Genomic DNA, 444757 nt, shown 5'->3' with positions numbered 1-444757 from the left:
TCGCGATCCGGTTCGCCGGGACGCCGTAGCGGTCGCTCAGCGCGCCGCGCAGGCGGGCGTTCGACGGGTCCGGGTACCGGTTCAGCCCGTTCAGGGCCTTGGTGATGGCCTCGACGACCTGCGGCAGCGGCGGGTCCGGGGACTCGTTGGAGGCCAGCAGGGCGACGTCGTCGGGCAGCGCGTAGCCGCCGGCGACGGGGTAGACGGGGATCCGGCGGATCCGCTCGGCGAACTCGAGGGCCATGCGCCCCATTCTCGCACTCGAGTTCGAACCCACCGCTGGACAGGTCCCGGTCCGTCGGGCATCATCGATCGCTCGTGATGTCCCGTCTCGCCTCGTTCGCCGCTCACATGCCCGCCATCGCTGCGGGTGTTCCGGCGTACGCACTCGCGGTCGAGACGATCAAGTCCAACGACCAGCGCACGCGCCGCTAGCGGACGGAGGCCACCTTGTCCCCGTCCGCGATCGTCGCGGAAGGGGCTCGGAAGCCGACCCTCACCCGCGACCAGGTCATCGAGAGGATCCTTCGCTGGAACGCGCTGTACGGCGAGCCGCCGTGCACCGCAGACTGGAACCCGTCGCTCGCGCGCTGGCGCGCCCAGGAGTGGCGCATCGAGCGCTACTACGAGGGCGATCCGGAGACCGGCGAGGCGTGGCCCGCGCTGAACACCGCCAAGCGGCTGTTCGGCGGGTCGTTCGCCGCCGCGGTCCGCGACGCCGGGCTCGTGCCGCACCGGCCGGGCCCGCGCCGGCGTGCGCCGCGCGCCGCGCTTCCCGACGTCGAGCAGCGTGCGCCGCGGGCGCCCCGCGACATCGAAGCCGAGCTGACCGCCGCCGCCGAGCGCGTGGTCGAGGCCGAGCGCCGTGCCCTGCGGGCCGAGAAGCGCACCCGGCGCGCGTTGGCGCGGGCCGAGCGTGCCGAGGCGCAGGCCGGCGAGGTGCGGGCGCGGGCGGCCGAGCGGATCGGCGAGGCGCGCGAGCACGCGCGGCGTGTGCATGCGGCCGAGCGGCGGCCGTCCCCGGCGGCCCGCGAGGCGGAGCGCCGGGCGCGCGACGCGGAGCGGCGGGCGGCGCTGGCCGAGGAGGCCGTGCGCGAGCTCGAGTCCCGCACCGGCGCGCTCGAGCGCGAGCTGGCGATCGCCGAGGCGGAGACGCGGGCGGCCAACGCGCGCGCCGAGGCCGGCATGTCGGTCAACGGGCATGCGCGGGCGGCCGAGCGGCGGGCGATCGCGTCGGCGTCGGCGTCGGCGGCGCGGCGGGCCGAGGAGCGGCTGGCCGCGCGGCAGGCCGAGGCCGAGCGCGACCGGGCGATCGCGCGCGCCGAGGCGGCGGAGCGCCGGCTGCGCGAGCTGACCGGCGCGGCGTCGCTGCCGGCGTCGGAGCTCGCCGCGCTGCGCCGCGGCCGCGGGGCTGTGGGCCCCGGCCCGCTCGGCGACGCGCTCAAGCTGGTCGCGGCCGCCCGGTCCGCCGAGGACCGCGCCGCGCTGCACGACGCGCTTACGCAGGCCGCCTCCGCCGCCGTCCGGTGGAGGGACCGGCTGTGAGAACCCGACGGCAGGGAAGGACCAACGCCGATGATCAGGGTCTTCGGCGACCACGACGACAAGACGGTCCAGCAGCTCGAGCGCTGCGTCGCGGCCGAGGACGGCTCGCGCGGCGTGCTCTGCGCCGACGGGCACCTCGGCTACTCCGCGCCGATCGGCGGCGTGATCGCCTACCGCGATCACGTCTCGCCGGCGGCGTGCGGGTACGACATCGCCTGCGGCAACAAGGCCGTCCGCACGCCCTTGCGCGCCGACGACCTGCGCCCGGACCTGCCGCGGATCATGGACGCGGTCGTCGACCGGATCGAGTTCGGCGTCGGCCGGCGCAACACCGAGCCCGTCGACCATCCGGTGCTCGACCGCATCAAGGCGGCCGACTTCGCGCCGCAGCGGTCGCTGTACGACCTGGCGGCGCCGCAGCTCGGCACCGTCGGGTCCGGCAACCACTACGTCGACCTCTTCTCCGACGAGGACGGCTTCGTGTGGGTCGGCGTGCACTTCGGTTCGCGCGGGTTCGGCCACCGGACCGCGAGCGGGTTCCTCTCGCTCGCGGCCGGCGGGCGCTTCGGCGACCGCGGCCGCGAGGGCGGCATGGAGTCCGCGCCGGCGCTGCTCCACGTCGGCTCCGAGCTCGGGCAGGCGTACCTGAGCGCGATGACGCTGGCGGGCGAGTACGCCTACGCCGGCCGCGACGTCGTGGTCGACGAGGTGCTCCGCCTGCTCGGCACGCACGCCGTGGACGAAGTGCACAACCATCACAACTACATCTGGCGGGAGCGCCACGGCGGCGAGGACTGGTGGGTCGTCCGCAAGGGCGCGACGCCCGCGTTCCCCGGCCAGCGGGGCTTCGTCGGCGCCTCGATGGGCGAGCCCGCGGTCATCCTGGAGGGCGTCGAGAGCCCGCTGAGCGAGGAGGCGCTGCGCTCGACCGTCCACGGCGCGGGGCGCGCGATGTCGCGCAACGCGGCCGCCGGCAAGCTGCGCAAGCGCCGGGTGAACGGCCGGACCGTGCGGGTCCGTGAGGGCGGCGCGATCGACTGGTCCGCCGTCCGCGAGGACCTGCGCCGCAAGGGGATCGAGCTGCGCGGCGGCGCCGCCGACGAGGCGCCCGGCGCCTACAAGCGGCTCACGGAGGTGCTCGCCCACCACGAGGGGACCGTGCGCGTGCTCCACACGCTCACCCCGCTCGGCGTCGCGATGGCCGGCGAGGACACCGTCGATCCCTACAAGGACTGAGCGTCTACTGCGCGGATTCGAGGTCCGCTCGCAGCGAGCGGGCCTCGCCCAGGTAGACGTGCTGGGTCACGTGGTTGTCGGGCGCGTAGTAGTGCATGAGCACCCGGATGACCATCGGCAGCGAGCCCGGCACGGGGACCTCGCGGGCGCACAGCAGCGGGACGCGGTCGAAGCCCAGGTTGCGGGCCGCGACGGCGGGGAACTCGGCGTCGAGGTCGTCGGTGAGCGTGAAGATGCAGCTCACCACGTTGTCGGGCGCGAGCTCGTTGCGCTTCATGATCTCTCGGAGCAGCCACTCGGTCCCACCGACGATGGCGTTGGCGTCGTTGCGGTCGACCGTGGTCGCGCCGCGGAGGGCGAAGAGGCGCATGGAAGTGGGCGGTTCTATCAAGTGCGGCCGGCCTTCCTCAGTCGTTCGATCTCCGCGGGCGTGAGCCTGCGCGCCTTCCCCGGGCCCATCCCGTCGAGCGACAGCGGGCCGAACCGCTCCCGCCGCAGGGTCACGACACGGTGCCCGACAGCGTCGATCATGCGGCGAACCTGGCGCTTGCGCCCCTCGTGGATGGTGATCTCGAGCTCCCCCGGCCGTGTCTGCCGGACGCGCGCCGGCGCGGTCATCCCGTCCTCCAGCCGCACGCCCTCGCGCAGCCGTCGCATGGCGCTCTCGCGGACGGGCATCGGCTCCACCTTCGCCACGTACGTCTTCGGCACCTCGTAGCGGGGGTGCATGAGCCCGTTCGCCAGCTCGCCGTCGTTGGTGAGCAGGATGAGCCCGGTCGTCTCGGCGTCGAGGCGCCCGACCGGGTAGAGCCGCGCACCCTTCGCGTCGACGAGCTCGACCACCGTCGGGCGGCCGTGCGTGTCCTTCGCGGTGGAGACGACGCCCGCGGGCTTGTGAACCGCCCAGACGACGGGCTGCTCGGCGCCCGCCACGGGCGCGCCGTCGACCGCGACGCCGCTCGTCTCGTCGACGTCGTGCGCCGGATCGGTGACGATCTCTCCCGCCACGGTCACGCGGCCCGCGCGGACGATCTCCTCCGCGCCGCGGCGCGAGGCGATGCCCGCGTGGGCGAGGAACTTCGCCAGCCTCATCCGCTTCTACGCTAGACGGGTGGACCTCGCGCTCCTCGAGCAGACCCTGGCCGAGACCGGTCAGCCCGCCTTCCGCGCCAAGCAGGTGTGGGAGTGGACGGCCCGTGGGGCGGCCGGCTACGAGGCGATGACGAACGTCCCGGCGGCGCTGCGCGCGCAGCTCGCCGAGCGGGTTCCGTTCTCCTCGCTCGAGGTCGTCCACCAGGCGCAGTCGGTCGACGGGACGATCAAGACGCTCTTCCGCACCCACGACGGCCGGCCGGTCGAGGCGGTGCTCATGCGCTACCGCGACGGGCGGCGCTCGATCTGCGTGTCGTCGCAGTCGGGCTGCCCGCTGACGTGCACGTTCTGCGCGACGGGGCGGATGAAGTTCGGCCGCAACCTGACCGCGAGCGAGATCCTCGACCAGGCGCTGCACTTCCGCCGCATCGAGGACGTCGACCACCTCGTGTTCATGGGGATGGGCGAGCCGCTGATGAACTTCGACGAGGTGCTCGCGGCGGCGCGGAGGCTGCCCGACATCGGGATCACGCACCGCCGGACGACGGTCTCGACCGTCGGCTGGCTGCCCGGGATCGAGCGGCTCATCGAGTCGCCCGAGCCGATCCGCCTCGCGTTCTCCCTGCATGCGCCCGATGACGCGCTGCGGTCGCAGATCATGCCGCTGAACGAGCGCTACCCGCTGGCGGACGTGCTCGCCGCGTGCGATCGCTGGTACGACCGCAAGCACCGCCGCGTCTTCATCGAGTACGTGATGCTGGCGGGCGTCAACGACCGCTTCGAGCAGGCGCTGCAGCTGGTGCGGCTGCTCGATCCGGCGAAGTACAAGGTCAACCTCATCCCGTACAACCCGACCGACTCGCCGTACGAGGGGTCGGGCCGCGAGGCCATCGCGGCGTTCAAGGCGGTGCTCGAGGAGCACGGCCTGCCGGCGACCGTCCGGCTGACCCGCGGACGGGACATCGACGCGGCGTGCGGGCAGCTGGCCGCGGCGCGCGCCTGAACCGGCGCATCGCGACCGCCGGTGAGGGCACCATTCCCCGCCGTGGAGAGCGGGGGGTTCTGGGGGCTGCTGGCAGACGCGCGAACTCTCGGGTTCGGCGACATGGAGGACGAGGCCGACATGCTCGGCTCGATGCTCTCGCGCCTCGAGCCCGAGGAGATCGTCGCCTTCGCCCGGATGTTCCGCGAGCGCGACCGTGAGCTGTACCGCTGGGACATCTACGCCGCCGCCCACATCCTCAACGGCGGCTGCGACGAGGCGTGCTTCCAGTTCTTCCGCTGGTACGTGATCGGGATGGGGCGCGAGATCTACGAGGGCGCGGTCGCCGACGCCGATTCGCTGGAGCTGCTGGCCAAGCTCAGCCTCCACCAATTCGCCTACGACGCCGAGGCGCTCGGCTACGCGGCCTCCGAGGCCCACGAGCGCGTCGCGGGCGAGCCGCTCCCCGACCTCGGAGAGCCGTTCCCGATCGAGCCCGACGGCGAGCCGTGGGACCCCGAGACCCCCGAGGTCGTCGTGCCCCGCATCGCGCGAGCCGTCGGTTGGAACGAGGTCTAGTCCTCTTCGCCGGCGCCGGCGTCCCCGTCATCACCGAGGTCTTCGGCGCCGCCGGCGCCCCCGGTGTCTTCGGCGCCCGCGGTCTCATCCGGCTCGGAGGTGAGGGCGGCGACGCCGGCGCGGGCCTCTCCGGCGCGGAGCAGGCGGTCGCGCAGCTCGCCCTGCTCCTCCGGCGTGGGATCCCATTGCGACGGATCGGGCAGGTCGTCGAGGCCGTTGAGGCCGAAGAGCTTCAGGAAGAGCGGGGTCGTCCGGTAGAGGACAGCGCCGAACTGGCTGCGGCCGGACTCCTCGATGAGCCCGCGCTCGAGCAGCGTGGCGGCCGCCGAGTCGCTGCTGACGCCGCGGATCCGGGCGACCTCGGGCCGCGAGACGGGCTGGAGGTAGGCGACGATCGAGAGCGTCTCGGCCTGCGCGGGCGACAGCGGCGGCGTGCGCGGCTTGGCCAGCAGGCGGCGGGCGGCGGGCTCGGCGATCGGGTCGCTGGCGAGCGTCCATCCGCCGCCGACCTCCTTCAGCACGACCCCGCGCGGATGCCGCCCGTACGCCTCGCGCAGCTCGCCCAGCGCCCAGTCGACGTCCTCGATGCCGACCTCGCACGCCTCCGCGAGCGCCTCGAGGGTCACCGGCTCGGGAGCGAGGAACAGCAGCGCCTCGACGACCCGGGCGAGATGCGCGTCGGGGTTCGGCATCCGCGGCGCCGGCGTCTCCTCGCCGGCCTGCTCGGCCACGACCTCGTCGCGCTCCTCTTCCATCACCGCGTCGCTCATCCGGTTCCCTCCGCGGCCGCAGGGGCGACGTCGCGCGGGGCGATGCGGATCTCGCCGAAGGGCTCTTCCTGCGTCCACGTCGCCTCGCCCTGCTTGTACATCTCGAGCAGCGCGAAGAGCGTGATGCAGACGGTCACGCGGTCGCCGTCCTTGACGACGTCGTCGAAGGTGACCGCGCCGCGGCGCAGCATCGACCGCAGGTGGCGAAGGCGATCCTGCACGGACACGCGCACCTGGCCCATGTGCGTGACGTCCACGCGCGGCGGATGGCGCAGCAGCGCGCCGAGCGCCGCGCCCAGGCGGGCGGGCTTGTAGACGCCCTCGCCGAGATCGGACATCTCGGTCGCCTTGCGCAGCCACGCGGGCGGCGGCGCCTGGCGGTAGCGGACGCCCTCCTCGGCCTCGAGCAGGCTCCGCAGGTGCTCGGCCGCGCTGCGGTACCGCCGCGCCTCGAGCATCCGGGCCAGCAGCTCCTCCGCGGCCTCGACCGGCTCGACGTCGATGAGCTCGGACTCCTCGCGCGGCAGCATCAGCCGCGACTTCAGCTCGAGCAGGGCGGCGATGAGGACCAGGAACTCCGTCGCGGCCTCGAGATCCAGCTCCCCGCGCGCCTCCAGGTGATCGAGGTAGGCGAGCACCACGTCGGCGAGATCGACTTCCAGGAGGTCCACCTCCTCGCGCAGCACGAGGGTGAGCAGCAGGTCGAACGGCCCGGAGAAGACCTCCAGGTCGAGCTCGAGATCGGCGACGGTCATGGCTTGGCCGGAGGCTATCGCCGGCCCCCGACGACCCGGCTCTCAGCGAGGCCGGCCGACGCCCATGACCTCGCGGACGTCGGCGAGCGTCGCCGCCGCGAGATCGCGGGCCTTGGCGGCGCCTTCCGCGAGCACGGCCTCCAGACCGGCCTCGTCGGCGCGCAGCTCCACGTAGCGCTCGCGCACCGGAGCGAGCCAGTCGGCGACCGCCTCCCCAACCGCGACCTTGAAGTCGCCGTACCGCGAGTCGGCGAACTCGGCGACGACCTCGTCGACGCCCACGCCGCGGACCACCGACAGGATCTCGATCAGGTTCGTGATGCCGGGCTTGTCGTCGGAGACGCGGATCGACGGCGGGTCCTCGGAGTCCGTCACGGCCCGCTTGAACTTCTTGACGATCACCGGCGGCTCGTCCAGCACGAGGACGGTGCCCTGCGGCGTCCCGCCCGTCGTCGACATCTTCTTCGTCGGCTCCTGGAGATCGGTCACGCGCGCGCCGACCGTCGGGATCCGCATCTCCGGCACCACGAGGACGTCCTCGCCGAAGCGCCGGTTGAAGCGCTCGGCGACGTCGCGCATCAGCTCGAGGTGCTCGCGCTGGTCCTCCCCCACCGGCACCTCGTGCGCCCGGTAGGCGAGCACGTCGGCGGCCTGCAGGACCGGGTACATGAGGAGCCCCGCGGAGACCAGCTCTCGCTGCGCGACCGACTTGTCGCGGAACTGGTGCATGCGATTCAGGCGGCCGAGCTCGGTGACCGACGACAGCAGCCAGCAGAGCTCCGCGTGCTCCTGCACGTCGCCCTGGCGGAACAGGATGCAACGCGCCGGGTCGAGCCCGGCGGCGAGCAGGATCGCGGCCGTGTCCCACACGCGCTCGCGCAGCTCCACCGGGTCGTAGGAGACGGTGACCGCGTGCAGGTCGACGACGCAGTAGATCGCCGGGTCGCCCCGGTCCTGTCCGTCGACGTACTGCCGGATCGCGCCGATGTAGTTGCCGAGGTGCTTGCGCCCGGTGGGCTGGATGCCGCTGAAGATCCTCATGGTCAGGCGGTGGAGCGTATTGCGGGCCCGGGGCGACGGGCGTAGGGTCCGCGCCACCGTCCCCCGGGAGAGGAGAGGTGTTGTCCAAGAGGGTCCCCGTTCGCCTCACCGTCAACGGCGAGCAGCACGATCTCGTGGTCGAGCCACGGCTGCTCCTCGTCCATGCGATCCGCGATCAGCTCGGCCTGACCGGCACCCACGTGGGCTGCGACACGTCCAGCTGCGGCGCCTGCACCGTCCACGTCGACGGCCGCGCGGTCAAGAGCTGCACGCTCCTCGCCGTCCAGTGCGACGGCGCCGAGGTGACCACCGTCGAGGGGCTCGGCACGCCCGATCGCCTGCACCCGGTCCAGCAGGGCTTCTGGGAGCAGCACGGCCTGCAGTGCGGCTACTGCACGCCCGGGATGATCATGTCGGCCGCCGACCTCCTGCAGCGCAACCCGAGCCCGTCCGAGGAGGAGATCCGGACGGCGCTCGAAGGCAACCTCTGCCGCTGCACCGGCTACCACAACATCGTCAAGGCGGTGCAGTGGGCGGCGGAGCACCCGGAGGGCGGCGCGGTGCCGGAGCCGGAGCCGAGCGAAGAGGGCCGCGAGGCGGCGCAGGCCGTCGCGAACCAGGGGCTGGGGGCATGAGCGCGACCACATCGGCGAACGGGGGCTGGGTCGGCCGCGCGATCAAGCGCAAGGAGGACCCGCCGCTCATCACCGGCCGCGGCAACTACGTCGACGACATCGCGCTGCCGGGGATGCTGTGGGCGGCGTTCGTCCGCTCTCCCGAGGCGCACGCCCGCATCGTCAGCGTCGACACGTCGGCGGCGAAGGCGCGGCCCGGCGTCTACGCGGTGCTCACCGGCGAGGACCTCACGCTCGAATCCGGGCTGCCGATGGCGTGGGTGCCGCCCGGCATCGAGGTCAACGCGCCCGAGCACTGGCCGCTCGCCAAGGGCGCCGTCAAGCACGTCGGCGATCCCGTCGCGGTCGTCGTCGGCGAGGACCGCTACGCGGTGACCGACGCGGTCGAGGACGTGCTCGTCGAGTACGACCCGCTGCCGGTCGTCGTCGATCCCGAGGCGGCGCTGGCCGACGGCTCGCCGCTCGTGTGGGACCAGTTCGGGTCGAACAAGATCCACGAGTGGTCGCTCGGTTCCGAGCCGGACGCGATCGAGCAGGCCCTGCGCGACAGCGAGGTCGTGATCGAGCGGCGCGTGGAGAACCACCGCACGACCGGCGCGGCGATCGAGCCGCGCGGCGTCGTCGCCGACTTCCGCGGCACCGACCTGACGATCTACAGCGCCACGCAGGTGCCGCACTTCCTCAAGCTCTTCCTCGCGCTCATCCTCGGCATCAGCGAGGAGCGCATCCGCGCCGTCGCGCCCGACGTCGGCGGCGGCTTCGGCGGCAAGCTGCAGATCTACGGCGAGGAGATCACGCTCTGCGCGCTCGCGCGGCAGCTCAACCGCCCCGTCAAGTGGATCTCGACGCGCAGCGAGGAGATGCTCGCGGCGCATCACGGGCGCGACCAGGTCGCGACCGTGCGGATCGGGGCGAACCGCGACGGGACGATCAACGCCCTGCACGCGAGCATCGTCGCGGACATGGGGGCCTACCTCATGCTCCTCACACCGACGATCCCGTCGCTCGGGGCGTTCGTGATGAGCGGGTGCTACAAGATCCCGCACGTCCGCACGGACATCACCGGCGTCTTCACGAACAAGATGGCGACGGACGCGATCCGCGGCGCGGGCCGGCCCGAGGCGACCCACATGATCGAGGTGTGCGTCGACCAGCTGGCGCAGGAGCTCGGCATGGCTCCGGTCGAGCTGCGGCGCAAGAACTTCATCCCGAAGGAGGACTTCCCCGCGGAGGTCGCCACCGGGGTGATCTACGACTCGGGCGACTACCACCGGACGCTCGACCTGCTCCTGCAGCACGTCGATCCGGCGGCGATCCACCGCGAGGCGGAACAGCTGCGATCGCAGGGCATCTACCGCGGCATCGGGTTCTCGACGTACACGGAGATCTGCGGCCTGGCGCCCTCGCGCGTCACGGGCCCGAGCGGCTTCGGCCTGCAGACCGGCCTGTGGGAGTCGGCGATGGTCCGCGTCCACATCACCGGGTCGGTGACCGTCTACACGGGCACCTCGCCGCACGGGCAGGGCCACGACACGGGGTTCGCGCAGATCGTGGCGGACCGGCTCGGGGTCGACCCGCAGCAGGTCGAGGTCATGCACGGCGACACGGCGACCGGGCCCCAGGGCCTCGGCACCTACGGGTCGCGATCGCTGGCGGTCGGCGGCGAGTCGATCGCCAAGGCGACCGCGAAGGTCGTCGAGAAGGCGAAGCGGATCGTCGCCCACGAGCTTGAGGCGGCGCCCGAGGACATCGAGGTCCGCGACGGGAAGTTCTCGGTGAAGGGCTCCCCCGACAAGGGCATGGCGCTCGCCGAGGTGGCGGGCGCGGCGTACATCCCGGAGAACCTCCCCGAGGGGATGGAGCCGGGGCTCGAGGAGACCGCGTTCTACGACCCGGAGAACTTCGTGTTCCCGTTCGGGGCGCACGCGGCGATCGTCGACGTCGACGCCGAGACCGGGAAGGTGCAGGTCGTCCGGTACCTGGCGGTCGACGACTGCGGGCCGGCGATCAACCCGATGCTCATCGACGGCCAGGTCCACGGCGGCATCGTCCACGGGATCGGGCAGGTGCTCTACGAGCGCGTGCACTACGACGAGGACGGCCAGCTCGTGACGGGCACGTTCGTCGACTACGCGCTGGCGAGCGCGGCGGAGCTCCCGTCGTTCGAGCTCGACCGCACCGAGACGCCGTCGCCGACGAACTCGCTCGGCGTGAAGGGGATCGGCGAGGCGGGCACGATCGCGGCGTCCGCGGCGGTGACGAACGCGGTCATCGACGCGCTGCGGCCGCTCGGGGTGACGTACCTCAACATGCCGCTGACGCCGATGCGCGTCTGGGAGGCCATCGAGGAGGCGAAGGGGGTGGCCGCATGATCCCGGCCGAGTTCGACTACGAGGCGCCCGACACGCTCGAGGGCGTGTTCGGCGCCCTGGCGTCGGGTGGCGAGGACGCGAAGCTGCTGGCCGGCGGGCACTCGCTCGTGCCGCTGATGAAGCTGCGGCTGGCGGCGCCGACGCTGCTCGTCGACCTGCGGCGGGTGCCCGGGCTGTCCGGCATCTCGCGGAACGGCGAGACGCGCATCGGGGCGATGACCCGGCACGTCGAGACCTCCGGTGCCGGCCTCGGGCTGCTGTCGGCGGTGGCCGGCACGATCGCCGACCCGCAGGTGCGCCACTGCGGGACGATCGGCGGGTCGATCGCACACGGCGATCCGGCCTCGGACCTCCCGGCCGCCCTGCTGTGCGCGGAGGCCGTCGTGGTCGCCCGCGGGCCGGGCGGCGAGCGGACGATCCCCGTCGACGAGCTCTTCGTCGACTACCTGACGACGTCGCTGTCGGCCGACGAGGTCATCACGGAGATCCGCGTTCCGTCGCTGGCGGGCTGGGGCTTCAGCTACCAGAAGTTCAACCGGCGGGCCGAGGACTGGGCGATGGTCGCCGTGCCGGTGCTCGTCAAGGCGAGCGGCGGCGTCTGCGAGGACGTCCGGATCGGCCTGACGAACATGGCCGGCCGGCCGCTGCGCGCGACGGCGGCGGAGAACGCGCTGCGCGGTCAGCCGCTCGACGCGAGCCACATCTCCGCCGCGGCGGCGCTGGCCGCCGAGGGCACCGACCCGCCGGGCGACCTCAACGCGACCCCCGAGTACAAGGCCCACCTCGCGTCGGTGCTCTGCCGCCGCGGGCTCATGGAGGCCGCGGGCCAGGGGTGACGTTCACGACGGTCGAGGAGGTCGAGCGTGCGCTGGCCGGCGAGGCCTACCTCGCCGACCGGCCGCTCGCGCTCAGCGTCTTCCTCGCGCTCACGCTCGACCAGCCGCTGCTGCTGGAGGGCGAGGCGGGGGTCGGCAAGACGGAGGTGGCGCGGGCGCTCGCGTCGGCGATGGGGACGCGGCTCGTGCGGCTGCAGTGCCACGAGGGCATCGACGTGCATCACGCGCTGTACGACTGGGACTACCCGCGGCAGCTGCTGGCGCTGCGGGCGGCCGAGGCGGGCCAGGACGTGGAGGGCGAGCTCTTCTCGCGCCGGTTCCTCCTGCGCCGGCCGCTGCTGGAGGCGCTCGAGGCCGAGGAGCGCGTCGTGCTGCTCATCGACGAGATCGACCGGGCCGACGACGAGTTCGAGGCGTTCCTGCTCGAGCTGCTCGCGGACTTCGCGGTGACCATCCCCGAGCTGGGGACGATCCGCGCGAAGGCCAAGCCGCTCGTGGTCCTCACCTCGAACCGCACGCGGGAGCTGCACGACGCGCTGAAGCGGCGCTGCCTCTACCACTGGATCGAGTACCCGACCCCGGAGCGCGAGCGCGAGATCGTCGCCGCCCGCGCCCCCGGCGTCGCCGACGCGATCGCGCGCAGGGTCTGCGAGGCGGTCGCCCGCCTCCGTCGCGAGGAGCTGTACAAGGCCCCCGGCGTCGGCGAGTCGATCGTCTGGGCCCGCGCACTGATGGCGGTCGACGACCTCGACGCGACCCTCGGCACCGTCCTCAAGGTCCGCGAGGACGTCGAGCGCGTCCGCGAGAAGGGCGTGCTCGAAGGTGTCTGAGGCCGAAGACCTCCGGCGCGATGGCCGCGTCGTCGGCGACGCCTCCGAGGCCGGAGAACCTCTCGGCGGCGGCGGCGTTGCGGAGCGGCTCTCCGCGCTCTCCGGCCACCTTCGCGCGGCCGGCGTGCGCGTCGGCGTGGGAGAGGTCGTCGCGGCGACGCGGGCGCTCGGGGCCGTCGACGCGTTCTCCCGCGAGGACGCGCGGCTGGCGCTACGGGCGACGCTGTGCGCCGGGCGCGAGGACCTCGCGGCGTTCGACGTCGCGTTCGAGGCCGTCTTCGGGGCGGGCCGTCCGATCGGGGCGCCCGCGGGGATGGACGACGTGATGAAGCTGGCGCTGCCGCGGACGGGCGTGCCGGGCGACACGCCGCCGCCGGACGCGCCGGCCGAGCCGCCAGCGCCGCTGCCCGCCGCGTGGTCGCGGGTCGAGCTGTCGCGGGAGAAGGACTTCGCGGAGTACACGGACGCAGAGCGGGCCGCGGCTCGCGTGCTGCTCGAGCGGCTCGCGCGGCGCGGGCCGCGCCGGCGGTCGCGGCGGACGGTGCCGGTCCGGCGCCGTCGCGGACACGCGCCCGACCTGCGCCGGACGGTCCGTGCGTCGCTGCGCCACGCGGGCGAGCCGCTCGAACGCCACTGGCGCGCGCCCACCGACCGGCCGCGCCCGCTCGTGCTCGTGTGCGACGTCTCCGGCTCGATGACTCCGTACGCGCGGATGCTGCTGCAGTACCTGCAGGCGAGCGTCGCCGCGCGCCGCCGCGTCGAGGCGTTCGCGTTCGGGACGCGGCTGACGCGGATCACGAACGAGCTGCGCGGCCGCGACCCCGATCGCGCGCTCGACCGCGCGGCCGCCGCCGTGACGGACTGGTCCGGCGGCACGCGGATCGGCGAGTCGCTGGGGACGCTCAACCGCGAGCACGGCCGGCGGCTCGGCCGCGGCAGCGTCGTCGTGATCCTGTCCGACGGCTGGGACCGCGGCGACCCCGAGGTCCTCGCAGCCGAGATGGCGCGGCTGCGCCGCGCCGCCCACCGCGTCGTCTGGCTCAACCCCCTCGCGGCCCACCCCGGCTACGCGCCGCTGACGAGAGGCATGCAGGCCGCCCTCCCCCACACCGACCGCTTCCTCCCCGGCAACTCCATCGCCTCGCTGGAGGAGCTGGCCGACTTGCTGGAGGGAGACGCGTGGTGAGCCCCGGCGGAGACCAGCGCCACAGCCGCGAAGACGCGCGCGGCGGCGGCGGAGACCCTCGCCGCGCGCCGGCGGAGACGCCGGTCTCCGCTCTGATCCTCGCCGCCGGCGCCGGGTCTCGGTTCGGCGACGCTCCGAAGCTGCTCGCCGACCTCGAGGGGCGGCCGGTGCTCGATCACGTCGTCGCCGCGGCGTGCGCGTCGGCGGCGGAGCGCGTGGTGGTCGTGCTCGGTGCGCGCGCGGACGAGGTCGCGGCGGGGATCGACCGGCGGTGCGCGGAGGTCGTGGTCTGCGACGAGTGGGACGAGGGGCAGGCGGCGTCGCTGCGACGCGGTCTCGCAGCGGCCGGCGACGCGCAGAAGGTGCTCGTGCTGCTTGGCGACCAGCCGCTCGTCACGACCGCGGTCATCGACCGCATGGCCCGCGAGCCGCCGGGGTCACGGGCCTCCTACGGCGGCGTCCCCGGCCACCCGGCCGTCCTCGGCCCGGACGAGATCGCGGCGGCGAGGTCGTTGCGCGGCGACGCCGGCTTGCGCGATCTTGCGTGGCGGCTCGTCGAGTGCGGCGATCCCGCGGCGGGCAGAGACGTCGACACCCCCCAAGACCTGGAGGCGATCCGTGAAGCTCGAGCAGTCCTTTGAGGTCGACGCGCCGCTGGAGTCGGTCTGGGCGGCGCTCATCGACGTGCAGCGCGTGGCGCCGTGCCTGCCCGGCGCGGAGGTGACCGAGGCGACCGACGACGGCACGTACCACGGCACGTTCAGCGTCAAGCTCGGCCCGGCGACGGCGTCCTACCGCGGCACGCTGAAGATGGAGGAGGTCGACGAGGCCGCGCACCGCGCGACGATGCGCGCGAACGGCACCGACAAGCGCGGCCAGGGCGGCGCGCACGCGCTCATGGTCTCGTCGCTGCGCGAGCGCGACGGCGGCGGCACGCACGTCGACGTCGAGACCGACTTCACGATCACCGGCCGGCTCGCCTCGTTCAGCCGCGGCGGGATGATCAAGGACATCTCGAACCGGCTGCTGCGCGAGTTCGCCGAGTGCCTGCAGGAGACGCTCAAGCAGGAGCAGCCGGCGCCGGTCGAGGCGCCGAGCCCGATCGGTGCCGCCCCGCTGGCCGCCGGCGACCCGACCATCCCGGAGCCGGCGCCCGTGGTCATGCCCGAGGCGGCGACGGCGAGGGCGACGACATCGACCCCGCCGCGCGCCCGCCCGGCGAAGCCCATCTCCGGGTTCCGCCTGTTCTTCGGGGCGCTGATGGACCGGCTGAAGCGGATCTTCAAGCGAGGCTAGAACCGCCCCGGAACGCACACCGGCCGCGCGATCGCGCGGCCGGTGAAGACTTCCTCCGTCCCGTGCCCGGGACTCGATCGGCGGTCGCTAGAACCTACGTCCGAGGCCGTAGCCGCCGCTCGGGATGCCGGCGAGCAGGACGAGGATCGCGGCGACGATGCCGACGATGGCGGGGAGGCCGATCGCGACGCAGATCGCGTAGACGAGAGCGGCCAGAAGGATCGCGATGAGAACGCCGATCATGGGTGGTTGTCTCCTTCCCGTACTTCCTTGACAGGTGACTGACAGGTACCCGGCAAAGCGACCCCACCATGCATGAGGCTGTGCGCGTCGTCACGAGTTGACGGTGTTCCCCCGCCTCCACCCGTGGGTAGACGCCGCACGGAACATGGATCCCGTCAACGACACCCCGACCGAGCCTGTCGACTACGCCGCGATCAACGCGGTCTGGGCAGCCCTGCTGGGAGGCGTGCTCGCCTCGACCCGCGGCGACGCGCCCCCGTTCAAGGAGCTGCCGGCCTACGGGCTCGCGAGCTTCGCCATCACGAAGGCGATCAGCAAGGAGAAGGTCGGCACCTGGGTGCGCGAGCCCGTGCTCGACGACGCCGAGCGCCGACCCAAGGGCAGCCGCCTGCGCTACGCGGTGGGCGAGCTGCTGAGCTGCACGCGCTGCCTCGGCACGTGGAGCTCGCTGGGGCTCATCGGCCTCCACGCCGCCCGCCCGCGCGAGGCGCGCATCGTCGTCGGCATCCTCGCGACCGCAGGACTGAACGACTGGGCGCACGCCGGCTTCAGCTGGATCTGCGCACGCTCGAACGTCGAGGGCAAGCTCGCCGAGGCGTCGCTCGAGGACCAGCGCTTCACGCGCAGCCCCGGCTGAGACGTCTACAGCGGCTGGCGGATGACCGGCTTCTTCGCCGCGCCCGCCTCGTCGAGACGGCGCACCGGCGTGGTGTACGGCGCGTTGCGCGCGACCTCGGGATCCTCGCGCCCCTCGCGCAGGATCGAGACGATCGCGTCGACGAAGCCGTCGAGCGTCTCGCGCGTCTCGGTCTCCGTCGGCTCGACCAGCAGGGCCTCGTCGACGAGCAGCGGGAAGTAGACCGTCGGCGGGTGGTAGCCGTGGTCGAGCAGCCGCTTGGCGAGGTCGAGCGTCTTCAGCCCGAGCTCGCGCTTCATCGGCGCGCCCGACAGCACGAACTCGTGCCCGCACAGCCGGCCGTAGGCCAGCGGCAGCAGGTCGAGCACGCCCTCCTGGCGCAGCCGCGCAAGCAGGTAGTTCGCGTTCAGCACCGCGATCTCGGACGCGTCCTTCAGTCCCGGCGCCCCGAGCGATCTGATGTACGCGTAGGAGCGCACGAACGTGCCGTAGTTGCCCTGGAAGCCGCGCAGGCGCCCGATCGACTTCGGGTGCTCGTCGAGCCCGGCGAGGTCGAACACCGGCCGCGTCGAGCCGTTCGACCCCTCGGTGCCGCGCTTCACGACGCGCGGCGTCATGAGGTACGGCTCGATCCGGTCGGACACCGCGATCGGGCCCGAGCCCGGACCGCCGCCGCCGTGCGGCTGCGTGAACGTCTTGTGCAGGTTGAAGTGGACGATGTCGAAGCCCATGTCGCCCGGGCGCGTGTGGCCCATGACGGCGTTGAGGTTCGCTCCGTCGTAGTAGAGCGTCGCCCCCACCCCGTGCACGATCTCGGCGATCTCCTCGATGTTGCGATCGAAGAGCCCGAGCGTGTTCGGGTTGGTGAGCATGAGGCACGCGACGTCCTCGTCGGCCTTCGCGCGGAGGTCGTCGAGGTCGACGCCGCCGTCGTCGTTCGTGCCGACCTTGACGACGGTGTAGCCCGCCATCGTCACCGTCGCCGGGTTCGTCCCGTGCGCGGTGTCGGGCGTGAGCACCTTGTGCCGCGTCTCGCCGCGGTCCTCGTGATAGGCCCGCGTCAGCAGGACGCCCGCGAGCTCGCCGTGCGACCCGGCCGATGGCTGCAGCGACACGTGCGGCAGGCCGGCGACCTCGGACAGCGCGCGCTCCAGCTCCCACATCAGCTCCAGCGCGCCCTGCGCGCGCTTCGGGTCCTGCAGCGGGTGCAGCCGCGCGTGGCCGGGCAGCGCCGTGACCCGCTCGTGCAGGCGCGGGTTGTACTTCATCGTGCACGAGCCGAGCGGGTAGAAGCCCGAGTCCAGGTCGAAGTTGCGCTTCGAGATGTTCACGTAGTGGCGGACGATCTCGCGCTCGGACACCTCGGGCAGCCGCGGCGCCGTCCGGCGCCGGAAGCGCTCGGGCAGCAGCTCGTCCTTCGGCTTCTCGGGCACGTCGAGGTCCGGGCACACGAACGCGCGGCGGCCGGCACGGCCCTTCTCGAAGATGGTCGCGACGTGCTCGCTCTCCTTGGGGGGAGCGTGCACGGAGGCGTCGCCGTAGGCGGCGGAGGCGTAGGAGTCCACGAGCTCGCTCTCCGGATCGATCGGCTGGTTCATGCCCCGACCTCGACCGACACGCGGCCGCGTTCGACGGCGACGGCCTCGCCCAGCACCTCGGCCAGGCGGTCGATGTGGGCCTTCGTCCGCTGCTCGGTCAGCGCGATCAGCAGCGCGTCGCCGAGCTCGTCGTAGGAGCGGCCGAGCGCGTAGCCGGGGTTGATCCCCGCCGCGGCGCACCGCTCGATGACCGCGTCGACCGGCGCGTCCAGGCGGACGGCGAACTCCCGGACGACGGGCTGCTCGTGCACCAGCGTCACGCCGTCGATGGCGGCGAGCTTCTCGCGCGCGTAGGCGGTGCGCTGGAGCAGCAGCTCGCCGATCTCGACGATGCCCTCCTTGCCGAGCCACGTGAGGTAGACCACGCCGGCGAGCGCGTTGAGCGCCTGCGACGTGCAGATGTTCGACGTCGCCTTCTCGCGGCGGATGTGCTGCTCGCGCGTCTGCAGCGTCAGCACGAACCCGCGCTTGCCGTCGACGTCGTGCGTCTCGCCGGCGATGCGCCCGGGCATGCGGCGCAGGTACGCCTCGGTGGCGGCGAAGAAGCCGAACGACGGCCCGCCGAAGTCGAGGCGGTTGCCGAGCTGCTGGCCCTCGCCGACCGCGACGTCGACGCCGACCTCGCCGGGCGCGGCGAGCACGCCGAGCGTCAGCGCGTCGACCTGGGCGACGACCACCGCGGGCGAGTCCTTCGCCGCACCGGCCAGCGCCTCCGCGTCCTCGACCGCGCCGAGGAAGTTCGGCTGCTGGAAGAAGACCGCGCTCGTGTCGTCGTCGATCGCCGCCGTCCACGCGTCGAGGTCCGTGACCCCGTCGCGCATCCCGACCTCGACGACCTCGACGCCGTAGCCCTTGGCGAGCGTCACGAGCGTCTCGCGCGAGTGCGGGTGCACGGCGCGCGAGATGACGAACTTGCCCTTGCCGTTGGCGAGCTTGGCGAGGTAGCCGGCGGCGGCCAGGGCGCTCGGGCCCTCGTAGACCGACGCGTTCGAGACCGGCAGCCCCGTCAGCTCGGAGATCGCCGTCTGGTACTCGAACATCACCTGGAGGTTCCCCTGGGAGACCTCCGGCTGGTACGGCGTGTACGGGGTCAGGAACTCCGACCGCGTCGTGAGCATGTCCACGATCGCGGGGACGTACGTGTCGTACATCCCGGCGCCGAGGAAGGTGATCTCGTCCTCCGCCGACACGTTGCGCGCGGCGAGCGCGCGGAGGTGGTCGTAGACGTCCTGCTCGGGGAGCCCCTCGGGCAGGTCGATCTCGCGCCCGAGGCGAACGCCCTCGGGCACCAGCTCGGCGAAGAGCTCGTCGATCGAGCCCACGCCGATCACCTCGAGCATCTCCTCGAGGTCCTCGGGTGTGACGGCGGTGTAGCGGCTCATTCCAATCCGGATACGTACGTGGCCTGGTCCTGGAGCGACTCGGTCTCGGACGGATCCGACAGCTTCACCTTGACCAGCCAGCCCTCGCCGTACGGATCGGAGTTGATGGTCTCCGGCGCATCGGCGAGCGCGGTGTTCACCTCGACGATCTCGCCGGACAGCGGGGCGATGACGTCCGAGACGGCCTTGACGCTCTCGACCTCAGCGTAGGACTCGTCCTTGGTGACGGTCGCCCCCACCTCCGGCGGGTCGAAGAACACGACCTCGCCCAGGGCGTCCTGCGCGAACCACGTGATGCCGAACGTCGCGACGTCCCCGTCGATCGTCGCCCAGTCGTGCTCCGGGTGGTACAGCAGGCCCTCGGGGTAGGTGCCGTCAGCCATTCAGTCCTCCGCTCGGTAGAGGGGCTTGCGCTCGATCCGCGCCTCGCGTTCCTTGCCGCGGACGTCGATCGTGATGGTGGAGCCGGGGTCCGCCTTGTCGGCGGGGAGGTACGCCATGCCGATGCCGACGCCGAGGCAGGGCGAGAGCGTGCCGCTCGTCACCTCGCCGCCGCCGGCGATCGGGTTGCCCTGGCGGGCGATGCCGGGGCCGGTGAGCACGAACGGGACGAGCTTCTCGCTCGCGCCGCGCTCGCGCTCGGCGCGGACGGCGTCGGAGCCGATGAAGCCCGTGTCCTCCTTGCAGCACCAGCCGAGGCCCGCGGCGATCGGCCCGCGCTCCTCCATGAGGTCGTTGCCGTAGAGGTGGAAGCACACCTCGAGGCGCAGCGTGTCGCGGGCGCCGAGCCCGACCGGCGCCACGCCCTTCCCGAGCAGCGCGTCCCACACCGCCGGCGCGTCGTCCGGCGCCAGCAGCAGCTCGAGCCCGTCCTCGCCCGTGTAGCCCGTCCCGCACGCGAGCGCCTTCGCGCCCGCGATCGTGATCTCGGCCGTGCGGAAGCGCGCCGGCAGCTCGTCGCTCGTCAGCTTCGCGATCGCCGCGCGGGCCGTCGGGCCCTGCACCGCGAGCATCGCGTAGTCCGCGTGGCGGTCGACGACCTCCGCCTGCGGGAACTCGGCCGCGTGCTTGCGGAACCACGCGAGGTCCTTGTCGTGGTTCGACGCGTTCGTGACCGTGAGGTAGCGGTCGTCGGCGAGCCGGTACGTGAAGAGGTCGTCGAGCACGCCGCCGTCCTCGCGGCAGAGCACGCTGTACTGCGCGCCGCCGACGGCGATCTTCTCGACGTCGTTGGAGAGCAGGCGCTGCAGCAGCGCGAGCGCCTGCGGTCCGCGCGTCTCGATCTCGCCCATGTGCGAGACGTCGAAGACGCCCGCGTCGCGGCGGACGGCGAGATGCTCCTCCCGGACACCCTGGTACTGCACCGGCATCTCCCAGCCGGCGAACGGCACGATCCGTGCCCCGGCGGCCTCATGGCGGCTGAAGAGCGGGGTGCGCCGGAGGGTCTCGGACGGGGCGGCCATGGGCCCCGCGAGGCTAGCAACGGAGGGGGTCGATCAGGCGGCCGTCGGCGCCCGATCGCGACTACCCGTTCTGGGCGTCCTTCGTGCGGTACACGTGGCAGAGCAGGTCGGTCAGCAGCTCGTCGAGGTCGTCCCGCGACGCGTTGGCCAGGAGCGCCAGGTGGTCGCTCAGCTCCTTCTCGGTGATCTGCGGCTTCTGCACGACACGGACCCTTCCAGAGGAAGAGGTACGCGTGCAATACCAAGAACTGGGGACCCGGGTCGGTCGTTCGTCCGTTGACGCGGAGTCGGCCTCCGCACGTTGCGGACTACCGGTCGCGCAGGAAGGGCGGGATGTCGATCTCGTCGTCCGAGATCTCGAGCGACGACCGCTGCCGGTCGCTCATCCGGGGGCTGCGGTCGCGGGGCCCGGGCGCCTCGTCGCGCTGGGTGCCGCGGGCCTGGCGGCCGAAGCCGACCGGGCCGCGATCGAAGCCCGTCGCGATGACGGTGACGCGGACGTCCTCGCCCATCGTCTCGTCGATGACCGCGCCGAAGATGATGTTCGAGTCGTTGCTCGACGCGCTCTGCACGATCTCCGCGGCCTCGTTGACCTCGAACAGGCCGAGGTCGCGGCCGCCGGTGATGTTGAGCAGCACGCCGGTGGCGCCCTCGACCGACTCCTCGAGCAGCGGGCTCGAGATCGCCATGCGGGCCGCCTCGCTCGCGCGCTGCTCGCCCTGGCCGGTGCCGATGCCCATGAGGGCGGAGCCGGCGTCGGTCATGATCGTCCGCACGTCGGCGAAGTCGAGGTTGATCAGGCCGGGGATCGTGATCAGGTCGGTGATGCCCTGGACGCCCTGGCGCAGGACGTCGTCGGCGAGCCGGAACGCGTCGAGGATCGACGTGCGCCGCTCGACGATCGCGAGCAGCTTCTCGTTCGGGATCACGATCAGCGTGTCGACGACCTCGCGCAGCCGCGCGATGCCCTCGTCGGCCTGGCGCGTGCGCTGGGTGCCCTCGAAGCCGAACGGCTTCGTGACGACGCCCACGGTCAGCGCGCCGATCTCCTCCTTGGCGATCTCCGCGATGACCGGCGCGGCGCCCGTGCCGGTGCCGCCGCCCTCGCCCGCGGTGACGAAGACCATGTCCGCGCCCTTGAGCGCTTCCTTGATGTCGTCGCGCGACTCGTGCGCGGCCCCCGTGCCGATGTCGGGGTTCGCGCCGGCGCCGAGACCCTTGGTCAGGTCGGTGCCGATGTTGAGCTTGATGTCGGCGTCGCACATGGCGAGCGCCTGCGCGTCGGTGTTCGCCGCGATGAACTCGACGCCACGAAGGCCCGCGTCGACCATGCGGTTGACCGCGTTGGTCCCGCCGCCGCCTACGCCGACGACCTTGATGACGGCGAGGTAGCTGCCGCTGGATTCCATGGTGTGTCGTCCGACCTTCGAGTTAGCGTTGAGGGTTTGGCACCGGGAGACCCGGCTGCCCGCCGAATCCACGGTATGCACGGGAATCGGGGAAAGTCAACGCCGAGTCTAGCCATGCAAGCATCGTTGCGAAACGGCGAACTCTCGACCGGTGCAGGAGAAACCGGTTCAAGGTGCCCTCAAGCTCCGGTTGAGGGTGAGGGAACGGGCGTGGCCGGAGGTTCTTCCGTCTGATCGGGCGCGACGAGCGGCGCGAGCCCTCCCACGGCTGCGCGATCGGGGACGCGGACGTCGACGTACTGGGCGCCCTGCGTCGTCGGATCGGCGAGCACGCGCGCGACCGCGAGCCACTTCGCGCGCAGGTCCTCGGCCGTCCCGAAGATGAGGTCGGGGCCCTCGTTCATCGTCAGCGTCAGCCCGTGCTCGGTGAGCGACGCCTTCGTCGCGCGGCGGCGCAGCTCGGCCGGCGCGGTGGCCACGACGGAGAGGAGCCGGCGGTCCTTGACGGCCTGGATCCGCGTCGAGGGCGGCTCGTCGAGGGAGATCGACGGCAGGTCGTCGGCGGCGGTGGCACCGCGCAGCACGCGCCCGTCGGCGGTGATCGGGACGCGGCGGCCGGCGATGGTGGCGACGGCGACCGGCCGGCGCTCGAGGACCGTGATGCGGACGCCGTGCGGGAGGTCGCGGTGGACCTCGAGGCCGCCGACGATCGGGAAGCTCGCGACGGTGTCCTCGAGCGCGCCCTTGCGGATGTGCAGCGTCGTCATGTCCCGGGCGGCGCTGCGCAGCGCGGACTCGATGCGCGGGGCGTCGGGCCCGCTCGCCCCCGTCACCTCGACCTGGCGGACGCTGACGAACGAGGAGTCGCGCACCCAGAAGTACCCGGCGACGAGCACGACGGCGAGGACGGCGGCCGCGATCGCGCCGGTGCGCAGGCCCACGGAGGGAGCCGGCAGGCGACGGAGGGCCCGGCCCTTGCGGGACCGGCGCGGCGGCGATGGGACACGGCGGCGCATCCGGGTCGGGACTTCGACGCCGGCGCCCGCGTTCCTGCGGTGTTACGGAGCGCCGGCCGCCAACCGGCGCCCGAGCGCATCGACGTTCCCCGCCCCCATCACGAGGCAGATATCGCCTGGCTTCAAGAAGCGGTCGGCGGCCCGGGCGGCGTCGTCGAAGCTCGGCAGCCAGTGAACCGGCCGGCCGTGCGCGGCGTCGGCGGCGTGCTCGGCGATGAGCAGGCCGGACACGCCGGGGAAGTCCTCCGCGCGCTCGCGCGCCGGGTAGACGTCCAGCACGCCGATGACGTCGGCTTGCGCCAGCGCGGCCCCGAACTCCTGCGCGAGGTGCTGCGTGCGACTGAAGAGGTGCGGCTGGAAGAGCGCGACGACCCGGCGAGGCCGCGGATCGCGCGCGGCCGCGATCGTCGCCGCCACCTCGGTCGGGTGGTGCGCGTAGTCGTCGACGACCCGAGCGCCGCTCGCGTGCGTCCCCAGGACCTCGAACCGCCGTCCGGCCCCGCCGAACGTCGCGAGCGCCCGCGCCGCCTCCTCCCGGTCCGCCCCCGCCAGCACCGCCGCCTCCAGCGCCGCCGACGCGTTGCGCCGGTTGTGCTCGCCCGGCACCGCCAGCTCCGGCCCGGTCCAGGCCCCGAAGAGCACCGTTCCATGAAGGGTCTGTCCCCCAACATGAAGGGACTGTCCCCCAACGTGAAGGGACTGTCCCCCTTCTTCCCGTTCTTCTCTGAGGCGGCGGACGGCGGCGTCGTCCTCCGGCAGGACGGCGGCCGGGGCGCCGGCGAGGAACTCGCGGAAGGCGCTCTCGAGGTCGGCCTTCGAGCCGTAGGTGGTGTGGTGATCGAGCTCGACGTTCGTGACGACCGCCACGTCGGTGTCGAGCGCGAGGAAGGACCGGTCGGACTCGTCGGCCTCGACGACGAGCCAGTCGCCGTTCCCCCACGCCGCGTTCGTGCCGGTCGTCCGCAGCGTGCCGCCGATCAGGTACGCGGGATCGAGGCCGCAGGTGAGCAGCGCGTGGGCGAGCATCGACGTCGTGGTCGTCTTCCCGTGCGCGCCCGAGACGGCGATCGTCCGCTTCTCGCGCGTCAGCTCGGCGAGGAACTCCGCGCGGGCCATGACGCGCAGGCCGCGCTCGCGCGCCACGACGACCTCGGGGTTGCCGGCCGGGATCGCGGTCGAGACGACCAGCTCGACGTCGTCGCCGGCCGGGACGTTCGCCGCGTCGTGGCCGATCGCCGGCTCGATCCCCGCCTCGCGCACGCGCGTCAAGTAGGGCGACTCGCCCGCATCCGAGCCGGTGACGGTCGCGCCGAGCGCCCGCGCGGCGATCGCGTAGGCGCTGAGCCCGGCGCCGGCGATCCCGACGAAGTGCAGACGGCGGTCGGTCCACGACATCGGGGAGAGACCCTAGAAGCGCCCGCGGCGGTGGTCGCCTACTGGTGCAGCCGCTCGCCGCGCTCGAGCATCGCGACGAAGGTGGCGATCCGCCGCTCGCGGGTCTCGGGCCGCTTGGCGGTCTGGACGCGGTGGAGGATCGCGTAGCGGTTCCGCCCGTCGAGCGACGCGAACGCCTCGCTCGCGCGTGGGCTGGCGTCGAGCGCGCGTTGGAGGTCGTCGGGCACGGTCGCCGTGGCGGGCGCGTCGTACGCCGCGTCCCAGCGACCGTCGGCCTTGGCCCGCTCGACCTCCGCGAGGCCGGCCGGCCGCATCCGCCCGGCGGCGATCAGCCTCTCGGCGCTCGCGCGGTTGATCTTCGACCAGACGCTGCGCGGGCGCCGCGGCAGCCACCGCCGGCGGAACCAGGCGTCGTCGATCCGCTGGACCTTCCCGTCGATCCAGCCGAAGCACAGCGCCGCCTCCAGCGCCTCGCGCGAGGAGACGGACGTCTGCCCCGACCCCTTCTTGGCGATCCGCAGCCAGACGCCCTCGGGGTGGTCGGCGTGGTGGGCGTCGAGCCACGCCTCCCACTCGGCGGCGCTGGCGAAGACGAGAACCGGAGGGTCGTCGCTCACGCGACGGCGGCGGCCGCGCGGCGCTCGGGCGCGACGGCGACGCCGTGGATCATCGGGCGGACGAAGGCGGGGGCCTTCGGCAGCTCGCCCTCCTCGAGCTCGTCGACGGTGAAGCCGGCCGCGGCGATCTGCGCGGCGGTGTCACGGTTGGGGTGGCAGCCGTGGCCGAAGCGCTTCTGCAGCGGCGTCAGTCGGTCCTGCCACTTCGCGCTCTTCGGCTCGTGCGAGCGGACGTGCTCGAGGAAGAGCAGCTGCCCGCCCGGCACCAGCACGCGCGCGATCTCGCGCAGCGCGGCGCCCTGGTCGGGGACGGTGCAGAGGACGAGCGTGCAGACCGCGGTGTCGAAGCTGTCGTCGGGGAACGGCAGCGCGTCCGCCGGGGCCTCGACGACGCGCGCCGACGAGGCCGCCTTGGTGCGCAGCCGGCGGGCCATCGGCTCCTCCGGCTCGGTCAGGACGAGCTCGGTCACGCCGGGCCCGTAGACGTCGAGGTTCGCGCCGGTCCCGGCGCCGATCTCGATGACGCGGCCCTTCGCCTGCGCGAGCAGCGCCCGGCGCTTGTCGTGCAGCCCGGCCTTCTCGGTGCCGGCCATGAAGCGGTCGTAGCCCGCGGCGAAGACCCGCCCCCAGAGGCTCACGTGCGCGCCGCCCCGCGAACCTCCGCGGCGATCGCCTCGGCGGCGTCCGGGCGGGCGAGCGACTGCGACGCAGCGGCCATGGACGCCAGCCTCTCACGATCACCCAGCAGCGTGTCAACCTCGGTGCGCAACCGCTCGGCGGTCAGGTCGCCGTCGGCGATCACGATCGCGGCCCCCGCGCGCTCCATCCACAGCGCGTTGCCGGTCTGGTGGTCGGCGGCCGCGTGCGGGTACGGGACGAGGATCGCCGGCTTCCCCGCGGCGGCGACCTCGAAGACCGAACCGCCCGCGCGCGCGACGCAGAGGTCGCAGGCCAGCAGCGCCTCGCCGAAGCGGTCGATGTACGGATGCAGGTCGTAGCGCCCGCCGTCCGGCACGCGCGGGAGCAGGCCGTCGTAGTCGCGCCGCCCCGCCGCGTGCAGCACCCGGTACGGCGCGCCGGCGAACGCCTCGATCGCCGCCTCGTTGATCGTCCGGGCGCCGAGCGACCCGCCGAAGACGAGCACGCACTGCTCATCGGGAGCCAGCCCGAAGCGCGCCCGCGCGGCCGCGCGGTCCGTCGCCGGCGCCGGCACCGGCCGCCCGGTGACGAGGTACTTGCCGCCGGTGCGCCCCTCGATCGGGAACGCCAGGCAGACTCGCTTGGCGAACCGCGCGAGCAGCCGGTTGGCGATCCCGAGGTGGCTGTCGGCCTCGGTCAGCACGAGCGGGCGGCGCAGCGCCACGGCCGCCGCACCGACCGGCCCGGCGACGTACCCGCCGCCGCCCATCACGACGTCCGCGCGCTCCTCGCGCAGGATCCGCCTCGCCGCCGCGGTCGCACGCACCGCCAGCACGGCGGCGCCCGCCGCGGCCACCGCGTTCGTCCGAGAGAGCCCGCGCACCCTGATCGGACGCAGCTCGAAGCCGGCCTGCGGGACGAGCTCGGCCTCCGCCCGCTCGCCCCCGACGAAGACGACCTCGGCGCCCTCAGCCCGCAGCGCGCCGGCCACCGCCAGCGCGGGGACGACGTGCCCCGCCGTTCCCCCGGCTGCGATCACCACGCGCATCGCCGCGGGAGGGTACGGGCCGGACGATGCTCCTGCCGCCCGAGGCGACGTTCAGCAGCAGGCCCATGCCGCAGAGCAGCACGATCAGCGAGGACGAGCCCGACGAGATGAACGGCAGCGGCACGCCGGTCAGCGGCGCGAGGCCGAGGACGGCGAAGACGTTCAGCAGCGCCTGGCACACGATGAGCGACGTGATGCCCGTGGCGACCAGCTGCGCGTAGGCGCCGCGCGCCCGCCGCGCGGTCCGCAGGCCGGCGTACGCGATCAGCCCGTAGAGGAAGAGCAGGCCGATGATGCCGACGACGCCCAGCTCCTCGCCGATGACCGCGAGGATGAAGTCGGTGTGGGCCTCGGGGAGGTAGAAGATCTTCTGGACCGACTCGCCGAGGCCGCGGCCGAAGAACCCGCCGGAGCCGAGCGCGATCTGGCCCTGCACCGCCTGGAACCCGGCGTCGCCCGCGTCCTTCCACGGGTCGAGGAACATCGTCAGGCGCTCGCGCCGGTAGGGCTCGAGCACCGCGAAGATCGCGACGAGCCCCGCGGCCGTGCCGCCGACCTGCGCGAGCAGCCGTCCGGGCATCCCGGCCGCGACGAGCAGCGCGCCCATCGTGAAGCCGCAGACGAGCGCCGTGCCGAGGTCCGGTTGCGAGGCGATGAGCAGGCAGGCGCCGCCGACGACGAACAGCAACGGGCTGACGATCGTCCGCAGCGACAGCACGAGCTTCGGCCGGTCGGCGAGCAGGTGCGCCGTGTAGAGCACCAGCGCCAGCTTCATGATCTCCGACGGCTGGAACGTCAGCGGCCCGGCGCCGAGCCAGCGCCGCGCGCCGTTCACGCTCACGCCGATGCCGGGGATCTTCACGAGCAGCAGCAGGACGAAGGCGACGCCGAGCAGCGTCGGCGTGAACGAGCGGATCCGGTCGAGCGACTGCCGCGCGACGACCTGCATCGCGATGAACCCGAGCGTCCCGTACATCGCGTACTTGACGAGATACGCGGTGCCGTCGCCCTGGCCCTCGAGCAGCGTGCGGGCGCTCGAGGCCGAGTAGACCATCACGGCGCCCGCCGCCAGCAGGCAGAGGGTCGCGGTCAGGAGGATCTGGTGTTCGAGGGGTTGTGCCCGCTTCTTCGCGGGCGGCCGGCGGCGGCGGCTCACCCGGCTCCCTTCGACACCCGGAGACCATCCCCTCCGCCCTGCGGGAGAAGGTGGCGTTCGGCCTCAGCCCGTGATCCTGCGGACGATCTCCTTGAACGCGTCCCCCCGCGCCTCGAAGTCCTTGAACTGGTCGAACGAGGCGCACGCGGGCGACAGCAGGACGACGTCGCCGGGCAGCGCGAGCCGGCGCGCGTGATCGACCGCGCGCTCGAGGTCGCCGTCCTCGAACCCGCCCCCGACGGCCGCCCCGATGACGGGCCCGTCGTCGCCGATGAGGTGCACGGAGGCGCAGCGCGCGGCGACCTCGCCGGCCAGTGGGCTGAAGTCCTGACCTTTGCCACGGCCGCCCAGGATGAGCCTCACTCCGGACGGGAACGAGCGCAGCGCCACGAGCGTCGACTCGACGTTCGTCGCCTTCGAGTCGTTGACGTAGAGGACGCCGTCGAACGTCCCCAACTCCTCCATCCGGTGCGGGACGCCGGCGAACGTCGAGAGCCCCGCCACGGGGTCGACGCCGACCGACAGCGCGCACGCCGCCGCGACCATCGCGTTCTGGACGTTGTGCAGCCCGCGGATGCGCAGGTCGGACACCGCCATCAGCCGCTCCCCGTGCCACCACAGCGCGCCCTCGTGCAGCCGCAGGTCCGCGGTCGGCGCGCCGCCGAAGCGCACCCGCCGCCCCTCGCCCGGCGCCTCGAACCCGTCGGGCAGCACCGCCACCTGGTCGGGCGTCTGTCGGACGAACATCTCGAGCTTCGCCGCGCGGTACGCCTCGACCGTGCCGTGGCGATCGAGGTGGTCGCTCGTGAGGTTGATGAGCGCGCCGACGTCGGGCGCGAACTCCAAGGTGTCCTCCAGCTGGAACGACGACGCCTCGGCGACCACCAGCGTCTCCGCCGGAACACGCAGGGACGAGAGCGCCGTGCCGACGTTGCCCGCCACCACCGCGCGGTCGCCGAGCACGTGCCCGAGCAGCTCGGCCGTCGTCGTCTTGCCGTTCGTCCCCGTCACCGCGACGAAGCGGTTCGGGAGCATGCGCCAGGCCAGCTCCAGCTCGCCCAGCACGGTCAGCCCGCGCGCCAGCGCCGCCTCGACGACCGCCGCGCTGCGCGGCACGCCCGGCGACTTGACGACGGTCCGGACGCCATCGAGCAGCTCCACCCCGTCGACGCCGAGGTGCACGCCCTCGAGCTCCACCGGCGGCGTGCCGCTGTCGACGCCGATCACGTCGAACCCGCGCGCACGCAGTGCCTCGATCGCGGCGACGCCGGACCGCGCGAGGCCGACGACGAGGTACGGCCCCTCCGGCAGCGAGGGCCGCGGCGCGCTCACTTGATGAGCTGCTGGTACAGCGTGAACCCGATCGCGCTGCAGATCGCCGCGACGATCCAGAAGCGCAGGATGATCTTCGTCTCCGACCACGCCATCAGCTCGAAGTGGTGGTGGATCGGGGCCATCAGGAACACGCGCTTGCGGAAGGTCTGGAAGCTGAAGACCTGGATGAGGACGCTGAGCGCCTCGACCACGAAGATCCCGCCGAGCAGGATCAGCAGCACCTCGGTCTTCGTCATGATCGCCAGGCCCGCGATCGCGCCGCCGAGCCCCAGCGACCCCGTGTCCCCCATGAAGATCGTCGCCGGGAACGCGTTGAACCAGAGGAACCCGATGCACGCGCCGACGACGCAGCCGGCCAGCAGCGACAGGTCGGTCTGGCCGGGCGTGATGTACGTGATCCCGATGTAGGCGAGCAGGACGATCGCGGCGCAGCCCGCCGCCAGCCCGTCCAGGCCGTCGGTCAGGTTCACCGCGCTCGTCGTGCCGGCGACCACGAGGTAGATGAGCAGCAGGTACGGGATGCCGCCGAGCAGGCTCAGGTCGAGCTGGTAGTCGACGACCCGGAAGCGCAGCGTCTCCGCGAGGTCGGCCTGGCGGGTGGCGACCCACCACAGCCCGACGGAGATCGCGATCGTGATCCCGAGCTTCGTCCGTGCGCGCAGGCCGAGCGACCGGCGGCGGACGATCTTCGTGTAGTCGTCGGCGAAGCCCAGCAGCGCGCACGCCATCGCCGCCCCGTACACCCCGACCGCGCGCCAGTCGTAGTCGCTGAGGAGCAGGAACGGGACCGAGATCGCGAGGAAGATGATGATCCCGCCCATCGTCGGCGTCCCTGCCTTGGAGTGATGGCCCTCCGGCCCCTCCTCGCGGATGTGCTGGCCGAACTGGTTCAGCTGCAGGAACGAGATGAACTTCGGGCTCAGGAAGATGCAGATGAGCAGCGCGGCGGTGCCGCCGATGAGGATCTCGCCCACGCGCTACGCCTCCGCCCGCTCGGCCTGCAGCGTCTCGGCCACGACCTCGAGGCCCACGCCGCGCGAGCCCTTCACCAGCACCGTGTCGCCGGGCTCGATCAGCTCGGGCAGCAGCGCGGCGGCCTCGGCGGCGTTGCCGACCGCCTGATCGCCGTCCATAGCCGCGGCGCGCGGGCCGACGGTCACGAGCAGGTCGACGCCGCGGGCACGGGCGTGCTCGCCGATCTCGCGGTGGAAGCGCTGCTCGCCGGGCCCGAGCTCGAGCATGTCGCCGAGCACGGCGACGCGACGGCCGGGGGCCGCGGCGACCAGGTCGTCGAGGGCGGCCCTCATCGACATCGGGTTGGCGTTGTAGCAGTCGTTGACGATGGTCACGTCGCCGGGGAGCACGATCCGCTCCCCACGCAGGGCGCTCAGCGTGACCTCGACGCGGCCGTGCGGCTCGACGCCGACGGCGCGCGCTGCGGCCAGCGCGGCGGCCGCGTTGAGGCGCATGTGCGCGCTCGTGAAGCCGATCTCGAGGTCGCCGAGGTCGTCGCCGGGGCCGAACGTGACGACCTCCAGGTCGTCACGCAGGTGCGGTTCGAGGAGCGGCTCGTCGCGCGGCACGATCGCCGTCGCGCCCGGCTTGAGCGCGTCGAGGATCGCGGCCTTCTCGGCGGCGATCGCCTCCAGCGAGCCCATCTGCTCGAGGTGCACCGGGCCGACGTTCGTGATGACGGCGACGTCCTGCTCGGCGATCCGGCCGAGCTCGGCGATCTGCCCGTGTCCGCGCATCGCCATCTCGAGGACGAGCACCTCCGTGCCGGGCGGCGCCTCGAGGATCGTGAGCGGCAGCCCGATCTCGGTGTTGAAGTTCGCGCGCGTCGCCACGGTCGCCTTCGCCTGCCCGCACATCGCGGCGATGAGGTCCTTCGTCGACGTCTTGCCGGTGGAGCCGGTGACGCCGATCACCTGCGCGCCGAGCTCGCGGCGCCACGACGTCGCGAAGTCCTGCAGGGCGCGGAGCGGGTCGTCGGCGACGAGGACCTCGCCGGGGAGGTCGCGCAGCGCAGCCTCGTGCTCGGGCTTGACGAGCACGCCCCACGCGCCCTGCTCGAGCGCCTGCGCGGCGAACCGGCCGCCGTCGACGTTCTCGCCGACGAGGCCGACGAAGAGATCGCCCGGACCCGCCTCGCGCGAGTCGATGACCGCGCGCTTCCACTCACGCATGGGCCACGCTCCGCAGCGCCTCGCGGGCGACGGCGACGTCGTCGAACGGCACCTTCACGCCGTCCGCCAGCTCTTGGCCCTGCTCATGTCCCTTGCCCGCGATGACCACGACGTCGCCGGGGCGGGCGGCGGCGATCGCGTGCTCGATCGCGGCACGGCGGTCGGTGATCCGCACGGCGTCCGCGCGCATCCCGGCGGCGATCTCGTCGATGATCGCCTCCGGGTCCTCGGACCGCGGGTTGTCGCTGGTGACGATCGCCAGGTCGGCGAGCTCGCCGGCGATACGGCCCATGATCGGCCGCTTCGCGCGGTCGCGGTCGCCGCCGGCGCCGAAGACGCACAGCACGCGCCCGCCATCGGCGAGCCCGCGCGCGGCGCGCAGGACGTTGTCGAGCGAGTCGGGGGTGTGGCTGTAGTCCACGATGACCGCGAAGTCCTGGCCCTCGTCGACGGGCTCGAAACGTCCGGGCACGCGGCCGATCTCCGGCAGCGCCGCGGCGATCACGTCGTCGCCGACGCCGAGCGCGCGGGCGACGTGGATCGCCGCCAGCCCGTTGAGGACGTTGAAGGCGCCGGGGTGCGGGGTGCTCAGCTCGACGCCGCCGAGCCGGAAGCGCGAGCCGGCGTAGTCGATCTGCAGGTTCTCCGCGTCCTCGAGGCCGTACGAGATGACGCCATCCCGCCCACCCCACTCATCGAGCAGCCGCCGCCCGTACGCGTCGTCGCGGTTGATCACCATCACCCGCGGCCCCGTCGCGAACAGGCGCCGCTTCGCCTGGAAGTACGCCTCCATCGTCTCGTGGAAGTCGAGGTGGTCCTGCGTGAGGTTCGTGAAGACCGCGACGTCCCAGTCGATCGCGTCCGCGCGACCGAGCTCGAGCGCGTGGCTCGAGACCTCCATCGCGCACGCCTGATCGCCGCGCCCGACCATCTCGGCGAACGTGCACTGCAGGTCGATCGCCTCCGGCGTGGTGCGGACGGTCGCCCGCTCCTCGCCGCCCACGAAGGACGTGACCGTGCCGAGCAGCCCGGTCCGGATCCCGCCCGCCTCCAGCAGCGACCGGACCATGAAGCACGTCGTCGTCTTGCCGTTCGTGCCGGTGACGCCGACCATCTTCAGCCGCTTGGTCGGCTCCCCCGCCAGCCGCGCGGCGGCGGGCGCCATCGCGGCGCGGACGTCGTCGACGAGGACCTCGGGCACGCCGAGCCCGAGCGGCCGCGCGACGACGAGCGCCGCGGCACCGCGCTGCACCGCGTCCGGCGCGAAGTCGTGGCCGTCCCGCGTGAAGCCGGGCACGCAGAAGAAGAGGGTGCCGGGCTCGACGCGCCGGTTGTCGTAGGCGAGTCCTTCGATCTCGACGGGCGGCGCGTCCGGGAGGCCGAGGACGTCCCCGAGGAGCATCGCGTCGAGACTACTGCGGGGTCTACTCCGGCGGGATCCGGAGGTAGTTCAGCGCGAACGAGGTGATCTTCTGGAACGCCGGGGCGGCGACCTGGCCGCCGAAGATCTCGCCCTGCGGCTCGTCGACCATGACCGCGACCAGCAGCTTCGGGTTGTCGGCCGGCGCGAAGCCGACGAACGACGCGATGTACCGGCTCTCCGAGTACAGGCCCGTCTTCTCGTCGACCTTGTTCGCGGTGCCGGTCTTGCCCGCGAGCTCGTAGCCGGGGACCTTCGCCTCGGTCGCCGTGCCGCCGGGCGCGAGGACGCCCTTGAGCATGTCGCGCAGCGACGCGGCGGTCGCGGTCGAGATCACGCGGCGGCCCCTCGGCTGGGGCGTCGGCGTGCCGCCGACCTCCTTGACGACCCGCGCGGGACGCAGGATGCCGCCGTTGGCGATCGCGGCGTACGCCGTCGCCATCTGCATCGGCGTGACGCTGATGCCCTGGCCGATCGGCAGGTTGCCCATCGAGGAGCCGGAGTACTTGTCGAGTGGCAGCACCTGGCCGGCCTCCTCGCCCGGCAGGTCGACCCCGGTCGGCTTGCCGAACCCGAAGCGGCGGACCCAGCGGTCGAACTCCCGCGCTCCGAGGCGCTGGCCGATCTTGATCGCGCCGACGTTGCTCGACTGGGCGAGGATGTCCGCGGTCGACAGCGTCACGTAGCCGCGCGCGTGCGACTCGCCGATCGTCCGGTCCGCCACCTGGATCTGCGGCGGCAGGTCGAACATCGTGTCCGGCGTGACCTTCCCGTCCTCGAGCGCGCCCGCGACGGTGAACGCCTTGAACGTCGAGCCAGGCTCGTAGTTGAAGCCGACCGCGCGGTTCTGCTTGGCGTAGTCGGGCATCTCGCCGACGTTGTTGGCGTCGACCCGCGGCCAGTTCGCCAGCGCGAGGACCTCGTTGCTGCGCGGGTCCATGACGACGGCGGTCGCGCCCTTCGGGCGGAAGGTCGCGCCGGTCTGGGCGAGTACCTCCTCGACCTTGTCCTGGATCGCCGCGTCGATCGTCAGCTTCAGCGCCTCGCCGGCGCGCGCCGGCTGCGGATCGCGTACCTCGATCGGCTGGCCGAGCGCGTCGCGCACGATGCGGCGCACGCCGTCGGCGCCGCGCAGCAGGTGGTCCTCGGAGTACTCGATCCCCGACAGGCCCTTGCCGTCGATGCCGACGGTGCCGAGCAGCTGCGAGGCCAGCCACTCGCGCGGGTACTCGCGGCGGCTCGAGGGCGTCAGCGTAAGCCCGGGGATCTTGAGCTTCTCGACCTGGCGCGCCTTCGATGAGGGCAGCGCGCGGGCGAGGTACGCGAAGCCGCTCTCGCGGTCGGCCATCTTGGCGAGCAGGTCGCCCTCGCTGACGCCGAGCAGCGGCGAGAGCTGCGCCGCCGCCTTCGCCGGCTGGCGCACGAGGTACGGGGTCACGGAGACGTCGTCGGCGGGCTCGGCGACCGCGAGCTGCACCCCGCGGCGGTCGAGGATCGCGCCGCGGCGGGCGGGCACGTGGACGTCGGCGGCCTGCTGCGTCGCGGCCGCCTGCGACAGCGACCCGTTCTTGATCACGCCGAGGTACGTCGCGCGGGTGGCGGCGACGACGAGGAGGACGCAGAAGACGCCGGACAGCAGGCCGATGCGCTTCTGGATGAGGTTCACGGCTGGGTGGTCGCTCCGGCGGGGGCGGCGGTCGCGCCGGTCGGCGCGGTCTGCTGCTGCTGCGTGGTGGCCGCCGGCGTGGCCGTGGTCGTCGGCTGCGCCGGCGTCGTCGTGGCGGCCGGCGTCGCGGTCGTGGTCGCGGTCGGCTCCGCCGTGGTGGAGGCCGCGGGCGTCGCCGTGGTCGCCGGCTCCGCGGTCGTCGTCGCGGTCGGCGTCGTCGTCGCGGTGCCCGCCGCCGCGGTGCCCGTCGTCGTCGTGGCGGCGGCCACCACGGTCGGATCGACCGGATCCGGCGCGCGCATGACCTTCGCGGCCTTGCGGGCGTCCTCCGCCCCGCGCGCCCGGAGGTACCGGACGTCGCCGGCGGGCGGCATGACGAGGCCCATCTTCGCGGCCTCCTGCTGGATGCGCTCCTCGCTGGAGAGCTGGGAGACCGAGGCGCGGAGGTCCGCGTTCTGCCGCTCGAGCGTCGTGCTCTTCTCGACCGACGCGCCGATGCCCGCGTTCATCTTCAGGAGCGAGACCTGCAGCGCGACGATGCCGATCAGCGCGACGCCGATCATCGCCACCCACGTCTGGCCGCGCAGGAGACGGTCGAGCCAGCGCGCCTCGGGCAGGCGCTTGACCGCGTCGAGGATGCGCGGGATCGCGATGGGACCGGGCGCGGGCAGCGCGACGGCCTGCGCGCGGGCGGTGCGCGGCGGCGCCGTGCGCGGGCGCGTGGTGCGCGCCGGGCCGCTGACGCGGCGCGGGACGCGCGGCGCCGGCGAGCGCTGGACGCGCGGGCGGTGGACTCGGGCTTCGCCGACACCGGCGCTCATGACGTGACCTCCAGCTTCCTTGCCGCCCGCAGGCGCGCGGACTTCGCTCGCGGGTTCCCCGCGATCTCCTCGGGCGTGGGGACGATGCCCCCACGCGTCAGCAGCTCCGCCTCCGGCTCGTGGCCGCACACGCAGACCGGCAGCTCGGGCGGGCAGACGCACCCGCGTGCACGATCGGCGAGGAAACGCTTCACGCGGCGGTCCTCCAACGAGTGGAAGGAGATGCCGGCGAGACGTCCGTTCGGGCGGAGGATGTCCCAGGCGGTGGGCAAGGCGCGCTCCAACTGGCCGAGCTCATCGTTCACCACGATCCGGACGGCTTGGAACGTGCGCTTGGCGGGATGGCCGCCGCCGAAGCGCGCGCGGGTCGGGATCGCGTTGGTGATGACGTCCACCAGCTGCTGGGTCGTCGTGATCTCGTGCTCGCCGCGCTCCCGCGCGATCGCACGCGCGATCTGGTTCGCGTAGCGCTCCTCGCCGAGCTCGCGGAACGCGCGCGCGAGGTCGCGCTCGTCGAACGTGTTGATGACCTCGTGGGCCGACAGCTCCTGCTCGGGATCCATCCGCATGTCGAGCGGCGCGTCGTAGACGTAGGAGAAGCCGCGCTCGAGCGTGTCGACCTGCATCGACGACATCCCGAGGTCCATGTAGACGAGGTCCGCGTTGACGCGCTCGGCGCGGAGCTGCTCGAGCCCCTCGGCGAACCCGGCCCGCAGGAAGCGGGTGTGGCAGTGGACCTCGGCGGCGAGCTCGGCGAAGCGCTCCTCGGCGACCGGGTCGCGGTCGATCGCGATGAGCGTCCCCTCCGGGCCGATCCGCTCGGCGACCACGCGCGCGTGCCCGCCGGCGCCGAAGGTGCAGTCGACGGCGGTCTCGCCGCGACCCGGCTGGGTGACGTCGATGAGCTCACCCGCCAGCACGGGGATGTGGGCGGCCGTCATGTCAAGAAGCAGCATGGCTCACGCGGGCCCTGATCTCGCGGACATCGGTGACGAGCTGGTCGTTCATCGAGGCCCACCGATCGCGGTCCCAGACCTCGATGCGGTTGCGGGCCCCGGTCACGACGACCTCCTTCTTGAGGCCGGCGTGCTGCAGGAGGAACGGCGGGAACCCGACGCGCCCGGCGCTGTCGAGCTCCGTGTCGTGGGAGTTGGAGGCGTAGAAGCGCTCGAGCTTCTCGCGCTCCTCGGAGAAGGGGTGGTACGTGCTGAGGATCGACTCGGTGAACTCGTCGTAGGAGTCCGGCACCCAGAGGGCGACGCAGGGATCCGTCCCTTTGACCATCACGACCCCCTCGGCCAGCGCCGCCCGGAACTTGGCCGGGACGGTGAGGCGGTTCTTGGCATCGAGGGTGTAGTCGAAGGTGCCGCGGAAGGAGGCCACGGGGTGGGTCCTGCTGAAGGGGGAACGGATCGAGGTGGAGGAGTGGGAGGAGCCCCTCCACCCCGATCCGCAGTCGGCAAGCTACCCCACTCTCCCCCACCTGGCAACCCCGATTGCACACGATCCTCCACATGGCCGATGCTCTCGTCCTCTGAGTGAGGCGAAATCGCCGATGAACACTGGGTGGGGCGAGGTGGGAGACCCCGTCGGACGGAACGTTGCAACCGCGCTTGCGAGTACGGTCCGCGGTGCCTCATGAACACACGGATGCGTTTCACCACCCCACTCGCCGCCACGGCGGCCGCTCTCGCCCTCGTCGCCGCCGGATGCGGCAGCGGGTCGAGCGAGTCGGCCGACACCGATCCCGCCTCGCTCGCTCCGGCGCGGGCGCCCGTCTACGTCGAGGCCACGCTGAAGCCCGACGGGGAGCTGGCGGACGACGTCAAGGCCCTGTCGCAGAAGCTCGCCGGAGTCGACGATCCGGGCAAGGCGCTGCAGGAGGCGTTCGAGAAGGGCGTCCGCGACGAGGACCCGGACTTCTCGTACGAGGAGGACGTCAAGCCGTGGCTGGGGGACGAAGTGGGGCTCTTCGTCACGAACATCCGGGCGTCGGGTCTGTCGGCCGCCGGTTCCTCGTCGTCTTCGAGCGCGGATGCCGACGCGGCGGTGATCGCTCCCACCAAGGACGTGGACAAGGCGCGGGAGACGCTGTCGAAGGCGCTGCGGACGGCTGACAAGGGCAAGCCGGCGCCGAAGGTCGTAAAGAAGACGTACCGCGACGTGGACTACGAGCTGTCGCAGGGCGAGGACACGGCGCTTGCGTTCGTGGACGACACCGCGCTGTTCGGCACCGACGCGGGCGTCCGCGCGGCGATCGACGTGTCGAAGGGCGGCGAGAAGCTGTCCGACGTCGACGCGTTCAAGCAGGCGCGCGACCAGGTGCCCGACGAGAAGGGGCTCGGGTTCGCGTACGTGCGCGTGTCGACGCTGCTGTCGGGGCTGGGGCCGCAGGGCGCCGCGGTCCAGCCGCTGCTGGGCGGGCTCGGCGAGACGCTGGCGCTGTCGCTCGGCGGCGACGAGGACCAGATCGACGTCGACGGGGCTTCCCTGGGCGTCCGGTCCGAGGACGCCGGGTCGGGACCTGGCTCGGTCCTCCCCTCGGTCGCGGGCGACGCGTGGCTGGCGGCCGGCACGGCGGACATCGGCGCGCAGATCGACCGGTCGCTGCAGCAGATAGGGCAGCTCGGGGCGTTCGCGGGCGTCGACGCCGATCAGATGCTGTCGCAGATCGAGCGGCAGACGGGCCTGAACCTGCGCCGCGACCTCATCGACTGGATGGGCGACGGCGCGATCTTCGTCCGCGGCTCGTCGCTCGCGAACATCGGCGGCGCCCTCGTGGTCGAGTCGAAGGATCCGGCGGCGACGCGCCGCGCGATCCCCAAGCTGGTGCGGTTGGTCCGCGGCGCCGCCCGCGACGTGCGCGTCGCGGCGCTGTCGCGCAGCGGCGTCCGCGGGTTCACGCTGCGGTCGTCGCAGGTCCCCGTCCCGATCCACGTCGGGCTCGCCGACGACCGGTTCGTCCTCGCCGTCGGCGACGCCGGGCTGGAAGGCGCGGCCTCGCCCTCGGGCGCCCTCAAGGACTCCGCCGCGTACAAGGACGCGCAGGAGCGCCTCGGCTCCGGCCTCGAACCCGGCTTCCTCCTCGACGTCCCGCCGGTCGCCCAGCTCCTCAAGGGCCTCGGCCTCGCCAACGACCCCGAAGCCAAGCCGGTCATCTCGGCGATGGACCACCTCACCACCGTCTCCTCCGGCTCCCGCCGCCAGGGAGACGTCAGCCGCTGGAAGGTCGTCGTCGGGGTGAAGTAAGCGGCGCGGCCTCTTCACCGGGCCAACGCGGCGAGGAGCCCTGCCGCGACGAGGAGGAGCACCGCAGGCACCAGCAGGAGCGCGACCACGAGCTGGATCTGCGGCGCTGCCTTCGCGGCCCGCTCGCGGGTCCGGCGCGTGTGGTCGGCGCGCGCGTCCTCCGCGAGGGCCTCGAGGGCCGGCGCCAGCGGCGCACCGTGTCGGTCGGCGCGCTCGACCGCCGCGGTCAGCGCGGCGACGCCGCCGATCGGCACACGTCGTCTCAGCGCGGCGAGCGCCTCGGCCCTCGGCTCTCCGAGTGCGACGCGATCGGCCGTCCGCCCGAGCTCCTGCGCGAGCAGGCCGGGATGCCGCCGCCCCACCTCCGCGAGCGCGCGCGTCGTCGGCAACCCCGCCGCGACCGCGACCCGCAGCAGGTCGGCGACGTCCGCGAGGTCGTCGCGCATCGCCTCCCCGCGCCGCCGAGCGGCCCGCCGCAGCGCGAGGTCCGGCAGAAGGAACCCCGCGACGGGCGCGCCGACGAGCGCCACGACGCCGAGCCGCCCCGGCACCACCCCACTCACCGGAACCGCGAGCAGCCCGGCCGCCACCGCCATCCCAAGCTGCATCGCCACGACGTCCTGCGGCCGCAACCCGAGAGGCGCTCCCGCCGCCTCGAGCCGCGCGGCGAGATCCCGCGACGGAGCCGGAGCCCCCAACCGCCGCCCGAGTGCCAGCGCACCCTCGGCAACGAGAGGCCACCACCCACGCCGCCCCACGGCGGCATCACCGCTCTCGCGCACCCTCCGCCCCGTCTCCGCGAGCTCGACGATCGCGGCCGCGGCGAAGACCCCCGCAAGAGCGGCGAGCACGACGCCGGCGCTCATCGCGCCTCTCCGCCAGCCCCGGCCGAAGACCTGTTCCGGCGATCCTCCGGATGGCACCCGCGAGGTGCGGCCGACGCCTTCACCGCGCGATCCGCCGGATGGCGACGAGGGCGATGGCCTGGAGGACGGCGGAGGCGGCGAGGAGGCCGGCGCTGAGGGGTTCGGTGAGGAGGTGGGCGAGGAAGCCGGGGGCGGCGGCCTCGGCGAGGAGCGCGCCTCCGGCGGGGAGTGCCGCGACGAGCCAGGCCGTGAAGCGGGCCTGAGCGGTGAGCGCGCGGGCTTCGCCCTCGGCGCGCCGGGCCGCTTCGAGGCGGCCGGCGAGGTCGCGCAGGAGTCCGGCGAGGTCGCCGCCGGCTTCGCGTTGCAGCCCGATGGCGGCGACGAGCGCGTCCCAGGAGCGGCTCGCGGCCCGGCGGCGAAGGGACTTGAGGACGTCGGTCGTGCGCTCGCCGAGCTCGAGCGCCGCGACCGCCCTGCGAAGCTCGTGGCCGGCCTCCCCGGGGACGCCGCCGGTCCGCGCGGCCTCCGCCATCGCGCCGCGGATCGCGTGCCCGCCCGCGAGCGCGTCGGCCAGGGCTCGCGCAGCCGCAGGCGCGCCGGCTTCGAGATCGGCACGCCGCCGCGACCGCCTCCAGGTGAGCGCCTGCCGGACGGCGAGCGGCGCGCCCGTGGCGAAGAGCAGGCCGATCGCCAGCCCTCCGATGAGCCAGCCGCACGCGGCCGCGGTCGCGGCTCCGACGATCGCCAGCCGCCGGCGCTCGACTGCCGTCGGCTCGCGCCCGCTCCGCAACGGCGCGAGCCACCGCGACATCAAGCGAACCGCCGCGCCGCCCTCGACGAACGCGACCGCCTCCCACGCCGCGAGGACCGCACAGACGCCGGCGAAGAACGCGGCGAGGGTCGCCGCGCTCACGGTGCCGGAGAAGATCCGGGAGGCCGCGGAGTCCTGCGGGGTGACGGCGGCGACGACTCTCGCCCGGAGAGGGCGCGGGCGAGGGCGCCTCCGGGGCGCGGGGTTCTCCAGCGGGGGTGGCCATCTCGCCACGCGAAGACCTCGTGGGCGATCGGTTCTCCCCGTTCCTCGACGACCTCGGCGACGCTGACGACGCGGCGGCGGCCGTCGCCGCAGCGGGCCTGGTGGACGACGAGGTCGAGTGCTCCGGCGACCTGCTCGCGGACCGCGCGGTGCGGGAGGCCGAGTCCGGCCATCAGCGCGAGGGTCTCGACGCGACGCAGCGCCTCCGCGGGTGATCCGGCGTGGACCGTCGAAAGCGACCCGTCGTGGCCGGTCGACATCGCGGCGAGCATGTCGAGCGCCTCCGGGCCGCGGACCTCGCCGACGACGATGCGGTCGGGGCGCATCCGCAGGGCGGCGCGGACGAGCTGGCGGATCGTCACGCCGCCGCGGCCCTCGAGCGACGCCGGGCGGGCCTCGAGGCGGACGACGTGGGGCTGCTGCAGGCGCAACTCGGCGGCGTCCTCAATGGTGACGATGCGCTCGCGCTCGCCGATGAACGCCGACAGCGCGTTCAGCGTGGTCGTCTTGCCGGACCCGGTCGCACCACTCACCAAGATGCTCATCCGGCCGCTCACGGCGGCGGCGAGCAGGGCCGACAGCTCCGCCGTCCACGACCCGTTCGCGACGAGGTCGGCCGGCGACAGCCCGCGCCGCCGGAACCGGCGGATCGTCAAGGCGGGACCGTCGAGCGCGAGCGGCGGGATCACGACGTGCACGCGGGAGCCGTCGGCGAGGCGGGCGTCGCAGAGCGGCTCGGCCTCGTCGACGCGGCGTCCCAACGGCGCGAGGATCCGTTCGATTGCGTGCCGCAGCGCGTCCTCCCCGGCGAACGCGACACCGGTCTCCTCGAGCGCGCCGCCACGCTCCACCCACACTCGCCCGGGTCCGCTCACCATGATCTCGTCGACCGACGGATCGGCCATCAGCGGCTCGAGCGGCCCCAGGCCGAACGACCGCTCCTCGACGCGCCGCGCCAGCTCGTCGCGGGCGGGCTCGTCGAGCATCCCCGCCTCGCGCTCCACGAGCGCCCGGATGCGCTCCCGCACGTCGTCGCCGGCTCCGGAGGGCTCCGCGAGCAGCCGCTCGCGCAGCGAGGCGGCCAGCGCTTCCATCGGGTCCATGAACGCAAGAGGGGCGAGACCTGTCGGCCTCGCCCCTCTGGACGGCGTTCCGTGTTTCCGGGACGGAGCTAGCGCGGCAGCGGGTGCTGCGGCGGGTACGACTGGCTGATGCCGAGGCTGCCGCCGTTCCAGACCTCGTTGCCGTAGAGCGCCTGCTCGTACAGCGGCCAGCGCGGCAGCGGCGGCTTCTCGGCGTTCGGCAGCTTGAACGGCCGCCAGACCTCCTCGCCATCCAGCGGGATCGCGTCGGGGCAGGTGCGCGACTTGATCGCCGGGAGGCAGGGGTTGAAGGGATCGACCCACAGGCCCTCGCGATGGCCGGTGTCGAGGTCGTCCTTCGTGCGCGCCTGGAAGATGCGCAGGTCGGTCATCTCCTCGACGTTGAGGAAGTCGTCGTGGTCCTGGTCGTCCAGGCCGTCGACCACGCCGTCACCGTCGGAGTCGGCGTTCAGCCAGTCGGTGCCCGCGTAGATGACCCAGAAGAGCGGCTCCTCGAAGCGGGAGTTCCAGTACTCCGGCTTGGACAGCGACTCGTACGCCTCGGTCCAGTTGTTGAGGAAGTCGCCGTCCTCGTCGCGCTCGCCGTCGTTGAGGCAGCCGTCGTGCGCGGACTGGCCCATGTTGTCGAGCGTGTAGTGCTGGTAGGCAGCGGTCGTGACGTCCGGGTAGACGCCGTTGTAGAGGAACTCGGGGCGCGCGCCGTTGCCGTCGAACGGAGCCGGAGCGGTGAGGCCGCGGCAGCCGTCGGCCGGGTTGCTGTCCTGGCTGGACTTGAGGCCGGCGCTGTACCAGAGCGGCTGCGCGAGGTCGTAGGGACCGTGCTTCACGGTCGCCGTGTACTCCTCCAGCGTCGTCAGCCAGTCGCCGTCGAAGTCGACGCTGGCGTCCTTCGCGTCGAGCGGGTTCGGGTACGGGCGCTTGCTCGGGTACGGCAGGGCGGCCGCGCACGGCGTCGGGTACTCCGCCGCCTGACACGAGCGCTGGTTCAGATCGACGGCCGACTTGTACTCGTAGGCGTCGCTGATCTGATCGCCGTCCGTGTCGGCCTTGCACGGGTCCGTGCCGATGGCGGCCTCGGTCGTGTCGAGCAGCTTGTCGTTGTCGTCGTCGGCGTCGACCGTGTCGGCCTGGCCGTCGGCGTCGCAGTCCGCGGGAGCGGTCGGGCCACCGGGGGCGGTCGGGTTGTTCGACCCGCCGAGCGGGTTGAGCGCCTCGGGATCGATGAGCGGCGACCTCGAGGTCTTGGTGTACGTCTTGCCGAAGCGGCGCGCGAGGATGCGGATCCGGAAGCGCGTCGCGATGGTCCGGCCGTCGGCGGCCTTCGCCATCCACGGCTTGAGCTTGTCCGGCACGGTGACGGTGAGCTTCGTCTTCGTCGCCGTCGACGCCTTCGCGAAGACCGCACGCTTGCCGTCGCGCTTGAACACGACGGTGTTGCGGAACTTGCCCGCGAGGAAGTTCTTGCCGGTGATCGTCAGCGGATCGCCGACGCCCACCTTCATCGGGGTCACCTTGGTGACGGTCGGGTAGAGCGTCGACGCCTTCGCCTTCTTGGTGGCGGCATCGGCGCTGCCGGCGAGACCGAGGATGGCCACCGCCGCAAGGGAGCTGATCTTGAGCACGCGCGCAGTCATGGGGTCGCTTTGGGGTTTCGGCGCCGGTGCGCGCTTCTTGAGGTGACCTCAGCGTGTGGTGGACGATCGACCCACCTCCCCGGCCGGCCGCACCAGCAGCCGGATCTCGCTCGCGAACCCCTGCGCGGCGGCGAGGTAGACCGCCTGGCGCAGCGTCACGCGCAGCGACGCGCGCACGCGCTGGCTGCCCGCGTCCGTCGGCGGAGCCGCCCGCGCCTGCAGGACCTCGACGTCCTCGAGCGCCAGACGCGTTCCCGCGGGAACGCCCGGCCGGTCGTCGCGGCTGACGAGCACGTCGACCCGAGCGCCGGCGACGACGAGCTCGGGAGCGCCGGTGGCGAGCACCTCCGCGATTCGCTCTCCGCGTTCGACCGGCGCGCCGACGGGCTCGGCCGCCGGATCCTCGAGAGCCGCCGCCGTCACGTCCGCGCCCGCCGCGATCGAGGCGGCCGAGCGCTGGCCGGCGACTTGGCGGGGATCTGCGAAGGCCCCGTGTGGAGCGAACCGCTCCGGCACGGCGCGTGTCGTCAGGTCGCCGCGCCGGATGACCGAGCCGGCGTCGATCGGCGCCCGTGCGACGACGACGGAGACCGGATCCCCGATCCGCGCGTCGATCGCGGCCTCCCGGCCCGCGACGTCGCTGGCGGCGAGGCCGCCGAGGAGGAGCGAGAGCCCGGCGAGCGCGAAGGCCCGGCGGCGAGAGCTCCGCATCAGGCGGCGGAGAGCGGCGTCTCGGGCGCCGCGGCCGCGGCGACCGCCGTCCTCGGCGGAGCGGCCGGGAGGTCGATCACCACGCGCGCCCCTTTCGCCGACGGCACGGCGGTGAGGCGGCCGCCATGGCGCTCGGCGATCTCGGTGGCGATGGTCAGGCCGCGGCCGCGGCGGCCGTTCGGCTTGAAGGTCACGCGGTCGAGGCCGGCGCCTTCGTCGGTCACCTCGATCCGCACGCCGCCGGCCGCCCGTTCTGCGCGCAGGGCGATGCGGCCTCCGCCGTGCTCGATCGCGTTGGCGAGCAGGTTCCCGACCGCCTGCGCGATCCGCACCGGGTCGCCGGTGACGACGAGCCCCGACGGGGCGGCGACGCGCAGCTCGCAGCCGTTCGCGCGCGCGAAGGGCTGCCACGCGAGCGCCTGCTGCGCGAGCAGGCAGCCGACGTCGACGGTCGCGTGGCGATCGCGCGCGCGGCGTCCGGCCCGTGCGGCGTCGAGGTCCTCGAGCGCCCGTCCCGCCCGGCGCAGCTCGAGGTCCACGGCGGCAAGACGAGGCGCCGCCACCTCGCGCGTCGCCGTGTGCAGAGCGAGACCGGCCGCGTTCAACGGCCCGGCGAGCTCGTGGCACGCGCGGGCGATCAGCTCGGCCCGCCGTCGCAGCATCAGCAGCGTCACGACGACGCAGGCCAGCGCCGCGCCCCAGCCGGCCGCGGCGACCGCCTCGATCCCTTCCATCGCTCCTCCTTCGGTGTGGTTCACCGATGAAGAGGTCAGGAAAGGGGCGACTTCGCCCCCTCCCGCCGCGAGATGTGATCGAGAGGCGGGTCTCCGGCGGGGACGACGATCTCTCCGAAGCTCCGCGTCCTCCCCGCCGCGTGCTCGCGCGCGGTCAACGCCGCGGCGAGGGCGTCGCGGTCGTCCTGGCCGAGGCGGCGATCCGGCAGGCCGTGCAAGGCGAACCGGTCGAGGACCTCGGCGGACCACGCTCCTCGCCCACGACCGCCGCGCGGGCCGCCCCACACCGTCCACGACGCCGTCGGGAACACCTCGAGGACCTCCCACGGACCGCCGGCGAGCGCCGCGTGCAGCTCGAGCCCGTGGAGCACCCACGCGTAGTACGGGTTGCCGTCGAGCTTGTCGCGCGACGGCGTCCACCGGATCCGGCAGACGGAGCGCGCCAACGCCCGCTCGTCCTCGCGGACCGTCGCGCCCGGAGGAGCGGTCGCGCACGGAGCGTCGACGCCGATCACCGCCGGCGCCCACGACCGCATCAGCGAGACGACCTCGCCGACGCCCCCGACGCGCGACGGGCCGAAGACCACCCCATCGCCGGAGAGCACGGCGACGTGGAACCCCTTCGCCCGCCCGCCGACGTCGATCCCCGCCCACACGGGGACGATCGTCCCATTCCGCCCCGCCCGCCGAGGTGTAGCGTCGGCGCAAGCGACGGATCGGAGGGACCATGTCCCGGCTGCTCAAGGTGCCGTGCCTGACCGCGCTGCTCGTGCTGGCGGTGGGAGGGCCGTCCGCTCGTGCGGCTGGGCCGGTCGAGACCGGGCACGTGAAGCTCACCGACACGTTCGCTCCGATGGTCGTGACCGACCTCCCGTGCTTCGAGGGCAAGGAGTACTTGGTCAGCGGCGGCGTCACGTTCCAGGGCTCGTTCGTCGCGACGGACACGTTCTTCCACTCCCGCGGCATCGAGCGCTTCTTCGGCACCGCCGTCCCCGTCGACGGGATCGGGCCGACCTACGTCGAGCGCGGCAGCGCCGACACCGGCACGTTCGGCGGCCGTGTCGTCGACGGCGGCGTCCTGCTCTCGCGCAACCACGTCAACAACGACATGTTCTTCGCGTACGTCGACGGCAAGCTCGACGCCTCCCAGACCATCCGCATCCACGAGATGGAGCACTGGCGCGGCATCGACACCGACGGCGACGACGTCCCCGACTCGTTCTCCCTCGACATCGAGGTCAATCGCGTGACGTGCCCGGACTGAGGACCCCGTCGACGAGCCGGTAACCGACGCCCCACACGTTGATGACGAAGCGATCCCCGTGCAGGCCGAGCTTCCCGCGAAGCCTGCACGCGTGGGAGTCCAAAGTTCGAGTGACGCCAAGCGATCTGAACCCCCACACCGATCGAAGGAGCTCCTCCTTGGTGTAGACGCGCGTCGGCTCGCTGGCCAGCGCGCGCAGGAGCGCGTACTCCTTCTGCGACAGGTCCACGAGGTCACCTCGCACGCGGACCTCGCGCGTCGACGGGTCGATCTCGAGCGGTCCGACGCGGACGCGGCCCTGGCCCGGCCGCGACTGCGAGCGGGCCAGGTGGACGGCAACGCGCGCCCGCAGCTCGCTGTAGAAGAACGGCTTCACGAGGTAGTCGTCCGCGCCGCGCTCGAACCCGCGCAGGCGGTCGAGCTCGGTGCCGCGGCCGCTGACGAGCAGCACCGGCGTCGAGGGGTCGACGCGCGACGTCACGCCGTCGGCCTCGCGCAGCCGCCGGACGAGGTCGAGGCCCGAGCCGTCGGGCAGCGACACGTCGACCAGCACGAGGTCGGGGAACTTCGCGTCGAGCAGGCGCCAGCCGTCGCGCACGGTGTCGGCGATGAGCAGCGCGTAGCCGTCCGCGCTGAGGTTGTCCGCGAGGAACGCCCGCGTCGCGGGATCGTCCTCGACGACCAGGATCGTGCTCGCATCGTCGCTCATGACGACACGAGGCGAGCGGGGGCGCGGACTCGCCCCCGGCCGGCTCAGCCCGCTTGCCGCGTGGGCACGACCATGACCTCGGACAGGTTGACCCGCTCAGGCTGCGACAGCACGAAGACGACCGTGTCGGCGATGTCGGAGGCCTGCAGCAGGCCGTCCTCGCCGATCTGCTCGCGCACCTTGCCGATCGCGTCGACGACCATCGGGTTCGTGTTGTGGCCCTGCAGCTCGGTGTCGACGTAGCCCGGCTCGACGACCGTCACGCGGATGCCGGCGTGCAGCGCCTCTTGGCGCAGCCCCTCGGAGAACCCGACCACGCCGAACTTGGTCATGTTGTAGACCGCGCTGCCGAGCCGCGCCCGGCGCCCCGCGACCGACGCCACGTTCACGATGTGGCCTCCCCCGCCCGCAGCCATCACCGGCAGCGCGGCGTGCGTGCAGTACAGGAGGCCGAGGCAGTTGACCTCGATCATCTGCCGCCACTCGTTCACGTCGGCGTTCGTCACCGGGCCGAGCAGCATCAGCCCCGCGTTGTTGACGAGCCCGTGCAGGCCGCCCAGCTGCTCGTACGCGTGCTGGATGAACGCGCGGGCCTCGTCCTCGACGGTGACGTCGGTCGGCAGCGCGACGGCGCGGCCGCCCTCGTCCGCGATCCGCTCGACCAGCGCGTCGAGACGGTCCGAGCGGCGACCCGCCAGCGCGACGCTCGCCCCCGCCCGCACGCACGCGAGCGCAGTCGCCTCCCCGATCCCCGAGGTTGCTCCCGTTATGGCGACGGCCTTGCCCTGGAGGTCCATGCAACTTCCCTTTCAGCCCGCGAAATGACGAAGGATCCGCGCCTACTATGCCGACGCCCCGGGCACAGGGACAGCCGTCCCCTTGGCCTTCAGCGACGCCATCGCCCGGCGCACTCACTTCCCCATGGACACCACGAAGCGCGGAAACTACGACAGCGGAGACGACTTCGTCCTCGAGTACGGGGAGCTGCGCTTCACGTTCAACGAGCGCGACTTCAGCGAACGCTGCGAGCAGGCGGCCCGGAAGCTCGGGTTCGTCCGCGAACCGCTCGGCGATCACGAGCGCGAGGATCTGGTCAACCTCGCCGTGAACGGCGAGATCTCCGAGCCGGCCTCCGGCCTCGGCGACCACGTCAACGACTGCTGGCCGGAGCTCGTCGGCCCGGCCGACCGATCGCTCGTGCACTGGCTGCGCCGGCTCGTCTTCCGGTCCGCCTGGCTCGACCAGCGCGTGAAGGAGGGCGAGCTGTCGATCGCGTTCGACGAGCGGTCGCTGCAGTTCGCCTACGTGCAGCCGGACCGCAACGACGAGCCCATCCAGCTCGCCCCCGAGCCGAGCTGGTCGCGCGTGGCGTACGCGCGACGAGCCCGCCCGTAGAACCGGTTCCCTAGCCCAGCGCTGCGGCGCGCGCCTGCCCGATCGCGTCGGCGCCCGCGTCGCCCACCAGCAGCTCGGGCCGCAGCGTGCCCGACACGACGAGGTCGAGCGCCGGGAACCGCCCGGTGCTCGTGAGCGCCTGGTCGAGCGCGATGACGGTCGTCTCGCCGCCCACCGGCGCGTCGGCCGTGGCGACGATCGTCAGCGACCCGCCGTCGACGATGTTGCGCGCGGCCGCGAGCAGCCGCCGCGCCTGCGGCGCGTGCACGTAGGTGAGCGCGTCGACGAGCACGACCGCGTTGCCGCCCCGGGCGGCGACGCGCTTGGCGGTGTCGACCGCGCGCTCGATCGCCTGCGCCTGCGCGTCGGGCGACGCCGACAGCGACAGCACGCTGACCGGCGCGATGCCGATCGCCTTCCACTCCGCGATCTCCTCGGGCCGCACGCCGGCGAGCACGACGCTGACGTCGAGGCCCTCCTGCTCGGCCAGCGCGCCCGCCAGGCGGCGCAGCGCCTCCGACTTGCCGGCGCGGGCCGGGCCGACGATCGTCGCGCGCGACCCGCGTCCGAGCGGCGTGAGCCACTCGATCGCCTTCAGCGTCGGGTCCTCCGCGCCGAGCGCGAGCCGCTCGGTCGGGAACGTCGCCGGCAGGTCGTCGAACGGCGTGCCCTCGGACACCTCGTCGGCCGGCGTGCCGTTGATCGTGTCGATGCGGATGAGCGACGGGTAGCGCTCGGAGCGCCGCGGCGGCCGGACCGGGCCGGTGACCTTGTCGCCCGAGACGAGCTCGCAGCGGCGGATCTGGGCGGCGGAGATGTAGACGTCGTCGTCGGAGGGCTCCGGCGGCGAGACGCGCAGGAAGCCGGACCCGTTGCCGAGCAGCTCCACGACGCCCTGGGCGACGCGATCCTCGGCGGGCTCCTCGGCGGCCTCCTCACGGTCGGCGTCGCGGCTGCGGCCGCGCCCACCGCGCGAGCGGCGCGGCTTGCGCTCCTCCTCCGCCTCCTCCTCGACGTCGGCCGTGTCCTCGTCGGACGAGGCGACGGCGTCGGCCTCGGCCTCGGCGTCGTCGCCGTTGCGGCGCGAGCGGCCGCGGCCGCCGCGGCGCCCGCGGCGCGGCTTGCGGTCCTCCGCCTCCTCGTCAGTGACGGCGTCCTCGACGACGTCCTCGACGGCCTCGTCGGCAGGCTCCTCACCGCTCTGGCGGGCGATGATCGCGTCGATCAGGTCGGCCTTGCGCAGACGGCGGAAGCCGTCGATCGAGAGCTCGCCGGCGATGACGTGCAGATCGGCGAGGGGGCTGTCCTCGAGGGCGGAGCGGGACAGAACGGCCATGGTGGTCCTCCTGGGGTTGGGATCGGTGGGCGTCCGCACCGCGTTGGACAGCGAGCGGCGAACCAACTGAGACGTTATCGAGCCGGAAGACGGAACATCCCTTCCCATGCGCGTCCGGCCGCTCGTCCTCGTCCCGCTCGCCGCCCTCGCGGTCGCCGCCGCACCCGCCCCCGCGGCCGAGCGGATCGTCCGCCTCGACACCGCGAAGACGACCCGCACGGCGTTCGCCAAGCGGGCGGAGCGGCTCGGGCTCGACGTGCGCGCGCTGCGCCGCCTGCCGTTCGCCGCGGTCAGCGGCCCGGCGCGGCTGCTCCCCCGTGTGCGGCGTGTCCGCGGCGTGCGCTCGGTCACCGCCAATCGCCGTCTCGCGTTCCACCTGCACGAGTCCGCGCCGCTCGTCTTCGGCGGCGAGCAGCCGCGCGCGTCTGCGCTGGCCGCCGGGCTCGACGGCCGCGGCGCGACCGTCGCCGTCGTCGACACCGGCACCGACGGGCTCCACCCGGACCTGCGCGATCGCGTCGTGCGCAACGTCAAGGTGCTCGGCACCGACGGCATCGCGACGACCGGTGTCTTCCACACGTACGTCGAGTGCCCGGTCGCGTGCACGACCGACACGAGCGGCGGGCACGGCACGCACGTCAGCGGCATCGTCGCCGGCGACGGCACCGCGTCGGACGGCTACTACACGGGCGTCGCGCCCGGCGCCTCGCTCGTCGGGCTGTCGATCGGCGACGCCGCGGCGACGTTCCACGCGCTCGAGGCCTACGACTGGCTGCTCGCGCATCCCGAGCTCGGCGTCACCGCGGTCAACAACTCGTTCGGGCCGAGCGGCGGCGCGCGCTTCGACGCGACCGACCCGATGAACGTCGCCACGAAGGCGCTGCACGACGCCGGCATCCTCCCCGTCTTCAGCGCCGGCAACAGCGGCACCGGGCCGGGCACGGATCCCGAGGGCGCGTCGGACTGCTCGCCTCAGGGCGCGGCGGACGCCTGCAAGATGAACCCGTACGGCGTCGCGCCGTGGGCGATGAGCGTGACGAACACGCGCAAGGACGCGCCCGGCGGCGCGGGGGCGCAGCCGCTCAACCTCGGCTCGTCGCGCGGCGACCCGGTGCCGCGCACGAGCGTCGACGGCTCGATGACGATCGACTACCGCCCGACGCTCGCGGCGCCGGGGACGAACATCCGCGCGGCGCGGTCGCTCAACGGCGTCGCGGGCCTGACCTGCGGCGCGTCGGCCGAGCTGCCGTCGTGCGTTCCGCCCAAGCCCGAGGCCGAGCTCTACTACGCGCCGCTCTCGGGGACGAGCATGGCCGCGCCGCACGTCGTCGGCGCCATCGCGGTCGTGCAGGGCGCGGCGAAGCAGCGCCTCGGCCGGTTTCTCACTCCCGACGAGGTGCGCAAGCTCCTCGTCGAGACGGCGACGCCGATGACCGCGATCGATGCGCTCTACGACTTCCCGTGCGGCGCGACGCCGTTCCTCGCGTGCGGCGCCGACTCGACCGGGCTGACGGGTCAGCCCTACGCGGCGTGGCAGGTCGGCGCGGGCGCGCTGAACGTCGACGCCGCGCTGTCGCAGGTGACGACGAAGCGCTTCAAACGCCGTCAGCCGCGCTCGTGACGGATGTCCTCGGTGAGCCGCAGCTCGCGGTCCACCGGGCCCTCGCCGCGCAACGCCTGGCGAACGGTGAGGAAGTCCGCCGCGGCCGCGACGTCGTGCACGCGGAAGATGTGCGCGCCGCGGTCGGCGGCGTCGGCGAGCGCGGCGAGCGTCCCCGCTCCGCGTGACGCGGGCGCGCGCCCGGTGAGCGCGCCGATGAAGTCCTTGCGCGAGATCGCCATGAGCACCGGCCGCCCGAGCGCGAGCACCTCCTCCAGCGCGCGCAGCACCTCGATGGTCTGCGACGGCGTCTTGGCGAAGTCCGGGCCGGGATCGAGGATGAGCTGCTCGGCGTCCACGCCGCGGTCGAGCGCCACCTCCATGCGCTCGCGCAGGAACCCGACGACGTCCGCGGTGACATCCGCGTAGTGGTCGGGGTCCTGCAGCCGCTGCTTGGGCGCGGCGCGCGTGTGCATGACGACCAGGCCGGCGCCGGTGCGGGCGCAGACGTCGGCGAGCGCCGGGTCGCGCAGGCCGCTGACGTCGTTGACGATCGCCGCGCCCGCCGCGACCGCCGCCTCGGCGACGGCCGGCTTGTACGTGTCGACGGAGACGAGCGCCCCGAGCTCGCCGACGACCCGCTCGATCAGCGGCACGACGCGGCGGATCTCCTCGTCGGGCTCGACCGCGGGGCGGTTCGTGATGCCCGACTCGCCCCCGATGTCGATGAGGTCGGCGCCCTCGGCGAGCAGCTCTCGCGCCCGCTCCACCCGCGCGTCGAGCGTCGCGTAGCGGCCGGCGTCCGAGAACGAGTCGGGCGTCGCGTTGACGATGCCCATCAGCCACGGGCGCTCGCCGAGCTCGTACGTACGGGACCCGGCGCGGACCCGCACGGGGACTACACCCGGATCGACTTGTCGACCCGCGCCACGTTGCCCGCCTTGTCGATGCTGCGGATGCGGACGTTCACGCGGCCCCTGCGCTGGTACGTGTGGACGTACTTGGTCCCGAAGCGGACGAACTCGCCGGTGCCGACGTCGATGACGTTGCGGTTCACGCCGCTCGGCGCCGTGCCGCGATCGCGGGCGCTGACGGTGAACGTGACGGTGCGCCCGCGCTTGCGCGTCCGGACCGAGAGCCTCGGCGGGGTGTTGTCGACGCGCAGCGGGCGTTCGACCGACGCGGCCTGCTGCAGGCGGCGGTCGATCGTCAGCACCTGCCACTCGTGCGTGCCGTCGGCGACGGTGCCCTCGGGCACGACGAGCTCGGGGACGAGCGTGTCGCCGATCGGCTGGCCGTCAACGAGGACGCGGTAGGTGACCGCGCCGAAGACGTTGATCGACGAGCTCCAGCGCAGCCGCTCGAGACGGCGCTTGTTCGTCGTCGTGTAGCCGATCGCGCGGCTCGGCAGCTTGTCGTAGACCCCCGCGACGAGCCGGCGCTGTCCGTCGGGCGTGGCTTGGATGAAGACGGCCGCGAGGTCGCCCGCACGGCTGGCGGCGGCGTCGAGGCCGCCCGACGGGTCGACGGCGCCGAAGGCGGGGTTCGACAGCGTCGTGTCCGGCTCGGGCGTCTGGACGCTGAGGCCCTGGCGGCCGCTGTCGAAGAAGCGCCCGCGGACGACCGCGTCGGCGGCCGAGCCGCCCTGCATCCAGATGACGCCGCCGTCCTCGTTCTCGCCGAGCGCCGGCGCGGTGAGCGGGTCGACGCCGTTGCCGCCGTCGAGCCGGACGACGGAGCGCAGGTCCTGCTCCCAAAGCGTGCCGAGCAGCGCCTCGTTGGCGGCGCCGGTGCCGCCGATGAGCGCCTCGCCGCGGCCGGTCATGTCGATGCGCGCCCGCGAGCCCGCGAAGCCGCCGTCGACGACCTTCGGCGCGTCGAACGACGAGCCGACGAGCCGGCGCACGAGCAGCCGCGGACCGCCGGCGGTCTGCTGGCGGAACGTGACCTGGGCGTAGCTCGAGTCGTCCTCGATGTCGAGGTCGGGCGTGTCGGCGTCCGTCGCGGTGCTGCCGTTGACGTCCGGGACGTTGAGGTCCTGCGGGGACTGCGACAGGCGCAGCTCGAACAGGCGGCGGGCGTAGACGTGGTTCTTGCCGTCGCCGCCCTGCTCGCCCCACACGACGACCGCGCTGCCGTCGGCCGAGACCGCGACCTCGGACCGGTTGCGCGCGCCCTCGCCGGCGGACTTGCTCTGGTCGACGTCGACGGGCGCCGGGAGGACGGTGAACTGGGCCGTGTCGCGGTTCGCCCGCGCCGCCCAGACGTTGCCGCCCTGCGTCCACGTCACGTAGACCGCGCCGTTGACCGAGAGGTCGATCGAGGGGTTGCTGATCGCGCCCTCGGCGATCGCGGTCGGGGCCGCGAAGCCCGTCGCGCCCTTCGGCCGGACCTGGGTCCAGAGCTTGCCGCCGTTGACGTACGCGAGCGCGATGCGCCCCTCGAAGCCGGTGGCGACGACGGGCTGGCTCGATGCGGGAGCGAGGCCCTGGTCGACGCGCTCGGGCGGCAGGAACGCGCCGTCCTGGAAGCGGCTGATGAAGACGTGCTCGGCCCCCTGGTCGCGCTTGAGGTAGATCGCGGCGCCGACGCCGTCGCGGCTCATGTCGACGTCGCCGACCGAGACGAGGTCGGCGTTCGGGCCGTCGATGACCTCGGCCGGGAACCAGGCGGCGTGGGAGGTCGCCGGCGCGGCGAGGGCGGCGAGGAGCAGGGCGGCGGGGACGAGACGGCGCATTGGACGATCGCAACAGCGCAGGTCGGGGGAAGTTGCGCGCGGCGCAGGGTAGCCGGACGGCCCGACGTCGCTCAGGCGGCGCCGACCACGATGCCCTCGGCCGCGGCCTCGGCGCTGAAGCGGCCGACCTCGTCGTCGATGCGCCGCTGGTCCCAGCCGTGCTCCCTGGCCAGGGCCTCCGCGACGCGGCGCACGGCGGCGGCGTCGTCGTCGAGGAGCTCGCGGGCGGCGAGCAGCCCGAGGCGCGTGCGTCTGAGGAGGACGTCGGCGACGCTGCCCGCCTGCTCGCGGCGCGCGCTGAACGTGGCTTCGGCGAGGAGGTCGGGAAGTCCCGTGACGATCGGCTGGGCCAGCTCCCCCCGCTCCCCCGCGACCCGCAGGACGTCGTGGGCGGCGTGGCCGTAGCGGCCGGCGAGCGCGCCGTAGGTGTGCTCGGGGACGCCCTCGACGCGGGGCAGCTCGTCCGGCGAGACCGCGAGCCCGAGCGGGATCTCGTGCGTCCGGCACGGCGCGTCCTGGTTGTCGCGCTCGACCATCCGGTCCACGGCCATCTTCGCCATCCGGCGCCACGTCGTGAGCTTGCCGCCGGTGATGGTGATCATGCCGCTGCTCGTCTCGTACAGCTCGGCCTTGCGGCTGATGTCGACCGACTTCTTGGGGTCGCCGGTGGAGATGAGCGGGCGGACGCCTGCGTAGGCGCCGGTGATGTCCGTCGGGCCGAGGCTGGTCCCGAAGTAGCTGTTGGTCGCCTCGAGCAGGTACTCGATGTCCTCGGCGCCGGGCGGGATGTGGTCGAGCTCGTCGCTGTCGTAGTCGTTGTCGGTCGTCCCGATGAGCGTGCGGCCGAGCCAGGGCAGGGCGAAGATGCTGCGCCCGCCCCCGGCCGGGACGATCGCGCCGGCGACGAGCGGCAGGTCCTCCGTGGCGAACGTGATGTGCGTGCCGCGGCTCGGGCGGATGATCGGCACCTCGGCCTCGTCGTGCAGCTCCTCCGGGCGCAGGCGGTCGGCCCAGACGCCCGTGGCGTTGATCACGGTGTCGGCCTCGATCGCGAAGGTGTCGCCGGTGTGGACGTCCTCGACCTGGACGCCGCGGGCGCGGCCGTCGCGCTCCACCAGCTCGAGCACCTTGACGCCGTTGGCGATGACGGTGCCGAAGCGCTCGGCCTCGCCGAGGACCGTCAGCACGAGCCGGCTGTCGTCGGTCTGGCAGTCGTAGAAGAGGTAGCCGGAGCTGGGCTCGCGCTGCTCGAGCGCCGGGATCAGGCGGACGACCTCGTCGCCGGCGATGATCCGGTGGCGGTCGGGGCTCCACTCCGCGGGCTCCTCCGCGCTGTTCGTGCGGAATCGTCTCGGTCGACGTGAGCGGAGGCGGTCGACAGCCATGACGTCGTAGAGGTTCAGGCCCATCCCCACCATGCGGTCGGGGCGCTGGCCGTCGAACGCGGCGACCACGAGCGGCAGCGGATGGACCAGGTGCGGCGCGAGCGCGACCATGAGCTGGCGTTCGAGCAGCGCCTCGCGGACGAGGCCGAGGTCGAAGTTCTGCAGGTAGCGCAGGCCGCCGTGGACGAGCTTGGACGAGCGGCTGCTCGTCCCGCTGGCGAAGTCGGCCTTCTCGACGAGGGCGACGCTGTAGCCGCGGGTGGCCGCGTCGAGCGCGCAGCCCGCGCCCGTGATGCCGCCGCCCACGACGACGACGTCGAAGTGCTCCTGGGCGAGGGCTTGGAGGGCGTCCTGGCGAGCGATCATCGCCCGCGGGAGTGTGGCAGTTAGGTCGGGATGAGCGGGCGCTCCCAGTCGCGCCGCGCCCGGTCGAACTCGTCCCAGTCGAGCGGGCCGTCCCCGTCGTCCGGGTCCTCCCCGCCGCCGCCTCCGCCGTCGTCGCCTCTCGCGTACCAGAAGGCCACGCACAGGGCGAGCACGCCGAGGCCGACGAGGAACGGGGCGCTGTCGCGTTCGGAGAACAGGGCGTAGATGCCGGCGAGGTACAGGACGCCCGCCGCGGCGCCCCACAGGCGAGCCGTCCCCATGTCCTTCTCCTCGGGCGGGGGCCCGAAGAAGGACCACCAGATCGTCGCCGCGAGAAGCGCGACGATCGCCGCTTTGATGATCAGCGGCCCGACGGCCATGTGCTGATGATCTCTACCCGAGGGGGGTCAGCGCAAGCCCTCCGCCGGCTGTTCTTGCCGAGATGGACAGGATCCTGGCGTTCTGAGCCACACGGATCGTCTTCCGGAACCGCCCGAACCGCGCTGTCGTCGTCGTCTTGAGCGTCTTTCTGCCCTTCAGGCGGACGGTGATGAAGACGCGCCACACGAATGCCCTCGGAGCCGTCCCGGTGACCCTCACCCACCGTGTCCGCCCACGCTTCACGAGCTTCGCCGTCGCGGTCAGCCGCGTCGCCGCGGTCGCGATCGGCGTCGTCGGCGCTTCCACCGCCACCTCCGGAACCACAACCGCCGGCGCTCCGTCCGCCGGCGCCACCGCCGCTGTCACCGCATTCTCCACCGGAGTCACCGGCTCCTCGATCGAGCCAGAGGGCTCAACCCGCTGCCCGATCACCCAAGCCGACGTGTTCCAGGGACTCACGTTCCCCAACGAATCCGTCGCCCGAGCCCTGAACCGGTACCACCACCCGGCCTGAGCAACCACCGGCTCGCCATGAGAGGTCCACTCCCCCGTCCCAACCTGAACCTGCGTCTCGGTCGAAGCCACACCCACCCGAGCATCCATCGCGGACAGCACCGGCTCTACGAGAGAGCCGGCATCCACGCTGACGTCTTCGCGCGGCCCGAGATCCACCACCGGCCCGGTGCAGTCCACCTTCACGCTCACCGCCGCCGAGCTCACCGCCCGAGTCCCCCCGGTGTCCGTCGCCGAACCCCGGATCGAGTGAACCCCATCCCCCCAAGCACAGGCATCGGGAACGGGAACCGCCCGAACCCCGTTCAACCCCCGAGACCCAAGACAAGGCTGCGTGTACGAGTACGCCTCCCCCACACCCGGCTGCCCACAACCACCCGCCGAAGCCCCCGGAGCGACCGAAACCGCCCGCTCCACGGCCCCCTCCACCAACCGCCGCTCCCGAACGCCAGTGTTGTCCGAAGCATCGAACGTCACCACCCCACTCCCCCGATGCCACGCCCCATCCGCCAACCCACTCGCAACGGGAGTCCCAACCACCGGAGCCTCCAAGTCCTCCAACGTCACCGTCGCGGTACGAACCACCACCCACGCCTCGTGCAGCGTCACGCCGTTCGGGCATGAATCCCACACCGTCACGCATCTCAAGCCATAGGCCACTGACCCCGCGCCCGCGAATTCGGAGTCAAAGGTTCCCAGTAGGCGGCAGTAAGCCTGGCCGATCGGCCGCACGCAGCTCTCGCTTGAAACGTCTGAGCTGTCGACACGCGCGTAGGGCTTCCAGTAGTCGTCGCGATTTCCCACGTCGCGAAACAGCGAGACGCGCCTGATGGTCGTCCCACTCGGAGCGCCAAACCGGATCTCCGCGAAGCGTCCGTCCGAGAGGGTCTGATGTGCTCCGAGGGCGTCCGCCACACCTAGTCCCGACAACGCCGTCTCGTACGGATTGAAATCCGTTTGCCCACAGTTCGTGCTCGTCTCAAACCATGCTGTCGACGACGTCGCGACGACCCAGGAGCGGTTCTGGACGCCATCGCACGCACGGACTTGAAACGCCGCCGCAGCCTCGCTTCGCAGCGACAGGATCGGGATCCAAAGACCACTAGCACCAGTCAGCAGCAACAACACCCGCGCTGCGCACCCCCGCACCCCCAACACCGGGGATGCCTCGTCATCTCGAAGTCCTATCTCAAGGATTTCTGCCTAACACCTGACGAGCGTCCATCTGGAAACAACTCGCCCGAGCCGAAAACGCACCTTCAGACGCGCCGCCGGTCGTCGCCACAGACGGATCGGACTTCGCGTCTTCTGAAGGGTCTCGCCGCTAGGCCTGCGGACTTGAATGCGAACACGAGGCGCACGCCGATCGACGATCAGCGAGCGAACTCCTCGAGGCGACGCCGGGCGAGCACACCTTGCAATAGGTGGCCCCAAGCGCGCGGTCCTATGACGCCCCTGAACATCCAGGGGTCGTGATGCCGAGACGTCGGATATGGGTGGGGATCTAGGAGACGGCGGCGCGACCGCCGTGAGGAAAGACAAGTCCATCACCCCGTTGGCGGACGCATGCTGGATGAGTAGCTCCTCAGCCGCAGCGGCAGTCGCAGCAGGCCGGTAAGCCCGAATTCCAGCAAGGGCGCCCGCGACCATTGGTGCAGCGAAGCTGGTGCCGTCGAAGACTCGAGGAGCGCCATCCCAGCCGGAGGCGGGCAGCCCGCAGCCGGGCGCACCGATATCAACCATCTCCCCGCGCGCGGTGAACACGCAATAGCCATTCGAGCTATCTACGCCGGCCACTGTGAACGCCGCCGGAAAGCGCCCAGGGAAATCAACGGCCGCGGCTCCGTTTCCCGCCGCGACCACGACTGACGTGTCATCCAGCTCGCGAGCGCGACGAATCTTGTTTTCGAGCTCGTCCGCCTCAGTCGGCTCGATGTTCTGTCCGCCTAGCGCCATGAGCACCACGCGCGTCCGTCGGTCTATCCGCTGGCATCTATCGAAAGAGGTGATGTAGTCCTGCCACTTGGCTCCTCCTCCGTCTTGGGGGAACACTCGCACTGAGGCGATTCGGGCGTGGGGGAAGATCCCCGCTCCTCCCCAGCCGTTGACTGCGGCGGCGGCGAAGTGGGCGACGGTGGTGCCGTGGCCGGGTTCGCCGGGGGTTGCGGTGATGTCGTCGAGCGTTCCTCCGTCGAACGCGTAGCGGGCGGTGATGTCCAGGTCGGGGGTTGGAGTGACCCCCGTGTCGACGACGCAGATAGTGACCGGGTTCGGAGGTGGTGGTGCGGTGAGGAGCGCCTCGGCGTGGACCTGGCGGTGCCAGGCGGTGGGGATCGCGTCGGGCCAGGGCTCCTGTGCGGAGGCCGGTGTGGCGGGAAGGAGGAGGGCCGCCGCCACGGCGAACGCGGCGGCGGCCCGGAGAGGCCACGGGAGGGAAGCCGACCCCGCGGGGCATGCGGGGGCGACGGGAGCCCGTGGGTTCGATGTCTCTTCCGCGGGGCATGCGGCGGACATCTGGCTCGGCTCAGACTTCATCGGGTGGGTCGGACGGATCGGGAAGGCGATCCCCATCCGATCATTCATCCGCTGATTCGCTTGGCGCAAGCGCCGGCGCAAGAAGGAGGGGCGGGCGCCGCCGCCGCGCGGGGACGCGGCGACGGCTGAGAGAGCCCGCTTGAGGGACTCCACGGCCGCGGGAGGGGCGGCCGGGGAGGTCGGGGTTCGGTGGGGGGTCACCGGACCGTCTTGGTGACGACCTTGGAGGTCGTTGCGACGTAGGGCCAGCCGGACTCGCCGATGACTCGGACGCGGAACTGGAGGCGCGTTCCGGGGCGGCGGACCTTGAGTCTGTAGCGGCCGGAGAAGGTGCCGCTCTTCACCTTCGCGCGGCGCGAGGCGAACGTCTGCCAGTGGCCGCCGCGGGCTCGGCCCTGGACGACGACGAGCTTCCCGGACTTGGGGAGCGACGCGGCCAGCACGCGCCCGCTGTACTTGACCGCGCTGCCCTTCAGGCGGACCGCGAGCTTCACGCCGGCGCGGACCTTCAGCGACAGCGTCGCGGACGACGAGACCGCGCCGCCGCGCAGGTGGCGGTAGGAGAACGTGAGCTTGCGGGTGCCGCCGCGACCCGCGATCGAGTATCGGAAGGAGCCGTCGGAGCCCGTCACCGCCGCCTGAAGCGCCGCGCTCTTCGCGCCGCGCGAGGCGACCAACGACGTCACGTCGACGATCGCGTCACGGATCGGGCGGCCCTCCTCGTCGACCACGCGCCCCTCGACCACGGAGGAGCGGCCGAACGGCACGGTCCGCGTCGGCTTCGTGGCGCCGTTCCAGCGCACCGTCAGCACGGCACGCGACGAGGCACCCTGTCCGTTCGCGGCACCGTCGACCGAGGCGACGACCGCGGACGTCGGGAGAGCGGACGGGCGCAGTGCGCTGCTGCCGCCCGAGGACGGCGTCGCGGTCGACGACCCCGAAGAGGAACCGGAGCCGGACGACGGCCCGGTCTCCCCCGGCTCGTCCACCTGCCCGTCACCATCGTTGTCGACTCCGTCGTTGTCCACGGGCAGCGTCCCGTCCTCACGGGTCACGACCGCGGACAGCAGCGACGCCGCCGACGTCGAGCCCTCGGCGTTCGAAGCGGTCTCCACCACCCGCACCCGCCGGTTCAGGTCATCGGAACCGAGCGTGTACGTCATGCCGGAGGCACCCGGGATGTCGGAGCACGACGACCCATCACGCAGGCACCGCTGCCACACGCGCGAGACCGACAACGCGCTCGACGCCCCGTGCGAATCCCAGACAGCCGCCGTGACGGCCAGCGAGCTCGACCGCCGCGCCACGCCGTCGACGACCGGATCGGACACGACGCTCGGAGCCGGCACGTTGTCGACGACGACCGACCGGCTCAGCACCGTGGTCGCGTTCCCGCCGGCGTCCTCGACGACGACCTTCAAGTTGGCCGCGCCCTCGGGCAGCGTCGTCGTGTCGAACGAGTACGTCCCGCCGGCGGACAGCTTGCACGGCCGCCGGTCGGTGAACTCGTACGGATCGCCGTTCGTCGGCACCACGTCCGCGCACCGCCCGCCGTTCGCGTCGATCACCTGCGAAAGCCGCGCCACGCCATCCAGCAGGAGCCGCACGCGGTACACGCCGGAGCCGACGTCCGAAGCGTTGACCGTCACTTCGCCGACACCCCGGACCGCGCCGCTCTCGGTCAGCGAGCCCGAGGGCGTGCCGGAGACGGTCGGGTTCGACGCATCGTCCAGCAGCACCCGCCCGCCGAACAGCCGCAGCCCGCGCGAACCGTCCGACGAGCACGACCACGTCGAGTCCGGGATGTCGCACAGCACCGAGAGGTTGAAGCCGTTCGTCTCCTCCGTGCCGGCACCGATGTAGAGCCGGTTCCCGCTGACGAACCCGTCACCGGATCCGAGCGACGAGCAGCCCGCGTCGCAGCGCTCGTTCCACGGCGACGCCCAGGCCGAGCTCCAGTCGCCCCCGCGATGCACGAACAGCGACCAGTTCCCCACGTCGAGGTACCGGCGGTAGAGCGTCGCAGAGTGGAACGTGACGCCGCCCGCCCGGTACACGAGGGACGCGCCCGTGTAGGGCGAGCTCGTGGAGGCCGCGGCCGGCAGCGGGATGCCGCCGCCGGTCCCGCACCGCGCCAGGGACGCCGACGCGGTCATCACCGCGAACGTGCCCGGGTTGCTCATGCCGTCCGGCAGGGCGCCGTCGCCGAGCACGCTGCGCCCCGACTCGGGGTCGACGCACAGGACCTGGGTGAACGTGCCGCCCGAGGCCGAAGCGAGGGTCGGGGCGACGGCCGCGCACGCGAGCACGGCGACGATGCCGGCGGCGAGCCGCCGGCCGGGGCGAACGAACATGGAACTCCTCGGGCGAGTGAAGGGAACGCGCTCGACGGGTGTTGAGCGACGACGCCCGGAAGGGTCGCAGGAGCTTCCCGCGCTGTCTGTGGGACAGAGGTCCAGACGCATGCCGGCACGAGGCCGGCATGCGCCGAAGTTCGCCCCCCCTAGATGTTCGCCAGCTCGGAGGTGACCTCGGAGACCGAGGCCTTCGCATCGCCGAAGAGCATCGCCGTCTTCGGGTTGTAGAAGAGCGGGTTGTCGATCCCCGCGAACCCGGACGACATCGACCGCTTCAGCACGATCACCGAAGCCGAGTCGTCGACGTTGAGGATCGGCATGCCGTAGATCGGCGAGTCGGGCTTGGAGCGGGCGTCGGGGTTGGTGACGTCGTTCGCGCCGATGACCAGGGCGACGTCGGTGCGGCCGAACTCGCCGTTGATCTCGTCCATCTCCTTGAGCTGGTCGTACGGCACGTCGGCCTCGGCCAGGAGCACGTTCATGTGCCCCGGCATGCGCCCGGCGACCGGATGGATGCCGAACTTCACCTCGACGCCCTTCGCCTCCAGCGCCTTGGTCAGCTCGCGCACCGCGTGCTGCGCCTGGGCCACCGCCATGCCGTAGCCCGGCACGATGACCACCTGACGCGCGTAGGCCATCTGCACCGCGGCGTCCGCGGCGCTCGTGGAGCGCACGGTCCCGCCGGTCGTGCCGCCGCCGGGGCCCTCGATCGCGGGCGCCTCGCCGCCGAAGCCGCCCATGAGCACGGACACGATCGTCCGGTTCATGGCCTCGGCCATCTGCTGCGTGAGGATCGTGCCGGACGCGCCGACGATCATGCCCGCGACCATCAGCGCGATGTTGTCGAGCGCGATGCCCGCGGCTGCCGCGCTGAGACCGGTGAACGCGTTCAGCGTCGAGATGACGACCGGCATGTCGGCGCCGCCGATCGGCAGCACGAACGTGTTGCCCAGGATCGCCGCCGCGACGAGCATGAGGATGAACAGGCCCTCGGAGTTCGATCCGGCGAGCAGCGCGATGCCCGCGCCGACGGCGATCGCCAGCAGCAGCCCGTTGAGGATCGCGCCGCCGGGGATCTTGATCGGCTTGCCGCTGATGACCTCCTGCAGCTTGCCGAACGCGATGTTCGAGCCCCAGAAGGAGATCGAGCCGATGATGGCCGCGAAGACGAGCGGGATCCCGATCTGCAGCTCGCTGAGGTCGCCCTCCGCGGTGCGGAACTCGGCCCACGCGATGAGCGCGACCGCGCCGCCGCCCACGCCGTTGAACAGCGCGACCATCTGCGGCATCGCGGTCATGCGCACGTTGCGCGCGCTCGGGACGCCGACGGCGGTGCCGATGGCGACGCCGATGACGATCAGGACCCAGTCGCCGACGTACGGGTAGAGCAGCGTCGCCACGACCGCGATCGCCATGCCGACGGCGGCGATCCGGTTGCCCCGCACCGCCGTCCTCGGCCCTGTCAGCCCGGCGATGCCGATGACGAAGAGGCTGAAGGCGACGATGTAGAGCGCCGTGATGAAGTCGTTGTCCTGCAGGAAGGAGGCGAGGACCATCAGGCTTCGCCCTCCGTCTTCGGCGGGTCCTTGCGCTTGAACATCTCGAGCATCCGGTCCGTCACCAGGAAGCCGCCGACGACGTTGATCGTGCCGAAGGCGATCGCGATGACGAGGATCAGGTCGTTGAGGAACCCGGTCGCCGTCCCGATGACGAGCAGGCCGCCGAGCAGGACGATGCCGTGGATCGCGTTCGTGCCCGACATCAGCGGCGTGTGCAGCGTGTTCGGCACCTTCGAGATGAGCTGGAAGCCGAGGAACCCGGCCAGCACGACGATCGCGATCTGGATGATGAGCGGGGTGCGGCCCGCGGTCTCCGCCGCCAGGATCAGCGCGCTCATGCGGTGGCCTCCGTCTGCTTGGTGATGCAGGCGCCGGCGATGATCTCGTCCTCGTAGTCCAGCGCGACCGCGTTGTCCTCGCCGACGATCAGCTCGAGCAGCGACAGCACGTTGCGCGCGTACAGCTGCGACGCGTGCTCGGCCATCTCCGACGGGAGGTTGATCGGCGAGACGATCGTCACGTCGTGCTCGACGATGGTCTGCCCGGGCTGCGTGAGCTCGCAGTTGCCGCCCGACTCGCCGGCCATGTCGATGACGACCGAGCCCGGCTTCATCGACCGCACTGCCTCGGCGGTCACGAGCACCGGAGCCTTGCGTCCCGGCACGTTCGCCGTGGTGATCACGGCATCGAACGAGGCGATCGCGTCCTGCAGCCCCTTCTGCTGCTGCGCGCGCTCCTCGTCGGTCAGCTCGCGGGCGTAGCCGCCCTCGCCGGCCGCCTCGACCCCGACGTCGAGCCACTTCGCGCCGAGCGACTGCACCTGCTCGGCGACCTCGGGCCGCACGTCGTAGCCGGTGACCTGCGCGCCGAGGCGCCGCGCCGTCGCGATGGCCTGCAGGCCCGCGACGCCCACGCCGAGCACGAGGATGTTCGCCGGGCGGATCGTGCCCGCGGCGGTCATCAGCATCGGGAAGAAGCGCTGCAGCGACGTCGCGGCGAGCAGCGCCGCGCGGTAGCCGCCGATGTTCGCCTGCGAGGACAGCGCGTCCATCGCCTGCGCACGCGTGATGCGGGGGATCGACTCCATGGCGAACGCCGTCACCCCGGCGGAGCGCAGCTGCTCTGCCAGTCCGGGGTTCGTGAGCGGGCCGAGGAACCCGATGAGGATCGTGCCGTCCTTGAGACGGGCGATCTCGTCCGCGCTGGGCGCGGCGACCTTGACCACGACGTCGGCCGACCACGGGTCTCCCGTGGTCGCTCCCGCGTCCGTGAAGAGCTCGTCGGGCAGCAGCGCGCCAGCGCCGGCACCGGGCTCCACCACCACGTCGATCCCCTTCCCCGTCAGTCGCTTCACGACCTCGGGGACCAGGGCGACGCGGTGCTCGTTCTCCGCCGTCTCGGCGGGCACACCGACCTTCATCCGGCGCGGGAACCTACACGACGAAGGGAGCGAACAGCATCGCCGCCAGCGCGCCGGCTCGGCGGGCCTCCACCAGCGCACCGGAAGCAGGAGCGACCGGCAGCGGCTTCCGCGCCAGAGCCGCGAGCGCCTGCGAGGTGACCCATGTCGGGGTCTGGTCGCTCGTCCGGGAGTACCTCACGCTGCCGTCGGCGCCCTGCAGCGAGGTCAGGTACGCGACCGGGCTGCGGGAGCCCTTGCGGCGCACCTTCGCGGGGTCGCGCTTGGCGGCGACGAACGCCTGCACGGCGAACGCCGTCGACTGCGCGTTGGACGGCTCGCCCGGCTGGAGCCCGAAGCCGCCGTCGGCGTTCTGGCGGCTCGCGAGCCATCGCACCGCGCGCTTGACCGGCGTCGTGTCGCGGCGCCCCGCGGCGACCAGCGCCTGGATGACGGCCGCGGTGTCGTCGGCGCCGGGACGCCCGCCGGCGCCGAGGCCCCAGCCGCCGCTGCGCTGCTGGCGCTTGAGCAGCCAGGAGATCGAGCGCGGATCCGGCTTGCGGCCGGCCGCCTTGAAGACGAGCACGGCGAACGCGGTCCGGTTGACGAGCCCGTCGTACGCGCCGCTCTTCGACCGCTTCGCAGCGAGCCGCGCCGTGATCGCCTTGATGTCCCCGCCGGCGGCGTGCAGCGCGAGCGCCGTGCGCTCCATGTCGCCGATGTCGCTGACCCGCTCGGCTTCCTTCGTCAGGTAGCTCGTGGTCGCCGAGCCGGGCGAGCGCCCCGCGGCGGCCAGGCCGATCGCCGCCCAGCCGGTGTAGATCGGGTCGGCGGTCCTGGAGCCGCTCTTCTCGGCGAAGCCGCCGTCGGCGGTGCGCGCGGCCTCGACGTAGTCGGCGGCCTTCGTGACGTTCCGGTTCGTCGCCGCGAGCGCGAGCGGCGCCGCCAGCGCCACCGTCGCGACGAGCGCGCCCGCGATCGGCAGCGGATGCCAGCGGATCTCGAAGCGCCGTCTGAAGCGCTGCAGCGCGGCCACGAGCGTCGGCCCGAACGCGAGGCAGAAGACGACGTTGCCGGCCGCGTGCGCGAGGTTGAACGGCAGTCCGCGCCCGGCGAGCACGCCGTACTCGCCGGCCGTGTGGCCCGTGTAGAGCAGCCAGAGGTGGAAGTCCATCCAGACGCCGTACGCGAGGCCGGCGGCGCCGCAGACGAGCGCGAGCGAATAGCGGCCGAGGCCCTTCGGCAGCAGCGCGCCGAGGATCCCGATCGCGCCCCAGCCCGCCATCTGGAACGGCGTGTACGGGCCCTGGCCGAAGAAGAAGTTCGAGGTCAGCGCGGCGATGGTCCCGACCGCGAAGCCGGGCGCGCCGCCGAGCACGTAGCCCGAGAGCAGCACGATGTCGGTCGTCGGCTTGATGTTCGGCAGCGGCGCGAACGCGAGCCGCCCGAGGGCGGCCAGCGCTGCGAGCGTCGCGACGAGCGCCACCACCTTCGCGGGCGGCTTGCTGCGCTCGTACCAGGCGAAGCCGGCGGCGAGCGCGATGACGAGGAGCGCGAACGACGCGGCCTCCCAGCTCATGGGGTCACCTCCACGGTGAGTCGGCGGCGCAGCAGCTCGGCGCCCGCCTCGGGCAGGAGCGCGCCCTCGACGATGCGCGCGGTCTCCGTTGCGAAGTACCAGCCGCCAGTCAGGACGTCCGTCGTCGGGCCGTCGGCGATCACGCGGCCCTCGGCGAGCAGCACGACGCGGTCGGCGAACGCCGCCGCGAACTCGGGGTCGTGCGTGGCGACGATCACGGCGCTGCCCGCGTGCGCGAGCTGGCCGATCCGCGATGCGAGGTCGCCCTTGGCGCCGCGGTCGAGCCCACGGGTCGGCTCGTCCAGGCAGACGACCGGTGGCAGCTCGCCGGCACCGAGGACCACCGCGAGCGCGAGCCGCTGCCGCTCCCCGCCGGAGAGGTCCCGCGGATGGCGATCGCCGGCGACGTCGAGCCCCGCCGCGCGCCGCGCCGCCTCCGGCGCCTCCTCCGCGACCGTCTCGTGCAGCACGTAGTCGCCGGGGTTCTGCAGCAGCAGCGCGACCCGCCCCGCCGTCTCGACCTTGCCGCGCGTGGGCGCGAGAAGGCCGGCGGCATGCCGCAGCAGCGTCGACTTCCCGGCGCCGTTGCGCCCCATCAGAGCCACCCGCTCCCCGGGCGCGAAGCCGAGATCGACCGCCCGCAGCACCGTTCGCCCGTTCGGAAGCTCATGCCACACCCCATCGAATCCCAAGGCGACCGGCCGCCGCTCGCGCCGCCCCAAGAGACCACGAGCCCGCCCGCGAAGAGACGTCCCATCGCGTCGGGGGGTCTCGTCGCCGGCGGGATAGCCGCTGCTAGCGGATTCGCTAGCAGCGGCTAGCCCTCGCGAGATCGAGGACGGCGACGGCGGATCGGGAGCGCCGTCTTCGGCGAGGAGGCCATGGGCGCGGAGGGTCTGGCGGGCTTCCTTCACGCCGGCGGGCGGTGGGCGGAGGCCGGCTCGGGTGAACAGGCGGGCTCCGGGGGTCTGCAGGGCGGGGACGGCGTCGGCGGCCCACTCGAGGAACGCGCGCGGCGCGGCGTCGCAGGCGAGGCGGCCGCGGTCGAAGGCGAGGACGCGGTCGGCGGCGGCGAGGCAGCGCTCGAGGCGGTGCTCGGCGAGGACGACGGTCGTGCCGTGCTCCTCGTTGAGGCGACGCAGGAGCCAGATGAGCTCGTCGCCGGCGACGGGGTCGAGCTGGGAGGTGGGCTCGTCGAGCAGGACGAGCCGCGGGCGGCCGGTGAGGGCCGCGCCGAGCGCGACGCGCTGCAGCTCACCGCCGGAGAGCTCGTGGGTCGGGCGGTCGAGGAGGCCCTCGATGCCGAGCGCCAGCGCCGCCTCCTCCACCCCGCGCGCCACCGCGGCCGGCGCGGCGCCGCGGTTCTCGAGCGGCAGCGACAGCTCGGCGCGGACGGTGTTGAGGACGACCTGCGTCTCGGGGTCCTGCAGGAGCGTTCCGGCGACGGCGGCGATCTCGGCGGGGCCGTGCTCGCGCGTGTCGAGGCCGCCAACGACGACGCGGCCCCCGAACTCGCCGCCGTGGAAGTGCGGCACGAGCCCCGCGGCGGCCCGGATCATCGTCGACTTGCCCGAGGCGCTCAGGCCGGCGACGACGCAGAACTCGCCGGGCGAGAGCGCGAACGAGACGTCGTCGAGCGCCGGCGCCGGCGCGTCGGGATAGGCGAACGTGACGCCCTCGAAGCGCAGCACGTCGCTCACCGCGACGACCTCTCCGGGGTGGCGCGGCTCACCGCTCGATCCCCTTCCGGTCGGCGAAGGGCAGGAGGGCGACGGCGACGAACACGGCGCACCAGATCCAGAGGACGGCTCCCCCGTCCATCTCCAGGGACGGGTACGGCGTGAACGACGCGATGCCGGCGACCTTGGCCCCGACCACCATCGCCGTGAGCACGACCGCGGAGGCGGCGAAGGCGAGGTCGTGGCGTGACCACGGCGCGCGGGAGGTCCGGGGCTTGGCGCCCGTCCGGTAGCCGCGCAGCTCGAGCGTCGCGGCGACGTCGGCGGCTCGGTCGAGCGCGCCGGTCGCGACCGCGCGCAGGACGGTCACCCGCGAGGTCGTGTCCTCCGCGCGGCAGCGGCGCGCCTCGGCCAGGCGCTTGCCGTCGCGGTGCAGCACCGGGACGAGCCGCACCGCGAGCGCGCCGGTCAACGCCGAGCGGAAGGAGACGCGGCGGAAGAGGCGCAGCAGCTCGTCGGGGTCGACGGTCGCGCTCAGCAGCCCGGCCGCGAGCATGATCAGCAGCGCGCGGGCGCCGAGGATCCCGCCGTACGCCAGCGCCTCGAGCGTGATGTCGACCTCGCCGAACGGCGGGATCTCCCCCAGCCGCGCGATGACGGTGAGCCCCTCGCGGACGACGAACGGGTTGACGAGCGCGATGAGCAACGCGAACGGCAGCGCGTACTTGAGCATCGACGTGACGCGCCCGAGGACGCCCGCTCCCGCGGCCGCACCGAGGACCGCGATCAGGATCGCCAGCAGCACGAGCGGATGCTCGAACGCGAGCGCCGCCCCGACGAGCGCCAGCGACCACAGCGACGCGATGCCGGCGCGGGTGACGTGAAGCGGGCTCGCCCGGCGCAGGTACACGGGATCAGGGCTCCTGCATCGGCAACGCGATCGGCTTGCCGTTGCTGATCGCGACCGCGAAGCGGTTCCGCAAGGTCGTCTCGTCGAGCGCGCTCGCGGCGGCCTGGATCCCCGCGGGGTCGGTGCCGGTGACGATCCACGTGGGCGGCTCGTCGCGGTAGCGCGTCGCGGCGATGAGACCCGACCCCGGCCCGAGCGTCGCGACCGACCTGCCGCGCGCGTCGAGCACCTCGAGCCGGCGCCCGTCGGACGACGGCTTCGCGTAGACGCCGCTCCCCTTCGGGCCGCGGCCGAGCAGCGCGCCCGCTCGGTCCTGCTTGATGAGCGGCCACGAGCCGAGGATCAGCCGCAGCGAGTCGCTGCCGGCCTCCGTCGGCAGCTTCGACCGCCCGGACACGACGCCGGCGTCGGCGAGCTTGCGCGCCGCGGTCCGGCACGCCTCGTCGAGGTCCTCCTCGCACTCGACCCGCGTCGGCAGGCGCTTGCTGTCGGCGGGACCGTGAAGGAACGGCTCGGGGAACGCGCCAACGACGGCCGGCACCTTGTCGGTGACGCCCCAGTCGTGGCGGTCCCACCAGATGAAGTCGCCCGGCCGCACCTTCGTGGCCGCCGCTCCCTCCTTCGCCAGCTCGCCGTTGACGTAGTAGAACCAGTCGACCGGCCGCCCGCCCGTCCGGCCGCCGGACCGGCCGTCGATCGTCTGGACGAACCCGCCGCCGTACTTCGTCTCGACCTTCGCGTTGCGCTGCAGAAGCCGCATGACGGTGTCGCTGCCGCTCACCTCGGCCGATGGCTCGCCGACCAGCCGCTCACGCCCGAAGCCGTCGGTGACGGTCAGCCGGACGTCCTTGGGCGTGTCGCCGGCGCCGACCCCGCATCCCGCGAGGACGGCGCACAGCAGGAGCGCGAGGACGGGGCCGGCGCGCCTCACCGCACTCGCACCGCCCGTGGGTAGGCCGGGACCGTGCCGCCCTTGCGGGCGGTGAGCCGGATCCGGTAGCCGCGCCGGGTGCGGAACGACGCGACGCCGCGCGAGTTCGTGCGCACGCTGAACGTGCGGCCCGGCCGGCGCACGCGGACGGTCGCGCCGGCCATGCGGCGCCCGCGCCCGAAGTCGTCGTAGCCGGTGACCCGCACGGTGACCTTGCCCGACCGCGAGCGCACCGACGTCGACAGCGTCCGCGGGCACGACGCGGCGCGCGGGCACCAGAACCACGTCACGTGCGCGCCCGTGCGCACGCGCGCACGTGAGGAGCTCGCGCTGACGCCGGGCAGGCGGCGGCCGACCTTGTAGACCCAGCCGGACTGGCCGCGCGCCTGGTCGCGGCCGACCTTGTAGACGTAGAGCGCGCCGCACGACCCGCGCGTCGAGAACGGCTTGCCGAACGCCCGCAGCACCGCGATCGGCAGCCCGCCGCTGAGCGAGCACGACCCGACCCGCAGCGGCGAGAGCGTCACCGTCCGCGGGCCCGTCACGCCGCCGTCGCGCCACGCGATCATCGCGTGCACGCGCGGCGACGCCGCGGGCGCCGTCGCCGGCGCGACCAGGGCCGCGCCGGCGATGAGCAGCAGGGCAGTCCGCCTAGCGGACAACGAACACCACCCGGTTGGACCCGCGCCGCCGCGCGTCGTCGCGGTTGTACGACCGGTCGATGGCGTTGACGTCGAGCACGTAGCGCCCGCGCGGCAGCCGGCTCGGCAGCAGGTAGCTCCAGTCGGCCTTGTCGCCGATCTTGAAGAACCACCCGTTCGCGACGCCGCACGGCCGCTTCACGAACCGCTCCTTCGACGAGCTCCACGTCCAGCAGCGCCCGCCGACCTGCCGCGTCAGCCGCAGCTTGACCATCAGCAGCGACGACACCTCGTCGATGTGCCCCTTCAGCTCACGCGGGCCCCGACCCCTCTTGAAGACCTGGCCGTCCGAGATGCCGTCGATCGCGGAGAACGGCGAGGTGTGGTCCGGCGTGCCGCAGCGCCCGTCGCCGCCGTTCGTCGCGCACGGGGGCCCGGACGGCTGCTCGGGCGCGGGCTGGACGGTCTGGCCCTGCGGCGTCTGCGTGCCGCAGTAGCCGTCCGCCCCGTCGGTGGAGCACGTGGCCACCGGCTCGGACCGCTCTGCGCCAGAGCCCTTGCGGGCCTGCACGCTCAGCGCACCGCGCTGCGAGACCGTCAGCGTCGCCTTGCCGTCGGAGCCGACCGTCGCCGACGCGTCGCCGGCCGTGACCGTGGCGCCGGTCGCCGGCTGCAGCGTGCCGGTCCCCGACTCGTAGCCGTAGGGGCCGGTCGAGGGGACGCTGTGCTGGACGGTGACCGTGAAGGGCGTGCGGGGCGTGATCCGCGTGGGGACGTCGCGAACGTAGATCGGCAGGTCGTTCGGGTTGTAGGACGCGTCGTAGCCGCCCGCCGTGAAGAGGATCTCGTCGCCCTCGTGGATGTTCTCGTAGCAGGCGCCGAAGCCGTACTTGCCGTTGACCCACTCGTACCAGCCGGAGTTGTTGCCCGCCCCGTGGAACTCGCCGAGGATCGTCTGGACGAAGTTCGACTTGTCCCAGTTGCCGTTCGTGCCCTTGTGCAGCGCGCCGGCGGGCTCGTTCCACTCGCAGTCGGTCGAGACGCCGTCGCCGATGTCGCCGCTGTCGGGGAGGGTGACGGTGGTCGCCGGGAGCAGCGTCTGGGTCGCTCCCTCGATCCGGATCTTGACGGTCAGCGCGTCGGCGGACGCGGGCGCGATCAGCGCGAGCGCGAGGAGGACCGTGATCGGTCCCCGGGACAGCATCTTCTTCATCGGGAGCCACCCTTTCCACGAGGGCTTAGAGGCTTCGGCCGGAGGCAGGTCTCCTGGCTCCCGGGAGCGACCCCTCCGCACCTTCCCGGAGCGACGCGGGTCGCTCCAGTGGTTGCCTCCGGCTTGCGGGGGGCTTCCCCGGTCACAGTGGCGGGTCCGCGCCGGATTCACACCGGACTTCCCTCGACCACCGACCTTGGACGCGTGCAATCCTAGCGCTGGTGAGCGTCAACCTGACACGGATCTACACCCGCCTCGGCGACAAGGGCGAGACCCATCTCGGGGACATGAGCCGCGTCCCGAAGACGCACCCGCGCATCGAGGCGTACGGCGACGTCGACGAGCTCAACAGCCAGATCGGCGTGACGCTCCACGCCGACGCGCTCCCCGACCGGTACGCCGAGTGGTTGCGGCACATCCAGAACGACCTCTTCGACGTCGGCGCCGACCTCTCGGTGCCCGAGACCGAGGACAGCGATCGCTCGCGCCTGCGGGTCAAGCCCGAGCAGGTCGCCTGGCTCGAGGAGCGCTGCGACGAGGAGAACGCCGAGCTGCCGAAGCTGCGGTCGTTCCTGCTCCCCGGCGGCTCCGAGGCGGCGGCGCACCTGCACGTCTGCCGCACGGTCTGCCGGCGCGCCGAGCGGCGCGCGCTGCTCGTCGAGGGCGCCAACCCGGAGGTCGTCCGCTACCTCAACCGGCTGTCGGATCTGCTCTTCATCCTGAGCCGCGGCGCGAACCGGGGCGGCGAGGAGCCGCTCTGGGAGCCGGGCCGCTTCCAGTAGCGCCAGTTTCCGGCTGATCGTGCGTTCCGAGAGGAATGCCACGCCTGTCCCCCGCGTTGCTCGGGGCGGCGCTCCTGCTCGCGCTGCCCGGCTCGGCCCCTGCGGCCGACGTCTTCGAGACCCTCACCGTCCCGACCGTGGACGGGGCGAAGGTCAGCGTCGAGATCGCCCGTCCGGAGGGCCGCACGGACCTCCCGGTCATCCTCACGTACTCGCCGTACAACTCGCTCAGCGACCCGGCGGCGCCCGGCGAGAACATCGCCAACGACAGCCTCTACCGGACCTACGGGCCGAAGGGCTACGCGCGCGCCTTCGCCGACGTGATCGGGACGCGCAACTCGAGCGGCTGCTGGGACTACGGCGGGACGAAGGAGCAGCAGTCGGGCGTCGACGTCGTCAACGCGCTGGCCAAGCTGCCGTGGTCGAACGGGCGCGTCGGCATGATCGGCGCCTCGTACGAGGGCACGACGGCGAACATGGTCGCGGCGCGCGGCGCGGACGTGCCGGGGCTCGCCGCGATCGTGCCGCAAGCCGCCATCAGCCACTGGTACGGCTACGCCTACCAGGACGGCGTGCGCTTCTTCGGCAACTCCGTCGAGCCGACCGACGAGGGCGTCGACACGCCGCTCGGCTTCGACCTCGGCTTCGGCCGCACGCCGCCGAACCGGCCCGACGAGCAGTCGCTCGAGGCGCTGCAGGCGCGGCTGAGCCCGTGCGACATCGACAGCCACACCGCCCACGGGTACGACCGCACGCCGGACTACGACGACTTCTGGCTGCAGCGCGACTACGCGAAGGACGGCGCGAAGGTGCGGGTGCCGGCGCTCGTCACCCACGGCTGGCAGGACTACAACGTCAAGCAGGCCGAGGGCATCGACATGTTCGCCTCGCTGACGAACGCGCCGTTCAAGAAGCTCTTCGTCTACCAGGGCCCGCACGGCGTTCCGTCGCACAAGCAGTACGCGGCGCTGCTCGACCGCTTCTTCGCCCGCACCCTGAAGGGCGAGCGCAACGGCATCGAGGACGAGCCCGAGGTCTGGACCGAGGGCCGCGACTTCGACGCGAAGGTGCCGCTGCGGACCGAGGAGTCCTGGCCGCCGCCCGGCACGCGCGCCGTCGCGCTCCCGCTGACGCGGGACGCCGAGGGAGCCGGGGTGCTCGGCGCCGGCGCGCAGTCGACGGGCGAGGACGCCTGGTCGGACGGGTCGGCGACGAGCGAGGAGGCGGTGCTGCAGGACCCGTCGTCCGAGCGGTCGTGGCGCTGGTACACGACCGCGCCGCTGACCGAGACGGTGCGGATCGCGGGGAGCGCCGTGCTCGACCTGCAGGTCAAGGCGAGCGCCGACCACGGCCAGCTGTCGCCCACGCTGGTCGACATCGCGCCCGACGGCTCGACCGTGCCGATCGCGCGCGGGCACCTGAACCTCCAGTATCGCGACGGCCTCGCGAAGGCCGTGCCGCTGCCGGCCGGCAACGCGGTCCGCGCGCGGGTGCGGCTGGCGCCGCAGGACCAGACGGTCGAGAAGGGCCACCGGATCGGCCTCGTCGTCGCGTCGTCGAACGTGATCTGGGCGCTGCCGGACGACCCGGCCGACTACGCGCTCGTCCGCGGGTCGTCGCTGCTCGTCCTGCCGCTCGTCGGGCCCGTGCCGCCGAAGGCGATCGCGGGCGCGCAGCCCGCGCCCGCATCGACGCCGGCGCAGGCCGGCCCGACCGCACCGTCCGCCGCCCGCGCGGGGATCCGGGCGACGAAGCGCGTCCGCCTGCTCGTGAAGATGCGCCGCCGCGGTTCGCGGATCGTCGTCAGCGGCCGCGCCGCCCGCGGCCGCGTCGTCGTGCTGTCGCTGCGTCGCGCCGGCTCGCGGCGGGCGGTGACGCGGAGGGTTCGCGTCCTCGCCCGGGCGGGCACGTTCCGCGTCGTGTTCAAGCCCGTCCCACGCTCCCGTCGCGTGACCCTGCACGCGCGGTTGATCGGCCAGCGCGGCACGGTCGTCCGTCGTCTCGCGGCGGTGCGCCGATGAGCATGCCGATCAACGCGCGGACCGCGCGCGGCATGGCGCGCCACCAGGTCGCGACGATGGCGATCGGCCTGGGGCTCGAGCTGACGCTGCAGCCCGAGAAGACGATCGAGACCGACGTCGGCTGGGTGTTCTTCTACGACACCCGCGAGTTCGTCGAGACGGGCGACCAGAGCCAGGCGCTCATCGGCAACGCGCCGCTGCTCGTCGACCGCGTCACCGGCTCGATGCACCTGCTCGGCACCGAGCGCCCGGTCGAGGCGTACCTCGACGACTACCGCAGGTCCGGCGACCCGTACGGCGCCACCGCGACAGAGCTCGGCGGCTGAGCACCGCTACCGGGATTCGAACCCGGGTTTCCGCCGTGAGAGGGCGGCGTCCTAGTCCCCTAGACGATAGCGGCGTGCAGGAGGCCGTCAGGGTAGCGCGAGGCGCTTCCGGCCGGCCATGCGGATGAGAGGACTCGAACCTCCACGGGGTTGCCCCCACAGGCACCTGAAGCCTGCGCGTCTACCAATTCCGCCACATCCGCGGGCGGCCAGGGATGGTAGCGAGGGCGCATACGCACGCGATTGGCTGCTGACGCCAGCGGGAACTCCTCTAAGCTGGAATGCGCTCCTCTCTCTACGCGCAGACCCGGATGACTCTGGACGTCGAGATCCCTCGCTCTACCAAGGCCCCCTGGCACGCTCGACGCGCCGTCGAGGAGCTGGGCCCTGCGATCGATCCGGCGGTGCGCCCGGACGTGCTCCTGCTGGTGTCCGAGCTCGTCACGAACTCGGTGAAGTACGGCAGCGAGGGCGCGGTGCGGCTGCAGATCGAGGCGCCCGCCCCGAAGCGCGTGCGCGTCGAGGTCGTCAACCAGGGCGCGAGCTTCGAGCCGAAGGCCCGCGACAAGCCGGTGACCGACGTCGGCGGGTGGGGCCTGCATCTCGTCGAGGAGCTCACGGACCGCTGGGGCGTCCATGAGGGCTCGACGCACGTCTGGTTCGAGATCGACCGCGGCTGACCCGGCCGCGGCCGACCCCGATCCCGACTCCGCGCCCTAGCGGTCGCGGTTGACGATGTCCTTGACCTTGTCGGCGGCGTCGCCGACGGCGGACTTGATCGACGCGCTGGCCTGGTCGACCTTGCCCTCGTTCTTGAGGTCGTCGTCGCCGGTCAAAGTGCCCGCCGCTTCCTTGACGCGGCCGGCGGCGTCCTGGGTGTTCTCGCCCATTGCTCCGGATGCTCCTTCGTTCGGTGTGCGAGTGGTCGGGTACCCGGCGCACCGTCCCCCTACCCGCGGCTGACTACGGAGCGGCCCTGCGGCGCCAAGCCGATGGACAAGAGCGCCGTCGGGCGTAGCGTCGCAGGCGTGGACACCAGCTAACGGAGGCGTGTCATGAAGATCCTCGTCGGCGTCGACGGCGGCGCGCAGCAGCCGGACGCCCTCTCGCTCGGCGCGCAGCTCGCCGGCCTCGAGCCGGAGCAGCTGACCGTCGCCACCGTGTACGCATGGTCGAAGTGGTCGGAGAGCCTCGGCAACGCCTACGAGGTCACCGTCCGCGAGGAGGCCGACGCGATCCTCGCCGAGGCGCGCGAGCAGCTCGGCGACGTCAAGGCCGAGACCCTCGCGGTTCCCGACCTCTCTCCCCCGCGCGCCCTGCAGCGTCTCGCCGGCGCACTCGAAGCGGACGTGCTCGTCGTCGGCTCGTGCCACCGCGGCCCGATCGGCCGCGCGATGTTCGGCGGAGTCGGCGACCGCGCCGCGACCGGAGCACCCTGTGCAGTCGCCGTCGCGCCCCGCGGCTACCACGAGGCCGCCCACGACTCGATCCGCCGCATCGGCGTCGCGTACGACGGGTCGCAGGATGCGAAGACCGCGCTCGCATGGGCCGTCAAGCTCGCGAGCCGGGTCGGCGCCGAGGTGCGCCTGCTCGGCGTCGTCGAGCCGGGCTCCGCCGGGATCTACCCGGCCGCCGCGGCCTACGGCTACGCGTACCTCGTCGAGGAGCTGACGCGCCACACGCGCACCGAGCTCGACGCGGCCGCCGCGACCATCCCGGAGGAGCTGCATCCGCAGATCCGGGTCCTCGAGGGACCGGTGGCGCGGGCGATCGCCGACGCGGGCGAGGAGCTCGACCTGCTCGTCATCGGCTCGCGCGGCTACGGCCCGCTCGGCCGCCTGTTCCTGGGCAGCACGTCGCGGCACCTCACGCACATCGCGCACGTGCCGGTCGTCGTCGTGCCCCGCACGAAGGTGGCGAACGAACCCGAGCCCGGCCCGACGCCGGGACGAACCGAGGTGACGACGTCATGACTGGCACGACACCCATCGCGACCGCGGCCGAGGAGTTCCTCGCGCAGAAGCGGATCGCCGTCGCCGGCGTGTCGCACGACAGCAAGCAGCCGGCGAACCTCATCTTCCGGCGGCTGCGTGACAGCGGCCATGACGTCGTCGCGGTCAACCCGGCGGGCGACGAGGTCGAGGGCGTGACCGCGTACGCGCGCGTCTCCGACATCCCCGGCCCGGTCGACGGCGTCGTCGTCGTCACGCCGCCCGATGCCGTCGACGAGGTGGTCGAGGACGCCGTGCGCGCCGGCGTGCCGCGCGTGTGGCTGCACCGCGGCATGGGCCCGGGCAGCAGCTCGGACACCGCCGTCGCGTTCTGCCTGGAGCACGGCGTCGATGTCATCCCGGGCGGCTGCCCGTGCATGTTCGGCGCGACGTCGGACCCCGGCCACCGCGGCATGAAGGTGATGCTGCAGCTGACGCACCGGATCCCGCGGGCGATCGACCGCGCCGGCTAACGACCCAGAACGGTGAACGCCGCCTCCCGGCCCGCCTCGAGTCCGGCACGGACCACTGCGATGTCGCGTTCGAGGCGGCCGGGCACGGGCGAGCCGGCCGCCGGGCGCACGGAGAGGATGGCCGGCGTCAGCGCCGGGTCGGCGTCGTGGCGGCCGAGCAGCTCCTCGTCGGCGTGCTCGCGCTCCACCCGCGTCACGAACCCCTCGCGCAGCGCGGGCGAGAGACGGCCGAGCGCGGCGGCGGTCAGCGTGCCGCTCACACGGCCGGGCGCGGCGACCGCCTCCCCCTCGCGGCGCGAGCGCAGCACCAGCACGTGCGTCGCGCCATCCGCGAGCGCCGCCCGGAACGGGATCGCCGCCGACAGCCCGGCGTCGATGTAGCGCCGCCCGTCGAGCGCGATCGGCGGGCCCGCGAGCAGCGGCAGCGCGGCGGAGGCCCGCAACGCGAGGCGCAGCGTGCGCTCGTCCTCGATGCGGGCATGCAGGTCGGTCGCCTCGCCGCTGTCGACATCGGTCGCGATCGGGTGGAGCTCGGTGCTCGCGTTCAGCACCGCGGAGAAGAGGCCGGGCGAGAGCTGCTCGTAGCGCCGCTCGACGAGGGTGCTGACGTCGACCACCGGCCCGCGCCGCAGCAGCGCGCGGCGCCGGTCGATGAGCGCGTGGACGAGCGACGGATCGGTCCACGTCGGGATCCCGTCGCGCAGCCGCCCGCTGACGAGCCACATCGCGTTGAGCGCGCCCGCCGACGACCCGTACGCCGCGTCGAACGCATCCGCGAGCCCGAGCTCGTCGAGCGCGAGCGCCATCCCGCCCGACACCGCGCCCCGCATCCCGCCGCCCTCGACGACGAGCGCCAGCCGGGCACCCGGCGGCCGGTCGCGCAGCGCTTCGAGGACGGGATGGGCCATGGTCGTGGGAGGCTACGGCCCATGACCTCCGAAGCCGTCCTGATCACCGGCTGCTCGACCGGCATCGGCCGGGCGACCGCGCAGCGTCTCGCCGCGGGCGGGCACACCGTGTACGCGACCGCGCGCCGGGAGGAGGCGATCGCCGACCTGCGCGACGCCGGGTGCAAGACGCTGCAGCTCGACGTGACCGACGAGGCGTCGATGCGGGCCGCGGTCGACCGCGTCGTCGCCGCGGAGGGCGCGGTCGGGGTGCTCGTCAACAACGCCGGCTACTCGCAGTCGGGGGCGATCGAGACGATCCCGATGGACGAGCTCCGGCGCCAGTTCGAGACGAACGTCTTCGGCCTCACGCGGATGTGCCAGCTCGTGCTGCCCGGGATGCGCGAGCAGCGCTGGGGGCGCATCATCAACATCAGCTCGATGGGAGCGAACTTCACGTTCCCGGGCGGCGGCGCGTACCACGCGACGAAGTACGCGGTCGAGGCGCTCAGCGACGCGCTGCGCTTCGAGGTCAAGGGCTTCGGCGTCGAGGTCACGATCATCCAGCCGGGCCTCATCCGCACCGAGTTCGCCGCCACCGTCGATGCCGGCGTGCCGCAGGCCGAGGGCCCGTACGCCGACTTCAACGCGAGCGTCGCGAAGGCGACGAAGGACGTCTACGAGCACGGCCCCGCCGCGAAGCTCGGCGGCGGACCCGACGCCGTCGCCAAGGCCGTCGAGAAGGCCATCAAGTCGCCGAAGATCCGCATGCGCGTCACCCCCTCGGCCCACCTCCTCGTCGGCCAGCGGCGCGTCATGCCCGACGGCCTCTGGGACCGCTTCCTCGCGACCCAGTTCCCGCGGCCCGGGAAGGGCTGATCAGGGCTCGGAGAGGTCCGCGAAGTCGCTGTAGCCGCACTGCTCCACCGCGGCCGGGAGGTCGAGCCGCGCCCGGTGGCGCCCCGCGACGATCACCGTCGCCCGCGCGCCGGGAGGCAGCACCGCCGCGAACATCGGCGTGCCGGCGACCACGAGCGTGCGCGGGACGACCGTCCCGCGATCCGTCCGGATCCGGATCCGGCCCGGCGCCGCACCGGCGACGACCACCCGCGGGCGCGGCCCGCATCGCGCCTCGACGAACGCCATCGGCGAGAACATCGGCTGGCAGAAGCCGTTCATGCGGACGCAGACGTCGGGCGTGAAGCGATCCCGGTCGGACGATCGGCGCTCGACCCGTACCACGCCCCCGTTCATGTGCACGCGCCGCGTCGCGAGCGTGCGCGGCTCGAGCGTGTCGAACACCGCGGCGCGGTTGAGGATCCGGCCGGACGACGCGAGTAGGCGACCGGCGCGGACGAACGACGACGCCGGGAGCTCCACCGCGAAGAACCGCACGCGGTCGCGGTACTGGCCGCCGTACCCCGGCAGGTCACCGGTCGTCGGCAGCCGCCGGATGAGCCCGTCCACGTCCAGGTCGACGAACGCGACCTCGGCGGGCAGGACGCCGGCGACCAGCGCGCGGCCGCCTGACCGGCGGACGTCGAGGTAGGTGTACGCCGCCTCGAGCGGCGGCAGGGCGCAATCGCGCTGGCGCGGATCGAACTCGCCGAGCGTGAAGCAGAGCCGCGCGCCCGCGTCACGGGCGGACGCGCGCAGGGGCCCGCGCCGGCCGCTGTTGGACACGAAGGTGACGATCGCCTGTCCGGACCCGCCCATGCTCACGCCACGCCCGCACCGGTCGGGTGGCGCTACGCCCAGCGACAGGACCTTCACCAGCCGGCCGTCGGCGCCGAAGCCCTCGAGCCGGCGGACGGCCGTCGGGCCACGGACCGTGAGCGCGCCGGCGTGGGAGCCGAACGCCGCCAGCTCGTCGCGGAGCCCGACGAGCGGGACCGCGACGCGCCGCCCGGTGCCGAGCACGGCGACGAGCCGGACGACGCCCCCGCCGGCCGTGACCGCGATCGTGGTGCCGGAGCAGTGCTGCGTCGGCGAGGCCTCGATGCGAGCCGGGATCGGCGCGTCGTCCGACGTGCACGGTCCGCCCGACCAGTCGGAGCCGGCGACGACGCTCAGGCACGTCTCGCGGATGACCCGCCCGAGGTCGAGCGGCGTGCCCGCGTGCTTCAGCCGAGTGACCGCGACCATCCGCGAGCCGCCTGACCCGCGTGCGAGAGCGGTCGGCGGGGCGACGACCGGACCCTCGGGGAAGTCGCTGTGCGCGGCGAGCGCGGTTCCATCCGCCCCCGCGTACGTCGTCAGCCACGGCGTCTGCGACGGCCCTTCGGCCAGCCAGAACCGAACGCCGGCGACGGACGGCGCCGTCGTGTCCGCCTCGACGAGCTCATCGCGTTCCACGTCCTCGCCACGGACGTCGACCGCGAACCGCAGCCGCACCCGCGCGACCTCCGGCGGAACCATGCCCGCATGCGCCGCGAGGCCGGCGCCGTCGTCTCCGTAGAGGGCGAACGAGCTCGACGCGCGCGCCGGCGGCCCGGCACACCGGACGTCGTCGACAGTGGCACGCGCGAAGCGGATGACGACGCAGACCTCGTCGCGGCGCTCGAACGCGAGCAGCCGGGCGCCGCTCGGAGTCGGGCCGGCGACCACCTTCGCGCCGGCCGGGACGCGGACGGCGGCGCCGGCGGCCGGGACCGCGAGCGCGAAGACGGCAGCGAGGACGGGAAGCACGCGCCACATGGAGGCGCGATGATAAGCCGAACTTCAGTGGTCCGCGAGGATCTCGTCCACCGCGAGCTCGACGACGACCTCGCGGCCCTCGAGCGGGATGAGCGTCGCGAGGGCCTCGTCGGCGAAGACGTCGACGCGCGTGATGCCGCCGAACACGAGGCCGCGGAAGACGTCGTGGGGTGCGGTGACGTCGGCGGCGTAGGCGAGCGACGGGGCGATCCAGACCGGGATGCCGGCGACCGAACCGGCGGCGACGTGGTGGGTGTGGCCGCAGAGGACCAGGCGGACGTCGCTGCCGCGCAGCACGTCGGCGATCGCCTCGGGTCGCTGCAGCCCGATGTGGTCGAAGAGCCCGACGGGCGAGGACCGCAGCGGCGGGTGGTGGATCGCGAGCACCGTTCCGTCGGGCGCAGGCGACGCCAGCTCGGCCGCGAGCCACTCGAGCTGCGCGTCCGTCACCTCGCCCCGCGCGTCGGCCTCCATCGAGCTGTCGACCGCGACGATCCGCGCGCCGCCGAGCCACGTCACCGAGTCCATCGGCTCCGGCGTCGCCGGAACGCCGAGCACGTGCTCGCGCAGCAGGGCCGGCACGTCGTGGTTGCCCGGGATCACGACGAGCGGCACACCCAGACGCGACAGGACCGGCTCGAGCAGCGACCGCACGGCGCGGTAGTCGTCCGGCTCGGCGTCGTTCGTCAGGTCGCCGCTGACGAGCACCGCCTCGGGCGCGACGTCCATCGCCTCCACGAGGTCAAGCGCGGCGCGCACGCGCGCGTGGGTGTCGACCTTCCCGTACAGCGGGCCGGCGGCGTTGACGTGCAGATCGGAGAGCTGGACGAACGTGTGCAGCGCCTGGCTCACCGGCTCATCGTGCCAGGTAGCCCCCATCCAGCGGGTAGACGCCGCCGGTCGCGAACGCCGCCGCGTCGCTGACGAGCCAGAAGACGAGCTCCGCGACCTCGTCGACCGTGCCGAGCCGCCCCAGCGCGTGCAGCTGCGCGACCTCCTCCTCGCTGTGCGAGCGCTGCTTCGCCGGCACCGAGATGAACGCGGGCGCGACGGCGTTCACGCGGATGCCGTCCGCGGCGTGATCCAGCGCCGCCGCCTTCGTCAGCCCGATCACCGCGTGCTTCGAGGAGACGTACGCGGCATGGCCGGGGAACGCGACGCTGCCGAGCACCGACGCCATGTTCACGATCGCCCCGCCACCGCGCTCGACCATCGCGCCGACCTCCTCGCGCACGCAGTGGAAGACGCCGTCGAGGTTGACGGCCAGCACGCGCCGCCACAGCTCGTCGTCCATCGCGAAGACCGGTGTCGACGGCTCCGACACGCCGGCGTTGTTGATCGCGATGTCCAGGCCGCCGAGCCGCGCGACCACCTCCCCCACGACGGACGCCACGGCGACCGGGTCGGACACGTCGAGCGCCAGCCCGATCGCCCCGCCGCCCACGGAGGACGCGACCGCTGCCGCGCCCTCGCCGTTCACATCGGCGACCGCCACGACCGCGCCGGCGGCGGCCAGCCGCCGCGCGCACGCCTCCCCGATGCTCTGCGCCCCACCCGTGACGAGCGCTACCCGGCCCGAGAGCGAGCCGGGTTCGTTCATCGCCCGTCGTACTCGGGGTACGCGTCGACGTCGGCGAACCAGGCGCGACGGTCCTCGAACGGGACCGAGACGTACGCCTCCATCGCCTTCTTCGCATCGTCGGAGAGGATCAGGTCGAGCAGGCCCGCAGCCTCGATCTCCAGGCCCGCCCGGAAGTGCGTGTCGCCGCCCTGGTAGACCGCCCGCTTGATCGCGGCCACCGACCGCGGCGGCAGCCGGGCCAGCTCGCCCGCCAGCGCGACCGTCCGCGCCAGCGCGTCGTCGACGACCTCGTTGACGAGCCCGATCTCCAGCGACTCCTCCGGCGTCAGCAGCCGGCCGGTCAGCATGAGGTCGATCGCCTTGGCCTGGCCGAGCAGCCGCACGAGCCGCTGCGTCCCCGACCCGCCCGGCAGGATCCCGAGCCGCACCTCGGGCAGCCCGACGGCGAAGTCGCCGCGCTGCGCGATCCGCAGGTCGCACGCCATCGCGAGCTCGAGGCCGCCGCCCATCGTCGTGCCGTTCATCGCGCACAGCACCGGCTTCGGCATGTCGCGCAGCGCGAGGCGCAGCTCCTGCCGGAACCGGCCCCACGCGACGCCGCGGATGCGCAGCGCCTCGCGGTCCTGCACGGCGTCGACGAGCTCCTCGACGCTGAAGTGCGTGATGAAGGCGTCCGCCGCCGGGTCGCCGGTGAGCACGACCGCCCGCACGGACGGGTCGGCCCAGTCGCCGTCGATGAGGGCGCGCAGCTCCTCCCACGACGCGCTCGTCCCGTAGTTCATCGGCGGGTTCGAGTAGGTCGCGACGACCACGCCGTGGTCGCGCGCTTCGACGCTCCAGCCCGCCATCGGCTCAGCCCGGCAGGAGGGAGCCGCCGTCGACGACCAGCGTCTGGCCGGTGATCCGCTTGCCGCCGTCCGAGCAGAAGAACGCGACCGCGTCGGCGATGTCGTCCGGGTCCATCACCGTGCGCAGCGGCGCGCGCTCGGCGCTGACCTCGGCGATCGACTCCCAGTCGGGGATCGCCTTGAAGAGGTCGGTCAGCACGACGCCGCCCGACACGCAGTTGCAGCGGATGTTGGACGGCCCCAGCTCGACCGCGATGTACTTGACGAGCACCTCGATCGCGGCCTTGCCCGACCCGAACGCGGCGTAGGCGTCGAAGGCCCGCTGCGTGCCGAGCGAGGAGATCGCGACGATCGCGCCGCCGCCGTTCTCCTTCATCGACTTCGCGGCCTGCTTGGCGAGCGCGAAGAGGGCGCGCGGGTGCGCGGCCATCGTGCTGTCCCACTCCTCGATCGTCATGTCCTCGACGGTCGCGAACGTCCCGTTGGCCGCGTTGGACACGAGGTAGGTGAGCGGGCCGAGCTCGGCGACCGCGGCGTCGACGGCGGCGGCGCACGCGTCCGCATCCGCGACATCGAGCTGCTGCACGTGGGCGCGCCGGCCGAGCGCGCGGATCTCGTCCGCCGTCTTCTCGGCCGCCTCGGCGTTCTCGACGTACGTGATGGAGACGTCGGCGCCGCCGCGGGCGAGCGCGAGCGCGCAGGAGCGCCCGATCCCTCGTGACCCACCCGTGACCAGCGCGTTCCCGGAGAGCTCGCTCATGACCGGGACACTTCCGTACACCGGTCGCGCGGCGAAGGCGCCGGGGGCCCGGATGCTGGAGGAAGCGACAAGGGAACCGACCTCCCGCGCGCGCGAAACGGACCCGCCGCCGTACGGTCGCGCCGTGAGCACCGAGATCAGGCGTCCGGGGGCGGTCCGCCGATCCGTCTTCACCGACGAGCACGACCTCTTCCGCGAGTCGGTGGCCGCGTTCGTCGCGCGCGAGATCATGCCCCGGCGAGACGAGATCAGGGCCGCCCGCAAGATCCCCCGCGAGGTCTTCCGCACCGCGGGCGACCACGGGTACCTGGGCCTGCTCGTGCCCGAGGAGCACGGCGGCATCGGCGCCCCCGACTTCCGCTTCAACGCGGTGCTCCAGGAGGAGCTGGCGCGCGCCGGGATGGCGTACGCCTCGGCCTTCCAGGTCCACGCCGACGTCGTCGCGCCGTACCTCGTCGAGCTTGGGACGCCCGAGCAGCACGAGCGCTGGCTGCCCGGCTTCTGCACCGGCGAGGTGCTCACCGCGATCGGCATGACCGAGCCGGAAGCGGGATCCGACCTCAGGTCGCTGCGCACGACCGCGACGCCGGACGGCGACGGGTACGTCCTCAGCGGCTCGAAGACGTTCATCACGAACGGCACCGGCGCGGATCTCATCGTCGTCGCGGCGCGCACGCCCGAGGGCATCACGCTGCTCGTCCTCGAGGAGGGGATGGAGGGCTTCGTCCGCGGCCGCAAGCTCGAGAAGACCGGCCAGCACGAGGCCGACACGGCCGAGCTGTTCTTCGAGGACGTCCGCATCCCGCGCGAGAACGTCCTCGGCGAGCCCGGCAAGGGCTTCCGATACATGATGGAGCGGCTGCCGGGCGAGCGGCTCGGCTCAGCCTGCTCGAACCTCGCGCACGCGGCCCACGCGCTCGAGCTGACGCTCGAGTACGTCCGCGACCGCCGCGCGTTCGGCCGGCCGATCGGCAGCTTCCAGGCCAACCGCCACCTGCTCGCCGAGCTGACGACGAAGGTCGAGGTCACGCAGGCCTACCTCGACCGCTGCCTGCAGGCCCAAGCCGACGGCCGCCTGCCGGACGTCGACACCGCGAAGCTGAAGTGGTGGACCGCCGAGGTCCAGAACGAGGTCCTCGACGGCTGCGTCCAGCTCTACGGCGGCTACGGCTACATGACCGAGTACGACGTCGCGCGCGCCTTCGCGGACGCGCGCGTGACGAAGATCTGGGCGGGGTCGAACGAGATCATGAAGGAGCTCATCGGGCGCTCCCTCGGCCTCGGCGACCCCACCCCGTGACGCGTTACGGCAGCGGCCTCCCGAGCCACCCCTCGTAGAAGCCGTTCAGGTCCGGCAGGTACTCGTGGATCGCCGGGTAGCCCGGCGGCACGGCCTCGGTCTCGAGCAGCCGCCCGGAGGCCGGGCAGTAGTACTCGCGCAGCTCCATCCACTCGCCCTCCGGGTGGCCGAGCTTCGGGTAGACCTCCTCGTAGAGCTCGTCGGTGTCGCGGACGAACACCGGGACGTGCATCTTCCAGTTCTCGTCCCACCGGCACAGGTCGGCGCCGGCGTCGGTGCGGATGACCAGCTCGCCGTCGGACTGCCGGCGGACGATGTTCATGCCCTCGCCGTACGGCAGGACGATCGGGTCGTCGTACGAGACGCGCTCCTGCAGCAGCGCGACCCAGGTGTCGAACCGGTCGGGATCCTTGATGCCGGACTGGATGTCCTTGACCGCGCGGCGCGAGAGCTTCTCGTCGACGAGGTCGGCGAGCGTCTCCTTCGTCATCTGCGTCGTCACCGGGACGTGCACGTGGTCGGGCGCCTGGAAGACGTCCGAGTCGCGCAGGAACGCGGCCACCGACTCCTGCGGCGTGACCTTGCCCGGCGCCGCGCGCTGCACGGGGATCGTCGGCGTCACGACGTCGAAGTCGAAGTCCTCCGGCAGGTCCCAGAACCCGCGGAACTCCGCGGCCCAGCCCGGCTCGAGGCGCATCGACTCGCTGTACATGACCTTCACCGGCTCGATGAGGTCCTGGCGCAGGATGCGCTCGCGCTGCTCGGCCCACCACTCCTGCGCGGGCCGCGCCCGCTCGAGGCGCGCCTTCACCAGCGCGTCGCGGCTGCCGCGGCCGTACGCCCGCTCGGCGAACTGCGGCTGCAGGTGCCCGCCGGCGATGTCGGCCTCGATCGCCTCGTCGCGGCGCAGCAGCGGGTCGCCGAGGCCGCCGCCGCCGCGGCCGCTCGACAGGTACAGGTCGCCGCTCTTGACCGCGAGCATCATCGTGTACGGGTCCTGCTTGAGCATGTGCTCGCCCGCGAACGCGTTCATCTCGAGGTCCTGGCCGCTGACGTCCGCGACGGGGTACGCCTCGCCGTTCGCCGCCTGCTCGTAGATGTCCGAGCCGAAGACGTTGTGGACGTACGCGCTCGGCGCCGGGTAGCCGCCGAAGATGCCGGGCGAGGTGAACATCCCGCCCGCGCCGATGTTCTCGATCTCGAAGTCGGGCGTGTTGTGGACGAGCAGCAGCGTCTCGAACGACGAGCCGCCGCGGTGCCGGCCCCAGCCGCCCGTGTTCGGCTTGATCCGCCGGCCGAGGTAGATCATCGGCTTCACGAGCTCCCACATCTCGATGTCGCCCATGTCGCCCTCGGGGTTGAACACCGCGGCGCCGTAGTCGAGCCCGTCGAGCACGTACTTCCCGCCCTGGCCCTGCGCGCCGATCTCGAAGTTCATGAACCCGGAGATCTGCCCGTACTGGTCGATGCCGCCGCCCTGCGCGACGTTGCCCGGCACGGTGTAGGTGCCGACGACCTCCTCGATGTACCCGCGCGACTGCAGCGCGCGCGACACCGCCCGCAGGTACCCGACGCTCGTGCAGAACATCGGCATCCACGGGAACGACGACGAGCACGGCGCGTCACCGAGGTTCGCCCATGAGCCCTCGGTCAGCTTCAGCTCGGTCGCGTAGTACGCGCCGTCGTTGACCTTGTCGTTGCAGATGAGCGTCTGCGTGAAGAGGATCCACTGCATCCCCTGCTGGGCGGCCGGCGTCGCGTTGAACGAGTGCCACCCCCACGCCGACGCGCCGCGCAGGTCGGTCGTCCACCGCCCGTCGCGGTCGACCACCGCCTCGTACGGGCCGTGCTGGATCTGGTCGCGCTGCGCACGCCGCGGCAGGTTCACCTTGTCCGCGTACCGGGCCTCGTTGAACCCGACCGCGCGGTAGCGGCCCGGCACGAGCATCCCGCGCACGCGCGCCTTGAAGTCGCGCCGGCCGTCCTCGACGACCTCGCGCATGAACTGCTTGACGGTGTCGACGCCCTCCTCGAGGACGAGCCGCTCCACCGCGTCGCGGATCATGTGGCAGCCGGCGAGGCGGGTGCGCTCGTCGAGCAGGTACAGGCCCGGCGCGCGGCTCTGCATCGACACGCGCTTCGTGTGCCACGCGGCGATCGTGTCGTTCTCGCCGATCTTCATCGCGTGCAGGTCGATGCCGTCGTCGAAGCGGGTCGTCGGCGCGACGCACACGCCGCCCGGCGTCGACGCGCCGATGTCCATGACGTGGATGACGCCGCCCGCCCAGGCGATCAGCTCGCCCTCGTGGAAGATCGGGACGAACGTCTGCACGTCGGCGTTGTGGACGTCCCCGATCGTCGGCTGGTTGTTGGCGAAGATGTCGCCGGGCTGGATGCCCGGGTTGTCCTCCCAGCCGTTGCGGACCATGAACTTGATGGCCTCGCTCATCGTGTGGACGTGGACGATGATGCCGGTGCTCAGGGCGACGTTGTCGCCCTCGGGCGTGTAGAGCGCGAAGCAGATCTCGCCCAGCTCGCGGACGATCGGCGACGCGCTGATGTTCAGCGCCGTCTCGCGCGCGGTGACCATGCCGCCGCGCACCCGCGAGAAGAGCTTCTCGTAGTGCAGCGGGTTGGCGTCCTTCATCGCGAGCTGCTCGAGGCCGTGGTAGTGGCCGGTCTCCTCGAAGAGCTTCTCCGAGTGATCGAGCATCTCCTTGAGCGTGTGCCCGTCCCACCCGATGGCGGGGCGGCTCGGCTCGAAGGCGCGGACCTTGTCGATGGTGGCCATGGAGTCAGGAACCCTTGTTCTCGAGGTGGAAGATGCCGTGCTCGTCGAGCGTCGCCCGGCGGTCGGGCGGGATCGGGAACGTCGTGGACTCGGCCTCGAGGACCGCGGGGCCCTCGATGACGTGGCCGCGCTGCACGTCGTCCATCTCGTAGATGTCGGTGGCCACGAAGCCGTCGTGCCACCACACGTCGCGCGTCGCCTTCACCGGCGGCGAGCCCTCGACGCGCGGCATCTGCGGCAGCGTCGGCTTCTCGATGTCGACCGAGCCCTTCACGATCGCCTTGGCGACGAGGTAGCCGAGCTCCGGCGACGACGCCGCGCGCGCGTACATGCGCGTGTACGTCTGCTCGAACTGCTCCTTGAGCGCCTCGACGTCCTCGGCGGTCTCGATCGCGGCCTTCGGCGCGTCGAGCTCGATGTCGACGAGCTGGCCGTAGTACTGCATCCGGACCATGTGCGTGAACGTCACGTCCTCGGGCCGGTAGCCGGACTTCTCGAACTCCGCCCGGACGCGCTCCTCCAGCTGGCGCCACGCCTGGGTGAGCAGCCAGCCCATCTGGACCTGCTCGGCGCTGTCCTGCGTCGGTAGCAGCGGCAGGTCGACCTGGCGGTCGAAGCGGTACTCGAACTCCGCGCACGCGCAGCCGAAGGCGCTGAAGCCCGCCGCCCACTCGGGCACGAGCACCTGCTGGTACGGCACGCCGGCGGTGTAGCCGGCGACGTGCAGCGGGCCGCCGCCGCCGTAGCAGAGCAGCGTGTAGTCGGCGGGGCTGTAGCCCTTGCCGAGGATGCGCCCGACGGCCTCGTTGCGCAGCGACGTCTCGAACAGCTCGATGACGCCGGCGGCGGACTCCTCGATGCCGAGGCCGAGCGGCCCGGCGACCTGGCGCTGCACCTCGTGGCGGGCGCGCTCCATGTCGAGCTGGACCTGACCGCCGAGGAAGTAGTCGGGGTTCAGCCGCCCGAGGACGAGGTTGAGGTCGGTGATCGAGACGGTCTCGACGCCGCCCTCCGGGTACGCGGTGCCGATCATCGCGCCCGCGCTGTCGGGGCCGATCTCGGGCCGTCGCGCGTTCGGGTCGATCCGGACGTACGAGCCGCAGCCCGCGCCGACCGAGTCGATCTGCACGAGCGGCATGTTGAGCAGGAACTTCGCCATGTCCGGGGTCGTGGTGACCTCGTACTTGCGGCCCGTCAGCAGCGCGATGTCGAACGACGTGCCGCCGATGTCCGTGCAGAGCACGTTCGTCAGGCCGATCTTGTCGGCGAGCCACTTCGCGCCGACGACCCCGCCGATCGGGCCGGACACGAGCGTCGTGGCGAGCTGGTCGGCGTCGATCGAGATCGTGCCGCCGTGGCTGGCCATGACGCGCAGCTCGAAGCCGGCGCCGCGCTCCTTCGTGCGGTCGCGGACGGCGCGCAGCGTGCCGCGGCTCGGCTCGGCAGCGTAGGCCTCGATGACGGTCGTGTTGAGGCGCGGGAAGTCGCGGCGGCTCGGGTACAGCTCGGAGCTGACGAAGACGGGGCAGTCGCCGTTCAGCCCGCGCTTGGCCTTCTCCTCCTCGACGATCTCGCGGACGCGCTGCTCGTGCGCGGGGTTGCGGTAGCTGAAGATGAAGCTGATGACGATCCCCTGCACGCCCTCGTCGAGCAGCTCGTTGACCGCCTCGCGCGCGTCCTCCTCGCGCAGCGGCAGCGCCTCGGCGCCGAAGAGGTCGATCCGCCCGCGCACGCCCTTGACGCGGTCGCGCGGGATGAGCGGGTCGTTGTGGTGGTGCGTCGCGATGTGCAGGCGGTCGGCGTAGGAGAACCCGAGGTAGGTCTGGATCCCGCGCTCCATCTGCAGGACGTCCTCCTGGCCCGCGGTGACGATCGCGCCCACCTTCTGCCCGCGCCGCGTCAGCAGGCGGTTGAGCATCGCCGTGCCGCTGAAGACCGCGGACTGGATCTTCGGGAACCCCTCCTCCGGGGTGCTGTCCCACTGCCGCAGCGCGTCCTCGGCCGAGCTCATCAGCCCGACGGACTCGTCCTGCGGCGTGGTCTGCGCCTTGCCTACGACGAAGTGGCCGGTCTCGTCGACGATGAACGTGTCCGTCATCGTCCCGCCGGCGTCGATCGCCAGCACGCGCGGGTTGTGCGTGGTCGCCATGCCAGCGGACGCTAGGTGCGGGGGTCCTCCGTGTCGTCGTTCCGACCAGCCCATGTGCGGATGGGATCTTGTGGCCGGACCACAAGAGGCGTACGGTCGGCGTCGTGCTGTCCCAAGCCGTCGCGCCGTCGCGTGTGGCACGCGAGGAGATCGACGCGCTCGTCTCCTCGATGGGCGCCGAGCTCGACGCGCTGTCGCGGCTGCTCGCCGACGCGATCCACGAGCACCTGGACGAGCTGTTCGACGACGTCTACGTGCAGACGCTGCAGAGCTGCCGCGCGAACCTCGGGCTCATCAACACGCTGCTGCGCGACGACGCCGACCCGCGGTCCGCGGTCGTCCCGAGCGAGGCGCTGTCGTACGCGAAGGCGTACGTGCGGCTCGGGCTGCCGTTCGAGCTGCTGCAGCGCGCGTACCGGATGGGCCAGAAGACGCTGACCGCGCGGTGGCTCGAGCAGCTGCGCGCCGCGTCGCTTGATCCCGACACCTTCGCGTCGGCGCTGCAGTACTTCAACGACTGGCTGTTCGCGTACGTCGAGACGATCGAGCGCCAGCTCACCGACTTCTACATGCGCGAGCGCGAGCAGTGGCTGCGCGGCGCCGAGGCGCTGCGCGCCGAGGCGGTGCGCTCGCTGCTGGACGGCGGGCCCGTCGACGCCGGCGAGGTCGGGCTGCGGCTCGGGTACGCGCTCGACCGCGACCACGTCGCGTTCCTCGTGTGGTCCGACGAGGCGGGCGACGCGCAGGAGCTGTTCGCCGACCTCGAGCGCGTCGCCGCCGCCGTCGCGAAGCGGCTGGGCGCCGTCGGCGTGCTCTCCGTCGCGCGCGGCCGTCAGCTCGCCTGCTGGGCGGGCGTCGACGGCGACGCCGGCGCGCCGTACCGGCCCCGCCGCGGCGTTCACGTCGCCATCGGGACGCGCGGCCACGGCGTCGACGGGTTCCGCCGGTCGCACGCCGAGGCGCACCTGGCGATGCGCATCGCCGGCCTCGCGGGCGGCCGCGCGGTCACGCACTTCGACGAGGTCGGCCTCGACGCGCTCATGACCCACGACCTCGACGAGGCACGTCGCTTCGTCTCCGCGGAGCTGGGCCCGCTCGCCGCGGACGACGACGCCACGCGCCGCCTCTCCTCCACGCTGCGCGTCTTCCTCGAGGAGGGCGCCTCCTTCGTCCGCGCCGCCCGCCGCCTCGGCGTCCACGAGAACACGGTCACCTACCGCGTCCACCGCGCCGAGGAGCTCCTCGGCCACCGCGTGGCGGAGAGGCAGCTCGAGCTCCGAGTCGCCCTCCGCCTCGCGCGGCTCGTCTGACGCTCAGGCGGGGACGAGCGACAGCGCCTCCTCGGCGCGCTTGATCGCCTCGTCCTGGTGCGGCTGGAGGTCCTGGTAGGCCATTCCGGCGAAGACGGCGGTGAAGGGGTCCTCGACGCGGTCGGACTCGGGGATGCCGAGCAGCTCCTCCATCACCGCGACGCCGCAGAACGGGACGTGCGCGGAGGAGTAGCCGCCCTCGTGGATCGCCAGCAGCCGGCCGTCGCAGACCTCGGCGGTCACGTCGAGCAGGATCCGGGCCATGTGGGCGTAGCCGAAGCTCGTGACCATCATGATCGCGAACGGGTCGCACATGCTCGCGTCGAGTCCGGAGGCGACGAGCACGATGTCCGGCTTGAAGCGCTGGATCGCGGGCGCGACGACGCGCTCGAACGCCGCCTCGTAGGCGCCGTTGCCCGACCCGGGCGGCAGCGGGATGTTGATCGTCGTACCGGCTCCGTCGCCCGTCCCCGTGTCGGTCACGCGGCCGGAGTCGGTCGGGTACAGGTTGTCCTGATGCAGCGAGATGGCGAGCACGCTGCCGTCCTCGTAGAACGCGTGCTCGGTCCCGTTGCCGTGGTGGACGTCCCAGTCGACGATCGCGACGCGCTCGGCGCCGAGCGCGTGGCGCGCGTGCAGAGCGGCGAGCGCCGTGTTGCCGAAGATGCAGAACCCGCGGCCGAGGTCGCGCTCGGCGTGGTGGCCGGGCGGGCGCACGAGCGCGTACCCGTTGTTCACGGTGCCGTTCATCACGGCCTCAGCCGCCGTCATCGCACCGCCCGCGGCGAGCGCCGCGACCTCGTAGCCGTTGGCGCCGAACGGGGCGAGCTCGCCGCCGTCGCCGCCGCCCGCCGCGCTGAGGTCCTTGATCCGCTGCACGTAGTCGGGCGCGTGCAGCCGCAGGATCTCCTCGTCGGTCGCCGGCCGCGGCTTCAGCTCGACGCACTTGTCGAGCAGACCGGTGACGTCCAGCAGGTTGCGGAAGCGCCGCTTCGTCGCGGGGCTCTCGCCGTGCATCTCGGGCTCGACGAGGCCGCCGGCCGACATGAACCCCGAGCCGGTGCCGGTGTCGTGCCAGGCGTACCGCTCGTCCCAGAGGAAGCCGGTGCTCATCGATCCGGCTCCGGCTGCGCCCAGTTCTTGCGCTCCTCGAGCGGCGTCGCCACGTACTGGCGCATGAGCTCGAGGCCCTCGTCGGACGCCATCGTCTGCAGGAACGCGTCGGTCTCGATCTTCAGCCCCTCCGCCAGCGGCTTGTCGACGCCCTGGTAGACGGACCGCTTCGCCTGGGCGATCGCGACCGGAGACATCGCGGCCAGCTCGTGCGCGATCTCCAGCGCGCGCGCCTTGGCGTCCGGCACCGCCTCGTGGACGAGCCCGCGCGCCTCCGCCTGCTTGGGCGTGAACACGCGGCCGCGCATGACGATGTCGATCGCCGCCGCGTGTCCCAGCATCCGCGCGATGCGCTGCGTGCCGCTGCCGCCGGGGATGATCCCGAGCTTCGTCTCGAGCAGCCCGATGCGGTACGGCCCGTCCTCGGCGATGCGGATGTCGGCCGCCATCGACAGCTCGAACCCGCCGCCCATCGTGTCGCCCGTCATCGCGACGATGACCGGCTTCGGCAGTGCGCGCATCTGCTGGAGCAGCGCGTGGTAGCCGTCGGTCAGCGTCGGGCAGACGGTCGGCAACGCCTCGCGGTCCTCCGCGACGGACACGAGCTCCTCGACGCTGTAGTGCGTGAGGAACTTGCCGGGCACGTCGCCGGTCAGCACGACCGCGCGGACGGCCGGGTCGGCCCACGACTCGACGAGCTCCGCGAACTCCGCCGCTCCGTCGGCGAAGAAGTAGTTCATCGGGTCGTTGCGGTACGACGCGACCTCGACGCCGTCCGGGTGGCGCTCGACGCGCCAGTGCTGCTTGGTCTGCTGGACTGTGCTCATGACGTGACTGCCTCCGAGGTGGTGGTGTGGGTGCTGCCTGCGGCCCGCTCCGCCACGCGGACGAGGAGCTTGCCGGTGTTGCGGCCGTCGAAGAGGCGGGCGAGCGCGTCGGGCGCGTTCTCGAGCCCGTCGACCACGGTCTCGTCGTAGTGCAGGCGGCCCTGCCCGAGGAGCGTCGCCAGCTCGGTGATCGCGTCGCCGAACTTGTCGGCGTGATCGAGGACGAGGAAGCCGGTGATCGTCGCGCGCTGCATGATCAGCTGCGAGACGTTCGTCAGCCCGAACGCCTGCGACGCGCCGCCCTCGTCGAACGCGTTGTAGTCGCTGATCATCCCGCACAGCGCGACGCGCGCGCCGATGTTCAGCCGGTACAGGATGTGGTCCATGATCGGCCCGCCGACGTTCTCGAAGTCGACGTCGATCCCGTCCGGCGTCGCCGCGTCGAGCTGCTCGCGCCAGTCCGGCGCGCGGTGGTCGACGCAGACGTCGTAGCCGAGCTTCGCGACCGCGTGCGCGCACTTCTCCGGCCCGCCGGCGATGCCGACGGCCCGCGCGCCGCGCGCCTTGACGAGCTGTCCCGCGACCGAGCCCACGGCGCCCGCCGCGGCCGAGACGACGACGGTCTCGCCCTCCTTCGGCTTGCCGATCATCTCGATCCCGAGCCACGCCGTGATGCCGGTGTGGCCGAGGGCGCCGAGGAACGCCTCGACCGGCCCCGGCAGCGGGTCGGGCAGCACGGTGAAGCCGCTCGACGCGTCGGCGACGACGTAGTCCTGCCAGCCGGTGAACCCGCTGACGAGCGCGCCCTCGGGCAGCGCGTCGGTGCGCGACGCGACGACCTCGCCGATGCCGATTCCGCGCATGACGTCGTCGATGGGCACCGGCGGCATGTAGCCGCGGATGTCGCTCATCCAGATGCGGTTCGTCGGGTCGAGCGACAGCAGCAGCGTCCGGACGAGCGCCTGACCCTCCTGCAGCTCGCCGACGGGCTCCTCGCACAGCTCGAGGTCGCCCGGCTTGAGCGCGCCGACGGGTCGGCGGCGCAGGCGGTGGACGCGGTTGACGGGCATGGTGCTCACCAGACCTCCCAGTGGATGACGTCGTCGGGCTCCGGGCGCAACGCGGGCTTGAAGTCGGTGCCGATCGTGTACGCGACCGGGGTCAGCGCGCAGATCGTCACCTCGTCGAGCGGGACGCCGACGATCTCCGCGGTGCGCGGCTCGTCGTTCAGCGAGACGCCGGTCCAGCACGTCCCGAGGCCGTGGAGGCGGGCCGCGAGCATGAAGGACCACAGCGCCGGGTGGACGCTGGCGGCGAAGTTGATCGCGCGGAACGATGGCGAGCCGTCGGGCACGCGGCCGGCGCCGCACGCGAGGACGAGCGCGGGCGCGCGGTGGATGTTCTCGGCGAGGTGCTCGGCCGAGCGCGCGGTGCGCTGCTGCTGCTCGTTGGCGTCCTCGTCGCCCTTGTCGAGCTTGCCGATGTACATGGCCGACGCCTGGTAGCCGGCCCAGGCGTCGCGGTAGGCCTCGCCCAGCGCGTGGCGGCGCTCCCCGTCGGTGACGATGACGAACTGGACCGGCCAGCGGTTCGACCCCGACGGCGCCTGCAGCGCGAGCCGGACGCACTCGGTCAGGACCTCGCGCTCGACGGGCCGGTCGAAGTCCAACCGCTTGCGCACCGCGCGCGTGGTGGTGAGCAGCTCCTCGGGCGTCATCGCCGCAGCTCCATCCCGAACTGCTCGGTCTGCACGCGGACGTAGGGCGTCTGCACGGTGGCGATGAGCTGCTTGAGCTCATCGACCTCCGGCGACGTCAGCGGGTAGTCGCGGCGCACGGGCCCGTTCGCCTGCATCGCGGCGATGTCCGGCTCCGGGATGAGCGCCTTGAGGATCAGCAGATCGTCCTCCCCTTCGTGGGTGCCGTGGCGCTTGCGCAGGTCCTCGAGCGTCGGCTGCTCGGGCGGGTTCGCGACGACCCGCTCGGCGTTCTCGGCGCTCATGATCCGGTCGAGGACGTCCGGCTCGATCGGCGCGGGCGGCTCGCCGTAGTGGCCGGCCGCGTACGCGACGACCTGGTCGGGAACGAGCTCGTAGCGCTTGCCCGTGACGACGTTCAGCACCGCCTGCGTGCCGACGAGCTGCGAGAGCGGCGTCGCCATCACCGGCCAGCCGAGCTCGCGCCGGACGGTGCCCGTCTCCTCCAGGACCTCGTCGAGCCGGTGGGTCATGCCGTGCTGCTCGAGCTGCGCCTTCAGCGTGCCGACCATGCCGCCCGGCACCTGGTGGGTGACGTTGAAGAGGTCGTACTCGGAGACCTGGTCGACGAGGTAGCCCGCCGCCTTGCCGACGGCGCGGAAGTGCTCGTCGACCTCGGGCAGCAGCGAGAGGTCGACCGAGTGCGTGCAGCCCATGAGCTCGAGGTTGCGCGCGACGCTCTGCACCGACGGCACGGACGGCCCGTTCGCCATCGCGCGCGTCGACGTGTGCAGGACGGTGATGCCGTGGCGGACCGCCTCGACGTACGTCAGGCCCGACGTGCCCATGAGGTTGTTCGCGTGGATCTCGACGTACTTGGGCGCGGCCGCCTCGACGATCTTCGGGACGAGCGTCCGGATGCGGTCGGTGTGCAGCACGCCGGCGGTGTCGTAGAAGAGGATCCCGTCGATCTCGGGGATCGCCGCGAGCGCCGCCGCCTTGCCGGCGAGGTACTCGTCGGTGTGGACCGGCGACTCGGTGTAGAAGACGGTGCCGACGACCTCCGAGCCCTCCTCCTTGGCGACCTTCGCCAGCCGCGCGAAGTTCTCGATGCCGTAGAGGACGTCGTAGATCCAGTACGAGCGGACGCCGTGCGCGTTGAGCCGGCGCATCCACAGGTCCATGAGCGCGGGCGGCGAGACGCCGAACGAGATGCACGCGTTCGCGCGCATGCCGCCGCGCAGTGGGGTGCGGTGGATCCTGCGCCGGATGAGGTCGAGCCCCTCCCACGGATCCTCGCGCTGGTACTTGACGAGCACCTCCATCATCGAGCTGCCCGCGAAGTCGACGACCTTGTAGCCGGTGCGGTCGATCGTGTCGGCGACCGGCAGCGCCATGCCGGCCTGCATGCGCATGCCCCACAGCGCCTGCTGGCCGTCGCGCAGGGTCTCGTCGAGCAGCTCGACGTGCGTCATCGCGCGTCCGCGCCGGTGACGCTCGCGCGCAGGTCGCGCTTGAGCACCTTGCCGACCGTGTTGCGCGGCAGGACGTCGACGACGTGGTACTCCTTCGGCCGCTTGTGGCGCGCGATCTGCTCGAGGCAGAGCGCGTCGAGCGCGGCCGTGTCGACGGTCGCACCGGGCTCGCCGACGACGAACGCGGCGACGCGCTCGCCCCACTCGTCGTCGGGCAGGCCGACGACGGCGGCCTCGGCGATGCCGGGCGCGGAGACGAGCACCTGCTCGACCTCCTGCGAGTAGACGTTGTAGCCGCCGGTGATGATCATGTCCTTCGCGCGGTCGACGAGCGTCAGGCGCATGCGCTCGTCGAAGCGGCCGAGGTCACCGGTGTGCAGCCAGCCGCCGCGCAGCGCCTCCGCGGTCGCCTCGGGCAGGTCGAGGTAGCCGCTCATCACCGTGGGTCCGGCGACGACCACCTCACCCACCTCGCCGGGCGCGGACGCGATGCCGGCACCGTCGACGACGCGCACGCTGCAGCTGAACCGCGCGACGCCGACCGAGGCGAGCGCGTCCTCGTCGTCCTCGGCCACCGCGGCGGCGATCGCGTCGGGCTGGTGCGCGGTGATCGTGCACGGCGACTCGCCCTGGCCGTAGCCGTTCCACACGCGCGGGCCGAACGCGGCGACGCCGGCGCGCAGGTCGTCGGGCAGCACGGGCGCCGCGCCGACGAGCAGCCGGCCGAGCTTCTCGACGTCGAGGCGGCCGACGTGCTCGGAGACCGCGAGGCGGCGCAGGAGGACGGGCGGGACGAAGAACGTCGAGCGGTGCGACGCGTTGACGAGGTCGACGAGCTCGCCGGCGTCGAAGCCGCCCGAGGCCGGCAGCACCTGCGCCGCGCCGCGCGCGATGAACGGGATCCCCATCAGGCCCGACGCGTGCGACAGCGCGGCGGTGTGGATCATGCTGTCGCGCGGGCCGACGAAGTCCGAGTCGGCGTAGTAGGCGGCGCTCATCGCGAACAGCGCGCCGTGGCTGAGGCGCGCGCCCTTCGACCGGCCGGTGGTGCCGGAGGTGAAGAAGATCCACGCGTCGTCCGTGAGCAGGCGCGGCACCGGCGGCCGCGGCTCGTGGCGCTCCCAGCCCCGCTCGTCCATCGCGATGACCGGGCACGGCGCGTCGAGCTGCTCGCCGAGCGTCCCGGTCGTGAAGCAGGCCTTCGCGTGGGAGGCGACGATCAGGTCGCTCGTCTCGCGCGGGTGCAGGCGGCTCGAGATCGGCACCGCGACGGCGCCGGCGTGCCAGATGCCGTACAGCAGCTCGATGTACTCGGGGCAGTTGTCGGCGTAGAGCGCGACCGCGTCGCCGGGCGTGACCGCGAGCGACTCGACGAGCGACGCCGCGCGCCGGGCGACGGCATCGGCGAGGCCGGCCCACGTGCGGATGACCTCGTCGCCCACCAGGACCGCGGGCTCGTCCGCCGACCAGCGAGCCGGTCCGTCGAGCAGGCCCGCGAGGTTCCCGCCGCTCACGTGGCTCTCCCGTCGTAGGGCACGGGTGCGACGCTCCCGGGTGCGGTCGGCCCGGACAAGGCCTGGCGCGGAGGTGGTGCTCGACTTCCACAAAGCGCGGTCCGGAGGGGTGGAACGGCCGTCATCGCGGAGCTACGCTCGGCTCGTCGAGACGGGAGGGCCGTACGAGATGACCGACTGGATCGCCCAGACGCAAGCGGGCGTGGATCGCTGGCTCGAGACCCAGCGTCAGTGGTGGGACACGATCCTCGGCGGAGGGCCGCACACGCCCGGGCACGGGCTCGAGAGCGGCGCGGTCGAGGACATGCAGAAGCGCACCATCGAGGCGTGGCGCCACGCGGCGTACAAGGCCGTCGACGCGCAGTCCGAGATGCTGCTCGGCGCGGTCCGCGGGCGTCCCTCGGCCGACACCGAGGCGCTCGTCCGCCAGTGGACGGACGCGCAGCGCGAGATGTGGCAGGGCTGGCTCGCCGTCGCCAACCGCGGAGAGGGCGGCACGAGCCAGCAGGACCTCGCCGCCGCCGGCCGCGAGATGGTCGACTCGCTCCGCGAGGCCGCCGAGCGCCTCGTCAAGTCGCAGTCCGAATGGGCGAAGGCCTGGAGCACCGGCGCGCCGCCGCCGCACCGCAACGAGGACGAGGAACCCCGCGGCGGCCCGTGAGCCGCACCGACCGGAGGTCTTCGCCGGCCTCGGCCGGAGGCCGGTCGTCCCTCTTCGCCCGCCGCCCTCAGGCCGCGTCGCGGAGGGGGTCTTCGAGGAAGCGGAGCTCTCGCCACGCTCCCTTCTTCGCGCGCGCGATCGTCGACGCGCGGACCCGCTCGACGACGGGCGTGCAGCGGCCCTCGTCGAGGACGTCGATGCCGGAGAGCTTGCCCATCGTGCGGAGGTCGCCGGCGTTCGGTTCGATGACCGCGACGGCGGTGCCGGTCGCGCGCACCTTCGCGACCTCCTGGACGAGCATGCGGCGGCAGGCGGAGCGGATGAACCAGTCGGCGTGGTCGGTGACGGCGCCGGGCGTGCCGGTCATCGGCGAGACGACCACGACGAGGTCGAGGCCGCGGCCGGCGAGGACGTCGACGTTCGAGGGCGACCAGCCGCCGCCGTCGACGTACACGCCGTCGCCGATCTCGACGGGCGCGAACACGCCGGGGATCGCGCAGGACGCCTCGACCGCGCGGCCGACGGGCGCCTCGGGCGCGCCCTTGCGCCCGAACACGACGCGCTTGCCGCGGTCGAGGTCGATCGCGACGGTCCAGAACGGCTGCTTCGGGAAGGCGTCGCCGCCGAGGAGCCAGTGGACCTGATGGGTCAGCCACGACGCGGAGAGGCGGCCGGGCGACATCGCGATCGAGGTCAGGACGCCGGGGCGGATGCTGCCGGGCGCCATCGCGGCCTTCGCGATCAGCCGGCGGAACGCGCGGCGCGCCCGGTCGTGGTCGACCTCGACGTCGTGCGCGGGCGTCTGCGGCGGCGGACCCAGCTCCTGCAGCAGCCGCCGGCCCTCGTCGCTGAACGGCGCGCCCTCCCGCCGTGCGGCCATGTCGCCGCCGGAGAGGCCGGCGCGCAGCTCGGCGCCGCTCGCCGCGCCGGCGGACGTGCCGACGACGACCTCGGCCTCGCGCGGGTCCCAGCCCGTCGCCTCGTGCAGCCCCGCGAGAACGGCGCCGTGGTAGGCCTGCCCGACGATCCCGCCGCCGCCGAGCACCAGCCCGACGCGCGGCGCGCCGAGCGCACCCACTCGGGGTGCCATGGACCGCATCGCCGCCCGTTGCAGCTGCAACATGTCGCGGACCCTACCCCCGGAGCGGTCGGAATCATCGCTGTTGCGCTCAACGCGGCGATCTTGGCGCCGATCACTCCATCGATCGCGTGCTTGATATAGTACGCAACGTCGCCCACCCGATCGACTGGAGAGAGATCATGTCCACCAACGCCGAGCTGCAGAACCAGGTCCTCGACGGCATCCGCCAGAGCCAGACCGCGGTCGTCGATGCCGTGCGCACGCTGACCGAGCAGTCCGCTCGCTTCACCCCCGAGCTGCCCGAGACGCCGGCGCCGCTCGCCGACCTGCCCTCGCCCGGCGAGCTCATCGCCGGCTCGTTCGACTTCGCCGAGAAGCTGCTCGCGAGCCAGCGCGCCTTCGCGGAGGAGCTCGTCGCCGCCGCGACGCCCGACCGCGCCGAGGCCTGACCGGAAGCTGCGCGCGCCCGTGATGACCACGCCGAACCCCTGGGAGCCTCAGCTCGACGCCCTCGGCGAGTTCATCCGGGCGCAGCGCCGTCACGCGAACCTGTCGCTGCGCGAGCTCGCGGCGATGACGCAGCTGTCGAACGCGTACCTCAGCCAGCTCGAGCGCGGGCTGCATGAGCCGTCGGTCCGCGTGCTGCGCTCGATCTCGTCCGCGCTCGACGTCAGCGTCGAGAGCCTGCTGACGCAGGCCGGCCTCTTCTCCGACGACGGCGACCCGCCGCCGGAGGGCCACGGCGCCACCGAGGCGGCGATCCGCGAGGATCCGCGCCTCTCCGCCGAGCAGAAGGACGCGCTGCTGGCGGTCTACCGCACGCTGGTGGCCGAGAGATGAGCGGCGCGGGACGCGATCGGCCGTGGCTGTCCAGCTACGACGAGCACGTCCCGCCCGACGTCACGCCGCTCTGCGCCAGCGGCGTCGAGCTGTTCGAGCGCGGTGCGAAGGAGCAGCCGGACGACCCGGCCGTCCTCTACTTCGACACCGCGATCTCGCATCGCGACCTCGGCGCGCACGCCCATGCCTTCGCGGCCGCGCTGCGCGACGACCTGGGCCTGCGGCCCGGAGACCGGGTCGCGCTGATCCTGCAGAACGTCCCGCAGATGGTCATCGCGATCCACGCCGTGTGGCTCGCCGGCGGTGTCGTCACGACCGTCAACCCGATGAGCAAGCGGCGCGAGCTTCTGCATCACTTCACCGACGCCGGCGTGCGCATCGCGGTCTGCCTCGAGTCGCTGCACGACGTCGTCGCCGGCGTGCGCGGCGACACGCCGCTCGAGCACGTCGTCACCGCGTCCGAGCTCGACTTCCTCGACGAGATCCCGCGGGCGCTGGCAACGCACGAGCGCATCGACTGCCCCGGAGCGCTGCGCTTCACCGACCTGCTCGACCGCCACGAGGGCGAACGGGTCGAGCCCGCGACGCCCGACCCCGGCGACCCGGCGTTCATCACGTACACGTCCGGCACGACCGGCATGCCGAAGGGCGCGATCAACACGCACCGCGCCGTCGTCCAGAACGCCGAGGTGATGACGCGCTGGTACGGCCTCGGCCCCGGCGACGTCACGGTCGCGATGGCGCCGCTGTTCCACATCACAGGCCTCGTCTGCCACCTCGCGACGGCCCGGCGCAGCGGCACGCCGCTCATCCTCCTGTTCCGCTTCGAGGCCGGCGAGGTCCTGCGCCTCATCGAGCGCTGGCGCGGCACGTTCATCATCGGCCCGCTCACCGCGTTCATCGCGATGCTCGAGCACCCGGACTTCGCCACCCGCGACCTCGCGACGCTGACGAAGGTCGCCTCCGGCGGCGCGCCGGTCTACCCGAGCGTCGTCGAACGCTGGGAGGAGAAGACCGGCGTCTACCTGCACAACACGTACGGCCTCACGGAGACGACCGCGCCGAGCCACCTCGTCCCGATGGCCGCCCGCGCGCCGGTCGACCCCGACAGCGGCGCGCTCAGCGTCGGCGTCCCCACGCCCGGCACGATCGCGAAGGTCATCGGCGTCGAGGACGGCGCCGACCTCGCGCCCGGCGAGATCGGCGAGATCGTCACGAAGGGTCCGCAGGTCACGCCGGGCTACTGGCAGCGCCCCGAGGAGACGGCGCAGGCCCTCACCGACGGCTGGCTGCACACGGGCGACGTCGGCAAGCGCACCGAGGACGGCTGGTTCTTCCTCGTCGACCGGATCAAGGACATGATCAACGTGTCCGGCTACAAGGTCTGGCCGCGCGACGTCGAGGACGTCCTCTACCAGCACCCCGCCGTCTTGGAGTCGTGCGTCGTCGGCGTCCCCGACGACTACCGCGGCGAGAGCGTGCGCGCCTACGTCGCGCTCAGGGACGGCGCGGCGGCCACGCCGGAGGAGCTCATCGCCCATTGCCGCGCGCTGCTCGCGGTCTACAAGGCGCCGCGCGAGGTCGTGCTCGTCCCCGAGATCCCCAAGACGATGAGCGGCAAGGCGCTGCGCCGGCAGCTGCGCGACGAGGCGCGGTTGGAGAAGCTCCAGACCCTCGAGCCCCCGTCGGCCGACCCGGCGTCACCGGCGGCTTAGCGTTCCCGGCGAGCAGGCGATGGTGACGTTCGACACGCTCTCGGCCTTCGACGCGCAGTTCCTCTACTGGGACTCCGACGCGACGCCCATGAACATGGGCAACATCTGCGTGTTCGACGGCGGACCGCTGCACGACGAGCAGGGGCAGTTCCGGCTCGACGACGTCCGCCGCGCGCTTGAAACGCGGCTGCACCTCGTCCCCCGCTACCGCCGCAAGGTGCTCGAGGTACCCGGCGGCTTCGCGCACCCGGTGCTCATCGACGACCCCGCGTTCGACATCGCGAACCACGTCAAGCTCATCACCCTCGACCCGCCCGGCAGCGAGGAGCAGCTCAAGCAGACGTTCTCGAAGGTGCACGAGGGCACGCTCGACCACAACCGGCCGCTGTGGGAGATCACGTTCGTCAACGGCCTGCAGGACGGCCGCGTCGGGATGATCCAGAAGATCCACCACGCCCCGTTCGACGGCGCGTCGACCGTCGACGTGATGGACCTGCTCTTCGACGATTCGCCCGATCACGAGGACATCGAGGCGCCGCCGTGGCGCCCGGCGCCGCCGCCCGACCCGTGGACGCTCATGGGCGCGAAGTGGGGCGAGCAGGTCGCGACCTTCTGGGGCACGATGCTCGGCCGCACGGCGCCCGAGGCCACGCCGCCCGAGCCGCTCGGCGAGCTGACGGAGGCGCTCGACGCCGTCGGCAAGATCCCCTCGCCGCCGGAGACGTCGCTCAACCGCCCCGTCGGCCCGCGGCGGCGCTTCGACTGGATCCCGTCGACGCTCGCCGACGCGAAGGAGATCCGCGCGCTCGTCCCCGGCTCGACCGTCAACGACGTCATGCTCGCCGTCATCGCGGGCGGCCTGCGCGACCTGCTCGCCAGCCGCGGCGAGAACGTGGACGAGCTCATGCTGCAGGTGATGATCCCGGTCTCGCTGCGCACCGACGCCGCGAAGGCCGACGCCACCGGCAACCAGGTCACCGGCTTCGTCGCGCCGCTGCCGATCTGCGAGGCCGACGGCGTCGAGCGGCTCAAGCGCATCCACGCCTCGACGAAGGAGCTCAAGGAGGGCCGTCAGGCGCTCGGCGTGCACCTGATGACGCAGGCCGTCGACTTCGCCCCCGCGGCGCTCATGGCGGCCGCCGGCCGGGCGTCGATCGAGCAGAGCTCGTTCATGAACCTCACGGTCACGAACGTGCCCGGCCCGCGGCACGAGCTCTTCCTGCTCGGCGCCCGGATGCTCGAGCTCAACCCGATGGTGCCGATCGGCAACCGCCTGACGCTGAACATCGCGGTCGAGTCCTACGTCGGCAACCTGAGCATCGGGCTCGCGGCGGACGCCGAGGCCAACCCGGACCTCGACGTCCTGCGCGAAGGGATCGTGCGCGCGCTCGGCGACCTGCTCGAGCGCGCGCGATCCGGCGGCTAGGTCGTCGCGAACTCCGCGCCGCGGGCGGCGTCGGCGAGGTCGGAGACCTTGCTGTCCTCGGGGTGGAACTTCTCGTACGTGTCGTCGTCGTAGTGGCGCAGCTCGTGGGCCCGCGGCCGGAACTCCTTGGCCAGGCGGTTGTTCTCCTCGAGCGTCAGCTTCCCGCGGGTCGTCGTCCACTTGCCGGTCTTCTCCGGCAGCGACGTGCCGCCGCCGCGGATGGGGCCGACGCTGGACGTCCACTCGTCGTCCTCGAGGATCGAGTACGGGATCGGCGTCCACATCTCGTTGCGCGCGTCCGAGTAGCGCGCCATCCGGTACGGCGACCGGTGCTGCGTCGTCATCGACACGAGGCCGACGATCTCCGCGATGAGCGCGCCGCCGTACTCGTCGTTCATGAGCGGGTAGAAGCGCCGCACGCGGTCCTCGACCTTGAACCAGTCGTCCTGCTCGTAGACGCCGGCGAAGTGCGCGAGGTCCTTGATGACGTCGGCGTAGACCAGTAGGCCGGCCTCGATCATCTGCTCGCGCGACCAGCCCGCCATCGACTTCCACATCTTCGCCGTCGCGTCCTCGAGCTCGTCGGTGAGCGTGGTGAGGAACTCCGTCAGCGTGCCCGCGTTGTCCATGTGGAGCGGGATGTAGCCCTCGGACAGGTGGTCGGACGTGTAGAGCCCGACGGCGACCATGTTGTTCGCGTCGTAGCTCGGGGTCGCCTCGAAGCTCGCCCAGTCGTCGACCATGTTGAAGTGCGTGTCCTTCATGATCACGCTGGCCGTGATGTTGTTGACGCCGATGTTGGCGGCGACGCCGTCCATCCACGGGTAGTCGCACTCGGCGAGGTCGAGCGCGTCGCGCACGAGCATCTCGCGGTCGTCGCCGATCTTGTACGGCCCGTGGTTGTTGAACGACAGGCGGCACTCGCAGTGGCTGAGGAAGCCGTACGCCGAGAGGCTCGCCATGAACCGGTTGAACGCGGTGTGCAGCTCGTCCCCGGGCGTAACGCCGAGCGCCGCGTCCTCGAACGCCTTCGTCTGACGCGCGCTGTGGACCTGGTTCCGGTGGCCGGCGTCGCTCGGGATGATGTGCGCCGAGTTGCGGTGCAGCGACATGTTGATGCGCTGGCCGAAGTCGAGGACGAAGAGCACGTCGTCGATCGCGTCCGTCGGCTTGATCATCCCCATGTCCATGAGGATCTGGCGGCCGCCGAGGTAGAACTGCGGGATGAGGCCCATCGTGATCGTGTTCACGTAGGTCCCGACCTGGCGGGCGCGGTCGCCGATCTCCTCGGCCGGCATGGCCGCGTCGATCTTGCGCAGCAGCTCCGGCCAGCGGTACCACGCCTGCAGGTACGACAGGGAGATGTACGGGTTGACCGGGAAGAGCTTGGACTCCTGCACCGTGCGCGTCGTGCACTGGAAGAAGAAGGAGTCCGCCGCCTTCTGCAGGTAGTGGTTCGCGCGGAGCAGCTCCGCGTAGCTGTGGTTCGCAGGCATCGTGTTCCTCAGGAGACCTTGATGATCCGGGCGCGCGCGGCCGCGGCGGTCGCCTCGTCGGCGTACGCGTCGGCGGCGGGCTTCGAGTACTCGACCGTGATGCGGTCGCCGTCGGCGAGGCCGTCGAGCTGGGCGTTCATCAGGCACGGCACGTTGTACTCGCGCGTGAGGATGCCGAGGTGCGAGCGGACGGTGCCGCCCATGCAGACGACGGCGGTGAAGTCGCCGAGGATCGGCGCGGTCAGCGTGCCGCCCGAGTCGTCGATGACGGCGATCGTCTCCGGCGGGACGCCCTCGGTGAGCAGCGTCATGACCTTCTCGACGTCCGACACGTAGACGGCGGTTCCCTCGACGTCGCCCTTCGCCTGGAAGACGTTGTCGCCGGTGCCGACGATCTTGCGGCCCTGCTCGTCGGTCTCCTGGTTGCCGGAGTCCTGGATGCCTTCGACCGGCTTGTACTTGTCCGGCTCCTCCTTCAGGGAGACGATCGCGGACATCTCGAAGCGGTAGCCCGTCGCGAGCAGGTCGGCCTCGATCTTCTCGAAGTCCTCGCGCGTCAGCTCGAGCGACTGGTCCTGGACGGCGTCCTCCCAGGACTTGCCCGAGGCCTCGAAGCGTTCCTTGACGAGCTTGCGGACCGCGGAGTGGTAAGCCTCGACGGTCGGGGTCGCGGACTCCCGCGCCCACTTGTCGGGGAACGGCCGGTCAGCCGGCGCTGTGGTGGTCACCGGGTTCTCTCCTCCTCGTGGTGGTCCATCTCCTGCACCAGCCGCAGCAGGAGCGCCGCGGCCGGCTGGCCCGGGACGGGCACGACGACGGGCACGCCCGCCGCGAGCACCGCCCGCGCCCCATCGGCCGTGCCGAGGACCGTGCCGCGCGCCGCGGGGGCGCCGCGCAGGTGGTCGATCAGCACGGACACGTCCGCTCCCTCGCCGTCGAGCCCGATGCCCTCGTCGTCGAGGTCCACCGTGCCCTCGGGGGCGACGTCGGCGACCTCGACGGGCGACAGCTCGCGCGCCCAGCCGAGCAGCTCCTCGAGGCCCGGCACGTCGCCGACGTGCACCTCCTCGGTGGGCAGCAGTCCCGCGTAGACGACGCCGGCCGACCCGTCGACGGTGATCTCGCGATCGACGAGCGGGCCGGTCTCGCCCTCGCCGACGCCGACGACGCTCGGGCGCCCGAGCGCGCGGCTGACGACCGCGGCGTGCGACGTCGACCCACCCTTCTCGGTCACCACGGCGCGCGCGGCGATCATGCCGGCGACGTCCTCGGGGCTCGTCGTCGGGCGGACGAGCACGCAGTCGCCCTCGGCGGCCTCGGCCGCGTCGCTGTCGCCGACCCCGATGCCGGACGCGACGCCCGGGCACGCCGCCGTCCCGCGCGCGAGCACCTCGGCGCCCGCGACGACGTCCTCGGGCAGCCGCGGCGCGAGGATCGTGGCGAGCTGCTCGGGCGTGACCCGGCGCACCGCCTCGCGGTGGTCGATGGCGCCCTCGTGCGCGATGTCGACGGCGGTGCGCAGCGCGGCGAGCGGCGCCCGCTTGGCGACGCGCGTCTGCAGCAGGTAGAGGGTGCCGTCCTCGATCGTGAACTCGATGTCCTGGACGTCGCCGTGCTCGCGCTCGAGCAGCGCGGCGGCGTCGAGCAGCTTGCGGTGCGCGTCGGGCATGGACTCGCCGAGCGCGCCGAGCGGCAGGCAGTCGTGGGTGCCCGAGACGACGTCCTCGCCCTGGCCGCCGGGCAGCCACTCGCCGTACGGCGCTGCCGCGCCGCTGAGCGGGTCGCGGCTGAACATCACGCCGGTGCCCGAGTCGCCGCCGAGGTTGCCGAACACCATCGCCTGGATGATCACGGCGGTGCCGCCGTCGTCCGAGATGCCCCAGTGCTTGCGGTACGCCTTCGCGCGGCGCGAGGACCAGGAGTTGAAGACGGCGTGGATCGCGGCGCGCAGCTGCTCGTGCGGGTCGCGCGGGACGTCGTCGCCGGTGTCGTCGGCGACCGCGGCGCGGACGTCGTCCGGCGCGGCGTCGGGGGCCGGCTCGTCGAGGTCGGCGCCGAGCACCGTGTGGCCGAACTCGTGGATGAAGCGCACATGGGTCGAGCGTGCGAAGTCGGGGTCGCCCGACAGCTCGGCCAGGCCGGCCTGGACCTCGTCGGTCATGCCGAGGTTGAGGATCGTGTCCATCATCCCCGGCATCGAGACCGCAGCGCCCGAGCGCACGGAGACGAGCAGCGGGCGCGCCGGGTCGCCGAGGCGCCGGCCCGTCTTCTGCTCGATGCCGGCGACGCCCTCGAGGACCGCCTTCCACACGTGGTCTTCGAGCTTCCCGCCGACCGCGTGGAAGCGGCGGCACTCGTCGATCGGCAGCACGAACGCGGGCGGCACCGGCAGCCCGAGACTGAGCATCCGGGCGATGCTCGCCCCCTTGTTGCCGACGGCCTCGCGGTCCGGGACCGACGAGCCGTCGAGCACGACGACGTGGCCGCTGCGGACCTCGGAGCTCACGGTGCCTCCTCGCGCTCCCGTCCGAGCATGCGCAGGAGATCCTCGTGCAGCTCGAACCACACGGTGTGGTAGCTGTCGATCTTCGCGCCGGAGACCCAGTCGTGGTCACCGGCGAGGACGCGGTCGTACGCGGCGTCGAGGCGCTGGCGGTAGACGGCGAGCCGCGGATCGAGCTCCGCGAAGCCGTCGAGCACGCGCTCGGCCCGCTCGTGCAGCGCGCCGAGCCGGTCGATGATCTTGTGGTCGTAGTCGGCGTCCGAGTGGTCGTTCGGGTGCCGCTGGCCGCCGGCCCCCGGGACCATCTGCCAGTCCGTCATGAGCGTGAGCAGGTCGCGGTTGATCCGCTCGAAGCGCTCGTAGGTCTTCGTCGACTCCGGGTTGGAGCGGAAGTCGGCGTACGCCTGCGGGTACTGCTCGTCGAGCCACGACCGGCCCGCCGGGGTGACCATGAACGTCCCGCGCGCGCCGATGGCGTGCCCCGCTCCGACGGCGGCGTCGAGCGCCGGCGTCACCTCGTCCTCCTGACGCCCGAGCACGTCGGCGATCGCCGCCGCTCCGCCCGCCTTCTTCACGGCGAGCCCGTGCAGGGCCAGGAGCTCCATGTCGCTCACAGCGCGATCCTCTCTTGGTCGTGCATGACGATGCGCGCCAGGTCCTCGGCGCTGTCGGCGATCGCGGTCGCTCCCGCCTCGCGCAGCCCGTCGGTCCCGAGCGGCCCCCAGCTGACGCCGATCGGCGCGACGCCGGCCGCGAGGGCCGCGTCGACGTCGACGGACGTGTCCCCCACCATGACGCTGCGCCCCGGCTCGGCGCCGAGGCGGTCGAGGGCGAGCAGCACCGGCGCCGGATCCGGCTTCGGCGTCGCCACGTCCTCGACGCAGATCGCCACGTCGTAGGCGCCGGCCAGCCCGATCCGGTCGGCGTCGATGTGCAGGCGCTTGCGTGCCTTCGAAGTCACCACCGCGATGCGCACGCCGGCGCGTCGCAGGTCGGCGAGCAGCTCGGCCATGCCGGGGTAGGCGGTCACGGCCAGGCTCGTGCGTTCGTACTGCGGGTGGAACGCAGCGCCGAGCCGGGCGCCGAGCTCCTCGTCGCCCGCCACCATCGGGAAGAGCTGCTTGCCGGGCAGCGTGAAGACGAGCCGCTCGCCGTCGGCGTCGTCCGGCCAGCGTCGGCCGAGCACCTCCTCGGTCGCCGCGTGCCAGGCGCCCAGCAGCGCGGCCCGCGAGTCGGAGAGCGTGCCGTCCCAGTCGAAGAGCGCAGCGTCCGTCATCGGCTTGGCGGGCACGCTAGATCCCGGCGTGGCGCGGCTGCGTCCGGCCCGCGCCCGGCGTTGTGGACGACTCCAACGCGGATTTCAGGCTGCGACGCGCGCCCAACGGCGGAGCAGCGCCTCGGCCGTCTCCTTCGGCCTCTCGAACGGCCACCAGTGGCCGCACTCGAGCACCACCAGCTCCGCCTTCATCCGCTCCGCGAGGCGCTCGCCGAACCCGAGCGGGACGTACGGGTCGGTGCGGCCCCAGATGACCATCGCCGGAACGGTCAGCTTCTCGAGCTCGGGCTGCCACTCGCGGCCGATGTGGACGGCGGAGCGGTAGAGCTTGAGGATCGTGTCCTTGCCGTGCGGCGTCGTCCAGATGTTGCGCTCCGCATCCTCCTGCGGCACGCCGTTCTCGACGAGGTGCGCGATCCCGAACTCGTCGGTGAGCTCCTCCTCCATGTACCGCTCGCCCTCGCCCGGCGTCTGCCACACCTGCGCGAGCGGGTGCCACGGGTAGTCGGCGTCGACCGCCGCGCCGCCGCACGTGACCGTCGCGAGCACGTCGGGCCGGATCGAGGCGACGCGCTGCACCAGCAGCGAGCCCCAGTCGTGGCCGACGAGGTCGACGTCGCCGCCGAGCTCCTCGCACTTGGCGACGATCCAGTCGACGTACTCCTCCTTCGTGCTGCCGAAGCCATCGGGCGCGGGATGCGCGAAGCCGGGCAGGTCGGCCGCGACGACCTCACCGCCGTAGGGCCCGAGGTGCTCGCGGACGCGGTCCCACAGATGCGCCGAGTCGGGGTTGCCGTGGATGAGCAGCGCGGGCATGCGGCCTCCTTCGTGGGTCAGCCGGCCGGGCCGGTCGTGACGGAGAGGTGGGAGATGTCGTTGAACGAGCGCAGCAGCCAGCGCCCGTCGGACTGGACGACGATCCGAGAGATCGACCCGTTGTCCGAGTGGACGAACGCGAACGGCCGCGACTCGGTCGCCTGCCGGCACAGCTCGCCGATGACGGCGCCGTGGGCGACGACGACCGCCGTCGCGTCCGGCCCGGTGCCGGCGACGATGTGCTCGATCGCACCCCGCACGCGGCGCCCGAGGTCCTCGAGCGACTCCGCGCCCGGGATCGCGTCCCAGCGCTGCTCGGCGAACACCTGCTGGATGATCGGGTCGTTGCGCCCGGCGCGGATCCGGTACTCGCCGCCCTCGAACTCGCCGAGGCCGACCTCGGCGAGGTCGGCGAGCACCTCGGGCTCCATGCCGGTCGCCTCGACGAGCGGCGCCGCGGTCTGCTGCGTGCGGGTGAGCGTCGAGACGAAGAGCCGCTTGAACGACTCCTGCCGCAGGCGCTCGGCGACCGAGCGCGCCTGCGCCTGCCCGGCCTCCCCGAGCGGCGGATCCGAGCGCCCGTCGATCAGCGGGAACTTCACGCCGACCTGCGCGGCCGCCGACGCGCCGTGCCGGACGAGCACGACCTCGGTCGCGCCGGCCGGCAACGCGTACGGATGCTGTTCGAAGCTGTCGCGGTCCGCCACGGATCAGTGCCCGTTCGGCGTGACGAGCACCTTCAGCGAACGGTCCTTCTCGAGCTGCACGCGGAACGCCTCGGCGATGTCGTCGAGCTTCTCGCGCTGGGTGATGAGCGGCTGCGCCTTCGCCTTGCCCGACCGGAGCAGCTCGATCGCCTCGGCGAAGTCCTCCGACGTGTAGGCGATCGACCCGGTGATCGTCACCTCGCGCTGGACGAGCGACGTCGGGTTGAACGAGACCGGCTCGTCGTAGAGCGCGAGCACGACGATCGTGCCGGCGGCGCGGACGGCGTCGATCGCGCCGGCGGCGAGCGCGGGCACGCCCGAGCACTCGAAGACGACGTCGATCTCCTCGCCCTCGCCGAGCGCATCGGCGACGACCGCCTCGAGCCCCGGCGAGCCGTCGCGCGCGTCGGCGCCCAGCTCCTTGGCCGCCTCGAGGCGCAGCTCGGACAGGTCGACGCCGATGACGCGCTTGGCGCCGTGGGCGTTCAGCACCTGGACGACCTGCTGGCCGATCGTGCCGAGGCCGATGACGAGCGCGGTGGCGCCCTGCACCGACGGCGCGAGGTGCACGGCGTGCACGCCGACCGCGAGCGGCTCGATCGTGGCGCCCGCCTCGTCGTCGACGGCGTCGTCGAGCTTGAAGACGTTGCCGCCGAGCTTCGCGCCCGGGATGGTCACGCGCTCGGCGAACGCGCCGGGCCGCCCGTAGGCGATGGCGGTCGTCCACGTCACGGCGCAGAGGTTGAAGCGGCCCTCGCGGCAGCGCGCGCACTCGCCGCACGGCACGATCGGCACGCCGGTCACGCGGTCGCCGACCGCGATGCCCTCGACCCGGTCGCCGACGGTGACGACGGTGCCCGCGAACTCGTGGCCCATGACCTGGCCCGGCTCGACGAACGAGCCGTGCAGGTAGGTGTGCAGGTCGGACCCGCAGATGCCGCAGTCGCTGACCTGGACGACGATGTCCTCCGCGCCCGCCTCGGGCTCGGGGACCTCCTCGACGCGGACGTCCTCGACGCCCCGGAACACCGCTGCCTTCATCGCCTCGCCTCCGAGATCGGATCCATCGACGTTCGATGCTGGACGATGCCAGGGCGCCGCCCGGCCGCCCTCCCGCGGCCGGTTTGGAGGAACCGACATCGCACGGGGTGGCCGCCGTCCGGGGCGCCACGAGGAGGGTGAAGCAACGCCCCGGACCGGCGACCGGTTTGAGGCCCGGCCTACGGCGCCGTGTAGCCGCCGTCGACGCTCATCGCCGTCCCGGTGACGAACGACGCCTTGTCGGAGAGCAGCCACGCGACGGCGGCGGCGATCTCCTGCGGCTGGCCGAAGCGGCCGATCGGGTGGTTCGCCCGTGCCGCGGCGATGAGCTCCTCGTCGTTGCCGAGCGCGTCTTCGAAGAGGTCCTTCTCCACCATCGGCGTGATGACGTACGACGGGCACATCGAGTTCACGCGCACGCCCATCGGCGCGTACTCGAGCGCGGCCGACTTCGTCAGGCCGACGACGCCGTGCTTGGCCGCGACGTACGCCGACGCCCCGGGCCAGCCGATGAGGCCCGCGGCCGAGGCCATGTTCACGATCGAGCCTGCGCCCTGCTCGGCCATGACGCGAAGCTCGTGCTTCGTGCAGAGGAAGACGCCGCTGAGGTCGACGTCGAGCACGCGCTGCCACGCGGCGAAGTCGGTGTCGCCGACCGTGCCGAGCGCGTCGAGGATCCCGGCGCAGTTGAACGCGCCGTCGAGCCGTCCGAGCTCGGACACGGCGCGGTCGACGAGCGCGCTCACCGAACTCTCGTCGGTGACGTCGCAGTCGGCGTAGACGGCGGTGCCGCCCTGGCCGCTGATCTCCTCCGCCAGCGCCTCGCCCTGCTCGTCGTTGACGTCGGACACAAGCACCCGTGCCCCCTCGGCGTGCGCCTCGAGCGCGGTGGCGCGGCCGATGCCGCTCGCCGCACCCGTGATGAGGACGGCCTTGTCGTCCAGGATCCCCACGTCGTCTCCCTCGTTCAGGCCGGCGCCGCGCTCTGCATGCGGGCGCGGAGCGGCTTCTTGTCGATCTTCCCCGTCGACGTCTTGGGCAGCTCGTCGACGAGCTCCCACGTCGTCGGCACCTTGTACTTCGCCAGGCGCGCCCGGCAGTGCTCGGCCAGCGCGTCGGCCGACGTGCCGCCGCCGACGGCGACCACGGCGTGGACCTCCTCGCCGCGCACCTCGTCCGGCCGGCCGATGACCGCGGCCTCCTTGACGTCCGGGTGCTCGAGCAGGACGTCCTCGATCTCGCGCGGGTAGATGTTCTCCCCGCCGCGGATGATCATGTCCTTCTTGCGGTCGACGAGGAAGAGGAACCCGTCCTCGTCGCGATAGCCGACGTCGCCGGTGTGCAGCCAGCCGTCGCGCAGCGTCTCCGCGTTCGCGTCGGGCCGGTTGAAGTAGCCCTGCATGACGTTGTCGCCGCGGATGCAGACCTCGCCGGCCTCGCCGACGGGCGCCACGCGGCCGGCGTCGTCGACGACGACGACCTCCTGGCCGCGGGTGGGCAGGCCGATCGAGCCGATCTTGCGCGGGCCGTGGAACGGGTTGATCGTCGAGCAGCACGTGCTCTCGGTCAGGCCGTAGCCCTCCATGATCTTCAGGCCGAACTTCTCCTCGAAGCGCCGGAAGAGCGCGGGCGACAGCGGCGCGGCGCCGCAGATGACGAACCGCAGGGTGTTCGTCTCGGCCTCGTCGGCGCCGGGCGCGTGGAGCAGCGCGGCGAGCATCGTCGGCACGGCCGAGAACGTCACCGGCTCGAAGCGGGCGACCTCGGCCCAGAACTGCGACGCCGAGAAGCGCTCCCACATCGCGATCTGCGCGCCGAGGAAGAGCGGGATGACCGTCGTGACGATCTGGGCGTTCGCGTGGAAGAGCGGCAGCACCATGCCCATGACGTCGCGGCGCCCGACGGGCAGCGGCTCGCCGAGCTGCCACGCGTTGGCGAGCACGTTGGCGTGGCTGACCATCGCGCCCTTCGGGCGGCCGGTCGTGCCCGACGTGTAGACGAGGTGCGCGACGCGCTGCGCGTCGAACGCGGCCGGCTCGTCGACGGTGCCGTGGCCGCGCAGCGGCGCCGCCGCGTCGCGGTCCTCCGCGACGAGCACGTCGCGAAGCGCGGGCAGCTCGTCGCGGTGCTCCTCGAGCCCCGCCGCGGCCTCGGGCGTGCACACCACGCAGACGGCGCCGGAGTCGGACAGGATCCCGACGGCCTCGCGCGCCGTGAGCGCGGGGTTGACCGGGTTGAACGTCGCGCCGAGCCACAGGGCGGCCCACCAGACCTCGAGGTAGTGCGGGCTGTTCGGGAGGATGACGCCGACGACGTCGCCCTCCTTGACGCCGATCGCGCGCAGCCCGCCGGCGGCCTCCGCGACGCGGTGCGCGAACTCCGCGTACGTCCACGACTGGTGCGCGTCGCGGACGAACCGCTCGTCGCCGATCTCGCGGGCGCGGACGCGCAGGAGCTCGGGCAACGTCGACAGCTCGGTCGCGAGCACCCCGCTCATGTCGCGGCACCCTCGCACGGCCCCGGGGCCGCGGCGCGGGCCCGGCGCGGGGGCGTTGTGAAGGCTCCAAGCCGCGTTGCTCAGCCGGTCGTGAGGATGGTCACGCCCACCACGGCGGACTCCCCCGTCCACGCCGGCGCGGTCGCCAGCGCGAGGCCCGCGCGGGCGCCGGCGACCTGGCGGCGGCCGGCCTCCCCGCGCAGCTGCCACGTCAGCTCGCAGAGCTGGGCGAGCGGCCCGGCGGCGACGGCGTCGCCCTGCGCGAGCAGTCCGCCGCTGGTGTTGACCGGCAGGACGCCGCCGCGCGCGGTGAAGCCGCTGTCGACGAGGTCGGGCCCCTGCCCCTCGGGCGCGAACTGCAGCGCCTCGTAGGCCTCGAGCTCGCCCGCGCTCGTCGGGTCGGCGATCTCCGCGCAATCGACGTCGTCGGGGCCCAGCTTCGCCGTGCGGTAGGCGAGCCGCGCCGCGCGGGCGGCGACGTCGAGCGCCGCGCCGTCGCGGTCGGCGGCGCCCAGCGCGATGCACGCGCGCACGCGCGGGGCGCGCGCGCCGGGGCGGCGCTCGCCGCGGTCGGCCGAGACGAGGACGACGGCGGCCGCGCCCTGAGAGGGCTCCGCGACCATGAGCCGGTGCAGCGGCCATGCGAGCACCTCGCTCTGCAGCACCGTGTCGGCGTCGACCGGCGTGGTCAGCAGCGCGCGCGGGTTGTCGGCGCCCTGCAGGCGGCAGTTGGCGGCGACGCGGGCGAGGTGGCGCTCGGTCGCGCCGGACGCGTCCATGTACGCGCCGGCCGCCCGCGCCAGGTCGGCGATCGGGGGCGCGTGGTTGGTGCCGGTCCGGTCGTGCCCGACGCACAGGACGACGTCGTGCGCGCCGCTCGCCACGGCGTCCCACGCGCTGTGCAGCGCGCCGACGCCCGACGCGCTGGCGACGTCCAGCACACGGCGCCGGGTGCCGGCCAGCTCGCCCAGGTCCTGCGCGGCGACGCGGCCGCCGGTCAGGACGATCGCGCCCACGTCGGCCGGCGCGACGCCCGCGTCGGCGAGGGCCGCCGAGGCAGCCTTCTGCGCGACCCGGCCCGCTGCTCGACCAGCGCCCGTGAAGGACGTCGCCCCGACCCCGAGGACGTGGACCCCGCGCACGGCACGACGATAGGGACGGGGCCGCCGCCCGCTGCGACGGCACCGCCCGACGAGCTTGTGCGTTCCTACATCAGCGCTACCGGACGACCTCCAGCGCCGGGCGCGGCGGCTCGACCTGCTCGACGCCGACCGGCAGGCGGCCCTGCAGCAGCAGCACGAGCAGCGAGAGCCGCGCGCGCAGCTGCGCGTCGGGGTCGTGGGTGACCGCGAGCCCGGTGAGCTCCTCGATCCGCGACAGGCGGTAGCGGATCGTGTTCTCGTGGAGGCTCAGGCTCGCCGCCGTGCGGCGGATGCTCGCCATGTTCTCGAAGAACGAGCACAGCGTCGTGAGCAGGTCCGCCTTCGACGGATCGCTGACCATCCCGCCGAACGTGTCCTCCGCGAAGCCCGTCACGAGCTCAGCGTCCGACGTGGCGAGGAACAGGCGCCCCGCGCCCAGCTCGCCCGCCGAGAGGATCGACGGCCCGTCAGCCGGCGCGTAGCGGCGGATGCACTCGACGACCTGCCGCGCCTCGGCGAAGCCCGTGCGGTAGCCGTCGTGGTCGACGTGCACGGCCGAGATGCCCGCCACGAGGCGGTCGCCGCGCGGGAGCCGCTGCACGAGCGCCTCGAGCGTGGCGCGCTGCTCGGCGATGAACGCGGCCTCGTCGCCGCCGGACGGCAGCTGCGTCAGCACCGCGACCGTCCCGCGGACGACGGCGGCGTGGACGGTGCGCTCGGGCGCGATCTCGCGCAGCGCGGAGGCCACGGCCCGGAAGTCGGGCAGGCCGCGCTCGTCGCCGTCGCGCGTGCCGAGCACGAGGACGGCGCGCGGGACGTCGAGCCGCACGCCGAGGTGCTCGGCGCGCCGCTGGACCGCCGCGGCGCCGGAGTGCCCGCCGAGCAGCTCGGCGACGAGCGACGAGCCGGCGTCGCAGTCGGCCTCGAGCGCGCGGCGCTCCGTGCTCACCTGCACCGCGACGAGCGTCGCCGCGCGGCGCAGCGTGACCATGTCGCCGCCGGTGAAGCGCGTCTTGTGCTCCATCACCACGAGCCGGCCCCACACCTCGTCGTTGACGACGACGGGCGCGACGACGTGGCGGTGCAGCACGCCGGCCGCCGGCAGCGGGCCGACGACGAACGCGCGGCTGCCGTCGTGCTCGGCGAGTGCGTCGCGGACGGCGGGCTGGCGGACGATCTGCGGCTCGAGCAGGCGCGGCGCGATGCCGTCCTGCGTGCCGGGCGGCACCGCGGTCGCCACGCGGGCGCCGTCGGCGTCGAACACGGCGCACGGCTTGCCGAGCAGCTCGGCCAGCGTGTCGAGCAGGTGCTGCAGCGGCCGGCCGTGCAGCACGAGGTCGCTGAGCCGCTCGTCGACCGCGGCGGCGCGGCGCAGCGCCTTCAGCTGGCGCCGCGCGCCCTCGACCTGCGCGCACAGGTCGACGTGGTCGCGGGCGTGCATGACGGCGACCGCTGCGAGGCCGGCGAACACTGTCGCGACCTCCTGGTCCTCCTCCGTGAAGTCGTGCATCCGGTCGACGTCGTCGAGGTAGACCACGCCGACGACCTCGCCGGCGAAGACCATCGGCACCGCCATGATCGAGCGGATCTTCCAGAACCGCATCGTCGCCTTGATCATGCGCGGGTCGTCGTTCGCCCGGCGGATCACGACGGCGCGGCGGGTCTCGAGCACCTCGCGCGTCATCCCGTCGGCGGGGCCGCCGGCGAGCGAGCGCTTGATGTCGTCGCTCAGCGGCACGTCGCCGCTGCAGCCGACGCAGCCGCGGAACGTCCCGGTCGCTTCATCGCGCAGGTGGATGCTGCACCGCTCCACGCCGACGAGCGCGGTGATCTCGCGCGCGACGGCGTGCAGCAGGTCGTCGACGCTCGCCGTCTTGCCGAGCAGCGCGGCCACCTCGGAGAACGAGGCGACCGCACGCCGCAGACGATCCTCGGACACGACGGTGGTCCTCACTTCACCCGCGTTCGCCGCGGGACGCTCCAGCACAGCGCTCACTGACCCTGTCCCTTCATCGCTACTTGACCCTCCTCCTCCGACCCTCTGTCCCTGCCAGCCGCCCCGGCGCTTCCTAGCGCAGGAGATCCAGCGTCGCCTTGGCGTAGATCTGCGCCGCCTCGGCGACCTCGCTGATGGCGATGTGCTCGTCCACCGCGTGGGCCTGCTCGAAGTCCCCCGGCCCGAACGTGATGACCGCCGGCGTCTGGAAGCCGTCGGGGCCGTCGCGCATGAGCTCGACGGCATCGACCCAGCCGCCGTTGAACTTGCGCACCTCGCCGGGCGTGCCGCGAACCTCCTCGACCGCCCGCTCCATCGCCGCGACGCCCGGCGCCTGCGGATCGGACTCACCGGGACGCAGCCACAGCCGCCCGGCGCCCATCGGCAGCACCTTGAACTCGTAGCGGACCTCGCCGTCCTCCTGCTCCAGCATCCGCAGGAACTTGGCGATCGCGTCCTGCACCTCGGGCAGCGTCACCCCGGCGGGCGACATGACCGAGATCACCGCGTCGCAGCGGCCCGGGATCGTCCAGCCGCCGCCCGGCAGCGTCCGGATCGCCTGGATCGTGTGGCGCGGCTCGAACCACTGCGACGTGCCGCGCGGCGTCTCCAGGCGCCCCGCGTCGACGGCCTCGACGAGCTTGGCCATCTTCGTCACCGCGTTGATGCCGTTCTCCGGCTCCGTCGGGTGCGCGGTGCGCCCGATCGCCGTGACCTTCCACGTCGAGATGCCGGGGTAGGCGATCTCGATGCCGGTGTTGCTCGTCGCCTCGGCCGAGAAGATCGTCCCGACGCGCTTGACCACGCCGAGGTCGGCCAGCAGGGTCGGGCCGCGGAAGCCGTCCTCGCCGTCGGAGTCCGACATGAAGTAGATGGGGCCGCCGCGCCGCTCGCCGGAGGCGACGACCGCCTCGAGCGCCGCGAGCATCGCGACGTGCGTGCCCTTGCTGTCGACGGCGCCGCGGCCGTAGAGGACGCCGTTCTCGACCTCGCCGCCCCACGGATCGCGCGACCAGTCGGTCGGGCGCGCGTGCACGGTGTCGAAGTGCGCGTCGAAGAGGATGCCCGGCTCGTTGCCGTCGCCCTCCAGGACCCCGAGCACGAGCGGGGCCTTGCGGCCCTCGACGCTGAAGTGCTCGACCGTCATGCCGAGCTCGCGAAGCCGGGCGGTCACCCACAGGTGCGCCGTCGTGTCCTCGCCGACGACGCTGCGGATGCGCACCATCTGGCGCAGGAGGTCCTCACAGCGCTCCTGGCTGATGGTGAGCAGCGGCTTCTGGTCGGTGGCCATGTGTCAAGGGTCCTTTCAGGGTGTTCCGGTCTTGGTGGGGTGGAGCAGCTCGGGGTGCTCCTTGAGGCTCATGCCGCCGTCGACCGGCAGCGAGACGCCGGTGACGTGCCGCGCCTGCGGCGAGGCGAGGAACGCGGCGACGTCGGCGATGTCCGAGCCGTCCGCGATGCGGCCGAGCGGCGTCTGCTTGATGAACGCCTCGCTCACGCCGGGGCGGTCGAGCTGGGGCGCCATGAGCGGCGTCCGGACCACCCCGGGGAGCAGGGCGTTGCACCGGATGCCGCGGGCGCCGAGCTCGAGCGCGGCGGAACGCATGAGGGACTCGCCCGCCGCCTTCGCGGCGGAGTAGTGCGAGAGCCCGGCGACCGGGTTGCCGGAGTCGATCGACGAGATGAGCGTGAACGAGCCGCCCGCCGGCATGTGCGGCACGGTCGCCTGCAGCGTGTGGAACGCGCCGGCGAGGTTGACGCCGAGCACGAGGTCCCACTCGCGCTCGGAGATGTCGAGGATCGAGGTGACGCGCGCGGTGCCGGCGGCGTAGACGACGGCGCCGATGCCGCCGTGGCGCGAGGCGACCTCGTCGGCGGCGCGCACAACGGCGTCGCGGTCGCGGACGTCGAGCGCGATCGCGGTGTCGTCGCCCTCGGCGGGCTTGAGGTCGGCGACGACGGTCGGCCAGCCTGCGGCGAGCAGGGCGTCGGCGCACGCACGGCCGATGCCGGAGGCACCGCCGACGACGAGCGCGGCGCCGGTCACGTCCGCCATGCCATCGCCCCCTCGAGCAGCTCGGCGAGCTCGGAGAGCGCCCGCGCCCCGGTCGCGCCGTCGACCGTGCGGTGGTCGAGCGTCATGGTCAGCGTCAGCGCGGGGATGACGGCGAAGCCGCGGTCGCGCGGGACGACCTTGTCGACGGTCCGCCCGACGGCGACGATCGCCGACTCGCCGGGGTTGAGCATCGCGGTGAAGCGGTCCACGCCGAACGACGCGAGGCTCGAGAGCGAGATCGTCGCGCCGGTCATCTCGGCGAGATCGAGCTTGCCGGCGCGCGCCGCGGTGACGAGGCGGGAGCGCTCGAGCGCGAGCTCCCCCAGAGTGCGCTCGTGCGCCCGGCGGATGACGGGGACGAGCAGGCCGCGGTCGGTGGCGACCGCGAGGCCGACGTCCGCGCCGGAGCGGCGGCGGACCTGCGGGCGGTCGCCGTCGACGAAGGAGGCGCCGAGGTCGGGGTGGCGCGCGAGCATCTCGGCGAGCGCCTGGATGAGCAGGTCGTTGACGGTGACCTTCACCGGCCCCTCGTCCGTGAGCCGCTTCTTCTCGGCGAGCAGCCACGTCGCGTCGATCTCGCGGTCGAGCGCGAACTGCGGGATCCGCTGCGACTCGGTCATCCGCCGGGCGATCGCCCGGCGCGTCGCCGACATCGCCTCGAGCGCCTCGTCGTCGCCCGCGACCGCGGGAGCGGGAGCGGCGCCGTTGCCGTTCCTCTTCCCGGCGGCGGCCTTCTCGACGTCGCGCAGCGTGATGCGCCCGCGCGGGCCCGTCCCGGTGATCGACGCGAGCTCGAGCCCGTGATGGCGAGCGGCGCGGCGCGCGACCGGAGCCGCCTTGATCTTGTGCGCGCCGCGAGTTGGCTCCTCGTCGGCGCCAACTCCCACGAGCACCCGGTCGGAAGAGACGGCCACGTCGCGCCGGGCCTGCCCGGTGGCGTCTCCTGCCACCGGGGAGACATCTCCCTCTGACGCGAGGACGTCTCCACCCTCACGCTCCGGGGAGGCGGAGAGGGCGGGAGAGGACGGGACCGCGTCGGCGGAGTCGCCGATCCGGACGAGCACGGCCCCGACCGGAACGGTGTCGCCCTCCTGCACGTCGAAGCCGAGCACGACGCCGTCGCACGGCGCGACGACGTCGGTCAACGCCTTGTCAGTCTCGACTTCGAGCAGCGGATCGCCCTCGGCAACGGAGGAACCGGCGGCGACGTGGAACGCCACCACGGTCCCCTCGGACACCTCTAGACCCATCTGCGGCAGCACGACGTTCGTGACCACGCCTGAGTGACCCTCGTCTTCCCTCCTCCACAGACGGTCCGGATGACCGTCTGACAATCCACAGTCGCAGCCGCCTTCGACCTTGTCAAGGGGCCCGCCCGACGGTATTACTGTCCGACAATCAGACCTTAGGGGCGGTATGAGCACTGAAGTGACCACCAGTACGAGCGGGGCCGGAGCGTCCGTGGACGTGCGCGCGCTGTACGGCACGATGGCGCTCATCCGCGCGTTCGAGACGAGCGTCGCGGCGCTCTACCGCGACGGCGCGATCCCCGGCTTCGTGCACACGTCGCTCGGCCAAGAGGGCGTCGCCGCGGGCGTCGGCGCGGCGCTGCAGGACGACGACTACCTCGCCACCACGCACCGCGGGCACGGCCACGTGCTCGCGAAGGGCGTCGACGTCGACGGGATGATGGCCGAGCTCTTCGCGCGCGCCGACGGCCTCTGCCGCGGCAAGGGCGGCTCGATGCACGTCGCCGACCCGAAGCGCGGCGTCCTCGGCGCCAACGCGATCGTCGGGGCGAGCATGCCGCTCGCCGTCGGCGCGGCGCTGTCGAGCAAGCTCCTCGGCCAGAACCGCGTCGCGGTCGCCTACTTCGGCGAGGGCGCGGTCAACCAGGGCGCGTTCCACGAGGCGCTCAACCTCGCGGCGATCTGGGACGCGCCCGCGCTGTTCGTCTGCGAGAACAACCTCTACGCGGAGTTCACCGACAGCCGCACGATGGCGCGGCTCGCGAGCGTCGCCGAGCGCGCCCGCGGCGGCTACGGCGTCGAGGCGCACGTCGTCGACGGCAACGACGTCGAGGCCGTCCACGCCGCGGCGGCCGCCGCGGCCGCGACGTGCCGCGAGGGCCGCGGCCCCGTCGTGCTCGAGGCGGAGACCTACCGCTGGCACGGCCACTACGAGGGCGACGCCCAGCCCTACAAGCCCGAGGACGAGTCCACCAGCTGGCGCGAGCGCGACCCGCTCGTCCTCCATGGCCGCAAGCTCATCGAGCGCGGCGACGCGACCGAGGACGAGCTCAAGGCCGTCCGCGACGAGGCGACGCAGCGCGTCGAGGCCGCCGTCGAGCGCGCCCGCTCCCTCCCCGCCCCCGACCTCGAGGAGGCCTTCCAGCATGTCTACGGCGACTGACGCCCCCGCGAAGGCCGCGCGCTACATCGACGCGCTGAACGCCGGCATGGCCGACGCCATGACCGAGGACGAGCGCGTCGTCCTGCTCGGCATCGACGTCGGCGCGGGCGGCGGCATCTTCACCGTCACGAAGGGCCTGCACGAGCGCTTCGGCTCGGACCGCATCATCGACACGCCGATCAGCGAGATGGGCTACGTCGGCGCGGCCGTCGGCGCCGCGATGACGGGCCTGCGCCCGATCGTCGAGATCATGTTCATGGACTTCGTCGGCGTCTGCCTCGACCCGATCCTCAACCAGGCCGCGAAGCTCCGCTACATGACCGCTGGGGCGCTCGAGATCCCGGTCGTCTTCCGCACGCAGACCGGCGCGGGGCGCGCCGCGGGCGCGCAGCACTCGCAGAGCCTCGAGGCGTGGTTCGCCCACGTCCCCGGCCTCAAGGTCGTCATGCCGGCGACCGTCACCGACGCGCACGACCTGCTCGTCGCCTCGGTGCGGGATCCGAACCCCGTCGTCTTCGTCGAGAACCGCCGCCTGTACGGCATGCGCGGGGAGCTGGACGTCGACCCGCTGCCGCTCGGCAAGGCGCGCGTCGCCCGCGGCGGCGAGGACGTCACGCTCGTCACCTGGGGCCAGACGCTGCGCGAGTGCCTGAAGGCGGCCGAGGACGACGAGGTCTCGATCGAGGTCATCGACCTGCGCTCGCTGGCGCCGCTCGACATGGACACCGTCATCGAGTCCGTGCGCCGCACGGGACGGCTGCTGATCGCCCACGAGGCCGTGCAGGACTTCGGCGCCGGCGCCGAGATCGCGGCCCGCGTGGCGGACGAGCTGTTCGACGAGCTGCGCACCCCGGTCAAGCGCGTCGGGGCGCCCTCGGTGCCGATGCCGTTCAGCCCGGAGCTGGAGGCGTCGCTGCTGCCCGGCGCGGCCGCGATCAACCGGGCCGCGCATGACCTCCTGGCGGAGGGTTAGTCTCTTGGCGACCGATGCACAGCCGCTCCTCATGCCGCTGAACGGTCGGGTCGTCCAGACGGTCAAGGTCGCCCGCGCCTACGAGCAGCTCGCCGACCTGCTGCGTGAGCGCATCACGTCCGGCGACCTGCGCGAGGGCGAGCGCCTGCCGTCCGAGACGGCGCTGGCCGAGCAGGCCGGCGTCAGCCGGTCGACCGTGCGCGAGGCGCTGCGCACCCTCGAGCAGGCGGGGCTCATCGCCCGCGCCAGCCCGCGCGTCATGGTCGTGGCGTCGACGACCGACGAGGATCCCGCGTTCCGCGAGCTGCGGCACGAGCTCCGCCGGCGCAACGTCACGTTCCACCACCTGCACGAGGCGCTCGTGACGCTGGAGCCCGAGCTGGCGCGCCACGCGGCGATGCGCGCCGACCAGTCGGACATCCGGGCGCTGCGCGAGAACATCGTCGCCCAGCAGGAGCACCTGCAGCACTACAAGGAGTGGAGCCGGCTCGACGTCGAGTTCCACCTGATGATCGCGGAGATGACGTCGAACCCGGCGCTCATCATCGCCCGCGAGCCGATCACGCAGCTGCTGCTGCCCACGCTGCATCGCTTCATGGACTCGACGGACATGACCGAGCACGCGACCCGCTACCACCGGCGGATCGTCAACGAGCTCGAGGCCGGCGACCCCGACACCGCCGCGGCGGTCATGCGCCGCCACATCAACGACTTCCGCACCGCCTGGGAGAAGCGCGGGTTGGACTTCCACCAAGAGATCATGCAGCTGGACTCGGTGGACGAGCTGGCCCTCGATTAGCTTCGGCCTCCCCCGTACCAGGAGGCAGTGATGGGCTTCGTCAAGCGCCCCGATGAGATCGCGCGCATCGAGCACGCGCTCAGCCACCCGCGCTTCGTCAACGGCGAGATGCTGTTGGTCGACTTCTTGACCGACGAGTCGGTCGTTGCGGCGATCCTGCCGCCCCCGCTCGAGCCGGCGGATCAGCCACGGGTGACCGCGATGGTCGGCCGCTGGCAGTCCAACTGCGTCGGCGACTTCGACGGCGGCGCGATCTACGTCGCCGCGCGTCACGAGGGCGTGGACGGCGACTACGTCCTCTCGATGTGGATGGACGGCGACGTCCCCACGATCTACGGCCGCGACCTCTTCGGCGAGCCGAAGAAGCTCGCGAGGAGCACGCTGCACCGCCACGGCGACGCGCACCACGGCTACCTCGAGCGCAACGGCGTCCGGCTGCTGGAGCTGCACGGCATGCTCAGCAAGCCGATCGAGCCGGTCGAGGCCGAGGGCGTCAACTACAACTTCAAGGCACGCCCGTCGGCCGACGGCGTCGGCCTCGAGGAGGACGCGATCCTGACGAAGGCGATCTTCGACACGCGGATCTCCGGCGGCCGCGAGGGCGCCGCGAGCGTCGTCCTGCGCGGCACGGTGCACGACCCGCTCGACGAGCTGCCCGTGCGGCAGGTCATCGGCGGCCGCTTCATCGAGGTCGATCTGATCGGCCAGTGCCGGGCGGTCGCGACGACGCCGGCGGACGTGTTCCTCCCCTACCACTACGGCCGCCACGACGACTGGAGCGCGCTGGACACCGAGTCGGCCGCGCTCGTGCCGGTCGCGTAGAGCCATGGCGGCGACCGAGCCTGTCATCGTCGCCGGCGCGGGGATGACCAAGTTCGCGAAGTCGCCGCGCACCCTCCGTGACCTGGCCGGCGAGGCGGTGTCCTCCGCGCTCGCCGATGCGGGCGTCGACGTCGCCGCCGTCGAGGCGGCGTACGTCGGCAACGCCGTCGCCGGCCTGGTCACGGGGCAGGAGATGATCCGCGGGCAGGTCGTGCTGCGGCCGCTCGGGATCGAGGGCATCCCCATCTTCAACGTCGAGAACGCGTGTGCGTCGGCGGCGAGCGCGCTGCACCTCGGCTGGCAGGCGATCACGACCGGCCTCAACGACGTCGTGCTGTGCGTCGGGGCCGAGAAGCTCTCCACCGAGGACAAGGCGGTGGGCATGGAGGCGATCGGCACCGCGATCGACGTCGAGATGCGCGCCGAGCTCGCCGAGGAGGTCCGCGTCGAGGGCGACGAGGGCGGCAAGCGGTCGTTCTTCATGGACCTCTACGCCGACATGGCGCGGCGCTACATGCGCGCGTCCGGCGCGACGCAAGAGCACCTCGCGATGGTCGCGGTGAAGAACCAGCACAACGGCGCGCGCAACCCGCGCGCGCAATACGGCAGCGAGCTGACCGTGGAGGACGTCCTGGCCAGCCGCAAGGTCGTCGAGCCGCTGACGCTGCTCATGTGCTCCCCCATCTCCGACGGCGCCGCGGCCGTCGTGCTGATGAGCGAGCGCGCCGCGCGGGAGGCCGGCCTCGGGTCCGGCCCGCGCATCCGCGCTTCGGTCGTGCGCTCGGGCAACCGCCACGACAAGGACGACCCCACGGCGGGCTCCGCCGCGCGCGCGGCGCGGGCCGCCTACGAGATGGCGGGCCTCGGGCCCTCCGACCTCGACGTCTGCGAGGTCCACGACGCGAGCGCCCCCGCCGAGCTCATCGTCTACGAGCAGATCGGTCTGGCCGAGCCGGGCGGCGCCCCCGACCTCATCGCCTCGGGCGCCACTTCGCTGGACGGCCGCCTGCCCGTGAACACGAGCGGCGGCCTGCTCTCGAAGGGCCACCCCATCGGCGCGACCGGGATCGCTCAGATCTGCGAGTCGACCTGGCAGCTGCGCGGCGAGGCCGGCGACCGCCAGGTCGACGGCGCCCGGGTCGCCCTGACCCAGAACGGCGGCGGCTGGCTCGAGGGAGACTCGGCCGCCATGGCCGTCCACATCCTCACCGCCGACTGAGCTCGCAACCTGAAGGGAGATGCGAGGGGGCGTCCGCCGGGACGCCCCCTGCCTCTCCGTAGAGAGCCCTGGAGGAGGGTCCTCTCAGGCTTGTGAGGCGAGCTTCTCCTCGCCCTTCTCGACCGAGGCGTTCGTGAGGTACGCCTGCTCGACCTCGTCGATGCGGCGGCGCGCCTCCTCGCCGGGGAGGTCGAGGACCACGCGGCCGCGGCGCAGCACGATCGCCCGGTCGGCGTAGCGCAGCGCCTTGTGGGCGTGCTGCTCGACCATCACGACGCCCGTGCCGTCCTCGTCGGCCGCGCGCCGCACGGCCTGCAGGAGGCGGTCGACGACGAGCGGCGCGAGGCCGAGCGACAGCTCGTCGGCCAGGAGGATCCTCGGCTTGCGGGCCAGCGCGCGGGCGAGGGTGAGCATCTGCTGCTCGCCGCCCGACAGCAGGCCGCCTCGCACCGACATCCGCTTCTCGAGCTCCGGGAAGAGCTCGCACGCACGATCGGGGTCGACGCCGCCGACGCGGAGGTTGTCGCGCGTGTTGATGCCCTTGAACACCGACCGCTCCTCCGTGACGTAGGAGAGGCCGTTGCGCGCACGGCGATGGAGCGGGGCCTTCGTGGCCTGCCCGAACATGTGCACCTCGCCGTCGATGAGCGGCAGCTCACCGCTGAGCGACAGCATCGTCGTCGTCTTGCCCGCGCCGTTCGGGCCGAGGAGGCAGACGACCTGCCCCGGCTCGACGTCGAAGCTCAGGTCGTGCACGACGGGCTGGCCGGCGTAGCCGGTGCTCATCCCGCGGACCGACAGGCACGTCATGCCGCACCTCCCTCATCGATGGCCACGCTGCCCGCCTTCTCGCGTTCCAGGGGGATCGCCCCATCGTCCTCGCCGAGGTAGGCGGCGATGACCGTCTTGTCCCGGCGGATGTCGACCGGCGCGCCCTCGGCGATCTTGCGGCCGAAGTCGAGGACGACGAGCTCGTCGCAGACCGACATGACGAAGTTCATGTCGTGCTCGACCAGCAGCACCGCCATCCCCCAGTCGGCGGCGAGCCGGCGCACGAGGTGCGCGAGCTCGGCCGTCTCGACGTCGCCCAGGCCCGCGGCCGGCTCGTCGAGGAGCAGGACGCTCGGCTGCATCGCGACCGCGCGGGCGATCGCCAGCAGCCGCCGCTTGCCGTACGGGAGGTCCTCGACGTTGCGCCCGAGGTCCTCCTCGAGGCCGAACTCGCGGATCGCGGTGACGACCTCCGACGGCAGCTCCGGATCGGCCGGCCACACGATGTCGCGCATGTACGAGCCGCGGTCCCGCGGATCCGCCGCCGCCCGGATGTTGTCGAGCACCGTCGAGTCCTCGAACAGCTCGAGCGACTGGAACGATCGCCCCATGCCGGCCCGCGCGCGCTTGGCCGCGGTCCAGCCGTGGACGTCCTCCCCGTCGAGGACGAGCGAGCCGCCCGGCGACATACGCGTGAAGCCGGTCACCGCGTCGATGAGCGACGTCTTGCCGGCGCCGTTCGGGCCGATCAGGCCGACGATGCGGCCCGGCTTGACCGTCAGCGAGACCTTGTCGACCGCGGTCGTGCCGCCGTACTGGACGGTGAGGTCGCGGACCTCGAGCGTCTTCGGGGTGACCTTCGACGCCTTCGTCTCCGCCGGCAGCTGGAACGGCTTCCGCGGCCGCGGCCTGAGGAACGCGAGCTTCGCGCCCAGCTTGCTGCGCACCCACGCGACTTGGTTGATCGACTCGCGCATGATGCCGTTCTGGTTGGCGAGCACGAGCAGGATCACCGACACGCCGCCGATGAGCTGGATGTAGCGGCCCAGATCCTCGCTGATCTCGGTGAGGATCTGCTGGTTGAGCGCGCCCGGCGCCAGCGTCGCGCCGATGACGGCGCCGAACAGGTAGCCGATGCCGCCGATCATCGCGAACGCGACCATCGTGATCGACGTGAACGCGTCGAACACCGTGTACGTGATCGACGGGCTGCGGAAGGCGAACAGGATGCCGCCCAGGGCCGCGATCGCCGCCGACAGCGCGAACGCGTAGAACTTCGCGCCCGCGACCGAGATGCCGAGCGCCGCCGCGGCGCGCTCGTTCGTGCGCACCGCGATGAGGCGGCGACCCGACCGGCCGCGGCGGATGTTGCCGACCGCGAACGCGACGAGCACGAGGCAGAACAGGGCGAACAGCCCGTATCGCGTGGGGTGCGCAGTCGAGTCGATGTCCCACCCGAACACGGTGATCGAGTCGACGATCGTGCCGCCGAAGCCGCCCGTGTAGTCGGTGTTGCCGAACAGGATGAGCTCGAGGCAGGTGCCGAGCCCGAGCGTCACGATCGCGAGGTTGATGCCGCGCGTTCGGATCGCCGGTGCGCCGAACAGGACGCCGAGCGGCAGCGTCGCCGCAACGCCGATCACCGCCCCGAGCAGGAACGGGAGGTCCTGCGAGGCGCAGAGACGGCCCGCGACCCACGCGCCGAAGCCCGCGAACGCGAACTGGGCGAGCGACAGCTGGCCGGTGTAGCCGGTGAGCAGGACGATCGAGAGCAGCACGATCGCGACGCAGATCGTGACGGTGATCGCGTCGATCCAGATCGGCGGCGTCCTCGCCAGGAGGAACGCGGCGACCGCGACCGCGAGGGCGAGCCCGCCCCAGTTGATCTTCCCGGTGCCGACCGTCGGCAGCCGCTGCAGCAGGTAGTCGCGCAGCGGGAGCGCCTGGCCGCGGATGAGCAGCCACAGCACGATGAGCAGGAAGGGCACCGCCGTTCCCACGCCCGGCTGGTGGACGTAGCGGTTGACCTCGGTCTGGATGATGCCGATGACGAGGCCGGCGGCGAGCGCGATCGGGAACGACCGGAACTGGGCGACGAGCGCCGCAGCGGTCGCCGCGAGCACGAGGTTCGTCAGCACCGCGGGCTGCAGCGTGACGATCGGGATGATGAGGATCGCGGCGAACCCGGCGAGGCCGCAGCCGAGCGCCCAGTTCATCGTGGCGATCCGGTCCGGCGACCAGCCGAGCGCCGAGGCGGCGCGCTCGTTCTCGGCGACCGCGGAGGTCGCGAGCCCGAAGCGCGTGTACCGGTACAGCGCCCACAGCGCGGCGGTGATCACGCACGCGATGCCGAGCAGGATGAGCCGGTCGGCCGAGATGACGATGTCACCGGAGATCGTGACCTTGTCGGTCGGGAGCTCGCTGGTGATGAACTTCGGCGTCGACTCGTAGCGCAGGATGGCGATGGCCTGCAAGGAGATGAGCACGCCCAGCGTCGCGATGACGCGGACGAGAGGGGCCGCCTGCCGCAGCGGCCGCATGATGAGCAAGTGGACCAGGGCCCCGATGAGCGCGGCGAAGATGACGCCGGCGATGAGCGCGGGCCAGTAGCCCCACTCGTGCTTCTCGGTGAGCTCCCACCACAGGTAGGCCGCGGCCATCCCGATCGCGCCGAGCGCGAAGTTCAGGACGCCGGAGCCGCGGTAGATCGCGATCAGGCCTTGGGAGGCGAGCGCGTAGAGCGCGCCGACGCCGAACCCCAGCAGCGCGAACCGGATGACCTCTTCCAAGACCTCTTCCTCCCTTGCGTACTTCCGTCCGACCTGCCGGCCCCGGGCACGCGCCCGGGGCCGGCTGGATCAGAGTCGTTCGATCAGCCGCAGTTCTGCGGCTTGGTGCCGCCCGCGATCTCCGAGACGTCCTCGAACGTCTTGGTGAGCGGGACGACGTCGCCGTCCTTGATCTGGCTGAAGATCACGCAGCGGTTGAACAGACGGTCGAATCCCTTCGGACCCCCGTCCTCCGCCCACGGCTTGCTGAAGTCGATCGGCGGGAGCATGCCCCCGAGACCGTCCGGGAACTTCGACTTCGGGACCTGCGCGAGGAACGTCTCGGACGTGATGTCGCCCGACATCTCCTCGACGATGGTCTGGAAGCCCTTGTACGCGGCCCACGTGCCCATCCCGCCCAGGGAGTTGTAGTCCTGGTCCGGGTCGGCCTTGTAGGTCTCCAGCGCGCTGCGGTAGTCGTCCCACTGCGGGAGCGACAGGTCCGGGTACATGCCGGCCACGACGGCGCCCTCGGCGGCCGCCTCGTTGCCCTTGACGGCGACCTTGTTCAGGTTGCCCTGCGGGCCGTACATCTTCGCGTCCGAACCCGACTGCGCGTACGCGGACATCCAGGCCACGTACGGCGTCTCGGAGACGATCATGATGATGCAGTCCGCGCCACCGCCGGTCGCCTCGGCGACCTGCGGGCTGTAGTCACGGGCCGTACCCGGCAGCGTGATGTACTTGGTGATCTTCGTGTTGAGGTTCTTCGCCGCGTTGTCGAGGAGCGGCTTGAACGCCTCGGCGCCCTCGATGATGACGCCCGTCATCTTCTTGCAGCCGTCGTCGACCGCGCGCTTGACGAGGCCCACGCCGTAGAGCGGCTGGTTGCCCATCGGGAACACGCTCTTCGTCGTCAGCTCCGCCGGCGCGATCGCGCAGCAGTTGCCGAAGTACGAGATGCCCGCCTTGTCGAGGATCGGCACGATGGCGTCACCCGTGAAGGTGAAGTTGCCGACGACCGCGACGGCCTTGTCCTGGACCGCCTTGCGGGCGCACGCGGCCGCGTCGGTCGGGGTGCCCTTCGCATCGCAGAACTTCGCCTCGAGCGGACGGCCGGCGATGCCGCCGTTCGCGTTGACGAACTCGGCGAAGACGCGCTCGGTCTCCTGGATGTTCTTGTACTGCGGGCCCTCGGTGTTCACGTCCGTGATCGTGTAGGTGACGATCGGATCACCACTGGGCTTGTTCCCGGAGTCCGTCTGGGCCTGCGACGCGGTGTCGCCGCCCGAGGCCGAGCCGGAGTCCTCGTCGTCGTCGCCGCACGCGGCGAGACCGAGGGTCAGCGCCGCAAGAGCAGCGGCGAGGATGTACGTCCACCGCCACCTTCGTGGCTCAGCGGAAGAACGGGCATGCTCCTTCATGAACGGCTCTCCTCCTGGGGTAGCGACCCAACTGGCGGCGCAAGCGTAAGTTCGGCCCGGAAGCGCACGGATGGGCTTTCGCGCCGCGGCTTGGAGAAACCGCAACAGCTAGAGCACCCGGTGCACGCGGTATTCGACGATCGGCCCCGGATGCAGGCGGCCTTCACCGACGAACAGCGTGCGGTTCACCCAGGCGTAACGCTCGTCGCCGGTCTCGAGCCGCGGCGCCGTCCGGAAGTAGTGCTCGTGGAAGTCGCTCGAGCGCTCGCCGGCGTTGGCGGCGTGAGCCGCGTCGTTGTACTCGATGACGCCGAAGTACTGGACGTAGAGGTACGCGTCGTCGTGCGTGCGGATCTGCAGCCGCACGTCGAGCCGTCCCCAGCCGTCGGGCCCGACGAGCACCCAGTCGGCGCCGCCGCTGAGCACGTCGCCGCGGATGCGCTCCCCCGTGACCTCGCCGCCGGTGACCTCGCGGACGCGGCGCGTGCCGAACGGCCCGGGACCCACCGGCACCGACGGTGCGAGGACGGCGGTGTACGTGAACTCGTGCGCTAGCTCCATCGCCCGACCATCGCGCATGCCCGCGCGGGCGACGCGCGCCGCGCTGTGGGAACCACGGCCCCCTCCGGACCTCGCGCCCGGACACGGGCCGCCGGGCGGCATCCTCCCGGCATGACGTCGCTTCGCGGACGCATCGATCCCGAGCTGCTCGACGCGCTCGACGGCTTCCTCGCGGCGAGCGGCCCGCGGGGGCTCGCCGGCATCGCCGACCCGGTCGCCCGCCGCGCCGCCTTCGCGGCGATGATGAGCGCCGGCGCCGAGGACGCAACGCCGCCCGACGACGGCGTGCGCACCGAGGACCTGACCGTGCCCGGGCCCGACGGCGCGCCGCCCGTCGCGGTCCGCGTCTACCGCCCGGCGGCCGACGGCCCGCTGCCCGGCCTGCTCTACATCCACGGCGGCGGCTTCGTCATCGGCTCGATCGAGACGGAGGACCCGATCGCGCGCATGGTCGCCGCGCAGGTGCCCTGCGTCGTCGTCTCGGTCGACTACCGGCTCGCGCCGGAGCACCCGCATCCGGCGCCCGTCGAGGACTGCTACGCCGCGCTGCGCTGGCTGGCCGGCGAGGCGAGCCCGCTCGGCGTCTACGGCGGCAGCGCCGGCGGCGCGCTGGCCGCGGGCGTCGCGCTGCTCGCCCGCGACCGCGGCGGCCCCGAGCTGGCCGCGCAGATGCTCCTCTACCCCATGCTCGACGACCGCGCCGACAGCGCCTCGTGCCGCGAGATCGACGACATCGGGATCTTCGACGGCTGGGCGACGCGCGAGGGCTACGAGGCGCTGCTCGGCGACGCCGCGCGGACCGACGCGGTCGACGCGTACGCGGCGCCCGCGCGCGCGACGGACCTGAGCGGCCTGCCGCCCGCGTACATCGACACCGGCGAGCTCGACGCGCTGCGCGACGAGGACGTCGACTACGCGATGCGCCTCCTGCGCGCCGGCGTCTCGACCGAGCTGCACGTGCATCCCGGCGCCTACCACGGCTGGGACGTCTTCGCGCCCGCCGCCGCGGTGTCGCAGCGGACCGTCGCCGAGCGGCTGGGCTTCCTGCGCCGGACGCTCCACGCGCGCGTGGGAGCGGTCGCATGAGCGCGGCGAGCGCCGCCTCGACCGACGTCGAGCTGGCCACCGAGCTCTACCGGCTCGTCGCGCTGACGCGCGCCGTCGAGCTGCGCCTGCAGCACCACATCGCCGAGCACGGCTTCGGCGGCTTCTGGCATCCGGGCATCGGGCAGGAGGGGCTGCAGGTCGCCGGGTCCGCCGCGCTGCGCGAGGACGACATCCTCTTCTACGCGCACCGCGGGCTCGGCTACGCGGTCGGCAAGGGCATGCCCGTCGCGGCGATGCTCGGCGACCTCTTCGCGCGCGTGACCGGCAGCACCGGCGGCAAGGGCGCGGGCACCGTGCACTTCGTCGACCCCGAGCGCGGGATCCTCGGACAGGGCGGGACGCTCGGCTCGAACTTCACGCTCGGCGCCGGCGCCGCGGTCTCCGCGCAGCTCAAGGGCACCGACCAGGTCGTCGGCATCTTCTTCGGCGACGGCGCCGCGGCGCGCGGCACGTGGCACGAGTCCGCGCTGCAGGCCTCGGTGTGGAAGCTGCCCGTCGTGTGGATCTGCGAGAACAACGGCTGGGCGCTGTCGGCGCCTATCACCGAGCAGAGCCCGACCGAGAACATCGCCGACCGCGCATCCGCGTACGGCGTCCCCGGCGTCGTCGTCGACGGCCAGGACGCGCTCGCGGTCCACGCCGCGGTCAGCGAGGCGGTCGCGCGGGCGCGCGCAGGCGAGGGCCCGACGCTCGTCGAGGCCAAGACGCTGCGCATCCGCGGCCACTACGAGGGCGACCGCCAGCAGTACCGCACCGATCTGACGGAGGGAGTCGAGATCCCGCGCGACCCGATCGACATCCTGCGCGAGACCGTCCCGAAGGACGTCGCCGACGAGCTCGACGACCGCGCGCGGGCGGAGGTCGAGGAGGCCTACGAGGCGACGCTCGCCGCCCCGCGCGCTGACGAGTCGATCCTGCTGAAGGACGTGTGGGCGTCATGAGCGCCGAGACGCAGGCCGCCGCGGAGCAGCAGGCCGAGACGAAGGTCATCGGGTACGCGTGGGCGATCAACCACGCGCTCGCCGAGGAGATGCGCCGCGACGAGCGCGTCTGGATGATGGGCCAGGACGTCGGCCGGATGGGCGGCGTGTTCGGCGTGACGCGCGGGCTGTTCGACGAGTTCGGCCCCGCGCGCGTGCGCGACACGACGATCAACGAGACGTTCATCGTCGGCGGCGCGGCCGGCGCGGCGATGACCGGCACGATCCCGGTGGTCGAGCTGCAGTTCGCCGACTTCCTCCTGATCGCCGGCGACGAGGTCTTCAACAAGCTCGCCAAGTGGCGCTACGTCCACGGCGGCAAGCTGCAGCTGCCGGTCACGCTGCGGCTGCCGAGCGGCGTCGTCGGCGGCGCGGGCGCCGAGCACTCGGCGAGCCTCGAGGCGATGGCGATGCACACGCCCGGACTGAAGGTCGTCCTCCCCGCCACCCCGGCGGACGCGAAGGGCCTGCTGAAGACGGCGATCCGCGATCCCGACCCGGTGCTCTTCTTCGAGCACAAGGGCCTGTACCGCACGAAGGGCGAGGTGCCGACGAGCGACGAGCACCTCGTGCCGTTCGGCCAGGCCGCGATCCGCCGCGCGGGCAAGGACGTCACGGTCGTCGCGACGGGGCTCATGGTCGGCCGGGCGCTGCAGGCCGCCGAGCAGCTCGCCGGCGAGGGCATCGACGCCGAGGTCATAGACCCGCGCACGCTCGTGCCGCTCGACATGGACACGATCGTCGCGTCGGTCGAGCGCACGTCGCGCGCGCTCGTCGTGCACGAGGCGGTCCGCACCGGCGGAGCCGGCGCCGAGATCGCCGCGCAGATCTCCGAGCGCGCGTTCTTCAGCCTCGACGCGCCGGTGTGGCGGCTCGGCGCGCTCGACACGCCCCTGCCGCAGGACCCCGAGCTGGAGCAGGCCGCCATCCCGTCCGTCGACGACATCGCGGGCGCGCTCCGCGAGCTCATGAGGATCTAGATGACCGAGCTGGGGACGGACAGCGGCCGCCTCGACGACCGCATCGCGTTCATCACCGGCGCCGGCAGCGGCATCGGCCGCGCGATGGCGCAGGAGATGGGCGCGCGCGGCGCGCGCATCGCCGCGTGCGACCTCGACGTCGACGGCGTCGAGACGACGCGCGGGCTCGCGCTCGAGGCGGGCGCGCCGGACGCGATCGCCATCCGCGCCGACGTCGCCTCCAACGAGGAGGTGGTTCGCGCCGTCGAGCACGCGATCGACCAGTTCGGCCGCATCGACGTCCTGTGCTCCAACGCGGGCATCCTCGACGGCTACGCGTCGGCGCTCGACGCGACCGAGGAGGACTGGGACCGCATCATGGCCGTGAACGTCAAGGCGACGTGGCTGCTGTCGCGCGCGGTCCTCCCCGGGATGCTCGACCGCGGCGACGGCTGCATCATCGTCACCGCGTCGGTGGCGGGCATGGTCGCGGGCGGTGGCGGCGTCGCGTACACGACGTCGAAGCACGCGGTCATCGGCCTCACGCGGCAGATCGCGATCGAGAACGCCGCGAAGGGCATCCGCGTGAACGCGATCTGCCCCGGCGTCATCCAGACCGGCATGACCCAGCCGCTGTTCGACGACCCGGACTCGAAGGTCTACGAGTACATCCCGAAGATCCCGAGCGCGACGTGGGGCCAGCCGCTCGAGATCGCGAAGGTCGCCGCCCTGATGGCGTCGGGCGAGGTGGCCTTCATGCATGGCGCCGCCGTCGTGGTCGACGGCGGCTGGACCATGCAGTAGGCGCTACTCGCTGATCACCACGTCGTGCAGCGGCGGCTGGTCGGCGCGGGCGATCTCCGTGTCGATCCGGTAGCCGGTGACCGGGCAGAGGAACTCGCGGAAGACCATCTTGTCGGCCATCGCCTGCGCGTACTCGGGCACCGCGAACTCCGGCGCGATCTCGCGCGCGCGGACCTCGCGCATGACCGTGCCGTCCTTGTAGTTGCCGCTCACCGGGCCGAGGTCGGCACCGTTGCACCACCAGCGGCCGTCGACCACGTGCAGCAGCTCGCCGACGCGGCGGGCGCCGCCGGGCGCGGCGGCCTCGTCGCCGGCGTCCTTGCCGTCCAGGCGCGCCGACCGGGCGGCGCGGCGGACGTCGCGCGTGCCGTCCGCGTCGACCGCGCCGTCGCGGACGACGACGCCGTAGATGCGCTCCGCGGCGGCCTCGTCGAGCAGGTGCTCGCTCACGTCGGCGGCGACGAGCTCCGGGTCGCGGCGCAGCGGATCGCCGTAGCCGCCGGCGCTCGGGAAGATGAACTCCCACACGTCGCCGTCGGCGACGTCGAACGGCGCGACCTTCGGCTCGACCTCGACCTGCTCGCCGGTCAGCTCGTCGATGCGGGCGGGGACGTCGCCGGCCTTCAGGCGGTCGAGGACGTCGGTGCCCTTCTTCGAGAGGAACGGCGCGACCGAGCCGGGGTTCGCCCCGAACGGGCCGTAGCCCTTCGCGAACGAGTCGCCGAGCGCGAGCGCCATGAGCGTGCCGCCGGACTTCCAGTGCATGGTGCCCTCGACGAACCCGAGGCCGCCGCGGTGACGGCCCGCGCCGTCGGCGCCCGCGTCGAGGTTCTTGCGGTACAGGACGAGCAGCGGGAACTGCGCCTCGACGTCCTCGACGTTGTTCCCCAGACCCTCGGGGATCCAGAAGTGCCCGCCGGAGTCGACGCCGTCGCGGTTCGGCATGCCGCCGAGCGCGCCCATCATGCCGTTCGTGTTCGGGAACAGCCACGGGTTGCCCTCGAGGTCCACGCCGCCGCTGATCGTGCAGTACCAGTGCGGGATGCACGGGCCGAGGATGAGCTCGCGCGCCGCCTCGTCGCCGCACGAGAGCATCTTGGCGACGACGTTCACCGCCGCGTGCAGCTGCACCTCGGTCGTCGTCGCACCGGACGGGCTGACCGCGGCCGGGTGCTCGGCGCAGTTCAGCAGCCCCGGCGTCGGGCGGAAGTCGATGCGCCGGTAGACGCCGCCGTACGCGCCCGCGAGGTCTGAGGTCATCGACTGCGTGATCGCCGCGAGCACGGCGCCCGAGAACGCCGCGTACGTCACGTTGATCGACCCCGCCTGCGGGTCCGTGCCCTCGTTGTCGACGATCAGGCGGTCGCCCTGCTTGGTGATGTTGACCTGGTACGTGTAGATGCCGTCGTCGCCCGGCAGCGCGGACTCCGCGTAGCCGCGATGGCTCCAGCGGCCGTCGGGGATCGACTTGAGCCGCTCGGCGAAGAGCGCCTCGGCCGCGTCCATCGTGCCGCGCATGACCGCCTTGATCGCGCCGGCGCCGTAGCGCTCGACGAGCGCGAGCACCTTGCCGCGCGTCGCCTCGACGCCGGCGATCGCCGCGCGCATGTCCATCTCCACCGCGGAGGGGAACCGGCTCTGGCGGCCGAAGAGCTCGAAGACGTCCTCGCGCATCTTGCCGGCGTCGAACAGCTTGACGGGCGGCCAGCTCAGCGGGTCGTGGAACGTGTCCTCCGCGTCGAGGCAGAACGATCCGGCCGTCGATCCGCCGACGTCGGCGTAGTGCAGGGTGTTGGCGACCCAGCAGAACAGCTCGTCGCCGACGAACACGGGGGCGAGCAGCGCGGTGTCCGGCTGGTGCGGCGCGCCGACCCACGGGTCGTTCGACAGGAAGACGTCGCCGGGGTTGATGCCGCCGAGCGTCTCGGCGCGCTTCTCGAGCACGTACTTGATCGACAGCGAGTGGCTGTTCGAGAAGTACTGGAGGTTCGGCCCGAGGAACACGAGGTCGCCGACCTCGGTCAGCAGCGACGTCTGGAAGTCGCGCGTGAGCATCGTGATCGGCGAGACGCACAAGCGCTGCAGCAGCGCGGAGTGCTCGAAGTTCGCCGCCAGCAGCGCGTAGCGGACGACCTCGTGGGTGACCGGGTCGACGTCCGCGTCGGTCGTGTCGTGGAGCTTGATGCTCTCCGGGATGTCGAGCTCGGGACCGGGGATGTAGCTGCGCATCCGCCCGTCCCAGAAGCCGGGCTCCCGAGTGGACGGAACCGCCCCGGCGGTGGTGGTCTGCTCAACGTCGGTGATGGCCATGGTGCCTCCGTCTGGCTCAGGCGACGGTCAGGATGAGGTTGCCGACGCCGTCGCGCCGGAGCTCGCGGCCCGCAGGGACCGCGACGGACGTGTGCGGCAGCTCGACGACCGCCGGGCCGGCGACCGTGTCGCCGTCGGCGAGCGTCCGGCCGTCGTGCACGGCGGTGGTCAGCCAGGAGCGCTCCTCGGGCCAGAACACCTCGCGGGTGTGCTCGCCCTCGCGGGCGGCGCCACCGGCGCCGTTCGTCGACGCCTCGGGGGCGAAGCCGAGCGGGACGCGGGCGGTCACGCGGATCGCGAAGACCTCGCGGGCCTGGAACACCGCGCGGGCGCCCTCGCCGTAGAGGCGCGCGTACTCGGTGTCGAAGCGCTCGGCCAGCTCGGTCGCCGCCGCGTCGTCGATCTTGCCGTTCGGCAGCTCGAGCGGCAGCTCCTGCAGCAGCTGCTCGGCGTAGCGCGTCAGCGCCGTGCGCTCGAGCACGACGCCGTCGCGGTCGAAGCCCGCGGCGCTCAGCGCGTCGAGCGCGGTCGTCTCGACGTCGTCGACGACCGCCTGCAGCGCCGCGGGATCGAACGGCGCGCGGACCTGGCACTCCTGCTCGAACGTGCGGACGACGTCGCTGGCGGCGATGCCGTACGCCGACAGCGTCGACGCTCCGTTGCCGAGCGGGATCACGACGTCCTGGACGCCGAGCTCCTGCGCGAACGCGAACGCGTGCACGGGGCCGGCGCCGCCGAACGCGTAGAGGACGAAGTCGCGCGGGTCGAGCCCCTGCTCGATCGTGCGCTGGCGGATGAGCGTCGCCGCGCTGAACGAGTTGACCTGGATGATGCCCGCCGCCGCCTCCTCGGCGCTGAGGCCGAGCGGCTCGGCGACGCGCTGCACCGCGCGGACCGCGGCGTCGCGATCGAGCGGCATCCGGCCGCCGAGGAAGTGCTCGGGGTCGATGAGGCCGAGCACGACGTCGGCGTCGGTGACCGTCGGCTCGGTGCCCTTGCCGTAGCAGGCGGGACCGGGGTCCGAGCCCGCCGACTCGGGACCGACGCGCAGGCCGCCCGAGTGCGGATCGACGCGCGCGATCGAGCCGCCGCCGCACGCGATCGACCGCAGGTCCAGGTGCGGCATCTGGAAGGTGTACTGCTCGAGGATCTCCTCGCTGGCGAGCAGCGGGGCGCCGTCGATGACGAGCCCGACCTCGAACGACGTGCCGCCCATGTCGGTGGCGATGACGTTCTGGTGGCCGCTCGCGGCCGCGATGAACGCGGTGCCCGCCAGGCCGCCGGCCGGCCCGGAGCCGATGGTGGTCAGCGGGCGCTGGCGCGCGACGTCGACCGGGACGACGCCGCCGTTGGCCTGCATGATGAACGGCGCGCGCGCGAGCCCGTGCTCGCCGAGCGCGTCGGCGAGCTGCTCGAGGTAGCGGCTCGACGCGGGGCCGACGTATGAGTTGATGACGGTCGCGACGGTGCGCTCGTACTCGCCCTGGCGCGGCGAGGTCTCGTGCGACGTCGAGACGAACATGCCCGGCGCCTCCTCCTCGACGATCTCCCGCAGGCGCTGCTCGTGGACGGGGTTGCGGAACGACCACATGAGCGCGATGGCGATGGCGTCGACGTCGCCGCGCGAGAGGAGGCCGCGGACGGCTTCGCGGGCGGCGTCCTCGTCCATCGGGGCGATGATCTCGCCGTCGCTCGTGACGCGCTCGGAGACCTGCGCGGTGCGCCCACGCGGGACGAGCGGCACCGGCTTGTCGGTGCGGTGCACCGAGTAGACCTGATCGATCGCGATGCCCGCGGTGCGCCCGGCGCCGCGCATCATCAGCAGCGCGTCGTGGTGGCCCTTCGTGGCGAGCAGGCCGACCTTCGCGCCCTTGCGCTCGACGACGAGGTTCGTGCCGATCGTCGTGCCGTGCGAGAGGCGGTCGGCGTCGGCGAGGAGCTCCTTGGTGGCGACCCCGGCCTCCTCGGCGAGCAGCTCGAGGCCGGCGAGGACCCCGTCGACCGGCGTCGTCGAGTGGGTCGAGGGCGTCTTGGCGTGGAACACCCGCCCGCCGTCGTCGACGGCGACGCAGTCGGTGAACGTGCCGCCGATGTCGACGCCGAGGAAGTACGTCATTGGTGGGTCTCCTCCAGGGGTTCGATGCCGCCGTCTGCGTAGAGCGCGTCGATCTGCGGCGCGTACTTGCCGGCGATGGGCCGGCGCTTGAGCTTCGAGGTCGGGGTGAGCTCGTCCCCACCCGGCTCCCAGTCGTTGGGCAGCAGGGCGAAGCGCTTGATCTGCTCGACGCGGGCGAGCCGCTGGTTCGCGCGGCCGACGCCGCGGGCGACCTCCGCGATCACCGCCGGGTCGGCGGCGAGCTCGGCGGTCGTCGCGTCCGGGCGGTTCGTGGCCTGGCGCGCGGCGTCGGTCTCGAGCGTCACGAGCGCGACGTTGTACGGGCGGCGGTCCCCGACCGCGATCGCCTGGTCAACGAGCGGGCTCGACGTCTTGAGCGCCGCCTCGATGTTCGCCGGCGACATGTTCTTGCCGGCGGCGTTGATGATCAGCTCCTTCTTGCGGTCGACGACGTGCAGGAAGCCGTCGTCGTCGAGCCGCCCGATGTCGCCGCTGTGCAGCCAGCCGTCGGCGTCGATCGCCTCCGCGGTCGCGTCGGGCTGGTTGCGGTAGCCGGCCATGATGTGCGGCCCGCGCATGAGCACCTCGCCGTCGGACGCGATGCTCACCTCCATGTCGAGCATGGGCGGGCCGACGCTGCCGATCCGGATGTCGGCCGGCCGGTTGTGGGTGCCCACGCCGCTGGCCTCGGACATCCCGTAGACCTCGGCGAGCTTGATCCCGATGTCGTGGAACCACGTGATGACCTCGGGCGGGCACGGCGCCGCGCCGGTCGCGCCGAGCACGAGGTGGTCGAGGCCGAGGCGCTCGCGCAGCTTCGCGGGGTCGCGCTCGCCCGTCAGGTCGCCGGCCGCCTTGAGCTTCTCCCAGATCCGCGGGACGCCGAAGAAGTAGCTCGGCCTCACCTCCGGCAGCACCTGCTGGATCGCGCGCGGGTCGGCGCACGTCGTCACGTGCGAGCCGAGGAACATCGGCGCGTAGAGCGTCACGAGGCGCTCGGCGATGTGGGCCATCGGCAGCCACGACACGAAGCGGCCCTCGTCGGGCAGGTTCCACGTGTCGGCGAACGATCTGATCGCGGCCACGATGTTGCCGTGGGTGAGCTGGACGCCCTTCGGCGGGCCGGTCGTCCCGGACGTGTAGATGATCGTGAGCAGGTCATCGGAGCCGATCGCGCGCCACGCCGCGTCGAGGTCGAACCCCGGCTGCGCGCGCTCCTTGACCTGCTCGAGCGTGAGACCGCCCTCCGGTGCCTCGCCGTCGACGACGACCACGTGCTCGGCGCCCGCCTCGGCCGCGGCCGCGCAGACGACGTCGAGCTTCGCCTGCTCGGTGACGACGACGTTCGTGCCCGCGTCGCGCAGCAGGTGGACGATCTGCTCGACGGGGTACGTGCCGTAGATCGACCAGGCGACGGCGCCGAGGTGCATCGTCGCGGCGTCGACGACCTGGAACTCGGGCCGGTTGGACATCATCGTCGCGACGGTGGACCCGCGCTCGACGCCGAGCGCGGCGAGGCCGGCGGCGACGTCGCGCACCTCGCGCGCGTAGTCGTTCCACGTGAGCACGAGGCTGTCGTCGCGCGTCCGCATCGCGACCGCGTCTCCCCGCCGCTTCGCCGTCGCCTGGAACACCGAGGCGACGCTCGCGTGCTCGACGCCTACGAGGGCCACGCTTCGAGCTGCTCCTTGATCCGCACGACGCAGCGCGTCGCGTACGCGCCGTCGATCACGCGGTGGTCGAACGTGAGGGCGAGCCGCATGATCGGCCGGATCGCGATCGCCTCGTTGCCGTCGGCGTCCGTGACGACCCACGGCAGCCGCTGCGTCGCCGGCATGCCGAGGATCCCGACCTGCGGCTGGTTGATGATCGCCATCGCCGACGCCGCGCCGACCGACCCCGGGTTGGACAGCGTGAACGTCCCGAGCGCGACGTCGTCGGGCGTCAGCGCGTTCGACCGCGCGCGCTTGGCGACGTCGCGGACCGACTCGGCGATCCCCTCGACGTTCAGGCGCTCACAGCCGTGGACGACGGGGACGATGAGCCCCTCCTCCGTGTCGACCGCGATGCCGAGGTTGACCGGCTGCCAGCGGATGAGCTGCTCGCCGTCGAAGCTCGCGTTGAGGTCCGGGTACTCGCGCAGCGCCACGCACAGCGCGCGGGCGACGAACGACAGCGGCGTGATCCGGCGCTCGCCCCGCGCGCGCAGGACCGCCGTCATGTCGACGTCGGCCTCCGTCGTCATGTGCGCCGCCGTCTGGCGCGAGCGGATCATGTGCTCGGCCATCACCTTCCGGCGACGGGAGAGCGCGACGACCTCGTGCGGCACGCCGTCGTAGCCGCGCGGAAGACCACCGGGCGCGGCCGGCGCGGAGGCCGGCGCGGGCGGGGCCGCGGGCGCGGGCGCGGCGGCGGGCCGCGGCTTCTCCAGCGCGGCGAGCACGTCCGCCTTGCGGATCCGCCCGCGAAGCCCGGTTCCCGAGACCGTCGAGAGATCGATCCCATGCTCGGCGGCGATCCGCCGCGCGACCGGCGACGACGCCCCTTGCCCGTTCGAGGGCACGACGGCCGCCGCCGCGGCGGCCGGATCGAAGACCTTCGGCCCGACGCCCGCGGGCGACGCCACCTGCGTCTCCGCCGCGACTTCGCGGCGCGTCTGCGCGCCGCCGGCGGGCGAAGATGGCCCGGCGGGCGCGGACGCGGCGACTGCCGCGCCTCCGGCGAGGGACTCGGCCGCGGCCGGGGAGCCTCCGGCCGGCGCGGCCGAAGACGCTTCGGCGGCGGCCGGTGGAGCGGTCTCCGCCGGGGCCTCTCCCCCTTCGCCGGTCATCTGCGCGAGGGGCTCGCCGACCGGGACGGTCTCTCCCTCGGCGGCGACGATCTTCGTGATCACGCCGTCGGCCGGGGCCACGACCTCGGTGTCGACCTTGTCGGTCGCGATGTCGCAGACCGCCTCGCCCTCGCGGACCTCGTCGCCCTCGGCCTTGTGCCACGCGACGACGGTTCCCTCCTCGACGGAGACGCCCATGTGGGGCATGACGATGTCCATCAGAGCTCCACCAGCACCTTCACGTCGTCTCCGGGGCGCTCGGCCATGCCGGCGAGCTGATCGGGCAGGTCCTCGAGGCGGATCTCGCCGGTGATGAGCTTCTCCGGGTCCAGCGTCCCGGCCGCGATCATCGAGGCGGCCCGCGGCAGGTCGTGCGCGTAGCCGAGCGACGCGACGACCGACCGCTCGTAGAGGACGAGCTGGCGGGCGAAGTCGATGGCGGGCGGCCTCTTGGGCAGGCCGACGAGCGAGATGCGGCCACCGCGGACGGTCATGTCCGGCGCGGCCTCCAGCGCAGGCGGTGCGCCGCTGGCGTCGACGACGACGTCGGCGCCGCCGTCGGTCAGCTCGCGGATCGAGCGGGCGACGTCGCGCGGCGTGCCGCCCGGCTCGTGGACGCGGAAGCCGAGGTCGAGGGCGCGCTCGCGCCGCTCCTCCCCCGGCTCGGACACGAGCACGTCGAGGCCCATCGCCCGGCCGACGATCGCGCTGCAGGCGCCGATGGCGCCGAAGCCGAGCACGACGCACACCTCGCCCGCGCGCGCGTCGACGCGGTCGAAGGCGTGGACCGCGACGGCGAGCGGCTCGAGCATCGCACCGGCGCGATCGCTGACGTTCTCGGGCAGCGGCACGGCGCAGTAGGCGGGGAACCGGACGCGCGGCGCGAACCCGCCGTCCGAGCAGAGCCCGATCGACCCGCTGAGCGGGCAGAGGTTGTACTTGCCGCTGCGGCACGCACGGCAGCGGTTGCAGCGCCAGCACGCGTCGGCGGCCACGCGATCGCCGATCGCGACCTCGGTGACGTCGTCGCCGACCGCCACGACGCGGCCCGACAGCTCGTGGCCCAGCGTGAGCGGCGGCGCCTGGCCGCTCAGCGCGTGGACCCGGTTCGGCCGGATCGCGAACGGGCCGTGGGCGAACTCCGCGAGATCGGAGCCGCAGATCCCGCAGAAGGCGACCTCGACCTCGATCATCCCGGGGTCGAGCGGGAGCTCGAGGTCGACCTCCTCTACGCGCACGTCGCGGTTCCCGTGCCACCGGCCGGCCTGCATGGAGGCGACTCTAAGTCGGCGAACGCGAGTTCCAACGAATTGCAGTCAGGCGTCTTAGGGTCGTCCACAATGCCCCTTGCTGACAGCCGCTTGTCGCACTGGGTCCCGGACCCGGATGCCACCCCGCAGCTGCGCAACCTGACGGTCGGCGCGCTGCTCGACGAGGCCGCCGACCAGTGGCCCGACCACGAGGCGATCGTCTACAGCGCCTACGACGACATGGGGATCGCCGCCCGCTGGACGTTCGCCGAGCTGCGCGAGCGCGCCCTCGGCGTCGCCCGCGCGTTCGCCGCCGACGGCATCGAGGCGGGCGAGCGCGTCGCCGTCTGGGCCACGAACCGGCCCGAGTGGCTCGAGGTCCAGTTCGGCGCCGCCTACGCCGGCGTCGTGCTCGTCCCGCTGAACCCCCTCTACCGCGCCGACGAGATCCGCTTCGTCCTCGGGAAGGTGGGAGCGACGGCCTGCTTCGTCGAACCGCACAACCGCGGCACCTCGCTGTGGGACATCCTCGACCGCGTCAGCGGCGACCTGCCGGACCTGCGCCTGCGCGTGGCGTTCGGCGACGCGCCCGACGAGACCGGGCCGTCGCTGCCCGAATGGGTGGACGGTGCGCGCTCGCACGCCGCCGCGACCGACGCGGTGCAGCGCCGCCGCGCCGCGGTGCGCCCCGAGGACATCGCGCAGATCCAGTTCACCTCGGGCACCACCGGCTTCCCGAAGGGCGCGACGCTGCTGCACGGCGGGCTGACCGACAACGCGCGGATCTTCGCCGACCGCGCCGGCTTCCACCTCGGCGGCAAGCACTGCAGCCCGATGCCGTTCTTCCACTGCGGCGGCTGCGTCATGTCGACGATGGGCTCCATCGCCGCCGGCGGCGCCCAGCTGCCGACGCTCACGTTCGACGCGCCGCGGATGGTCAGGACGATCGACGCCGAGCAGGCGACCTCGTGCAGCGCGGTGCCGACGATGCTCATCGGCCTCGAGGAGGAGGTCGACCGCAGCGGCGGGTCGCTGCAGTCGATCGACGTCGTGGTCAGCGGCGGCTCTCCCGTGCCGGTCGACGTCGCCCGCCGCTGGGTCGAGCGGTTCGGCGTGCGCTTCGCCATCAGCTACGGCCTGACCGAGGCGTCGCCGGTCATCACGCTGAGCGACCCCGACGACCCGCTCGAGCTCCAGATCGCCACCTGCGGCCCGCCGCTGCCCCACGTCGAGGTCGACATCGTCGACGTGTCGACGCGCGAGCGCGTCCCGCTCGGCGAGCAGGGCGAGCTGCGCACGCGCGGCTTCCTCGTGATGGACGGCTACTGGGACGAGCCGGAGGCGACGGCGACGACCATCGAGGGAGGCGAGTGGCTGCGCTCGGGCGACCTCGCGCAGATGGACGCGAACGGCTACATCGCGATCACGGGCCGAGCGAAGGAGATGATCATCCGCGGCGGCGAGAACATCTACCCCGCGGAGATCGAGGACGCCCTGCGCCGCGTCCCCGGCGTGCTCGACGCAAGCGTCGTCGGCGTCCCCGACGAGCGCTACGGCGAGCAGGTCGCCGCGTTCGTCCGCCTCGCCGAGGGCCACACGCTCACGCTCGAGCAGATGCGCGCCGCGCTGCAGGACCGCATCGCCCGCTACAAGATCCCGCGTGACCTCACGGTCGTCGAGAGCTGGCCGGTGACGCCGAGCGGGAAGGTGCAGAAGTTCAAGCTGCGCGAGCAGTGGCTCGCCGCTAGAGGACGCTCTCCTTCGGCGGTATGACGACCGCGTACCCGTCGGCGACCACGTCGCCGTCCTGGTTCGTCCACGTCAGGGCGACCTTCACGCGCCGGCGCTCGGCCTCCAGCTCGCTCACCTCGCCGCGCGTGGTGATGGTGTCGCCGACGAAGACCGGGCGCTTGTACTCGATGTGGTTGGAGACCGCGATGGTCCCGACCCCCGGCAGGTGCATCCCGAGCACGCCGGCGGCCAGCGCGAGGGTCAGCGGGCCGTGCGCCACGCGTGCGCCGAAGCGCGACGCTTTCGCGAACTCGGCATCGACGTGCACCGGGTTGAAGTCGCCGCTGATGGCGGCGAAGAACGCGATGTCGGTCTCGGTGACCGTCTTCGTGAAGCGCGCGGCATCGCCGATCGCCAGCTGCTCGAACGTCAACGAACGCATCCGGAGGTCCTTCCTATGAGCTCAAGGGTCGCGGTGGTCACGGGCGCCGCGCGGCGCGGCGGGATCGGCCGCGCGATAGCCGCTCGCCTGCTGCGCGACGGCCTGCGCGTGGTCGTGTCTGATCTCGAGCGCCCGATGGCGTCGCACCCCGAGTACCAGTCGGCCGCGCCGACGGAGCTCGCCGACGCGGTGCAGGAGCTGTCGGCGCTCGGCGAGACGCACGGCCTCGGCTGCGACGTGCGCGACACCGCGCAGGTCGAGGCGCTGATCGACGGCACCGTCGAGCGCTTCGGCCGCATCGACGTGCTGATCAACAACGCCGGACTCGCGATCGGCCTCGCCCCCGTCACCGAGCTGAGCGACGAGGACTGGGAGGTCAACCTCGACGTCATGGCGTCCGGCGTCTTCCGCTGCTCGCGCGCGGCGGCGCGGCGGATGGTCGAGCAGGGCGACGGCGGGCGGATCGTCACGGTCGCGTCGCAGGCCGGGCTCGTCGGCTCGCCGTGGCTGGCCGCCTACTGCGCGGCGAAGTTCGCGGCGATCGGGTTCACCCAGTCGCTCGCCGGGGAGCTCGGCCAGCACGGGATCACCGTGAACGCCGTCTGCCCCGGCACGGTGATGACGCCGCTGCTCGACGTCCCCGGTGGGATCTTCGACATGTACCCGAAGAAGTTCGGCATCACGAGGGAGCAGTACGAGCGCAAGGTGCTGCGCTCGATCCCCCTCGGCCGCTTCGAGACGCCCGAGGACGTCGCGAACGCGGTCGGGTTCCTCGCCTCCGACGACGCGGCCTACATCACGGGCGAGGCCCTGAACGTCAGCGGTGGCCAGACGATGCACTGAGCGCAACTGTGGCATTCCACGAACCGGGTCCCGGCGCGACGTGCGGCGGGGCGCTGTGGGTTCGACCATGGGCGTGCACCGCATCCAGGAGGCGCGCATGAACCACGACGAGCTTCGGAGCTCGTTCTCGCTCCCCATCGGCCCCGGCGTCGGGTATGGACCACCTCCGTACCTCTACCGCGGCGTCGAGGACATCTTCATCGCCTACGAGGCCGATCCCGCCGGCGTCGAGGCGCTGCTGCCGCCGGGGCTCGAGCCCGCCGACGAGGTGCCGACGTGCATCGCGTGGGGGCGCTGGGTCCCGTTCTCCTCGTTCGGCCCGTACCACGAGGCCTACGTGATGATCCGGGCCAAGCTGAACGGCGAGGTCTACCTCTACCAGCCGTTCATCTTCACCGACAACGAGATCCCGCTCATCGCCGGCCGCGAGATCTGGGGCTACGCGAAGAAGCTCGCCGTCATGGAGCGCCACTCCGGCGGCTCGGGCTCGCCGTTCGGCGAGCAGATGCTCTTCACCGTCGAGCGCCCGCGCGGCCAGCGGATCATGACGATGGCCATCACGTGCGAGCAGACGTACGACCCGGCCGAGATGGAGGACCTGCCGGTCCTGTCGACGCGGATCATCCCGAACTGCGAGCCGGGCCCGCCGTCGGTCGCCCAGCTCGTCCGCCTCGACGTCGAGGCGCCGATCCACAAGAGCGCCGGCGGCGTGCCGATGCTCTTCACCGGCCGCGCGTCGCTGACGATGGACGCGCAGTCGCAGGTCGACCCGTGGCACCTGCTCGCGCCGACGAAGGTGCTGCAGGGCTGGTACGGCGTCTTCGACTTCGACCTCGGCTACGGCAAGGTCGTCAAGGACTACCTCGCCGAGGGCGAGGTCTACAACGGCACCCTCGCCGCGGCGGGCGCGGGCGCCTGAGCCTCCTCGCTACGGCCGGCCGGCGTGCGGGACGTCGACGGTCGTGGTGAAGACCACCGACGGGTGCTCGTCCTCGGGTTGCTCCTCACGCCAGTCGGGAGCCGCCGCGAGGGCGAGCGTCCGCCCGTCCTCGCCGCCGAGCATCGCGCCGTAGAAGACGAGCCCGTCGGGGCACGGGATCTCCTCGAGCAGCTCGCCGCCCGGCGCGATCCGGCCGGCGCGGTGGTGCAGTGAGTCGCCGGCCCAGATGCAGCCGTCGGCGTCGAGCGTGCAGCCGTCGGGCGCGAACTCGACGGCCGAGTAGCGCTCGTCGTGCGACTCGAGGGGCGGCGTCGGCGCGACCTGGCCCCACACGCGACGGTCACTCAGAGAGCCGTCGTCGCCGATCGTGAACGCGGAGAACCGCGCGGCGATCGTCTCGGCGACGATGAGCGTCGTGCCGTCCGGCGTGATGAGCGAGCCGTTCGGGAAGTGCAGCCCGTCGGCGACCGGCGTCGCGGTGCCGTCCGGGTCGACGCGCACGAGCGTCGCGCCGGTGGGCGGCTCGCGCAGCGAGAGGTCGTAGCCGTAGTTGCCGATGTACGCGCGGCCGTGCGCGTCGACCACCATGTCGTTCGCGGCGCCGCGCGACCACTCCGACAGGTCGGCGTGCAGCACCGCCGTGCCGTCGCCGTTGGCGCGGAAGACCGCGTGCTCGCTCATCGAGACGGCGAGCAGCGTCCCGTCCGGCAGCCAGCCGAGTCCGGACGGCACCGGCACGGAGAGCACGTCCTCGGCCTCGCCGTCCGGCGTGACCGCGACGACGCGGTCCGCGTAGAAGTCCGACACGAACCAGCGTCCGTCGTGCCAGCGCAGCCCCTCGAAGAACGTCCCGCCGTCGAGCAGGACCTGCAGGTCGCGGCTCACCGGCGCAGGGTGACGCTGATGTCGCCGCGCGTCGCGCTGAGCGAGCGGCCCTTCGTCGTCGCCATGACGTCCTTCAGCCACGACAGCCCGCGCGCGCCCGACATCGGGTAGACGGGCTCGATCGGGTTGTTCGCGGCGTAGACCGCGTCGACGTCCGGCCCCGGGATCAGGTAGCGCAGGAGCAGCTCCTCGTCGCTGAGGCTCTCGCCGTACTGCTTGCGGATCTCCTTCAGCGACGGCTGCGGCGCGTGCGGCTCGGCCATGATCGCGCGGCCGCGCTCGGTCTGCGACGCGCGGTCGAGCAGCTCCTCGTCGACCTTGCCCGGCGGCGTGCCGTACCAGCCCGACAGGTACATGAGGTTCTCGTCCGGGATCGTCTTGTACCGCTCGCCCTGCACGACGTTCAGCAGCGCCTGGATGCCGACGAGCTGCGAGAACGGCGTGGCCATGATCGGCCAGCCCATCTCGCTGCGCACCACGATGGCCTCCTCGAGCACCGCGGGCAGCTTGTCCTGCATCCCCACCTGGTCGAGCTGGTTGCGCAGCGTGCCCATCATGCCGCCGGGGAACTGCTGCTGGATGTTCGCCACCTGGTACTCGACGGGCGCACCGGTCGGGTAGCCCTGGTCCTCCGACAGCCCGCGGAAGTGCTCGGCCACCTCCTCGAGCCGGCTGTCGTCGATCGCGACCTCGTGGCCGAGGCGGCGCATGTTGTCGACGGCGACCTCGGTGGACGGCATCGACACGCCGTTGGCGAGCGTGGAGATCGCCGTGTGGATGATCGTCACGCCCTCCTCCACGCCGATGATGTGGTTGAGCGGCGCCATCCCGGTGCGCGCGTGGAAGTGCATCTCCAGCGGCACGTCGTGCGCGTGCTCCTTCGTCTGGCGGATCCACCTGCGCGCGCGCTCGGGGCCGAGCACCCCGGCCTCGTCGCCGAGGACGATCGTCTCGACGACGCCCTTCTGCGCGAAGAGCCGCTCGCACAGCCCCGCGTAGTACTCGTCCGTGTGGACCGGCGACTCGGAGAAGTTCAGCTGCGGCGACGGCTCGATGCCGGCGTCGCGCGCGACCTTCGAGACGCGGAGCATGTTCTCGATGTCGTGCAGGCAGTCGAAGATCCAGAGGCTGCCGATGCCGTGCTTGCCGAGCGTCTGGATCCACAGGTCGACGATCGCGTTCGGGGTGACGTTCATCCCGACGATGCCGTTCGTCCGGCTGCCGGCCCGGAGCTTGCAGCTCGGCAGCGCCGCGCGGACGGTGTCGAGGCCCTTCCACGGGTCCTCCTGGCGGAAGCGCACGAGCACCTCGAACATCGAGGAGCCGGTCAGGTCGACCGTCTTGTACCCGGCGCTGTCGATCGCGTCGGCGACCGGCAGCATCTCGCCGGCCTTCATGCGCATGCCCCAGTAGCTCTGCTGGCCGTCGCGCAGCGTCTGGTCGATGATCTCGATGCGGGCCATTACGCGGCCACCTCCTGCGGGATGAAGTCCTCCTCCAACCACCGCGTGTGCACGCGGCCCTCACGAACGTCGGGATGGGCGAGCACCTCGGCCGCGAACGGCGCGGTGGTGTCGACGCCCTCGACGCGCAGCTTGCCGAGCGCCTTGAGCATCCGGTCGATCGCCTGCGGGCGGTCGGCGCCGCCGACGATGAGCTTCGCGAGCAGCGAGTCGTAGTACGGCGACACGGTCCAGCCGGGGAACGACGCGGTGTCGACGCGGACGTCGCTGCCGACCGGCGGCACCCAGGTCGTGATCTTGCCCGGCGACGGCATGAAGCCGCGGTCGGGGCTCTCGGCGTTCACGCGCACCTCGATCGCGTGGCCGGTGATCGTCACGTCGTCCTGGCCGACCGACAGCCCCTCGCCGCCGGCGATGCGCAGCTGCTCGCGCACGACGTCGATGCCGGTGACCATCTCGGTGACCGGGTGCTCGACCTGCAGGCGCGCGTTGATCTCGAGGAACCCGTGCGTCCCGCGGTCGGCGTCGACGAGGAACTCGCATGTCGCGGCGCCGTGGTAGTCGAGCGCCGCGATGAGACGGGTGGCCGACGCGAGGATGCGGTCGCTCAGCGCGTCGTCGAGGCCGTACGCGGGCGCCTCCTCGACGAGCTTCTGGTAGCGGCGCTGCAGCGTGCAGTCGCGGTGGCCGAGGTGGATGACGTCGCCGTTGGCGTCGCCGAGGACCTGCACCTCGACGTGCCGCGCGTGCCGCACGTAGCGCTCAACGAAGATGCGCGGGTCGCCGAACGCCTGCTGCGCCTCGCCCGTCGCCGCCGCCCATGCGCCGGGCAGCTCCTCCGCGCGCTCGATGAGCCGCATGCCGCGCCCGCCGCCGCCGCCGGCGGCCTTGAGCAGCACCGGGTAGCCGATCTGCTCGGCCACCGCCTGCGCCTCGTGCTCGGTGGCGACCACGTCGGAGCCGGCGCCCACGGAGATGCCGAGGTCGCGGGCGAGCGCGCGCGCCGTGGCCTTGTCGCCGCTGCGGCGCATCGCCTGCTCGGACGGGCCGACGAAGACGATCCCCTCCTCCGCGCACGCGGCCGACAGCTCGGGCCGCTCCGAGATGAAGCCGTAGCCCGGGTGCAGCGCGTCGCAGCCGGTGACCTTCGCCGCGGCGATGACGCGGTCGATGTCGAGGTAGCTCTCCGACGGGCTCGGCGGCCCGATGCAGATCACGCGGTCGGCGAGCTGCGCGCCGAGGCTGCCGCGGTCCGCGTCGGAGACCACGAGCACGCTCTCCAGGCCCTCGTCGAAGCAGGCCCGGATGAGGCGCACGGCGATCTCGCCGCGGTTGGCGATGAGGACCCGGCGCAGCCGGCTCATGGCGGTGGCTCAGGCCTCCGGGTCGACCACGACGATCGCCTGGCCGAACTCGACGGCGGCGCCGTTCTCGGCGAGGATCGCGGTGACGACGCCGTCGACCGGCGACACGACGTGGTTCATGAGCTTCATGACCTCGACGATCGCCACGGTCTCGCCGGCGGCGACGCGGCCGCCGACCTCGACGAAGGGCGGCGCGCCGGGTGACGGCGCGCGCCAGAAGAGGCCGACCGAGGGCGACTCGATGACGGTCCCGCCGGCGGGCGGCTCGGCGGCCGGGGCGGCGGCGGGCGCGGCCGCGGGAGCGGGCGCCGCGGCGGCGGGCGCGGGCGCGGCGGCGGGAGCCGGCGGCGGAGGAGAAGGCGGCGCGGCCGCGGCCGGAGGCGGCGGCGGGACCGCCTGGGCGGGGCCCGTCCCGTTCAGCTGCGGCTCGTCGCGCGACACGTGCAACCGGTCGGTGCCGATCGTCACGGTCATCTCCTGCCAGTCGCTTCGGTCGAAGGCGTCAAGCAGGGCGCGGATGGTGTCCGGTGTCATCTCCATGGCGTTGGCCTCCGGGTCCGGCGGGCAGCGCGGACGTCCGCGACGATGCCTGCGTGAGGATCGACTTCCAAGGTCAGTTCACGGCGCCGCCGGGTGCCGCCGACGTGCTGCTCGTCCGTCACGGCTCGGTGGACGCACCCGCTCCGGACGGCTTGATCGGCGGGCGCAGCGACCCGCCGCTCAACGCGTCGGGCGTCAGCCAGGCCGCCGCGCTCGCGGACCGGCTCGCCGGCGAGCCGCTGTCGGCCGTCTACGCCACGCCGCTGCGCCGCAGCCAGGAGACCGCAGCGCCGATCGCCGAGCGGGCCGGCGTCGAGGTGACGATCGAGCCCGATCTCAACGAGATCTTCCTCGGCGACTGGGAGGGCCACGAGATCAACCGCCGCGGCGCGACCGGCGACCCGGAGTTCCTCGCGATGGTGGCCGGCGGACGCTGGGACGTGATCCCGAACGCCGAGGCGCAGGATGCCTTCGCGGCGCGCGTCGACGCCGGCCTGGAGCGGATCGCGGGCCTCGCCCGCGATGGCGAGGCGATCGTCGCCGTGACGCATGGCGCGGTGGTCGCGGAGGCCCTGCGGAAGGTCACGAACAGCGAGCCCTTCGCGTTCCTCAACTGCCAGAACGGGTCGATCAGCCGCATCGTGCGGATGGCCGACGGGCGCTGGGTGCTGGTGTCCTTCAACGACACCTCGCACCTGCGGGTCAAGAGCAGCTGAGCACGGGCCGGTCACGGTCGATGGCGACGGTACCTCCGCATGGGCGTCGTGCGCAGCAGGACCCCCGCACCTGCTGTGGATCCGAACAAGGGCTGTGGTCTTCCACAACCCCACCGGGGCGGGCACCGGAGCGTGCCGGAGGGCGCACCTAGCATCGCCAACACCGACCTGCAGCACGAGGAGAGCTCAGTGACCACCAGCACGCAGGACGCCCCGGCCACGCGGGGCCTTGGACGACTCGCCGGCAAGGTGGCGATCGTCACCGGCGCGAGCAGCGGCATCGGCAAGGCGACCGCGGAGCTGTTCGGCCGCGAGGGCGCGAAGGTCGTGGCCACCGCGCGCCGCGAGGACAAGCTCAAGGAGACCATCTCCAACATCGAGGCGGCCGGCAGCCAGGGCATCGCCGTCGCCGCCGACCTCGAGGATGAGGCCGCGGGCGACAACATCGTCAAGGCCGCGATGGACGCGTACGGCAAGATCGACGTGCTCGTCAACAACGCCGGCGTCGGCTGGCAGTACGGCCTCGACAACCCCGGCACGATGGGCGGCATCCACGAGGCGTCGCTGGAGAACTGGCGCGACATCATCGGCGGCGTGGATCTCGAGGGCTACTTCCTCACCATCCACGCGGCGCTCCCGAAGATGATCGAGCAGGGCAGCGGCGCGATCGTCAACGTCGCGAGCATGGCCGGCATCACGGGCCTCTACGACGCGCATGCGTACACGGCCGCCAAGGGCGCGCTCGTGAACCTCACCCGTTCGATGGCGATCACGTACGTCAAGAACGGCATCCGCACGAACTGCATCTGCCCCGGCTTCATCGACACCCCGATGATCGCCCCGGTCGTCGGCGCCTTCGACGACGAGGCCACCGCCGCGGCGCTGTCCCCCATGGCCCGCCCCGGCCGCGCCGAGGAGATCGCCGGGCCGGCGCTCTTCCTCGCCTCCGACGAGGCCAGCTACGTCAACGGCGCGATCCTCGTCGTCGACGGCGGCTGCACCTCGCGCTCCTTCCCCGGCTAGACCCCGGGACCGCTTCCCCGCAGGGCGCCGGCGCGCCCTGCGGGGGCAAGCGCGGCTCAGTGGTGGGCGTGCACGACGGCGTGCCCGCGGCCGCGCGCGATCAGCCAGCGGTTCACGGGCAGCGCCGCGACGAACGCCACGCCGAGCGCGAAGGCCAGCGCGCCCCAGAACAGCGGGTCGCCGAGCCCCGCGTCCATCGCGCCGGGGACGAGCAGCATGATCGCGTTGTCGACGATCTCCATGACGACGATCGAGAAGGTGTCCGCCGCGAGCGCGATCGGGACGACGGCGCCGAGGGCCAGGCCCGACCGCAGCAGCGGCAGGCTCGTCAGCGAGTAGCCGAAGAAGAACGCCAGCACGACGGCGAGCACGATCGTCTGGAGGTCGGACAGGCCGGCGGCGGTGCCGATCACCATGCCGAGGACCTCGCCGATGGCGCAGCCGGTCAGGCAGTGCAGCGTCGCCGAGACCGCGACGCGCGTGAGCGCGGCGCCGGAGGCCGCAGCCTCGTGGTGCTCGTGCGCGCTCATCGCTCGGTCGTGAAGCGCCGCAGCCGCAGCGCGTTGAGGACGACGGACACGCTGGAGAACGCCATCGCCGCGCCGGCGATCACCGGGTTGAGCAGTCCGGCCATCGCGAGCGGGATCGCCGCGATGTTGTAGCCGAAGGCCCAGCCGAGGTTCTGCTTGATCGTGCGCAGCGTCGCGCGGCTCAGGCGGATCGCGTCGCCGGCGGCGCGCAGGTCGCCGCTGACGAGGGTCAGGTCGGAGGCCTCGATCGCGACGTCGGTCCCGGTGCCGATCGCCAGGCCGAGATCGGCCTGCGCGAGCGCCGGCGCGTCGTTGACGCCGTCGCCGACCATCGCGACCACGCGGCCCTCGGCCTGCAGGCGCTTGACGACGTCGACCTTGTCGGCCGGCAGCACCTCGGCGATGACCTCGTCGATCCCCGCCTCCGCGGCGACGGCCCGCGCCGTGGTCGCGTTGTCGCCGGTCAGCAGCACCGGCCGCAGCCCGAGCGCGCGCAGGGAGGCGACGGCCGCGGCCGACGTCGGCTTGATCGTGTCGGCGACGACGAGGATCGCGCGCGCCTCGCCGTCCCAGCCCGCGGCGATCGCCGTGCGGCCCGCGGCCTCGGCGTCGCGCCGCGCCGCCTCGAGCTCTTCCGGAAGATGCATCGCCCAGTCCTCGAGCAGCGCCGGGCGCCCGACGATGAGCGCGTGGCCGTCGACGACGCCCTCGACGCCGAGGCCTTCGCGGTTCGCGAAGCCCTCGACGGCGGGCAGCGGGCCCTCGGCCGCGGCGGCGCGGGCGATCGCCTGCGCGATCGGGTGCTCGGAGGCGTGCTCGAGCGCGCCGACGAGGCACAGCGCGGTGGCGCGGTCGGTCCCGGCCGCGACGACGACGTCCGCGAGCGACATGCGACCGGTCGTGACCGTGCCGGTCTTATCGAGCACGATCGTGTCGACGCGCCGCGTGGACTCCAGGACGTCCGGGCCCTTGATCAGCAGGCCGAGCTGCGCGCCGCGGCCGGTGCCGACCATCAGCGCGGTCGGCGTGGCGAGCCCGAGCGCGCACGGGCAGGCGATGATGAGGACGGCGACCGCCGCGGTGAACGCGAAGCTCACCGACTCGCCGGTGCCGAGCCAGAAGCCGAGCGTCGCGACGGCCAGGCCGATCACGACCGGGACGAAGATGCCGGACACGCGGTCGGCGAGCCGCTGCACGGGCGCCTTGCCCGACTGCGCGTCGTTGACGAGCTTCGCGATCTGCGCGAGCGCGGTGTCGCTGCCGACGCGCGTGGCCCGGACGACGAGCCGCCCGCCGGCGTTCACGGTCGCGCCCGCGACCTCGGCGCCCGGCGCCACCTCGACCGGCACCGACTCGCCGGTGAGCATGCTCATGTCGACGGCGGAGGTGCCCTCCTCGACGACGCCGTCGGTGGCGACCTTCTCGCCGGGGCGCACGACGAAGCGCTGGCCGGGCTGCAGCTCCTCGACGGGGATGCGCCGCTCGGTGCCGTCGGCGTCGAGCACCGCGACGTCCTTCGCGCCCAGCTCGAGCAGCGCCTCGATCGCCGCGCCGGCGCGGCGCTTGGCGCGCGCCTCGAAGTACCGGCCCAGGAGGATCAGCGTCGTCACGACGGACGCCGTCTCGAGGTAGATCTCGTCGGACCCGCCGCCGCGCTCGGGCAGCACGTCGAACGGCATCCGCATGCCGTTCATCCCGGCGTCGCCGATGAAGAGCGCGTAGAGCGACCACAGCCACGCCGCGAGGACGCCGAGGCTGACGAGCGTGTCCATCGTCGCCGTGGCGTGCTTGGCGTTCTGCCAGGCGGCGCGGTGGAACGGCCAGCCGCCCCACAGCACGACCGGGGTCGCGAGCTGCAGGCTCAGCCACTGCCAGTTGTCGAACTGCAGCGCCGGGATCATCGCCAGCAGGAGGACCGGCAGCGACAGGACGGCGGAGACGATCACGCGCCGCTTGAGCGCGACGGTGGGATCGGCGGCGGCCGCCGCCGCGGGCAGCTCCGGCTCGTCCTCGGCGCGTGGCAGAACGGCCTGGTAGCCGGCCGCCTCGACGGCGCCGACGAGGTCGTCCGGCGCGACCGACTGCGGGTCGAAGTCGACCGTCGCCTTCTCGGTCGCGAAGTTGACGGTGGCGGAGACGCCATCGAGCTGGTTGAGACGGCGCTCGACGCGGTTCGCGCACGACGCGCACGTCATGCCGGTGATCGGAAGTTCGAGATGCAGTGCGCCGCTCATGCCTTCATAGTACCCCCTCGGGGTATCCGTGCATACCTCCTGTGGGTATGATCACAGACATGGCAGCCGACACGACATCAGCACGCGGCTACTCCGCGACGAAGGAGCAGCTGCAGAAGCGGCTGCGGCGCATCGAGGGCCAGGTCCGCGGCGTCGAGAAGATGGTCGACGAGGACCGCTACTGCATCGACGTGCTGACGCAGATCAGCGCGATCCAGGCCGCGCTCGACAAGGTGGCGCTCGGGCTGCTCGACCAGCACGCCCGCCACTGCGTCGTCGAAGGGCACGGCGAGGGCGGACCCGAGGAGCTCACCGACGAGCTGATGGCCGCCGTCGGGCGGCTCATGCGCCGCGGCTGAGCCGCCGCGTCAGGCGGCGGGGGCGAGCGCCGTGAGCGTCGCCAGCGTCGCGCCGAGGTGGTACGCGAGCATGCGCACCTGGTCGACCTCCGTCGGCGTCCACGGGCGCGGGCTGCGCCGGTAGATCTCGAGCAGGCCCACGGTGGCGCCGCCGTGGATGATCGGCGCCATGAGCACGGCGCCGTGCCCGCTCTCCTCGAGCAGCGCGAGCTCCGCGGCGTCGGCCGCCGGGTCGCCGCGCACGACCTGGCCGACGAGCTGGTCGGCGACGATCCGCTCGGTCGACGGGTACTCGGCGAGCGGGTACACCGCGCCCGGGTTGCCCCAGTCATGGACGCTGAGCGTCTGCACGCCGGCGCCGTCGCGCGTCACGCGCGAGAGCGCCGCCTCGTCGGCGGCGGCGTAGGTCGTGATGAGCGGCACCACGTCGCTCAGCCCCTCGGGCGAGTCCACGCGCACGAGCGCGTCGACGACGGCCCCGAACGTCGGCCGCGCGCCATCGGTGCGCTCGGCGTCGGCGAGGCGCATGCCGTCGCGCGCGGGCGCCGTAGCGACGGCGACGACGGACCGGTCGACGCCGGCCCACTCGGCGGACGGCCGTGCGAGCGCGAAGCCCTGGGCGTACGTGACGTCGAGGCGGGCCAGGGTGCGCAGCTCGGCCGGCTCCTCGATGCCCTCGGCGCACACGGCCGAGCCGGTGGTGGTGGCGAAGCGGGCGAGCGCCTCGACGAGCGCGGCCTTGGCGCCGTCGGCGTGGATGTCGCGGATGAGCGAGCGGTCGAGCTTGAGGATGTCGGGCTTGATGCGCACGAGCTGCGGCAGGCCGGCGTAGCCCGCGCCCGCGTCGTCGACCGCGACGCGCGCGCCGCGGGCGCGCAGGTCGGCGAGCGCGTGGTCGAGCGCCTCGTCGGTCGAGAACAGCTCGTCCTCGGTGAGCTCGATGACGAGGCCGCCCAGGTCGCGCGGCAGCACCGCGGCCACCTCGTCGGAGAGCAGACCGGCGGGGCTGACGTTGAGGCTCAGGTAGGCGCCCTCGGGGCGGCCGGGGACGGCGAGCGCGCGCTCGATCGCCTTCGCCTCGAGCGCGTTGCCCAGGCCGCACCGGCGCGCCTGCGCGAACCACACGTCGGGCGGGCGCACCGGCTCGGTCACGAGGAAGCGCGTCAGCGCCTCGTAGCCGGCGACGCGGCCGGTGGCGAGCTCGACGATCGGCTGGAAGACCGGCGTCAGCGCGCCGGGGTCGTCGAGCACCTCGCGGACCTGGCGGTGCTGCTCGGCGCTCGACAGCAGGACCATCTGGGTCGGGTCGTAGCGGCGCACCTGCGCACGGCCGTGCTGCTTGGCGAAGTACAGCGCGCCGTCGGCGAGCTCGAGCAGGCGGCGGCCGTCCTCGTCGTCGGCCGGGTACGACGCGACGCCGCCCGAGCAGGAGATGCGCGTCCCGTGCACCTCGATGTCGCGCACCGCGAGGCGCGCGCGCTCGGCGATCGCGAACGCCGTCTCGCCATCGGAGCCCGGCAGCACGAGGGCGAACTCCTCGCCCCCGACGCGGCCCACGAGGTCGGAGGAGCGCAGCTCCCGCGTGAGCGTCCCCGCGATCGCCTGCAGGATCGCGTCGCCCTCGGCGTGACCGAAGCTGTCGTTGATCGCCTTGAAGTGGTCGATGTCGAGGGCGACGACCGCGAGCGGCGTGCCGGCCCGGCGGGCGCGGTCGAGCTCCTGCTCGAGGCGCTGGTGCAGCGTCCGGTGGTTCGGCAGCCCGGTCAGCGGGTCGGCGGCGGCGAGGCGGGCGAGCTGCGCCCGCTGCCCGCGCAGCCAGCCGAGGGTGACGGCGAAGCGCACCACGATGACGACGAGCGAGGCGAAGCCCAGGACCGCCGCGAGCGGGTTGAGGTCGACGAACAGCGCGATGCCGACGTCGACGAGCGCGATGCACGCGAAGAAGACCGGCATGAGCACCCGCTCGGTCTGCTGCTCGCGGCGGAGCACCGTCCGCCGCGGCGTCACCCACGCGGCGGCCGCGATCAGCATCGTCGCGCCCGCGTACGGGAGGTCGAGCACGTCGCCCGGCTGCCACGTCCCGTGGGCGGCCTCGACGACGTAGAAGCCGTCGGCGACGGCGAGGAGCGCGAACCCGGCGCCGAGCAGGATCCACATGCGGTCGGCACGGCGCCCGCTCATCCCCCACACCGCGACCGCGAACCCGAAGCAGAGCAGGTCCCCGAGCGGGTAGGCGAGCCGCACCACGCTCGCCGGCCCGTTGGCGAGGGTGAGGTCCAGCACGGGGTCGAAGACGACCGTCGCGGCGAGCGCCGCCACCACCCCGCCGCAGATGATCCCGTCGAGCCACAGGACGCCGGCGACGTTCGCGAAGCGAAGGCGCACGAGCAGGCCGAAGCTGGCGAACGCCACCGGGTACATCAGGACCCACATCACGTCGGCGGCCGATGGGAACGGCACGACGGCGGCGTCGGCGTACATGAGGTTGAAGAGCACGCTGCCGCCGCCGTAGACGATGAGGCCCGCCCCGAGCAGCGACCAGGCCGCCTGCGCGGTCCGCTCGCGCGGGATGCGGGCAAGCACGAGCAGCCCGCAGACGAGGAAGACCGAGGGCTGGTACCAGAGCGCGAACGTCCGACCGCCCAGGCCGGTCAGCTGATGCAGGCCGGAGAGCGCGAGCACGGCGAGGCCTGCCCCCAGTTGGGCCCGGCCGCCCAGCTTCATGCGATGACGTGCGTTCACGTTCCCCTTCGTTGTCGGTCGCACCCGGGGGCCCTTGACCGAAGACCGGCCGATCGACCGGCATCTGCAAGGCTCCCGCCCCATGCCGTCACCGCTGAAGGGCCGAACCGTCGTCATGTCCGGAGGGAGCCGGGGGATCGGCCTCGCGATCGCCGTCGCCGTCGCGCGCGAGGGCGCGAACGTCGCGATCATGGCCAAGAGCGACCAGCCTCACCCCAAGCTGCCGGGCACGATCCACACGGCCGCCGAGGAGATCGAGCAGGCCGGCGGCCAGGCGCTCGCCTTCGTCGGCGACGTCCGCGACGACGCGCGCACGGAGGAGTTCGTGGCCGCCGCGAAGGAGCGCTTCGGCTCCGTCGACATCGTGGTCAACAACGCCAGCGCGATCAACCTCGTCCCGATCGCGCAGCTCGAGCCCAAGCGGTACGACCTCATGCTCGACATCAACACGCGCGGGACGTACCTGCTGACGCGCGCCGCGATCCCCCACCTGCGCGAGTCCGACCACGCCCACGTCCTGACGCTGTCGCCGCCGCTGAGCGCGGACCCGAAGTGGCTGCGCGGGCACGCGCCCTACACGGTCTCGAAGATGGGCATGTCGATGATCACCCTCGGCGTGGCCGCCGACGAGGCCGAGCACGGCATCGCCGCGAACGCGCTGTGGCCGCGCACGCTCATCGCCACCGCCGCGGTGCAGAACCTCCTCGGCGGCGACGCGGCGATGGCCCGCTCGCGCACGCCGGAGATCATGGGCGACGCGGCGAAGGTCATCCTCGAGCGTGACCCGAAGTCCTGCACGGGCAACACGTTCATCGACGACGAGGTGCTGGCCGACGAGGGCGTCACCGACCTCTCGAAGTACGACGCCGCGCCGGGCGCCGACCTCGGTCTCGACCTCTTCGTCGACGGCTGGCCCGAGAAGCGCGGCTAAGCGGCCGGGACGAGCCGCGTCGCGGCGGCCTTCCACACGGCGCGCACGGGCGCGCCCGGGTGCAGGGCCAGGTCCGCGACCGCGGCCGCCGTCACCTCGGCGGTGAGCGGCTCGGCGGCCGCGACGGCGACGCGCACGCGGCCGCCGATCGCGGTCACGGACGTCACGTGCCCGTCGAGCTGGTTGCGCGCGGAGCCCGCCGGCGACCGGTCGGCCGGCTCGAGCGTGATCTCCCACGGGAAGACGGTCGCGGCGACCGGGCCGGTCGCCGCGTCGGTGCTGCGGATCTCGGCGCCGTGGGCGAGGCGCACGATCGTGCTGCCGTCGCCCGCCGGCGTCGCGACGCCGCGCAGCACGACCGCGCCCGTGAAGTCGGCGACGAACGCCGAGGCCGGGCGGGCGGCGAGGTCGCTCGCGGTCCCGCGCTGCACGACGCGCCCGCCGTCCACGACGACGACCTCGTCGCCGAACAGCGCCGCCTCCGTGAAGTTGTGCGTCACGAGCACCGCGGGCGCCTCGGAGGCGCGCAGCACGTCGGCGAGCTCGCGGGACGCGCGCGCGCGTGTGCGCGTGTCGAGCGCCGACAGCGGCTCGTCGAGCAGCAGCACGTCGGGGCGTCGCGCCAGCGCCCGCGCGAGCGCCACGCGCTGGCGCTCGCCGCCCGACAGCGTCTGCGGCCGCGCGTCGGCGCGGTCGGCGAGGCCGAAGCGCTCGAGCCAGTCGTGCGCGCCGGCGCGCCGCTCGGCGCGCGGCCGGTCGCGCAGCGCGTAGGCGACGTTCTGCCACGCGCGCAGGTGCGGGAAGAGCGCGAACTCCTGGAAGACGTAGCCGCACCGCCGCTCCTCCGGCCGCAGGTCGACGCCCGCCGCCGTGTCGAGCCACACGGCGTCGCCCGCGGTGACGCGGCCGTGCTCGGGCCGCAGCAGGCCGGCGGCGACGCGCAGCGTCGAGCTCTTCCCGGCGCCCGACGGGCCGGCGACCGCGACGCAGCGCCCGGCCCCGACGTCGAGCGCGACGTCGAGCTCGGTGTGCTCGCCGAGCCGGGCGCGGGCCTCAAGGCGCAGCGACACGCGCGGGCCCGGTCCGGAGGGCGAGCTTGACGGCGAGCAGGATCGCGCCGGAGACGGCGACGAGCACGGCCGACAGCGCGAGCGCGCCGGTGAAGTCGGTGGCGAAGCGCTCGTAGATCGCCAGCGGCACGGTCTGGGTCACGCCGCGGAACGAGCCCGCGAACATGAGCGTCGCGCCGAACTCGCCGAGCGCCCTCCCCCACGCCAGCGCGAGCCCCGCGACGAGGCCCGGCACCGCGGACGGCACGGCGACGCGGGCGAACGTCGCCGCCTCGCCGGCGCCGAGCGTCCGCGACGCATCCAGCCACGAGCGGTCGAGCGCCGCGAACGCGGCCTCGGCCTGGCGCAGGTAGAACGGCGCGGCGACGAACGTGAGCGCGAGGACGACGCTCGTCGTCGTGAGGACCACCTGGATGCCCGCGTCGTCGAGCGCTCCGCCGAGGAGGCCGTTCGGCCCGAGCGCGGCGAGCAGGCCGATGCCGGCGACGGCGGGCGGGAGCACGAGCGGCAGCTCGACGAGCGTCAGCAGGAGCTCGCGGCCGCGGAAGCGGCGCGTCGCGAGGAAGTACGCGGCCGGCGTGCCGACCACGACGATGATGAGCACGCTCAGCGCGCTCGTCCACAGGCTCAGCTTCAGCGCGTCGACGGCCGCCGGGTCGTCGAGGCTGGCCAGCAGGTCGGCCGGCGGCGTGTCGACGAAGATCGCGACGATCGGCAGCGTGAGGAACAGCAGCGCGACGGCGAGCGCCGCGGCGAGGAGGACGCCGAACCAGCTGCGCCGGCTCACGTCTCCGGGCGCGGCCCGAACCCGTTCTCCTCCAGGGCCGTCGCGCCGTCGCCGTCGAGCAGGCCGTCGACGAACGCCTTCGCGGCGTCCGGGTGCGGGGCGTCCTTCACGACGGCGACGCCGTACTGGACCGTCGGCTTGAGGTCGTCCGGCAGCTCGATGGCGCGCAGCTTCCCACCCGCCCCGGTCACATCGGAGCGGTACACGAAGCCGGCGTCGACGGCACCCTGTGTCAGCTTGCCGACGATGCCGGCGACGTCGGGCTCGTTGGAGCGCACGCGGTCGAGGATGGCCGCGGCCTTCGCGCCGGGCAGGCGGTCGAGGACCGTCCTCGTGTAGTCGCCGACCGGGACCCCCTCCGCTCCGATCGCGAGCGACACGTCGCCCTTCGTCACGTCGTCGATGCTCTGGATGGCGTCGTCCTTCGCAGGCACGGCGAGCACGAGCTCGTTCGTCGCGAAGACGACCGGCTGCTCGACCAGGCCGTCGGCCGCGAGCTCGCGCGGCAGCTTCGTGTTCGCCGCGGCGAAGACGTCCGGCTTGATGCCCTTGCGGATCTGCGCCGCCAGCTCGTCCGAGCCGGCGAACGAGAGCTTCACGTCGGCGTCGGTGAAGCCCTCGCCGTAGGTCGTGAACGCCTTCTTGAGCGAGGACGCGGCCGAGACGACGACCACCCCCGAGCCGCTCGCGTCGTCGCCGCCGCACGCGGCGGCGACCGGGCAGAGCGCGATGATCAGGCCGATGGCGAGCAGGCCACGCACGGCGCGACCGTATCATCGCGCCCAAGCAATGCCTATGCACGAGGTGAACGATGGCGGATGAGGCATCGTGGCTGCGGATCGGTGCCGCCGCCGCCGCGCTGGGCGTGAGCACCGACACGCTGCGGCGCTGGGAGCGCGCGGGCCGCGTGCAGTTCGAGCGCCGCGGCGGCCAGCGGCACCTGCCGGCCGAGGAGGTCGCGCGGCTGCTGCGCGAGCGCTCCCCGCAGCGGCGCTCGAGCGCGCGCAACCGGCTGCCGGGCATCGTGCTGTCGGTCAAGCGCGACACCGTCATGGCGCAGGTCGAGATGGCGTGCGGCCCGTTCCGCGTCGTGTCGCTCATGTCGCGCGAGGCGGCGGACGAGCTCGGCCTGCAGCCGGGGTCGAACGCCGAGGCGGTGATCAAGTCCACGGGCGTCGTGGTCGAGACCGCGCCGTCTTCCCGCGCGGCGCGCGAAGATGCCGGGTCATGAGCGACCTGACCGCGAGCTGCGCGTGCGGCGCCATCCGCATGGAGATCGAGGGCGAGCCGGTGGCGGCCGGCTACTGCCACTGCACCCGCTGCCAGAAGCGAACGGGCACGGCCGCTTCGCCGTCGGTCGCCGTCTCCCACGGGGCGATGCGGATCGTCGCCGGCGAGGACGCGCTGTCGGTGTGGGCGCCGGACGGCGGCTTCGAGAAGGCGTTCTGCTCGAAGTGCGGTTCGCACCTCTTCGCCCGCAGCCCGGACGACCCCGGGGTCGTCGCGATCCGGATGTCGGCGTTCGACACGCCGCCGGACGTCCGGTTCACGTGGCGCCAGCACCTCGCCTCCGCGGCCGCATGGGAGCCGATCCCGGACGACGGCACCGAGCGCTTCCAGCGGGGGCGCGGATGACCGACGTGGCCGCCGTCCGCACCGCGCTGCTGGCGTTGCACCGCGAGCTGCTCGCCGAGCAGCGGATCGACATGGAGCGCTTCACCGGCCGCATGAGCGGCGGCGAGACGCTGCAGGCCGCGATCGAGGACCCGCGGTTCAGCTGGCTGCGGTCCCTGTCGGAGGTGCTGACGCTGCTCGACGAGGCCGAGGACGACGTCGAGCGCGACGCCGTGCTCGTGCGCCTGCGCGCGCTCGTCGACCCGCCCGACGAGACGACGTCGTTCGGCCGCACGTACCTGCGCTCGCTCCAGCGCCATCCGGGCGTCGTGCTCGCCCACCCTATCTGACCGCCGCGCTGGCGCAGTGACGGCCGGCGTTCGCGTCGAGGAGCACACCGGGCCGCGCGAGGCGCTGCGCGCGTCGTTCGCGCTGGCGGAGGACTCCGAGCGCGAGCTCGCCACGTACTTCGGACTCGGGCGCGTGCTCGTCGCGCGCGACGGCGACGGGCGGCTGCTCGGCCACCTGCAGCTCGCCGGCGACGAGGTGAAGAACATGGCGGTCGCCGAGGACGTGCGCGGGCGCGGGATCGGACGCGCGCTCATCGACGCCGCCGTCGCGCTGGCGCGGTCGGAGGGCGTGGCGCTGCTGCGCGTCGCGACCGCCGCGGCCGACGTCGGGAACCTCCGCTTCTACCAGCGCCTCGGCTTCCGGATGCAGTCGGTCGAGCGCGACGCGTTCACCGAGGCGACCGGCTACCCGCCCGGGATCGAGGTCGACGGGATCCCGCTGCGCGACCGCGTCTGGCTCGACCGCGCGCTCTAGAAGACCACGGTCGTGTTGCCGTGCCGCACGACGCGGTCCTCGCAGTGCCACTGCACCGCGCGAGCGAGCACCGTGCGCTCGATCTGCGCGCCCTCGCGCTTGAGCTGGCCGACCGACGCCTCGTGGGTCACCCGCGCGACGTCCTGCTCGATGATCGGGCCGGCGTCGAGCTCGGCCGTCACGTAGTGCGCCGTCGCGCCGATGAGCTTGACGCCGCGCTCCTTGGCCTTCTCGTACGGCCCCGCGCCCGCGAACGCCGGGAGGAACGAGTGGTGGATGTTGATGACCGGCAGGCCGAGCCGGTCGAGGAACCCCTCGGACAGGATCTGCATGTAGCGGGCGAGCACGACGAGGTCGCACGTGCCGCGCAGCAGCTCGAACAGGCGCTCCTCCGACTCGGGCTTGCCTCCCGGCGGGACGGGAACGTGGTGGTAGGGCAGCCCGAACGCGGTGGCCGCCGGCTCGAGGTCGGCGTGGTTCGAGGCGACGAGGACGAGCTCGGCGTCCAGCTCGTTGCGCCGCCAGCGCCACAGCAGCTCCTGCAGGCAGTGGTCCTCGCGCGAGACGAGCACCGCCACCCGCTTGCGCGTCGCGCTGTCCCACAGCCGCCACGTCATCCCGAACGGCTCGGCGACCGCGAGGCCGAAGCGCTCCGCGAAGCCGGCGCGCCGGTCGGCGCCGAGCGTGAACTCCATGCGCAGGAAGAACGTCCCGCCCTCGGGGTCCGTCGAGTACTGGTCCGAGCGCACGATGTTCGCGCCCGACTCGAAGAGGAACCGCGACACGGCCGCGACGATGCCCGGCTTGTCCGGGCAGGAGATGAGCAGCCGCAGCGTGCCGGGCGCGCCGGTCACGCCGCCCCGAAGCGGTCGCGCAGCAGCGGCAGGACGTCGGCCGCGAACTGGTCGAAGAAGCGGCGCTGGTCCTCCCCGGGCGCGTGGAGCACGAGGTCCTGGAAGCCAAGGTCGACGTACGGGCGGATCTTCTCGACGACCTCCTCCGGGTCGTCGGAGACGATGAACCGCGTGTGCGCGCGGTCGGCGTTCTCGTCGGCGACGCGCTCCATCTCGATCGGGTCCTCGATGCCCTCCTTCTGCTCGGGCTTGAGCGCGAGCGCGGCCCACCACCGGCACGCGTCGAGGGCGAACTGCCGGTCGCGGTCGTAGGAGACCTTGATCTCGATCATCCGGCGGATCTGCGACGCGTCGCGGCCCGCCTGCTCGGCCCCCTCCTCGACCTTGCCGAGCAGCTCGCGGTAGAGGTCGGGGTCCTTGCCGCTCGTGCAGATGAAGCCGTCTCCCTCGCGGCCGGCGAGCTTCGCCGCCAAGGGACCCGAGGCGGCGATGAAGATCGGCACCGGCTCGTCGGGACGGTCGTAGACCGTCGCCTTGGAGGTCGTGTAGTAGTCGCCCTGGAAGTCGACGCGCTCGCTCGTCCACAGCTCGCGGATGAGCTTGACCGCCTCGGCGAGCCGCAGCCGCCGCTCCTTGCGGCCCGGCATCTCCGCGCCCGTCGCCGGTGTCTCGTTCATCGCCTCTCCCGAGCCGACGCCGAGGAACACGCGGCCGGGGTTCAGCACGCCGAGCGTCGCGAACGCCTGGGCGATCATCGACGGGTGGTAGCGCAGCGTCGGCGTCAGGACGCTCGTCCCCAGCGTCACGCGCTCGGTCGCCTGGCCGACCGCGCCGAGCCAGGTCAGCGCCGACGGCGAGTGCCCGCCGTGGTGGCGCCATGGCTGGAAGTGATCGGAGACCGAGACGACGTCGAGGCCGTGGCGCTCGGCCTCGACCGAGAAGTCGAGCAGCTCGCGCGGCCCGAACTGCTCCGCCGACGCCTTGTAGCCGATGCGGATGCCCATGGGCCGCGAACAGTAGCCGCGGCCCCGTCGGCGCACGGTCCACCTTGTCGCGGTGCTGCGGAAGCTCCTGATCAGGCCGCGCTGATGCACCGCTCGAAGGAGCTTTGGCAATGACCATGGCGGTCCGCGTAGCGTCCCGCCATGCCCGTCCGCTTCTCCTCCCCCCGCGCGCTCAACGCGCTCGCGCTCAGCATGGGCGCCCTCGCCCTGTTCATCTCGCTCGGCGGCGACGCGCTCGCCACCAAAGCGGTGTCCGCCGTCTTCAAACCGGGCTCGGTGAACTCGAAGACGATCAAGGACCGGTCGATCCAGACCAAGGACCTCAGCCGCTCCGCCGTGCGGAGCCTGCGCGGCGCCGCCGGCCCGGCCGGCGCCGCCGGCGCCGTCGGTCCCGCCGGTCCCGCCGGCCCGGCCGGTCCCGCCGGCGAGAAGGGCGCCAAGGGCGACCCGGGCGACCCCGCCTCGCTCGCCGATGGCGCCGTGACCACCGCGAAGCTCGCCGACGGCGCGGTGACGAACCCCAAGCTCGCCGCCAACTCGATCGTGAGCGGCACCGTCTTCGACGGCACGCTCACGGCAGCCGACCTCGGAGCGGACTCCGTGAACTCCGCCGAGATCGCCACGGACGCCGTGCAGGCCACCGAGATCGCGAACGACTCGATCGACGGCGGCGAGGTCGTGAACGACTCGCTCGGCGCGGGCGAGCTCGCGACCAACTCCGTCGCCGCCGACGAGATCGCGACCAACGCCGTCGGCGCGGACGAGCTCGCGAACAACAGCGTCGACAGCGCCAGCGTCGTGAACAACTCGCTCACCCTCGACGACCTCACGGGGACCGAGCTCAACGGCGGCTCGATCAGCATCGGGGCCGGCAGCATCGCGGTCGGCCAGTGCAAGGAGTACGACATCGGCGTGGGCGGCGCGCAGCCCGGTCAGGCCGTCGTGCTCTCGTCGAAGGAGGACCTCCAGGACGGGATCATGCTGTACGGGCAGAGCGTCGTGACGGTCAACCAGGTGGTCATGTACGCCTGCAACTTCTCGGGTGTGGCGCAGCAGGCGCTCACCGACGTGCAGCTGCACGTCGTGACCTTCGACTGATCCAGGGTCAGGCCCGGGGAACCCCCCGATGCGACGGACCACGTCCCGGTGCGACCGTCCGGGACGTGCTCCATCGAAACGCAAGGACGCTCCCCCTCGCCGCGGCGCTGGCCGCGCTAGCCGCGCTGGCACCGAGCGCGCAGGCCGCCTTCGAGTTCGGCTCGGCCGACACGTGGCCGACCGGAACCGCGCCCCGTGACGTCGTGCTGGCGAACCTGAACGGCGACGGCGTGCCCGATCTCGCCGTCGCCAACAGCGGCAGCGCGAGCGTCACCGTGATGCTCAGCCATCGCCCGGCCGGCGGCGGCGTGCCCGACTACACGCCGGTCGTCGTCCCGACGGCGACCAAGCCGATGACGGTCGCCGCGGGCGACGTCAACGACGACGGCCGCGACGACCTCGTGGTGGCGACCTCCGACACGACGTCGAAGGTCCAGGTCGTCATGACGAGCGACGCCGGCGGCGCGCCTTCGTTCGCCGTCACCGACGTCGGCACCCTGTCCGGCGGCGCCGTCGACGCGGTCGTCACCGACCTCAACGGGGACAACAAGCCGGACGTCGCGCTCGCCCAGCTGAACGCGAAGCTGACGGTGCGCATCAACCAGACCGCGCCGCAGTCGGCGACGCCGGCGTTCACCGGCGAGACCGCGTTCGACGGGACGGCGGCGCTCAACAAGCTGGCGGCCGGCGACGTGGCGGGCGACAGCCGGACCGATCTCGTCTCGGCGTACGGGCCGGGCGGCGGCGCCGCGTGGGTCAACACCACGACGAACGGCGCAACGACGCCGGTGCTGACGCGGACGAACTTCGACAACGGCTCGTCGTCGTCGGTGTGGGTCGGCCAGCTGAACGGCTCGGGCAAGGACGACGTCGTCGGCGGCGGCGTCAACGTCGGCTCGCTGCCGGCCGGCCACGACTCGATCGCGGCGGTGGCCAACCTGACCACGAACGGCGACGCCACGCCGGCGTTCGCGGCGCCGATCCACACGGACCTCGGCGACGTCTCCCCCGTCGACGTCACCGGCTCGATGCTCCCCGGCAGCGGGTCGGGCGAGGACGTCGTCGTCGGGACGCTCGGCGGGCTGCGCGTCCTGCGCAACACGACGCAGGGCGGCGGAGCGATCTCGTTCGGCGCCCCGATCGCGCTGCCCGGCCCGTACAAGCCGCTCGACGTCGAGATCGGCTCGCTGAACGGCGACAACCGCGGCGACATCGTGACGGCCGGGAACGGCGACTCGACGCTGGCGATCCTCGAGCAGCGCGGCGACGCCTCGCTGACCGCCGGCCCGATCGGCTTCGGCACGCAGGCTGTGTCGACGTGGAGCGCGCCGCAGACCGTGACGGTCACGAACACCGGCTTCGCGCCGCTGCATCCGAGCGGCGTGAAGGTCGCCGGCGCGAACGCCGCCGACTTCATCGTCGCCGCGGACGGGTGCATCGGCGCGACCGTCGACACGAACCAGACGTGCTCGCTGCAGGTGCGCTTCGCACCGTCGGCGGCGGGCGCCCGCTCGGCGACGCTCTCGCTGCTGAGCGACGACCCGAACGCGCCCGCTGCGGTGACGCTGACCGGCACCGGCGGCTCGCTGCCCGCGGGCCCGGCGGGCGCCGACGGTGAAGACGGCGCGGCCGGTCCGGCGGGTGTCGCGGGAGTCGCGGGCCCGGTCGGCCCGGTCGGCCCGGCGGGCGCGCGCGGAGCCGCCGGCCGCGACGCGGTCGTCACCTGCAAGCTCGCCAGGGTCAAGCGCAAGCAGGCCGTCAAGTGCACGGTCCAGCTGGCCGGCACGAAGGCGCGCGCCGCGTCGCTGCGCGTGCGACTCGTCCGCGGCCACCGCACCGTCTGCTCCGCGCGGACCCGCACGGCGCGCACGGTGACCCTCCGCGCCCCGCGCGGCCGCTACCGCGTCGTGGCGACGATCGACACCGCCGACCGCACCACGGTCGCGACGAGCCGCGTCACGGTCCGCTGAACCCGGCAAGCGGTGCCCGACCCCGCACCAACGGGGTCAGGCACCGTGCGTGCACGGCGATGTCTTGAAAACGAGTTCGAACCATGGAAGGTTCCCGCACCAATGGGTGTGCACCTTCGGTCGCTGATGATCGTCGGCGTCGTGGTGGTGATCGCGGCGGTGCTCGGCTACCGCGAGCGAGGCGGCCGGCCCGACATCGCACCGAACACCGGCCGAGCCGAGCGGCTCCCCACGTACGGGTGCCCGAACGCGAACGCCATCCCGACGAACCGCAACCGCCGCGCGATCGAGCGATCGACGCTCTGCCTGCTCAACGCCGAGCGGCGCCGGCACCACCGGCGCCACTTCGCCGAGGAGACGCGCCTGGAGGCCGCGGCACGTTCGCAGGCCCGCGACATGCTCCGCCGGCACTTCTTCGCGCACGTCAACCCCGACGGGCGCTCTCCCGGCGACCGCATCCGCGCGGCCGGCTGGCGCGGGCCGGGGATCGTCGGGGAGAACCTCGCGTTCGGCGAGCGTGCCGGGGGCACGCCGGCGGAGATCGTCGACGGCTGGATGCACAGCCCCGGCCACAGGGCGAACATCCTTCGCGGGCGCTTCACGCAGATCGGCGTGGCCGTCGAGCCCGAGCCCGTCCGCTCCAAGGTGCCCCGCGCCGCCGGCGGGACGTACGTCACGACGTTCGGCGGCCCACCGAGCCGATGAGCCGCCGCTGGGCCCGTGTCAGCGGGTCTCGCCGCGGAAGGTGCCTCCGTGGCGCTCGGCCTCGCGCTCGGCCGCAGGCCGGCCGGGGTTGTCGAGCGGGAGGTCGTGCGGCGTCATCTCGTCGTGCGCCTCGGGCGTGTCGCCGAGCGGGGTCTCGGAGTCCGGCGTCGCCGGCCCGAGCGGCTCGGCGTGCCGGTCGTCGTGCGGCGGCGCCATCGGGGCCGACTCATCGTGCGAAGGCGACGCGACGCTCGGCGTCCCGGCGGCCGGCATCTCGCCGCGGCCCGCGCGCGGCACCGGCCGGGCGTCGGGCGCCTCGGTGAGCTGGCGCGAGTGCAGGATCCGCTGGACGCCGAAGAAGACGACGCCCAGCACGACGATCACGAGCAGCGCGACGGTGATCGGCGAATCGGGCAGCACGAACCAGAGCGCCAGCGCGATGACGGGAACGGCGAGCATGAGCCACCACTGCCGGAACGGCATCGGCGAGCGCTTGGGCAGTTCGTAGGTCTCTCGCAGATCGGACATGGTTCCGAGGGCCTACCCACGCTCCCGGACCGGGGAACGGACTGCACGGCGCCACACGCGCTGGGGCATTCAGGGGATCCGCAGCTCGCGCACCTCGTGCGCGGTGGTGCGCTCGGCGACATACGGGGGCAGCAGCAGCAGGGCGGCCTCGGCGTCGGACGCCTCGACGAACCACCAAACGTGATGGCCCCCGGCAGCGCAGGAGCCGAGCGGACGGCTGCGGCGCAGCGGGCTCGCGTAGCCCTTCCAGGCGGCGACGGAGATCGCGCACTCCTCCGGGCGGTGAGCGTGCGACAGGACGAAGATGGGCACGGAGCTGAGGCTGGCGGCGCCTGCGCTCCGGCGGTATCCGGGAACCTCCGGAACCGTCCCCTGAACCGCTCGTGGACCCGCCCGTCCCGTAGGCGTAGGCTCGCGGCGAGGCGCAGCGGTGGCCACGACCCAACGACAGCTCGTCGGCCGCGACCGGGAACTCGCCGAGCTGGAGCGGTCGCTCGACCATCTCGCCGCCGGCGGCCGGCGCGTCCTGCAGCTCGCCGGCGAGCCCGGCATCGGCAAGTCGCGCCTCGCGGCGGAGCTCTCCGCGCGCGCCGAGCAGCGCGGCTGGCTGGTGCTCGACGGGCGTGCGGCGGAGTTCGAGCGCGACATCCCGTTCGGCGTGGTGATCGACGCGCTCAACGACTACTTCGGCGCGCTGAAGCCGTCGTTCCTGCACGCGCTGGGCGACCCCGCCGTCGCGGAGCTGGCGGCGATCTTCCCCGGGCTCTCGCCGATCGCCGCGGCCGGCGTCGCGTCGCGCGATCAGAAGGACCGGCTGCGCGCGCACTACGCGATCCGCGCGGCGCTCGAGCGCGTCGCCGCCGAGCGGCCGCTCGTCCTCCTGCTCGACGACGTCCACTGGGCCGACGACGCGTCGATCGAGCTGATCGCGCACCTGGTCCGGCGCTTCGGCGCGCCGCTGCTCGCGGTGTTCGCCTTCCGCCGCGCGCCGCCCGCGCTCGTCACGGCGCTGGAGGCGGCCGAGCGCAGCGGCTTCGGCGTGCGTCTCGACCTGCGCCCGGTGAGCGAGGAAGCGGCGGCCGAGCTGCTCGATCCGCGGCTCGATGCCGCGACGCGCGCGGCGCTGTACCGCGAGAGCGGCGGCAACCCGCTCTACCTCGAGGAGCTGGCCCGCGACGCGCTGCGTCCGGGCGCGGCTCGCGCGCTGCGGGCCGAGCCGGAGGTCGCCGAGTTCACCGTCCCGCCCGCCGTCGCCGCCGCGATCCGCGCCGAGCGCGACGCGCTGCCCGACGCCGCGCGCACCGTGCTCGACGCCGCCGCGGTGGCCGGCGAGTCGTTCGAGCTCGGGCTGGTGGCGCGGGTTGCGGAGACGCCCGAGCCGCTCGCGCTCGCCGCGCTCGACGAGCTCCTGGAGGCGGACCTCCTGCGCCCCACTGCCGCGCCGCGGCGGTTCCGGTTCCGCCATCCGATCGTGCGGCGGACCGTGTACGACGCGCTGCCCGGCGGCTGGCGACTCGGGGCCCACGCGCGAGCGGCCGCGGCCGACGGCCCGCTCGGGACCCGCGCGCATCACGTCGAGCGATCGGCCGGCGTGGGCGACGAGCAGGCGATCGCGCTGCTGACCGAGGCCGCCCACGCGGCGGCGCCGCGGGCGCCGCGCACCGCGGCACGCTGGCTCGCCGCCGCCGTGCGCCTCCTGCCGCCCGGCACCCCGCCGGCCCGACGGCTCGACCTCATCACGAGCGCGGCGTCGGCCTTCTGCCGCGCGGGCGCCTACGACGACGCGCTCGGGCTGCTCGAGCAGGGGCTGCCGCTCGTCCCGCCCGACCAGCTGAGCCGCCGCGCCGCGATGGTCGTCGAACTCGCAGCCGCACGGCGGCAGACGGGGCACCCGCTGGAGTCCCGCCGGCTGCTCGAGGAGACGCTCGCCGCGCTCGACCGCCCGGACGATCCCGAGGCCGTGCGGGTGCGCACCGAGCTGCTGCTGGGGCGGTACTTCGGCGGCGACTTCGCCGAGCTCGAGCAGGCGGCGCGCGCCATGCTCGGCGAACGCCCGGAGGACCCGCTGTTCACGAGCCGGGCGGCGGCGCTCGCGAGCGTCGCCGCGACGACGCTCGGACGCCCGGAGGACGGTGCCCGGTTCCTGGACGAGGCCGCCGCCGCGTTCGGCAGGATCCGCGACGAGCGGCTGGCGGCGGACGTCGACCTCTGCGGCTGGGTCGGCCTGGCCGCGATCCGGCTGGAGCGCGCCGACGACGTGCTGGCGTACACGCACCGCGGCCTCGAGACGTCGCTGGAGACCGGGCAGGACTCGGCGCCGGCCGGGCTGCTCGGCCTCCAGGCTCAGGCGCTGCTGCTCAAGGGCCGCGTGTCTCAGGCCGTCGGCCTGTCCGAGCGCGCCACCGACGCCGCGGTGCTCACCGGCAACGCCCAGATGCTGGTGTGGACGCTCCAGACCGCCTCGACCGCCGCGATCTGGGCCGGCGAGATCGACCGGGCGGTGTTCAGCGCGCGCGAGGCCTTCGCGCTGGCGGAGCAGCTCGGCGAGGGGCTGTTCCGCTCGCTCGCCCGCGTCGTCCTCGCCGGCGCGTTGCGCGCCGCCGGCGACGCGGCCGGCGCGCGGGAGCAGCTCGCGGGGCTCGACTCCGGACCGGTGGCCTCGCTGCTCGATCTCGGCGCCGCGCGCGGGTGGGAGCTGCTGGCGCTCACCCATCTCGAGCTGGGCGACGTCGACGCCGCCGACGACGCCGTCACCCGCGCGGAGGCGCGCTCGGCGACCGGGCAGCTCCCCCAGCAGGACGCCACCACGCGCTGCGCCCGCGCCGCCGTCCTCCTCGCGCGCGCCGATGCCGCCGAGGCTGCGGCGGTCGCGTCCGTCGCAGCGGTGCTCGCCGAGCGGGCCGGCAACCCGCTGCTCGCGGCGCGGGCGCGGGCGTTGCACGGTCGCGCACGGGTGGCGCTGGGAGAGCGCGACGACGGGATCGCAGACCTCGAGCGCGCCCACGCGACCTTCCTGGACTGCGGCGCGTTGCGGGAGGCCGACGCGGCCGCGCGCGACCTGCGCCGCCGCGGGCGCCGCGTCGCGCGGCCCGTCCGCGGTCCGGACGGCGGCGGCATCGCCGGCCTCAGCGCGCGTGAGCGCGAGGTCGCCGAGCAGGTCGCCGCCGGCAAGACGAACCGGGGGATCGCCGAGACGCTGTTCCTGAGCGAGAAGACGATCGAGAGCCACCTCGCGCGCATCTACGACAAGCTCGGGGTGCGCTCGCGCGTCGCGCTCGCGGGGCTGGTCGAGCGCGAGCGCGATTCGGGGACCTGACCGCCCGGTTCAGGGTGCCGTTCAAGGGATCCCCGGATACCCCGGCGCCCGCGCCGCTGTGACGATCGCCTTCGTCCACCCACCGCGCCAGGAGCTTCCTCATGACCCGCCGCAAATGGGCCGCCGGCCTCGTGCCCGCCGCCGTCATCGCGATCGCCGCCGCCGGCTGCGGCGGCGACGGCGGGGGCGGAGGCGGCTACAACAACGACACCCGCCCGGCCGCAGGCACCGCGCCGGCCGCGAAGACGTCGGCCGCCACGGTCGCCGCCCGCCGCGTCGGGCTCGGCACCGTCCTCGTCAACGGCTCCGGCCGCACGCTCTACCTCTTCGAGAAGGACAAGGGCGGCACGAGCGCATGCGACGGTGCGTGCACGAGCGCCTGGCCGCCGGTGACGACCGGCGGCGCGCCCGTGGCGGGCCCTGGCATCGACGCCACCAAGCTCGGTACGACGAAGCGCGGCGACGGCACCACCGAGGTGACCTACGCCGGGCACCCGCTCTACCTCTACGCGGGCGACGCCAAGCCGGGCGACACGAGCGGCGAGGGCCTCGATCAGTTCGGCGCCGAGTGGTACGTGCTCGGGCGCACCGGCAGGAAGATCGAGGACGAGGGCTGATGCCGGATCCCGATCCCGGCGAGCCGCTGACCCGGCGGCGGCTGATGACGCGGACGGCGCAGGTCGCCGGTGCGGCTGCCGTCGCCGGGATCGGGCTCCCGGTGCTCGGATTCGCGGTCGCGCCGATCTTCGACCGCCTGCCGGAGATGTGGCAGAGCGTCGGCGCCGCGTCCGGGTTCGGAACGGGCACGTGGCTTCCGGTCGTGATCCGCCTCACGCCCGATCCGATCGGCGTCGCGGGTCAGTCCACCGCCTACATCCGCCGCCGCGACCCGGCGATCGACACCGAGCCCGGCGATCGCTGGAACCGCTTCATCGCGGTGAGCTCGCGCTGCGCCCACGTCGGCTGCCCGGTCCGGTACGTGGGCGCGGCGCGCTCGTTCGTCTGCCCCTGCCATGGAGGCGTCTACGACTTCCGCGGCGTCCGCGTCGCCGGTCCTCCCCCGCGCCCCCTCGACCGCTTCCTCACCCGCGTTCGCGATGGGCAGCTCCAGCTCGGACCGCGCTACAGCGTCAACAGCGAGCTGAAGCGCTTCTCGCCGCGCAACCCGGGCGAGACGCTCGACGGGATCGGGCCGATCCTGTACCCGCCGCGCTTCTCGACCGCGCGGCTGCCCGGCGGCGCGTGAGGATCCTCACCGGACGGCGCGCCGTATCTCGCCTACCACCGAGGACGCGGGCCGCGATGATCGTCGCTCATCCGAGGCCAACGGGAAGGAGCGCACATGAAGCGCACCATCGCCACGTTCGTCGTCGTCGCCGTGCCGGCCCTCGCCGCAAGCCCCGCGGTGGCCGGTCCGTCGTCGAGCCCGAACGCCGAGCTGCTCACGGTCACATGCAGCAACGGGTTCACGGGGACCGTCATCGGCACGAGCCCGGTCGGGCACCTCGAGGGCGGCGCCGCGATCGGCGTCCTGAAGGAGATCAACGGCGAGCGGATCAGCGGCCAGGGCATCGACGCCTCGAGGCTCGTCACCTGCACCGCCGCGGAGGAGCCGGGCGTGATCTTCGGCGTGTTCCCCGTTCCGCAGGGCGGCTGAAGCGCCTTCGCCCGTCAGCACGTCGGTCCGAGACGACGAAAGCCTCGATGGCAGTCGGGGCTTTCGGACATCGGTGACAGGAGTCGGGCCCGCGACCGCCCGGCTCACAGCGACAGCCCGGGGCGCTCTGCTGGGTGTCAATCTCAGCATGCGGATTGCATCTCGGAGTGCGGCGCAGATGGGACCGGAATTGAGCCCGACGTGTCCCGGCACTGCACGTCAGGGCGCGCCGACATACGCTGCCGTCTTTGGCGCCCTGCTTAGCCGGGTGTAACTGTCGACCTACTCAGGGAGACGCGCACGCCTTCGTGCCGACCGCGGCGCCCGAGGAGACGGACGTGCTGCCGGTCGGATTCAAATCAATCGTCACTCGGCTAGACGCCGGCACGCTGACCGTGCTGATGCGAGCACTCCTCCAAGCGGAAGCCGATGCGATTGGACTAGGCGCGAACGCGGTCGTCGTGTCCGAGGCGCTGACCGAGGGAGATGGGGGCCTCGACGCCCGCATAGATGCGGCGCCAGACGACAGCCACACGATCCCGCCAGGGCTCGCCGGGTTTCAGTTCAAGGCGTATAAGGCGAAGACGATCAGCAACACGGAGCTCGCAACGGAGCTGGCGAAGCTGGGGCCGACCCGCATACTGAATGACGGCGGCACGTACATCCTCGTGTGGCAGGCGGATCTCAATGATCGTCAGCGGACCAACGCCGAAGAGAAGCTTAGGGACGAAGCCTCCAAGATCGTCGACAACCCAACAGTCGAGATATGGGATGCGAGCACGATTGTGGCCCTGGCGGAGAGATATCCGGCGGTTGTCGAGGGACTCGAGCTCGTCGAGTTCGGCGCGGTACGTGGTTTGCCGGAGCTCGAGCGGACGCTCCGCATCGAGGAGCGCCGTTATGAACCCGATGACAATCGGTTGCAGGCGATAGAGCAGATTCGAGCCCGCGCGAGCGAGGACAGCGACGACGCGATCGTCGTCACCGTCAACGGGCTGGCTGGCACAGGCAAGACCCGCCTTGTCGCCGAAGCACTAACCCACGAAGGTCTGCGCGACCGAACGTTGTACGCAGACTCGGCAGATGGGCTGCACACCTTCATCTCACGAGTCGTCAAAGACGAGCGGACTAGCGGGATCTTGGTCGTCGACGAACTTGACGAGGCAGATCGTCAGTCGATCTACAGCCGTTTCGCGGCCACACGAGGGCGCTGGCGTCTTGTTGCCATCGTTCCGCAAACTAGCCACCGGCTTCGACCGTCCGGCCAAAGGGACATTGTGCTTTTTCCTCTGGAGGCCGACGCCACCCGTCGGTTGATCGAGGAGACCTCAGGACTGGCGGAGCCAGATGCCCGAATGGTTGCGGACGTTGCTCGCGGGTTCCCGGAGCTCGCGTTTCGGCTCGCCGAAGAACTCGTTCTCAATCCTGATCTCGATCTAGTTCGGCTCGCTCATCTCGAACGCCCGCACGATGTTCTGCGGCGGGCTCTCCCAGACGAAGATCTCCGCAACGGCCTTAAGCCTTTGGCCCTGTTCACAGGGTTAGGCGTGGTCGGCGACCTTGCGTACCAACTCGATGAAGTAGCTGAGGCATTCGGTCGCGACGCGTCATCACTTCGCCATGTGATTGAGATCGAGCTGTCCCGCCACCGATTCGTATCGGCCGCTGGACGATACCGCTCAGTATCACCAACGCTGGTCGCAATCTGGCTCGCCGTCGAGCTAATCGATGAGACGCCCACCCTTGACCGGGTTATCTCAAGCCTTTCCGGCCCCGTGCAGGACGCGTTCTTCGCTCAGCTGGAGCTTTTCGGTCCCGAGGCCGGCCAGCTCGCACCGGCCCTTGAGCGATTGCTTGACGCGGAAAGATTTCGAAGGCCAGAAGCTTTTGACGGGGCCGCAGGCCGCTTCCTGCGGGCGTCTGCGGCAGTGGTGCCCGCGCAGGTGGCCGCCGCAATTGACGAGATCCTCAGCGCCGCGACGAGCGATCAAATCAGATCGCTCCCAAGGCGAGACCTCGTCTGGGCGCTCCAGATCCTCCTGTGGTGGCCGGACACCTGGGAAGTTGCGGTTCGGAATCTGTATCGGTTCGCGCGCGACGAAACAGAGTCATGGGCGAACAATGCAACTGGGCAGTTCAAAGACGCGTTCAGCGTCTATCTGTCTGGATCCACGGTTCCGTATGCAACTCGTATTGGTTGGCTGGCGGAAATCATCGCGGATGCGAATGAATCAGAACTGAAGCTCTTGGGCGAGGCTGCGGCTCAGGGCCTAGAACGCCACCACTTCCGCACCGTCGTCGGATTCCGCGGTGGAGGCGAACCCGACGATTGGCAGCCCTCGACCATCGCGGAACTACAGGACGCGCGACGTGCCGCGTGGCGTCAGTTGTTGGTAGTCGTCGACCAGTTGACCGGATCAGCGCGAGCTGAAGCCGTGACGACGCTCGGTGGCGCGACGTGGACGATGGTGTTCGACGGCTTATTCGCCGAGGTCGACGCGGACGTGCGATCTCGTCGATGGTCCAGCGTTGAGCGCGCACAGCTTCTGGGTGACGTTCAGCGCTTGTTGCGGGGCGACGACATCCCGCAGGACACCGCCGAGGGGCTCACAGAACTCCGGAGGTGGCTTGAGGGCGAGTCCACCGAGGAGCGGCTAACAACAGCTCTCGCTGCGCCTCTATGGGAACTCCACGATGAAGAGACCGCGTTGGCTGGAGATCCGCCTATCCTCGTAGAATTGGCGGAGGAAGTCACGCGGCGCAAGCAGGGACTGCAGGACGCAGTCACTATCGGGCGCGAGACCGCAGACTCCAATACTCGGTTCTCATTTCTGAGGCTTGTTGCTCAGCGGGTAGGGGCCGAGCCGCTGGCTACGGCGGCTGGCAAGGGGTCGCTCGACCTGGTGGTACTCGCCGCGGCGATTTCGGTCGCGGACAGTTGCGGCGAAACCGAATGGGTCGACCGGACGCTGCTCGAGCTGTCGGCAAGTGACCCGGCGGCCGAGAGCCTTCCGCTCATGGTGTCGTACGCGAGGGTGACCGACGAGAGGATCGCGCTGGCTCTTGACGCAGTCGAAGCTGGCCGCGCGTCTCCGCAACCCTTGACGAACCTGCGCGGCGGCGCTCGTTTTCTCTCCCTTTCGCCGAACGTCGTGTACCGGTTGCTTGTCGCTCTTGGAACGGCTGGTGCGTTCGAAGGTGCACTTGGCATGACGCTGCAGATGGCCGAGGCCGATATCGACCATCCCGAATGGTTCTCGCGGGTGACCTTGGATCTCGCCCGTGCCGCGCTCTCGGCGGAATCCCATGACGTGATGATCGATCACTACGTCAAAGAGCTCGTACGCAGAGAGGTGTTCGATCCGGCCGCTCTCACTGAGCTATGGAGCCTCAGGATGAGAACGCGATCCGGCTTGATCAGTGAACTCGATCGAGTGCTGACCGCGAAGACGCTCGACGTCGCCCCGGGAGAAACGCTCGAACGCGTTGTCGCTCTGATCCGCGACGAGGCGAGTGGGGAATCCTCGTTCTCGCTGTTCGCGTCGCGCGATCTCGCGCTGCTAAGCCGTGTCGCGGAGCGCGCCGGCGTCGACGCAGTGTGGGACGCGATCCAAGGCTTGACCAAACATGAGTTCCGCTTGGCTCTTCACCACATGCGATGGAGCGGAGACCGGCCGGATCCCTTGGTCGCCCGGTTCCTTTCATCGTCAAGGCTCGCCGGTTATGAGACCGAAGCATTCACTACCTTCTTCAACACGCTCGGCGTCGTGTCGGGCGACTACTGGCGTGCCCTTGTGAGAGAGCGCGACCGTGCTCTCGCCTGGCGCGACGCTCTCGACGACTCATCCGCGCGCAAGTGGGCCCAAGAGCTCGTAGCTCGCTACGAACATGACATCGAGTGGCAGCGCGCGCGCGAGGAGGAAGAGGACTTTCGACTCGGCCGGTGACGCGAGTTCAGGTACCGGCGACGTGAGGCCGCGGACCACGCGGATCCGGGGGGCCCGGCGCGCCGAGGTATCTGGACACGCCACGACGAGCGCCCCGTTGCTTCGGTCGCTGCGTTCAATTGGCGATCAGATGAAGAGCTCGAGAACTTCGCCGCGACTACCAGATCGTGTGGCAACGCCTTTTCAATTCCCTAGCGGTTTCGCTCGAAGACGCCGCGCTTGTGCCGAACGAGCGCGCGGCAAGTACGGCGACGGGAGGCACAGGCCCCGCGCGCTGTCTCACCGGTGACAGCTTGCAGCCCGCCAGGCGTCAGACGTCAACTCAACGGATCTGAGAGAGAGTTCCTAGATTCCGCGGCTCTCGCAAAGTCAAAGAGGCGTGGTTGGGGGGGCGGGCGGGCCGCCCCGGAGGCGTCGTCGGACGGCGGGTGCGGCCGGCGAAGGCCCGGACGCCGTCCCGAGTCGGGGAGACAGGATTTGAACCTGCGACCGCCCGGCCCCCAGCCGGGTGCGCTACCAGACTGCGCCACTCCCCGAGAGGCACCGATCCTACTGCGTTGTCGTCCGAAGTCGGTGCGAACATGCGTTCGTGTCGGAGACGGAGCTCAGGCGATGCGCTCGGTGCGGGGAGAGCAAGCCGTTGGACGCGTTCGCATCGCGGCGGCGCAAGCTCGGACAGCTGGACACGTACTGCCGGCCGTGTCGCTCCGCGTACGGGAAGGAGCACTACGCGAGGAACAAGCAGCGGTACATCGATCAGACCGCCGTTCGCAAGCGCGCGCTGGCGGACGAGCGGACGGCTCGCCTCATCGACTTCTTCGCTTCGAACCCCTGCGTCGACTGCGGCGAGGAGGACCCGGTCGTCCTCGAGTTCGACCACGTCGGCGAGAAGGCGTTCAACATCGGCGCCAAGCTCGTCAACCACCCGTGGAAGGTCATCCTCGACGAGATCGCCAACTGCGAGGTGGTGTGCGCGAACTGCCACCGACGCCGCACCTCGCGGCGCGCGAACTTCAGGCGCTACCGGTTCGGTCTCGGGTAAGCGCGCGACCGGGCTCGAACCGGCGACCCTCTGCTTGGAAGGCAGATGCTCTACCAACTGAGCTACGCGCGCACGTGGCGGCGAGGATAGAGCCTCGGCGACGCGCTATCCGGCGGGGCGGGCGGGCTTGCGGCGGGCCTCGGTGGGAACCTGGCCGTCCTCGTCGATCAGCGACGCCGGCGGCCACGGGCCGTACCAGTTGTCGCGCGCGCCGTCGAGCGTGACGACGGAACCGGAGAAGGCTCGGCCGAGGGGCGTGGCGAGCAGGGCGACGAGCCATGCGTGCTCGCGCTCCTCGCCCAGGCGGCCAAGCGGGACGGTGGCGCCGGCCTCGCGGCGCACGGGCTCGGGGTACTTCTTGATCGCCTCGGTCTCGAAGTGGCCGGCGGCGACCGCGACCACGGACACGCCGTCCCCAGCCAGCTCGGCCGCGAGCTCCGACGTCAATCCCTCGACCGCGGCGCGCGCCGCGGACGAGTGCGTCATGCCGGCGAGTCCGTGGTGCGGCGACAGCGTCACGTTGACGACCGTCCCTCCCCCGCCCTCGCGCATCGCGCCGTCGACCGCGGCGCGGGTCATGGTCAGCGTTCCGCCGACGTTCAGGCGCCAGACCGCGTTCCAGCCCTTCTGCGCGATCGACTCCGCCGGCACGAAGTACTGGCCGCCCGCGTTGTTGACGAGCAGGTCCAGCCGGCCGAAGCGGCCGGCCGCGACCGAGACGACCCGCGCGGCGTCCTCGGGCGAGCGGATGTCCGCGGTGACCGCCGTGCACGAAGGCCCGAGCTCGGAGACCGCCTCCTCGAGGACCTCCGCCCGCCGCCCGCAGATCACGACCTGCGCGCCGCAGGCGATCAGCTCCCACGCCGTCGCCTTGCCGAGGCCCGTGCCGCCGCCGGTGACGATCGCGACCCGCCCCTCCAGCACCCCGGGGGCGAACACGCGCGACGGCCCCGGGCTCACAGCCAGCCGGCCTTCTTGAACCGCGTCCACAGGAAGAAGCAGATCACGACCATGAGCCCGATGGCGCCCGGGTAGCCGACGCGCCAGTGCAGCTCGGGCATGTGCTCGAAGTTCATGCCGTAGATGCCCGCGACGGCGGTCGGGACGGCGAGGATCGCCACCCACGCGGAGATCTTGCGCATGTCCTCGTTCTGCTGCACCGTCACGCGCGTCAGGTTGGCCTGCAGCAGGTTGCCGAGCAGTTCGTGGGTCGCCTCGACCTGCTGGTGCACGCGCATCAGGTGATCGAGGACGTCGCGGAAGTACGAACGCAGCGACTCGTCGACGCCCGGGACCTCGCCCGTTGCCAGCCGCTCGACCGGCTGGACCAGCGGCGAGACCGCGCGGGAGAACTCGAGCGTCTCGCGCCCCAGCTTGTAGATCCGCTGCGTGGCACCGCCGCCGGCGCTGAAGAGCTGCTCCTCCACCTCGTCGACGTCGGCCGACAGCCCCTCCATCACCGGCTCGTAGTCGTCGACGACCTTGTCGAGGAGCGCGTGCAGCGCGGCCATCGAGCCCATCCTCGTGTGCTCCTCCTCCTCGTCCAGCCGGGTGCGCAGCCCGGTCAGATCGGTGCCGGAGCCGTGGCGGACGGTGATGAGGAACCGCTCGCCGGCGAAGGCGAGGATCTCGCCGAACGAGACCTCCTCGGTGGCGTCGTCGTAGCACGCCGTCTTCAGCACGAGGAAGAGCACGTCGTCGTAGCGCTCGAGCTTCGGCCGCTGATGCGACTCCAGCGCGTCCTCGACGGCGAGCGGATGCAGCCCGAACTCCTCCTGCGCCGACGCGAACTCGTCAGGCGTCGGCTGGAACAGGTCGATCCACACGAAGCGGCCCGGCTCGCGGGATTCCTCGCAGGCGCGATCCAGCTCGAGCTCGCCCTCGCGCCGGTGGCCCTGCTCGTACAGCGCGCACTCCACGCTCACGGCGCGGAAGGCTACGAGATGGAGCTGGTCGCGACGAGCGCCAGGACGACGACGCCGAGCACGATCCGGTACGCGACGAACACGCCGGTGGTGTGGGTCACGAGGTAGTTCAGGAGGAACGCGATCGAGAGGTAGCCGAAGATGAACGCGAAGACCGTCGCGATGATCGTCGGGATCGGCCCCGCGCCGCCGCCCTCGCCGAGGTCCTTCAGCGAGAACAGCCCGGACAGCACGACGGCGGGAACGGAGAGCAGGAACGAGAAGCGCGCCGCGGCGGCGCGGTCGAACCCGAGGAACAGCCCGGCGGTGATCGTCGCGCCCGAACGCGACACGCCCGGGATCAGCGCGCACGCCTGCGCGAGGCCGATGATCGTCGCGTCCTTGACGCCGACGGTGTGGATGTCCCGGTCGCGCTTCGCAACCCGTTCGGCGCCCGCCAGGATCAGGCCTGCCACGATGAGCGCGATGCCGATCAGCGTCAGGTTGCGCGCGCCCGTTTCGATCTGGTTGCTGAAGGCGAGCCCGAAGATGCCGATTGGGATGGTGCCGATGATGAGGTACCAGCCCAGGCGCCATCCCTCGCTCGAGCGCTGCCGCGGATCGCGCAGCCCCTTCAGCCAGTCGGACGCGATCGAGATCAGGTCGCGCCGGAAGTACAGGAGCACGGCGGCCATCGTCCCGAGCTGCACGACCGCCGTGAACGCGGCGCCCGGGTCGTCCCAGCCCATGAAGGCGGGGACGATGCGGAGGTGCCCGCTCGACGAGATCGGCAGGAACTCCGTGAGCCCCTGCACGATGCCCAGCACGATGGCCTGGATCGCGTCCATGAAGCGGCGGAGCGTAACGCGATGAAGGTCAAGCTCTTGTCAACGTCGCTGCTGCTGCCGGCGCTCGTGGCGATCGCCGCCTGCGGGAACGACACGGACGCCTCGAGCGTCCCGGCGCGCGCTTCGATCGCCGACTGGCGCTGGGCGCCGCGCGACGGGTTCCCGCAGCCGAAGCCGGCCGAGAAGGAGCCCGCGGCGAAGCCGAAGCCGAAGCCGGCGCCGAAGCCGGAGCCGGTGCACGAGGAGCAGCAGCCGGTGATGCAGGACCCGGCGCCCGAGCCGGTCCCGCCGCCGACACCGCTCCCCGAGCCGTCGAGCGACGACCAGGCGCTCATCAAGGCCGAGGTGCTGAAGAACGGCGTCGCGCTGCCGCCGCTCGAGGCGCCGTCCGCGGTCCGCGCGATCTTCGAGGCCGGCAACACCATCGCGCGCTCCCCGTACAAGTGGGGCGGCGGCCACGGCAAGTGGCAGGACACGGGCTACGACTGCTCGGGCTCCGTGTCGTACGCGCTGGCGGCGGCGGGGCTGCTCGACGGGCCGCTCGCGTCCGGGCCGCTCATGCACTGGGGCCGCCCGGGCAAGGGCAAGTGGGTCACGATCTACACGAACCCCGGCCACGTCTTCATGGTCGTCGCCGGCGTCCGGTTCGACACCGTCGCGCGCGGCCAGACCGGATCGCGGTGGATCAACGACATGACGTCGACCGCGGGCTACGTCGCACGACATCCCCCGGGCCTCTAGCGCCGTTTCGGGTACAACCCGAGACCCATGGCCCCTCGCTCGATCTGGAACGGCGCCGTCAGCTTCGGCGCCGTCAACGTGCCGGTCAAGGTGTTCGGCGCGATCCAGAAGCAGTCCATCCAGTTCCGCGAGCTGCACGTCAAGGACGGCAGCGAGATCGCGCACCGGCTCGTCGGCCCGGACGGCGACGAGATCCCGCGCGACCGCGTCGCGAAGGGCTTCGAGGTCTCCGAGGGCGAGTACGTCCTGATGGAGAACGACGAGATCAAGGCGGCCGACCCGGCGCGGCGCAAGGCGGTCGAGCTCGAGGAGTTCGTGCCGGCCGACCAGGTCGATCCCGTCTACTACGACAAGCCGTACCACCTCGCTCCGCAGAAGGGCGCCGAGCAGGCGTACCGGCTGCTCGTCCGCGCGCTCGAGGAGTCGGGGCGCGTCGGCATCGGCCGCGTCTCGCTGCGCCAGCGCGAGCAGCTCGTCAGCGTCCGCCCCGTCGACGGCGCGCTGCGGATGCAGGTCATGCGCTACGACAAGGCGCTCGTGCGCGGCAAGGACCTCGACGTCGACGACCCGAAGAAGGCGCCGACGAAGAAGGAGATCGACATGGCGGCGACGCTCGTCGAGTCGCTGACGGGCTCGTTCGACCCGTCGAAGTACGAGGACACGTACCGCGACCGGGTGCTCGAGCTCATCAAGCAGAAGGAGGCGGGCAAGGAGATCGACCTGCCCGAGCCGGAGAAGGCCGAGCCCTCCGACGACCTCGCCGCCGCGCTGGAGGCATCGCTCAAGGCGATGAAGAAGAAGTAGATGCCGCGCTCGCTTTGGAGAGGCTCGCTGTCGTTCGGGCTCGTCAACGTGCCCGTGGCGATGTTCTCGGCCGTCAAGGACATCGACATCCACTTCAACCAGGTCGACCGCGAGACGGGCTCGCGCCTGCGCGTCGAGCGCGTCTGCAAGGAGGAGGACGTCGAGGTCGCCTACGACGAGATCGCGTCCGGGTACCCGAAGTCCGACGGCGACGGCTACGTGCTGCTCACCGACGAGGAGCTCGCCGCCGCCCAGCCCGAGAAGACGCGGACGATCGACATCGACGAGTTCGTGCCGCTCGAGGAGATCGATCCGATCTACTTCGACCACCCCTACTTCCTCGCGCCGGTCGGCGAGGGCGACGGCCCGCTGCGCGCCTACAAGCTCCTCGTCGAGGCGATGTCCGCGGCCGGCGGCAAGGTCGCGATCGGCCGGTTCGTCCTGCGCTCGAAGGAGTACCTCGTCGCCCTGCGCGTGCGCGACGGGCTCATCCAGCTCAACACGATGGTCTTCCACGACGAGGTCCGCTCCACCGACGAGCTCGACCTCCCGTCGGGCAAGAAGACCGAGCCGTCGAAGGAGGAGGTCGAGCAGGCCGTCGCCCTCGTCGAGCAGCTCGCCACCGACTGGGAGCCCGCCAAGCACGAGGACCGCCACACCAAGCGCCTGCGCGACATCGTGAACAAGAAGCGCAAGGGCCAGACGATCAAGGCGCCCGAGGAGCAGGAGGTCCCGGCCGCCGTCCCCGACCTCATGGCCGCGCTGCGCGAGTCGCTCGAGGCCGCGAAGGCCGACGGCAAGAAGAGCAAGGCGAAGGCCTCGTCGTCCGCGAAGTCCTCGTCGGGCGGGTCGAAGGCCAAGGAGAAGGCGAAGGCCTAGCTGCGGCGGCGCTCTGAAGCGGGGGAGCCGGGATTCGAACCCGGATTCACGGTTTTGGAGACCGCGCGCATAGCCGTTAACTCACTCCCCCAACTGAAGCGACGACCGAGTGTACCCGCGGGTGTCGGGCGCGAGCTAGGCGGCGGCGCGCTTCGCCGCGGCGGGGCGGCGGCGGGTCTTGCGGGCCGGCTTGGGGAAGACCACGCCGTCGCGGTCGCGGCGGCGGCGGAGCTGCCGGGCGGTCGTGCGGACGGCTCGCTCGATGACCTCCTCGCGGCGGTCGCGGGCCATCAGGTTCGGGCCCATGACCGCGAGGTCGTCGGCGGTCGGCTGGAGGATGAGGACCTCGGTGCCGCGGGCGCGCAGCTTCTTGGCCTCGTGGCCGAGGCGCTTGCCGGCGGAGGTGCGCATCCGCGCGGCGAGGTGGTCGGCCGCCGAGCGCGGCGTGATCTCGGCGAGCGACGACATCGGGTTGAGGCACACGACGAGATCGAGGCCCTCGTCGCAGAGGACGTCGAGGTTCGACGTGGAGCAGATCCCGCCGTCGACGTAGCGGCGCCCGCCGATCTTGACCGGGTGGTAGAAGCCGGGGATCGAGCAGGAGGCGGCGACGGCGTCGCCGACGCGGGCCGGCGGCGCGCCCTCGCGGCCGAAGCAGGTGCGCTTGCCGCTCGAGTAGTCCGCGCAGACGGCCCAGAAGTTCGGGTGCGACGGCCACGAGTCGTCGACGAAGCGCTCGACGAGGTCGCTGATCGGCCGCGTGGAGATGAACCCGCGCGGCAGCCAGCCGCTCAGCACGGCGGACGGCGCGTGGCGCGTCGGGCGCAGCAGCGTGGAGAGCGCGAGGCGCCATGAGCCGGGCCCGATCGGCGGCAGCGCGCGCTGCAGGCGGAACGTGACCTCGTTGTTGGGCAGGTGGTCGAGCATCCGCTGCTCGAGGTGCTCGGCCTGACCCGCGATCTCGGCCAGCTCGTCGATCTGCCCGCCGCCGATGTACGCGGCCATGAGCGCGGGCGACAGACCCGATGCGGTCAGCGCGCCGACGACGGACCCCGCGGACGTGCCGGTGATGACGTCGGCCGAGGACGGCTGCCAGCCGGTCTCGGACTCGAGCGCCTCGAGCGCTCCGACGAGCCACGAACCGCCTACAACGCCTCCTGCGCCCAGCACCAGCCCGATCCGCATCGTCCCGATGTCACCTCCGCTCAACGGAACGCCCACGGGTGATCTACCCGGAAGAGGGGGCGTTCCTGGGTCCCGGCGTCACTACCCCTTGACATGTGGCCCAAACGTGACGCGGTCGTCAGGCAGGAACGGCGTGTTGGACTGCAACTCCGCTTTCCTGACCGACGTCCACCTCGCCGCGGACCCGGATGAACGCTTCCGCGACCGCCGGATCGAACTGCGATCCGGCCGCGCGGCGCAGCTCGGCGAGCGCATTGAGGACGGGCAGGGCGGCGCGGTACGGGCGGTCCGTCGTCATCGCGTCGAACGCATCGCAGACGGCGACGATCCGCGCGCCGAGCGGGATCTCGTCGCCCGCCAGCCCGTCCGGATAGCCGCGCCCGTCGATCCGCTCGTGCGACGCGCGCACGAGCTTGGCGACCCCGCCGAGCGCCGGCGCGGCGCCGACGATCCGCTCGCCGATGATCGTGTGGCGCCGCATGAACGCCCATTCGGAGACGTCGAGCGCTCCGGGCTTGGCCAGGATCTCCTCCGGCACGGCGACCTTGCCGATGTCGTGCAGCTCGGCGGCGTGGACGACGTCGCGGACGTCGTCGCCGCGCAGGCCGAGGTGCTCGGCGACGCGGCGGACGAGCTCCGCCACCTTGCGCGTGTGGCCCTCGAGCCCCGGGTCGCGCTCGGTGATGACGCGCAGCAGCACGTCGGTCGACTGGCGTCCGACCGGCACGCGGCCGCCGTGCTTCTGCGCGTACATGCGGTGGTCGGCGACGCGCAGCGCCTCCTCGGCGTCGCGCACCTCGGCCGGGATCGACACGACGCCGAACGAGCAGCCGATCGTGAAGCCCTCGCCGCGCGCGACCAGCGCTTGCGCGGTCAGCGCGGCGAGCCGCTCGGGCGCGTCGTCGCGCGCCTCCAGCAGCGCGCAGAACTCGTCGCCGCCCATCCGGTACGCGCGCCCGCGGCCCTCGACGACGCGGCCCAGCGCCGCGCCCAGCCGGGCGAGCAGCGCGTCGCCGGCCGGGTGGCCGAACGAGTCGTTGTAGTGCTTGAAGCCGTCGAGGTCGAACAGCGCGAGCACGTACGGCTCCTCGGGCGTCGCGCGCCGGCACGCGGCCGTGAGGTCGGCGGTCAGGCGCCGCCGGTTCCCCAGGCCGGTCAGGGCGTCGCTTGCCGCATCGTGGCGGCTCAGCCGCAGCAGGTCGGCGTTCAAGAGGTAGGCGAGCATCAGCCGCACGAGGACGGCCAGCATCGACAGCGTCGCGAGCGTCCCGGCCAGCGGATCGATCGACGTGACCGCGCCGTAGCCGAGCAGCGACAGGCTGACGAGCGCGAAGAGCATCGGCACCACGACCGAGCGCAGGTCGGCGACCGTCTCGTGCTCGCGGACGATCGCGCCCGGCGCGGCGATCCGCGTCCACGCGGCGAGCGCCCACAGCAGGAACGCGGCCGTCCAGCCGGCGTCGAACCAGCCGCCGCTCTCGTACGTGCCGTTCGCGTTCGTGAGCAGGTAGAGCGAGTCAGTCGCCCAGAAGAGCAGGACGCCGAGGCCGAGCAGCGCCCAGTCGCGGCGCAGGCGCCAGCGCGCGAGCGCGAGGACGCCGATGACGACCGCCAGCAGCGCGAGGTCGCCGATCGGGTACGCGAGGTTCGTCAGGACCTCGCCGACCGACCCGTCGACGCCGTCCGTGACGCGCCCCACGACCGCGGCGGCGCTGGCGGCGGCCGCGGCGAGCGCGGCGATCAGGCCGTCGATCCACAGCGTCCGCGGCACGTCCTCCAGGCGCTCGCGCGCGAGGAGCACGAAGCCGGCGAACAGCAGCGGCACAGCGAGCAAGTAGCCGGCGTCGGCGGGCGACGGCACCGGGATGCTCTCGAGGTCGTACAGGATGAAGGTCCAGTACAGGTCGCCCCCCGTCCATGCGAGCATGCCGACCGCGATGAGCAGCCACGCGGTGGATCTCCGCCGCAGCGCGGCCGCGAGGGTCAGCAGCCCTGCCGACGCGAGCACGACCTGGCTCGCGAACTTGCCGAACAGCACGTCGGGCAGCCCGGCGAGCACGGTGTTGTGCAGCTCGAAGCCGGCGAGCCACGCGAGCGCCAAGATGACGACGAGTCGGTGCACCCCCGGTTCTTCGGCCGATCGACCGATGAGCTTCAGGAACCGGCGCACGGGCCGTCGCACGGACGACTTCTCTGCATCCGGCGGTGGGCGGGGCCGGTGAACGCGGACGCCGACGAGGTCATCCGGGAGGAGCCGCGGCGGATCGCCCGCCGCGTCGCCCTGTTCGCCGCCGTCGGCGCCGTCGTCGTCCTCGCCTTGCTGACGCTGCCGGGCGTCGAGGAGGTCCGCGACCGCGTCGTCAACGGCGACCACCTCTGGATCGCCGTGACCGCGGCGTGCTCGCTCGGCTCGATGCTCGGCTTCGTCGCGGCGCTCGCGGGCGCGTTCGACCGCGTGATGCCGTGGCGGGCGGCGGTCGTCCTCGGCTTCGCCGAGCAGGGCACGAACGTGCTGCTGCCCGCGGGCGGCGCCGGCGGGCCGGCGTTCGGGACGCTCGTCATGCGCCGCGCCGGCGTGCCCGGGCCGATCGCCGCGGCGCGCCACGCGGCGCTCTTCTTCGCGACGAGCGCGGTGAGCTTCGCCGCGCTCGTCGTCTTCGGGACGCTCGTCGGGCTCGGCGTGCTGCCCGGCGACGGCGTCTCCCCCGTCGGCGCGTGGCTGCCGGCGGCCGGCGCCGCGCTCGTCCTCGGTCTGGCGTACCTGTTCGCGCGAATGGGAGCGCCCGTGCCGCGCCCGCCCGACCACCGCGTGCTGCGGCTGCTGTGGCGCGCGCGGCGGTTCGTGCATGGCGGGGTCCGCGATGCGCTCGTGCTCATCCGGCGCGGCGACCCGTTCCTCGTCCTCGGGGCGGTCGCGTACTACGCGCTCGACGTCGGGGCGCTCGGCGCCGCGTTCCAGGCGGCCGGCGGCGGCGCTCCGCCGCTCGGCGTGTTCGTCCTCGCCTACACGCTCGGTCACGCGGGCGCGCTCGCCCCGACCCCCGGCGGCGTCGGCGGGACGGACGGCGGCCTCATCGGCATGTTCGTGGTCTACGACGCGGACCTCGGCCTCGCCGCGGCGGCCGTGCTCGCGTACCGCGTGTTCCAGCTCGGGCTGCCCGTCATCCTCGGCGGGCTGAGCCTGCTGCGCATCCGGCAGCGCCTGCGCGGCGCGCCGCTGCCCGAGGAGGTCGCGGCGCGGTACGAGGCGCTGCGACGCTGACAGCGATGCGTGAGCGCGCGTTCGTCCCGAGCCTCGTGGCCGTCGGCCTCGTCGTCTCGATCATCAGCTCCCTCGGCGCGCCGCTGATCCCGGCGATCGCGGGCGAGCTGCACGCCAGCCTCGCGGCGACGCAGTGGTCGCTGACCGCGACGCTGCTCGTCGGCGCGGTCGCGTCGCCGGTCGTCGGCCGGCTGGGCGACGGGCCGCACCGCAGGACCGTGCTGCTCACGTGCCTGACGGTCGTGACGCTCGGCGGTGCGATCGCCGCGCTGGCGGGCAGCCTGGCGCTGCTCGTCGCGGGCCGGGCCATGCAGGGGCTCGGCCTCGCGCTCATGCCGCTGACGATGGCCTCGGCGCGCGACCACCTGCGGTCGGCCCGCGCCGGCGAGGTCATCGCGCTGCTGTCGGTCATCGCGGCGGTCGGCGTCGGGCTCGGCTACCCGATCACCGGCTTCGTCGCCGAGCACCTCGATGCGTCGGCGGCGTTCTGGTTCGGCGCGGCGGCCAGCGGCGCCGCGCTGCTCATCGCCGCGCTGTTCATCCCCGCCCCCGCCTCGCCCGCCCGCCACGAGGCGCTCGACGTCCTCGGCGCGACGCTCATCGGCAGCGGCGTGCTCGCCCTGCTGCTCGCGCTCGAGAAGGGCGCCGACTGGGGCTGGCTGTCGGGCTCGACGCTGGGGCTGCTCGCTGCCTCCGCCGTCCTGCTGACCGGGTGGACCCGGCACGAGCTGCGCGTGGCCGAGCCGCTCATCGAGCTGCGCCTCGTCCGCCGCCGCTCGGTGCTGACGGCGAACGTCACCGGCCTCGTGCTCGGCGTCGCCATGTACCTCGGCATCTCGCTCATGACGCAGGTCGTCCAGGGACCGCAGGGCATGGACGCCTCGATCTTCGTCGCCGGCCTGACGCTCGTTCCCCTGTCGGCGCTGTCGACCGCGTCGAGCCGCCTGCTGCCCGCCGCGCGCCGGCGCATCGGGGCGCGCGCGACGATCCCGCTCGGCTGCCTCGTCATCGCGGCGGCGATGGCCTTCTTCGCGCTGACCGGCGACGCGTTGTGGCAGGCGTTCGTGACGATGGGCTTCGTCGGCGTCGGCCTCGGCTTCACGTTCGCCGCCCTGCCCGGGCTGATCGTCGGGTCGGTGCCGCAGGACGAGACGAGCAGCGCGATGAGCTTCTACCAGGTGAGCCGGTACGTCGGGTTCTCGATCGGGAGCGGCCTGGCGGTGACCGTGCTGCGGGCGTTCTCGGGGTCCGACGTGCCGACGTCCGGCGCGTACTCGGCGACGTTCGCCGTCGGCGGCGCGTTCTGCGTGGCCGCCGCTGCCGTCGCGTGGGTGCTCCCCGGCCCGGCGCGGCCGGGCGCGGTGGCCGACGACGAGCGCGCCATCGAGGAGGGCGAGCTCGGCGGCGCCGGGCTGCTGCGGCTCGAGGAGGACTGACCAGCGATCACGGGGACCGATCCCCGGGATCTCCCCCATGCCACGGGTGCGCCCCGGCGCGAGGCTCCTCCGTATGGAGATCACACCCCGCCATCGCGACGCCCTGCCCCAGCTCGAGGGCGCGCTGTTCCTCACCGACGGCGGCATCGAGACGAGCCTCATCTACCACGACGGGCTCGATCTGCCCCTGTTCGCCGCCTTCGTGCTGCTCGACGACGAGCCCGGAACGGCCGCTCTGCGCCGCTACTACGAGCCGTACGCCCGGATCGCCGCCGAGCGCGGCACCGGCTTCGTCCTCGAGACGCCGACGTGGCGGGCGAACCCGCGCTGGGCCGCCGAGCTCGGCTACGACCACGACCGCCTCGCCGCCGCGAACCGCAACGCCGTCGCGCTCATGGAGGAGATCCGCCATGCCCACTCCGACGGCGCCGGCGCGATCGTCATCAGCGGCTGCGTCGGACCCCACGACGACGGCTACCAGCCCGGCGTGGTGCTGACCGCCGACGAGGCGCAGGCCTACCACGCGACCCAGATCGGCACGTTCGCCGGCACCGCCGCCGACCTCGTCACCGCGGTGACGATGACCTACTCCGACGAGGCGATCGGCGTGACGCGCGCCGCGGTCGATGCCGGCATGCCCGTCGTCATCTCGTTCACCGTCGAGACCGACGGCCGCCTGCCGAGCGGCGAGGCGCTGAGCGAGGCGATCGAGCGCGTCGACGCCGAGACCGGCGGGGCGCCCGCGTACTACATGGTCAACTGCGCGCACCCGACGCACTTCGACGGCGTGCTCGCGTCCGACGGCGCGTGGAAGGAGCGCATTCGCGGCGTCCGCGCCAACGCGTCGATGATGTCCCACGAGGAGCTCGATGCGAGCGAGGAGCTCGACGCCGGCGATCCCGTCGACCTCGGCGCCCGCTGTGCGGCGCTGCGCGACGTGCTGCCGTCCCTGAACGTCGTCGGCGGCTGCTGCGGCACCGACCACCGCCACATCGAGTCGATCTGCGCGGCCTTCCAGGCCTCGCCGGTCGCCCTCCGCTAGCCGTTCCCCCCGCCTTGCGCGGCGGCCGCTCCGGCGGTCGCCGCGGGCGGGATCGGGAAGTTCTGGTCGAAGACCTGGTCGGGGTCGTAGACCGCCTTGAGCTCCCGCAGGCGGTCGAGCGTCGGGGCGGGGAACGCGTCGTGCAGGCGCTGCGGCCGGGTGTCGGTGTCGAAGCTGAGGTACAGGCCGTCCATGTGCGGCGCCGCCAGCTCGTCCCACACCGGGTTGAGCCGGTCGAGCGTCGTTCCGACCGCGCCGACGCTGAAGTTCTGGTGGCGGTGCGCGTACGCGGTCGCCATCGGGTCGACGTCGTTCGTCGCGCCGCCCGTCGCGCGCAGCTGGATCCACGGCGCCTCGCCCGACATGAGGACCGCCATGAGGTCCTCGGCAGCGCCCGGTGTGACGTGCTCGAGCAGGCCCGCCCTGAGGGCCGGCTCGCGGCCGCCCCGGTGGACGCCGCCCTGCGGACCCACGACCGCGGCGTACGGGATGCGCTGCGCGTGCTGGTCGAGCACGCGTCCGGTCTGCAGCAGCGGCGTCAGCGCGTCGGTCGCCGCGAGGGCGTCGTCGCCGGCGTAGACCGCGTAGGCCTGCGCGATCGCGGTGTCGCCGCGCTTGATGACGTTGAGGAAGCTCGTCAGCTCGCGCGGCGCCTGCTCCACCGCCTCGCCCCAGCGCTCGAGGAACGCGGGGTCGGCCTCGTGGACGAAGCGGGCGAAGACGACGTCGCCGACCGGGTAGGCGTCGAGCTCGACCGCCGTGACGATCCCGAAGTTGCCGCCGGCGCCGCGGAGCGCCCAGAGGAGGTCGGGGCGCTCGTTGGCGTCGGCGCGGACGAGCGAGCCGTCGGCGAGCACGACGTCCGCCGCGACGAGGTGGTCGATGGTGAGGCCGTGCTTGCGGCCGAGGAAGCCGATGCCGCCGGTGGTCGCGAGCCCGCCGACGCCGACGTCGCCGTAGTCGCCAGAGCTCATCCCGAGCCCGTGCGGCGCGAGCGCCTGCGCGACCTCGCCCCAGCGGGCGCCCGCGCCGATGCGCGTCCGGCCCGTCACGGGGTCGAGCACCTCGACGGCCTTCAGCGCGCCGAGGTCGATGACGATGCCGCCGTCGTTGGTCGAGCGGCCGCTGATGCCGTGGCCGCCGCTGCGGATCGCGAGCGGGACGTCCTGCTCGCGCGCGTACGTGAGCGCCTCTTGGACTTCGTGCGCGTTCTGCGGACGCAGGACGAGGCCGGGCGAGCCGGACCGCATGTACGTCGAGCGGACCTTGTTGTACGCGCGGTCGCCCGGCTCGACCGCCGTCGTCGTCAGCGGTTCGGGAATCGCGTCGTAGTCGATCCCGTCCGTGCGCAGCGCGAGCGCGCGCGGGCCGCGCACCGGCCCGGTGGGCGTGCCCGTCGTCGCGCGGTGGGCGGCGAGCGCCTCGCGCAGCGCGGGCGCGACCTCCTGGCCGAAGAGCGCAAGCGTGCGCGGGTCGTCGCCGGCGACGATGAACGTCGCGAAGCCGAGCTCGGTGACGAGCGGCAGCAGGTCGTCGACCCACTGCTCGGGCGAGCCCTGCAGGAACCCGTCGCCGGCGCCGAAGACGCCCTGGACGTTCAGCATGCGGCGGATCTCGCGCGGGTCGCGACCGGCCGCGAGCGCGGCTTCGTCGATCGTGCGGTTCGACGCGGGCGCGTCCTCGAGGTCGAGGTAGCCGAGCGTGGGCAGCCAGCCGTCGGCCTTGCGCGCCGTGAGCCTGAGCATCCGCGGCTTGTAGGCGCCGAGCCAGATGGCGATGTCGTGCGCCGGCTCCGGGCCGCGCTTCGCGCCGCGGACGTCGTAGTGCTCCCCGCGCACGCGCACGCCCCCGCGCGCCGCCGTGTCCCAGATCCCGCGGATGACGTCGATCGCCTCGCTCAGCGCGTCGACCGACTCGCCCGGCGTGCGCTTCGGCCCGCCCATCGCGGCGACCGCATCCCAGAACGCGCCGGCGCCGAGGCCCAGCTCGACCCGGCCGTTCGAGAGCAGGTCGAGGCTCGCGGCCGCCCGCGCGAGCACGGCGGGCTGGCGCAGCGGCAGGTTGATCACGTTCGGCGCGAGCTTGATCGTCTCCGTCCGCGCCGCGACGAACGACAGCAGCGTCCACGTGTCGAGGTGCCCCGCGTTGTACGGGTGGTCCTGGAAGGTCACGAGGTCCAGGCCCGCCTGCTCGGACAGCTGCGCCAGCGCCACCACGTCGTCGGGGCGGCGGTTGTCGGGCGTGATGAAGCTGCCGAAGGTCAGGTCGTGTCCGTAGTCCGGCATCGCCGGGCGTCCTCTCCAGTCGTTGCGCACGCAACTGTATCGTGCGCTCGGCGGGACCCGTACGGTGCCGCGTCATGCCCGACGATCTCTCGCTCGAACGCCGCGACGGCGTCGCCATCCTGACCCTTCGCGCGCCCGACCGCCGCAACGCGCTGAACGTCGCGATGGCCGACGCCATGGTCACGGCGTGCGAGGAGATCGACGCGGACCACTCGATCGGCGCGGTGATCGTCACCGGCGAGGGCTCCTACTTCTGCGCCGGCGGAGACCGCGCGCAGCTGCGCGAGGCGGGCGAGGACCCCGCCGAGCCCGGCCGCTACGACGCGCTCGGCCGCATCTACAACGCGTTCGCGCGCGTGGGCGCGCTCGAGCCGCCGACGATCGCGGCGATCCGCGGCGGCGCGGTCGGCGCGGGCCTCAACCTCGCGCTCGCCACCGACCTGCGCGTCGTCGCCGAGGACGCGAAGCTCCTCTCCGGGTTCCTCCCCATCGGCCTCCACCCGGGCGGCGGCCACGCGACGCTGCTGACGAGGCTCGCGGGCCGCGAGACCGCGAACGCGCTCCAGCTCTTCGGCGCGACGGTCACGGGCACCGAAGCCGTCGCGCTCGGCCTGGCGTGGGCGGCCGTCCCCGCCGACGTGGTCGAGGCGAAGGCGCTCGAGCTCGCCGCGGTCCCCGCCGCCGACCCCGAGCTCGCCCGCCGGACGGCCCGCTCGATGCGCGCCGTCGCCGGCCCACCCGCGCTCCCCTGGGCCGCCGCGCTCGAGCTCGAGCGCTCGTCGCAGATGTGGTCCATGCGCCGCAAGGACCTCGCGTCGTCCTAGCGCGGGTCGTCGGCGAGCAGGCCGAAGTGGACGCCGTCCTGCCAATCGCCGTGGCGGTCGTAGGCACGGCGCCGGACGCCCTCCTCGGCGAACCCGGCGCGCGCGAACGCGCGGCGGGCGGCGGCGTTGAAGCCGTAGACCTCGGCCTCGATCCGATGGAAGCCGTGCTGGTCGAACAGCCGGCGTGACAGCTCGCGCAACGCGCCGACGGCGAGGCCCCGCCCCTGCCGGCCGGGATCGATCGCGACGGTGTGGATCCCCGCGATGCGGCTGCGCCGGTTCTTCCTCGTCCAGCAGGCGACGCCGGCTCGTTCGCCCTCGTCCTCGATCACGAGCACCTCGCTCTCCGGGTCGTCGAGCGCCTGCTCGGCGAGCGTCGACAGCGACGCGGCGATGCGGTCGTCGCGCAGCAGCGCGACCATCCACTCGCGGTCCTCGCCTGTCGCGGGGCGCAGCTTCACGCGGCCGCGTCGAGCTCGGCGACGAGCTGCTCGACCCGGGCGCGGATGTCGTCGCGCGTGGCGCGGACGTCGTCCACCGAGCGGCCCTTCGGGTCGGGGAGCTCCCAGTCGACGTAGCGCTTGCCCGGGATGTACGGGCACGCGTCGCCGCAGCCCATCGTCACGACGACGTCCGCTCGTTCGGCGAGCTCGTCGGTGAGCCGCTGCGGCCGGCGATCGGAGAGGTCGATGCCGAGCTCGTCCATCACCGCGATCACCGGCGGGTGGAGGTGGGCGCCGGGGTCCGCTTCGCTGCCCGCGGAGTCGGCGGTGTGCCGGCCGGCGGCGGCGCGTTCGAAGAGCGCGCGGCTCATCTGCGAGCGGCCGGCGTTGTGCAGGCAGACGAAGAGCACGTGGGCCATCAGGCCTCCCCTCGGACGAACTGGTAGGCGACGGCGCCGAGGCTGGTGCCGAGGACCGGCCCGACGATCCAGATCCAGAAGTCGTCCCACGCCCCCGACGCGAGCGCGGGGCCGAACGAGCGGGCCGGGTTCATGCTCGCCCCGGACACGCCGCCGCCGACGAGGATGTCGAGCAGCACGACGCCGCCGATCGCGATCGCGGCGCCCGCGCCCACGGCGCGCGTGTCGGTCGCGACGGCCATGATCACGAACATGAGCAGGGCGCTCAGGATCGTCTCGACGACGAGCGCCGAGCCCGTGCCGACGCCGATCGCGTTCGCTCCCAGGTTCCCCGGCCTGTCCGGCCACACGGCGAGCAGCAGCAGGCCCCCGAGCGCCGCTCCGGCGAGCTGGCCGCCGATGTAGGACGCCGCCTCGCGGCCCGGGAAGTGCCGCGTCAGCGTGAACGCGATCGTCACCGCCGGGTTGATGTGCGCACCCGAGAGATGCCCGACCGCGTAGACCAGCGCGAGGATCGCCAGGCCGGACACCGCCGCCTGAGCGGGGAGCCCGAGGTCCGCCTTGCCGGCCGCCGCCGCGGCCGCCGCTCCGCCGACGCAGAAGATGAGCGCGAACGCCGCGATCGCCTCCGCGGTCACGCGCCGCGCGAGGGTCGGCCTCGTCACGCGTGGACCCCTACGTGGAGGTGGCGCAGCAGGCTTCGACGGTCGAGCAGCACTCCGACTCGCTCTCGCCGCCGCAGCCGCACGACGCCTGCTCGGCCATCGCGAGGCCGCCCTCGCCGTGCTCCTCGGTGTCCTCGTGGGTGGCGAACACCTCCCACGGCGTCCCGTCGGGATCGCGGACCCAGATCTTGTCCTGGCGGGCGTAGCAGCAGGTCGTGTCCATCTCGTCGAAGGCGGCCAGGCCGGCGGCGACGAGGCGCTCCTTGGCGGCGAGCACGTCGCCGGCGCTCTCCACCTGGATGCCCGCGTGGTTGAACGCGCCGAGCTCCGTGCGCTGCCCCTGCGTGAGCGTGAAGTTGAGGGCGGGGTCGGCCACCGAGAACTTCGCGTAGCCCGGCTTGCGCTTCTCCGGCTCGACGCCGAACAGCGCCTCGTAGAACGGGATCGAGCGCTCCACGTCCGTGACGGTCAGCGCCAGGTGAGGTCTCAGGACAGCCATGCGCGAAGCACCTCCAGGGCGTCTTCGTTGATCGAGTAGTAGGCCCACTTGCCGCGCCGCTCGACCTCGATGAGCCCGCCCTCGCGGAGCTTCTTGAGGTGATGCGACATCGTCGGCTGCGAGACGTCGAAGAGCGGCTGCAGATGGCACTGGCAGACGTCGCCGTCCGCCTCGCGCAGCAGGTCGAGCACCTGCACGCGGATCGGATCGCCGAGCAGCCGCGCCACCTCAGCGACACGCTCGGCGCGCCTCGTCATATCGACGGTCTTCGATGGGACCACGCCGGGAAACGTTCCATAGACGATCGTCTATGTCAACGTCCATGAGAGGATCGGCGAGCCGATGGAGATCGCCTACGTCGTCTATCCGAAGTTCACCGCGCTCGACCTGGTCGGCCCGTACGAGATCATCAGCCGCTGGCCGGGCGCTTCGGTGCACTTCGTGGCGAGCTCGGCCGACCCCGTGACGACCGATCGCGGCATGACGATCGTCCCCACCGACACGCCGGAGACGCTCCCACAGCCGGACCTCATCGTCGTCCCCGGCAGCGAGGACCCCTTGTCCGTGCTCGAGGACGACGTGCTCATCGGCTGGCTCCGGGCCGCCGCACCCGGCTGCGCGTGGACCGCATCGGTCTGCACCGGCGCCGGGCTGTACGCCGCGGCTGGGCTGCTCGAGGGCAAGAGGACCACGACCCACTGGGCGTTCCGCGACAACCTCCGCGCGATGGGCGTCGACGTCGTCGGAGACCGCGTCGTGTGGCAGGGAACCCACGTCAGCGGAGCGGGCGTCTCCGCCGGCATCGACATGGCGCTGTCGCTGACCGACCGGGTCCACGGCCGCAAGCTCGCCGAGGCACTCCAGCTCGGCATCGAGTACGACCCGCAACCCCCGTTCGCCGCCGGCTCACCCGACACCGCCAGCGCGAGCACGCTGCGCCTCGGCCTGAAGATCATGCTGGGCGACCGCCCGCTCTCGCAGGTGCGCGCGTACAGCCGTCACATGTTCGGCGCCCGCGCGACGCGCCTGCGCCGCCGCCTCCCCGGCGGCAGCGCCTGAACGCCGTCACGTGCGCAGCGGGGCGCTTCCGAAGGGGGCGCTGAAGGCGCGGCACCAGATCACGACGGTGGTGTCCGGGACGCGGGCGGTGGCCGGGAGGTCGTACTGCTGGTTCCCGCGGTTGCCCTTGAGCGGTCCGAGGTCGAGGACGCCGTCGGCTCCTCCGTCGTGGCCGTCTCCGGGGACGAGCCGGACGCGGAGGTCGGGGCCGGCCGACGTCTCGAAGCCCTGCAGCGTCAGGAAGCGGCGGCCGTCCGGCAACCGGACGACCGCGGCGGTGCCCGTCGTCGAGTGCTCGTGCGACACGAAGTCGCCGCGCGCGACCGGTGCGCCGGTGACGATCCGCTCGTCGACGACGCGGTCGCGCAGGGTCGTGACGCCGAGGTAGGCGGTGACGAGCGCGGCGGTGAGCAGGTAGCCCGCCCAGACGCCGAAGCGCACCGTGCGGAAGCGCCGGCCCAGGACGAAGGCGGCGGCAGCGGCCGCGAGGAACCACGCGCCGGTGAGCGCCATGGACAGCCGGTAGTCGTCGGTGATGACGCCGCCGGCGACGAGCACGCCGGCGATGACGATCGCACCGACGCCGGCGAGGCAGACGAGGTTGAGCGCGAGACGCATGCATCACCGTCCGGAGCAGCGCCGGTGACGTTACGCCGCGTAACGCCCGGGTGCCCCGGCGCGACGAGGCGCCATGGCCACCGTCCGCAGTCGCCCGCTCGTCGAGACGCTTCGCGCCGCAGCGCTGGAGGCGTCGTTCGCTCCGGAGGCCGGCCTGCTCGGCACGTCGCTGCGCCACGACGGCGAAGAGCTGCTCGGGCCACTTGGCATCCCGTTCCTGCACCCGTGGGCGAACCGCCTCGAGAGCGACGTCTACGTCGCCGCCGAGCGCTTCGCCGAGGTCCCGCCGGACGCCCCGCGCGACGAGCACGGCCTCCCCATCCACGGCGTGGCGCCCCGCGCGTTCCGGGTCACGGGCCGCTCGTCGTCGTCGCTCGAGGCGGTCCTCGACTTCGACGACCCGGCGTTCCCGTTCCCGCACCGGGTGCAGCAGCGCGTCGAGCTGACGCCGTACGCGCTGCGGATCTCGACGACCATCCGCGCGACCGCGGCTGGCAGCGTCCCGGTGGCGTTCGGCTTCCACCCCTACTTCGCGCCGCCCGGCGACGCACGGCCCGACTGGCGGGTCTCGCTGCCCCCGCGGCGCCGGCTGCTCGCGGACGCGCGGCTCATCCCGACCGGCGAGCGCATCGCCGAGCCCTTCGAGCGCCGCGCGCTCATAGAGCGGACCTTCGACGACGGCTACGACGGCCTCGGAGGCGGCGCCGCCTTCGCGGTGGAGAGCGGCAGCCGGCGCATCGAGGTGGTGCTTGAGTCCGGCTACCCGTGCGCGCAGGTGTACGCGCCCGCGGACGACGGCGTCATCTGCTTCGAGCCGATGACCGCGCCCGCCAACGCGCTCATCTCGGGCGACGGCCTGACCGTGCTGGCGCCAGGCGCCGTGTACCGCGCCGCGTTCGCGATCCGGGTCATGGGGTGAGCGCCATGGATGCCCCCTCCTTCACCGACCTCCTCGTCGTCTGCGCCGTCGCCTTCGCGGCCCCGTTCGCACTCGGGCTGGCGCCTCGCGTCCGCGTTCCCAGCGTCGTCATCGAGATCGTCGCCGGGATCCTCATCGGCCCGTCCGTGCTCGGCTGGGTCGTCGTCGACCAGACGATCGAGGTGCTCGCCCTCATCGGCCTCGCCTTCCTGCTCTTCCTCTCCGGTCTCGAGATCGAGTTCGATCGCCTCAAGGGGACGGTGCTGCGATTGGCCGCCATCGGCTGGGCCGCGTCGTTCGCGATCGCCGTCGTCGTCGGCCTCGGGCTGAACGCCGCCGGGCTCGTCGATTCGCCGCTGCTCGTCGCGATCGTCCTCTGCGCGACGTCGCTCGGCGTCATCGTCCCCGTGCTCAAGGACGCGGGCGAGATCGGCTCGTCCTACGGCCAGCTCATCGTGGCCGCGGGATCTATCGCCGACTTCGGCGCGATCATCCTCCTGTCGCTCTTCTTCTCCGGCGAGGGCGGCGTCGGGTCGACCGTCGTCCTGCTCGTCGGTCTGGCGCTCGTCGGCGCCGCCGTCTTCTTCGCCGTCCGCCGAGCCGAGCGCTCGCACGCGGTGATGAGCGACCTCGTGCGCCTGCAGGACACGACCGCGCAGATCCGCGTGCGCGGCGCCGTCGTGCTGATGGTCGGCTTCGTCGCGCTCGCGGAGTCGCTCGGCCTCGAGGTCATCCTCGGCGCGTTCATGGCCGGCGCCATCCTGTCGCTGCTCGACCGCGACGAGCTCATGACGCACCCGCTCCTGCGCACGAAGCTCGAAGCCGTCGGCTTCGGCTTCCTGATCCCGATCTTCTTCGTCGCCAGCGGCGTCCGCTTCGACCTCGACGCGCTCCTCGACAAGCCCTCCAACCTGGCGTTGGTACCTGTGTTCCTCGCTGCGCTTGTCGTCGTGCGTGGTCTCCCCGCTCTCCTCTACCGCGGGTTCGTCGGCGGACGCCGCTCGGCGGTGGCCGCGCTGCTGCAGTCGACGTCGCTGCCCTTCATCGTCGCTGCGACGGCGATCGGCACCGACCTCGGGCTGCTCACTGGCGCGCAGGCCGCCGCGCTGATCGCCGCCGGTCTGCTGAGCGTCGTGCTGTTCCCGGCGACCGGGCTGGCGATCCTGAACGGCACCCGCACGGAGCCGGCGCGCACGCCGCCCGACGCCGTCCCGGCATGACGCCCGGAAGCGCAGGGCCGGTGCGCCTCGTCGCGCGCACCGACGCGCACGAGGGCCCGGTCGTGCTCGATGGCCATCTCCTGTTCACGAGCGTCCGCCGCGGAGCGCGCGTCGACGTGCGCAAGGTGGACCTGGAGACCGGAGCGGTGACCACCGTGCGGCGCGACGCCAACGTGGCGAACGGCATGGCGCTCGGCGCCGACGGCCGCCTCGTCGTGTGCGAGCAGGGCACGCTCACCACCCCCGCGCGCATCGCCGCGCTCGACCCGTGGACCGGCGCGACCGAGACGCTGACGGACGCGTGGCGCGGCCGGCCGCTCAACTCGCCGAACGACGTCTGCGTCGCCCGCGACGGGACGCTCTGGTTCACCGACCCGTCGTACGGCCACCTCCAGGGCTTCCGCCCGCCGCCGCGGACCGGCGACCACGTCTACCGCGTCGATCCCGGCGGCCGGACCGTCCTCGCCGCCCGCGGCTTCGCCAAGCCGAACGGCATCGCGCTCGCGCCCGACGAGCGCACCCTGTACGTCGGCGACAGCGAGGCGTGCGTCATCCATGCCTTCGACGTCCGCCGCGGCCGGCTCAGCGGGCGCCGGCTCTTCGCGCGCATCGCCCCCGGCTACCCGGACGGCCTCAAGGTCGACGCGCGCGGCCGCGTGCTCGTGACCTACGCCGACGGCTTGCTCGTGCTCGACCCGGCCGGCCGCCGCGTCGGCGCGCTGCATCTCCCCGGAGCCGTCAACTTCGCGCTCGCCGGCGGCGGGCGCCTCTACGTCACCACCGACACGGCGGTCTGGACCGCCGAAGAAGGAGCGATCCCATGACCGCGATCCGCACCCGCCGCACCATCGACGCCGCAGGCGCCGCAGCCGTCATCGAGGCCGCCGAGGCCGACGCCGACCGGCGCGGCGCCCGCGTCGTCATCGCCGTCGTCGACCCGTCGGGCGAGGTCGTCCGGCTCGGGCGCACGGAGGGCGCGCAGGCGGCCTCGTCACGCGTGGCCGTCGACAAGGCGCGCACCGCCGCGATCTTCGTCCGCCCGAGCCGCGACATCGAGGAGCAGGTCACCGGCGGGCGCCTCGGCGCGCTCGCCCTGCACGGGGCCGCCGCGCTCATCGGCGGCATCCCCCTCACCGTGGACGGCGAGGTCGTCGGCGCGATCGGGACGAGCGGCGAGACGCCGGACGAGGACGAGGCGATCTCGCTCGCCGGCGCGAGCGCGCGCTTCACCGCGAGCGCCGTCCCCGCGCTGACGCGGGAGGGCGCGCAGGCGATCGCCAACGCCGCGGGCGCCATCGCGGCCGAGCGCGGCGTCGCGCCGGTGGTCGCAGCCGTCGACGCCGGCGGCGAGCTGCTGTACCTGCACCGCCCCGACGCCGCGCAGGTCGCGAGCGTCGGCGTCGCGACCGACAAGGCGCGGACCGCGGCCATCTACCGGCGGCCGAGCAAGGACTTCGAGGACCAGGCGACCGGCGGGCGGCCCTCCGCGCTGCACCTCGCCCGCGCGGTGCCGTTGCAGGGCGGCATCCCGGTCGTGGTCGACGGCCACGTGGCCGGCGCGATCGGCGTCAGCGGCGCCTCGTCGGCCGACGAGGACCAGGAGCTCGCGCTCATCGGCGCCGCCGCCCTCGAGCGCGCCGAGGTGACCGCATGAGCGCCACGGTCACGCCGGCCGCGACCGTCGCCCCCGTCCCCCGCCCGCCCGAGCTGCTGCCCGGCCGGCCCGAGGCCGTCGTCGACCTGCAGACCGGCGCGGGCGCCGCGCTCGTCGGCGCGCAGTGGCGCTGGTGCGACGCCGAGGTGCGCGAGATCGACTTCGTCGAGGTGGGCGACGACCTCGGTCCCGGCCGGACGCCGGCGCGCACGTACGACGTCATCCCGCACGCGGAGGACCCCGCCTTCGACGACTCCGGCTGGCGGCTCCTTTCCCCCGAGGAGACGATGCTCCGGCTCGGCCACGGCCGCGTGTCGTTCGGCTGGTACCGCCTCTCGGTGACGATCCCGGAGCGGTTCGCCGGCCACACCGCCGTCTTCGAGATCGTCGTCGACGACTACGCGGAGGTGTGGGTCGACGGTGAGCTGCCGCTCGCGCTCGGCACGACGGGCGGCCAGGTGGTCGGCGGGTTCAACGCTCCCAACCGCGTCCTCCTCACGCGCGAGGCCACCGCCGGCGAGACCTTCTCGCTCGCGGTCTTCGCCATCAACGGCCCGATCTCGGCCTCGCCGCGCAACTACATCTGGGTGCGCTCCGCCACCCTCGAGCTCCACGCGCCGCCCGCCTTCGAGCAGGCGCCGCTCGAGGTGGAGGGCGCGGAGCTCGAGCAGCTGGTCGGCGGCGCGCCGCTCGAGCGGATCGCGACCGGCTTCGAGTTCACCGAGGGCCCGGTCTGGTCGGAAGCCGACGGCACGCTGCTGTTCAGCTCGCCGAACACGAACGCGATCTACCGCTGGTCACCGCTCGGGCGCGTCGAGGTGTTCCGCACGAAGAGCGGCTACACGGGCATCGACATCGGCCGCTTCCACCAGCCGGGCTCGAACGGCTTGACGTTCGACCCGGAGGGGCGGCTGACGATGTGCCAGCACGGCAACCGCCGGATCCTGCGCGTCGAGCCGCACGGCAACACGACCGTGCTCGCCGACCGGTACGACGGGCGGCGCCTGAACTCGCCGAACGACCTCGTCCACCGCTCGGACGGCGCGGTCTTCTTCACCGACCCGCCGTTCGGCCTGCCCGGCGTCTTCGACGACCCGGACAGGGAGCTGCCGTTCTCCGGCGTCTTCATGGTCCGCGACGGCGAGGTCGTGCTGATCGACGACATGCTCACCGGCCCGAACGGGATCGCGTTCTCGCCCGACGAGCGCTTCCTCTACGTCGGCAACTGGGACGCGGAGGCGAAGGTCGTCGTGCGCTACGAGGTCGCGCCCGACGGCGCGGTGCGCTCGCGCGACGTGCTGTTCGACATGACCGCCGCGCCCGGCGAGGACGCGATCGACGGGATCAAGGTCGACATGGACGGCCGCCTGTACGTCTGCGGCCCGGGCGGCGTCTGGGTCCTCTCGGCGGCGGGCGAGCACCTCGGGACGCTGCGGCTGCCCGAGGCCCCGCACAACCTGGCGTGGGGCGATGCCGATCGCCGCACGCTGTTCATCACGGCGGAGACCAGCGTCTACCGCATCCGCCTCGACGTGGAAGGAGCGCCCCGATGAGCATCGGCCTGCGACCGGGCGACGTGCTGCCCGATTACGCGCTGCCCGACGAGAACGGGCACGTGCACCGCCTCTCGACGCTGCAGGGCGACGACCTCATGGTCGTCCACCTCTCGCGCGGCGAGCACTGCCCCTCGAGCGCCAGCACATGAAGGAGCTGCTGCGCCTCCAGGAGTGGGTGCCCGTCGCGTTCACCACGCTCGTCACGATCATGCCGAACACCCAGCACGACGTGTTCCGGATGAAGGCGGCGACGGGCGCGTGGTGGACGTTCCTCTCCGACGACGAGCACATCGTGCAACAGCGCCACGACATCCGCGAGTACACCGACCTCCACCACGACAACGCGGTCGTGCCGCACACGCTCGTGCTCGGCCCCGGCCGGACGATCGAGCGGACGTACTGCGGCTACTGGTTCTGGGGCCGGCCCTCCTCGTACCAGCTGTGGGCCGACTTGCAGGACGTCACCCGTCGCGTCAAGGCGGACTTCGACCCGACGACCGACGAGGCCCGCGCGGCGTTCGCGCCCGCGGCGCTCCACACCTGAATCCACGCCGGGCACGCGAAAGGGGCCGGGGCGCCAAGCGCCCCGGCCCCTTCTTCTTGCGCGGGTCCGGCCGGACTAGATCGCGGCGGCGCCCGTGATCCCCGTCGCGGCGGGCGCGCTGGTGAGCTCCGTCAGCGAGCCGTCATCGCCGATGCGGTAGCCGACGATCCGGCCGCCGGTCTGCGCGTTGCCGGTGCTGACCGCGTAGAGGAAGCGGCCGTTGCGCGACACGTCGAGGTCGCGCGTCGCCGGCAGCGCGACGGGCAGACCCTCGGCGTCGAGGGCGCTCAGCGCGCCGTCGGACGCCACGCGGAACCCGCTGATGCTGCCGGAGGCGTTGCCGGTGTACGCGTACTTGCCGCTCGGCGTCACGGCCACCCAGCACGCCGCGCCGCGGCCGACGAGCAGCGACGACGTGATCGAGCTCAGCGCGCCGCCGGCGCCGAGGGCGTAGGACGAGAACCCGCTCGGGCCGGCCTCCGACACGAGCACGTGACCCTCGCGATCGATCGCGAAGCCGAACGGCACGGCGCCGTTCGACGGCGTGGCGACGGGGGCGCCGAGACGGCCGGACCCGTCGACGGCCAGCGTCTCGAGGCGGTTCGAGAGGCGCTCGCTCACGACGAGGGCCTCGCCGTCGGGCGTGACCGACACCTGCGCCGCCCCGAGCGCGCCGGGCAGGTCGCGGCTCGCGCCGTCGATCTCGGTCAGCGAGCCGTCGTGGCGGGCGCGGAAGCCGGTGACGTTCGCCGTCGCGCCGGAGTTCAGGACGTAGACGCGGCCGGCGCGCTCGTCGATGCTGACCGGCGCCGTCCCGCCCGACGCGACGGTGTCGCGCAGCTCGAGCCCGTCGCGCGTGACGCGGAAGGACGAGATCGTGTTCGAGCCGGCGTTGACCGCGTAGAGCTCGCGGCCGTCGCCCGAGAGCTCGACCGCGCCCTGGCGGCCGCCGAGCGTCGCGAGCCCGGCGCCGCCGGTCGAGAACGTGCCGGCCGGGCTCAGGCGCCCGTCGGCGGACCGGTCGAACTTCTGCACGGCGTTCCCGGCCGGGTCGTTGGTCTGCGTGAACACCGCGCCGGGGTCCGCCATCGCCGGCGCGGCCGTCACGCCAAGGCAGGTGATGGCGGCCGCGGCAAGGCAGGCGCGGCGAGTGAGAGAACGGGACATGGAGGACCTCCAGAAGGGATGGACGACAGGTCCCGAACAGTCCGCCGCGCCGGACTGCTGTTACGCCGTGAAGGCGCCAGTCAGCGGTCGAGGAGCTGGTACGCCAGGCCGGTGCCGACGGCGTAGACCGCGTGGTGGAACCCGTCGATCGCCGCCTCCTCGCGCCCCCACACGGTGATGGGCGGAGCGACGTGCAGCGCGGGCAGCATCACCTGCTCCGAGCCCCACACCGCCGCGAGATGCGTCGCCGTCGCCCTCGCCGGCGAGAACCCGAGCGCGCTGAGCATCCCGCGCGTCGCGCCCCAGCCGGTGCCGTAGCCCCAGTGGACGAGGTTCGAGAACCGGGAGTGCGCGGGCTCGCCGGTGAACGACGAGATCCCGAGCACCTTCGCCGCCGCGTCGGCGGGCGCCGTGGAGAACGGGCGGCCGCGCAGCTTCGCCTCGATCGTCGAGGAAACGGTCATCGCGGCGGTGCCGGCGAGGCCGGCGACGATGCCCTTGCCGAGCGACTCGGCGACGGTGCGGGCGCCGGGGCGGGTCATGCGAGCACCTCCTGCGCGGCCGGGGCCGTCGCACCGAGCCGCTCGAGCAGGTGGTCGCCCACTCGCAGCGCGTTGGCCATGGCCGTCAGCGCCGGGTTCACCGACCCGGACGACGGGAAGAAGCTCGTGTCGACGACGTAGAGGTTGTCGAGCTCGTGCGCGCGGCAGTCGGCGTCCAGGGCCGACGTGCGCGGGTCCTCGCCGAAGCGGACGGTCCCGCACTGGTGCGCCACGCCGGCGAGCGGGATGCGCCCGTCGCGGACCACCGTGTTCGGGATCAGCTTCGGGTGCATGCCGAGCCTCGGGATCAGCCGCTCGAAGCGCCGCAGCAGCCGCTTGTGCGCCTCGAGGTTCGTCTCGGAGTACGCGACGCGAATCCGCCCGTCGCGCTCGAGCGTCACGCGGTTGGCGGGCGACGGCAGGTCCTCGCTCGTCACCCAGAAGTCGACCGCGTGCTTGGCCATGTAGTCGAGCACGAACTTCGGGACGCCGGCCGGCGCGCCGGCCTTCAGGACGTTCTTGTCGCTCTTGGCCAGCATCTGCACGTGCCCGAGCGGCAGGTCATCGCCGGGCGAGCCCGCGTACCAGTCGTTGAACCCGAGGGTCTTCTGGAACCTCGTCGGGTTCGGCTCGCGCGAGATCGCGATGACGGCGCTGTTGTAGTGGCACATGTAGTTGCGGCCGACGACGCCGGAGCCGTTGGCCAGGCCGTGCGGATGCTGGTCGTTCGCGCTGCGCAGCAGCAGCGCCGCCGAGTTGATCGCGCCGCACGCGACCACCACGACGTCGCCCGTCACGCTCGAGCCGTCCTCGAGCACGACGCGCTTGACCGACCGCCCCGCGGGCGACGTCTCGAGCCGCTCGACCTTCGCGTGGCGGCGCAGCTCGACGTTCGGATGCGCGAGCGCCGGGCGCACCGCGAGGACGTGGGCGTCCGCCTTGCCCTCGGTCGGGCACGGGAAGCCGTCGAAGTACTCGCAGCGCACGCAGGCGCTGTTCTCGCGGTCCGCCTCGTCGAGGCGCACGCCGACCGGCAGGTGGAACGGGTGCAGGCCGGCGCGCTCCAGGTCCGCGTGCAGCTGCTCGATGCGCGGCTCGTGCGACACCGCGGGGTACGGGAACGGCTCGCTCGCCCACGGCTCGGTCGGATCCTCGCCGCGGGTTCCGTGCACGTGGTACAGGCGCTCGGCCTCGCCGTAGTACGGCTCGAGGACGTCGTAGCCGATCGGCCACGCCGGCGAGACGCCGCCGAAGTGCCGGACCTCGCCGAAGTCGCGCTCGCGCAGCCGGAAGAGGATCGCGCCGTAGAACTTCGTCTGGCCGCCGACGTAGTAGTGCTGGTGCGGGCGGAACGCCTCGCCGTGCTTGTCGAGCCAGCGCTCCTCGGTCGGGTAGCGCTCGTCGAGCACGACGGCCTGCGTGTCCCAGTTCTCCGGTTCGCGCGGCACGTAGCCGCCGCGCTCCAGCAGCAGGATGCGCTTCCCGGACGGCGCGAGCCGGTGCGCGAGCGTGCCGCCGCCCGCGCCGGTGCCGATGATGATCACGTCGTAGTCGCTCATGGGTCCTCCTTCAGACGAGGGCGAGCGGGGTGCACCAGGCGCCGGTGGCGCCGCGCAGCTTGGGGAAGGTCAGGACGAGCACGAACTCGCGCACACCGTCGGCGGCGAGCGCCGCCGTGTCGAGGTTCTCGACCACGTAGACGCCGTGGTCGACGTTGAGGAGCTGGGGCACCTCGAACGGCCGGGCGGGGTCCTCCGCCGGCACGGGCCCGTAGCTCCAGGTGTCGCAGCCGGTGAGCGCGACGTCGCGCTCGGCGAGCCACCGCGCGACCTCCAGGCCGGGGCCGGGCTCGCCGTCGAGGTAGCGGTCCGGCTCGTCCCACAGCGCCCCGTGCCCGGTGTGGAAGAAGACGGCGTCGCCCGGCTGCGGGTCGATGCCGTCGAGCGCGTCCACGCCGATCACGTGTCCGGCGTCGCGGGCGTCGACGAGCCACCCGCGCGTGACGAACTGCGGCGCGGTCTCGATGCCGTGGCGCGTGGCTCCCTCCGGCGTCGTGTCGGCCCCGAGCGACCAGCCGTCGTGGCCGCGGTCGCCGCGGCGCAGGTGGCAGAGCGCGTCGAGGTGCGTGCCGACCTGCATCGTCGCGGTGACGAGCTCGATGGTCCAGTCGACCTCGTTCTCCCCCAGCCGCGGGCCGGGGTTCGGCGCGAGCGTCTGCTTGAAGTACCGGCCGGGGAACACCGGGATGCCGTCGTGCAGCTCCCGGCCGAGGTCGTAGACGCGCGCGCCGAGCAGGCGGCTCACTCCGACGACCACGGCGTCGCGAAGCTCGGGTACAGCGTCAGGCCGCCGTCGACGAAGATGGTCTGCCCGGTGATGTACGCGCCGTCGTCGCTCGCGAGGAACGCCGCCACGCCGGCCATCTCGTCGGCCTCGCCCGCGCGCCGCATCGGGATGTGCTCCTCGACGGCGCGGCGCTTCTCCGGATCGTCGATCCAGGCGCGGTTGATCGGCGTGACCGTCGCGCCGGGACCGATCGCGTTGACGCGGATCCCCTCGCCGGCGTACTCGAGCGCGAGCGTGCGCGTGAGGTTGTGCATCCCGCCCTTGGAGACCGAGTAGCCGAGGTAGCCCGGCTTGGGGATCTCCTCGTGGACCGACGAGACGTTGACGATCGCGCCTCGGGTGGGTGGGCCTGATCCGCGGAAGTGGCGGATCGCCTCGCGCGCGCAGAGGAACGCGCCGCGCAGGTTGACGTCGATGACCCGGTCGAAGTCGCCGTTCATCAGCTCGTGCGACGGCTTCGAGACCTGGATCCCGGCGTTGTTGACCAGGACGTCGAGGCCGCCGAGCTGGTCGACGGTCTGCGCGACCATCGCGACGACGTCGTCCTCCTTCGAGACGTCGCCGCCGACGAGGACGTCCCTGACGCCCATCTGGCGGACCTGCGAGGTGCACGCGTGCACCTGCGCCTCGGTGTCGGCCGCCTCGCCGGGCTGCCGCAGGTAGTTGATGGCGACGTTCGCGCCGTGCTCGGCGAACCGGACGGCCATCGCCTGGCCGATCCCCGACGTGCCGCCGGTGACCAGGACGTTCTTGCCTTCAAGACCACGCATGGGGCTCCGGTCCGCCCGGGGCGCCGGGCGTTACGCGCGTAACGGCCGGGCCCCGCCCGCGACAGGGAGCGCATGACCGATGTCCTCGTTCCCGCGTCCGTGCCCGCGCCCGGCGCCGCGCCGCCCGCCGACTTCCGGCCCATCGCCGACTACGGGCTGCTGGCCGACTGCACGTCGGCGGCGCTCGTCGACCGCGCCGGCTCGATCGACTGGCTGTGCCTCCCCCACTACGACAGCCCGGCGGTGTTCGCGCGGCTGCTCGACCCGGACGCCGGCCACTGGTCGATCACCCCCTCGGGCGAGGTGACGGTCGAGCGGCGCTACCTGCCCGGCACGCTCGTCATCGAGACGACGTTCACGACGGCGACCGGCACGGCGCGCCTCGTCGACGCGTTCGCGTTCCGCGAGGGCCAGCGCGGCCACGACCTCGGCCGCGACGCGCCGCACGAGCTGCTGCGCCTCGTCGAGGGCGTCAGCGGCACCGTCGGCTTCGCGATGGAGCTGGCGCCGCGGCCCGAGTACGGGCTCGTCCGCCCGCTGTTCCGGATGGAGGGCGACGGCGGCCGCACGTTCGGCGGGCCGAACCGGATCGCCATGCGCGCCGGCGTCCCCGTCACGGTGCAGGACGCGACGATGACGGCCGCGTTCTCGGTCGGCGCGGGCGACCGCGTCGGCTCCTCGCTGCGGTGGGCCGCGCCCGACGACCCGGCCCCGCGCCCGACGGCCCCCGAGTACGTCGCCGGCCGGATCGACGACGTCGCCGAGGGCTGGCGCTCGTGGGAGGCCGAGCACGACGTCTACGACGGACCGGAGCGCGAGCTCGTGCGCCACAGCGCGCGCGTCCTCAAGGGCCTGACCTACCGCCCGACCGGCGCGATCGTCGCCGCCCCGACGGCCGGCCTGCCGGAGACCGTCGGCGGCGAGCGCAACTGGGACTACCGCTACGCCTGGGTCCGCGACGCCTCGCTGACCGTGCAGGCGCTGTACATCGGATCGTGCTCCGACGAGGCCGAGGAGTTCATCTCGTTCATGACCTCGAGCGCCGGCGGCCGCGTCGAGGGCGATCTCCAGATCATGTACGGGATCGACGGCCGGCACGACCTGGCCGAGCGCGAGCTGCCGCATCTGCGCGGCTGGCGCGACTCGAGCCCCGTGCGCGTGGGCAACGGCGCGTGGGGCCAACGGCAGCTCGACGTCTACGGCGAGCTGCTCGACGCGATCCACCTCTACCGCGACGCCCTCGGCGAACTGCATCCGGAGATCCAGCGCTTCATCGCCGACCTCGCCGACGCGGCGGCACGCCGCTGGCGCGAGCGCGACGCCGGGATGTGGGAGATGCGCGGCGAGCCGCAGCATCACCTCAGCTCGAAGGTGATGTGCTGGGTGGCGCTCGACCGCGCGATCGGCCTCGCCGACCGGCTCGGCATGCACGCGAAGGTCGACGAGTGGACGGCCGAGCGCGAGCTCATCCGCGCGGCCGTCCTCGAGCGCGGGTGGAGCGAGGAACGCGGCGCGTTCGCGCAGGCGTTCGGCTCGGACGAGCTCGACGCCGCCGCGCTGCTCATGCCGCTCGTTGGGTTCCTCCCGGCCGACGACCCGCGCATGCGCGCGACGATCGACGCGATCGCCGACGAGCTGACGCAGGACGGGCTCGTCCTGCGCTACCGCAACGACGACGGCCTCAACGCCGACGGCCTCACGGGCGAGGAGGGCACGTTCGTCCTCTGCTCGTTCTGGCTCGTCTCGTGCCTGGCGCTCGCCGGCGAGGTCGACCGCGCCGAGGCGCTGTTCGCGATGCTCACGGGCTACGCCAACGACCTCGGGCTGCTCGCCGAGGAGGTCGACGTCGCGGCCGGCGGCGAGCTGCTCGGCAACTTCCCGCAGGCGTTCAGCCACATCGGCCTCATCGTCGCCGCGTGGCACCTCGACCGGGCGCGGGCGTCATGAGCGCCTACGACGCGATCGTCGTCGGCGCCGGGCCCGCCGGCGAGGTCTGCGCGGGCGCGCTCGCCGAGGGCGGCCTGCGGGTGGCGGTGGTCGAGCGCCAGCTGGTCGGCGGCGAGTGCTCCTACTGGGGCTGCATCCCGTCGAAGACGCTCGTGCGGCCCGGCGAGGTCGTGGCCGCCGCGCGCGACGTGCCCGGCGCGAACGCCGGTCCCGTCGACCCGGCCGCGGCGTTCGCCTGGCGCGACTTCATGGTCTCCGAGTACGACGACGCCGGCGCGACGACCTGGCTGACCGACCGCGCGATCGACGTCGTCCGCGGCGAGGCGAACGTCGTCGGGCCGGGCATCGTCCGCGTCGGCGACCGCGTCCTCACCGCCGAGCACGTCGTGCTCGCGACCGGCTCGGAGCCGGTCGTCCCGCCGGTTCCCGGCCTGCGCGAGCTGCCCGGCGTCTGGTCGAACCGCGAGGTCACCGGGCTGCGCGAGGTGCCGCGCCGGCTGCTCGTCCTCGGCGGCGGCGCCGTCGGCGTCGAGATGGCGCAGGCCGTCGCCCGGCTCGGCGCCTCCGTGGTCGTCGTCGAGGGCGGCCCGCACGTCCTCCCGCGCGAGCCCGCGGCGATCGGCGAGGCGGTGCAGGAGGCGCTCGGCGCCGACGGCATCGAGCTCGTCCTCGGCATGCACGCGACCGCGGCGCGGCTGGAGGACGGCGAGTACGTGCTCGCGTTCGGCGACGGCAGCGAGGTGCGCGGCGACCGGCTACTGGTTGCGACCGGTCGCCGGCCGCGGCTGCCCGCCGGCGTCTCGGAGGTCGTCGTCGACGACCGCATGCGCGTGGCCGACGGGCTCTGGGCGGTCGGGGACGTGACCGGCATCTGGCCGCTGACGTACGTCGGCAAGTACCAGGCCCGGATCGCCGCGGCGAACATCCTCGGCGGCGACGCGCGAGCGTCGTACGACGCGGTGCCGCGCGTGGTGTTCTCCGACCCGCAGGCGGCCGCGGTCGGTGTCGCGGACGGGCCGTACAGCGCGACCGTCGCGCTGCGCGACGTCCCGCGCACCGCGACGTACACGCGCGCCTACGACACGACGCCGGGGTTCCTGACGCTGGTGTCCGACGGCGAGGTGCTGACCGGCGCGTACGCCGTCGGCCCCGACGCGGGCGAGTGGCTGCAGCAGGCGACGCTCGCGATCCGCGCGCGCGTGCCGCTCGCGGTCCTGCGCGACACGATCCAGCCGTTCCCGACGTTCTCCGAGGCCTACGTGGAGGCGTTCAGCGCCCTCGCGGCGCGCGTCCCGGTCGAGGTGTGAGGTGAACGCCTGCGCGCCATTCGCCCGGCGGCCCTGCTGCGCGAGGCCTGCCCGGCGCTCGGCGCGCAGGATCACCCGGGTGAGCTGCGTTGACGCGTCACCCGGGCGCGCGAGAGCCTTGGCCGTGATGGTGACCAAGGCAACGCGCACGACGATCGGCACCGGCGACGCGGCCGTGGTCGCGGGGCTGCGCGCGGGCGACGAGGCGACCTTCCTCGCGCTCGTCAAGCAGCACCATCCGCTGATGCTCCGCGTCGCGCGCGGCTACGTCGCCGACTCGCGCGCCGCCGAGGACGTCGTGCAGGAGACGTGGCTGGCCGTGCTCGAGGGCATCGACCGCTTCGAGGCACGGGCGTCGCTGAAGACGTGGATCTTCCGCATCCTCGTCAAGCGGGCGATCACCCGGGCGATGAAGGACCGCCGCCAGGTGCCGTTCAGCTCGCTCGCGAGCGAGGACGACGACGGGCCGACCGTGGACCCGGATCGCTTCCTGCCGGCCGATCACCGGTGGGCCGGGCACTGGTCGGCCGCGCCGAGCGACTGGAGCGCGCTTCCCCACGACCGGCTGGTGTCGCGTGAGACGATGGCGGTCGTGCGCACGGCGATCGAGCACCTCCCCGAACGTCAGAGGACCGTCATCTCGCTGCGCGACATCGGCGGCTTCAGCGCCGAGGAGGTCTGCGCCGCGCTCGACCTCAGCGAGGGCAACCAGCGTGTCCTGCTGCATCGCGCGCGGGCCAAGGTGCGCGAGGCGATCGAGGAGCGGCTGGGCGCTTGATGGGACCGGACGACATCAAGTGCGACGAGATCGTCGAGCTCGTCACCCAGTACCTCGAGGGCGGCCTCGACGAGGCGACGCGGACGCGCTTCGAGCTGCACATCCTCACGTGCCGTGGCTGCGAGAACTACCTCGACCAGATGCGGCGGACCGCCGACGTGACGGGCCACGTCAAGGTCGAGGAGCCGACGGAGGAGCAGCTCGGCCCGCTCCTCGACGCGTTCCGCGGCTGGAAGCGGCGAGCGCTGGAGGAGCAGGGATGATCGCCTTCAAGATCCTGCGGGCCGGCGGTGTCGGGCCGTTCAGCCTCGTTCGGTGGCCGCTCCCGGAGGGCGACCGCCCCGGCGCCTGGGTCGGGTCCGCGACGGGCGCGCCGGCGACGTGCCGCGCGGGCGTCCACGCGTGCGCGATCGAGCACCTGCCGTTCTGGCTCGGCGAGGAGCTGTGGCGCGTCGAGCTGCGCGGGCCCGTCGCGGAGAGCGGGCCGAAGCTCGTCGCGTCCGAGGGGCGCCTGCTCTCGCGCGTCGAGGCGTGGAACCGCGAGACGGCGGGCGGGTTCGCCGCGGCGGCGGCCGAGCGGATCCGCGAGTACGGCGTCGCCGGCTACGTCGAGGACGCGTCCGTGTTCTGCTCCCCCGAGGCGGCGGAGCGCGATCCTTTCCGCACCGCCGCGGTCAGCACCGTGCTCGCGGTGGAGGCCGCGCGCGCCGCGGGCGGGTCGGACGCCGTCGTGGCCGAGCGGGCGCTTCAGAGCGCGTGGCTCGCCGACGAGCTGCGGCTCACCCCGGGCCCCGCCCGCTGAGCAGGCCGCGTTCGCGCGCCCGGGCCACCGCGTCCTCGCGGCCCGACGCGCCGAGCTTGCGGCACACGTGGCGGACGTGCGTCTTGACGGTGTTCATCGAGACGTAGAGGGCCTCGCCGATCTCGCGCTGGGTGAGCTCGGAGGCGAGCAGCCGCAGCACCTCGCGCTCGCGCTCGCTCAGCTCCTCGCCCTCGCCCGGCTCCTCGCGGCGCCGCTCCGCCGCGGCGAGGCGCTCGAGCACCAGCCCGCCCGGCGCCGGGCAGCCGGCGAGCACCTCGCGCGCCCGGCCGACGAGCGCCGGGTCGGCGAGCACGTCGGCGCCGACGAGCAGCGCGTTCGCCCGGTCGCCCGGGACGCCGCCGCGCTCGGCCAGCGCGACGAGGCGTGCGGCGTGACCTCGGTCGCGGTCGAGCAGGGCGAGGGCGACGTGGGCGTCGAGCGAGACCCAGTGCTCGGCGAAGCGATCGGCGCCCTCCGTGAAGGCCGCTTCGGCGTGCCGGCGAGTCGCCTCTTCGTCGCCCGCCTCCGCCGCGAGCAGCGCCAGCGACGCATGCGAGTGCACGACGCCCAGCAGCAGGCCGCGCGCCGCGCTCGCCTCGAGCCAGTCGCCGAACGCCTCGTGCGCGCCCTCGGTGTCGCCCGACCATCGCAGCGCGTGCGCGCGCACGCCGTGCGGCAGCGCGACCCACGGCGAAGCGACGTCGCCGAGCGCCAGGGCGCGCGTAGCGGCCGCGAGCGCGGTGTCGACGTCGCCCGTCTGGAGCGCGTTGGAGGCGCGCGCCGCCGCGACGTCGAGGCGCACGTGGGTGGGCGTGCGGTCGTCGACGAGCTGCTCGGCGCGTTCGATCCAGGGGCGGACCTCGTGGGCGCGTCCGAGGCTGTGGCCGGTGAACGTCATCGCGACGCAGAGCCGGGGGTCGCGCTCGACGACCTCCCGCGGCAGCGCCTGCAGCCACGCGTCGATCGCGCCGTGCTCGCCGCGGGCCAGCAGCCAGGACGGCCAGTGCTCGACGATCAGCTCGACGGCGGCGTCGACCTGGCCGGCGGCGACGGCGTGGCGGATCGCCCGGTCGACGTCGCCCTCGGAGAGCAGGTGCGCGAACGCCCGCGCGTGCAGCTCGGCCGCGAGCGCGGGGTCGAGCTCGCGGCGCAGGAGGTCGCCGAAGAGGTGGTGGTACCGGTAGACCTCGCGGCGGTCGTCGAGCGGGACGAGGAAGAGGTTCGAGCGTTCCATCGCCCGCAGCCGCGCCGCGCCGTCCGTCGTTCCCGCCACCGCGTCGCAGACCGGGCCGGTCAGGCGGTCGAGGACCGACGTGCGCACGAGGAACGTGCGCACGTCGTCGTCGAGGCCGGCGATGACCTCGTCGGCGAGGTAGTCGACGACGAGGCGGTCGCTGCCGGAGAACGCCTCGATGAACGCGTCGCGGTCGGCGCGGTCGCGCAGCGACAGCGCGGCGAGGTACAGGCCGGCCGCCCACCCCTCCGTCCGGCGGTGGAGCATGTCGAGCTGGCGGTCGGTGAGGCCGAGGTTCACGACGCGGTTGAGCAGCGAGGCGGCCTCGCCGGGGCTGAAGCGCAGGTGCGCCTCGCCGACCTCGAGCAGCTCGCCGCGGGCCCTGAGCCGGCCGAGCGCCAGCGGCGGTCGCGTCCGGGAGGCGATCGCGACCTCGGTTCCCGGCGGGAGGCGCTCGACCAGGTACTGCACGCCGTCGCGGATGGCCGTCGACGAGACGACGTGGAAGTCGTCGAGCACCAGCACGGCGGCCAGGCCGCTCTCGGCGAGGTCGTTGATCAGCCGCGGCACGACCTCGGCGGCCGTGTCGACGCCGGGCACGGCGAGCAGCTCGAGCGCCGGCGCCCCGAGCCGCGGATCGAGCGTCCGCAGCGCCGCTACGACGTAGCGCCAGAACCGCGTCGGCTCGTCGTCGGCGGGGTCGAGCTGCAGCCAGGCGAACGGCCGGCGCTCCGCCGGGCTCGTCGCCCACGCCGTCAGCAGCGTCGTCTTCCCCCACCCCGCCTGCGCCTCGATGATCGACAGCCGCCGCGGCGGCGCCGACGCGAGCCGCTCCACCAGCGCCGGGCGCGGCACGAGATCGCGCGGCGGAGGCGCCTGGACCTTCGTGACGAGAACGGTCCCGGAGTCGGTGGGACTCGACACCCGCCGACACTACCTGAGGCAGTTGAGAGAGGATCGACGTCCATGAGCTCCGCGGCTGCTCCGGACCCCGACCGCATCCACCCCGTCGCGGGCCAGGACCGGGTCGTCTTCCTCAGGCCGCTCGTCCGCGACCCGCGCATCGAGGTCGGCGAGTGGACGTACTACGACGACCCCGACGACCCGCTCGCGTTCGAGCAGCGCGCCGTCCTCTACGGCTTCGGGCCCGAGCGGCTGGTCATCGGGCGCTTCTGCGCGATCGCTTCCGGCGTCCGGTTCCTGATGCCCGGCGCGAACCACGCCGACCTCGGACCGTCGACGTTCCCGTTCGGCATCTTCGGCGAGCCGTGGGCCGAGCGGACCATGGACCTCGTCATGAGCGCCCCGAGCCGCGGCGACACGGTGGTCGGCAACGACGTCTGGTTCGGCTACCAGGCGCTCGTCATGCCCGGCGTGACGATCGGCCACGGCGCCGTCGTCGCGGCGGCGAGCGTCGTCGCCTCCGACGTGCCGCCCTACGCGATCGTCGCGGGCAACCCGGCGCGCGTCGTCCGCCGGCGGTTCTCGGACGACGACGTCGAGCGCCTCCTGCGCGCCGCCTGGTGGGACTGGCCGCTCGAGCTCGTCACCGAGCACGCCCGCACGATCATGGCCGGCACCCCGGCCGAGCTCGAGGCGATCGCCGACGCGCACAGGCTGCTCCGCGACAGCTGAGGTCATCCGATCATCCACAGCACGAACGGATGCGGGCGGCCGCGCGAGGACTCACGCTCGCCGTCGCCGGGCGCGGAGCCGACCGCCCCGAGTCCGAAGGTGCAGGCCAGCACCGCCGCCGCGCCGGCGATTCGCCGGGCAAGGGCGGCGCTCATGAGACCGCGGCCGGACGTGCGCATCGCTCTCGCCTCCCCTCGCTACTCGACCGACGCCGTCTTCGGGTCCGAGCCGTCGACCCAGTAGACGTGCGTCGTCGTCGCGTCGCTGTCGGCGATGGCGAGCGAGCGCGGGTCGATGGCCTCGCCGCTGCCCAGGACGACGTCCGCGGCGGCGGTGCGGGCGTGGACGGAGCGGGTCTTGAAGCGCTCGCTCACCCAGACGACCGTGCCGGTCCGCCGGACCTGGAGGCCCATGGCGTTCGCCGCGCGAGCCCGCCGGCGCACCTTCCCCGATCGCGCGTCGATCGAGAGCACCGCGACGCCGCCGCGAACCCGCCGTGCGAACCCGACGTAGTTGCCGTCGACGTCGATGAGGAGGCTGGACAGCTTCGTCCCGAGCGCCGTCCGGTGCCCGGTCGAGCGCGACCTCGCGACGTACTCGCCGTCGGCGCGCTTCGTCACCTCGACCGAGGCGTTGGCGATCACGACGCGATCGCCGGCGGAGGCTCGGCCCGGAGCGGCACCGGGCAGCACGGCGGCGCCGGTGATGGCGAGGGCGAGCAGGACAGGCTTCGTGCTCATCTTGGTTCCTTCCCGTTGGGTTGCTTCAGGCAGTGCGCTGCAGCACCAGCTGCGCGCGGACGTGGACAGGGGTGCCGAGCGGCGACGGCGCGTCGCCGAACTGCCGCGGGTCGATGACGGTCGTGAGCACGAGGGTCAGCGTGCGCGCCGCGTCCGTCTCGGCGACGGACCCTGCGGCGGTGATCGGGAGCGTGCGCCCTCGGACGGTGAGCAGGCCGTCGACCTCGAGGCGGTCGGCCGTTCGGCAGACCTCGGTTGAAGCGAAGCTTCCATGGGCGTGGGAGCAGGCGAGCATCCCGCCCGTTCCGGAGTCGGGCACGGCCAGCACCGCGTCGTACCCGGCGAGCAACGCTGCGCCCACGGCGACCGCGGAGTCCGCGTGGCGGACACGCCACGTGCCTTCCGGAAGTCGACCCTGCGTTGCCATGGCTGCCACTGTCACGGCGGCGCGCGTCCCGGACATCGAGGCGGGACCCCAAGACGCACCCTGATCTTCACCAGGCGACTCGGAGTCATTACGGTCTGCCGGTGTCCGTCTTCTCCTCTCGCCCGGTGCTCGTCGAGCGCGAGCGCGAGCTGGCCGAGCTCGACGCGGCCCTCGGGGCGGCGTCGGAGGGGCAGGGCGGCGTCGTGGTGCTCGAGGCGCCGGCCGGCCAGGGCAAGACCGCCCTGCTGCGTGCGCTGCGAACGCTGGCCGACGAGCGGGGCTTCCACGGTGTCATGGCCGTCGGATCGGAGTTCGAGCGCGACTTCTCGTTCGGCATCGCTCGCCAGCTGTTCGAGACCGCTGCGCACGGCCCCGACCGGAACGCGCTGTTCGCCGGGGCGGCCGAGGGCGCGCGGGGCGTGTTCTCTCCGTCGGCGGACCCGACGCCGGGCACCGATCTGTCCTTCGCACGCCTCCACGGCTTGTACTGGTTCACCGCCAACCTCGCCGCGAGAGCTCCGCTGCTCGTCGTCATCGACGACGCCCACTGGGCCGACGCGCCGAGCCTGCGCTTCGCCGACGTCTTGGCCCGCCGCATCGAGGATCTTCCCGTGGTGCTCGCGATGGCGGTGCGCAGCGGCGAGCAGGCCACCGATCCGGATGCGCTCGATCAGCTCGCCGCGTCCCCCACCGCGCGGATCATCCGGCCCGAGTCGCTCAGCGACGCTTCGGTCGGCGCGATCTTGAGCGATGCTCTCGGCGCCGACGTCGATGACGCCGTCGTCGCGGCCGCCGTCGAGACGACCGCGGGGAACCCGTTGTTCGTCCGTGAGCTCGTCCGCTCGCTCGCCGAATCGGGAAGCCTCGCGGTCGAAGATCCGGACGCGGTCCGGCGGGCGGTGCCGAGCACGATCGCGCGCTCGGTCGTCGGGCGTCTGCGCCGCTTGTCCCCGGACGCCCTGGCAGTGGCTCGGAGCCTTGCCGTGCTCGGCGAGCGCGCGACGCTCGCCCGCGTGGTCAGCCTCGCCGAGGTGCCCGAGAACGATGCGGTCGCGGCGCACGCGACGCTCGTCCGCGCCGATCTGATCGATGCGGACGCGATGCGGTTCCGGCACCCCATGGTCCGTGCGGCCGTGCATGCCGACCTGATCGGCGGCGAGCGGTCGCGCTGGCACCGACGCGCCGCGACGCTCCTGGCGGAGGACGGCGCGGACGCCGGCGAGGTGGCGGCGCACCTGCTCCTCACCGAGGCGAGCGGCGACGGCCGGGCGGCCCGGGCGCTGCAGGCGGCCGGCTGGCGCGCGCTCACCGACGGCGCCCCCGACGTCGCTCTCCGTCTGCTGCGACGGGCATTGGCCGAACCGCCGGACGACGCCGACCGTGCGGAGGTCCTGCTCGGGCTCGGTCAGGCGCGAGCCCGCACCGGCGAGTCGGGTGCGCTGGAGGACCTCGAACGAGCAGCGGAGGCCAGCGAGGGCGAGGTCGCACTCCGCGCCGATCAGGCCCGCGCGCGCCTGCTCGTCTTCCACGACCGTCCCGCGGAGGGGTTCGACGCCTTGCGGCGGGCGCTCGACGCCGCGACCGCCGCCGGCTCACACGCCATCGCGGAGTTGCAGGACGACCTCATCGACGTCCTCGCGCACCACCCCGCCATGCGCGACGAGTACATGCGGCTGCTCGAGGATGCCGCCGAAGCGGACCGCCCGACGGCCCTCGCGCACCTGGCGTTCGCGAACGCCGTCGGCGGCGCGCCGGCAGGGGACGTCGTGGCCCTCGCGCTGCGCGCCCTGCGCGCCGGCGGCTCGGAGCGCGGCGCGTTCGTCCACTGGTACGCCATCGAGTCGCTCATGGCCGTCGAGGCGGCCGCCGAGGCAGCCGATGCCCTTCGCGCGGCCCAGGTCCTTGCTCACCGGCACGGATCGCGTCTGGCGCCGGGCCCGCTGACGTACATGACGAGCGCGTGGTCGGCGTGGGAGCGCGCGTTCGGCGACCTGCGCGCGGCGGAGGACGAGGCTCGCCGGAACCTCGACCTCGTCGACGCCGTCGGCGCCGAGAGCGCCGCCGTCGGTCTCGGCTCGACGCTCGGAGCGGTGCTGCTCGACCGCGGGCGGATCGAGGAGGCCGACGCGCTCCTCTCAGGCCTCCCGAAGGAACGTCCCGGGGCCATCCGGGAGGCGCACGGCATGCGTGCCCGTCTGCGGCTCGAGCAAGGCCGCGTGCCGGAGGCGCTGGAGGAGCTCGAGACGGAGCTCGCCCACGAGCAACGGCGCGGGTGGGTGACCTCGAACCGCGAGCCCAGCCGCCAGACGCTGGTCAGGGCGCTGGTCGCAGCCGGGCGGGCGGACGAGGCTCGCGAGGCCGCCGACGAGCAGGTCCGGATCAACGAGGCGCGCGGCGTCCACGGCGCGATCGCGCGCGCTCGCCTGGCGCGGGCGCTGGTCGTCTCGCCCGACGCGGCGCGCGACGAGATCCATGCAGCCGTCGAAGCTGCCGAGCGCTCGCCGTCGGCGAAGATCCGCGCCGAGGCGCTCGCCGAGCTCGGGATGAGCTTGCGTCGCGCGGGACGGCGGGCGGAAGCGCGGGAACGCCTGCGCGAGGCACGCGAGCTCGCGTACAAGTGCGGCGCGGACGGACTCGAGGCACGTGTTCACGAGGAGCTCGTGATCGCCGGCGGCCGCCCGCAGCGCGTCGCCCTCTCCGGCCTCGCGTCGCTGACCGCCGCGGAACGGCGTGTCGCCGGCCTGGCGGCGGAAGGGCTGCGCAACCGCGAGATCGCCGAACGGCTCTTCGTCACGCTCAAGACCGTCGAGGTGCACCTGCGTCACAGCTACGACAAGCTCGGCATCCAGGGCCGCTCGCAACTGGCTGATGCGCTCGCGAACGAGGCGGCCGCACCGAACCCGTAGGGCAAGGCTTCGGGTTCCGCATCGATGCGCCGCGCTCGGGCGGGCGAGACCGTTGCGCCATGAACGCCACCCGAGCCGAGGCCTACACGGCCCTCATGCAGACGCTGCGTCAGCGCGCCGCCGGCGTGCTGCACGACCGCGAGGTCGCGCGGATCAGGACCGCCGCCGACGATCTCCTCTTCGCGAACGACCGCCACGCCCCGGCGGTCCTCGAGGCCTTCGCCGACATGAGCGCCCTGCTCACGGACGTGATGGAGCGCGGCGGTTGGTCGGAGGATCGGATCGACCGCGTTGCGCTCACGCTCGAGCTGACGGCTCCACCGGTCTGTGACGTAGCTCCCTCAATACCCCCTAGGGGTATGTGTACTGTCACGGCATGATCAAGCACCAGCGCACGTACACGGTCACCGGCATGACCTGCGGCCACTGCGTCATGTCCGTCAACGAAGAGGTGGCCGCCGTCGCCGGCGTGACCGAGGTCGACGTCGACCTCGCGTCCGGCCGCCTGACCGTCACCGGCCCTGTTGTCGACGACGCCGCCATCGCGGCCGCCGTCGAGGAAGCCGGCTACCGCGTCGCGTAGACGCGCGCCGGACCCGCTCCACGTCCAAGAGGAAGGACCCCTGTCATGCAAGCCGCGCATCCGCGGCGCTGGGTGGCGCTCGCCGTCATCGCGCTCGCGCAGTTCATGGTCATCATGGACACGTCGATCATCGGCGTCGCCCTCCCCGAGATCCGGACGGACCTCGGCTTCAGCCCCGAGGACCTCTCGTGGGTCTTCAACGCCTACGTCATCGCCTTCGGCGGGCTGCTGCTGCTCGGCGGCCGGCTGTCGGATCTTCTCGGCGCCAAGCGCGTCTTCGCCGCCGGCTGGGCGGTGCTCCTCGGCGGCTCGATCGGAGCCGGCCTCGCCGACTCGACGACGATCGAGATCGCCTCGCGTGCCGTTCAGGGCGCCGGTGCAGCGCTCATCGCACCCAGCGCGCTGACGCTCTTGATGATGCTCTTCGGGAGCAACCCCAAGGAGCTCATGAAGGCGTTCGCCATCTACGGCGCCGCGGCCCCGGCCGGCGGCACCGCGGGCGTGTTCCTCGGCGGCGTCATCACCGAGTGGATCTCGTGGCCGTGGGTCTTCTACATCAACGTCCCGATCGCGCTGCTCGTGCTCGCGCTCATCCCGTCGCTCATGCCCGACGCGCCCGCGCGCCGCGGCTCGATCGACGTCACCGGCGCGATCACCGCCACCGCCGGCCTCGCGCTGACGGTGTTCGGCATCGTCCGCGCGCCCGAGGAGGGCTGGAGCTCGAGCGCCACCCTGCTCGCCATCGGCGGCGGCCTCGCGCTGCTCGCCGCGTTCGTCGCCATCCAGGCCGGCAAGCGCGAGCCGCTGATGCGCCTGTCGATCCTGCGGACCCCGAACCTGGCGGCGGCGAACATCGCGCAGCTGCTGCTCGGCGCCGCGTGGATCCCGATGTGGTTCTTCCTGAACCTCTACCTGCAGCAGGTGCTCGGCTACGGCGCGTTCGAGGGCGGCGCCGCGCTGCTGCCGATGACCGGCGCGATCATGTTCCTCATGGTCGTCGTCGCGCCGCGCGTCATCGCGCGGTTCGGCCCGAAGGTGCCGACCGTTGCCGGCCTGCTGACGCTGTCGGCCGGCATGGTGGTGATGTCGCTGGTGCGGCCCGACGGCTCGTTCCTCGTCGACGTCCTGCCCGCGTCGCTGATCGCCGCCACCGGCATGGCGCTCGCGTTCATCCCGTCGCTCGGCACGGCGATCCAGTCGGCCAAGCCCGAGGAGGGCGGCCTGGCCTCGGGCATCGTCAACACGAGCTACCAGGTGGGCTCGGCGCTCGGCCTGGCGGTGATGACCGCCGTGGCCACCTCGGAGGGAGCGGATCAGCTCGGCGACGTCGCCGCCCTGACCGACGGCTACTCCGCGGCGTTCCTCGGCGCGGCCGCCGTCGCGGCCGTCGGCGGGATCCTGGCCGCCGCGCTCCTGCGGACGTCGAAGCCGACGCAGGAGGCGAGTTCGACCGAGCTCGCGCCGGCGTAGTCCCTCCCGACATCCGCTTGAACCTCGCGCGCGACGCCCCGGCGTCGCGCGCGTCGTTCTGCCGGGCGCCTCGAGTGTGCGCGGCCTCTCATGTCATCGACGACGGCAGCGCCGAGGTGACCAGGGGCGGAGGCTACGCCCGCGGAGCGCCACCCGCTCGCCGGCCCGCCCGGCCCGCCGATTCGGAAGCTCTCAGGCGGCCATCGCGCGGCACGACTCCGCACATCGCCGGCACGCCGCGGCGCACTCGCGCATCGCGTCGTCGTCGGGGCCGATGCGCTCGCAGGACTCCGCGCAGCGCTCGCAGGCGTCGGCGCAGAGGCCGCAGTAGGCACGGTGGAGATCCGAGCCGCGCAGCATGAAGTCCCGGCTCGCGTCACACGCCTCCGCGCAGTCGAGCATCACGCGTATGTGCGCGGGGGAGGCGTGCTCTCCTCCCCTCACGAGGCAGTGCTGCACCGTCGCCAGGCAGGTGTCGTGGCACTCGCTGCAGTTCGTGATGCAGTCGTGCATCGCCTCGTCGATGTGCTCGACCGCAGAGAGGTGATGGCTCATGCTCCACCCCTACCCGCGCTGCGTCTACGCGACGTCGTATCCGGCTTCGTCGATCGCCGCTCGAACCGTCGCGTCGTGGAGCTGGTCGCCGATGACGGTCACTCGCTTCAGGTCGAGATCGACGTCGACCGTCTCGACACCGGCAACGCTCTCGACCTCGGAGGTGATCGCGCTGCGGCAGTGCGCGCAGCTCATGCCCGGCACGGAGTACGTCAGCTTGTCGGCGGTCTCGCTCATGGTCGTCGTCCTCTTGCCTCGGGCGCTTCCCAAGATACCCCGCCTCCGTATCGGTACTCGGCGGTTCACCGAAGCGGATCCGCGCGACTACGCTTCGTTCCGTGCTTCCCGTCCTCGTGCTCGCCGTCTTCGTCGGCCTGGTCGTGCTGTTCGCGCGGTGGTCATCGCGTACGGGGCGCGGCCCGAGCACATGCTGCTCGCGGCACACGTGGCCGCCGGACGACCTCACGGGTCGTGACCTCTAGCGAGAGCTCAGCCGCGGAACGGCGCGAGCCGGATCGTCAGGTCGGTCAGGGCGAAGCGGTGCAGGTACCACGCCCGACCGCGCGGAACCCGCTTGGCCTCGGTTCGCCACAGGCCGGCGAACTCGCCCTTGAAGCCGAGCCGCGGGAACTCGCGGACGACGTTCCTGCGTAGCTCGTCGGGCAGCTGGTCACTGCGGGTCGACCCCGGCGCCGGCGGAGAGCAGGAAGGCCTCGGCGCCGCGGTCGGGATCCACACCGGGCGTGTGATGCATCGCGATCGCGTTGGCGATGAGCTCCCGGCGATCCGGCGGCACGCCATGGCCGGTGGCGAACTCGCGTGCGATCTGCGCGCTGCGGACGGTGAAGTCGACGTGCGGGACCGGGGTCGGCAGCCCGGTGTCGTGGAGCATCGCCGCGACGTACAGCAGCTCGCGATCGAACTCGATCCGCTGCAGCGCGGCGATGGCCGCTCCCCACGCGTACGCGCGGTGCGAGTGGTTCAGCACGGCAGGCGTCAGACGGTCCGTGGCCGCCGCAACGGCGTCTCGTGCGATCGACGAGTCGGGAGGCACGAGTCGGGCCGGATCGACGAAGCTCCGCCGCCCCGAGTGCCGGCGCAGCACCATCGCGAGGAAACCCGCGGTGATCCGGAACTCGTCGCGCAGCAACGCCGGGGCGAGCGACAGGCCTTCGCGCAGGGTGAGGACCCCGCCGGTGCGCTCGGTCCATCCGATCGAGCCGACGGGATCGGTGGAGTGGGCGATCACGCTGCGGCGGAGCTCGCAGACGCCCGAGCCGCCTCCGAGCGGCTCCCCGGAACGTTCTCGGCGATCCGCTCCGCGATGTGCTGCGCGTCGTCCTTGACCCATCCGAGGAGCGCCGAGCCTCGCGTGTGCTGCCACGGCAGGCCGAGGAAGAACAGCCCGGGCACCTCGGTGACGCCTCGCTCGTGGCGGACGCGCCCCGCCTCGTCGAAGACGGGCAGCTGCACGAAGGAGTGGTCGAGCCGGTAACCGGTCGCCAACACCACGCCGTCGACCTCGAGCTGCGAGCCGTCGGCGAACGTCACGCGGCGGCCCTCGGCCGCCGTGGCGCGCGGCCGCAGCCGGATGCCCTGCTTGCGCGCGCCGCGCGGGTTGGAGCCGATGAGCGTCTCGCGGTCCTTGAGCCGTTGCCCGAGGCGCGAGTTGACGTTCCTGCGCATGACGCCGGTGGCCTCCAGATAGCGGAACAGGTCCCGCCCGAGGATGCGCTGCGGCAACGGCGTCTGGCGAGCGCCGATGGCGAGATGCACCTCGCGTGAGCGCACGAGCTCCTCGGCGATCTGGTAGCCGGTGTTGCCGCCGCCCACCGCCACGACCCTGCCCGCCGGCAGGTCCTCCGGGGATCGATACCGGCTGCTGTGCAGCTGCACGACGTCGGGGCTCAGATCGGCAGCCATCGGTGGCGTGAACGGCACTTGGAACGGGCCCGTGGCGACGACGACCTGGTCGGCCTCGTACGTGCGGTCCGCGAGCTCGATGGCGAACCCGCCGCCGTCACGCCCGCGGATGCCGCGGGGGTGAAGAGCCTCAGCGAGTCCCAGCGCTGGCGCCATGCGGCCGCCGGCTCCCCGGCCGCCTCCAGGATGACGAACCGCCGGCCCTGCCGATCGAGAAAGTGGCCGACGGCCAGGCCGGCCTGCCCGCCGCCGACGACCGCCACCTCGTAGTGCGCGGCGCTCATGCGGTCACGTCGAACGAGAACATCATCCCGCTCTCGTGGTGCTCGGCGATGTGGCAGTGGGCCATCCACCGCCCCACGTTGGTGACGTCGAGCACGATGTCGACGGTCTCGCCCGTGCGCACCAGCACGGTGTCCTTCCACACCAGGTTCGGCTCCATGACGCCGTCGCGAGCCAGGATGAGGAACCGGCCCGCCCCGTGGATGTGGAACGGGTGGTGCATCGGATGATCGGAGTCCGTCTCGTTCACCAGCCGGATCTTCACGCGGTCGCCGACGCGGAACTGCCACCGGATGTCCTGGTTCTCAGCGTCGTTCGAGCGGTCGACGAGCTTCCAGCGCATGTTCGCCGGAGTGGTGAGCTTGTTGACGTCGACCATGTCGTCTTCCCACTCGATGCCATCGGCGGTCGCGTGGTCGTGGCCGTGCGCGTGCTCGTGCTGCTCGGCGTCGGGCTCGCCCATGTCCATCTCCGCCTGGAACGCGAGGGTCTTGTCCGGCGGCCCGTCGAGCAGGGGCGTGAGCCGCTCGCGCTCCACCGCCAGCTCCGGCGCAGTGCGCAACTCCGAGAACGCATCGGCCAGCGACGGCGTCGCCGGCTCCTCGCCAACCGTGATGCCCGCGAGCCTGTACGTCCGGCCGGGCGTTCGGTGCTCCAGCGCCAGGTCGCCCGGCGTGTCGAACAGCACGTCGACGGTGATCCGCTCCGACGGCGCGACGACGACGTCCTCGACGGGGTGCTCATGTTCGACGCGGCCGCTGTCCCCGCCGACGAGCTTCATGCGCGCGCCGGGCAGCGCGACCCTGAACACGCGGGTGTTGGCCGTGTTCGTCAGGTGCAGGCGCACGACCTCGCCCGCCCGCGCGGTCAGCTCGAGCTCCGGCTCGCCGGCGGTGAGCAGCACGTTGCCGAAGCGCCCCATCGCCGCGTAGGTCGTCTCGTCGGGGCTGAAGGCGGCGATCTGCCCGTCCTCGATGAGCACGTCATCGAGCGTCAGCGCGAGCTCGCGATGCGCGGGCGGCCAGTAGTCGCGATCGGCGGGGACGACGATGAAGTTGCCGTACAGGCCCAGCTCCTGGCCGTAGTCCTCGCGGACGTGCGGGTGGTACCAGTAGACGCCCGGGTCGGGGAACGCGACGCGCGCGGTGTAGCGGCCGCCGACCGGGATGAGCTCCTGCGTCTCGTGCGTGCCGTCGTACTGGTTCTCCAGCCGCAGCCCGTGCCAGTGGACCGTCGCCTCGAGGTCGCCCTCGTTCACGATGTCGAAGAGGACCTCCGCGCCTTCGGGCACGCGCAGCGTCGGGCCCGGGATGGATCCGTTGTAGGCGAGCATGCGGACCGTCGCGTCGCCGATGCGCTTCGTCACCGGGGCGATGCGCAGCGTGTACCGGTCGCCGTCGGCGAGCTCGACCACCGGGGTCGCGACCGCGGCGGGCAGGCCGGCCGTCTCGCGCGAGAACTTCTGAGTCGGTGTCGACATCCGGCCTCCTCGGGAGCTGGGTTCAAGCCGCGATCCCTGCCGAGCGACCCTACGCTCGGCGGATGATGCGATGCACGCCAACTGACTCCGCGTCGCCTCCACCGGCCTGCGCCCGAGCCGGTCACTTCCGCTGATGCGGGCGGAGGGACTCGAACCCCCACGGCTTGCGCCACCGGCACCTAAAGCCGGCGTGTCTACCAGTTCCACCACGCCCGCAGATCGCGCGGCGGTGGGGAACCGTCGCGCTCCGCGGCGCGGGATTGTATGGTCCGCCGCGCTATGGCCGCTGTGGGCAATCGCCGGCGCGACGACTTCATCGTCGAGTACCCGAACCGCGAGAAGGCTTCGTCGAAGACGGTCAAGGCGATCGTCGTGCTGCTGCTGATCGTCTCCGCCGCGCTGATGGCGATCGTGACCTTCGGCGGCTGGGACGCGCTGCAGGGCGTGAAGGTCCTCAGCATCGCCTTCATCCTCGTCTACCTCATCCTCGCGTTCTTCATCGCGCGGTGGCGCAGCGGCATGCTGCCCGTCGCGGCCGCGCTCGGGACGATCCTGCTCATCTTCGCCGCCGTCTCGGCGCCCGAGTGGTTCGCGCGCGACAAGGACGGCTTCACGGATCCCGCGATCGCCAGCGAGATCCTCGGGATGATCACCGTGATCATCGTCCCGGTCCAGATCCTCCTCATCGCGTTCGCGATGTCCGGCTTCCGCCAGAACTGGCAGGTCGAGGTCGAGCGCCGCCGCGACGACGCCGACGACCGTCGCGACCGCCCGTCGCCCGGCGGAGCAGTCGCCGCTCCCGCCTGACGCGTCTACGATCCTCACCGCCCGCCCGGGTGGTGGAACGGTAGACACGGAGGCCTCAAAAGCCTCTGCCCCTCGTGGGCGTGCGGGTTCGAATCCCGCCCCGGGTACTCGCCGCTGTCCGTGTCCGGATCGCGTACTTGATAGATCGCTCTACTGATGCGACGATGCCCGCCATGGCGACGGCGCGGGAGAAGGTCGGCACTCGCGAGCGGATCCTGTACGCGAGTGCGGAGCTGTTCCGCAGGCAGGGGTACGCCGGGACCGGGTTGAAGCAGGTGACCGCGGAGGCGGAGGCGCCGTTCGGGTCGCTGTACCACTTCTGGCCGGGTGGGAAGCAGCAGCTCGCCGACGAGGTGCTGCGGACCGGGGGACGGTTCTTCCTGGCCCTGTACCGCCAGATCATGGGCGAGGCGCCCGATTTCGTCTCGGGCATCGGCGCGTTCTTCGAGGGCGCGGGGCAGACGCTCGTCGCGACCGACTACCAGGACGCCTGCCCCATCGCGACCGTCGCCGGGGAGATCGCGAGCACGGACGACGTGCTGCGGCAGGCGACGCAGGACGTCTTCGAGCTCTGGCTCGCGGCGCTGCAGAGCGACCTCGAGGAAGCCGGCGCCACGCCAACGGAGGCGCGGGAGGCCGCGCTCGGGGTGCTCGCCGCGCTCGAGGGCGCGTTCCTCCTCTCCCGCTCCCTCCGCAGCATCGAACCCATGCAGGCCGCCGGCCGCGCCGCGGTCGACCTCGTCAACCGGACACTGGAGGCACCATGAGCAGCAAGAGCACCGTCCTCGCCGCAAGCGCCGGGGCCGCCGCGGCCGTCGCGACGCGCAGCCTGTTCGTGAAGGCGATCCGGTTCAAGCTCGAGCGCGACCTCGCCCGGATCAACGAGGGCGACTACGGCCCGCTGCTCAGCGGCTACGCGGACGACGCGACGCTCGTCTTCGCCGACGGCGACCACCGCTGGGCCGGCCGCCACGAGGGGAAGGCCGCGATCGAGCGGTTCTTCAAGGACTTCGTCAACGCCGGTGTGAAGGGCGAGATCAAGGACGTGCTGATCGCCGGACCGCCGTGGGCGATGCGGATGCACGTGCGCTTCGACGATGGCGTCACGACGCCGGAGGGCGAGCAGCTCTACCGCAACCGCACGGTGCTGACGATCCGGACGCGCAACGGCAAGATCATCCTGCACGAGGACTTCTACGAGGACACCGAGCGGATCGCGCAGCTCGACCGCGCGCTGATGCAACGCGACGTCGCGCCCGTCGCCGCCTGACGACTACCGCCGCGTCTTCGTCAGCCGCGCCGTGACCGCGTCCATCACGCGGTCCGGCAGCGTGCTCGCGAGCATCGCCTGGATGCGCGCGTCGGGCCCGACCAGATAGCGCGTCCGTGGCCGTCGAGCCGTCAGGGCGTGGAGGATCGCGTCGGCGACGTCGACCGGCTCGATGCCGCGCTCGGCCGTCTTGCGCGCCGCCTTCAGCAGCCCCTCGAGCCGAGACCCGTACAGCGCATGGCCCTCGGGAGGGAGCGCGTCGATCAGGCGGCGGCCCTCCTCCTCCCCCTTGCGCCAGATCTCCGTCCGCACGCTGCCGGGCTCGATCAGCGAGACGCACATCCCGAACGGCTTGACCTCCATCCGCAGCGCGTCCGCGACGCCCTCCAGCGCGAACTTCGACGCGTGGTACGGCGAGACGAACGGCAGCGCCATCCGCCCGCCGATCGAGCCGAGCAGGACGACCCGCCCGCGGGAAGCCCGCAGCGCCGGCAGCAGCGCGCCCGTCAGCACCATCGGCCCGACGACGTTGACCTCGAACTGCCGCCGGATCTCGTCGGCGTCGAGGTACTCGATCGGCCCCTGGACCGTCACGCCCGCGTTGTTGACGAGCCCAAACAGCGGCCCGTGCTCGGCCACGATCGACCGGGCGACATCGGCGACGTCGGGCGAGCTGACGTCGAGCCGCACCGGCACGATCCGCGCCGGGGACATCGCCTGGACCGCCTCGCCGTCCTCCAGCCGCCGCACGCCCGCGAGCACGCGGAAGCCCTTCGCGGAGAGGTGCACCGCAGTCGCGCGGCCGATGCCGCTCGACGTCCCGGTGATGAGCACGGTCCGGCGCTCCATGGCGCGCGACACTACCCACGGAATGGCCGCTCACCTGAACGTTCGCCTGCAGCCCCGCGCACGCAACGACCAAGTGGTCGGAGAGCGCGACGGGGCCTACGTGATCCGGGTCAAGGCACCGCCCGTGGACGGCCGGGCGAACGACGCGCTCGTCGCCTTCATCGCCAAGCGGGCGGGCGTCCCGAAGGGGTCGGTCAGCCTCGTGCGCGGCCACCAGAGCCGCGACAAGCTCGTACGCGTCGAGGGCGTCGACGAGCAGACGCTGCGCCGATCGCTCACCGCGTGAGCGACGGGCTCAGCCGTTCTGCGCGGCGAGCGTGCCGTAGACGTGGCAGAGGAGGTCGGTGAGCAGCTCGTCGCGCTCATCCGGCGACGAGGTGCGGACCTCCTCGACCGCGCCCTTGGCGGTCTTCGTGTCTGGGGTGGCCTTGGGCTCCATGTCTTGCTTCGTGGTCGGCTTCGGCTCAGGGGCCTTGAGCGTCTCCCCGACCAACGTCCAGGCTTGTTGCGCGCTAGGGCGCGAGGGCGGTGATCTGGTCGAGGAGCGCGGGGTGGCCCGCGAGGACACCGTAGGGCATGCCGTCCCGTTCCACCAGATCTCTGACTTCCAGGCCGGATCGACGGCAAAGCAGGGTACCCGCCGCGATGTCCCACGGCTGGACCGTGCGCTCGAAGTACGCGTCGTAACGTCCCGCGGCCAGCCACGCGAGGTCCAGCGCGGCCGATCCGGCCCGCCGGATGTCGCGCACGCGCGGGAGCAGCCGGGCGATCACCTCGGCCTGGCGCGCCCGCACCGCGGCGTCGTAGGCGAACCCGGTGACGACGAGCGCGCGGTCCAGCGGCGCCTCCTCGCGAGGAGCGACGACGGAGCCGTTCAAGGTCGCCGGCCCATCGAGCGTCGCCGCGAACAGCTCGTCGCGCAGCGGATCGAACACGACCCCGGCGAGCGTCCCCCGCTCGTCCTCGCACGCCACGCTGACGCACCACTGCGGGATGCGGAACAGGAAGTTGATCGTCCCGTCGAGCGGGTCGACCACCCAGCGCACGCGGCCCGGCTCGACCTCGCGGGCGCCTCCCCCCTCCTCGGCCAGCAGCGCGTCGTCGGGGCGGCGCCGGGCGAGCAGGTCGCGGATCGCCGCCTCGGCCGCGAGGTCGGCCTCCGACGCCAGGTCGGTCGGCGTCGACTTGCTGTGGATCGCCCGCTCGTGGCCGGCCTCGAAGCGCTCCCGCAGCAGGCCGCCCGCGAGCCGGGCCGCCTCCTCGGCGACCGGCAGCAGCTCGGAGGGAGCGCTCACGCGGCGAACGCGGGACGGCGGTCGGCCCAGGGGTGCGCGCGCTCGAGCTGACCGCCGAGCGACAGCAGCAGCGGCTCGCTGTCCGGCGGCCCGACGAGCTGGACGGTGAGCGGCAGGCCCTCGGCGCTCATCCCGACCGGGACGACCATGCCGGGGTTGCCGAGGTGGTTCCACGTCGCGGTGTACGGCACCCACGACGCCACGCCGTTGAACGTCCGCAGCGCGCCGGCGCCGGTCCACTTGCCGACCGGGGCGGGCAGCGACGCGAGCCCGGGATGGACCACGACGTCGACGTCGTCGAAGATCGCGAGCACGCGCTTGGCGTCGGCGGCCTCCTGCGCCCGCGCCCGCGCGAGCCCGCGGGAGCCGACGATCGCGCCGAGGCGCGCCATCCCCTTCGTCCGCGGCTCGAGCCGCGACGGATGCGCCATCGCCTTCGCGTCGTCGTAGATGCCGCGCAGGTACCGCGCCATGAAGCCGAACGCGGCCGTCCCGTAGTCCGGGTCGCGCTCGATGACCGTGTGGCCGAGCGCCCGCAGCGCATCGCCCGTCTCGGCCAACGAGCGGGCGACCTGCGGATCGACCTTGCCGAGCGTGCCGGGCGGGAACCCCGCCGACAGCGCGATCCGCAGCGGCTTGGGATCGGCGGCGGCCGCCTCGACGTACGGCTCGTCGGTGACGGCCTGGTAGGCGAGCGCCGCGTCGGCGACCGTCCGCGCCTCGAACCCGAGCACCGACAGGCCGTGCCAGTGCTCCGCCAGCGGCGTGTACGGGATGCGCCCGCGCTGCGGCTTGAGCCCGACGAGCCCGCAGCACGCCGCGGGGATGCGGATCGACCCGCCTCCGTCGGACGCGGTGGCGAGCGGCACGAGCCCCGCGGCCACCGCCGCGGCCGACCCGCCGCTCGAGCCGCCCGGCGTGCGCTGCAGGTCCCACGGGTTGCGCGTGAAGCCGAACGTCGCGGTCTCGGTGAACGGCCAGATCGTCAGCTCCGGCACGTTCGTCAGGCCGATGACGATGGCCCCCGCGGCACGCAGGCGGCGGACGATCTCCCAGTCCTCCTCCTCCGGCCCGCCGTGGGCGTTCGAGCCGAAGGCGAGCACCTCGCCGCGCACGCCCATCTCGTCCTTGATCGCCACCGGGAGGCCCAGCAACGGCCGCTCGTCGCCCGCCTTCAGGCGCCCCGCGGCCTGGTCGGCCTCGATCAGCGCGCGCTCGGCGAGGACCTTGCGGAACGCGTTCAGCTCGGGGTCGTAGCGCTCGATCCGGGCGAGGAAGAGCTCGACGAGCTCGCGCGGCGACACCTCGCCGGCGCGGAGCAGCTCGCGGAGCCGGACGGCACCCGCGAAGGCGAGATCGGACGTGTCTGAGGCCACGAACCGACAGGCTATGGGACGTGGACCCGACGAGGATCACCGACGAGCTCGCCGCCATCGAGGGCCGGCGCGGCTGCACGGACGCCGAGCGGCGCGCCGCCCGGGCGCTCGCCCGGCACGTGAAGGCGCTCGGCCGCCGCGCGCGGATCGAGACGCACTGGGTGCGCCCGCAGTGGCCGCAGATCTGGCTGCTGCATGCCGTGCTCGGCATCGCCGCGAGCGTGGTGAGCACCGGCTCGGCCGCGGTCGGGCTGGGCATCGCGGCGGTCGCCGCGGTCAGCGCGCTGGCCGAGCTGAACGGCCGCATCGCGCTGCTGTCGCTGCTGTGGCCGCGCCGCGCGACGCAGGACGTCGTCTCGGCCGGCGTCGGCGACGCGCCGGTCCGGCTGCTCGTCACCGCCGCGTACGACGCGCCGCGGGAGCGGACCGCGCTGGTCCGCGGCCTCGGGCGCGCCGACGGCGCGATCCGCACGGCGCTCGGCGGGCACTGGCCGCACCCGCTGGCGCTGCTGGCGCTCGCCCTGATCGGGATCGCCGCCTGCGCGGGCGTCCGGCTCGGCGGCGCGGAGGGAACCGCGATCGGCGCGGTGCAGCTCGTCCCCACCGCGGTGTGCATCGTCGCGGTGGCGGTGCTCGCCGACCTGTCGGTGGCGAGGACGGCGACGGGCCGCAACGCCAACGCGGGCGCCGCGGCGATCGCCCTCGCGCTGGTCGAGGCGCTGGAGCGGCGCGCGCCGCACCGCCTCGCCGTCGACCTCGTGCTCGCGGGCGCCTCGGACGGCCCCGCCCTCGGCTTCCGCGCGCACGTGCGCGCCCACCGGCGCGCGACGCGCGCCGAGGAGGTGGCCGTGCTCCACGTCGAGGCGCCCGGCGACGGCAAGGCGGTCGTCTGGACCCATGCCGGCCCGCTGCTCGAGTGGCGGATGCACCCGCGCCTCGTCGCGCTCGCCGCCGACGCGGGCGGGGCGCGCGTGCGGACCCGGTCGACGAGCGCGGCGCTCGAGGCGCGGCGGGCGCGCTGGCCGGCCGTGGCGATCGGCGCCCGCGACGGCTCGGCGCCGGACCCCGAGGCGGTCGACCCCGCGGCGCTCGGTGGCGCGTTGCAACTGGGCCTCTCGCTGGCGCGCGCGCTCGACCGCGACCTGGCTGGACGCTCGTCCTAGGCGCGCCACCCCGTCCGCTCAACCGGCCCCGGGGGCGCGCCGATGACGCGGGTGCTCGTGACGGTGCTCAAGAAGTCCAAGGCCGCGGCCAAGAAGAAGAAGAAGAAGAAGCCCAAGCTGACCTGCAAGGTCGTGCGGGACAAGAAGACCGGCAAGAAGCGCAAGGTCTGCAAGCCCGTCGCCAGGAAGAAGCGGGCCGCCAAGAAGCCCGTGGTCAAGGTGCCGGCGCCGAAGCCCGCGCCGATCCCGGCCCCGCTCCCGAACCTGCCGGTCCCGACCGCCGCCGCTCCGCCGGTCGTGCCGCCTCCGCCCGCCACGCCCGCGCCGGTTCCGGTTCCGCCCGTCGTCCCGCCGTACGACGCAAGCGGGCCGCTCGAGCCGCCCACGCCCGTCCAGGCGACGTTCGGCCCCCGCGAGGCCGAGCGGCTGCTGTGGCGCGCCGGCTTCGGACCCACGCCGGGCCAGGTCGCGTCGTTCGCCCAGCTCTCCATCCGCGACGCGGTCGCCTCGCTGACCCGCGTCAGCGGGACGGCGACGCTGGACGGCCCGGCGCCGCGCGACGAGAACGGCAACCCGATCGACCCGCGCAACGCCTGGGGCCACGACCACGTGTGGTGGCTCGATCGCATGGTCCGCAGCCGCCAGAGCCTCGTCGAGCGCATGACGCTCATCTGGCACGACTGGTGGGCGACGACGAACGCCGACATCGGCGACCAGGGCCTGATGCTGCAGCAGAACGAGGTGTTCCGGGCGAACGCGCTCGGCTCGTTCGCGCAGCTCGCCTCGGACGTCACGACGAACCCGGCGATGCTGCTGTTCCTCAACGGCATCGACAACCGCAAGGGCAGGCCGAACGAGAACTACGGGCGCGAGCTGATGGAGCTCTTCACGCTCGGCGCCGACCGCGGGGCGTACACCGAGACCGACGTGCGCGAGCTCGCCCGCGCGCTGACCGGCTGGCGCGCGGACTGGAACGACGGCTGGGGCAACTTCCGCTTCGATCCCAACCGCCGCGACACCGGCATCAAACGCCTGTGGGCGGGGACGGCGTACGAGAAGTCCGGCGACTTCGGCTGGCAGGACGCCGTCCTGCTGTGCCTGGCGAACCCGTTCCACCCGTCGTTCTTCGTCCGCAAGCTGTGGTCGTACTTCATCCCGACCCCGCCGGACGCGTCGACGCAGGCCGCGCTCGAGGAGCTCTACGTCAGCCGCGGCTACGCGATCCGCCCCGTCGTCGAGGCGATCCTGCTGCACCCCGACCTCTACACCGGGCCGCCGCTCGTCAAGCCGCCGGCCGTCTACCAGGCCGGCCTGCTGCGCTCACGCGGCCGGACGATCACCACGTCGTGGTGGTCGTGGCTCGGCGCCAACGCCGGCCAGCAGCTCTTCTACCCGCCGAACGTGTCGGGCTGGAACGACCAGGCCTGGCTCGACACGTCGACCATCAAGGGCCGCTGGGAGGTCGCCTACCAGGTGCTGCGCGACGAGTACGTGCAGCCGAGCTCCACTTACGACCCCACCGAGACCCCCGAGACGGCGCTCGATCGCGCGCTCGCCTTCTGGGGCCGCCCGGCGCTGAGCACGGAGACGCGCGCCGAGCTGCTGCGCTACGCCGCCGCGGCGATCCCCTCCGGCATCCAGCAGTGGCAGCAGGGCTACCTCCGGGCCCAGCGCCAGAACGCCCTGCGGCACCTCATCGCCACGTCCCCCGACTTCCAGACCTCCTGATGCACGACACCCACCGTTCCTGCGCCGACTACACGCGCTCGCAGCTGCTGCGCAGCGGCGCCGCCTCCGCCGTCCCCGGGCGCGGCCTGCCCGCGATCGAGACCGGGATGCCCGTCCCGGCGGGCACCGGCATGAGCCGCCGCGGGTTCCTCCTGCGTTCGGCCGGCGTCGCGCTGTCGGTCTACGGCGCGGGCAAGCTGGCGCCCGAGGCGCTCGAGGAGGGCATCGCGATGGCGGCCGGCGGGACGCCGGAGCCGGTGCTCGTGTCGATCTTCATGTCGGGCGGCATCGACTCGCTGAACGTGCTGGCGCCATGGCAGGACGCGAACTACCGCGCGTGGCGCCCGACGCTGGCGCTGAACGGGGGAACGACGTTCAGCGCCGACCCCCGGCTCGTGTGGCATCCGTCCGCGCAGCCGCTCGCCGACCTGCACGCCGCGGGCAAGGTGACCGTCGCGCCGGCGATGGCGTACGACCACCCGAACCAGTCGCACTTCACGTCGCGGCACTTCTACGAGACGGGCACGCTCGACGTGAACGCGCGGACCGGCTGGCTCGGCCGCTGGCTCGACGTCGTCGGCGATCCGAACAACGCGATCCAGGGGCTCAGCCTCGAGTCGGACCTCTCCCCCGCGTTGGCGACGACCCGCGTCGCCGTCGCGGCGACGTCGTCGCCCACGAGCTACACCTTCGACTCGCCCGGCGTCTGGGACACGCCGGCGAAGGCCGCGATGCTCGAGAGCTTCGGCCGGCTCGGCGGTGTTCCCTCGACCGATCCGATCATGGGCCAGGCGCGCCAGGCGCAGGCCAACGCGGCGATCCTGCGCGGCCAGCTCGCGACGCTGCCCGCCGGCTCGACGACGGTCCCGTACCCGAACAACAGCGTCGCGTCGCGGCTGAAGAACCTCGCGAACATGCTGTCGGCCGGGCTGCCGATCCGCGTCGCCACGCTGAACGCCGTCGGCGGCTACGACACCCACTCCGGCCAGGCCGGCTCGTTCGACCGCAACCTCGACGGGACCGCGAAGGCGATCGCCGCCTTCCAGGCCGACCTCGAGGCCCGCGGGCTTGCCGACCGGGTGCTCGTGCACCTCTGGAGCGAGTTCGGCCGCCGCCCGCAGGAGAACGGCTCGCAGGGCACCGACCACGGCGCCGCCGGTGTCGGGTTCCTCATCGGGACGAAGGCGTCGGGCGGTCTCATCGGCGAGTTCCCCGGCCTCGGAACGCTCGACGGCGACGGGAACCTCCGCGCCACCTCGGACTTCCGCGGGCTCTACAAGGGCCTCATCGACGACTGGCTCGGCGGCGCGTCGTCCGCGGACGTCCTCCCGAACGCGGCGTCGATCACGAAGTACACGGTCGTCAAGTGAGAGCGCTGGCCCTCGCGATCCTGATCGTCTTCGCCGTCGCCGCGCCCGCGCAGCCGGCCCTCTCCGCGACCTCTCCCGCCGCCCTCGCCGCGTCTTCCGCCGCGGCCCTCTCCCCCGCGAAGCTCGCCGCGGCGAAGAGGCGCGTTCTCGCCAAGCGGCGGTGCCTCAAGCGCGCGAAGACGAAAGCCGCGCGCCGCCGCTGCGTCGCGCCGGCGAAGAAGAAGCAGGTCGTCAAGAAGCCCGGCGTCGCCGCGCCCGTCGTCGCGACGACGCCTGCGCCAGTGGTCCCCACGCCCGCGCCGACTCCGGACGTCCCGGTCGAGACGGCGCCCGTCACCACCGCGCCGACCGTCACCGCGCCGGCCGCCCCCGCGTGCGACCCGTCGCCGTGGATCAAGGCGACGGCGGAGGACGCGGGCGGGGCGTTCCGGCTGCGGCTCAGCCGCGACTGCCTTCCCGCCGGCCGCGTGCTCTTCAGCTTCCTCAACACCGACGCGCAGCCGCACAACCTCTGGATCGCGGGCGTCTCGCCGGCCGTCCCGGCGACGCGCGTCATCGACGACACCGACGGCGGCGCGACGGGCGCCGCCGACATGACGGCGGGGACCTGGCGGGTCTACTGCTCGATCCTCGGGCACGAGGCCATGACGAAGACGATCTCCGTCACGGCGCCGTAGTCCGCGCGTACTCGACGAACCAGTGGAGCGCGGCGGGGTTCGCGAGCGACTCGCGGCTCGCGGCCTTCTCCGGCGCGGTGCCGGTGAGGATGCGCTTGACCGGCACCTCGAGCACCTTGCCGCTCAGCGTGCGCGGCACCTCGCTGATCTGCACGACCTCGTTGGGCACGTGCCGCGGCGAGCAGTCCTCGCGCACCTTCTTCGCGATCTTCTTGATGAGGTCGTCGTCGAGCGTCGCGCCCTCGGCGAGCACGACGAACAGCGGCATCCAGCCGTCCGTTCCCTCGCGCGGGAGGTCCACGACGAGCGCGTCGACGATCTCGTCGAGCGACAGCACGGCGGAGTAGATCTCGCTCGTCCCCATCCGCACGCCGCCGCGGTTGATCGTCGAGTCGCTGCGGCCGTAGATCACCGACGTGCCGCGCGACGTGATCTCGATCCAGTCGCCGTGGCGCCAGACGCCGGGGAACATGTCGAAGTACGACTCGCGATAGCGCTCGCCGTCCGGGTCGCCCCAGAAGAAGACGGGCATCGAGGGCATCGGCTCGGTGATCACGAGCTCCCCCACCTCGTCCGTGACCGGGCGGCCCTCCTCGTCCCACGCCTCGACCTTGGCGCCGAGCGCGCGCGCCTGCAGCTCGCCCTCGTGGACGGGCAGCAGCGGCACGCCGCCGACGAACGCTGTGCAGACGTCGGTGCCGCCGCTCGTCGAGAAGAGCCACGTGTCCTCGCCGACGTGGTCGTAGATCCAGCGGAAGCCCTCGGGCGCGAGCGGCGAGCCTGTCGACCCGACACGGGTGAGCCGGCTCAGGTCGCGACCCCCGCCGGCCGGTTCGATGCCCTGCTTCATGCACGCGGCGATGTACGCGGCGCTCGTGCCGAACGTCGTCATGCCGGTCTCGCTCGCGAAGTCCCACAGCACCTCGCCGGCCGGGTTGCCGTCGAAGAGCAGGATCGCGGCGTCGGTGAGCAGCACGCCGACGAGGAAGTTCCACATCATCCACCCGGTCGTCGTGAACCAGAACACGCGGTCGCCGGCCTGCGCGTCGAGGTGGAGGTGCATCTTCTTGAGGTGCTCGAGCAGGATGCCGCCCTGCGAGTGCACGATCGCCTTCGGCAGGCCGGTGGTGCCCGAGCTGTAGAGCACCCAGAGCGGGTGGTCGAACGGGACGAGCTCGAACTCGAGCGGCGCGTGCTCGCTCAGCAGGTCGCGCCAGGTCATCTCCGCTCCCGCGCCATCACCCAGGTACGGCACGGTCACGACGTGCTGCAGCGTTGGCATCGCGTCGCGCAGCGCCGCGACCGTGTCGGCGCGGTCGAAGTCCTTGCCTCCGTAGCGGTAGCCGTCGATCGTGAGCAGCGCCTTCGGCTCGATCTGCGCGAAACGGTCGATGACGCTCTTCGCGCCGAACTCCGGCGCGGCGCTCGACCAGATCGCGCCGATCGACGCCGTCGCGAGGAACGCGACGATCGTCTCGGGGATGTTCGGCAGGTACGCCGCGACGCGATCGCCCGGCTCGACGCCGAGCCGCCGCAACCCCGCCGCGCACCGCGCAACCCCGTCGCGCAGGTGATCCCAGGTGATCTCGCCGGTCTCGCGCAGCTCGCTGCGGTGGACGATCGCGACCTGGTCGCCGGGGTGGTCGCGCAGCAGCTTCTCGGCGTAGTTGAGCCGCGCGCCGGGGAACCACTCCGCCCCCGGCATCGAGCGGTCGCCGAGCACTGCGTCGTACTCGGCGCCGACGTCGAAGAACTCCCAGATCGACGCCCAGAACCCCTCGAGGTCGTCGACCGACCAGCGCCAGAGCTGGTCGTACTCGGTGAACCCGCGGTCGAGCGAGCGCATGTAGCGCGTGATCGTCGCGCGCTCCTTCAGCGCGTCGGACGGGGTCCACAGGAGGTCACCTCGAGCCATGGCCGAACCCTTCCACACCGGCCCGCGATCTCGTCGTCTGCGGCGGTCAGCGGTTGTCGCCGCGCACCACCGCCGCGCAACATCGGAGCGCCCCGACCGTTCCGGGTTCGCTGTGCGAGGTGCCCTGCTCCTCTCCGCGCTCCTGGCCTGCCTCCTCCCCGCGGCCGCGGCCGCCGCGCCCGCGCCGCGGTCGATCTTCGAAGACGACGCGTTGCTGCTGCGCTCCGGCGATCTCGCGCGCGAGCGGGGTCTCGACGACATGCGGGCCCTGGGCGTGGACGCGATCCGCGTGCTGGTCGTGTGGCGCGACTACGCGCCCGCGCGCCGACCGCCGGGCTTCGATGCGGCCGCCCCGGACGCCTACCCGCTGGGCGCGCTCGACGCCGTGATCGCGGGGGCGACGGCCCGCGGCATGGACGTGCTGCTGACGCCGACCGGACCGGGCCCTCGCCGGTCGCCGTTCGACCCGAAGGAGTTCGGGCGGTTCGTCACGGCGCTCGGCCGCCGGTACCCCGATCAGCGCCACTGGGCGATCTGGAACGAGCCGAACAACCCGCGCTGGCTCCGCCCGCAGTACGTGCGGCGCCGGCCGGCGTCGCCGGGGCGCTACCGGCGGCTCGTCCTCGCGGCGGCCGGGGCGCTGCGGGCGACCGGGCACGGCGGCGACGAGCTGCTCGTCGGCGAGACCGCGCCGATCGGCCATGTGACCGGCCGGACCGCGACGACGCCGATGATGCCGGCGCCGTTCCTGCGGGCGCTGCTGTGCCGCGGATGCCCGCGGGTCCCGGCGACCGGTCTGTCCCATCACGCCTACACGCGCGGCGGCAGCGCGGCGCCGCGGACGCGCGGCCTGCCCGGCGAGCTCGGAGTCGGGCAGCTCGGCGAGCTGGTCCGCCTGGCGCGGGGCCTTCCCGTGCACCTGACCGAGGGCGGCTGGCAGACCTCGCCGCCCGACGTGCTCTTCGGCGTCCCGCTCGGGCGCCAGGCGATGTGGATGAACGAGCTCGAGTGGATGGCTCGCGCCCGCCCGCGCATCAAGAGCGTCCCTCAGTACCTCCTGTACGACGAGCTCGCCAACGGCGGGTTCCAGAGCGGCCTGCGGTTCCGCAGCGGGCGGCCCAAGCCCGCGTACGCGGCGTACCGGCTGCCGGTCTGGGCCGTCCGGCGCGGTCGCACCGTGACCGTCTGGGGCCGCGTCCGCCCCGCCGGTCCGGGCGGCGACGGCACGGTGGCGATCCAGCGCCGCCTGGCCCACGGGCACTGGCGGACCCTCGCCACGACCCGCGCCGACGACGACCTCGTCGTCCGCCTACGCGCCGCGAGCGGCCACTGGCGGCTCGTGTGGCGCGGGATGAGGAGCCGGACCGCCGCGGAATCGCGTCGCTGATGCCGGCCGTCGGAACCTTCTCGCTCCCTGAACGTTCAAGAGCCACCATGCTCGCGCGCACCGCCCTCGTCGCCTTCGCCGTCCTGCTGCTCACCGCGCCGCTCGCCGTGGCGCGCCCCGGCGACCTCGATCGCTCCTTCGGGACGCGCGGACTCGCCGGCACCACACGGGTCGACGGCGGCACGACCGCCTTCCTCCAGCGCAACGGCCGGCTCGTGGTGGCGGGCGGCAGCGACAAGCCCGGCGTCGCTCGGTTCACGACGCGAGGACGGCTCGACCGAAGCTTCGGCAAGCGCGGCATCGCGCGGCTGCGGGGCTTCTCCACCGCGGTCTTCGGCATGACGCGGCGTCCGAACGGCTCGATCCGCCTCGCGGGCCGCGCGTTCGACACGTACCAAGCGGCCGTGTCGCTGGCGTCGATGTCCGCCGGCGGGCGCTCGGTCCGCCAGCTCCACCACCCCGGCTTCATCCCCGGCCCGATCGGCGAGACCGCGATCCGCGCCGAAGGCGGTGCGTACGTCACCGACATCGACCAGAAGGTCCACGCGATCGCTCCCGACGGCAGCGCGAAGACGGCCTTCGGGGCCGGCGGCGTCATCGACCCCTGCGAGTTCGTTCCGACGGGGCCCTCGTGCGTCATCGCCGGCCTGGCAACGGCGCCGGGAAGCAAGCTGCTCGTGGCCACGGTCGACTTCACCTACGCCCGGCCCTACGCGATCCTCCTCCGGTACACGCACGCCGGCACCGTCGACTACACGTTCGGCAGGGCGGGCTGGGTGACGCTCGCGCTCGCTCCGCGGGGCGTGCGCGTCGGCCCGGACGGGATGATCCTCGCGTACGGAGAGCTCGGGACCTCGGCCGCGATCCAGGCGTTCGGCGGCAGCGGACGGCGCTGGACCAGCTGGGGCGACAACGGATGGGCGCTCGCCGGCCCCGGGTCCGGCTCGGGCGACATCCAGGACGTGACGCTCGACCGGGCGCGGCGCGCGGTGTTCCTGGTCAGCCCGGGCAACTCGACGTTCCCGATCGTCATGCGGACGGCGAGCAACGGCTACCGCGATCCCCGGTTCGGGCGCCGGGGCCGTCGCGGGCTGCCGCGCCCCGAGGACCACGAGGCGGCCGAGGGCCGGCAGGTGCTCGTCGACCGCCGCAACAGGATCATCGTCGTCGGGAAGGCCTACCAGGACGGCACCGACGACCCCAGCGACGGCTCCTGCGGCGACTTCCGCGACGACTTCTGCGCGACGAGCGTCGACCTGCGCGTCTGGCGGCTGACGCGCAGGTAGCTGCGCTCAGCGGCCGAGGCCGGGGTTTGCGACGGGGTCGCTGCCGGACCAATCGTAGAAGCCCATGCCGGCCTTCCGGCCGAGCCACCCGGCCGCGACCATCTTGCGCAGCGTCGGCGGCGGGGCGAAGCGCTCCTCGCGCAGCTCGTCGTACATGTTCACGCAGGTCTTCATGAGCGTGTCGAGGCCGACGAGGTCGTTCAGCATGAGCGGCCCGACGGGGTAGCCGGCGCCGCCCTTCATCGCCGCGTCGATCGCGTCGATCGTCCCGATCCCCTCCTCGAAGCCGCGGATCGCGTCGGCCATGTACGGCACCAGCAGGCGGTTGACGATGAAGCCCGCGGTGTCGCGGGTGCGGACGGGCGTCTTGCCGATGCTCGTGACCCAGGCCTCGGCGGCGTCGACGGTCTCGTCGCTCGACGTCACCGCGCGCACGACCTCGACGAGCGGCATCCGCTGAGCCGGGCTGAAGAAGTGCAGGCCGACGAAGCGGTCGGGACGCTGGGTCGCCGACGCCTGCTCGACCACGCTGAGCGCCGAGGTGTTCGTCGCGAAGACGGCCTCGGGGCGGACGATGCCGTCGAGCTCGGCCCACAGCGCGCGCTTGAGGTCGAGCACCTCCGGGATGGCCTCGAGGACCATGTCGCGGTCGGCGAGCGCGTCGAGGTCGGTCGTGCCGTGGATGCGCCCGCGCGTCGCGTCGGCGTCCTCCTGCGCGAGCGTTCCCTTCTGCACCGCGCGCGAGAGCTGCTGCTCGACCGCCGCGATGCCCTTGTCCACGACCGCCTGGTCGATGTCGCGCAGGACGACGTCCTGCCCCGACTGGGCGGCGACCTGCGCGATGGCGTGTCCCATGAGCCCGGCGCCGACGACGCCGAGCCGCTTGATCGGATCCATGGCGCGCCACGGTACGAGACCGGTGCCGCCCGGGGTCTTCGGGTCGCACCGAACTCTGGGGGAACCCCCGATGTGCTCCCGCGGCGCATCGCCGATGGTGCTCGCATGCCCGGAAGCCGCCTCCGTCCGCTCCTGCTCGCCGCTCTGGCGCTGGGAGCGTTCGCCCCGTCCGCCCACGCCGCCGCGACCGCCGCCGTCGACGGCACGTACGTCCACGTCAGCTCCGCCGCCGAAGAGGTCAACGACCTGAGCGTCGAGCTCGAGAACGGCAAGCTCGTCGTGCGGGAGCACGGCTCCTCGTCGCTGCTCGCGGGCGCGGGCTGCTCCTCGGCCGGCGCCGGCGTCGTGAGCTGCCCGGGGCTCGACACGGTGGTCGCGGAGCTCGGGCCCGGGAACGACGTCTTCCGCGGGTCCGTCAGCGACGCGCTGGTGCGCCGGGTCGTGCGCGCCGGCGATGGCGACGACACGCTCACCGGCGGGCGCGGCGACGACGCGCTGAACGGCCAGGGCGGCGACGACGTGATCGACGGCGGCCGCGGCGCCGACGCGATGAACGGGGGCGCGCACGTGCTGGGCGGCGACACCGTGCTGTTCCTGTTCGACCGTGGCGCGGACGAGGGCGTCCGGGCCGACATCTCGTCCGCGTACGACGTCAGCGGGCAGGGCGCGTGGACCGAGAACGACGCGCTCGGCGCGTTCGAGAACGTGGTCGGCAGCGAAGGTTCCGACACCATCCGGGGCGGCAGCGGCGCGAACCGCCTCGAGGGCGGCCCCGGCAACGACTCCTTCTGGGGCGGCGGCGGTCCCGACGAGATGGTCGGCGAGGACGGCAGCGACTCGTTCTACAGCGAGAACGGACTCGACGGGAACGACGTCATCTACGGCGGAGCCGAGGGCACGGACGACGACGGCTGGGGCGACCGGGTCGCGTACAACCGCCCGGGCGCGCAGCGCGTCGTGCTCGCCGACGCCGGAGGGACGACGAACAACGGCGACATCGCCTCGAACGAGGACGACGCGCTGTACGGGATCGAGTCCGCGATCGGCGGGGCGGGCGACGATCAGCTCGCCGGCGCGGACGGCCCGAACCGCTTCTGGGGCAACGGCGGCGCGGACATGCTGGAGGGCGGCGACGGCGCCGACGTCCTCGAGGGCGCCGCGGGCGCCGACTCGCTGTCGGGCGGGCCGGGCGACGACCGGATCGAGGCGCGCGACGGCGATGCCGACGCGTCCGTCGACTGCGGCGAGGGCGTCGACGGGGCCCGGATCGACGTCGCGCTCGAGGGAACGCCGCGGCCGGCCGGGTGCGAGACGCTCGCGTCGGTGTTCGCGTCGCAGCCCGCCCTGACCGGCGAGCTGAAGGCCGGCAAGACGCTGGGCACCACGACCGTCGAGGTGCTCGGCGATCCAGGCACGCTCACGGTCCAGTGGTGGTCGTGCCTGACCGACGCGGCGTACGAGGACGCGCTGCAGCAGAGCGAGGACGGCGACCTTGACCAGTGCATCCAGCGCCCGAACGGCCCGAGCTACACGCTGACCGCGGCCGACGTCGGCCGCCAGATCTACGCGGGCTTCGACGTCGGGAACGCGGCCGGGTCGGACTGGCAGGAGACCGACTGGTCGGTCCCCGTCGCCGCCGCCCCGCCCACCCCGGCAGGCTCGAGCAACGGCTCGGACGGCTCCGCTTCCGGGCCCGGCGGCACCGCGTCCGACGGCTCCTCCCCGCCCGCGCCGTCTCCCCCCTCGGGGCCAGGCACCACGGTGCCTGGTACCTCGGTGCCAGGCACCCCGGTACCTGGCACCAACGTGCCTGGCGCCTCGGTGCCAGGCACTCCGGCGAGCGTCGCGCGGAAGCTGCTCGGCGCGAGGGCGAAGGCGATCGGCGCCGCCGGGCCGCTACGGCTCTTCGCGGCCGGGCGCAAGCTCGCCGTCGTCTGCGCGACCGGGACGTGCAAGGGGACGCTGACGGTCGGCCGCAAGCAGCGGCGGGTCTCGCTGCGCAAGCTGCGCGGCGTCGTCGTCTCGCTGCCGCGCACGCGGACCGCGGTGACGCTGCGAGCCGGGACGAAGGTGCTCAGGCGGAAGGCCTGAGCCCGCGCGCGGCCGCTTCGGCGAGCCGCGCGCACCGCTCGACGCAGGCGACGTCGACGTGCTCGGGCAGGTCGTCCATGCGGTGGTAGCGCGTGTACATCCCGGTCTCGGGGTTCACGCTGAGGACCGAGACGGCCGGGATGCCGCGGTGCTTCGCGAGCACCGGATCCGTCCAGGCGCCGACCCGCCACCGCTCGGGCGGCTCGAGGCCCTCGCGCCGCACCGCCGTCTCGAACGCGGCGAGGTCCGCCTCGCGGTAGCGGCCGAGGAGCGCGCCCTCGGCGCGGGCGAGGATCGGCTCGCCCGAGCCGACCGTGTCCAGCCCGACCACGAACGTCGTCGCGGGGTCGAGCGCATGCGCGTCGAGGAACGCGCGCATCCCGCCCATACCCGCCTCCTCCGCACCGCAGAGCAGCACGACCACCTCGACGCCCTCGACCGGATCCGCCGCCAGCCGCCGCGCCACCTCGAGGACCCCGGCGACCCCGCTCGCGTTGTCGTTCGCCCCCGGCACCGTCGGCCGCCGCAGCGTGTCGAGCATCGCCGCGATGCTCACGAGCGCCACCGGCCGCAGCCGCAGCGCGAGCCCGACGAGCAACGGCAGCGACGCCGGCGACATCGCCCGCCGCTTCACGCGCCCCTTCCGGCCGGCCTCGATGATCGCCGGAGACCACATCCACCCGGCCTTCTGCGCGTCGAGATGGGCGACCAGGACGACCGTCCGGAGCGGCCCGGCCGAGGCGGAGACGCGCGGCGGGGCACCGTCGCCGGCGGCGGCGGTCGAGGCGGCGGCGCGCGGCGGGGCACCATCGCCGGCGGCGGCGGTCGAGGCGGCGGCGCGCGGCGGGATCTTCGCGACGACGTTCGCGCCCTCGCCCTTCGGGAGGAGTCGCGGCAGCCATTGGAAGCGGCCGCTCGACTCCAGCTCGTAGGAGACGGCGGCGAGGGCGGAGAGCCAGCGGGGGCCGAGGCCGGCGAGCGCGTGGAGGAGGTGCGTCCGCGCGTAGGTGCGGGGCCAGCGGTAGCGCTCGACGGCGACGTCCTCGATGCCCGCCTCGCGGAGACGGGCGGCGGAGAGGTCCGCGGCGGCGCGCTCGCCCGGTCCGGCCGAGTCGCGCGTCAGGGCGGCGAGCGCGGCGACGTCCTTGGAGATCGCCGTCCGCACGGCGGTCGTCGCGCCGGTGGCGGGGTCGCTCACCCGTTCCAGACCACGGGCCCGGCGACGAGCGTGTGGCTGCCGAGCGGCCGGCCGAGCACCTGTTGCGCGCGGCGCGCCATCGCGACGACGGCCTCGAGGTCGATGCCGGTCTCGATGTCCATCTCGTGGAGCATCGAGACGAGGTCCTCGGTGGCGATGTTGCCGGTGGCGCCCTTCGGAACGGGGCAGCCGCCGAGCTCGCCGAAGCTCGACTCGAACGACGAGCACCCGCCCTCCAGCGCGGCGAGCACGTTCGCGAGCCCCTGGCCGCGGGTGTTGTGGAAGTGCGCGGTCAGCTCGACGTCGTCGCCGAGCTCAGCGCGCGCCTCCTGGAAGAACGACCGCACCTGCAGCGGGTTCGCCATCCCGGTCGTGTCGCCGAACGCGATCTCCTCCGCGCCCGCGTCGCGCAGCCGCCGCGCGATCGACCAGACGCGCTCGCGCGGGACCTGCCCCTCGTACGGGCAGCCGAACGAGACCGCGATGACGCCCTCGGCCCGCAGGCCCTCGGAACGAGCCCGCCCGAGCACGCGCTCCAGGCCGGTCAGAGACTCCTCGATCGTCCGGTTGACGTTCTTGGCGTTGTGGGTCTCCGACGCGCTGAGGAAGCAGTTGACCTCGTCGAACCGGTCGCGCTGCGCGAGCGCGTTGTCGAGGCCACGCTCGTTCGGGATGAGCACCGTGACGTCGACATCGTCCGGCACGTCCATCCGCGCCAGCACCTCGGCGCCGTCGGCCAGCTGCGGGATCACGTCCGCGCGCACGAAGGACGTGACCTCCAGCCGCTTCAGCCCGGTCCGCGCCAGCCCGTTGACGAGCTCGACCTTCGCGTCGGTCGGGATGACCTCCGGCTCGTTCTGGAACCCGTCGCGCGGCCCGACCTCGCGGATCCGCACCGACGATGGAAGCTCGCTCACGACCGACGATGCTAGGACGCCGGGGCCCGCTGGACCACGCGGCGTTCGTGGGTCCCGACACCTAGGGTGCGGCCGCCTTCGCGCACCTCGACGTCGAAGCGCCACTTGCGCCCGTCGACGACCTCGCGGAGCGTCGCCGTGGCGGTGCAGTCGGCTCCTTCGAAGGCGCCCGCGACGTGCTTGATGCAGACCTCGAAGCCGACGGTCGCCTGGCCGTCGGGGAGGTGCTCTAGGGCGAGCATCGCCGCCGTGCGCTCCATCATCCCGATCATCCCCGGCGTCGAGAGCACCTTGACCGGGAGCGTCCCGCCGACGTCGGTGAGGAGGTGGTCCTCGGCCTTGAAGCTGTCGGTGCGGGTCGCGCCCTCGGGTCCGCTCACGGGGCGGCACCCTACACTCGCGGCCTCGATGGCCCCCTCGCGCGCACCGGTCGTGGTCCTCGCCGGCGGCACCGGCGGCGCGAAGCTCGCACGCGGGATGCTGGACGTCCTCGGGCGCAACGAGCTCGTGGTCGTCGCGAACACCGCCGACGACGTCGAGATCTACGGCGCGTACGTCTCGCCGGACCCGGACCTCATCACGTTCTGGCTCGCCGATCGCATCGACGAGCGCGGCTGGGGCCTGCGCGGCGACACGTTCAACGTGATGGAGCAGCTGCGCGAGCTCGGCGACGACATCTGGTTCAACCTCGGCGACCGCGACCTCGCGATCTGCCTCAAGCGCAAGCGGCGGATGGAGCGGGGCGCGCGGCTGACGGACACGCTGCACGAGCTGGGGCTCGCCCTCGACCTCGGGGCCCGCGTCCTCCCCATGACCGACAAGCCGGTGCGCACGCGCGTCAAGGCGGGCGGCGAGTGGTGGCCGTTCCAGAAGTTCATGATCCGCCGCCGCGGCGAGGGACCGGTCGAGGACGTCGCGCTCGACGGGATCGAGGACGCGCGCCCGTCGCCGGAGGTGCTCGAGGCGATCGCGCGCGCCCGCGCCATCGTCATCGGGCCGAGCAACCCCGTCATCTCGATCGGCCCGATCCTCGCCGTGCCGGGCATCCGCGAGGCGCTCGACGAGTCGCCTGCGCCGATCGTCGCCGTCAGCCCGATCGTCGACGGCGAGGTGCTGAAGGGCCCGACCGCGGCGTTCCTCGCGCACACCGGCCAGACGATGGACGCGCCCGGCATCACGAGCACGTACGCCGGGCTGCTCGACGGGATCGTCACCGACGAGGACGTCGCGCTGCCGATCCCCGCGCTGCGCACCGACACGCGGATGGCGGACGCGGAGAACCGCGAGCGCGTGGCACGCGAGACGCTCACGTTCGCCGAAGGCCTCGACCGGTAGGGGCCCGGTAGCCTCGGCCCGGTGACGACGACCGTCGCGGTCCTGCCGGTCAAGCGCTTCGCGCACGCGAAGTCGCGGCTCGGCTCGGTCCCGGACAAGACGGCGCTCGTCCGCGGCATGGTCGGCGACGTCCTCGATGCGCTCGCTCACGCCGCCCGGCTGGACCACGTCGTCGTGGTCACCGCCGATCCGGCGGCGCGCGACGCGGCGATCGCGAACGGCTTCGTCGTCGTCGACGAGCCCGTCCCGCTCGGCCACTCCGGCGCCGCCGAGCTCGGCATCACCCGCGCCGAGGAGCTCGGCGCGGACCGCGTCCTGCTCGTCCCCGGCGACTGCCCGCTGCTCACGGCCGCGGACGTCGACGGCCTCGTCGACCGCCACCCCCGCCCGGGCGTGGTCGTCGTGCCCGACCGCCACGGGACCGGCACGAACGCGCTGCTGCTCCACCCGCCGCGCGCGATCCGGCCCGCGTTCGGGCCCGGCAGCCGCGAACGGCACGAGCGGCTCACCGCCGGCGCCGGCGTCCCCTGCACGATCGACGCGGTCGAAGCGCTGCTGCTCGACGTCGACACGCCGGAGGACCTCCAGCTCGTGTCGCTGGCGTGATCAGCGCCGCGGCGATCCCGGGCCTCCCGGAGATCCGCGAAGGCGACGACCTCGCCGCGCTCGTCCGCCCGCACCTCGCAGACGGCGACGTGCTCGTGCTCGCCCACAAGGCGGTCTCGAAGGCCGAGGGCCGCGTCGTCTCGCTGGACACGGTCACCCCGACCATGCGCGCGATCGACCTCGCCAACGAGCTCGGCAAGGACGACCCGCGCCACGTGCAGGTCGTGCTCGACGAGACCGCCGAGGTTGTGCGGGCCGAGCGCGGCGTGCTCATCTGCCGCACCCACCACGGCTTCGTCTGCGCGAACGCCGGCGTCGACGCGTCGAACACGGACGAGGGGACGCTCGTCCTCCTCCCGCGCGACCCCGACCACTCCGCCCGCGAGCTGCGCGAGCAGCTCCATCCCCTCCACGTCGGCGTCGTCATCACCGACTCGTTCGGGCGCGCCTGGCGCCACGGCCAGGCGGACGTCGCGATCGGCATCGCGGGGCTCCAGCCGCTCGACGACTGGCGCGGCCGCGCGGACCGGACGGGCCGGGAGCTGAGGGCTACGTGGATCGCGCTGGCCGACGAGGTCGCGTCGGCCGCCGATCTCGCCCGCTCAAAGGCCGGAGGCCAGCCCGCCGTCGTCATCCGTGGTTTGGACCGCTACCTGACCGGTGACCACGGATCGGGAGCGGCCGCGCTCGTCCGTGCCCGCGAAGACGACCTCTTCGCCTGACGAGTTCCAACGCGCCCAGTTGCGCGTGCAACGTCCTGAAGCGGACCGAGGTCCGTTTCTCGTGCTACAGTTGCATACGCAACCGGACCACAGTCCGGTTTCGGAACCCCAAGCGTCTCCACTCCACGGGAGGACACCCCAATGGCCACCGCCACCCAGCTCCAGGGCACCTACACCGCCGATCCGGTCCACAGCTCCTTCGGCTTCGCCGTCCGCTACCAGGGCGTCTCGCTCTACCGCGGCACGCTCACCGAGGTCAACGCCCGCCTCGCCGACGGCACCCTCGAGGGCTCCGCGAAGGTCGAGTCGATCTCGATCACGCAGCCCGAGCAGTTCCGCGCTCACGTCCTGTCGCCCGAGTTCTTCGACGCGGCCAACCACCCCGAGGTCACGTTCCGCTCCAGCGACGTCGAGCTCAACGACGACGGCACCGCGACCGTCAAGGGCGAGCTGACGATCAAGGGCATCACCAACCCGGTCGAGGCCACGGGCCACTGGACCGCGCCGGCCGAGGACGCGTTCGGCAACACCCGCGGCCACCTCAACCTGACCGCGACCATCGACCGCACCGCGTACGACATGAACTGGAACGCCCCGCTGCCGAGCGGCGGGAACGCGCTCGCCAACGAGGTCGAGCTCGACGTCCAGATCTCGCTCGTCGCCGACCAGGCCTAGTTCGATGCGGATCCTCGGCATCTCCGGGAGCCTGCGCCGGGGTTCGCACAACACGAAGCTCATCCGGGCGGCGGCGGAGACGCTGCCGTCCGGGACCGAGCTCGTGCTGTTCGACGGCCTGCGCAACGTCCCGCCCTACTGCGAGGACGACGATCGCTTCAACGCGATGCCGTCCGTCCAGGTCCTCCGTGACGCCGTCGAGGCGGCGGACGCGGTCCTGATCAGCACCCCCGAGTACAACCACTCGATCCCGGGCGTCCTCAAGAACGCGCTCGACTGGGCCTCGCGCCCGTTCGAGACGAACGTCTTCCGCGGCAAGCCCGTCGCCGTCATCGGCTCCAGCACCGGCCTCTTCGGCGCGGTCTGGGCGCAGGCCGAGACGCGCAAGGTCCTGAACGCCATGGGCGCGCGGGTCCTGGAGGACGAGCTGCCCGTCGGGCTCGCCGACACCGCCTTCGACGAGGACGGCGGTCTGGTCGACCCGGAGCTCGCGAACCGCCTCGAGGAGCTCATGCAGGGCCTCGTCCGCGAGGTCGAGGCGCCGGTCGAGGACACGGCGGCCGCCTAGGAGGAGATGATGGGCGCCGTGACCGACGACCTCATGCTCCCGATGGCGGGGCCGGCGCCCGAGGTGACCGAGCGCGTGGATGCCGCGCGCAACCGGATCAAGATCCTCGCGGCGGCGGAGCAGCTCTTCGCCGAGCGCGGGATCGAGCACGTCTCGGTCGACGACGTCGCGAAGGCGGCGTGCGTGGGCAAGGGCACGATCTACCGGCGCTTCGGCGACCGGGCGGGCCTGGCCATCGCGCTGCTCGGCGAGCAGGAGCGGGCCTTCCAGGACCAGCTCATCCGCGGCGACGCGCCCCTGGGTCCGGGCGCGCCGGCGCTGGAGCGGCTCGCCGCGTTCGGCGAGTCCTACCTCGACGTGCTCGAGGAGCACGCCGATCTGCTCGCCGCCGCCGAGGTGGGCGGCGGCTGGCGCGGGGGCACCGGCCCGATCGCGTTCTACCGGACCCACATCACCGTGCTGCTCGCCGAGGCGGCGCCGCACGCCGACGCGGGCCTCTGCGCCGCGCTGCTGCTGCACAGCCTCTCCCCCGCGCTGTTCCTCCACCTGCGCCGGGTCGAGGGGATGCCGCTCGAGCGGCTGAAGGCCGGCTGGCGCCGCCAGGTCGCCGGCTACGCGGCCGCCTGAGCGCCCGCCTCGCTAGGCCGCGACCGCTTCGAGCGGGTACCGGCGGCGGATGCCGTAGAGCGTCGTGCGCTCCGCCGCCGGGCGGCCGGCGCGGTGCGCGGCGGCGATCAGCTCCGGCGGGTCGAGCCTGACGCCGTGGTAGGAGCCCGCGAGACGGGAGATGTTCTCCTCCATCAGCGTGCCGCCGAGGTCGTTGACGCCCCAGCGCAGCGCCTCGGTGGCGACGTCGAGGCCCATCTTCACCCACGAGGCCTGGACGTTCGGGATCGTCCGGCCGAGCGCGAGGCGGAACACGGCGGTGTGCTTGAGGTTCTCCTCGCGGCTGATCTCCTCGACGCCGTGCGTGCGCCCGAGCAACGTGTGGAACGGGATGAACGACAGCGGGACGAACTCGGTGATGCCGCCGGTGCGTTCCTGCAGCTCCCTGATGACCCGCATGTGCTCGGCGAGCTCCCACGGCTCCTCGATGTGGCCGAACATCACGGTGCTGGTGGAGCGCAGGCCGGCGTGGTGCGAGGCCTCGATGATCTCGACCCAGCGCGCGACGGGAAGCTTGTTCGGGCTGATGCGCTCGCGCACGCCGTCGTGGAGGACCTCGGCCGCGGTGCCGGGGGTCGAGTCGAGGCCGGCGTCGCGCAGGCGCGCGAAGACCTCCGACGGCGGGAGGCCGGAGACGTCGACCATGTGCGCGATCTCCATCGGCGAGTAGGCGTGGAGATGCAGCTGCGGCGCGCGCTCCTTCGCGACGCGCAGCCAGTGCAGGTACTCGTCCAGGCCCCAGTCCGGGTGGATGCCGGACTGCATGCAGATCTCGGTGGCGCCGTACGCGACGGCCTCGTCCACGCGGCGCTCGAACTCCGCCCGGTCGTGGCTGTAGGCGTCCGGTGAGCGCCGGCCCTGACCGAAGCCGCAGAACGCGCAGCCGACGATGCACACGTTCGAGACGTTGATGTTGCGGTTGACGACGAAGGTGACGGTCTCGCCGGCCAGCTCGGCGCGCAGCTCGTCGGCCGCCTGGCGCATGTCCTCGATCGCCTCCGGGCGCGTCTCGGCGAACAGCGCGGTCAGCTCGTCGGCGGTGAGCTGCTCGCCGTCGCGGCCCTTCGCGATCGCGCCGGCCACGAGCTCGGTGCGGATCGGCCGCTCGTCGCGGCGGCCCGAGCCGCGCCGCGGGATGAACGACCAGAACTTCGTCTTGATGACGTCGAGCACGCCCTGCGACAGCCACTCGGGGTCGATGTACTGCGGGTAGACGCAGAGCCGTTCGGTCAGCGCGACGCCGTCGGCCTGAAGCCGCTTGCGGACCTGGTGGGGCGAGGGGAACGGGTGCTCCGGCGAGATGTGGTCGCCGTTGGCGGAGAGGCCGCCGAGGTCGGTGGCGCCGGCGGCGACGAGCTGCGGCCACCAGTCGCTGAGGTTGGGCGGCACCTGGATGCCGACGTCCGGCCCGAGGATCGCGCGCGCGTCGCGGACGAGCTGCTCGAGCTCGGCGATCGTCACCGGTGACGCCCAGGCGGGCGCGGGCACCGCCGGGTCGTCGTGCAGGCCGGTCCGCCAGAAGCGCTCGGCCGCCTCGGTCGCGATCTCGGCGGGCTCCTCGCCGTAGTACCGGCGGTGCGGGACGAAGTTCTGGAGGATGACTTCCTGGAGGTGGCCGTGCTCGGCGTTGACCTCCGCGAGGGCGCGCAGCGCGTCGAGGCGGTCCTCCGGCGTCTCGCCGATGCCGACGAGGATCCCGCTCGTGAACGGGATGCCGAGCTCCCCCGCGGCGCGGATCGTCCCCAGCCGCAATTCGGGCAGCTTCGTCGGCGAGCCCTGGTGCGCGACGAGGTCGTCGCGCGTCGACTCGAGCATGAGCCCCTGCGACGCGGTGACCTCGCGCAGCCGCTCCAGATCGCGCTTCGAGAGGGCGCCGAGGTTGGTGTGCGGGAGAATGCCCCGCTCCAGCGCCCGCTCGCACGCCCACACGACGTAGGCGACGAAGTCGGGGTGGCCGAGCTCGGCGAGCTTCGCGCGCACGCCGGGATGGTGGTCGGGCTCGTCGCCGGTGAGGACGAGCAGCTCCTTGACGTTGCGCTTCGCGACGTGGTCGAGGAGCGCCATGACCTCCTCGGGCTCCTGCAAGTGCGGCTGGTGCGTCTGGAACGCGCAGTACTTGCAGTGCGAGACGCACGTCCTCGACAGCGACAGCGTGACGTTGCGCGAGAACGTGACTCGGCGGCGGGGAGCGCCCACGCAGCCGAGTCTAGGACGGGTCGTCGCGGTCCGGCGGGCGGGTGGTGTCGAGCAGGATCTCGCCGCCGCCGGGTGAGGCGACGGCCGCGGCCGGCGGCTCGCCGGCGCGCTTCGGCGCGAGGGTGAGCGCAGTGGTCGCGAACCCCGCGAGCACCGCGCCGACGAGCGGCCCGAGGACGTAGACCAGCAGGAACGTCCCGACGCTCTCGCCGCCGCCGACCAGTGACGGCCCGAACGCGCGCGCCGGGTTCAGCGCGCCGCCCGTGAGCGGCCCGAAGACGAAGACACCCGCGGCGAGAGCCCCGGCCGCAACGAAGGGGTCAGGCACCGTGCGTGCACGTGCACGCACGGTGCCTGACCCCGTTGTTGCGTGGAGGTAGGCCCAGACGAGGACGAAGGTGCCGATCAGCTCGCAGGCGAAGCCCGACAGGGCCTTGCCGTCGATGAGCGGCGAGAGGACGGGCGCGCCGTAGCCGACCGGATCGCCCTCGTTCTCGAGCAGGAGCTTCACGACGAGGGCGCCGACGAGCGCGCCGAGCAGCTGGAGGACGACGTAGATCGCCGCGTCGATCGGCGCGATCCGGCGCAGCATGGCGAACGTGACGGTGACGGCCGGGTTGAAGTGGCCCCCCGAGACGCCGCCCAGCGTGCGCAGCAGGACCGCGAGGACGAAGAGGTGCAGGAGGCCGATGACCGCCCAGTCGGTGACGCCGATGCCCGCCGCGTTGTGCAGCGAGAGGACCATCCCGATGAAGAGGACGAGCAGGAACGTGCCGATGAGCTCCGCGACGTACGCGTCCGCGCCGCGCCGTTCCTCCGTCGTCGTGCTGTCCGTCACCGGTCCTCCCTCGATCTCGGCACACTGCCCCGCGTGCGCCGCACGCTGCCGCTCCTCTTCGTCCTCGCGCTGCTGCTCCCTGCCTGCGGCGGGACGCTCGAGCCGGACGTGCGCCGGGCGACGCTCGTGCTCGACGGCGCGCCGGCCGCAGTCCACGCCGGCGCGTACGTCGCCGTGGCGCGGGAGTTCGATCGCGGCGAGGGAGCGACCCTCCGGATCCGGGCGCCGCGGCCGGGCAGCGATCCGGTGCGGCAGCTCGAGACCGGGCGTGCGCAGCTGGCGCTGCTGGGGATCGACGAGCTCGCCGCCGCGAGCGACGACGTGGTCGGGGTGATGGCGCTCGTGCAGGCGCCGCTCGTCGGCGTGCTGAGCGATGCCCGCCGGCCGCGCGAGCTGGAGGGCGAGCGGGTCGCGGTGGCCACCGGCACGACGTCGGCGCGGGCGTCGATGCGCGACCTCGGGCTGCTGCGCGCCGTGGTGGACGGCGACGGCGGTGACCCCGCGGAAGTGCGTGCCGTCCCCGCCGAGCATCCGGCGAGCGATCTGACGGACGGCCGCGTCGCCGGCGCCGTCGCACGCTGGGACCTCTTCCCGGACCGCGACGTCCTGCGGCCCGACGACTACGGCGCGCCCACGTTCCCCGGCCTCGTCCTCGCCACGACGCGCCGGACGCTCACCGAGCAGCCGGACCTCATCCGCGCGACGATCGCCGCGCTGCGGCGCGGCTACGACGAGGCGATCCGCGACCCCGAGCTGGCGGTCGAGACGCTCATGCGCGACGGCCGCGCCCGCGACCGGGCGGCGCTGCTCGCGCAGCTCCGCGCCGTCTCCCCCGCGTTCCGCGAGGGCGGCCGCCGGTTCGGGACGCTCGACCCCGCGGTGCTCGAGCAGTGGGCCGCGTGGGCCGCGAAGTACGGCGTCGTCGCGCGCAAGCCCGACGTCGCCGAACGCTTCGTGACGCGCTTCAGCGGCTGACGCCCGGCGCCGGCGAAGAGAGGTCGCGGGGGGCGAGAGGCGTCGCCGGGGGGCGAGAGAAGTCGCGGTGGGCGGGCGTCCGGGCAATGCGGCCCCGCGCTCAAGGCTCGTCGCGAGGCGCCGATCTCCCGGCCATGCGCCGTCTCCTGTCGCTCGGCGCGGTGCTGGTCTCGCTTGCCGCCGCGCCCGCCGCCGACGCCTTCCGTCTCCCCGCCGTCCTCGGTCCCGTCCAGGGCAACCCCGCGAACGTCCTGGCATCCGTCGAGCCCGATCCCGAGCACTACGACCCCGCCACCCGCTGCACTCCGAACGCCTCGCGGCCGGGGATCGTGCGGCTGACCGCCTGGCTGCAGCGCAACGCCGGCGGCGTGTTCTGGGGGTCGTACCGCTGCGAGAAGTGGGGCAAGCACTCGGCCTCGCTGCACGCCGAGAACCGCGCGATCGACTGGCACCTCGACGTCCGCGTCCCGGCCGACAAGGCGAAGGGCCGCGCGCTCATCCGCCTGCTGCTCGCACCCGACAAGCTCGGCACGCCGCACGCGCTCGCGCGCCGGATGGGCGTCGAGGAGCTCATCTGGGACTGCTCGTACTGGGGCGCCGGCATGGACCAGTTCCAGCCGTACGACCCGTGCTACGGCAAGAGCGGCAAGCGCAAGCGCGGGGTGAACCCGACCGTCGGCCACCTCGACCACATCCACATCGGGATGAGCAAGGCCGGCGCCGCCGCGCGCACGACCTTCTGGAAGCGCTGAGCGCGCGCGCGGCTAGAAGCCGCGGAGCTTCCGGAACTCCTGGCGCACCGACTCGGGGCGCCCCCACATGGGGTTCACCTCGGCGCGGCCGACCTTCACCGAGCGGACCGCCAGCTCGCCGGCGATCCCGGCGTCGTCGAGCATCTTCAGCGCGGCGTGCGTCGGGGGCACCGCCGCGGCGTGGCCGAAGCGGTGGGCGACCATGATCCGCCAGTGCCAGTCGTGCTTCGAGTACGGCTGCGGGTAGATGATCGTCAAGTACGTCGCGGCCTCGATGTAGCGGTCCTCGTCGAAGATCCGCAGGTCGAGGTCCATGTCGCTCCAGTCGTCGGAGAGCGAGTCGACGATCTGCTGGAAGGTGTCGGCGAGGCCCATGAGGGTCCCAACAGTACCCTCGAAGGCGTGGCTGTCACCGACTCGCTCGCTTCCGACCACGCCACGCTGACCGGCGCCTGCGGCCTGGTGGACCGGTCCGAGCGCGGCAAGCTCGCCCTCACCGGCTCCGAGGCCAAGACGTTCCTCAACGGCCAGGTCTCGAACGACACCGAGGCGCTCACGGCCGGCCACGGCCTGTACGCGGCGTTCCTCACGCACAAGGGCAAGATGCTCGGCGACGTGCGCGTGCTTGATGTCGGGGACGAGCTGCTGCTCGACACCGAGCGCGTCTCGCTGCAGGCGCTGTTCGACATGGTGCGGCGGTCGAAGATCGGCTTCGACGTCGAGCTGCACAAGCGCACGCTCCAGCGCGGGCTGCTGTCGCTGATCGGCCCCAAGGCGCGCGAGGTGTGCGGCGCGGAGACGGCGCTGCTGGGAACGGCGGAGCACGACAACGCGACGGCGTCGGTGGGCGGCCGCGACGTGCTGCTCGTCGTGACCGACGTCGGCGTCGACGTGCTGTGCGACGGCGACGACACCGAGGCCGTCGCCGCGGCGCTGCGCGAGGCCGGCGCGCGCGACGTCGCCGAGGAGGTCGCGGAGATCGTCCGCGTCGAGCACGGCCGCCCCCGCTACGGCATCGACCTCGACGAGGGCACGATCCCGCAGGAGGCGGGCCTCAACGACCGCGCGGTCAGCTTCACGAAGGGCTGCTACGTCGGCCAGGAGACCGTCGCGCGCCTCTTCTACAAGGGCAAGCCGAACCGCCACCTGCGCGGCCTCCGCCTCTCCGCGCCGGCGGCGACCGGCGATGAGCTGCGCCTCGGCGAGAAGGTCGTCGGCCACGTCGGCAGCGCCGTGGTCTCGCCCGTGCACGGCCCGATCGCCCTTGCCCTCGTCCGCCGCGAGGCAGAACCCGGCGCGACGCTCGCGGTTGGCGATGCGGGCATCAGCGCAACGGTCGAAGAGCTTCCGTTCGAGGGCTGACGGCCGTCTCCGCGCCGGGCGCGGAGCGGCGTCTCACGAGGCCGCGAGAAGCGCGACGAGCAAGGCGACGATCGTCAGCCACCCGACGACGATCGCGCCGGCGACGAGCGGTGGGAGGGTGAAGGCGGCCGGCGACGCGGAGGCCGGCGCCGGCGGGGAGATCTCGGCGTGCGCCGGCTCGGGCGGCGGGCGGCGCTCCTCGAGCGGGCGGGGAGCCTCGCGGCGATCGAAGTCCGGCATCGGCTCGCGCGGCGAGGAGATGACCTCGACGCGCGCCGTCCCCGGCGCGGGGAGAGGCGCGGGCGCGCGACGAGGCGCCGGCGGCACCACCACGGCGACGACCGCATCGGGCTCGTCGGCGGCCGAGAGGTCCTCGTCGGACGCGAAGGAAGGCGACACCGGCGAGTCGGGCGGGGAGACCGGCGTCTCCGGCAGGTCGGCCGCGGAGAGCGGCGTCGGCGGGGCCGGCGGCTCGTCCTCTTCGGCGCTGAGGCCGCGCTCGACGGCCTGCAGGACCAGGCTGAGATCGCGGTGCAGGCAGCGCAGACGATCGGCGTAGGCGTCGACCGCCTCGCCGGGTCGCGGCAGGAACGCCCTGATGTCGGCCGAGGGCTCGACCTGGTGCTGCTGGCTCATCCGTGATCTGACCTCTCGGCCCACCCGGCGCCGGATCCGTCCGGCATCGGTCAGGGCAGGTTCCCCGGATCATGGAGCGAGCAAGCGATCAGCGCGAGTCCGACATCCGTCCACTGGCGTGGGGATCGGCGCAAGTTCCTCGATGCCGGCACGTTGCGCGAGCGCCGCGAGGGACCCGCGCGCCGGCGGTCGCCCGAGGTCCAGGACGGGCGGCTCGTTGGCCGCCAGCCACGTCGCCACGATCCGCATCTCGTGCACCTCGTCGGGCGGGACGAACGGCTCGGCGGAGCGCCGCAACGCAACGGCGGTGCGGTCCGCGAGCTCGTCCACGCCCCCGTCGACGGGCCCCCAGTCGACGACGCGCCCGCCGACGAGCCAGAACGCGTCGGCGCCTCCCTCCCCCGGCGCCAGCACCAGCCGCGGATGCGTGTGCGCCGCGCGCAGCAGCGGGCCCAGACGCTCGAGCAGGTGGCGCAACCGGCCGTGACGGCGGCGCAGCCACGCCGCCCGTTCGTACGCGCGCGCGTCGGCGGCCTCGCGCATCTGGCGCTCGACGTGCGCGAGCAGCGCCGCTCCCCCGTCCCCGCGGCCGGTGAACAGCGCGAGTGCCTCGTCCAGCCGCCGGCGATAGAGGTTCGGGTCGAGGTCGCCCAGGCACGGCGACAGGCAGCGGCCCATCTGCCCGTACACCGACGGATGGTCGCGGCGGTGCAGCTTGCGCCCGCAGTGGCGCAGGCCGAAGAGCGAGTCGAGCTGCTCCTTCAGCTCGACCGCCGTTGCGCGCCCCCGCAGCGGCCCGACGTTCACCGAGTGCCCCGCCGCCGGCTCGTCGGCGATCTCGAGCACGGGGAACGACACGTCGAACCGGCAGCGCAGGTAGACGAACGGGTCGACCTTCTTGAGCTTCACGTTGCCCGGCGGCCGCAGCGACTTGATGAGGCGCGCCTCCAGCAGCAGCGCCCCCAGCTCCGACCGCGTCGGCCGGTGGTCGACGATCGACGCCTGCGCGGTCCAGTCGCCGGTCGGCGCCGACGGCGCGAAGTGCGATCGCGCGCGCGTGCGCAGGTTGACCGACTTGCCCACGTACAGCGGCTGGCCCTCGGCGTTGCGGAAGATGTAGACGCCCGGCGTGTCCGGCAGGTCGGCGAACTCGGGGCGGTTCGTCGCGCGGCGGCGCGGGAGGTCGGGCTTCGACGCGGACCGGCGCCGCGTCGGCCGCAGCACCTCCAGCGCCTCGCCCACCGTCGACGCGTGCGCGCACAGCCGCGGGAACAGCGCGCAGAACACGCGCGCGCACGTCTCGGCGTCGGCGAGCGCGCGGTGCGCGACCTCGACGTCGATGCCGAGCGAGCCCGCCAGCGCGACGAGCTTGCGCTGGCGCGCGAGCGGCGCGAACCGGCGTGCCAGCGCGACCGTGCACAGCGCCGGCGGGTCCTCCCACTCGAGATCGGCGCGTTCGAACGCCTGACGCAGCACGCGCCGGTCGAACGAGACGTTGTGGCCGACGAGGACGCGGCCGTGGAGCTGGTCGGCCAGCTCGGGCAGGACCGCCTCGGCGGCCGGCGCCTCGTCGACCATCGCCTGCGTGATCCCGGTGAAGCGCTGGATCCCGCGCGACAGCGGCGCGCGCACGCCGACGAGCGTCTCCCAGCGCTCGTGCAGCTCGCCGCCGCCGACGAGCACCGCCCCGACCTCGGTCAGCTCGCACGCGTCGCCGGCCTTCCCGTTCGTCTCGGTGTCGACGACGAGGAACTCGGTGCGGGCAAGCGGGGCGTCGAGGAGGTCCATGGGCGGACCGCGCGTTGTACGCCCCGGGCCAGACGGCTCGCATGCGCGATTGCACTCCGCCGCGGGGAGTAGCATCGGGCCATGCCCGCGCTCGCCCCCCTCACCGCCGAAGAGCTGCGCCGGGCGTGGGACGAGTACGCCGAGGCGACCCGCGGGCTCGAGGGCGCGGAGTACGACCGGGCCGAGGCGGACGCCTGGCAGCGCCTGCAGGACGTGCTCGCCGGCATCGCGCCGCCACCGGCGCTTCGCCGCCCGCCCTTGGGGTAGGGTTCGCGCGACTCGGGTCCGCCGGACCCGCGAGGAGAGGTCTCAAGAGCTTTGCACCGGGTCCGTTCGCTGATCCCCGTCGTCGCGCTGTCCGCCGCGTTCGTGGCCGGCTGCGGCGACGACACCGACTACGAGAACAACCCGCGCCCGCCCGCGCCGATCGTCATCAGCGCGTCCATCAACGGCGGCGAGGTCTCCGTGTCCCCGCGCTCGTTCGGCGCCGGGCCCGTCACGCTCATCGTCGCCAACGAGACGCAGAAGGCGCAGGAGATCACGCTCGAGACCGACGAGCTCGGCGGCAGCAACCCCGGCATCCGCCAGCGCACCGGCCCGATCAACCCCGGCGACACCGCGTCGCTGAACGCGGATCTCAAGCGCGGCACGTACAAGGTCGCGGTGGCCGCCAACGGCATCAAGGCCGCGGCGCTGAAGGTCGGCGCCGAGCGCGAGACCGCGCAGAACGACCTGCTCCAGCCGTAGCGACGGCAGCGCCCCGCGGCGGCGCTCCCACTAGTCTCCGGGCCTGCGTTCTCTTGAAGCGAGCGAAGGAACCCGAACCCCAGTGGCCGTTGATCTGAGTCAAGTCTCCACCGTCGACACCGAACCCGGAGAGCTGCCCGCCACCATGGCGGCGTGGGTCATCCGCCAGGAGCGCGAGGGCGAGCCCACGGACGCCTTCCAGGTCGAGGAGATCGAGGTCCCGGAGCCCGGCGCGTTCGAGGTCATCGTCCGCGTCATGGCCGCCGGCGTGAACTTCAACAACGTCTGGGCGGCGCTCGGCCAGCCCGTCTCGGTGTTCGGCTACGGCGACCATCCCGAGTTCGGCCATCACATCGGCGGCTCGGACGCCTCGGGCGTCGTGTGGAAGGTCGGCTCGGGGGTCACGCGCTGGAAGCCGGGCGACGAGGTCGTCATCCACTGCAACATGACCTCGTACGAGGACCCCGAGGTCCACGGGCTCGATCCGATGGCGGCGCCGTCGCAGCGGATCTGGGGCTATGAGACGACCTGGGGCTCGTTCGCGCAGTTCACGAAGGTCCAGGCGCAGCAGCTGCTTCCCAAGCCGAAGCACCTCGCCTGGGAGGAGGCCGCGTCCTACGGCCTGACGTACTTCACGGCGTACCGGATGCTCATGAACCGGGCGAACCTCCAGTCGGGCCACAAGGTCCTCATCTGGGGCGCGGCCGGCGGCCTCGGCGTCTTCGCCGTGCAGCTCTGCAAGCTCACCGGTGCGGACTGCGTCGGCGTCGTCTCCTCCGAGGAGAAGGGCAAGCTCGTCGAGCAGCTCGGCGCGGTCGGCTACATCGACCGCAACGAGTTCAAGGAGATGATGCGCAAGGGCGGCGAGTCGCCCGAGGAGGAGAAGGCCCGCTTCAAGGCCTCGCGCGCGTTCTCCAAGCGCGTCAAGGAGCTCCTCGGCGACGCGCCCGACACGGTCTTCGAGCACGTCGGCAAGGCGACGTTCCCGACGTCCGTGCTGACGGTCAAGACGTTCGGCAAGGTCGTCATCTGCGGCGCGACCTCGGGCTACACGCTCGACTTCGACGTCCGCTACCTCTGGATGCGCCAGAAGGAGATCCTCGGCTCGCACTTCGCGAACGCGTGGGAGTGCAACCTCGCCAACGCGCTCATCGAGGAGTCGAAGATCCGGCCGGTGCTGTGGAAGACGATGCCCTTCGAGGACGTCGCGAACGCGCACCAGCTGATGCACGAGAACAAGCACCTCGGGAAGATCGCGGTTCTCGTGGGTGCCGAGAAGGAGGGCGAGGGCCGCACCGCCGAGGGGCCCGGCGCCATCCGCGCGGAGGTGGGTGCCTGATGGCCGGCAGCGTGCACATCCCGTGGTACGCCACGGGCTTCCGGGCCGACTCGATGGAGGCGGCGCTGGCGGAGATCGCGCCGCTCGCGGTCCGCTTCGGCGCGACGTCCTACGCCGTCTACCGCTACCGCGACGACCGCTACAAGTTCCTCCAGGTCGCGACCTTCGAGAGCAAGGTCGACTGGGAGCGCTACTGGAACGGCCCGGACTTCGTGCGCTGGCGTGCGAAGCACTCCGGCCACTACCAGATCCCCGTGCTCTACCAGTGGGCCGACATCGCCACCGAGGGTCACCTGCCGAGCGATCCCGGCTACGGCGGTGAGCCCGCCGCCGTCCACGCGAACGGCGACCCCGGCGAGACCGGGGACGCGCAGGCCGGCTGACGCGCTAGGCCGCGTCCGCGCGGCCGGAGCGCTCGATGTTCATCCGCAGGCGCGCGAGCGCCTGGCGGATGAGCCGCGAGACCTGCATCTGCGACACGCCGATGCGGCGCGAGATCTCCGTCTGCGTGAGGTCCTCCTCGAAGCGCAGCCGCAGGATCTCGCGGTCGCGCGTGGTGAGGACGTCGAGCGCGCCGTCGATGAGCACGCGGATCTCGGCGCGGCCGAGCTCGGGGTCGACGCTGCCGATCGAGTCCGCGAGCGTCGCGTCCTCGCCGATGGGCTCGTCGAACGAGCGCGCGCGCCGCGCGTCGGCGCTCTGGATGGTCGACAGGACGTCCTCGAACGGCGCGTCCACCTTCTTGGCGAGCTCCATCACGGTCGGCGAGCGGCCGAGCTCGTTCGTCAGCTCGTCGCGCGCCTTGGCGACCTGCAGCTGGAGCTCCTGCGTGCCGCGCGGAACGCGGACGGCCCACGTCTTGTCGCGGAAGTGGCGCTTGATCTCGCCGAGCACGGTCGGCGTGGCGTAGGACGAGAAACGGACGTCGCGGCTGAGATCGAACCCTTCGATCGCCTTCATGATCCCGACGCAGGCGACCTGCACGAGGTCGTCGAGCGGCTCGCCGCGACCGGCGTAGCGGCCCGCGAGGGCGCGCGCCAGCGGCAGCATCTCCTCGGCGAGCTGATCCCGGGCCCGGGTGTCCCCGGACTCGTGGTAGCGGCGCAGAAGCACACGCTCGCGATCGCCTCGTGGCTCCCCCGCGCGTGCCTCCCGGCCGAGCTCGTCGACGCTGCGGCGCACCTCCTGCACTCTACGGGGTCAGGGCCCCAACCCCTTCGGCGGGGCGTCAGTCACGTTCGAGAGGAGCCATCGTCAGCCCCTCGTCGCGCAGCAGCTCCCAGTAGAGCTCGGCCTGCTCGCGCAGCCCGCTCCACACCACGGAGCGACCCGTGTTGTGGATCGTGTCGGCGATCGCGTAGCCCTGGCTGACGTTGATGCCAGGGATGTGGCGGGCGAGCGCGAGCGCGACGTGGTCGAACGTGTTGTGGTCGTCGTTGAGCACGATGACCTTCCAGTTGCCGCCCAGGCCCGCCTCGGGCCCCGACGTGCGTTCGATCTCGACGGTCTCAGGTCCCATCGCCACCAGTCTCTACCCGAGCCAGGGCGCGCTCCAAGCCCGGGTACAGCTGGTCGGGGGGCATCCCCTGCTCGTACGCGGCGATCGTCTCGGCGTCCGTGCGCTGACGCAGGAAGTGCCCGAGGCGCGCGGCGTAGAGGTCGACGTCGTGCAGCTCGCGCGCCCATGCGAGCGCGCGGTCGAGCGCCTCGCGCAGCTCGTCGAGCTGCGCGTCGACGTCGTGCCAGAGGCCGAAGTGGGTGATCGCGAGCTGGTCGGGCTCCCAGTCGGCGATGACGTCGATCGACTCCTGCCAGGCGGCGGGGTCGATGTCCGGCGGCGGGGTGGGCGGCAGCACCGGCCCGTCGGGCGGGATCCGCACGCCGCCAGTGTCGCCGACGAACGCGGTCCCGGTGCGGTCGTGCAGGTAGGAGACGTGGTGCGAGGCGTGCCCCGGCGTGTAGGCGACGTGCCAGCCGGCGATACGCTCGCCGCCCGTCAGCACGCGCAGGTTGCGCGCCGGCACCGGGACGACCTCGCCCCACAGCCGGTCCATGTCGTCGCCGTAGAGGCGCCCCGCGCTGGCCAGCAGCTTCGTGGGGTCGACGAGGTGCGGCGCGCCGCGCTCGTGCACCCAAACCTCGAGGTCGGGCCAGCGCTGCACGAGCGACCCGGCCGCGCCGGCGTGGTCGAGGTGGATGTGCGTGAGCAGCAGGCGCGCCGGCCGCTCGTCGCCGAGCCCCTCGAGCAGCCCGTCGAGCGCCGACGCGGGGCCGCAGTCGACGAGCGACCCGTCGACCAGGTAGCTGGCGATGACCCGTTCGCGGCCGAGATGCCGCACGTCGATCGTCCTCATGACTGCTCCTCCTTCCCGTCGCGCCGCTCGAGCACGACGAGGTCCTGGAACGACGTGAACGCCTCGCGCCCGCACCACGAGCCGGGATGGGTCGGCTCGACGACGTCGAGCCCGTGGCGGGCGACGTGGTCGTAGACCCAGCCCTCGTCGAACGCGACGGCCTCCTCCGGCAGGTCCTCGCTGAGCACTGCGACGGGCTCGTGCGCGTCGATGAACGCCAGGCCGCTGCGGCCCTCGGCGATGTGGCGGCGCGACTCCTCGTCGAGCAGGAACCACGTCGTCACGGCGCGACCGCCCGGCTTGAGCACGCGCCCGAGCTCGGCGAGGTAGTGGTCGGCCTCCGCCTCGAGCAGGTGCGTGAACACCGAGGTGGCGATGGCGAAGTCGAACCGCGCGTCGTCGTACGGGAAGCGGTACTCGGTGGCGGCGTGCTCGCCCGTCGGGTTGTAACGGCGGTTGTAGAGGTCGGCGACCGTGAAGCGGAAGTTCTTGAAGCGGCCGTAGTGGCGCCGGCACCAGCCGATGCCCTCGCGGTTGACGTCGAAGCCGTCGTAGCCGCCGTCCTTCGACAGATAGCCCGTGAGCGGGCGGGCCATCCGGCCGATCCCGCAGCCGACGTCGAGGACGTGGTGGCCGGGCTGCAGGCCGCCGACCTCGACGAAGTGCGTGAGGAACTCGTCGCCGGTCTCGACGAAGTCCGAGTGCCCGACGAAGTCGAGCCTGCGCGGCGGCACGAGCCGGTCGGCACGGCCGCTCAGCCGGTCCTTGAGGTCGAGCGTCCTGAGCTTGAGCGAGTCGCGAACGCGTTCTCCAAGTGGCTGGCGCACGGGGCTCGCATCGTAGGATCTGCGGCATGAGCGTGCGCCTGGACCAGCCGGATCGACCCTGGATGATGCGGACCTACGCGGGGCATTCGACCGCCGCGAAGTCCAACGAGCTGTACCGGCGCAACCTCGCGAAGGGCCAGACCGGCCTGTCGGTCGCGTTCGACCTGCCGACGCAGACGGGCTACGACGCCGATCATGAGCTCGCGCGCGGCGAGGTCGGCAAGGTCGGCGTGCCGGTCGCCCATCTCGGCGACATGCGGACGCTCATGGAGGGCATCCCGCTCGACCGCATGAACACGTCGATGACGATCAACGCGACGGCGGCCTGGCTGCTGGCGCTCTACGTCGTCGCCGCCGAGGAGCAGGGCGTCCAGCAGGACGCGCTCGCCGGCACCACGCAGAACGACATCATCAAGGAGTTCCTCGCCCGCGGGACGTACGCGTTCCCGCCCGGCCCGTCGATGCGGCTGATCGCGGACATGGTCGCCTACACGGTGACCGAGATCCCGAAGTGGAACCCGATCAACATCTGCTCGTACCACCTGCAGGAGGCGGGCGCGACGCCGGTCCAGGAGATCGCGTACGCGATGTCCAACGCGATCGCCGTGCTCGACGCCGTCCGCGACCGCGTCGACCAGGACCTCATGGGCCAGGTGTTCGGGCGCATCTCGTTCTTCGTCAACGCCGGCGTGCGGTTCGTCGAGGAGCACGCGAAGCTGCGCGCGATGGGCCAGCTCTGGGAGGAGCTCGGCCGCGAGCGCTACGGCGTCAAGGACGCCAAGCACCTCCGCTTCCGCTACGGCGTGCAGGTCAACTCGCTCGGCCTCACCGAGCAGCAGCCGGAGAACAACGTCCAGCGCATCGTGCTCGAGGCGCTCGCCGTGACGCTCGGGCGCGACGCGCGGGCGCGCGCGATCCAGCTGCCGGCGTGGAACGAGGCGCTCGGCCTGCCGCGGCCGTGGGACCAGCAGTGGTCGCTGCGCCTGCAGCAGGTGCTCGCCTACGAGACCGACCTGCTCGAGTACCCCGACCTCTTCGAGGGCTCGAAGGTGATGGAGGGCCTCGTCGCGGAGCTCGTCGAGGGCGCGCGGGCCGAGATGGCGGTCGTGGCCGAGCACGGCGGCGCCGTCGATGCGGTCCCGTACATGAAGGCCGCGCTCGTCGACTCGCACCGCGAGCGGATCCGCCGCATCGAGGACGGCGAGCAGATCGTCGTCGGCCTGAACAAGTACGTGGAGACCGAGCCGTCGCCGCTGACGAGCGACGCCGAGGGCGGCATCCTCGTCGTCGACCCGGGCGTCGAGGCCGAGCAGCGCGCCGCCGTCGAGGAGTGGCGCTCGCAGCGCGACCAGGCCCGTGCCGACAAGGCGCTCGAGGAGCTCAAGCGCGTCGCGGGGTCGACGGAGAACATCATGCCCGCGACGATCGAGGCGGCCCGCGCGGGCGTCACGACCGGCGAGTGGGCGGCCGCGCTGCGCGACGTCTTCGGCTCGTACCGCGCGCCCACCGGCGTCGGCGAGGCGACCGGCGAGCCCGCGGGCGAGACGCTCGAGGAGGTGCGCGAGGAGGTCGAGCGCGTGTCGGAGTCGCTCGGCCGGCGCCTGAAGATCCTCGTCGGCAAGCCCGGCCTCGACGGCCACTCCAACGGCGCCGAGCAGATCGCCGTCCGCGCCCGCGACGCCGGCATGGACGTCGTCTACGAGGGCATCCGCCTGACGCCGGCGCAGATCGCGAAGAGCGCGCTCGACGAGGGCGTGCACGTCGTGGGCCTGTCGATCCTCTCGGGCTCGCACCGCGAGCTCATCCCCGGCGTGATCGCGGCGCTGCGCGAGCGCGACGTCGACGTGCCGGTCGTGGTCGGCGGGATCATCCCCGAGGCCGATGTCCAGCCGCTCAAGGACGGCGGCGTCGCCGCGGTCTACACGCCGAAGGACTTCGACCTGACGAAGATCATGCGCGACATCGTGACGCTCGTCGGCGAGCGCCACGGCGTTGCGGCTTGACCGCTTCGGGCTCCGATCTCGGCCGCCGCCTGCGTGAGGGCGACCTCTCCGCGGCGCCCGCTGCCCTGAACCTCGTCGAGTCGCGGACGAAGGCGGACGACGTCGCCGCGCTGCTGCGCGAGGTGTCCCCCGCCGCGATCGGCGCCGAGCCGAAGGGCCACCTCATCGGCGTCACCGGGCCGCCCGGCGCGGGCAAGTCGTCGCTGCTGTCCGCGCTCGTCAAGCACTGGCGCGACGACGGGCGCAGCGTCGCGGTGCTCGCCGTCGACCCGTCGTCGAAGCGCTCCGGCGGGTCGCTGCTGGGCGACCGCGCGCGGATCGAGTTCGACCCCGAGGACGCGAACGTCCTGATCCGGTCGACGGCGGCGGGCGGGCGGCTCGGCGGGCTGGCGCCGGCGACGCGCGCGGCCGCGCAGGCGCTGAGCGCCGCGTTCGACGTCGTCGTCATCGAGACGGTCGGCGTCGGGCAGTCGGAGACGGAGATCGCCGAGGTGGCCGATACGGTCGCCGTCGTGGTGCAGCCCGGCTCCGGCGACGCGCTGCAGTTCATCAAGGCGGGGATCATGGAGGTGCCCGACGTGCTCGTGGTGACGAAGGCCGACCTCGGCGACATCGCGATGCGCGCGCGCCGCGACCTCAACGCGGCGCTGCGCTCGCTCGGAGAGCGCGGCACGCCCGTGCTCGCGGTCTCGAGCCTCGCGCCGCCGAGCGGCGTCGACGAGCTCGCGGCCGCGCTGGACGAGCACCGCGAGGGGCTCGACCTGGGTACGCGGCGTGCCGAGGCGCGGCGCGCCGGCGCGCTCGCCGACTTCGCCGCCGAGCACGGCGAACGCGGGGTCCGCGCGCTCGGCGGGCGCCGCGCGGCGCTGAAGCTGCTGGGCGAGCAGGACGAGGGCCTCGACGTCGCGGCGCTGACCGCGGTGCTCGAGGAGAAGGCGCAGGAGGCGGCGTCATGAACCGCGGCTTCCTGGTCGACGCGGCGATCGCCCTCGGGGTCTTCGTCGTCGTCACGATCATCGCCGAGCTGGCGGGCGCGACGAACCTCGGGACGGCGATGACGTTCGGCGTGATCGCGTTCGCCGCGACGGTCGTCGGGCTCATGCTCCGCTCCTCCCCGTAGGCGTAGAGTCGGGTCGTGTACGTGTCGCTCTCCCGCCTCCGCGTGCCCGCCGACCGCGCCGACGAGCTCGTCACCGCGTTCCGGGCCCGCGCCCGCCTCGTCGACGCCTTCGAGGGGTTCGTCGACCTCCAGGTCTGGCAGTCCGACCGGGACCCCGGCGAGCTCGTGATGGTGAGCCGCTGGCGCGACCGCGAGTGCTTCAAGACGTACATGAAGAGCAGGGAGCACAAGGTCAGCCACGACCGCATCGCCGCCGACCTCGACGCCGCCATCAAGCTCGAGCGGCTCGAGCACATGCACGTGGTGGCCGAATGAGCCGGACCGCCCCGCCCAGCGGCGCCGCCGCCCCGATCGACGTCACCGCCCCCGACGGCACGACGGTCGACGTCCGCGACCTCGCCCGCGACGTCTGCGAGCGCTACCGCCGCGAGTTCCCCGACGAGGAGGAGCGCTACGGCGACGCCGGGCACCAGTGGTGCGTCCACGACAACCAGTACCTCATCCACTGGGCGATCCTCGACGTGGAGGGCGCCACGCGGATCGAGCAGCAGGTCGGCTGGCTCGCGCGCGTGCTCCATGCCCGCGACTTCCCGCTCGAGCGGCTGCGGCGCGACCTCGAGATCGCCGCGGACGTCGTCGAGGGGAGCGGCCGGCCCTGGTCCACCGAGGTCGCCGACCGGCTGCTGGCGGCGCGCGACGCGGTCCACGCGTGAGCGCGCCATCGCCCGCGGCAGAGCGCGCCGAGCAGCTGCGCGCGCTGCACGCCGCGCCCGAGCTGCTCGTGCTCGTCAACGTCTGGGACGCCGCGAGCGCGCGCGTCGTCGCCGCGCGGCCCGCGACCGCGGCGATCGCGACGGCGAGCTGGGCCGTCGCCGCCGTCCACGGCTACGCCGACCACGAGGAGATCCCGTTCGAGCTCGTGCTCACGTCGCTCGAGCGCGTCGTCGCCGCAGCGGGCGACCTCCCGGTGACCGCCGACCTCGAGGCCGGCTACGGCGACCCGGGCGCGACCGTCCGGGCCGCGCTCGAGGCGGGCGCCGTCGGGTGCAACCTGGAGGACCGCTGCGAACCGCTCGGCGACGCCGTCGCCCGCGTGGCCGCCGCGGTCGCCGCGGGCGAGGAGGCCGGCGTGCCAGTCGTCGTCAACGCCCGCACCGACGTGTTCCTGCGCGCGTCCGACCCGCGCGACGGCCTCGACGACGCGCTCGCGCGCGGCCGGGCGTACCTCGACGCGGGCGCCGCGTGCTTCTTCGCGATCGGGCTCAACGACCGCGACTGCATCCGCACGCTCGTCGACGAGCTCGGGGCGGTCAGCGTCCTCGGGTCGCCGCGATCGCCATCGCTGCGCGAGCTCGCGGCGCTCGGCGTCCAGCGCGTCTCCTTCGGACCGGGCCCGTTCGGCGCCGCCCTGGCCGCGCTCGGCCGCACCGCCGACGCGCTGCACGACCACGCGCACGTCCCCGCCGACCTCGCGTTCCGGCCGCCGCCACCCGTCGAGTAGCGTCCGGCCGCATGGCCGTGGGTTGCTTCGTCTCCGTGGGCCGCTCGCTCGAGCAGGCCGTCCAGCGCGCCGAGCTCGCGGAGGAGCTCGGGTACGAGTCGGTCTGGATCACGCACATCGCGGGGCGCGAGCCGCTCGCGGTGCTGCAGCACTACGCGGCGCACACGAAGCGGGTCGCGCTCGCCACCGGCGTGACGCCGATCTACACCCGCACGCCGGCGAACATGGCGCAGGCCGCGGCGACGGTCGACGAGATCAGCGGCGGGCGCTTCCGCCTGGGCATCGGCGTCTCGCACCGGCCGGTCGTGGAGGGCTGGTTCGGGCAGACGATCGACAAGCCGCTCGCCGAGACCCGCGAGTACGTCGCGATCCTGCGCGCGATCTTCCGCGGCGCGGACCCGCCGGCCGGCGAGAAGTGGCGCACCGGCTTCCGCCTGGCGATGCCGGTCAACCCCGACCTGCCGATCTACGTCTCGGCGCTGCAGCCGCGGATGCTCGAGCTGGCCGGCGAGATCGCCGACGGCGTCGTGCTGTGGCTGTGCAACCCGAACTACGTCCGCGACGTCGTGATGCCGCAGGTGCGCAAGGGGCGCGAGAAGGCGGGCAAGACGCTCGACGGGTTCGATGTCGTCGCCGCCGTGCCGTCGGCGCTGACGGACGGGGTGGGTGGGGTCGAATCCGCCTTCGACGCGCAGCGCCGCGACCTCCTGACGTACTTCAGCCTGCCCTTCTACCGCGCGATGATCGAGAGGAGCGGCTTCGGCGACGACATCGCGGCGTTCGACGCCGCCGCGCAGGGCGGCGACGCGGAGGCGATGGCCGCGGCGATCTCAGACGACTTCCTCTCCGTGCTGACCGCGGTCGGCGGCGAGGACGAGGTCCGCGCCGGCGTGCAGCGCTACCTCGACGCGGGCGTGACGTCGCCGTGCGTCGGGCCGATCGCCAGGACGGACTTCGAGGCGACGCTGCGCGCCGCCGCGCCCGGCTCCTCCTCCTAGGCCTTCTGCTCGGACCCCGCGCGGGCCGCCGCGGCGCCGCCGGCGCCGACCGGGCGGAACACCGCGTCGGCGCCGCGCTGCTCGAGCTCCTCGGCGAGCTCGCGCTCGATCGTGGGGATCGCCGGACGGATCGCCGGCTCGGAGATCGGCTGCAGGAGGCCGCGCAGCGGCAGCATCGCGCGCACCCACCACGGCACGACGATCAGCCGGGCGCGCTTCTCGATGCCGTCGACGGTCCGCTCCGCCGCCAGCGACACGGGATAGGTCTTGGCAAGCGGCCCCTTCAGCGTCCCGCGCAGCGTGCGGAACGCCCGGTGCTCCTCCCCGCCGCGGACCATGTCGGTGTCGATCCACGAGTAGTAGACGCAGCCGACGCCGACGCCGTGGTGCTTGAGCTCCACCCGCAGCGTGTTGGCGATCGCCTCGGTCGCGGCCTTGCTCGTCGAGTACGCGCCCATGCCGGGGAAGCCCGTGACGAGCGCGGCGATCGACGCGTTGATGAGCAGGTAGCCGCCGGACTCGCGCAGGTGCGGGATCGCGGCGCGCGCCGAGCGGAACGTGCCGAGCACGTTGACCGCGATGACGCGGTCGAACGCCGCCGGGTCGATCTCGGCGAGCGTCCCCGCGGACGCGATGCCGGCGTTCTGGAAGACGACGTCGATGCGACCGAAGCGGTCGGCGGCCTGCTGGTAGGCGTCGGTGATGGCGTCGGGGTCGGCGATGTCGGCCTCGATCGCGAGCGCGTCGGGCCCGCACTGGGCGGCGACGCCGCGCAGCTCGTCCGGCTCGAGGCCCACGAGCGCCAGCTTCGCGCCGCGCGCGGCCGCGCGCCGCGCCGTCTCGGCGCCGATCCCGCGCGCCGCTCCCGTGATGAGGACGACCTTGCCGTCGAGCGTGCTCACTTCGATCCCTCCTCGGACGACAGCGAGATGATGCGCCAGTCGCCGCTCTCCCTGACGAGGCCGACGTCGTCCTCGGAGGCGGGCTGGTTGGCCGCCGCGGTCCGCACCCGCGCGGTCGCCTTGTCGCCGTCGACCTTCACGCTGATGACGCGCAGCGTCGGCTTCTGCGCGTCGCCGAGGCTCGAGTTCTTGAGCGCGAGCTCGCACGGCACGGCCTGGTTGACCTTGTCGACGAGCTGCTTGGCGAACACCTGGTCGCAGATGGCCTGGAAGTCCTTGGTCGACGTCGCCTTGGCGAACGCGTCGAGCGTCGTGCGGACCCCGTCCTCGGGGTCGTCGCGTCCGCACGCGGACAGGGCGAGGGCGAGGGCGAGCAGCAGGGCGGCCGGGAGTCGGGCGGCGGGCATCGGCGGCAGGCTACGCTCCCCGGTGATGCAGCGCGACCAGTTGCGCGACGGGCACGGCCGGGTCATCGGGGACCTGCGGCTCTCGGTCACCGACCGCTGCAACTTCCGCTGCCAGTACTGCATGCCGGCCGAGGGGCTGCCGTGGCTGGATCGCCAGAGCGTGCTGACGTTCGAGGAGATAGCGCGGCTCGTCGGGCTGTTCGCGTCGATGGGCGTCCGGGACCTGCGGCTGACGGGCGGCGAGCCGCTCGTGCGCCGGGACTTCCCCGGGCTCGCGGCGATGCTCGCGCCGCTCGTCGACGACCTCGCGGTGACGACGAACGGGTACCTGCTGGAGCGCGACGCCGAGGCGCTCGTGCGGGCCGGCGTGACGCGGTTCAACGTCTCGATCGACTCGCTGCAGCGCGACCGGTTCTTCGCGATGACGCGCCGCGACGCGCTGCCGCGCGTGCTCCGCGGGCTCGAGGTGCTCGGGTCGTTCCCCGAGGCGCACCCGATCAAGGTCAACGCGGTCGCGATGCGCGGGTTCACCGAGGACGAGGTGCTGCCGTTCGCGCGCTTCGCCCGCTCGCATCCGTACGAGGTTCGGTTCATCGAGTTCATGCCGCTCGACGGGTCGCGGTCCTGGGACATGACGCAGGTGCTGACGGGCAAGGAGATCCGCGCGATCATCGCCGCCGAGTTCGAGCTGGAGCCGGAGCCACACGAGCCGAACGCGACCGCCCGCGTCTGGCGCTTCGCGGACGGCGTCGGCCGGATCGGGTTCATCAACCCGGTCAGCGAGCCCTTCTGCGGCGACTGCAACCGCATCCGCCTGACCGCCGAGGGCAAGCTGCGGACCTGCCTGTTCTCGCTGCACGAGACCGACCTGCGCGACCCCCTGCGCGCCGGTGCGACCGACGACGAGCTCGAGCGGATCGTGCGCGACGCCGTCTGGCGCAAGGAGCTCAAGCACCGGGTCAACGAGCCCGGGTTCGTGCAGCCGGCGCGCACGATGAGCGCGATCGGCGGATGACCGCGAGCACCTCCTCGCACCGGGCCCACCGAGGGTCCGCGGCCGGCTGATGGATCTCGGGTTCTCGGGCCACGGCGTGCTCGTCACGGGCGCGTCGGGCGGGATCGGCTCGGCGGCGGCGCGCGCGTTCGCGGCGGAAGGCGCGCGGGTCGCGGTCCACTTCCACTCCAACCGCGGGGCGGCGGAGGAGCTGGCGGCCGAGATCGGCGGCGTCGCCCTCGGCGCCGACCTGCGCGACGAGGCCGAGGCCGACGCGCTCGTCCCCCACGCCGTCGAGGCGCTCGGACGGCTCGACCACTGCGTCGCCAACGCCGGCGTCTGGCCGAGCGAGGACGTCGCCGTCGCCGACATGCCGCTCGAGCGCTGGCGCGCGACCGTCGACGCCAACCTCACCGCCACCTTCCTCACCGCCCGCGGCTTCGTGCGCCACGTGCGGGCACGCGAAGAGCCGATCGGCGCCGACGTTCCGGGGGCCGCCGCGCCGGTCTGCGACGAGATGTCGCCGGCCGGAGAAGCGGCGCCCCTCGCCGGAGGGGCCTCGCCGGCCGCCTCGCCCTCGCTTGTCCTCGTCGCGTCCACCGCGGGGCTCTTCGGCGAGGCGGGGCATGCGGACTACGCGGCGGCGAAGGCGGCGATCGCCTACGGGCTGGCGCTCTCTCTGAAGAACGAGGTCGTCCGGGGCGTGCCGCTGGCGCGCGTCAACGTCGTCGCGCCCGGGTGGACGGTCACACCGATGGCGGCCGAGGCGCTCACCGAGGAGACGCTGAGCCAGGTCACCGCGACGATGCCGTTGCGGAAGGTCGCGTCGCCGGAGGACATCGCGCGGGCGATCGTCATGCTCGCGTCGCCGACCGCGGCGGGGCACGTCACCGGGCAGGTCGTCACGGTCGCGGGCGGCATGGAAGGCCGTCTGCTGAACGACCCGTCGGCCGGCTGAACGTCAGATGGCCCCGCCTGTTCGGCGGAGCCATCGTTGGCGCAGGCGTCCCCGTATGCGGGGACATCCATTCGCGCACCGGCCGCGGGCTCAGAGCGAACTGCGCCTGCGGGCGCGCCCGGCCAGCAGCGCGGGATCGTTCCGCCAGCGGGCGACGTCCGGGTACGCGGTGACGTAGACGCCCGACGGAACCGGCTCGCGCAGGGACTCGAGCACGAACCCGGACCGCTCGAGCGCGCCGGTCAGCGCCGACAGCGGGCGGTGCGTGTCGGTGAACGTCATGGCGAGGCCGTCGCGCTCGCGGCGCTCGCTGTACACCGCCTCGGTGAAGTACGCGCGCTCGTCACCGAGCAGCCTGCGCAGCGAGCCCAGGGAAGCGTGCGGATGGACCGTCACGAAGCAGAACGCCCCGCCGGGAGCGAGGACGCGCGCGACCTCGGCGATCGCGCGGTCCAGCCGGGCGATGTTGAGCAGGGCCATCGAGCTGACGACGAGGTCGGCGCAGCCGTCGTCGAGCGGCAACCGGGCGGCGTCGGAGACGAGCACCTGCACCGGCGGGTCCGCCTCGCGCGCGGCCGCGGCCAGCCGCGGCGAGCGCTCGATGCCGAGCACGCGGTGCCCGCGGCCGATCAGCTCGCGCGCGAGGCGCCCCTCGCCGCAGCCGATGTCGATCGTCAGCTCGCCGGGCTCGGGAGGCAGCAGCGCCATCAGCTCGGGCAGGACGAACGACCAGAAGAAGTGGTCGTGGCCGGGCGCGCGCGCCCACTCGATCCACTCGTCGGCGCCGTGCTCCCACAGGTCGCCGGGGTCGATCCGCAGCGCGGCGAGCTCCTCGGCGCGCGCGAGGTCGGCGGGCTGGTTGACGTTGAGCATCAGCTCCCCCACCCCGTCGGCCTGGATGACGGCGGGCCGCAGCCGGTCGAGCGTGTGCTTCAGCGGCTCGTCGTCCGGTGCGGCCGCCAGCGCGTCGAGCGCGCCGGCCGCGTAGGCGGCGCAGAGCGGCTGGAGGTGGCCGCCCGCCTCCGGGATCGCGGCGAGCCGGCCCGCGTCGATCTCGGCGAGCAGCGTCTCGAGCAGCGCCGCCGGCACGAGCGGCATGTCGCACGGCACGACGAGCACCGGCCGCCCGTTCGCCCCGCGCAGCGCGCTGACGAGCCCGTGGCGCGGGTGGAAGTCCGCCGGCTCGGACCGCAGCACGCGGGCGTCGGTGGGCGGCAGCGGCGTGTCGGGCTTGGCGATGACGACCACGTCGTCGACGACGTCGCGCAGCAGCGAGACGGTCCAGTCGAGCAGGGTCCGGCCCTGCAGCTCGGCCATCGCCTTACGACCGCCCAGCCGGGAGCCGCGCCCTCCGGCGAGCACGGCGCCGAGGGCGTTCCTCATGCCGTGCGCGGGCCCTCGCCGTAGTCCCCGAACGGCGCGTCGCGCTCGCGGACCGTGCCGCGGACGTCCTGCATCGCCCGCCGCGAGAAGTCGACGCCCTCGGGCGTGTGCCGGGCCGCGCCGTCCAGCAGCGAGCCGACGAGCTGGGTGCTCGACAGCCCCATCTGCTCGATGACGTTGTTGACCAGCAGCTTCATCATGCGGAGCTGGTTGCGGGGCATCTGCGCGACGCGCTCGGCCAGCGCCATCGCGGCGTCGTCGAGCTGCTCGGCGGGAACCGCCTCGCTCGCCAGGCCCCACTCGACGGCGCGGGCGCCGGAGAGGGCGTCGCCGGTCAGCAGCAGCCGCTTGGAGCGCTCCAGCCCGAGCCGGTACGTCCACATCATCGTCGTGGGCGAGCCCCACACCCGCGCCGGCGGGTAGCCGATCCGGCAGTCCTCGGCGCAGACGATGAGGTCCGAGCAGAGCGCGAAGTCCGTTCCGCCGCCCACGCAGAAGCCGTGGACCTGGGCGATCACGGGCTTCGGCGAGCGCCAGAGCCACATGTACGCGTCGACGAAGCGGGTGATGTTGTCGTAGTCGGCGATCGGGTCCCAGGGCCGGTCGCCCTCCGCCTCGGCCATCCACTCGGCGCCCCAGCCGATGTCGTAGCCCGCGCAGAACGAGCGCCCGGCGCCGCGCAGGCGGATGGCGTGGATGGCGTCGTCCGCCCAGGCGTCCTCGAGCGCCAGGCGCAGATCCCCGATCAACGTCGGGGTGATGGTGTTCAATCGCTCCGGGCGGTTGAGCGTCAGGGTCGCGACGCGCCCCCCCTTGTCGGTGACGACCTCGGGCACACCTAGAATCGAACCATGTCCCACGAGATGTCCCCGCCCTGGCTGCGCTGCTACCGCTGCTGGTCGCAGGACCTCGAGGTGCAGGTCCACTACGAGGGGATCCACAAGATCGACCCCGTCACGGCCGAGCGGGCCGACGTGGTCGACGAGATGCAGGAGGCCGTCGTGCAGTGCCTGGAGTGCATGCACGACCAGCCGCACCTCGGCTTCGCCAACGGCCGGGTCGAGCCGGTCGAGGACCGGTGGGAGCGGATGATCGTCGGCACCCCGTGGGTCGCCTCGGTCACCGTCACCGTCGAGGCCGACGACGTCGACAGCTGCTCGGGCCCCGAAGCGAGCGACGCCCTGTCGTTCGCCGCGTTCGGCGACTACGGCACGCGCGAGTTCTTCACCCACGTCCGCTTCCACAAGCACGAGGAGGACAAGATCGTGGTGCACCTGCTCGTCGAGCTGTACGCGCGGTCCCAGCAGGAGGCGACCGAGGTCCTGGAGGCCGCGTCGCGAGGGGCGCTGGCCATCACCTCGCTGGCCGAGGAGTCGCGTCCGCCGGCCTCGAGCACGGACACGCATCCTCGATGAGGATCGCGCTCGCCACCGCCCTGGCCCTCCTGGTCGCCGCGGCGGGGGCGGGCGGAGCGCCGGCCAAGCAGCAGCTGCGCCAGGCGCCGGGCATCGCGCCGGCGGGAGCGAACGACTACGGGTGCCGCAGCATCGCGCACCCCGTGCCGGTGATCCTCGTGCACGGGACGTTCGGCGACATGACGGTCAGCTGGAACGCGCTGGCGCCGGCGCTGAAGGCCGACGGCTACTGCGTCTTCGCGCTCGATCTCGTGCGCCGCGGGGCCGCGCCGATCGACCAGTCCGCGGACGCGCTGACGGCGTTCGCGCTGGACGTGCTGCAGCGCACGGGCGCGCCGAAGGTGTCGTTCGTCGGGCACTCGCAGGGCGGGCTGCTGGCGCGGTACGTCGTCAAGACGCGCGGGCTGCTCGACCGCACCGACGACGTCATCGGGCTCGCGCCGTCCAGCCACGGCACCGCGTCGCCGGCCGCGGGGTACGCCGCGCGCTGGTTCGCGTGCGAGGCGTGCGCGGAGCAGCAGGCCGGGTCGGTGTTCCTGCAGAAGGCGAACACCGTTCCCGAGGCGCCCGAGCCCGCCTCCTACACGGTCGTCTCGACGCGCTACGACGAGGTCGTCACGCCGTTCACCTCGCAGGCGTTGGCGGGCTCGACGGTCACGAACGTCGTCCTGCAGGACAAGTGCGCGAACGACATCAGCGACCACCTCGGGATCGTCTACGACCCGGTCGCCATCCAGTGGGTGCGCGACGCGCTCGGGCGGCCGGGCCCGGCCGATCCCGCGTTCGCGCCCGACTGCACCGGCATCAAGGCGGTCGGCGGCACGGCGCGCAACGGCGCCGGCGGCGCGGCCGGCCCGACCGATCAGCCCGTGCGCCGCGCCGAGGTCGCGCGCAAGCCGGTGCGGCTGCACGACGCCGAGCGCGTCGGCGTGCACGTCAAGTGCGTCGGCGATCTCGTCTGCGAGGGCGTGCTCGAGCTGCGCCGCGGGTCCTATCGCGCCGGCAAGACCGCGTTCTCGATCCCCGCCGGCACGAAGCAGCTCGTCACCGTCCTGCTCAGCCAGCGGTCCGTGCGCTCGCTGCAGAAGGCGCGGATGCCGGAGCTGGCCGGCAGCGCGTTCGTCGCCCGCACCGGCGGCGTGGCCGAGAAGGTCGACACGAAGTTCGCCGTCCGGGTGTGACGTTTCGGCGACCGGCCTGTCCGGGCACCAACGGCTTCATGCGTCCCGTCGCGCTGTGCCTTGCCGTGCTCGCTTCCCTGCTCGTCGCCGCGCCCGCGAGCGCGCTCGTGGGCGGCACGCCCACGCAGCGCGACCTGCCGCACATGGTCGCGATGGAGTTCCGCGACTCGCCGAGCGCCTCGGAGTGGTCGTTCCGCTGCGGCGGCAGCCTCGTCGCCCCCGACGTCGTCCTCACGGCGGCGCACTGCGTCTCCGGCGACGAGTCGATCGGCGAGCCCGACACGCTGCCGGCCGCGCAGTTCCGGTTCCTCGCGGGGACGAAGGTGCGCAGCAGCGGCGGCGAGCGCATCGGCGCCGTCGAGATCCGCGAGCACCCGGCCTACGACGACGACGTCAACGGCGGCCACGACGTCGCGCTGATCAAGCTCGAGCGGGCGTCGACGCTGGGCAAGCCGATCCGCGTCGCGAGCGCCGCGGACGCCCCGTTCTTCGCGGCCGGCAAGGACGCGGTCGTGACCGGCTGGGGCGCGAACGCCTTCCAGGTCGGCATGACGGCGGACCAGCTCGAGGAGATCGTCATCCCGATCCGCAGCGACGCGGAGTGCCAGCTGTCGACGATCTACGGCTACGACCCCGCGACGATGCTGTGCGCCGGCGAGACGATGGGCGGCAAGGACTCCTGCCAGGGCGACTCCGGCGGCCCGCTGATGGTCCCCGACGCGACCGGCGCGCTCGTCCTCGTCGGCGACGTCTCCTTCGGCCTCGGCTGCGCGTTCCCGACGCAGTACGGGATCTACGGCAAGCTGCCCGCCGACGACATGCGGTCGTTCGTCACCCAGGGCATCGCCGAGCTGTCGGCCGCGAAGGCCTCGTCGCCCGGCACGACGACGTCCGGCCCGACCACCGGCTCGTCGACCCCGGCGCCGCGGCGCCTGACGCTGCCGGCGACGGTCGGGAGGTCGCTGCGCGTGACGGTCCGCAGCAGCGAGCGGCTGCGCGGCGTGAAGCTCGTCCTCGTCCGCGGCGGCCGGACGCTCGCCGCCGGCAGCACCAAGACCGTCAGCGGCCGCAAGACCATCAAGCTCCGCGCCCGCAGGTCGTTCGGCGCCGGCCGCGCGACGCTCCGCGCGACCGCGAAGGACGGCGCCGGCAAGACCGTGAAGGCGTCGCGGCGGGTCGAGGTCCGCCGCTGAGAGGCTCCGGCGGGGCGCCCCGCCGGGGTCACGCCGTGAGGGTCTCCTCCTCCTCGGGCGCCGCCTCCGCTCGTCTCGCGAGCCGGCCGTAGCGGCCGCCGAGGGCGATGAGCTCGTCGTGGGTTCCTCGCTCGGCGATGCGGCCTCCGTCGAGGACGACGATCTGGTCGGCGTCGCGGATGGTGCTGAGGCGGTGCGCGATCGCGATCGTGGTGCGGCCCTCCGCGAGGTCGTCGAGGGCGGCCTGGACGGCGCGCTCGGTCTCGTTGTCGAGGGCGCTCGTCGCCTCGTCGAGCACGAGCACCGGCGGGTTGCGGAGGATCGTGCGGGCGATGGCGATGCGCTGCTTCTCGCCGCCGGAGAAGCGGTAGCCGCGCTCGCCGACGACGGTGTCGTAGCCGTCGGGCAGCGACGCGATGAGGTCGTGGATGCGGGCGGCGCGCGCGGCGTCCTCGATCTCGTCGTCGGTCGCGTCCGGCCGCGCGAAGCGCAGGTTCTCGCGCACCGAAGCGTGGAAGAGGTACGTCTCCTGCGACACGAGCCCGACCGTGCTGGCCAGCGAGGCGAACGAGACGTCGCGGACGTCGACGCCGTCGATCGTCACCCGCCCGTCGTGGACGTCGTAGAGCCGCGCGACGAGGTAGGCGAGCGTCGTCTTGCCCGACCCCGTCTCCCCCACGATCGCGGTCGTCGTGCCGGCCGGCACCTCGAGGTCGATGCCGTCGAGGATCACCGCGTCCTCGCCGTACGCGAACGAGACGCCCTCGAAGGCGACGTCGCCGCGCACCGCCGCCGTGTCGAGGTCGACGGCCTCCGGATGCTCGTCGATGTCCACGTCGAGGTCGAGGTACTCGAAGATCCGGTCGAAGAGCGCCAGCGACGTCTGGACGTCGACCTGCACGCCGAGCAGCGACTGGATCGGGAAGAACAGCCGCGTCTGCAGCGTCGTGAACGCGACGAGCGTGCCCAGCGTGATCGCCGCGTCGCCGTTCGCCATCGTCAGCCCCGCGAACCAGTAGACGAGCGCGGGCATGACGGCGAAGCTCATCTGCACGCTCGCCATCCGCCAGCGGCCGGCCATGCGGGAGGCGACCTCGAGCTCGGCGAGCTCGCGCGACTCGCCCTCGAAGCGGTCGGCGAGGTTGGGCGCGCGGCCCATCGTCTTGCCCAGCAGGATCCCGCTGACGCTGAGCGACTCCTCGACGAGCGACGAGATGTCCGCCATCCGGCCCTGCCGGCGCGCGGCGATCCGCTTGCGCTCCTGCCCCACGCGGCGCGTCAGCCAGACGAAGAACGGCAGCAGCGCGAGGCTGAACGCGGCCAGGCGCCAGTCGAGCAGCACCATCGCGACGATCGTCGCCAGCACGGTCGTGGCGTTCGAGACGATCGACGTCGCGGTCGACGTGACGACGTTCTGCACGCCGCCGATGTCGTTGGCGATCCGCGACTGGACCTCGCCGGTGCGCGTCCGCGTGAAGAAGGCGAGCGACATCCGCTGCAGGTGCCGGTACACCGCCGTGCGCAGGTCGTGCATGACCCGCTGGCCGACGCTGTTCGAGAGGAACGTCTGCCCCACGCCGATGATGCCGGTCGCGATGGCGACGCCGATCATCCCGGCGACGAGCCACGTCAGCAGGCCCGTGTCGCCCTCGGGGATCGCCTCGTCGAGGACCGCTCGGAGCAGGAACGGCGACAGCATCCCGAGCCCGGCCGAGACGAGGATGAGCGCGAGCACCGTCGCGAGGCGCCCGCGATACGGCCGGAAGAGCCGTGCGATGCGGCGCCCGTCGGTCGTCCCTGCGCGGTCGTCAGATGCTTGCAAACCTCAACTAGTTTAGCCGAGGGCGCGCCGGGCGCGAGAAGTAGGCGCGTCTCAGCGCCGGACGGCGACGGCTGCGGCGCGCGCGAAGGACCGCAGGAACCGGCCCGAGCGCTTCTGCAGCGAGACCGACGCGCGGACGGAGGCCGACGGCGCACGGAACACCGCGGTCATCGGCTTCGGCCGGCTCGCGCGGCGCAGCGTCAGGCGCTTCGTGGCGCACCCGGCGCCGGTGACGCAGGCCTTCACGCGGTACGTGCCGGCGGGCAGCCGGTTCGGGCCGATCGTCAGCAGGGCGACCCAGCGGCCGTCGCGCCTGACGACGTCGACGTAGACGGTGCCGACCTTGCGGCCGCTGTTGCCGCGCAGCGGGACCTTCGTGCGCGTGCTCGTGCCGGTCGGCGACGTGGTGGTCGTCGTCGTAGAGCTTCCGCCAGGGCTCACGGGCGCCGTGGGAGCCGGGTCGGCGATGGCGACCTTGGCGGTGGCCGTCGCGCTGGCGACGTGCCCGGCGCCGTCGGTGACGGTCGCGACGACCGTGTGCGCGCCGTTGGTTCCGACGGTCACGCTCGCGCCCGATCCGGCATCGGCGCCGTCGACGGTCCAAGACTGGCTCGCGACGCCGCTGCCGGCGTCATCCGCGGCGACGGTGCACGACACGGGTCCCGACGACCAGGCCCAGGGGCAGGAGACGCTCACCGACGGCGCAGCGGTGTCGACCAGCACGGTCTCGTCGCGCCACGCCGACCAGTTGCCGGCGACGTCGCGGACGCGCGTGGACAGGGTGTGCGTGCCTTCGGCGTCGACCGTGGCAGCCTGCGTCGTGCGGATCGTCCCGCCGTCGACCCGCCAGTTCCAGCCGACGACGGCGCCCTCGGCGTCCGACCCGTCGAGCGTCACCTGGTAGGCCGAGGTCTGCCAGTCGGCCGGCGCGGCGGTCGTGGTGTTCACCGGCGGGTTCGTCTCCGACAGCGTCGTGCCGCAGGCCACGCCGAGCTCGGTCGTGCACGAGCCCATGAACGTCGACGAGAAGAGGTTCCAGTGCGTCGCGAGGTACGAGCCGGGCGCCGGGGCCGGGTTGAAGTAGTCGTCGCCGCCGCAGTCCCACGTCTCGTTCATCTCGCCGTCGATCTTCGGGCAGGCGACGTACGGGGCCGACTGGGAGCCGCCGTCGGCGTAGCACATGACGTCGTAGCGGTCGTTGCAGTGGCCCGCGCCGGACGTGTGCGGCGCGCTGCTCTGGACCGCGCCGAGGTTGTGCGACATCTCGTGGAGCATCACGCTCGGCCACGCGTAGGCCGACGACGGCAGCGTCGACGGGCCGTAGACCTGGGCCATCATCCGGCCCGAGTTGTGGATCGTCGCGCCGGCGCTGTCGTCGCCGTACTGGACGGCGGTGCCCGCGATGCCCGTCGACGAGGAGTAGAAGCCGTCGAGGTAGACGACCCAGTTGCGCGGGCCGCTCTGGCTGGTGACGTACGGGGCGACGGCGCTCTTGATGGTGTTGAACTGCGGGACGCCGTTGATCACGTAGGTCGAGCGCGGCGACGGCAGCGCGACGACCTGGATGTCGACGTAGGAGGCGCCGCACGAGGTGCCCATGTCCCAGCGCAGCGTCTTGCGCGCGCCGGACTGGTCGGCGGCGAAGCGGCTGATGATCGAGACGTTCGCCTGCAGGCGGTCGTCGAGCGTCGCGAAGCGGTTCGGCTGGTCGGACGCGTACGCGTAGACGACCTTGAACTGCGGCGTCGACGACGGCGCCGCGGCGTTCGCGGTGTCGTCGGTCGTGCGCTCGCTGCCGCACCAGGTCTCGGGCAGCCCGGCGGAGGAGATCGCGGCGGGCGTCGCGGGCTCGACCGACGCGGTCTCGGCGGCGGCGACGGGCTGCGTGACGAGCTCGTCGGGCAGGGACGCGCGCGGGTCGCCGTGGTACGGCTCGGCCGCCTCGTCGTGGCCGCTCGCCAGCGCGGGCACCAGCGCCAGCGCGACCAGCACCGCGCACAGCGCGCGGGCGGCCCGGGCCGTGCGTGTCCGAAGAGGCGTCACCCGGTGCTCTTCGGAGCCCTCCTCCCGAGTCTTGACGCGCCCCGGGCGGCCCTGGACGGCCGGTCATGCACGGCCGCGCCGCGGAGCGGTCTCCGCGGCGCGGCCGGCGCAGAGCTAGGCGCCGAGCTTCTGCTCGAGCTGCTCGAGCTGCGAGCGCAGCTCGGACGGCAGGCGGTCGCCGAACTTCTCGAGGTGCTCGCGCACCTGGGGCAGCTCGGCCTTCAGCGCCTCCTCGTCGACCGTCAGCAGCTGGTCGAGCGCGCCGTCGGCGATGTCCAGGCCGGAGGTGTCGAGGTCCTCGCGGCGCGGCACGAGGCCGATCGGCGTCTCGTCGGCCTCGACCCGGTCCTCGCAGCGGCGCAGGACCCACTCGAGCACGCGGGCGTTCTCGCCGAAGCCCGGCCACAGGAACTTGCCGTCGGCGTCCTTGCGGAACCAGTTGACGTAGAAGATCCGCGGCAGCTTCGCGCCGTCCCGGCGGCCGATCTCCAGCCAGTGCCGGAAGTAGTCGGCCATGTTGTAGCCGCAGAACGGCAGCATCGCGAACGGGTCGAAGCGCAGCGCGCCGACCGTGCCGAACGCCGCGGCGGTCATCTCGGACGACATCGTCGCCCCCATGAACACGCCGTGCTCCCAGTCGAACGCCTCGCGCACGAGCGGCACCACGGAGGCGCGGCGGCCGCCGAAGAGGATCGCGTCGATCGGCACGCCGGCCGGGTCCTCCCACTCGCCGGCGATCGACGGGGCCTGGTCGGCCGGCACCGTGAACCGCGCGTTGGGGTGCGCGGCCGGGTGGTCGGCCTCGGGGGTCCAGTCGTTGCCGTGCCAGTCGATGGCGTGCGCCGGCGGCTCGGGCGTCATGCCCTCCCACCACACGTCGCCCTCGTCGGTGAGCGCGCAGTTGGTGAAGATCGTGTTCCGCTCGACCGCCTTCATGGCGTTCGGGTTCGTGTCGTAGCCGGTGCCCGGCGCGACGCCGAAGAAGCCCGCCTCGGGGTTGATCGCGTACAGCCGGCCGTCGTCGCCGAACTTCATCCAGGCGATGTCGTCGCCGACCGTCTCGACCGTCCAGCCCTCGATCGAGGGGATGAGCATCGCGAGGTTCGTCTTGCCGCAGGCGCTCGGGAAGGCGGCGGCGATGTACTTCGCGTCGCCCTCGGGCGAGGTGATCTTGAGGATGAGCATGTGCTCGGCCATCCAGCCCTCGTCACGGGCCATCGCCGAGGCGATGCGCAGCGCGAAGCACTTCTTGCCGAGCAGCGCGTTGCCGCCGTAGCCCGAGCCGTACGACCAGATCTCGCGCGTCTCGGGGTAGTGGACGATGTACTTCGTCTCGGCGTTCGTCGGCCACGGCACGTCGTCCTGGCCCTCCTCCAGCGGAGCGCCGATCGAGTGCACGCAGGGGACGAACTCGCCCTCGTCGCCGAGCACGTCGAGGGCGCCCTTGCCCATGCGGGTCATGATCCGCATCGACACGGCGACGTACGCGCTGTCGGTGAGCTGGACGCCGATGTGGCTCTTGTCCGACCCGAGCGGGCCCATCGAGAAGGGGACGACGTACATCGTGCGCCCGCGCATCGAGCCGGAGAACAGCGGCTGGAGGGTGTCCCGCATCTCCTGCGGCGCCTTCCAGTTGTTCGTCGGGCCGGCGTCCTCCTCGCGCTCGGAGCAGATGAAGGTGCGGTCCTCGACGCGCGCGACGTCGCTGGGATCGCTCCAGGCGAGGTACGAGTTGGGGCGCTTGGCCTCGTCCAGCTTGCGGAACGTCCCCTGCTCGACCAGCAGCCGAGCCAGGGCGTCGTACTCCTCGGCCGAGCCGTCGCACCAGTGCACGTCGGCCGGCTGGGTCAGCTGTGCAACCTCGTCCACCCACGCGAGGAGCTTCTTGTGCTTCGTCGGGACAGACGTCGTGCTCACTGGTTCAGGTCACTCCTCGGGAAGGTCGCCACGTCGTGATGATGTCGGATCAGTCGCCGGAGGGCGCAGCGACGTTCTCGCCCACCCCATCGTTGGAACTACCCGCCTGCCCGGGGTTCTTCTTGGGAACGAGCACCAATCGCTTGAACTCGGCGACGAGCGTCCCGTCCTGGTTGAAGACCCTGGTGTGGACCTTCACGGTGCCGCGGTCGGGCTTCGAGCGCGACTCGCGCTTCTCCAGCACCTCCGACTCGACGAAGAGCGTGTCGCCGTGGAAGACCGGCGCCGGATGCGAGAGCTCCTCGGTGGCGAGGTTCGCGATCGCCTTGCCCGACACGTCCGACACGCTCATGCCGAGGGCGAGCGAGTAGACGAGCGGCCCCACCACCACGTTGCGGCCCTGCTGGCTCTTGCCCGCGTACACGTCGTTGATGTGCAGCGGGTGGTGGTTCATGGTGATGAGGCAGAACAGGTGGTCGTCCGCCTCGGTCACCGTCTTCGCGGGCCAATGCTTGTAGACCGCGCCCTCCTCGAACTCCTCGAGGTACCGGCCGTAGGCGTGCGCGCCGGAGGCCTCCCGCTCCCGCTGGTCGGTCGTGAAGTGGTGGGTCATGCGCGAGGACACTACCTGATGTAGGGTTACATCGCGTGGCACACCGGATGCAGATAACGCTGGACGACCAGCGCTACGACCGGCTACGCCAGGAGGCGGAGCGTACGGGCGCATCGATCGCGGAGCTGATCCGCCGTGCCGTCGATGCCAAGTACGGCCGTGACCTGACGCTCGACGAGAAGCTTCGCATCCTCGATGAGACGGCGGGGGCCTGGGCGCCCGAGTGACGTTCCTCCTCGACACGTCCGTCCTCCTCGACCACCTCCACCGCAACGACCGGGCGACGTCCGTCATCGCCGAGGCGCTCCGGTCCGGGCGCCGCGTGGCGGCGTCGGTGCTCACCCGCGTGCAGCTCCGCGAGCAGGCCGGCGCGGAGCAGTCGTCGGGCCTCGAGGCGCTCGAGCGCCTGGTGGAGTGGATCCCCGTCGACCACGCCATCGCGGCGATCGCGGCCGAGCTGGCCGAGCGCTACAGCCGCGACGGCGGCACGGCCGAGGTGATCGACTACGTCGTCGCCGCCACCGCGCAGCGCGTCGACGCCGAGCTCCTGACCTGCGAGGTCGACCGCTTCCCGATGTTCCCGGCGCTCAAGGCGCCCTATTGACCCCGAACTGGAAGGATCCCGCGCCTCATGCGTAGCCCCCGAGACTTCTTCAAGCCCCTGGCGATCGACGCGCCCGAGCCCCTGCGGGAGATCCCGTTCCTCCCCTCGCGGATGATCCACTTCCTCGACTTCTCGAACGAGAAGATGGTCGCCAAGGTCCCCGCCATCGCGCCGACGGTCGACATCCTGCTCGGCAACCTCGAGGACGCGGTGCCGGTCGATCGCAAGATCGCCGCGCGTGAAGGCCTCATCCGCGTCGGTCGCGAGATGGAGCTCGGCGAGACGCAGCTGTGGACGCGGGTGAACTCGCTTGAATCCCCCTGGGTCCTCGACGATCTGACCCAGGTCGTCGAGGCGATCGGCAACAAGCTCGACGTGATCATGGTCCCGAAGGTCGAGGGCCCGTGGGACATCCACTACGTCGACCGCCTGCTCGCGCAGCTCGAGGCGAAGCACGGGATCGAGAAGCCGATCCTGATCCACGCGATCCTCGAGACCGGCCAGGGCGTCGTGAACCTCGAGGAGATCGCGACGGCGTCGCCGCGCATGCAGGGCATGAGCTTCGGCCCGGCCGACCTCGCCGCCTCGCGCCGCATGAAGACGACCCGCGTCGGCGGCGGCCACCCCGGCTACCGCACGATCGAGGACCCGGTCAACGGGGACATCGAGGGCGCGCGCGGCTCGTACATGCAGGATCCGTGGCACTACTCGATCGCGCGCATGGTCGACGCCTGCACGAGCGCCGGCCTGCTGCCGTTCTACGGCCCGTACGGCGACATCAAGGACACCGTCGGCTGCGAGACGCAGTTCCGCGCTGCGTTCCTGCTCGGCTGCGTCGGCGCCTGGTCGCTGCACCCGGTCCAGATCGGGATCGCGAAGAAGGTCTTCTCCCCCGACCCCGACGAGGTCCTGTTCGCCAAGAAGGTCATCGAGGCGATCCCCGACGGCCGCGGCGTGCACATGATCGACGGCAAGATGCAGGACGACGCGACGTGGAAGCAGTGCCGCGTCATGGTCGACCTCGCCGAGATGCTGGCTCGCAAGGACCCCGAGCTGGCCGAGGCGTACGAGCTGCAGACCGCCTAGCGGTCGACGTCCTCCACGGACTCGATCCGCCCCTCCGGGGGCGGATCGTGCTCCAGCTGCACGACCTCCTTGCGCACCGGGATGGTGCGGGTCTCCTCGTCCTCGACGAGCACCTTCTTCAGCCGGACGCGCTCGGCCGGCCGCATCGGGCCCTCGCCGATGCGCACCTCCTCCTCGGACCGCGTCATCGCGTTGTCGTCGGTGAGCCGCGAGTCGTCGTCGCCCTCGCCCTCGCCCTCGCCGGGCGCCGGCGCGTCGTCGCCGATGCGGGCGTACTCCTGGCCGTAGTGGCTCCAGAGCGCGGCCTCCTCGTCGGGCGTCAGCGCCGCCTCGGGGTCGATCTGCGGAGCGTCGCGGACCTCCTCCTTGGTGAAGGGCACGCGAAGCTCGTCGTCGACCTCCTCCATCCGCTCGAGCGGCACGTAGCTCTCCTTCGTGCCGAAGAGCCCCGTCCGGACGCCGGCCCACGCCGGCCGGTCGGTCTCGCTGTCGAGGAAGAGGGAGCCGAGCTTGCCGATCTTCTCTCCCTCGGCGTCGCGCACGGTGCGTCCGCGCCAGCCGAGGACCGTGTCGATGTCCGCGTGGTGCATGGTGGACGAGTACCCGGCCCTGCCGCACGGGTAGTCCCCGGCCGTGGACACCATCCTGATCATCGTCATCGTCGCCGTCGTCCTGCTGGTGCTGGCGCTTCTGCTCATCCCGGTGCTGCGGCGCCGCAGCGAGCGCGTCAACGAGCAGCGACGCGTCGAGGCCCGCGCGCGCACCGCGCAGGCGAGCCGGCACGAGGAGCAGGCCGAGGTCGCGCGCCGGGGCATCGAGGAGGACCGCGAGCGCGCCGAGCGCGAGCGCCTCGCCGCCCGTGAGGCCGCGGAGCGCGCCGAGGCACTCGAGCGCCGCGCCGAGGAGCGCCACGGGCTCGCCGAGCAGGAGCGCCGCGCGGCGGCCGAGCAGCGCGAGCGCGCTCTCGACGTCGACCCCGACCGCGACTGAAGGAGCGCGAGCGGCGGTAGCGCGCCCTCGCCGGGGCCGGGAGCGTTAGGGTCCCGGCCCGCATGAGGTTCTTCGAATACGAGGCCCGGGAGGTCGTCAAGCGCGCCGGCATCCCGGTCACCGACTACGGCTTCACAACGGATGCGGGCGAGGCGCGCAGCATCGCCGAGCGCATCGGCGGCCCCACCGTGATCAAGTCCCAGGTTCTCACGGGCGGCCGCATGAAGGCCGGCGGCGTCAAGTTCGCCGACACGCCCGACGAGGCCGAGCAGCACGCCCGGGACATCCTGCAGCTCGAGATCAACGGGCACATGCCGCGCGGCGTGCTCGTCGACCCGAAGGCGCAGGTCAAGCAGGAGTACTACGCCGGCGTCGTCTGGGACGGCACGCGCAAGCAGCCGGTGATGATCTTCTCGCCGGTCGGCGGCATCGACATCGAGCAGGTGGCGGAGGAGCAGCCCGACAAGGTCGGCCGCAAGCACTTCTCGAACATCCTGCCGTTCGGCGACTTCGAGGCGAAGGAGGTCATCGCCTCCACCGGCGTCACCGGGCGCCAGCTCACGCGGCTGGTCCCGATCCTCGCCCGCCTGGCGAAGCTCTTCGTCCAGTACGACATGACGCTGGCGGAGATCAACCCGCTGGCCGAGATGGAGGACGGCTCGTTCGTGGCGCTCGACGCGCACATGGACATGGAGAACGAGGCCCGGCCGCGTCAGCAGAAGCTGCTGAAGGACCTCGGCGTCGGCGACGAGGAGACCCGCCAGGCGCGCGAGGCGACCGAGTTCGAGCTCGCCGGCGAGGCGGTCGACGCCATGGACCACCGCGGCGTCGCCGGCAACGTCACCGAGTTCGACGGCGACCTCGGCCTGGTCATCGGCGCCGGCGGCGGCTCGCTGACGCTGTTCGACGCGGTCCGCAAGTACGGCGGCAAGCCGGCGAACTACTGCGAGATCGGCGGCAACCCGTCGGTGCGCAAGGCCAAGGGCCTCGCCAAGCTCGTGCTGCAGAAGCCGGGCGTGGACAAGATCGCCGTGATGATGTCCATCGTCTCGAACACGCGGGTCGACATCGTCGCGCGCGGCGTCATCGCCGCCTGCCTCGAGCTCGGCTACGACCCGGCGGAGAAGATCTCGATCTTCCGCATCCCCGGTGCGTGGGAGGAGGAGGGCTTCAAGATCCTCGAGCGCTACGGCGTTCGCTACGCCGACCGCAAGACGTCCATGCACGAGGCCGCGAAGATCGCGGTGGGAGCGGGTTCATGAGCATCCTCGTCGACGCGGACACCACGTTCATCGTCCAGGGCATCACGGGCCGCGAGGCCGTCAACCTGACGCGTGAGTGCCTCGACTACGGCGCCGGGGCGAAGGTCGTCGGCGGCGTCACCCCCGGCCGCCTCGGCCGCGAGGTCCACGGCGTGCCGGTGTTCGACACCGTCCAGCAGGCGGTCCGGCACCACGGCGGCCCGATCGACGGCTCCGTCGTCACGGTCCCGCCGGCGTTCACCAAGGACGCCGTCTTCGAGGCGATCGAGAACGGGATCAAGCTCATCGTCATCGTGACCGAGCGCATCCCGCGCGCCGACGTCGCGCAGATGGTCGAGCTGGCGAGCCTGCGCGGCGCGCGGATCATCGGCCCGAACTGCCTCGGGATCATCGTCCCCGACGTCATCAAGATGGGCGGCATCGGCGGCCCGGCGAAGGACGCCGCGAAGGCGTACTCCCCCGGCCCGATCGGCGTCATCTCCCGCTCCGGCGGCATGACGACCGAGATGAGCTCGACGCTGACCGCGGCCGGGCTCGGCCAGTCGACCGCCGTCTCGATCGGCGGCGACGCGATCATCGGCTCCTCGTACGCGGAGCTCATGCCGCTCTTCGAGGCCGACGAGCAGACCGAGGGCATCGTCATCTACACCGAGCCGGGCGGCCGCATGGAGGCCGAGCTGGCGCGCTGGGTGACCGAGAACGACTCGCGCCTGCCGATCGTCGCGTTCATGGCCGGCCGGTTCATGGACGAGATGCCGGGCATGTCCTTCGGGCACGCCGGCACGATCGTCGAGGGCAAGGAGGACACGGCGACCGAGAAGATCGCGCGGCTCGCCGAGGCCGGGATCACCGTCGCCGAGGAGATCTCGGAGATCCCCGACATCCTGCGATCCAAGATGCGCGAGAGGAGCGCCGCCTGATGCGAGACGACGCCACGTTCATCGGGGTCGAGGTCGACGACGCGATCGCCGGCGACGCCGACCTCGCCCAGAAGCTCGAGGACGCCTGCCCGGTCGACATCTACAAGAACGCCGGGGGCCGCGTGGAGATCGTCCACGACAACCTCGACGAGTGCATCCTCTGCGAGCTGTGCATCCAGGCCACACCGCCGGACACCGTCAAGGTGCACAAGCTGTACAGCGGCGAGGTGCTGCCCGCGTCGTGATGGCCACGCTGCGCCACCGGCCCCGGTCGGTGGCGCTGCTGCGCCTCGCCTACCGCGCGGCCTACCGCGCGCTGCAGGTCTGGAGCTTCGCCCGCCGCCCCCGGGTGCGCGGGTCGATGGTCTGCCTGCTCGACGGCCACGGGCGCGTGCTGCTCGTGCGGCACACCTACGGCGACCGGCGGCGGTGGGAGCTGCCGGGCGGCTGGGTGAAGTCGGGCGAGCCCGCGCAGGACGCCGCGGCGCGGGAGGTCGAGGAGGAGCTCGGCGTCAGCGTCGAGGTCGTCCCGCTCGACGTGCTCGAGGGCGACTGGGACTTCAAGCGCGAGCAGCTCGCCGCCTTCGTGGCCGGCTGGCCCGGCGGCTTCGCGCGCTGGGATCCGGTCGAGATCGCCGAGGCCCGCTGGTTCGCGCGCGACGACCTGCCGCCCGGCACCGGCGCGGGAACGATGGCGGTCCTCGACCGCCTCCGCGCGACCGGCCTCTGAACTCCGGCGTCTTCGCGCCCGGCGCGTTCCTACCCTCTTCCTCGTGCCCGAGCTCCCCGAGGTCGAGCGCGCGAGGGCGCTCATCGAGGAGCGTGCCCTCGGGCGCCGGATCACCGCCGTCGACGACTCCGACACCTACGTCTGCCGCCCGCACGCGCCGGGCGAGCTCTCGACCGCGCTCGTCGGCCGGACGCTGACCGAGGCGCACCGGATCGGGAAGTCGATGTGGGTCGAGACCGACGGCGGGCCGGCGCTCGGGCTGCACCTCGGGATGGCCGGGCGGATCGTCGTCGACGACGCCGCCGAGGGCGATCCCGCGCCGAACGGCGAGAAGGTCGCGCCGGTCTGGGACCGCTTCGCGCTCGACTTCGAGGACGGCGGCCGGCTCGTGCTGCGCGACAAGCGCCGACTCGGCCGCGCGGTGCTCGACCCCGACCTCTCGCACCTCGGCCCCGACGCCGCGGTCGTCGGCCGCGACGACTTCCGCGAGCGCGTCGGGCGCGGCGACGCGCCGCTGAAGGCGCGGATCATGGACCAGTCGGTCATCGCCGGCGTCGGCAACCTCCTCGCCGACGAGGCGCTGTGGCGCGCGCGCCTCTCCCCCCTTCGCCCCGCCGGCGACCTCGACACGGACGAGCTCGACCGGCTGCGCCGCGAGATCCGCGCCGCGACCCGCTCGGCCATCAAGCTCGGCGGCGTCCACACCGGCGACCTCATCGTCGACCGCCGCCGCGGCCAGGTCTGCCCGCGCTGCGGCGCCGAGCTCGCGCGCGAGACGGTCGGCGGGCGCACCACGTACTGGTGCCCCGAAGAGCAGGGGTGAACCGGGCAGCGACGAACTTGTCGGGCGTGTCCTGGTACGAGCTGCTGAAGACCCTCCACGTCCTCTCGATCGCCACCTGGTTCGGATCGGGCGTCGCGATCACCGTCATCGGCATCCGGACGCTCGCCCAGGGCCGGCAGCTGTTCTCGACGTTCGCGGTGAACGCGCGCTCGTGGGCCGGGAAGGCTCATCCGGCGGCGGGCGTGCTCCTGCTCATCACCGGCTTCGCGATGGTCGCCGACGCGGACATCTCGGTCGGCGAGACGTGGATCTGGCTGGCCATCGTCGGCCTCGTCGTGTCGATGGCCCTCGGCGGCGCGCTGGTCGGCAGGACGGCCGAGGAGCTGACGCAGTCGATCAAGGCGAAGGGCGGCGAGCTCGACGACGAGGACGCCGCGGACGCCCGGAGGCTGCTGCTCTACACGCGGATCGAGCTCGCGGTGCTCGTGCTCGTGATCGCCGAGATGGTCGCGAAGCCGGGCCTCTAGCCTCCGAACCGCTCGCGCAGCGCGCGCAGTTCGCCCGCGAGCATCGCCCGCTCCGCGCCGCCGGCGGCCAGCGGGAGGCGGAGCTCGGCGGCGCGCAGGGCCGCCGGTCCCGCGTGGCGGCGGGCGTGGGCGACGACGAGGTTGTTGAGCATCCGCAGGGCGATCTCGCGCGGCACCCAGGGGCGGACGTCCTCCGCCGGGCCGCGGTAGCCGATCCGGGCTCCGCCGTGGAAGGGGTCCAGCAGCAGCGGCTCGCCGTCGCCGAAGCGCCCGCAGACGAAGTGGCCCGGCAGCCCGACGCCGGCGAGCGGGATCCCCGCGCGACGGGCGACCTCCGTGTAGACGACCGACAGGAGGATCGGGAGCCCTCGCCGGCGCTCGAGAACGAGATCGAGCATCGAGTTGCGGGGGTCGTCGTACTCGTCCTCGTCGCCGCGGAAGCCGGCCTCGTCACCGAGCACGATGGCGCAAGCTGCGACCTCGGCCGCCGGCGTGCGCTCGCCCATCCGCTCCAAGCGGTCCGCGACTACGTCGCCGAGCCCGTCGAGCGCCGCGATCGCCGCCTCGTCGTCCACCGGCCGGAAGGCGCTCGCCAGCGCGAGCGCGAGGAGGTCCAGCCGGGGTGACGGCTCGGCCGCGAGCGCCTCGAACGGCGGCAGCGGCACCTAGTGCTGCTTGGCGCGCCGCTGGCGGGCGCGCTCCTCCTGCTTGGCCACGACGCGCTCGATGAGCTGGAGGATCTGCGTCGGGCCGGTCGCCTTCGCCTGGCCGTAGGTGAACGCCTCCCGCCAGTCGGCGACCTTCGCGTCCTTCGCCATCTCGTTGAAGAACTCGCGCCGCATCTCGACGCGGACCTTCGCGTCGGCGGCGATGTCCTTCGTGACCTCGACCTCGGGCAGCTGGAGGCGGAAGTGCTGCGTGTCGCCACGGCCGTGCAGCTGGATGCCGACGACGAGCGTCATCGGCTTGAGCGCCGGAACCTCTTCGAGGAAGCGGTGGACGGTCTGCTCGATGAGGGGGATCGCGTCGCTCGCCATTGAGAACGACCCTATCGGGCGAGCGCGAAGAGCCTCCACGACCCCTCGATCCCCTTCAGCTCGTGCTCGCCGCGGTCCTCGAGCGGCAGGCCCGACCCGACGACGAGGTCGCGGACCGTGCGCGAGACGAGCACCTCCGACGGCGCCGCCGCGCCGCCCACGCGCGCGCCGATGTGGACCGCGACGCCGGCGAGGTCCTCCCCGCGGAGCTCGCACTCGCCGGTGTGCAGCCCGGCGCGCACCTCGATGCCGAGCGGCCGCATCCGGTCGACGATCGCCGACGCGCAGCGGATGCCCCGCGCCGGCCCGTCGAACGACGCGAGGAAGCCGTCGCCGGTGTGCTTGACCTCGCGGCCGCGGTGGCGGTCGAGCTCACGCCGGACGATCTCGTCGTGCTCGGCCAGCACGTCGCGCCAGCGCCGGTCGCCCAGAGCGGACGCGGTCTCGGTCGACCGCACGATGTCCGTGAAGAGGATCGTCGCCAGTACCCGGTCGGGCTCCTCATCGCCGCGCGTGCCGGTCAGCAGCTCCTCGATCTCGGGGATCCACATGTCCGGGTTGCCCGCGAACGCCAGGTGCGGTCCGGGCGTCTCGACGAGCCGCGCGCCCGGGATCTTCTCGACGTAGTAGAGCGTCTGCTCGCGCGGCACGAGGACGTCCTCGGTGCGCGAGATGACGAGCGTCGGGACCGACACGGAGGACAGCGCGCCGCGGACGTCCTGCTCGTACCAGGCGTCCACCATCCGCCTCAGCCCGGAGAGGCTCACGCCGGTGCGCAGCAGCTTGGCCCAGAAGGCCTCCGCGCTCGGATCGCCCCGCCACTCGGGCGCGAAGAGGTCGAGCGCGACCGGGCCGCCCCACTGCGTGCGCCACAGCTCCCACACCTGCTCGATCAGCGACGGGTCATGGCCGATGGGGTAGTCCGGCGCCTGCACGATGCGCGCACCCGACGGCATGAGCAGCGTCAGCGCCGAGACGCGCGACGGATGCGAGGCCGCCAGCACCGTCGCCGCCGGCGCCCCCTCGGACGAGCCGATGATCGCCGGGCGCTCCATGCCGGCCGCGTCCATGACCGCGAGCGCGTCGTCGGCGACGTCCTCGAGCGTCGCGAGGCGCTCCGGCCGGTCCGACAGCCCCTGGCCCCGCTTGTCGAACAGCACGACGCGCGCGAAGCGGCCGAGCCGTTCGAAGATCCGGCGGACGTGCGGCGACTCCCAAAGGACCTCGGTGTGCGACACGAAGCCCGGGATCCACAGCACGTCGAGGTCCCCCTCGCCGACCACGCGGTAGGCGAGGGACACATCTCCGTTGGACGTGTACTGAACGGTCGGCGCCTCCACGAGCGCCGACCCTCTCAGATCTTGTAGCGCTGCAGGAGCTTCTTGCCGATGACTATGCGCTGGATCTCCGACGTGCCCTCGCCGATCAGCAGCAGCGGCGCGTCGCGGTAGATCCGCTCGATCTCGTACTCCTTGGAGTAGCCGTAGCCGCCGTGGATGCGCAGCGACTCCTCGGCGCAGAAGCGGCCGGCCTCGGAGGCGAAGAGCTTCGCCATGCCGGCCTCGATGTCGGACCGCTCGCCGGCGTCCTTCATGCGCGCCGACTTGATCACGAGCATGCGCGCGGCCTCGATCTGCGTCGCCATGTCGGCGAGCTTGAACTGGATCGCCTGGTGCTCGGCGATCGGCTTGCCGAACGTCTTGCGCTCCTGCGCGTAGCGGATCGCCAGCTCGAAGGCGCGCTGCGCGAGGCCGACGCCGCGGGCCGCGACGTTCACGCGGCCGAGCTCGAGCGCGTCCATCATCTGCGCGAAGCCCTTGTTGAGGCCGGCCGCCTCGCCGCCGAGGATGTTCTCGGCCGGGCACTTGTAGCCGTCGAAGACCAGCTCGGTCGACTCGACGCCCTTGTAGCCCATCTTCTTGATCTGCGGCGGGACGGTGAACCCGGCGTACTCGCCGGTGTTCTCGCTGACGCCCGGCTCCTTCTCGCAGATGAAGCAGGTCATGCCCTGGTGGCGCTTCTCGGCATCGGGGTTCGTCTTGACGAGCGTGAAGACGAGCCCGGAGCGCAGGCCGTTGGTGACCCACATCTTCTGGCCGTTGATCTCGTAGGCGCCGCCGTCGACCTTCTTGGCCGACGTCTTGATCGCCTGGACGTCGGAGCCCAGCTCCGGCTCGGACAGCGAGAACGCGGCACGCAGCTCGCCGGTGGCCATCTGCGGCAGGTACTTCTGCTTCTGCTCGTCGGTCCCGAACTTGAGCAGCAGGTACGTGCCGATGAAGTGGGTGTTGATCACGCCGGAGATCGAGATCCAGCCGCGGGAGAGCTCCTCGACGACCATCGCGTAGGTCGTGAGGTCGAGGCCGAGGCCGCCGTACTCCTCGGGGATGGTGATCCCGAAGAGCCCGAGCTCCTTCATCTGCTCGACGATCGGCTCCGGGAACTCGTCGGCATGGTCGTAGTGCTCGGCGTTCGGGATGATCTGCTCATCCGTGAACTGGCGCACCATGTCGGTGATCGCCTTCTGCTCGTCGGTCTTGTCAAGAGTCAGGGTCGCGGCCATGTGACGAAGTCTACGTCCGCGATGACCGCGGCCGTGCCGCTCTAGCGCCCGACGTCGCCGAAGTCGTTCGTGTACGTCGCGGCCTGCGAGCCCTTCATGCCGGGCATCCCCACGACGACGCCCATGCCGGCGACGTCGTAGCCCTTGTCGAGCATGTTCGCGCGGTGGGCGCTCGACAGCCACCAGCCCTGGACCGTCTCGGCCGGGGACGCCGCGGTGAACGAGCCGGCGGCGATGTTCTCGCCGGTGATCCAGTTGCCCTTGCGCGGCAGCCAGCGCGCCTTGCGCAGGCGCTGGTTGAGCGTCCCGCCGGTGGGCGACACGTGGGCGAAGTAGCCCTTCGAGATCATGTCCTTCGAGTGCGCGACCGCCGCCTTGGACATCTTGCGGTCGAGCTTGAGCTTCTTCAGCCCGCGCGACTTGCGGATCGCGTTGACGAGGCACAGCGCGGCCTTCGCCGCCCGCGTCGTCGTCCGCTTCGACGGCTTGAGCAGCGCGTCCTTGCACGTCCCCTTCGTCTTCGCCGCGGCGAGCGCGTGGAGCCCGCTCAGCTCCTGATACGGATCGTTCGGCAGGCCCGGCAGCGTCGGGACGAGCGGCGGCAGCGTGGGCACGTCGATCGGCGGGACCGGATCGATCGTGATCGGGCCGATCGTCGGGATCGACGGGATCGACGGCACCTGGACGCCGGTCGGCGTGGTCCCGGTGCTGTTCTGGTTCGTCGAGGGCGGCTGCAGGTTCGGCAGGCCCGCGAGCAGCCCCGCGGCCGGGCCGAGCAGCGACGCGTCGGGCGTGCCGCCCGCCGGGACCGCGACCTGCTTGTCGGGCTGCAGCTCGGGGACCGCCTTGCCGGCCTGCGGGGTCACCGCGAACGAGGTGAAGAGCTGGCCGCCCTTGCGGTCCTCGCAGCCGCCGGTGTCCAGCCGCGTGAGCATGAGCCGCGTGCCGGTGCCGGAGAACTCGTGCGGGAACGCGATCGTGACCGGCGTGTTGGGCTGGAACTGCGAGCCGTGGACGTCGCCGTCGGCGCCGGGCGGGCGGCAGGCGCTCGACCCCGCGGCGCCCTCCCCGTCGAAGACCACGAAGCCGCCGCTGACCGGGCGCTCGGTATCGGTGCCCGTCAGCGCGATCGCCGGGGCGCCGCCCGACGCGCCCGGGATGAACCGCGCGTCCTTCAGCTCCGGTGTTGATGCACCGCTGGCCGGTGCGACGACGAGAGCGCTCACCCCCAGGGCCGTGGCGAGCACGGCGAGGCATCCCTTCCTCATGGAGCGACTCTAGGGCCAACGACCCCTCCGGAGCAAGCGGATCGTACGCTCGGTGCGCACATGAACTTCGCCCGCACCGTCGTCGACGCCGCCGATCCGAGCCGCCTCGCGCTCGTCGAGCTGACCCGCGAGGGCGACCGGCGCGAGTGGACCTTCGGCGACGTGGCCGACAGGTCGGCGCGGCTGGCGGGGCGGCTCGAGGCGCTCGGCGTCCGGCGCGGCGACGTCGTCATGACGCTCATCGGCAACCGCCCCGAGTGGGTCCTCACGATGGTCGCCTGCTTCCGGATCGGCGCGGTCGTCCTGCCGTGCACCGAGCAGCTGCGCGCGAAGGACCTGCGCCTGCGCATGGACGCGACGCGGCCGAGGGCCGTCGTCGCCGACCACCGCAACCTCGCCGTGCTGGAGGAGGCGGGGACCGAGGCGATCGTGGTCGCCGTCCCCGACGAGCGCCTCTACGACGGCGAGCCCTCGCACCCCGCCGAGCTCGAGGACGAGGACCCGTGCCTCATCACGTTCACGAGCGGCACCGCCGGCGAGCCGAAGCCGGTCCTGCACGCCCAGCGCTACCTGCACGGCCAGCGCGTCCAGGCGCACCATTGGCTCGACGCCCGCCCCGGCGACCTCGTGTGGTGCACCGCGGCGAGCGGCTGGTCGAAGTCCGCGCGCAACGTCTTCATCGCGCCGTGGATCCGCGGCGCGGCCGCGCTGCTGCACGACGCCCGCTTCGACCCGGCCGAGCGGCTCGAGCTGCTCGCGCGCGAGCGCGTGGACGTGCTGTGCATGGCGCCGACCGAGTACCGCGTCATCGCCAAGCGCGTCACGCTCGGGCCGCTGCCGAGCCTGCGCGGCGCCGTCGCCGCCGGCGAGGCGCTCAACCCGGAGGTGCTGCGCGCGTGGCGCGAGGCGACCGGGCTCGAGATCCGCGACGGCTACGGCCAGACGGAGACCGGCCAGCTCACGGGCGCGCCGCTCGGCGAGCCCGTCCGGCCCGGCTCGATGGGCCGCGCGCTGCCGGGCGTGAAGCTGTGGATCGAGGACGGCGAGCTCGTCGCCGATCCCGCCACGGTCCCCACGTTCTTCCGCGGCTACGGCGACGACGTCGCGCCGCGCGACCGGCCGTGGCGGACGGGCGACCGGGTCCGCGAGGACGAGGACGGGTTCCTCTACTTCGAGGGGCGCACGGACGACGTGATCATCTCCGCGGGCTACCGGATCGGGCCGTTCGAGGTCGAGTCGGCGCTCGTCGCGCACCCGGCCGTCGCCGAGGCCGCGGTGGTCGCCGCGCCGGACGACGAGCGCGGGTCGGTGGTCCGCGCGGTCGTGGTCCTGCGCGACGGCTACGCGCCCGGCGACGACCTCGTCAGGGAGCTGCAGGAGCACGCCAAGCGCGAGACCGCGCCCTACAAGTACCCGCGCATCGTGGACTTCGCCGACGACCTGCCGAAGACGCCGAGCGGCAAGGTCCGTCGCGCCGTGTTGCGTCAGTGAAGAAGGTTCGACTTGCAGGCCTTCAGTGGGGTAGGGTCGCCCCTCATGGAAGGCGCGACCGCACTGGGAGCGGTCTTCGAGCCGGTACAGCCGCTGACGACGTTCGAGGAGACCGTCGAACGGCTCGGCACGGCGATCAGGTTGGGGCTGCTCTCCCCCGGCACGCGGCTGCCGCCCGAGCGCGAGCTGGCCGACCAGCTCGGCATCTCGCGCTCGACGTTGCGCCAAGCCCTGACCACGCTCGTGCAGAGCGGGCACCTCATCTCGATGCGCGGCCGCTCGGGCGGCACGTTCGTCTCCGAGGCGCCGCCGATGGCCCGTGGGAGCGGCGCGCTGCGGCCCGACTGGCGCGAGGTGCTCGACCAGCGCGTGGCGGTCGAGTGCGGCGCGGCGCTGCTCGCCGCCGAGCGCGGCCGCGAGGACGTCTTCTGCCTCATGGAGGAGCTCATCGAGCAGATGGAGGAGCGGCCGGACTTCGAGACGTACCGCCGCGCCGACGTCCGCTGGCACATCGCCCTCGCCGAGGCGACCGGGACCCCGCGGCTCGTCGCCGAGATGACCGAGGTCCAGGGCCAGATGAGCGAGCTCATCGCGCTCATCGCCCACCCCGACACGGTCCTCGGCCACTCCAACGAGGAGCACCGCCGCGTCGTGCGCTGCCTGCGCGAGGCCGACGGCATCGGCGCCGTGAAGATCCTCCGCGGTCACCTCCTCGGCACCGAGCACATCATCGCCGGCCTCATCCCGGCCGACGCCGCCGCCTGACGGCCGGCGGAGCCATCTTGCGGGCCCCGCCCGCCGGCGGTAGCCTCGATCGCGATCATGCGCAAGCGCTAGAGCCCTTCCCGCCTCGGCCGGTCTTCGCCGACGCCTCGCTCTCGTCCCGCCCGCCTCGACGCGCGGCTGCGGACACCCTGATCGCTCTCAAGTCCTCCGAGGAGGCCCACATGCAGCGCAACCCCGGTTCCCGTCCGGCGCCCAACCGGCACGTGATGCGACCGCAGCCCAAGAAGGTCGTGCGACCGCTCCCGCCGCGCAGGCGGCCGTCCAAGAAGCCGATGAGCTAGCCGCGGACGCGGTCGCCCGCGGGGTCGAAGAGCGGCTCGCGGGCGACCTCGCCGCGGACCCACTCGCCGAAGACGTCGACCTCGACCTCCGTGCCGATCTCCGCGTCGGGCGGGAGGTACGCGTAGGCGATCGAGCGCTCGACGGTGTAGCCGTAGCCGCCGCTCGTCACGCGGCCGGCCACGTCTCCGCCGATGCGGACCGGCTCGTTGCCGAGCGCGACGGCGCGCGGGTCGTCGAGCACGAGGCAGCGCAGCCGCTTCTCGACCTCGCGGGAGCGCAGCGCGTCGCGGCCGAGGAACTCCTTGTCGTCCTTGACCGCGAACCCGAGGCCCCCCTCGTGCGGCGTCTCGTCCGGTGTGATGTCCGCCGCCCAGACGCGGTAGCCCTTCTCGAGCCGCATCGAGTCGATCGCGCGGTAGCCGCCGGCGACGAGCCCGTGCGGCTCGCCCGCCTCCCACAGCGCGCGCCACAGGCCGGCGCCGTACTCCGACGGGCAGTAGAGCTCCCACCCCAGCTCGCCGACGAACGTCACGCGCAGCGCGCGGACCGGCACGTCGGCGACCGCGAGGTCGCGCATGGTCATGTAGCCGAAGTCGAGCGGGTCGCTCGTCAGCGGGCCGAGGACGTCGCGGGCCCGCGGGCCCCACAGCGCGAAGCACGCCCATCGCGACGTGACGTCGCTGATCCGCACCGACCCGTCGTCGGGCACGTGGCGGCGCAGCCACGCGAGGTCGTGGCCGCCGAACGCGGTGCCGGTGACGATCGAGAACAGCTCCTCGCCCACGCGCGTCACCGTGAAGTCGCACTCGATGCCGCCGCGGCGGTTGAGCATCTGCGTGTAGGTGATCTGGCCGACGCCGCGTGCGACGCGGTTGTCGCAGAGCCCCTCGAGGAACTCGGCCGCTCCCGGCCCCTCGATCTCCATCTTCGCGAACGACGACTCGTCGAACAGCGCGGCGCGCTCGCGGCAGGCGCGGTGCTCGGCACCGATGGCGGGCGACCAGTGCATGCCCGCCCATCCGCGCGGGCGCAGGCCTTCGTCGCCGTCGGCCTCGTTCGCCGCGTACCAGTTCACCCGCTCCCACCCCGACTTCTCGCCGAACGCCGCGCCGTGCGCGCGGTGCCACTCGTAGGCGCTCGAGACGCGCAGCGGCCGGCCGGCCTCACGCTCGTGGCCGGGGTAGCGGATGTCGTAGTACGTCTCGTAGACCTCGCGCGTGCGCTTGAGCGCGTACGACGGCGACCGGTAGTGCGCGCCGAAGCGGCGGATGTCCATGTGCCAGAGGTCCAGCGACGGCTCTCCCTCGTGGATCCACTCGGCCATGACCCGGCCGATGCCGCCGGCGCCCGCAAGGCCGTGCGCGCAGAACCCGGCGGCGACGAAGAAGCCGCGCACCTCCGTCTCGCCCAGGCAGAACTCGCCGTCCGGCGTGAACGCCTCGGGGCCGTTGATGAGCTTCGTGATCTTCGCCTCGCGCAGCAGCGGCACGCGCTCCTGCGCGTTGCGGACGATCTCCTCGAAGCGGTCCCAGTCCTCCTCGAGCAGGCGGCCGTTGAAGTCCGGCGCGATCGCGTCGAGCCCGTGGTCGTCGAGCGCCCACGGCGCCGAGTGGCGCTCGTAGCCGCCCCACACGAGCCCCTCGCCGTCCTCGCGGTAGTAGACGAGGAGGTCGGGGTCGCGCATCGTCGGCAGCCGCCCGACCTCGGCCCGTGAGAAGCACGGCTGCGTGACGACGTACTCGTGCGCGAACGGGATGATCGGCACGCGCACGCCGGCCAGCCGCGCGATCTCCGCGGCGTACATCCCGCCCGCGTCGACGACGACCTCGGCCTCGACGTCGCCCCACTCCGTCCGCACGCCGCGCACGCGCCCGCGGCCGACGTCGATCCCGGTCACCCGCGTGTGCGTGAAGATGCGGCAGCCGCCCTCGCGCGCCCGCTCCGCGAGCGCGTACGTCAGCTGCGACGGGTCGAGGTAGCCGTCGGTCGGCAGGTGCACCGCGCCGAGCACGCGGTCGGTCGTCATGAGCGGGAAGAGCGCCTTCGCCTCGTCGGCGGAGACGAGCTCGAGCGGCAGGCCGAACGTGCGCGCCCATGCCTCCTGGCGGCGCAGCTCCTCCATCCGCTCGGGCGTGGAGGCCAGGCGCAGCGAGCCGACCTCCTGCCAGCCGCATGCCTCGCCGAGCTCCCGGTACAGGTCGACCGAGTGCATCATCATCTTCGTCAGCGACACGCTCGAGCGCAGCTGGCCGACGAGGCCGGCCGAGTGGAACGTCGACCCGCTCGTCAGCTCGTTGCGGTCGAGCAGCACGACGTCGCGCTCGCCGAGCTGCGCGAGGTGGTGGGCGATGCTCGTGCCGCCGACGCCGCCGCCGATGATCACGACGCGCGCGCGATCGGGCAGCTCCCGCGGGCGCACCATCAGCCCCGCACCTCGCCCAGCCACGTCTCGACGCGCGGGTCCTCGGCCTGGCGCAGCAGCCGGTCGAAGTACTTGCGCGCGTACGCCTCGTAGTCCTCGTCCAGCCGCGAGATCGCCGACTGCACCACGCCCCACATCGCCTCGCGCACGTCGGAGACGATCCGCATCAGCCGCAGCGCCGCGAAGCGCCGCGGCGTCGCCGGCTCGCCGAAGTAGCCCTCGAGCAACGCCCGGTCCTCCTCCTCGGTCAGCTCGTTGTTGACGGCCAGGTTGCCCAGGTCGAAGAAGCGGTCGTTCTGGCCGGCGTACTCCCAGTCGACGATCCGCAGGCGGCCGTCGGCACCGGCGAGGAAGTTGCCGGGCAGGAGGTCGTTGTGGCACGGGACGGGCGCGTGCTCGGGATGGCCGGCGACCGCGTCCGCGATCCGGTGCGCCAGCTGCGAGATCGTCGCGTAGCCATCCGGCACCGGGGCGCCCCGCTCGACGGCGATCGCGTGATGGCGCTCGGCGATCTCGAACACCGCGAAGTCGCCGGGCAGCGGCGGCAGCTCGTGCGCGCGGCGCACCGTTGCGGCGACCTCGGCCAGGCCGGCGCGCACCGCGAACGGCCCGCCGGGCACCCAGTCGCAGACGAGCACGTCGTCGTCGTCGAGCGTCGCGAGCAGCGCCGGGCCGATCCCCGCCTCCGCCGCCCGCCGCGTCGCGACCTTCTCGGTCGCGCGGTCGATCCCGAGGATCTCGGTTCCCGGCTCGCACAGCCGGACGACGACGTCGCGGCCGCCGAGACGCACGCGGAAGTTCCGGTTCGTGAAGCCGCCGTCGAGCGCGACGGGGTCCCCCTCGGACGTGCCCAGCTGCGGTTCGAGACGGGCGATGGCCGCGTGCACGTCCAAAGGTGGCACGAGCAGACCGTAAGCCCTGGCGCAGCGCCCGGGCAAGCCGTAGGGTGCTCGGCCCATGACGCTGGAGGAGCTGAGGGCAGCCGCCGAGCGCGGCGAGGTCGACACGGTGGTGATCGCGCTGTGCGACATGCAGGGCCGCCTGCAGGGCAAGCGCCTGAGCGCGCAGTTCTTCTTGGACGAGGTCGCCGACCACGGCGCCGAGGCCTGCAACTACCTGCTCGCGGTCGACGTCGACATGAACACCGTCGAGGGCTACGCGATGTCCTCATGGGAGCGCGGCTACGGCGACTTCGAGATGGTCCCCGACCTCGAGACGCTGTGCCTGCTGCCGTGGAACGAGGGCACCGCGTTCCTCATGGCGGACCTGCAGTGGGCCGACGGCTCGCCGGTCGTCGCGTCGCCGCGGCAGATCCTGCGCCGCCAGATCGAGCGCCTGCGCGAGCACGGCCTCGAGGCGTACGCGGGCACGGAGCTCGAGTTCATCGTCTTCCGCGACACGTACGAGGAGGCGTGGGACAAGGCGTACCGCGGCCTGACGCCGGCCAACCGCTACAACGTCGACTACTCGCTGCTGGGCACCGCCCGGGTCGAGCCGCTCATCCGCCGCATCCGCAACGAGATGGCCGCCGCCGGCCTGCGCGTCGAGGACTCCAAGGGCGAGTGCAACTTCGGCCAGCACGAGGTCAACTTCCACTACGGCGAGGTGCTCGACTCCGCCGACGAGCACGCGCTCTACAAGGAGGGCGCCAAGGAGATCGCCGCCCAGGAGGGGATGGCGATCACGTACATGGCGAAGTTCGACGAGCGCGAGGGCTCGTCGTGCCACATCCACCTCTCGTGCAGGCGCAACGGCGAGACGTGGGACGACACGACGTTCCACCGGTTCGTCGCCGGGCAGCTCGCCTGTCTGCGCGAGCTGACGCTGCTCTACGCGCCGAACGTCAACTCGTACAAGCGCTACGCGAAGGGCTCGTTCGCCCCGACCGCGATCGCGTGGGGCAACGACAACCGCACGTGCGCGCTGCGCGTCGTCGGCCATGGGGCGTCCAAGCGCGTCGAGAACCGCGTGCCCGGCGCCGACGTCAACCCGTACCTCGCGCTGTCGGCCATGATCGCCGCGGGCATCCACGGCATCGAGAACGAGCTCGAGCTCGAGCCCCCGTTCGAGGGCAACGCGTACGAATCGGACAAGGAGCGGGTGCCGAACACGCTCTACAAGGCGCGCGAGCTGTTCGCGGCCAGCGAGGTCGCTCGCGAGGCGTTCGGGCAGGAGGTCGTGGACCACTACTTGAACTACGCAGACGTGGAGCTCGAGGCGTTCGAGGCGGCGGTGACCGACTGGGAGCGGTTCCGCGGGTTCGAGCGTCTCTAGGGAGGCCCGTCTTCCGGCAGCCGGGCCATTGACTTCCGTCTTCCGCGCGACATAGGCTCGCGCACCACACCTTTCTGTCGAGGAGGAGAGGCGAGGATGGCCACGACGACGACGCCGGGTCGCGACGAACAGCGGCTCGCGGAGCTGGGCTACAAGCAGGAGCTCTCGCGAAGCTGGAGCGGGTTCCAGAACTTCGCGATCTCCTTCACGATCATCTCGATCCTGGCCGGCTGCTTCACGACCTACGGGCAGGCGTGGAACAACGGCGGGCCGGTCGCGATCTCGTGGGGCTGGCCGTTGATCTCGATCCCGATCCTGATCATCGGCTTCTGCATGTCGGAGCTCGTCTCCGCGTACCCGACGGCGGGCGGCATCTACTGGTGGGCGGCCAAGCTCGGCGGCGCCGGCTGGGGCTGGTTCACCGGCTGGTTCAACCTCATCGGCCTCGTCGCCGTCACCGCGTCGGTCGTCTACGGCTCGGCGACCTTCATGAACGTCACGTTCGGCGCCTTCGACTTCAACCTCTTCAACGGGGTCTCGGGCGACTTCTTCTCCGGCACGTTCTGGCTGTTCGTGATCATCCTGCTGCTCCACTCGATCATCAACATCGCCGGCAGCCACCTCGTCGCGCGCATCAACGGCGTGTCGGTGTGGTGGCACGTGATCGGCGTCGCGGTGATCGTCCTGGTGCTCATCTTCGTCCCGGACAACCACGCGTCCGCGGACTTCGTCTTCACCGAGCGCTTCAACAACTCCGGCTTCTCCGACGGCAGCGTCGGCAGCGGGATGTTCTGGTTCTACGTGCTGCCGCTCGGCTTCCTGCTGACGCAGTACACGATCACCGGCTTCGACTCCTGCGCGCACATCTCCGAGGAGACGCACGAGGCCGAGATGGGCGCCGCGAAGGGCGTCTGGCGGTCGATCTTCTACTCGGCGATCTTCGGCTGGCTCGTGCTGCTGGCGATCACGTTCGCCGCCACGAACGTCGACGCGGTCAACGAGGCGGCCGCCGGCGGCACGTACGTCGCAGTGGCGATCCTCGACGGCGCGCTCGGCTCGGGCTGGTTCAAGCTGGTGCTCGTCATCTCGACGGTCGGCCAGGTGTTCTGCGGCGCCGCGTGCCTCACCAGCGCGTCGCGCATGTGCTACGCGTTCAGCCGCGACGGCGCGATCCCCGGCTGGCGGATCTGGAGCCGGGTCAACGCGCGGCGGATCCCGTTCAACGCCGTCATCTTCATGGCGGTCTGCGCCGCGTTGATCACGGTCCCCGCGTACTGGCCGGCGAGCAACGGCGTGCCGGTCGCGTTCTTCGCGGTCGTCTCGATCGCCGTCATCGGCCTCTACATCGCGTACGTGATCCCGATCTACCTGCGCTGGCGGATGGGCGACCGCTTCGAGCCCGGCCCCTGGAACAACGGCGCGAAGTACAAGTGGATGAACCCGCTGGCGACCGTCTGGGTGGCGATCATCACGATCATCTTCATCCTCCCGACGAGCCCCGGCGGCGTGCCGTGGAACGACGAGTTCGACTGGAAGCTCGTCAACTACGCGCCGCTCGTGACCGGCGGCGTGATCCTCGCCGTCGCGATCTGGTGGTTCGTCAGCGCGAAGAACACGTTCACCGGCCCGCGCCACACGGTCAGCGAGCTCGACGCGGAGCTCGGCGAGCCCCACACGGGTGGCGACGCGCCGCCGCCGTCGGGGCCGCCCGCGCCGCAACCCGCCGGGTAGAACGCGCGACGTGACGACGACGATCAGGGTCATCGAGCCCGCCACCGAGGCGGTGCTCGAGGAGGTGCCGCGCGCCGAGATCGGGGACGCGGACGCCGCCGTCGCCCGCGCCGGGGCAGCGTTCCCGGCGTGGCGGGCGATGGCGCCGGCCGACCGGTCCCGCCTGCTGCACCGGCTGGCGAACCGGCTCGAGGAGGCGCACGAGGAGCTGTCGGTCCTCGAGGCGCGCAACGCGGGCAAGCCGATCGGCGACGCCCGCGGCGAGATGGGGATGGTCGTCGACACGTTCCGCTACTACGCCGGCATGCCGGAGCGGATCCTCGGCGACACCATCCCAGTCGCCGGGGGTCAGGCGTTCACGATCCGCGAGCCCCTCGGCGTCGTCGCGCTCATCACGCCGTGGAACTTCCCGCTGACGATCGCGTCGTGGAAGATGGCCCCGGCGCTGGCGGCGGGCAACACGATCGTGCTCAAGCCGGCGGAGCTGACGCCGCTGACGGCCGTGCGGTTCGAGCAGCTCGCGCTCGAGGCGGGCCTGCCCGAGGGCGTCGTCAACGTCGTCGTGGGCAAGGGCTCGACGGTCGGCCAGCGGCTCGTCGAGCATCCCGACGTCGCGAAGGTCGCGTTCACGGGCTCGACCGAGGTCGGGCGCTCGATCGCGGCGGGCGCCGCGCAGACGATCAAGCGCGTGACGCTCGAGCTCGGCGGCAAGTCGGCGAACGTCGTGTTCGCCGACGCCGACCTCGAGAAGGCGGCCGCGGCCGCCCCGGGTGCGGTGTTCGGCAACGCGGGCCAGGACTGCTGCGCGCGGTCGCGCATCCTCGTCGAGCGCTCGTGCCTGGACCGCTTCATGGCGCTGCTCGAGGAGCACGTGAAGGCGATCCGCGTCGGCGACCCGCTGAGCGACGACACCGAGATGGGCCCGCTCATCTCGGCGGGTCAGCGCGAGACGGTCGCGAGCTACGTGCCCGACGAGGCGAACGTCGCGTTCCGCGGCAGCGCCCCGGACGGGCCGGGCTACTGGTACCCGCCGACCGTGCTCGTCCCCGAGGACCGCCGCGAGCGGTCGGTCACCGAGGAGATCTTCGGCCCGGTCGCGGTCGTCGTGCCGTTCGCCGGCGAGGCCGAGGCGATCTCGCTCGCCAACGACACGATCTACGGGCTGTCCGGGTCGGTCTGGACCCGCGACGGCGCGAAGGCGATGCGCGTCGCCCGCGCGCTCGAGGCGGGCAACCTGTCGCTGAACTCGAACACGTCGGTCCGCGTGGCCACGCCGTTCGGCGGCTTCAAGCAGTCGGGCGTCGGCCGCGAGCTCGGTCCGCACGCGACCGACCACTACACCGAGGTCAAGACGATCTACATGGCGACGGAGGCCTGACCGAGATGCCCGGACGTCTGCAGGACAAGGTCGCCGTGATCACCGGCACCGCGAGCGGCATCGGCGCGGAGACCGCGAAGCTGTTCCGCGAGGAGGGCGCGAAGGTCGTCGGCGTCGACCTCAACGAGTCGCCCGACGTCGACCTCTCGCTGCAGGTCGACGTGACGGAGGAGTTCGCGGTCAGGGCGATGTACGAGCAGGCCGTCGACGCGTTCGGTCACGTCGACGTGCTCTTCAACAACGCCGGCATCTCCCCCAACGACGACACGTCGGTCCTCGAGACGTCCTACGAGGCGTGGCAGCGCGTGCAGGACGTCAACCTCAAGTCGGTCTTCTTCTGCTGCAAGCACGGCATCCCGCATCTGCTGCGCAACGCGAACGGCGGCTCGGTCATCAACACCGCGTCGTTCGTCGCCGTGCTCGGCGCCGCGACGTCGCAGATCTCCTACACCGCCTCGAAGGGCGGCGTGCTCGCCCTCTCGCGCGAGCTCGGCGTGCAGTTCGCCCGCAAGGGCGTGCGCGTCAACGCGCTGTGCCCCGGGCCGGTCGACACGCCGCTGCTGCGCGAGCTCTACGCCAACGACCCGGAGGCCGCGCAGCGCCGGCTCGTGCACATCCCGATGGGTCGCTTCGCCGACGCGAGGGAGATCGCCAAGGGCGTCCTGTTCCTCGCGTCGGACGACAGCTCGTTCGTGACGGCGTCCGAGTTCCTGGTCGACGGCGGGATCAGCGGCGCCTACGTCACGCCGCTACCGGGCGAGTAGGCGACCCGACGGTCGCCAGGTAGCGCAGCTCGTGGCGGCCGACGGCGACGACGTCGCCGTCCTTCAGCACCCGCGCGGTGATCCGCATCCCGTTGACGTGGACGCCGGGGCCGCGGTCGTCGAGGACCCGGACGACGTTCCCGTCGCGGATGAGCAGTGCGTGGCGGTTGCCGACCGACGGATCCTCGAACCGGATGTCGGCGGTCATGCTGCGGCCGATCCGCGACGTGCCCTGCTTGATCTCGACGACCTCCTCGTCGATCTCGAACCAGCTCATGTGCGTCCCCCCTTTCGCATCGGCGCGGGGGATGTTCCGGCCGCTTCCTAAGCCTCTGCTCAAGAAGCGGGAAGGATCGTCACCGAAGGATGCGCGTTTCGTACCCGGCGTGCGAGATCGCGTCGAGGACGGCGTGCGCATGGTCACGGCCGCGAGTCTCGAGCACGAGCTCGACCGCGGTCTCGCGGACGTGGAGGTCCTCCAGGCCCTCGCGCACGTGCGAGACCTCGATGAGGTTCGCGCCGGCGTCGCCGACGAGGGCGAGCAGGCGGGCGAGCGAGCCGGGGCGGTCGCTGATGCGGCTCAGCACGACGAGGCGGCGGCCGTGCTGGGTCTCCTGGCGGCGCGCGACCTCGGCGAGCAGGCCCGCGTCGACGTTGCCGCCCGAGAGGACCGCCACGGTCGTCCCGTCGTTGGCCGCGCCGGTCTTGCCGGCGAGCAGGGCGGCGACGCTGACCGCGCCGGCGCCCTCGACGACGAGCTTCGCCTTGTCGAGCAGCAGCGCCATCGCCTCGGCGGTCTCGTCCTCCGAGACGGTGACGATCTCGTCGACCCACGTGTCGAGCAACGGCCCGGTCACCGATCCCGGGTGCTTGACGGCGATGCCGTCGGCGATCGTCAGCGGCTGGCGCTCGATGCGGACGCCGACGACCCGCGTCGCGGGAAGGGCGCTCTTGACGGCGATCGCCACGCCGCAGGCCAGCCCGCCGCCGCCGACCGGGACGACGACCTTCGCGAGGCCCGGCACGTCGTCGAGCAGCTCGAGCCCGAGCGTCCCCTGCCCCGCCACGACGTCCGGGTCGTCGAACGGGTGGACCATCGCCATCCCGTGCTGCTCTGCATGAGCGGTCGCCAGCTCGATGCAGTCGTCGACCGAGTCGCCGCCGAGGCGGACGTCGGCGCCGAGCGCCCGCGCCCCCTCGATCTTCGTCAGCGGCGCCTGGACCGGCATGAACACCGTGCACTGGACGCCGAGCGCGCGGGCCGAGTGCGCGAGCGCCTGGGCGTGGTTGCCGGCGCTCGCCGCGACGACGCCGCCGGCGCAGCGCTCGCCGAGCGCCTTGACCTTGTTCGTCGTGCCGCGGACCTTGAACGAGCCGGTCCGTTGCAGGCTCTCGGCCTTCAGGACGACCGGGGCGCCGAGGCGGTCGGTCAGCGTCGCCGACGGCAGGACGGGCGTCGTCCGGGCGACGCCCATGATCGCCTCGCGGGCGGCCTCGATGTCCTGTTCGGTGACGACCGCGGTCGTCACACGGCCACCACGGCGTCGATCTCCACCTGCGCGCCCTTCGGCAACGCCGCGACGCCGAACGCCACGCGCGCGGGCGGGTCGGACGGGAAGAACTCGCCGTACGCCTCGTTGACCTCGGCGAACGCGCTCAGGTCGGTCATGTAGACCGTGCAGCGCACCGCGCGGTCGAGGCTCGTCCCGGCGGCCTCGCAGACCGCCTGCAGGTTCTTCAGGCAGCGCACCGCCTGCTCGGCCGGCGTGTCCCCCGTCAGCTCGTTCGTCTCCGGGTCGAGCGGGATCTGGCCGGAGCAGAAGAGGAGGTCGCCGGTCCGGACGGCGTGGCTGTACGGCCCGACGGCTCCGGGCGCGGCGTCGGCGTTGATGACGTTGCGGTCGGCAGGCATCGGCGCGAGGCTACTCCTCCAGCCGCCCTCGACTCGATCCTCGGGACCTCTCGAACGCTCCCGGCTTCTCCCGATACCGTGCCCTCCTTGCCGCTCCGCCGCCTCCTCCTCGCCGCCGCGGCGCTGGCCGCTGCCGCGCTTCCCGCGCCGGCCTCCGCCGCGATCGGCTTCTCCCCCTGCGCCGACAACGCCGTCTTCGAGTGCGGCACCGTCACGGTGCCGCTGGACCGCTCCGGCGCGGTCTCCGGCGACGTGCCGCTGTTCGTCAAGCGGCTGCGACCGGACGGCGCCTCGGGCCAGACCTCCACGGCGCTGCTCGCGCTCGCCGGCGGCCCCGGCCAGGCCGCGACGCCGATCGCCACGTCCTTCGCGATCGCGCTGGCCCCCGCGCTGCGGACCCGCGACCTGCTCGTCGTGGACCAGCGCGGCACCGGCCAATCGGGCGCCCTGGACTGCCCGTCGCTGCGCAGCTCGTCGACCGGGACCTCCGCCGTCACGCAGTGCGCGTCGGCGCTCGGCTCCCGCCGCGCGTTCTACCGGACCCTCGATTCGGTCGAGGACATCGAGGCGATGCGGGCGGCGGCCGGCTACGACCAGCTCGCGATCTACGGCGTGTCCTACGGAACGAAGGTCGCGCTCGATTACGCCGCGAAGTACCCGCAGCGTGTGGAGCGGCTCGTGCTCGACTCCGTCGTCCCGCCGGAGGGCCCGGATCCGCTGCTGCGGTCGAGCCTCGTGGCCTCGCGCCGCGTCCTGCAGGAGCTGTGCGCGAACGGCGCCTGCCGCCGCGCGACGCCCGACGTCACCGCCGACGTCAAGGCGCTCGCGAGCAAGAGCGTCGCCGCGCGCGGCCGGTACCTCGACGGCCGCGGCAAGTCGCACCGCGCCTCGCTGCGGGGGTCGCTCATCTACTCGATGTTCCAGGCCGGCGACCTCAACCCGGCGATCCGCGCGCAGCTTCCGGCGGCGCTGCGGTCCGCGCGGCGCGGCGACGCGACGCCGCTGCTGCGCCTCGCCGTCGACGTCTTCGGCGCGCCGAACGGGTCCCAGGTCCCCGACAGCGGCACGAACGACGCCGTGTTCCTCGCCACCACGTGCGAGGAGGCGCGCCTGCCGTGGGACCGCAACGCTTCCCCGTCGGTGCGCGAGCAGCAGGCCGCCGACGTCCTCATCGCGCAGCCGCAGTCGGCGTTCGCGCCGTTCACGCGCGCGACCGTGATCAACGTTGGGATCCTGCGGCTCTGCCAGGGCTGGCCGAACGCCACGCCGCCGCCCGCGGACCCCGCGCCGGTGCCGGACGTCCCGGCGCTCGTGCTCAACGGCACGGCCGACCTGCGCACGCCGCTCGAGGACGCCCAGCGCGTCGCGACCGCGTTCCCGCGCGCGCAGGTCGTCGGCGTCCCGTTCGTCGGGCACTCGGTGCTCGGATCGGACCCGAGCGGCTGCGCCGGCGCCGCCATCGCCGGCTTCTTCGGCGACGGCGCCGTGCAGCAGTGCCCCGTCGCCCGGCCGGTGATCGCGCCGATCGCCCGCGCGCCGCTGTCGGTGCGGAGCCTGAGCGGGACGGGCAACGTCCGCGGCGCCCCCGGCCGGACGCTGACCGCGCTGCTGCGCACTCTCGACGACGCGCTGCTGCAGGCGCTCAGCGCGCAGCTCGGCAGCGGCGCGACGCGCATCGGCGGCCTGCGCCACGGGTCGATCGTCCTGTCCGGCGAGACGGTGCTGCTGCGCGGCGACGAGTTCGTCCCCGGCGTGCGGATCACGGGCCGCGTCGCCTCCGACCGCTCCGCCCGCTTCACCGTCACCGGCAAGCGCGCGGCCCGCGGGAAGATCACGATCGCGACGAGCGGGGTGCTGAGCGGCCGTCTCGGGGGCAATCGGATCCGGATCGAGCCGAAGGCGACCGCCGCGTCGCTGCGCATGGAGCCGCGCGACGTCCTGCGGCTTCCCGCGCTCGTCCGCGGGTAGGGCCGGGGCGCGATGACCAACGCGCTCGCCAACGAGACCTCGCCGTACCTCCTTCAGCACAAGGACAACCCCGTCGACTGGCTGCCGTGGGGCCCCGAGGCGCTGCGCCGCGCGCGCGAGGAGGACAAGCCGCTGCTCGTCTCCATCGGCTACAGCGCGTGCCACTGGTGCCACGTCATGGAGCGCGAGTCGTTCGAGGACCCCGCCACGGCGCAGGTGATGAACGAGCGCTTCGTCTGCGTGAAGGTCGACCGCGAGGAGCGCCCCGACGTCGACGCGCTCTACATGGAGGCCGTGCAGTCGATGACCGGCAGCGGCGGCTGGCCGCTCAACGTCTTCGCCACGCCCGAGCAGGTCCCGTTCTACGGCGGCACGTACTTCCCGCCGCAGCCGCGCCACGGCCTGCCGAGCTGGACCCAGGTCTGCATCGCCGTCGCGGAGGCGTGGGCCAACCAGCGCGAGGACATCCGCCAGCAGGGCGAGCGGATGGCCGCGCGGCTGCAGGGCGGCGCGCTGCTGCGTCCGTCGGAGGAGCCGCTCGACGCGCGGTCGCTCGACACCGCCGAGGTCGGGCTCGGCCGGCTCTTCGACGCCCAGTGGGGCGGCTGGGGCGGCGCGCCGAAGTTCCCGGCCGCGTCGACGATCGAGCTCCTCCTCGCCCGCGGCGAGACGCGGATGACGCTCGCGACCCTGCACGCGATGCGCAGCGGCGGCATCTTCGACCAGGTCGCCGGCGGGTTCGCCCGCTACGCCGTCGACCGCACGTGGACGGTCCCCCACTTCGAGAAGATGCTCTACGACAACGCGCTGCTGGCGCCCGCGTACCTGCACGGCTGGCAGGTCAGCGGCGACGAGCGGCTGCGGCGCACGTGCGAGGAGACGCTCGAGTGGATGGCGGCCGAGATGCGCGGCCCGGAGGGCGGGTTCTTCAGCGCGCTCGACGCCGACTCCGAGGGCGTCGAGGGCAAGTACTACGTGTGGACGCCGGACGAGATCCGCGCCGCGCTCGACGACGAGGACGACGCCGAGGCGGCGATCGCGTGGCTGGGGGTGACCGACCGCGGGAACTTCGAGCACGGCACGACCGTGCTCGAGTCGCGCGGCCCCGAGCCGCCCGCCGACCAGCGGGCCCGCATCCGCGCGCGCCTGTACGAGGTGCGCGAGCAGCGCGTGCGGCCGGGTCTCGACGACAAGCGGCTGGCGGCGTGGAACGCGCTGGCGATCGCCGCGTTCGCCGAGGCGGGCGCCGTGCTCGAGCGCCCCGACTGGCTCGACGTCGCGCGCGGCGCGGCGGACTTCGTGCTGGGATCGATGCGCGTCGACGGGCGGCTGATGCGGACGTGGAAGGACGGGCGGGCGCGGTTGAACGCCTACCTCGAGGATCATGCGTTCCTGCTCGAGGCGCTGCTGCGGCTCTACGAGGCGACGTTCGAGGAGCGCTGGTTCACCGAGGCCCGGGCGCTCGCCGACACGCTCATCGAGCGCTTCGCCGATCGCGAGCAGGGCGGCTTCTTCACGACCTCCGACGACCACGAGACGCTCGTCGCCCGCCGCAAGGACCTCGAGGACCACCCGATCCCGTCAGGCGGGTCGAGCGCCGCCTTCGGCCTGCTGCGCCTCGCGGCGCTGACCGGCGACGCGGTCTACGAGGAGGCCGCCCTCGGTCACCTCATGCTGCTGCATGAGCTCGCCGTCAAGCACCCGAACGCGTTCGGCCACTTCCTGCGCGCGCTGGACTTCCACGTCAACCCCGTGCGCGAGGTGGCGCTCGTCGGCGACGACGTGACGCCGCTGGCGCGCGTCGTGCGGTCGCGGCTGCGCCCGCGGGTCGTGCTCGCGGGCGGCGCCGGCGGCGGCGCCGTGCCGCTGCTCGAGGGCCGCACGGCGATCGACGGCGCGGCGACGGCCTACGTGTGCGAGCGCTTCGCGTGCCAGCGGCCCGTCACGACGGCCGACGAGCTGACGCGCCTGCTCGGCTGAACTTGGCGCGCGCCTCGTCCGTACGATCCGTCGATGGAGCGGCTCCTCACCTTCCCGGCCACGCCGAAGGGCAAGTGGATCGTCTTCGCGGTCTGGATCGTCGGCCTCTTCGGCGTCCTCGCCGTGAACCTGCCGGGCAAGTTCTCCGACGCGGAGGAGAACGAGTCGCGGTCGTTCCTGCCCGGCGACGCCGAGTCGACGGCGGCGCTGGACGTCACCGAGAAGCTGCAGGGCGCGGAGACCGCGCCGACGGTCATCGTGTTCCGCCGCGAGCGCGGCCTGACCGCCGCCGACAAGCGCGCGATCACCGCCGACGTGCGCGAGCTCAGCTCCGCCACGCGCGCGTTCTCGAACACGACGCCGTTCGGCAACCCGGCCGATCCGGGCGGAAGCGTGCCCTTCCAGGTGTCCAAGGACGGCTCGACCGCCCTGATCGGCAACGTCATCAAGTCGACGGGCAGCGGCGACAGCGACGAGATCCTCGATCCCGTCGACAAGTACCGCGAGATCGTCGGCGAGGGTCAGCCCGAGGGTCTCGCCGTCCGCGTCACCGGCCCGGCCGGCATCTCGGCTGACGCGATCAAGGTCTTCGAGAACATCAACGGCACGCTCATCATGGCGGCGCTGCTGCTGGTGATCGTGCTGCTGATCATCATCTACCGCAGTCCGGTCTTCTGGTTCTTCGCGATCCTCGCGGTGATCTTCTCCGAGATCGCCGCCCGCGGGTTCGGCTACGCGCTGACCGAGGCGGGCGTGACGGTCAACGGGCAGTCGTCGTCGATCCTCTCGATCCTCGTCATCGGGGCCGGCACCGACTACGCGCTGCTGCTCGTCGCGCGCTACCGGGAGGAGCTGCACCGCCACGAGGACAAGCACGAGGCGATGGCGCTGGCCCTTCACCGCGCCGGGCCGGCGATCCTCGCCTCCGGCCTGACCGTGATGGTCGCGCTGCTCGCGCTCATGCTGGCGAAGGTGAACGGGACGGCGGGCCTCGGCCCGACGGGCGCGATGGGGATCGCCGTCGCGCTGCTCACGATGCTGACGTTCCTGCCCGCGCTGCTGACGATCGTCGGGCGGCGCCCGTTCTGGCCCTTCATCCCCTACGCGCCGGGCGAGCAGCCGAAGCCCGCGCGATCGTTCATCGGGCGCTTCGAGCACCGGATGCACGCGCGCGAGCGGACCGTCGACGAGACGCACGGCTTCTGGCGGCGGATCGGCGAGCGGGTCGCCGCGCGACCGCGGCTGATCGGCGGCGCCGGCGTGCTGCTGCTGGTCATCCTTGCGCTCGGGCTGCTCAACTTCTCGACCGGCCTGACCCAGTCGAACTCGTTCCGCGACAGCGTCGAGTCGATCGAGGGCCAGGACCTGATCGCGGAGGCGTTCCCCGCCGGCCAGGCGTCGCCCACGGACATCGTCGTGCCCCCGGACGAGAGGGACCGGATCGGCGCCGTCGTCACGGCGGCGCAGGGCGTCGACGGCGTCAGCGCGGTGCCGGAACGGCCGGTCGCGTCCGGGCCCGAGGGGGTGCAGCTGGCGGCGTTCCTGCGGATGGACCCGTACTCGACCGAGGCCTTCGACGTGATGCCGAAGCTCCGCCGGGCGGTGCGCGCGGCGGCGCCGGGCGCGCTCGTCGGCGGGCCGACCGCGGTCGAGTACGACCTTCGTCAGGCGGCGGCGGACGACACGCGGCTCATCCCGCCGATCACGCTCGCGATCGTCCTGCTCATCCTCGTCGTGCTGCTGCGGGCCGTCGTCGCGCCGGTGCTGCTCGTCATCACCGTCGTCCTCTCGTTCCTCGCGGCGCTCGGCGTCGGCGCGATCGTGTTCGACGTGATCTTCGGCTTCCCCGGGAGCGACCCGTCGCTGCCGCTCTTCGCCTTCATCTTCCTCGTGGCGCTGGGGGTCGACTACAACATCTTCCTGATGGCGCGCGTGCGCGAGGAGACGCTGCGCCACGGCACGCGCAACGGCATGCTGCGCGGCCTCGCCGTCACCGGCGGCGTCATCACGTCGGCGGGCATCGTGCTGGCGGGCACGTTCGCGGTGCTCGCGGTCTTGCCGCTCACCTTCCTGACCGAGATCGGGTTCGTGATCGCGTTCGGCGTGCTGCTCGACACGTTCATCGTGCGGTCGATCCTCGTGCCGGCGCTGGTCTTCGACCTCGGGCCGCGGATCTGGTGGCCGTCGCGGCTGGCGCGCGAGGACGGCGGCGAGGTCAGAGCACCGGCAGGTAGCGCCGAAGCTCCCACGGGGTGACCTGCACCCGGTAGTCCTCCCACTCCTGCCGCTTGAGCTCGATGAAGCGGTTGAACATGTGCTCGCCGAGCGTGCGGAGCACGAGCTCGGACTCCGCCGCGACCTCGATCGCCTCGCCGAGCGTCTCGGGCAGCTGCTCGATGCCGACCCGGCGCCGGTCGTCCGGGGCGAGGTGGTAGAGGTTCTTCTCCATCGGCTCGGGCAGCTCGTAGCCCTTCTCGATCCCCTCGAGGCCGGCCTGCAGCAGCGCCGCGAACGTCAGGTACGGGTTGCACGCCGGGTCGGGGCAGCGCAGCTCCATGTGGGCGGCGCGCGGCGGGACGCGGACGAGCGCGGAGCGGTTGCGGCGGCTCCACGCGACGTAGACCGGCGCCTCGAACCCGGGCACGAGCCGCTTGTACGAGTTGACCCACTGCGCGAAGACGGCGCTGAGCTCGCGCGCGTGGCGCAGCTGTCCGGCGATGAAGCCGCGGCCGACGGCGGAGAGGCCGTAGGGGTCGTCCTCCGCGACGAACGCGTCCTTGCCGTCCTTCGTGAGGCTGAGGTGCGTATGCATGCCGCTGCCGTTCTCGCCCTCGAGCGGCTTGGGCATGAACGTCGCGTGCCAGCCCTCGGCGATCGCGTACTCCTTGACGGTGATGCGGGCCGTCATGACGTTGTCGGCCATCTGCAGCGCGCCCTCGGACGACAGCGCGATCTCGTGCTGGCTCGGGCCGCCCTCGTGGTGGGAGCTGCCGACGTGGATGCCGAGCTGCTCGAGCGCGAGGACCGTCTCGCGCCGGACGTCGGTGCCGGCGTCGAGCGTCGTGAGGTCGAAGTAGCCGCCCTCGTCGAGGGGCTCCGCGGTCTGGCGGTCGCGGAAGAGGAAGTACTCCGGCTCGACGCCGACGTTGAACCCGTCGAAGCCGAGCGCGTGCATCCGCTCGAGCGCGCGCCTGAGCACGTGACGCGGGTCGCCCTCGTACGGCGTGCCCTCCGGCGTGAGGACGTCGCAGAACACGCGCGCGACGCCCTGCTCCTCGGGACGCCACGGGAGGATCGCGAACGTCTCGGGGTCGGGCATCGCGATCATGTCCGACTCCTCGACCGGGTTGAAGCCGGTGATGGAGGAGCCGTCGAACGGGACGCCGTCGCGCATCGCGCGCTCGATCTGGTCGCGGCCGACGCTGAACGACTTGAGCTGGCCGAGGATGTCCGTGAACCACAGGCGGACGAAGCGGATGTCGCGCTCGTGGACGAGCGAGAGCACGTGGGCGGCGCTCGGCATGGCGCGAGAGAGTAGTGGGCGGCGGCGCCTCGCCGCGAGCGGGCTAGTGCTGCGCGGCGTCGACGGTGACGACGAGCGCGGGCGCCTGCTGGGCGGCCGCGGCCGTGTCGATCGTCGCGGCGTTGGCCTTCGGCGTGCCGATCGCGGCGATGGCGATGAGCAGCAAGCCGAGCAGGAACGCGTAGAGCGCGATCCGGTCCGGGCGGCCGGCGAGCCGGTCGGCGGGCGAGCGCGAGGGACGCCGGCGGCCGGCGCCGGCGGGCACGCCGCTGGCGCGGGCGGCGGGGACCGCGGGGACGCCCGCGAGGCCGTCGGCCTGGCCGCGGATCTCGATCGTCTTGCGCGTGCCGGGCGGGGGCGGCTCGGACACCGTCCAGTCGTCGAGGTCCCACCCGCTGGCGCGGTCGTCGTCGGTCAGCCAGGCGCGCTGGTCGTCGAGCGGCTTGGCCTGCGACGTCTCCTCATCGAGATTGAGCCACGACTCCGTCGCCGGCGCATGGTCCGCGCCGAGATCGATCCACTCGAAGCGGCCCGGCTCCTCCGTCTTCGCCGGAGGGTCGAGCAGCGAGGCGAGCCCGGCGTCGAAGTCGAAGTCCACCTTCGGGCGGCGGCCCGTCTCGGCCACCAGCTCGCGCGTCTCCATCATCTCGCGAGCCTCCGCGAGCGGCGCCGTGGCACGGCGGAAGCGGCCGGTCGGCGCGTGCTGCTTGGCGCCGTCGGCGACTGTCCCGCTCTCCTGCGGGCGAAGGTGCTGCACGTCCTCCCACCAGGGGCGGTCCGTGGTCTCGCTCATGCCGGTGTCGTCTTCCTCGTTCCTCGTGCTTACGGGGTTAGCTGACGGGCTCGCGCCGGAAGAGCAGCGCTACTCCTTGCCCGGAAGGCAAGACGATTCGCCCCAACAGTTGGGTCCCCCGCTCCAGTCGGTACGTCCGCATCCTCACGAACGCCCCGGATGGACTCAGCGGTCTGACGCGGCGGGATCGTAGCAGGGGCCGAAGTTCCTGCAAACGCACCGGAGTTATGAAGTCCTGCAACCCCGCATGTTGCGCGGTTTCGTCACCGCGCCCGGGTGTTCGGGACGTCTAGCCGCGGCCCGCGGTGGCCGCCACGAAGTCGGCGACCTTCTCCGCGTCGTTGCCCGTGAAGAGCAGCGCGGGCATCTGGCCGCGACCCTGCGCGCGGCCGTTCTTGATGGCGTCGAGGATCAGCGCCTTCGGCGGGCGGAGCGCGTCGAGGTTCGGCCCGACCCGGCCCGTCGCGTGCGCTGCCTTGAGCGTGTGGCACTGCTGGCAGGACTGCGAGAAGAGCTTGCGCCCCGCCTCCTGGCCGGCGTTGAGCTTCACCGGGCCGGCCTCCGCCTGGTCCGCGCCGTCGATGCCGACGGCAAGCGGGATCGCGACGGCGAAGAGCAGCACCGACAGGCCCGTGAGGACGTACACGGCTCGGCGGCTGCCGCGGCCGGGCTCGCTCGAGGACGTGCGGCCGCGCCCGGCGCGCATGGCGGCGAGCACCACGGCAAGACCGAGCAGAACGAAGGCAAGGACGAAGATCGCGGTGGCCATCGGAGCGGGAACTTACCCAGTCGGGCCGACGCAAGTCGCGCGGGTCGGCCGGATCATCGCTTCCTCCCCTGGGTGAACGACAAGACCGGCGGGGCGACGGCGCGGAAGTCCCCTCCGCCCCCTGCGGCGGCGACCTTCGGCAGCTCCTCCTCGCGCTCGCCGCCGACGATCGCGAGCTCCGTGACCTCGGCGGCGATCCGGTCCGGCGCCTCGAGCGCGGTGAGGCGGTCGACGACGACGTTGATCGCGCCGCCCGCCGAGGCGAACTTCTCGACGCGGCCCACGGCCATCACGAGCGGCTCGGACCGGACGGCGAGGCGGTCGCGCTCGTAGACGTTCGGCGGCACGACGAGGTTCACCGTGCCGAGCTCGTCCTCGAGGAGGATGAACGCGACGCCCTTCGCGGTCCCCGGCCGCTGGCGCGCGACGACGAGCCCGCCGATCCGCACCTGCTTGCGGTGCGGCAGGGACTCGAGGTCGCGGCTCGACACCGCGCCGCGGCCGGACAGCGCCTCGCGCATGAGGCCGACGGGATGGACGTCGACGCTGATCCCGGTCGTCGCGTAGTCGGCGATCATCTCGTCCCACGCCCCGAGCCGCTTGAGCTTCGGCGGCGCCGGGAGGTCGAGCCCGAGCGACAGCTGCACCGCCGACCCGTCCCGCTCGAGCTTGCGGCCGGGCGCGGCGATCCCGAGCCGCCACAGCGCCGTCCGCCGGTCCCCCGCCAGCCCGTCGCACGCCCCCGACCACGCGAGCGTGTCCAGCGCCGACCGCCCCGCGCCCGCGCGCGACGCCAGGTCCTCCAGCGACCGGAACGGCCCGCCCTCCTCGCGCGCCCTGACGAGCTCCGCGACCTCGTCCGCCCGCACCCCGAGGACGTAGGCGAGGCCGACGCGGACGCTCTCCTCCTCGATCGTGCAGCCGACCGCGCTGCACGCGATGTCGGGCGGCCGGACCTCGATCCCACGCCGCTGCGCCTCGTGGATGAGCGCGTCGGAGGGGTAGAAGCCCATCGGCTGCTCATCCAGCAGGGCGCAGAGGAACTCGAGCGGATGGTGGACCCGCAGCCAGGCCGACTGGTAGGCGAGCAACCCGAACGCGGCGCCGTGCGCCTTGGGGAAGCCGAAGCCGGAGAAGCCGACGACCATGCTCCAGACGCGCTCGGCCAGCTCGGGCGTCACGTCGTCGTGCCGCGCCTGCGCGCCCGCGACGAAGGCGTCGTGGTGGGCCATGATCGCCGCCTCGGACCGCTTGCGGCTCATCGCCCGGCGCAGCCCCTCGGCCTCGCCGGGCGAGAACCCGGCGAACGCCATCGCGACCTCGATGACCTGGTCCTGGAAGATGATCGCGCCGAGCGTCTCCTTCAGCACGGGCTCGAGCGACGGGTGCTCGTAGGGCACCTCGAACGACGGGTCCTCGCGCAGCCGCTGGCGGCGCTCGATGTACGGGTTGACCGCGCCGCCCTGGATCGGGCCGGGCCGGACGATCGCGACCTGGATCGTGATCTCCTCGAGCGTCTCCGGCCGCGTCCGGCGCAGCGAGGCCATCTGCGCACGGCTCTCGATCTGGAAGACGCCGGTGGTGTCGGCCTCCTGGATCGACGCGAACGTCCCGGCGTCGTCGTACGGGATCTGCGACAGATCGATGATCTCGCCGGTGCGCTTCGCGATGAGGTCGACGCAGCGCTCGACCGCCGAGAGCATCCCCAACCCGAGGAAGTCGATCTTCAGGAACCCCGCGTCCGAGCACGAGTCCTTGTCCCAGTGGACCATCTGCCGCCCGGTCATCGAGGCCGGCACGACGGGGCAGCAGTCGACGAGCGGGCGGGTCGCGACGATCATCCCGCCGGAGTGCTGCGAGAGGTGGCGCGGCAGACCGTGCGCCTCCTCGGCCAGGCGCGCGAGCCACCCCCACCGTCCCTCGCCGCGCCCCTCGCCGAGCGCGACCTCGATGTCCTTCTCCACGTCGTTCGCCCACGCCTCCGAGCCGCGCGCGACCCGCTCGATCTCGCCGGGCGGCAGGCCGAGCGCCTTGCCGATCTCCCGGATCGCGCCGCGCGCCTTGTACGTCGGGAAGGCGGCGACGAGCGCCGCGCGGTCGCGGCCGTAGCGGTCGTGCACGCGCGGCAGCAGCACCTCGCGCACGTCGCGCGGGAAGTCGAGGTCGATGTCCGGCAGCGACACGATCTCCTCGTTGAGGAAGCGGCCGAGCAGCAGGTCGTTCTTCACCGGATCGACGTGCGAGAGGCCGGTGAGGTAGCAGACGATCGACGAGACGCTGGACCCGCGGCCGCGGCCGGGCGGGAGCACCTGGCGCGCCGCGCTCGGCCCCCGGACCTCGCAGGCAACCTCCCGCGCGAGCTCGAGCAGCTCGTGATGGAGGTTGAAGAACCCGGAGAGGCCGAGGTGGGCGATCAGCCGCAGCTCCGTCTCCAGGCGCCGCTGCGCCTCGGCCCGGTGGCGGCTGCCGTGCGGGTAGCGGCCGTCGAAGCGCGCGTCGCAGATCTCGGCGAGCGTCCGGTCGGCGCGGTCGTCCTCCGCGCCGGGGTAGCGGTAGCCGAGGTCGCTCGTCAGGTCGAACGTGAGCGTCTCGGCGAGCCGCACCGTCTCCGCCAGCGCGTCCGGGTGGTCGGCGAAGCGGGCGGCCATCGCCTCCGGCGAGGCGAGCACGTGGGCGTGGTTGCCGCGGCGCAGCGGCTCGGACGCGTCGAGCGTCGTGTGCTCGCGGATCGCGACGAACGCGTCCTGCACGAGCGCGCGGGCGCGCGTGTGCGCGTGGATGTTGCCGGTCGCCACGCACGGCACCCCGAGCCGGGCGGCGAGCGAGGCGAGTCCGCGGTTGAGCGCGCGGTCGTGGCGCTGGTAGGGGCGCTGCAGCTCCACCCGGAAGGCGTCGCGGCCGAACGCGGCGAGCAGGCGGCGCATCGTCGGCTCGTCCCGGATGCCCTGCCGCGCGCAGCCGCTGAGGCAGACGAGCCCGGCGGCGTGCTGCTCGAGGTCGTCGAGCGTCACGCGCGGCGCGTCGACGACCGGCCCTCCCGCGGGCGCGCGCGTGTGCGCGTGCGCCTTCGTGAGCAGGCGGCACAGGTTCGCCCACCCGGTCGCGTCGCGGACGAGCAGCGTCACATGCCGCGACGGCGGCGCCTCCCCGCGCAGGTCCGCCGTGGCCGAGCGCCCGGCCGGCCGCACCCACGGCGCGTCGATCACGTCGACCTCCGCGCCCTGGATCGCGCGCAGCCCGAGCGCCGAGGCCGCCTGCGCGAACTCCATCGACCCGTAGACCCCGTTGTGGTCGGTCAGCGCCATCGCCGAGTAGCCCAGCCGCGCCGCCGCGGCCGCCAGCTCATCCGGCTGCGAGGCCCCGTCGAGGAACGAGAAGGCCGAGTGCGCGTGGAGCTCGACGTAGTCGGTCATGAGCGAACACATGTTCGCATGCCCGGAGGACGCCAAGACGACACGTCGGCAACGCCCGCGAGGCTCGTCGGGCGGCGAGGTCGGACTCAGGCGGCGAGCAGGCAATCGAGCCGCCGCGACCACCCCATGCCCGGCTCCCTCCCCGCCGCGGCGATCAGCCGGGCGGTGTCGACCGTGCGGATCTGCTCGTACCCGACCTTGGCGCCGAGGCCGACGGCGGCGCCCTTCGCCGACTCGTCGTGCGTCGTCGCGTAGACCCGCACGTCGACGCGCGCGCGATCGGCGAGCCGCGCGGCCGCGGCCGGCGTCGGGCGGTGCAGCAGCCCGGTGGCGAGCGCTCGCGTCGCCGGATCGGCGAGGTCGATCCGCGCCTCGGCCTCGACCCGGCCGCCGCCCGCGACGTCGAACGGGCCCGCCTTCGCCGCGCCATCGGCCCGCCCCGTCGCGCCGACGACGAGCGCCGCCGGCCGGTTCTCCCGGTCGAGCGTGATCTCGACGGTGCCGTCGCGCGCGAGCCCGCCGGTCGCGCGCACGAGCGGCGCCTTGAGCGCCGCCACGACCGCGCGGTCGCGGGTGAGGAAGAACGTCCGCTCCCCCGTCCGCCGGTCGACGCGCACGCCGGCGGCGACGTCGGCGATCGCCGACCCCGTACCGCCCATCCCCAGTGCCTTGAGCGCCGCCAGCGCCTCGCCGCGCCCGCCGAAGTGCACGAACCGCTCGTCTGCGTCGCCCTCGCGGCCGGCGAGGAAGCCGGCGAGCCCGCCGATCCCGCCGCCGAGCTCGGCGTCCTCGTGCGCGAGCCGCGCGACGAGCCGGTCCGCGGCCGCCGCGTCGGGGAGCACCCAGCGGCGCCCGTCGCCGGCCCGCCCGCTGAACACCGCATCGACCGACGCCTTGAGCGTCCTGCCGCCGAGCGTCATCTCCGCGCCCCCGGTCACTGCGCCGCCCGCCTCGTCGAAGCGCACCACGGTGACCGCGACCGTCCCGTCCGACCGCTCCTCCCGCAGCACGGACCGGCCGTCGCCGAGCCGTGCGACGAACGCCGACAAGCGCGTCTCCCGCCCCCGCTCGGTGCTCGACACGACGCACGGCCGGGGCCCGCCCTCGCCGTGGCAGTCGCCTCCGGAGACGAGGCAGAACCCCCGCTCGACCGCCGCCGCGACCGCGCGCGGCACGCCGGTCGCCGCGTCCGGCACGACGCCCAGCGCGCCGGCGAGCAGCACGAAGAGGACCGCCACGACGGCGACGTACTCGAGGCTGGCCTGACCGCGTTCCACGTCCGCGACGTTCGCCGACGCCGGCGCGCGCGGGCTCCACGGATCGCAACGAGACTGCGGAGATCCCGCCCTACCGCCCGACGGCGCGCCAAGACGCCTCACCGCTCAGCGTGTGGAGGTCCACCCGACGTAGATTCCGCGGAATGGTGAGCGACCCCGATGAGGTCGAGCGGATCCTCGGGCGGCCCGTCCGGCCGGTCGCGATCCCGGGGACCGAGGAGGTCGCGTTCGTGAGCGACATCGCGGTCGACGAGATCCTGCCCGCGTGGCAGCAGGCGCGCGAGCACGTCAGGGCGCTCGGGCGGTGGCCGGTGGTGATCGCCGGCTTCGGGTCGGGCGCGGTCGACGAGGACGTGATCGCGCTCGGGTGGCCCGAGGGCCACGCGCCCGCGGCGATAATCGAGGACGCGCTCCGCACCCCGTTCGAAGACGCGCTCGCCACGTTCCGCCCGTCCTACGAGTGGTGGCAGGGCGAACGGTGGCCGACGTGGGTCGAGCTGCAGCTCGTCGGGACCGCGCGCCGCCTCGGGACGGCGCCGTCGCTGCCGGAGGCCCTGTCCGCCATCGAGCCGCCGGACGTGCTCGCGCTCGAGCGCTGGCTGGTGGCGTGGGAGGAGGAGCGGCGGCCGACCACGGACGCGGAGCCGGGCGACCACCTGATCTGGTTCGAGCCGCCCGAGACCGACGGGCTCGCCGTGCTGCTGCTGCCCGCGCTCGCCAGCGAGGACGTTGCGGTCTTCGTCCCCTGCCTCGAAAGCGTCTACACGGCCGAGGGCCGGATCGCGCTCGCAGCCGTCCTGCGCTCGTGGCGCGAGCGCTTCGGCGCTGAGGTCGTCGCGTCGTGGGGAACGATGCTGCAGCTCATCGTCTCGCGGCCGCCGCGGGCGCTCGACCAGGCGCTCGAGCTCGCGATCGAGCAGGACCGCGTCGCCGGCGACACGCTCGCGGGGCGCGTGGAGCTGCGCAACCACGCCCGCGCCCTGCTCGGGCGCAAGACGTGGTTCCTGCACTCGCGCCCCTGACGGCGCTCAGGTGGCGAACGGCACGGCGGCGATCGTCGCTGCCGCGAGGACGACGAGGACCGCGTCGCGGTGGCGCGCGCGCAGCTGCGCCGGCGGGACCTGCGGAGCCTCGCTGGCGGCGTGGCGGCCCGCCTCGCCGGCGACCCAGTCGAGGACGGCGTCGGTGAGCGGGACCGGCTCGGCCGGGACCCCGCGCAGCCGCGCGAGCAGCCGGCGCCCGGAGTCGGCGAGCGCGGTGGTCGAGCCCAGCCCGTCGAGGATCGCCGACGCCTGCGGCACCGCGGGGACGAAGCGCAGGCGGTGCAGCGCGCGGCGGAAGACCTCGCGCAGGCCGGCCTCGCCCGCGGCGTACCGCATCCACGTCGCGACGAGGACGAGCAGCGCCACGCGCAGCGTGCGGCGGATCGTCTCGTCGAGCCCGATGCCGCCGATCACGCCGGCCACCAGCGCGCCGCCCGCGAGCACCGCGGTCAGCGCGAGCCCCGCCCGCACGACCGACTGGTCCCCGCGCGCGGTCACCCACGCGAGCGCGAGCCACAGCGCGACCGACCCGAGCAGCAGCCACTCCGTGCCGGACAGCAGCACCGCGAACGCCACCGCGGCGGCGACGACGATCGCGCGCGGGTCGAAGCGGGCGCCGGCGGGCGGGTCGCCCGCGGCCTGCAGCGGATGCTGCTCGGCGTCCTCGGGGTCGGCGGGCCAGCGCGTCAGGCCGCGGCGGTAGACGATCGCCTGGACCGCGCTGGCGAACCCGGTCCACGCGAGGATGCTGATGATCGACATCAGCAGCGCGCCCGTCCGTCCCTCGGGGAGGAACGGGATCCAGCCGAGCAGCCGCTCGTACGTCCCGGTGTACGCGTCGATGCCGACGAGCACGAAGATCGCGAACGCCGCCCCGATCGTGTTGTGGACGATGCGGATCGCGGCGGCGGCGAAGGCCTGCGCCACCGTGCCGCGGCCGTGCGCCTCCATCCGGCCGAGGACCGGCGCGGAGATCGCCTGCGTCAGCGGGACGCCGAACCGCGACGGCCCCATGATCGCGACGGTCTGGAGCATCACGGCGATCGCCGCACCCCAGCCGGCGCGCAGCCCGAACCGCTCGGCGACGCGGGCCAGCGCCACCCCGCCGGCGAGCGCGACGGCGAAGCCGCCGCTGGGCGCGGCGCGCGAGGCGAGGAAGGACGCGGTGGCGACGTGGGCGAGACCGGTCTGCGGCACGGCGAGATCGTGGCACGCCCGGGTGAGCGTCAGGTGAAGACCGCGTCGCTCACCGCTGGCGGAACCATCCGCCCCCGAGGAGGTCGCGGAACACGACGAGGTTGCGGCCGTCGACGGTGACGACCTCCCAGTAGCGCCGGCGGATCGGCGCGTCGGTCCACCAGCGGTCCTCGACCAGCCACGTCTCGGCGACCGACATCACCTCGAGGCGGTCGACCTCGAGCGGGCGGCCGCCGGGGCCGGTCCACACGCGCGCGGGCTGCGGGACGTTGAGGCGCCGCGGCCCGCCGGGGGCGCCACGCGAGACGGCCGCCATCGATCAGGCCTCGAACGGCGTGAGCACCGCGCGGCGCTCGGGCACGCGCGAGTCCGCGTCCGTCTCGAGCACGCGCAGCGCCGCATCCGGTCCCGCGGCGGCACGTGCCTGGCGGACGGCCTCGCGCAGCCGCGCGCGCCGCTCCACCGCGCCCTCCTCGAAGAGCGCCGCCCCGCCGGCGTGCGCCGGGCCGAGCCGGTCGGCCGCCAGCCGCAGCGTCTCCGCCGGCGCGGGCAGCAGCGCCAGGCGCCCGCCGAGCGCGAGCCGCATCCGCGTCGCATCGGCCGTCGCCTCGCGGAACGTCACTCGGTCGCGCCACGTGCCGCCCTCGACGAGCCGCGCCGACAGCACCGCGGCGCGGATCGTGCGGCCGCGCCGCTCACGCCGCGCGAGCAGCCGGTCGACCAGCAGCGCCAGCGCCCGGTCGAGCTGCAGCCCGTTCGCCGCCTCCGGCAGCTCCAGCGTCTCCTCCAGCCGCTCCCCCGGCACCCGCGGGCGCAGCGGGTCGTCCAGCCCCGAGGCGAGCTCGTGCGCGCGCACGCCCGCGACGCCGAACCGGTCGGCCAGCGCATCCCGCGGCAGCGCCGCCACGTCGCCCAGCGTCTCGAGCCCGAGGCGCTGCAGCTGCTCGGGCAGCGTGGCCAGCTCGGCCCGCGAGCGCAGCAGGGTCACCGGCCGCCCGGCGAGGAACGCCACCGCTCCGCGCGCGTCGACGATCACCGGCCGCCGCGCCCGCGCAGCCGACGCCGCCGCCAGCGCCGCGAACCGCGTCGGCCCGGCGCCGAGCCTGGCCGGCCGCCGCAGCGCGGACCGCGTCGCCGCCAGCACGCCGTCGAGGTGCCCGCCGTGCAGCCGCCGCAGCCCGCGCGCGTCGAAGAGCGCCTGGCCGGGCACCGGCGCCTCGACCGCCGCGCCGATCCCCTCGAGCCGCGCCAGCGTCGCTTCCCATGCGTCGGCCACGCCGACCGGATCGGGCGGGACGAGCGCCAGCCGCGGGCAGCGCGCGAGCGCCTCCCCCATCCGCATGCCGGGGTGGATCCCGAACGCCTCGGCGGCGGGCGAGACCTCGCCGACGAACTGCTCGCGCCCCGGCTCGGGCGCCAGGGCGGCCGGCTGCTGCAGGAGCCCCTCGCGGTCTTGGGCGGCGACGGTCAGGGCGAAGCGCGGAAGGAGGACGCAGACGATCATCGAAGCGAACACATGTTCGCACGTACCCCCTGAGGCGGCAACCGATGAACGCCGAACCGGCGCGCCGGGACAAGCGGGCGCGTACGGTCCGCGCGTGCTTCGCCGAACCACGTTCCTCGCCGCTCTGCTCGCCCTCGCCCTGCCGGCCGCCGCGAGCGCCCGGATCATCGACGCCGAGGCGGTCCTGCCGCCCGGTCAGAGCGGCTTCGTCTCCACTTCCGGCATCGCCGACGGCACGGGGTCGCCGCACCTCACCGACCAGACGCCGCTCTTCCTCGACTTCAAGCGCAAGCCGTTCATGTTCGACCAGCCGGGCCAGGTCGAGAACCCTCGCGGCGACGTGCGGATCGTCCGCGACGCGTACGGCGTGCCGCAGATCACGGCGCAGACCGACGAGGCCGCGTGGTGGGGAGCGGGCTACGCGGTCGCGCAGGACCGGCTCTTCCAGATGGAGCTGTTCCGCCGCGCGACGACGGGCCGGCTGGCGGAGATCCTCGGCGAGTCGTACCTCGACGACGACCTCATCGCGCGCCGCGACTACTACACGGCGGCGGAGCGCCAGCGGATGCTCGATGCCGTCGACCCGCGGCTGCGCGCGCGGCTGGTCGCCTACCGCGACGGCGTGAACGCGTGGATCTCCCACCTGCGCTCCAACCCCTCCGACACCCCGGGCGAGTTCACCGCGCTCGGCGTGCCGCTGACCGACTGGACCGAGGACGACAGCGTCGCGATCGGGATCTACCTCGCGCGGACCGTGCCGCAGTCGAGCGGCGCGGAGCTGGCGAACCTGCGCACGCTGCGCGAGATCGGCCCGTCGGCGTTCGACAAGCTGCTGCCGCTGCGCGCGCCGGGGCGGCTCGCGACGATCCCGAAGCGCAACGGCACGTTCCCGTCGGACCCGGGCCGCACGCGGGCGCAGGAGCGCGCCGCGTTCCGCCGCACGCAGAAGGCGCAGGGCGCGTGGGAGCTGCCGAGCGAGGGCGCCGTCGCGGCCGCGCGCGCGAACGTGGCGGTCGGGCTGATCGGCCACGTCGGCGGGTCGTCGATGTTCGCCGTGCGGGCGCCCGGCAAGAAGGCGTACCTCTTCAACGGGCCGCAGCTCGGCTACTCGATCCCCGAGCTGTTCGTGGAGCTCGAGGTGCACTTCCCCGGCTACGACGCCCGCGGCGTCACGGCGGCCGGCGTTCCGCTCGTCGCGATCGGCCACAACGCGCACGTCGCGTGGGGCTACACGAGCGGCCTGTCGGACATCGACTCGCTCTACGCCGAGAAGGTCGGGTCTGACGGCGAGACCTACGAGTTCAAGGGCGCGTCGCAGCGGATGGACTGCCGTGACGAGACGTTCCAGTACCGGTCGGCGACGACCGACCTGCTCGCGATCACGGATGGCACGGTGCCGTCGGTCAGCGCGGGCTCGAAGACCGAGCGCATCTGCCGCACGGTCCACGGCCCCGTCGAGCTGCGCGCCGGCGGGACCGCCTACGCGCGCAAGTACGCGGTGTGGATGCGCGAGCTCGAGACGATCAGCGGGCTGAGCGCGCTGAGCGAGGCGAAGGACATCAAGGGCGTCGACGCGGCGATGCGGCAGGTGACGTGGAACGAGAACGTCATGGCGGCCGACGACCGCGGCAACATCGGCTACTGGCATCCGGGGCTGCATCCGCTGCGGCCGCGCGGGTGGGACGAGCGGCTCCCGTACCCCGGCACCGGCGAGGCGGAGTGGCGCGGGCTGCTCGACCGCTCGCGCACGCCGCGCGTCATCAACCCTCGGCAGGGCTGGCTGGCGAACTGGAACAACGTGCCGTCGCTCGGGTGGACGTCGGGTGACGGCGAGGCGCGCGAGCGGCAGACCGCGCAGTTCCATCGCGTCGGCTGGCTGATGCAGCTCGTACGGGTCTTGAAGCGCAAGCCGTCGTGGCAGAACGCGCGCGCGACGATCCAGCGCGAGGGCTCGACGGCGCAGCAGCGGCCGCTGGCGAGCGCGCGGCTGCGCAAGGCCTCGCGGGGCGCTTCGGGTCGTGCGAAGGCGGTGCTCGACGCGCTGCGGGCGTGGGACGGCAGCTACACCCGCGTCGACGGCGAGGGGACCGTCGATCCGGGCGTCGCGATCTGGGAGCAGTTCAAGGACGACGTCGAGCGGCTTGCCATCGACCGGCTCGGTGCGACCGCGTTCGAGGGGTCGAAGGAGGTGCGCGGCGAGCCGGGCTCGTCGCACGTCTTCGACATCTCGCTCGGCGAGGCCTACGGGCTTCGGACGCTCGGGTCGGCGGGGCTGCGGCGCGCGGCGTCGGCAACGTTCAGTGCCCTGGCGACGAAGTACGGCACCGAGGACGTGTCCAAGTGGCGCGAGAAGCGGCGGATGTACGACGTGACGGCGCAGGGCGCGGCGTCGGCGCCCGACCTGCCGTTCTTCGATCGCGGCACGTGGGAGCAGCTCATCGAAGTCGGGCCCTGAGCGGCTCCTCGACCCTGACCGTTCGTTCGTGGTCGCCCACGCGGGCGGTCACGTAGGCGTAGGCGAGCCGCTCGGCGCAGTGCCCGAAGCCGAGCGACCCGCCGACGCCGCCCATCCCGAAGTCGCCGCGGTCCTCGAGCCAGACGCCCAGGCCCCAGGTGATGTGCTCGCCGGTGATGCGGTCGAGCCCTGTCGCCTGTGGCGTCAGCATCGTCGTGACGGTCGATGGGTCGACGAGCTGCGCGCCGTCGAGCGTGCCGCCGTTCGTCAGGCCGGCGTAGAAGCGGGCGATCGCCTTGGCGTTGCCGTGGCCGTTGACCGCGGGGATCTGCGCCCGCCGCCAGGCGGTGCCGTTGACGACGTCGAGGTGCAGGGCGCCGGGCGGGCTGTCGAGCACGGGGCGCCAGCGGTCGTTCTGCCGCATGTGGCGGGCCCAGCTGCCGTTCGGGTCGGTGAGGTCGTGGACGCGGTGCAGCTCGCTGTCGGGGACGCCGATGTGGAAGTCCAGGACCCACGGCTCGGCGACCTCCTCGCGCCAGAAGGTCTTGAGGTCGCGGCCGTCGGTGCGGCGGATGACCTCGCCGACGAGGTGCCCGTACGTGAGCGCGTGCTCGCCGTGGTCGACGCCCGGCTCCCAGTGCGGCGGCTCGTCGGCGATCCGCTCGCACATCGCGTCCCAGTCGAAGAGCACGTCCGCGGGCGGCGGGTTCGCGAGCGCGGGCACGCCGGCCTGATGCGCGAGCACGTGGCGCAGCGTGGTCCGCTCCTTCCCGTGACGCCCGTACTCGGGCCAGACGTCGGCGATGCGCTGATCGAGCCGCAGCTGTCCGCGGTCGACCAGGATCAGCGCGCAGAAGGCGACGAACGGCTTGACCACCGAGTACGTGTTGACCAGCGCATCCGCGGCGAGCCCGGCGCGGAGGTCGACCACCGGCTCCCCGTCCACGAGCGCGCAGACCTGCCCGGCGTCCTCCGCGCGATCGTCGACGAGCTGCTCGAAGACGCCGAGCACGGGCTCGAACCCCTCGGCGACGTGGCCGGTGATCTGCGGGCGGTCGTCCTCCACCGCGCCGACGGTAGCCACCGCGTCCGACGCCGCCCGGGCACCCTCTCCCGGGATGAGCCGACGCCGCCGCGCAACGACGACGCCGTCACCCCCTAGACTTCTCTGCGCGAGCCAGGCAGTCGCGGAGGTGCTTTCGCCTTCGAGGAAAGTCCGGACATCACAGGGCAGGGCGGTCGGGACACCGACCCGGGGAAACCCGCGGGAAAGTGCCACAGAAACACACCGCCGATGGCCGCGGCCGAGGACGTCCCGGTCGTGGCACAGGCAAGGGTGAAAGGGTGCGGTAAGAGCGCACCGGCGTCACGGTGACGTGGCGGCCAGGCAAACCCCGTCCGATGCAAGGCCAAGCAGGACCGTTCGCAGGTTGCCCGCCGAGGTCCAGGTCGGCCGCAGAGATGGATGGCTGCTCAACGACAGAATCCGGCTTACCGGCTCGCTAAGGGAAGACCCCGCCTCGGCGGGGTCTTCCTATGAGAGCTCGGTGCCGCAGTCGGTGCAGGCGCCGGCGACGGGCTTCGGCCCCGCGCCGTACCGAGGACGGACGTCGCCGCCGCAGACCAGGCACGTACCGGCATGCGCCGAGGCCAGGCCCTCCCATGCGGCGACGACGACGTCCTCGAAGGTCCGCCGCTCCGGCGCCGGAGCTTCGGGCGTCGCGGCGACGGTGAACCGCGGCCTCTCCGGGCGCGGTTCCTCGAGCTGGTCGAGGAGCGAAGGCTGATAGGCGAGCGCGGCCACCGTCACACGCTGCGGAAGAGGCCGACCACCCGCCCGAGCACGCGAACGTCGCGCGAGCGGATCGGCTCCATCGTCTTGTTCTCGGGCTGGAGGCGGATGTGGTCCTCCTCGCGGAAGAACCGCTTGACCGTCGCCTCCTCCCCCACCATCGCGACCACGATCTCGCCGTCCGTCGCGGTGTCCTGCTCCCGCACCACGACGAAGTCGCCCTCGAGGATCCCGGCGTCGATCATCGACTCGCCCTTGATCCGGAGGATGAACTGGCCGCTGTCGCCGCCGGCCTCCGCCGGCACGCTCACGTAGTCCTCGATGTTCTCCTCGGCGAGCACCGGAGCACCCGCGGCGACCTGGCCCACGACCGGCAGCCCGCTGTTGCCGACGATCGACTGGACACCCTCCGAGACGGCGTCCCGGACCCCGCCGATCGCACGATCGAGCAGCTCGATCGCGCGCGGCTTCGACGGGTCGCGGCGGAGAAGGCCGGCCTTCTCGAGGTTCGCGAGATGAGCATGCACCGTCGAGGACGAGGCCAGCCCGACGGCCTTGCCGATGTCCCGCACGGTCGGCGGGTAGCCATGCTTGCCCGAGTACGACTTGATGAAGTCGAAGATCTCCTGCTGGCGCTTCGTCAGGTCCACGGGCGGGCGCTCCTCTGCTGGGGTTTCGACGACATGAGCGAACATGTGTTCGGGAAGGTAGCGAGGCCTGCCGACGGAATCAACCGCGCTAGGATGATCCGCCCACGCGCCGGTGGCGGAATTGGTAGACGCGCAAGGTTGAGGGCCTTGTGGGGGATAACCCCGTGGAGGTTCGAGTCCTCTTCGGCGCATGTTCAAGCGGGCCCGCGAAAGCGGGCCTTCTTCGTTGAGCGGCCGGTCCGAGACCGCCCCTCTCGGGGCCTCGAGAATCGAGTTCGTTCCACGCAGGTCAGCAAGGTCAGACCGTGCACGGATGTAGTCCTCTGTAGGGCGCGGAGCCGACCGGAGTTCCGTCGTCCGGTCGCTGATGGTCAGACCGAGACGGGCAACTCGGCGATGACGACGGTGCCGGCGCCGGGTGGACTATCGACGCGCAGCCGTCCTCCGAGCGCCGCTACCCGGTCACTCATGCCCACGAGCCCGTTACCGCTTGGATCGGCTCCGCCGACGCCGTCGTCACGGATCTCCAAGCGCAGTACGTCGTCGGAAAGGACGGTGGTCACCCGGGCCGTCGTGGCCTGCGCGTGCTTGACGGCGTTGGTCAGTGCCCCGGCGACGATGAAGTAGGCGCTCGCCTCTATGTCAGGCGGAAGCCGAGTGCGCGTCACCTGCGCTTCGACGGGAAGGCTGAGCCGAGACACGAGGCCCTCGACACCCGCGGCAAGGCCGCCGCGTGCGAGGACCGCAGGGAGAAGGCCGTGCGACAGCTCGCGGAGCTCGGCATGGCTCTGCTCCGCTGAGTCCAGCGCCTCGCCCAGCAGGGCTGCGGCCTCGTCCGGGTCCTCGGCGAACGCGCGCCGTGCGAGCTTCAAGGTCAGGATCGTGTGCACCAGGCGCTGCTGGGCCCCGTCGTGCAGGTCGCGCACGACCCGCCGCCGCGCCTCGTTCCCGGCGGCCAGCACACGCGCGCGCGATGCGGTCAGCTCATCTCGGCTGTGGGTGTTCGCGATCACCGTATCGATCAGCTCCGCGAACTCCCCCACGCGTCGCTCGGCCTCCGCGGACGGCTGCTCCTCTCCGACCCAGCTCGCGGTGAGCACGCCCCACACCCGTCCCTCGACGGTGATCGGAGCGCCGACCGTCACGTTGAGGTTCGCGCGACGAGCGAGCTCGGCGGGCAGCCTCGTCCCTTCGTGCCCCCAGTCGATCCGCGACGACCGGCCCGTTCGCAGAACCCGCCTGCTCACGCTGTCGCCGTCGAGCGGCACCCGGTCCCCGACCGTCGGGATCCCCGGCGACCCGCCGAACGTGGCGAGGAAGAAGACCGACTCGGGGACGTCGAAGCGGGCAAGGGCGACGTGTCCGCCTCCGAGGATCTCCGCCATCTCGAGGCAGACGGCCTCGAAGACCTCCACCGGAGGCCGGCCCTCGGCGACGAGGGTGGCGACCCGCCGCAGGGCTGCCTGCTCGTCGGCGAGGCGTTGCGCCTCGGCACGGGCTGCCGCGTTCGCGATCGCGGTCGCCACGAGCTCCGTGAACTGCGCGAGGCGCCGCTCCGTGTCGGCCGGGAACGGCGCGGCTTCGTAGTGCGCTACGACCATCGCTCCCCAGAGCCCGCCCTGCACGAAGATCGGCGCACCCACGGCGGAACGGATCCCGTGGACCTTGGCGTGGTCGGCGATGGCGCCGTCTGCTGCGGCGTAGTCGTCCACGCGCACCGGCCGCTGTTCGTGGAACACCCTGGCGGTGACGCCGCTGCCATCGACGGGGAGCCTCGCGTCGACTCGGATGCCCGACGGTGGCTGCTCGCCCCACACGGCCACGACTGTCGCCTCGCGGTCGCGTCCGTAGCGGAGGATCGCGGCGTCGACATGCGTTCCGAGAAGGGTCGCCACCTCCTCGGCGACCTTCGCCATCACCCGATCCGGCGACGACGCCTCGGCCACCAGCATCGCGACGCGCCGCAACGCCGCCTGCTCCTCGGCCATCCGCGCCAGGCCTGCGCGGCTTTCCGCGTTCGCGATCGCCGTCGCCAACAGCTCTGTGAACGCCGACAAGCGCGTCTCCAGGTCCGCCGGGACCGTCTCCGCCCCCGATACGCCGGCGGTCATCACGCCCCACACCTGGCCATCGATCACGACCGGCGCGTCGGCCGCCGAGCGGTCTCCCCCTCCGCGCTCGGCGGGACCCCCCGCGCTCCAGCCCGCCAGGTGGGTGATGGCCCCCTCCGCTTCGTAGCGCCCCAGGCTCGCGTGGTCGACCGGGAGGACGCGGCCGGCCTCCTCGACCACCGCGGCGAACACCTCTTCGGGCGGCGCGCCGCGCGCCGCCAGCGTCGCGATGCGCCGCACCGCGGCCTGCTCCTCGGCTAGCCGCCCAGTCGTCAACGCGTCGGCCACTTCGGCGCGAATGCTACGTCGGGGAACGCGCTCCGATCGACCCTGCCGGTTCCGCCTCCCGAAGGAGGCGGAACACCGCAGGTCCGCGGAGTGGCCGGTGGGTCTGCGAGCCAGGGCCGGCCCGCTCGAGGCGGGTTCGGGCCGCGTGGCCGATCCGGGAGACTCGCGCAACCGCTCCTGTCTCCGGATGCTCCCGTCGCGGACGCCGAAGTCGATCGGGGCCGACGCTCGATCGATGCCCGGTGCCGATCAGCGGTCCGTCACGGCGGCGAGACGAGCGGGCGGTAGCGCTCGCGGAGGCGCATGTCGCCGCATTCGCGCAGGAAGGCGAGCCGCTCGTCGCGGGCGCCCGTCCACTCGCCGTCGGCCACGCGGCTCTGGCGCTGGACCCAGCCGACGCGCGCGCGACGGCGAGCCTGGAACCGGGCGAGCGCCTCTGTCCCGGCGCAGACGGACTCCGCGAGGACCACGGCGTCCTCGAGCGCCATCGCCCCTCCCTGCCCCATGTTCGGCATGGTCGCGTGCGCGGCGTCGCCGACGAGCACAGTCCTGCCGCTCGGGTGGTCGTCGAGCTCGACGGTCTCGATCGAGGCGACGTGCACCTGCTCGTCACGGTCAAGCGTCGCGAGGAAGTCGCGCACGATCCCCCCGAAGCCGGCGAAGCTGTCCCGGAGACGCCGCAGCCGGCCTTCGAGCGGGTCTTCGAGCGCAGGGCGCTGGATCACGCCGAAGGCGCTCGTCGCGCGGGCGCCGATCGCGAGAAGCCCGAAGAAGCGCCCGTCGCCGACGAAGGTCGCCAGCCCATCCAGGTCCTTCGGACGCCAGTCGGCGACCGCCCGCCACACCATCGCGCCGGCGTAAGCCGGACGGCGATCGCGGAGACCCGAGTGGACGCCGTCCGCCCCGACCACGAGGTCGAAGGCGTCGAGGTCGACCTCGCTGACATCGACCCCGAGCCGGCACGGGACGTCGCTCGCGGCGTCGATCAGGATCTCGTGCAGGCGGGGTCGCGCGATGCCGATCGTGGGCCCGGTGTGCTGCCACATCAGGTCGAGATCGGTCTCGAACAGCGCTCGATCGTGGGCGTCGCGGAACGTCCACCGGCGGAGCACCGCCCCGTCGCGCTCGACCGCCTCGCCGACGCCCAGCCGGTGCAGGACCCGCATCGCGTTCGCGTGCATCACGATGCCGGACCCCGCCCTCGGCCAGGACCGCCGGCGTTCGATCAGCTCCGGGGCCAGGCCGGCCTGGCGCAGCGCGATCGCAGCGGACAGCCCGGCGATGCCTCCGCCGACGATCAGGATCCGCATGCACCGCAGCGTCGACTCAGGGCCCGGTGGCGTCGACACTCAAGACCGTGTGCTCGATAGCGATCCGCGATCGCCCCGGCCGGCGGGCGGGCGTAGCGTCGAGGCTGTCCGACTCTCGAGGAGGCCCTGATGTCCAGCTCCGGCACCGGCGAGCAGGTCACGACCGTGCTCGACTTCCCGTCGCGCGACGGGCTGTCCGTGCAGGCGGCCCGTGTGGACTACGACCCGGGCGGCTTCACCCGCGGCACCCATCGGCATCCAGCCGGCGCGTACGTCTACGTCCTGAGCGGCAGCGTGGAGTTCGGAGTCGACCGGGGCGCACCCTTCGTCCTGCACGCCGGCGAGTCGTTCTTCGAGCAGCCGGGAGCGCTGCATTCGATCTCGCGGAACGCGAGCGAGGACGCGCCCGCGAGCCTCATCGCCTTCTTCGTGCTCGGCGACGGCGAGGAGCCGACGGTCGCCGAGGGCGACTGAGGCAACGATGCGCGTTCTCAGGCTGCGCCCGCCCGGAGGCCTCGCCGATCTGGCGGTCGAGGCGGCCGCGCGCCCCGACCCGCGCGACGGACAGGTGCTCGTCCGGGTGCACGCCGCAGCGATCACGCGCGGCGAGCTCGAGTGGCCGGCCGATCGCCTGCCGGCGATCCCCTCGTACGAGCTGTCGGGCGTCGTCGAGGAGACGGGGCCCGGCGTCACCGCAGTCGCAGTGGGAGACGAGGTCTTCGCGCTCACCCCGTTCGACCGCGACGGCGTCGCGGGCGACTACACGGCGCTGCCCGCGTCCGTGCTCGTCGCCCGGCCGCGTTCCGTCAGTCATTCCGAGAGCGCCGCGATCCCGTTGCCCGCGCTTACGGCGTGGCAAGCGCTCTTCGACCACGGCCGGCTCCGCGCGGGCGAGCGCGTCCTCGTCCATGGGGCCGCCGGTGCGGTCGGCGCGCTCGCGGTGCAGCTCGCCCGCGCGCACGGCGCGCACGTGATCGGGACCGCGAGAACGGCCGATCTGGAGGCGGTCCGCGACATCGGCGCCAACGCGGCCCTCGACGCGGCGACGTGGTCGGACGACCTCGACGCGCACGTCGATCTCGTCCTGGACACCGCCGGTGGCGAGCGGCTGACCCGCTCCGCCGACGCCCTTGGCACGGATGGGCGGCTCATCTCGATCGCGGAGCCCCCGCCCGGCGACGGCGTGTTCTTCATCGTCGAGCCCAACGGCGACCAGCTCGCGTCGATAGCGCGGCTCGTCGACGGCGGCGAGCTGCGTCCGCCGCGCATCGAGGCGTTCCCGCTCGAGGCGGCACGTGACGCGTTCGAGCGCAGCCTGCAGCCCGGGCCGCACGGCAAGGCGGTGCTGACGCTCTCCTGACGGCGCCTTGTGCGCTCAGGCCGCGTCGGAGCCGAGCGGCTCGCGCGTGCATGGTAGGCGCGCGGTCAGCAGCGTCCCGCCGCCGGGCGGGCTCTCGATCTCGAGGCGCCCGCCCAGCGCGTCGACGCGGTCGGCCACGCCCATGAGGCCGTGGCCGCCGGGCTTCGCGCCGCCGACGCCGTCGTCGCGCACCTCGAGGACGAGGTCATCGCCCTCGAGCTCGGCGCGCACGCTCGCCCGCGTCGCCCGTGCATGCTTGACGACGTTCGTCAGCGCCTCGGCGACGATGAAGTAGGCGCTCGCCTCGATGTCCGCAGCCAGCCGCCGACCCGAGACGGCGAGCCGCACCGGGATGCTCAGGCGCGAGACGAAGGCATCGATGCCGTTGCGCAGCCCGCCGTCCGTGAGGGCCGCAGGCAGGATCCCGTGCGCGAGCTCGCGCACCTCCGCCGTGGCCTGCTCGGCCGCAGCAAGCGCCTCGGCGAGATGCCCCTCGGCGTCGCCGTTGCCCTGGCGCAGCGCCCGCTGCGCGAGCTTCAGCGTGATGACGGTGTGCACGAGCCGCTGCTGGGCGCCGTCGTGCAGGTCGCGGACGACTCGGCGCCGCGCCTCGTCGCCGGCGGCGAGCACGCGGGCGCGCGACGCGTTGAGCTGGTCACGGCTGTCGGCGTTGGCGATCGCCGTGTCGAGCAGCTCGGCGAATCCGGCGAGCCGGTCCTCCGTGTCCTCCGGCGCCGTGCGGCCGGTCCAGATCGCCACGAGGACGCCCCAAGTCCGGCCCTCGACCACGACCGGCGCCGCGACCACCGAAGTCGCGCCGGTGCCGCGCGCGTACTCCCCGATCTCGCCAGTCGCCTCGGTGTAGTCGTCGAGCCGCGCGGCCCGCCCCGTGCGCACGACCTCGGAGGTGACGTTGATGCCTCCGAGCGGGTAGCGCCCGCCGACCTCCACGAAGTCGGCGCCCCGCGTCGCGACGACCGTCAGCTCGTCGTCGTGGGAACGTGCGAGCGTGACGGCCTCGGCGCCGAGGACGCCGGCGACCTCCGCGGTCACGGCGTCGAAGACCGCACCGGGCGTAGCCCCCTGCGCGACCTGCGTCGCGATGCGGCGCAGCGCCGCCTGCTCGTCGGCCAGACGCGCGACCTCGGCACGCGCGTCCGCGTTCGCGATCGCCGTCGCCATCAGCTCGGTGAACTGGCCGATGCGCTCCTCCGTCGCCGCGTCGAACGGGGTGTGCTTGGACGTGGCGATCATCACGCCCCACGTCCGCCCGCCCACCACGACGGGGACGCCGATCGAGTACCGGATCCCCAGCCGGCGGATCGTCTCGGCGATGGCCCCCGCGGCGCCGTCGTAGCTGTCCATGCGCGCCGAGCTGCCGGTGCGGAGCACCCGCGCTGACACGCTGTCGCCCTCGAGCGGGAAGCGCGCTCCGATCGGGACGCCGGGATTGCTGCCCCACTGCGCGACGCTGACGACGGCGCTGTCCGCCTCGTAGCGCCCGAGGTGCGTGGCGCCCACGTTGAGCACCTCGCCCACCTCCCGCCCTACGGCGGCGAACACAGCCTCCGGCGAGGTCTCCTCGGCGACCAGCGTGGCGACCCGCCGCAGGGCGGCCTGCTCGATCGCCGCGCGGCGGGCGTCGGTGACGTCGCGACCGGCTGCGTAGAAGAGCCCCTCCTCCGGGACGACGCGCGTGCTCCACTCGACCCACCGCACCGACCCGTCCTTGCAGACCACCCGGTTCTCGATCGCGACGATGGGCTCCCCCTGCGCGAGCGCTCCCGCAGCCTCGTCCATGCGCTCGCGATCGTCGGGGTGGGCGAACTCGACCCACGGTCGCGACATCAGCTCCTCGCGCGAGTACCCGAACACCTCGAACGCCGGGTTGAACCGCCTCAGGTACCCGTCGAAGCCGGCGACGGCGAGCAGCGCCGGCGACATCGTGAAGATCTGCTCGGCTTCGCGCTCGGCGCGAAGGCGACCGGCGTGCGAAGCGTCAGTGTCCCGCGGATCCCCGTCTTCTGCCAACGCGATGGCCCCCCCCAAGTGGCTCCCGTGAGCTGCCGGGATTATGCCCGACGTCAACACCGATCACCGGATCGTCATCCGCTCTCGCCGGACGCCCGATCGCGGTGCAGCGTTCGACCGCATGACCACCATCGCCGGCATCCCGATCCCCGACAGCACCATCGCACGTGAGGCGACCGAGGTCGTACGCGACGCGGCGAGCAAGCTCCTGTTCGACCACTCGCGGCGCGTGTTCCTCTGGGCCTCGCTGCGGGCCGAGAGGCTCGCACTCGAGTACGACCCCGAGCTGCTCTACGTCAGCGCGATGTTCCACGACCTCGGGCTCGCCGAGGGGCACCGGTCCGAGCACGAGCGCTTCGAGATCGACGGCGCCAACGCGGCGCAGGACTTCCTCGAGCGCCACGCCGTGCCGGCGGAGCACGTGGCGGTCGCCTGGGACGCGATCGCGCTGCACACGACACGCGGCATCCCCGCCTACAAGCAGGCAGAGGTGAGGCTGGTCCAGCTCGGCGTCCAGTACGACGTCGTGGGCGAGGGCTACGACGAGCTGTCCGCGCAACAGCGGCAGGCGGTACTCGACGCGCACCCGCGCATCGACTTCAAGCGAGGCATCGTCCAAGCGTTCTCGGCGGGCTTCTGCCACAAGCCCGAGACCACGTACGGGACCATCAACGCGGACATCCTCGCGGCCACCATCCCGGGGTACGTGCGTCCGGACTTCGTCGACCGCATCAACCGGGCGCCGTTCGAGTCCTGAGCTCGCTGCGGCTCAGAAGGGGTACCGCGACCGGCGCGGGTCGTACACGACGAGCACGGGGACCGGGCTGTGGTGGAGCAGGTCGTGGCTGACGCTGCCGAGCGGCGCGGAACGAAGCCCGTCGTGGCGGCGCGAGCCGACGACGACCAGGTCGTGCGCGCCGTCGCGGATCTCGTCGAGCACCGCCCGGCCGACCGGCTGGCCGCGCTTCACGACCGTCGCGACCTCGACGTCGCGCGGCACCAGCCGGCGCGCCCGGTGCAGCACCGCCTCGGCGGCCGCCTCGGCTTCGTGCAGGACGGTCACGACCAGGCTGCCCGCGAGCGCGAAGCCCGCCGCCGGCAGCGTGGCGGCCACGCTCATGAGCGTGAGCCGCGCTGCCCCGGCGCGCGCCAGGCCGACCGCGTGCGCGAGCGCGAACTCGGCGTGCCGCGAGCCGTCGAGGGCGATCAGGATGTCGCGGAAGGCGCGCCCTCCCGGCGTCATGCGGCGTTCACCTCGAGCAGGGCCGCCGCCCGCTCCTCGTCGTCGACCGCCGCGCGGTACGCCGCGTAGGCGCCCGCCTTGTGCGCCCGCGGCGCGTCGGACCAGGCCTGGTAGAGCGCGGTCGCGACGTGCGCGGCCAGCAGCCAGCTCTCGTGGAGGTCCGCCGCCGAGCGGCCGCAGCCGGTGTCGCGCAACGACGTGATCAGAAGCGGCGTGGGGAACGGGCGTCCGTCACTGAGCACTGGGGGACTCCTTCGTCGGGGATGCCAGGTCTGTGTGCAGCCGGTGATCGAAGGCGCCGGCGAGCTGGCCGACTGCGCGGCCCGTGCCGTTCCCGAGCTGCTCGACCGTCCCGCCGAGGTGATCGACGAGTCGGAAGAGCAGCTGCGGGTTGCGATCGATCGTCTCCATGACCCGGTCGACCATCTGCGCCACGTGGGCGAGGCGCACCTTGAGCGTCGCCTCGGCCTCCACGCCCTGGATCCCGAGTCGCACGCGCTCGAGCGACACGTCGGCGCCGACGTCGATCCGCAGCAGGTCGTGGACGTGGGCCTGCAGAGCGACGCGGGCCTGGAGGCCGTCGACCTCGAGGTCGATGTCGCTGACCTTCAGAGAGGGGACGTCGAGCAGGACGTCGGGCTCGCCGGCTGCGGCGGGCACGACCGGCACGACAGGCGCGCTGACGGGCTCGGGGGCGCGGGTGGCGTGGGTGACGTGCCGGGTGCGATAGGCGCGGTACCTCGCGTGCGCGGCGGTCACGAGATCGCCGAGGGCTGGACGGCGCGTCTTGAAGGGAAGCTCCACGTGCAACAGCGTCGACGCGTGGAGGCGCGGCGCAATCGTCCATGGGAATCACGTCGTCGGCGGTCGCGCTCGGTGCGGGGGGCGGGCGGACCTAGCGTCGCCGGAGCGGCAGACGCCGCACCGTCGGCAACAACGAGAGGAGCTGCACCATGGGCATCATCGCCTGGATCATCCTCGGCCTCCTGGCCGGGGCCCTCGCCAAAGCCATCATGCCGGGGGACGACCCGGGCGGGTTCTTCGTCACGCTCATCATCGGGATGCTCGGCGCCGTCATCGGCGGCCTGATCGGTGAGCTGGTCGGGTTCGGCGGCCTCGGCTCGTTCTTCGAGCTGCGCACCTGGATCCTCGCCGTCATCGGATCGCTCGTGCTCCTCGCGATCGTGCGCGCGGCGACGTCGGACCATCACCACCGCGGCCCGCTGACGCAGCGATGATCGACGGCATGCTCAAGCGTCGCCGCGCGCGCAGGCGGCGGAAGAACGCGATGAAGGCCGTGACCGCCGCCGCCGGGACCGCCCGGCTCGCCCTGCACCACGCTCGGACCAAGCTGGGCACCTGACCAGGCAGGCACGCGCCCTCCCCGCCCGCCGGCCTCGCGGCCGGCGGGCGGCGCGCGCCGTCCTCCAGGCCTTTACCGGGCCGCGCGCGAAGCGCGAAGATGGCGTTCTCGGAGGGCTCCTGGATGAGGCCGCGAAAGACACTCGCCGTCAGGCGCGCGCTCGCCGCCGCCGCGGCGGCCCTCGGCGCCGGCCGCGGGCGGCGCGCGAGGACCCGGGCCGACCTCGATCGGCTCTTCGTGCTCTCGACCGACCTCGTCGCGATCGCCGACTTCGACGGGCGCTTCATCCGCGTCAACCCGGCCGTGGAGCGGATCCTGGGCTACACGCCGGAGGAGTTCCTCGCTCGTCCGTACGAGGAGCTCGTCCACCCCGAGGACATCGAGCGGACCGCCGCCGAGATCGGCTCGATCACCGCCGGCAGGACGACGGTCTCCTTCGAGAACCGCTACCGGCGCAAGGACGGCGCGTACCGGATCCTCGAGTGGAAGGCGACGCCGGTCGTCGAGGACGGGCTGATGTACGGCGTGGGCCGCGACGTGACCGAGCGGCGGCGCATCGACGCGGTGCAGACCGCACTGCGTCGCGTGGCGACGCTGGTGGCGCGCGAGGCGTCGCAGGGCGAGGTCGTCGCCGCGATCGCGGATGAGCTGCAGTGGCTGCTCGGCACCGAGGAGTTCCGCATCGTGCGCTACGACGAGGAGGGGACCGCCGCCGTGGTAGCGAGCACGGGTGCGCTGGCGGCGCGATTCGGCGTCGGGTCGCGGCTACCGCTCGGCGGGCACAACGCGACCTCGCTCGTCGCCGGGACGGGGCGGCCCGCGCGCATCGACGACCAGAGCACGCTCAGCGGGATGATCGGCGCCGAGATGCGGGCAATCGGCATCCGCTCGGTAGTGGGCACGCCGATCACCGTCGAGGGCTGCCTCTGGGGAGCGATGATCGCGGGGACGACCCGCGGCGAGCCGCTCCCGGCCGACACGGAGGCGCGTCTCGGGGCGTTCACCGAGCTCATGGCGAGCGCGATCGCCAACACCGAGTCGCACGCGCGCGCCGAGCGGCTGGCCGCCGAGCAGGCGGCGCTGGGCCGGGTCGCGACGCTCGTCGCCTCCGGCTGCGCACCCGACGAGATCCTCGCCGCGGTCGGCGACGAGGTGCGCGCGGTCGTGGGCAACGAGCTGACGAGCATGTTCCGCTGTGAGCCGGGCGACATCCTCACGCTCGTCGCGGTCCGCGCCCGCGGCCCGGTCCCCGACGGCCTCGTGGGGAAGCGGCTTCCGATGCGCGGCTCCTTCGCCGCGTTCCTGGAGGCCGGCCGTCCCGTCCTGCTCGACGAGGAGGCAACGGCGCAGTGGATGACCGACCTGCCGGAGGCGGCGCCGCTCGCCCTGAGGTCCGCGATCGGCGTCCCGATCATCGTCGGGGGACGTCCCTGGGGCGCGATCTTCGTCTGCGACACGAAGGCCGACGGGCTGCCGCGGGAGGTCGAGAAGCCGTTCGTGCAGTTCACCGAGCTCGTGGCGACTGCGATCGCCAACGCCCAGGCGCGTTCGGAGCTCCGCATGCTCGCCGAGGAGCAGGCGGCGCTGCGGCGCGTCGCGACCCTCGTGGCGGAGGACGTCGCGCCCGAGGAGCTCTTCACCGCGGTCGCCCGCGAGGCCGGGACCCTGCTCGGCGGCGACCTGTCCGGGCTGGGCCGCTTCGAGGGCGGCGACGTCATCGCGGTGGGCGTGTGGGCCGCGGACGGCCGGCATCCACGCTATGCGCCGCGCTGGCACATGCTGGAGAACGACCCGGCGTCAACGGTGGCCGCCACGGGCCAGGCGGTGCGCCGGGACGACTGGAGCGAGGCCACCGGCTTCGTCGCCAAGCTCTTCCACAAGGCGGGGATGCGGTCCTCGGTGGCGACGCCCGTCGTCGTCGAGGGGACGCTGTGGGGAGCCCTCGCCCTCCACTCGCGGCGGCCGGCCGCCTTCGGCGCGGACACGGAGACGCGCATGCGCCAGTTCACCGACCTGCTCGGCACGGCGCTCGCGAACGCCCACGCGCGCGGCGAGCTCGCGCGGCTCGCGCACGAGCAGGCGTCGCTGCGGCGGGTCGCGACGCTCGTCGCCGAAGGGGCGCCCCCCGCGGCGGTGTTCGACGCCGTCACGGCCGAGATGCTCGCCGTGCTCGGCGCGGACGACGTGACGCTCGGCCGTCACGAGCCGGACGGCGGCGTGAGCGTCGTCGCGCACCGCGGATCGGGCCCCGCCAAGGACGATCGGCCCCCCGTCACCGTCAGTGCGCCGATCGTCCTCGAGGGCAGGCCCTGGGGCGTCTTGACCGCGAGCTGGCGCGGCGACGACCCGTTGCCCGTCGACACCGAGGCGAGGATGGCTGAGTTCGCCGAGCTGCTCGACACGGCGATCGCCAACGCCGACAGCCGCGAGCAGCTCACGGTGTCCCGGGCGCGGCTGCTCAGCGAAGCGGACGACGCCCGGCGGAAGGTCGTGCGCGACCTGCACGACGGCGCGCAGCAGCGGTTGGTGCACACGATCCTGAGCCTGAAGCTCGCGCAGCGCGCGCTCCGCGAGGGCGACGGCTCGGCCCACTCCGTGCTCGACGAGGCGCTGGCGTCGGCGGAGCAGAGCAACCGCGAGCTGCGCGAGCTCGCCCACGGGATCCTGCCCACCGTGCTCACGAGCGGCGGCCTGCGGTCCGGCGTCGAGTCGCTCGTGGAGCGCCTCGATCACCGCGTGGACGTGGATGTGACAGGCGAGCGATTCGCGGCCGAGATTGAGGCAAGCGCGTACTTCATCGTCGCCGAAGCGCTGACCAACGTCGTCAAGCACGCGGGCGCTCGGCGCGCCGCCGTACGGGCGTCCGTGCGCAGTGGCGCGCTCCGGGTGGAGATCGCCGACGACGGCGCCGGCGGCGCGGACCTGAGCGGTCACGGGCTCGTCGGGATGAGCGACCGCGTCAGCGCGCTCGGCGGCCGGCTCTCGATCGACAGCCCCGTGGGGCGTGGGACGGTCGTCGTCGCGAGCCTGCCTCTGATCTGCGGGCCCGATCGGGCGATCGCGGCCGCCTCTTGAGGCCCGCCGGGCCCGCCTCAACGTGATCGGTCTGTGACCCGTCTGAGGAGCCGGCCCGAATGATCCTCCGCTACGACCGCCTCGGCGTCGACATCCCGTCCGGCGACCCGGATCCCGCGGGCGCGATGGCCGTGCAGGAGCTGATGGGCGGGCGCTTCGGCGAGATGTCGACGCTCATGAACTACACGATGCAGTCGTTCAGCTTCCGCGGTCGCAGGGAGCTGCGGCCGTTCTACGACCTCATCGCCAACATCGCCGCCGAGGAGTACGGCCACGTCGAGGCGGTCGGCGCGACGATCACGTCGATGCTCACCGGCGCCGACGCACGCGAGATCGTCCGCAGCGGCAACCCGGCCCACGCCCTCAAGTCGGGCAAGGGCGTGTTGCCGGTCGACTCCGGCGGCGCGCCGTGGACCGGCGACTACGTGTTCTCCTCCGGCGATCTCGTCGAGGACCTCACGCACAACTTCTTCCTCGAGACCGGCGCGCGCAACGGCAAGCTGAAGGTCTACGAGGCCGTCGACCACCCGGCGGCGCGCGCGCTGACCGGCTACCTGCTCGTCCGCGGCGGCGTCCACCAAGTCGCCTACGCCCGCGCGCTCGAGCTGCTCACCGGCGTCGACCTGACGAGGTCGTTCCCGATGCCGCGCATCGCGACCGAGAAGATCCCGGAGTGCCGTCCGCACCTCGCGCGCGGCTCGCACCGGACGCTCTACCGGTTCTCCCCCGAGGACTACGTGGAGCTCACCGCCGTCTTCAAGGGCACGCATCCGGAGACCGGCGAGGAGCTCCGCGTCGAGCATCCCGCGCCGGAGGGGTTCGCGTGGCCCGAGCAGCCTGCGGAGACCGACGTGTTCGCCCCCGACTACGCGCCCGACGAGATCGCCGAGATCGCCCGGCGGCTGCGCCGGGAGGCCGGCTTCGGTGACGGCACAACACGACGCGCCGCGTAGGTCGCTCGGCGCCGAGGTCGCGGTCGCGCTCGCCGTCGGCCTCGCGGCCTTCATCGCCGTCTCCGTGACGCTCGCGGCCGCCGAGTCGGACCTCGCGGCGGTGCCGCTCGGCCTCCTCTCGGTCGCCGCCGTCCTGGTGCTGATGCGCGCCGGAGCCGCGGTCCTCGCGATCCCGGTCGCGATCGCGGTCCTCGTCGGCTTCGACTGGTACCGGTTCCCGCCGACCCACGCCGAGGCGCTGCCGGACGCGCAGAACCTCTTCACGCTCGGGGCCTACCTCCTCACCGGGGTAGCCATCGGCCAGCTCGCGATCCGCGCCACGCGCCGCGCCGACTTGTCCGAGGCGGCGCGCATCGAGCTCGCAGATGAGCAAGCCGCGCTGCGCCGCGTCGCGACGCTCGTCGCCCAGGGCGCGTCGCAGGCCGACGTCTTCGCGGCGGTTGCCCGGGAGACGCGCGACCTGCTGGGCACAGAGGAGAGCAGGCTGTGGCGCTACGAGGACGACAAGCGCGCGGTGATCGTCACCGGGGCCGGCGAGCTCGCGGACCTGCTGCCCACCGGCACGCGGGTCGAGTTGGTAGACGAGAACGCCACGTCGATCGTGCACCGGACCGGCCGGTCGCTCCGGATCGACGGCTACGGCCGCGCCACCGGCGGGCCGGTCGCAGAGGCGGTGAGCTCTGCGGGCATCCGCGCCGCCGTGGCCGCCCCAGTCGTCGTCGACGGGCGGCTGTGGGGCTGCGTCGTCACCGCAACGACGCGGGGCGACGTGCTGCCGCCAGACAGCGAGCTGCGGCTCGCGGAGTTCACCGAGCTGATGGGGATCGCCATCGCGAACGCTCACAGCTGCGACCAGCTCATGGCCTCGCGCGCGCGTCTGCTGACGGCCGGCAACGACGCGCGGCGCCGTGTCGTGCGCGATCTCCATGACGGCGCGCAGCAGCGGCTCGTCCACACCGTGGTGACGCTCAAGCTCGCGCAGCGCGCTCTGCGGGCCAACGCCTGCGGCGACGCGCAGCGCCTGCTCGCCGAGGCGCTCGAGCAGGCCGAGGCCGGCAACGACGAGCTGCGCGAGCTCGCGCACGGGCTGCTACCAGCGACGCTCGCGCGCGGCGGCCTCCTGGCCGGCGTCGACGCCCTTGTCTCGCGGCTGAGCGTCCCGGTTCGCGTCGCCATCCCGTACGACCGCTTCCCGGCCGAGATCGAGGCGAACGCCTACTTCATCGTCGCCGAGGCGCTGACGAACGTCGTGAAGCACTCGCGCGGGTCGCGCGGAGGTCGACGTCTCGGTGTGCGGAGACAGGCTGCAGATAGAGGTCCGTGACGACGGCATCGGCGGCGTCGACCCCTCGGGCCAAGGGCTCGTCGGCCTCCGCGACCGCGCCACGGCGCTTGGCGGCCACCTCGACGTCGGCGCCGGCCCCGACGGCGGGACGTGCGTGGCCGCGATGCTCCCGCTGCCGCCGCGCTGAGGATCAGCGCGGGTCGTGCACGATCAGCACGGGAACCGGGCTGTGGTGCAGCACGTCGTGGCTCACGCTGCCGAGCAGGGCGGACCCGATCGCGCCGCGACCCCTCGACCCGACCACAACGAGATCGTGACCGCCGTCGCGGATCTCGCGGATGATGGCGGGCGCAACGGGCTCGTCGTCGGGCGCGACCGTCCCGACCTCGACGCCGGCCGGGACGCGGTCGCGCGCCCGCTGAACCAGCTCCAGGGCATCGATCTCGGCGTCGTGCATCGCCGCGACGGCGATCTCGCCGCCGCCCGCGATCGGGTATCCGGTGGCGGGGATCGACGAGACGACGTTGATGATCGTCAGGCGCGCGTGCTCGGCGCGGGCGAGGTCGATGGCGTGCGACAGCGCGAGCTCGGCGTGCGACGAGTCGTCGACCGCCACCAGGATGCGGTGGAACATCAGGCCGCGACCGGGACGGAGGGCGCCGACTCGACGGCGCGCAGGCGCGCGGACGCGGCGACCGTGCTGAGGAGGCGCTCGGTGACCGGGCTCGCTGCGTCCGGCCGTGTGAGCACGGCGGTCTGGAACGCGGGCTCGGCGGTGGCGAGGTGGACGAAGTGCACGCCGGGTGCGCGGTACCGGTCGGCGGCCGCCTCCGGGATCAGCGCCACCCCGGCGCCCATGGCGACGCTCAGCAGCGCGTCCTCGACCCGCGGTTCGGCCGCCTCGACGAAGGTGGGCGACAGGCCGGCGTCGCGGCACATCGAGACCACCGCGCTGTGGAAGGCGGGGTTCGCGTCGCGGGGAAGCACCACCACGCGTTCGGGCGCGAGCTGCTTGAGGCCGATCGACTGCGCGAGGGCGCTCGGGTGGCTGAACGGGAGCGCGGCGACGGCGCACTGCGGCGCGAGCGGCGTGACGCGCAGGCCCGCGACGGGGACGGGCAGGGCCGCGATGACCGCGTCGAGCTCGCCGTTGCGCAGGCTCTGCACGAGCCGCAGCGCCGGGCCGGTCTCGAGTTCGACGTCCATCGCCGGGAACGACGAGGCGACGACGCGCAGCGCGCGTGGCACGCTCGCCGGCAGCGAGTCGGCCAGGTAGCCGACGCGCAGCCGGAGCGCCGCGCGGTCGCCGGCGCTGCGGGCGACCTGCTGGGCGACGTCGGCGCCGCGCAGGACCCGGCGGGCCTCTTCGAGCATCGCGGTGCCGGCGGGCGTCAGCGCGACGCTGCGCTGCGTGCGGTCGAACAGGCGCACCCCGAGCTCCTGCTCGAGCTTGCGGATCTGCTCGCTCACCGCCGGCTGCGCGACGTGCAGCCTCTCGGCCGCCCGCCGGAAGTGCAGCTCCTCGGCGACGGCGACGAAGTACCTGAGATGACGGAGCTCCATGACGTCTGCTCAGATCCGGCGACGCGGCGGCCGGGGCGGCCGGGGCGTCATGCCGTCGAAGGTGTGGGCGCTGCCGCGCCGGGTTTCCACGACCTTGCTGTCCTGCATCCGGTCTCCCCCTCGAGCACATCCGATGACCATGCCGGAAGCGTCCATCGCGGGGGCCGACCTCGGAATGCCCGCGTGCCCGAGACGTTCGTGGGGCGTCCCGGAACACGAGGTCGGGCTAACCCGAACTGGGAGCCGAAAGCTTCGGGTTGTCCCTACCCAGCGGGCTCCCGGGGGGTGGGATGATCCCCCCATGGAGGTGTCGGTGCTGGTCGTCGACGACGACCCCGTCTTCAGGGGGCTCGTCCGGCGTGTCCTCGACGGCGGGCGGCTCGTCGTCATCGGCGAGGCCGAGACGATCGCGGAGGCGGAGCACGCGGCGTCCGAGCTGCGACCCGACGCGGTGCTCGTCGACGTCGGCCTGCCCGACGGCAACGGCATCTCGCTCGCGCGCTGGCTCACTGCGCAGCCGTGGTCGCCGCGGGTCGTGCTGACCTCGACCGACCCCGACGCCGCGTCCGCCGAGGACGTGCGCGACGCCGGAGCCGGCGCGTTCGTCGCGAAGTCCGACCTGCCGAACTCCCGGATCGAGGATCTCCTCGCCGGGACGTCCGAAAGCTGAGCGGGTGTAGGTAGAGTCGCGTGATGTCGGTCTCGCTGCGTGTGGTCATCGGTGAGGACGACGTGCTCCTGCGCGAGGGCATCGCCCGGCTCCTCGGCGAGGCCGGCCACGACGTCGTCGCCAAGGCCGGCGACGCCGATGACCTGCTGCGCAAGGCGCTCGCGCACACCCCCGACGTGGTCATCGCCGACGTGCAGATGCCGCCGCACCACAGCGACGACGGCCTGCGCGCCGCGCTCGAGCTGCGGCGCCAGCGGCCCGAGACGGGCGTGCTCGTGCTGTCGCAGTACTACGAGGAGCAGTACGCGCTGGACCTGATCGGCGAGCGGGCCGAGGGCGTCGGCTACCTGCTCAAAGAGCGCGTCGGCGACGTCGACGCCTTCCTGCAGGCCGTCGAGCGCGTGGCCGGCGGCGGCAGCGCGCTGGACCCGGAGGTCGTCGGCCGCATGCTCGGCAGGCGCCGGCCGCGTGGCCCGCTCGAGAACCTCAGCCCGCGCGAGCGCGAGGTTCTCGCCGGGATGGCGGAGGGCAAGTCGAACCACGGGATCGCCGAGACGCTCGTCGTCAGCGACGCGACCGTGGAGAAGCACGTGACGGGCATCTTCCAGAAGCTCGACCTCGGCCCCACGCCGCTCGAGCACCGGCGCGTGATGGCCGTCCTCACCTACCTGCGCGACTCGCGGAACTGATCACGCGAGAGGCGACGCCTCTCGCGCGCCCCCGCGCCCGTGCGTACGTTCGGCGCATGCAGCGATCGGCCGGTGGGGTGGAGTACCCGTGGTGGCAGCCGACGGCATCTCGCACGTCCACGAGCGACCTCGCGGCGGTCGCCGGCCGGCCTGCGCCCGCTCCCGCCCCGCCCCCGTTCGGGTCGACGGTCGCCGACGCGGTGGAGGCGTTCTCCGCCGCCGCCGAATCGGGTGGCGTGCTCAACCGCAGCGGCCGCCCGTACCTCCCGAGCGCGCTGCGCGACGTGCGCGGCGCGCTGCGCCACCACGTCGTGCCGGCGCTCGGGCAGCGGCCGCTGCGTGACGTCCGCCGCGAGGACATCCAGGCGCTCGTCGACCGCCTCGGCGCCGAGGGGCTGTCGGAGAGCCGGATCCGGTCCGTCGTGAGCGCCCTGCGCGCGCTCTACGGCTACGCGATCGAGCGCGGTGATGCGGCGGTCAGCCCCGCCGACACGCTGTCCATGCCGGCGGTCGGGCATGCCAGGCCCTCCGAAGACTGGACCGGCTGGGACGACCCGTCCCGGGACGAGGCCACCGACGTGCGCCCGCCGCCCGCGCGCGCCGAGCGCCCGCGCGACGACGCCGCCTTCAGGCCGGTCGTGGAGCTGCCCGCGACGCTGCTGAAGTACGCGCTGCGCAGCGTCTTCGTGCTCTTCGTCGTCGCCGCGCTCGTCGCGCTCCTGGGTTCCGCCTGACGCCCGATGGCCGTCTGGCGACCCGCCACCGCGCCGCCCGGGAGCGGCAGACGGCCGTGCGCTCGCACGGCGTCGCGTCCGCGGTCGCACGCCGCCGCGCGTCCGGCGCTGCCGCCGGTCGCGGCAACGCCGGGCTGGCAGAGGCGTCTCGGGCTGCTCGCCGCCTGCACGGCGCCCGCGGTCCTGCTGCGGATCGGCGGCGCGCACGTGCCGCCGATGCTCGCGGTGCTGGTGTTCGGCGGGGCCGTGATGGCGGCCGCGTTCATCCTCGCCGCCGCGGCCGAGGCCGCCGAGGTCGACCTCTCCCCCGGACTCGCCACCGCGGGCGTGGCGTTCGTCGCCGTGCTGCCGGAGTTCATCATCGAGGCGTACTTCGCGCTGACCGGCCAGGTCGAGTTCGTCACGGCGAGCCTGACGGGCAGCACGCGCCTGCTGCTGAGCTGCGCGGTCGGCATGCCGGCGCTCGCGTCGCTCGTGCTCGTGCGGCGCGGCAAGGCGCCGGTGCAGACCGTCACCCTGCGTCCCGAGCGGCGCCTCGATCTCGCGGTGATCGGGGCGGCGTCGCTGTACGCGCCGCTCGTCGTGCTGCGCGGGCACCTGGCATGGCAGGACGCGATCGTCCTCCTCGGGCTCTACGTGCTGTACATGCGACGGGCGAACTCCGGCGAGCCCGAGCCGCCACATCTCGTCGGGATCTCCGCCGAGCTCGGCCGGATGCCGGCGGCGCGCCGCAAGCGGTGGGTCTCCGGGCTCATGGCGTTCGCCGCGGTCACGGTGCTGCTGACCGCCGAGCCGTTCGCCCACGCGGTGATGATGAGCGGCCAGTCCGCGGGCATCAGCCCCTACCTGCTCGTCCAGTGGCTCGTCCCGCTCGCGACCGAGACGCCGGAGCTGGTGATCGCCTTCGTGCTCGTCCTGCACGAACGCGCGGGGCAGGCGGTCTCCGTCCTGCTCGCTTCGGCCGTGAGCCAGTGGACCTTCGCACTCGGCACGCTCCCGGTCGCCTACGCGCTCGGCGCAGGGCAGGGGCCGCTGGAGCTGCTCGCGCGCGAGCGCGTCGAGGTGCTCCTGACGACCGGGCAGGGACTGCTCGCCGTCGCGGTGCTGATGACGCTGCGCCTCGGCCGCCGCGACGCGGTCCTGATGCTGGCTCTCTTCGTGGCGCAGCTGGCGATCCCGATGGTCGCCGTCCGCGCGATGCTGACCGTCGCGTACCTCACGCTGGCGGCGGACATCCTCGCGTCGGAGCGGCGGGCTATCCCGTTGCTGACGGCTGCGCTGCACGGGCGCGATCCAGCGCCTCGCCGAGCGTCGGGCCGTAGCCGACCTGACCGTTGAGGTGGACGGCGACGAGGCGCAGCCGGGTCACGCCGGTCGCCTGTGAGGTCACGTAGAACGGCTGCGCGTAGAGGAAGCCGTCGCCGATCGGGACGACGCGCAGCCGACCGAGCTGGACGGTGTTGACCGCGCGGTCGCGCAGGTCGGTCGTCTCCTGGTTGAGCAGGCGCAGGCGCTCGCCGATGCCGGGCGCCGCGAAGATCTGGCGGGCCGCCTGGGACGGGCCGAGCACCGCACGCGAGCGCGGGAGGCTGAGCTCGGTCAGCTGCGGGCTGCCCGCCCAGTCGACGCTGCCGGCCAGCCAGCTGCTCATGTTCTCCTGGTTGTGCGGCGTGAACGGCGTGGCCAGCACGAACCGGCGCCGCTGCTCGCCGGGCAGGCGCGCCAGGAGGATCTCCGGGGCCGCGGCGCCGGCGGCACGGCTGACGCGGTTCGCCACCGTGCCGACGCTCTGCACCGCGCCTGAGACGTCCGGCGGGCGCTGCAGAGCGTCCGCGTTCGTGTAGTAGCGGTCGACGTCGGTCGCGTGGTAGGTCTCCCACATCCGCGCCTGGAGGTCGAACAGGGCGCCCGGGTAGCGCAGGTGCGTGCGGAGCTCGGCCGGCATCTCCTCGGAGGGCGTGAACAGCGTGGGGAACGCGCTCGCCCACGCGTGAAGGATCGGGTCCTCCCCCACGCGCGCGTACATCGTCACGGCTCCGCTGGCGGCGTCGACGGTCGCGTCGACCGCCGCCCGGATGTAGTTGACGCGCCGGTGGCCGAGGCTCGTCCGCTCCGAGTAGGGGAACGTGTCGCTCGTCGTGTAGCCGTGGGTGACGTAGACGATGCGTCCTTCGAGCACGACGACGTCGGGATCGGGCTCCCACGTCAGGAACGGCGCCAGCGTGCGGAGCCGATCGCTGACGTCGCGGTGCAGGACGATCCGCGAGCCGGCGGTGAGCGTTCGCGACAGCAGCACGTTGAGGTCGCCGAACCGCAGCGCGAACAGCGCCCGGTGCACGACACGGCCGAGCCCGATGCCGCCGCGATCGTCGTAGTGGTACGGCGTCTCGGGAGCGTCGCCGGGAGCCGGCTGCTCGACCTCGTCGCGATGGCTGTCGGCGATCACCCACGGCTGCGCGAGCCGAGGCTGCTCGCCGAAGTAGACCCGAGGCTGGCGCACCAGCGTCGCCCCCTCGCCCTGCCCGAAGCCGGCGTTGAGGAACGTCGGCTTGCCCGCAGCGTCGACGCCACCCGCCGGCACCGCGACGACGCCGTAGCCGTGCGTGTAGGCGAGGTGATCGTTCGCCCACGTCCGGCCGTCGCGGTTGAGCCGGCGGAGGTCGAGCTCGCGGGCGGCGAGCAGCACCGTCCTGCGCTCGCCGCCGGCGACGCGGTAGCGGTCGGTCGTGACGCTGCGGAAGCGGTAGTACGAGCCGAGCGACTGCTGCTGGTCGATCTCCCGGCGCAGGACGTCCTCGTCCCACAGCGACAGGTCCTCGAGGACGTCTCGGTTCGCGGCGAGCTCCTCCTCCGACACGACGCCGCCGGCGACGTCCGCACGCTCCGCCACGCGGTCGAGGCCGTACGCGAGGCGGGTCATGCGGATCGAGTCCGCGAGGTAGGGCCGCTCGCGACTCAGCGTCTGCGGATCGACGAAGACGCGCTGGACGACCGACGACAGCATCGCCGGGTTCAGCAGCTCGGCCGCGACCACGACCACCACGACGACCGCGGGGATCGCACGCGACAGGCGGACCGCGGCGTACACCAGCGCGGCGGCGCCCAGCGCCATCATCACGACGAGGGCGCGCATCCATGGCAGGCGGACGTGGATGTCGGTGTAGCCGGCGCCGTTGGCCATCCCGTCTTCGTGCGGCAGCACGAGCCCGAACTGCCGCAGGCGGTGCTGCCACGCGAGGACGAGCAGCAACGCGGCTCCGAGCAGCAATACGTGCCGGTGGGCTCCGCGGTTCGCCGAGACCGGCGGAGGCCTGAGCCGGATCGCGCCCGTGGCGGCGTGTCCCGCGATGGCGACGGCGAGCGCCAGGCCGAGCGTCAGCAGCAGCCACGCCGTCACCTTCTGCTCGACCGGCAACGTGAAGACGTAGAAGCCGGCATCGCGATGGAACAGCGGGTCGGTGACGCCGAAGTCGCCGCGGTGGCGCCACAGCAGCAGCTGCTGCCACGTCGCGTGCCCCACCTCGAGCGTGACGAACACGCCCGCGCCGGCAGCGACGGCCGCACAAGCCGGAACGAGCCCGCGCCGCACGGACCGCGACGGACGCCGGGGCGCGGCGCGCACGACCATGCGGAGGTTCGCGAGCAGCAAGCCGGTGGTCGCGAGGCCGAACGCGATCCCCGCCACCCACCGGCTCGCGATGATCGTCCAGTAGCCGCGCTCCTGGCCGACCTCGCGGAACCACAGCCAGTCGGTCTCGACCAGGGCGATCATGCGCCCGACCAGCGCCAGCAGGCCGAGCACGAGGAGCACCACCGCGGCCCGCCCGCGCGGGCGCAGCCACCACGGCCTTCCGCGACGCGGTCGCTGGTGATCGGCACGGCTCCGCATCGGCGTCACGACGATGCTCGCGCCCGCACGTAGGCGCGCCAACCACCGCTGGTGATCGCGTGATCGGGGCGCGTTGTTGCCGCGTGGGCGAGGCGCGGTTTGCTGAGCGGAGTGGTCGCCGAGAAGCTCGAGCTCGTCCTGGCAGACGGCAGGCGGGTGGCGCTCGCGGAGGGCGCCACGATCGGCCGCGCGCCCGGCAGCACCATCCAGATCCCGGACCCCTCGGTGTCCCGGCAGCACGCGCGCATCGCGCGCGCCGACGATGGTCGCCTCCTGCTCGAGGACGCCGGCTCGACCTACGGGACGTGGGTCGACGGGCGCCGTGCGACCGGGCGGGTCGAGCTGCACGACGGCACGACGATCGCCCTCGGCGACGTGGAACTGCGCGTCGAACGCACGAGACGGGCCTCGGAGGCCGGGCTCACGCTCGTCGTCCCGGCCGATGCGACCTCGCCCGGGCCCCATCCGCACCTACGGCCGGGGTTCGCGCTGAAGCGGCTCGAGGCGTCCGAGGGCGAGCGGCGTTGGGTCCTGCGGGACCTGGGCTCGGACCGGTTCGTGCGGATGTCGGGCGCCGACGCCGAGCTGCTCCGGCTGCTCGACGGGCGGCGACCGCTGCCCGAGCTCGTCGCGGAGGCTGCTCGCCGGCAGGGCGAGCATGGTCCCGCGCGGCTCGCGCGACTGCTCGCGGAGCTCGGCGAGCGCGGCCTGCTCGCCGGCGTCGAAGGCGAGCAGGCGGCGGATGGCGCGCGCGGCGGCCGCGTGAGGCGGCTCATGACACCCAGGTTCTGGACGTGGCCCGGCGCCGGAGAGACGTTCGACCGCCTCTACCGCGGCGGTGGCCGCGTGCTGCTGACGCGGCCCGCGCTCATGGCCATCGCCGCGGTGGCGCTGGCCGGCCTTGTCGTGTTCCCGTGGCTCACGATCGCGCGGTACGGCACGCCGTTCGTGGTCGCGCAGCGCGTGGGGTTCGGCGCGCTCGTGTTCCTCGTCGGGCGCTTCGCGCTCGTGGCCCTGCACGAGACCGCGCACGGCCTCGTCATGCGCCATTACGGACGCCGTGTCGACCGCGCCGGCGTGAAGATCGTCGGGATCTTCCCGTACGCGTTCGTCGACACCTCCGAAGCGTGGTTCGAGCCGCGCCGGCGGCGCATCGCGATCTCCGGGGCGGGGCCGGTGTCGGACTTCACCGCGGGCGCCGGCTTCGCGCTCTGCTGCCTGGCAACGCCGGCCGGAAGCCTGCGCGACGTGTTCTTCCAGCTGTCGTTCGGTGCGTACCTCGGCGGGTGCCTGAACCTCAACCCGTTCGTCGAGCGCGACGGCTATCACGTGCTCGTCGACGTGCTGCGCGAGCCCGGCCTGCGCAAACGGGCCCGCTCGCAGCTTGCGCGGCGGCTCGCCGGCGCCGCCGGCGCGGACGAATCCCGCGTGCTGGGCCGCTACGCGGTGTTCGGCTTCGCGTGGTCCGTGTTCACGGCAGGCCTGGCCACGGTGGTCATGGCCGGGCGCGTGCACATGGTGGCCGCAACGGCCCCGCCGGAGGCCGTTTGGGCGGTCGCCGCGAGTTCCTGTGCACTGCTGCTCCTGCCGACGCTCGCGCTGGTCACGGTGTCGCTGCGGGCCCGCCGGCGACTCCGGAGGTCCAGCGCGTGACGGCTGGGCAGGCCGAGGCGGCAGCCCGGCTGCTCGAGCGCCTGCTCTCCGATCCCGGCTACCGCACGCAGTTCCGCCGGAACCCCGTCATCGCCTCGCGGGCGGCAGGCCTGGACGAGCTCGCCGACGAGCTCGCCGTCGGCGGCGCCCGGCCGTTCCAGACCCTCGACGACCGCGAGTCGCGCTCCGGACTGGCCGGCGTGTTCATCGCGGCCGCGCTCGAGGGAGCGGCGATCTTCGAGCTCTCCCGTGAGATCCTGCCCGACATCGGCGACCTTCCGCCCGCGGTCGGCGACGTGCTCTCGCACCTCCATCTGCCGGCGGTCGCCGAGGCCCGGGCCGCGACGTACGACCGCCACGCCGCAGGCCAGTTCAGGGCGGTTGCGGCCGCCGACCCGCCCCACGGCGGAGGGTCGGGCCACGGCCTCGCGGCCGCGCTGCTGAACGACCACCAGGTCACGCTGGACGCCAGCGGGCTGGCCGACTTCCGTGGCGGTCACATGGACAGCCGCCTCGTCTCGGTGCTCGAGAGCATCGCCCGCGATCACCGCATCACGGTCTCGGCGACGAAGTCCGACCACCCGAAGTTCACGACCGGCGGCAGCATCTCCAACCACTTCTACGGCCGGGCCGTCGACATCGCGACGATCGACGGCCGGCCCGTCGGGCCCGGCAACGAGACGGCGCGCAGGATCGCGCTCGCGCTGTCGAAGCTGCCCGCGAGCATCCGCCCGACCGAGATCGGCTCGCCCTGGGCGCTGCCGGGAGCGGCGTACTTCACCGACGCCGCCCACCAGAACCACCTCCACGTCGGGTTCGACGACCCAGTGCCGGCGGGCTGGAAGCCGCCCGAGCAGGTCGCCGCCGACTCGGTGGCGACCGACGACGACTCGGGTGACGTGCCCGACAGCGACACGCCGAACGACGATCCGCCGCTGCCCGCCGACGACGACGAGCAGCCTTTGCGGTCGGCGCTCGGGCCCGATGAGGGGCCCAGCCCGGAGGACTCGGACGACGAGGACGACGAGCCCGGCGGCCTCGAGGACCCCGGCGGCGACACCGACGCGGAGGCCGACGACGAGTCCGACTCAGACGAGGACGGCGAGTCCGGCGACGACGAGGGATCCGGTGACGACGAGGACGAGGACGAGGACGAGGACGACGAGCCCGAGGAGGACGACAGCACCGACGGCGACGACGGCTCCGACGGCGACGACGCGGACTCCGGCTCGGATGGCGACGACTCCGACTCGGACTCGGACGCGCCCGACGCCGATGCGGACGTGCCGGACGAGCCCGACCTCGACGCCGCCCCGGGCGACTACCCGGGCGACGACGCCGGGCGGTCCGACCTGGCCGCGTGGATGGCGGCCGCCGCGAAGCGCCGAGGGCTACCGCCCGAGCTGCCGGTCATGGCGGCACTCGTCGAATCCGGGCTCGCGAACCTCGACCACGGTGACGCCGACTCGGTCGGGTTCTTCCAGATGCGCACGAGCATCTGGGACAACGCGGACTACGCCGGCTATCCCGACGAGCCGCAGCTGCAGCTCGACTGGTTCCTCGACCACGCCGAGGCGGTCAAGCAGCAGCGCCTCGCCGCCGGACTGGCTGTCGACGACCCCTCCGCCTACGGCGAGTGGATCGCCGACGTCGAGCGTCCCGCGGCCCAGTACCGCGGGCGCTACCAGCTCCGGCTCGCCGAGGCGCGTGGCCTCCTGAAGGGCTAGTCGCCCTCCTCGTCGTCACTCGGATCGTCCGAGCGCGAGTCGCCGACGCCGGAGTCGTCGGAGCCGGACCGGTCCGCCGGCGTGCGCTGCTCTCTCGTGGCCGGCGGGCCGGCCTGCGGCACGACCGCGAGCACGGCGTCGAGACGGGCGCGGGCGGCCGGGATCTCCGCGGTCGCCGCGAGGTAGGCCTTCGCATCGTCGGAGCGCGCCGCGCGGGCGGCGCGCCGGTAGACGGAAGCCCCATCGCGCAGCGCGGCGACCAGCTCGACGTTGGCGTCGCGGCCGGGGGGCCCGGGGTCGAGCCGCGAGAGCTGGTTCGCCACGGCGTCGTACACGCCGGCGAGCGTCCGCGCCGCAGTGGCCCGGGCCGCGGGGTCAGGTGCGGACGTCAGCCTCGGCCCCTGCGTTCGCTCGACGTCCTGCAGGCTGCTGCTCGCGGAGGCCACGGCACGCGTGTACGAGGCCCCGGTCCCGCTCGTCGGTGCCTGTGCTTCGGCCGCCGTCTCGCGCGCGGGCGTCACCGCCGCCGTCCGCTCGGGTCCCCCCGCCGTCCTCCCAGCGCCACCCCCCGTGCCGCCGAACGCGGCAGCGGCAACGGCGGAGACGGCGAGCGTGCCGATCGCGATGCGGCGGAGCCTGCGAGCGCGACCCGGGCCCGCCGAAGGCTCGGCCGGAAGCGGCGCCGTGGCGGGCGTCTCGGCGGCAAGCGGGCGCAGCGCCCGGCGCGGGGCGACGGTCGCCGCAAGGGGCGCGACCGCCTCGGGGGGCGGCAGCAGGTGCGGCGTGATGGCGGCTGCCCGGCGCCAGCGCGGCCCGGCCAGGTGCAGCGCGATCTCCTCGAGCTCGTCCCACGCCCGGGCCGCCGTCTGCGTCCGCTCCGCGGGGTCCTTGCGGACGAGCTGGTCGATCCACGCCGACAGCTCCGCCCCGGCCGAGGGCTCGACGTCGCGCACGGACGGGACCGGGTCGTTGACCTGCCGCATGAGGACGCCCATCGGGTCGTCGGTGTCATCGAACGGCGTGCGGCCGGCGATCAACTCGAAGGTGAGCATCCCGGTCGAGTAGAGGTCGGTCCACGGCCCCACCTCCTTGCCCATGGCCTGCTCCGGCGCCATGTACAGCGGCGTGCCGACCGTGTTGCCCGCCACCGTCAGCGACGCGGTCAGCGCCGCAGCGCCGGTGGCCTTGGCGATGCCGAAGTCGGCCACCTTCACGCGGCCGTCGGAGGTCAGCAGGACGTTCTCGGGCTTGAGGTCGCGATGGACGATGCCGCGGCGCTCGGCGTAGGCCAGCGCGGAGAGGATCCCCTCCAGGACGCCGGCGATCTGCGGCAGCGACAGGTCGCCGACCAGCGGGCGCAGCGACCCGCCCTCGACGTACTCCATGGCGATGTACGGAACGCCGTCGGACTCGAAGTAGTCGTGGACGGTGACGACGTTCGGGTGGCCGAGCGATCCGGTCAGCCGCGACTCGCGGAGGAAGCGGCGGACGGCGTTGCCGTCGGCGCGGCGCAGGCCGCTCAGCTCCTTGAGCGCGACGATCCGCTGCAGGTCGAGCTGACGGGCGCGGTACACGGTTGCCATCCCGCCCTCGCCGACCACGTCGAGGATCTCGTAGCCCCCGACCGTCCTGGCCGACACGCCGTCGCGACGACGCGATAGCTCGCGCTTGTTGTCACGGGTCCGGGCGCCCGGTTCGCTAGAAGGCATGCCCGCGCCTCGCTCCCTCTGGTTCTTCAAGCACGCCGTCGCGATGTGCCGCATCACGGCGTCGCGGCGCACGCTCGTGGGCGTGGGGTTGCTGGCGGTCGCGCTGGCGGTGGTCGCCCATGCCGTCGGCGCCGACACCGCCGGCCTCGCCGGCCTCCAGCCGGCCGCGCTGAGCAGCGTGCTCGCCCCCGCCGGTGACGAGTAGGCCGTTCATCGGCGCGCCCGCTCCCGCGCGCCGCCCGCGACGTCGCGCGCGTAGTCCCACGCCTTGCGCGACTGCTCTGCGACGACGTCGCGCCACACGCCGAAGCGGCGCAGCATCCGCCGGACCCACACGGCAGCGATCGTCACGACGGCGAGCATCAGCCCGAGCGCGACCAGCCCGAGCCACGTTGGGAGGAGGGGCGCTGCCGACTGGTTGTCGTCCTGATCGTCCGGGTCCGCTCGGCCGCCGGTGCCGTCGCTGTTCTCCTGCTCGTCCGGCTCGTTCTCGTCCTCCTCGCCGAACAGCCAGTCAAGGCTGATAGCCGCGGGCGCTGCCGCGGCCGGGGGGACGGCCGTGGCGGACGCCGGCGTCGCGCCCCGGACGCAGACGGCGATCGCGAGGACGACGGCGGCGACGGCTCCCGCGGTGCGCAGAGGGCTCACGTCTCGCTCCGCCGCGTGGCGAACACGATCGTGTTGTCGCGGTAGTGGCCCGTCTGCGCGTCGAACGAGCCGCCGCACGTGATGAGTCGCAGCGCGGCCGGGCCGACGGCCCGGTAGACGCGGTGCGTCGGGAAGCGGTCCTTGGGCCAGCGTGCGACGCCGTCGACGCGGTAGAGCAGCGTGCTGCCGTCCGCGCGCCGGACGTAGATCGGATCGTCGCGGCGCAGCTCTCCGAGCCGGTAGAAGACGGCGGGGCCGGACGTCGAGTCGACGTGGCCGGCGATGACGGCGGGGCCGTGCTCGCCGGGGCGGGGACCGCCGGTGTACCAGCCGGCGTTCTCCCAGCTCTGCGGCACCTCGAGCTGGTGGTCAACCGTGAGCCCGAGCGGGACGAGCGACGCGTCGACGCCGATGGTCGGGATCCGGATCGACCGCGGCAGCGACGCTCGGCGGCGGCGTGCCAGGACGGCGCGCGGCTCCTGTGCCCCGACGTTCGATGCCTGCGGTGCCGCGCCGGTCGGGGCCGTCACCGCTGCGGGGGGTGCCACCGGCGGTACGGAGGCGGGGACGTCACCGGCCGACCACCGCCCGACGAGGCCGGCACCGGCCAAGGCGACGGCGCCCGACACCGCCAGACTCGTAGCCCGGCGGTGTCGGAGCAGGCGGGCGGGGGGCAGGCTCACGCCTGCGTGCGCCGCCGCGGGGTCAGCGTCAGCGCGCCGCCGGCGACCCCGAGCAGGAGCAGGCCGCCGCCCGCCCCGAGCAGCGCCGCGGGCGCGTCCGTGTCGCGTGCCGAGGTGCCGCCGGCGCCCGCGCCGACGCCGCCATGCGGGACGACCGACACTTGACGCGCGACCGGGACGAACCTCGCCTGCGGGCTGGCGGGAGTCCGCGTGACCGGCCGCGCCTTCGGGGCGGGCTGACCCGCCTTCGGGGCGGGCTGACCGTCGCGGGTGACCGGCGCGTTCGTCGTCCGCAAGGGCTTCGGCGTCTCGACCGGCAGCGGTGCTGCCGGGGCCGGCGTGGGCGTCTGCTCCGGAGGCTGCACCGGCTGGGTCACGACGGGGACCGGTTGCTCGGCGGGCGGCGGCGGGGGCGGGGGCGACGCGTCGTCGTCCTCGCCGGCGTACGCGTGAGGCGCGAAGGCCATCGAGAGCGCTACCGCGACGGGCGTCGTCGCCGTGAGAATCTGCCTGAGCATGGTGCCTCCTGTGAGCATCGGAAGATCGACGCTACGGGCGCTCGGGCGCACAACAAGACGCCGCGAGTCTCACGTGATCGGTCCTACCTGCGCGGAGGGTCGATTCGCAGGATCCGGTCGTCGCCGGGGTGCACGACTCCGCGCCCGTCGCGATTGCTCGTCAGCGCGTACAGCGCTCCGCCCGGCCCCTCGACCACGGTGCGCAGACGTCCGTAGCGCCCGGCCAGCAGCGGCTCGTCGTGGACGATGCGGGCCCCTGAGAACGTGAGCCGGCGCAGCTGCGCGCCGCGGAGGCAGGCGAAGACGAACGAACCCGTCCATGCCGAGCCCGGACCGGTCACGAACGTCGCGCCCGACGGAGCGACCGCATCGCGGTAGAGCTCGAGCGGAGCCGCGAAGCCGGCCTGACCGATGCCATGGGCACGCGGCCAGCCGTAGTCGGCCCCCTCGGCGATCGCGTTGACCTCGTCATCTGCGGAGACGCCGTCGACGTCGTCGCTCGGGCCGTGGTCCGTCGCGAGGAGACGGCCGGTCCCGGGCTCCCAGTCGAAGCCCTGGGGGTTGCGCAACCCACTCGCGATGATCACGGGTCGTCCTCCATCGCCGCGGTACTCGTCCGGTGTCAGCGCCAGCAGCTTGCCGTTGAGCGAGTCCGGCCGCTGGGCGAGCTCGCCGTCGCCCGCGTCGCCAGTCGCGATGTAGAGGCGCTCATCCGGCCCGAACGCGATCCGGCCGCTGTCGTGCACCGCCCCCGCCGCGATGCCCTCGACGAGCGAGCGCTCCCGGTGCAGCGTGCCGCCGGCGAAGCGCCGGCGCTCGAGCCGCATGCCCGCGGCCGTCGTGTAGTAGAGGTAGACGAAGCGGTTCGTGCTGAACCGCGGGTCGACGGCGAGGCCGAGCAGGCCGCCTTCGCCGCGGGCGCTGACGCGGACGGTCGCCACCGGCCGACGCTGCAGCCTGCCGTCACGGCTCAGCAGCCGAACGCGGCCGGGCCGCTCGTTGACGAGCGCGCGGCCATCGGGCAGGAACGCGATGTCCCACGGGATCGCCAGCCCGCGCGCGACGGTCCCCACGCGGGGGCGCGCCTCGAGGTCGCAGCGGTCGGTCTCCGGGCAGCTGCGCACGACCCGCACCTCCGGGATGCCGTGACGCCAGCGCAGGTCGAGCAGCAGCGACGCCGCGTTGTTGCCGTAGTAGAGCTCCTGCAGCCGGCGGTCGGCGTTGACCTCCTGGACGAGGACGTACCGGCCGGCCGCCAGACCGGAGAGCAGCAGGTACTGGCCCTCGAGGTTCGCGTCGTAGTCGTCGCCCCACCCCACCGAGATGCCCTCCTGGATGCCGAGCAGGCCGGTGTCGCCGAGGCCGCAGCGCCCGCGCCAGCGCGGGCGCTCGGACGCGGACCCGGGGACGCCGTCGCTCTTGGGGTAGCGGTCGCCCACGCAGAAGCCGGTCTTCTTGTCCTGCACGACCGCAGCCGCGCTCCCGGCCCTGCGCAGCTCGTAGCGGTCGAAGCCGAGCAGGTGCCAATGGCGGTGGTCCCGCGAGACCGTGAACCGCAGCGTGGCCACCCCGGGGACCACCCGCCCGGGTGCGCCGTCGCGCTCGACGATCTGGTCGCCGGTCATCATGGGCTCGCTCGGTGAGCGGTGGCCGTCGATGATGAGGGGGCCGTCGCCGACGTTCGCGATCGCCGAGCGGAAGCCGAGCCGGTACACCGGCTGCTGCACGCTGCCGCCGCGCGTGATGACGAGGTCCGACGGCGTCGCCTGGTCGAGGTCGGGCAGGCGTTCGCCGCCAGCGGCGCCCGCGGCGGTGCGGCCGGCGAGCAGCAGGACGGCGGCTCCCGCGGCGAGCGCGGCGAGGGTTGGCAAGAGGCGCAGGGCGAGGACTCGCGTCATGCGGCGCGACGCTAGATCGCGGTGCTCGCGCCTTGGGGGTGGCGAAGCCCCCCAGGGCTCCCGCAGGGGCGCGTCCGCGCGCGGGGCCGCCTTGAAGCTTGGGTTCACGGCCGTCAGGACCGGCCAGATGCACGACCACCACCCAGGATCTCGCGAAAGGAGACCGACCCATGGTTCGACTCAGAACCGTTCTCCCGCTGGCCGCCGGCGCCGCGCTCGCCCTCCCCGGGGCCGCCATGGCGGGCAGCGACGCCCCGCCGACCCTGCCCGCGATCGTCAACGTGCCGATGGTGCGCACGGCGGCGTCGCTCGACGATGCCTCGAGCGCGGTCGAGTCCGGTGACGGCGCAGGCGCGGTGAACCCGCTGAAGGCCGTACGCCGCAACCTCATCCGCTCGTACCTCGGCGCCCGGTACATCCTCGCCCACCCGCCGGCCCCGCCGGCCGAGGAGGGGCGCGCGAGGGCCGCCACCTACAAGTTCATGGCCCGCAGGGCCATCCGCAAGTCCCACCGCCGGAACTTCCGCGGCGGCAAGCACATCAGCTGGATCACCGCGCGCAAGAGCGACGACGGCCCCGCCGGCCCCGTCATCGCCGACGGCCCAACCGCGGTGTTCGCCGTGCTCACCAACCAGTACGAGGCCGCGACGACGGCGGTCAACCTGATGGGTGACACGACCGGCGCGCTGCTCAACCGCGTCCAGACGACGCTGAACACGTCGATCATCCTCCGCAACCGCCTCGTCAACGCGGTCCACGCCGCCGAGCCGGCTCCGCCTGCCGAGGAAGGCCGCGCCCGCGCCGCCCAGGAGGAGGGCGAGGTCCCGACCTACGCGCCCCTGATGCCGGGCCTCAACACGCTGATCGACGACGAGATCCAGCAGATGCAGGCGGCGGTCGAGAACACGACGACTCCGGCTGCGGCGAAGACCGCGCTGGCCGCCGCCATCGCGGCGGACAAGCAGATCGAGGCCAAGGTCACCACGTGGTGGCCGCCGGCGCCCGCCGAGGGCTGATCCCTCCGCACCTACCGGAACGTCGAGGCCCCGGGGCTCAGGCCCCGGGGCCTTCTTCATGCCCGCTCACCGCAGCGCGGCGGCGGCGTCGACGAGGCCGTTCCCGTAGGCCGGGTCGAAGCCGGGCGCGCCGGCGTCGCGCGCGGTCTGCTCGATGCGCTGCTCGACGGCGTCCGGCGACGGGTGGCCGCCGAGGCGACGCGTGCCGAGCAGCAGCGCGGCGATGCCTGTCACGTGCGGCGTCGCCATCGACGTCCCGTAGTAGCCGGTGGGCAGCGAGAAGCTGTCGCGGTCGAGCTCGGAGGCGAAGGTCTGCTGGTAGATCGACGACGGCGCGGCGCCGGGACGGCAGTGCGTCGCGTCCCATCCGTCGGCCCCGGGCTCCGCGTCCTTGCCGCCCCCCGGCGCAACGACGTCAACGTCCGGGCTCTGGTTCGAGTACGACGCCCGGCAACCGGTTCGCGTCGTCGCGCCGACCGCGATCACGTGCGGCGCTCGACCCGGGTAGGGCACGCGGGTCCCCCGTCCGTTGCCGGCCACGGCAACGACCACGATGCCCTCGCGGTACGCGAGCCGCAGCGCCGCCATGAGGTCGGGCAGCTGTCGCGCACCGACGCTCGCAGGGAACTCGAGGCTGAGGTTGATGACGTCGGCGCCATGTGCGACCGCGTACCGGATGCCACGGGAGATCGTGCGCGCGTCGCCGTCGCCCTGCTCGTCGAGCGTCCGCACCGGCATGATGCGCGCCTCGTACGCGATGCCCGCCGTGCCGATGCCGTTGCCCGTCGCGGCGGCGATCGTCCCGGCCACGTGCGTCCCGTGGCCGTTGAGGTCGAACGGGAACCGGTCGTCATCGACGAAGTCGCGGCCGGGAACGAACCGCTCGAGATCGGGCGCGCGGCGGTACCGGGCGAACTTGCGGTACGCCACGCCCGTGTCGAGCACCGCGACCGTGACGCCGCTGCCGCCAGGAGCGCCACGCTGCGCGGCCATCTGCCACGCGTCCGGCACGTCGATCCCGTACTGGTCCCAGAAGTTCCACTGCAAGCGGTATCCAGGGTCGTCGGGCTCGAGGCCGCTCGCGTGCGCCAGGTAGTTCGGCACGGCGGTGGCGACGCGCGGGTCGCGGCGCAGCCGTGCGGCCGCGGCGTCAACGGTCTCGCCACGCCGCGTGGCGACGGGGACCGGCGCGGCCGCATCGCGGTACCGCACGAGAACCTCGCCGGCGACATGGGTGGGCGTCGCGGTGGCCACCGCAGGCACGAGCAGCGACAGCGCCAGCGCGGCGCCGAGGAACGCGGGCTTGGAGCGAAGCATGCCGTCGAGGCTCTCGCGCACGCCCGCGCGCGCGCGAGCCTCCACACCCCTTGGGAACCGGCAGGAGCCCTGCGTCGGTGCGGTTTCCGCACGGTTCCCGCACGAGTACCGCGTCCTGCGGAATCCGTTCCGCTGCGGACTCGAAACCGCGCGGATTCCGTCGGGCGCGAGAGACGCCTCGAGGAAGCCGTGCAGCTCCGCCGGAAGACTCAACCTCGACCAGAACCTCAAGGTCGGAGCGCCGTGGACCTTCGGTATCGCCTGAGAAGGGCGCCGGATCGAAGGCCTGCGCGACCGGACTTACCGTCGAGCGCGACCCCCGAACAACGGAGAAGCGCCCATGAGCAGACGACCTCTTCTTGCCCTGGTGGTGTGCGCGCTCGGCGTCGGCCCTGGTGTCGCGACGGCGACCGCCTTCGCCGCCGCCTCGGTACCGGACACCCTCGCCTCTGGCGCGGCGGTTCCCGCGGATCCCGCACCCACGAGCGGCGTGGCGGCGACCGATCCGGCGGACCCGCCGGCCGACGACCTCGGTCTTGGTGACCTGACCGACATCGATTCGACCGCTCCCGGTGCCGACCCGGTCATCACCGACCCGGGCGTCGACGTGACGGACTCCGGCACGGATCCGACGACGGACGCCGGGACGCCGGACCCGGGCACGACGGACCCCGGAACCGACCCCTTCGCGGACCCGGACACCGAACCGACCGCCCCGGCGACGGACACCAGCTGCGACGACACCGGCCTCGGCGGTCTCGAGACCGGCGACCTCGACGGCACGACCGCGGCCTGCGACCCGGCGGCTCCGCCCGACCCGACGCCCGCCACTCCCGCAGAGCCAGCCGACGACACCTCGCTCGGCGGGCTCGACCAGGGCGACCTCGGTCAGCCGGTCGACGACACCACGACGCCGGCGGCGCCGGCGGACGCGTCGGGCACCGGAACCCCGATCGAAACCGGCGTGCAGCCGGAGACGGACGACACCGGCCTCGGCGGACTCGATACCGCCGACATCGGCACGGCCGTCGACACGACGCCCACGAACGACCCGGCGCCGCCGCCGGCCGCCTCGCAGCCCCCGGCCGCTCCGGCGCCATCGATCGCTCCGGCCTTCCCTGCCCCCATCATCGTCGTGAGTCAGCCTGCGACGACCCCCGGCCCGATCGCTCTCGCGCAGCCGAAAGCCAAGAAGAAGCCGAAGAAGAAGGCCCACAAGAAGCACCGCAAGCACCGCACGCACGCCCACAAGAAGGCCAAGCACAAGAAGGGCCGCAAGGCGAAGCGCCGCCCGAAGCGTAGGCAGTCAGCGAGGCGCTGATCCGCTCCCGGGATCCGACAAGACACCGAGGGCGCCGGTGCGGCGCCTTCGGTGTCAGCCGTGGAGGTGGCCCGAGAGCGCGCCGCGCAGCGAGGCGATCTCGGTGACGGCCGCACCGATGAACGCCTCGGTGCACGCGGCGATGTCGCGCTCCAGGTCGGCCATGTACGCCGCGCAGCCCTCCAGCCCGACATCGCGCGCGTCGAGTCGCTCGATCTGCAGCTGGTTCAGGCGGAGCCGGGCCTCGTTCGCGGACATGGCCTGCACTGTCTCCGCGCTTCGGAGCCCTGTCGATCGGACGGCGGTGTCGGTTGAGCGCCGCGGCTTGTTGCCGGTCCGCCGGGTCCGCGGTTGAGTGCTGGACGGCATGAACACCGCCCAGCATCGCCCCCACGACCACACCGACGTCACTGAGTTCGAGATGGTCACCGGCACGCGCCGCGCCCTCTCGATGATCAGCGGCAAGTGGTCGGTCGAGGTCCTGTACCTGCTTGCCACCGGGACCCGCCGGTACAGCGAGGTCCTCTACGAGGTCGGCGAGATCTCGAAGAAGACCCTGACGCAGACGCTCCGCTCGCTCGAGCGGCACGAGCTCATCGCGCGTCGCGCGTACGCGGAAGTTCCCCCGCGCGTCGAGTACTCGCTCACGCCGCTCGGGTGGAGCCTCACCGGCCCGCTCCTGGCGCTCTACGAGTGGTCGGCGCAGCACCCGACGCCCGTCGCGCAGCGGCACCTGAGCGTCGTACCGCCGGCGGCCTGAGACGCGCCGCCCGCCGCGGCCCTCAGTCGGTGAGCTCGATGCGACGCGCCGTGAAGGTGGGCACCGCGTCACCGTCCTCGTCGTGGGCCCACAGCCGTGGCCGCCGCAGGCGCGCCTTCCTGACCAGCGCGGTGTCGGCACTCGCGAGCGCGTTCATGGCCGCCCTCCCGGTCACGACCCGGCCGCCGGCCGCGACTGTCGTCGTCGCGCGCACTCGGACTACGCCATCGCCGCCGGCGAGCCTGCCCGCCTGCTTGGCGAATGCCTTCGGCAGGTCGCAGACCTCCTCGATCGAGATCGGGAGGTCGCCGCCGTCGAGGCCGTCGAGCGAAGCGTCGAGCGTCATCGTCCGCGCGTAGAACGCTCCGCTGAACTCCGGCGGCCCGTCACCCTCGTCGTCGGCGGCGCGCGCCTCGCCGCCCTCTTCCTCACCGACGCAGTTGCGGCCGGCCGGCTTGTCTGTTCCGGAGCGCGCCGGTGTGGCGGGAACGAGCGCGATCGCCGCCACGGCGAGCAGGACGGCGGTGCGGACCGGGACCATGCGCCCGCCCCTCAGCGGTCGAGCGCCCGCCGGCTCGGCGGACGCTTGTGCGCCCGCCGCAGGGCCCGCTGCTTTCGCGCCCGCGACGTGTTGCCCCGGCACTGCCGGATCGGCCCCGTGTAGTAGGCCCACATCACGTCGCGCGGGTCGGGCGAGTGCGGGTGCCCGAGGAGGTGCCCGACCTCGTGGACCATGACCGTGCAAAGCATGGGAAGGTCGAAGTCCTGACGCGCGTTGAACTGGATGACGCAGTGCGTGTACGTCTCGGGACGTGTGATGTCGGTGGCGCGCCAGCGGGAGACGGCCCCCGTACGTAGCCATTGACGAGTCCAAGCGACCCTCACGCTGCCGCCGCAGGGAGTCTCGCCCCAGAACCTCAGCGCGGTGTTCCAGGACGCGCTCATCGCGCGTCCGCCAACGGGGTAACGACCGGCCGACGACGCCATTGCCGAATGCGCCGACACAGCACACGACATCGAGACGAGGACCACTGAGGTCAGGCGGCGGAGAAGGGTGGCGACGGGCATGCCACCGAGTCTCCGGACGCCCTGCTACACCGCGAGCGGAGCTCATGCTCATTCGATAAGCGTGAGGCCTTCGGGTTGTCCCGCCCCGCTCGGTGCCTCATTTCCGCAGGGAACGTCGGGTCCCGGACGACCACGACGACGCGCGACGGCGACGGGCGGCGGGCCAACCCGAAACCGAGCGACTCGCGCTCGTGTCCTTGGCCGAGTCGTCCGACGCGCGTGCGTGGACGCGCGGCGAGTTGGCCCGGCGCAGCACGAGCGCCCCCGATCGCTGTCAGCGCCCTCCGCCCACGCGCCGCTGGCGGAAATTGGTAGACGCGCAAGGTTGAGGCCTTGTGGGGGATAACCCCGTGGAGGTTCGAGTCCTCTTCGGCGCATGTTCAAGCGGGCCCGCGAGAGCGGGCCTTCTTTCGTTGAGCGGCCGGTGGCGCGAGCGGGCCGCGCCAACTCCGTGACGATGCCTCGCCGGCCGGGATCCACGTCCTCATCGCTGGCGGAGGTACTCGAGGACCGCCAGGACCCGCCGGTGGTCCTCCGGAGTCGAGGTCAGCCCGAGCTTGGAGAAGATGCTCGTCACATGGCGCTCGATCGCCGCGACGGTCACGACGAGCTCCGCCGCGATCCCCTGGTTCGACCGGCCCTCCGCCATCAGCGCCACGACCTCGCGCTCGCGCGGCGTGAGGTCATCGAGGGCGGACGTGTGACGCTGCCGGCCCACCATGCGCTGGACGACGTCGGCATCGAGCGCGGTCCCGCCGGCCGCGACCCGTTGGATCGCCGAGATGAACACGCCGAGGTCGCCGACCTTGTCCTTGAGCAGGTAGCCCACGCCGCTCGCACGGTCGCCGACGAGCTCGATCGCATAGCGGTCCTCGAGGAACTGCGAGAGGACGACCACGGCCACGTGCGGGAACGCCTCACGGATGGCCAGCGCCGCCCGGAGCCCGTCATCGGTCGAGTCGGGCGGCATCTGGATGTCCGTGATGACGAGGTCGGGCTTGTGCGCCTTCGCCTTGCGGACGAGGTCCGGTCCGTCGGCGGCGACGCCGACCACCTCGAAGTCGTGGTCCTCCAGCACGCTGACGATGCCCTGACGGACGAGCGGGTTGTCCTCACCGACCACGACGGTCGTCATCCCAGCCACCTCGACAGGTCGGTGACGCCAAGCTCCGTCTTGCTCACGAAGCCCGCTGCACCCGTGTCGCGCAGCGCGCTTGGCATGCCCGCGTGCTGGTCGGAGGACGTGAGGAGCACGCGCGGCGGCTGAGCGCCACCGGTGATCTCGGCGGAGAACGCGTAGCCGTCGCCGTCCGGGAGGTTGATGTCCAGCAGGATCGCGTCCGGCCTGAGCCGGGCGACCGTGCGGCGTGCGGCGGCCACGTCCCCGGCGGTCCCCACGACCTGGAACCCCTGCCCTTCGAGCAGGTCGGTCGCGGCCTCGCGGAACGTCGCGTCGTCGTCGACGACGACCACCCGCCTCACCGACACGCTTCCTTCATGGACACAGAGCGATTCTGACGGCGGACCAGCCGACGAGGCCATGGGGTTGTCCCTAGGTCGGCGAGGCCCGGAGAACCCGACGCAGGCGTGCAGTGCGCCCCATCGTCCGGGCCGCCCGACGGCCGTAGCGTCGCGGGCATGCCTGGCACCCTGACCGCACCACCGTCGGGCGATCCGCGCCCGCGCCCCGCCGGCGACGTGCTGACCGCAGTCGGGCTCGCGCTCGCTCCCGTCATCGCACTCGGCTTCTCGCGCTTCGCCTACGCGCTCCTGCTGCCACCGATGCGCGACGATCTCGGGTGGTCCTACACCGCTGCCGGCGGGATGAACACCGCCAACGCGATCGGGTACGTGATCGGTGCCGCGACCGCAGCAGCCGCGGCCAAGCGCTGGGGCACCAGACGCATCTTCGTCGTCTCGCTCGCGCTCAGCGCCATCGCCCTCACCGCGACGGCGCTCGGCTCCAGCTACGACGTCCTGATGGCGTTGCGCGGCATCGGAGGCGTGGCGACGGCGGTCGCCTTCGTCGTCGGCTCGTCGCTCGCCGCGCGGCTTCGGCCGTCACTGCTCGCCGTCTACTTCGCCGGGGTCGGCGTCGGCATCGTCGCCAGCGGCATCGTCGTCCCGCTCGCGCTGTCCGGCGACACGCCGGACGACTGGCGGGTCGGCTGGGCGCTCCTCGGCGGCGCGTCGCTCGTGGCGCTCGTGCCGGCATGGCTCGCCGCGCGCAGGGTCCCCACCGTGGCGGGAGCGGCCGTCGCGCGACTCGCACGAGCGGACTTCCGCAAGCTCGACGCCACGCTCGTCGCGTACGTGCTGTTCGGTGCGGGCTACGTCAGCTACATGACCTTCGTCGTCGCGCTCCTGCGCGAAGGCGAGCTCGCCGCTTGGGTCCCGACCGTCTTCTGGCTCGTGCTCGGGGCGTCGTCGGCCGCGTTCATCGCACCATGGGGCAGGCGGCTCGCGCGGTGCCGCGGGGGCAACGGCGCAGCCGCCGTGTCCGCCGTCGTGCTCGTCGGCACCCTGCCGCTGCTGCTCGAAGCGACCGCCTTCACGGCACTGCTGTCCGCCGTGGTGTTCGGTTCGACCTTCATGGCCGGTCCCACCGCCGTGACGACGCTGTGCCGGCGCGTGCTCCAGCCCGAGGGCTGGACGGCCGGGATCGCGCTCATGACGACGGGATTCGCGCTGGGGCAAGCGGTCGGACCGCTGATCTCCGGCTGGCTCTCCGACAGCAGCGGCGACCTTCGCACGGGGCTCTGGGCATCGCCTGTCCTCTTGGCCGCCGCGGCGCTGGTCTCGCTGCGTCAGGCACACCACCCGCATCACACGGAGGCGCTCGAAGCTGCGCCCGATGACAAGTCGGCGGTCATCGCGAAAGCGGCCTGAGCTGGGGAGCTACAGCGGGATGGTCGCTTCGACGACGGTCCCGCAGCCCGGTTCGCTGTCGACCACCAGCCGCCCGTTGAGCGCGGCCATGCGATCGATCAGCCCGGACAGCCCTCGGCCCGGTTCGATCCGTGCGCCACCCCTCCCGTCGTCCGCGATCCGCACGACCAAGCCCTCCGCCGATGGCTCGACCTCCACGCGCGCCTTCGTCGCAGCTGCGTACTTCGCGACGTTCGTCAGCGCCTCCGCGGCGACGAAGTACGCCGCCGACTCGACCGACGGCGCGAACCGCTGCTCGGCGACGGCGATCTCCACGGGGATCGGCGCGCGGTCGGCGAGCGCCTCGACCGCGGCGACCAGCCCGCGGTTGGTGAGGATCGACGGATGGATGCCAAGCGCCAGCTCGCGCAGGTCGACGATCGCGCCCGAGACGTCCTCGAGCGCCGCTGCGACGAGCGATCGGCCGCGAGCGTTGCCGGAGTCGTCGACGTTCAGCCTCTGCAGCGTCATGACCGCGTGGACGAGGCGCTGCTGCGCTCCGTCGTGGAGGTCGCGCACGACGCGCCGGCGCTGCTCGTCCGCCGCCTCGACGATGCGCGCCCGCGAGGCGACGAGCTCAGTCCGACTGGCCGCGTTCGAAACCGCCGTGGCGGTGAGCTCGGCGAACTCGGCGAGGCGATCCTCGGTGCCGGCCGGCAGGGGGTCCGACCGGTCCACACCGACGATGAGAACGCCCCAGACCGCACCATCGACCATGACGGGCGCAGCGACCTGCGAGCGGATGCCGTTCGCGCGCAGGATCGCCGCGACCTCACCCTGCTCGTCGGCGTAGTCGTCGACGCGGGCCGGCGAAGCGGTTCCATACACACGTCCGTCGAGCGTGGCGTGATCGATCGAGAGCCGCGTCCCGGGTGCCACGTGGACGCCGCGCAGGCTCCACCCCGCAACCGTCACGCGCACGCCCTCGGTCCAGCGCACGAGGTTCGCGGTCGTGGCGTCGAGCAGCCGCGCGGCCTCTTCGCAGACCGTCGAGAACACCTCCGCCTCCGTGGCGCCGTTCGCCACGAGCACGGCGACGCGACGAAGCGCCGCGTGTTCGGCCGCAAGGTCGCGTAGGTCCGCGCTCGCCTGGGCGTTCGACACGGCCACGGCGACCAGCTCCGTGAACTGAGTCAGCGCGTGCTCGACGCCCGCGGGAAGCGGCAACGGCGCGGGGGTCCCGACCGCGATCGCTCCCCACACATCGCCGTCGACCACGATCGGCGCCGCCGCGGTCCCGCCGACCATCAACGGGATGTCGCCGCCCTCACCCGACGCGGAGATCCAGCGTGCGCCGTCGACGCGTGCCGGGCGGCCGCCGCGCCGGACGATGGCCGACGCGCTGTCGTCGTCGAGCATCAGCACTCGCCCCGGAGCATGCGGATGCGCGCCGGCCGCGCCCACCACGACGGCCGTCGCTTCCTTCCCGAACCGCGAGACCGTGCACAGCGGCAGGTCGAGGACGTGGCTCACCTCGAGCGCGACCGCGGAGAACACCTCCGCAGGGGCCGTCCCGCGTGCGACGAGGGTGGCGACGCGCCGCAGGGCACCCTGCTCGTCGAGCAGTCCTCTGCGCTCGTGCGCCGCCTGGACGCTCGCCACGGTGACGCCGGCCAGCTCGGTGAAGGCGAGCAGGCGCTCCTCGGTCCCCGGCGGCAACGGTTGGCGCCGGTCGGTGATCGCGATGACCGTCCCCCAGGTTCGCCCGTCGACGACGATCGGTGCCCCCACCGCCGAACGAGCGCCCGCCGCCCGAGCGGCGCTCGCCATCGTCCCTTCGAGTCCGCTGTAGTCGTCGATGCGAGCCGGCGCTGCGGTGCGAGCGACCTCCGTCGTCACGCTCGTCCCGGTCATCGGCCAGTTCTCCCCCACGTCGAACGCGTGGTCGCCGTGGAGCCCGACGACGGTGGCGGTGCCGTCCTCCTCGAAGCGCAGCGCCTCCACGAGCGGAACGTCCAGGAGCCGTCCGACCTCGTCGCACAACGCCGAGAGGACGTCCTCGATGCGCGCCCGCTCCCCCACGAGCAGCGCAAGGCGCCGAAGTCCCTCGTGCCCGTCGTCAACGCTGCGGACTTCGCGCGAGCCGGCCGGCTCGGCCTCGAGCAACCGTGCGAACGCGCCGAGCCCGACCTCGCAGCCCTCGTCGAGCGAGGTGCCGGGGCGGCAGGTCCCGACCAGCGCGCCCCACAGGACCTCCGCCCGGAAGACCGGGGCAGCCGCGGCGCGGTCCGCAACGCGCACCGGGCGCGGTGCGGCCGAGATGCGTCGGCACAAGGCTGCGGCGTCGGCCGAGAGGCGCGCCGCATCCGTCGTCGGCCACCGCGCGATGCAGTCCGCCTCGTCCGACGGGCCGTAGCGGCACAGCTCGACGACCCCGAGGTCGAGGACCGTCCCGCACGCGGCAGCGATCTCATCGACGAAGCGCCGAGCCGAAAGCTGCGCGTCGTCTTGCGGTCCAGTGCTCGGCACACCACCAGGCACGCTCGGCTTCACCCCCTTCGTGTGCAACCTACTCCTGCCCGACGCCTCCGGTGCGCCGATCCCGGGCGGGCGTGGGGTTCTCCCGATCCCGGTGTCCGGGGTGTCCACAGCGACGATGTGCCGTCGGCCCGCTGGTCCGGAGGCCCAGTCGCGAGGACGCTCGATGTCGTGCCGATCGCCAGCCCTCAGCAGTACGCCGACATGCTCGACCGAGCGGATGCGGGCGGCTATGCGCTCGCCGCGATCAACGTCACGTCGTCGCAGACGCTGAACGGCACGCTGCGCGGGCTGGTCGATGCCCGAGCCGACGGCATCGTCCAGGTGACCGTCGGCGCCGCGCGGTACCTCGCGGGACCGGGCGGCAACGCTGCGTCCGGGGCGCGCGCCCTCGCCGAGTACGCCCACGCGGTCGCCGCCGACGTCCCGGTCGCGGTCGCACTGCACACCGACCACGCGACGCCGGCCGATGCGGCCTCCTTCCTCCACCCGCTGATCGACGAGTCGCGCCGCCGACGCGCGCGCGGCGAGCTCCCGCTGTTCGGCTCGCACATGCTCGACGGCTCGGCATTGCCGCTGGCCGAGAACCTGCGCGTGTCACGCGAGATGCTCGATGCGCTCGCACCGCTCGGGGTCGTGCTCGAGATGGAGGTCGGTGTCGTCGGCGGCGAGGAGGACGGGATCCGCGGCCCAGACGCCGGGCGGCCCGAGCTCTACACCACCGCCGACGACCTCCTCGAGGTCGCAGCTGCGCTCGGCACCGGCGAACACGGGCGCTACCTAGTCGCCGCCACGTTCGGCAACGTCCACGGCGTCCACGCCGGCCGGCCCGCACGACTCCGGCCGCGCATCCTCGCCGAGGGCCAGAACGCACTGCGGGTCCGGGACCGGCGTGCCCGGTTCGCCTACGTGTTCCACGGCGCGAGCGGCGCGTCGGAGGACGACGTCCGCGCGGCCGTCGGGAACGGAGTGGTCAAGGTCAACCTCGACACCGACGCCCAGTACGCGTTCACGCGCGGGATGGCCGGCCACGTGCTGTCCGAGTACGACGGGGTCCTACGCCTCGACGGCGGACCCGGACGCAAGGCCTCGTACGACCCCCGCTCGTGGGGACGCAAGGCGGAGGCCGCGCTCGCCGAGCGCGTGGTGACCGCCACACGGCTCCTCGGCTCGGCCGGAAGGAGCGTCCTCGCATGAACCCCCTGCAGCGCTTGCAGGCCCTCGGCACCAGCGTGTGGATCGACGGCCTCGCCTCGCCTTTCGCGCTCGCGCGACTGGTCGAGCGCGACGGCGTGACCGGTCTGACGACCAACCCGGCCATCCTGCGCGCTTCGCTGCTCGATGTCCCGTCGGTCCAGATCGACGCGCGCCGACTGTAACGCCTCGGCCCGGAAGGCGTCTACGAGGTGCTCGCGGTCGCCGTCATCCGGCAGGCGGCCGACGTCCTCACGCCCGTCTTCCGGCGGTGCAACGGACAGGACGGCTTCGTGAGCATCGAGGTGCCCCCGCTGCTCGCCTACGACGCTCCGGCGACGGTCGCCGCCGCGCTCGACCTGTGGGAGCGCGTCGGGCGTGCGAACGTCATGATCAAGGTCCCCGCCACCGCAGCCGGCGTCGCCGCCTTCCGCGACCTGACCGCGGCCGGAGTCAACGTCAACGTCACGCTCCTCTTCGACGCGAGCACGTACCGCAGCGTCGCGCACGCCTACCTCGGCGGGCTCGAGGAGCGGGTGTCGGCCGGGCAGCCGATCGACGACGTCGCCTCGGTCGCGAGCTTCTTCGTGTCGCGCATCGATCACGCGGTCGATCCGCTGCTCGAACGCAGCGGCCGGGACGACCTCCGTGGCCGCGCCGCCATCGCATCGGCGCGCGCCGCCCACGCCGTCGCGCAGGAGCACCTCGCGTCGCAGCAGTTCGCTGACCTCCATGCACGGGGCGCCCAAGCCCAGCGTCTCCTGTGGGCTTCGACGAGCGCGAAGGATCCGGCCTACTCGGACGTGAAGTACATCGACGCGCTGGCCGGCCCCGGGACGGTCAGCACGATGCCGCTCGCGACGCTCGAGGCGTACAGCGACCACGGCGATCCCCGGGACCGGCTCAGCGGCTCGGCCGAGCACGCCTCGAGCCAGCTGCTCGAGATCGCGGCCACCGGCATCGACCTCGGCGCCGTCTCGCGCGAGCTGCTCGCACGTGGCGTGGACGCCTTCCGCAAGGCCCAGCTCGACCTGCTCGACGAGATCACCCACCGGGTCCTGAGGAGCGCGGCATGAGGCGACTTGCCGACATCGTGACGCGCCACCCCTGGCGAGTCCTCACCGCATGGCTTGTCGTCGCCGCAGCAGCGATCCTCGCGACGCTGCCCGGCAGCGTCGCCGAGCCCGGTGACGTCCTGAAGTCCGAGCCGTCGAAGTTCCTGCCCGACCGGTACGAGTCGGTTCGGGCAGCCCAACTGGAGGAGCGGGCGTTCCCCGCGCCCGACGGCGCGACGGCCACGGTCGTCGTCCGGCGCAAGGACGGACGCCCGCTGGCAGCGGGCGACATCGACCGCGCCCGCGGCTTGGTGGACCGGCTGTCGTCGACCGCAGGCGTGCGGGCGGCCGTCGCTCCGCCGGCCGCGGTGTCGCCGAACCACCGCGTACTCCTTGGCACCGTCTCCTTCGAGCGGACGCAGTTCGACCCGCTCATCACGCGGGACGTCAACCGGCTGCGCGATCGCGCCGACGCCGCGTTCGCGACGACGGGCCTGCGCGTCGGCTTCACCGGCGGCGCCGCCACGCGCGCTGACGCGACCGAACGTGAGGGCGTGACGTCGCAGCTGACGATGGTGCTGATCTTCGTCCTGCTGCTCGTGCTCTTCCGGAGCCTGGCCGTCGCCTTGGCTGACGTGCTGCTCACCGCGATCGTCGCGGCCATCGCCACAGGCATCGTGTACGTCGGGGCGAAGGCCTTCGACGTCCCGCTGTCGCCCGACGTCACGGGGCTCCTGCCGATCGTGATGCTCGGTGTCGGAACGGACTACGTCGTGTTCCTGCTGTCGCGGTACCGCGAGCACCTGCGCGCAGGTCAGGAGCCGCACACCGCGATGCGAGGCGCCGTGGAACGCGTCGGCCCCGCGATCGGGTTCTCGGCCCTGGCGGTCGCCGTCTCGCTTTCGGCGATGCTGCTGTCGTCGATGTCCTCGTTCAGGACGCTCGGCCCGTCGTTGGGGCTCGGCGTGCTCCTGACCTGGCTCAGCGCACTCACGCTCATGCCCGCGACCGCTGTGCTGCTGCGCCGCGCGTTCTTCTGGCCGCCTCGTCGCCGCTGGACGACCGCCGCCGCGCAGCCGAGGGCGACGCGGGCGGAGCGGCTGGTCTCCGGACGACCGGTCGGGACCGCGTTGGCCGCGGCCGCCGTGCTGCTTGCGCTCGCCATCCCGTCGCTCGGCTTCAAGGCCAACTACGACGTCGAAGCCTCGGTGAGCGGCTCGCCGTCCGAGGAAGCGCTCGAGGACCTCGAACGCGGGTTCCCCGGGGGCGCCCTGGAGCCGACCGAGGTCATGGTCGCCTCGACGAACGGCGCTGCGCTGAGCTCGTCGGCGACAGATGCGGTGGCGAACGCGGTCCGCCGCGCGCCGGGAGTCGGCGACGTGCTGCCCGCGGTGACGTCCGAGGACGGGCGCGTCGCCCGGATCGACGTGCTGCTGAGCTCGCCGCCGTTCACGAAGGCTGCCCTCGACACCGTCGAGGATCACGTCCGTCCCGTCGTCGCCGCCGCGACACCGACCGGGACGGACGTCGAGGTCGGTGGCTCCACCAGCGCGTACGCCGACGTCCGCGACGCCATCGCCGAGGACCAGCGGATCATCTTCCCGGTCGCGGCGATCCTCGTCGGGCTGATCCTCGTCGTCCTCCTGCGCAGCATCGCCGTGCCCGCGTTCGTCATGAGCGGCGTCGCCCTCGGGTTCGCGGCCACCCTCGGAGCGTCCGTGGTGGTGTTCGACTGGATCGGCGGGGCCGACGGCCTGACCTTCCAGCTGCCGCTCGTCGTCTACCTGTTCGTCGCGTCGATGGTCAGCGACTACGCGATCCTCATCCTCACGCGCGTGCGCGACGGGCTGCGTGCGGGACGGTCGCCGCGCGATGCCGCCGCCATCGCTGTCAGGACGGCCGGCCCGTCCGTCACCGCGGCGGGCGTCATCCTCGCCGCGAGCTTCGGCGTGCTCGTCCTGTCACCGTCGCTCTCGCAGATCGGGTTCGCCGTCGGCTTCGGCGTCCTCATCAGCGCCTTGCTCACCGCTCGCCTGCTCCTCCCGTCGTTGACGGTGATCGCCGGCCGGCGGGCGTGGTGGCCGGGCCTGCGGTCTCACGCCGCTGCGCGCGAGGGCCACGGCCCAGTGCCGTCGAGTGAGAGGCGCGCCGCCGAGAGCGCCTGACCGCTGTCCGCTTCGGTCCCGCGGCGCTCCGCTGAGCGCCGCGTGGACCGGTGGCTCGAGCGCCTCCGGCTCAGCGCACCTGGACGTTGCCCGCGACGATGTTGTTGAAGGCGGCCGACGGCAAGGCGTCGTTGCAGGTGAGCGGCTCGTTCTCGGGGATCCCGGTGGTCCGATCCCGCGGGTCGTCGGGGCCCTCCCCGTTGTCCTGCACCGCGAAGTGAACCTGCTCGGTCGGGGCGAACACGGTCGGGTCGCTGGTGTGCGTGACCGTCCCGCTCATGTGGGCGATGTTCCCGTCGACGGCCAGGCAGTCGATCGCGATGTGCGCGAAGGCATCGAGTGAGCGGGGGTGGACCTCGGCCTGCCACGTCGTGGTCCCGTCGGCTCGCCGCGTGGCGCTGAACGAGAGAGACCGAAGCTCACCGCCGCTGATGCGATGCCCCGACCCCGTCGCCGACTCGACGACCGCATCCGGAGTGCCCGCGGCCGGTGACACCAGGACCAGCACCGCGGCAATCGCAGAAAGCCCGAGACACCATCTCATCATCTGCCTCCGCTCCTTCGCACCGCGCCGAGACGTCTGGCACTGCTCACGTATGGCGTCGGCTGGATCGAACCGACCCCAGCCGCGCGCCCGCGGCCGGGTCAACCTTCCGGCGCCGTCCGAACGTCGTCACGGAACGTCAGCCACTGCGGTCGAAGCGTCTCGACTGGATGGGCGAAGGGAGTTGCTCGGCTCGCATGATCGCGGCCGTCGTGCGAGAGTCGGTCGAGGAGCGGCTGATGGCTGTCGAGAAGCAGGCCGGAGGGATCGCGGGCGGTCCCTACGAAGCCGCGGTTCGGCCGGCGTCGGCGCGGCGCTCGGGACGCGAGACCGCGGAGATGGTCCTTGCCAAGTACGGCGTTCTCATCGCCTTCGTCGTGATGATCGTCGTGTTCAGCCTCGCGCGCTCGCGATCGTTCCCCACGTGGGAGAACGCCAAGTCGATCCTCACGGCGGCCTCGCCGATGTTGGTCATCGCCGGCGGGCTCACGGTCATCCTGGTGATGCGGGACTTCGACCTCTCGTTCGGCGCGATGATCGGCCTTGCCGCGGGGGCCGCCGTCGCGCTGATGGCCAACGACGGCTGGAGCTGGCCGATGGCTTTGATCGCCGCGCTCCTCTTCGGGATCACGGCCGGGGCCGTCAACGGGTTCCTCGTCTCCTACCTGGGAGGGCCCTCGTTCATCATCACCCTGGCCATGGGAACGGTCCTGACCGGCGTGGAGTTCGCGCTGACGGACCAGAAGACGATCTTCAGCGGGGTCGCCGGGGGCTACGCCGACATCGGCCAGAACTCGTTCCTGGGTCTCAACAACGTGGTCTGGATCGCGACCGTGATCGCGGTGATCCTGTGGGCGCTGCTCGACCGGACCGAGGTCGGCCGGTACATGTACGCCATCGGCGGCAACCCGGAAGCCGCGCGCCTGGCCGGCATCCGGACGCGGTTCCTGCGTTTCCTCGGGTTCGTAGTGGTCGGGCTCGCCGCGGCCGTGGTCGGCGTCCTCATCAGCTCGCAGTCGGGCGCGTACAGCCCGTCGCCGGGCCTCAGCTTCCTGCTGCCGGCCTTCGCCGCCGCGTTCCTCGGGTCGGCGGTCTTCCGGCCGGGCGAGTTCAACATCCCGGGGACCGTCATCGGGGTGCTGTTCCTGGGCGTCATCCAGACCGGGCTGACGATGCTCGACCTCGAGACCTACGTCATCAACCTCGTGCAAGGGGGCGTCCTGATCTCCGCCGTCCTGCTCAGCCGGCTCGGGCAGCGCGTCTCGTGACGACGACGTCGCTCCCCCACCCCGTCGAGGTCGCGACCGGCCCCGAGCCGTTCCTCGTCTTGCGCGACCTCGTGAAGCGATATCCCGGGGTGCTCGCGCTCGACCACTTCAGCGGCGCCATCCGCGCCGGCGTCGTGCTTGGCCTGCTCGGCAAGAACGGTGCCGGCAAGAGCACGGTCATCAAGGTCCTCGCGGGCGCGCTGAAGCCGGACTCCGGCGAGATCCTGATCGACGGCGAGCCGGTCGCCATCCACGGCCCGCACCACGCGAGGCAGCTCGGCATATCCGTCGTCCACCAAGAGCTCGCCGACGTGCCCAAGCTGTCCGTCGCCGAGAACCTCGAGCTTGGCCTGGGCTATCCCGCGAAGGCCGGGATCTTCGTCGACCGGAAGCGCCTGCGCCGCAAGACGCGCGAAACCCTCGAGATGCTCGGCGCGGGCCTCGACCCCGACGCGCTCGTCTCCAGTCTCAGCATCGCGCAGCGGCGGATGGTGATGATCGCGCGGGGTCTCGCGGCGAACGCACGCCTGCTCGTCCTCGACGAGCCGACCGCGTCATTGGCGGATGCAGAGATCGACCACCTCCATGGCATCGTGCGGACGCTTCAAGCGCGCGACGTCTCGGTGGTCTACGTCACGCACCGCCTCGACGAGATCTTCGGGATCACCGACCACCTCGCGGTCATGCGCGACGGCCGCGTCATCCACTCCGGGCGCACCGCGGAGCTCACCAAGCAGGGGCTGATCGAGCACATCACCGGGAGTGTCCAGGCCATGCCCGAGCGCCGCCGGCGTCGCGTCACCTCGCAGGCAGTGGTCAACGAGGAGCTGTTGCGGGTCGAGGGCCTGACCGTGCCCGACGTAGTGGACGACGCCAGCTTCAGCCTCCGCCGGGGCGAGCTCCTCGGGATCGCAGGGCTCGTCGGCGCCGGCCGCAGCGAGTTGATCCGGCTGATCTACGGCGCCGACCCGCACGCCTCCGGCCGGATCTTCATGCACGGCCGGGAGGTGACGATCGGGTCGCCGCGCGACGCACTTCGCGCGGGCATCGTCCTCATGCCGGAGGAGCGCCGACTCCAGGGCAGCATCGCCGACTTCTCAGTGCGCAAGAACATCACGTTGCCCGACCTCGCGCGCCACCGGACACGCGCTCGACTGCCGGTCCCCCACAACGGCCGCGAGCGCGAGTACGCGCGATCCGTCATCGAGCGGCTGGACATCAAGGTGGTCGACGAGGAGCACCCCTTACGCCACCTTTCCGGCGGCAACCAGCAGAAGGTCGTGCTGGCGAAGTGGCTGGACAGCGGCGCCGATGTCTTCATGTTCGACGAGCCGACGCGCGGGGTCGACGTCGACGGCAAGGAGGAGACGTTCCGGCTCATGGAGGAGCTGGCGCTTGCCGGCAAGGGTGTGATCTTCATCTCGTCGGAGTTCACGGAGCTCGTGGGCGCGTGCAATCGCGTGATCGTCATGCGAGAAGGACGGCTCGTCGGAGAGCTCGAAGGGGACGCGATCAGCGATGCCGCACTTGCGGAGCGGTGCTACGCGGCATGACGCAGCGCGACCAACCGTCCCGAGGAGGGGAGGCACGCATGAGGCGCTTGCAAGTCCTCAGCATGGCGACCCTCGCCGTGCTCGCCATCGTCGCGGCCGGGTGCGGCGGCGACGACGACAACGGCAGCGAGAGCGCCGGCAGAGCCAAGGTCACCGGCGTCCAGGCCGGCACCGGATCGCGCCGTGACGAGGCCGCAGAGGCGGGCAAGAAGGCGGCCGAGGCCGCCGGGGGCGACGTCCAACTCCCCAAGAAGAAGGCCGGCATCCTGCAGATCCTCGGCGCGGTCGAATCGGCGCAGCGGGCCGAGAACACGTTGACCGATGCCATCAAGAGCGTCGGCTGGACCACGAACGTGTGTGACGCCCGGGGGGATCCGAAGAACATGGCCGCCTGCGGCGACAGCCTCCTGGACCGCAACGTCGACGTCATGTTCGTCATCGGCATCGAGCCGTCCCTCATCAAGGGCCAGCTACGCAAGGCCAAGCAGCAGAACGTCCCGGTGGTGGAGATCAGCGGCCAGGTCACCGCCGATCCGCTGTGGTCCGGCACGTACTACCCCGACGAGGAGAAGGCCGGCCGCATCCTCGCGGAGAGCCTCATGAAGAAGATGCAGGAGGTCGAGGGAACCGCGCACATCGCCGTGGCGGACTACCCCGCGATGTGGGCCTCCGCGCGCACTGATCAGCTCACGCGGGCCGTGAAGGACTCGAGGGGCGAGGTCAAGATCGCGGCCACGTCGGTGACGGATGCGACGAACCTGGTCCAGGGCACGCAGAAGACGGTGACCGACCAACTCACGCAGAACCCTGCGCTGAAGGGCTACTGGTTCGCGTTCGATTCGGCGGGACAGGCCGGCGGGCCGGCGATCCAGGCGAAGTTCGGCGGCAAGATGTTCCCCGACAAGCCGTGGGTCGTCACGTTCCACGCCGACCTCGGGACGCAGGACCTCATGCGCAGGGGCGCCATCGACGTCGTTCTTGACGTCCCCTACGACGCGGCGGGCTGGGTCGCGGTCGACCAAGCGGCGGAGTTCTTCGCGCGGGCGAAGGCGTTCGACCGGAGCCCCGCCCCCGACTACGGAGGCTTCGAGGTCTACGACTACGCCCTGGTGACCAAGGACGACCTGCCGCCGAAGGGCCAGTATCGGACTCCGAAGAACGACTTCGTGACGTTCTTCAAGACGAAGTGGCAGGACGAGTTCGGCACCGCCGGACCGTGAACGGCAGGGCGACGACGTCGTGCCCGTGTCATACCGGGGTTCTCACTGGGATCGGCGCAGCTCGCGTGCGCGAACGCGATGTTGACCCGGATCGCGCGCCATCAGCGCGGCTGACCCACGGGGAGGCCGAGCACGCGACCCGGGGCTCGGCCCACGTCACTTCTCAGGCGCGAGCGGTCCCACGCGGCGCGACGCTTCGGTCATGGTCGAAGGACCGTCACCTCTCCCGCATTCGAGCGACAGGCCATGAGCGCCCGGCAGTTGTTGGCCGGACTGGTCGACGAGGTGCCCCCGCCGGAGCCCGTCGAGCCGTCGGCGTTCATCGAAGACGAGCTCCTACCGCTGGCGATGGCGCCCGTCGAGCCGGCCGCGTTCGTGCTCGCGTGCGTCAAGACCGCGTGGGGACCCCGGGGGCTTCGGAACTGACTGGCTCGGGAGCGATCCGCCGAAGACGCTGGGCAACATCACCGAGCTGTTCGGCCGCGAGCCGCGAGCAGTCGCGCGCCCGTACGCGCTGGGTTACGATCGGTCTGCCGATGGACAGCCCACCTCGCGGACCGGTCCAGCGCATGGACCTGCGCGGGCGGGCGCACGAGTGCGCGCTGCTCGACGACCTGGTCTCGGCGATACGTCGCGGCGACAGCCGGTCGCTCGTACTGCGAGGCGAGGCTGGGATCGGGAAGACGGCCCTGCTCGACTACCTGATCGCCTCGGCGTCTGATCTGACGGTCGTAAGAGCAGTCGGCGTGGAGTCGGAGATGGAGCTGGGCTTCGCCAGCCTGCACCAACTGTGCGCGCCGTTGCTCGACCGGCTCCGCGCGCTCCCGGATCCCCAGCGGCGGGCGGTGGAGACGGTGTTCGGGCTGAGCGCCGGCCCCGCTCCCGATCGGTTCTTCGTCGGGTTGGCCGTACTGGGCCTCCTCGCGGCGGCATCCGAACAGCGTCCATTGCTGTGCGTCGTCGATGACGCGCAGTGGCTGGACCAAGCTTCGGCGTTGACGCTGGCCTTCGTCGCGCGTCGCCTGCTGGCGGAAGCAGTCGGGATCGTGTTCGCCGCGCGTGAACCGGGAGAGGAGCTTCGACACCTCCCCGAGATGGAGGTGCGCGGCGTCCGCAATGGCGACGCCCGGGCGCTGCTGAGCTCGGCCGTCCGATTCAGGTTGGACGACCGAATCCGGGATCGCATCCTCGCCGAGTCGCGCGGGAACCCGCTGGCGCTGTTGGAGCTGCCGCGAGGCTTGACGGCCAGGCAGTTGGCGGGCGGCTTCGGCCTGGTCGAGGCGCAGGGGCTCGCAGGGCGGATCGAGGAGAGCTTCGTTCGTCGGGTTGAGACGCTCTCCGGCGACACGCGACGCCTGCTGCTGGTCGCGGCGGCCGAGCCGGTAGGCGATCCTCTGCTGCTGGTGACTGCATGCGAGCGGCTGGGGATCGCCGTCTCGGCCGTGGACACGGAAACGGAGGGGCTGCTCGCAGTCGCCGAGCGCGTGACGTTCCGTCATCCGCTGGTGCGCTCCGCCGTCTACCGGACCGCGACCAGAGAGCAACGCCGCGAGGTCCATCTGGCCTTGGCAGAGGCGACCGATCGAAGCGTCGACCCCGACCGTCGCGCATGGCACCTGGCCATCGCCGCAGCGGGGCCGGACGAGCCGGTCGCCGCGGCGCTCGAGCGGTCCGCCGGCCGCGCCCAGGCGCGCGGTGGTCTGGCCGCGGCAGCAGCGTTCCTGCATCGCGCCGTTGTTCTGTCGGGCGATCCTGCCCAGCGGGTGCGACGTGCGCTTGCCGCTGCCCAAGCGAGCTTGCATGCCGGCAGCTTCGAGGGCGCGCTCGCGTTGCTGGCGCTGGCCGAGGCGTCGACGCCCGACGAGCTGCAGGCGGCGCACGTGGAGCTGCTCCGCGGTCAGATCGCGTTCGCGTCGAGCCTGGGGACCTCGGCGCCGCCACTGCTCTTGAACGCTGCCAAACGCCTCGAGCAACTTGACCCGGAGCTTGCCCGCGAGACTTACCTCGACGCGTGGGGAGCTGCGTTGTTCGCCGGTCGTCTGGCCTCCGCGGGCAGCATGGTCGAGGTCTGTCGTGCCGCCATGTCGGCTCCGCGGCCGACCCGGCCACTCCGTTCATCCGATCTGCTGCTCGACGCCCTCGCCACCCATGTCATCGAAGGCCGGGCGGCGGCGGCGCCACTGCTGAGACGGGCGACGGCCCTGATGGTGAACGAAGCGTCACCGCGCCCGGAGAACCTCCGCTGGGGTTGGAGGACGCTGCTCCCGCCCATCCTCATCTGGGATGACGACAGCTGGCACGCCATCAGCGGGCGCCACCTCAGGGAGGCCCGCGAGGCCGGCGCGCTGTCCAGGCTGCCGATCGACCTGATCGACTGGGCCATCTGCGTCATGTGGTCAGGCGACTTCGGTGCTGCAACGGTCACGATCGCCGAGGCCAATGCGATCACGAAGGCGACCGGGACCCACATGGCGCCCTACGCCCAGCTGTTGCTGTCCGCGCTCCGCGGTCAAGAGGACGCCTCGCCGTTGATCGAGTCCACCATCCGTGACGCCGGCACAGGCGGACAAGGGCTCGGGGTCCAGTTCGCCGAGTGGGTGAGCGCGATCCTCTTCAACGGACTGGGCCGCTACGAACGGGCGCTCGCCTCGGCCCAGCGAGCTGCCGAGCAGGCACCGCTGCTCCACGTCTCACCCTGGGCAGCGATCGAGCTCGTGGAGGCCGCGGCCCGCTCAGGGAGACCCGATGTGGCCCACGATGCGCTCGAGCGCGTGACGGCAGCCACCGCGTCCTGCAACACCGATTGGGGTCGGGGAGTGCAGGCGCGCTGCCGGGCACTGGTGAGCGAGGGCGATGGTGCGGACCGCCTGCATCGCGAGGCGATCGAGAGGTTGGCGAGGACCCGCCGGCGTCCCGAGCTTGCCCGGGCTCATCTTCTCTACGGGGAGTGGCTGAGGCGCGAGAACCGCCGAGTCGACGCGCGCGACCAACTGCGCACGGCCCACGAGATGCTGGCCACGATCGGCATGGAGGCGTTCGCCGAGCGCGCCCGCAAGGAGCTTCAAGCCACCGGCGAGAAGGCGCGGCGGCGGACCGTCGAAACTCGCGACGACCTGACGGCGCAGGAGCGGCAGGTCGCGCTGCTTGCCGCCGATGGGTTGTCGAACCCGGAGATCGGGGCGCGGCTCTTCCTCAGCCCGCGGACCGTCGAGTGGCATCTGAGCAACGTGTTCACCAAGCTCGGGATCCGTTCCCGCCGGGAGCTGGTGAACGCACCACCGGGATCGGAGTCTCGACTGCTCCGCGCCTGAGTCGAGGGGCCCGTCTCGGCAGCGCGGGGATCGGCCGGGAGCGGCCCGGTGGGCAGACCCGGGGTCTTCAACGGGTGCGTCACATCCATCAGGCCTTCAGGTTGGGTGGCGTCACCGAACCGTCCCCAGGAGGACCACATGGCTGTCACAGCGGACACGGCCGCGGGCAACACCGCCATCCGGCCGTTCACGATCGACGTCCCCGAGGAGGATCTCGAGGACCTGCGCGCGCGCATCGCCGCCACGCGCTGGCCCGAGAGGGAAACCGTCGACGACGCGTCGCAGGGCGTGCAGTTGGCGACGCTCCAGGCGCTCGCGAGCTACTGGCTGAACGAGTACGACTGGCGCAAGTGCGAGGCCAAGCTCAACTCGGTTCCCAACTTCATCACCGAGATCGATGGGCTGGACATCCACTTCGTCCACGTCCGCTCCAAGCACGAGGACGCGCTGCCGCTCATCGTCAGCCACGGATGGCCGGGCTCGGTCATCGAGCAGCTGAAGATCGTCGACCTGCTCACCGACCCGACCGCGCATGGCGGGAGCGCCTCGGACGCCTTCCACGTGGTGATCCCCAACATGCCGGGCTACGGGTTCTCCGGCAAGCCGGCCGCGACCGGCTGGGACGCGGTGCACATCGGGCGCGCCTGGGTCGAGCTGATGAAGCGCCTCGGCTACGAGCAGTTCGTCGCGGCCGGCGGCGACTGGGGCGGGATCGTCGTCGATGTGATGGCCGCCGGACCCGACGCCCCGCCGGAGCTGATCGGGATCCACAGCACCTTCCCCGGCGTGTTCCCGGCGGATGTCGAGAAGGCGATCCAGACCCATGGGGACCTGCCGGCCGACCTCTCGGCCGACGAGCGACGCGCGGTCGAGTCGCTGGCCAGCGCCTACGGGTACGCGGGCCAGGCCGAGATGGCCTGGCATCCGCAGACGCTGGTCGGACTGGCCGACTCGCCCGTTGCCCTGGCGGCCTGGCTGATCGACCACGACCCGATCAGCTACGAGACGCTGATCGCCCCGGCCTTCGTGGAAGGACGCGAAGGAGGCCTGACGCGTGACGACGTCCTCGACAACGCCACCATGTTCTGGCTGACGAACACCGGGGTCTCCGCGTCCCGCATCTACTGGGAGCACAAGGCCAGCTGGGCGTCCGTCAGGAACGTCTCCGTGCCAGTGGCCGTGAGCATGTTCCCCGACGACGTCGTCTACGCGCCGCGGAGCTGGAGCGAGCAGGCGTACCCCAAGCTCGTCCACTACAACGAGGTGGACCGGGGCGGGCACTTCGCCGCCTGGGAGCAGCCCGAGCTGTACGCCTCCGAGCTGCGCACGGGTTTCCGATCGCTGCGCTAGGTGAGAAGGGAGACGAGATGCAACCAGAAGCCGACTCCCGGGACCGCGAAGCGACAACCGGCCGTTTCGCTCTCGCGCTGTACGCGGTGGCCGAACTGCTCTGCACCGGAGCGGTCGTCGCGCTGGTAGTTGACTGGATGTAAGCCGAAGGCCCGCGACGTCGCGGGCCTTCGCCGTTCTTGGGTGTGCGGAAGCGCTACCGCTGCATGAGCATCGCGTCGGTGCCGTCGGGCAGCGTCTGCGTGCCGATCGAGTCGAACTTCGCGGTGAGGTCGCCCGACACCGTGCCGGTCGCCATCGTGCCCATCGACTCGCCGGCGAACTGGAGCGTCCCGGTGAGGAAGCCGCCCGCGCCCTTCGCGGTCGCCGAGGAGAGGTCCGAGGCGGCGGTCAGGCCGGCGTCGCCGGTCTGCGCGGTGATCATGTGCATGACGGTCGCCGGAGCGGTCGCCGAGTCGGCGTCCATCCGCATGAAAGACTGGCTCACCTTGCCGCCGGTCTTGCTCATGCTGACCATGAGCTGGCCGTCCTGCTGCTCGAGCGAGCTCGTGAGCATCAGGCCGCTCGTGCCCGACCCGCTGCCGGAGCAGTCGAGCTTGCCGGCCTTCAGGATCTGCGCCTTGAGGCTCTTCGGCGCGACGGTCTTGAAGAAGCTCGTGTCGAGGACGAGCTTCGTCTTGCCGGTCAGCTGGCCCGACCGAGCGCTGCCCGCGGTGCCGGTGCACCCGGCCGGGACGACGCCCTTGCCGGACTTCCCGGCGTTGACCTTCGCGTTGATCGAGCCGTACTTCCCGAGACTCCCCTTGATCGTCGCCTTCGCGCCCTTGATCGAGACGTCCACGCCCTGGAAGGACCACATGTGCATCTGCGTCGACGGCCCGGACTTCTTCGAGGCGACGACGGAGAACGAGTCAGCGGAGCCGTCGGTGGCGGTCAGGCTCACCGAGTAGCCCTTCACCTTCACGGGCCCGGCGACGAGCGTGGAATCGGCAAGCGCGGCCGTCGGAGCGACGAGCAGCCCGGACGCGGCGACGGCGGCGAGCAGGGAGGAGCGGTTCATGGCGGCCACTCTGTCGGCCTGAGACGCCGCTCACATCGGGGATCCTCCTGAACCTCCGCTCCCCGGTCCGTCGGGGCACCCCGATCCGGTTGGGGACGGCACCTGACCGCAACCTGTGAGACGGTCGGCGCATGGCTGTCATCGAACGACTCGACTTCCTCGGCGTCCCGACGCAGGACCCTGAGCGCGCACGGACCTTCTACCGCGACGTCCTCGGCATGCGGCCCGACGAGCACGCCGAGTGGGAGCAGTGGGCCGGCGAGACGTGCTTCGGGATCTGGGAGCCCGAGAAGCAGGGCATGCCGTTCATCCCCCAGAAGGGGAACCCGTGGCCCCTGCGCTGCGACGACGTCGCCGAGATGCGCAAGGCGCTCGAGGCGAAGGGCGTCGAGTTCACCGGCGACACGTTCGACACGGGCGTCTGCCACATGGCGTTCTTCACCGACCCCGACGGCAACGAGCTGATGCTCCACCGCCGGTACGCGCCCTACCCCTCCTGAGGTGCTCCGCCCGCGCAACGACCTGCGCCAGTACGACGACCTCGCCGCCGAGTGGTGGCGGCCGCGGGGCGAGTTCGCGGCGCTGCACTGGCTCGCGAAGGCGCGGGGCGCGCTCGTGCCGCCGCCACCGCACCCGGGCGCCCGGCTGCTGGACATGGGGTGCGGCGGCGGGCTGCTCGCTCCCCACCTGCCGCCGGGATGGCGCCACGTCGGCGTGGACCTCAGCGAGACGGCGCTGGCCGAGGCGGCCCGCCATGGCGTGGAGCCGGTGCACGCCGACGTCGCCGCGCTGCCGTTCGACGACGCGTCGTTCGACGTCGTCGTGGCCGGCGAGGTCCTGGAGCACGTGCCCGACCTCGAGGCCGTGGTGTCGGAGGCGTGCCGGGTGCTGCGGCCCGGCGGGACGTTCGTGTGCGACACGATCGCCGACACCGCCTTCGCGCGGCTGACGCTCGTGACCATCGGCGAGCGCGTGCCGGGCGGCCCGCCGCTGCACTGCCACGACCCCGCGCTGTTCGTCTCGCCCGAGCGGCTGCGCGCCGCGTGCGCGCGCGGCGGCGTCGACCTGCGGCTCCGCGGCCTGCGCCCGGCCGCGCTCCAGTTCGCCGCGTTCCTGCTGCACCTCCGCGACGAGGTCGCCATGGTCCCGACCCGGCCGCTCAACGGCGTGATCCAGGGAACCGGGCGCAAGCGCGGCTGAACGGCGCGCGGGGCGTGCCACCATGCGGTGATGGCGTTCGCCCACCCGCGCACGGCCGACGGCCCGCGGTTCATCCGCCGCCCGACCGCCGGCCTCGCCGGCCACGGCGCCGCGTTCCCCGCCACGCGCGGTCAGCGCGAGCTGTGGGACGGGTTCTTCGGCGAGCACTACGGCCACGCGAAGAAGTCGCGCGCGGTCTGGCTGCGCTGCGGCGTCGAGCAGCGCCACGGCGTCGCCGATCCGTTCAGCGAGGACGTCCGCGGCTGGTCGACCGGCCGGCGCATGGAGCGCTTCGCCGAGACCGCGCTGCCGCTCGGCGAGCAGGCGATCCGCGCCTCGCTCGACGACGCCGGCGTCGACGTCGGCGACGTCGATCACCTCGCCGTCGTCACGTGCACGGGGTACGGGACCCCGGGGCTCGACATCCGGCTCGCCGACGCGCTCGGCATGCGCGCCGACGTCCAGCGCACGCACATCGGGCACATGGGCTGCTACGCGGCGATCCCCGGTCTGGCGACCGTCGCCGACGCTGCAGTGGCGCGGTCGCGCGTGTCGGTGATGCTGTGCATCGAGCTCACCAGCCTGCACATCCAGCCGCCGACCGACGATCCGGAGCAGCTCGTCGCGCACGCGCTCTTCTCCGACGCGGCGGTCGCGGTCACGGTGGTGCCGGATGAAGGGGCGTTCGAGGTCGTCGACATCGCGGCACGGACCGACCCGTCGACCGCGTCGTACATGACGTGGGACGTCACGGACCTGGGCTTCCGCATGGGGCTGTCCGCGCGCGTGCCCGAGGTGCTCGACCGCCACGTCGAGGGCGTGGTCGATGAGCTCCTCGCCCGCCACGGCTGGACGCGCGACGACGTCGCCGGCTGGGCGGTGCACCCGGGCGGTCCGCGCATCGTCGACGTCGTCGCCGACCGGCTCGGCCTGGATCGCAGTGAGGTGGACGCCTCGCGCGCCGTCCTGCGCGACCACGGCAACTGCTCGTCGGCCACGGTGCTGCTCGTGCTGGACGAGCTGCGGCGGACGACCCCGATGCCGGCGGGCGCGCCCGTCGTCGCGCTCGCGTTCGGCCCCGGGCTGACGCTCTACGCCGCGCTGCTGCGCGTCCGGTAGATGGCGTCGCGCGCGGAGGCGTGCGACGTCCTCGTCGTCGGCCTCGGCCCGGTCGGCCTGCTGCTGACGGCGCTGCTGCGCCGGTCCGGCGTGGCGGTGCTGGCGGTCGAACGCGACGCCGTCGCACCCGACCTGCCGCGCGCCGCGACGCTCGACGACGAGGCGCTGCGCGCGCTCGCGACGGTGGGCTGCGCCGCGCCGGTCGTGGAGGCGGGCGTCGTCCTCTCCGAGGCGCGTTTGCGGTTGCGGGACGGCCGCGCGGTCACGCTCATGCGCACGCCGGCCGCGACCGCCAACGGCCACCCCGCGCTCGTCGGCATCCACCAGCCGCTCGTCGAGGAGGCGCTGGCCGCGCACGTCGGCGACGCGGCGCGGCGGGGGATCGAGCTGCGCGCGCTCGAGCAGGACCGCGACGGCGTCCTCGCCCGGCTGTCCGACGGGCCGCTGCGGGCGCGGTACGTCGTCGGCTGCGACGGGGCGCGCAGCGCGGTGCGGGCGGCGGCCGGCATCCGCTTCGGCGGCACGACGTTCGCGCAGCGCTGGCTCGTCGTCGACGCGCGCGTCGCCGAGCGTGGTCCCGCCGTCGCGGAGTTCGTCGGCGATCCGCGCGCCCCCGCGGTGACGCTGCCGCTCGGGGAGGCGCGGCGCCGCGCGGAGGTCATGGTCGCCCCCGGAACGTCCGCCGACCCGGCGTTCGTCGCGCGCCTCGCCGGCCCGGGCGCCGAACCGCACCGCGCGGCGGTCTACACGTTCCACGCCCGCACCGCCGAGCGCTGGCGCGCCGGCCGCGTGCTGCTCGCCGGCGACGCCGCGCACCTCATGCCGCCGTTCGCCGGCCAGGGGCTCGGCTCGGGCCTGCGCGACGCCGTGAACCTCGCCTGGAAGCTTGCGGCCGTCGTCGGCGGCCACGCCGGCGAGGAGCTGCTCGACACCTACGAGGCCGAGCGCCGGCCGCACGTCGTGCGCATGACCGCGCTCGCGCGGTTCGTCGGTGCGCTGGTCCAGACGCGGCGTCCCCGGCTCGCGCTCGCGCGCGACGCTTCGCTCACCGCGCTCGACGGCACCGCGCTCGCCGCCTGGCTGCAGCGGGGCGCGCCGAAGCCGCCCGCCACCCTCCCGCGCCGCTTCGTGACCCGGACCCCCGGCGCCGGCCGGCTCCTTCCCCAGAGCGACCCGCGGCTCGACGAGGCGCTCGGCGGGGGCTGGTCCGTCGTCCGCGCGGCCGAGGTCGCCGACGACCTCACGGCCCGCTGGCTGCGCGAGCACCACGCCGACTGGGCGGTCGTGCGGCCGGACCGCCACGTGCACGCGACCGGCACCGGCACCGGACCCGGCGCGCCAACACCGGGTCCCGTACAACGTGCGACTTGACACCAACGCTCAAGTAGGAAGAGGATCGGCGCCCCTTGAAGACGCGGGACCCGCAAGCACTCCGCGAGCACGTGGCGGACATGGACCGAGCGCTCGGGCTCGAGTGGCCACCGCTCGAGCTCAAGCAGCACATCTCGGCGTACCTCGTGCCGCAGGACGGCGACGCGCAGGCGACGATCGACCGGTTCCTGCTGGCGGTGACGCGCGGCGGGACGCCGTTCCGCGCCGCGGCCGACCACTGGCGGACGAAGACGGCGCGCATGTACCTGCTCGAGATCTACGACGGGCGCCACGTCGCGCTGCTGAGCGCCGACGACCAGGCGCTCATGCCGGCATGGCACGCGGCGCACGAGCCGCAGCCGCACGCCGTCAGCCGCTTCGAGGCCGGTGCGCTGCTCCCCGGCTCGAAGAAGCGCGCGCCGCGGCCGACGCTCACAACGAGCTGAGGATCTCCAGCGCCTCGTCGCGCGTCTCGGCGATCAGCACGAGGCCGCCGGTCTCGCTGATCTCGAGCATGTGCCCGACGTAGTCCGGCCGCGCGACGACGACGATCGCGCCCGCCCCGATCGCGAGCGAACGAGACGCGCGCACCAGCCCGTCGAGGAGCTTCGAGTTCAGCACCGGCAGCGAGGAGAAGTCGACGACGATCCCCGCCACGCCGGACGCGGCCACCGACTCGACGGCGCCGGCCAGCGACTCGGCCGCGAAGCCGAGCGTGTCGCCGCGCACGACCACCACCGCCGTGCGGGCGTCGACGTGCTCGACGGTGACGGGCCCGTCGCTCAAAGCATGCGCGGGAGGTGGCTCCACGCCTCCACCGCGATCGGGTCGCCGATGTGCATCCCGCTGTCGTCGATCGTGTACTCGCGCAGCGCCTTGTCGTGGTCCGAGCCGCGCATCTTCAGCACGTTCAGCGCTCGGCGGACCTCGGATCCCGCGCCCACGTACTGCAGCAGGATGACCGTGTCGCTGACGGTCGACACGTGCAGCGAGCCCGTCGACAGCCCGCCCTCGAGCCCCTCCGCCGCCGCGGTCACCAGCCCCAGCGCCGCCCGCGACTTGATCTGGGCCGACAGCCCCAGCAGGTACTCCCGGAACGACTTGGCCGTCGCGACGCGCTGCAGCGCGGTCAGCGAGTCGATCGCCACCCGATCGGGAGCGAAGGCGTTCATCTCGTCCTTCATCCGCAGCAGGTGGTCCTCCAGAGGAGCTCCCTCGGGCGCGGCGGCGACGATCCGCAGCTGCCCGCTCGCCTCCAGCGCATCGAAGTCGAGCCCCCACGCGGCTGCATTGCGGACGATCTGGTCGCGGCTCTCCTCGAACGAGAAGAGGACCGCCTTGTCGCCGCTCGCCATTCCCCCGGCGACGAAGTGCGCCGACAGCAGCGACTTGCCCGTGCCGGTCGCGCCGTTGACGAGCACGAGCGACTGGTCGTACAGGCCGCCGCAGAACATGCGGTCGAGCTCGGCGAGCCCCGACGACAGCCGCCGCCGCGACGAGCTGTAGGCAATGGTCGGGCTGACCTGGGGCACTGCGACCATCCCGCGCTCCGTGCGGATCGAGAAGAGGTGCTCGCCCCGCAGGTGCGACCCGCCGCGCAGCTTCAGCACCTCGACGGTGCGCCGCCGCTTCTCGGCGTCGAGCGCGTTGCGCAGGATGATGACGTTGTCGGCGACGAACTCCTCGAAGCCGTGGCGCGAGATCGGCCCGTAGTCGTCGGGCCGCTCGGCGGTCATGATCGTGGTGACGCCGAGCGCCTCGAGCTCGGACGCGATCTGGAAGAGCGCGCGCCGCGCCGCCATGTTGTTCGAGAACTGCTCGATGAGCGAGCCCGTCGAGTCGAGCGCGACGCGCTTGGCGCCGACCTGCTCCACCGCGTGCCGCACGCGCACGACCAGCGACGCGAGGTCGTAGTCCCCCGCCACCTCGACCTCGTCCTCGTACCGCGGGGCCGCGTCGACGAAGGTCCAGGTCCCCTGCTCCTCCCAGGCGGGGATGTCCCACGCGAACGAGCCGAAGTTGCGGCGGATCGCCGACGGGCGCTCCTCGAAGGTCACGAAGACACCCGGCTCGACCTGCCGGATGCCGTCCGCCAGGTACTGCACGGCCAGGACGGTCTTGCCGCTGCCCGCGGTGCCGGCGACGAGGGTCAGCCGCTCGCGCGGCAGGCCGCCGCCGGTGATGTCGTCGAGCCCCTCGATGCCCGGCGAGAGGCGCGGGATCTCCCCTGCGATCACGGCGTTCCTCTCCCGAGGCCGAGCGACCAGATGACGCGCTCCGGGTCCGACAGGTCGCCGGCGATGCGGCGGACCGGCGGCGGATCGAGGCGCACGAGCAGCGGCGTGGCCAGGATCCGCTGCTCCTCGGCCAACCGGGGCTGGTCGCGCAGGTCGATCACCTCGACCGACGCCAGGTCGCCGAGCTGCTCGCGGAGGCGGTCGAGCGATCGCAGCGCCCGCTCGGACGCCTGCGTTCCCCCGACCACGTACAGCCGGAGCTCGGTGATGGTGCCTTCGCCGATCGGCGCACCCTACCCGCGACTTCGGGTCAGGATGCGAGCGCGAGCGTCTGGCGCTGCTGCGCGAAGTCGGCGCCGACCTCGCGGAGGATGCCGAGCATCGCCTCGACCGCGGGCGTGCGGTAGCTGCCGCGCAGGGTGGCCGCCTGGATGCGTCGCAGCGGCGGCCGCGCGCCGAGCGACCGGATCGCCACGTCGTCGCGCACCGCCAGCAGCGCCAGGTCGGGGATGAGCGCCACGCCGACGCCCGCCGCGACGAAGCCCTGGATCGCCAGGTAGTCGTCGGAGTGGAACGCGATCCGCGGCTCGAAGCCCGCTGCGTTGCACGCGCGCAGCAGGATCATCGTGTCCGGGCAGCCGCGGCTGGAGCCGCCGATGAAGGCCTCCTCGCGGACGTCCTCCAGGCGGATGCGCGCCTTCCCGGCGAGCTTGTGGCCGCTCGGGAGCGCCAGGTACATCGGATCGTCCAGCAGATGGACGCCGTCGACCTGCTCCTCGTCGATGGCGCAGAACGGCGCGTCGATCGTCAGCGCGACGTCCACCGTGCCCGCCTTGAGCTTGTCGATCGCCTCGTCCATCTCGGCCGGCTCGAGCGTCAGGTCGACCGCCGGGTGGCGCTCGCGGAACAGCGCGATCGCGCGCGGCATGATCGTGGCCCCCGCCGAGGCGAACGAGGCGAGGCGCAGACGGCCGCCGCGCAGGCCGGCGATCGCCTCCAGCTCGGCCTCCGCGTCGGCCAGCCGGGCGAGGATGATCTCGGTGTGCCGGACGAGCGCGCCGCCCGCCTCGGTCAGCCGGACGCCGCGCGCCGAGCGCTCGACGAGGCGCGTGCCGGCCTCCCGTTCGAGCGCGGCGATCTGCTGGCTGACGGCCGACTGCGTGTAGGCGAGGGACTCCGCCGCGGCGGAGAAGGACCCGCACGCCGCGACCTCCCTGAGGACCCGGAGACGCTTGACGTCGAGCATCAGCTGATCTTATCCCAACGATGAAGAGATGTCACTTGAGCTTCTGGCCCAAGCGTCCGACTATGGAAGGGGGAGAGACCAAGAACAACACGAGACCCGGAACAAGCCATGACCACCCTCACCACCCCTGTCATCTCCATCCGCGCCGCCACCGACGCCGACGAGCGCGCACTCAACCGCCTCGCCGCGCTCGACAGCGCCGCGGTCCCGACCGCCCCGGTCCTGATCGCCGAGGTCGACGGCCGCCCCGAGGCCGCGCTGTCCGTGGTGGACAGCACCTCCGTCGCCGACCCCTTCGCCCCCACGGCCGAGCTCGTCGACCTGCTGCGCGTGCACGCGCTGCACCTGGCCGCGTAGTCGAGCCCCTCGATGACGCCGCCCGCGGGGCTAGGCTCCGCGGGCAATGCGTCCCTTGTCGGTGGCGTTCTTCGAGCGAGTCGCCGCCTCCCCCCAGCGAGCGCTCCTGCGGGTCGCGGGTCGCATCGACCCGGACGTCGCGAACGGCGCCGAGCCCGCGCTGCTGGTCGACGACGGGCGCCGCGCCCACCGCTTCGAGGCGCTCGGCGCGCCGGATCGCTTCGATCCCGTCACCGGCGCCTTCGTCCTCCCCTTCGCCCCGCCGGCGTCGATGCTGACCGGCCGGGTCGCCTACGCGCTCGACGTGGGCGGCGACGTCCTCGACCTGCCCGCTCCCACCGAGCGGCGCCTCGTCTCGCCGCGCGCGGTGCCGGCGCCGGCGCCCGAGCGCATCGCCGCGGCTCCCTCCGACGACCCGCTGCTGGCCGCCGCCGACCGCGTCCGTGCGCTCGAGCAGCGGCTGCGGATGCTCGAGAGCGAGCGCGAGTCGGTCGACGACGCCAAGCGCGACGCCGAGCTGCTGCGCCAGCGCGTCGAGGAGGCCGAGCGCGCGCAGGAGGCGAGCAAGCAGGAGGAGCGCGACCGCCGCGCCGAGCTGACCGCCGCCCGCGACGAGCTGCGGCGCGCGACGGAGGAGGCCGCGCGCTCCGCCGCCGAGCTGGCGAACGCCGTGGCCGCCCGGCAGGCCGCCGAGGAGGCGCGGCGCTCCGCCGAGACCCGCGGCGCCGCAGCCGCCGAGGCGCGCCAAGTCGCCGAGCTGCGCGCGCGGGAGGCGCTCCGCGCTCGTGAGGACGCCGAACGGGCGGCCCGGGAGGCCCTCGCCGCCACCGAGGCGATGCATGACCGCTTCGCGCACGTCGAGTCGGTCGAGCAGGAGCTGCAGGAGGTCCGCAAGCGCGCCGCGCGCCTCGAGGCCGACCTCGCCCGCGCCCGCGAGGCGGCGACCGGCGCGGAGGCCGCCGCGGCGGAGGCCGGCCGGCTGCTCGAGCGCGAGCGCGGCGCCCGCGAGGAGGCCGAGCGGCGGATGCACGACCAGGTCGAGGCGATCCGCGAGGAGGCCGACCGCCGGACCGCCGCCGTGCGCGAGGAGGCCGACGCCCGCGTCGCCGCCGCGGAGTCGCGCATCGCCGAGCTCGAGCAACGCGCGATCCAGGGCCTCGCGGACGAGGAGGCGCTGCAGGCGCTGGCCGACGCGCGCGAGACCGCGCGGATCGCCGAGCAGCGCGCGCAGGACCTCGAGAGCTCCCGCGACGAGCTGCAGCGCCAAGCGGCCGAGGCGCGGCGCGCGGCCCACGAGGCGGCGGGCAAGCACGAGCAGGCGATCGCCGAGTCCGCCGCGCTCGAGGCGCAGCTCGACCAGGCGCGGCACGAGCTGACGCGGCTGCAGGAGCGCCTCGCCGCCGCCGAGCGCGCCGCCAGCAGCGAGAGCGGCGTGCTGCGCGAGGAGCTCGAGGCCCGCGCGCGCGAGCTCGAGGACCTGCGGCTCGTCTCCGAGGCCGCCCGCGCCGCCGAGCGCGAGGCCGCCGCGCGCGCGGCGGCGGAGACCGAGGCGGCGCAGGCGCTGCGCGTCGATGTCGAGTCCGAGCGCGAGCGGCGCGGCCGCAGCGACGAGAAGGTCGAGGAGCTGCTGCGCACCGTGGAGGTCGAGCGCCGGCGCGCCGGCGACGCGCAGGAGGCGCTCGCGAAGGCGCACGACGAGCTGCGGTCCCTCGAGCAGGCGCGCGGGGCGATCGAGGTCCAGGTCGCGCGGCTGGCCGAGGTGGAGGCGCAGCTCGACGCGAGCCGGACGGAGGCGGAGGAGCTGCGCGTCGAGCGCGAGCGGCTGCTCGCCGAGGCGGCGGGCAGCGCCGAGCGCGTGAAGCAGGTCGAGACGCTGGAGCGGCGCCTCGAGGAGGTCCGCGCCGAGGCGACCACGGCCGAGGAGGAGCGCGCGGCGCTGCAGGAGCGGCTGACGAGCGTGACGCTCGTCGTCATGGAGGGCAGCCAGCGGACGCGGGACCTCGAGAGCCGGGTGATGCGCCTGCGCGGGGCGCTGCGCCTGCACGCCGGCGAGCACATCGCCACGCGCGAGCGCGCGGAGGCGTTCGAGCAGGCGCGCGACCGCATCGCCGAGGGCCTCGCGGCCGCCGACGCGATGGAGCGGCGGGCCGCCGAGCTGCTCGAGCGGATCGCCGATCCCGACGTGAGCAGCCGTCAGCGCAGGTAAGCTCGCCGGAAGATGGAGGAAGGCCGCGAGGACGACCGCGAGGTCCTGGACCAGCTCTCGATGCTGGCCGACGACCTCCTGCAGCAGGCCGGCGACATCCGCCGCCAGTGGACGGAGCTCGCCGAGGTGCTCGGGGCCGAGCTGCCGGCCGATCCCGACCGCGCGCCCGCCGCGATGCCGCCCGCGCGCCGGCCGGCTCCCGCCCCGCAGCCGCCCGCCGCGCCGGAGGACGACCCGATCCGGCTCGTGGCGCTCGACATGATGCTCTCGGGCCGCTCGCGCGACGAGGTCGCCGAGTACCTCGACGCCACGTTCGGCGGCGGCGAGTACGACGCGGTGCTCGACGAGATCTTCGCCCAGTACGGGTGATCGACCTCCACTCGCATCTCCTCCCGGGTCTGGACGACGGGCCGGAGGACATCGCGGGCACGCTGACGATGGCCGAGGTCGCGGTGGCCAACGGCATCCGCACGATGGTGGCCACGCCGCACATCCGCGAGGACCACCCCCGCGTCGACCCGTGGCGGCTGCCGGAGCTGGCGATGGCGTTGGAGGCGGAGCTGGCGGCGCACGGCATCGGGCTCCACGTCCTGGCGGGCGGCGAGCTGGCGCTGACGCGGGCGGTCGACATGAGCGACGACGAGCTGCGCGCCGTCACGCTGGCGGGGAACGGCACCGACCTGCTGCTCGAGACGCCGCATGAGCCGTTGCCGTCGCTGTTCGAGCCGATGGTCGAGCGGCTCATGGAGCGCGGGTTCCGCGTGACGCTCGCGCATCCGGAGCTCAACCCCGACTTCCAGCGCGACATCGGGCGCCTCGCCGCGCTCGTCGACCGCGGCGCGCTGACGCAGGTGACCGCCTCGTCGCTGGAGGCGCGCTGGTCGCGGCGCGGGCGCTTCGCGCGCAAGGCGCTGAAGGAGGGGCTCGTGCACGTGGTCGCCTCCGACGCCCACTCGGCGACGTGGCGTCCGCCGGACCTCGGGCCCGCGCTCGCGCTGGGCGAGATCGGGCGCACGCTGACGCAGACGGCGCCCGCGGCGATCCTCGCCGGCGACCCGCTGCCGCCGGCCTAGCGGCGCCGCGCGGCCCAGAGCTCGTCGTAGAGCTCGCCGAGCAGGCGGGCGGTGACGTCGAGGTCGAAGCGCTCGCGCCGGCGCTCGCGGCCCGAGCGGCCCATCGCCGCCGCGCGGTCGCGATCGGACAGCAACTGGCCGACCGCCGCGGCGACTGCGGCCGGGTCGCCCGGCTCGACGAGCAGCCCGTCCTCGCCGTCGCGGACGATCTCGGGGATGCCGCCGACCCGGGTGGCGACGACCGGCAGCCCGGCCTCCATGTACTCCATGACCGACAGCGGGCTGCCCTCCCGCTGCGAGGTCAGCACCGCGACGTCGAGCGCGGGCAGCAGCTGCGGGACGTCGGTGCGGATGCCGGTGAACACGACGGCGTCACCGAGACCGAGGTCGCCGGCGAGCGCCTCGAGCGCGGGGCGCCCGTCGCCGTAGCCGATGATCACCACGCGCAGGCCCGGGTGGTCGGCGCGCAGCAGCGCGGCGGCGCGCAGCAGCACGTCGTGCGCCTTCTCGGGCCGCAGCACGCCGACGGTGCCGATGACCGGCGCGTCCGGCGCGAGGCCGAGCTCGGCTCGCACGTCGCGCGCGGGATCGAGGGTGGGCGCGGCGATGCCGTTCGGCAGGACGCGCGCGCGGGACGCCGGGACGCCGCGCTCCACGAGCAGGCGGCGATCCCGCTCCGACACCGCCAGGTACGCGTCGACGCCGCGGCCGAGGACCTTGCTCTCCGCGAGCAGGCGCGCGCGGCCGAGGAGCTCCGGCGAGCCGTGCTCGTGGGCGACGAGCACCGGCACCCGCGTGACGCGGCCGAGCAGCGTGGCCCACAGCGACGAGCCGAACATGTGCCCGTGCAGGACGTCGATCTCCCTGCGCCGCACCCGCGCCACGAGCGGGCGCCACGCGGCGAGGTCGAAGCGGCCGCGGCGGCCGAGCTCGACGACCTCGACGCCGTGATCGGCGAGGTCGGCCAGGGCCTCGGCCTTCGTGTCGCCGGGGAAGTGGTCGCGCGTCTCGCGCGTGACGAAGAGCGTGCGGCGGAAGCGCGCGGGATCGAGGCGGGCGACGACCTGCATCGTGAACCGCTCGGCGCCGCCGGGGTTCAGCTGGTCGATCAGGTGGGCGACGCGCAGGCGATCGGTCACGCGGCGCGCACGACGTCGTCGTAGACCTCGCGCAGGCGCCCGGCCCACGCCTCGGCGCTGAACTCAGCCTCGAAGCGGGCACGGCCCTCGGCGCCGATCGCCGCGCGGCGCGCCGGGTCGGCGAGCAGCGGCTCGATCGCCCCGGCGATGACGTCCGCGCGCGGCGGCGCGGGGACGAGCACGGCGCCGCGCTCCTCCCCCGTGATCTCCGGGATGCCACCGACGTCGGTGGCGACGACGGGCGTCGACGCGGCGAGCGCCTCGATGACCGACGTGGGGAGCGCGTCGTACGACGGCGCGTGCAGCAGGACGTCCGTCGCGGCGAGCAGCGCCATCACGTCGTCCCGGTACCCCGCGACGATCGCTCCGTCACCGAGCGTCGCGGCCGCCTCGTGGACCGCGTCGCGCGACGGGCCGTCGCCGGCGATGAGCAGCCGCACGCGCGGATCGCGTTCCCGCAGCATCCGGATCGCATCGACGGCGATCGCGTGCTCCTTCTCGGGGCGCAGCGCGGCGACGATCGAGACGACGAGGTCGCCGGCGGCGATGCCGAGCTCGGCGCGGACCGCCGCGCCGTCCGCCTCGCTCGCCGGCTCCCCCGCGATGCCGTTGCGGACGGTGACGACGCGCTCCGGCCGCTCCCACCCGGTCTCGAGGTAGCGGTCGCGCGCGATCGTGGACACGGCGATCACGCGGCGCATGCCGACGCGGCGGCTGACGGCGAAGAGCCGCTCCTTGACCCCGTCGCGGCCGCGCCGGTCCCAGCGCATCTGGTGCAGCGTGGAGACGGCGGGGACGCCGAGCGAGCGGGCCGCCCAGCCGCCGGTGAAGTCCGACGTGCCGAGGTGCGTGTGCACGACGTCCGGCTTGACCTCGGCGATGTGCCGCCGCAGCGCGGCGACGGCCCTTGGCTCGAGGTGGCGGACCGGCACCAGCGCCGGGTCCACCCCTCGCGACCTCAGGCGATCGGCCGCCGGCGTCCCGTCCCGGTCCGACAGGTACGCGACGCGCATGTCGATGCCGGCCTCCGGGGCGACGGCGGCCAGGTGCGGCAGGAGCATCTCCGCTCCGCCGCAGGCCATCGAGTCGACGACGTGGAGCGCTCTCAGCACGTCCCGCGCGACACGCACGGGTCCACGACCCGCAGGCGCGAGCGCCAGTCGACGCCGTCGCGGATGTTGTAGACGAACACGTCGTCGGGAGCGTAGTACGGGACGCCGTTCTGCTCGGCGTACGTGACCCACGGGTCGGGCTGGCCCCACGCGGTGTGGCTGAGGCCGGACTCCTCGGCGATGCCCCAGGCGCCGCCGGTGTCGCCCATGATCATCCCGTACTCGGCCATGGCGTGGAAGATCGTCTTCCGCCACTTGGGAACGTTCAGCGCGTCGATCTCGGCCGCGGTCATGTCGAGCTGGACGCGGGCCCCCATCGGCGGCGCGTTCAGGTTCGGCTCGCCGATGTCCGAGCACGAGCGGCCGGGGTTCGAGCCGGCCGGGTAGACCGTGCCGCCCGACGAGCACTTCGCGACCAGGAAGAGCGCGTGGTCGATGCGGCCGGCCTGCAGCTCCTCGATGCGGAGCTTGCCGGCGAGGTTGCCGTACTTGCCGGCCGTCGCGTCCGAGCCGAGGCCGTCGCCGTCGATGCGCGTGCGCCCGCCCCAGCCGATGTCGATGCGGCCGCCGCTCGGGTCGCGCGGGCGGACGGTCCAGAAGTCGTACTCCCAACCCGTTGACTGGTCGATGACCGTCATGTGGCCGTCGCTGTCGCCGGCCGGCTGCGCCTGGACGGGGATGCGGATGACGTGGCCCTCGATCGCGCAGGTGCCCCAGCGCTCGAGGCAGTGGATCGTGAACTGCGGGTCGGTCGGCTGCGACCAGTAGACGGGGTCGCCCGCGTCCTTGTCGGTGCCGGCGACCTTGCCGCGGATGTGCTGCGCGGGGCCGAAGCTCGTGATGCGGTCGACGATCTGCTGCGAGTTGCTCAGCAGCGGGGCGGTCGCCGGGATCCTGCGGTTGAACGGGCTCGCGTCCGAGTACGGCCGCCAGCACGCGCCGGGGACGATGCCCATGCCGAACGTTCCGTAGGCGGGGCAGTCGCCGCCGAGCGGCGTGCTCGGCGCGGGCGCGGGGGCCGGCTCGGGAGCGGGCGCGGGGTCCGTCGGCGTGGGCGACGTCGGCGCGGGCTTCGTCTTCTTCTTGGCGGCGACGATCGTCTCGGTGGGCGACGTGGTCGGCTCGAGCTCGACGCGGCGGTCCTCGATCTTCAGGACGAGCGTCGGCGCGACGGGCGCGCTGACGACGCCGGTCGCCGGCTTCTTCGCGAGCTTCGCGCGCAGGCGCACCTTCAGGACGCCGCGGGCGGCGGCGCTGCGGACGGCGCGCAGCGGCAGCGCCTGCTGGCGGCGAGCGCTGGCGCGCAGGCGGGCACCGCGGATCGTGCGCGGGTGGATGCCCTTGATGCGGTAGCTGACGAGCTTGCCCTTCTTGACGGCCGCGCTGTAGGTCTTGACCTTGACGGCGGGGCGCGCGTCGGCCGGCTGGGGAAGCAGGCAGATGAGCAGCAACAGGGCGCTTGCGAGCAGCGCGAAACGGCAGCGCAAGCTGGGGAACGTGATCGGCGGCAACGTCTCTCCGGGTGGTCATGGCACCGCCCACTTCTCCTTCGGCGGCCCGGCTGACTCGATGGGGGACGAGTCCCGTGACTTTGCGGACCCGCCTCGCGACGGGGGTGCCTTTTCGGGAGGTGCCGATTCAGTTGTGTGTCCACGCACACCCTCGGGCCGGGACGGTCCAACGCCGAGCGGTCAGCGCTCCTTGTGGACGTCTGTCCAGCACCGGGTCGACACCTGTTCTAGGCGTCCGGTGAGAGCTTCAGTGCGGGCCGTCAGCCGGCGCGGCGCAGCAGCGCGCGGCGCACGTCCGGCGGCACCGCGCGCACGCCCAGGCCCGCTGCCGTCGCGGCCAGTCCCGCCGTCGTGCGCGGGACGGCGAGCACCTCGAGGCCGGGATCGAACGCGGAGAAGCGGCCCTTGTACTCCTCGCCGCCGCGCAGCAGCCGGTACTCGCGGACGCCGTCGTCCATCGCGGCGCGCACCGTGTGCGAAAGCAGGACGAACCCGACCGACTGCTTGTCCCACGCCGGGTCGCGGCCCGACTGGTAGTACCACTCGTACTCGGCGTACCGGAAACCCTGCCAGGCGGCGACCGCGACACCGTCGACCTCGAGCAGCCACAGGCGCAGCCAGCCGCGCTCGAGCGCGACGCGGGCGAAGTCGCGCTGGAACGCGCGGGCCGGCCCCTCGGCGAACGTGTTCGAGGCGCCCTGCCAGCGGGCCTCGTGCAGCGCGTGCAGCGTCGTGAGCGCGGCGTCCAGGTCGGCGGGGTCGGTGACGAGGCGGAACGCGACGTCGTGGCGCTTGCGCAGCGCGCGCTCGCGGCGGCGCACCTGCTCGCGGAAATTGCGGCTGCGCGACGCGAGGAACGCGTCGAACGTGAGGCCGGCGGCCGGGAGCACCGGACTGGGCTCGCGCCGGAGCGTCACCCCGCCGAGCAGCCCCGCCCACCCCTCGTCGGCGGGCAGCTCGTCGGCGACGAGGAGGTCGGGCCGCAGCTCGCCGAGCGCGTCGCGCAGCGCCGCGGCGACGCGCACGCGATCCTCCGGCGCGCACACCGGCGCGATCCGATCCGCCGGCCCGTGCCCCACGAACCGCACGAGGTCCACGGGCCGCCGAGCCGCCCGGTAGAGCGGCAGGATCCCGACCGTCTCCCCCGCGTCGCGGCACGCGAGGAGATGCAGCGGCCGATCGCCGCCGAAGTGCCGCCACCACGTCTCCGCCCACTCGATCGTCGTGAAGAGGTTCGCGTTCGGAACCTCCGCCCACGCTCCGCGCGCGGCGGAGAAGTCGCCGAGAGGCTCGACCGTGCACGCACGGTGCCTGACCCCGTTGTTGCGCGACGCCTTCGCCGGCGCCTCGCCCGGCGCGTTCTCCGCCGCCGCGCCCCACGAGGTCTCCACGGCCGCGCCCCGCGAGGTCTTCGCCGGCGCCGCGCCCCGCGGCGCCTCCACGGCGACGGCGACCCTCTCGACGTCTTCCGGCGTGAGGTGGTGGTGGCACGGGAGGCCGATGAGGCGGTCTCCGAGGCGGACCGCGTGGATCTTCTGCGCGCGGAGGCGGGTGAGCTCCGCGTCGGCGTCTTCGACCTCGAGGGGGACGACGAGGGGGGCGGCTCCGGGGGACGGGTCGCGGAAGCGCTCGGGGACGCGATCGCCGAGGGCGGCGGCGAGCGCGAGGTGGTGACCCAGGCGGCGCGACTGGAAGGAAGGGTGCGCGAGGCCGGGCAGGACGGCCGCGATCGCGCGGGCGCGGCGGTCGGGGGCGACGTCCTCGCGGTCGGCGACCGCGGAACCGCAGACGACCGCTCCGCGCAACCCGAGCGTCGGGCCGAGCGCGAAGACGGCGACGTCTCCGACGCTGCCCACCGGACCGCGCTCGCTCCACGCGCCGATGGCCTCCGTGCAGTCCTCGATCACGGGGTGCTCGCCGGCCGAGACCTCAGCCGGGTGGCCGAGCTCGTGGCGGACGACGACCGCGTCTTCGCCGACCGCTTCGAAGGCGAGGGCGAACGCCTCGGCCACCGAGGCGCGCACGAGGTGCGGGCCTCCGAGGGGGAAGACGGGTGGCGACGTGGGCGCCGCGACGAGGAGCGCCGGGCGGGCGGGCGGCCGTGCGGTGATCGTGGAAGCGGCCATGGCTCGTGCCGCGACGGCGCTTCGGGCGGCGCCGGGCGGGCGAGTACCCTAGCCGCGCGCGGGGACCCCCATCCGACGGCCCCGCCGATGCGCCGTGACCGACGTGCTCGTCCTCTGCTACCACGCGGTCAGCCCCACCTGGCCCGCCGACCTGTCCGTGACCCCGGACGCGCTCGAGCGCCAGCTCGGCGGCCTCGTCGCCCGCGGGTACCGGGGCGCCACCTTCGCCGACGTCGTCGCGAAGCGCCCGGCCGGCAAGACGGTCGTCGTCACGTTCGACGACGCGTACCGCTCCGTGGGGACGCTCGCGAAGCCGATCCTCGACCGGCTCGGCCTCCCCGCCACCGTCTTCGTGCCGACGAACTGGCCGGACGCAGGCGAGCCGATGGCCTGGCCGGGCGTCGACCACTGGCTCACGACCGAGCACCGCGACGAGCTGCTCCCCCACTCGTGGGACGAGCTGCGCGCGCTGCGCGACGCCGGCTGGGAGATCGCGTCGCACACGCAGAGCCACCCGCACCTCACGACGCTCGGCGACGACGCGCTCGCGCAGGAGCTGCAGCAGGCCCGCGCGCGCGTGGAGCAGGAGCTCGGCGCGCCGTGCGCCACGATCGCCTACCCCTACGGCGACCAGGACGCCCGCGTCCGCGACGCCGCCAAGGAGGCCGGGTACGCCGGCGGCGCCGCGCTCGGCCGTTCGCTCAGGGAGGGCGATCCGCTCGCCTGGCCGCGGGTCGGCGTCTACCACGGCGACGACGACCGCCGCTTCCGCGCGAAGGTCAACGTCCCGCTGCGCCGCATCCGCGCGTCCGGCGCCTTCGAGCGCGCGATGGCTACCGTCGACGCCCGGCTCAGGAAGCGCGGCGGCGGGGCCGACTACTCGGATCGATGGCAGAGCGCGGGCTGACGCGCCGCACGGCGGTCGGGATGGCGTGGGCCTATGGCTCCTACGTCGGCGGCCGCCTGCTCGTGCTCGTCTCGACGGCGATCCTCGCCCGGATCCTCACGCCGGGCGAGTTCGGCCTCGTCGCGCTCGCGCTGACGTTCACGGCGCTGCTCGACATGCTCAAGGACCTCGGCGTCGCCGAGGCGCTCATCATCGTCGACGAGCAGGAGGTCTCCGACAAGGCCGACACGGCATGGATCGTCATGCAGCTCGGCGGCCTCGTGATCCTCGCGATCACCGCCATCCTCGGGCCGGTCGTCGCCGACCTCTACGACGAGCCGGCCCTGACCGGGATCCTCCCCGTTCTCGGCTCGACCTTCGTCCTGCGGTCGCTCGGCTCGGCGCACTACGCGCTCGCGCAGAAGCGCCTCGACTTCCGGTCGCGGACCGTCGCCGAGATGGCCGACGTCGTCACGCGCGGCGTCACCGGCATCACGCTCGCGCTCGTCGGCGCGGGCGCGTGGAGCCTCGTGCTCGGCTACGTCGCGGGCACGGCCGCGATGACGCTGACGCTGTGGCTGCGCGTCGACTGGCGGCCGCGCTTCCGCGCCAGCCGCGGCCACCTGCGCGAGCTGCTCGGCTTCGGCGGCGCGCTGACCGGCGTGACCCTCGCCGGCGCGATCCTCGGCAACGTCGACGCGCTCGTCATCGGCCACGCGCTCGGCTCGTCGGACCTCGGCCTCTACTCGCTCGCCTCACGGCTGCCCGAGCTGCTCATCATCAACCTCTCGGTCGTCGCCGGCCAGGTGCTCTTCCCCGCCTTCGCCGCGGTCGGCAAGGACGCGCTGCCCAACGCGTTCCTCTCGTCGCTGCGCTACGCCGGGATGGTGTCGCTGCCGCTTGCCGCGTTCCTCTTCGTCCTCGCCGACCCGCTCATCCTCGCCGCGTTCGGCGACCAGTGGGAGTCCGCGGCGACCGTGATGCAGCTCTTCTGCCTCTACGCGCTGGCCTCGCCGGTGACGCTCGTCTGCGGGACCGTCTTGAAGGCGAGCGGCCGCGCCGGCCTGCTGCTGCGCGTCGCGATCTTCCAGGTGATCGTCGTCGTGCCGAGCGTGCTGATCGCCGTCGACGGCGGCATCAACTCGGTCGCGACCGTCCACGCGGCGGTCGCCGGCGTGATCCTCGTGCTGCAGCTCGGCCTGGCGATGCGGCTCGTCGGCGTCTCGCTCGGCCCCGTGCTCACCGCGCTGTGGCCGCCCGTCGCCGGCGGCCTCGCCGTCGCCGCGGTGGCATGGGGCGTCGACGAGCTCGTCGACGGCACGTGGGCGGTGCTCCTGATCGCGGCCGTCGCCGCCGCCGTCGTCTACGCGCTGACGCAGTGGCTGTTCGCGCGCGACTCGCTGCAGCGCCTGCGCCAGTCCGTCGTCCCCTCGCCCGTCGCGGCGCCATGACGGCGCCCGCGGTCAGCATCACGATGCCCGCCTACAACGCCGAGGCGACGATCGGCGAGGCGGTCGCCAGCGTGCTCGCGCAGACACGCGACGACTGGGAGCTCGTGATCGTCGACGACGGCTCGCGCACGCCCGTGCGCGAGGTCCTGCAGGACGTCGACGACCCGCGCGTGCGGATCGTCGAGCACGACCGCAACCGCGGCCTCGGCCGCACGCGCAACACCGCGCTGCGCTCCAGCGCCGCGCCGCTCATCGCCCACCTCGACGCCGACGACCGCTACGAGCCGGAGTACCTCGAGGCGCTCCTCCCGCGGCTCGACGACCCCGCGGTCGGCCTCGCGTACTGCAACGCGCGCGTCTTCGGCATGCACGAGCACCTCTACATCGAGGATCCGTCGGGGCATCCGCTCGACCACTTCCCCGCCCTGGCGCTGCGCAACGACATCCCGAACTTCGCCCTGGTCCGCAAGTCGGCCATCGAGCGCATCGGCGGCTACGCCGAGTTCACCTGGGGGGCGATGGACTGGTACCTGTACCTCCGCCTGGCGGGCGCCGGCTGGCGCTTCGCGTACGTCGACCGGGTCCTCGCGAACTACCGCTGGACCGGCCAGTCGATGAGCCAGGACTGGGACAAGGTGCAGGACTCGAACCTCCACGTCCTGACCCGCTTCATGCTCCATCACCCGCTGCGCCGCGGCCCGCACCGCCGCGTCCTCAAGCTCGCCGTCGCCCAGGGCGGCAAGCGCATCCCCGGCGTCGCGCGCGTCAAGCGCGCCGTGCTCGACCGGAGGGCCGCGTAGATGTGCGGCATCTGCGGCATCCACGAGCGCGACCGCCCGGCGGACCGCTCGGCGCTCGAGCGCATGAACGAGACGCTGCTGCACCGGGGTCCCGACAGCGCCGGCGTGCACGTCGACGTGCCCGTCGGCCTCGCGATGCGGCGGCTGTCGATCATCGACCTCGAGGGCGGCAGCCAGCCGATCTTCAACGAGGACCGCACGATCGCGGTCGTCCAGAACGGCGAGATCTACAACTACCGCGAGCTGCGCGACGAGCTGATCGGCCGCGGGCACACGTTCGCGACCCACAGCGACACGGAGGTGCTCGTCCACCTCTACGAGGAGCACGGCCCGCGCTTCGCCGAGCGCCTGCGCGGCATGTTCGCCGTCGCGGTGTGGGACGCGCCGAAGCAGCGGCTCGTGCTCGCGCGCGACCGGTTCGGGATCAAGCCGCTGTACTGGCGCGAGGAGGGCGGCACGCTGTCGTTCGCCTCGGAGCTGAAGGCGCTCGTCCGCCAGCCCGGCTTCTCGACCGACGTCGACCCGCGCGCGCTCACCGCGTTCCTCGCGCTCGGCTGGATCCCGACGCCGCTGACGATCTACCGCGAGGCGCGCAAGCTGCCGCCCGGCACGCTGCTCGTTCACGAGCGAGGGAGCACGACGCTCGAGCGCTACGCGCGCCCCAAGCCGGTGGCGCGCGACGAGCTGCGCGGGGAGAGCTTCGACGTGCTCGCCGCCGAGTTGCGCGAGCGCCTGCGCGAGTCGGTGAAGGCGCACATGGTCGCCGACGTCCCCGTCGGCGTGCTGCTCTCGGGCGGCGTCGACTCCTCCGCTATCGCCGGCCTCGCCGCCGAGCACGCGAGCGGCCGGCTGAAGACGTTCTCGATCGGCTTCGAGGAGCGCACGTTCAACGAGCTCGACCGCGCGCGCATCGTCGCCGAGCGCTACGACACCGACCACCACGAGCTCGTCGTGCACCCGAACTCAGTCGAGCTGCTGCCGAAGGTCGTCGCCGCCTTCGACGAGCCGTTCGCCGACTCGTCCGCGCTGCCGACGTACCTCGTGGCCGAGCTGGCCGCGAAGGACGTCAAGGTCGCGCTCGCCGGCGAGGGCGGCGACGAGCTCTTCGGCGGCTACTTCACGTACACCGCCGACCGGCTCGCCCCGTGGCTCGGCCGCCCGGCCGCGCTGGCCCGGCCGCTGCTCGACCGGCTGCCGAGCGGGTCGAGCTCGCTGCGCCTCGACGACAAGGCCAAGCGCTTCGCCGCCGCCGGCGCGCTGCCGCCGCTCGACCGCCACGTCGGCTGGACGACGTACCTCGACGGCGACGCGCGCGGCGGGCTGCTCGCCGACGAGCTCCTCGTCGACTTCGATCCCGTCGACCTCTACCGCGAGCGCTTCGCCGAGACCGAGGGCGCGGAGATGCTCAGCCGCCTGCAGGACGTCGACCTCGCGGTGAACCTGGTCGACGACCAGCTCGTCAAGACCGACCGGTCGAGCATGGCCCACTCGCTCGAGGTGCGCGTACCGCTGCTCGACACCGCGATCTCCGACCTCGCGCTCGCGATCCCCGCCAAGCACAAGGTGCGCCGGCTGGAGAAGAAGCGGCTGCTGCGCGCCGCGGTCGAGCCGCTCGTCCCCGACGAGCTGCTGCAGGCGCGCAAGCAGGGCTTCTCCATCCCCGCCGCCGCGTGGCTGCGCGGCGAGCTGCAGCCGTTCGCGCGCGAGGTGCTCTCGCCGGCGACGATCCGCGAGCAGGGCTTCTTCAAGCCGGAGGCGGTCACGGCGCTGCTCGACGAGCACGTCAGCCGCCGCGCCGACCGCAACCGGCAGCTGTGGGCGCTGCTCGTCTTCACGATGTGGCGGCAGTGAGCGAGGACGTCCTCGTCTCCGTCCTCGTGCCCGTGCTGGACGAGGAGCGCCACGTCGAGCGCGCGCTCGAGCTCATGCGCGGGCAGGAGGGCCTCGACGGCGCGCTCGAGGTGCTCGTCGCCGACGGCCGCTCGTCGGACCGGACACGGGAGATCGTCGAGCGCATCGCCGCGGAGGACCCGCGCGTGCGGCTGCTCGACAACCCGGCGCGCAGCACGCCGAACGGGCTGAACGTCTGCCTGCGCGCCGCGCGCGGGCGCTACGTCGCGCGGATGGACGCGCACACCTGGTACCCGCCCGACTACCTCGCGACCGGCATCGCGCGGCTGCAGCGCGGCGACGCGGTGTGGGTCGCCGGCCCGCAGCTCGCCCACGGCGAGGAGGGCTGGTCGCGCCTCGTCGCGCTCGCGCTGAGGACGCGCATGGGCGTCGGCGGCGCCGCGTTCCGCACGGCGACCGAGGAGGTCGAGGCCGACAGCGGCTTCACCGGCGTGTGGGAGCGCGCGACCGTCGAACGCCACGGCGGCTGGGACGAGGGCTGGCCGATCAACCAGGACGCCGAGCTCGCCGCCCGCATCCGCGCCGAGGGCGGCCGCATCCTCTGCGTGCCGGAGATGGCCGCGCAGTACGTGCCGCGCGACAGCCTCAAGCGCCTTGCCCGGCAGTACTGGCGCTACGGGCAGTACCGCGTGAAGACGAGCGTCCGGCACCCGTCGAGCATGCGCCGCTCGCACGTCCTCCCGCCCGCGCTCGTCCTCGCCGCGCTGACCGCGCTGCTGCCCGGCCGCCTCGGCCGCGCGGGCAAGATCGCCCTCGCCGCCTGGTCGGCCGCCGCGCTCGCCACCGCCGCGCAGGCGGCCGAGGACCGCGACGACACCGCGAAGCTGCCGGTCGTCTTCGCGGCGATGCACTTCCCATGGGGAGCCGGCTTCCTCCTCGGCTGCGCACGATTCGGCGTGCCCGCGAAGGCGCTCCGCCGTCTCGCGGGCGGAGAGAGCGCGGAGGGCGCCGGCGGAGACGCCACGGCGGCGGGCGGCCGATGACGCGTCTCGGGCTGTACATCGACGCGCCGTATCGCATGGAGGGCGGCACCGTCTTCACGAGCGCGGAGACGTACCCGTTCCTGCAGTTCGGGTGCGAGGTGGGAACCCACGCCGACGAGCTCGTCCTCTTCGGGCGCGACGCCCCGCCGCACGCGGGCGCCGACTTCCCGCTCCCCGGCTCTCCGCGGCTGGCGCTGCTGCCCTGGTACGACGACCTCGCGAACCTCCGCGCCCTCGCAACAACGGGGTCAGGCACCGTGCGTGCGCTCTGGCGCGGCCTCGACGACGTCGACGTCGTCTGGGCCTTCGGGCCGCACCCGTTCTCGTTCCTGCTCGCGCTCTTCGCGCTCGCCCGGCGCCGCCGCGTGGTGCTCGGCGTCCGGCAGGACACGATGGCCTACTTCCGCAGCCGCCTGCGCTCGAGACGGGCGACGCCGCTGCTCGCGCCGCTGTGGGTGCTGGACAAGGCGTGGCGGCTGCTCGCGCGGCGCGTCCCGGCCACCGTCGTCGGGGACGGCATCGAGCGCTCCTACGGCGGCCCGCGCCGCGGGCTGACGCGGATGACGGTCTCGCTCGTCCGCGACGCCGACCTCGCCGCGCAGCCGATCGACGGCACGAGCGACGGCGCGCCCCGGCTGCTCACCGTCGGCCGCCTGGATTGGGAGAAGAACCCGCTGCTCGCCGTCGAGGCGCTCGCGCAGCTGCGCAGCGGCGCGCGCCTGACGTGGGTCGGCACCGGCCGCTTGGCTCAAGACGTCCGCGAGGCGGCCGAGCGACTCGGTGTGGCCGATCGCGTCGACCTCCCGGGCTTCGTGCCGATCGGGCCGGAGCTGCTCGCCCGGTACCGCGACGCCGACCTCTTCGTCCACGTCGCCGTCACCGAGGGCACGCCGCAGGTCCTGCTCGAGGCGCTCTCGACCGGCCTGCCCGTCGTCGCGACGGACGTCGGGGGCGTCGCCGCGCTGCTCGAGGACGGCGCGGCCGGCACGCTGGTCCCGCCGCGCGACGCCGGGGCGCTCGCCCGTGCGATCGACGGCGCGCTCGCCGACCGCGACGGCCGCCTGACGCGTGCTCGCCGCGGGCTGGAGGTCGCGCGGGAGCACACGCTCGAGTCCGAGGCCGCGCGCGTCGCAGCGGCCGTGATCCGCCCGGGCCGCGACTAGGCTGCCGCACCGGTGCGCCTTCCCCACGCCGCATCACCGCCGCTGCCGCGCGCGTCGGCGCTGCTCCCGATCGCCGCGACCGGGGCCGCCGCGTTCTTCGCGCTGCTCATCGGCATCGGCACCGTCGCGCAGACGCCGAGGGCCATCGCGCTCGCCGCGCTGGCCGTCTTCGCGCCGGTCACGCTCATCAGTCTCCCGCTGGGGCTCGCGCTGTGGGCGACCACGCTGTCGCTCGGCCACGTCGCCGGCCTCGGCCTGGCCTCCAGCATCGGCGGGCTCGGCCTGATCGCGGTCTGGTTCGCCGTGATCAGCGGCCGGCGCGAGCGGTTCCGCGACCTCCTCGGCGCCGCCGGCCCGGCCCTCTTCCCCGCGCTCGGGCTGCTGCTGTGGCTGGCGATCACGCTCGCCTGGGCGCGGAAGTCCGACCTCGTCGAGGGCGAGCTCCTCTACTGGGCGCTGTGCGTGCTGCTGCTCGTCGTCGTCGCCACCACGCTGCGCACGCCGCAGCAGGTGCGGCTCGTCGCCGCCGGCTTCGTGACCGGCGCGGTGTTCTCGGTGATCGTCGGCGCCGCGATGGGCGACCTCACGACCGGGCAGTCGGCGATCAAGACCGCGCAGGCCACCGAGGGCCGCTTCGAGGCCGCCGGCAACGACCCCAACGAGCTCGCCGCAGGCCTCATCGCGGCGATCGCCGTCGCGGTCGGCATGCTCGCGGGTGCCCGCGGCCCGCGCCGGATGCTGCTGATCGTCTCGCTCGGGATCATGGGCTTCGGCGCCGCCGCGACCCAGTCCCGCGGCGGCCTCGTCGCGGCCGGCGTCTGCATCGTCGCCACGATCGTGCTCGCACGCGGCCACCGGCTGCAGGCGCTGGGGCTTGCCGCGCTCATCGGGATGATCGCGACGTTCGCGCTCGCCTCCACGCCGGGCGCGCTCGACCGGATCACGTCGTTCGACGGCGGCGGCAACGGCCGCAGCGAGCTGTGGGCGATCGCCTGGCGGATGAGCGAGGACCACCCCATGACGGGGGTCGGCCTCAACCAGTTCCGGGAGGAGTCGACCACCTACGTACGCGACCTGCGGAACCTGCAGTACGTCGACCTGATCGTCGATTCACCCCACATCGTGCACAACACCTACCTGCAGCTGCTGGCCGAGACCGGGGTCATAGGCCTGCTCGGCTTCCTGCTGGTCAGCGTGCTCGGCCTGTACACGACGTGGCGAGCGGCGCGGGCGTGGGAGCTCCGCGGCCGCCCCGACCTGCAAGCGCTCGCCCAGGGCCTCCTGATCGGTCAGATCGGTTTCCTCACCGCGGCGTTCTTCCTCTCCATCGGCAACAACTTCCGCCTCTGGCTCCTGCTGGGTCTCGGCTCGGCGCTCCTGGCAGCGGCACGCAAGGAGGATCGTGGCTCGCCCTACAACGCCCGGACCGCTCGGTAGCCTCACGAACGTGGCAGCCGACCTCGGTCCCGTCACGCCGCCCTCCCGTCAGAACGACAGCGGCTGGGCGCCGTACGTGCGCGCGATCTCGGCGCATCGCATCCTCGTGCTGGTCACGACGCTCGCCGCGCTGCTCGGCTGCGTCGCCTGGCTCGCCCAGCGCACCGAGCAGTTCGAGACCACCTCGGAGATCCTCGTGACGCCGCTGCCGGAGGCCGACGTCACCTTCCAGGGCCTGCCGTTCCTCCGCGACTACGGCGACGCCACGCGCACGATCCAGACCGCCGCGACGCTCGTCGACTCGCCGGCCGCCGCCGCGCTGACCGCGCGCCGCCTCGGCAACGGCTGGACGCAGTCGCAGGTCTCGGGCGACATCGAGGTCGGCCCGCAGGGCGAGAGCAGCGTGCTCGCCGTCACCGCCAAGGCGGACAGCGGCGAGAAGGCCGCCGCCCTCGCCAACACCTTCGCGCGCGCCGCGCTCGACGTCCGCACCGAGGCGCTGCGCCGCGCCGTCGTCAGCGCGCTCGACCGCCTCGGCCGCCAGCAGGCCCGCCTGACGCAGGCCGGCCGCCAGGAAGCCGCCGCCGAGCTCGCGCAGCGGATCGGAACGCTCGAGTCGGTCCGCGACGGCAACGACCCGACGCTGTCGTTCTCGGAGCGCGCCGCCGTCCCGGGCTCGCCGCTCGGCACGCCCGCGTGGATCCTCGCGCTGCTCTCCATCCTCGCCGGCTTCGCGGTCGGCAGCGGCGTCGCCCTCCTGCTCGAGCTGCTCGAGCGCCGCGTTCGCGACGAGGACGAGCTGCTCACCGTGCTGCCGGCGCCCGTGCTGGCCCGCGCGCCGGTCATGCCGCGCCGCACGCGCCGCGGCGTGCTCAGCCCGTCGGACATGCCGCCCGGCGTCCGCGAGGCGTTCCGCACGCTGCGCGTGCAGCTCGAGCGCCAGCCCGGCACCCACCGCACCGTCATGCTCACGAGCGCGTCGTCCGGCGACGGCAAGACCACGTCCGCGGTCAACCTCGCGCTGTCGCTCGTCGGCGGCGGGCACCGCGTCGTGCTGATCGACTTCGACCTGCGCAAGCCCGACCTCGCCCGCGTCCTCGGCATCCAGCCCCGGCGCAGCCTCGTCGCGACGTTGACCGGCACGCCGCTGGCCGACCTCCTCACCCCCGCGCCCCAGCTGCCGCCGCTGCAGATCGTGCCCGCGGCAAGCGCCGAGGGCGACGTCGCGCTGCTCGAGTCGCTGCGCCGCAAGATGCCGGCGATCCTCGAGGAGGCGCGCACGCTGGCCGACTACGTCGTGCTCGACACCGCGCCGCTCGGCGAGGTCGCCGACGCGCTGACGATCGCCGACCAGGTCGACGACATCATCCTCGTCGCGCGGCCCGGCCACACGAACCGCGCCAACCTCGAGGGCGTCCGCGACCTGCTCAACGGCGCCGGGCTCGCACCGACGGGCTTCCTGCTCGTCGGCCAGCGCACCCGCGGCGCGAACTCGTACCACGCCTACGGCGTCACGCCGCGTGACCGCAAGGCCTCGCGCCAGCGGCCCGTGGCGGCCCGTACGCCCGACCGCTGAGCACCTCGCGCCCCTTGGCGACGCCATCGCCCCCTGCCGCCGAGCCGTTCCCGCCGGACCTCGCGCGCCCGCACGAGCCGCTGACGGGCCGGCGCGCGCAGGCGATGCTGCTGCCGGGGCTGCTCGTGCTGGCGGCGGCGCCCGTGCTCGGGGCGTTCGGGGGCGGCTTCGAGGAGACCGTCTGGTACCCCGTCGCGCTCTTCGCGCTCGCGCTGCTCGTCCTCGTGCTCGTCGTCGCGCCGCCCGCGCGCCAGGACCGCTCCCGCGCGTTCGACCTCGCCGTGGCGGCCTTCGGCGCGTTCACGCTGTGGTCGTTCCTCTCGATCTTGTGGGCCGACGTCCCCGGCGACGCGTGGCAGGGTGCGAACCGCACGCTGCTCTTCTGGCTCGGCTTCACGATCGTCGGGTTGCGCCCGTGGCCGGCCGGGACGGCCCGCGCAGCGCTCTCGATGGTCGCCCTCGGCGTCGGCGCGCTCGCCGTCGGCCTGTTGATCGTCTCCGCGACGAAGGACGACCCCAGCACGCTGCTCGTCGGAGGGCGCATCGCCGAGCCGATCGCCTACGCCAACGCCACGGCGAACCTCTGGCTCATCGCCTTCTTCCCCGCGCTGCAGCTCGCCCTGACGCGCGAGCTGCGCCTGCCCCTGCGCGCGCTCGGCCTCGGCGTCGCCGTCGTCCTCATCGAGACCTCGCTGCTCTCGCAGAGCCGCGGCGCCGCCGCCGGGTTCATCGTCGCGGCGCCCGCCTTCGTCCTGTTGCACCCGCGCCGCTGGCCGGCGCTCTTCGCGCTCGCCGTCCCCGTCGGGCTGCTGGCGCTGAGCTGGAGCACGCTCACCGACGTCCGCAACGTCAGCGACAGCGGCGCGCTCGAGGCGGCGCTGTCGGACGCGCGGCGCGTCATCGCGATCGGCGCGGTGGTCGCGATCGCCGCGGCCGTCGTCGCGCTCACAGCTGCCCGCCTGCTGGAGCGGCGCGGCGGCGTCTCGCCCTCCGCGCGCCGGACGGCCGACCGCACGTTCCTTGGCCTCGCCGGCCTCGCGGCCGTCGCCGGCGTGGTCGTGCTCGCCGGGTCGACGGGCTGGCTCGACGACCGCTGGGAGAGCTTCAAGTCCACGAGCTACGACCAGGTCGAGTCCGGCTCGACGCGCTTCACCGGCGCGCTGGGCTCGGGCCGCTACGACTTCTGGCGGGTCGCGCTGGACGAGTTCCGCGACCACCCGGTCGCGGGCATCGGCACCGAGAACTTCAGCGTCCCCTACCTCGTGCAGCGCAGGACGTCCGAGGCGCCGCGGTACGTGCACAGCCTCGGCTTCGGGATCCTCGCGCAGCTCGGGATCGTCGGAGCGGCGCTGTTCCTCGCCTTCTTCGGCGGCATCGCCGCCGGCTTCGCGCGCGTCCGCACCCGCGCCACGTCCGCGGAGGCGGGCCTCGCCGTCGCCGCGTTCGCGGGCGGGCTGATCTGGCTCGCGCACGGGATGGTCGACTGGCTGTGGGAGTTCCCCGCGCTGTCGCTGCTCGCGCTCGGCCTGTTCGCGATGTCCGGCCGCATCGGCGGCGGCTCGAGCGGCGCCGGCGACGACGTCCGCGGGCCGCTGCGCACGATGCCCGCGCGCGCCGTCGTCGCGATCGGCGCGATCGCCGCGGCGGTCTCGCTGGCGCTGCCCGGCGCCGCCGCGCGGTTCGAGCGCTCCGCCTACGAGGTCCAGCGCTCCGACCCCGAGTTGACGCTCGCCCGGCTGAAGCGCGCGGCGGACCTCGACCCGCTCACGGCCGCCCCGCTCGTCGGTCGGTCCGTCATCGCGCGGACGCTCGGCCGCCGTGCCGAGGCGCGCGCTGATCTGCAAGAGGCGTTGCAGCGCGAGCCCCGCAACTGGTTCGCGCACTTCGAGCTGGCGCTCCTCGACGGTCAGGCGAAGAAGTGGGCATCCGCCCGGCGGAGCCTGGCCGAGGCGAGGCAGCTCAACCCGCGCCAGCCGGTCGTCCGCGAGGTCGGGCGGCTTCTGGCGCGGAAGCAGCCGGTCGACCCCGCCGAGGCGGAGCGTAAGCTCGCCGAACAGCTCTCCTACCGGATCCAACCCTTCGACCCGGATTGAGGACCTTCCCCGTCCATCGGTGAGAACGCCTCCGTTCGTCCGTTCGTCCAGGGGGGTACGACGGCGGCAGATGAGCGGGTATTCTCTCCCGGCGCGCGGTGCGCCGCGAGCGTGGACACCGGAGTTCCTGTCAAGAGGTTTCACATCATGCGCATTGCCGCCACTGCACTGATCACCACTCTGCTGCTCGCCGTGAGCGGCCCCGTCGCGATGGGCGCCAGCCCGAGCGCGAAGGGCTACGACGAGACGCTGGGCGTCATCGGCGAGATCGAGACCCAGCAGCCGACGGAGACCACGTCGCCGCCGCCGCCGGCGACGACGCCGCCCGCGCCTGCGCCCACCCCGACCCCCGCACAGGAGTCGGGCACCCTCCCCTTCACCGGCCTCGACGTCGGCATCGTGGTCCTCATGGGCCTCGCGCTCGTCGGGACCGGCATGGTCCTCCGCCGGACCACGCGGCGCAGCGAGAGCTGACCGCTCCTCTCGTCCACGCTTGAGCGAAGGGCCCGGTTCGCCGGGCCCTTCGTCGTTCTACGTCGCGCGCCGCAGCCGCAGCCGGTCGCGCGCGTAGACGGCCGCGCCGAGCGGCGCCCCGGCGAGCCACAGCGGCCGGGCCGCCGGCCGCAGCGCCGCGACCTGCCTGCGCGGGCCGCGCCCGTCGTGCAGGCAGTTGCGCGTGTAGAGCGCGGACAGCCGCAGGTAGTCGAGCGGCGCCCACCGGACGAAGCGCAGGTGGTCGTTGAGCTGCTCGCCGTAGGCGTCCGCGAACATCGCCGCGTGCGCGCCGGGATCGCGGATCTGCATCGTCAGCCGCCCGGCGTCCTCGGACTCGTCGTAGACCTTCAGCGCCTCGTTGACGAACCGCGTGACGTAGCGGCGCGAGATCCGGTCCCACACGACGCTCTCGGTCACGAAGCGCACGCCCGGCGTCTCCGGGAACGGGTGGTCGCGCAGGACGTCGGTGCGGATGAAGCCCCACTTGTCGCCCGTGCTGCGATGCCGGTAGCGCAGCTCCAGCGAGGTCGCGTCCAGCGGGCTGCGCGGGAAGGGGTCGCCCACGAGCCGGCCGTCGAGGTCGCGGCAGAGCACCGTGACGCCGGCGAAGCGGTCGCGGTCGCCTTCGGGGATGCCCTCCCAGAGCGCTAGGAAGCGCTCGAGCGCCTCGGGCACGCAGCCGTCGTCGGAGTCCAGCGACAGGAAGAACCGCCCGCGCGCGTCGCGCACGCCGATGTTCCACGCGCCGTGCTTGCCCTCGTTGTTCTGGCGCAGGTAGCGGACGGGGACGTCGCTCTCATCCGCCCAGCCGGCGACGAGCTCCGGCGTGCCGTCGGTCGAGTCGCCGTCGACGACGAGCCACTCGAAGTCGCGCAGGGTCTGCGCGCGCAGGCTCTCCCACACCCGGTGCAGCGTGTGGGCGCGCTGGTACGTCGCCGTGAAGACGGTGAACGTCGGCGCCGCGGAGCTCATCTACGAGGTGGCGGGCGCCGACGCGGGCGCGGGATCCAGCGCCGTGCGGGTCGGCGCCAGGATGAAGTCGACGCTCGCCGGCTCGGCCGTGTACTGCGCGTCGGCGACGAGGGTGCGCAGGGTCTCGCAGAGGATCACGAGGTTGAGCCCGAGCGAGCGGTGCTTGAGGTAGTAGAGGTCGTGGCAGACCTTCCACGCCGACCCGATGTCCGACCCGGCGTAGCCGCAGCGGACCTGGGCCCACCCGGTCAGGCCGGGCTTCATCAGATGGCGCCGCTTGTAGTACGGGACGACGTGCTCGAGGCGGTCGACGAACGCGGGCTGCTCGGGCCGCGGGCCGACGACGCTCATCTCGCCGCGCAGGACGTTCAGCACCTGCGGCAGCTCGTCGAGGTGCGTCTTGCGCAGCAGGCGGCCGATCGTGGTGACGCGGTCGTCCGAGGCGACGGCCCACTCGCCACCGGCGCCCTCGCGCATCGTGCGGAGCTTGTAGATCGTGAACGGCCTGCCGCCCTCGCCGATCCGGACCTGCTTGAAGAACACGGGGCCGCCGTCGCGGCGGATGACCAGCGCGAGCACGCCGAGCAGCGGCAGCGCCAGCAGGCCGGTGATCCCGGCGACGACGAGGTCGAGCGCGCGCTCGCCCGGCAGCGCCTTCGCGCGGTACTTCGGGTGCACGATCCACTGGAACCACGCGGCGTTGATCTCCGCCACCGCGACGTGGCCGAAGACCTCCTCGTAGAAGCCGGACAGCTCGCGCAGGCGCACCGGCAGGTGCAGGCAGGAGCGGGCGACCTCCTCGAAGACCGCCATGCGCGGCGCCTCGCCGGTCATGAGCAGCAGGTCGATCTCGTGACGCTCGGCGATCTCACCGAGGTCGCTCAGCTCGCCGAGCAGCGGCACCTCGCCGCGCTCCTCGTCCGACGGGTCCTCGGGGAACGTGACGCGCCCGACGACGCTGTAGTCGCCGATCTCGGACAGGCGCAGCTCGCGGCCGAGCGAGTCGGTCGAGCGGGTCGAGCCGATGACGGCGACCCGGATCGTGCGGCGCCGCGCGGACGCGGACCGGGCGATCGGCCCGGCGACGAGCGCGAGCCCGACGGAGACGGTGAGCACGAGCCAGACGTCGCCCGACGTCAGGCCGGGCAGCCAGTCGAGCGCCTGCAGGACGAGCAGGAAGACGGCGCCGAGCAGCGGGCCGGCGGCGCGCGCCAGGGCGCCCATGAACGGCAGCAGGTTCGCCCACTTCGGCTCGCGGCCCACGATGAGCCCGCCGGCGAGCAGCGCCGCGAACGTGAGGCCCGTCGTCTCGAGCGGCGTGCCGCTCTGGCGCGCGAGGATCAGCGCGAGGATCGCACCGGCCACCGGCCCGGCCAGGCGGGCCGCTGCGGTGATCCAGGACGAGGACGACCCCTGCCCACGCGCGGGCGGCGCTTCCTCGACGGGGGCGCGAAGCTGATCGTCCATGATCTCGAGTGCCGGATCCGTGGCAGGTGGTGCGAAAGGCGGCAAAGGGTCTCTATCCGCTTATCGGGCGGCGCCGCGGCCACTTTACCCCCGGAGCGCTCACTAGCCTCGTGTCTCCATGGCCCGCAGCGCCCCAAACGCGAACGGCGGTCGCTTCGGTCTGGAACACGGCATGTCGGCGTTCGACGCGGTGGCCGAGTCGTGGGACGACTTCGCGGCGCGTCAACCCTCTCCTTTCCTGACACACGCCTGGCTGAAAGCGTGGTGGACCGCCTTCGGGGACGGCGAGCCGGTCCTTGCGACCATCCGCGGCGAAGATGGCGCGCTACGCGCGGGCGCCCTGCTGCGCCGGACCCGCACCGGCGGCCTTGCCGCCGCGGCCAACGACCACAGCGGCGACTGGGATGCCGTCGCGGCCGACGACGACGCCCACACGGCGCTGTGGGCAGGGCTGGCGGGAAGCGAGGCGCGGTCGCTGGTTCTGGGGCCGCTGCGCCCGGGCGGCCACGGCCTGCTGGCGGCGCGTCGCGAGCTGGAGGACGCCGGCCTGCGCGTGCTCGCCGAGCCGGGCGCCCGCAGCCCGTGGCTGGCGCTGCCGCGCTCGTACGACGAGCTGACGGCGGGGCTCAGCCGGAACCTGCGCTCGCAGGTCGGACGCCGGCGCCGCGCGCTCGAGAAGGAGGGCGAGCTCGTCTTCCGCACCACGACGAACGGCGAGCGGCTGGAGGCCGACCTCGACGCGTTCCTGGCCGTCGAGGCGTCCGGATGGAAGGCCGACGCGGGCACCGCGGTCCTCCGCGAGCCCGGCGCGGAGACGCTCTACCGCACGTTCGCGCGCGCCGCCGCCGAGCGCGGCTGGCTGCGCCTGCACCTGCTCGAGCTCGACGGCGCCGTGCTCGCCGCCGACCTCGGCATCGTCGTCGGCGACCAGGCGTTCCTCGTCAAGACCGGCTTCGACGAGAGCTGGAGCCGCCTCTCCCCCGGCCTCGTCCTGCGCGCCGACGTCCTGCGCGCGTCGATCGAGGAAGGCGTGGCCGGCTACGACTTCCTCGGCCCCGACGACGCCTACAAGCTGCGCTGGACCTCGACCGTCCGCCCGCGGGTGACGCTGCGCGCGTACCGCGGGGCGGTCGCGCTGCCCGCGGGGGTGTGGCGCCGCTACGGCCGCCCGGCGGTCAAGCGCCTGCGCGACCGCGTCGACGCAGCGCGCCGGTGACGCGGGCGACCAGCGGGCCGGGGTCGCGCGGGTCGAGCAGGCCGAGCTCGCGCACGCCGCGGTAGGAGCGCAGCAGCGCGCCGGCCGCCCGCGGGCCGCCGCCGTCGCGCAGCACGGTGAGCGCGGCGCGGGCCTCGAGCTCCGGGAAGACGAGCTTCACCCCCATCCGCTGGGCGGGCGCGGGGCCGAGCGACTCCCCGGCCAGCACGGCCACCAGCCGGCGCGACGCGTCCACGCCGCTGGCGTCGCCGAGCCCGAACTGCGTCGGCAGCCGGACGTTCGCCTCGATGAAGAACGTCTCGCCCGTGACGGCGTGGCGCTTGGTCTCGACGCCGGCGACGCCGACGAAGCCCGCCTCGTCGAGCACGGCCTCGGCCAGCGCCATCGACGCCGGGATCGGATCGGCGACGCAGATCGACGCGGCGCCGAACCCGCGCGGGTACTGGCGCAGCTTGCGGCAGCCGAACCGGACCGGGTAGCTGCCGTCGGCGGCCCGCACGACGATGGCCTCCTCGACGGCGTCGTCGCCGCCGGGCACGTACTCGGACAGCATCATCGCCATCCCGGCCACGAGCGCGGGGGCCGCCGCGGCGCGGGCCTGCGCCGCGTCGTCGACCACGAAGACGCGCTCCTCGCCGAAGCGGGCGCGGAAGACGTGCGACAGCTCCGGCTTGACGACGCACGGGAACGGGGCGTCCGCGGTGGCGGCTTCGAGCTCCTCCAGGCCGGTGACCGTCCGCTCCCACGGCACCCGCACCCCGGCCGCGCGCGCGATGGCGTGGCTCGTCGCCTTGGCGAGCAGCTCCGTGTGGCCGGATCCGGCGCGTTCGAACGTCCGGATCCGCTCGGGGAGGTCGTCGCGATGGGACGCGATCCACTCCGACGCCCGGTCGGCGCCGGCCAGCAGGAGCGCCGGACCGCCGCCCGCCAGCTCCTCGATCGCCGCCGCGTAGCCGCCCTCGGGCACCACCCGGCTGTCCGTCCCCCGGCTGCGGCGCATCCAAGCCATGCCGGGCGGGAGCACCAGGCCCGGCCGGTGCCCGGCGCGCACGAGCGAGCGCGCGACCGCGAGGCCACCGTTGTTCGGCTCGAGCAAGATGATCCGGAACCCGGCCTGGCGCACGGCGGCTGGACCCTACCCTCGAAGGAACATTCGTCCACTTCGGACGAATCGCAGTTGAGAAACGGCTGTTGACGGGGAGAATCCAGGTCCGCCCACCCGGAGACCCAGGACCCTGCCCTTGCCTCGCCTTCGCTTGACCCTGCTCGTGGCTGCGCTCACGCTGCTGCTCGCCCAGAGCGCCGCCGCCGCCACCGCGCTGTACCCCGACTTGCAGACGCTGCCCCCGCGCGACCTCAAGTTCGACAACACCGACGTGACCGGCAGCGGCACGTTCCACAACGTGCTGCGCTTCTCGAACACGACGTGGAACGTCGGGCAGGGGCCGCTCATGATCGGCGGCAACGTGCCGCCCGGCACGACGTCGGCGCCGGCGATCCAGACCGTGGTGTCCGATGACGGGAGCAAGAGCACCTACACCGTCGGCAACTACACGATCCACCCCGAGCATCAGCACTTCCACTACGACGGATGGGGCGAGTACGAGCTCTGGACGAAGACGGCGTACGACAACTGGCTGGCGGCTGGGCGGCCGTCGACCACGAAGCCGGACCTCGTCGGCACGAAGACGACCAGCTGCGTCCTGGACGAGGAGTTCATCCGCACGCTGCCGTCGACGCCCTACCCGCGCCGGTTCACCGACTCGGGCTGCGACCCGACCAAGACCGGCAGGATCGACTCGGGCCTGTCGATCGGCTGGGGCGACACCTACGACTTCTACCGGTTCGAGCAGTGGATCGACCTCGGCACGCGCAAGCTCGCCGACGGCACGTACGTGCTGCGCTCGGTCGCCGACCCGGACAACAAGCTCTACGAGAGCACCGGCAAGTCGGACTCGACCCGCGAGAGCCAGTCGGCCAACGAGGCGACGACGACCTTCCGCGTCTCCGGCGGGGTGCTCGTCGACTCCGACCGCCCGAGCGGCACGGTCACGATCAACGACGTCGCCAAGGCGACGACCTCGACGAACGTGACGGTGAAGGTGCTCGGCCGCGACGACGTGAGCGGCGTCGACTCGGTCCGCATCTCCAACGACGGTGTGTCGTGGAAGCAGTACACGTACGGCGGGTCGGGCTCGAGCCCGATGAGCATCGCCTGGGACCTCTCGGACACGCGCTACGGCGGCACCACGACCTCCGGCCAGCACACGGTCTACGCGCAGTTCCACGACGCGTCGGGCAAGTGGTCGGCGTCCGAGACGGACACGATCGACTTCACGACCGGCACGACGCCGCCCCCGGACGGCAGCAACTCGGCGTACCGCACCGCGGTGCTCGAGGCGCACCCGGTCGGCTACTGGCGGCTCGGCGAGACGAGCGGCGCGACGGCGTTCGAGGAGACGAGCCTCACCAACGGCACGTACATCAACGCTCCCGGCCTTGGCGCCGCGAGCCTCCTGAACTCCGACACGAACGCGTCGGTGCGCTTCGGCGGCTCGAACTACGTGCGCGTGACCGACAGCACCCGCTGGGTGCTCGGCGGCGCGATCAGCCTCGAGGCGTGGATCAAGCCGGACGCGCTGCCGGCGACGGGGCAGTTCGCCTCGATCGTCACGCGGCCGGAGGGCTACTCGCTGCAGTTCAACGGGCCTCGCCTCGAGTTCACGGTCATCCAGAGCGGCACGCGCCGCCGGCTGCAGGCGCCCGCCGGCGCGATCGCGACGGGCGGCGTCTACCACGTGGTCGGCACGTACGACGGGACGGCCGGGCAGCGCCTCTACATCAACGGCGTGCAGGTCGCGACCTCGACGCTCGCCGGCCCCGCGTCGCGCGGCTACGGCCTGTACATCGGGTCGTGGGACGACCAGATCGAGCGCTTCCGCGGCACGGTCGACGAGGTGGCCGTCTACGACAGCCTCCTGACCGGTCTGCAGGCCAAGCAGCACTACGACGCCGGCATCGCGACCGCCGTCGGCGTCGCCACCCCGACCGGCCTGACGGCGACCGCGGCGTCGTCCTCGCAGATCGACCTGCGCTGGACGGACGCGTCGAACAACGAGGCCGGGTTCACGATCGAGCGCAGCGCGGACAGCTCGTTCTCGAGCCCGACCGCGATCACCGTCGGCCCGAACATCACGTCGTACAGCGACACCGGGCGGCCCGGCGGGACGACGTACTGGTACCGGGTCAAGGCGACGACGAACACCGACAGCTCCGCGTGGTCGAACGTCGCCAGCGCGACGACGAGCACCGCGGGCGTCGCCGCTCCGTCGGCGCTCACCGCGACCGCGTCGTCCAGCTCGGCCATCGCGCTGCAGTGGACCGACAACGCGGCGAACGAGTCGGGCTTCGAGATCCAGCGCAGCACCGACAGCGCGTTCACGAACCCGGTGACGCAGAGCGCCGCCACCAACGCGACGTCGCTCGCCGTGTCCGGGCTGACCGCGTCGACGACCTACTGGTTCCGCGTCCGGGCGATGAGCTCGACGACGTCGTCGGCCTGGTCGAACGTCGCCAGCGCAACGACGCAGGCGGCTTCCACGCCGACGCCGGGCGGCGACTACGCGGGCGAGGTGACCACCGACGCGCCCGTCAGCTACTGGCGGCTCGGAGAGGCGAGCGGCGCCACGACCGCGGCCGACTCGCGCGCGCTGAACAGGGGCACGTACTACAACGGCGTGACGCTCGGGGCGGCCCCGCTCATCACGTCCTCGAACACCGCCGCGCGGCTCGACGGCACCAACGACCACGTCCGCGTGGCCGACTCGAGCAGCCTCGACTTCACGTCGGCGTTCAGCGTGGAGGCGTGGATCAAGCCCGAGACGCTGTCGCCCTCGTGGCAGTCGGTCGTCACGAAGTCCGAGGCGTACTCGATCCAGTTCGCCGGCGGCCTGCTCGAGTTCACGGTGATCCAGAGCGGCGTGCGCCAGCGCCTGCGGGCTCCCTCGGGGACGATCGCGACGGGCACGCGGTACCACGTGGTCGGCACGTACGACGGCGCGACGATGCGGCTCTACGTCAACGGCGTCCAGGTCGCGAGCAAGGCGCAGACCGGCCCGGCGTCGGTGACGAGCACGCCGCTCGAGCTGGGCAGCTGGGACGGCGGCTCGGAGTTCTTCCGGGGCACCGTCGACGAGGTCGCCGTCTACGGCAACACGCTGTCGGCCACGCGCGTCGCCGCGCACTGGACGGCCGGCAAGTAGCTCGGGGTCAGACGGCCGCGGGCGCGCGCTCGAGCAGCGCGCGCACGCGGTCGTCGGCGCCCGGTCCGGGGACCGGGCGGACGTCGCTCGCCTCCAGGCGCGCGCCGCAGCTGGTGCAGGTGCGGTGCTCGTCGACGCGGCCGCCGCAGTCGCGGTGCTCGAGGACGAGCGGCGGGCCGCTCTCGCCGGCGAAGTGGCGGTCGCCCCACTGCAGGAGCGCGACGACGGCCGGCCACAGGTCCCGGCCGACGTCGGTCAGCCGGTACTCGTAGCGCTCGGGCTTCTCGCGGTAGCGCGTGCGCTCGAGCAGGCCGTTCTCCACCAGGCGCTGCAGCCGCGACTGGAGCACGTTCCGCGCGATGCCGAGGCTGCGCTGGAAGTCGTCGAAGCGGCGGACGCCCAGGAAGGCGTCGCGGAGGATGAGCAGCGTCCACCGCTCCCCCACCACCTCGAGCGCCCGCGCCACCGAGCACGTCTGGCCCTCGTACGTGTTGTGGAGCACGAGCGCGATGGTAGCTCGACCGTTTCGTGATGGGACTCGCCGGGCCGGTAGCGTCCGGGCCTTGTCCGAGGACTTCACCTGGCAGGACGGCGAGCGCACGCTGCGCTTCGGCCGCGGCGCCGTCGCCGATGCCGCCGAGCTGCTCGGCGACGACTACGTGCTGCTGACCACGCCGCGGGCGCGGGGCGATGCGCCGGACGTCGTCTCGCAAGCCGCCAGCGTCCACGACGTCGGCCCCGGGCTAGTCGACGAGCTGGCGGCGGAGCTGCTGGAGGCGGTGCCGGCGGCGCCGCTCATCGTCGCGCTGGGCGGCGGCCGTGTCGTCGACACCGCGAAGGCGATCGCGGCGGCGCGGGCGGACGGGACACGCGCGGGCGCGATCCCCACCACGCTGTCGGCGGCCGAGATGACGAAGGTGCACCGGCTGCCGAAGGGCGTCGACGCGCCGCGGGTGCGGCCGGCCGTGGTCATCAACGATCCGGCGCTGTGCGCGTCGCAGCCGCCGGCCGAGCTGGCGGCGAGCGCGGCGAACTCGCTGGCGCACGCGGTCGAGGGCGCGGTGACGATCCACGCGAGCGTCGTGCCGCGGCTGGCGGCGGCGGAGGCGGCTTCCCTGACGGCGCGGGCGTACGACGGGGCGGGCGACGAGCCGGGCGAGAGCGCGCGCGACGACCTCGCGCTGGCGGCGTTCCTCTCGGGCTGGACGATCGACGCGACGTGGTACGGGCTGCATCACGTGCTCAGCCAGACGCTCGTGCGCGTCGGCGGCGTCGGGCACGGGCAGGCGAACGCGGCGATGCTCCCGCACACCGCGGCCTGGCTGCGGGAGCGGCGCGGCGACGGCGGAGTCGGCGACGTGGTGGCGCTCGCGACCGATCTCGCGGCGCGGGCGGGCGCGTCGTCGCTCGCGGCGCTCGGCGTCACGCGCGAGACGCTGGAGCGCTGCGCGGACGCGGCGTCGCGGCGCGACGAGCTCGCGTTCACGCCGCCGGTCGCGTCGCGCGACGAGCTGCTGGCCCTCTACGAGCGGGCCCTGTGACCGCCGAGCTCGACGGGCTCGTCGAGCTCATGTCCCTCGCGACGGGACGGTGCTCGTACGCGGAGGCGCGGCACGTCTCGCGTGAGGACGAGCAGCTCGGCGTGCGCAACGGGCTCGTGGAGGACGTCGAGCACGACGCCTCGGCCGGGATCGGCGTGCGCGTGCGCGTCGGCGGCGCCTGGGGCTTCGCGGCGACGCGCGACACGTCCCGTGCGGGTGCCGAGCGCGCCTTGGCGCGGGCGCTGGCGATCGCGGAGGCGCTGCCCGCCGCCGGCGACCGGCCGCGGACGTCCGAGACGCCGGCCCGCGGACACTGGGCCGGGCCGTGCGCGGTGCCGCCGTTCTCGGTTCCGCTCGAGGACAAGCTCGCGCTGCTGACCGCGGCCGAAGCCGCTCTGCGCGGCGATCCGCGTCTGGTGCGGACGGAGGCGGTCGCGCGGGCGAGCGTCGTGCGGCGCGCGTTCGCGTCGACCGAGGGCGCGGCGTGCACGCAGGAGCACACGGAGTGCGGCGCGGGCATTACGGTCTCGGCGGTCGCCGGGGACGAGCTGCAGGTGCGCTCCTTCCCGAGCGCGCACGGCGGCCACGTCGCGCAGGCCGGCTGGGAGCACGTCCTCGGGCTCGACCTCGTCGGCGAGGCGCCGCGCGTCGCCGCGGAGGCGATCGAGCTGCTCACCGCGCCGGTGTGCCCGAGCGGCCTCTTCACCGTCGTGATCGGGTCCGAGCAGCTCGCCCTCCAGATCCACGAGTCGATCGGCCATGCGCTGGAGCTCGACCGGATCCTCCTGGGCGAGGCGGCGTACGCGGGGACGAGCTGGGTGCAGCCCGGCGACGTCGGGTCGCTGCGGTACGGGTCCGACGCGCTGACGATCACGGCGGACGCGACGCTTGCGGGCGGGCTGGGGTCGTTCGGCTGGGACGACGAGGGCACGGCCGCGCACCGCACGGTGCTCATCGACCGCGGGTCGCTGCGGGCGGCGCTGAGCGACCGGGAGTCCGCCGCCTCGATCGGTCTCGGCGCGTCGGCCGGCTGCGCGCGGGCCGAGGGCTTCGACCGCCAGCCGATCGTGCGGATGACGAACGTGTCGATCGAGCCGGGCTCCGCCGGTTCGCTCGACGACCTCCTCGCGGACACGGGCGACGGCCTGTACCTCGAGACCAACCGCTCCTGGTCCATCGATGACCGCCGCCTGCACTTCCAGTTCGCCACCGAGACCGCCCGCGAGATCCGCGACGGCGAGCTCGGCCGGCTGTTCCGGAACCCCGTCTACTCGGGCGTCACGCCGCAGTTCTGGTCGTCGCTGGACGCGGTCTGCTCCGCCGACGAGTGGATCCTCCACGGCGTCACGAACTGCGGCAAGGGTGAGCCCGGCCAGATGATGGCCGTCTCCCACGGAGCCGCCCCCGCCCGCTTCCGCGACGTCCGGGTCGGCCTGTGACGCCGCTCGACCTCGCCGCCCACGCGCTGTCCTTCGCAACCGGCGACACGCAGGTCACCGTCACGCACGAGCGCTCTCTCCATACGCGGTTCGCGCGCTCGTCGCCGACGCAGGCGACGGAGGTCGACGACCTCACGGTGCACGTCGCGGCGCTGCGCGACGGCCACGTCGGAACCGCGACGACGAACGCGACGGCCGGCGACGACCTCCGCGAGGTCGTCCGGCGCGCCGAGGCGGCCGCGGCGTCGGCGGCCGCGGGCGGACCGGGCGACTACCCCGGTCTCCCGTCGCCGCAGCCGGTCTCCGCGCACGCCGGCCACGACGCGGAGACGGCCGCGCTCGATCCGGCGAACGCGGGCGCCGCGCTCGCCAGCGCCTTCGCGGTCGCCGGCGAGCACGAGACGGAGGCGTTCGGCCTCTGGAGCACCGGCGAGGTCCGCACGGCGATCGCCTCCTCGAACGGGATCCACGCCGAGGATGCCGTCACCGACGCGTTCCTCAAGGTCATCTGCCGCGACGCCGACGGCCGCAGCGGCTACGCGGCCGCGATGGCCCCGTCCGTCGCCGGCCTCGACGCCGACGCCGTCGCCCGCCGCGCCGCCGCCCGCATCCCCCGCGGCGAGCAGGCCGAGCTCCCGTCCGGCGACTGGCCCGTCGTCCTAGCCGAGGACGCGATCGGCCTCGTCCTCGCGTTCCTCGGAGGCCTCGCCTTCAACGGCCTCTCCCACGCCGAGGGCCGCGGAGCCCTCGACGGCCGGATCGGCACGACGATCGCGCCACCCACGATCACCCTCACCGACGACCCGACGTGGGCGGGCACGCTCCCCCGCGCCGGCGAAGGCGTCTTCGGCGACGTCGCGGGAGGCGCTGCCTCCACCCTCCCCCGCGCGTTCGACGCGGAGGGCGTCCCGAAGGCGCCGCTCTCCCTCATCGAGGCCGGCGTCGCGCAGGGAGTCGTCCACGACACGCGGTCGGCGGCGCGGGCCGGCGGGTGGGCGACGTCCACCGGGCACGCGACGCTCCCGGGCGGATCGCCGTTCGGGCCGGCGCCGACGAACCTCGTCCTCGCCGGCGGCGACGCCACCGACGAGGAGCTGCTCGCGCCGATCGAGCGCGGCCTCTACGTGACGCGGTTCTGGTACGTGAACACGGTGCACCCGAAGGAGACGCTTCTCACCGGAGTCACCCGCGACGGGACGTTCCTGATCGAGGACGGCCGCATCACCCGCCCGCTCCGCGACGTGAGGTTCACCGACACCGCGCTCGGCGTCCTCGAGCGGATCGAGGCGCTCGGCGACCGGCCGCGCCTCGTCGGCGAAGGCGAGTTCTACGGCCGCCGGTTCGCCACCGGCATCGTGTGCCCGCCGGTCCGCGCGGCGTCCCTGCGGATCACCGGAGGGGCGCGATGAGAGCGCGGCGCGGCGCCGCTTCCCTCTCGGAGGCGGCGCGGCGATGAGCGCCTCGCTCCCGCTTCTGCCGGCGGGGTTCGAGGTCGGCCACCACACGAACCTGCGCGCGGCGACCGGCTGCACCGTGGTCCTCGCGCCGGAGCGCGGCGCCGTGGCGTCCGGCGAGGTGCGCGGCGGCGGGCCGGGGACGCGCGAGACGGACCTCCTCTCCCCCTCGTCGGGCGCGCGCGACGTCCACGCGGTGCTGCTGACCGGCGGAAGCGCCTACGGGCTGGCGGCGGCGGACGGCGTCGTGCGGTGGCTCGAGGCGAACGGGCGCGGGTACGCGACGCGGCTCGGCCACGTGGTGCCGCTCGTCCCGGCCGCGGTGGTCTTCGACCTCCCGCTGGGGGACGCGGCGGTCCGGCCGGGGCCGGTCGAGGGCGCGGCGGCGTGCGCGGCGGCGACCGTCGCGGTCGAGCGCGGCACCGTCGGCGCCGGGACCGGCTGCGCGGTCGGCAAGCTCCACGGGCCCGACGGCTGGACGAAGGGCGGCGTCGGGTTCGCGTCCGAGGACGTCGCCGGCTGCCGGATCAGCGTCCTGGCGGTCGTCAACGCGTTCGGCGACGTGCTCGCCGAGGACGGCAGCGTCCTCGCGGGCGTCCGGACCGCCGAGGGCTTCACGCCGACCGCCGACCTCCTGCGCCGCGGCGAGCATCCCGACATCTCGGCCCGCGAGGCCACGACGCTCGTGTGCGTCATGACCGACGCGCGCCTCACGCGGCTCGACGCCTGGCTCCTCGCCCGCGCCGCCAACACCGGCACGGCCCGCGCGGTCGACCCCGCCCACACCTCGGTCGACGGCGACGCCGCGTTCGTCCTCGGCGCCGGCGACGTCGAAGCGGACCCGCTTCTCCTCGCGGCCGTCATCCCGCACGTCGTCGCCGCCGCGATCAGAGACGGCGTCCGCTCCGCGACGAGCCTCTGGGGCTGCCCGGCCGTCTCCTCGCTCTGACAGCGAGGCCACTGATCGATCGCTCGCGCAGCCATCGTCGTGGCTGACGGCGCCGGCGGAGCGGGACAGTGCTCCGCACGGACCGATCCCGCCGGTGCCGTCAGGCGCGGCGAGGGCCAGTGAGAATCGATCAGTCGATCTTGATGAGGATGATCGAGTTCACGGCCCAGAGGACCGCGAAGAAGATCGTCCAGCGGTTCAGGTTGCGCTCGACGAGCGAGCCGCCGCCGAACGGACCCGAGCCCGTGCCCACGCCGAAGGCGCCGGAGAGACCGGTGTCCTTCCCCGAGTGCAGGAGCACGAGGAGGATGACGACGATCGACAGGGCGACCTGGACGACGGAGAGGATGGTGTCCACGGCCGGTCAGTGTAGGGCGTCGAGCTTGCGGAGGATCTCGATCGCCTCGCGGCGCAGCTGACGGTCCAGCGCCTTGAAGTCCTCGTCGGTCAGCTTGCCGGTTCGGTGGTCGAGCTCGAGCTCGCGGATCTCGCGGTACTTCGCGTCCCGTTCGGCCTCGAGGGCGTCGCGCTCGGTGTCCACCGGATCGTCGGCTTCCCGGTTGCCGCGCAGCAGCGGCGCACCGACCAGCCACACGACCAGCGCGAGCGCGACGATCACCAGCAGAGGCGCCACGGCGTCCACGTCACCAAGGCGCCGCTAGGCGCGGCCGAGGTCCTGCGCGACGCGTGCGGCGGCCCGCGCGGTGGCGCGCCGCCGGGCGGTGTCGGGCGCCGGCCACAGCGCGAGGATCCCGCCGCCGAACACCACGAGCGCGCCCAGCCAGATCCACGAGACGAGCGGCGAGGTGATGAGCCGGAAGGTCCCCGGCGGGGGCTGCTGCTCGAGGTAGGCGACGAGCCCGAACGCCGCGCGCACCTGCTGGTCCTCGGGCGCGTTCTTCACGCGCGCGTCCAGCGCGTCGACGATCCTGCGGATGCCCTCCTGATCGGGCTGGTACGCCGCCCAGAAGTCCCGGAACGCGCCCGCCTTCAGCGCGATCTCGCTCGTCGCCTCGCCCTCGAAGAACCGCCCGACCGGCCCCAGGAACGGGGCGTTCAGCGCCGGGAAGTACCGCCGCTCGGTCACCGCGGTGAACGGCTCGCCGTTCTTCGGCACGACCCGCAGCTGCGCGCCGATGCGGATCGCCTCGAGGCGGCCCTCGCGCTCCTGCAGCTTCGCCACGTTCTTGACGTACGTCACGCGGTAGTCGCCGATCGTCGCGGAGTCGCCCTTGCCGAGCCGCACGTCGCGCTCGTCCTGGAAGGCGGACGACGCGGCGACGCCCGCGAACAGCAGCGCCATGCCGACGTGCACGATGTAGCCGCCGTAGCGCCGGCGATTGCGCCGCACGAGGGACACCGCCGCCAGCGGCACCGCCTCGCCGGACATCGCCCGTCGCGCCCGCGTCCCGCGCCAGACCTCCTGCGCGACCGTCGCGAGCACCAGCGCGGACGCCCCGAACATCGCGACCGCCAGCGCCCGGTCGCCCAGCCCCGCGACGAGGCAGGCCACCACGGTCAGCGCGGCCGCGGCGAACGGCAGGGCGAAGGCGCGCCGCGCGCTGCGCCACGTCGCCCGGCGCCACGCGATCACGGGCCCGATGCCGCTCAGCAGCACCAGCGCCAGCGTGAGCGGCACGGTGTAGCGGTCGAACCACGGCGGGCCGACCGACTTGCGCTCGCCCGTCAGCGCCTCGGCGATCAGGGGGAAGAACGTCCCCCAGAAGATCACGAAGCACAGGCCCACGAGCACGAGGTTGTTGCCGAGGAAGACGGCCTCGCGGGACAGCATGGAGTCGAGCCGGTGCTCGGACCGCAGCGTGTCGCGCCGCGTCACCACCAGAGCGATCGACCCGGCGATCATCAGGCCGATCAGCGTCACGAACGGCACGCCCAGCGTCGACGCCCCGAACGCGTGGATCGAGTCGAGGATCCCGCTGCGCACGAGGAACGTGCCGAGGATGCAGAGCGTCCCCGTCGCGAGGATGAGCGACGCGTTCCACACCTTCAGCATCCCGCGCTTCTCCTGCAGCATCACCGAGTGCAGGAACGCGGTGCCCGTCAGCCACGGCATGAGCGATGCGTTCTCGACGGGATCCCAGGCCCAGTAGCCGCCCCAGCCGAGCTCGGCGTACGACCAGCGCGCGCCGAGCAGGATGCCGATCCCGAGGAACAGCCAGGCCGCGAGCGCGAAGCGGCGCGTGGCGACGATCCAGTCGGCGTCGACCCGCCGGCGCCACAGCGCTCCGATCGCGAAGGCGAACGGGATCGTGAAGAGCGTGTACCCCGAGTACAGCATCGGGGGGTGGATCATCATGCTCGGGTGGCGCAGGAGCGGGTTGAGCCCCGTGCCCTCCGGCGGCGCCGCGGCGACCTGCGTGAAGGGGGACGCCTTGAACGCCACCAGCGCGAGGAAGAACCCGCTGAACCCGAGCAGCACGGCGGTCGCGTACGGCACGACGTCGCGCAGGCGCTTGCGGGTGAGGAAGAGCGCCAGGCTCGACCACACCGAGAGCAGCCAGACCCACAGCAGCAGCGAGCCCTCCTGCGAGGACCACGCCGCCGCAGCCTGGTAGAACGGCGGCGTCGTCGTCGACGAGTGCGTCGCCACCACCTCGAACGAGAAGTCCGACCGCAGGAACGCGATCTCGAGGATCGCGAAGGCCGCGGTCAGCAGCGCGGCGATCGCGTAGACCGACCGGCGCGCGGACTCGATGAGGTCGCGCCGGCCCTTGTGGGCTCCGACGAGCGCCGCGCCGATCCCGTAGGCGGCGACGGCGAGCGAGAGCAGGATCAGCGCGCGGCCGAGCGTGCCCATGGCCTACCGCTAGCTCGGCGGCTTGGTCGTGAACTTCGAGGGGCACTTCGTGATGAGCGTGCCCGGCTCACCGACGAACGTCCCGTTCGCGTTCTTGCTGACCGTCACCGTGATGTTGCGGCCCTCACGGAACGGATCCGGCACCGACCCCGCGTAGCTCACCGGGACCGAGGCGGTGCCCAGCGGATCGCGCATGCGGAAGTACCGGACGTCGCCCTTGCGCTCCAGGGTGCCCTCGAGCACCCGGCCGGCGAGCCTGATCTTCTCGCCCGGCTTCGCCGTGCCCACCTGCGAGGGGATCTTCTCGGGCGACCCCGCGCTGAAGCTGGTGAAGATCAGCATCCCGGCGAGGACGAGGGCGGCAGTCAGGCAGATGACCAGACGGACTTTGCGCTTGCGAGCGGGATCCATCGCCACCCAGTATGACGAAGCCCTCGCGGCATCCCGGCCGGTGCCGGAAGGAGGTCGGGTTTGGACATTCGACGATGAAGGCTCAAGCCGGAGGGAAGGCCTTCCGAGACAGAGAGAGAAACTCCGAGTCAGCCGCCATGTTCACTCGGTAGGAAGCCATGAGAACTCGCACCCCGAACCGCTCCTCGAGCCGCCGCACGGACCGCCGCGCAGCCCGACCGGCGCCCCGCCGCACCGCCGTCTCCGGCGAGCAGCGCAGCCGCGAGGAGGGCGGGCCGCGCGACATCGCCTACTACGACTGCGCCTGCGGGCACGGGTTCGAGGGCGCGGTGTCGACGCACGTCGCCTGCCCCCACTGCGGCGCCGACCAGGCCTGGTAGCCGCGTCGCCGTCGTGGCGACCGCCGATCTGACCGTCATCGCGCTCGGGCGCCCCGACGCCTCCGCCAGCGCGTACATCGCCGAGATCCAGCGCCGCCTCTCGCGCCAGGACCGCGTCAAGTACCGGATGCACGCCATGGGCACATCGCTCGAGGGCTCGACGGCGGACGTCCTCGCGCTGGTGGGCGAGCTGCACGCCGTCCCGTTCGAGCTCGGCGTCCCACGCGTCTACACCGTGCTCAAGCTGGACGAGCGCCGCGACCGCGAGCAGACGCTCGACGACAAGGTCGCCTCGGTCGAGCGGCTCCTCGCCGAAGACGCCGGTTAACGACGACGAGCGGGCCTGTGGCCCGCCCGCTCGAATCCGTGTGATCAGACCCCACTAGAACTACGAGCCCCAGGACTGATGTGTGTGCCTGGGCGGCAAACACTCCCGGCCGCCACTGGCGACCGAGTGGGGGTCCGCCACGGATCACGACCCAGCCTAGCGGCGCGATGCCGACCTGTGGGAAAGCGTCCGGGGCGCGACTGGAAAGCGGTCCGATCGGGGATCAGTTGGTCGCTCATGAGCGCCGGGGAAGCACGAGATCACCTCCGCGTCGTCGACGGCGGCGAGACCGCCGCCGACCGCGACGACCGCTTCACGCGCCCGGACGAGCCGCCGCACGGCTCCCCCGAGCTGCGCGCCCTGCGCGAGCGGCTCGAGGCGATCTCCCGCTCCCTGCAGGCGTCGCACGATCTGCGCGAGGCCGTCATGAACGCGCGGGTCGCGACGGCGCAGGACCTCGCCCTGGCCGCGCCGGTCGCCGCGTCGAGTCGCCGCCGGCGCCTCGTCGCCGCGGGCGCCGGCCTGCTCGCCGCCGGGGCTTTCGGCGGCGCCGTGGTGACGGCCGCGACGGGCGGCGACGACACCTCCGCAGTCACACCCGCGCGCGCCGCTGCTCCCGCTGCCCCGCCGCCCTGCACCGACGGCACGACCGGCACGTGCATGACCGGGACGCTCCTCACGATCGCCGGGAGCCGCGGTCTGCAGCTCCCCGGTCTCGAGGTGCCGACGGCGCGCGCCGTCGCCGACAAGGCGGGCGTCGTCCTGCGCATGGAGCTGCGCAACACCGGGACGCGGACGGTCACGGTCGCCGGCGCGCGTGACCTGTGGCTGAACCTGAGCGGCAAGCGCCTGCAGCCGCTCGCCTCCACGGAGCCCGTCGAGCTCTCGCCCGGCGAGGGCGCCGCCGTCACGCGGAGGTTCCGGCTCGGCGCCGGGTCGCGGGCCGCTCTGCGCCGCGCGGGCAACCGCGTCGACGTAGGGGTCGTCCCGCCCCGCGCCGCGAGCGGCGATACGACACGCCGGCTGGGCGTCCTCCGTTTGACCGCGCATCGGTAGATCGGCGCGTCGGACCCATTGACGGACGCTGAGCGGCGCGGCTAGCGTCGCTCCATGAACCGCCGGCACGCCCTCGCGGGCGCCCTCCCCCTCGCCCTGCTCGCGTTGGGCGTCACGACCGCGGGCGGCGCTCCCGCGGCGAAGGACACGTTCTCCTTCTCGTTCACCACCGCGAAGGTCAAGTCGGCCGCCGGCTGGAGCGCGGAGGCCGAGTTCCCCGAGCAGCGGATCATCGACCAGATCACGATCGTGCTGCCGGCGGGGACCGTCGTGAACACCGACAACGCGCCGCAGTGCGCGGCCACCGACGAGCAGATCACCAACGCGCCGAACGGCGTCGCCGACGTCTGCCCGGCGAACACGAAGATCGGAACCGGCAAGGGCACGGCGTACATCGGCGACGGCCCCGACCCGGCCACGTTCGACCTCGGCGCCTACAACACGAAGGGCGGCCTGCTGCTCGACGAGGCCCTCGGCGGCAAGACGATCTACTGGTCGCGCGGGAAGTGGAACGGCCGCAAGCTGGTCACGCCTCAGAGCCTGACGCCGTCGCTCAACGCGCGCATCGTCGCCTTCGAGCTCGACGTGGAGAAGGCGGGCACCGCGAAGAAGCCGGTCTTCCGCACCCCGGCCACGTGCCCGAAGAAGAAGCAGATCAAGGCTTCGGTCATCGCCCGCGAGTACCAGAAGGGCTCGCGGACGACGAGCGACACCACGCCCTGCTCGCGGAAGAAGTAGCGCCTCAGCGGGTGGTCAGGCGCCTCCGATCCGGTCGACGGTCTCGACCGCCTGGTCGACGCCGGAGATCGCGAGAACGCGCTCGATCGGGCCGTGGCTCTTGAGCAGCACGAGGCGGCGATGCGCCCGGCGCGCCCGGGTGTTCGCCGCCACGAGCTCCTGCAGCCCGGCCGAGTCGAGGTACCGCACGGCGCGGAGGTCGATCACCAGGCGCTCGGGCGCCGCGGCCTCCTCCGTGCGGATCCACTCGGCGAACGAGCGCGCGGTCGCCAGCGAGAGCTCGCCGTCGACCACCACCGTGACGGTGCCGTCGCTTCGCGTCGTCGACAGCTCGAGGAGCTCGCGCTGCCCGGACGCAGCCGGCTGCGTCGCCGGCTCCTCGGGCGCCACCTGCGGCAGCCACTCGAGCCAGCGCGGCAGGTACCAGTTCCAGTCGCCGAGCAGCTTCATCGACGCCGGGAGCAGCACGGCGCGCACGATCGTCGCGTCGATGAGGACCGCGGTCGCGAGGCCGATGCCCATCATCTTGAAGTCGATCGCGCTCAGCGTCGCGAAGATGCCGAAGACGCCGACCATCACGATCGCCGCGCTCGTCACGACGCTCGCCGTCGACTTGATCCCGTGCCGGACCGCCTCGGACGTCGGCTGCCCCGCGTCGAAGGCCTCGCGCACGCGCGTGAGGATGAAGACGTGGTAGTCCATCGAGAGCCCGAAGAGGATCACGAAGAGGAACAGCGGCAGCCACGCCGTCACGCCGTCGATCGACTTGAACCCCAGGAGGTCCTCGAGGTGCCCGTACTGGAAGATCCAGACGAGCACGCCGTACGCGGCCCCGACGCTGAGCAGGTTCAGCAGGATCGCCTTGACCGGGATCACGATCGACCGGAACGTGACGAGCAGCAGCAGGAAGGCCAGCCCGAGCACGAAGAGGAACACGAACGGCGCGCGCTCCTTCAGGAGGTCGTTGAAGTCCTTCGATCCGGCGGTGATGCCGGTGACGTTGACCTCCACGCCGGGGATCTGCCCGAGCGTCCGCGGGATCAGGCGGTCGCGCAGCGTCGCCAGCGCCCGCTCGGACGTCGTGTCCGTGCCGTCGCCCACGATCGGCATCGACAAGACCGCGACGTGCCCGTCGCGCGAGTAGGTCACCGTCACGGGCTCGCGGACCTGGCCGGACTCGAGCCCCTGGTCGCGCAGGTCGCGCATCGCCTGGGCGACGCCGCGGCCGGTCGCCTCGTCGGCCTTCACGACCACGAGCGCGGGCAGCGGCCCGCCGGGGAACGCGGCCTGGATGCGGTCGTACGTCTTGACGACGTCGAGGTCGCGCGGCAGGCCGTTCGCGCCCGACGTCACGGTGTGCAGCGAGAACGCGGGGATCGCGAGCACGACGAGCAGCCCGCCCGCGAGGGTCGCCGAGATGACCGGCCGGCGCAGGACGCGATCGACGATCCACGACCACGCGCCCGCCTCGGCGTCCTTGCGCCGGTGGAGCCGGTCGAGCAGCGGCAGCCGCCCCTTCATCACGCGGTCGCCGAGCTTCGACAGCAGCGCCGGCAGCACCGTCAGCGAGCCGACCATCGCGGCCAGGACGACGATGATCGTCCCGGTCGCGAACGACGTGAACGTGCTGTTCCCGGTGATGTACATCCCGGACATCGCGATCACGACGGTGCAGCCGGAGATGAGCACGGCCCGTCCCGAGGTGGCCGCCGCGATGTCGAGCGAGTCCTCCGGGTCGTGCCCGGCCGCGCGCTCGTCGCGTTCGCGCCGGATGTAGAACAGCGAGTAGTCGACGCCCACCGCCAGGCCGATCAGGAGGATCACCGACGAGATCGCCTCGTCTACCGGCGCGATCTGGCTGATCGGCGCCAGCAGCCCGAGCGTGATCGCGACCGCCGACAGGCCGAGCAGGATCGGGAGCCCCGCGGCGACGAGCGAGCCGAACGCCAGGACGAGGATGAGCAGCGTGATCGGCAGCGACAGCGACTCCGCCTTGCGGAAGTCGTCCTCGAACGCCTTGGAGAGCGCCTTGTCCGCGCTCGCGTCGCCGAACTCCTCGACACGCGTCGTCGGATGACGCTGCTGGACCCCCGCGACCGCGTCGAGCACGGCATCGACCCGGTCCTGCGCCTCGTCCTCGTCGCCCAGGAGGTCGAACACGACGAGCGCGGACTTGCCGTCGCTGGAGAGCTGCCCCTCGTTGCCCGGCACCAGCGGCGACTTGACGTCGCGGACGTCCTGGAACCGGCGGAGGGTCGTGGCCGTGTCGGCGATGGCGGCCTTGACGGCGGGCGACGACACCGATTCGCCCTGCCGCGACTGGATCAGCACCTGCTCGGTCGCGCGGTCGAACAGCCCCGCGTCCGACTGGATGCGGTCCGCACGCCCGGACTCGCCGTTCCCCTGCTCGTCGCTCGTCAGCGTGTTGAGGCCGACGGACCCGCTGAGCAGCACGGCCACGACCACCGCTCCGAGCCATCCGAAGATCGCGATCTTGCGGTGGGTCGCGCTCCAGCGCGCCGCGCGCGCCGTGAGGTTGCGTCGTTGCATGGCCGCTCCTGACGTTCGCCTGCCCGGCCCATTCGAACATCGGACGGAGGAGCGGTGCAAGGTGACGTACGTGCCAGCACGCACGAAGACCCCCGTAGAGGCCGGGGGTCTTCGAAGCGGGATACGGGAATCGAACCCGTCTCTCGAGCTTGGGAAGCTCGCGTTCTACCGATGAACTAATCCCGCGAGGGGCGGCCAGTCTACCGCCCCTCGGGGACTACGCTGGTGGCGTGCGCCGTTCCGCCGTTCCGTTCGTGGTGATCGCTGCCGTGGCCCTGCTGGGGCTGCTGGTCTACGGCGTGCTGTCGGTCGGCGCGTCGACCACGCTGGACGACGCGGTCAAGCGCGGCGACCGGCCGGCGGCGCCGGATCGGACGCTGCCCAAGCTGGGCGGCGGGGAAGGCTCGATCGCCGATCTGAAGGGCCAACCGGTGGTCCTGAACTTCTGGGCGTCGTGGTGCGGGCCGTGCAAGGACGAGGCGCCGGCGTTGCGCCGCGCGCAGGCGAAGCTGAAGGCGATGGGCGGCACGGTGCTCGGCGTGACGGTCGACGACTCGAGCCCCGACTCGCAGGCGTTCGTCAAGGACTTCAAGCTCGACTACCCGTCGCTGCGCGACGTCAACGGCGACCTCGGCGAGGACTACGGGCGCACCGGCGTGCCGGAGACGTTCGTCATCGACGCCGACGGGCGGATCGTGGCGATGAGCCGCGGGCAGGTCGACGACGCGTTCTTCGACGACGCGCTGTCACGGGTGGCGCGATGAGACGCGCGCTCTTCGCCGCGCTGCTCGTGCTCGCCGCCTTCCCGGGCGCCGCCGCGGCGCAGCAGCCGCGCACGTCGATGCCGGACGTCGAGGACGAGGTCATGTGCGTCTCGTGCAAGGTGCCGCTGAACATCGCGGAGTCGACGCAGGCCGACCGCGAGCGCGCGCTGATCCAGAGCCTCGTCGACAAGGGCCTGACGAAGGACGAGATCAAGGACCGGCTGGTCGCCGAGTACGGCGAGAACGTCCTCGCGATGCCCGACGACGACGGCGTCGGCCTCGCCGCCTACCTCGTGCCGATCGCGGTGGTGCTGGGGCTGGTCGGCCTGCTGGCGGTGCTCATCCCCCGCTGGCGCCGGCGCGGCCCGCAGCCGATCACTACGGCGTCCGCGGGCGACGACGACGCGCCGATCGCCTCCGACGACGAGATGAAGCGCCTGGACGAGGAGCTCGCGCGCGCACGATGAGCGGGGGCGTCGACACCACCGTCTTCGCGGCGTTCGCCGCCGGCTTCGTCTCGTTCATCTCCCCCTGCGTGCTGCCGCTCGTCCCCGGCTACCTGAGCGCCGTCAGCGGCGTCTCGGTCATCGACCTCGAGGAGGGCGACCGGCGCAGCCGCGCGCAGGTGCTGCTGCCGGCGATCGTCTTCTGCCTGTCGTTCACCGCGGTCTTCGTCGCGCTCGGCATGGCCGCGACCGGCCTCGGCCAGACGCTGCGCGAGAACCGCGTGACGCTCGACCGCATCGCGGGCGGCCTCATCATCGTGATGGGCGTCCTCTTCGTCGCGTCCCTCTTCGTCACGCGGCTGAACGCCGAATGGAAGCCGCACGCGCTCATCGCGCGAGCCGGCTCGGGCGGCCCGCTCGTCGCGGGCGCCGCCTTCGCCATCGGCTGGACGCCGTGCATCGGCCCGACGCTGACCGCGATCCTCAACGCCGCGGCGATCAAGGACACCGTCGGCCAGGGCGCGATCCTGCTGGCGATCTACAGCGCCGGCCTCGCCATCCCGTTCCTGGTCAGCGCGGTGGCGTTCCACCGCGCGACCCACCTGTTCCGCTGGCTACGAGATCGCTACGTGATCATCACGGCGATCAGCGGAGCGGTCCTGATCCTCATGGGCGTCCTCATCTTCACCGGCGAGATGGCGACGCTGAACCAGAAGGCTCAGAACTGGCTCGACAGCATCGGGCTGGACGGGCTCTACAACCTGTAGAGCCCGCCGCGCCGCGAAGCTCACTCGTGGCTGTCGAAGCCCTTGGTCGAGATGTCGCCGTGGGCGCCGCCCATCGACTCCTCCGCGTCGTCCTCGGCCACGGGGCCGCCGACCTCGCGGTCGGTGCGCGCGCCGTCGCCGGCGGGATGGCCCTCCTTGGTCGACGTGTGGGCCTTGCCGCCCGCGTCGGCGTTGGGGGCGTCGCTCTCGATGTCCTGCTCGCTCACTGGTCGTCCTCCTCCGGGTTCTCCGCCACGTCGGGGGCGCCGCTCGGCGGGCTGGTCTCGCCGCCGCTGACGCCCTCGTAGTTGCCCTCTTCGGTCTCGGGCGAGACCGGCGCCTCGGGCGGCGCGCCTTCGGTGCCCTTCACCTCGTCACCGTCTTGCATGGCCGCCGCCCTACCCGCGCGCCTTCGCGGTCTCACGGTCGGAGTGGCGGCGCAGCGCGTCGACGAGCTCGTCCTTGGTCATCTTCGACCGCCCCTCGATGTCCGCCTTGCGGGCGTCGTCGAGCAGCTCGTCCTTCGTCTTGTTCGCGTTGACGCCGCCGGAGGTGCCGCCGCGCGAACGCCGCGCCGCGCGGCCGCTGCGCGCGGCCTGCTTGTCCGACGGGCCCTTCTCGTCCTTGAGCTCCCAGTGGTCGCCCTTCTTCTCGGCGACGTGCTTCACCGCGCTCCAGGCGGTGCGATGGGCAC

At 73.1% G+C, this 444757-nt stretch carries 427 protein-coding genes, 10 tRNA genes, 1 other RNA gene, 2 pseudogenes and 3 riboswitches (2 of these 443 only partly in view); of the genes and pseudogenes, 207 read left to right on the top strand and 233 right to left on the bottom strand.

All coding sequences use genetic code 11. The features are described from left to right. Positions 1 to 244, bottom strand: the beginning of a protein-coding gene (gene hisC / locus AC1UE4_RS02715; protein WP_482915684.1) for a histidinol-phosphate transaminase. 842 nt of this gene lie to the left of the window's left edge; only the first 244 of its 1086 coding nucleotides appear in the window; the start codon lies at positions 242 to 244; the stop codon falls past the left edge of the window. A 206-nt stretch (positions 245 to 450) separates the two neighbouring features. Between hisC and AC1UE4_RS02710 the strand changes: the two genes are divergently transcribed. Together AC1UE4_RS02710 and AC1UE4_RS02705 are read left to right on the top strand one after the other, a co-directional pair. After that, a complete protein-coding gene (locus tag AC1UE4_RS02710; RefSeq protein ID WP_482915683.1) occupies positions 451 to 1545 on the top strand; it encodes a coiled-coil domain-containing protein in 1095 nt (364 codons plus the stop codon). A gap of 30 nt (positions 1546 to 1575) precedes the next feature. Further along, positions 1576 to 2781: an RtcB family protein gene (locus AC1UE4_RS02705; RefSeq protein ID WP_482915682.1), complete on the top strand. Its 1206-nt coding sequence runs from the start codon at positions 1576 to 1578 to the stop codon at positions 2779 to 2781. Between the two features lie 4 nt (positions 2782 to 2785). On the opposite strand, the gene aroH is transcribed toward AC1UE4_RS02705, so the two are convergent. Both aroH and AC1UE4_RS02695 read right to left on the bottom strand, forming a co-directional pair. Continuing rightward, entirely contained in the window at positions 2786 to 3151 is a 366-nt protein-coding gene (aroH, locus tag AC1UE4_RS02700; RefSeq protein ID WP_482915681.1) for a chorismate mutase, read from the bottom strand. 17 nt (positions 3152 to 3168) lie between these two features. Next, complete coding sequence (locus AC1UE4_RS02695; RefSeq protein WP_482915680.1) at positions 3169 to 3873, bottom strand: pseudouridine synthase; 705 nt, start codon at positions 3871 to 3873, stop codon at positions 3169 to 3171. A gap of 19 nt (positions 3874 to 3892) precedes the next feature. On the opposite strand from AC1UE4_RS02695, the gene rlmN reads away from it, so the two are divergent. Together rlmN and AC1UE4_RS02685 are read left to right on the top strand one after the other, a co-directional pair. After that, entirely contained in the window at positions 3893 to 4876 is a 984-nt protein-coding gene (rlmN, locus tag AC1UE4_RS02690) for a dual-specificity RNA methyltransferase RlmN (RefSeq protein WP_482915679.1), read from the top strand. A gap of 42 nt (positions 4877 to 4918) precedes the next feature. Continuing rightward, positions 4919 to 5434 carry a DUF4240 domain-containing protein gene (locus AC1UE4_RS02685; RefSeq protein WP_482915678.1) on the top strand — a complete coding sequence of 172 codons (516 nt, stop codon included), beginning with the start codon at positions 4919 to 4921 and terminating at the stop codon, positions 5432 to 5434. On the opposite strand, the gene scpB is transcribed toward AC1UE4_RS02685, so the two are convergent. Genes scpB through trpS form a run of 3 tightly spaced genes read right to left on the bottom strand, consistent with a single transcriptional unit; the run spans position 5431 to position 8000 of the window. After that, positions 5431 to 6204 (bottom strand): SMC-Scp complex subunit ScpB, encoded by a 774-nt coding sequence (gene scpB, locus AC1UE4_RS02680; protein ID WP_482915677.1) that lies wholly within the window; start codon positions 6202 to 6204, stop codon positions 5431 to 5433. The genes AC1UE4_RS02685 and scpB overlap by 4 nt on opposite strands. Beyond that, a complete protein-coding gene (locus AC1UE4_RS02675) occupies positions 6201 to 6959 on the bottom strand; it encodes a segregation and condensation protein A (RefSeq protein ID WP_482915676.1) in 759 nt (252 codons plus the stop codon). Before AC1UE4_RS02675 ends, scpB begins: the two co-directional genes overlap by 4 nt. Before the next feature lie 42 nt (positions 6960 to 7001). Then, the gene (gene trpS / locus AC1UE4_RS02670; RefSeq protein ID WP_482915675.1) at positions 7002 to 8000 is read right to left on the bottom strand and encodes a tryptophan--tRNA ligase; all 999 of its coding nucleotides are present in this window, start codon (positions 7998 to 8000) and stop codon (positions 7002 to 7004) included. 80 nt (positions 8001 to 8080) lie between these two features. On the opposite strand from trpS, the gene AC1UE4_RS02665 reads away from it, so the two are divergent. Genes AC1UE4_RS02665 through AC1UE4_RS02635 form a run of 7 tightly spaced genes read left to right on the top strand, consistent with a single transcriptional unit; the run spans position 8081 to position 15155 of the window. Beyond that, a complete protein-coding gene (locus tag AC1UE4_RS02665) occupies positions 8081 to 8635 on the top strand; it encodes a (2Fe-2S)-binding protein (protein ID WP_482915674.1) in 555 nt (184 codons plus the stop codon). Further along, positions 8632 to 11007, top strand: a complete 2376-nt coding sequence (locus tag AC1UE4_RS02660) for a xanthine dehydrogenase family protein molybdopterin-binding subunit (RefSeq protein ID WP_482915673.1) — start codon at positions 8632 to 8634, stop codon at positions 11005 to 11007. Before AC1UE4_RS02665 ends, AC1UE4_RS02660 begins: the two co-directional genes overlap by 4 nt. Then, a complete protein-coding gene (locus AC1UE4_RS02655) occupies positions 11004 to 11843 on the top strand; it encodes an FAD binding domain-containing protein (protein ID WP_482915672.1) in 840 nt (279 codons plus the stop codon). Before AC1UE4_RS02660 ends, AC1UE4_RS02655 begins: the two co-directional genes overlap by 4 nt. Continuing rightward, the gene (locus AC1UE4_RS02650) at positions 11840 to 12673 is read left to right on the top strand and encodes an AAA family ATPase (RefSeq protein WP_482915671.1); all 834 of its coding nucleotides are present in this window, start codon (positions 11840 to 11842) and stop codon (positions 12671 to 12673) included. The genes AC1UE4_RS02655 and AC1UE4_RS02650 overlap by 4 nt, the downstream gene beginning before the upstream one ends. Next, positions 12666 to 13859 carry a vWA domain-containing protein gene (locus AC1UE4_RS02645; RefSeq protein ID WP_482915670.1) on the top strand — a complete coding sequence of 398 codons (1194 nt, stop codon included), beginning with the start codon at positions 12666 to 12668 and terminating at the stop codon, positions 13857 to 13859. The genes AC1UE4_RS02650 and AC1UE4_RS02645 overlap by 8 nt, the downstream gene beginning before the upstream one ends. Continuing rightward, positions 13856 to 14500 (top strand): nucleotidyltransferase family protein, encoded by a 645-nt coding sequence (locus AC1UE4_RS02640; protein WP_482915669.1) that lies wholly within the window; start codon positions 13856 to 13858, stop codon positions 14498 to 14500. The genes AC1UE4_RS02645 and AC1UE4_RS02640 overlap by 4 nt, the downstream gene beginning before the upstream one ends. Next, positions 14478 to 15155, top strand: a complete 678-nt coding sequence (locus AC1UE4_RS02635; RefSeq protein ID WP_482915668.1) for an SRPBCC family protein — start codon at positions 14478 to 14480, stop codon at positions 15153 to 15155. The genes AC1UE4_RS02640 and AC1UE4_RS02635 overlap by 23 nt, the downstream gene beginning before the upstream one ends. An 87-nt stretch (positions 15156 to 15242) precedes the next feature. Here the strand turns inward: AC1UE4_RS02635 and AC1UE4_RS02630 are convergent, their stop codons facing one another. Beyond that, entirely contained in the window at positions 15243 to 15398 is a 156-nt protein-coding gene (locus tag AC1UE4_RS02630) for a hypothetical protein (protein WP_482915667.1), read from the bottom strand. Positions 15399 to 15543: 145 nt separating this feature from the next. Here AC1UE4_RS02630 and AC1UE4_RS02625 point away from each other — a divergent pair, with 145 nt between their 5' ends. After that, positions 15544 to 16035 (top strand): DUF1360 domain-containing protein, encoded by a 492-nt coding sequence (locus tag AC1UE4_RS02625; RefSeq protein ID WP_482915666.1) that lies wholly within the window; start codon positions 15544 to 15546, stop codon positions 16033 to 16035. A gap of 5 nt (positions 16036 to 16040) precedes the next feature. Here AC1UE4_RS02625 and gcvPB read toward each other — a convergent pair whose 3' ends face one another. From gcvPB to mraZ, 20 genes are all read right to left on the bottom strand, one after another. Then, positions 16041 to 17633 carry an aminomethyl-transferring glycine dehydrogenase subunit GcvPB gene (gcvPB, locus tag AC1UE4_RS02620; protein WP_482915665.1) on the bottom strand — a complete coding sequence of 531 codons (1593 nt, stop codon included), beginning with the start codon at positions 17631 to 17633 and terminating at the stop codon, positions 16041 to 16043. Next, positions 17630 to 19015, bottom strand: coding sequence for an aminomethyl-transferring glycine dehydrogenase subunit GcvPA (gene gcvPA, locus AC1UE4_RS02615; protein ID WP_482915664.1), 1386 nt, complete (start codon positions 19013 to 19015; stop codon positions 17630 to 17632). The genes gcvPB and gcvPA overlap by 4 nt, the downstream gene beginning before the upstream one ends. Then, positions 19012 to 19398 (bottom strand): glycine cleavage system protein GcvH, encoded by a 387-nt coding sequence (gcvH, locus tag AC1UE4_RS02610; RefSeq protein WP_482915663.1) that lies wholly within the window; start codon positions 19396 to 19398, stop codon positions 19012 to 19014. Before gcvH ends, gcvPA begins: the two co-directional genes overlap by 4 nt. Next, positions 19399 to 20478 carry a glycine cleavage system aminomethyltransferase GcvT gene (gene gcvT, locus AC1UE4_RS02605; protein ID WP_482915662.1) on the bottom strand — a complete coding sequence of 360 codons (1080 nt, stop codon included), beginning with the start codon at positions 20476 to 20478 and terminating at the stop codon, positions 19399 to 19401. It abuts the gene before it with no gap. Positions 20479 to 20539: 61 nt separating this feature from the next. Continuing rightward, a complete protein-coding gene (locus AC1UE4_RS02600) occupies positions 20540 to 20680 on the bottom strand; it encodes a hypothetical protein (protein WP_482915661.1) in 141 nt (46 codons plus the stop codon). Between the two features lie 106 nt (positions 20681 to 20786). Continuing rightward, positions 20787 to 21887: a cell division protein FtsZ gene (gene ftsZ / locus AC1UE4_RS02595; RefSeq protein ID WP_482915660.1), complete on the bottom strand. Its 1101-nt coding sequence runs from the start codon at positions 21885 to 21887 to the stop codon at positions 20787 to 20789. A 179-nt stretch (positions 21888 to 22066) separates the two neighbouring features. Then, the gene (locus AC1UE4_RS02590; protein ID WP_482915659.1) at positions 22067 to 22828 is read right to left on the bottom strand and encodes a cell division protein FtsQ/DivIB; all 762 of its coding nucleotides are present in this window, start codon (positions 22826 to 22828) and stop codon (positions 22067 to 22069) included. Between the two features lie 117 nt (positions 22829 to 22945). Further along, on the bottom strand, positions 22946 to 24298 hold the full coding sequence (murC, locus tag AC1UE4_RS02585) for a UDP-N-acetylmuramate--L-alanine ligase (RefSeq protein WP_482915658.1): 1353 nt from the start codon (positions 24296 to 24298) through the stop codon (positions 22946 to 22948). 38 nt (positions 24299 to 24336) lie between these two features. Continuing rightward, positions 24337 to 24915: a YdeI/OmpD-associated family protein gene (locus AC1UE4_RS02580; RefSeq protein ID WP_482915657.1), complete on the bottom strand. Its 579-nt coding sequence runs from the start codon at positions 24913 to 24915 to the stop codon at positions 24337 to 24339. Next, positions 24912 to 25553 (bottom strand): class I SAM-dependent methyltransferase, encoded by a 642-nt coding sequence (locus tag AC1UE4_RS02575; protein WP_482915656.1) that lies wholly within the window; start codon positions 25551 to 25553, stop codon positions 24912 to 24914. Before AC1UE4_RS02575 ends, AC1UE4_RS02580 begins: the two co-directional genes overlap by 4 nt. Continuing rightward, the gene (gene murG, locus AC1UE4_RS02570; RefSeq protein ID WP_482915655.1) at positions 25550 to 26602 is read right to left on the bottom strand and encodes an undecaprenyldiphospho-muramoylpentapeptide beta-N-acetylglucosaminyltransferase; all 1053 of its coding nucleotides are present in this window, start codon (positions 26600 to 26602) and stop codon (positions 25550 to 25552) included. The genes AC1UE4_RS02575 and murG overlap by 4 nt, the downstream gene beginning before the upstream one ends. After that, complete coding sequence (gene ftsW / locus AC1UE4_RS02565) at positions 26523 to 27758, bottom strand: putative lipid II flippase FtsW (RefSeq protein WP_482915654.1); 1236 nt, start codon at positions 27756 to 27758, stop codon at positions 26523 to 26525. Before ftsW ends, murG begins: the two co-directional genes overlap by 80 nt. A gap of 63 nt (positions 27759 to 27821) precedes the next feature. Further along, positions 27822 to 29090: a UDP-N-acetylmuramoyl-L-alanine--D-glutamate ligase gene (murD, locus tag AC1UE4_RS02560; protein WP_482915653.1), complete on the bottom strand. Its 1269-nt coding sequence runs from the start codon at positions 29088 to 29090 to the stop codon at positions 27822 to 27824. Further along, positions 29087 to 30067 (bottom strand): phospho-N-acetylmuramoyl-pentapeptide-transferase, encoded by a 981-nt coding sequence (gene mraY, locus AC1UE4_RS02555; protein ID WP_482915652.1) that lies wholly within the window; start codon positions 30065 to 30067, stop codon positions 29087 to 29089. The genes murD and mraY overlap by 4 nt, the downstream gene beginning before the upstream one ends. A gap of 3 nt (positions 30068 to 30070) precedes the next feature. Continuing rightward, complete coding sequence (locus AC1UE4_RS02550; protein ID WP_482915651.1) at positions 30071 to 31279, bottom strand: UDP-N-acetylmuramoyl-tripeptide--D-alanyl-D-alanine ligase; 1209 nt, start codon at positions 31277 to 31279, stop codon at positions 30071 to 30073. Further along, positions 31272 to 32681, bottom strand: coding sequence for a UDP-N-acetylmuramoyl-L-alanyl-D-glutamate--2,6-diaminopimelate ligase (locus AC1UE4_RS02545; protein WP_482915650.1), 1410 nt, complete (start codon positions 32679 to 32681; stop codon positions 31272 to 31274). Before AC1UE4_RS02545 ends, AC1UE4_RS02550 begins: the two co-directional genes overlap by 8 nt. A gap of 22 nt (positions 32682 to 32703) precedes the next feature. Next, the gene (locus AC1UE4_RS02540; RefSeq protein ID WP_482915649.1) at positions 32704 to 34365 is read right to left on the bottom strand and encodes a peptidoglycan D,D-transpeptidase FtsI family protein; all 1662 of its coding nucleotides are present in this window, start codon (positions 34363 to 34365) and stop codon (positions 32704 to 32706) included. Continuing rightward, positions 34362 to 35186: a hypothetical protein gene (locus tag AC1UE4_RS02535; RefSeq protein WP_482915648.1), complete on the bottom strand. Its 825-nt coding sequence runs from the start codon at positions 35184 to 35186 to the stop codon at positions 34362 to 34364. The genes AC1UE4_RS02540 and AC1UE4_RS02535 overlap by 4 nt, the downstream gene beginning before the upstream one ends. Beyond that, positions 35183 to 36127 carry a 16S rRNA (cytosine(1402)-N(4))-methyltransferase RsmH gene (gene rsmH / locus AC1UE4_RS02530; protein ID WP_482915647.1) on the bottom strand — a complete coding sequence of 315 codons (945 nt, stop codon included), beginning with the start codon at positions 36125 to 36127 and terminating at the stop codon, positions 35183 to 35185. Before rsmH ends, AC1UE4_RS02535 begins: the two co-directional genes overlap by 4 nt. A gap of 1 nt (position 36128) precedes the next feature. Next, positions 36129 to 36569: a division/cell wall cluster transcriptional repressor MraZ gene (gene mraZ, locus AC1UE4_RS02525; protein WP_482915646.1), complete on the bottom strand. Its 441-nt coding sequence runs from the start codon at positions 36567 to 36569 to the stop codon at positions 36129 to 36131. A 255-nt stretch (positions 36570 to 36824) separates the two neighbouring features. Between mraZ and AC1UE4_RS02520 the strand changes: the two genes are divergently transcribed. Continuing rightward, a complete protein-coding gene (locus AC1UE4_RS02520; protein ID WP_482915645.1) occupies positions 36825 to 38435 on the top strand; it encodes a DUF3352 domain-containing protein in 1611 nt (536 codons plus the stop codon). A gap of 14 nt (positions 38436 to 38449) precedes the next feature. Here AC1UE4_RS02520 and AC1UE4_RS02515 read toward each other — a convergent pair whose 3' ends face one another. The 7 genes from AC1UE4_RS02515 to AC1UE4_RS02485 all read right to left on the bottom strand — a co-directional run bounded on the left by AC1UE4_RS02515 (position 38450) and on the right by AC1UE4_RS02485 (position 45175). Next, complete coding sequence (locus tag AC1UE4_RS02515; protein ID WP_482915644.1) at positions 38450 to 39301, bottom strand: type II secretion system F family protein; 852 nt, start codon at positions 39299 to 39301, stop codon at positions 38450 to 38452. Positions 39302 to 39380: 79 nt separating this feature from the next. Further along, positions 39381 to 40214 carry a type II secretion system F family protein gene (locus AC1UE4_RS02510; RefSeq protein ID WP_482915643.1) on the bottom strand — a complete coding sequence of 278 codons (834 nt, stop codon included), beginning with the start codon at positions 40212 to 40214 and terminating at the stop codon, positions 39381 to 39383. Next, the gene (locus tag AC1UE4_RS02505; protein ID WP_482915642.1) at positions 40211 to 41431 is read right to left on the bottom strand and encodes a TadA family conjugal transfer-associated ATPase; all 1221 of its coding nucleotides are present in this window, start codon (positions 41429 to 41431) and stop codon (positions 40211 to 40213) included. Before AC1UE4_RS02505 ends, AC1UE4_RS02510 begins: the two co-directional genes overlap by 4 nt. Before the next feature lie 77 nt (positions 41432 to 41508). Beyond that, positions 41509 to 43074, bottom strand: coding sequence for a hypothetical protein (locus tag AC1UE4_RS02500; protein WP_482915641.1), 1566 nt, complete (start codon positions 43072 to 43074; stop codon positions 41509 to 41511). 48 nt (positions 43075 to 43122) lie between these two features. Then, on the bottom strand, positions 43123 to 43785 hold the full coding sequence (locus tag AC1UE4_RS02495; protein ID WP_482915640.1) for an SAF domain-containing protein: 663 nt from the start codon (positions 43783 to 43785) through the stop codon (positions 43123 to 43125). After that, a complete protein-coding gene (locus AC1UE4_RS02490; protein ID WP_482915639.1) occupies positions 43785 to 44519 on the bottom strand; it encodes a sensor histidine kinase in 735 nt (244 codons plus the stop codon). The genes AC1UE4_RS02495 and AC1UE4_RS02490 overlap by 1 nt, the downstream gene beginning before the upstream one ends. Before the next feature lie 35 nt (positions 44520 to 44554). Next, the gene (locus AC1UE4_RS02485; protein WP_482915638.1) at positions 44555 to 45175 is read right to left on the bottom strand and encodes a DUF429 domain-containing protein; all 621 of its coding nucleotides are present in this window, start codon (positions 45173 to 45175) and stop codon (positions 44555 to 44557) included. Between the two features lie 71 nt (positions 45176 to 45246). Here AC1UE4_RS02485 and AC1UE4_RS02480 point away from each other — a divergent pair, with 71 nt between their 5' ends. Further along, positions 45247 to 45783, top strand: coding sequence for a hypothetical protein (locus AC1UE4_RS02480; protein ID WP_482915637.1), 537 nt, complete (start codon positions 45247 to 45249; stop codon positions 45781 to 45783). Here the strand turns inward: AC1UE4_RS02480 and AC1UE4_RS02475 are convergent. Continuing rightward, complete coding sequence (locus AC1UE4_RS02475) at positions 45758 to 46492, bottom strand: response regulator transcription factor (protein ID WP_482915636.1); 735 nt, start codon at positions 46490 to 46492, stop codon at positions 45758 to 45760. The genes AC1UE4_RS02480 and AC1UE4_RS02475 overlap by 26 nt on opposite strands. A 44-nt stretch (positions 46493 to 46536) precedes the next feature. Beyond that, complete coding sequence (locus AC1UE4_RS02470; protein ID WP_482915635.1) at positions 46537 to 47289, bottom strand: SDR family oxidoreductase; 753 nt, start codon at positions 47287 to 47289, stop codon at positions 46537 to 46539. A gap of 124 nt (positions 47290 to 47413) precedes the next feature. Here AC1UE4_RS02470 and AC1UE4_RS02465 point away from each other — a divergent pair, with 124 nt between their 5' ends. Next, positions 47414 to 47887 (top strand): hypothetical protein, encoded by a 474-nt coding sequence (locus AC1UE4_RS02465; RefSeq protein ID WP_482915634.1) that lies wholly within the window; start codon positions 47414 to 47416, stop codon positions 47885 to 47887. 10 nt (positions 47888 to 47897) lie between these two features. Here the strand turns inward: AC1UE4_RS02465 and AC1UE4_RS02460 are convergent, their stop codons facing one another. Beyond that, positions 47898 to 49223 carry a Rho termination factor N-terminal domain-containing protein gene (locus AC1UE4_RS02460; RefSeq protein WP_482915633.1) on the bottom strand — a complete coding sequence of 442 codons (1326 nt, stop codon included), beginning with the start codon at positions 49221 to 49223 and terminating at the stop codon, positions 47898 to 47900. A 106-nt stretch (positions 49224 to 49329) separates the two neighbouring features. Between AC1UE4_RS02460 and AC1UE4_RS02455 the strand changes: the two genes are divergently transcribed. Then, entirely contained in the window at positions 49330 to 50844 is a 1515-nt protein-coding gene (locus AC1UE4_RS02455; RefSeq protein WP_482915632.1) for a S8 family serine peptidase, read from the top strand. On the opposite strand, the gene folP is transcribed toward AC1UE4_RS02455, so the two are convergent. The 16 genes from folP to AC1UE4_RS02375 form a co-directional block, all read right to left on the bottom strand. Next, positions 50829 to 51716 (bottom strand): dihydropteroate synthase, encoded by an 888-nt coding sequence (gene folP / locus AC1UE4_RS02450; protein WP_482915631.1) that lies wholly within the window; start codon positions 51714 to 51716, stop codon positions 50829 to 50831. The genes AC1UE4_RS02455 and folP overlap by 16 nt on opposite strands. A 5-nt stretch (positions 51717 to 51721) precedes the next feature. Then, positions 51722 to 53560, bottom strand: coding sequence for a hypothetical protein (locus AC1UE4_RS02445; protein WP_482915630.1), 1839 nt, complete (start codon positions 53558 to 53560; stop codon positions 51722 to 51724). A gap of 71 nt (positions 53561 to 53631) precedes the next feature. Continuing rightward, positions 53632 to 55311: a glycerol-3-phosphate dehydrogenase/oxidase gene (locus AC1UE4_RS02440; RefSeq protein ID WP_482915629.1), complete on the bottom strand. Its 1680-nt coding sequence runs from the start codon at positions 55309 to 55311 to the stop codon at positions 53632 to 53634. 20 nt (positions 55312 to 55331) lie between these two features. Beyond that, positions 55332 to 55691 (bottom strand): hypothetical protein, encoded by a 360-nt coding sequence (locus AC1UE4_RS02435; RefSeq protein ID WP_482915628.1) that lies wholly within the window; start codon positions 55689 to 55691, stop codon positions 55332 to 55334. A 13-nt stretch (positions 55692 to 55704) separates the two neighbouring features. Continuing rightward, a complete protein-coding gene (locus AC1UE4_RS02430) occupies positions 55705 to 57333 on the bottom strand; it encodes a hypothetical protein (protein WP_482915627.1) in 1629 nt (542 codons plus the stop codon). 75 nt (positions 57334 to 57408) lie between these two features. Continuing rightward, positions 57409 to 58719 (bottom strand): S8 family peptidase, encoded by a 1311-nt coding sequence (locus AC1UE4_RS02425; protein ID WP_482918189.1) that lies wholly within the window; start codon positions 58717 to 58719, stop codon positions 57409 to 57411. Positions 58720 to 58937: 218 nt separating this feature from the next. Then, a complete protein-coding gene (locus AC1UE4_RS02420; protein ID WP_482915626.1) occupies positions 58938 to 61094 on the bottom strand; it encodes a peptidase associated/transthyretin-like domain-containing protein in 2157 nt (718 codons plus the stop codon). Between the two features lie 149 nt (positions 61095 to 61243). Further along, on the bottom strand, positions 61244 to 62653 hold the full coding sequence (locus tag AC1UE4_RS02415; protein ID WP_482915625.1) for an NAD(P)(+) transhydrogenase (Re/Si-specific) subunit beta: 1410 nt from the start codon (positions 62651 to 62653) through the stop codon (positions 61244 to 61246). Next, positions 62653 to 62994 (bottom strand): NAD(P) transhydrogenase subunit alpha part 2, encoded by a 342-nt coding sequence (locus AC1UE4_RS02410; RefSeq protein WP_482915624.1) that lies wholly within the window; start codon positions 62992 to 62994, stop codon positions 62653 to 62655. The genes AC1UE4_RS02415 and AC1UE4_RS02410 overlap by 1 nt, the downstream gene beginning before the upstream one ends. After that, positions 62991 to 64076, bottom strand: a complete 1086-nt coding sequence (locus tag AC1UE4_RS02405) for a Re/Si-specific NAD(P)(+) transhydrogenase subunit alpha (protein ID WP_482915623.1) — start codon at positions 64074 to 64076, stop codon at positions 62991 to 62993. The genes AC1UE4_RS02410 and AC1UE4_RS02405 overlap by 4 nt, the downstream gene beginning before the upstream one ends. Positions 64077 to 64089: 13 nt before the next feature. Beyond that, the gene (locus tag AC1UE4_RS02400; protein WP_482915622.1) at positions 64090 to 65634 is read right to left on the bottom strand and encodes a prenyltransferase/squalene oxidase repeat-containing protein; all 1545 of its coding nucleotides are present in this window, start codon (positions 65632 to 65634) and stop codon (positions 64090 to 64092) included. Next, positions 65631 to 67334 carry an ABC transporter ATP-binding protein gene (locus AC1UE4_RS02395; protein WP_482915621.1) on the bottom strand — a complete coding sequence of 568 codons (1704 nt, stop codon included), beginning with the start codon at positions 67332 to 67334 and terminating at the stop codon, positions 65631 to 65633. Before AC1UE4_RS02395 ends, AC1UE4_RS02400 begins: the two co-directional genes overlap by 4 nt. A gap of 28 nt (positions 67335 to 67362) precedes the next feature. Further along, complete coding sequence (locus AC1UE4_RS02390; protein ID WP_482915620.1) at positions 67363 to 68223, bottom strand: energy-coupling factor transporter transmembrane component T family protein; 861 nt, start codon at positions 68221 to 68223, stop codon at positions 67363 to 67365. 4 nt (positions 68224 to 68227) lie between these two features. Beyond that, positions 68228 to 69154 (bottom strand): DUF4430 domain-containing protein, encoded by a 927-nt coding sequence (locus AC1UE4_RS02385; RefSeq protein WP_482915619.1) that lies wholly within the window; start codon positions 69152 to 69154, stop codon positions 68228 to 68230. After that, on the bottom strand, positions 69151 to 69816 hold the full coding sequence (locus AC1UE4_RS02380) for a hypothetical protein (protein ID WP_482915618.1): 666 nt from the start codon (positions 69814 to 69816) through the stop codon (positions 69151 to 69153). The genes AC1UE4_RS02385 and AC1UE4_RS02380 overlap by 4 nt, the downstream gene beginning before the upstream one ends. Beyond that, positions 69806 to 71008 carry a hypothetical protein gene (locus tag AC1UE4_RS02375; protein WP_482915617.1) on the bottom strand — a complete coding sequence of 401 codons (1203 nt, stop codon included), beginning with the start codon at positions 71006 to 71008 and terminating at the stop codon, positions 69806 to 69808. The genes AC1UE4_RS02380 and AC1UE4_RS02375 overlap by 11 nt, the downstream gene beginning before the upstream one ends. Positions 71009 to 71034: 26 nt before the next feature. Continuing rightward, a riboswitch (cobalamin riboswitch) is annotated at positions 71035 to 71215 on the bottom strand. Between the two features lie 14 nt (positions 71216 to 71229). Between AC1UE4_RS02375 and AC1UE4_RS02370 the strand changes: the two genes are divergently transcribed. Genes AC1UE4_RS02370 through AC1UE4_RS02360 form a run of 3 tightly spaced genes read left to right on the top strand, consistent with a single transcriptional unit; the run spans position 71230 to position 74137 of the window. Next, positions 71230 to 71790, top strand: a complete 561-nt coding sequence (locus tag AC1UE4_RS02370) for a cob(I)yrinic acid a,c-diamide adenosyltransferase (protein ID WP_482915616.1) — start codon at positions 71230 to 71232, stop codon at positions 71788 to 71790. Between the two features lie 35 nt (positions 71791 to 71825). Then, entirely contained in the window at positions 71826 to 73811 is a 1986-nt protein-coding gene (locus AC1UE4_RS02365; protein WP_482915615.1) for a CocE/NonD family hydrolase, read from the top strand. Beyond that, positions 73808 to 74137, top strand: a complete 330-nt coding sequence (locus tag AC1UE4_RS02360) for a YrhB domain-containing protein (protein ID WP_482915614.1) — start codon at positions 73808 to 73810, stop codon at positions 74135 to 74137. The genes AC1UE4_RS02365 and AC1UE4_RS02360 overlap by 4 nt, the downstream gene beginning before the upstream one ends. Before the next feature lies 1 nt (position 74138). Here the strand turns inward: AC1UE4_RS02360 and AC1UE4_RS02355 are convergent. After that, a tRNA-Glu gene (locus tag AC1UE4_RS02355) sits at positions 74139 to 74211 on the bottom strand. A gap of 45 nt (positions 74212 to 74256) precedes the next feature. Beyond that, positions 74257 to 74340: transfer RNA gene (locus AC1UE4_RS02350), tRNA-Leu, on the bottom strand. A gap of 108 nt (positions 74341 to 74448) precedes the next feature. Between AC1UE4_RS02350 and AC1UE4_RS02345 the strand changes: the two genes are divergently transcribed. Continuing rightward, entirely contained in the window at positions 74449 to 74817 is a 369-nt protein-coding gene (locus tag AC1UE4_RS02345) for an ATP-binding protein (protein WP_482915613.1), read from the top strand. Positions 74818 to 74853: 36 nt separating this feature from the next. Here the strand turns inward: AC1UE4_RS02345 and AC1UE4_RS02340 are convergent, their stop codons facing one another. Beyond that, the gene (locus AC1UE4_RS02340) at positions 74854 to 75027 is read right to left on the bottom strand and encodes a CsbD family protein (protein ID WP_482915612.1); all 174 of its coding nucleotides are present in this window, start codon (positions 75025 to 75027) and stop codon (positions 74854 to 74856) included. 165 nt (positions 75028 to 75192) lie between these two features. On the opposite strand from AC1UE4_RS02340, the gene AC1UE4_RS02335 reads away from it, so the two are divergent. Further along, positions 75193 to 76110 (top strand): universal stress protein, encoded by a 918-nt coding sequence (locus tag AC1UE4_RS02335; protein WP_482915611.1) that lies wholly within the window; start codon positions 75193 to 75195, stop codon positions 76108 to 76110. Beyond that, positions 76107 to 76601 carry a CoA-binding protein gene (locus AC1UE4_RS02330; RefSeq protein ID WP_482915610.1) on the top strand — a complete coding sequence of 165 codons (495 nt, stop codon included), beginning with the start codon at positions 76107 to 76109 and terminating at the stop codon, positions 76599 to 76601. The genes AC1UE4_RS02335 and AC1UE4_RS02330 overlap by 4 nt, the downstream gene beginning before the upstream one ends. Here AC1UE4_RS02330 and AC1UE4_RS02325 read toward each other — a convergent pair. Continuing rightward, positions 76598 to 77509: a patatin-like phospholipase family protein gene (locus tag AC1UE4_RS02325; protein ID WP_482915609.1), complete on the bottom strand. Its 912-nt coding sequence runs from the start codon at positions 77507 to 77509 to the stop codon at positions 76598 to 76600. The two genes, AC1UE4_RS02330 and AC1UE4_RS02325, sit on opposite strands and share 4 nt — an antisense overlap. A 21-nt stretch (positions 77510 to 77530) precedes the next feature. Here AC1UE4_RS02325 and AC1UE4_RS02320 point away from each other — a divergent pair, with 21 nt between their 5' ends. Then, positions 77531 to 78367 carry an SDR family NAD(P)-dependent oxidoreductase gene (locus AC1UE4_RS02320; protein ID WP_482915608.1) on the top strand — a complete coding sequence of 279 codons (837 nt, stop codon included), beginning with the start codon at positions 77531 to 77533 and terminating at the stop codon, positions 78365 to 78367. Here AC1UE4_RS02320 and AC1UE4_RS02315 read toward each other — a convergent pair whose 3' ends face one another. The 5 genes from AC1UE4_RS02315 to AC1UE4_RS02295 are packed head-to-tail and all read right to left on the bottom strand — an operon-like array spanning position 78368 to position 83375. Next, the gene (locus tag AC1UE4_RS02315; protein ID WP_482915607.1) at positions 78368 to 80185 is read right to left on the bottom strand and encodes a hypothetical protein; all 1818 of its coding nucleotides are present in this window, start codon (positions 80183 to 80185) and stop codon (positions 78368 to 78370) included. Between the two features lie 24 nt (positions 80186 to 80209). Next, complete coding sequence (locus AC1UE4_RS02310; protein ID WP_482915606.1) at positions 80210 to 81037, bottom strand: metallophosphoesterase family protein; 828 nt, start codon at positions 81035 to 81037, stop codon at positions 80210 to 80212. Positions 81038 to 81041: 4 nt separating this feature from the next. Further along, positions 81042 to 81785 (bottom strand): SDR family NAD(P)-dependent oxidoreductase, encoded by a 744-nt coding sequence (locus AC1UE4_RS02305; RefSeq protein ID WP_482915605.1) that lies wholly within the window; start codon positions 81783 to 81785, stop codon positions 81042 to 81044. Next, positions 81782 to 82615: an enoyl-CoA hydratase/isomerase family protein gene (locus tag AC1UE4_RS02300; protein ID WP_482915604.1), complete on the bottom strand. Its 834-nt coding sequence runs from the start codon at positions 82613 to 82615 to the stop codon at positions 81782 to 81784. Before AC1UE4_RS02300 ends, AC1UE4_RS02305 begins: the two co-directional genes overlap by 4 nt. A 4-nt stretch (positions 82616 to 82619) precedes the next feature. Continuing rightward, complete coding sequence (locus AC1UE4_RS02295; RefSeq protein WP_482915603.1) at positions 82620 to 83375, bottom strand: SDR family oxidoreductase; 756 nt, start codon at positions 83373 to 83375, stop codon at positions 82620 to 82622. 124 nt (positions 83376 to 83499) lie between these two features. Between AC1UE4_RS02295 and AC1UE4_RS02290 the strand changes: the two genes are divergently transcribed. Then, positions 83500 to 84675: an acyl-CoA dehydrogenase family protein gene (locus AC1UE4_RS02290; protein ID WP_482915602.1), complete on the top strand. Its 1176-nt coding sequence runs from the start codon at positions 83500 to 83502 to the stop codon at positions 84673 to 84675. A 4-nt stretch (positions 84676 to 84679) separates the two neighbouring features. Here the strand turns inward: AC1UE4_RS02290 and AC1UE4_RS02285 are convergent, their stop codons facing one another. Further along, positions 84680 to 87466, bottom strand: a complete 2787-nt coding sequence (locus AC1UE4_RS02285; protein WP_482915601.1) for a hydantoinase B/oxoprolinase family protein — start codon at positions 87464 to 87466, stop codon at positions 84680 to 84682. A 4-nt stretch (positions 87467 to 87470) separates the two neighbouring features. Continuing rightward, positions 87471 to 89615, bottom strand: a complete 2145-nt coding sequence (locus tag AC1UE4_RS02280) for a hydantoinase/oxoprolinase family protein (protein ID WP_482915600.1) — start codon at positions 89613 to 89615, stop codon at positions 87471 to 87473. Positions 89616 to 89719: 104 nt separating this feature from the next. On the opposite strand from AC1UE4_RS02280, the gene AC1UE4_RS02275 reads away from it, so the two are divergent. Then, a complete protein-coding gene (locus AC1UE4_RS02275; protein ID WP_482915599.1) occupies positions 89720 to 90925 on the top strand; it encodes a PucR family transcriptional regulator in 1206 nt (401 codons plus the stop codon). A gap of 3 nt (positions 90926 to 90928) precedes the next feature. On the opposite strand, the gene AC1UE4_RS02270 is transcribed toward AC1UE4_RS02275, so the two are convergent. The 6 genes from AC1UE4_RS02270 to AC1UE4_RS02245 are packed head-to-tail and all read right to left on the bottom strand — an operon-like array spanning position 90929 to position 97550. After that, positions 90929 to 92038: a class II histone deacetylase gene (locus AC1UE4_RS02270; RefSeq protein ID WP_482915598.1), complete on the bottom strand. Its 1110-nt coding sequence runs from the start codon at positions 92036 to 92038 to the stop codon at positions 90929 to 90931. Continuing rightward, the gene (locus AC1UE4_RS02265) at positions 92035 to 92865 is read right to left on the bottom strand and encodes an enoyl-CoA hydratase/isomerase family protein (protein ID WP_482915597.1); all 831 of its coding nucleotides are present in this window, start codon (positions 92863 to 92865) and stop codon (positions 92035 to 92037) included. Before AC1UE4_RS02265 ends, AC1UE4_RS02270 begins: the two co-directional genes overlap by 4 nt. Further along, entirely contained in the window at positions 92862 to 93935 is a 1074-nt protein-coding gene (locus AC1UE4_RS02260; RefSeq protein ID WP_482918188.1) for an NADP-dependent oxidoreductase, read from the bottom strand. The genes AC1UE4_RS02265 and AC1UE4_RS02260 overlap by 4 nt, the downstream gene beginning before the upstream one ends. 5 nt (positions 93936 to 93940) lie before the next feature. Then, entirely contained in the window at positions 93941 to 94582 is a 642-nt protein-coding gene (locus AC1UE4_RS02255; RefSeq protein WP_482915596.1) for a nitroreductase family protein, read from the bottom strand. Beyond that, positions 94579 to 96036, bottom strand: a complete 1458-nt coding sequence (locus AC1UE4_RS02250; RefSeq protein WP_482915595.1) for a pyruvate carboxylase — start codon at positions 96034 to 96036, stop codon at positions 94579 to 94581. Before AC1UE4_RS02250 ends, AC1UE4_RS02255 begins: the two co-directional genes overlap by 4 nt. Further along, the gene (locus AC1UE4_RS02245) at positions 96033 to 97550 is read right to left on the bottom strand and encodes a class I adenylate-forming enzyme family protein (protein WP_482915594.1); all 1518 of its coding nucleotides are present in this window, start codon (positions 97548 to 97550) and stop codon (positions 96033 to 96035) included. The genes AC1UE4_RS02250 and AC1UE4_RS02245 overlap by 4 nt, the downstream gene beginning before the upstream one ends. Before the next feature lie 169 nt (positions 97551 to 97719). On the opposite strand from AC1UE4_RS02245, the gene AC1UE4_RS02240 reads away from it, so the two are divergent. Further along, entirely contained in the window at positions 97720 to 98211 is a 492-nt protein-coding gene (locus AC1UE4_RS02240; protein ID WP_482915593.1) for a hypothetical protein, read from the top strand. Between the two features lie 67 nt (positions 98212 to 98278). Here AC1UE4_RS02240 and AC1UE4_RS02235 read toward each other — a convergent pair whose 3' ends face one another. Then, complete coding sequence (locus AC1UE4_RS02235; protein ID WP_482915592.1) at positions 98279 to 99334, bottom strand: patatin-like phospholipase family protein; 1056 nt, start codon at positions 99332 to 99334, stop codon at positions 98279 to 98281. A gap of 137 nt (positions 99335 to 99471) precedes the next feature. Here AC1UE4_RS02235 and AC1UE4_RS02230 point away from each other — a divergent pair, with 137 nt between their 5' ends. The 4 genes from AC1UE4_RS02230 to AC1UE4_RS02215 are packed head-to-tail and all read left to right on the top strand — an operon-like array spanning position 99472 to position 103273. After that, positions 99472 to 99741: a hypothetical protein gene (locus AC1UE4_RS02230; protein WP_482915591.1), complete on the top strand. Its 270-nt coding sequence runs from the start codon at positions 99472 to 99474 to the stop codon at positions 99739 to 99741. A 22-nt stretch (positions 99742 to 99763) separates the two neighbouring features. After that, positions 99764 to 100132, top strand: coding sequence for a helix-turn-helix domain-containing protein (locus tag AC1UE4_RS02225; RefSeq protein WP_482915590.1), 369 nt, complete (start codon positions 99764 to 99766; stop codon positions 100130 to 100132). Next, the gene (locus AC1UE4_RS02220) at positions 100129 to 101847 is read left to right on the top strand and encodes a class I adenylate-forming enzyme family protein (RefSeq protein WP_482915589.1); all 1719 of its coding nucleotides are present in this window, start codon (positions 100129 to 100131) and stop codon (positions 101845 to 101847) included. The genes AC1UE4_RS02225 and AC1UE4_RS02220 overlap by 4 nt, the downstream gene beginning before the upstream one ends. A 22-nt stretch (positions 101848 to 101869) precedes the next feature. Continuing rightward, positions 101870 to 103273 (top strand): wax ester/triacylglycerol synthase family O-acyltransferase, encoded by a 1404-nt coding sequence (locus AC1UE4_RS02215; protein WP_482915588.1) that lies wholly within the window; start codon positions 101870 to 101872, stop codon positions 103271 to 103273. Here the strand turns inward: AC1UE4_RS02215 and AC1UE4_RS02210 are convergent. The 15 genes from AC1UE4_RS02210 to AC1UE4_RS02140 form a co-directional block, all read right to left on the bottom strand. Further along, the gene (locus tag AC1UE4_RS02210; protein WP_482915587.1) at positions 103270 to 104769 is read right to left on the bottom strand and encodes a hypothetical protein; all 1500 of its coding nucleotides are present in this window, start codon (positions 104767 to 104769) and stop codon (positions 103270 to 103272) included. The genes AC1UE4_RS02215 and AC1UE4_RS02210 overlap by 4 nt on opposite strands. 8 nt (positions 104770 to 104777) lie before the next feature. Further along, positions 104778 to 105497, bottom strand: a complete 720-nt coding sequence (locus AC1UE4_RS02205) for a PEP-utilizing enzyme (RefSeq protein ID WP_482915586.1) — start codon at positions 105495 to 105497, stop codon at positions 104778 to 104780. Continuing rightward, complete coding sequence (locus tag AC1UE4_RS02200) at positions 105494 to 107275, bottom strand: pyruvate, phosphate dikinase (protein WP_482915585.1); 1782 nt, start codon at positions 107273 to 107275, stop codon at positions 105494 to 105496. The genes AC1UE4_RS02205 and AC1UE4_RS02200 overlap by 4 nt, the downstream gene beginning before the upstream one ends. Continuing rightward, positions 107272 to 107877, bottom strand: a complete 606-nt coding sequence (locus AC1UE4_RS02195; RefSeq protein WP_482918187.1) for a hypothetical protein — start codon at positions 107875 to 107877, stop codon at positions 107272 to 107274. The genes AC1UE4_RS02200 and AC1UE4_RS02195 overlap by 4 nt, the downstream gene beginning before the upstream one ends. A 5-nt stretch (positions 107878 to 107882) precedes the next feature. After that, positions 107883 to 108548, bottom strand: a complete 666-nt coding sequence (locus tag AC1UE4_RS02190; RefSeq protein ID WP_482915584.1) for an HAD family hydrolase — start codon at positions 108546 to 108548, stop codon at positions 107883 to 107885. Positions 108549 to 108632: 84 nt separating this feature from the next. Beyond that, the gene (locus tag AC1UE4_RS02185; RefSeq protein WP_482915583.1) at positions 108633 to 109364 is read right to left on the bottom strand and encodes an alpha/beta fold hydrolase; all 732 of its coding nucleotides are present in this window, start codon (positions 109362 to 109364) and stop codon (positions 108633 to 108635) included. 17 nt (positions 109365 to 109381) lie between these two features. Next, positions 109382 to 110071 (bottom strand): histidine phosphatase family protein, encoded by a 690-nt coding sequence (locus tag AC1UE4_RS02180; RefSeq protein WP_482915582.1) that lies wholly within the window; start codon positions 110069 to 110071, stop codon positions 109382 to 109384. Between the two features lie 3 nt (positions 110072 to 110074). Beyond that, a complete protein-coding gene (locus AC1UE4_RS02175) occupies positions 110075 to 111112 on the bottom strand; it encodes a zinc-dependent alcohol dehydrogenase (protein WP_482915581.1) in 1038 nt (345 codons plus the stop codon). Positions 111113 to 111291: 179 nt separating this feature from the next. Next, complete coding sequence (locus AC1UE4_RS02170) at positions 111292 to 112065, bottom strand: SDR family NAD(P)-dependent oxidoreductase (RefSeq protein WP_482915580.1); 774 nt, start codon at positions 112063 to 112065, stop codon at positions 111292 to 111294. Positions 112066 to 112079: 14 nt separating this feature from the next. Beyond that, positions 112080 to 113609, bottom strand: coding sequence for a class I adenylate-forming enzyme family protein (locus AC1UE4_RS02165; RefSeq protein ID WP_482915579.1), 1530 nt, complete (start codon positions 113607 to 113609; stop codon positions 112080 to 112082). 80 nt (positions 113610 to 113689) lie between these two features. Further along, positions 113690 to 114751, bottom strand: coding sequence for a thiolase family protein (locus AC1UE4_RS02160; RefSeq protein ID WP_482915578.1), 1062 nt, complete (start codon positions 114749 to 114751; stop codon positions 113690 to 113692). A gap of 76 nt (positions 114752 to 114827) precedes the next feature. Next, positions 114828 to 116690 carry a GAF domain-containing protein gene (locus tag AC1UE4_RS02155; protein WP_482915577.1) on the bottom strand — a complete coding sequence of 621 codons (1863 nt, stop codon included), beginning with the start codon at positions 116688 to 116690 and terminating at the stop codon, positions 114828 to 114830. Positions 116691 to 116820: 130 nt separating this feature from the next. Continuing rightward, the gene (locus AC1UE4_RS02150; protein WP_482915576.1) at positions 116821 to 118038 is read right to left on the bottom strand and encodes a M20 family metallopeptidase; all 1218 of its coding nucleotides are present in this window, start codon (positions 118036 to 118038) and stop codon (positions 116821 to 116823) included. 15 nt (positions 118039 to 118053) lie between these two features. Next, positions 118054 to 118803, bottom strand: coding sequence for an SDR family NAD(P)-dependent oxidoreductase (locus AC1UE4_RS02145; RefSeq protein WP_482915575.1), 750 nt, complete (start codon positions 118801 to 118803; stop codon positions 118054 to 118056). After that, positions 118791 to 120080 carry a dihydrolipoamide acetyltransferase family protein gene (locus AC1UE4_RS02140; protein ID WP_482915574.1) on the bottom strand — a complete coding sequence of 430 codons (1290 nt, stop codon included), beginning with the start codon at positions 120078 to 120080 and terminating at the stop codon, positions 118791 to 118793. Before AC1UE4_RS02140 ends, AC1UE4_RS02145 begins: the two co-directional genes overlap by 13 nt. A gap of 190 nt (positions 120081 to 120270) precedes the next feature. On the opposite strand from AC1UE4_RS02140, the gene AC1UE4_RS02135 reads away from it, so the two are divergent. Genes AC1UE4_RS02135 through AC1UE4_RS02115 form a run of 5 tightly spaced genes read left to right on the top strand, consistent with a single transcriptional unit; the run spans position 120271 to position 125028 of the window. Beyond that, the gene (locus tag AC1UE4_RS02135; protein ID WP_482915573.1) at positions 120271 to 121215 is read left to right on the top strand and encodes a thiamine pyrophosphate-dependent dehydrogenase E1 component subunit alpha; all 945 of its coding nucleotides are present in this window, start codon (positions 120271 to 120273) and stop codon (positions 121213 to 121215) included. Further along, positions 121199 to 122188 carry an alpha-ketoacid dehydrogenase subunit beta gene (locus AC1UE4_RS02130; protein WP_482915572.1) on the top strand — a complete coding sequence of 330 codons (990 nt, stop codon included), beginning with the start codon at positions 121199 to 121201 and terminating at the stop codon, positions 122186 to 122188. The genes AC1UE4_RS02135 and AC1UE4_RS02130 overlap by 17 nt, the downstream gene beginning before the upstream one ends. Positions 122189 to 122192: 4 nt before the next feature. Continuing rightward, complete coding sequence (locus AC1UE4_RS02125; protein ID WP_482915571.1) at positions 122193 to 122987, top strand: FadR/GntR family transcriptional regulator; 795 nt, start codon at positions 122193 to 122195, stop codon at positions 122985 to 122987. Between the two features lie 30 nt (positions 122988 to 123017). Continuing rightward, entirely contained in the window at positions 123018 to 123809 is a 792-nt protein-coding gene (locus tag AC1UE4_RS02120; RefSeq protein WP_482915570.1) for an acetoacetate decarboxylase family protein, read from the top strand. 4 nt (positions 123810 to 123813) lie between these two features. After that, complete coding sequence (locus tag AC1UE4_RS02115; RefSeq protein WP_482915569.1) at positions 123814 to 125028, top strand: thiolase family protein; 1215 nt, start codon at positions 123814 to 123816, stop codon at positions 125026 to 125028. An 84-nt stretch (positions 125029 to 125112) separates the two neighbouring features. Here the strand turns inward: AC1UE4_RS02115 and AC1UE4_RS02110 are convergent, their stop codons facing one another. The 4 genes from AC1UE4_RS02110 to AC1UE4_RS02095 all read right to left on the bottom strand — a co-directional run bounded on the left by AC1UE4_RS02110 (position 125113) and on the right by AC1UE4_RS02095 (position 130552). Beyond that, positions 125113 to 125838 carry an ABC transporter ATP-binding protein gene (locus AC1UE4_RS02110; protein WP_482915568.1) on the bottom strand — a complete coding sequence of 242 codons (726 nt, stop codon included), beginning with the start codon at positions 125836 to 125838 and terminating at the stop codon, positions 125113 to 125115. Next, positions 125835 to 128588 carry an ABC transporter permease subunit gene (locus AC1UE4_RS02105; protein ID WP_482915567.1) on the bottom strand — a complete coding sequence of 918 codons (2754 nt, stop codon included), beginning with the start codon at positions 128586 to 128588 and terminating at the stop codon, positions 125835 to 125837. The genes AC1UE4_RS02110 and AC1UE4_RS02105 overlap by 4 nt, the downstream gene beginning before the upstream one ends. Before the next feature lie 83 nt (positions 128589 to 128671). Next, entirely contained in the window at positions 128672 to 129991 is a 1320-nt protein-coding gene (locus tag AC1UE4_RS02100) for an ABC transporter substrate-binding protein (RefSeq protein WP_482915566.1), read from the bottom strand. 108 nt (positions 129992 to 130099) lie between these two features. After that, positions 130100 to 130552, bottom strand: coding sequence for a DUF3237 domain-containing protein (locus AC1UE4_RS02095; protein ID WP_482915565.1), 453 nt, complete (start codon positions 130550 to 130552; stop codon positions 130100 to 130102). Between the two features lie 111 nt (positions 130553 to 130663). Here AC1UE4_RS02095 and AC1UE4_RS02090 point away from each other — a divergent pair, with 111 nt between their 5' ends. Genes AC1UE4_RS02090 through AC1UE4_RS02075 form a run of 4 tightly spaced genes read left to right on the top strand, consistent with a single transcriptional unit; the run spans position 130664 to position 134402 of the window. After that, positions 130664 to 131638: an alpha/beta hydrolase gene (locus AC1UE4_RS02090; RefSeq protein WP_482915564.1), complete on the top strand. Its 975-nt coding sequence runs from the start codon at positions 130664 to 130666 to the stop codon at positions 131636 to 131638. Continuing rightward, positions 131635 to 132600 carry a thiamine pyrophosphate-dependent dehydrogenase E1 component subunit alpha gene (locus AC1UE4_RS02085; protein ID WP_482915563.1) on the top strand — a complete coding sequence of 322 codons (966 nt, stop codon included), beginning with the start codon at positions 131635 to 131637 and terminating at the stop codon, positions 132598 to 132600. Before AC1UE4_RS02090 ends, AC1UE4_RS02085 begins: the two co-directional genes overlap by 4 nt. Beyond that, positions 132597 to 133619, top strand: coding sequence for an alpha-ketoacid dehydrogenase subunit beta (locus tag AC1UE4_RS02080; protein ID WP_482915562.1), 1023 nt, complete (start codon positions 132597 to 132599; stop codon positions 133617 to 133619). Before AC1UE4_RS02085 ends, AC1UE4_RS02080 begins: the two co-directional genes overlap by 4 nt. Then, on the top strand, positions 133620 to 134402 hold the full coding sequence (locus AC1UE4_RS02075; protein WP_482915561.1) for an SDR family NAD(P)-dependent oxidoreductase: 783 nt from the start codon (positions 133620 to 133622) through the stop codon (positions 134400 to 134402). A gap of 3 nt (positions 134403 to 134405) precedes the next feature. On the opposite strand, the gene AC1UE4_RS02070 is transcribed toward AC1UE4_RS02075, so the two are convergent. From AC1UE4_RS02070 to AC1UE4_RS02050, 5 genes are read right to left on the bottom strand one after another with little or no spacing between them, the layout of a single operon-like run. Continuing rightward, on the bottom strand, positions 134406 to 136712 hold the full coding sequence (locus tag AC1UE4_RS02070; RefSeq protein ID WP_482915560.1) for a hydantoinase B/oxoprolinase family protein: 2307 nt from the start codon (positions 136710 to 136712) through the stop codon (positions 134406 to 134408). 16 nt (positions 136713 to 136728) lie between these two features. Further along, complete coding sequence (locus tag AC1UE4_RS02065) at positions 136729 to 138828, bottom strand: hydantoinase/oxoprolinase family protein (RefSeq protein WP_482915559.1); 2100 nt, start codon at positions 138826 to 138828, stop codon at positions 136729 to 136731. Further along, positions 138825 to 140501: an AMP-dependent synthetase/ligase gene (locus AC1UE4_RS02060; protein ID WP_482915558.1), complete on the bottom strand. Its 1677-nt coding sequence runs from the start codon at positions 140499 to 140501 to the stop codon at positions 138825 to 138827. Before AC1UE4_RS02060 ends, AC1UE4_RS02065 begins: the two co-directional genes overlap by 4 nt. Continuing rightward, positions 140489 to 141877 carry a dihydrolipoamide acetyltransferase family protein gene (locus AC1UE4_RS02055; RefSeq protein WP_482915557.1) on the bottom strand — a complete coding sequence of 463 codons (1389 nt, stop codon included), beginning with the start codon at positions 141875 to 141877 and terminating at the stop codon, positions 140489 to 140491. The genes AC1UE4_RS02060 and AC1UE4_RS02055 overlap by 13 nt, the downstream gene beginning before the upstream one ends. Then, positions 141877 to 142929: an alcohol dehydrogenase catalytic domain-containing protein gene (locus tag AC1UE4_RS02050; protein WP_482915556.1), complete on the bottom strand. Its 1053-nt coding sequence runs from the start codon at positions 142927 to 142929 to the stop codon at positions 141877 to 141879. Before AC1UE4_RS02050 ends, AC1UE4_RS02055 begins: the two co-directional genes overlap by 1 nt. A 69-nt stretch (positions 142930 to 142998) precedes the next feature. Here AC1UE4_RS02050 and AC1UE4_RS02045 point away from each other — a divergent pair, with 69 nt between their 5' ends. Beyond that, positions 142999 to 144681, top strand: a complete 1683-nt coding sequence (locus AC1UE4_RS02045) for an AMP-binding protein (RefSeq protein ID WP_482915555.1) — start codon at positions 142999 to 143001, stop codon at positions 144679 to 144681. On the opposite strand, the gene AC1UE4_RS02040 is transcribed toward AC1UE4_RS02045, so the two are convergent. Further along, entirely contained in the window at positions 144653 to 145081 is a 429-nt protein-coding gene (locus AC1UE4_RS02040; RefSeq protein WP_482915554.1) for a MaoC family dehydratase, read from the bottom strand. The two genes, AC1UE4_RS02045 and AC1UE4_RS02040, sit on opposite strands and share 29 nt — an antisense overlap. A gap of 15 nt (positions 145082 to 145096) precedes the next feature. On the opposite strand from AC1UE4_RS02040, the gene AC1UE4_RS02035 reads away from it, so the two are divergent. Both AC1UE4_RS02035 and AC1UE4_RS02030 read left to right on the top strand, forming a co-directional pair. Then, positions 145097 to 145924: an SDR family NAD(P)-dependent oxidoreductase gene (locus AC1UE4_RS02035; RefSeq protein WP_482915553.1), complete on the top strand. Its 828-nt coding sequence runs from the start codon at positions 145097 to 145099 to the stop codon at positions 145922 to 145924. Positions 145925 to 145991: 67 nt separating this feature from the next. Next, entirely contained in the window at positions 145992 to 146843 is an 852-nt protein-coding gene (locus tag AC1UE4_RS02030) for an acetoacetate decarboxylase family protein (RefSeq protein WP_482915552.1), read from the top strand. A gap of 9 nt (positions 146844 to 146852) precedes the next feature. On the opposite strand, the gene AC1UE4_RS02025 is transcribed toward AC1UE4_RS02030, so the two are convergent. Genes AC1UE4_RS02025 through AC1UE4_RS02010 form a run of 4 tightly spaced genes read right to left on the bottom strand, consistent with a single transcriptional unit; the run spans position 146853 to position 151116 of the window. After that, a complete protein-coding gene (locus AC1UE4_RS02025) occupies positions 146853 to 147749 on the bottom strand; it encodes an SMP-30/gluconolactonase/LRE family protein (RefSeq protein ID WP_482915551.1) in 897 nt (298 codons plus the stop codon). Beyond that, positions 147746 to 149212 (bottom strand): hydroxymethylglutaryl-CoA lyase-like TIM-barrel protein, encoded by a 1467-nt coding sequence (locus AC1UE4_RS02020; protein ID WP_482915550.1) that lies wholly within the window; start codon positions 149210 to 149212, stop codon positions 147746 to 147748. The genes AC1UE4_RS02025 and AC1UE4_RS02020 overlap by 4 nt, the downstream gene beginning before the upstream one ends. After that, positions 149212 to 150576 (bottom strand): acetyl-CoA carboxylase biotin carboxylase subunit, encoded by a 1365-nt coding sequence (locus AC1UE4_RS02015; RefSeq protein ID WP_482915549.1) that lies wholly within the window; start codon positions 150574 to 150576, stop codon positions 149212 to 149214. The genes AC1UE4_RS02020 and AC1UE4_RS02015 overlap by 1 nt, the downstream gene beginning before the upstream one ends. A 9-nt stretch (positions 150577 to 150585) precedes the next feature. After that, positions 150586 to 151116, bottom strand: coding sequence for an acetyl-CoA carboxylase biotin carboxyl carrier protein (locus AC1UE4_RS02010; protein WP_482915548.1), 531 nt, complete (start codon positions 151114 to 151116; stop codon positions 150586 to 150588). Positions 151117 to 151169: 53 nt separating this feature from the next. Here AC1UE4_RS02010 and AC1UE4_RS02005 point away from each other — a divergent pair, with 53 nt between their 5' ends. After that, positions 151170 to 151832: a histidine phosphatase family protein gene (locus tag AC1UE4_RS02005; protein WP_482915547.1), complete on the top strand. Its 663-nt coding sequence runs from the start codon at positions 151170 to 151172 to the stop codon at positions 151830 to 151832. A 189-nt stretch (positions 151833 to 152021) separates the two neighbouring features. Next, a complete protein-coding gene (locus tag AC1UE4_RS02000) occupies positions 152022 to 152855 on the top strand; it encodes an SDR family NAD(P)-dependent oxidoreductase (protein ID WP_482915546.1) in 834 nt (277 codons plus the stop codon). A 56-nt stretch (positions 152856 to 152911) separates the two neighbouring features. Here AC1UE4_RS02000 and AC1UE4_RS01995 read toward each other — a convergent pair whose 3' ends face one another. Together AC1UE4_RS01995 and AC1UE4_RS01990 are read right to left on the bottom strand one after the other, a co-directional pair. Continuing rightward, positions 152912 to 153385, bottom strand: a complete 474-nt coding sequence (locus tag AC1UE4_RS01995; protein ID WP_482915545.1) for a DUF4396 domain-containing protein — start codon at positions 153383 to 153385, stop codon at positions 152912 to 152914. Beyond that, positions 153382 to 155619, bottom strand: coding sequence for a heavy metal translocating P-type ATPase (locus AC1UE4_RS01990; RefSeq protein WP_482915544.1), 2238 nt, complete (start codon positions 155617 to 155619; stop codon positions 153382 to 153384). The genes AC1UE4_RS01995 and AC1UE4_RS01990 overlap by 4 nt, the downstream gene beginning before the upstream one ends. Positions 155620 to 155678: 59 nt before the next feature. Between AC1UE4_RS01990 and AC1UE4_RS01985 the strand changes: the two genes are divergently transcribed. After that, on the top strand, positions 155679 to 155978 hold the full coding sequence (locus AC1UE4_RS01985; protein ID WP_482915543.1) for a metal-sensitive transcriptional regulator: 300 nt from the start codon (positions 155679 to 155681) through the stop codon (positions 155976 to 155978). A gap of 9 nt (positions 155979 to 155987) precedes the next feature. Here the strand turns inward: AC1UE4_RS01985 and AC1UE4_RS01980 are convergent, their stop codons facing one another. Further along, positions 155988 to 158660: an EAL domain-containing protein gene (locus AC1UE4_RS01980; RefSeq protein ID WP_482915542.1), complete on the bottom strand. Its 2673-nt coding sequence runs from the start codon at positions 158658 to 158660 to the stop codon at positions 155988 to 155990. 142 nt (positions 158661 to 158802) lie between these two features. Here AC1UE4_RS01980 and AC1UE4_RS01975 point away from each other — a divergent pair, with 142 nt between their 5' ends. Next, positions 158803 to 159651 carry an SDR family oxidoreductase gene (locus tag AC1UE4_RS01975; RefSeq protein ID WP_482915541.1) on the top strand — a complete coding sequence of 283 codons (849 nt, stop codon included), beginning with the start codon at positions 158803 to 158805 and terminating at the stop codon, positions 159649 to 159651. Here AC1UE4_RS01975 and AC1UE4_RS01970 read toward each other — a convergent pair. From AC1UE4_RS01970 to modA, 3 genes are read right to left on the bottom strand one after another with little or no spacing between them, the layout of a single operon-like run. Further along, positions 159648 to 160721, bottom strand: coding sequence for an ABC transporter ATP-binding protein (locus AC1UE4_RS01970; protein WP_482915540.1), 1074 nt, complete (start codon positions 160719 to 160721; stop codon positions 159648 to 159650). The genes AC1UE4_RS01975 and AC1UE4_RS01970 overlap by 4 nt on opposite strands. Next, the gene (locus tag AC1UE4_RS01965) at positions 160705 to 161508 is read right to left on the bottom strand and encodes an ABC transporter permease (RefSeq protein ID WP_482915539.1); all 804 of its coding nucleotides are present in this window, start codon (positions 161506 to 161508) and stop codon (positions 160705 to 160707) included. The genes AC1UE4_RS01970 and AC1UE4_RS01965 overlap by 17 nt, the downstream gene beginning before the upstream one ends. Then, positions 161505 to 162269 carry a molybdate ABC transporter substrate-binding protein gene (modA, locus tag AC1UE4_RS01960; protein ID WP_482915538.1) on the bottom strand — a complete coding sequence of 255 codons (765 nt, stop codon included), beginning with the start codon at positions 162267 to 162269 and terminating at the stop codon, positions 161505 to 161507. Before modA ends, AC1UE4_RS01965 begins: the two co-directional genes overlap by 4 nt. Positions 162270 to 162319: 50 nt before the next feature. Here modA and AC1UE4_RS01955 point away from each other — a divergent pair, with 50 nt between their 5' ends. From AC1UE4_RS01955 to AC1UE4_RS01940, 4 genes are read left to right on the top strand one after another with little or no spacing between them, the layout of a single operon-like run. Further along, entirely contained in the window at positions 162320 to 162739 is a 420-nt protein-coding gene (locus AC1UE4_RS01955; RefSeq protein WP_482915537.1) for a TOBE domain-containing protein, read from the top strand. Next, positions 162736 to 163143, top strand: a complete 408-nt coding sequence (locus AC1UE4_RS01950; RefSeq protein ID WP_482915536.1) for a GFA family protein — start codon at positions 162736 to 162738, stop codon at positions 163141 to 163143. Before AC1UE4_RS01955 ends, AC1UE4_RS01950 begins: the two co-directional genes overlap by 4 nt. Continuing rightward, complete coding sequence (locus tag AC1UE4_RS01945) at positions 163140 to 163472, top strand: hypothetical protein (protein WP_482915535.1); 333 nt, start codon at positions 163140 to 163142, stop codon at positions 163470 to 163472. The genes AC1UE4_RS01950 and AC1UE4_RS01945 overlap by 4 nt, the downstream gene beginning before the upstream one ends. A 16-nt stretch (positions 163473 to 163488) precedes the next feature. After that, complete coding sequence (locus AC1UE4_RS01940; RefSeq protein WP_482915534.1) at positions 163489 to 163947, top strand: GNAT family N-acetyltransferase; 459 nt, start codon at positions 163489 to 163491, stop codon at positions 163945 to 163947. Here AC1UE4_RS01940 and purU read toward each other — a convergent pair. Then, positions 163944 to 164801 (bottom strand): formyltetrahydrofolate deformylase, encoded by an 858-nt coding sequence (gene purU / locus AC1UE4_RS01935; protein ID WP_482915533.1) that lies wholly within the window; start codon positions 164799 to 164801, stop codon positions 163944 to 163946. The two genes, AC1UE4_RS01940 and purU, sit on opposite strands and share 4 nt — an antisense overlap. Beyond that, positions 164798 to 165805 (bottom strand): glucose-6-phosphate dehydrogenase (coenzyme-F420), encoded by a 1008-nt coding sequence (fgd, locus tag AC1UE4_RS01930; protein ID WP_482915532.1) that lies wholly within the window; start codon positions 165803 to 165805, stop codon positions 164798 to 164800. Before fgd ends, purU begins: the two co-directional genes overlap by 4 nt. Positions 165806 to 165946: 141 nt before the next feature. Here fgd and AC1UE4_RS01925 point away from each other — a divergent pair, with 141 nt between their 5' ends. The 3 genes from AC1UE4_RS01925 to AC1UE4_RS01915 all read left to right on the top strand — a co-directional run bounded on the left by AC1UE4_RS01925 (position 165947) and on the right by AC1UE4_RS01915 (position 169578). Beyond that, a complete protein-coding gene (locus tag AC1UE4_RS01925) occupies positions 165947 to 166903 on the top strand; it encodes a hypothetical protein (RefSeq protein ID WP_482915531.1) in 957 nt (318 codons plus the stop codon). Between the two features lie 65 nt (positions 166904 to 166968). Next, positions 166969 to 168873, top strand: a complete 1905-nt coding sequence (locus tag AC1UE4_RS01920) for an FG-GAP-like repeat-containing protein (RefSeq protein WP_482915530.1) — start codon at positions 166969 to 166971, stop codon at positions 168871 to 168873. 102 nt (positions 168874 to 168975) lie between these two features. Further along, complete coding sequence (locus tag AC1UE4_RS01915; RefSeq protein ID WP_482915529.1) at positions 168976 to 169578, top strand: CAP domain-containing protein; 603 nt, start codon at positions 168976 to 168978, stop codon at positions 169576 to 169578. 18 nt (positions 169579 to 169596) lie between these two features. On the opposite strand, the gene AC1UE4_RS01910 is transcribed toward AC1UE4_RS01915, so the two are convergent. Continuing rightward, the gene (locus tag AC1UE4_RS01910; protein ID WP_482915528.1) at positions 169597 to 170106 is read right to left on the bottom strand and encodes a hypothetical protein; all 510 of its coding nucleotides are present in this window, start codon (positions 170104 to 170106) and stop codon (positions 169597 to 169599) included. Positions 170107 to 170175: 69 nt separating this feature from the next. After that, a complete protein-coding gene (locus tag AC1UE4_RS01905) occupies positions 170176 to 170418 on the bottom strand; it encodes a hypothetical protein (RefSeq protein WP_482915527.1) in 243 nt (80 codons plus the stop codon). A 118-nt stretch (positions 170419 to 170536) separates the two neighbouring features. On the opposite strand from AC1UE4_RS01905, the gene AC1UE4_RS01900 reads away from it, so the two are divergent. From AC1UE4_RS01900 to AC1UE4_RS01880, 5 genes are all read left to right on the top strand, one after another. Then, the gene (locus tag AC1UE4_RS01900; RefSeq protein WP_482915526.1) at positions 170537 to 173422 is read left to right on the top strand and encodes an ATP-binding protein; all 2886 of its coding nucleotides are present in this window, start codon (positions 170537 to 170539) and stop codon (positions 173420 to 173422) included. A 101-nt stretch (positions 173423 to 173523) separates the two neighbouring features. Next, entirely contained in the window at positions 173524 to 174039 is a 516-nt protein-coding gene (locus AC1UE4_RS01895; RefSeq protein WP_482915525.1) for a COG4315 family predicted lipoprotein, read from the top strand. Next, positions 174039 to 174668 carry a QcrA and Rieske domain-containing protein gene (locus AC1UE4_RS01890; protein ID WP_482915524.1) on the top strand — a complete coding sequence of 210 codons (630 nt, stop codon included), beginning with the start codon at positions 174039 to 174041 and terminating at the stop codon, positions 174666 to 174668. Before AC1UE4_RS01895 ends, AC1UE4_RS01890 begins: the two co-directional genes overlap by 1 nt. A 96-nt stretch (positions 174669 to 174764) precedes the next feature. Further along, positions 174765 to 175079 carry a hypothetical protein gene (locus AC1UE4_RS01885; protein ID WP_482915523.1) on the top strand — a complete coding sequence of 105 codons (315 nt, stop codon included), beginning with the start codon at positions 174765 to 174767 and terminating at the stop codon, positions 175077 to 175079. Positions 175080 to 175387: 308 nt separating this feature from the next. Continuing rightward, positions 175388 to 179026, top strand: a complete 3639-nt coding sequence (locus tag AC1UE4_RS01880; protein WP_482915522.1) for a hypothetical protein — start codon at positions 175388 to 175390, stop codon at positions 179024 to 179026. Between the two features lie 462 nt (positions 179027 to 179488). On the opposite strand, the gene AC1UE4_RS01875 is transcribed toward AC1UE4_RS01880, so the two are convergent. Beyond that, positions 179489 to 179562 (bottom strand) — tRNA-Pro (locus AC1UE4_RS01875). 104 nt (positions 179563 to 179666) lie between these two features. Here AC1UE4_RS01875 and AC1UE4_RS01870 point away from each other — a divergent pair. After that, positions 179667 to 180068, top strand: coding sequence for a hypothetical protein (locus AC1UE4_RS01870; protein WP_482915521.1), 402 nt, complete (start codon positions 179667 to 179669; stop codon positions 180066 to 180068). Here AC1UE4_RS01870 and AC1UE4_RS01865 read toward each other — a convergent pair. From AC1UE4_RS01865 to AC1UE4_RS01850, 4 genes are all read right to left on the bottom strand, one after another. Then, positions 180068 to 180140 (bottom strand) — tRNA-Gly (locus AC1UE4_RS01865). The genes AC1UE4_RS01870 and AC1UE4_RS01865 overlap by 1 nt on opposite strands. 33 nt (positions 180141 to 180173) lie before the next feature. Further along, a complete protein-coding gene (locus AC1UE4_RS01860) occupies positions 180174 to 181028 on the bottom strand; it encodes an SDR family NAD(P)-dependent oxidoreductase (protein ID WP_482915520.1) in 855 nt (284 codons plus the stop codon). After that, entirely contained in the window at positions 181025 to 181993 is a 969-nt protein-coding gene (gene corA, locus AC1UE4_RS01855) for a magnesium/cobalt transporter CorA (RefSeq protein ID WP_482915519.1), read from the bottom strand. Before corA ends, AC1UE4_RS01860 begins: the two co-directional genes overlap by 4 nt. 11 nt (positions 181994 to 182004) lie before the next feature. Beyond that, positions 182005 to 182820, bottom strand: a complete 816-nt coding sequence (locus AC1UE4_RS01850) for an undecaprenyl-diphosphate phosphatase (protein ID WP_482915518.1) — start codon at positions 182818 to 182820, stop codon at positions 182005 to 182007. A 21-nt stretch (positions 182821 to 182841) separates the two neighbouring features. Between AC1UE4_RS01850 and AC1UE4_RS01845 the strand changes: the two genes are divergently transcribed. The 3 genes from AC1UE4_RS01845 to ku (AC1UE4_RS01835) are packed head-to-tail and all read left to right on the top strand — an operon-like array spanning position 182842 to position 185244. Next, positions 182842 to 183561, top strand: coding sequence for a C40 family peptidase (locus AC1UE4_RS01845; RefSeq protein ID WP_482915517.1), 720 nt, complete (start codon positions 182842 to 182844; stop codon positions 183559 to 183561). 27 nt (positions 183562 to 183588) lie between these two features. Beyond that, complete coding sequence (gene ku, locus AC1UE4_RS01840) at positions 183589 to 184365, top strand: non-homologous end joining protein Ku (RefSeq protein ID WP_482915516.1); 777 nt, start codon at positions 183589 to 183591, stop codon at positions 184363 to 184365. Beyond that, positions 184366 to 185244 carry a non-homologous end joining protein Ku gene (gene ku / locus AC1UE4_RS01835; protein ID WP_482915515.1) on the top strand — a complete coding sequence of 293 codons (879 nt, stop codon included), beginning with the start codon at positions 184366 to 184368 and terminating at the stop codon, positions 185242 to 185244. 19 nt (positions 185245 to 185263) lie between these two features. On the opposite strand, the gene AC1UE4_RS01830 is transcribed toward ku (AC1UE4_RS01835), so the two are convergent. The 3 genes from AC1UE4_RS01830 to AC1UE4_RS01820 all read right to left on the bottom strand — a co-directional run bounded on the left by AC1UE4_RS01830 (position 185264) and on the right by AC1UE4_RS01820 (position 188551). Beyond that, positions 185264 to 185335: transfer RNA gene (locus AC1UE4_RS01830), tRNA-Trp, on the bottom strand. 44 nt (positions 185336 to 185379) lie between these two features. Further along, complete coding sequence (locus tag AC1UE4_RS01825; protein ID WP_482915514.1) at positions 185380 to 186429, bottom strand: patatin-like phospholipase family protein; 1050 nt, start codon at positions 186427 to 186429, stop codon at positions 185380 to 185382. A 118-nt stretch (positions 186430 to 186547) separates the two neighbouring features. Continuing rightward, on the bottom strand, positions 186548 to 188551 hold the full coding sequence (locus AC1UE4_RS01820) for an HD domain-containing phosphohydrolase (RefSeq protein ID WP_482915513.1): 2004 nt from the start codon (positions 188549 to 188551) through the stop codon (positions 186548 to 186550). 96 nt (positions 188552 to 188647) lie between these two features. Between AC1UE4_RS01820 and AC1UE4_RS01815 the strand changes: the two genes are divergently transcribed. The 3 genes from AC1UE4_RS01815 to AC1UE4_RS01805 all read left to right on the top strand — a co-directional run bounded on the left by AC1UE4_RS01815 (position 188648) and on the right by AC1UE4_RS01805 (position 192169). Further along, complete coding sequence (locus AC1UE4_RS01815) at positions 188648 to 189691, top strand: lysylphosphatidylglycerol synthase domain-containing protein (protein WP_482915512.1); 1044 nt, start codon at positions 188648 to 188650, stop codon at positions 189689 to 189691. A gap of 5 nt (positions 189692 to 189696) precedes the next feature. Continuing rightward, on the top strand, positions 189697 to 191127 hold the full coding sequence (locus AC1UE4_RS01810; protein WP_482915511.1) for an MFS transporter: 1431 nt from the start codon (positions 189697 to 189699) through the stop codon (positions 191125 to 191127). Positions 191128 to 191200: 73 nt separating this feature from the next. Next, the gene (locus AC1UE4_RS01805) at positions 191201 to 192169 is read left to right on the top strand and encodes a homocysteine S-methyltransferase family protein (protein WP_482915510.1); all 969 of its coding nucleotides are present in this window, start codon (positions 191201 to 191203) and stop codon (positions 192167 to 192169) included. Here the strand turns inward: AC1UE4_RS01805 and AC1UE4_RS01800 are convergent. Further along, on the bottom strand, positions 192166 to 194454 hold the full coding sequence (locus tag AC1UE4_RS01800) for an LLM class flavin-dependent oxidoreductase (protein ID WP_482915509.1): 2289 nt from the start codon (positions 194452 to 194454) through the stop codon (positions 192166 to 192168). The two genes, AC1UE4_RS01805 and AC1UE4_RS01800, sit on opposite strands and share 4 nt — an antisense overlap. 74 nt (positions 194455 to 194528) lie before the next feature. On the opposite strand from AC1UE4_RS01800, the gene AC1UE4_RS01795 reads away from it, so the two are divergent. Next, entirely contained in the window at positions 194529 to 195278 is a 750-nt protein-coding gene (locus AC1UE4_RS01795) for an enoyl-CoA hydratase-related protein (RefSeq protein ID WP_482915508.1), read from the top strand. Here AC1UE4_RS01795 and AC1UE4_RS01790 read toward each other — a convergent pair. The 5 genes from AC1UE4_RS01790 to AC1UE4_RS01770 are packed head-to-tail and all read right to left on the bottom strand — an operon-like array spanning position 195275 to position 197531. Next, the gene (locus AC1UE4_RS01790; protein WP_482915507.1) at positions 195275 to 195739 is read right to left on the bottom strand and encodes a GNAT family N-acetyltransferase; all 465 of its coding nucleotides are present in this window, start codon (positions 195737 to 195739) and stop codon (positions 195275 to 195277) included. The two genes, AC1UE4_RS01795 and AC1UE4_RS01790, sit on opposite strands and share 4 nt — an antisense overlap. After that, complete coding sequence (locus AC1UE4_RS01785) at positions 195736 to 196140, bottom strand: arsenate-mycothiol transferase ArsC (protein WP_482915506.1); 405 nt, start codon at positions 196138 to 196140, stop codon at positions 195736 to 195738. Before AC1UE4_RS01785 ends, AC1UE4_RS01790 begins: the two co-directional genes overlap by 4 nt. After that, positions 196140 to 196805 carry an MIP/aquaporin family protein gene (locus AC1UE4_RS01780; RefSeq protein ID WP_482915505.1) on the bottom strand — a complete coding sequence of 222 codons (666 nt, stop codon included), beginning with the start codon at positions 196803 to 196805 and terminating at the stop codon, positions 196140 to 196142. The genes AC1UE4_RS01785 and AC1UE4_RS01780 overlap by 1 nt, the downstream gene beginning before the upstream one ends. A 10-nt stretch (positions 196806 to 196815) precedes the next feature. Continuing rightward, positions 196816 to 197304: an ArsI/CadI family heavy metal resistance metalloenzyme gene (locus AC1UE4_RS01775; RefSeq protein WP_482915504.1), complete on the bottom strand. Its 489-nt coding sequence runs from the start codon at positions 197302 to 197304 to the stop codon at positions 196816 to 196818. After that, a complete protein-coding gene (locus AC1UE4_RS01770; RefSeq protein ID WP_482915503.1) occupies positions 197292 to 197531 on the bottom strand; it encodes an ArsR/SmtB family transcription factor in 240 nt (79 codons plus the stop codon). Before AC1UE4_RS01770 ends, AC1UE4_RS01775 begins: the two co-directional genes overlap by 13 nt. Before the next feature lie 115 nt (positions 197532 to 197646). Between AC1UE4_RS01770 and AC1UE4_RS01765 the strand changes: the two genes are divergently transcribed. After that, positions 197647 to 198363 (top strand): DJ-1/PfpI family protein, encoded by a 717-nt coding sequence (locus AC1UE4_RS01765; protein WP_482915502.1) that lies wholly within the window; start codon positions 197647 to 197649, stop codon positions 198361 to 198363. Positions 198364 to 198369: 6 nt separating this feature from the next. Here the strand turns inward: AC1UE4_RS01765 and AC1UE4_RS01760 are convergent, their stop codons facing one another. Then, positions 198370 to 198981 carry a DM13 domain-containing protein gene (locus AC1UE4_RS01760; RefSeq protein WP_482915501.1) on the bottom strand — a complete coding sequence of 204 codons (612 nt, stop codon included), beginning with the start codon at positions 198979 to 198981 and terminating at the stop codon, positions 198370 to 198372. A 73-nt stretch (positions 198982 to 199054) separates the two neighbouring features. Between AC1UE4_RS01760 and AC1UE4_RS01755 the strand changes: the two genes are divergently transcribed. The 7 genes from AC1UE4_RS01755 to AC1UE4_RS01725 are packed head-to-tail and all read left to right on the top strand — an operon-like array spanning position 199055 to position 204874. Continuing rightward, the gene (locus tag AC1UE4_RS01755; protein WP_482915500.1) at positions 199055 to 199900 is read left to right on the top strand and encodes an aldose 1-epimerase; all 846 of its coding nucleotides are present in this window, start codon (positions 199055 to 199057) and stop codon (positions 199898 to 199900) included. Between the two features lie 5 nt (positions 199901 to 199905). After that, complete coding sequence (locus AC1UE4_RS01750; protein ID WP_482915499.1) at positions 199906 to 201120, top strand: cation:proton antiporter; 1215 nt, start codon at positions 199906 to 199908, stop codon at positions 201118 to 201120. A 20-nt stretch (positions 201121 to 201140) separates the two neighbouring features. Then, a complete protein-coding gene (locus AC1UE4_RS01745) occupies positions 201141 to 201944 on the top strand; it encodes an SMP-30/gluconolactonase/LRE family protein (protein WP_482915498.1) in 804 nt (267 codons plus the stop codon). Continuing rightward, positions 201941 to 202774 (top strand): GlcG/HbpS family heme-binding protein, encoded by an 834-nt coding sequence (locus AC1UE4_RS01740; protein WP_482915497.1) that lies wholly within the window; start codon positions 201941 to 201943, stop codon positions 202772 to 202774. The genes AC1UE4_RS01745 and AC1UE4_RS01740 overlap by 4 nt, the downstream gene beginning before the upstream one ends. Then, positions 202771 to 204327 (top strand): SMP-30/gluconolactonase/LRE family protein, encoded by a 1557-nt coding sequence (locus tag AC1UE4_RS01735; RefSeq protein ID WP_482915496.1) that lies wholly within the window; start codon positions 202771 to 202773, stop codon positions 204325 to 204327. The genes AC1UE4_RS01740 and AC1UE4_RS01735 overlap by 4 nt, the downstream gene beginning before the upstream one ends. Beyond that, positions 204324 to 204479 carry a thioredoxin domain-containing protein gene (locus AC1UE4_RS01730; protein ID WP_482915495.1) on the top strand — a complete coding sequence of 52 codons (156 nt, stop codon included), beginning with the start codon at positions 204324 to 204326 and terminating at the stop codon, positions 204477 to 204479. Before AC1UE4_RS01735 ends, AC1UE4_RS01730 begins: the two co-directional genes overlap by 4 nt. Further along, positions 204476 to 204874, top strand: a complete 399-nt coding sequence (locus tag AC1UE4_RS01725; protein WP_482915494.1) for a hypothetical protein — start codon at positions 204476 to 204478, stop codon at positions 204872 to 204874. Before AC1UE4_RS01730 ends, AC1UE4_RS01725 begins: the two co-directional genes overlap by 4 nt. Before the next feature lie 75 nt (positions 204875 to 204949). On the opposite strand, the gene AC1UE4_RS01720 is transcribed toward AC1UE4_RS01725, so the two are convergent. From AC1UE4_RS01720 to AC1UE4_RS01700, 5 genes are all read right to left on the bottom strand, one after another. Then, entirely contained in the window at positions 204950 to 206041 is a 1092-nt protein-coding gene (locus AC1UE4_RS01720) for a lactonase family protein (RefSeq protein ID WP_482915493.1), read from the bottom strand. Between the two features lie 80 nt (positions 206042 to 206121). Continuing rightward, positions 206122 to 206583, bottom strand: coding sequence for a hypothetical protein (locus tag AC1UE4_RS01715; protein ID WP_482915492.1), 462 nt, complete (start codon positions 206581 to 206583; stop codon positions 206122 to 206124). Further along, the gene (locus AC1UE4_RS01710; RefSeq protein WP_482915491.1) at positions 206580 to 208142 is read right to left on the bottom strand and encodes a GMC oxidoreductase; all 1563 of its coding nucleotides are present in this window, start codon (positions 208140 to 208142) and stop codon (positions 206580 to 206582) included. The genes AC1UE4_RS01715 and AC1UE4_RS01710 overlap by 4 nt, the downstream gene beginning before the upstream one ends. A 10-nt stretch (positions 208143 to 208152) precedes the next feature. Beyond that, complete coding sequence (locus tag AC1UE4_RS01705) at positions 208153 to 208899, bottom strand: cyclase family protein (protein WP_482915490.1); 747 nt, start codon at positions 208897 to 208899, stop codon at positions 208153 to 208155. Then, positions 208884 to 209699: a glucose 1-dehydrogenase gene (locus AC1UE4_RS01700; protein WP_482915489.1), complete on the bottom strand. Its 816-nt coding sequence runs from the start codon at positions 209697 to 209699 to the stop codon at positions 208884 to 208886. The genes AC1UE4_RS01705 and AC1UE4_RS01700 overlap by 16 nt, the downstream gene beginning before the upstream one ends. 72 nt (positions 209700 to 209771) lie before the next feature. Here AC1UE4_RS01700 and AC1UE4_RS01695 point away from each other — a divergent pair, with 72 nt between their 5' ends. The 5 genes from AC1UE4_RS01695 to AC1UE4_RS01675 all read left to right on the top strand — a co-directional run bounded on the left by AC1UE4_RS01695 (position 209772) and on the right by AC1UE4_RS01675 (position 214533). Next, positions 209772 to 211646: a glycoside hydrolase family 15 protein gene (locus AC1UE4_RS01695; protein ID WP_482915488.1), complete on the top strand. Its 1875-nt coding sequence runs from the start codon at positions 209772 to 209774 to the stop codon at positions 211644 to 211646. After that, entirely contained in the window at positions 211643 to 212953 is a 1311-nt protein-coding gene (locus tag AC1UE4_RS01690) for a dihydrolipoyl dehydrogenase family protein (protein WP_482918186.1), read from the top strand. Before AC1UE4_RS01695 ends, AC1UE4_RS01690 begins: the two co-directional genes overlap by 4 nt. 127 nt (positions 212954 to 213080) lie before the next feature. Further along, a complete protein-coding gene (locus AC1UE4_RS01685; protein ID WP_482915487.1) occupies positions 213081 to 213731 on the top strand; it encodes an RNA polymerase sigma factor in 651 nt (216 codons plus the stop codon). Next, positions 213731 to 213994 (top strand): zf-HC2 domain-containing protein, encoded by a 264-nt coding sequence (locus AC1UE4_RS01680; protein ID WP_482918185.1) that lies wholly within the window; start codon positions 213731 to 213733, stop codon positions 213992 to 213994. Before AC1UE4_RS01685 ends, AC1UE4_RS01680 begins: the two co-directional genes overlap by 1 nt. Continuing rightward, positions 213991 to 214533: a hypothetical protein gene (locus tag AC1UE4_RS01675; RefSeq protein WP_482915486.1), complete on the top strand. Its 543-nt coding sequence runs from the start codon at positions 213991 to 213993 to the stop codon at positions 214531 to 214533. Before AC1UE4_RS01680 ends, AC1UE4_RS01675 begins: the two co-directional genes overlap by 4 nt. Here AC1UE4_RS01675 and AC1UE4_RS01670 read toward each other — a convergent pair. Further along, complete coding sequence (locus tag AC1UE4_RS01670; RefSeq protein ID WP_482915485.1) at positions 214511 to 216691, bottom strand: winged helix-turn-helix domain-containing protein; 2181 nt, start codon at positions 216689 to 216691, stop codon at positions 214511 to 214513. The genes AC1UE4_RS01675 and AC1UE4_RS01670 overlap by 23 nt on opposite strands. A gap of 42 nt (positions 216692 to 216733) precedes the next feature. On the opposite strand from AC1UE4_RS01670, the gene AC1UE4_RS01665 reads away from it, so the two are divergent. Next, positions 216734 to 217402, top strand: a complete 669-nt coding sequence (locus AC1UE4_RS01665) for a CatB-related O-acetyltransferase (protein ID WP_482915484.1) — start codon at positions 216734 to 216736, stop codon at positions 217400 to 217402. Between the two features lie 2 nt (positions 217403 to 217404). On the opposite strand, the gene AC1UE4_RS01660 is transcribed toward AC1UE4_RS01665, so the two are convergent. From AC1UE4_RS01660 to AC1UE4_RS01650, 3 genes are read right to left on the bottom strand one after another with little or no spacing between them, the layout of a single operon-like run. Next, positions 217405 to 217581, bottom strand: a complete 177-nt coding sequence (locus AC1UE4_RS01660; RefSeq protein ID WP_482915483.1) for a hypothetical protein — start codon at positions 217579 to 217581, stop codon at positions 217405 to 217407. 18 nt (positions 217582 to 217599) lie between these two features. Further along, entirely contained in the window at positions 217600 to 218142 is a 543-nt protein-coding gene (locus tag AC1UE4_RS01655; protein ID WP_482915482.1) for a hypothetical protein, read from the bottom strand. A 25-nt stretch (positions 218143 to 218167) separates the two neighbouring features. Further along, positions 218168 to 218503, bottom strand: coding sequence for a hypothetical protein (locus AC1UE4_RS01650; protein ID WP_482915481.1), 336 nt, complete (start codon positions 218501 to 218503; stop codon positions 218168 to 218170). A gap of 167 nt (positions 218504 to 218670) precedes the next feature. On the opposite strand from AC1UE4_RS01650, the gene AC1UE4_RS01645 reads away from it, so the two are divergent. From AC1UE4_RS01645 to AC1UE4_RS01630, 4 genes are all read left to right on the top strand, one after another. Then, positions 218671 to 221475, top strand: a complete 2805-nt coding sequence (locus tag AC1UE4_RS01645; RefSeq protein WP_482915480.1) for an ATP-binding protein — start codon at positions 218671 to 218673, stop codon at positions 221473 to 221475. A 95-nt stretch (positions 221476 to 221570) separates the two neighbouring features. Further along, positions 221571 to 221855 (top strand): hypothetical protein, encoded by a 285-nt coding sequence (locus AC1UE4_RS01640; RefSeq protein WP_482915479.1) that lies wholly within the window; start codon positions 221571 to 221573, stop codon positions 221853 to 221855. Beyond that, positions 221852 to 222058 (top strand): heavy-metal-associated domain-containing protein, encoded by a 207-nt coding sequence (locus AC1UE4_RS01635; RefSeq protein ID WP_482915478.1) that lies wholly within the window; start codon positions 221852 to 221854, stop codon positions 222056 to 222058. The genes AC1UE4_RS01640 and AC1UE4_RS01635 overlap by 4 nt, the downstream gene beginning before the upstream one ends. Before the next feature lie 45 nt (positions 222059 to 222103). Next, on the top strand, positions 222104 to 223528 hold the full coding sequence (locus AC1UE4_RS01630; RefSeq protein WP_482915477.1) for an MFS transporter: 1425 nt from the start codon (positions 222104 to 222106) through the stop codon (positions 223526 to 223528). 192 nt (positions 223529 to 223720) lie between these two features. On the opposite strand, the gene AC1UE4_RS01625 is transcribed toward AC1UE4_RS01630, so the two are convergent. Together AC1UE4_RS01625 and AC1UE4_RS01620 are read right to left on the bottom strand one after the other, a co-directional pair. Continuing rightward, positions 223721 to 224083 carry a four-helix bundle copper-binding protein gene (locus AC1UE4_RS01625; protein WP_482915476.1) on the bottom strand — a complete coding sequence of 121 codons (363 nt, stop codon included), beginning with the start codon at positions 224081 to 224083 and terminating at the stop codon, positions 223721 to 223723. A 24-nt stretch (positions 224084 to 224107) separates the two neighbouring features. Further along, positions 224108 to 224320 (bottom strand): heavy-metal-associated domain-containing protein, encoded by a 213-nt coding sequence (locus AC1UE4_RS01620; protein WP_482915475.1) that lies wholly within the window; start codon positions 224318 to 224320, stop codon positions 224108 to 224110. 101 nt (positions 224321 to 224421) lie between these two features. On the opposite strand from AC1UE4_RS01620, the gene AC1UE4_RS01615 reads away from it, so the two are divergent. Then, positions 224422 to 224565 carry a hypothetical protein gene (locus AC1UE4_RS01615; RefSeq protein ID WP_482915474.1) on the top strand — a complete coding sequence of 48 codons (144 nt, stop codon included), beginning with the start codon at positions 224422 to 224424 and terminating at the stop codon, positions 224563 to 224565. A gap of 188 nt (positions 224566 to 224753) precedes the next feature. Here AC1UE4_RS01615 and AC1UE4_RS01610 read toward each other — a convergent pair whose 3' ends face one another. The 5 genes and pseudogenes from AC1UE4_RS01610 to AC1UE4_RS01590 all read right to left on the bottom strand — a co-directional run bounded on the left by AC1UE4_RS01610 (position 224754) and on the right by AC1UE4_RS01590 (position 227984). Further along, on the bottom strand, positions 224754 to 225332 hold the full coding sequence (locus tag AC1UE4_RS01610) for an HD domain-containing protein (RefSeq protein WP_482915473.1): 579 nt from the start codon (positions 225330 to 225332) through the stop codon (positions 224754 to 224756). Further along, on the bottom strand, positions 225329 to 226162 hold the full coding sequence (locus tag AC1UE4_RS01605; RefSeq protein ID WP_482915472.1) for an NAD(P)-binding domain-containing protein: 834 nt from the start codon (positions 226160 to 226162) through the stop codon (positions 225329 to 225331). The genes AC1UE4_RS01610 and AC1UE4_RS01605 overlap by 4 nt, the downstream gene beginning before the upstream one ends. 47 nt (positions 226163 to 226209) lie before the next feature. Continuing rightward, a pseudogene (locus AC1UE4_RS01600) lies at positions 226210 to 226290 on the bottom strand (hypothetical protein); the annotation flags it as partial. Further along, positions 226287 to 227768, bottom strand: coding sequence for a multicopper oxidase family protein (locus tag AC1UE4_RS01595; RefSeq protein ID WP_482915471.1), 1482 nt, complete (start codon positions 227766 to 227768; stop codon positions 226287 to 226289). The gene AC1UE4_RS01595 and the pseudogene AC1UE4_RS01600, both read right to left, overlap by 4 nt. A 134-nt stretch (positions 227769 to 227902) precedes the next feature. Next, a tRNA-Leu gene (locus AC1UE4_RS01590) sits at positions 227903 to 227984 on the bottom strand. A gap of 63 nt (positions 227985 to 228047) precedes the next feature. On the opposite strand from AC1UE4_RS01590, the gene AC1UE4_RS01585 reads away from it, so the two are divergent. The 4 genes from AC1UE4_RS01585 (at position 228048) to AC1UE4_RS01570 (ending at position 229845) form a co-directional block, all read left to right on the top strand. Next, entirely contained in the window at positions 228048 to 228575 is a 528-nt protein-coding gene (locus tag AC1UE4_RS01585; RefSeq protein WP_482915470.1) for a hypothetical protein, read from the top strand. A gap of 23 nt (positions 228576 to 228598) precedes the next feature. Next, positions 228599 to 228682 (top strand) — tRNA-Leu (locus AC1UE4_RS01580). A 57-nt stretch (positions 228683 to 228739) separates the two neighbouring features. Further along, positions 228740 to 229342, top strand: a complete 603-nt coding sequence (locus AC1UE4_RS01575) for a TetR/AcrR family transcriptional regulator (protein ID WP_482915469.1) — start codon at positions 228740 to 228742, stop codon at positions 229340 to 229342. After that, positions 229339 to 229845, top strand: a complete 507-nt coding sequence (locus AC1UE4_RS01570) for a nuclear transport factor 2 family protein (RefSeq protein WP_482915468.1) — start codon at positions 229339 to 229341, stop codon at positions 229843 to 229845. The genes AC1UE4_RS01575 and AC1UE4_RS01570 overlap by 4 nt, the downstream gene beginning before the upstream one ends. Positions 229846 to 229848: 3 nt before the next feature. Here AC1UE4_RS01570 and AC1UE4_RS01565 read toward each other — a convergent pair whose 3' ends face one another. Then, positions 229849 to 230694 carry an SDR family oxidoreductase gene (locus tag AC1UE4_RS01565; RefSeq protein ID WP_482915467.1) on the bottom strand — a complete coding sequence of 282 codons (846 nt, stop codon included), beginning with the start codon at positions 230692 to 230694 and terminating at the stop codon, positions 229849 to 229851. 22 nt (positions 230695 to 230716) lie between these two features. Between AC1UE4_RS01565 and AC1UE4_RS01560 the strand changes: the two genes are divergently transcribed. Beyond that, entirely contained in the window at positions 230717 to 230980 is a 264-nt protein-coding gene (locus AC1UE4_RS01560; RefSeq protein WP_482915466.1) for a DUF167 domain-containing protein, read from the top strand. 9 nt (positions 230981 to 230989) lie between these two features. Here the strand turns inward: AC1UE4_RS01560 and AC1UE4_RS01555 are convergent, their stop codons facing one another. The 3 genes from AC1UE4_RS01555 to AC1UE4_RS01545 all read right to left on the bottom strand — a co-directional run bounded on the left by AC1UE4_RS01555 (position 230990) and on the right by AC1UE4_RS01545 (position 233365). Next, positions 230990 to 231133 carry a hypothetical protein gene (locus tag AC1UE4_RS01555; protein ID WP_482915465.1) on the bottom strand — a complete coding sequence of 48 codons (144 nt, stop codon included), beginning with the start codon at positions 231131 to 231133 and terminating at the stop codon, positions 230990 to 230992. A 73-nt stretch (positions 231134 to 231206) separates the two neighbouring features. After that, positions 231207 to 231989 carry an inositol monophosphatase family protein gene (locus AC1UE4_RS01550; RefSeq protein ID WP_482915464.1) on the bottom strand — a complete coding sequence of 261 codons (783 nt, stop codon included), beginning with the start codon at positions 231987 to 231989 and terminating at the stop codon, positions 231207 to 231209. After that, positions 231986 to 233365: an amidase gene (locus tag AC1UE4_RS01545; RefSeq protein ID WP_482915463.1), complete on the bottom strand. Its 1380-nt coding sequence runs from the start codon at positions 233363 to 233365 to the stop codon at positions 231986 to 231988. Before AC1UE4_RS01545 ends, AC1UE4_RS01550 begins: the two co-directional genes overlap by 4 nt. Positions 233366 to 233385: 20 nt before the next feature. Between AC1UE4_RS01545 and AC1UE4_RS01540 the strand changes: the two genes are divergently transcribed. The 4 genes from AC1UE4_RS01540 to AC1UE4_RS01525 are packed head-to-tail and all read left to right on the top strand — an operon-like array spanning position 233386 to position 238303. Then, the gene (locus AC1UE4_RS01540; protein ID WP_482915462.1) at positions 233386 to 234528 is read left to right on the top strand and encodes a hypothetical protein; all 1143 of its coding nucleotides are present in this window, start codon (positions 233386 to 233388) and stop codon (positions 234526 to 234528) included. Between the two features lie 42 nt (positions 234529 to 234570). Beyond that, entirely contained in the window at positions 234571 to 236256 is a 1686-nt protein-coding gene (locus AC1UE4_RS01535; protein ID WP_482915461.1) for a DUF1800 domain-containing protein, read from the top strand. Beyond that, a complete protein-coding gene (locus AC1UE4_RS01530) occupies positions 236256 to 237626 on the top strand; it encodes a DUF1501 domain-containing protein (RefSeq protein ID WP_482915460.1) in 1371 nt (456 codons plus the stop codon). Before AC1UE4_RS01535 ends, AC1UE4_RS01530 begins: the two co-directional genes overlap by 1 nt. Continuing rightward, entirely contained in the window at positions 237623 to 238303 is a 681-nt protein-coding gene (locus tag AC1UE4_RS01525) for a cupredoxin domain-containing protein (protein ID WP_482915459.1), read from the top strand. Before AC1UE4_RS01530 ends, AC1UE4_RS01525 begins: the two co-directional genes overlap by 4 nt. Here the strand turns inward: AC1UE4_RS01525 and AC1UE4_RS01520 are convergent. Further along, positions 238290 to 240218, bottom strand: coding sequence for an acetoacetate--CoA ligase (locus AC1UE4_RS01520; protein WP_482915458.1), 1929 nt, complete (start codon positions 240216 to 240218; stop codon positions 238290 to 238292). The two genes, AC1UE4_RS01525 and AC1UE4_RS01520, sit on opposite strands and share 14 nt — an antisense overlap. Before the next feature lie 112 nt (positions 240219 to 240330). On the opposite strand from AC1UE4_RS01520, the gene AC1UE4_RS01515 reads away from it, so the two are divergent. After that, a complete protein-coding gene (locus AC1UE4_RS01515) occupies positions 240331 to 241605 on the top strand; it encodes a hypothetical protein (RefSeq protein WP_482915457.1) in 1275 nt (424 codons plus the stop codon). Between the two features lie 47 nt (positions 241606 to 241652). Then, positions 241653 to 242891, top strand: a complete 1239-nt coding sequence (locus AC1UE4_RS01510; RefSeq protein ID WP_482915456.1) for a hypothetical protein — start codon at positions 241653 to 241655, stop codon at positions 242889 to 242891. A 6-nt stretch (positions 242892 to 242897) separates the two neighbouring features. On the opposite strand, the gene AC1UE4_RS01505 is transcribed toward AC1UE4_RS01510, so the two are convergent. Continuing rightward, the gene (locus AC1UE4_RS01505; protein ID WP_482915455.1) at positions 242898 to 243788 is read right to left on the bottom strand and encodes a 3-hydroxyacyl-CoA dehydrogenase family protein; all 891 of its coding nucleotides are present in this window, start codon (positions 243786 to 243788) and stop codon (positions 242898 to 242900) included. A 105-nt stretch (positions 243789 to 243893) separates the two neighbouring features. Here AC1UE4_RS01505 and AC1UE4_RS01500 point away from each other — a divergent pair, with 105 nt between their 5' ends. Beyond that, positions 243894 to 245879 carry a calcium-binding protein gene (locus tag AC1UE4_RS01500; RefSeq protein ID WP_482915454.1) on the top strand — a complete coding sequence of 662 codons (1986 nt, stop codon included), beginning with the start codon at positions 243894 to 243896 and terminating at the stop codon, positions 245877 to 245879. On the opposite strand, the gene AC1UE4_RS01495 is transcribed toward AC1UE4_RS01500, so the two are convergent. Genes AC1UE4_RS01495 through AC1UE4_RS01485 form a run of 3 tightly spaced genes read right to left on the bottom strand, consistent with a single transcriptional unit; the run spans position 245863 to position 248374 of the window. After that, the gene (locus AC1UE4_RS01495) at positions 245863 to 247077 is read right to left on the bottom strand and encodes a M20/M25/M40 family metallo-hydrolase (RefSeq protein ID WP_482915453.1); all 1215 of its coding nucleotides are present in this window, start codon (positions 247075 to 247077) and stop codon (positions 245863 to 245865) included. The two genes, AC1UE4_RS01500 and AC1UE4_RS01495, sit on opposite strands and share 17 nt — an antisense overlap. Beyond that, entirely contained in the window at positions 247074 to 247994 is a 921-nt protein-coding gene (locus AC1UE4_RS01490; RefSeq protein WP_482915452.1) for a hydroxymethylglutaryl-CoA lyase, read from the bottom strand. Before AC1UE4_RS01490 ends, AC1UE4_RS01495 begins: the two co-directional genes overlap by 4 nt. A gap of 11 nt (positions 247995 to 248005) precedes the next feature. Continuing rightward, positions 248006 to 248374, bottom strand: a complete 369-nt coding sequence (locus AC1UE4_RS01485; protein WP_482915451.1) for a thioesterase family protein — start codon at positions 248372 to 248374, stop codon at positions 248006 to 248008. A gap of 28 nt (positions 248375 to 248402) precedes the next feature. On the opposite strand from AC1UE4_RS01485, the gene cofD reads away from it, so the two are divergent. From cofD to AC1UE4_RS01455, 6 genes are all read left to right on the top strand, one after another. Beyond that, positions 248403 to 249329, top strand: a complete 927-nt coding sequence (gene cofD, locus AC1UE4_RS01480) for a 2-phospho-L-lactate transferase (RefSeq protein ID WP_482915450.1) — start codon at positions 248403 to 248405, stop codon at positions 249327 to 249329. Between the two features lie 21 nt (positions 249330 to 249350). Continuing rightward, positions 249351 to 249935 carry a 2-phospho-L-lactate guanylyltransferase gene (gene cofC / locus AC1UE4_RS01475; protein WP_482915449.1) on the top strand — a complete coding sequence of 195 codons (585 nt, stop codon included), beginning with the start codon at positions 249351 to 249353 and terminating at the stop codon, positions 249933 to 249935. Then, a complete protein-coding gene (gene cofE / locus AC1UE4_RS01470; protein WP_482915448.1) occupies positions 249932 to 250657 on the top strand; it encodes a coenzyme F420-0:L-glutamate ligase in 726 nt (241 codons plus the stop codon). Before cofC ends, cofE begins: the two co-directional genes overlap by 4 nt. Positions 250658 to 250798: 141 nt before the next feature. Beyond that, the gene (locus tag AC1UE4_RS01465) at positions 250799 to 251332 is read left to right on the top strand and encodes a YceI family protein (RefSeq protein ID WP_482915447.1); all 534 of its coding nucleotides are present in this window, start codon (positions 250799 to 250801) and stop codon (positions 251330 to 251332) included. Positions 251333 to 251336: 4 nt separating this feature from the next. Next, on the top strand, positions 251337 to 251900 hold the full coding sequence (locus AC1UE4_RS01460; protein ID WP_482915446.1) for an NADPH-dependent FMN reductase: 564 nt from the start codon (positions 251337 to 251339) through the stop codon (positions 251898 to 251900). 18 nt (positions 251901 to 251918) lie between these two features. Continuing rightward, a complete protein-coding gene (locus AC1UE4_RS01455; RefSeq protein ID WP_482915445.1) occupies positions 251919 to 252527 on the top strand; it encodes a TetR/AcrR family transcriptional regulator in 609 nt (202 codons plus the stop codon). 12 nt (positions 252528 to 252539) lie between these two features. Here AC1UE4_RS01455 and cofH read toward each other — a convergent pair whose 3' ends face one another. After that, a complete protein-coding gene (cofH, locus tag AC1UE4_RS01450; protein WP_482915444.1) occupies positions 252540 to 254762 on the bottom strand; it encodes a 5-amino-6-(D-ribitylamino)uracil--L-tyrosine 4-hydroxyphenyl transferase CofH in 2223 nt (740 codons plus the stop codon). A gap of 10 nt (positions 254763 to 254772) precedes the next feature. After that, entirely contained in the window at positions 254773 to 255600 is an 828-nt protein-coding gene (locus AC1UE4_RS01445) for an MIP/aquaporin family protein (RefSeq protein WP_482915443.1), read from the bottom strand. A 33-nt stretch (positions 255601 to 255633) separates the two neighbouring features. On the opposite strand from AC1UE4_RS01445, the gene AC1UE4_RS01440 reads away from it, so the two are divergent. Together AC1UE4_RS01440 and AC1UE4_RS01435 are read left to right on the top strand one after the other, a co-directional pair. Continuing rightward, positions 255634 to 256575, top strand: coding sequence for an ABC transporter substrate-binding protein (locus tag AC1UE4_RS01440; protein WP_482915442.1), 942 nt, complete (start codon positions 255634 to 255636; stop codon positions 256573 to 256575). A 134-nt stretch (positions 256576 to 256709) separates the two neighbouring features. After that, positions 256710 to 257327 carry a hypothetical protein gene (locus tag AC1UE4_RS01435; RefSeq protein ID WP_482915441.1) on the top strand — a complete coding sequence of 206 codons (618 nt, stop codon included), beginning with the start codon at positions 256710 to 256712 and terminating at the stop codon, positions 257325 to 257327. A 12-nt stretch (positions 257328 to 257339) separates the two neighbouring features. Here AC1UE4_RS01435 and AC1UE4_RS01430 read toward each other — a convergent pair whose 3' ends face one another. Next, entirely contained in the window at positions 257340 to 257702 is a 363-nt protein-coding gene (locus AC1UE4_RS01430; protein WP_482915440.1) for a hypothetical protein, read from the bottom strand. Between the two features lie 27 nt (positions 257703 to 257729). Here AC1UE4_RS01430 and ygfZ point away from each other — a divergent pair, with 27 nt between their 5' ends. Beyond that, entirely contained in the window at positions 257730 to 258689 is a 960-nt protein-coding gene (gene ygfZ / locus AC1UE4_RS01425; RefSeq protein WP_482915439.1) for a CAF17-like 4Fe-4S cluster assembly/insertion protein YgfZ, read from the top strand. 33 nt (positions 258690 to 258722) lie between these two features. On the opposite strand, the gene AC1UE4_RS01420 is transcribed toward ygfZ, so the two are convergent. Together AC1UE4_RS01420 and AC1UE4_RS01415 are read right to left on the bottom strand one after the other, a co-directional pair. Next, positions 258723 to 259325, bottom strand: a complete 603-nt coding sequence (locus AC1UE4_RS01420; protein WP_482915438.1) for a hypothetical protein — start codon at positions 259323 to 259325, stop codon at positions 258723 to 258725. 69 nt (positions 259326 to 259394) lie between these two features. After that, positions 259395 to 261113, bottom strand: a complete 1719-nt coding sequence (locus tag AC1UE4_RS01415; RefSeq protein WP_482915437.1) for an exonuclease domain-containing protein — start codon at positions 261111 to 261113, stop codon at positions 259395 to 259397. 81 nt (positions 261114 to 261194) lie between these two features. Here AC1UE4_RS01415 and AC1UE4_RS01410 point away from each other — a divergent pair, with 81 nt between their 5' ends. The 4 genes from AC1UE4_RS01410 (at position 261195) to AC1UE4_RS01395 (ending at position 263582) form a co-directional block, all read left to right on the top strand. Beyond that, a complete protein-coding gene (locus AC1UE4_RS01410) occupies positions 261195 to 261380 on the top strand; it encodes a hypothetical protein (protein ID WP_482915436.1) in 186 nt (61 codons plus the stop codon). A gap of 51 nt (positions 261381 to 261431) precedes the next feature. Further along, a complete protein-coding gene (locus AC1UE4_RS01405; protein WP_482915435.1) occupies positions 261432 to 261860 on the top strand; it encodes a hypothetical protein in 429 nt (142 codons plus the stop codon). A gap of 145 nt (positions 261861 to 262005) precedes the next feature. Further along, complete coding sequence (gene ccrA, locus AC1UE4_RS01400; protein ID WP_482915434.1) at positions 262006 to 263199, top strand: crotonyl-CoA carboxylase/reductase; 1194 nt, start codon at positions 262006 to 262008, stop codon at positions 263197 to 263199. Next, positions 263199 to 263582, top strand: a complete 384-nt coding sequence (locus tag AC1UE4_RS01395; protein ID WP_482915433.1) for a hypothetical protein — start codon at positions 263199 to 263201, stop codon at positions 263580 to 263582. The genes ccrA and AC1UE4_RS01395 overlap by 1 nt, the downstream gene beginning before the upstream one ends. Before the next feature lie 4 nt (positions 263583 to 263586). Here the strand turns inward: AC1UE4_RS01395 and AC1UE4_RS01390 are convergent, their stop codons facing one another. The 4 genes from AC1UE4_RS01390 to AC1UE4_RS01375 are packed head-to-tail and all read right to left on the bottom strand — an operon-like array spanning position 263587 to position 266380. Then, entirely contained in the window at positions 263587 to 264381 is a 795-nt protein-coding gene (locus AC1UE4_RS01390) for a SigB/SigF/SigG family RNA polymerase sigma factor (protein WP_482915432.1), read from the bottom strand. 46 nt (positions 264382 to 264427) lie between these two features. Continuing rightward, positions 264428 to 264718: an ATP-dependent Clp protease adaptor ClpS gene (locus AC1UE4_RS01385; RefSeq protein ID WP_482915431.1), complete on the bottom strand. Its 291-nt coding sequence runs from the start codon at positions 264716 to 264718 to the stop codon at positions 264428 to 264430. After that, a complete protein-coding gene (locus AC1UE4_RS01380) occupies positions 264708 to 265553 on the bottom strand; it encodes an MBL fold metallo-hydrolase (RefSeq protein ID WP_482915430.1) in 846 nt (281 codons plus the stop codon). Before AC1UE4_RS01380 ends, AC1UE4_RS01385 begins: the two co-directional genes overlap by 11 nt. Continuing rightward, entirely contained in the window at positions 265550 to 266380 is an 831-nt protein-coding gene (locus AC1UE4_RS01375; protein ID WP_482915429.1) for a class I SAM-dependent methyltransferase, read from the bottom strand. Before AC1UE4_RS01375 ends, AC1UE4_RS01380 begins: the two co-directional genes overlap by 4 nt. Positions 266381 to 266406: 26 nt before the next feature. On the opposite strand from AC1UE4_RS01375, the gene AC1UE4_RS01370 reads away from it, so the two are divergent. Genes AC1UE4_RS01370 through AC1UE4_RS01340 form a run of 7 tightly spaced genes read left to right on the top strand, consistent with a single transcriptional unit; the run spans position 266407 to position 272002 of the window. Beyond that, on the top strand, positions 266407 to 268383 hold the full coding sequence (locus AC1UE4_RS01370) for a methylmalonyl-CoA mutase family protein (protein ID WP_482915428.1): 1977 nt from the start codon (positions 266407 to 266409) through the stop codon (positions 268381 to 268383). Next, positions 268380 to 269339, top strand: a complete 960-nt coding sequence (locus tag AC1UE4_RS01365; RefSeq protein ID WP_482915427.1) for an ArgK/MeaB family GTPase — start codon at positions 268380 to 268382, stop codon at positions 269337 to 269339. Before AC1UE4_RS01370 ends, AC1UE4_RS01365 begins: the two co-directional genes overlap by 4 nt. Beyond that, the gene (locus AC1UE4_RS01360; protein WP_482915426.1) at positions 269336 to 269503 is read left to right on the top strand and encodes a hypothetical protein; all 168 of its coding nucleotides are present in this window, start codon (positions 269336 to 269338) and stop codon (positions 269501 to 269503) included. The genes AC1UE4_RS01365 and AC1UE4_RS01360 overlap by 4 nt, the downstream gene beginning before the upstream one ends. A gap of 15 nt (positions 269504 to 269518) precedes the next feature. After that, positions 269519 to 269818 (top strand): antibiotic biosynthesis monooxygenase family protein, encoded by a 300-nt coding sequence (locus AC1UE4_RS01355; protein ID WP_482915425.1) that lies wholly within the window; start codon positions 269519 to 269521, stop codon positions 269816 to 269818. Further along, positions 269815 to 270216: a hypothetical protein gene (locus AC1UE4_RS01350; protein ID WP_482915424.1), complete on the top strand. Its 402-nt coding sequence runs from the start codon at positions 269815 to 269817 to the stop codon at positions 270214 to 270216. Before AC1UE4_RS01355 ends, AC1UE4_RS01350 begins: the two co-directional genes overlap by 4 nt. After that, positions 270213 to 271004 (top strand): isocitrate lyase/PEP mutase family protein, encoded by a 792-nt coding sequence (locus AC1UE4_RS01345; protein WP_482915423.1) that lies wholly within the window; start codon positions 270213 to 270215, stop codon positions 271002 to 271004. The genes AC1UE4_RS01350 and AC1UE4_RS01345 overlap by 4 nt, the downstream gene beginning before the upstream one ends. Positions 271005 to 271015: 11 nt before the next feature. Next, positions 271016 to 272002 carry an LLM class flavin-dependent oxidoreductase gene (locus AC1UE4_RS01340; protein WP_482915422.1) on the top strand — a complete coding sequence of 329 codons (987 nt, stop codon included), beginning with the start codon at positions 271016 to 271018 and terminating at the stop codon, positions 272000 to 272002. On the opposite strand, the gene AC1UE4_RS01335 is transcribed toward AC1UE4_RS01340, so the two are convergent. Then, a complete protein-coding gene (locus AC1UE4_RS01335) occupies positions 271999 to 272904 on the bottom strand; it encodes a short-chain dehydrogenase/reductase (RefSeq protein WP_482915421.1) in 906 nt (301 codons plus the stop codon). The two genes, AC1UE4_RS01340 and AC1UE4_RS01335, sit on opposite strands and share 4 nt — an antisense overlap. Further along, positions 272901 to 273311, bottom strand: a complete 411-nt coding sequence (locus AC1UE4_RS01330) for an Rv0361 family membrane protein (RefSeq protein ID WP_482915420.1) — start codon at positions 273309 to 273311, stop codon at positions 272901 to 272903. The genes AC1UE4_RS01335 and AC1UE4_RS01330 overlap by 4 nt, the downstream gene beginning before the upstream one ends. 25 nt (positions 273312 to 273336) lie before the next feature. On the opposite strand from AC1UE4_RS01330, the gene moaA reads away from it, so the two are divergent. Together moaA and AC1UE4_RS01320 are read left to right on the top strand one after the other, a co-directional pair. Further along, entirely contained in the window at positions 273337 to 274326 is a 990-nt protein-coding gene (gene moaA / locus AC1UE4_RS01325; protein ID WP_482915419.1) for a GTP 3',8-cyclase MoaA, read from the top strand. 49 nt (positions 274327 to 274375) lie between these two features. After that, entirely contained in the window at positions 274376 to 275263 is an 888-nt protein-coding gene (locus tag AC1UE4_RS01320) for an SDR family NAD(P)-dependent oxidoreductase (protein ID WP_482915418.1), read from the top strand. 90 nt (positions 275264 to 275353) lie between these two features. Here AC1UE4_RS01320 and AC1UE4_RS01315 read toward each other — a convergent pair whose 3' ends face one another. Then, positions 275354 to 276646, bottom strand: coding sequence for an NTP transferase domain-containing protein (locus AC1UE4_RS01315; protein ID WP_482915417.1), 1293 nt, complete (start codon positions 276644 to 276646; stop codon positions 275354 to 275356). Next, a complete protein-coding gene (locus tag AC1UE4_RS01310) occupies positions 276643 to 277482 on the bottom strand; it encodes a crotonase/enoyl-CoA hydratase family protein (protein ID WP_482915416.1) in 840 nt (279 codons plus the stop codon). The genes AC1UE4_RS01315 and AC1UE4_RS01310 overlap by 4 nt, the downstream gene beginning before the upstream one ends. Positions 277483 to 277497: 15 nt before the next feature. Here AC1UE4_RS01310 and AC1UE4_RS01305 point away from each other — a divergent pair, with 15 nt between their 5' ends. Genes AC1UE4_RS01305 through AC1UE4_RS01295 form a run of 3 tightly spaced genes read left to right on the top strand, consistent with a single transcriptional unit; the run spans position 277498 to position 280435 of the window. After that, positions 277498 to 278061: a hypothetical protein gene (locus AC1UE4_RS01305; RefSeq protein WP_482915415.1), complete on the top strand. Its 564-nt coding sequence runs from the start codon at positions 277498 to 277500 to the stop codon at positions 278059 to 278061. Next, complete coding sequence (locus AC1UE4_RS01300) at positions 278058 to 279242, top strand: esterase/lipase family protein (RefSeq protein ID WP_482915414.1); 1185 nt, start codon at positions 278058 to 278060, stop codon at positions 279240 to 279242. Before AC1UE4_RS01305 ends, AC1UE4_RS01300 begins: the two co-directional genes overlap by 4 nt. Positions 279243 to 279280: 38 nt before the next feature. Further along, the gene (locus AC1UE4_RS01295) at positions 279281 to 280435 is read left to right on the top strand and encodes a S1 family peptidase (RefSeq protein ID WP_482915413.1); all 1155 of its coding nucleotides are present in this window, start codon (positions 279281 to 279283) and stop codon (positions 280433 to 280435) included. Between the two features lie 28 nt (positions 280436 to 280463). On the opposite strand, the gene AC1UE4_RS01290 is transcribed toward AC1UE4_RS01295, so the two are convergent. The 4 genes from AC1UE4_RS01290 to AC1UE4_RS01275 all read right to left on the bottom strand — a co-directional run bounded on the left by AC1UE4_RS01290 (position 280464) and on the right by AC1UE4_RS01275 (position 286830). Beyond that, positions 280464 to 282257, bottom strand: coding sequence for an ABC transporter ATP-binding protein (locus tag AC1UE4_RS01290; RefSeq protein ID WP_482915412.1), 1794 nt, complete (start codon positions 282255 to 282257; stop codon positions 280464 to 280466). Positions 282258 to 282308: 51 nt separating this feature from the next. Then, a complete protein-coding gene (locus AC1UE4_RS01285; RefSeq protein WP_482915411.1) occupies positions 282309 to 284300 on the bottom strand; it encodes a hypothetical protein in 1992 nt (663 codons plus the stop codon). Positions 284301 to 284414: 114 nt separating this feature from the next. After that, positions 284415 to 286217, bottom strand: a complete 1803-nt coding sequence (locus AC1UE4_RS01280) for a phosphoenolpyruvate carboxykinase (GTP) (protein WP_482915410.1) — start codon at positions 286215 to 286217, stop codon at positions 284415 to 284417. A 49-nt stretch (positions 286218 to 286266) separates the two neighbouring features. Next, positions 286267 to 286830, bottom strand: a complete 564-nt coding sequence (locus tag AC1UE4_RS01275) for a MaoC family dehydratase (protein WP_482915409.1) — start codon at positions 286828 to 286830, stop codon at positions 286267 to 286269. Between the two features lie 35 nt (positions 286831 to 286865). On the opposite strand from AC1UE4_RS01275, the gene AC1UE4_RS01270 reads away from it, so the two are divergent. The 3 genes from AC1UE4_RS01270 to AC1UE4_RS01260 are packed head-to-tail and all read left to right on the top strand — an operon-like array spanning position 286866 to position 288520. Further along, positions 286866 to 287057, top strand: coding sequence for a ribbon-helix-helix domain-containing protein (locus AC1UE4_RS01270; RefSeq protein ID WP_482915408.1), 192 nt, complete (start codon positions 286866 to 286868; stop codon positions 287055 to 287057). Next, positions 287054 to 287434, top strand: a complete 381-nt coding sequence (locus AC1UE4_RS01265; protein ID WP_482915407.1) for a PIN domain-containing protein — start codon at positions 287054 to 287056, stop codon at positions 287432 to 287434. The genes AC1UE4_RS01270 and AC1UE4_RS01265 overlap by 4 nt, the downstream gene beginning before the upstream one ends. Before the next feature lie 27 nt (positions 287435 to 287461). After that, positions 287462 to 288520: an HpcH/HpaI aldolase/citrate lyase family protein gene (locus AC1UE4_RS01260; RefSeq protein ID WP_482915406.1), complete on the top strand. Its 1059-nt coding sequence runs from the start codon at positions 287462 to 287464 to the stop codon at positions 288518 to 288520. On the opposite strand, the gene AC1UE4_RS01255 is transcribed toward AC1UE4_RS01260, so the two are convergent. Further along, the gene (locus AC1UE4_RS01255) at positions 288517 to 289110 is read right to left on the bottom strand and encodes a PRC-barrel domain-containing protein (RefSeq protein ID WP_482915405.1); all 594 of its coding nucleotides are present in this window, start codon (positions 289108 to 289110) and stop codon (positions 288517 to 288519) included. The two genes, AC1UE4_RS01260 and AC1UE4_RS01255, sit on opposite strands and share 4 nt — an antisense overlap. A 43-nt stretch (positions 289111 to 289153) precedes the next feature. Here AC1UE4_RS01255 and AC1UE4_RS01250 point away from each other — a divergent pair, with 43 nt between their 5' ends. From AC1UE4_RS01250 to AC1UE4_RS01220, 7 genes are all read left to right on the top strand, one after another. Further along, the gene (locus tag AC1UE4_RS01250; protein ID WP_482915404.1) at positions 289154 to 289510 is read left to right on the top strand and encodes a hypothetical protein; all 357 of its coding nucleotides are present in this window, start codon (positions 289154 to 289156) and stop codon (positions 289508 to 289510) included. 62 nt (positions 289511 to 289572) lie between these two features. Continuing rightward, a complete protein-coding gene (locus tag AC1UE4_RS01245) occupies positions 289573 to 290772 on the top strand; it encodes an ATP-grasp domain-containing protein (protein WP_482915403.1) in 1200 nt (399 codons plus the stop codon). After that, positions 290769 to 291692: a succinate--CoA ligase subunit alpha gene (locus tag AC1UE4_RS01240; protein WP_482915402.1), complete on the top strand. Its 924-nt coding sequence runs from the start codon at positions 290769 to 290771 to the stop codon at positions 291690 to 291692. Before AC1UE4_RS01245 ends, AC1UE4_RS01240 begins: the two co-directional genes overlap by 4 nt. Continuing rightward, on the top strand, positions 291692 to 291937 hold the full coding sequence (locus tag AC1UE4_RS01235; protein ID WP_482915401.1) for a hypothetical protein: 246 nt from the start codon (positions 291692 to 291694) through the stop codon (positions 291935 to 291937). Before AC1UE4_RS01240 ends, AC1UE4_RS01235 begins: the two co-directional genes overlap by 1 nt. Continuing rightward, complete coding sequence (locus AC1UE4_RS01230) at positions 291937 to 292422, top strand: NUDIX domain-containing protein (protein ID WP_482915400.1); 486 nt, start codon at positions 291937 to 291939, stop codon at positions 292420 to 292422. The genes AC1UE4_RS01235 and AC1UE4_RS01230 overlap by 1 nt, the downstream gene beginning before the upstream one ends. Positions 292423 to 292465: 43 nt before the next feature. Beyond that, entirely contained in the window at positions 292466 to 293245 is a 780-nt protein-coding gene (locus AC1UE4_RS01225) for an Fpg/Nei family DNA glycosylase (protein WP_482915399.1), read from the top strand. Positions 293246 to 293271: 26 nt separating this feature from the next. Further along, a complete protein-coding gene (locus AC1UE4_RS01220; RefSeq protein ID WP_482915398.1) occupies positions 293272 to 293733 on the top strand; it encodes a DUF2269 family protein in 462 nt (153 codons plus the stop codon). On the opposite strand, the gene AC1UE4_RS01215 is transcribed toward AC1UE4_RS01220, so the two are convergent. From AC1UE4_RS01215 to AC1UE4_RS01195, 5 genes are read right to left on the bottom strand one after another with little or no spacing between them, the layout of a single operon-like run. Continuing rightward, the gene (locus AC1UE4_RS01215; protein ID WP_482915397.1) at positions 293730 to 294398 is read right to left on the bottom strand and encodes a transglutaminase family protein; all 669 of its coding nucleotides are present in this window, start codon (positions 294396 to 294398) and stop codon (positions 293730 to 293732) included. The genes AC1UE4_RS01220 and AC1UE4_RS01215 overlap by 4 nt on opposite strands. Further along, complete coding sequence (locus AC1UE4_RS01210) at positions 294399 to 294770, bottom strand: hypothetical protein (RefSeq protein ID WP_482915396.1); 372 nt, start codon at positions 294768 to 294770, stop codon at positions 294399 to 294401. It abuts the gene before it with no gap. Between the two features lie 11 nt (positions 294771 to 294781). After that, entirely contained in the window at positions 294782 to 296110 is a 1329-nt protein-coding gene (locus AC1UE4_RS01205) for an adenylate/guanylate cyclase domain-containing protein (RefSeq protein ID WP_482915395.1), read from the bottom strand. A gap of 14 nt (positions 296111 to 296124) precedes the next feature. Then, positions 296125 to 297333 carry an acyl-CoA dehydrogenase family protein gene (locus tag AC1UE4_RS01200; RefSeq protein WP_482915394.1) on the bottom strand — a complete coding sequence of 403 codons (1209 nt, stop codon included), beginning with the start codon at positions 297331 to 297333 and terminating at the stop codon, positions 296125 to 296127. A gap of 41 nt (positions 297334 to 297374) precedes the next feature. Continuing rightward, a complete protein-coding gene (locus AC1UE4_RS01195; RefSeq protein WP_482915393.1) occupies positions 297375 to 298601 on the bottom strand; it encodes a CAP domain-containing protein in 1227 nt (408 codons plus the stop codon). A gap of 60 nt (positions 298602 to 298661) precedes the next feature. Between AC1UE4_RS01195 and AC1UE4_RS01190 the strand changes: the two genes are divergently transcribed. Together AC1UE4_RS01190 and AC1UE4_RS01185 are read left to right on the top strand one after the other, a co-directional pair. After that, positions 298662 to 300092: an acetate--CoA ligase gene (locus AC1UE4_RS01190; protein WP_482915392.1), complete on the top strand. Its 1431-nt coding sequence runs from the start codon at positions 298662 to 298664 to the stop codon at positions 300090 to 300092. Between the two features lie 45 nt (positions 300093 to 300137). Continuing rightward, a complete protein-coding gene (locus tag AC1UE4_RS01185; RefSeq protein ID WP_482915391.1) occupies positions 300138 to 300857 on the top strand; it encodes a FadR/GntR family transcriptional regulator in 720 nt (239 codons plus the stop codon). A gap of 298 nt (positions 300858 to 301155) precedes the next feature. Here the strand turns inward: AC1UE4_RS01185 and AC1UE4_RS01180 are convergent, their stop codons facing one another. Further along, positions 301156 to 303582 (bottom strand): GcvT family protein, encoded by a 2427-nt coding sequence (locus AC1UE4_RS01180; RefSeq protein ID WP_482915390.1) that lies wholly within the window; start codon positions 303580 to 303582, stop codon positions 301156 to 301158. Beyond that, a complete protein-coding gene (locus AC1UE4_RS01175; protein WP_482915389.1) occupies positions 303582 to 304484 on the bottom strand; it encodes a phosphotransferase in 903 nt (300 codons plus the stop codon). The genes AC1UE4_RS01180 and AC1UE4_RS01175 overlap by 1 nt, the downstream gene beginning before the upstream one ends. A 55-nt stretch (positions 304485 to 304539) precedes the next feature. Between AC1UE4_RS01175 and AC1UE4_RS01170 the strand changes: the two genes are divergently transcribed. From AC1UE4_RS01170 to AC1UE4_RS01155, 4 genes are all read left to right on the top strand, one after another. Further along, positions 304540 to 305856 carry a glutamine synthetase family protein gene (locus tag AC1UE4_RS01170; protein ID WP_482915388.1) on the top strand — a complete coding sequence of 439 codons (1317 nt, stop codon included), beginning with the start codon at positions 304540 to 304542 and terminating at the stop codon, positions 305854 to 305856. A 96-nt stretch (positions 305857 to 305952) separates the two neighbouring features. Next, a complete protein-coding gene (locus tag AC1UE4_RS01165) occupies positions 305953 to 307587 on the top strand; it encodes an amino acid permease (RefSeq protein WP_482915387.1) in 1635 nt (544 codons plus the stop codon). 10 nt (positions 307588 to 307597) lie between these two features. After that, positions 307598 to 308965, top strand: a complete 1368-nt coding sequence (locus tag AC1UE4_RS01160; RefSeq protein ID WP_482915386.1) for an aldehyde dehydrogenase family protein — start codon at positions 307598 to 307600, stop codon at positions 308963 to 308965. Between the two features lie 5 nt (positions 308966 to 308970). Further along, positions 308971 to 309729 carry a 3-oxoacyl-ACP reductase gene (locus AC1UE4_RS01155; RefSeq protein WP_482915385.1) on the top strand — a complete coding sequence of 253 codons (759 nt, stop codon included), beginning with the start codon at positions 308971 to 308973 and terminating at the stop codon, positions 309727 to 309729. Here AC1UE4_RS01155 and AC1UE4_RS01150 read toward each other — a convergent pair. From AC1UE4_RS01150 to AC1UE4_RS01140, 3 genes are all read right to left on the bottom strand, one after another. Next, on the bottom strand, positions 309707 to 310006 hold the full coding sequence (locus AC1UE4_RS01150) for an FHA domain-containing protein (protein WP_482915384.1): 300 nt from the start codon (positions 310004 to 310006) through the stop codon (positions 309707 to 309709). The two genes, AC1UE4_RS01155 and AC1UE4_RS01150, sit on opposite strands and share 23 nt — an antisense overlap. A gap of 79 nt (positions 310007 to 310085) precedes the next feature. After that, positions 310086 to 311258 (bottom strand): threonine ammonia-lyase, encoded by a 1173-nt coding sequence (locus tag AC1UE4_RS01145; RefSeq protein ID WP_482915383.1) that lies wholly within the window; start codon positions 311256 to 311258, stop codon positions 310086 to 310088. Continuing rightward, positions 311255 to 311641 (bottom strand): Rid family detoxifying hydrolase, encoded by a 387-nt coding sequence (locus AC1UE4_RS01140; RefSeq protein WP_482915382.1) that lies wholly within the window; start codon positions 311639 to 311641, stop codon positions 311255 to 311257. The genes AC1UE4_RS01145 and AC1UE4_RS01140 overlap by 4 nt, the downstream gene beginning before the upstream one ends. Before the next feature lie 87 nt (positions 311642 to 311728). On the opposite strand from AC1UE4_RS01140, the gene AC1UE4_RS01135 reads away from it, so the two are divergent. Genes AC1UE4_RS01135 through AC1UE4_RS01125 form a run of 3 tightly spaced genes read left to right on the top strand, consistent with a single transcriptional unit; the run spans position 311729 to position 317845 of the window. Next, on the top strand, positions 311729 to 313609 hold the full coding sequence (locus AC1UE4_RS01135; protein WP_482915381.1) for an alpha/beta fold hydrolase: 1881 nt from the start codon (positions 311729 to 311731) through the stop codon (positions 313607 to 313609). A gap of 12 nt (positions 313610 to 313621) precedes the next feature. Next, positions 313622 to 315589 carry a thioredoxin domain-containing protein gene (locus AC1UE4_RS01130; RefSeq protein ID WP_482915380.1) on the top strand — a complete coding sequence of 656 codons (1968 nt, stop codon included), beginning with the start codon at positions 313622 to 313624 and terminating at the stop codon, positions 315587 to 315589. A gap of 33 nt (positions 315590 to 315622) precedes the next feature. Further along, positions 315623 to 317845 carry an MMPL family transporter gene (locus AC1UE4_RS01125; RefSeq protein WP_482915379.1) on the top strand — a complete coding sequence of 741 codons (2223 nt, stop codon included), beginning with the start codon at positions 315623 to 315625 and terminating at the stop codon, positions 317843 to 317845. On the opposite strand, the gene AC1UE4_RS01120 is transcribed toward AC1UE4_RS01125, so the two are convergent. The 5 genes from AC1UE4_RS01120 to AC1UE4_RS01100 form a co-directional block, all read right to left on the bottom strand. Beyond that, positions 317805 to 319112, bottom strand: coding sequence for a glutamine synthetase family protein (locus AC1UE4_RS01120; protein WP_482915378.1), 1308 nt, complete (start codon positions 319110 to 319112; stop codon positions 317805 to 317807). The two genes, AC1UE4_RS01125 and AC1UE4_RS01120, sit on opposite strands and share 41 nt — an antisense overlap. A 43-nt stretch (positions 319113 to 319155) precedes the next feature. After that, positions 319156 to 319905 (bottom strand): hypothetical protein, encoded by a 750-nt coding sequence (locus AC1UE4_RS01115; RefSeq protein WP_482915377.1) that lies wholly within the window; start codon positions 319903 to 319905, stop codon positions 319156 to 319158. A gap of 10 nt (positions 319906 to 319915) precedes the next feature. After that, positions 319916 to 320056: riboswitch (cyclic di-AMP (ydaO/yuaA leader) on the bottom strand. Between the two features lie 138 nt (positions 320057 to 320194). Then, positions 320195 to 320674: a c-type cytochrome gene (locus AC1UE4_RS01110; protein WP_482915376.1), complete on the bottom strand. Its 480-nt coding sequence runs from the start codon at positions 320672 to 320674 to the stop codon at positions 320195 to 320197. A gap of 53 nt (positions 320675 to 320727) precedes the next feature. Next, complete coding sequence (locus AC1UE4_RS01105; RefSeq protein ID WP_482915375.1) at positions 320728 to 324087, bottom strand: DNA polymerase III subunit alpha; 3360 nt, start codon at positions 324085 to 324087, stop codon at positions 320728 to 320730. An 86-nt stretch (positions 324088 to 324173) separates the two neighbouring features. Then, on the bottom strand, positions 324174 to 325364 hold the full coding sequence (locus AC1UE4_RS01100; protein ID WP_482915374.1) for a hypothetical protein: 1191 nt from the start codon (positions 325362 to 325364) through the stop codon (positions 324174 to 324176). Between the two features lie 146 nt (positions 325365 to 325510). Here AC1UE4_RS01100 and AC1UE4_RS01095 point away from each other — a divergent pair, with 146 nt between their 5' ends. Further along, positions 325511 to 326386 carry a DUF4253 domain-containing protein gene (locus tag AC1UE4_RS01095; RefSeq protein ID WP_482915373.1) on the top strand — a complete coding sequence of 292 codons (876 nt, stop codon included), beginning with the start codon at positions 325511 to 325513 and terminating at the stop codon, positions 326384 to 326386. 6 nt (positions 326387 to 326392) lie between these two features. On the opposite strand, the gene AC1UE4_RS01090 is transcribed toward AC1UE4_RS01095, so the two are convergent. From AC1UE4_RS01090 to AC1UE4_RS01080, 3 genes are read right to left on the bottom strand one after another with little or no spacing between them, the layout of a single operon-like run. Continuing rightward, entirely contained in the window at positions 326393 to 327604 is a 1212-nt protein-coding gene (locus AC1UE4_RS01090; protein WP_482915372.1) for a hypothetical protein, read from the bottom strand. Between the two features lie 49 nt (positions 327605 to 327653). Next, positions 327654 to 327920, bottom strand: a complete 267-nt coding sequence (locus AC1UE4_RS01085; protein WP_482915371.1) for a hypothetical protein — start codon at positions 327918 to 327920, stop codon at positions 327654 to 327656. A 3-nt stretch (positions 327921 to 327923) separates the two neighbouring features. After that, positions 327924 to 329120 (bottom strand): Y-family DNA polymerase, encoded by a 1197-nt coding sequence (locus tag AC1UE4_RS01080; RefSeq protein WP_482915370.1) that lies wholly within the window; start codon positions 329118 to 329120, stop codon positions 327924 to 327926. Positions 329121 to 329202: 82 nt separating this feature from the next. On the opposite strand from AC1UE4_RS01080, the gene AC1UE4_RS01075 reads away from it, so the two are divergent. Beyond that, positions 329203 to 331563: a penicillin acylase family protein gene (locus tag AC1UE4_RS01075; RefSeq protein WP_482915369.1), complete on the top strand. Its 2361-nt coding sequence runs from the start codon at positions 329203 to 329205 to the stop codon at positions 331561 to 331563. Here the strand turns inward: AC1UE4_RS01075 and AC1UE4_RS01070 are convergent. Continuing rightward, a complete protein-coding gene (locus tag AC1UE4_RS01070; RefSeq protein WP_482915368.1) occupies positions 331544 to 332629 on the bottom strand; it encodes a serine hydrolase domain-containing protein in 1086 nt (361 codons plus the stop codon). The genes AC1UE4_RS01075 and AC1UE4_RS01070 overlap by 20 nt on opposite strands. A gap of 103 nt (positions 332630 to 332732) precedes the next feature. Here AC1UE4_RS01070 and rnpB point away from each other — a divergent pair. After that, an RNA gene (gene rnpB / locus AC1UE4_RS01065) (RNase P RNA component class A) lies at positions 332733 to 333073 on the top strand. 24 nt (positions 333074 to 333097) lie between these two features. Here rnpB and AC1UE4_RS01060 read toward each other — a convergent pair. Both AC1UE4_RS01060 and lexA read right to left on the bottom strand, forming a co-directional pair. After that, a complete protein-coding gene (locus AC1UE4_RS01060) occupies positions 333098 to 333367 on the bottom strand; it encodes a hypothetical protein (RefSeq protein ID WP_482915367.1) in 270 nt (89 codons plus the stop codon). A 2-nt stretch (positions 333368 to 333369) separates the two neighbouring features. Further along, the gene (lexA, locus tag AC1UE4_RS01055; RefSeq protein ID WP_482915366.1) at positions 333370 to 334050 is read right to left on the bottom strand and encodes a transcriptional repressor LexA; all 681 of its coding nucleotides are present in this window, start codon (positions 334048 to 334050) and stop codon (positions 333370 to 333372) included. 61 nt (positions 334051 to 334111) lie between these two features. Between lexA and AC1UE4_RS01050 the strand changes: the two genes are divergently transcribed. Further along, positions 334112 to 334196, top strand: a tRNA-Leu gene (locus AC1UE4_RS01050). Between the two features lie 180 nt (positions 334197 to 334376). Here AC1UE4_RS01050 and AC1UE4_RS01045 read toward each other — a convergent pair. Continuing rightward, positions 334377 to 336404: a GAF domain-containing sensor histidine kinase gene (locus AC1UE4_RS01045; protein ID WP_482915365.1), complete on the bottom strand. Its 2028-nt coding sequence runs from the start codon at positions 336402 to 336404 to the stop codon at positions 334377 to 334379. 260 nt (positions 336405 to 336664) lie between these two features. Next, complete coding sequence (locus AC1UE4_RS01040; protein ID WP_482915364.1) at positions 336665 to 337714, bottom strand: FAD-dependent monooxygenase; 1050 nt, start codon at positions 337712 to 337714, stop codon at positions 336665 to 336667. Positions 337715 to 337843: 129 nt separating this feature from the next. Between AC1UE4_RS01040 and AC1UE4_RS01035 the strand changes: the two genes are divergently transcribed. Then, positions 337844 to 338188: a cupin domain-containing protein gene (locus tag AC1UE4_RS01035; RefSeq protein WP_482915363.1), complete on the top strand. Its 345-nt coding sequence runs from the start codon at positions 337844 to 337846 to the stop codon at positions 338186 to 338188. Positions 338189 to 338195: 7 nt separating this feature from the next. Further along, positions 338196 to 339074, top strand: coding sequence for an NADP-dependent oxidoreductase (locus AC1UE4_RS01030; protein WP_482915362.1), 879 nt, complete (start codon positions 338196 to 338198; stop codon positions 339072 to 339074). A 15-nt stretch (positions 339075 to 339089) separates the two neighbouring features. Here the strand turns inward: AC1UE4_RS01030 and AC1UE4_RS01025 are convergent, their stop codons facing one another. Further along, a complete protein-coding gene (locus tag AC1UE4_RS01025; protein ID WP_482915361.1) occupies positions 339090 to 341165 on the bottom strand; it encodes a GAF domain-containing protein in 2076 nt (691 codons plus the stop codon). 61 nt (positions 341166 to 341226) lie between these two features. Here AC1UE4_RS01025 and AC1UE4_RS01020 point away from each other — a divergent pair, with 61 nt between their 5' ends. Beyond that, entirely contained in the window at positions 341227 to 341862 is a 636-nt protein-coding gene (locus AC1UE4_RS01020; protein ID WP_482915360.1) for an HD domain-containing protein, read from the top strand. 12 nt (positions 341863 to 341874) lie between these two features. Here the strand turns inward: AC1UE4_RS01020 and AC1UE4_RS01015 are convergent, their stop codons facing one another. From AC1UE4_RS01015 to AC1UE4_RS01005, 3 genes are read right to left on the bottom strand one after another with little or no spacing between them, the layout of a single operon-like run. After that, the gene (locus AC1UE4_RS01015; RefSeq protein ID WP_482915359.1) at positions 341875 to 342348 is read right to left on the bottom strand and encodes a universal stress protein; all 474 of its coding nucleotides are present in this window, start codon (positions 342346 to 342348) and stop codon (positions 341875 to 341877) included. Beyond that, a complete protein-coding gene (locus tag AC1UE4_RS01010; RefSeq protein ID WP_482915358.1) occupies positions 342345 to 342590 on the bottom strand; it encodes a hypothetical protein in 246 nt (81 codons plus the stop codon). The genes AC1UE4_RS01015 and AC1UE4_RS01010 overlap by 4 nt, the downstream gene beginning before the upstream one ends. Beyond that, entirely contained in the window at positions 342580 to 343152 is a 573-nt protein-coding gene (locus AC1UE4_RS01005; RefSeq protein ID WP_482915357.1) for a hypothetical protein, read from the bottom strand. Before AC1UE4_RS01005 ends, AC1UE4_RS01010 begins: the two co-directional genes overlap by 11 nt. A gap of 149 nt (positions 343153 to 343301) precedes the next feature. Between AC1UE4_RS01005 and AC1UE4_RS01000 the strand changes: the two genes are divergently transcribed. The 5 genes from AC1UE4_RS01000 to AC1UE4_RS00980 all read left to right on the top strand — a co-directional run bounded on the left by AC1UE4_RS01000 (position 343302) and on the right by AC1UE4_RS00980 (position 349211). Next, a complete protein-coding gene (locus AC1UE4_RS01000) occupies positions 343302 to 343586 on the top strand; it encodes a GlsB/YeaQ/YmgE family stress response membrane protein (RefSeq protein WP_482915356.1) in 285 nt (94 codons plus the stop codon). 248 nt (positions 343587 to 343834) lie between these two features. Beyond that, positions 343835 to 346786, top strand: coding sequence for a GAF domain-containing sensor histidine kinase (locus AC1UE4_RS00995; protein WP_482915355.1), 2952 nt, complete (start codon positions 343835 to 343837; stop codon positions 346784 to 346786). A 59-nt stretch (positions 346787 to 346845) separates the two neighbouring features. Continuing rightward, positions 346846 to 347739, top strand: a complete 894-nt coding sequence (locus tag AC1UE4_RS00990) for a manganese catalase family protein (RefSeq protein ID WP_482915354.1) — start codon at positions 346846 to 346848, stop codon at positions 347737 to 347739. After that, positions 347711 to 349063 (top strand): ATP-binding protein, encoded by a 1353-nt coding sequence (locus tag AC1UE4_RS00985; RefSeq protein ID WP_482915353.1) that lies wholly within the window; start codon positions 347711 to 347713, stop codon positions 349061 to 349063. Before AC1UE4_RS00990 ends, AC1UE4_RS00985 begins: the two co-directional genes overlap by 29 nt. Next, complete coding sequence (locus tag AC1UE4_RS00980) at positions 349029 to 349211, top strand: sensor histidine kinase (RefSeq protein WP_482915352.1); 183 nt, start codon at positions 349029 to 349031, stop codon at positions 349209 to 349211. Before AC1UE4_RS00985 ends, AC1UE4_RS00980 begins: the two co-directional genes overlap by 35 nt. A 3-nt stretch (positions 349212 to 349214) precedes the next feature. Here the strand turns inward: AC1UE4_RS00980 and AC1UE4_RS00975 are convergent, their stop codons facing one another. Both AC1UE4_RS00975 and AC1UE4_RS00970 read right to left on the bottom strand, forming a co-directional pair. Continuing rightward, positions 349215 to 349658 (bottom strand): universal stress protein, encoded by a 444-nt coding sequence (locus AC1UE4_RS00975; RefSeq protein ID WP_482915351.1) that lies wholly within the window; start codon positions 349656 to 349658, stop codon positions 349215 to 349217. Next, positions 349658 to 350587 carry a LysR family transcriptional regulator gene (locus AC1UE4_RS00970; protein ID WP_482915350.1) on the bottom strand — a complete coding sequence of 310 codons (930 nt, stop codon included), beginning with the start codon at positions 350585 to 350587 and terminating at the stop codon, positions 349658 to 349660. Before AC1UE4_RS00970 ends, AC1UE4_RS00975 begins: the two co-directional genes overlap by 1 nt. Before the next feature lie 301 nt (positions 350588 to 350888). Between AC1UE4_RS00970 and AC1UE4_RS00965 the strand changes: the two genes are divergently transcribed. Genes AC1UE4_RS00965 through AC1UE4_RS00950 form a run of 4 tightly spaced genes read left to right on the top strand, consistent with a single transcriptional unit; the run spans position 350889 to position 354018 of the window. Continuing rightward, entirely contained in the window at positions 350889 to 351257 is a 369-nt protein-coding gene (locus AC1UE4_RS00965) for a response regulator (protein ID WP_482915349.1), read from the top strand. Positions 351258 to 351280: 23 nt separating this feature from the next. Continuing rightward, complete coding sequence (locus tag AC1UE4_RS00960) at positions 351281 to 351946, top strand: response regulator transcription factor (protein WP_482915348.1); 666 nt, start codon at positions 351281 to 351283, stop codon at positions 351944 to 351946. Between the two features lie 56 nt (positions 351947 to 352002). Continuing rightward, a complete protein-coding gene (locus tag AC1UE4_RS00955; protein WP_482915347.1) occupies positions 352003 to 352680 on the top strand; it encodes a site-specific integrase in 678 nt (225 codons plus the stop codon). A 6-nt stretch (positions 352681 to 352686) separates the two neighbouring features. Beyond that, positions 352687 to 354018, top strand: coding sequence for a calcium:cation antiporter family protein (locus AC1UE4_RS00950; RefSeq protein WP_482915346.1), 1332 nt, complete (start codon positions 352687 to 352689; stop codon positions 354016 to 354018). Here the strand turns inward: AC1UE4_RS00950 and AC1UE4_RS00945 are convergent. Further along, a complete protein-coding gene (locus AC1UE4_RS00945) occupies positions 353936 to 356491 on the bottom strand; it encodes a UPF0182 family protein (protein ID WP_482915345.1) in 2556 nt (851 codons plus the stop codon). The two genes, AC1UE4_RS00950 and AC1UE4_RS00945, sit on opposite strands and share 83 nt — an antisense overlap. A 189-nt stretch (positions 356492 to 356680) precedes the next feature. On the opposite strand from AC1UE4_RS00945, the gene AC1UE4_RS00940 reads away from it, so the two are divergent. Further along, entirely contained in the window at positions 356681 to 358222 is a 1542-nt protein-coding gene (locus AC1UE4_RS00940) for an FHA domain-containing protein (protein WP_482915344.1), read from the top strand. Further along, positions 358219 to 359949 (top strand): hypothetical protein, encoded by a 1731-nt coding sequence (locus tag AC1UE4_RS00935; protein ID WP_482915343.1) that lies wholly within the window; start codon positions 358219 to 358221, stop codon positions 359947 to 359949. The genes AC1UE4_RS00940 and AC1UE4_RS00935 overlap by 4 nt, the downstream gene beginning before the upstream one ends. Here AC1UE4_RS00935 and AC1UE4_RS00930 read toward each other — a convergent pair. Beyond that, on the bottom strand, positions 359946 to 361589 hold the full coding sequence (locus AC1UE4_RS00930) for a serine/threonine-protein kinase (protein WP_482915342.1): 1644 nt from the start codon (positions 361587 to 361589) through the stop codon (positions 359946 to 359948). The genes AC1UE4_RS00935 and AC1UE4_RS00930 overlap by 4 nt on opposite strands. A 67-nt stretch (positions 361590 to 361656) precedes the next feature. Here AC1UE4_RS00930 and AC1UE4_RS00925 point away from each other — a divergent pair, with 67 nt between their 5' ends. Continuing rightward, on the top strand, positions 361657 to 361863 hold the full coding sequence (locus tag AC1UE4_RS00925) for a hypothetical protein (RefSeq protein ID WP_482915341.1): 207 nt from the start codon (positions 361657 to 361659) through the stop codon (positions 361861 to 361863). A gap of 5 nt (positions 361864 to 361868) precedes the next feature. Here the strand turns inward: AC1UE4_RS00925 and AC1UE4_RS00920 are convergent, their stop codons facing one another. The 4 genes from AC1UE4_RS00920 to AC1UE4_RS00905 all read right to left on the bottom strand — a co-directional run bounded on the left by AC1UE4_RS00920 (position 361869) and on the right by AC1UE4_RS00905 (position 365405). Continuing rightward, entirely contained in the window at positions 361869 to 362306 is a 438-nt protein-coding gene (locus AC1UE4_RS00920) for a hypothetical protein (protein WP_482915340.1), read from the bottom strand. Beyond that, complete coding sequence (locus AC1UE4_RS00915) at positions 362303 to 362854, bottom strand: class F sortase (RefSeq protein WP_482915339.1); 552 nt, start codon at positions 362852 to 362854, stop codon at positions 362303 to 362305. The genes AC1UE4_RS00920 and AC1UE4_RS00915 overlap by 4 nt, the downstream gene beginning before the upstream one ends. A gap of 131 nt (positions 362855 to 362985) precedes the next feature. After that, positions 362986 to 363507, bottom strand: a complete 522-nt coding sequence (locus AC1UE4_RS00910) for a hypothetical protein (protein WP_482915338.1) — start codon at positions 363505 to 363507, stop codon at positions 362986 to 362988. An 83-nt stretch (positions 363508 to 363590) separates the two neighbouring features. After that, positions 363591 to 365405 carry a PQQ-dependent sugar dehydrogenase gene (locus AC1UE4_RS00905; protein ID WP_482915337.1) on the bottom strand — a complete coding sequence of 605 codons (1815 nt, stop codon included), beginning with the start codon at positions 365403 to 365405 and terminating at the stop codon, positions 363591 to 363593. A 170-nt stretch (positions 365406 to 365575) separates the two neighbouring features. On the opposite strand from AC1UE4_RS00905, the gene AC1UE4_RS00900 reads away from it, so the two are divergent. Then, positions 365576 to 366421 carry a hypothetical protein gene (locus tag AC1UE4_RS00900; RefSeq protein ID WP_482915336.1) on the top strand — a complete coding sequence of 282 codons (846 nt, stop codon included), beginning with the start codon at positions 365576 to 365578 and terminating at the stop codon, positions 366419 to 366421. A gap of 66 nt (positions 366422 to 366487) precedes the next feature. Here AC1UE4_RS00900 and AC1UE4_RS00895 read toward each other — a convergent pair whose 3' ends face one another. Then, the gene (locus tag AC1UE4_RS00895; RefSeq protein ID WP_482915335.1) at positions 366488 to 367738 is read right to left on the bottom strand and encodes a S8 family serine peptidase; all 1251 of its coding nucleotides are present in this window, start codon (positions 367736 to 367738) and stop codon (positions 366488 to 366490) included. Positions 367739 to 368078: 340 nt separating this feature from the next. Here AC1UE4_RS00895 and AC1UE4_RS00890 point away from each other — a divergent pair, with 340 nt between their 5' ends. After that, positions 368079 to 369059, top strand: a complete 981-nt coding sequence (locus AC1UE4_RS00890) for a hypothetical protein (RefSeq protein ID WP_482915334.1) — start codon at positions 368079 to 368081, stop codon at positions 369057 to 369059. Positions 369060 to 369113: 54 nt separating this feature from the next. Here AC1UE4_RS00890 and AC1UE4_RS00885 read toward each other — a convergent pair whose 3' ends face one another. Continuing rightward, the gene (locus tag AC1UE4_RS00885) at positions 369114 to 369317 is read right to left on the bottom strand and encodes a hypothetical protein (protein WP_482915333.1); all 204 of its coding nucleotides are present in this window, start codon (positions 369315 to 369317) and stop codon (positions 369114 to 369116) included. Positions 369318 to 369426: 109 nt separating this feature from the next. On the opposite strand from AC1UE4_RS00885, the gene AC1UE4_RS00880 reads away from it, so the two are divergent. After that, positions 369427 to 369819 carry a winged helix-turn-helix transcriptional regulator gene (locus AC1UE4_RS00880; protein WP_482915332.1) on the top strand — a complete coding sequence of 131 codons (393 nt, stop codon included), beginning with the start codon at positions 369427 to 369429 and terminating at the stop codon, positions 369817 to 369819. Between the two features lie 22 nt (positions 369820 to 369841). Here AC1UE4_RS00880 and AC1UE4_RS00875 read toward each other — a convergent pair whose 3' ends face one another. Continuing rightward, positions 369842 to 370360 (bottom strand): hypothetical protein, encoded by a 519-nt coding sequence (locus AC1UE4_RS00875; RefSeq protein WP_482915331.1) that lies wholly within the window; start codon positions 370358 to 370360, stop codon positions 369842 to 369844. A gap of 11 nt (positions 370361 to 370371) precedes the next feature. Further along, the gene (locus AC1UE4_RS00870) at positions 370372 to 370569 is read right to left on the bottom strand and encodes a matrixin family metalloprotease (protein ID WP_482915330.1); all 198 of its coding nucleotides are present in this window, start codon (positions 370567 to 370569) and stop codon (positions 370372 to 370374) included. 610 nt (positions 370570 to 371179) lie between these two features. On the opposite strand from AC1UE4_RS00870, the gene AC1UE4_RS00865 reads away from it, so the two are divergent. Continuing rightward, positions 371180 to 371264 (top strand) — tRNA-OTHER (locus AC1UE4_RS00865). Positions 371265 to 371371: 107 nt separating this feature from the next. Here the strand turns inward: AC1UE4_RS00865 and AC1UE4_RS00860 are convergent. Beyond that, positions 371372 to 372022 (bottom strand): response regulator transcription factor, encoded by a 651-nt coding sequence (locus AC1UE4_RS00860; protein ID WP_482915329.1) that lies wholly within the window; start codon positions 372020 to 372022, stop codon positions 371372 to 371374. Further along, positions 372019 to 372369 carry a response regulator gene (locus AC1UE4_RS00855; protein WP_482915328.1) on the bottom strand — a complete coding sequence of 117 codons (351 nt, stop codon included), beginning with the start codon at positions 372367 to 372369 and terminating at the stop codon, positions 372019 to 372021. Before AC1UE4_RS00855 ends, AC1UE4_RS00860 begins: the two co-directional genes overlap by 4 nt. Before the next feature lie 156 nt (positions 372370 to 372525). Between AC1UE4_RS00855 and AC1UE4_RS00850 the strand changes: the two genes are divergently transcribed. Next, the gene (locus AC1UE4_RS00850; RefSeq protein WP_482915327.1) at positions 372526 to 373776 is read left to right on the top strand and encodes a YbfB/YjiJ family MFS transporter; all 1251 of its coding nucleotides are present in this window, start codon (positions 372526 to 372528) and stop codon (positions 373774 to 373776) included. A gap of 9 nt (positions 373777 to 373785) precedes the next feature. Here AC1UE4_RS00850 and AC1UE4_RS00845 read toward each other — a convergent pair whose 3' ends face one another. Then, positions 373786 to 376284 carry a sensor histidine kinase gene (locus AC1UE4_RS00845; protein ID WP_482915326.1) on the bottom strand — a complete coding sequence of 833 codons (2499 nt, stop codon included), beginning with the start codon at positions 376282 to 376284 and terminating at the stop codon, positions 373786 to 373788. 180 nt (positions 376285 to 376464) lie between these two features. Here AC1UE4_RS00845 and fbaA point away from each other — a divergent pair, with 180 nt between their 5' ends. From fbaA to AC1UE4_RS00825, 4 genes and pseudogenes are all read left to right on the top strand, one after another. Continuing rightward, entirely contained in the window at positions 376465 to 377490 is a 1026-nt protein-coding gene (gene fbaA, locus AC1UE4_RS00840) for a class II fructose-bisphosphate aldolase (protein WP_482915325.1), read from the top strand. Next, positions 377487 to 377672, top strand: a complete 186-nt coding sequence (locus AC1UE4_RS00835; protein WP_482915324.1) for a hypothetical protein — start codon at positions 377487 to 377489, stop codon at positions 377670 to 377672. The genes fbaA and AC1UE4_RS00835 overlap by 4 nt, the downstream gene beginning before the upstream one ends. 24 nt (positions 377673 to 377696) lie before the next feature. After that, positions 377697 to 378563 (top strand): annotated as a pseudogene (locus tag AC1UE4_RS00830) (transaldolase family protein); the annotation flags it as partial. Beyond that, the gene (locus AC1UE4_RS00825; protein ID WP_482915323.1) at positions 378560 to 380707 is read left to right on the top strand and encodes an MMPL family transporter; all 2148 of its coding nucleotides are present in this window, start codon (positions 378560 to 378562) and stop codon (positions 380705 to 380707) included. The pseudogene AC1UE4_RS00830 and the gene AC1UE4_RS00825, both read left to right, overlap by 4 nt. A gap of 70 nt (positions 380708 to 380777) precedes the next feature. Here AC1UE4_RS00825 and AC1UE4_RS00820 read toward each other — a convergent pair whose 3' ends face one another. Continuing rightward, on the bottom strand, positions 380778 to 381215 hold the full coding sequence (locus AC1UE4_RS00820) for a hypothetical protein (protein WP_482915322.1): 438 nt from the start codon (positions 381213 to 381215) through the stop codon (positions 380778 to 380780). Positions 381216 to 381490: 275 nt separating this feature from the next. Between AC1UE4_RS00820 and AC1UE4_RS00815 the strand changes: the two genes are divergently transcribed. The 6 genes from AC1UE4_RS00815 (at position 381491) to AC1UE4_RS00790 (ending at position 389953) form a co-directional block, all read left to right on the top strand. Continuing rightward, on the top strand, positions 381491 to 382519 hold the full coding sequence (locus tag AC1UE4_RS00815) for an ABC transporter permease (protein ID WP_482915321.1): 1029 nt from the start codon (positions 381491 to 381493) through the stop codon (positions 382517 to 382519). Next, positions 382516 to 384072, top strand: coding sequence for a sugar ABC transporter ATP-binding protein (locus tag AC1UE4_RS00810; protein ID WP_482915320.1), 1557 nt, complete (start codon positions 382516 to 382518; stop codon positions 384070 to 384072). The genes AC1UE4_RS00815 and AC1UE4_RS00810 overlap by 4 nt, the downstream gene beginning before the upstream one ends. A 38-nt stretch (positions 384073 to 384110) precedes the next feature. Further along, positions 384111 to 385292: a sugar ABC transporter substrate-binding protein gene (locus AC1UE4_RS00805; protein WP_482915319.1), complete on the top strand. Its 1182-nt coding sequence runs from the start codon at positions 384111 to 384113 to the stop codon at positions 385290 to 385292. A gap of 246 nt (positions 385293 to 385538) precedes the next feature. Further along, a complete protein-coding gene (locus tag AC1UE4_RS00800; RefSeq protein WP_482915318.1) occupies positions 385539 to 385718 on the top strand; it encodes a hypothetical protein in 180 nt (59 codons plus the stop codon). A 143-nt stretch (positions 385719 to 385861) separates the two neighbouring features. Next, positions 385862 to 388603: an AAA family ATPase gene (locus tag AC1UE4_RS00795; protein ID WP_482915317.1), complete on the top strand. Its 2742-nt coding sequence runs from the start codon at positions 385862 to 385864 to the stop codon at positions 388601 to 388603. A 138-nt stretch (positions 388604 to 388741) separates the two neighbouring features. Further along, the gene (locus AC1UE4_RS00790; protein ID WP_482915316.1) at positions 388742 to 389953 is read left to right on the top strand and encodes an epoxide hydrolase family protein; all 1212 of its coding nucleotides are present in this window, start codon (positions 388742 to 388744) and stop codon (positions 389951 to 389953) included. Between the two features lie 196 nt (positions 389954 to 390149). On the opposite strand, the gene AC1UE4_RS00785 is transcribed toward AC1UE4_RS00790, so the two are convergent. Continuing rightward, positions 390150 to 391013: a hypothetical protein gene (locus AC1UE4_RS00785; protein ID WP_482915315.1), complete on the bottom strand. Its 864-nt coding sequence runs from the start codon at positions 391011 to 391013 to the stop codon at positions 390150 to 390152. 131 nt (positions 391014 to 391144) lie between these two features. Here AC1UE4_RS00785 and AC1UE4_RS00780 point away from each other — a divergent pair, with 131 nt between their 5' ends. From AC1UE4_RS00780 to AC1UE4_RS00760, 5 genes are all read left to right on the top strand, one after another. After that, on the top strand, positions 391145 to 391513 hold the full coding sequence (locus AC1UE4_RS00780) for a VOC family protein (protein ID WP_482915314.1): 369 nt from the start codon (positions 391145 to 391147) through the stop codon (positions 391511 to 391513). A 1-nt stretch (position 391514) separates the two neighbouring features. Then, complete coding sequence (locus AC1UE4_RS00775) at positions 391515 to 392213, top strand: methyltransferase domain-containing protein (protein WP_482915313.1); 699 nt, start codon at positions 391515 to 391517, stop codon at positions 392211 to 392213. Positions 392214 to 392243: 30 nt separating this feature from the next. Continuing rightward, the gene (locus AC1UE4_RS00770) at positions 392244 to 393332 is read left to right on the top strand and encodes a type III polyketide synthase (RefSeq protein ID WP_482915312.1); all 1089 of its coding nucleotides are present in this window, start codon (positions 392244 to 392246) and stop codon (positions 393330 to 393332) included. Further along, entirely contained in the window at positions 393333 to 394703 is a 1371-nt protein-coding gene (locus tag AC1UE4_RS00765) for an FAD-dependent monooxygenase (protein WP_482915311.1), read from the top strand. Between the two features lie 80 nt (positions 394704 to 394783). After that, on the top strand, positions 394784 to 395149 hold the full coding sequence (locus AC1UE4_RS00760; RefSeq protein ID WP_482915310.1) for a hypothetical protein: 366 nt from the start codon (positions 394784 to 394786) through the stop codon (positions 395147 to 395149). On the opposite strand, the gene AC1UE4_RS00755 is transcribed toward AC1UE4_RS00760, so the two are convergent. From AC1UE4_RS00755 to AC1UE4_RS00740, 4 genes are all read right to left on the bottom strand, one after another. Further along, positions 395136 to 395513 (bottom strand): STAS domain-containing protein, encoded by a 378-nt coding sequence (locus AC1UE4_RS00755; RefSeq protein WP_482915309.1) that lies wholly within the window; start codon positions 395511 to 395513, stop codon positions 395136 to 395138. The two genes, AC1UE4_RS00760 and AC1UE4_RS00755, sit on opposite strands and share 14 nt — an antisense overlap. Then, entirely contained in the window at positions 395486 to 396940 is a 1455-nt protein-coding gene (gene kaiC, locus AC1UE4_RS00750) for a circadian clock protein KaiC (RefSeq protein ID WP_482915308.1), read from the bottom strand. The genes AC1UE4_RS00755 and kaiC overlap by 28 nt, the downstream gene beginning before the upstream one ends. Beyond that, on the bottom strand, positions 396937 to 397188 hold the full coding sequence (locus AC1UE4_RS00745) for a circadian clock KaiB family protein (protein ID WP_482915307.1): 252 nt from the start codon (positions 397186 to 397188) through the stop codon (positions 396937 to 396939). The genes kaiC and AC1UE4_RS00745 overlap by 4 nt, the downstream gene beginning before the upstream one ends. A 62-nt stretch (positions 397189 to 397250) precedes the next feature. Continuing rightward, on the bottom strand, positions 397251 to 398186 hold the full coding sequence (locus AC1UE4_RS00740; RefSeq protein ID WP_482915306.1) for a LysR family transcriptional regulator: 936 nt from the start codon (positions 398184 to 398186) through the stop codon (positions 397251 to 397253). Between the two features lie 108 nt (positions 398187 to 398294). Here AC1UE4_RS00740 and AC1UE4_RS00735 point away from each other — a divergent pair, with 108 nt between their 5' ends. Genes AC1UE4_RS00735 through AC1UE4_RS00720 form a run of 4 tightly spaced genes read left to right on the top strand, consistent with a single transcriptional unit; the run spans position 398295 to position 401822 of the window. Continuing rightward, positions 398295 to 398543 (top strand): hypothetical protein, encoded by a 249-nt coding sequence (locus tag AC1UE4_RS00735; RefSeq protein WP_482915305.1) that lies wholly within the window; start codon positions 398295 to 398297, stop codon positions 398541 to 398543. A gap of 46 nt (positions 398544 to 398589) precedes the next feature. After that, positions 398590 to 400749, top strand: coding sequence for a coiled-coil domain-containing protein (locus tag AC1UE4_RS00730; protein WP_482915304.1), 2160 nt, complete (start codon positions 398590 to 398592; stop codon positions 400747 to 400749). A 12-nt stretch (positions 400750 to 400761) separates the two neighbouring features. Further along, on the top strand, positions 400762 to 401118 hold the full coding sequence (locus tag AC1UE4_RS00725) for a hypothetical protein (protein WP_482915303.1): 357 nt from the start codon (positions 400762 to 400764) through the stop codon (positions 401116 to 401118). After that, positions 401115 to 401822 carry a tyrosine-protein phosphatase gene (locus AC1UE4_RS00720; RefSeq protein WP_482915302.1) on the top strand — a complete coding sequence of 236 codons (708 nt, stop codon included), beginning with the start codon at positions 401115 to 401117 and terminating at the stop codon, positions 401820 to 401822. Before AC1UE4_RS00725 ends, AC1UE4_RS00720 begins: the two co-directional genes overlap by 4 nt. Here the strand turns inward: AC1UE4_RS00720 and AC1UE4_RS00715 are convergent. From AC1UE4_RS00715 to AC1UE4_RS00700, 4 genes are all read right to left on the bottom strand, one after another. Further along, positions 401819 to 402961, bottom strand: a complete 1143-nt coding sequence (locus AC1UE4_RS00715; RefSeq protein WP_482915301.1) for a glycosyltransferase — start codon at positions 402959 to 402961, stop codon at positions 401819 to 401821. The two genes, AC1UE4_RS00720 and AC1UE4_RS00715, sit on opposite strands and share 4 nt — an antisense overlap. After that, positions 402958 to 404091, bottom strand: coding sequence for a glycosyltransferase family 4 protein (locus AC1UE4_RS00710; RefSeq protein ID WP_482915300.1), 1134 nt, complete (start codon positions 404089 to 404091; stop codon positions 402958 to 402960). Before AC1UE4_RS00710 ends, AC1UE4_RS00715 begins: the two co-directional genes overlap by 4 nt. Next, a complete protein-coding gene (locus tag AC1UE4_RS00705; protein WP_482915299.1) occupies positions 404067 to 405560 on the bottom strand; it encodes a hypothetical protein in 1494 nt (497 codons plus the stop codon). The genes AC1UE4_RS00710 and AC1UE4_RS00705 overlap by 25 nt, the downstream gene beginning before the upstream one ends. A gap of 61 nt (positions 405561 to 405621) precedes the next feature. Next, a riboswitch (cyclic di-GMP riboswitch) is annotated at positions 405622 to 405703 on the bottom strand. A gap of 141 nt (positions 405704 to 405844) precedes the next feature. After that, the gene (locus tag AC1UE4_RS00700) at positions 405845 to 407710 is read right to left on the bottom strand and encodes a GNAT family N-acetyltransferase (RefSeq protein WP_482915298.1); all 1866 of its coding nucleotides are present in this window, start codon (positions 407708 to 407710) and stop codon (positions 405845 to 405847) included. A gap of 94 nt (positions 407711 to 407804) precedes the next feature. Here AC1UE4_RS00700 and AC1UE4_RS00695 point away from each other — a divergent pair, with 94 nt between their 5' ends. The 10 genes from AC1UE4_RS00695 (at position 407805) to AC1UE4_RS00650 (ending at position 420484) form a co-directional block, all read left to right on the top strand. Then, positions 407805 to 408617 carry a polysaccharide deacetylase family protein gene (locus AC1UE4_RS00695; protein ID WP_482915297.1) on the top strand — a complete coding sequence of 271 codons (813 nt, stop codon included), beginning with the start codon at positions 407805 to 407807 and terminating at the stop codon, positions 408615 to 408617. Continuing rightward, positions 408599 to 410047: a lipopolysaccharide biosynthesis protein gene (locus tag AC1UE4_RS00690; RefSeq protein ID WP_482915296.1), complete on the top strand. Its 1449-nt coding sequence runs from the start codon at positions 408599 to 408601 to the stop codon at positions 410045 to 410047. The genes AC1UE4_RS00695 and AC1UE4_RS00690 overlap by 19 nt, the downstream gene beginning before the upstream one ends. Then, on the top strand, positions 410044 to 410847 hold the full coding sequence (locus AC1UE4_RS00685; protein WP_482915295.1) for a glycosyltransferase family 2 protein: 804 nt from the start codon (positions 410044 to 410046) through the stop codon (positions 410845 to 410847). The genes AC1UE4_RS00690 and AC1UE4_RS00685 overlap by 4 nt, the downstream gene beginning before the upstream one ends. Continuing rightward, complete coding sequence (gene asnB / locus AC1UE4_RS00680) at positions 410848 to 412698, top strand: asparagine synthase (glutamine-hydrolyzing) (protein ID WP_482915294.1); 1851 nt, start codon at positions 410848 to 410850, stop codon at positions 412696 to 412698. Next, the gene (locus AC1UE4_RS00675; protein WP_482915293.1) at positions 412695 to 413741 is read left to right on the top strand and encodes a glycosyltransferase family 2 protein; all 1047 of its coding nucleotides are present in this window, start codon (positions 412695 to 412697) and stop codon (positions 413739 to 413741) included. The genes asnB and AC1UE4_RS00675 overlap by 4 nt, the downstream gene beginning before the upstream one ends. Continuing rightward, positions 413738 to 414904, top strand: coding sequence for a glycosyltransferase (locus tag AC1UE4_RS00670; RefSeq protein WP_482915292.1), 1167 nt, complete (start codon positions 413738 to 413740; stop codon positions 414902 to 414904). Before AC1UE4_RS00675 ends, AC1UE4_RS00670 begins: the two co-directional genes overlap by 4 nt. Before the next feature lie 12 nt (positions 414905 to 414916). Beyond that, on the top strand, positions 414917 to 416341 hold the full coding sequence (locus AC1UE4_RS00665) for an O-antigen ligase family protein (protein WP_482915291.1): 1425 nt from the start codon (positions 414917 to 414919) through the stop codon (positions 416339 to 416341). Between the two features lie 10 nt (positions 416342 to 416351). Next, positions 416352 to 417917, top strand: a complete 1566-nt coding sequence (locus tag AC1UE4_RS00660) for a tyrosine-protein kinase domain-containing protein (RefSeq protein WP_482915290.1) — start codon at positions 416352 to 416354, stop codon at positions 417915 to 417917. 14 nt (positions 417918 to 417931) lie between these two features. After that, the gene (locus AC1UE4_RS00655; protein ID WP_482915289.1) at positions 417932 to 420010 is read left to right on the top strand and encodes an O-antigen ligase family protein; all 2079 of its coding nucleotides are present in this window, start codon (positions 417932 to 417934) and stop codon (positions 420008 to 420010) included. A 192-nt stretch (positions 420011 to 420202) separates the two neighbouring features. After that, a complete protein-coding gene (locus AC1UE4_RS00650) occupies positions 420203 to 420484 on the top strand; it encodes a hypothetical protein (protein WP_482915288.1) in 282 nt (93 codons plus the stop codon). A gap of 57 nt (positions 420485 to 420541) precedes the next feature. On the opposite strand, the gene AC1UE4_RS00645 is transcribed toward AC1UE4_RS00650, so the two are convergent. Together AC1UE4_RS00645 and AC1UE4_RS00640 are read right to left on the bottom strand one after the other, a co-directional pair. Then, positions 420542 to 421477, bottom strand: coding sequence for a glycosyltransferase family 2 protein (locus AC1UE4_RS00645; protein ID WP_482915287.1), 936 nt, complete (start codon positions 421475 to 421477; stop codon positions 420542 to 420544). Beyond that, entirely contained in the window at positions 421478 to 422944 is a 1467-nt protein-coding gene (locus AC1UE4_RS00640) for an exopolysaccharide biosynthesis polyprenyl glycosylphosphotransferase (RefSeq protein WP_482915286.1), read from the bottom strand. A gap of 118 nt (positions 422945 to 423062) precedes the next feature. Between AC1UE4_RS00640 and AC1UE4_RS00635 the strand changes: the two genes are divergently transcribed. Then, on the top strand, positions 423063 to 424160 hold the full coding sequence (locus tag AC1UE4_RS00635; RefSeq protein WP_482915285.1) for a GNAT family N-acetyltransferase: 1098 nt from the start codon (positions 423063 to 423065) through the stop codon (positions 424158 to 424160). Here the strand turns inward: AC1UE4_RS00635 and AC1UE4_RS00630 are convergent. Beyond that, a complete protein-coding gene (locus tag AC1UE4_RS00630) occupies positions 424120 to 425283 on the bottom strand; it encodes a hypothetical protein (protein WP_482915284.1) in 1164 nt (387 codons plus the stop codon). The genes AC1UE4_RS00635 and AC1UE4_RS00630 overlap by 41 nt on opposite strands. Positions 425284 to 425416: 133 nt before the next feature. Between AC1UE4_RS00630 and AC1UE4_RS00625 the strand changes: the two genes are divergently transcribed. Continuing rightward, the gene (locus AC1UE4_RS00625; RefSeq protein ID WP_482915283.1) at positions 425417 to 428422 is read left to right on the top strand and encodes a LamG domain-containing protein; all 3006 of its coding nucleotides are present in this window, start codon (positions 425417 to 425419) and stop codon (positions 428420 to 428422) included. 7 nt (positions 428423 to 428429) lie between these two features. Here the strand turns inward: AC1UE4_RS00625 and AC1UE4_RS00620 are convergent, their stop codons facing one another. Further along, positions 428430 to 428924 carry a winged helix-turn-helix transcriptional regulator gene (locus AC1UE4_RS00620; protein WP_482915282.1) on the bottom strand — a complete coding sequence of 165 codons (495 nt, stop codon included), beginning with the start codon at positions 428922 to 428924 and terminating at the stop codon, positions 428430 to 428432. Between the two features lie 61 nt (positions 428925 to 428985). On the opposite strand from AC1UE4_RS00620, the gene AC1UE4_RS00615 reads away from it, so the two are divergent. From AC1UE4_RS00615 to AC1UE4_RS00600, 4 genes are read left to right on the top strand one after another with little or no spacing between them, the layout of a single operon-like run. After that, positions 428986 to 429963 (top strand): iron-containing alcohol dehydrogenase, encoded by a 978-nt coding sequence (locus AC1UE4_RS00615; RefSeq protein WP_482915281.1) that lies wholly within the window; start codon positions 428986 to 428988, stop codon positions 429961 to 429963. Beyond that, a complete protein-coding gene (locus tag AC1UE4_RS00610; RefSeq protein WP_482915280.1) occupies positions 429960 to 431402 on the top strand; it encodes a TldD/PmbA family protein in 1443 nt (480 codons plus the stop codon). Before AC1UE4_RS00615 ends, AC1UE4_RS00610 begins: the two co-directional genes overlap by 4 nt. Beyond that, positions 431399 to 432811, top strand: a complete 1413-nt coding sequence (locus tag AC1UE4_RS00605) for a TldD/PmbA family protein (protein ID WP_482915279.1) — start codon at positions 431399 to 431401, stop codon at positions 432809 to 432811. Before AC1UE4_RS00610 ends, AC1UE4_RS00605 begins: the two co-directional genes overlap by 4 nt. A 43-nt stretch (positions 432812 to 432854) precedes the next feature. Next, complete coding sequence (locus AC1UE4_RS00600) at positions 432855 to 433805, top strand: P1 family peptidase (RefSeq protein WP_482915278.1); 951 nt, start codon at positions 432855 to 432857, stop codon at positions 433803 to 433805. A 130-nt stretch (positions 433806 to 433935) separates the two neighbouring features. On the opposite strand, the gene secG is transcribed toward AC1UE4_RS00600, so the two are convergent. The 4 genes from secG to AC1UE4_RS00580 are packed head-to-tail and all read right to left on the bottom strand — an operon-like array spanning position 433936 to position 437034. Then, a complete protein-coding gene (gene secG / locus AC1UE4_RS00595) occupies positions 433936 to 434163 on the bottom strand; it encodes a preprotein translocase subunit SecG (protein ID WP_482915277.1) in 228 nt (75 codons plus the stop codon). 6 nt (positions 434164 to 434169) lie between these two features. Continuing rightward, the gene (locus tag AC1UE4_RS00590; protein ID WP_482915276.1) at positions 434170 to 434439 is read right to left on the bottom strand and encodes a hypothetical protein; all 270 of its coding nucleotides are present in this window, start codon (positions 434437 to 434439) and stop codon (positions 434170 to 434172) included. A 24-nt stretch (positions 434440 to 434463) separates the two neighbouring features. Next, a complete protein-coding gene (locus AC1UE4_RS00585) occupies positions 434464 to 436623 on the bottom strand; it encodes a heme lyase CcmF/NrfE family subunit (protein WP_482915275.1) in 2160 nt (719 codons plus the stop codon). A 9-nt stretch (positions 436624 to 436632) separates the two neighbouring features. After that, positions 436633 to 437034, bottom strand: a complete 402-nt coding sequence (locus AC1UE4_RS00580; RefSeq protein WP_482915274.1) for a cytochrome c maturation protein CcmE — start codon at positions 437032 to 437034, stop codon at positions 436633 to 436635. 158 nt (positions 437035 to 437192) lie between these two features. Here AC1UE4_RS00580 and AC1UE4_RS00575 point away from each other — a divergent pair, with 158 nt between their 5' ends. The 4 genes from AC1UE4_RS00575 (at position 437193) to AC1UE4_RS00560 (ending at position 439536) form a co-directional block, all read left to right on the top strand. After that, positions 437193 to 437414 (top strand): hypothetical protein, encoded by a 222-nt coding sequence (locus AC1UE4_RS00575; protein WP_482915273.1) that lies wholly within the window; start codon positions 437193 to 437195, stop codon positions 437412 to 437414. 13 nt (positions 437415 to 437427) lie between these two features. Continuing rightward, on the top strand, positions 437428 to 437742 hold the full coding sequence (locus AC1UE4_RS00570; RefSeq protein ID WP_482915272.1) for an MTH1187 family thiamine-binding protein: 315 nt from the start codon (positions 437428 to 437430) through the stop codon (positions 437740 to 437742). A gap of 237 nt (positions 437743 to 437979) precedes the next feature. Continuing rightward, on the top strand, positions 437980 to 438798 hold the full coding sequence (locus AC1UE4_RS00565; protein ID WP_482915271.1) for a hypothetical protein: 819 nt from the start codon (positions 437980 to 437982) through the stop codon (positions 438796 to 438798). Positions 438799 to 438852: 54 nt separating this feature from the next. Next, positions 438853 to 439536, top strand: a complete 684-nt coding sequence (locus AC1UE4_RS00560; RefSeq protein ID WP_482915270.1) for a hypothetical protein — start codon at positions 438853 to 438855, stop codon at positions 439534 to 439536. 15 nt (positions 439537 to 439551) lie between these two features. On the opposite strand, the gene AC1UE4_RS00555 is transcribed toward AC1UE4_RS00560, so the two are convergent. Continuing rightward, positions 439552 to 442086, bottom strand: coding sequence for an anti-sigma factor antagonist (locus tag AC1UE4_RS00555; protein ID WP_482915269.1), 2535 nt, complete (start codon positions 442084 to 442086; stop codon positions 439552 to 439554). A gap of 115 nt (positions 442087 to 442201) precedes the next feature. Further along, positions 442202 to 442272: transfer RNA gene (locus AC1UE4_RS00550), tRNA-Gly, on the bottom strand. A 44-nt stretch (positions 442273 to 442316) separates the two neighbouring features. Between AC1UE4_RS00550 and AC1UE4_RS00545 the strand changes: the two genes are divergently transcribed. From AC1UE4_RS00545 to AC1UE4_RS00535, 3 genes are read left to right on the top strand one after another with little or no spacing between them, the layout of a single operon-like run. Next, complete coding sequence (locus tag AC1UE4_RS00545) at positions 442317 to 442850, top strand: TlpA family protein disulfide reductase (protein ID WP_482915268.1); 534 nt, start codon at positions 442317 to 442319, stop codon at positions 442848 to 442850. Beyond that, a complete protein-coding gene (locus tag AC1UE4_RS00540) occupies positions 442847 to 443317 on the top strand; it encodes a cytochrome c-type biogenesis protein (protein WP_482915267.1) in 471 nt (156 codons plus the stop codon). The genes AC1UE4_RS00545 and AC1UE4_RS00540 overlap by 4 nt, the downstream gene beginning before the upstream one ends. Continuing rightward, the gene (locus tag AC1UE4_RS00535) at positions 443314 to 444063 is read left to right on the top strand and encodes a cytochrome c biogenesis CcdA family protein (RefSeq protein ID WP_482915266.1); all 750 of its coding nucleotides are present in this window, start codon (positions 443314 to 443316) and stop codon (positions 444061 to 444063) included. Before AC1UE4_RS00540 ends, AC1UE4_RS00535 begins: the two co-directional genes overlap by 4 nt. A gap of 20 nt (positions 444064 to 444083) precedes the next feature. Here the strand turns inward: AC1UE4_RS00535 and AC1UE4_RS00530 are convergent, their stop codons facing one another. The 3 genes in view from AC1UE4_RS00530 to AC1UE4_RS00520 are tightly spaced (at most 10 nt apart) and all read right to left on the bottom strand, a layout consistent with a single transcriptional unit that may run on beyond the window. Then, positions 444084 to 444290 (bottom strand): hypothetical protein, encoded by a 207-nt coding sequence (locus AC1UE4_RS00530; protein ID WP_482915265.1) that lies wholly within the window; start codon positions 444288 to 444290, stop codon positions 444084 to 444086. Then, positions 444287 to 444451, bottom strand: a complete 165-nt coding sequence (locus tag AC1UE4_RS00525; RefSeq protein WP_482915264.1) for a hypothetical protein — start codon at positions 444449 to 444451, stop codon at positions 444287 to 444289. Before AC1UE4_RS00525 ends, AC1UE4_RS00530 begins: the two co-directional genes overlap by 4 nt. A gap of 10 nt (positions 444452 to 444461) precedes the next feature. Further along, a protein-coding gene (locus AC1UE4_RS00520; protein WP_482915263.1) for a ChaB family protein crosses the window boundary here: on the bottom strand, positions 444462 to 444757 show its 3' portion. The gene runs 118 nt beyond the window's last position; 296 of the gene's 414 nt are visible here — the last part of the coding sequence; its start codon lies off the right edge, out of view — the gene reads right to left on this strand; the stop codon is at positions 444462 to 444464.

The sequence above is a fragment of the Parviterribacter kavangonensis genome (genome assembly GCF_056863335.1).
This window is presented reverse-complemented; position numbering and strand designations above follow the sequence as displayed.

Excerpts from the sequence above, each read along its gene's own strand:
- AC1UE4_RS02705 (WP_482915682.1), top strand. The coding sequence starts at position 1,576 with ATGATCAGGGTCTTCGGCGACCACGACGACAAGACGGTCCAGCAGCTC.
- aroH (WP_482915681.1), bottom strand. The coding sequence starts at position 3,151 with ATGCGCCTCTTCGCCCTCCGCGGCGCGACCACGGTCGACCGCAACGAC.
- AC1UE4_RS02695 (WP_482915680.1), bottom strand. The coding sequence starts at position 3,873 with ATGAGGCTGGCGAAGTTCCTCGCCCACGCGGGCATCGCCTCGCGCCGC.
- scpB (WP_482915677.1), bottom strand. The coding sequence starts at position 6,204 with ATGAGCGACGCGGTGATGGAAGAGGAGCGCGACGAGGTCGTGGCCGAG.
- AC1UE4_RS02675 (WP_482915676.1), bottom strand. The coding sequence starts at position 6,959 with ATGACCGTCGCCGATCTCGAGCTCGACCTGGAGGTCTTCTCCGGGCCG.
- trpS (WP_482915675.1), bottom strand. The coding sequence starts at position 8,000 with ATGAGGATCTTCAGCGGCATCCAGCCCACCGGGCGCAAGCACCTCGGC.
- AC1UE4_RS02660 (WP_482915673.1), top strand. The coding sequence starts at position 8,632 with ATGAGCGCGACCACATCGGCGAACGGGGGCTGGGTCGGCCGCGCGATC.
- AC1UE4_RS02655 (WP_482915672.1), top strand. The coding sequence starts at position 11,004 with ATGATCCCGGCCGAGTTCGACTACGAGGCGCCCGACACGCTCGAGGGC.
- AC1UE4_RS02630 (WP_482915667.1), bottom strand. The coding sequence starts at position 15,398 with ATGATCGGCGTTCTCATCGCGATCCTTCTGGCCGCTCTCGTCTACGCG.
- AC1UE4_RS02625 (WP_482915666.1), top strand. The coding sequence starts at position 15,544 with ATGGATCCCGTCAACGACACCCCGACCGAGCCTGTCGACTACGCCGCG.
- gcvPB (WP_482915665.1), bottom strand. The coding sequence starts at position 17,633 with ATGAACCAGCCGATCGATCCGGAGAGCGAGCTCGTGGACTCCTACGCC.
- gcvPA (WP_482915664.1), bottom strand. The coding sequence starts at position 19,015 with ATGAGCCGCTACACCGCCGTCACACCCGAGGACCTCGAGGAGATGCTC.
- gcvH (WP_482915663.1), bottom strand. The coding sequence starts at position 19,398 with ATGGCTGACGGCACCTACCCCGAGGGCCTGCTGTACCACCCGGAGCAC.
- gcvT (WP_482915662.1), bottom strand. The coding sequence starts at position 20,478 with ATGGCCGCCCCGTCCGAGACCCTCCGGCGCACCCCGCTCTTCAGCCGC.
- ftsZ (WP_482915660.1), bottom strand. The coding sequence starts at position 21,887 with ATGGAATCCAGCGGCAGCTACCTCGCCGTCATCAAGGTCGTCGGCGTA.
- murC (WP_482915658.1), bottom strand. The coding sequence starts at position 24,298 with ATGTCGTGGACCGACCGCCGTCTGCACTTCGTCGGGATCGCCGGCGCC.
- murG (WP_482915655.1), bottom strand. The coding sequence starts at position 26,602 with ATGCGCGTGGTGATCGCAGCCGGGGGAACGGCGGGGCACGTCGTCCCC.
- AC1UE4_RS02550 (WP_482915651.1), bottom strand. The coding sequence starts at position 31,279 with ATGCGTGAGTGGAAGCGCGCGGTCATCGACTCGCGCGAGGCGGGTCCG.
- AC1UE4_RS02545 (WP_482915650.1), bottom strand. The coding sequence starts at position 32,681 with ATGCTCCTCGGGGACGTCCTCGGCCTCCCGGACGCGCCGCCCGTCGAG.
- AC1UE4_RS02535 (WP_482915648.1), bottom strand. The coding sequence starts at position 35,186 with ATGAGCGCCGGTGTCGGCGAAGCCCGAGTCCACCGCCCGCGCGTCCAG.
- rsmH (WP_482915647.1), bottom strand. The coding sequence starts at position 36,127 with ATGACGGCCGCCCACATCCCCGTGCTGGCGGGTGAGCTCATCGACGTC.
- AC1UE4_RS02520 (WP_482915645.1), top strand. The coding sequence starts at position 36,825 with ATGAACACACGGATGCGTTTCACCACCCCACTCGCCGCCACGGCGGCC.
- AC1UE4_RS02515 (WP_482915644.1), bottom strand. The coding sequence starts at position 39,301 with ATGAGCGCCGGCGTCGTGCTCGCCGCTCTTGCGGGGGTCTTCGCCGCG.
- AC1UE4_RS02505 (WP_482915642.1), bottom strand. The coding sequence starts at position 41,431 with ATGGAAGCGCTGGCCGCCTCGCTGCGCGAGCGGCTGCTCGCGGAGCCC.
- AC1UE4_RS02500 (WP_482915641.1), bottom strand. The coding sequence starts at position 43,074 with ATGACTGCGCGCGTGCTCAAGATCAGCTCCCTTGCGGCGGTGGCCATC.
- AC1UE4_RS02495 (WP_482915640.1), bottom strand. The coding sequence starts at position 43,785 with ATGCGGAGCTCTCGCCGCCGGGCCTTCGCGCTCGCCGGGCTCTCGCTC.
- AC1UE4_RS02490 (WP_482915639.1), bottom strand. The coding sequence starts at position 44,519 with ATGGAAGGGATCGAGGCGGTCGCCGCGGCCGGCTGGGGCGCGGCGCTG.
- AC1UE4_RS02480 (WP_482915637.1), top strand. The coding sequence starts at position 45,247 with ATGTCCCGGCTGCTCAAGGTGCCGTGCCTGACCGCGCTGCTCGTGCTG.
- AC1UE4_RS02475 (WP_482915636.1), bottom strand. The coding sequence starts at position 46,492 with ATGAGCGACGATGCGAGCACGATCCTGGTCGTCGAGGACGATCCCGCG.
- AC1UE4_RS02470 (WP_482915635.1), bottom strand. The coding sequence starts at position 47,289 with ATGGACCTCCAGGGCAAGGCCGTCGCCATAACGGGAGCAACCTCGGGG.
- AC1UE4_RS02465 (WP_482915634.1), top strand. The coding sequence starts at position 47,414 with ATGGACACCACGAAGCGCGGAAACTACGACAGCGGAGACGACTTCGTC.
- AC1UE4_RS02460 (WP_482915633.1), bottom strand. The coding sequence starts at position 49,223 with ATGGCCGTTCTGTCCCGCTCCGCCCTCGAGGACAGCCCCCTCGCCGAT.
- AC1UE4_RS02455 (WP_482915632.1), top strand. The coding sequence starts at position 49,330 with ATGCGCGTCCGGCCGCTCGTCCTCGTCCCGCTCGCCGCCCTCGCGGTC.
- AC1UE4_RS02445 (WP_482915630.1), bottom strand. The coding sequence starts at position 53,560 with ATGCGCCGTCTCGTCCCCGCCGCCCTGCTCCTCGCCGCCCTCGCCGCG.
- AC1UE4_RS02440 (WP_482915629.1), bottom strand. The coding sequence starts at position 55,311 with ATGATCGCTCGCCAGGACGCCCTCCAAGCCCTCGCCCAGGAGCACTTC.
- AC1UE4_RS02435 (WP_482915628.1), bottom strand. The coding sequence starts at position 55,691 with ATGGCCGTCGGGCCGCTGATCATCAAAGCGGCGATCGTCGCGCTTCTC.
- AC1UE4_RS02425 (WP_482918189.1), bottom strand. The coding sequence starts at position 58,719 with ATGTCCGCCGCATGCCCCGCGGAAGAGACATCGAACCCACGGGCTCCC.
- AC1UE4_RS02420 (WP_482915626.1), bottom strand. The coding sequence starts at position 61,094 with ATGTTCGTTCGCCCCGGCCGGCGGCTCGCCGCCGGCATCGTCGCCGTG.
- AC1UE4_RS02415 (WP_482915625.1), bottom strand. The coding sequence starts at position 62,653 with ATGGTCCTCGCCTCCTTCCTGCAGGACAACGACTTCATCACGGCGCTC.
- AC1UE4_RS02410 (WP_482915624.1), bottom strand. The coding sequence starts at position 62,994 with ATGAGCGCGCTGATCCTGGCGGCGGAGACCGCGGGCCGCACCCCGCTC.
- AC1UE4_RS02405 (WP_482915623.1), bottom strand. The coding sequence starts at position 64,076 with ATGAAGGTCGGTGTGCCCGCCGAGACGGCGGAGAACGAGCACCGCGTC.
- AC1UE4_RS02400 (WP_482915622.1), bottom strand. The coding sequence starts at position 65,634 with ATGAGCTGGGAGGCCGCGTCGTTCGCGCTCCTCGTCATCGCGCTCGCC.
- AC1UE4_RS02375 (WP_482915617.1), bottom strand. The coding sequence starts at position 71,008 with ATGAAGAAGATGCTGTCCCGGGGACCGATCACGGTCCTCCTCGCGCTC.
- AC1UE4_RS02365 (WP_482915615.1), top strand. The coding sequence starts at position 71,826 with ATGCCACGCCTGTCCCCCGCGTTGCTCGGGGCGGCGCTCCTGCTCGCG.
- AC1UE4_RS02360 (WP_482915614.1), top strand. The coding sequence starts at position 73,808 with ATGAGCATGCCGATCAACGCGCGGACCGCGCGCGGCATGGCGCGCCAC.
- AC1UE4_RS02345 (WP_482915613.1), top strand. The coding sequence starts at position 74,449 with ATGACTCTGGACGTCGAGATCCCTCGCTCTACCAAGGCCCCCTGGCAC.
- AC1UE4_RS02340 (WP_482915612.1), bottom strand. The coding sequence starts at position 75,027 with ATGGGCGAGAACACCCAGGACGCCGCCGGCCGCGTCAAGGAAGCGGCG.
- AC1UE4_RS02335 (WP_482915611.1), top strand. The coding sequence starts at position 75,193 with ATGAAGATCCTCGTCGGCGTCGACGGCGGCGCGCAGCAGCCGGACGCC.
- AC1UE4_RS02330 (WP_482915610.1), top strand. The coding sequence starts at position 76,107 with ATGACTGGCACGACACCCATCGCGACCGCGGCCGAGGAGTTCCTCGCG.
- AC1UE4_RS02325 (WP_482915609.1), bottom strand. The coding sequence starts at position 77,509 with ATGGCCCATCCCGTCCTCGAAGCGCTGCGCGACCGGCCGCCGGGTGCC.
- AC1UE4_RS02320 (WP_482915608.1), top strand. The coding sequence starts at position 77,531 with ATGACCTCCGAAGCCGTCCTGATCACCGGCTGCTCGACCGGCATCGGC.
- AC1UE4_RS02315 (WP_482915607.1), bottom strand. The coding sequence starts at position 80,185 with ATGTGGCGCGTGCTTCCCGTCCTCGCTGCCGTCTTCGCGCTCGCGGTC.
- AC1UE4_RS02305 (WP_482915605.1), bottom strand. The coding sequence starts at position 81,785 with ATGAACGAACCCGGCTCGCTCTCGGGCCGGGTAGCGCTCGTCACGGGT.
- AC1UE4_RS02300 (WP_482915604.1), bottom strand. The coding sequence starts at position 82,615 with ATGGCGGGCTGGAGCGTCGAAGCGCGCGACCACGGCGTGGTCGTCGCG.
- AC1UE4_RS02295 (WP_482915603.1), bottom strand. The coding sequence starts at position 83,375 with ATGAGCGAGCTCTCCGGGAACGCGCTGGTCACGGGTGGGTCACGAGGG.
- AC1UE4_RS02285 (WP_482915601.1), bottom strand. The coding sequence starts at position 87,466 with ATGGCCACCATCGACAAGGTCCGCGCCTTCGAGCCGAGCCGCCCCGCC.
- AC1UE4_RS02280 (WP_482915600.1), bottom strand. The coding sequence starts at position 89,615 with ATGGCGACCACGCACAACCCGCGCGTGCTGGCGATCGACGCCGGCGGG.
- AC1UE4_RS02270 (WP_482915598.1), bottom strand. The coding sequence starts at position 92,038 with ATGAGCACCGGCTTCCTCTGGGACGAGCGGTACGCCTGGCACGACACC.
- AC1UE4_RS02265 (WP_482915597.1), bottom strand. The coding sequence starts at position 92,865 with ATGAGCACAGTCCAGCAGACCAAGCAGCACTGGCGCGTCGAGCGCCAC.
- AC1UE4_RS02260 (WP_482918188.1), bottom strand. The coding sequence starts at position 93,935 with ATGCCCGTCAACCGCGTCCACCGCCTGCGCCGCCGACCCGTCGGCGCG.
- AC1UE4_RS02255 (WP_482915596.1), bottom strand. The coding sequence starts at position 94,582 with ATGACGCCCGAGGAGCTGCTCACCACCACGCGCGCGGTGCGCAAGCGG.
- AC1UE4_RS02250 (WP_482915595.1), bottom strand. The coding sequence starts at position 96,036 with ATGACGCACGTCGAGCTGCTCGACGAGACCCTGCGCGACGGCCAGCAG.
- AC1UE4_RS02240 (WP_482915593.1), top strand. The coding sequence starts at position 97,720 with ATGACCGACTGGATCGCCCAGACGCAAGCGGGCGTGGATCGCTGGCTC.
- AC1UE4_RS02235 (WP_482915592.1), bottom strand. The coding sequence starts at position 99,334 with ATGTTGCAGCTGCAACGGGCGGCGATGCGGTCCATGGCACCCCGAGTG.
- AC1UE4_RS02230 (WP_482915591.1), top strand. The coding sequence starts at position 99,472 with ATGTCCACCAACGCCGAGCTGCAGAACCAGGTCCTCGACGGCATCCGC.
- AC1UE4_RS02225 (WP_482915590.1), top strand. The coding sequence starts at position 99,764 with ATGACCACGCCGAACCCCTGGGAGCCTCAGCTCGACGCCCTCGGCGAG.
- AC1UE4_RS02220 (WP_482915589.1), top strand. The coding sequence starts at position 100,129 with ATGAGCGGCGCGGGACGCGATCGGCCGTGGCTGTCCAGCTACGACGAG.
- AC1UE4_RS02210 (WP_482915587.1), bottom strand. The coding sequence starts at position 104,769 with ATGCCTGCGAACCACAGCTACGCGGAGCTGCTCCGCGCGAACCACTAC.
- AC1UE4_RS02195 (WP_482918187.1), bottom strand. The coding sequence starts at position 107,877 with ATGGAGCTCCTGGCCCTGCACGGGCTCGCCGTGAAGAAGGCGGGCGGA.
- AC1UE4_RS02190 (WP_482915584.1), bottom strand. The coding sequence starts at position 108,548 with ATGACGGACGCTGCGCTCTTCGACTGGGACGGCACGCTCTCCGACTCG.
- AC1UE4_RS02185 (WP_482915583.1), bottom strand. The coding sequence starts at position 109,364 with ATGCCCGCGCTGCTCATCCACGGCAACCCCGACTCGGCGCATCTGTGG.
- AC1UE4_RS02175 (WP_482915581.1), bottom strand. The coding sequence starts at position 111,112 with ATGAAGGCAGCGGTGTTCCGGGGCGTCGAGGACGTCCGCGTCGAGGAG.
- AC1UE4_RS02165 (WP_482915579.1), bottom strand. The coding sequence starts at position 113,609 with ATGAGCGGGGTGCTCGCGACCGAGCTGTCGACGTTGCCCGAGCTCCTG.
- AC1UE4_RS02150 (WP_482915576.1), bottom strand. The coding sequence starts at position 118,038 with ATGGCCACCGACCAGAAGCCGCTGCTCACCATCAGCCAGGAGCGCTGT.
- AC1UE4_RS02145 (WP_482915575.1), bottom strand. The coding sequence starts at position 118,803 with ATGGCGGACGTGACCGGCGCCGCGCTCGTCGTCGGCGGTGCCTCCGGC.
- AC1UE4_RS02130 (WP_482915572.1), top strand. The coding sequence starts at position 121,199 with ATGTCTACGGCGACTGACGCCCCCGCGAAGGCCGCGCGCTACATCGAC.
- AC1UE4_RS02120 (WP_482915570.1), top strand. The coding sequence starts at position 123,018 with ATGGGCTTCGTCAAGCGCCCCGATGAGATCGCGCGCATCGAGCACGCG.
- AC1UE4_RS02115 (WP_482915569.1), top strand. The coding sequence starts at position 123,814 with ATGGCGGCGACCGAGCCTGTCATCGTCGCCGGCGCGGGGATGACCAAG.
- AC1UE4_RS02110 (WP_482915568.1), bottom strand. The coding sequence starts at position 125,838 with ATGACGTGCCTGTCGGTCCGCGGGATGAGCACCGGCTACGCCGGCCAG.
- AC1UE4_RS02100 (WP_482915566.1), bottom strand. The coding sequence starts at position 129,991 with ATGAAGGAGCATGCCCGTTCTTCCGCTGAGCCACGAAGGTGGCGGTGG.
- AC1UE4_RS02095 (WP_482915565.1), bottom strand. The coding sequence starts at position 130,552 with ATGGAGCTAGCGCACGAGTTCACGTACACCGCCGTCCTCGCACCGTCG.
- AC1UE4_RS02090 (WP_482915564.1), top strand. The coding sequence starts at position 130,664 with ATGACGTCGCTTCGCGGACGCATCGATCCCGAGCTGCTCGACGCGCTC.
- AC1UE4_RS02085 (WP_482915563.1), top strand. The coding sequence starts at position 131,635 with ATGAGCGCGGCGAGCGCCGCCTCGACCGACGTCGAGCTGGCCACCGAG.
- AC1UE4_RS02080 (WP_482915562.1), top strand. The coding sequence starts at position 132,597 with ATGAGCGCCGAGACGCAGGCCGCCGCGGAGCAGCAGGCCGAGACGAAG.
- AC1UE4_RS02075 (WP_482915561.1), top strand. The coding sequence starts at position 133,620 with ATGACCGAGCTGGGGACGGACAGCGGCCGCCTCGACGACCGCATCGCG.
- AC1UE4_RS02070 (WP_482915560.1), bottom strand. The coding sequence starts at position 136,712 with ATGGCCATCACCGACGTTGAGCAGACCACCACCGCCGGGGCGGTTCCG.
- AC1UE4_RS02065 (WP_482915559.1), bottom strand. The coding sequence starts at position 138,828 with ATGACGTACTTCCTCGGCGTCGACATCGGCGGCACGTTCACCGACTGC.
- AC1UE4_RS02055 (WP_482915557.1), bottom strand. The coding sequence starts at position 141,877 with ATGGACATCGTCATGCCCCACATGGGCGTCTCCGTCGAGGAGGGAACC.
- AC1UE4_RS02050 (WP_482915556.1), bottom strand. The coding sequence starts at position 142,929 with ATGCAGGCCGGCCGGTGGCACGGGAACCGCGACGTGCGCGTAGAGGAG.
- AC1UE4_RS02045 (WP_482915555.1), top strand. The coding sequence starts at position 142,999 with ATGCCCCTTGCTGACAGCCGCTTGTCGCACTGGGTCCCGGACCCGGAT.
- AC1UE4_RS02040 (WP_482915554.1), bottom strand. The coding sequence starts at position 145,081 with ATGCGTTCGTTGACGTTCGAGCAGCTGGCGATCGGCGATGCCGCGCGC.
- AC1UE4_RS02035 (WP_482915553.1), top strand. The coding sequence starts at position 145,097 with ATGAGCTCAAGGGTCGCGGTGGTCACGGGCGCCGCGCGGCGCGGCGGG.
- AC1UE4_RS02030 (WP_482915552.1), top strand. The coding sequence starts at position 145,992 with ATGGGCGTGCACCGCATCCAGGAGGCGCGCATGAACCACGACGAGCTT.
- AC1UE4_RS02020 (WP_482915550.1), bottom strand. The coding sequence starts at position 149,212 with ATGGCCCGCATCGAGATCATCGACCAGACGCTGCGCGACGGCCAGCAG.
- AC1UE4_RS02015 (WP_482915549.1), bottom strand. The coding sequence starts at position 150,576 with ATGAGCCGGCTGCGCCGGGTCCTCATCGCCAACCGCGGCGAGATCGCC.
- AC1UE4_RS02010 (WP_482915548.1), bottom strand. The coding sequence starts at position 151,116 with ATGGAGATGACACCGGACACCATCCGCGCCCTGCTTGACGCCTTCGAC.
- AC1UE4_RS01995 (WP_482915545.1), bottom strand. The coding sequence starts at position 153,385 with ATGAGCGCGCACGAGCACCACGAGGCTGCGGCCTCCGGCGCCGCGCTC.
- AC1UE4_RS01990 (WP_482915544.1), bottom strand. The coding sequence starts at position 155,619 with ATGAGCGGCGCACTGCATCTCGAACTTCCGATCACCGGCATGACGTGC.
- AC1UE4_RS01985 (WP_482915543.1), top strand. The coding sequence starts at position 155,679 with ATGGCAGCCGACACGACATCAGCACGCGGCTACTCCGCGACGAAGGAG.
- AC1UE4_RS01975 (WP_482915541.1), top strand. The coding sequence starts at position 158,803 with ATGCCGTCACCGCTGAAGGGCCGAACCGTCGTCATGTCCGGAGGGAGC.
- AC1UE4_RS01955 (WP_482915537.1), top strand. The coding sequence starts at position 162,320 with ATGGCGGATGAGGCATCGTGGCTGCGGATCGGTGCCGCCGCCGCCGCG.
- AC1UE4_RS01950 (WP_482915536.1), top strand. The coding sequence starts at position 162,736 with ATGAGCGACCTGACCGCGAGCTGCGCGTGCGGCGCCATCCGCATGGAG.
- AC1UE4_RS01945 (WP_482915535.1), top strand. The coding sequence starts at position 163,140 with ATGACCGACGTGGCCGCCGTCCGCACCGCGCTGCTGGCGTTGCACCGC.
- fgd (WP_482915532.1), bottom strand. The coding sequence starts at position 165,805 with ATGGGCATCCGCATCGGCTACAAGGCGTCGGCGGAGCAGTTCGGGCCG.
- AC1UE4_RS01925 (WP_482915531.1), top strand. The coding sequence starts at position 165,947 with ATGCCCGTCCGCTTCTCCTCCCCCCGCGCGCTCAACGCGCTCGCGCTC.
- AC1UE4_RS01915 (WP_482915529.1), top strand. The coding sequence starts at position 168,976 with ATGGGTGTGCACCTTCGGTCGCTGATGATCGTCGGCGTCGTGGTGGTG.
- AC1UE4_RS01910 (WP_482915528.1), bottom strand. The coding sequence starts at position 170,106 with ATGTCCGATCTGCGAGAGACCTACGAACTGCCCAAGCGCTCGCCGATG.
- AC1UE4_RS01895 (WP_482915525.1), top strand. The coding sequence starts at position 173,524 with ATGACCCGCCGCAAATGGGCCGCCGGCCTCGTGCCCGCCGCCGTCATC.
- AC1UE4_RS01890 (WP_482915524.1), top strand. The coding sequence starts at position 174,039 with ATGCCGGATCCCGATCCCGGCGAGCCGCTGACCCGGCGGCGGCTGATG.
- AC1UE4_RS01885 (WP_482915523.1), top strand. The coding sequence starts at position 174,765 with ATGAAGCGCACCATCGCCACGTTCGTCGTCGTCGCCGTGCCGGCCCTC.
- AC1UE4_RS01850 (WP_482915518.1), bottom strand. The coding sequence starts at position 182,820 with ATGGACGCGATCCAGGCCATCGTGCTGGGCATCGTGCAGGGGCTCACG.
- AC1UE4_RS01845 (WP_482915517.1), top strand. The coding sequence starts at position 182,842 with ATGAAGGTCAAGCTCTTGTCAACGTCGCTGCTGCTGCCGGCGCTCGTG.
- ku (WP_482915516.1), top strand. The coding sequence starts at position 183,589 with ATGGCCCCTCGCTCGATCTGGAACGGCGCCGTCAGCTTCGGCGCCGTC.
- ku (WP_482915515.1), top strand. The coding sequence starts at position 184,366 with ATGCCGCGCTCGCTTTGGAGAGGCTCGCTGTCGTTCGGGCTCGTCAAC.
- AC1UE4_RS01825 (WP_482915514.1), bottom strand. The coding sequence starts at position 186,429 with ATGCGGATCGGGCTGGTGCTGGGCGCAGGAGGCGTTGTAGGCGGTTCG.
- AC1UE4_RS01810 (WP_482915511.1), top strand. The coding sequence starts at position 189,697 with ATGCGTGAGCGCGCGTTCGTCCCGAGCCTCGTGGCCGTCGGCCTCGTC.
- AC1UE4_RS01805 (WP_482915510.1), top strand. The coding sequence starts at position 191,201 with ATGGAGATCACACCCCGCCATCGCGACGCCCTGCCCCAGCTCGAGGGC.
- AC1UE4_RS01800 (WP_482915509.1), bottom strand. The coding sequence starts at position 194,454 with ATGCCGGACTACGGACACGACCTGACCTTCGGCAGCTTCATCACGCCC.
- AC1UE4_RS01795 (WP_482915508.1), top strand. The coding sequence starts at position 194,529 with ATGCCCGACGATCTCTCGCTCGAACGCCGCGACGGCGTCGCCATCCTG.
- AC1UE4_RS01785 (WP_482915506.1), bottom strand. The coding sequence starts at position 196,140 with ATGGCCCACGTGCTCTTCGTCTGCCTGCACAACGCCGGCCGCTCGCAG.
- AC1UE4_RS01775 (WP_482915504.1), bottom strand. The coding sequence starts at position 197,304 with ATGGCTGTCCTGAGACCTCACCTGGCGCTGACCGTCACGGACGTGGAG.
- AC1UE4_RS01765 (WP_482915502.1), top strand. The coding sequence starts at position 197,647 with ATGGAGATCGCCTACGTCGTCTATCCGAAGTTCACCGCGCTCGACCTG.
- AC1UE4_RS01760 (WP_482915501.1), bottom strand. The coding sequence starts at position 198,981 with ATGCGTCTCGCGCTCAACCTCGTCTGCCTCGCCGGCGTCGGTGCGATC.
- AC1UE4_RS01755 (WP_482915500.1), top strand. The coding sequence starts at position 199,055 with ATGGCCACCGTCCGCAGTCGCCCGCTCGTCGAGACGCTTCGCGCCGCA.
- AC1UE4_RS01750 (WP_482915499.1), top strand. The coding sequence starts at position 199,906 with ATGGATGCCCCCTCCTTCACCGACCTCCTCGTCGTCTGCGCCGTCGCC.
- AC1UE4_RS01740 (WP_482915497.1), top strand. The coding sequence starts at position 201,941 with ATGACCGCGATCCGCACCCGCCGCACCATCGACGCCGCAGGCGCCGCA.
- AC1UE4_RS01735 (WP_482915496.1), top strand. The coding sequence starts at position 202,771 with ATGAGCGCCACGGTCACGCCGGCCGCGACCGTCGCCCCCGTCCCCCGC.
- AC1UE4_RS01730 (WP_482915495.1), top strand. The coding sequence starts at position 204,324 with ATGAGCATCGGCCTGCGACCGGGCGACGTGCTGCCCGATTACGCGCTG.
- AC1UE4_RS01725 (WP_482915494.1), top strand. The coding sequence starts at position 204,476 with ATGAAGGAGCTGCTGCGCCTCCAGGAGTGGGTGCCCGTCGCGTTCACC.
- AC1UE4_RS01720 (WP_482915493.1), bottom strand. The coding sequence starts at position 206,041 with ATGTCCCGTTCTCTCACTCGCCGCGCCTGCCTTGCCGCGGCCGCCATC.
- AC1UE4_RS01715 (WP_482915492.1), bottom strand. The coding sequence starts at position 206,583 with ATGACCCGCCCCGGCGCCCGCACCGTCGCCGAGTCGCTCGGCAAGGGC.
- AC1UE4_RS01710 (WP_482915491.1), bottom strand. The coding sequence starts at position 208,142 with ATGAGCGACTACGACGTGATCATCATCGGCACCGGCGCGGGCGGCGGC.
- AC1UE4_RS01700 (WP_482915489.1), bottom strand. The coding sequence starts at position 209,699 with ATGCGTGGTCTTGAAGGCAAGAACGTCCTGGTCACCGGCGGCACGTCG.
- AC1UE4_RS01695 (WP_482915488.1), top strand. The coding sequence starts at position 209,772 with ATGACCGATGTCCTCGTTCCCGCGTCCGTGCCCGCGCCCGGCGCCGCG.
- AC1UE4_RS01690 (WP_482918186.1), top strand. The coding sequence starts at position 211,643 with ATGAGCGCCTACGACGCGATCGTCGTCGGCGCCGGGCCCGCCGGCGAG.
- AC1UE4_RS01685 (WP_482915487.1), top strand. The coding sequence starts at position 213,081 with ATGGTGACCAAGGCAACGCGCACGACGATCGGCACCGGCGACGCGGCC.
- AC1UE4_RS01680 (WP_482918185.1), top strand. The coding sequence starts at position 213,731 with ATGGGACCGGACGACATCAAGTGCGACGAGATCGTCGAGCTCGTCACC.
- AC1UE4_RS01675 (WP_482915486.1), top strand. The coding sequence starts at position 213,991 with ATGATCGCCTTCAAGATCCTGCGGGCCGGCGGTGTCGGGCCGTTCAGC.
- AC1UE4_RS01665 (WP_482915484.1), top strand. The coding sequence starts at position 216,734 with ATGAGCTCCGCGGCTGCTCCGGACCCCGACCGCATCCACCCCGTCGCG.
- AC1UE4_RS01660 (WP_482915483.1), bottom strand. The coding sequence starts at position 217,581 with ATGCGCACGTCCGGCCGCGGTCTCATGAGCGCCGCCCTTGCCCGGCGA.
- AC1UE4_RS01655 (WP_482915482.1), bottom strand. The coding sequence starts at position 218,142 with ATGAGCACGAAGCCTGTCCTGCTCGCCCTCGCCATCACCGGCGCCGCC.
- AC1UE4_RS01640 (WP_482915479.1), top strand. The coding sequence starts at position 221,571 with ATGCAGACGCTGCGTCAGCGCGCCGCCGGCGTGCTGCACGACCGCGAG.
- AC1UE4_RS01635 (WP_482915478.1), top strand. The coding sequence starts at position 221,852 with ATGATCAAGCACCAGCGCACGTACACGGTCACCGGCATGACCTGCGGC.
- AC1UE4_RS01630 (WP_482915477.1), top strand. The coding sequence starts at position 222,104 with ATGCAAGCCGCGCATCCGCGGCGCTGGGTGGCGCTCGCCGTCATCGCG.
- AC1UE4_RS01625 (WP_482915476.1), bottom strand. The coding sequence starts at position 224,083 with ATGAGCCATCACCTCTCTGCGGTCGAGCACATCGACGAGGCGATGCAC.
- AC1UE4_RS01620 (WP_482915475.1), bottom strand. The coding sequence starts at position 224,320 with ATGAGCGAGACCGCCGACAAGCTGACGTACTCCGTGCCGGGCATGAGC.
- AC1UE4_RS01605 (WP_482915472.1), bottom strand. The coding sequence starts at position 226,162 with ATGGCGCCAGCGCTGGGACTCGCTGAGGCTCTTCACCCCCGCGGCATC.
- AC1UE4_RS01595 (WP_482915471.1), bottom strand. The coding sequence starts at position 227,768 with ATGTCGACACCGACTCAGAAGTTCTCGCGCGAGACGGCCGGCCTGCCC.
- AC1UE4_RS01585 (WP_482915470.1), top strand. The coding sequence starts at position 228,048 with ATGGCCGCTGTGGGCAATCGCCGGCGCGACGACTTCATCGTCGAGTAC.
- AC1UE4_RS01575 (WP_482915469.1), top strand. The coding sequence starts at position 228,740 with ATGCCCGCCATGGCGACGGCGCGGGAGAAGGTCGGCACTCGCGAGCGG.
- AC1UE4_RS01570 (WP_482915468.1), top strand. The coding sequence starts at position 229,339 with ATGAGCAGCAAGAGCACCGTCCTCGCCGCAAGCGCCGGGGCCGCCGCG.
- AC1UE4_RS01565 (WP_482915467.1), bottom strand. The coding sequence starts at position 230,694 with ATGGAGCGCCGGACCGTGCTCATCACCGGGACGTCGAGCGGCATCGGC.
- AC1UE4_RS01560 (WP_482915466.1), top strand. The coding sequence starts at position 230,717 with ATGGCCGCTCACCTGAACGTTCGCCTGCAGCCCCGCGCACGCAACGAC.
- AC1UE4_RS01555 (WP_482915465.1), bottom strand. The coding sequence starts at position 231,133 with ATGGAGCCCAAGGCCACCCCAGACACGAAGACCGCCAAGGGCGCGGTC.
- AC1UE4_RS01535 (WP_482915461.1), top strand. The coding sequence starts at position 234,571 with ATGACGCGGGTGCTCGTGACGGTGCTCAAGAAGTCCAAGGCCGCGGCC.
- AC1UE4_RS01530 (WP_482915460.1), top strand. The coding sequence starts at position 236,256 with ATGCACGACACCCACCGTTCCTGCGCCGACTACACGCGCTCGCAGCTG.
- AC1UE4_RS01520 (WP_482915458.1), bottom strand. The coding sequence starts at position 240,218 with ATGGCTCGAGGTGACCTCCTGTGGACCCCGTCCGACGCGCTGAAGGAG.
- AC1UE4_RS01510 (WP_482915456.1), top strand. The coding sequence starts at position 241,653 with ATGCTCGCGCGCACCGCCCTCGTCGCCTTCGCCGTCCTGCTGCTCACC.
- AC1UE4_RS01505 (WP_482915455.1), bottom strand. The coding sequence starts at position 243,788 with ATGGATCCGATCAAGCGGCTCGGCGTCGTCGGCGCCGGGCTCATGGGA.
- AC1UE4_RS01500 (WP_482915454.1), top strand. The coding sequence starts at position 243,894 with ATGCCCGGAAGCCGCCTCCGTCCGCTCCTGCTCGCCGCTCTGGCGCTG.
- cofD (WP_482915450.1), top strand. The coding sequence starts at position 248,403 with ATGGCCCCCTCGCGCGCACCGGTCGTGGTCCTCGCCGGCGGCACCGGC.
- AC1UE4_RS01465 (WP_482915447.1), top strand. The coding sequence starts at position 250,799 with ATGGCCACCGCCACCCAGCTCCAGGGCACCTACACCGCCGATCCGGTC.
- AC1UE4_RS01460 (WP_482915446.1), top strand. The coding sequence starts at position 251,337 with ATGCGGATCCTCGGCATCTCCGGGAGCCTGCGCCGGGGTTCGCACAAC.
- AC1UE4_RS01435 (WP_482915441.1), top strand. The coding sequence starts at position 256,710 with ATGCGCCGTCTCCTGTCGCTCGGCGCGGTGCTGGTCTCGCTTGCCGCC.
- AC1UE4_RS01430 (WP_482915440.1), bottom strand. The coding sequence starts at position 257,702 with ATGGGCCTCGCCGACACCTTCCAGCAGATCGTCGACTCGCTCTCCGAC.
- AC1UE4_RS01420 (WP_482915438.1), bottom strand. The coding sequence starts at position 259,325 with ATGAGCCAGCAGCACCAGGTCGAGCCCTCGGCCGACATCAGGGCGTTC.
- AC1UE4_RS01415 (WP_482915437.1), bottom strand. The coding sequence starts at position 261,113 with ATGGACCTCCTCGACGCCCCGCTTGCCCGCACCGAGTTCCTCGTCGTC.
- AC1UE4_RS01410 (WP_482915436.1), top strand. The coding sequence starts at position 261,195 with ATGCCCGCGCTCGCCCCCCTCACCGCCGAAGAGCTGCGCCGGGCGTGG.
- ccrA (WP_482915434.1), top strand. The coding sequence starts at position 262,006 with ATGGCGGCGTGGGTCATCCGCCAGGAGCGCGAGGGCGAGCCCACGGAC.
- AC1UE4_RS01395 (WP_482915433.1), top strand. The coding sequence starts at position 263,199 with ATGGCCGGCAGCGTGCACATCCCGTGGTACGCCACGGGCTTCCGGGCC.
- AC1UE4_RS01385 (WP_482915431.1), bottom strand. The coding sequence starts at position 264,718 with ATGGGACCTGAGACCGTCGAGATCGAACGCACGTCGGGGCCCGAGGCG.
- AC1UE4_RS01380 (WP_482915430.1), bottom strand. The coding sequence starts at position 265,553 with ATGAGGACGATCGACGTGCGGCATCTCGGCCGCGAACGGGTCATCGCC.
- AC1UE4_RS01370 (WP_482915428.1), top strand. The coding sequence starts at position 266,407 with ATGAGCGTGCGCCTGGACCAGCCGGATCGACCCTGGATGATGCGGACC.
- AC1UE4_RS01360 (WP_482915426.1), top strand. The coding sequence starts at position 269,336 with ATGAACCGCGGCTTCCTGGTCGACGCGGCGATCGCCCTCGGGGTCTTC.
- AC1UE4_RS01350 (WP_482915424.1), top strand. The coding sequence starts at position 269,815 with ATGAGCCGGACCGCCCCGCCCAGCGGCGCCGCCGCCCCGATCGACGTC.
- AC1UE4_RS01340 (WP_482915422.1), top strand. The coding sequence starts at position 271,016 with ATGGCCGTGGGTTGCTTCGTCTCCGTGGGCCGCTCGCTCGAGCAGGCC.
- AC1UE4_RS01330 (WP_482915420.1), bottom strand. The coding sequence starts at position 273,311 with ATGCCCGCCGCCCGACTCCCGGCCGCCCTGCTGCTCGCCCTCGCCCTC.
- moaA (WP_482915419.1), top strand. The coding sequence starts at position 273,337 with ATGCAGCGCGACCAGTTGCGCGACGGGCACGGCCGGGTCATCGGGGAC.
- AC1UE4_RS01320 (WP_482915418.1), top strand. The coding sequence starts at position 274,376 with ATGGATCTCGGGTTCTCGGGCCACGGCGTGCTCGTCACGGGCGCGTCG.
- AC1UE4_RS01315 (WP_482915417.1), bottom strand. The coding sequence starts at position 276,646 with ATGAGGAACGCCCTCGGCGCCGTGCTCGCCGGAGGGCGCGGCTCCCGG.
- AC1UE4_RS01305 (WP_482915415.1), top strand. The coding sequence starts at position 277,498 with ATGTCCCACGAGATGTCCCCGCCCTGGCTGCGCTGCTACCGCTGCTGG.
- AC1UE4_RS01300 (WP_482915414.1), top strand. The coding sequence starts at position 278,058 with ATGAGGATCGCGCTCGCCACCGCCCTGGCCCTCCTGGTCGCCGCGGCG.
- AC1UE4_RS01295 (WP_482915413.1), top strand. The coding sequence starts at position 279,281 with ATGCGTCCCGTCGCGCTGTGCCTTGCCGTGCTCGCTTCCCTGCTCGTC.
- AC1UE4_RS01275 (WP_482915409.1), bottom strand. The coding sequence starts at position 286,830 with ATGACCCACCACTTCACGACCGACCAGCGGGAGCGGGAGGCCTCCGGC.
- AC1UE4_RS01260 (WP_482915406.1), top strand. The coding sequence starts at position 287,462 with ATGCGTAGCCCCCGAGACTTCTTCAAGCCCCTGGCGATCGACGCGCCC.
- AC1UE4_RS01255 (WP_482915405.1), bottom strand. The coding sequence starts at position 289,110 with ATGCACCACGCGGACATCGACACGGTCCTCGGCTGGCGCGGACGCACC.
- AC1UE4_RS01245 (WP_482915403.1), top strand. The coding sequence starts at position 289,573 with ATGAGGTTCTTCGAATACGAGGCCCGGGAGGTCGTCAAGCGCGCCGGC.
- AC1UE4_RS01240 (WP_482915402.1), top strand. The coding sequence starts at position 290,769 with ATGAGCATCCTCGTCGACGCGGACACCACGTTCATCGTCCAGGGCATC.
- AC1UE4_RS01235 (WP_482915401.1), top strand. The coding sequence starts at position 291,692 with ATGCGAGACGACGCCACGTTCATCGGGGTCGAGGTCGACGACGCGATC.
- AC1UE4_RS01230 (WP_482915400.1), top strand. The coding sequence starts at position 291,937 with ATGGCCACGCTGCGCCACCGGCCCCGGTCGGTGGCGCTGCTGCGCCTC.
- AC1UE4_RS01210 (WP_482915396.1), bottom strand. The coding sequence starts at position 294,770 with ATGGCGAGCGACGCGATCCCCCTCATCGAGCAGACCGTCCACCGCTTC.
- AC1UE4_RS01200 (WP_482915394.1), bottom strand. The coding sequence starts at position 297,333 with ATGGCCGCGACCCTGACTCTTGACAAGACCGACGAGCAGAAGGCGATC.
- AC1UE4_RS01195 (WP_482915393.1), bottom strand. The coding sequence starts at position 298,601 with ATGAGGAAGGGATGCCTCGCCGTGCTCGCCACGGCCCTGGGGGTGAGC.
- AC1UE4_RS01190 (WP_482915392.1), top strand. The coding sequence starts at position 298,662 with ATGAACTTCGCCCGCACCGTCGTCGACGCCGCCGATCCGAGCCGCCTC.
- AC1UE4_RS01185 (WP_482915391.1), top strand. The coding sequence starts at position 300,138 with ATGGAAGGCGCGACCGCACTGGGAGCGGTCTTCGAGCCGGTACAGCCG.
- AC1UE4_RS01180 (WP_482915390.1), bottom strand. The coding sequence starts at position 303,582 with ATGGTGCGCCCGCGGGAGCTGCCCGATCGCGCGCGCGTCGTGATCATC.
- AC1UE4_RS01170 (WP_482915388.1), top strand. The coding sequence starts at position 304,540 with ATGACGCTGGAGGAGCTGAGGGCAGCCGCCGAGCGCGGCGAGGTCGAC.
- AC1UE4_RS01165 (WP_482915387.1), top strand. The coding sequence starts at position 305,953 with ATGGCCACGACGACGACGCCGGGTCGCGACGAACAGCGGCTCGCGGAG.
- AC1UE4_RS01155 (WP_482915385.1), top strand. The coding sequence starts at position 308,971 with ATGCCCGGACGTCTGCAGGACAAGGTCGCCGTGATCACCGGCACCGCG.
- AC1UE4_RS01150 (WP_482915384.1), bottom strand. The coding sequence starts at position 310,006 with ATGAGCTGGTTCGAGATCGACGAGGAGGTCGTCGAGATCAAGCAGGGC.
- AC1UE4_RS01140 (WP_482915382.1), bottom strand. The coding sequence starts at position 311,641 with ATGCCTGCCGACCGCAACGTCATCAACGCCGACGCCGCGCCCGGAGCC.
- AC1UE4_RS01130 (WP_482915380.1), top strand. The coding sequence starts at position 313,622 with ATGACCAACGCGCTCGCCAACGAGACCTCGCCGTACCTCCTTCAGCAC.
- AC1UE4_RS01125 (WP_482915379.1), top strand. The coding sequence starts at position 315,623 with ATGGAGCGGCTCCTCACCTTCCCGGCCACGCCGAAGGGCAAGTGGATC.
- AC1UE4_RS01120 (WP_482915378.1), bottom strand. The coding sequence starts at position 319,112 with ATGCCGAGCGCCGCCCACGTGCTCTCGCTCGTCCACGAGCGCGACATC.
- AC1UE4_RS01115 (WP_482915377.1), bottom strand. The coding sequence starts at position 319,905 with ATGAGCGAGACCACGGACCGCCCCTGGTGGGAGGACGTGCAGCACCTT.
- AC1UE4_RS01110 (WP_482915376.1), bottom strand. The coding sequence starts at position 320,674 with ATGGCCACCGCGATCTTCGTCCTTGCCTTCGTTCTGCTCGGTCTTGCC.
- AC1UE4_RS01105 (WP_482915375.1), bottom strand. The coding sequence starts at position 324,087 with ATGACCGACTACGTCGAGCTCCACGCGCACTCGGCCTTCTCGTTCCTC.
- AC1UE4_RS01085 (WP_482915371.1), bottom strand. The coding sequence starts at position 327,920 with ATGGCGGCCGTCTCGCGTGGCGCCCCCGGCGGGCCGCGGCGCCTCAAC.
- lexA (WP_482915366.1), bottom strand. The coding sequence starts at position 334,050 with ATGTTCGCTCATGTCGTCGAAACCCCAGCAGAGGAGCGCCCGCCCGTG.
- AC1UE4_RS01040 (WP_482915364.1), bottom strand. The coding sequence starts at position 337,714 with ATGCGGATCCTGATCGTCGGCGGAGGCATCGCCGGGCTGTCCGCTGCG.
- AC1UE4_RS01035 (WP_482915363.1), top strand. The coding sequence starts at position 337,844 with ATGTCCAGCTCCGGCACCGGCGAGCAGGTCACGACCGTGCTCGACTTC.
- AC1UE4_RS01030 (WP_482915362.1), top strand. The coding sequence starts at position 338,196 with ATGCGCGTTCTCAGGCTGCGCCCGCCCGGAGGCCTCGCCGATCTGGCG.
- AC1UE4_RS01020 (WP_482915360.1), top strand. The coding sequence starts at position 341,227 with ATGACCACCATCGCCGGCATCCCGATCCCCGACAGCACCATCGCACGT.
- AC1UE4_RS01015 (WP_482915359.1), bottom strand. The coding sequence starts at position 342,348 with ATGACGCCGGGAGGGCGCGCCTTCCGCGACATCCTGATCGCCCTCGAC.
- AC1UE4_RS01000 (WP_482915356.1), top strand. The coding sequence starts at position 343,302 with ATGGGCATCATCGCCTGGATCATCCTCGGCCTCCTGGCCGGGGCCCTC.
- AC1UE4_RS00995 (WP_482915355.1), top strand. The coding sequence starts at position 343,835 with ATGAGGCCGCGAAAGACACTCGCCGTCAGGCGCGCGCTCGCCGCCGCC.
- AC1UE4_RS00990 (WP_482915354.1), top strand. The coding sequence starts at position 346,846 with ATGATCCTCCGCTACGACCGCCTCGGCGTCGACATCCCGTCCGGCGAC.
- AC1UE4_RS00975 (WP_482915351.1), bottom strand. The coding sequence starts at position 349,658 with ATGTTCCACCGCATCCTGGTGGCGGTCGACGACTCGTCGCACGCCGAG.
- AC1UE4_RS00970 (WP_482915350.1), bottom strand. The coding sequence starts at position 350,587 with ATGGAGCTCCGTCATCTCAGGTACTTCGTCGCCGTCGCCGAGGAGCTG.
- AC1UE4_RS00965 (WP_482915349.1), top strand. The coding sequence starts at position 350,889 with ATGGAGGTGTCGGTGCTGGTCGTCGACGACGACCCCGTCTTCAGGGGG.
- AC1UE4_RS00960 (WP_482915348.1), top strand. The coding sequence starts at position 351,281 with ATGTCGGTCTCGCTGCGTGTGGTCATCGGTGAGGACGACGTGCTCCTG.
- AC1UE4_RS00955 (WP_482915347.1), top strand. The coding sequence starts at position 352,003 with ATGCAGCGATCGGCCGGTGGGGTGGAGTACCCGTGGTGGCAGCCGACG.
- AC1UE4_RS00950 (WP_482915346.1), top strand. The coding sequence starts at position 352,687 with ATGGCCGTCTGGCGACCCGCCACCGCGCCGCCCGGGAGCGGCAGACGG.
- AC1UE4_RS00925 (WP_482915341.1), top strand. The coding sequence starts at position 361,657 with ATGCCCGCGCCTCGCTCCCTCTGGTTCTTCAAGCACGCCGTCGCGATG.
- AC1UE4_RS00910 (WP_482915338.1), bottom strand. The coding sequence starts at position 363,507 with ATGCTCAGGCAGATTCTCACGGCGACGACGCCCGTCGCGGTAGCGCTC.
- AC1UE4_RS00905 (WP_482915337.1), bottom strand. The coding sequence starts at position 365,405 with ATGACGCGAGTCCTCGCCCTGCGCCTCTTGCCAACCCTCGCCGCGCTC.
- AC1UE4_RS00900 (WP_482915336.1), top strand. The coding sequence starts at position 365,576 with ATGGTTCGACTCAGAACCGTTCTCCCGCTGGCCGCCGGCGCCGCGCTC.
- AC1UE4_RS00895 (WP_482915335.1), bottom strand. The coding sequence starts at position 367,738 with ATGCTTCGCTCCAAGCCCGCGTTCCTCGGCGCCGCGCTGGCGCTGTCG.
- AC1UE4_RS00890 (WP_482915334.1), top strand. The coding sequence starts at position 368,079 with ATGAGCAGACGACCTCTTCTTGCCCTGGTGGTGTGCGCGCTCGGCGTC.
- AC1UE4_RS00885 (WP_482915333.1), bottom strand. The coding sequence starts at position 369,317 with ATGTCCGCGAACGAGGCCCGGCTCCGCCTGAACCAGCTGCAGATCGAG.
- AC1UE4_RS00880 (WP_482915332.1), top strand. The coding sequence starts at position 369,427 with ATGAACACCGCCCAGCATCGCCCCCACGACCACACCGACGTCACTGAG.
- AC1UE4_RS00875 (WP_482915331.1), bottom strand. The coding sequence starts at position 370,360 with ATGGTCCCGGTCCGCACCGCCGTCCTGCTCGCCGTGGCGGCGATCGCG.
- AC1UE4_RS00870 (WP_482915330.1), bottom strand. The coding sequence starts at position 370,569 with ATGCTTTGCACGGTCATGGTCCACGAGGTCGGGCACCTCCTCGGGCAC.
- AC1UE4_RS00860 (WP_482915329.1), bottom strand. The coding sequence starts at position 372,022 with ATGACGACCGTCGTGGTCGGTGAGGACAACCCGCTCGTCCGTCAGGGC.
- AC1UE4_RS00850 (WP_482915327.1), top strand. The coding sequence starts at position 372,526 with ATGCCTGGCACCCTGACCGCACCACCGTCGGGCGATCCGCGCCCGCGC.
- AC1UE4_RS00835 (WP_482915324.1), top strand. The coding sequence starts at position 377,487 with ATGAACCCCCTGCAGCGCTTGCAGGCCCTCGGCACCAGCGTGTGGATC.
- AC1UE4_RS00825 (WP_482915323.1), top strand. The coding sequence starts at position 378,560 with ATGAGGCGACTTGCCGACATCGTGACGCGCCACCCCTGGCGAGTCCTC.
- AC1UE4_RS00815 (WP_482915321.1), top strand. The coding sequence starts at position 381,491 with ATGGCTGTCGAGAAGCAGGCCGGAGGGATCGCGGGCGGTCCCTACGAA.
- AC1UE4_RS00805 (WP_482915319.1), top strand. The coding sequence starts at position 384,111 with ATGAGGCGCTTGCAAGTCCTCAGCATGGCGACCCTCGCCGTGCTCGCC.
- AC1UE4_RS00800 (WP_482915318.1), top strand. The coding sequence starts at position 385,539 with ATGAGCGCCCGGCAGTTGTTGGCCGGACTGGTCGACGAGGTGCCCCCG.
- AC1UE4_RS00795 (WP_482915317.1), top strand. The coding sequence starts at position 385,862 with ATGGACCTGCGCGGGCGGGCGCACGAGTGCGCGCTGCTCGACGACCTG.
- AC1UE4_RS00790 (WP_482915316.1), top strand. The coding sequence starts at position 388,742 with ATGGCTGTCACAGCGGACACGGCCGCGGGCAACACCGCCATCCGGCCG.
- AC1UE4_RS00785 (WP_482915315.1), bottom strand. The coding sequence starts at position 391,013 with ATGAACCGCTCCTCCCTGCTCGCCGCCGTCGCCGCGTCCGGGCTGCTC.
- AC1UE4_RS00780 (WP_482915314.1), top strand. The coding sequence starts at position 391,145 with ATGGCTGTCATCGAACGACTCGACTTCCTCGGCGTCCCGACGCAGGAC.
- AC1UE4_RS00770 (WP_482915312.1), top strand. The coding sequence starts at position 392,244 with ATGGCGTTCGCCCACCCGCGCACGGCCGACGGCCCGCGGTTCATCCGC.
- AC1UE4_RS00765 (WP_482915311.1), top strand. The coding sequence starts at position 393,333 with ATGGCGTCGCGCGCGGAGGCGTGCGACGTCCTCGTCGTCGGCCTCGGC.
- AC1UE4_RS00760 (WP_482915310.1), top strand. The coding sequence starts at position 394,784 with ATGGACCGAGCGCTCGGGCTCGAGTGGCCACCGCTCGAGCTCAAGCAG.
- AC1UE4_RS00740 (WP_482915306.1), bottom strand. The coding sequence starts at position 398,186 with ATGCTCGACGTCAAGCGTCTCCGGGTCCTCAGGGAGGTCGCGGCGTGC.
- AC1UE4_RS00735 (WP_482915305.1), top strand. The coding sequence starts at position 398,295 with ATGACCACCCTCACCACCCCTGTCATCTCCATCCGCGCCGCCACCGAC.
- AC1UE4_RS00730 (WP_482915304.1), top strand. The coding sequence starts at position 398,590 with ATGCGTCCCTTGTCGGTGGCGTTCTTCGAGCGAGTCGCCGCCTCCCCC.
- AC1UE4_RS00725 (WP_482915303.1), top strand. The coding sequence starts at position 400,762 with ATGGAGGAAGGCCGCGAGGACGACCGCGAGGTCCTGGACCAGCTCTCG.
- AC1UE4_RS00700 (WP_482915298.1), bottom strand. The coding sequence starts at position 407,710 with ATGGCCGCTTCCACGATCACCGCACGGCCGCCCGCCCGCCCGGCGCTC.
- AC1UE4_RS00690 (WP_482915296.1), top strand. The coding sequence starts at position 408,599 with ATGGCAGAGCGCGGGCTGACGCGCCGCACGGCGGTCGGGATGGCGTGG.
- AC1UE4_RS00685 (WP_482915295.1), top strand. The coding sequence starts at position 410,044 with ATGACGGCGCCCGCGGTCAGCATCACGATGCCCGCCTACAACGCCGAG.
- asnB (WP_482915294.1), top strand. The coding sequence starts at position 410,848 with ATGTGCGGCATCTGCGGCATCCACGAGCGCGACCGCCCGGCGGACCGC.
- AC1UE4_RS00670 (WP_482915292.1), top strand. The coding sequence starts at position 413,738 with ATGACGCGTCTCGGGCTGTACATCGACGCGCCGTATCGCATGGAGGGC.
- AC1UE4_RS00645 (WP_482915287.1), bottom strand. The coding sequence starts at position 421,477 with ATGAGCTCCGCGGCGCCGACGTTCACCGTCTTCACGGCGACGTACCAG.
- AC1UE4_RS00640 (WP_482915286.1), bottom strand. The coding sequence starts at position 422,944 with ATGGACGATCAGCTTCGCGCCCCCGTCGAGGAAGCGCCGCCCGCGCGT.
- AC1UE4_RS00635 (WP_482915285.1), top strand. The coding sequence starts at position 423,063 with ATGGCCCGCAGCGCCCCAAACGCGAACGGCGGTCGCTTCGGTCTGGAA.
- AC1UE4_RS00600 (WP_482915278.1), top strand. The coding sequence starts at position 432,855 with ATGAGCGCCTCGCTCCCGCTTCTGCCGGCGGGGTTCGAGGTCGGCCAC.
- AC1UE4_RS00585 (WP_482915275.1), bottom strand. The coding sequence starts at position 436,623 with ATGGGCACGCTCGGCCGCGCGCTGATCCTGCTCTCGCTCGCCGTCGCC.
- AC1UE4_RS00580 (WP_482915274.1), bottom strand. The coding sequence starts at position 437,034 with ATGGATCCCGCTCGCAAGCGCAAAGTCCGTCTGGTCATCTGCCTGACT.
- AC1UE4_RS00575 (WP_482915273.1), top strand. The coding sequence starts at position 437,193 with ATGAGAACTCGCACCCCGAACCGCTCCTCGAGCCGCCGCACGGACCGC.
- AC1UE4_RS00565 (WP_482915271.1), top strand. The coding sequence starts at position 437,980 with ATGAGCGCCGGGGAAGCACGAGATCACCTCCGCGTCGTCGACGGCGGC.
- AC1UE4_RS00560 (WP_482915270.1), top strand. The coding sequence starts at position 438,853 with ATGAACCGCCGGCACGCCCTCGCGGGCGCCCTCCCCCTCGCCCTGCTC.
- AC1UE4_RS00555 (WP_482915269.1), bottom strand. The coding sequence starts at position 442,086 with ATGCAACGACGCAACCTCACGGCGCGCGCGGCGCGCTGGAGCGCGACC.
- AC1UE4_RS00540 (WP_482915267.1), top strand. The coding sequence starts at position 442,847 with ATGAGACGCGCGCTCTTCGCCGCGCTGCTCGTGCTCGCCGCCTTCCCG.
- AC1UE4_RS00535 (WP_482915266.1), top strand. The coding sequence starts at position 443,314 with ATGAGCGGGGGCGTCGACACCACCGTCTTCGCGGCGTTCGCCGCCGGC.
- AC1UE4_RS00525 (WP_482915264.1), bottom strand. The coding sequence starts at position 444,451 with ATGCAAGACGGTGACGAGGTGAAGGGCACCGAAGGCGCGCCGCCCGAG.